Origin of the sequence: Paenibacillus sp. MMO-58 (assembly GCF_037146255.1) — a bacterium.
GTDB lineage: Bacteria > Bacillota > Bacilli > Paenibacillales > Paenibacillaceae > Pristimantibacillus.
Genome location: NZ_JBBCVY010000008.1, coordinates 1 through 325,061, shown reverse-complemented (window position 1 = coordinate 325,061; position 325,061 = coordinate 1). Strand labels below are relative to the sequence as shown.

General features: G+C 41.6%; 347 protein-coding genes, 1 other RNA gene, 4 pseudogenes and 2 riboswitches. Of the genes and pseudogenes, 170 read left to right on the top strand and 182 right to left on the bottom strand.

Translation table 11 applies throughout. The annotated features are described in order from the left end of the window. Positions 1 to 46: 46 nt before the first annotated feature. The 37 genes from WFJ73_RS23625 to WFJ73_RS23450 form a co-directional block, all read right to left on the bottom strand. Positions 47 to 322 (bottom strand): hypothetical protein, encoded by a 276-nt coding sequence (locus tag WFJ73_RS23625; RefSeq protein WP_336775415.1) that lies wholly within the window; start codon positions 320 to 322, stop codon positions 47 to 49. A gap of 115 nt (positions 323 to 437) precedes the next feature. Further along, positions 438 to 656: a hypothetical protein gene (locus WFJ73_RS23620; protein ID WP_336775414.1), complete on the bottom strand. Its 219-nt coding sequence runs from the start codon at positions 654 to 656 to the stop codon at positions 438 to 440. A 24-nt stretch (positions 657 to 680) separates the two neighbouring features. After that, on the bottom strand, positions 681 to 881 hold the full coding sequence (locus WFJ73_RS23615) for a hypothetical protein (protein WP_336775413.1): 201 nt from the start codon (positions 879 to 881) through the stop codon (positions 681 to 683). 71 nt (positions 882 to 952) lie between these two features. Beyond that, a complete protein-coding gene (locus tag WFJ73_RS23610; protein ID WP_336775412.1) occupies positions 953 to 7,450 on the bottom strand; it encodes a hypothetical protein in 6,498 nt (2,165 codons plus the stop codon). Beyond that, positions 7,438 to 8,658, bottom strand: coding sequence for an S-layer homology domain-containing protein (locus WFJ73_RS23605; protein ID WP_336775411.1), 1,221 nt, complete (start codon positions 8,656 to 8,658; stop codon positions 7,438 to 7,440). The genes WFJ73_RS23610 and WFJ73_RS23605 overlap by 13 nt, the downstream gene beginning before the upstream one ends. A gap of 13 nt (positions 8,659 to 8,671) precedes the next feature. Beyond that, positions 8,672 to 8,842 carry an AbrB/MazE/SpoVT family DNA-binding domain-containing protein gene (locus WFJ73_RS23600; RefSeq protein ID WP_336775410.1) on the bottom strand — a complete coding sequence of 57 codons (171 nt, stop codon included), beginning with the start codon at positions 8,840 to 8,842 and terminating at the stop codon, positions 8,672 to 8,674. Positions 8,843 to 9,051: 209 nt separating this feature from the next. After that, entirely contained in the window at positions 9,052 to 9,534 is a 483-nt protein-coding gene (locus WFJ73_RS23595; protein ID WP_336775409.1) for a hypothetical protein, read from the bottom strand. Then, positions 9,531 to 9,920, bottom strand: coding sequence for a hypothetical protein (locus tag WFJ73_RS23590; protein ID WP_336775408.1), 390 nt, complete (start codon positions 9,918 to 9,920; stop codon positions 9,531 to 9,533). The genes WFJ73_RS23595 and WFJ73_RS23590 overlap by 4 nt, the downstream gene beginning before the upstream one ends. A 52-nt stretch (positions 9,921 to 9,972) precedes the next feature. Next, positions 9,973 to 10,128 (bottom strand): hypothetical protein, encoded by a 156-nt coding sequence (locus WFJ73_RS23585; RefSeq protein WP_336775407.1) that lies wholly within the window; start codon positions 10,126 to 10,128, stop codon positions 9,973 to 9,975. 36 nt (positions 10,129 to 10,164) lie between these two features. Then, entirely contained in the window at positions 10,165 to 11,043 is an 879-nt protein-coding gene (locus tag WFJ73_RS23580) for a hypothetical protein (RefSeq protein WP_336775406.1), read from the bottom strand. 3 nt (positions 11,044 to 11,046) lie between these two features. Next, a complete protein-coding gene (locus WFJ73_RS23575) occupies positions 11,047 to 12,045 on the bottom strand; it encodes a hypothetical protein (protein WP_336775405.1) in 999 nt (332 codons plus the stop codon). Between the two features lie 15 nt (positions 12,046 to 12,060). Next, positions 12,061 to 13,533, bottom strand: a complete 1,473-nt coding sequence (locus WFJ73_RS23570) for an ATPase, T2SS/T4P/T4SS family (RefSeq protein WP_336775404.1) — start codon at positions 13,531 to 13,533, stop codon at positions 12,061 to 12,063. Beyond that, entirely contained in the window at positions 13,530 to 14,621 is a 1,092-nt protein-coding gene (locus WFJ73_RS23565) for an AAA family ATPase (protein WP_336775403.1), read from the bottom strand. The genes WFJ73_RS23570 and WFJ73_RS23565 overlap by 4 nt, the downstream gene beginning before the upstream one ends. A gap of 59 nt (positions 14,622 to 14,680) precedes the next feature. Then, a complete protein-coding gene (locus WFJ73_RS23560; protein WP_336775402.1) occupies positions 14,681 to 15,370 on the bottom strand; it encodes an SAF domain-containing protein in 690 nt (229 codons plus the stop codon). Then, positions 15,367 to 15,789, bottom strand: coding sequence for a hypothetical protein (locus tag WFJ73_RS23555; protein ID WP_336775401.1), 423 nt, complete (start codon positions 15,787 to 15,789; stop codon positions 15,367 to 15,369). The genes WFJ73_RS23560 and WFJ73_RS23555 overlap by 4 nt, the downstream gene beginning before the upstream one ends. A gap of 230 nt (positions 15,790 to 16,019) precedes the next feature. Further along, positions 16,020 to 16,334: a type II toxin-antitoxin system PemK/MazF family toxin gene (locus WFJ73_RS23550; RefSeq protein ID WP_317981503.1), complete on the bottom strand. Its 315-nt coding sequence runs from the start codon at positions 16,332 to 16,334 to the stop codon at positions 16,020 to 16,022. Between the two features lie 37 nt (positions 16,335 to 16,371). Further along, complete coding sequence (locus tag WFJ73_RS23545; RefSeq protein WP_317981452.1) at positions 16,372 to 16,521, bottom strand: hypothetical protein; 150 nt, start codon at positions 16,519 to 16,521, stop codon at positions 16,372 to 16,374. Between the two features lie 106 nt (positions 16,522 to 16,627). After that, positions 16,628 to 17,056, bottom strand: coding sequence for a hypothetical protein (locus WFJ73_RS23540; RefSeq protein ID WP_336775400.1), 429 nt, complete (start codon positions 17,054 to 17,056; stop codon positions 16,628 to 16,630). A 49-nt stretch (positions 17,057 to 17,105) separates the two neighbouring features. Then, on the bottom strand, positions 17,106 to 17,270 hold the full coding sequence (locus tag WFJ73_RS23535) for a hypothetical protein (RefSeq protein WP_336775399.1): 165 nt from the start codon (positions 17,268 to 17,270) through the stop codon (positions 17,106 to 17,108). A gap of 187 nt (positions 17,271 to 17,457) precedes the next feature. Next, positions 17,458 to 19,656 (bottom strand): FtsK/SpoIIIE domain-containing protein, encoded by a 2,199-nt coding sequence (locus tag WFJ73_RS23530; protein WP_336775398.1) that lies wholly within the window; start codon positions 19,654 to 19,656, stop codon positions 17,458 to 17,460. A 15-nt stretch (positions 19,657 to 19,671) separates the two neighbouring features. Continuing rightward, complete coding sequence (locus tag WFJ73_RS23525; protein ID WP_336775397.1) at positions 19,672 to 19,923, bottom strand: hypothetical protein; 252 nt, start codon at positions 19,921 to 19,923, stop codon at positions 19,672 to 19,674. Positions 19,924 to 19,937: 14 nt separating this feature from the next. Continuing rightward, positions 19,938 to 21,050 carry a M23 family metallopeptidase gene (locus WFJ73_RS23520; protein WP_336775396.1) on the bottom strand — a complete coding sequence of 371 codons (1,113 nt, stop codon included), beginning with the start codon at positions 21,048 to 21,050 and terminating at the stop codon, positions 19,938 to 19,940. A 13-nt stretch (positions 21,051 to 21,063) separates the two neighbouring features. Next, complete coding sequence (locus tag WFJ73_RS23515; RefSeq protein WP_336775395.1) at positions 21,064 to 22,914, bottom strand: VirB4 family type IV secretion system protein; 1,851 nt, start codon at positions 22,912 to 22,914, stop codon at positions 21,064 to 21,066. Further along, on the bottom strand, positions 22,886 to 24,889 hold the full coding sequence (locus WFJ73_RS23510) for a hypothetical protein (RefSeq protein WP_336775394.1): 2,004 nt from the start codon (positions 24,887 to 24,889) through the stop codon (positions 22,886 to 22,888). The genes WFJ73_RS23515 and WFJ73_RS23510 overlap by 29 nt, the downstream gene beginning before the upstream one ends. Then, positions 24,890 to 27,196 (bottom strand): hypothetical protein, encoded by a 2,307-nt coding sequence (locus WFJ73_RS23505; RefSeq protein WP_336775393.1) that lies wholly within the window; start codon positions 27,194 to 27,196, stop codon positions 24,890 to 24,892. After that, positions 27,193 to 27,507: a hypothetical protein gene (locus WFJ73_RS23500; RefSeq protein WP_336775392.1), complete on the bottom strand. Its 315-nt coding sequence runs from the start codon at positions 27,505 to 27,507 to the stop codon at positions 27,193 to 27,195. Before WFJ73_RS23500 ends, WFJ73_RS23505 begins: the two co-directional genes overlap by 4 nt. Positions 27,508 to 27,518: 11 nt before the next feature. Beyond that, positions 27,519 to 27,929, bottom strand: coding sequence for a hypothetical protein (locus WFJ73_RS23495; RefSeq protein ID WP_336775391.1), 411 nt, complete (start codon positions 27,927 to 27,929; stop codon positions 27,519 to 27,521). A gap of 81 nt (positions 27,930 to 28,010) precedes the next feature. After that, positions 28,011 to 28,847 (bottom strand): metal-dependent hydrolase, encoded by an 837-nt coding sequence (locus WFJ73_RS23490; protein ID WP_336775390.1) that lies wholly within the window; start codon positions 28,845 to 28,847, stop codon positions 28,011 to 28,013. Positions 28,848 to 28,853: 6 nt separating this feature from the next. Beyond that, positions 28,854 to 29,597 (bottom strand): EAL domain-containing protein, encoded by a 744-nt coding sequence (locus WFJ73_RS23485; protein WP_336775389.1) that lies wholly within the window; start codon positions 29,595 to 29,597, stop codon positions 28,854 to 28,856. Between the two features lie 12 nt (positions 29,598 to 29,609). Next, on the bottom strand, positions 29,610 to 30,608 hold the full coding sequence (locus WFJ73_RS23480; RefSeq protein WP_336775388.1) for a hypothetical protein: 999 nt from the start codon (positions 30,606 to 30,608) through the stop codon (positions 29,610 to 29,612). A gap of 599 nt (positions 30,609 to 31,207) precedes the next feature. Further along, entirely contained in the window at positions 31,208 to 32,683 is a 1,476-nt protein-coding gene (locus tag WFJ73_RS23475) for a hypothetical protein (RefSeq protein ID WP_336775387.1), read from the bottom strand. 27 nt (positions 32,684 to 32,710) lie between these two features. Then, positions 32,711 to 33,358, bottom strand: a complete 648-nt coding sequence (locus tag WFJ73_RS23470) for a hypothetical protein (RefSeq protein ID WP_336775386.1) — start codon at positions 33,356 to 33,358, stop codon at positions 32,711 to 32,713. 559 nt (positions 33,359 to 33,917) lie between these two features. After that, positions 33,918 to 34,127, bottom strand: a complete 210-nt coding sequence (locus WFJ73_RS23465; protein ID WP_336775385.1) for a hypothetical protein — start codon at positions 34,125 to 34,127, stop codon at positions 33,918 to 33,920. Positions 34,128 to 34,356: 229 nt separating this feature from the next. Continuing rightward, on the bottom strand, positions 34,357 to 34,614 hold the full coding sequence (locus tag WFJ73_RS23460) for a hypothetical protein (RefSeq protein WP_336775384.1): 258 nt from the start codon (positions 34,612 to 34,614) through the stop codon (positions 34,357 to 34,359). Between the two features lie 22 nt (positions 34,615 to 34,636). After that, positions 34,637 to 34,798: a hypothetical protein gene (locus WFJ73_RS23455; RefSeq protein ID WP_336775383.1), complete on the bottom strand. Its 162-nt coding sequence runs from the start codon at positions 34,796 to 34,798 to the stop codon at positions 34,637 to 34,639. Between the two features lie 4 nt (positions 34,799 to 34,802). Then, positions 34,803 to 35,033: an aspartyl-phosphate phosphatase Spo0E family protein gene (locus WFJ73_RS33470; protein WP_442955985.1), complete on the bottom strand. Its 231-nt coding sequence runs from the start codon at positions 35,031 to 35,033 to the stop codon at positions 34,803 to 34,805. Between the two features lie 289 nt (positions 35,034 to 35,322). Then, positions 35,323 to 35,532 carry a helix-turn-helix transcriptional regulator gene (locus tag WFJ73_RS23450; protein WP_336775382.1) on the bottom strand — a complete coding sequence of 70 codons (210 nt, stop codon included), beginning with the start codon at positions 35,530 to 35,532 and terminating at the stop codon, positions 35,323 to 35,325. Between the two features lie 147 nt (positions 35,533 to 35,679). On the opposite strand from WFJ73_RS23450, the gene WFJ73_RS23445 reads away from it, so the two are divergent. Continuing rightward, positions 35,680 to 36,087, top strand: a complete 408-nt coding sequence (locus WFJ73_RS23445) for a helix-turn-helix domain-containing protein (protein ID WP_336775381.1) — start codon at positions 35,680 to 35,682, stop codon at positions 36,085 to 36,087. A 224-nt stretch (positions 36,088 to 36,311) separates the two neighbouring features. Further along, a complete protein-coding gene (locus WFJ73_RS33465; protein ID WP_442955984.1) occupies positions 36,312 to 36,527 on the top strand; it encodes a helix-turn-helix transcriptional regulator in 216 nt (71 codons plus the stop codon). An 81-nt stretch (positions 36,528 to 36,608) separates the two neighbouring features. On the opposite strand, the gene WFJ73_RS23440 is transcribed toward WFJ73_RS33465, so the two are convergent. The 7 genes from WFJ73_RS23440 to WFJ73_RS23410 all read right to left on the bottom strand — a co-directional run bounded on the left by WFJ73_RS23440 (position 36,609) and on the right by WFJ73_RS23410 (position 40,824). Beyond that, complete coding sequence (locus WFJ73_RS23440) at positions 36,609 to 37,022, bottom strand: hypothetical protein (RefSeq protein WP_336775380.1); 414 nt, start codon at positions 37,020 to 37,022, stop codon at positions 36,609 to 36,611. Between the two features lie 31 nt (positions 37,023 to 37,053). Beyond that, positions 37,054 to 37,263, bottom strand: a complete 210-nt coding sequence (locus WFJ73_RS23435) for a hypothetical protein (protein ID WP_336775379.1) — start codon at positions 37,261 to 37,263, stop codon at positions 37,054 to 37,056. A gap of 237 nt (positions 37,264 to 37,500) precedes the next feature. Beyond that, positions 37,501 to 37,890 carry a Na-translocating system protein MpsC family protein gene (locus WFJ73_RS23430; protein ID WP_336775378.1) on the bottom strand — a complete coding sequence of 130 codons (390 nt, stop codon included), beginning with the start codon at positions 37,888 to 37,890 and terminating at the stop codon, positions 37,501 to 37,503. 204 nt (positions 37,891 to 38,094) lie between these two features. Then, the gene (locus WFJ73_RS23425; RefSeq protein ID WP_336775377.1) at positions 38,095 to 38,487 is read right to left on the bottom strand and encodes a hypothetical protein; all 393 of its coding nucleotides are present in this window, start codon (positions 38,485 to 38,487) and stop codon (positions 38,095 to 38,097) included. Positions 38,488 to 38,640: 153 nt separating this feature from the next. Further along, positions 38,641 to 39,369, bottom strand: coding sequence for a hypothetical protein (locus WFJ73_RS23420; protein WP_336775376.1), 729 nt, complete (start codon positions 39,367 to 39,369; stop codon positions 38,641 to 38,643). A 135-nt stretch (positions 39,370 to 39,504) separates the two neighbouring features. Beyond that, positions 39,505 to 40,341, bottom strand: a complete 837-nt coding sequence (locus WFJ73_RS23415; RefSeq protein ID WP_336775375.1) for a hypothetical protein — start codon at positions 40,339 to 40,341, stop codon at positions 39,505 to 39,507. Between the two features lie 264 nt (positions 40,342 to 40,605). Further along, positions 40,606 to 40,824 (bottom strand): hypothetical protein, encoded by a 219-nt coding sequence (locus WFJ73_RS23410; protein WP_336775374.1) that lies wholly within the window; start codon positions 40,822 to 40,824, stop codon positions 40,606 to 40,608. A gap of 1,000 nt (positions 40,825 to 41,824) precedes the next feature. Between WFJ73_RS23410 and WFJ73_RS23405 the strand changes: the two genes are divergently transcribed. The 10 genes from WFJ73_RS23405 to WFJ73_RS23360 all read left to right on the top strand — a co-directional run bounded on the left by WFJ73_RS23405 (position 41,825) and on the right by WFJ73_RS23360 (position 49,044). Then, entirely contained in the window at positions 41,825 to 42,469 is a 645-nt protein-coding gene (locus WFJ73_RS23405; protein ID WP_336775373.1) for a MerR family transcriptional regulator, read from the top strand. A gap of 150 nt (positions 42,470 to 42,619) precedes the next feature. Next, positions 42,620 to 43,660 carry a ParM/StbA family protein gene (locus tag WFJ73_RS23400; RefSeq protein ID WP_336775372.1) on the top strand — a complete coding sequence of 347 codons (1,041 nt, stop codon included), beginning with the start codon at positions 42,620 to 42,622 and terminating at the stop codon, positions 43,658 to 43,660. Positions 43,661 to 43,664: 4 nt separating this feature from the next. Next, the gene (locus WFJ73_RS23395; RefSeq protein ID WP_336775371.1) at positions 43,665 to 43,916 is read left to right on the top strand and encodes a hypothetical protein; all 252 of its coding nucleotides are present in this window, start codon (positions 43,665 to 43,667) and stop codon (positions 43,914 to 43,916) included. Between the two features lie 153 nt (positions 43,917 to 44,069). After that, positions 44,070 to 44,924 (top strand): ATP-dependent DNA ligase, encoded by an 855-nt coding sequence (locus tag WFJ73_RS23390; protein ID WP_336775370.1) that lies wholly within the window; start codon positions 44,070 to 44,072, stop codon positions 44,922 to 44,924. A 166-nt stretch (positions 44,925 to 45,090) separates the two neighbouring features. After that, complete coding sequence (locus tag WFJ73_RS23385) at positions 45,091 to 45,384, top strand: hypothetical protein (RefSeq protein WP_336775369.1); 294 nt, start codon at positions 45,091 to 45,093, stop codon at positions 45,382 to 45,384. A 390-nt stretch (positions 45,385 to 45,774) separates the two neighbouring features. Beyond that, entirely contained in the window at positions 45,775 to 46,641 is an 867-nt protein-coding gene (locus tag WFJ73_RS23380) for a DNA-binding protein (RefSeq protein WP_336775368.1), read from the top strand. Between the two features lie 21 nt (positions 46,642 to 46,662). Beyond that, the gene (locus WFJ73_RS23375; RefSeq protein ID WP_336775367.1) at positions 46,663 to 46,875 is read left to right on the top strand and encodes a hypothetical protein; all 213 of its coding nucleotides are present in this window, start codon (positions 46,663 to 46,665) and stop codon (positions 46,873 to 46,875) included. 737 nt (positions 46,876 to 47,612) lie between these two features. Further along, positions 47,613 to 47,864 (top strand): hypothetical protein, encoded by a 252-nt coding sequence (locus tag WFJ73_RS23370; RefSeq protein ID WP_336775366.1) that lies wholly within the window; start codon positions 47,613 to 47,615, stop codon positions 47,862 to 47,864. 2 nt (positions 47,865 to 47,866) lie between these two features. Continuing rightward, an RNA gene (locus WFJ73_RS23365) (hammerhead ribozyme type II) lies at positions 47,867 to 47,929 on the top strand. Between the two features lie 26 nt (positions 47,930 to 47,955). Next, positions 47,956 to 49,044, top strand: a complete 1,089-nt coding sequence (locus WFJ73_RS23360) for a hypothetical protein (protein WP_336775365.1) — start codon at positions 47,956 to 47,958, stop codon at positions 49,042 to 49,044. A 493-nt stretch (positions 49,045 to 49,537) separates the two neighbouring features. Here WFJ73_RS23360 and WFJ73_RS23355 read toward each other — a convergent pair whose 3' ends face one another. From WFJ73_RS23355 to WFJ73_RS23335, 5 genes are all read right to left on the bottom strand, one after another. Next, positions 49,538 to 49,822 carry a hypothetical protein gene (locus WFJ73_RS23355; protein ID WP_336775364.1) on the bottom strand — a complete coding sequence of 95 codons (285 nt, stop codon included), beginning with the start codon at positions 49,820 to 49,822 and terminating at the stop codon, positions 49,538 to 49,540. Between the two features lie 83 nt (positions 49,823 to 49,905). Next, positions 49,906 to 50,292 (bottom strand): hypothetical protein, encoded by a 387-nt coding sequence (locus tag WFJ73_RS23350; RefSeq protein ID WP_336775363.1) that lies wholly within the window; start codon positions 50,290 to 50,292, stop codon positions 49,906 to 49,908. Positions 50,293 to 50,521: 229 nt separating this feature from the next. Beyond that, positions 50,522 to 50,911 carry a hypothetical protein gene (locus tag WFJ73_RS23345; RefSeq protein ID WP_336775362.1) on the bottom strand — a complete coding sequence of 130 codons (390 nt, stop codon included), beginning with the start codon at positions 50,909 to 50,911 and terminating at the stop codon, positions 50,522 to 50,524. A gap of 57 nt (positions 50,912 to 50,968) precedes the next feature. Continuing rightward, positions 50,969 to 51,349 (bottom strand): hypothetical protein, encoded by a 381-nt coding sequence (locus tag WFJ73_RS23340; RefSeq protein WP_336775361.1) that lies wholly within the window; start codon positions 51,347 to 51,349, stop codon positions 50,969 to 50,971. A gap of 102 nt (positions 51,350 to 51,451) precedes the next feature. Beyond that, positions 51,452 to 51,838, bottom strand: a complete 387-nt coding sequence (locus WFJ73_RS23335; protein ID WP_336775360.1) for a hypothetical protein — start codon at positions 51,836 to 51,838, stop codon at positions 51,452 to 51,454. Positions 51,839 to 52,440: 602 nt separating this feature from the next. On the opposite strand from WFJ73_RS23335, the gene WFJ73_RS23330 reads away from it, so the two are divergent. After that, positions 52,441 to 52,617, top strand: a complete 177-nt coding sequence (locus tag WFJ73_RS23330) for a hypothetical protein (RefSeq protein ID WP_336775359.1) — start codon at positions 52,441 to 52,443, stop codon at positions 52,615 to 52,617. A 360-nt stretch (positions 52,618 to 52,977) separates the two neighbouring features. Here the strand turns inward: WFJ73_RS23330 and WFJ73_RS23325 are convergent, their stop codons facing one another. Then, positions 52,978 to 53,754, bottom strand: coding sequence for a hypothetical protein (locus WFJ73_RS23325; RefSeq protein WP_336775358.1), 777 nt, complete (start codon positions 53,752 to 53,754; stop codon positions 52,978 to 52,980). Between the two features lie 75 nt (positions 53,755 to 53,829). Here WFJ73_RS23325 and WFJ73_RS23320 point away from each other — a divergent pair, with 75 nt between their 5' ends. After that, positions 53,830 to 54,408, top strand: coding sequence for a recombinase family protein (locus WFJ73_RS23320; protein ID WP_336775423.1), 579 nt, complete (start codon positions 53,830 to 53,832; stop codon positions 54,406 to 54,408). A gap of 67 nt (positions 54,409 to 54,475) precedes the next feature. Here the strand turns inward: WFJ73_RS23320 and WFJ73_RS23315 are convergent, their stop codons facing one another. The 3 genes from WFJ73_RS23315 to WFJ73_RS23305 form a co-directional block, all read right to left on the bottom strand. After that, on the bottom strand, positions 54,476 to 54,874 hold the full coding sequence (locus WFJ73_RS23315) for a toxin-antitoxin system TumE family protein (RefSeq protein WP_336775357.1): 399 nt from the start codon (positions 54,872 to 54,874) through the stop codon (positions 54,476 to 54,478). Beyond that, positions 54,849 to 55,532, bottom strand: coding sequence for a hypothetical protein (locus WFJ73_RS23310; RefSeq protein ID WP_336775356.1), 684 nt, complete (start codon positions 55,530 to 55,532; stop codon positions 54,849 to 54,851). The genes WFJ73_RS23315 and WFJ73_RS23310 overlap by 26 nt, the downstream gene beginning before the upstream one ends. 442 nt (positions 55,533 to 55,974) lie before the next feature. After that, complete coding sequence (locus tag WFJ73_RS23305) at positions 55,975 to 56,265, bottom strand: DUF1330 domain-containing protein (RefSeq protein WP_336775355.1); 291 nt, start codon at positions 56,263 to 56,265, stop codon at positions 55,975 to 55,977. A gap of 397 nt (positions 56,266 to 56,662) precedes the next feature. Here WFJ73_RS23305 and WFJ73_RS23300 point away from each other — a divergent pair, with 397 nt between their 5' ends. Continuing rightward, positions 56,663 to 57,334: a SprT-like domain-containing protein gene (locus tag WFJ73_RS23300; RefSeq protein ID WP_336775354.1), complete on the top strand. Its 672-nt coding sequence runs from the start codon at positions 56,663 to 56,665 to the stop codon at positions 57,332 to 57,334. 60 nt (positions 57,335 to 57,394) lie between these two features. Continuing rightward, positions 57,395 to 57,829, top strand: a complete 435-nt coding sequence (locus WFJ73_RS23295; protein ID WP_336775353.1) for a hypothetical protein — start codon at positions 57,395 to 57,397, stop codon at positions 57,827 to 57,829. A gap of 68 nt (positions 57,830 to 57,897) precedes the next feature. Here WFJ73_RS23295 and WFJ73_RS23290 read toward each other — a convergent pair whose 3' ends face one another. Continuing rightward, a complete protein-coding gene (locus WFJ73_RS23290; protein WP_336775352.1) occupies positions 57,898 to 58,368 on the bottom strand; it encodes an ankyrin repeat domain-containing protein in 471 nt (156 codons plus the stop codon). Positions 58,369 to 59,046: 678 nt separating this feature from the next. Here WFJ73_RS23290 and WFJ73_RS33460 point away from each other — a divergent pair. After that, on the top strand, positions 59,047 to 59,226 hold the full coding sequence (locus WFJ73_RS33460) for a CLC_0170 family protein (RefSeq protein WP_442955983.1): 180 nt from the start codon (positions 59,047 to 59,049) through the stop codon (positions 59,224 to 59,226). 135 nt (positions 59,227 to 59,361) lie between these two features. On the opposite strand, the gene WFJ73_RS23285 is transcribed toward WFJ73_RS33460, so the two are convergent. From WFJ73_RS23285 to WFJ73_RS23270, 4 genes are read right to left on the bottom strand one after another with little or no spacing between them, the layout of a single operon-like run. Then, positions 59,362 to 60,165, bottom strand: a complete 804-nt coding sequence (locus WFJ73_RS23285; RefSeq protein ID WP_336775351.1) for an undecaprenyl-diphosphate phosphatase — start codon at positions 60,163 to 60,165, stop codon at positions 59,362 to 59,364. A 53-nt stretch (positions 60,166 to 60,218) separates the two neighbouring features. Further along, positions 60,219 to 60,689 (bottom strand): signal peptidase II, encoded by a 471-nt coding sequence (lspA, locus tag WFJ73_RS23280; protein WP_336775350.1) that lies wholly within the window; start codon positions 60,687 to 60,689, stop codon positions 60,219 to 60,221. A gap of 34 nt (positions 60,690 to 60,723) precedes the next feature. Next, a complete protein-coding gene (locus WFJ73_RS23275; protein WP_336775422.1) occupies positions 60,724 to 62,832 on the bottom strand; it encodes a heavy metal translocating P-type ATPase in 2,109 nt (702 codons plus the stop codon). A 10-nt stretch (positions 62,833 to 62,842) separates the two neighbouring features. Beyond that, on the bottom strand, positions 62,843 to 63,220 hold the full coding sequence (locus tag WFJ73_RS23270) for an ArsR/SmtB family transcription factor (protein ID WP_336775349.1): 378 nt from the start codon (positions 63,218 to 63,220) through the stop codon (positions 62,843 to 62,845). A 299-nt stretch (positions 63,221 to 63,519) separates the two neighbouring features. On the opposite strand from WFJ73_RS23270, the gene WFJ73_RS23265 reads away from it, so the two are divergent. The 5 genes from WFJ73_RS23265 (at position 63,520) to WFJ73_RS23245 (ending at position 71,056) form a co-directional block, all read left to right on the top strand. Then, the gene (locus WFJ73_RS23265; protein WP_336775348.1) at positions 63,520 to 66,489 is read left to right on the top strand and encodes a Tn3 family transposase; all 2,970 of its coding nucleotides are present in this window, start codon (positions 63,520 to 63,522) and stop codon (positions 66,487 to 66,489) included. Next, positions 66,486 to 67,193: a tyrosine-type recombinase/integrase gene (locus WFJ73_RS23260; RefSeq protein ID WP_336775347.1), complete on the top strand. Its 708-nt coding sequence runs from the start codon at positions 66,486 to 66,488 to the stop codon at positions 67,191 to 67,193. The genes WFJ73_RS23265 and WFJ73_RS23260 overlap by 4 nt, the downstream gene beginning before the upstream one ends. 826 nt (positions 67,194 to 68,019) lie before the next feature. Then, complete coding sequence (locus tag WFJ73_RS23255; protein ID WP_336775346.1) at positions 68,020 to 68,475, top strand: PadR family transcriptional regulator; 456 nt, start codon at positions 68,020 to 68,022, stop codon at positions 68,473 to 68,475. 12 nt (positions 68,476 to 68,487) lie between these two features. Then, entirely contained in the window at positions 68,488 to 69,153 is a 666-nt protein-coding gene (locus WFJ73_RS23250; protein WP_336775345.1) for a hypothetical protein, read from the top strand. A gap of 349 nt (positions 69,154 to 69,502) precedes the next feature. Next, positions 69,503 to 71,056, top strand: a complete 1,554-nt coding sequence (locus WFJ73_RS23245) for a DUF4365 domain-containing protein (RefSeq protein WP_336775344.1) — start codon at positions 69,503 to 69,505, stop codon at positions 71,054 to 71,056. A gap of 379 nt (positions 71,057 to 71,435) precedes the next feature. On the opposite strand, the gene WFJ73_RS23240 is transcribed toward WFJ73_RS23245, so the two are convergent. Further along, the gene (locus WFJ73_RS23240) at positions 71,436 to 72,314 is read right to left on the bottom strand and encodes an SEC-C domain-containing protein (protein ID WP_336775343.1); all 879 of its coding nucleotides are present in this window, start codon (positions 72,312 to 72,314) and stop codon (positions 71,436 to 71,438) included. A gap of 439 nt (positions 72,315 to 72,753) precedes the next feature. Here WFJ73_RS23240 and WFJ73_RS23235 point away from each other — a divergent pair, with 439 nt between their 5' ends. The 16 genes from WFJ73_RS23235 to WFJ73_RS23160 all read left to right on the top strand — a co-directional run bounded on the left by WFJ73_RS23235 (position 72,754) and on the right by WFJ73_RS23160 (position 85,389). Continuing rightward, positions 72,754 to 74,673, top strand: coding sequence for an ATP-dependent DNA helicase (locus tag WFJ73_RS23235; RefSeq protein ID WP_336775342.1), 1,920 nt, complete (start codon positions 72,754 to 72,756; stop codon positions 74,671 to 74,673). 16 nt (positions 74,674 to 74,689) lie between these two features. Then, positions 74,690 to 75,403, top strand: coding sequence for a metal-dependent hydrolase (locus WFJ73_RS23230; RefSeq protein ID WP_336775341.1), 714 nt, complete (start codon positions 74,690 to 74,692; stop codon positions 75,401 to 75,403). A 26-nt stretch (positions 75,404 to 75,429) separates the two neighbouring features. Beyond that, positions 75,430 to 75,756: a response regulator transcription factor gene (locus tag WFJ73_RS23225; protein ID WP_336775340.1), complete on the top strand. Its 327-nt coding sequence runs from the start codon at positions 75,430 to 75,432 to the stop codon at positions 75,754 to 75,756. A gap of 396 nt (positions 75,757 to 76,152) precedes the next feature. Continuing rightward, entirely contained in the window at positions 76,153 to 76,524 is a 372-nt protein-coding gene (locus WFJ73_RS23220; protein WP_336775339.1) for a hypothetical protein, read from the top strand. A gap of 15 nt (positions 76,525 to 76,539) precedes the next feature. Continuing rightward, complete coding sequence (locus WFJ73_RS23215) at positions 76,540 to 77,274, top strand: hypothetical protein (protein ID WP_336775338.1); 735 nt, start codon at positions 76,540 to 76,542, stop codon at positions 77,272 to 77,274. Beyond that, a complete protein-coding gene (locus WFJ73_RS23210; protein ID WP_336775337.1) occupies positions 77,271 to 77,975 on the top strand; it encodes a hypothetical protein in 705 nt (234 codons plus the stop codon). Before WFJ73_RS23215 ends, WFJ73_RS23210 begins: the two co-directional genes overlap by 4 nt. A gap of 33 nt (positions 77,976 to 78,008) precedes the next feature. Further along, positions 78,009 to 79,268 carry a hypothetical protein gene (locus WFJ73_RS23205; RefSeq protein ID WP_336775336.1) on the top strand — a complete coding sequence of 420 codons (1,260 nt, stop codon included), beginning with the start codon at positions 78,009 to 78,011 and terminating at the stop codon, positions 79,266 to 79,268. A 13-nt stretch (positions 79,269 to 79,281) separates the two neighbouring features. Next, complete coding sequence (locus WFJ73_RS23200) at positions 79,282 to 80,106, top strand: ThiF family adenylyltransferase (RefSeq protein ID WP_336775335.1); 825 nt, start codon at positions 79,282 to 79,284, stop codon at positions 80,104 to 80,106. A gap of 319 nt (positions 80,107 to 80,425) precedes the next feature. Next, positions 80,426 to 80,860: a hypothetical protein gene (locus WFJ73_RS23195; protein ID WP_336775334.1), complete on the top strand. Its 435-nt coding sequence runs from the start codon at positions 80,426 to 80,428 to the stop codon at positions 80,858 to 80,860. After that, positions 80,850 to 81,698, top strand: a complete 849-nt coding sequence (locus WFJ73_RS23190; RefSeq protein WP_336775333.1) for a phosphoadenosine phosphosulfate reductase domain-containing protein — start codon at positions 80,850 to 80,852, stop codon at positions 81,696 to 81,698. The genes WFJ73_RS23195 and WFJ73_RS23190 overlap by 11 nt, the downstream gene beginning before the upstream one ends. A 44-nt stretch (positions 81,699 to 81,742) precedes the next feature. Beyond that, a complete protein-coding gene (locus WFJ73_RS23185; RefSeq protein ID WP_336775332.1) occupies positions 81,743 to 82,132 on the top strand; it encodes a hypothetical protein in 390 nt (129 codons plus the stop codon). Between the two features lie 120 nt (positions 82,133 to 82,252). Then, positions 82,253 to 82,504 carry a type II toxin-antitoxin system HicB family antitoxin gene (locus WFJ73_RS23180; protein WP_336775331.1) on the top strand — a complete coding sequence of 84 codons (252 nt, stop codon included), beginning with the start codon at positions 82,253 to 82,255 and terminating at the stop codon, positions 82,502 to 82,504. Positions 82,505 to 82,613: 109 nt separating this feature from the next. Continuing rightward, positions 82,614 to 83,075: a hypothetical protein gene (locus WFJ73_RS23175; protein WP_336775330.1), complete on the top strand. Its 462-nt coding sequence runs from the start codon at positions 82,614 to 82,616 to the stop codon at positions 83,073 to 83,075. A 171-nt stretch (positions 83,076 to 83,246) separates the two neighbouring features. Then, the gene (locus WFJ73_RS23170) at positions 83,247 to 84,104 is read left to right on the top strand and encodes a ComEC/Rec2 family competence protein (protein ID WP_336775329.1); all 858 of its coding nucleotides are present in this window, start codon (positions 83,247 to 83,249) and stop codon (positions 84,102 to 84,104) included. A 4-nt stretch (positions 84,105 to 84,108) separates the two neighbouring features. After that, positions 84,109 to 84,324 carry a DUF3006 domain-containing protein gene (locus tag WFJ73_RS23165; protein WP_336775328.1) on the top strand — a complete coding sequence of 72 codons (216 nt, stop codon included), beginning with the start codon at positions 84,109 to 84,111 and terminating at the stop codon, positions 84,322 to 84,324. Positions 84,325 to 84,525: 201 nt separating this feature from the next. Then, positions 84,526 to 85,389, top strand: a complete 864-nt coding sequence (locus tag WFJ73_RS23160) for an ATP-dependent DNA ligase (protein ID WP_336775327.1) — start codon at positions 84,526 to 84,528, stop codon at positions 85,387 to 85,389. Positions 85,390 to 85,629: 240 nt separating this feature from the next. On the opposite strand, the gene WFJ73_RS23155 is transcribed toward WFJ73_RS23160, so the two are convergent. Continuing rightward, positions 85,630 to 86,583: a hypothetical protein gene (locus WFJ73_RS23155; RefSeq protein WP_336775326.1), complete on the bottom strand. Its 954-nt coding sequence runs from the start codon at positions 86,581 to 86,583 to the stop codon at positions 85,630 to 85,632. A gap of 95 nt (positions 86,584 to 86,678) precedes the next feature. Continuing rightward, entirely contained in the window at positions 86,679 to 86,810 is a 132-nt protein-coding gene (locus WFJ73_RS23150) for a hypothetical protein (RefSeq protein ID WP_336775325.1), read from the bottom strand. A gap of 430 nt (positions 86,811 to 87,240) precedes the next feature. Here WFJ73_RS23150 and WFJ73_RS23145 point away from each other — a divergent pair, with 430 nt between their 5' ends. The 9 genes from WFJ73_RS23145 (at position 87,241) to WFJ73_RS23105 (ending at position 95,431) form a co-directional block, all read left to right on the top strand. Next, positions 87,241 to 87,762 (top strand): hypothetical protein, encoded by a 522-nt coding sequence (locus WFJ73_RS23145; protein ID WP_336775324.1) that lies wholly within the window; start codon positions 87,241 to 87,243, stop codon positions 87,760 to 87,762. 551 nt (positions 87,763 to 88,313) lie between these two features. Further along, positions 88,314 to 89,642, top strand: a complete 1,329-nt coding sequence (locus WFJ73_RS23140; RefSeq protein WP_336775323.1) for a hypothetical protein — start codon at positions 88,314 to 88,316, stop codon at positions 89,640 to 89,642. Between the two features lie 224 nt (positions 89,643 to 89,866). Beyond that, a complete protein-coding gene (locus WFJ73_RS23135; protein WP_336775322.1) occupies positions 89,867 to 90,091 on the top strand; it encodes an alpha/beta-type small acid-soluble spore protein in 225 nt (74 codons plus the stop codon). Positions 90,092 to 90,294: 203 nt separating this feature from the next. Then, positions 90,295 to 91,539, top strand: coding sequence for a DNA polymerase IV (locus WFJ73_RS23130; RefSeq protein ID WP_336775321.1), 1,245 nt, complete (start codon positions 90,295 to 90,297; stop codon positions 91,537 to 91,539). Further along, a complete protein-coding gene (locus WFJ73_RS23125; RefSeq protein ID WP_336775320.1) occupies positions 91,536 to 91,871 on the top strand; it encodes a YolD-like family protein in 336 nt (111 codons plus the stop codon). The genes WFJ73_RS23130 and WFJ73_RS23125 overlap by 4 nt, the downstream gene beginning before the upstream one ends. A 75-nt stretch (positions 91,872 to 91,946) precedes the next feature. Next, a complete protein-coding gene (locus tag WFJ73_RS23120; RefSeq protein ID WP_336775319.1) occupies positions 91,947 to 92,633 on the top strand; it encodes an SOS response-associated peptidase in 687 nt (228 codons plus the stop codon). Between the two features lie 464 nt (positions 92,634 to 93,097). After that, a complete protein-coding gene (locus WFJ73_RS23115; protein ID WP_336775318.1) occupies positions 93,098 to 94,225 on the top strand; it encodes an AlbA family DNA-binding domain-containing protein in 1,128 nt (375 codons plus the stop codon). Between the two features lie 184 nt (positions 94,226 to 94,409). Next, positions 94,410 to 94,976 (top strand): hypothetical protein, encoded by a 567-nt coding sequence (locus tag WFJ73_RS23110; RefSeq protein ID WP_336775317.1) that lies wholly within the window; start codon positions 94,410 to 94,412, stop codon positions 94,974 to 94,976. 17 nt (positions 94,977 to 94,993) lie between these two features. Further along, positions 94,994 to 95,431 carry a hypothetical protein gene (locus WFJ73_RS23105; protein WP_336775316.1) on the top strand — a complete coding sequence of 146 codons (438 nt, stop codon included), beginning with the start codon at positions 94,994 to 94,996 and terminating at the stop codon, positions 95,429 to 95,431. 165 nt (positions 95,432 to 95,596) lie between these two features. On the opposite strand, the gene WFJ73_RS23100 is transcribed toward WFJ73_RS23105, so the two are convergent. Both WFJ73_RS23100 and WFJ73_RS23095 read right to left on the bottom strand, forming a co-directional pair. Then, positions 95,597 to 96,472, bottom strand: coding sequence for a stalk domain-containing protein (locus WFJ73_RS23100; RefSeq protein WP_336775315.1), 876 nt, complete (start codon positions 96,470 to 96,472; stop codon positions 95,597 to 95,599). A 28-nt stretch (positions 96,473 to 96,500) separates the two neighbouring features. Further along, the gene (locus tag WFJ73_RS23095; RefSeq protein WP_336775314.1) at positions 96,501 to 97,286 is read right to left on the bottom strand and encodes a J domain-containing protein; all 786 of its coding nucleotides are present in this window, start codon (positions 97,284 to 97,286) and stop codon (positions 96,501 to 96,503) included. Positions 97,287 to 97,593: 307 nt separating this feature from the next. Between WFJ73_RS23095 and WFJ73_RS23090 the strand changes: the two genes are divergently transcribed. The 12 genes from WFJ73_RS23090 (at position 97,594) to WFJ73_RS23040 (ending at position 109,729) form a co-directional block, all read left to right on the top strand. Beyond that, on the top strand, positions 97,594 to 98,061 hold the full coding sequence (locus tag WFJ73_RS23090) for a hypothetical protein (RefSeq protein WP_336775313.1): 468 nt from the start codon (positions 97,594 to 97,596) through the stop codon (positions 98,059 to 98,061). 489 nt (positions 98,062 to 98,550) lie between these two features. Continuing rightward, on the top strand, positions 98,551 to 98,886 hold the full coding sequence (locus WFJ73_RS23085) for a hypothetical protein (protein ID WP_336775312.1): 336 nt from the start codon (positions 98,551 to 98,553) through the stop codon (positions 98,884 to 98,886). Positions 98,887 to 99,296: 410 nt separating this feature from the next. Then, a complete protein-coding gene (locus tag WFJ73_RS23080) occupies positions 99,297 to 100,031 on the top strand; it encodes a hypothetical protein (RefSeq protein ID WP_336775311.1) in 735 nt (244 codons plus the stop codon). 14 nt (positions 100,032 to 100,045) lie between these two features. Continuing rightward, positions 100,046 to 100,141 carry an excalibur calcium-binding domain-containing protein gene (locus WFJ73_RS33455; RefSeq protein ID WP_442955989.1) on the top strand — a complete coding sequence of 32 codons (96 nt, stop codon included), beginning with the start codon at positions 100,046 to 100,048 and terminating at the stop codon, positions 100,139 to 100,141. Positions 100,142 to 100,768: 627 nt separating this feature from the next. Further along, a complete protein-coding gene (locus WFJ73_RS23075) occupies positions 100,769 to 101,236 on the top strand; it encodes a hypothetical protein (protein ID WP_336775310.1) in 468 nt (155 codons plus the stop codon). Between the two features lie 718 nt (positions 101,237 to 101,954). Further along, entirely contained in the window at positions 101,955 to 102,368 is a 414-nt protein-coding gene (locus WFJ73_RS23070; RefSeq protein ID WP_336775309.1) for a hypothetical protein, read from the top strand. A 509-nt stretch (positions 102,369 to 102,877) separates the two neighbouring features. Then, positions 102,878 to 103,219 carry a hypothetical protein gene (locus WFJ73_RS23065; RefSeq protein WP_336775308.1) on the top strand — a complete coding sequence of 114 codons (342 nt, stop codon included), beginning with the start codon at positions 102,878 to 102,880 and terminating at the stop codon, positions 103,217 to 103,219. A 574-nt stretch (positions 103,220 to 103,793) separates the two neighbouring features. Then, entirely contained in the window at positions 103,794 to 104,489 is a 696-nt protein-coding gene (locus tag WFJ73_RS23060) for a hypothetical protein (protein ID WP_336775307.1), read from the top strand. Positions 104,490 to 104,980: 491 nt separating this feature from the next. After that, positions 104,981 to 106,969 carry a CFI-box-CTERM domain-containing protein gene (locus WFJ73_RS23055; RefSeq protein WP_336775306.1) on the top strand — a complete coding sequence of 663 codons (1,989 nt, stop codon included), beginning with the start codon at positions 104,981 to 104,983 and terminating at the stop codon, positions 106,967 to 106,969. 327 nt (positions 106,970 to 107,296) lie between these two features. Beyond that, positions 107,297 to 107,947 (top strand): hypothetical protein, encoded by a 651-nt coding sequence (locus WFJ73_RS23050; RefSeq protein ID WP_336775305.1) that lies wholly within the window; start codon positions 107,297 to 107,299, stop codon positions 107,945 to 107,947. 110 nt (positions 107,948 to 108,057) lie between these two features. Continuing rightward, entirely contained in the window at positions 108,058 to 109,128 is a 1,071-nt protein-coding gene (gene xerS / locus WFJ73_RS23045) for a tyrosine recombinase XerS (RefSeq protein ID WP_336775304.1), read from the top strand. Positions 109,129 to 109,333: 205 nt separating this feature from the next. Further along, positions 109,334 to 109,729, top strand: a complete 396-nt coding sequence (locus tag WFJ73_RS23040; RefSeq protein WP_336775303.1) for a hypothetical protein — start codon at positions 109,334 to 109,336, stop codon at positions 109,727 to 109,729. Positions 109,730 to 110,190: 461 nt separating this feature from the next. On the opposite strand, the gene WFJ73_RS23035 is transcribed toward WFJ73_RS23040, so the two are convergent. The 12 genes from WFJ73_RS23035 to WFJ73_RS22980 form a co-directional block, all read right to left on the bottom strand. Then, positions 110,191 to 111,432: an S-layer homology domain-containing protein gene (locus tag WFJ73_RS23035; protein WP_336775302.1), complete on the bottom strand. Its 1,242-nt coding sequence runs from the start codon at positions 111,430 to 111,432 to the stop codon at positions 110,191 to 110,193. Between the two features lie 174 nt (positions 111,433 to 111,606). Continuing rightward, positions 111,607 to 112,374 carry a hypothetical protein gene (locus WFJ73_RS23030; protein ID WP_336775301.1) on the bottom strand — a complete coding sequence of 256 codons (768 nt, stop codon included), beginning with the start codon at positions 112,372 to 112,374 and terminating at the stop codon, positions 111,607 to 111,609. A 326-nt stretch (positions 112,375 to 112,700) separates the two neighbouring features. Then, the gene (locus WFJ73_RS23025) at positions 112,701 to 113,051 is read right to left on the bottom strand and encodes a hypothetical protein (protein ID WP_336775300.1); all 351 of its coding nucleotides are present in this window, start codon (positions 113,049 to 113,051) and stop codon (positions 112,701 to 112,703) included. Positions 113,052 to 113,141: 90 nt separating this feature from the next. Then, positions 113,142 to 113,645, bottom strand: coding sequence for a hypothetical protein (locus WFJ73_RS23020; RefSeq protein ID WP_336775299.1), 504 nt, complete (start codon positions 113,643 to 113,645; stop codon positions 113,142 to 113,144). Positions 113,646 to 113,858: 213 nt separating this feature from the next. Next, positions 113,859 to 115,067, bottom strand: coding sequence for an AlbA family DNA-binding domain-containing protein (locus WFJ73_RS23015; protein WP_336775298.1), 1,209 nt, complete (start codon positions 115,065 to 115,067; stop codon positions 113,859 to 113,861). A gap of 132 nt (positions 115,068 to 115,199) precedes the next feature. Next, positions 115,200 to 115,478, bottom strand: a complete 279-nt coding sequence (locus WFJ73_RS23010) for a hypothetical protein (RefSeq protein WP_336775297.1) — start codon at positions 115,476 to 115,478, stop codon at positions 115,200 to 115,202. A gap of 213 nt (positions 115,479 to 115,691) precedes the next feature. Further along, complete coding sequence (locus WFJ73_RS23005; protein WP_336775296.1) at positions 115,692 to 116,294, bottom strand: hypothetical protein; 603 nt, start codon at positions 116,292 to 116,294, stop codon at positions 115,692 to 115,694. 285 nt (positions 116,295 to 116,579) lie between these two features. Next, the gene (locus WFJ73_RS23000) at positions 116,580 to 117,665 is read right to left on the bottom strand and encodes a hypothetical protein (protein ID WP_336775295.1); all 1,086 of its coding nucleotides are present in this window, start codon (positions 117,663 to 117,665) and stop codon (positions 116,580 to 116,582) included. 316 nt (positions 117,666 to 117,981) lie between these two features. After that, the gene (locus tag WFJ73_RS22995; protein ID WP_336775294.1) at positions 117,982 to 118,512 is read right to left on the bottom strand and encodes a hypothetical protein; all 531 of its coding nucleotides are present in this window, start codon (positions 118,510 to 118,512) and stop codon (positions 117,982 to 117,984) included. 137 nt (positions 118,513 to 118,649) lie between these two features. Next, the gene (locus WFJ73_RS22990; RefSeq protein ID WP_336775293.1) at positions 118,650 to 118,838 is read right to left on the bottom strand and encodes a hypothetical protein; all 189 of its coding nucleotides are present in this window, start codon (positions 118,836 to 118,838) and stop codon (positions 118,650 to 118,652) included. 141 nt (positions 118,839 to 118,979) lie between these two features. Next, positions 118,980 to 119,351, bottom strand: a complete 372-nt coding sequence (locus tag WFJ73_RS22985) for a helix-turn-helix domain-containing protein (protein WP_336775292.1) — start codon at positions 119,349 to 119,351, stop codon at positions 118,980 to 118,982. 85 nt (positions 119,352 to 119,436) lie between these two features. Next, entirely contained in the window at positions 119,437 to 120,366 is a 930-nt protein-coding gene (locus WFJ73_RS22980) for a hypothetical protein (RefSeq protein ID WP_336775291.1), read from the bottom strand. A gap of 361 nt (positions 120,367 to 120,727) precedes the next feature. On the opposite strand from WFJ73_RS22980, the gene WFJ73_RS22975 reads away from it, so the two are divergent. Genes WFJ73_RS22975 through WFJ73_RS22965 form a run of 3 tightly spaced genes read left to right on the top strand, consistent with a single transcriptional unit; the run spans position 120,728 to position 121,816 of the window. After that, positions 120,728 to 121,045, top strand: a complete 318-nt coding sequence (locus WFJ73_RS22975) for a hypothetical protein (protein WP_336775290.1) — start codon at positions 120,728 to 120,730, stop codon at positions 121,043 to 121,045. A gap of 19 nt (positions 121,046 to 121,064) precedes the next feature. Beyond that, the gene (locus WFJ73_RS22970) at positions 121,065 to 121,250 is read left to right on the top strand and encodes a hypothetical protein (RefSeq protein WP_336775289.1); all 186 of its coding nucleotides are present in this window, start codon (positions 121,065 to 121,067) and stop codon (positions 121,248 to 121,250) included. Positions 121,251 to 121,303: 53 nt separating this feature from the next. Further along, the gene (locus tag WFJ73_RS22965) at positions 121,304 to 121,816 is read left to right on the top strand and encodes a hypothetical protein (RefSeq protein ID WP_336775288.1); all 513 of its coding nucleotides are present in this window, start codon (positions 121,304 to 121,306) and stop codon (positions 121,814 to 121,816) included. Between the two features lie 625 nt (positions 121,817 to 122,441). On the opposite strand, the gene WFJ73_RS22960 is transcribed toward WFJ73_RS22965, so the two are convergent. From WFJ73_RS22960 to WFJ73_RS22950, 3 genes are all read right to left on the bottom strand, one after another. Next, the gene (locus tag WFJ73_RS22960) at positions 122,442 to 123,455 is read right to left on the bottom strand and encodes a hypothetical protein (RefSeq protein ID WP_336775287.1); all 1,014 of its coding nucleotides are present in this window, start codon (positions 123,453 to 123,455) and stop codon (positions 122,442 to 122,444) included. A gap of 103 nt (positions 123,456 to 123,558) precedes the next feature. Next, positions 123,559 to 124,191 (bottom strand): hypothetical protein, encoded by a 633-nt coding sequence (locus WFJ73_RS22955; RefSeq protein ID WP_336775286.1) that lies wholly within the window; start codon positions 124,189 to 124,191, stop codon positions 123,559 to 123,561. Beyond that, positions 124,182 to 124,706 (bottom strand): hypothetical protein, encoded by a 525-nt coding sequence (locus tag WFJ73_RS22950; protein ID WP_336775285.1) that lies wholly within the window; start codon positions 124,704 to 124,706, stop codon positions 124,182 to 124,184. The genes WFJ73_RS22955 and WFJ73_RS22950 overlap by 10 nt, the downstream gene beginning before the upstream one ends. A 147-nt stretch (positions 124,707 to 124,853) precedes the next feature. Between WFJ73_RS22950 and WFJ73_RS22945 the strand changes: the two genes are divergently transcribed. Further along, positions 124,854 to 125,003 (top strand): hypothetical protein, encoded by a 150-nt coding sequence (locus WFJ73_RS22945; protein WP_336775284.1) that lies wholly within the window; start codon positions 124,854 to 124,856, stop codon positions 125,001 to 125,003. Between the two features lie 38 nt (positions 125,004 to 125,041). Here WFJ73_RS22945 and WFJ73_RS22940 read toward each other — a convergent pair whose 3' ends face one another. The 9 genes from WFJ73_RS22940 to WFJ73_RS22900 all read right to left on the bottom strand — a co-directional run bounded on the left by WFJ73_RS22940 (position 125,042) and on the right by WFJ73_RS22900 (position 132,052). Next, complete coding sequence (locus WFJ73_RS22940; RefSeq protein WP_336775283.1) at positions 125,042 to 125,287, bottom strand: hypothetical protein; 246 nt, start codon at positions 125,285 to 125,287, stop codon at positions 125,042 to 125,044. Positions 125,288 to 125,407: 120 nt separating this feature from the next. Beyond that, positions 125,408 to 127,531 (bottom strand): hypothetical protein, encoded by a 2,124-nt coding sequence (locus WFJ73_RS22935; protein ID WP_336775282.1) that lies wholly within the window; start codon positions 127,529 to 127,531, stop codon positions 125,408 to 125,410. 539 nt (positions 127,532 to 128,070) lie between these two features. After that, on the bottom strand, positions 128,071 to 128,262 hold the full coding sequence (locus WFJ73_RS22930; protein WP_336775281.1) for a hypothetical protein: 192 nt from the start codon (positions 128,260 to 128,262) through the stop codon (positions 128,071 to 128,073). 17 nt (positions 128,263 to 128,279) lie between these two features. Then, a complete protein-coding gene (locus WFJ73_RS22925) occupies positions 128,280 to 128,459 on the bottom strand; it encodes a hypothetical protein (RefSeq protein WP_336775280.1) in 180 nt (59 codons plus the stop codon). Positions 128,460 to 128,505: 46 nt separating this feature from the next. Next, a complete protein-coding gene (locus WFJ73_RS22920; protein WP_336775279.1) occupies positions 128,506 to 129,609 on the bottom strand; it encodes a GGDEF domain-containing protein in 1,104 nt (367 codons plus the stop codon). Then, positions 129,609 to 130,271 (bottom strand): nuclease-related domain-containing protein, encoded by a 663-nt coding sequence (locus WFJ73_RS22915; RefSeq protein WP_336775278.1) that lies wholly within the window; start codon positions 130,269 to 130,271, stop codon positions 129,609 to 129,611. The genes WFJ73_RS22920 and WFJ73_RS22915 overlap by 1 nt, the downstream gene beginning before the upstream one ends. Before the next feature lie 50 nt (positions 130,272 to 130,321). After that, a complete protein-coding gene (locus WFJ73_RS22910) occupies positions 130,322 to 131,284 on the bottom strand; it encodes a helix-turn-helix domain-containing protein (RefSeq protein ID WP_336775277.1) in 963 nt (320 codons plus the stop codon). Then, the gene (locus WFJ73_RS22905; RefSeq protein ID WP_336775276.1) at positions 131,220 to 131,612 is read right to left on the bottom strand and encodes a hypothetical protein; all 393 of its coding nucleotides are present in this window, start codon (positions 131,610 to 131,612) and stop codon (positions 131,220 to 131,222) included. Before WFJ73_RS22905 ends, WFJ73_RS22910 begins: the two co-directional genes overlap by 65 nt. Positions 131,613 to 131,818: 206 nt before the next feature. After that, positions 131,819 to 132,052 carry a hypothetical protein gene (locus tag WFJ73_RS22900; protein ID WP_336775275.1) on the bottom strand — a complete coding sequence of 78 codons (234 nt, stop codon included), beginning with the start codon at positions 132,050 to 132,052 and terminating at the stop codon, positions 131,819 to 131,821. A gap of 416 nt (positions 132,053 to 132,468) precedes the next feature. Between WFJ73_RS22900 and WFJ73_RS22895 the strand changes: the two genes are divergently transcribed. Further along, positions 132,469 to 133,569 carry a tyrosine-type recombinase/integrase gene (locus WFJ73_RS22895; RefSeq protein ID WP_336775274.1) on the top strand — a complete coding sequence of 367 codons (1,101 nt, stop codon included), beginning with the start codon at positions 132,469 to 132,471 and terminating at the stop codon, positions 133,567 to 133,569. Between the two features lie 17 nt (positions 133,570 to 133,586). Further along, on the top strand, positions 133,587 to 134,249 hold the full coding sequence (locus WFJ73_RS22890; protein ID WP_336775273.1) for a prepilin peptidase: 663 nt from the start codon (positions 133,587 to 133,589) through the stop codon (positions 134,247 to 134,249). Between the two features lie 3 nt (positions 134,250 to 134,252). On the opposite strand, the gene WFJ73_RS22885 is transcribed toward WFJ73_RS22890, so the two are convergent. After that, positions 134,253 to 134,762, bottom strand: coding sequence for a hypothetical protein (locus WFJ73_RS22885; protein ID WP_336775272.1), 510 nt, complete (start codon positions 134,760 to 134,762; stop codon positions 134,253 to 134,255). Between the two features lie 686 nt (positions 134,763 to 135,448). Between WFJ73_RS22885 and WFJ73_RS22880 the strand changes: the two genes are divergently transcribed. From WFJ73_RS22880 to WFJ73_RS22870, 3 genes are all read left to right on the top strand, one after another. Further along, positions 135,449 to 136,228, top strand: coding sequence for a hypothetical protein (locus WFJ73_RS22880; RefSeq protein WP_336775271.1), 780 nt, complete (start codon positions 135,449 to 135,451; stop codon positions 136,226 to 136,228). Between the two features lie 178 nt (positions 136,229 to 136,406). Further along, positions 136,407 to 137,045, top strand: coding sequence for a hypothetical protein (locus WFJ73_RS22875; protein WP_336775270.1), 639 nt, complete (start codon positions 136,407 to 136,409; stop codon positions 137,043 to 137,045). An 865-nt stretch (positions 137,046 to 137,910) separates the two neighbouring features. Continuing rightward, positions 137,911 to 138,576, top strand: a complete 666-nt coding sequence (locus tag WFJ73_RS22870) for an ABC transporter ATP-binding protein (RefSeq protein ID WP_336775269.1) — start codon at positions 137,911 to 137,913, stop codon at positions 138,574 to 138,576. Positions 138,577 to 138,791: 215 nt separating this feature from the next. Here the strand turns inward: WFJ73_RS22870 and WFJ73_RS22865 are convergent, their stop codons facing one another. The 6 genes and pseudogenes from WFJ73_RS22865 to WFJ73_RS22840 all read right to left on the bottom strand — a co-directional run bounded on the left by WFJ73_RS22865 (position 138,792) and on the right by WFJ73_RS22840 (position 142,120). After that, complete coding sequence (locus tag WFJ73_RS22865) at positions 138,792 to 139,145, bottom strand: hypothetical protein (RefSeq protein WP_336775268.1); 354 nt, start codon at positions 139,143 to 139,145, stop codon at positions 138,792 to 138,794. 171 nt (positions 139,146 to 139,316) lie between these two features. After that, positions 139,317 to 139,424: pseudogene (locus WFJ73_RS22860) on the bottom strand (twin-arginine translocase TatA/TatE family subunit); the annotation flags it as partial. Positions 139,425 to 139,499: 75 nt separating this feature from the next. Beyond that, positions 139,500 to 140,234: a hypothetical protein gene (locus tag WFJ73_RS22855; RefSeq protein WP_336775266.1), complete on the bottom strand. Its 735-nt coding sequence runs from the start codon at positions 140,232 to 140,234 to the stop codon at positions 139,500 to 139,502. Further along, the gene (locus tag WFJ73_RS22850) at positions 140,231 to 140,764 is read right to left on the bottom strand and encodes a TlpA family protein disulfide reductase (protein WP_336775265.1); all 534 of its coding nucleotides are present in this window, start codon (positions 140,762 to 140,764) and stop codon (positions 140,231 to 140,233) included. Before WFJ73_RS22850 ends, WFJ73_RS22855 begins: the two co-directional genes overlap by 4 nt. Positions 140,765 to 140,852: 88 nt before the next feature. Continuing rightward, positions 140,853 to 141,701: a M56 family metallopeptidase gene (locus WFJ73_RS22845; RefSeq protein ID WP_336775264.1), complete on the bottom strand. Its 849-nt coding sequence runs from the start codon at positions 141,699 to 141,701 to the stop codon at positions 140,853 to 140,855. Beyond that, positions 141,698 to 142,120, bottom strand: a complete 423-nt coding sequence (locus tag WFJ73_RS22840; RefSeq protein ID WP_336775263.1) for a BlaI/MecI/CopY family transcriptional regulator — start codon at positions 142,118 to 142,120, stop codon at positions 141,698 to 141,700. The genes WFJ73_RS22845 and WFJ73_RS22840 overlap by 4 nt, the downstream gene beginning before the upstream one ends. A gap of 224 nt (positions 142,121 to 142,344) precedes the next feature. Here WFJ73_RS22840 and WFJ73_RS22835 point away from each other — a divergent pair, with 224 nt between their 5' ends. Beyond that, on the top strand, positions 142,345 to 143,928 hold the full coding sequence (locus WFJ73_RS22835) for a multicopper oxidase family protein (protein ID WP_336775262.1): 1,584 nt from the start codon (positions 142,345 to 142,347) through the stop codon (positions 143,926 to 143,928). A gap of 43 nt (positions 143,929 to 143,971) precedes the next feature. Here WFJ73_RS22835 and WFJ73_RS22830 read toward each other — a convergent pair whose 3' ends face one another. From WFJ73_RS22830 to WFJ73_RS22780, 11 genes are all read right to left on the bottom strand, one after another. Beyond that, on the bottom strand, positions 143,972 to 145,210 hold the full coding sequence (locus tag WFJ73_RS22830; RefSeq protein ID WP_336775261.1) for a hypothetical protein: 1,239 nt from the start codon (positions 145,208 to 145,210) through the stop codon (positions 143,972 to 143,974). Positions 145,211 to 145,612: 402 nt separating this feature from the next. Beyond that, positions 145,613 to 146,911 carry an LTA synthase family protein gene (locus WFJ73_RS22825; protein ID WP_336775260.1) on the bottom strand — a complete coding sequence of 433 codons (1,299 nt, stop codon included), beginning with the start codon at positions 146,909 to 146,911 and terminating at the stop codon, positions 145,613 to 145,615. Between the two features lie 42 nt (positions 146,912 to 146,953). After that, positions 146,954 to 147,469, bottom strand: coding sequence for a hypothetical protein (locus WFJ73_RS22820; RefSeq protein WP_336775259.1), 516 nt, complete (start codon positions 147,467 to 147,469; stop codon positions 146,954 to 146,956). Positions 147,470 to 147,545: 76 nt separating this feature from the next. Beyond that, positions 147,546 to 148,676 (bottom strand): hypothetical protein, encoded by a 1,131-nt coding sequence (locus WFJ73_RS22815; RefSeq protein WP_336775258.1) that lies wholly within the window; start codon positions 148,674 to 148,676, stop codon positions 147,546 to 147,548. A gap of 140 nt (positions 148,677 to 148,816) precedes the next feature. Further along, positions 148,817 to 149,638 carry a prolipoprotein diacylglyceryl transferase gene (gene lgt, locus WFJ73_RS22810; protein ID WP_336775257.1) on the bottom strand — a complete coding sequence of 274 codons (822 nt, stop codon included), beginning with the start codon at positions 149,636 to 149,638 and terminating at the stop codon, positions 148,817 to 148,819. 5 nt (positions 149,639 to 149,643) lie between these two features. Then, positions 149,644 to 150,357: a cytochrome c biogenesis CcdA family protein gene (locus WFJ73_RS22805; RefSeq protein WP_336775256.1), complete on the bottom strand. Its 714-nt coding sequence runs from the start codon at positions 150,355 to 150,357 to the stop codon at positions 149,644 to 149,646. Between the two features lie 123 nt (positions 150,358 to 150,480). Next, positions 150,481 to 151,227, bottom strand: coding sequence for an urease accessory protein UreH domain-containing protein (locus WFJ73_RS22800; protein WP_336775255.1), 747 nt, complete (start codon positions 151,225 to 151,227; stop codon positions 150,481 to 150,483). A gap of 195 nt (positions 151,228 to 151,422) precedes the next feature. Beyond that, complete coding sequence (locus WFJ73_RS22795; protein WP_336775254.1) at positions 151,423 to 153,624, bottom strand: spermine synthase; 2,202 nt, start codon at positions 153,622 to 153,624, stop codon at positions 151,423 to 151,425. Between the two features lie 89 nt (positions 153,625 to 153,713). Beyond that, positions 153,714 to 154,925 (bottom strand): multicopper oxidase family protein, encoded by a 1,212-nt coding sequence (locus WFJ73_RS22790; protein WP_336775253.1) that lies wholly within the window; start codon positions 154,923 to 154,925, stop codon positions 153,714 to 153,716. 138 nt (positions 154,926 to 155,063) lie between these two features. Further along, the gene (locus WFJ73_RS22785; RefSeq protein ID WP_336775252.1) at positions 155,064 to 155,393 is read right to left on the bottom strand and encodes a four-helix bundle copper-binding protein; all 330 of its coding nucleotides are present in this window, start codon (positions 155,391 to 155,393) and stop codon (positions 155,064 to 155,066) included. Positions 155,394 to 155,617: 224 nt separating this feature from the next. Then, positions 155,618 to 156,526, bottom strand: a complete 909-nt coding sequence (locus WFJ73_RS22780) for a WD40/YVTN/BNR-like repeat-containing protein (protein WP_336775251.1) — start codon at positions 156,524 to 156,526, stop codon at positions 155,618 to 155,620. Positions 156,527 to 157,042: 516 nt separating this feature from the next. Here WFJ73_RS22780 and WFJ73_RS22775 point away from each other — a divergent pair. Both WFJ73_RS22775 and WFJ73_RS22770 read left to right on the top strand, forming a co-directional pair. Then, on the top strand, positions 157,043 to 158,311 hold the full coding sequence (locus WFJ73_RS22775; RefSeq protein ID WP_336775250.1) for an IS4 family transposase: 1,269 nt from the start codon (positions 157,043 to 157,045) through the stop codon (positions 158,309 to 158,311). 314 nt (positions 158,312 to 158,625) lie between these two features. Further along, complete coding sequence (locus WFJ73_RS22770) at positions 158,626 to 159,192, top strand: YdhK family protein (RefSeq protein WP_336775249.1); 567 nt, start codon at positions 158,626 to 158,628, stop codon at positions 159,190 to 159,192. A gap of 195 nt (positions 159,193 to 159,387) precedes the next feature. Here WFJ73_RS22770 and WFJ73_RS22765 read toward each other — a convergent pair whose 3' ends face one another. The 4 genes from WFJ73_RS22765 to WFJ73_RS22750 form a co-directional block, all read right to left on the bottom strand. Then, the gene (locus tag WFJ73_RS22765; RefSeq protein ID WP_336775248.1) at positions 159,388 to 159,654 is read right to left on the bottom strand and encodes a DUF2933 domain-containing protein; all 267 of its coding nucleotides are present in this window, start codon (positions 159,652 to 159,654) and stop codon (positions 159,388 to 159,390) included. A 182-nt stretch (positions 159,655 to 159,836) separates the two neighbouring features. Beyond that, the gene (locus WFJ73_RS22760; protein ID WP_336775247.1) at positions 159,837 to 160,574 is read right to left on the bottom strand and encodes a M56 family metallopeptidase; all 738 of its coding nucleotides are present in this window, start codon (positions 160,572 to 160,574) and stop codon (positions 159,837 to 159,839) included. Positions 160,575 to 160,677: 103 nt separating this feature from the next. Beyond that, positions 160,678 to 161,091: a BlaI/MecI/CopY family transcriptional regulator gene (locus WFJ73_RS22755; protein WP_336775246.1), complete on the bottom strand. Its 414-nt coding sequence runs from the start codon at positions 161,089 to 161,091 to the stop codon at positions 160,678 to 160,680. 113 nt (positions 161,092 to 161,204) lie between these two features. Continuing rightward, a complete protein-coding gene (locus tag WFJ73_RS22750) occupies positions 161,205 to 161,720 on the bottom strand; it encodes a C40 family peptidase (protein WP_336775245.1) in 516 nt (171 codons plus the stop codon). A gap of 370 nt (positions 161,721 to 162,090) precedes the next feature. Between WFJ73_RS22750 and WFJ73_RS22745 the strand changes: the two genes are divergently transcribed. Beyond that, positions 162,091 to 162,888 carry a C39 family peptidase gene (locus tag WFJ73_RS22745; RefSeq protein WP_336775244.1) on the top strand — a complete coding sequence of 266 codons (798 nt, stop codon included), beginning with the start codon at positions 162,091 to 162,093 and terminating at the stop codon, positions 162,886 to 162,888. 112 nt (positions 162,889 to 163,000) lie between these two features. Here the strand turns inward: WFJ73_RS22745 and WFJ73_RS22740 are convergent, their stop codons facing one another. The 6 genes and pseudogenes from WFJ73_RS22740 to WFJ73_RS33450 all read right to left on the bottom strand — a co-directional run. Next, positions 163,001 to 163,471, bottom strand: a complete 471-nt coding sequence (locus WFJ73_RS22740; RefSeq protein WP_336775243.1) for a C40 family peptidase — start codon at positions 163,469 to 163,471, stop codon at positions 163,001 to 163,003. A gap of 3 nt (positions 163,472 to 163,474) precedes the next feature. Further along, positions 163,475 to 163,612, bottom strand: a riboswitch (cyclic di-AMP (ydaO/yuaA leader). Positions 163,613 to 163,727: 115 nt separating this feature from the next. Continuing rightward, a complete protein-coding gene (locus tag WFJ73_RS22735) occupies positions 163,728 to 164,642 on the bottom strand; it encodes a F510_1955 family glycosylhydrolase (protein ID WP_336775242.1) in 915 nt (304 codons plus the stop codon). Positions 164,643 to 164,663: 21 nt separating this feature from the next. After that, on the bottom strand, positions 164,664 to 164,897 hold the full coding sequence (locus tag WFJ73_RS22730; RefSeq protein WP_336775241.1) for an SHOCT domain-containing protein: 234 nt from the start codon (positions 164,895 to 164,897) through the stop codon (positions 164,664 to 164,666). Between the two features lie 106 nt (positions 164,898 to 165,003). Beyond that, entirely contained in the window at positions 165,004 to 166,233 is a 1,230-nt protein-coding gene (locus WFJ73_RS22725) for a murein hydrolase activator EnvC family protein (protein ID WP_336775240.1), read from the bottom strand. 15 nt (positions 166,234 to 166,248) lie between these two features. Beyond that, positions 166,249 to 168,126 (bottom strand): asparagine synthase (glutamine-hydrolyzing), encoded by a 1,878-nt coding sequence (gene asnB / locus WFJ73_RS22720; protein WP_336775421.1) that lies wholly within the window; start codon positions 168,124 to 168,126, stop codon positions 166,249 to 166,251. Between the two features lie 284 nt (positions 168,127 to 168,410). Continuing rightward, positions 168,411 to 168,542, bottom strand: a pseudogene (locus WFJ73_RS33450) (PCYCGC motif-containing (lipo)protein); the annotation flags it as partial. Positions 168,543 to 168,975: 433 nt separating this feature from the next. On the opposite strand from WFJ73_RS33450, the gene WFJ73_RS22715 reads away from it, so the two are divergent. Both WFJ73_RS22715 and WFJ73_RS22710 read left to right on the top strand, forming a co-directional pair. After that, entirely contained in the window at positions 168,976 to 169,527 is a 552-nt protein-coding gene (locus WFJ73_RS22715) for a PspA/IM30 family protein (protein ID WP_336775239.1), read from the top strand. A 219-nt stretch (positions 169,528 to 169,746) separates the two neighbouring features. Continuing rightward, entirely contained in the window at positions 169,747 to 169,986 is a 240-nt protein-coding gene (locus WFJ73_RS22710; RefSeq protein ID WP_336775238.1) for a spore germination protein, read from the top strand. Positions 169,987 to 170,273: 287 nt separating this feature from the next. Here WFJ73_RS22710 and WFJ73_RS22705 read toward each other — a convergent pair whose 3' ends face one another. Both WFJ73_RS22705 and WFJ73_RS22700 read right to left on the bottom strand, forming a co-directional pair. After that, entirely contained in the window at positions 170,274 to 171,350 is a 1,077-nt protein-coding gene (locus WFJ73_RS22705; protein WP_336775237.1) for a sensor histidine kinase, read from the bottom strand. Continuing rightward, complete coding sequence (locus WFJ73_RS22700; protein WP_442955988.1) at positions 171,347 to 172,039, bottom strand: response regulator transcription factor; 693 nt, start codon at positions 172,037 to 172,039, stop codon at positions 171,347 to 171,349. Before WFJ73_RS22700 ends, WFJ73_RS22705 begins: the two co-directional genes overlap by 4 nt. Before the next feature lie 143 nt (positions 172,040 to 172,182). Between WFJ73_RS22700 and spoIIP the strand changes: the two genes are divergently transcribed. Further along, the gene (gene spoIIP / locus WFJ73_RS22695; RefSeq protein ID WP_336775235.1) at positions 172,183 to 173,115 is read left to right on the top strand and encodes a stage II sporulation protein P; all 933 of its coding nucleotides are present in this window, start codon (positions 172,183 to 172,185) and stop codon (positions 173,113 to 173,115) included. Positions 173,116 to 173,292: 177 nt separating this feature from the next. Here the strand turns inward: spoIIP and WFJ73_RS22690 are convergent, their stop codons facing one another. The 14 genes from WFJ73_RS22690 to WFJ73_RS22625 all read right to left on the bottom strand — a co-directional run bounded on the left by WFJ73_RS22690 (position 173,293) and on the right by WFJ73_RS22625 (position 183,704). Then, on the bottom strand, positions 173,293 to 173,541 hold the full coding sequence (locus WFJ73_RS22690) for a glutaredoxin (RefSeq protein ID WP_336775234.1): 249 nt from the start codon (positions 173,539 to 173,541) through the stop codon (positions 173,293 to 173,295). Beyond that, positions 173,541 to 173,957 (bottom strand): MerR family transcriptional regulator, encoded by a 417-nt coding sequence (locus tag WFJ73_RS22685; RefSeq protein WP_336775233.1) that lies wholly within the window; start codon positions 173,955 to 173,957, stop codon positions 173,541 to 173,543. Before WFJ73_RS22685 ends, WFJ73_RS22690 begins: the two co-directional genes overlap by 1 nt. Positions 173,958 to 174,130: 173 nt before the next feature. Beyond that, positions 174,131 to 174,649: a DUF2269 domain-containing protein gene (locus tag WFJ73_RS22680; protein WP_336775232.1), complete on the bottom strand. Its 519-nt coding sequence runs from the start codon at positions 174,647 to 174,649 to the stop codon at positions 174,131 to 174,133. Positions 174,650 to 174,947: 298 nt separating this feature from the next. Continuing rightward, complete coding sequence (locus WFJ73_RS22675) at positions 174,948 to 176,000, bottom strand: sensor histidine kinase (protein WP_336775231.1); 1,053 nt, start codon at positions 175,998 to 176,000, stop codon at positions 174,948 to 174,950. 5 nt (positions 176,001 to 176,005) lie between these two features. Beyond that, complete coding sequence (locus WFJ73_RS22670; RefSeq protein ID WP_336775230.1) at positions 176,006 to 176,710, bottom strand: response regulator transcription factor; 705 nt, start codon at positions 176,708 to 176,710, stop codon at positions 176,006 to 176,008. Between the two features lie 116 nt (positions 176,711 to 176,826). Beyond that, a complete protein-coding gene (locus tag WFJ73_RS22665; RefSeq protein ID WP_336775229.1) occupies positions 176,827 to 177,066 on the bottom strand; it encodes a glutaredoxin family protein in 240 nt (79 codons plus the stop codon). Between the two features lie 41 nt (positions 177,067 to 177,107). Continuing rightward, a complete protein-coding gene (locus WFJ73_RS22660; RefSeq protein ID WP_336775228.1) occupies positions 177,108 to 177,728 on the bottom strand; it encodes a nitrite reductase in 621 nt (206 codons plus the stop codon). Positions 177,729 to 177,794: 66 nt separating this feature from the next. Then, positions 177,795 to 178,427 (bottom strand): TVP38/TMEM64 family protein, encoded by a 633-nt coding sequence (locus tag WFJ73_RS22655; RefSeq protein WP_336775227.1) that lies wholly within the window; start codon positions 178,425 to 178,427, stop codon positions 177,795 to 177,797. A gap of 45 nt (positions 178,428 to 178,472) precedes the next feature. Further along, positions 178,473 to 180,920 (bottom strand): heavy metal translocating P-type ATPase, encoded by a 2,448-nt coding sequence (locus WFJ73_RS22650; RefSeq protein ID WP_336775226.1) that lies wholly within the window; start codon positions 180,918 to 180,920, stop codon positions 178,473 to 178,475. A gap of 77 nt (positions 180,921 to 180,997) precedes the next feature. After that, complete coding sequence (locus WFJ73_RS22645; protein ID WP_336775225.1) at positions 180,998 to 181,201, bottom strand: copper ion binding protein; 204 nt, start codon at positions 181,199 to 181,201, stop codon at positions 180,998 to 181,000. A 19-nt stretch (positions 181,202 to 181,220) separates the two neighbouring features. Further along, positions 181,221 to 181,553, bottom strand: coding sequence for a metal-sensitive transcriptional regulator (locus tag WFJ73_RS22640; RefSeq protein WP_442955987.1), 333 nt, complete (start codon positions 181,551 to 181,553; stop codon positions 181,221 to 181,223). 547 nt (positions 181,554 to 182,100) lie between these two features. Beyond that, positions 182,101 to 182,574 (bottom strand): hypothetical protein, encoded by a 474-nt coding sequence (locus WFJ73_RS22635; protein ID WP_336775224.1) that lies wholly within the window; start codon positions 182,572 to 182,574, stop codon positions 182,101 to 182,103. Positions 182,575 to 182,695: 121 nt separating this feature from the next. Then, a complete protein-coding gene (locus tag WFJ73_RS22630; protein WP_336775223.1) occupies positions 182,696 to 182,977 on the bottom strand; it encodes a hypothetical protein in 282 nt (93 codons plus the stop codon). A 439-nt stretch (positions 182,978 to 183,416) separates the two neighbouring features. Continuing rightward, positions 183,417 to 183,704 carry a hypothetical protein gene (locus WFJ73_RS22625; RefSeq protein ID WP_336775222.1) on the bottom strand — a complete coding sequence of 96 codons (288 nt, stop codon included), beginning with the start codon at positions 183,702 to 183,704 and terminating at the stop codon, positions 183,417 to 183,419. Positions 183,705 to 184,069: 365 nt separating this feature from the next. On the opposite strand from WFJ73_RS22625, the pseudogene WFJ73_RS22620 reads away from it, so the two are divergent. Further along, positions 184,070 to 185,327, top strand: a pseudogene (locus WFJ73_RS22620) (IS110 family transposase). Positions 185,328 to 185,739: 412 nt separating this feature from the next. On the opposite strand, the gene WFJ73_RS22615 reads toward WFJ73_RS22620, so the two are convergent. Beyond that, positions 185,740 to 185,937: a hypothetical protein gene (locus tag WFJ73_RS22615; RefSeq protein ID WP_336775221.1), complete on the bottom strand. Its 198-nt coding sequence runs from the start codon at positions 185,935 to 185,937 to the stop codon at positions 185,740 to 185,742. Between the two features lie 288 nt (positions 185,938 to 186,225). Here WFJ73_RS22615 and WFJ73_RS22610 point away from each other — a divergent pair, with 288 nt between their 5' ends. Further along, positions 186,226 to 186,723, top strand: a complete 498-nt coding sequence (locus WFJ73_RS22610) for a PCYCGC motif-containing (lipo)protein (RefSeq protein WP_336775220.1) — start codon at positions 186,226 to 186,228, stop codon at positions 186,721 to 186,723. Between the two features lie 50 nt (positions 186,724 to 186,773). Here the strand turns inward: WFJ73_RS22610 and WFJ73_RS22605 are convergent, their stop codons facing one another. The 5 genes from WFJ73_RS22605 to WFJ73_RS22585 all read right to left on the bottom strand — a co-directional run bounded on the left by WFJ73_RS22605 (position 186,774) and on the right by WFJ73_RS22585 (position 191,275). Continuing rightward, on the bottom strand, positions 186,774 to 186,962 hold the full coding sequence (locus WFJ73_RS22605; protein ID WP_336775219.1) for a twin-arginine translocase TatA/TatE family subunit: 189 nt from the start codon (positions 186,960 to 186,962) through the stop codon (positions 186,774 to 186,776). A gap of 24 nt (positions 186,963 to 186,986) precedes the next feature. Next, positions 186,987 to 188,153 (bottom strand): ZIP family metal transporter, encoded by a 1,167-nt coding sequence (locus WFJ73_RS22600; protein ID WP_336775218.1) that lies wholly within the window; start codon positions 188,151 to 188,153, stop codon positions 186,987 to 186,989. A 30-nt stretch (positions 188,154 to 188,183) separates the two neighbouring features. Continuing rightward, a complete protein-coding gene (locus WFJ73_RS22595) occupies positions 188,184 to 189,227 on the bottom strand; it encodes a multicopper oxidase domain-containing protein (protein WP_336775217.1) in 1,044 nt (347 codons plus the stop codon). Between the two features lie 432 nt (positions 189,228 to 189,659). Further along, positions 189,660 to 190,154, bottom strand: a complete 495-nt coding sequence (locus WFJ73_RS22590; RefSeq protein WP_336775216.1) for an arsinothricin resistance N-acetyltransferase ArsN1 family A — start codon at positions 190,152 to 190,154, stop codon at positions 189,660 to 189,662. Then, positions 190,154 to 191,275 (bottom strand): NAD(P)-binding domain-containing protein, encoded by a 1,122-nt coding sequence (locus WFJ73_RS22585; RefSeq protein ID WP_336775215.1) that lies wholly within the window; start codon positions 191,273 to 191,275, stop codon positions 190,154 to 190,156. The genes WFJ73_RS22590 and WFJ73_RS22585 overlap by 1 nt, the downstream gene beginning before the upstream one ends. A gap of 98 nt (positions 191,276 to 191,373) precedes the next feature. On the opposite strand from WFJ73_RS22585, the gene WFJ73_RS22580 reads away from it, so the two are divergent. The 7 genes from WFJ73_RS22580 to WFJ73_RS22550 all read left to right on the top strand — a co-directional run bounded on the left by WFJ73_RS22580 (position 191,374) and on the right by WFJ73_RS22550 (position 196,487). Continuing rightward, complete coding sequence (locus WFJ73_RS22580; protein ID WP_336775214.1) at positions 191,374 to 191,823, top strand: MarR family winged helix-turn-helix transcriptional regulator; 450 nt, start codon at positions 191,374 to 191,376, stop codon at positions 191,821 to 191,823. 64 nt (positions 191,824 to 191,887) lie between these two features. After that, on the top strand, positions 191,888 to 193,285 hold the full coding sequence (locus tag WFJ73_RS22575) for an NAD(P)-binding domain-containing protein (RefSeq protein WP_336775213.1): 1,398 nt from the start codon (positions 191,888 to 191,890) through the stop codon (positions 193,283 to 193,285). Positions 193,286 to 193,471: 186 nt separating this feature from the next. Continuing rightward, positions 193,472 to 193,786 (top strand): ArsR/SmtB family transcription factor, encoded by a 315-nt coding sequence (locus WFJ73_RS22570; RefSeq protein ID WP_336775212.1) that lies wholly within the window; start codon positions 193,472 to 193,474, stop codon positions 193,784 to 193,786. A gap of 14 nt (positions 193,787 to 193,800) precedes the next feature. After that, complete coding sequence (locus tag WFJ73_RS22565) at positions 193,801 to 195,093, top strand: arsenic transporter (RefSeq protein WP_336775211.1); 1,293 nt, start codon at positions 193,801 to 193,803, stop codon at positions 195,091 to 195,093. 36 nt (positions 195,094 to 195,129) lie between these two features. Next, positions 195,130 to 195,555 (top strand): arsenate reductase (thioredoxin), encoded by a 426-nt coding sequence (gene arsC / locus WFJ73_RS22560; protein WP_336775210.1) that lies wholly within the window; start codon positions 195,130 to 195,132, stop codon positions 195,553 to 195,555. Further along, positions 195,556 to 196,032 (top strand): ArsI/CadI family heavy metal resistance metalloenzyme, encoded by a 477-nt coding sequence (locus WFJ73_RS22555; RefSeq protein WP_336775209.1) that lies wholly within the window; start codon positions 195,556 to 195,558, stop codon positions 196,030 to 196,032. It begins immediately after the preceding gene. Between the two features lie 23 nt (positions 196,033 to 196,055). Beyond that, positions 196,056 to 196,487 (top strand): protein-tyrosine phosphatase family protein, encoded by a 432-nt coding sequence (locus WFJ73_RS22550; RefSeq protein WP_336775208.1) that lies wholly within the window; start codon positions 196,056 to 196,058, stop codon positions 196,485 to 196,487. A gap of 159 nt (positions 196,488 to 196,646) precedes the next feature. Here the strand turns inward: WFJ73_RS22550 and WFJ73_RS22545 are convergent, their stop codons facing one another. After that, positions 196,647 to 197,078 carry a hypothetical protein gene (locus tag WFJ73_RS22545; RefSeq protein ID WP_336775207.1) on the bottom strand — a complete coding sequence of 144 codons (432 nt, stop codon included), beginning with the start codon at positions 197,076 to 197,078 and terminating at the stop codon, positions 196,647 to 196,649. Positions 197,079 to 197,504: 426 nt separating this feature from the next. Beyond that, positions 197,505 to 197,951, bottom strand: a complete 447-nt coding sequence (gene lspA, locus WFJ73_RS22540; RefSeq protein WP_336775206.1) for a signal peptidase II — start codon at positions 197,949 to 197,951, stop codon at positions 197,505 to 197,507. A 129-nt stretch (positions 197,952 to 198,080) separates the two neighbouring features. On the opposite strand from lspA (WFJ73_RS22540), the gene WFJ73_RS22535 reads away from it, so the two are divergent. Both WFJ73_RS22535 and WFJ73_RS22530 read left to right on the top strand, forming a co-directional pair. Then, a complete protein-coding gene (locus tag WFJ73_RS22535) occupies positions 198,081 to 198,245 on the top strand; it encodes a hypothetical protein (protein ID WP_336775205.1) in 165 nt (54 codons plus the stop codon). Between the two features lie 101 nt (positions 198,246 to 198,346). Next, positions 198,347 to 199,261: a cation diffusion facilitator family transporter gene (locus WFJ73_RS22530; RefSeq protein ID WP_336775204.1), complete on the top strand. Its 915-nt coding sequence runs from the start codon at positions 198,347 to 198,349 to the stop codon at positions 199,259 to 199,261. 48 nt (positions 199,262 to 199,309) lie between these two features. On the opposite strand, the gene WFJ73_RS22525 is transcribed toward WFJ73_RS22530, so the two are convergent. The 5 genes from WFJ73_RS22525 to WFJ73_RS22505 all read right to left on the bottom strand — a co-directional run bounded on the left by WFJ73_RS22525 (position 199,310) and on the right by WFJ73_RS22505 (position 203,687). Beyond that, positions 199,310 to 199,690: a hypothetical protein gene (locus tag WFJ73_RS22525; protein WP_336775203.1), complete on the bottom strand. Its 381-nt coding sequence runs from the start codon at positions 199,688 to 199,690 to the stop codon at positions 199,310 to 199,312. A 121-nt stretch (positions 199,691 to 199,811) separates the two neighbouring features. Then, positions 199,812 to 200,180 (bottom strand): ArsR/SmtB family transcription factor, encoded by a 369-nt coding sequence (locus tag WFJ73_RS22520; RefSeq protein WP_336775202.1) that lies wholly within the window; start codon positions 200,178 to 200,180, stop codon positions 199,812 to 199,814. 68 nt (positions 200,181 to 200,248) lie between these two features. After that, a complete protein-coding gene (locus tag WFJ73_RS22515; RefSeq protein ID WP_336775201.1) occupies positions 200,249 to 201,334 on the bottom strand; it encodes a copper resistance D family protein in 1,086 nt (361 codons plus the stop codon). A 223-nt stretch (positions 201,335 to 201,557) separates the two neighbouring features. Further along, positions 201,558 to 202,955: a M23 family metallopeptidase gene (locus WFJ73_RS22510; protein ID WP_336775200.1), complete on the bottom strand. Its 1,398-nt coding sequence runs from the start codon at positions 202,953 to 202,955 to the stop codon at positions 201,558 to 201,560. A gap of 150 nt (positions 202,956 to 203,105) precedes the next feature. Then, positions 203,106 to 203,687 (bottom strand): copper resistance CopC family protein, encoded by a 582-nt coding sequence (locus WFJ73_RS22505; RefSeq protein WP_336775199.1) that lies wholly within the window; start codon positions 203,685 to 203,687, stop codon positions 203,106 to 203,108. A gap of 144 nt (positions 203,688 to 203,831) precedes the next feature. Between WFJ73_RS22505 and WFJ73_RS22500 the strand changes: the two genes are divergently transcribed. The 4 genes from WFJ73_RS22500 to WFJ73_RS22485 all read left to right on the top strand — a co-directional run bounded on the left by WFJ73_RS22500 (position 203,832) and on the right by WFJ73_RS22485 (position 209,130). Further along, complete coding sequence (locus WFJ73_RS22500) at positions 203,832 to 204,968, top strand: copper resistance D family protein (RefSeq protein ID WP_336775198.1); 1,137 nt, start codon at positions 203,832 to 203,834, stop codon at positions 204,966 to 204,968. 124 nt (positions 204,969 to 205,092) lie between these two features. Continuing rightward, a complete protein-coding gene (locus tag WFJ73_RS22495) occupies positions 205,093 to 207,261 on the top strand; it encodes a heavy metal translocating P-type ATPase (RefSeq protein ID WP_336775197.1) in 2,169 nt (722 codons plus the stop codon). A gap of 192 nt (positions 207,262 to 207,453) precedes the next feature. Further along, a complete protein-coding gene (locus tag WFJ73_RS22490) occupies positions 207,454 to 208,401 on the top strand; it encodes a hypothetical protein (protein WP_336775196.1) in 948 nt (315 codons plus the stop codon). 177 nt (positions 208,402 to 208,578) lie between these two features. After that, positions 208,579 to 209,130, top strand: coding sequence for a PspA/IM30 family protein (locus tag WFJ73_RS22485; protein ID WP_336775195.1), 552 nt, complete (start codon positions 208,579 to 208,581; stop codon positions 209,128 to 209,130). Positions 209,131 to 209,820: 690 nt separating this feature from the next. Here the strand turns inward: WFJ73_RS22485 and WFJ73_RS22480 are convergent. From WFJ73_RS22480 to WFJ73_RS22470, 3 genes are all read right to left on the bottom strand, one after another. Next, a complete protein-coding gene (locus tag WFJ73_RS22480; RefSeq protein ID WP_336775194.1) occupies positions 209,821 to 210,135 on the bottom strand; it encodes an ArsR/SmtB family transcription factor in 315 nt (104 codons plus the stop codon). A gap of 150 nt (positions 210,136 to 210,285) precedes the next feature. Continuing rightward, positions 210,286 to 212,409 (bottom strand): heavy metal translocating P-type ATPase, encoded by a 2,124-nt coding sequence (locus WFJ73_RS22475; RefSeq protein WP_336775193.1) that lies wholly within the window; start codon positions 212,407 to 212,409, stop codon positions 210,286 to 210,288. Further along, the gene (locus WFJ73_RS22470; protein WP_336775192.1) at positions 212,402 to 212,779 is read right to left on the bottom strand and encodes an ArsR/SmtB family transcription factor; all 378 of its coding nucleotides are present in this window, start codon (positions 212,777 to 212,779) and stop codon (positions 212,402 to 212,404) included. The genes WFJ73_RS22475 and WFJ73_RS22470 overlap by 8 nt, the downstream gene beginning before the upstream one ends. Positions 212,780 to 212,989: 210 nt before the next feature. Between WFJ73_RS22470 and WFJ73_RS22465 the strand changes: the two genes are divergently transcribed. The 8 genes from WFJ73_RS22465 to WFJ73_RS22430 all read left to right on the top strand — a co-directional run bounded on the left by WFJ73_RS22465 (position 212,990) and on the right by WFJ73_RS22430 (position 217,651). Next, a complete protein-coding gene (locus WFJ73_RS22465; RefSeq protein ID WP_336775191.1) occupies positions 212,990 to 213,310 on the top strand; it encodes a rhodanese-like domain-containing protein in 321 nt (106 codons plus the stop codon). Between the two features lie 14 nt (positions 213,311 to 213,324). Then, positions 213,325 to 213,900, top strand: coding sequence for a sulfurtransferase TusA family protein (locus tag WFJ73_RS22460; protein WP_336775190.1), 576 nt, complete (start codon positions 213,325 to 213,327; stop codon positions 213,898 to 213,900). Between the two features lie 12 nt (positions 213,901 to 213,912). After that, positions 213,913 to 214,308 carry a DsrE/DsrF/DrsH-like family protein gene (locus WFJ73_RS22455; RefSeq protein ID WP_336775189.1) on the top strand — a complete coding sequence of 132 codons (396 nt, stop codon included), beginning with the start codon at positions 213,913 to 213,915 and terminating at the stop codon, positions 214,306 to 214,308. A gap of 18 nt (positions 214,309 to 214,326) precedes the next feature. After that, entirely contained in the window at positions 214,327 to 215,463 is a 1,137-nt protein-coding gene (locus WFJ73_RS22450; RefSeq protein WP_336775188.1) for an MBL fold metallo-hydrolase, read from the top strand. 15 nt (positions 215,464 to 215,478) lie between these two features. Continuing rightward, on the top strand, positions 215,479 to 215,706 hold the full coding sequence (locus WFJ73_RS22445; protein ID WP_336775187.1) for a sulfurtransferase TusA family protein: 228 nt from the start codon (positions 215,479 to 215,481) through the stop codon (positions 215,704 to 215,706). Between the two features lie 300 nt (positions 215,707 to 216,006). After that, a complete protein-coding gene (locus WFJ73_RS22440; RefSeq protein ID WP_336775186.1) occupies positions 216,007 to 216,801 on the top strand; it encodes a sulfite exporter TauE/SafE family protein in 795 nt (264 codons plus the stop codon). A 26-nt stretch (positions 216,802 to 216,827) separates the two neighbouring features. Continuing rightward, positions 216,828 to 217,310, top strand: a complete 483-nt coding sequence (locus tag WFJ73_RS22435; RefSeq protein WP_336775185.1) for a DsrE/DsrF/DrsH-like family protein — start codon at positions 216,828 to 216,830, stop codon at positions 217,308 to 217,310. A gap of 74 nt (positions 217,311 to 217,384) precedes the next feature. Next, a complete protein-coding gene (locus tag WFJ73_RS22430; protein ID WP_336775184.1) occupies positions 217,385 to 217,651 on the top strand; it encodes a metal-sensitive transcriptional regulator in 267 nt (88 codons plus the stop codon). Positions 217,652 to 217,876: 225 nt separating this feature from the next. On the opposite strand, the gene WFJ73_RS22425 is transcribed toward WFJ73_RS22430, so the two are convergent. Together WFJ73_RS22425 and WFJ73_RS22420 are read right to left on the bottom strand one after the other, a co-directional pair. After that, complete coding sequence (locus WFJ73_RS22425) at positions 217,877 to 218,347, bottom strand: NUDIX domain-containing protein (protein ID WP_336775183.1); 471 nt, start codon at positions 218,345 to 218,347, stop codon at positions 217,877 to 217,879. A gap of 64 nt (positions 218,348 to 218,411) precedes the next feature. Continuing rightward, entirely contained in the window at positions 218,412 to 218,861 is a 450-nt protein-coding gene (locus WFJ73_RS22420) for a putative iron-sulfur cluster-binding metallochaperone (RefSeq protein WP_336775182.1), read from the bottom strand. Positions 218,862 to 219,257: 396 nt separating this feature from the next. Here WFJ73_RS22420 and WFJ73_RS22415 point away from each other — a divergent pair, with 396 nt between their 5' ends. Next, positions 219,258 to 219,851 (top strand): hypothetical protein, encoded by a 594-nt coding sequence (locus WFJ73_RS22415; protein WP_336775181.1) that lies wholly within the window; start codon positions 219,258 to 219,260, stop codon positions 219,849 to 219,851. Positions 219,852 to 220,402: 551 nt separating this feature from the next. Further along, on the top strand, positions 220,403 to 221,101 hold the full coding sequence (locus WFJ73_RS22410; RefSeq protein WP_336775180.1) for a hypothetical protein: 699 nt from the start codon (positions 220,403 to 220,405) through the stop codon (positions 221,099 to 221,101). A gap of 123 nt (positions 221,102 to 221,224) precedes the next feature. Here the strand turns inward: WFJ73_RS22410 and WFJ73_RS22405 are convergent, their stop codons facing one another. The 20 genes from WFJ73_RS22405 to WFJ73_RS22310 form a co-directional block, all read right to left on the bottom strand. Continuing rightward, positions 221,225 to 227,704, bottom strand: coding sequence for a hypothetical protein (locus tag WFJ73_RS22405; protein ID WP_336775179.1), 6,480 nt, complete (start codon positions 227,702 to 227,704; stop codon positions 221,225 to 221,227). Beyond that, positions 227,692 to 228,897, bottom strand: a complete 1,206-nt coding sequence (locus WFJ73_RS22400) for an S-layer homology domain-containing protein (protein ID WP_336775178.1) — start codon at positions 228,895 to 228,897, stop codon at positions 227,692 to 227,694. Before WFJ73_RS22400 ends, WFJ73_RS22405 begins: the two co-directional genes overlap by 13 nt. A 30-nt stretch (positions 228,898 to 228,927) precedes the next feature. Beyond that, a complete protein-coding gene (locus tag WFJ73_RS22395) occupies positions 228,928 to 229,626 on the bottom strand; it encodes an HD-GYP domain-containing protein (protein WP_336775177.1) in 699 nt (232 codons plus the stop codon). Positions 229,627 to 229,729: 103 nt separating this feature from the next. Beyond that, entirely contained in the window at positions 229,730 to 230,371 is a 642-nt protein-coding gene (locus tag WFJ73_RS22390) for a hypothetical protein (protein WP_336775176.1), read from the bottom strand. Then, positions 230,355 to 230,825, bottom strand: a complete 471-nt coding sequence (locus WFJ73_RS22385; protein WP_336775175.1) for a hypothetical protein — start codon at positions 230,823 to 230,825, stop codon at positions 230,355 to 230,357. Before WFJ73_RS22385 ends, WFJ73_RS22390 begins: the two co-directional genes overlap by 17 nt. A gap of 244 nt (positions 230,826 to 231,069) precedes the next feature. After that, entirely contained in the window at positions 231,070 to 231,255 is a 186-nt protein-coding gene (locus tag WFJ73_RS22380) for a hypothetical protein (protein ID WP_336775174.1), read from the bottom strand. A gap of 41 nt (positions 231,256 to 231,296) precedes the next feature. Beyond that, positions 231,297 to 231,485, bottom strand: coding sequence for a hypothetical protein (locus tag WFJ73_RS22375; protein ID WP_336775173.1), 189 nt, complete (start codon positions 231,483 to 231,485; stop codon positions 231,297 to 231,299). Positions 231,486 to 231,497: 12 nt separating this feature from the next. Next, complete coding sequence (locus tag WFJ73_RS22370) at positions 231,498 to 231,650, bottom strand: hypothetical protein (protein ID WP_336775172.1); 153 nt, start codon at positions 231,648 to 231,650, stop codon at positions 231,498 to 231,500. A gap of 140 nt (positions 231,651 to 231,790) precedes the next feature. Then, a complete protein-coding gene (locus tag WFJ73_RS22365; RefSeq protein ID WP_336775171.1) occupies positions 231,791 to 232,675 on the bottom strand; it encodes a hypothetical protein in 885 nt (294 codons plus the stop codon). A 16-nt stretch (positions 232,676 to 232,691) separates the two neighbouring features. Beyond that, entirely contained in the window at positions 232,692 to 233,618 is a 927-nt protein-coding gene (locus WFJ73_RS22360) for a type II secretion system F family protein (protein WP_336775170.1), read from the bottom strand. Next, on the bottom strand, positions 233,619 to 235,010 hold the full coding sequence (locus WFJ73_RS22355; RefSeq protein ID WP_336775169.1) for an ATPase, T2SS/T4P/T4SS family: 1,392 nt from the start codon (positions 235,008 to 235,010) through the stop codon (positions 233,619 to 233,621). It lies immediately after the preceding gene. Positions 235,011 to 235,024: 14 nt separating this feature from the next. Next, complete coding sequence (locus WFJ73_RS22350) at positions 235,025 to 236,275, bottom strand: AAA family ATPase (protein WP_336775168.1); 1,251 nt, start codon at positions 236,273 to 236,275, stop codon at positions 235,025 to 235,027. Next, entirely contained in the window at positions 236,272 to 237,135 is an 864-nt protein-coding gene (locus WFJ73_RS22345) for an SAF domain-containing protein (protein WP_336775167.1), read from the bottom strand. The genes WFJ73_RS22350 and WFJ73_RS22345 overlap by 4 nt, the downstream gene beginning before the upstream one ends. A gap of 20 nt (positions 237,136 to 237,155) precedes the next feature. Then, positions 237,156 to 238,820, bottom strand: coding sequence for a hypothetical protein (locus WFJ73_RS22340; RefSeq protein ID WP_336775166.1), 1,665 nt, complete (start codon positions 238,818 to 238,820; stop codon positions 237,156 to 237,158). Positions 238,821 to 238,878: 58 nt separating this feature from the next. Continuing rightward, the gene (locus tag WFJ73_RS22335) at positions 238,879 to 239,400 is read right to left on the bottom strand and encodes a hypothetical protein (protein ID WP_336775419.1); all 522 of its coding nucleotides are present in this window, start codon (positions 239,398 to 239,400) and stop codon (positions 238,879 to 238,881) included. A 43-nt stretch (positions 239,401 to 239,443) separates the two neighbouring features. Further along, positions 239,444 to 240,355, bottom strand: coding sequence for a replication-relaxation family protein (locus tag WFJ73_RS22330; protein ID WP_336775165.1), 912 nt, complete (start codon positions 240,353 to 240,355; stop codon positions 239,444 to 239,446). A 21-nt stretch (positions 240,356 to 240,376) separates the two neighbouring features. Next, positions 240,377 to 241,225 carry a S1 RNA-binding domain-containing protein gene (locus WFJ73_RS22325; protein WP_336775164.1) on the bottom strand — a complete coding sequence of 283 codons (849 nt, stop codon included), beginning with the start codon at positions 241,223 to 241,225 and terminating at the stop codon, positions 240,377 to 240,379. Next, positions 241,222 to 241,704, bottom strand: coding sequence for a hypothetical protein (locus WFJ73_RS22320; RefSeq protein WP_336775163.1), 483 nt, complete (start codon positions 241,702 to 241,704; stop codon positions 241,222 to 241,224). The genes WFJ73_RS22325 and WFJ73_RS22320 overlap by 4 nt, the downstream gene beginning before the upstream one ends. Before the next feature lie 85 nt (positions 241,705 to 241,789). Next, entirely contained in the window at positions 241,790 to 242,419 is a 630-nt protein-coding gene (locus WFJ73_RS22315) for a hypothetical protein (protein ID WP_336775162.1), read from the bottom strand. Between the two features lie 119 nt (positions 242,420 to 242,538). After that, entirely contained in the window at positions 242,539 to 242,772 is a 234-nt protein-coding gene (locus tag WFJ73_RS22310; RefSeq protein ID WP_336775161.1) for a hypothetical protein, read from the bottom strand. A gap of 304 nt (positions 242,773 to 243,076) precedes the next feature. Beyond that, a riboswitch (cyclic di-GMP riboswitch) is annotated at positions 243,077 to 243,166 on the top strand. A 32-nt stretch (positions 243,167 to 243,198) separates the two neighbouring features. On the opposite strand from WFJ73_RS22310, the gene WFJ73_RS22305 reads away from it, so the two are divergent. After that, positions 243,199 to 243,813, top strand: a complete 615-nt coding sequence (locus WFJ73_RS22305; RefSeq protein WP_336775160.1) for a helix-turn-helix domain-containing protein — start codon at positions 243,199 to 243,201, stop codon at positions 243,811 to 243,813. A gap of 117 nt (positions 243,814 to 243,930) precedes the next feature. Continuing rightward, positions 243,931 to 244,248: a hypothetical protein gene (locus tag WFJ73_RS22300; protein WP_336775159.1), complete on the top strand. Its 318-nt coding sequence runs from the start codon at positions 243,931 to 243,933 to the stop codon at positions 244,246 to 244,248. 16 nt (positions 244,249 to 244,264) lie between these two features. Here the strand turns inward: WFJ73_RS22300 and WFJ73_RS22295 are convergent, their stop codons facing one another. The 4 genes from WFJ73_RS22295 to WFJ73_RS22280 form a co-directional block, all read right to left on the bottom strand. Next, entirely contained in the window at positions 244,265 to 246,661 is a 2,397-nt protein-coding gene (locus tag WFJ73_RS22295) for a type IV secretory system conjugative DNA transfer family protein (RefSeq protein WP_336775158.1), read from the bottom strand. A 151-nt stretch (positions 246,662 to 246,812) separates the two neighbouring features. After that, positions 246,813 to 247,547, bottom strand: a complete 735-nt coding sequence (locus tag WFJ73_RS22290) for a hypothetical protein (protein ID WP_336775157.1) — start codon at positions 247,545 to 247,547, stop codon at positions 246,813 to 246,815. A 1,548-nt stretch (positions 247,548 to 249,095) separates the two neighbouring features. Next, a complete protein-coding gene (locus WFJ73_RS22285) occupies positions 249,096 to 250,427 on the bottom strand; it encodes a hypothetical protein (protein WP_336775156.1) in 1,332 nt (443 codons plus the stop codon). 4 nt (positions 250,428 to 250,431) lie between these two features. Next, positions 250,432 to 250,749, bottom strand: a complete 318-nt coding sequence (locus tag WFJ73_RS22280; protein ID WP_336775155.1) for a hypothetical protein — start codon at positions 250,747 to 250,749, stop codon at positions 250,432 to 250,434. Between the two features lie 985 nt (positions 250,750 to 251,734). On the opposite strand from WFJ73_RS22280, the gene WFJ73_RS22275 reads away from it, so the two are divergent. The 20 genes from WFJ73_RS22275 (at position 251,735) to WFJ73_RS22180 (ending at position 269,127) form a co-directional block, all read left to right on the top strand. After that, a complete protein-coding gene (locus tag WFJ73_RS22275; protein ID WP_336775154.1) occupies positions 251,735 to 252,739 on the top strand; it encodes a replication-relaxation family protein in 1,005 nt (334 codons plus the stop codon). Between the two features lie 111 nt (positions 252,740 to 252,850). Beyond that, entirely contained in the window at positions 252,851 to 253,234 is a 384-nt protein-coding gene (locus tag WFJ73_RS22270; protein ID WP_336775153.1) for a hypothetical protein, read from the top strand. A gap of 8 nt (positions 253,235 to 253,242) precedes the next feature. Next, positions 253,243 to 254,367, top strand: a complete 1,125-nt coding sequence (locus WFJ73_RS22265) for a conjugal transfer protein (RefSeq protein WP_336775152.1) — start codon at positions 253,243 to 253,245, stop codon at positions 254,365 to 254,367. Between the two features lie 27 nt (positions 254,368 to 254,394). Continuing rightward, complete coding sequence (locus tag WFJ73_RS22260) at positions 254,395 to 254,697, top strand: hypothetical protein (RefSeq protein ID WP_336775151.1); 303 nt, start codon at positions 254,395 to 254,397, stop codon at positions 254,695 to 254,697. A 2-nt stretch (positions 254,698 to 254,699) separates the two neighbouring features. Further along, positions 254,700 to 255,104, top strand: coding sequence for a TcpE family conjugal transfer membrane protein (locus WFJ73_RS22255; RefSeq protein ID WP_336775150.1), 405 nt, complete (start codon positions 254,700 to 254,702; stop codon positions 255,102 to 255,104). Between the two features lie 33 nt (positions 255,105 to 255,137). After that, complete coding sequence (locus WFJ73_RS22250; RefSeq protein WP_336775149.1) at positions 255,138 to 257,777, top strand: ATP-binding protein; 2,640 nt, start codon at positions 255,138 to 255,140, stop codon at positions 257,775 to 257,777. Further along, positions 257,755 to 260,436: a CD3337/EF1877 family mobilome membrane protein gene (locus WFJ73_RS22245; RefSeq protein ID WP_336775148.1), complete on the top strand. Its 2,682-nt coding sequence runs from the start codon at positions 257,755 to 257,757 to the stop codon at positions 260,434 to 260,436. Before WFJ73_RS22250 ends, WFJ73_RS22245 begins: the two co-directional genes overlap by 23 nt. Before the next feature lie 11 nt (positions 260,437 to 260,447). Beyond that, the gene (locus tag WFJ73_RS22240) at positions 260,448 to 262,235 is read left to right on the top strand and encodes a glucosaminidase domain-containing protein (RefSeq protein ID WP_336775147.1); all 1,788 of its coding nucleotides are present in this window, start codon (positions 260,448 to 260,450) and stop codon (positions 262,233 to 262,235) included. Next, positions 262,235 to 262,633 (top strand): hypothetical protein, encoded by a 399-nt coding sequence (locus WFJ73_RS22235; protein ID WP_336775146.1) that lies wholly within the window; start codon positions 262,235 to 262,237, stop codon positions 262,631 to 262,633. Before WFJ73_RS22240 ends, WFJ73_RS22235 begins: the two co-directional genes overlap by 1 nt. 405 nt (positions 262,634 to 263,038) lie before the next feature. Beyond that, entirely contained in the window at positions 263,039 to 263,425 is a 387-nt protein-coding gene (locus tag WFJ73_RS22230; RefSeq protein ID WP_336775145.1) for a DUF4258 domain-containing protein, read from the top strand. A gap of 183 nt (positions 263,426 to 263,608) precedes the next feature. Continuing rightward, entirely contained in the window at positions 263,609 to 263,839 is a 231-nt protein-coding gene (locus WFJ73_RS22225) for a hypothetical protein (protein ID WP_336775144.1), read from the top strand. 86 nt (positions 263,840 to 263,925) lie between these two features. Next, on the top strand, positions 263,926 to 264,264 hold the full coding sequence (locus WFJ73_RS22220; RefSeq protein WP_336775143.1) for a hypothetical protein: 339 nt from the start codon (positions 263,926 to 263,928) through the stop codon (positions 264,262 to 264,264). Next, on the top strand, positions 264,264 to 264,539 hold the full coding sequence (locus tag WFJ73_RS22215; RefSeq protein ID WP_336775142.1) for a hypothetical protein: 276 nt from the start codon (positions 264,264 to 264,266) through the stop codon (positions 264,537 to 264,539). Before WFJ73_RS22220 ends, WFJ73_RS22215 begins: the two co-directional genes overlap by 1 nt. 150 nt (positions 264,540 to 264,689) lie before the next feature. Beyond that, positions 264,690 to 265,034 carry a hypothetical protein gene (locus WFJ73_RS22210; RefSeq protein WP_336775141.1) on the top strand — a complete coding sequence of 115 codons (345 nt, stop codon included), beginning with the start codon at positions 264,690 to 264,692 and terminating at the stop codon, positions 265,032 to 265,034. A gap of 132 nt (positions 265,035 to 265,166) precedes the next feature. After that, the gene (locus WFJ73_RS22205) at positions 265,167 to 265,439 is read left to right on the top strand and encodes a hypothetical protein (protein ID WP_336775140.1); all 273 of its coding nucleotides are present in this window, start codon (positions 265,167 to 265,169) and stop codon (positions 265,437 to 265,439) included. Positions 265,440 to 265,631: 192 nt separating this feature from the next. After that, the gene (locus WFJ73_RS22200; protein WP_336775139.1) at positions 265,632 to 266,132 is read left to right on the top strand and encodes a hypothetical protein; all 501 of its coding nucleotides are present in this window, start codon (positions 265,632 to 265,634) and stop codon (positions 266,130 to 266,132) included. A 200-nt stretch (positions 266,133 to 266,332) separates the two neighbouring features. After that, a complete protein-coding gene (locus WFJ73_RS22195) occupies positions 266,333 to 267,322 on the top strand; it encodes a DNA cytosine methyltransferase (protein ID WP_336775138.1) in 990 nt (329 codons plus the stop codon). A gap of 307 nt (positions 267,323 to 267,629) precedes the next feature. Beyond that, entirely contained in the window at positions 267,630 to 268,736 is a 1,107-nt protein-coding gene (locus WFJ73_RS22190) for a hypothetical protein (RefSeq protein WP_336775137.1), read from the top strand. Beyond that, positions 268,723 to 268,878 (top strand): hypothetical protein, encoded by a 156-nt coding sequence (locus WFJ73_RS22185; protein WP_336775136.1) that lies wholly within the window; start codon positions 268,723 to 268,725, stop codon positions 268,876 to 268,878. Before WFJ73_RS22190 ends, WFJ73_RS22185 begins: the two co-directional genes overlap by 14 nt. Positions 268,879 to 268,974: 96 nt before the next feature. Then, on the top strand, positions 268,975 to 269,127 hold the full coding sequence (locus WFJ73_RS22180; protein WP_336775135.1) for a hypothetical protein: 153 nt from the start codon (positions 268,975 to 268,977) through the stop codon (positions 269,125 to 269,127). A 106-nt stretch (positions 269,128 to 269,233) separates the two neighbouring features. Here the strand turns inward: WFJ73_RS22180 and WFJ73_RS22175 are convergent, their stop codons facing one another. Beyond that, entirely contained in the window at positions 269,234 to 270,028 is a 795-nt protein-coding gene (locus WFJ73_RS22175) for a hypothetical protein (protein ID WP_336775134.1), read from the bottom strand. Between the two features lie 75 nt (positions 270,029 to 270,103). On the opposite strand from WFJ73_RS22175, the gene WFJ73_RS22170 reads away from it, so the two are divergent. The 8 genes from WFJ73_RS22170 (at position 270,104) to WFJ73_RS22135 (ending at position 276,680) form a co-directional block, all read left to right on the top strand. After that, on the top strand, positions 270,104 to 270,553 hold the full coding sequence (locus WFJ73_RS22170) for a hypothetical protein (protein WP_336775133.1): 450 nt from the start codon (positions 270,104 to 270,106) through the stop codon (positions 270,551 to 270,553). Between the two features lie 108 nt (positions 270,554 to 270,661). Then, positions 270,662 to 270,997 (top strand): hypothetical protein, encoded by a 336-nt coding sequence (locus tag WFJ73_RS22165; RefSeq protein ID WP_336775132.1) that lies wholly within the window; start codon positions 270,662 to 270,664, stop codon positions 270,995 to 270,997. 4 nt (positions 270,998 to 271,001) lie between these two features. Beyond that, on the top strand, positions 271,002 to 271,577 hold the full coding sequence (locus WFJ73_RS22160) for a hypothetical protein (RefSeq protein WP_336775131.1): 576 nt from the start codon (positions 271,002 to 271,004) through the stop codon (positions 271,575 to 271,577). Between the two features lie 291 nt (positions 271,578 to 271,868). Beyond that, positions 271,869 to 272,570 (top strand): RadC family protein, encoded by a 702-nt coding sequence (radC, locus tag WFJ73_RS22155; protein ID WP_336775130.1) that lies wholly within the window; start codon positions 271,869 to 271,871, stop codon positions 272,568 to 272,570. Next, positions 272,540 to 274,129, top strand: coding sequence for a hypothetical protein (locus WFJ73_RS22150; protein WP_336775129.1), 1,590 nt, complete (start codon positions 272,540 to 272,542; stop codon positions 274,127 to 274,129). Before radC ends, WFJ73_RS22150 begins: the two co-directional genes overlap by 31 nt. Before the next feature lie 52 nt (positions 274,130 to 274,181). Next, complete coding sequence (locus WFJ73_RS22145; RefSeq protein WP_336775128.1) at positions 274,182 to 274,727, top strand: hypothetical protein; 546 nt, start codon at positions 274,182 to 274,184, stop codon at positions 274,725 to 274,727. Continuing rightward, positions 274,708 to 275,049: a hypothetical protein gene (locus WFJ73_RS22140; protein ID WP_336775127.1), complete on the top strand. Its 342-nt coding sequence runs from the start codon at positions 274,708 to 274,710 to the stop codon at positions 275,047 to 275,049. Before WFJ73_RS22145 ends, WFJ73_RS22140 begins: the two co-directional genes overlap by 20 nt. A gap of 503 nt (positions 275,050 to 275,552) precedes the next feature. Continuing rightward, positions 275,553 to 276,680, top strand: a complete 1,128-nt coding sequence (locus WFJ73_RS22135; RefSeq protein ID WP_336775126.1) for a hypothetical protein — start codon at positions 275,553 to 275,555, stop codon at positions 276,678 to 276,680. A gap of 76 nt (positions 276,681 to 276,756) precedes the next feature. Here the strand turns inward: WFJ73_RS22135 and WFJ73_RS22130 are convergent, their stop codons facing one another. Then, complete coding sequence (locus WFJ73_RS22130) at positions 276,757 to 279,168, bottom strand: S-layer homology domain-containing protein (RefSeq protein ID WP_336775125.1); 2,412 nt, start codon at positions 279,166 to 279,168, stop codon at positions 276,757 to 276,759. A gap of 401 nt (positions 279,169 to 279,569) precedes the next feature. On the opposite strand from WFJ73_RS22130, the gene WFJ73_RS22125 reads away from it, so the two are divergent. The 5 genes from WFJ73_RS22125 to WFJ73_RS22105 all read left to right on the top strand — a co-directional run bounded on the left by WFJ73_RS22125 (position 279,570) and on the right by WFJ73_RS22105 (position 286,152). Next, positions 279,570 to 280,037 carry a hypothetical protein gene (locus WFJ73_RS22125; protein WP_336775124.1) on the top strand — a complete coding sequence of 156 codons (468 nt, stop codon included), beginning with the start codon at positions 279,570 to 279,572 and terminating at the stop codon, positions 280,035 to 280,037. 927 nt (positions 280,038 to 280,964) lie between these two features. Then, a complete protein-coding gene (locus tag WFJ73_RS22120) occupies positions 280,965 to 283,910 on the top strand; it encodes an S-layer homology domain-containing protein (protein ID WP_336775123.1) in 2,946 nt (981 codons plus the stop codon). A 45-nt stretch (positions 283,911 to 283,955) separates the two neighbouring features. Further along, the gene (locus tag WFJ73_RS22115; RefSeq protein WP_336775122.1) at positions 283,956 to 284,096 is read left to right on the top strand and encodes a hypothetical protein; all 141 of its coding nucleotides are present in this window, start codon (positions 283,956 to 283,958) and stop codon (positions 284,094 to 284,096) included. 353 nt (positions 284,097 to 284,449) lie between these two features. Then, positions 284,450 to 284,605: a hypothetical protein gene (locus tag WFJ73_RS22110; protein WP_336775121.1), complete on the top strand. Its 156-nt coding sequence runs from the start codon at positions 284,450 to 284,452 to the stop codon at positions 284,603 to 284,605. 98 nt (positions 284,606 to 284,703) lie between these two features. Next, positions 284,704 to 286,152 carry a DNA cytosine methyltransferase gene (locus WFJ73_RS22105; protein ID WP_336775120.1) on the top strand — a complete coding sequence of 483 codons (1,449 nt, stop codon included), beginning with the start codon at positions 284,704 to 284,706 and terminating at the stop codon, positions 286,150 to 286,152. 51 nt (positions 286,153 to 286,203) lie between these two features. Here WFJ73_RS22105 and WFJ73_RS22100 read toward each other — a convergent pair whose 3' ends face one another. Continuing rightward, positions 286,204 to 287,427 (bottom strand): replication initiation protein, encoded by a 1,224-nt coding sequence (locus WFJ73_RS22100; protein ID WP_336775119.1) that lies wholly within the window; start codon positions 287,425 to 287,427, stop codon positions 286,204 to 286,206. A 686-nt stretch (positions 287,428 to 288,113) separates the two neighbouring features. Between WFJ73_RS22100 and WFJ73_RS22095 the strand changes: the two genes are divergently transcribed. The 9 genes from WFJ73_RS22095 (at position 288,114) to WFJ73_RS22055 (ending at position 295,431) form a co-directional block, all read left to right on the top strand. Beyond that, the gene (locus tag WFJ73_RS22095) at positions 288,114 to 288,437 is read left to right on the top strand and encodes a hypothetical protein (protein ID WP_336775118.1); all 324 of its coding nucleotides are present in this window, start codon (positions 288,114 to 288,116) and stop codon (positions 288,435 to 288,437) included. A gap of 364 nt (positions 288,438 to 288,801) precedes the next feature. Continuing rightward, positions 288,802 to 290,667, top strand: coding sequence for a phosphoadenosine phosphosulfate reductase domain-containing protein (locus tag WFJ73_RS22090; protein ID WP_336775117.1), 1,866 nt, complete (start codon positions 288,802 to 288,804; stop codon positions 290,665 to 290,667). A 102-nt stretch (positions 290,668 to 290,769) separates the two neighbouring features. Further along, positions 290,770 to 291,972, top strand: a complete 1,203-nt coding sequence (locus WFJ73_RS22085; RefSeq protein WP_336775116.1) for a hypothetical protein — start codon at positions 290,770 to 290,772, stop codon at positions 291,970 to 291,972. Beyond that, positions 291,969 to 292,496, top strand: coding sequence for an LPD1 domain-containing protein (locus tag WFJ73_RS22080; protein ID WP_336775115.1), 528 nt, complete (start codon positions 291,969 to 291,971; stop codon positions 292,494 to 292,496). Before WFJ73_RS22085 ends, WFJ73_RS22080 begins: the two co-directional genes overlap by 4 nt. A 26-nt stretch (positions 292,497 to 292,522) precedes the next feature. Beyond that, on the top strand, positions 292,523 to 292,678 hold the full coding sequence (locus WFJ73_RS22075) for an aspartyl-phosphate phosphatase Spo0E family protein (RefSeq protein ID WP_336775114.1): 156 nt from the start codon (positions 292,523 to 292,525) through the stop codon (positions 292,676 to 292,678). A gap of 551 nt (positions 292,679 to 293,229) precedes the next feature. Then, on the top strand, positions 293,230 to 293,649 hold the full coding sequence (locus WFJ73_RS22070; protein ID WP_336775113.1) for a hypothetical protein: 420 nt from the start codon (positions 293,230 to 293,232) through the stop codon (positions 293,647 to 293,649). 411 nt (positions 293,650 to 294,060) lie between these two features. Further along, on the top strand, positions 294,061 to 294,183 hold the full coding sequence (locus WFJ73_RS22065) for a hypothetical protein (protein WP_336775112.1): 123 nt from the start codon (positions 294,061 to 294,063) through the stop codon (positions 294,181 to 294,183). After that, a complete protein-coding gene (locus tag WFJ73_RS22060; protein WP_336775111.1) occupies positions 294,184 to 294,576 on the top strand; it encodes a type II toxin-antitoxin system death-on-curing family toxin in 393 nt (130 codons plus the stop codon). Positions 294,577 to 294,627: 51 nt separating this feature from the next. Then, complete coding sequence (locus WFJ73_RS22055) at positions 294,628 to 295,431, top strand: stalk domain-containing protein (protein WP_336775110.1); 804 nt, start codon at positions 294,628 to 294,630, stop codon at positions 295,429 to 295,431. A gap of 205 nt (positions 295,432 to 295,636) precedes the next feature. On the opposite strand, the gene tnpC is transcribed toward WFJ73_RS22055, so the two are convergent. The 3 genes from tnpC to tnpA form a co-directional block, all read right to left on the bottom strand. Further along, complete coding sequence (gene tnpC, locus WFJ73_RS22050; RefSeq protein WP_442955986.1) at positions 295,637 to 296,791, bottom strand: IS66 family transposase; 1,155 nt, start codon at positions 296,789 to 296,791, stop codon at positions 295,637 to 295,639. 104 nt (positions 296,792 to 296,895) lie between these two features. Further along, a complete protein-coding gene (gene tnpB, locus WFJ73_RS22045) occupies positions 296,896 to 297,228 on the bottom strand; it encodes an IS66 family insertion sequence element accessory protein TnpB (RefSeq protein ID WP_336775109.1) in 333 nt (110 codons plus the stop codon). 222 nt (positions 297,229 to 297,450) lie between these two features. Next, entirely contained in the window at positions 297,451 to 297,582 is a 132-nt protein-coding gene (gene tnpA, locus WFJ73_RS22040) for an IS66 family insertion sequence element accessory protein TnpA (protein WP_336775108.1), read from the bottom strand. A 211-nt stretch (positions 297,583 to 297,793) separates the two neighbouring features. Between tnpA and WFJ73_RS22035 the strand changes: the two genes are divergently transcribed. Next, the gene (locus WFJ73_RS22035) at positions 297,794 to 298,486 is read left to right on the top strand and encodes a nuclease-related domain-containing protein (protein WP_336775107.1); all 693 of its coding nucleotides are present in this window, start codon (positions 297,794 to 297,796) and stop codon (positions 298,484 to 298,486) included. 219 nt (positions 298,487 to 298,705) lie between these two features. Here the strand turns inward: WFJ73_RS22035 and WFJ73_RS22030 are convergent, their stop codons facing one another. Beyond that, positions 298,706 to 299,710 carry a DnaA N-terminal domain-containing protein gene (locus WFJ73_RS22030; protein ID WP_336775106.1) on the bottom strand — a complete coding sequence of 335 codons (1,005 nt, stop codon included), beginning with the start codon at positions 299,708 to 299,710 and terminating at the stop codon, positions 298,706 to 298,708. 818 nt (positions 299,711 to 300,528) lie between these two features. Between WFJ73_RS22030 and WFJ73_RS22025 the strand changes: the two genes are divergently transcribed. From WFJ73_RS22025 to WFJ73_RS21925, 21 genes are all read left to right on the top strand, one after another. Next, complete coding sequence (locus WFJ73_RS22025) at positions 300,529 to 301,551, top strand: hypothetical protein (RefSeq protein WP_336775105.1); 1,023 nt, start codon at positions 300,529 to 300,531, stop codon at positions 301,549 to 301,551. 14 nt (positions 301,552 to 301,565) lie between these two features. Next, a complete protein-coding gene (locus WFJ73_RS22020) occupies positions 301,566 to 302,816 on the top strand; it encodes a hypothetical protein (protein ID WP_336775104.1) in 1,251 nt (416 codons plus the stop codon). 159 nt (positions 302,817 to 302,975) lie between these two features. Beyond that, complete coding sequence (gene ssb, locus WFJ73_RS22015) at positions 302,976 to 303,485, top strand: single-stranded DNA-binding protein (RefSeq protein WP_336775103.1); 510 nt, start codon at positions 302,976 to 302,978, stop codon at positions 303,483 to 303,485. A gap of 336 nt (positions 303,486 to 303,821) precedes the next feature. Beyond that, entirely contained in the window at positions 303,822 to 304,298 is a 477-nt protein-coding gene (locus WFJ73_RS22010) for a hypothetical protein (protein WP_336775102.1), read from the top strand. A 123-nt stretch (positions 304,299 to 304,421) separates the two neighbouring features. After that, complete coding sequence (locus WFJ73_RS22005; RefSeq protein WP_336775101.1) at positions 304,422 to 304,919, top strand: hypothetical protein; 498 nt, start codon at positions 304,422 to 304,424, stop codon at positions 304,917 to 304,919. A 113-nt stretch (positions 304,920 to 305,032) separates the two neighbouring features. Continuing rightward, a complete protein-coding gene (locus WFJ73_RS22000) occupies positions 305,033 to 305,833 on the top strand; it encodes a hypothetical protein (protein ID WP_336775100.1) in 801 nt (266 codons plus the stop codon). Between the two features lie 216 nt (positions 305,834 to 306,049). Continuing rightward, entirely contained in the window at positions 306,050 to 307,225 is a 1,176-nt protein-coding gene (locus tag WFJ73_RS21995) for a glycosyl hydrolase family 28-related protein (RefSeq protein WP_336775099.1), read from the top strand. A 330-nt stretch (positions 307,226 to 307,555) separates the two neighbouring features. Then, positions 307,556 to 308,734 carry a DNA polymerase III subunit beta gene (locus WFJ73_RS21990; protein ID WP_336775098.1) on the top strand — a complete coding sequence of 393 codons (1,179 nt, stop codon included), beginning with the start codon at positions 307,556 to 307,558 and terminating at the stop codon, positions 308,732 to 308,734. Between the two features lie 151 nt (positions 308,735 to 308,885). Further along, the gene (locus WFJ73_RS21985) at positions 308,886 to 309,839 is read left to right on the top strand and encodes a hypothetical protein (protein ID WP_336775097.1); all 954 of its coding nucleotides are present in this window, start codon (positions 308,886 to 308,888) and stop codon (positions 309,837 to 309,839) included. Between the two features lie 517 nt (positions 309,840 to 310,356). Continuing rightward, entirely contained in the window at positions 310,357 to 311,085 is a 729-nt protein-coding gene (locus tag WFJ73_RS21980) for a DUF4352 domain-containing protein (protein WP_336775096.1), read from the top strand. 20 nt (positions 311,086 to 311,105) lie between these two features. Then, positions 311,106 to 311,312 (top strand): hypothetical protein, encoded by a 207-nt coding sequence (locus tag WFJ73_RS21975; protein ID WP_336775095.1) that lies wholly within the window; start codon positions 311,106 to 311,108, stop codon positions 311,310 to 311,312. Positions 311,313 to 311,439: 127 nt separating this feature from the next. Next, a complete protein-coding gene (locus tag WFJ73_RS21970) occupies positions 311,440 to 312,186 on the top strand; it encodes a stalk domain-containing protein (protein WP_336775094.1) in 747 nt (248 codons plus the stop codon). 486 nt (positions 312,187 to 312,672) lie between these two features. Beyond that, the gene (locus tag WFJ73_RS21965) at positions 312,673 to 313,719 is read left to right on the top strand and encodes a DUF6094 domain-containing protein (RefSeq protein WP_336775093.1); all 1,047 of its coding nucleotides are present in this window, start codon (positions 312,673 to 312,675) and stop codon (positions 313,717 to 313,719) included. A 20-nt stretch (positions 313,720 to 313,739) separates the two neighbouring features. Continuing rightward, a complete protein-coding gene (locus tag WFJ73_RS21960; protein WP_336775092.1) occupies positions 313,740 to 314,372 on the top strand; it encodes a hypothetical protein in 633 nt (210 codons plus the stop codon). 2 nt (positions 314,373 to 314,374) lie between these two features. Continuing rightward, complete coding sequence (locus tag WFJ73_RS21955) at positions 314,375 to 317,236, top strand: DEAD/DEAH box helicase family protein (RefSeq protein ID WP_336775091.1); 2,862 nt, start codon at positions 314,375 to 314,377, stop codon at positions 317,234 to 317,236. Positions 317,237 to 317,410: 174 nt separating this feature from the next. Next, entirely contained in the window at positions 317,411 to 318,157 is a 747-nt protein-coding gene (locus WFJ73_RS21950; protein WP_336775090.1) for a hypothetical protein, read from the top strand. Positions 318,158 to 318,307: 150 nt separating this feature from the next. Continuing rightward, positions 318,308 to 318,664 (top strand): hypothetical protein, encoded by a 357-nt coding sequence (locus tag WFJ73_RS21945; RefSeq protein ID WP_336775089.1) that lies wholly within the window; start codon positions 318,308 to 318,310, stop codon positions 318,662 to 318,664. Positions 318,665 to 318,710: 46 nt separating this feature from the next. Then, complete coding sequence (locus WFJ73_RS21940; RefSeq protein ID WP_336775088.1) at positions 318,711 to 319,106, top strand: GntR family transcriptional regulator; 396 nt, start codon at positions 318,711 to 318,713, stop codon at positions 319,104 to 319,106. Between the two features lie 206 nt (positions 319,107 to 319,312). Further along, positions 319,313 to 319,537, top strand: coding sequence for a hypothetical protein (locus WFJ73_RS21935; RefSeq protein ID WP_336775087.1), 225 nt, complete (start codon positions 319,313 to 319,315; stop codon positions 319,535 to 319,537). Positions 319,538 to 319,556: 19 nt separating this feature from the next. Then, entirely contained in the window at positions 319,557 to 320,027 is a 471-nt protein-coding gene (locus WFJ73_RS21930; RefSeq protein WP_336775086.1) for a hypothetical protein, read from the top strand. A gap of 291 nt (positions 320,028 to 320,318) precedes the next feature. Beyond that, entirely contained in the window at positions 320,319 to 321,014 is a 696-nt protein-coding gene (locus WFJ73_RS21925; RefSeq protein ID WP_336775085.1) for a restriction endonuclease, read from the top strand. A gap of 338 nt (positions 321,015 to 321,352) precedes the next feature. Here the strand turns inward: WFJ73_RS21925 and WFJ73_RS21920 are convergent, their stop codons facing one another. Then, on the bottom strand, positions 321,353 to 321,811 hold the full coding sequence (locus tag WFJ73_RS21920; RefSeq protein WP_336775084.1) for a Rid family hydrolase: 459 nt from the start codon (positions 321,809 to 321,811) through the stop codon (positions 321,353 to 321,355). Between the two features lie 221 nt (positions 321,812 to 322,032). Here WFJ73_RS21920 and WFJ73_RS33445 point away from each other — a divergent pair. The 3 genes and pseudogenes from WFJ73_RS33445 to WFJ73_RS33440 form a co-directional block, all read left to right on the top strand. Next, positions 322,033 to 322,131, top strand: a pseudogene (locus WFJ73_RS33445) (LysR family transcriptional regulator); the annotation flags it as partial. 137 nt (positions 322,132 to 322,268) lie between these two features. Continuing rightward, complete coding sequence (locus tag WFJ73_RS21915; RefSeq protein ID WP_336775083.1) at positions 322,269 to 322,508, top strand: hypothetical protein; 240 nt, start codon at positions 322,269 to 322,271, stop codon at positions 322,506 to 322,508. Positions 322,509 to 322,725: 217 nt separating this feature from the next. Continuing rightward, complete coding sequence (locus WFJ73_RS33440) at positions 322,726 to 323,457, top strand: VOC family protein (RefSeq protein ID WP_442955982.1); 732 nt, start codon at positions 322,726 to 322,728, stop codon at positions 323,455 to 323,457. 303 nt (positions 323,458 to 323,760) lie between these two features. Here the strand turns inward: WFJ73_RS33440 and WFJ73_RS21905 are convergent, their stop codons facing one another. Next, positions 323,761 to 324,474: a hypothetical protein gene (locus WFJ73_RS21905; protein WP_336775416.1), complete on the bottom strand. Its 714-nt coding sequence runs from the start codon at positions 324,472 to 324,474 to the stop codon at positions 323,761 to 323,763. A gap of 169 nt (positions 324,475 to 324,643) precedes the next feature. Between WFJ73_RS21905 and WFJ73_RS21900 the strand changes: the two genes are divergently transcribed. Continuing rightward, positions 324,644 to 324,994 carry a C40 family peptidase gene (locus tag WFJ73_RS21900; protein ID WP_336775082.1) on the top strand — a complete coding sequence of 117 codons (351 nt, stop codon included), beginning with the start codon at positions 324,644 to 324,646 and terminating at the stop codon, positions 324,992 to 324,994. Positions 324,995 to 325,061 lie beyond the last annotated feature (67 nt).

Below are 325,061 nucleotides of genomic sequence, written 5' to 3'. Positions count from 1 at the left end.
TCAAAGCTGGCAATCACAGATGCCCAGCAGGAGTACAACGAGGTCATCAATAGATTCCCCATTTAATAACATCTATTTTGCGGGTGGTGTCAGCTTCGCTGGTACTACCCGGTTCTAATAGAAAAGGGATTAAATCGTAAAGATTCTTATCTATAGCTAATTCAAGCGCTGTACAGTAAGTTTCGATACGACCAAACATTTTTTTCTCTTTATAGACCTCGTTAATATCTGCGCCTTCTGCAATTACATTTCTAATTGCTGTTTCATCATTTTTCAGTACAGCTTCGAGCAGCTTTAAAGTCAAATTTTCTTCTGTTTTCATATCTCTACCCCTCCTATTTTTTTGTATCATTTTTCCATCTTTTATTGGTTATTCGTTGGACTTGGTTGATCTCCTCCAAAGTTCGACAATTTTTTTGGTTATTCGGATTTTAGGGTTAATCGTTTTTACTTTTTTGTTTTGAAGGATTCCACAATTCTAAGTTACTTTCTCTAATGGAGAACCATGGTGTGTCAATTGGATCAATGTAATATGCGTTTTCGTTACCTATGGTATCAAAGCCAATAATTGTTCTTCTCCCCATATTTACACCGTTTCCGTTTGTCCATTTAACCTCATCACCGATTTTAAACTTTCTTTCTTTTGTGGGCTTCATTTTAATCACTCCTGTTATATGTAGTTATTTTAGTTTTAGCTCGATTACCTGGCGGATCTCCGGATTAAGCTCCAGCTTTATATCCTCATTGAAGTGGACCTCTGCTTCGCCTATAGCCATTTGAAAAGCATCTTCTAGCCTTACGCTGCCATATGAATCTTTAAGAATAAGAACCGTCCGTTCCATTATCTTATCGATCAGCAGCCGGTTGTTTTGATGACTCATGTTTGTTCTCCCCTTCCGGATATAAAAATGGCGCTGCAGCTCAGGGCCGCAACGCCATTTCCTTTATATATTTACCACGACTTATGGAATTTGAAGTATTCCGTCCAATTACCTTGAATGGTAATGGTGACATTCTTCTGTTTTACGACTCCATTGGAGTAAGTGGCCACAAAGCTAAAGACATAATCCCCGTTTGAAATGGTCTCTAGCTCCACATCTGCGTTTTCTTCGCCAATATAACCGGACCAGGCTATTTTGTCGGCTGAGCTTAAGGACGTCTTCCCAATATACTTGGCCGTCACTCTTACGGTTTGCGCTTTTGTGGAGCTCGTACCGGTATCCGTTGTCCTGGAGGACAACACAAAGCGTTCACCGGCCCAGAACATATAATCCGGACGGAAGGCATCTGGCATCTTCGTATTCCAGGTCTGCCGGTTTTTCTCCCAATCCGGTGTATGGGTCACGGCTGCCGTTATGCCAAGTTCATTGACCGTAATCGTCTTGCTGATCACTTCACTGGCCAGGCCGAGCGCATCTGTCGCCTGCAGCGTAACGATATACTTGCCGGCATGATTCTCGGTTACCGAACCTGGTATCGTGACGTCCTTCGTCGTAAAGGATTTGCTGTAGTAGCCTGCCGGTCCGGAGACGGTCCAGGCGTACGTCATCGCATCGCCGTCTGGATCCGTAGACAGGTTTTTCAGCTGAATATCGTCTCCTTCATAGACCGGTTTAGGCGACCAATCAAAATCAGCAGCCGGCGGTTGGTTGGTCGTAAAGTAAATATACTGATATTGCCCCATATTACCGGCCACGTCCCAATCTACGACCATAAGGCGATATTTCTTTCCTGCCTGCAGACCGTTCACGGTGTAGCTTGTTGACGTGTTCGGAATGGAAATATTGTATTCTGTCGTTCCATTTCCGTTTAGGTCTATATTCGTTGTGGAGCCATCATCATTTACTTTCTGCATATAGAAAGCGCGTGAAGCATGGCCAGATGACGGCGTTGCGTCACTAAACGGATTAAACGTCACCTTAACGGAAGTTGGCTTAATCTCAAGTTGCTCGTTCGTGTCATCCGGAGGAACAGTGTCTACAAAGAAGTAACCATTCTCCGAATAATCTCCCCAAGCCATACCATCATACGCGCGGGCTCGCCAGTTATGAAGGCCTTCCTGTAGCGCCAGCGGCGTATAGTCGGTGGTTCCGATCGTTCCGTTTGTATCGACAACCAGGTTGCCCGTTGCATTATGGAATACCTCATAGTCGATCTTTGTAATTGGCTGGCCATCAAAGTCCGAAACGGAGACGCTGAGTTTTGGCCGGTTATTATTCGTATAGATCGGTGCTGAAGCTTTTGGCCCGTTAAAGCTGAGCAGATGCGTGACAGGCGGTGTATTGAGAATGAAGTAAACGATATTGCTATCGCTTGACCACTTGCCTTTGGAATACACGCGGCCTTGCACCTTCACCTTACGTCCTTGCTGTATGCCTTCATCCAGAATGTAAGACGTATCATTACCTGGATAGGTGACCTCTGTAATCGTTTTTCCGGTATCTACGTAGGTCACTTTCAAATAAAACTGTTCCTGCGGATCATTCTCCGCATCACTGTATGTCCACTTAATGACCGGCTCGCTGGCGACTACGGTCGGAGTGGTTAACGTACCGGTCGGATTCGTGATGACCATTTTAGGTGGATTCTGATTCACCGGCGGAAGGGCATCTTTATAAACCCTAGTCTCTGCCCAGGTGGACCAAACGCCAAAGGTATCCTTTACTTGCTCCTGGATAATGAGCTCCACGCCTGGCCGGCTATAAATCTCTCGCATACCAGGTGTCCAGGTTGCTTCATCTGCCCACCGCGTCCGGAATACACGATCGGACAGCACATCCGGGATATCCGGATCATAAGACGTATCAAAGCTTAAATAGTCCAGCGTCTCCCCTTCCGGATAGACAATGCCCGTAAACCGTACATCCGGCTGCGCGATTGGCCGGCGGTGTACATAGAGTTTCTTGATTACGGGTTCGGACCAGGCGGAATAAGCATCGATGCCCGGATTATCGCTGGCCTTGTACGTAATCTCATAGAGACCTGGCTTGTCCAGGGACGGCAGCCGCGTATCAAACGACTTGCCATCATATTGACTGAGCCCAAGGGAATTGGCGAAATAGTTCGGATCATGCTTATAGCTCCAATTCTCTTTGGCTTGCGGATCCTTCTCGATATCGTCAAAGATCGTGTCATATTTAATTTCTTCATCAACAAGAACCGTACTTACCGTTTCCTCGATATAGAAATCGCCGTAGTTCTTCACCTTCATACCGGTGAATTTGGCTTGTTGCTGACCGAGCGACATGAGGCCAACGGATCCCTGTTTGAAGGTACTATCCGCGATTTCAATAACTTTGGCATGGTTAATATAGACGCGCAGCGTGCCATTGCTGGCCTCGATCTCAAATGGATAAGTGACAAAAGGCGAACGCGTGACGTCTGCGGACTGCAGCGCAGTTTTTACGCCGGCGACAACTTTATATAGCGTAACCTTGTTGCTCGTCCACTCGGCAGCGTACATGTTTTTGCCGTCCTGGATATGAATGCCGGCACCGATTGGCTTATCATTGGCTGAATCATTTACCGCTACGTTAAAGGATAAACGATCGTTCTTAAGCTTAGTTGCCGGATCGTACCACAATCCTGCCCATGTTGAATCAACAATTTCAATGGTATTAGCATCAATCACTTTCGGATAATCGCCGCTGCCGCTCGCAGGAACAAATGGGAATACATACTGGATACCAGAACTTGCGGGTTTTGAAAATCCATAAAAAGATCCATCTGGTAAAATCGAAGTGTTGAGGGTCGGATCTTTTAACGCACTAGAAGCCCAATCACCTTTCGTATCCGTAATCTGACTGTAATACGTTTTACTGCCATAGTAGTTATTATCTCGATCAATGGGGGCCCTTCCATTCGCTTTAATAGAAGCGTACGGTTTGTAGGTCCCTTCCCATGAGTCCGCCAGTGCTCCATTATCAGGGAAAGCAATATTCCCACTTGGCATTAGAAAAGCTTTTGTATTCGCAATTAAGTTACCTTGTGTATTTTTATTGATCAGGTTTAAGTATTTGTCAAACTTATAATCTCCCCACGCATAGCGAACTGTCGCATAAACGGAACCGTCTGGATAAATAATGGGAGTGCCTACCCCCATGGTGTCCTCCCAGCTCATCTTATCGCACCACGTTTCGCACGTATTCCAAGACTCAAGACCATACTGTGTAGGATCAGGGAGATCGGGGTAACTAATCCTAGACAGGTATCCTGTTTTTTTATTAAACATAAAACCATAAATACTAGTCCCCATACTACTGTCTTTTGAATACTGGACGTAACCTGAAACCGTGAAATACAAATATTTGGCTCTATCTCCGCGGTAGTCGAATTCAGGACTAGCAACCATATAGGATATATCAGCGTTGTAAGTTCCTCTTGATTGATATCCCATGACTCCCGTATTGCCATTTACAGCCATCGCGTATAATTCATAACCATCATAGGTCGTTTGCGTAGTCCACGTTAAATATAAGTCACCATCAGAATCGATAACCCCTTTATAATTCTGTAAAAATGTAGGGCTATATCTCAAATCTCCTGTTTTAACATCCCACTTTACCGAATTATCCAGTACGGAATATTTTACAGCATGTACATTCCAGTATTCTTGAGTGGCACCAACCCTTGCACGGTAGGCCATATAGAGATTTTGGCCGTCGTCCGAAACTTCGAAATACATGATGTAAGACATTTCTCCTGATATCGGTATGGTATAGCTGCCTATGAGTTGGCCATGATTATTAATCTTTTTAACCTCATAGTTTGTTGCTCCATATGACCCAGCCCCATAATAAAAGTTCTCGTTTTTATCAGCCCCTAAATAAGTCAAACCACTGACTTCAGACAAAGAAAATCTGCTAATTTCTTTACCATCTTGCGAATTGCGTTCTACCATTTCCGCGCCTTCGCGGGAATAAAGGCGATGACCCGCATAAATATACGGAACTGCTACCGCCCCCACTGGTAATCCCCAAACTGGTAAATTAGTCAAATCGCTTGCCAATTCGTATTTAGATCGGCTATTCGCCCCTAAACCCATGTTTGGATACTTAATAAAGAAATCCGCCATCTTGGCATTTTTGGTTTGCAGCGCCCCACTATTTGCTAGCCAGCCGATAGGCTTATTCGTATTCGTCGTGTAAGGCTGAACAAGCTTCCAGGAACGCATAATCGATTCGCCGGTATAGGTAATGTCCTCCGGTGCGCTGCCGTCTCCTTGATCCGGTTGCTGTGTAAGACCCGATACGTCAAAATCTACATACGGCGCATAGTTTAGAACATTTGTGCCGGCAAGATCCGAAGTAGCTGCCAGACCGTAGTCTTCCTTCACCGTTGCCCGATATTGTCTTTTCCCGACAGAAGTAAAGGTAATTGGGTACGTATCCTTATAAGGGCCCGTGTAAATGACCGTCCAGGGCTCTTCCTCAAAGTTACCGTCATTATCCCGATCGTAGCGTTCCTCCAGCTGCATATCGGTAATGGTATCACCGTCAACGCTCTTTGCATCAATATAGAGCATCGTATCGTTATACCGGTAAGTTTCGGAAGGGGCAACAAGCGTAACGACCGGCGGCTGATCCGGAACGACTTCAATTAAATGCGTTCCCCAATCGGATACACGGCCCTGAGAATCAAAAACCTTCCCTTCTATGGAGTAATCCCCAAGAACGGAAGGTCCTTTGCTTGGCCATCCATCCGTATAACCCGGATCCCCGACCTTTTTATAGCGCATTTCGTTTTTCGTAAAATCAATTTTAACTCCGCGATCCGCAAGCGGCGTGTAGGAATTATACAGATGGAAAATGTTTGAGAAATCTCTTCCCTGAATGACCTTTGTCGGTCCAGTTACCACCGCTACCGGCTTGGGATCAATAACCTGCAGAGAGGCCGTATCCCATTTGGTCTCTGTCCCATTTGTAACCATGATTTTCGCCTGATAGAAACCAGGTTTATCGAATTTCACATTCGAATAACGATATTGGCTGGAATCGGTAATAACCTCTTTCAAATTGTCTGTGAATGTCCAGGTCATTGATGTATAGCCATCTGAGTTATTATCTAGCGTTGATTGGTCACCCGTAATAATGGTATTTGGTATAAATTCAACGTCTGCAGTAACCGGAGGTGCCGGCGGCGGTGTTGGTGATGCGCTCGGATCAGGCGTGGCCGTTCCTGGACGCGTAACGACTGTCATACACTCGATTGGCTGCTCCGCTGTCGTGCCGTCTGTAAAGTTAACCCGTGCACGCATCACCCAGGTTTCCGTGTAGCTGTCTTTCCCATCAAGCTTGGTCTTTGAAATTGTAAAGCTGAATTTTTGAGATATACTGTCCAGTCCGTAGCCAACGGTAGAGGTTGTATATTGGCTGCCGTCTTCTGCTCTGCCGTATACTGTCCAGCTCTGAACGGTTTTTGTTCCCTTTGCGGAAAGAGAAGCATTTAGCGTTGCAGAGACCGCTACATCTTTACCATCAAACTCAACCGTCTCCGGATTGGCCTTACAATCACAGGAAACATAGGGCGTATTCGCCGGCGGGATCGGTTCATAGGTTACGCGAACTTCGCCCTCGAAAAGATAAGTTTGTGCTGCCCATTCGGTTGATGTATCGATTGAATATTTCTTAGCAGTTGCTTTCCCCGAACAACCGTTACAGTCTACGGTCTTTCCTAGACTATTATCTTTAGTTAATGGGGTTGCAACACTTAGCTGTCCATATCCGTCCTTTCCTTTCCCCTTACTTACCACTCTGGCCTCTGATGTATCTGCACCATTTATTGTAGCCTTTGTTATTGTAATTGAAGAAGGAATAATATCATTACTAGAAATTGCGTCCGCATTGTATTTATATTTTGATGGACCAGGAAAACCGTCACTTATTGATACTGCCCAACCATCTGCCGTTCTAACTTTATCGATCGTCATTGCCTTTCCATGATCATCTTGACTTTTGTTTAATATCCCAGCACATTCGGCTACACCATTTACCCAACAAGAACTATTTATGTCAGGCGTTACGGAATAATCGGTCCCAAGTGTTGTAAATTGCCATTGCTTACCATTAGTTGTCCTGTTGGTTGCAAAATACATTGTCGATGTATAACCGCTTGCAGTCACACCAATTTTTGCACCTTGAAAAGATGGGATAATGATTTTATCACCTGAAAGACTTGCGCCATACGTGGCTTTATTTACTAGGCTAGTAGTGTTATCACTATTACTGGCCTTTTTCCATACTTGATATGATTTTACCTTATATCCGGACTTACTAAGATTCACTGAAACATTCGACAAAAATTCATTAGAGTTATATGTTTTTGAGAAGGGAATTTTCACGGTTGCCGTAACCGTATCAGATGCTGCTGAAAAAATAGGCGTAAGCGGTAATCCGCTTACGCCTATCATGACAATTAATAGCATCGCCAAATATTTTTTTATTGTTCCCATAACCAGTCTTTAACCTCCGTAAGATAAAATTGGGAAGCCTTATTCATCCCTACATTAAGTTTTTCCAAATGAATTGGAACTCCACCATATTGTTTTATTTGCGCATCTATAAAATCTTTTTTAACAAACACTAGATAAAAATCATGTCCCTCATTATTAGGTTTGGAAAAAGAAAATTCTGTACGATTTGAATATAGCCCAGGTCGATCAATCAGTTTACCATCATCATATTTGAATTTAGATGAAAGATTTACTCCCCCGGACTGACCTTCAGTATACATATAAAATGAATGGGCTATATCTTGGTTTTCGCTTGATGTAACAAGATTCTTCCCTGTAAGTTTGTAGGCAAATACATATCCATCATTCGTTTTTGCCTCTTTTCCTTCTAAATTATATTTAGCGCCCTCCAGGTACTCGGCATAATAACCGGTCTTATCTGTTGGATCTAAGACAATTAGGTTATCGATCGTTACATCGTAACGGGAGTTAATATTTTTCTTATACGGCAAAGAAACAAGATCATTTTGATTAAACATCGTGATCATGTTATGTCGGTGCCAAGCAATTTCCGCCGCGCTCGATGCGCCTTTATCCACCGTAAGGGCCCCACCATCCTGCAGCTTCAGCAGCCGTGTAACTAAAACGGCAGCCTCTGCCCTGGTTGTTGTCCCTTCGGTATTAATGCTCTCCGCTTTTGTCCCGGATCTCGAAAGAATTCCCTTGTTTACCGCACGAAACATGAGCTCAGCTGCAGACAGCTTTTTGTTCCGATAATCCGGATAAGCGCCACGAACGGCAAGCTTGGCCATCTCGTTTCTGGTTGCTGGATTATTTACATTGCCTGGATAGTCGCCATCCAGATATACGCCGGCTTTGCTTAATGCCGTCTGATAAGGCGCATACCAGGTGGATCCGCTGCTGTCTACTTTCAGCTTAAAGGTAAGCGCCATAACTTTCAGCAGCTCCGCCCTGGTAATCGTATTATTCGGTTTATAGGTTCCATCAGAGTAGCCGTTTAAAATACCAGCTTGTACCGCCGTTTCAATGGACGAAGCAGCCCAATGGCCGGATATATCCGAGAAAGAAGGCTTAGCCGCCGCCTCTACTTTTTTATCTGGCACAAGTGCCTGCGTACCGATCACAGCAACAGCCATCATCGTGCTGGCCGCAACTACAAACGTCACTTTTTTAAATGACTTCCACATAAAAATCAACTCCCTATTCGTTTTTTGTATCATTCTGGCGCATTACCCAGTCCACGGGACGTAAAATAATTGCTCCATCCTTCAATTCAATATGTAAGTGATCGCCTTCTTTTAAATCGAGCTTTTTCAAAAAAGGAAGCAGGCTTACAACATAACGCTTCTGGATCTTCTGAATATCCTTCACATTGCCCCCACCTATCCAAAATATTGAAATACTGTATTACAGTTTTACTGTAATTCCGTTCCAGCGTTTTGTCAATACTTGGATATGTCTATTACAACCTCTTTTGCACCTCCCTGTAATAAAAAAACCGCCCCACTTGGGACGGATTTCTACTGTAATCAGTGTATCAGGTTTTTGAGGAGCAAAAGTAAGAAAAAAGTAAGAGTTTTTTACGGGATATACTCATGGCTGGAGCCCACAATATAAGAGAAATGATCAGAAACGCCGTAGTACCTGGGATGCTCCACCTTAACGATCGCAATCACGGAAGGACCGCGAAGAAGATCGATATAATAGTAAGGTGGACCACTGTTATAGTTTTGCGGGAAGCTGCCGGTCTCGACATATTGCAAAGAGACAACCTCAAATTTACTTTTCCAGACGCTCGACGTCAGCGGCTGCAGCTGATCGTCCAGCTTAAACGTCCGCTCCATCGATGCAAGCAGCGCTCTTTCTGCATCCTCCCGTACAAACTGGATATCGCCCATTTCACGCTGAACTTTATTGACCTGCAGCGCAGCGTCATGCGTGGCCAGATCCATACCCTCTTTCAGCTCCGCGCGGAGCTTGGTCTGGATGTACTCATCATGATTCCAGGCGCTAAACAGAAGAAATATGGGCGCCATTACAAGCATAAAAAGAACCCATTTCATGGCTGCGCCTCAATATATTCACTCATTAAGGTAGCCGGATAGTAATAATCTCTCTCCTCATCATCGCCGCCGAACAAATTCATAATTTGTGTTTTGCCCTGCGGATAACGAAGTGTAACCGTAATGAGCTCACCACGGGGAACCGCTGTCGTCGGACCGGTTAGCTGCACCTTACCAGGATCAAAGTAGAGATCCGCTAAATCTTCTTTTAAGCGATCCGTCATCGCCGGCGTAAGCCGGCCTTCTAATGCGGCCAAATGAGCCACTTCATAGGCCTTTTTTTGGAGCACCTGGTCACGATACTGCACCGTGCGATCAATGCTTGGCTGAAACATAAAATAAAGAAAGAATGACGATAAAATGATAAGGGCCATGACACTTTTCATTGGACGGGCCGGCACATGCTACATGCGCCGGCCTCCCTCCTCTCAGGAAAGCTTAATTCGTCGGATACGTAATGCCTTGGTTAAAGGTATGTGCCTTGGTTTTTTGCGCTTTTGCATCTCCAAAAACACCGTCATCCGCGAAAATATTAAGGGTGATCATTACACACAAAGCTGCAAGCAGGATTACAGTAGCCATAACGTTATTCATTGATAAATTTCTCCCTTCGGTTGAACCGATTATTTTTTATTGGATTTGACTTAAAATACTGCGGTATACATTTGTCGTTACCATCACGAAGTTAATAACAACGGTTGTACTCGTTAATACAATGGCATGGGCCATATACCCGTTTACCTTCAGCTTTTTCCGCCTGCGCTGCCGGCGGAAATCCAAAAATGCTTCATAGTTGGTTTCGAGCAGATCAATGGCCATTTCCGGCGTAGACGTATTAATCTTCTCCAGCAGCGTACTAAGCGTCACCGCTTCTTTCGTACCGATGCGCTCCCCAAAACGTTTAAAAGCGAGTTTCGGATCAAAGGTGTATTCGAATAGCAGCTGATCGAGATCCGGACGGATCGCTTTGGTATTCGATCGGTATTGCTGCAATTTGCTGATGACATTCTGATAAAACTCTGCGGATTCTGCATAAAACTCATTTAAGAGCAGCATGAACAAATCAATGACTTCATTGCTCTTCTTGGATTGCCATTCTTTCCCCGCCATACGAAGAAGCATCTGCATGGGCATAAAAGATTTTCCGGTCATTGTAATGACATACAGAACGGCTAAGATTGACATCCATCTGAGCGGATAAACATGGGTGATCATAAACTGTACATGCAGCAAGATGACAACCGCCAGGAACGTTATATCCCGATAGAGCTTGTACTGCCAGGCAGAAATCTTGAGCGGTGAGCCGGCTTTGGCAAACGCATCTTCCAGGCCATCATCCGCGTAAATTCGCGTAACATCCCCCCGCATTTGTTCCACAAACGCCTGAAACTGCCGGCCAATCTTTGGCGGCGATCGCCGCCGGTACAAATAGAGCAGCTCTCGCATAAGAAGCAGCCCAAACGCCGGTACGCCGGCGAACAAAACACCTTTCATGATCAGGATACTCATGCACTATACCTCGATTTTTGGTTTGGATAAGATAAAAGACGTTACGAGCCCCGTCGGTATGGATAACACACATAGCACGAGCGCTTGAAACGCCTTCGGATATTGGAAAATAATTTTTAAAATCGCACCATCAAACATCGCATTGATACCAAAGATGGCAATCGGGACAAGAACTAAAGGGAAAAAGCCCATCAAAATGGAATCGGAGTATTGTGCTTTCTCCTCTTCGACAATTCGCTTGGATTCCACCATATCCCAATGGATCTTCTCGAGCGCCTTCTCGATGTTTCGCCCTTCCTTGGCTGCTTTAATGAATAGCACGCCCAGCTGCCGCGACCAGCTGCCTTGTACCTGGTACGTAAAGAGCTCGACGGCCGCATGTATGGCCCCTTTTCCTTCAATTTGAAGGATGGTCACCATGTTCATAAAGGTTCGTTTAATGGAGCCTTCCGCCTCATTGGCCAGCGCATAAAGCGACTGATAAAAATCGGCTTGGCCGCTCGGCACACGATATTTCATAAGCAGCTTCTCGGTCTGATCGATCAGCGCATAGCTGTTTTCTCGTCTTATCGTCATCAGCAGCATGCGCCGGTAACCGTAAGGCAACAGTCCAAGAAGAATGGAAATGGAAAGCGCCCTGATATCCAGCAGCATGCTTGGCTTAAGCCCACCGCCTAGATAGAGCTCTCCACCTTTATAACCCATTAGCAGCAGCACGTACGCGGAGATAAAGATCATTACGCTTTGGGTCATGAATTGGGAGACCGAATGTCGGTGAACGCTCTTGCTTGTCGAGCGGAGCAGTAAGTCCAAATGAGAAAACAACCGCTTTTGGTTTTCTTCTGCCTCTGGAGATTCTCGCGCCGTATAGGCCGGCAGCCGCCAGGAGCGAAAAGCGGCTGCTCCGATCGCGCCTATGGCACCATAGGCGTAATACAGAAAGGCAAGAAAGATCATTATGCGAATCATGCCTTCCGGCTGCAGGTGAAGTCCGGATAACATCGTTATCTCCCCTTTCTAGCTGGCCACGCGGTTGATTTCTTGCTCCACATTGCTGCCGATGATTGGTTTTTCTTTGCTCAGCTTCTCTAAAGCGCGGAAAGCCTGCTCCGCGTAACCGGTTTGGCCAGGAGAAGCCTCACGCATTTTCTCTCTTGTTTCCGGAGATAAGTCGTTCGCATAGGTCCAATCATTATGCAGGGAATCCCAGCGCATAACATCATGCACGGTAACCTGGAGCGTATACGGATCTAACCGAATTTCAGAGATCCGATGCAGACGTTTACTGCCGTCCGGTAGCTCTTTCATGACAATGCCAATATCCAGGCATTCGGCTACGCGTATCAATTCATTTTGGTAATCTCGTCCTGGATACCGTTGCAGAATCAAGCGCGTAATCTGACCAGGCATATTTTTCATTTTCTCTGTATGATAACTGGTCATGGATCCGCCTTCGCCACGCTCACAGGCCATACAATAAAGCTCCGCCTCAACCGATCGCATTTCCCCAACCACACAAAAGTGATAGTCGGACCGTAGAACCTGAGCAAACACCTCATCATATTCCTCAGCCGTGCGGACAATCATTTCAATGAGCTGCGCGTCCGGATAAATATCGCCAAGCTTCATTTCGGAATGGCCATTTTCAATGGTGACGGCCACTTGCCCTTCCCGGTATCGCTCAGCAAACAACGCTTTTAGCAGCGTTGTTTTCGCGCTGCGGACTTTTCCCATCACGACCATATTGAGCATGGACTTAGCCATTCCTCGCAAAATAGGCAGCGCCTCGGTCGGAATACTTCCCCGCTGAACAAAGTCTTCGAGCATCGGTTTGCGAATGGTGACATTCCGGAAGATGAGCGTAGTCTTTCGCACCCTAGGCGGAATGAGAATTGTCACCCTGGTGCCATCTTCTAAATCCATTTCCAGCTTGGGATTGAATTTATTAATATGGGCAAATTCGTCCTTCATCCGGATTTTCTCAATAATGTTCTCGATAACCGTCTGCTCCGAATCATATGTAAATTTCCGGAGGGCACGTTCTCCTGGTATATCAAAATAGATTTTCTTCCCTATTATCCTTGCCGACTGCGACTCCGAAAACTTCGGATGCTTCCACCATACGGAAATCGGACCAAGGCCGAATGTTTCCTGGAATACGGCTTCAACTAGGGATTCATAATAGCTTGGCTGCTTCACTTGCAGCAGCTGCGCGTTGCGTAAATACTCTTCGATTTCTTCTTTAAAGAGCTTTACCGCTTCTTGCTTCCCAATGACGGCATCATGCTGCAGCTTCTGCCATCTTGTCATTTCATCTTCACTTCGGGATTTGTTTTTCTCTTCAAATGCTTTTAACACAAGGTCACAGGCCTGCTTAAATGATTCGGTTGGAGCGAGCGTTCGCTCGCTCTCGCGATTTGTTTTTTCCGTCTGCACACCTTGTCCAATCATTTCACTGACATGAAAATCTTTATCTCTCCAGCTCATCATCGACTAAACAACCTCCATCCGCGTTTTTTAGACGCATCTTCATTTTGAGCGGCCCACTTGTAAAGACTCTGCAGCTGCTTTCCGATTTCACGGATCTGGCTCATGTAACGCCCGTTCTCCGTTGTTGTGAGCAGACGTCTTTCCGCCTCACAAAACTGTCCTTCTTCTTCCAGATCCGGTAAGGTCCCAAGCAGCGGAAGCTCCATAACTTGCTCAAAACGTTTGGCATCCCCATATAGGCTGCGGAACCGGTTGAGTACCAGCATAAAAGGCATAGGTTCGCCATTGCCTACCATGCGAAGCAAAACATTCATTTTCCGCCACATGTTAACGGCTGCCGGCTGCTGCGTTGATACCAAAATGCGCAGATCGGCTTGCAGCAGCGCTTGCAGGCAAAGATTATTATCCGGATTCGCGCCGGCGTCCAGGAGCACGATATCGAATTGCTTTCGCGCGCATGCAATAATGTGCTCTGCGGCATCACTGGAATACCGGTAACGCTTCAGGAGATCCGCATTACCTGCCAGGTAAGAGAAGGTTGGCGTTACCTGCATATGGCCAGCTAATTCACCTGGCGTTAGCAGCTTGGTTTCTTTAATCTGCGCATACAAATCATCCAGGTAGCTTCCGGAGTACGAAAGGAAGGAATCGCCTGGCGTAAAAGCATTAAGACTAATGACGCCGACTTTGGCGCTCGTCAGCTTACCCAATTCATCCGCCAAAGAAAGGACGGTTGCCGTTACGCCGGCCTGGCTTAACGATCCCATAAAGGCGATGACATTCCCTCCGCTCTCGGGAGCAAAGCTGTCCAGGGTATAACGCTCAACCTCTTTTGCAATTTGATCCGGTGTACGCTTTGGAGGAATGATCGTAATGCCTAAGCGATCGGCCACCATTTTAGCCTCTGTAGCCGCGCCGGCGTGAATGGAATAGCTCAGTAAGTACAGAATCGTCGTGGAGACTTGGAACTTTGTTTTCACCTGTTCCAGCTCGTAAGCAGCGATATAGCGATCGGAGATAAGGATAACTTCAAAATCACTTAATTCCTCCGTGAGATCCGCTAGATCGAACGAGCGTACATCTTCCACGCCGGCCAGCTGCCGTAGGCGCTGGCAAAGGACTTCATCTTGGCCTAGGAATCCTATCTTCATGAGCCGTACCGGATAATGAACTGATTTCCCTTGTTGGCCAAAGCGGATAGTTGTTTCAGCTGCTCATCTGTCAACTGTAGCTCTAGCTTCTTTCCTCGAACGGTTGCATCGTCACGTACATTGGGATTTGTACTCTCTTCCCCGTTTTTAACTTCGTTTGATCCAGAGTCCTTGTAGTAGGCCACGACAATATTCTCAAGAATTTTGTTCGCGGTTTCTCCAGCTAGCGATCCAGCATCTAATGCCGTCACGCTATCATCGGTCTTCAGCGCAAAGATCGTTACTTTATCTAAGCGCCTTAAACTTCCCGGAACCGATAAGATCCATTTATCCGGGAGCTCGACAATGCCGGCACCAGGAACACCCAGCAGCGCTGTCTTATCGATGCGATTATTGGTAAACTGATCGCCTGCCTCAATGAGCTGCAGCGCTTCTTTCCCTACAATTTCATTGCCGTCTTGCATGGCACCGGCAACAATTAAATCTTTTTTAATACGAACGACCGCAAGGTCTTTGGCTGCAATCGTTTCATGCGGCATAATTTGTCTGGCTGCTACGAATACCTCTCTGGTATCGATGTTTTTGGACCACTGTGTATCGAATCTATAAAGAAGTATTAAACATGCGGCCATTCCTACCACATACAGTAGGATGCGATTCAGCTTTCCTAATTGGAATCGTCTCATGATTCCCCTCCATTTCCTTGTGCTTCTTGCAGCAACCGCCACTGTTCCTGCAGCTCTTTAACGGCCGTGTCTGCGCCTGACCAGTAAATGCGCATGGGCAGCTGCTCGATAAGCTGGTTCATTTTCTCCCTATGCTCATCGTTGTTTATGACCGACGCTTGCTCTACTACCTTTATAGGTAGGCCCCCGCCGTCTTGACTCACGATTACCGCGCATGCTTCTTCAAGCGGCATCGATTGGCTCAGCTTCTTTAATTTCGTTAAGCTATCCTTTTCCCGATCGGTGAGCACTCGCCGGCGGCTATTTTCACTCCGCTCAAACGGATAACCGGCAGCCTCGAGCATCTGACACCAGCGGCGTAAGGTGCTCTCCGCCGTATCGAGCAGCGTAGCGATTTCTTTTAGTCCGTATTCTCGCATGCGTTATTGCCTCCTCGATCGCTCACTGAGCGGCGCTCATTCGTAATGGGCGGCGCTCGCCAATGATCAATCATGCAGGTTAGCATAAGCACTCCTCCCTTCTGAAATAGGAAAGGCCGCCCCTCATTGCCAGGACGGCCTTTCGTTTTGCTCATTTGCTGATAATACAAGAATATCACGGTTTTTGTTCCAAAAAGTATGAAAAAAGTAAGAGTTTTTGAAATTCTGGATTAGCGATAGAACTTCTCCAAAACAGCTAATAAGTCCTCATCATGCAGCTTCCCAAGGTATTGCTGAATCTTATTATGATGCAAAGGAACAAACATACCGCACCTAGCCACGGAGGGCTTGTCCAATCCAGCAGCCTTCCAATGTTTAATGGATACATCCCGTTTATCGCTCGATCGTTCTTCATGAGAGGTTACTTTTATAACGATCGATCGGTTATCTTTGGTATCCAAAATAATGCCTGGTCGCAGCTTCTCTCTAGCCTCATCATCAAAAGGATAAAGCACCATGTATACGTCTCCGCGATTATGATTCATGTTCAAATAAAAAAGACCAACTGCCAACGATCGGCAATTAGTCTTTTGTCCTCCGGTTTTTTCGATTTTGATATTCTTGCTCTGCTGTCTTCAGATTTTCTTCGGCTTGCTGCCAAAGATCCTCGCTGCAGGTATCAATCCATTTGTTTACTTCAAGCAGCTTCTCTTGCATGCTTTTTTCAGTCATGTATATATCGCCTCCATGGGAAGGAATTGTTTCAGTATCTGGAGCTCTCCTTAATTATATCCTAAAACAACCCCAAGCTCCATTAGATCCTTACGATAATGAGTTGCTATCCCTTAAAGAGCAGCATATCTAAATTTGCACTTCGTTTAGCTGCATAATGGTTAAGTTCTTTTGAAAAATCATTTTTGATAAAATTCTTTATCTCTTCACTCGAACCGTCCCCCCACATTTCAGATACGGTTTTCATATAGACCGCTAATTGCTTTGTATCCTCTTCAACCGATAGAGAGTCGGCGATTTCTGAAATTCTTTTTTTGACGTATGGCTTAGGTAAGTTTTCACGCTCACCATCGATTATGATTTCATTAAAGCTAAGAATGCTGCTGTTCAGGAGTATCGTGGTCGTTAACTCCTTTTGTATCGCCATCGAGTGGTTAAAGCGATGATGATCATTCACGCCAATGATAGTCCCACCTATTACAAGACCAAGAACGATCGACAAGAAGACTTTCACGTTTAAATTTTTCACAAGCATAAATCCTCTCCTTGATACGCGTAAGCTGCTCCGGATCCATTTCTCCAGGTTATCTCAAATCCTTTTCAACCGTAAACGATTCGCCGCAACATTTAGCGAAAACCAACACGCCGAGAAACTCAGCTCCGCCTTTTCCAACAATAACGGTAGTGGGTTCGTTGCCTACCAGCTCTCCCTGCTTGCCACAAAACGGGCAAAATTTAGTTTTAGTCACTAGCCGTACCTCCCGAAAGTTATTTAGAGCGTTTCAGTACCCGTTTACAGTACCCGTTTCAGTACCGCTGTCCTTTTTTTAGAAAACCCTTGATAAATCAGCACTTTTTTAACATTCGGATCTACAATTTTCATCCGGTACTGATACCGGTACTGTAACCGGTACTGAAAAAGAGCTAATAAATCATTTAAATGTCGTCTCCGTCCGCCGTATCCATCTGAGCTAAAAACTGTTGAATCTCTTCTTCACTCCAGGCTATCGTATAGCCTAATCTGGCTGCCTTTGGCGGATCTAAAAATCCTTCGTCGGTTAATTCTTGCATGTACTGCAAGACCTTCTCTCGACGAACACCCAGCAGATCTCTTAGTTCAGTTGACTTAACGGTTCGGGTTCGACAAATATACCGTTTCATACGATTGAGCATTATTACTTTATCGTCTAACGTTTGTTCTTCCTTACTAGTGATCCACAGCCGCATATTTCGTTCCGGATCATGAGCTCCCACTCGGCCTTCATCAACCATGCGCTGCAGGAGCTGTGCAGCTGCCACATAGCCAATGCGAAGCGATCGCTGCAGCATAGCCACTGAAATACCGCCTTGTTTTCTTCCAAGCTTTAGAGCTTTTTCATAAGGCTCTCCCTCATCTGCCTCTTCTTCTTCCTCCTCATCATCAGGAGCGAGATAAGGCTCTTCGGCGATTACCTCTTCCAAATGCTCCTCTTGCGTTTCTTCCCACGGCGGCACATCATCATGGATTTCCGACTCCATGAGCTCAGTAGAAAAATCCTGTGCTGCAGCTGCGGACTCCTCCTCGCTCATATCCCATTCCTCTTGCCCTGGTACGCTCAACTGATGGCTATTAATCCAATAAGTCTTTAAATCCTCAATAAAATTTGTAGATTCCATATCTTCCACACTAATCGATGCGGATTGAAAACGCTGTGGCGATCCGCCTTGAATCCGGCAAATCCCATCCCCAAAACCAAGCAGCTGCGGAGCTGCTCCGTCCAATACCGTCCGATAATCATGCGTAGATTCCAAACGGAAGGCCACGCGCGACGGCAAGTTGGCTTTAATGACGCCGGTCACCACATCCACGCTTGGCCGCTGAGTACCCAGTATGATATGAATACCGGCTGCTCTAGCTTTTTGTGCGATGCGCTGAACAGACTCTTCGACAGCAGCTCCGGCTACCACCATGAGATCTGCATACTCATCAATGACAACCACAATATAAGGCAGCGTTTCATTCGGCATCTTCTTGTTATACTGGACGATATTACGGGTAAATGTCTTGGCCAGCAGCTCGTACCGGCGTTCCATTTCCACCACGATTTTAGACAACGCTGCGATCGCTTGTTTGGGATCCGTCACCGGTGGCGACAATAAATGAGGATACCCTCTGTAGACGGCCAGCTCAACTTGCTTGGGATCGATTAGCAGCAATCGCAGTTCTATCGGAGACTGTGTAGATAACAAGGACGTCAACACGGTATTGATATAAACCGACTTACCGGAGCCGGTAGCCCCTGCCAAAAGCAAATGGGGCATCTTTGCTAAATCCTGAATCATCGGCTTTCCCCGTACATCCTTACCGAAGATAACAGGTAATGCCATTTTGCCTTTCATGTTGATCAGGTCTTGTACCACATCCCGCATATACACATAGGCACGTTCATCATGTGGCAGCACAAACGCGGCCGCGCTCCGGAAGTTGGTTGCAGAGGTAATATCAAACCCTAACGAGTGACCAAATAGATGATTGGCGATATCCTCTTTCTTTTTGGAAATCGTGGAGAGCTGCAGCCTGGGCGGCAGCTGAAAAGAAACGGTTTGAAGAGTGGGACCCGATTCGAGATTGAGTACTTGAATATCCCCTTCAACCGGCAGGCCGGCGAGCTGCAGCGCATCGGATATAATTTCACCGGCGTTATCCGCTCTTAGCTTTGAGCTTGCGTGTGGGCGCGGGTTACTCGGCAAAAGACTATATGGCGCAAGGAGTATCCCGAATTGCCCCGGCACGGACTGATCGCTCACTACCGCCGCCGATCGATCGCTCACCGGTTCGGAATGAGCGCTCACCGGTGTAAACGTATCGCTCAATGCCCTATGCCCCTTCTGCTGCTTCATCCAGCGTCTGATCGCCGCCCACCACTTGGCCCGATCGCGCCAGACTTGCTGCAGGAGGACCGGCGCCAGGCCAAAGATTAGCCAAACCATACCGACTAAGCGAAGCCCTTTCAAGGCGAGCGCGTGCATATCCTCGCCCTTCAAGGCAAAATAGCCGCCGGCACAAATCGCTGCACCAATGACGGCTAGCCTTGTAATAAACTGAAAAAAGCTTTCCTTCTTTTTCTCTGCAGCCGGCGGCATGCGAACCTCCATTCCTTTTCCCTCCCTTTACGTGTCTTTTGTTTTCTTCAAAAAGTGAAGCAGACCATTGGATAAATCATGCGCGGTAGACTTCACAAACGGCCACCACTCATCCGATACCTGCAGCAGAAAATCATACGCTTCCGATAAATGACTGATCAGCATCACGATCAGAAAGAGTCCAAGGACTTTGAGTACCCATTTCGGCATAACAAATCGATGGCGGAAATAATACATCGCCAGGATGATCAATCCGACCAGCGCGATTAACATGTTCATCGCATTTCTTCCTCCTATACCGCTAATAGCGCCTTATAAAACTTGCTTACGCCAATCCACCAACCCGTATCGGAAGCGTAATACCCATGCGGATTATCTCTGGCCACCAGCCATTGAATCGGATCTCGCCCCTCCGGTCGATTCTGAGACAGCTTCACAATCGTTTTGGCGGCGATCACTGCGGCCTCTTCTGTTGTGAGCGTTGCCCCTTTCCCCGAACACCAGCAGCCAAATACGTTCCAGGGATTCCGGATAATCTCGCTGGCGTGATTGTTCGTTACCGGTACAAAGCCTTGTTCCTGGCCCGTGATCGCCAAGAGTAAATGGGGATCCACATTTTGCGACTTCCCCGCCTGATCAATCATACGCAGCGTGGTTGTATTCGCGAGCGCGGACTTCCGATCTTTCAAGAAATCGATTACTGCCGGTATATCGAGCGCTCGATAGGCCAGCTCGAGCGGTATGCCGGCGTTTGGCATTACCACATAATCCATAGGATTGACCGGCCTTCCGTTCACTTCGACCTGAAAATGCAAATGCGGTCCGGTTGATCGCCCAACCTTGCCGGCACCGATAAACCCGATGCGCTGCCCCTTCTGCACGCTATCGCCTGGCTTTACATCCATGACCGTCGATAAATGGCCGTATTTCGTGAGCAGCCCCCCGCCATGGTCAATATAGATCGCTTGGCCATAACCATTTACCGCGCCGGCTACGGTTACCGTACCGGCTGCCATCGCATAGACCGGCTGATTCTCCGTTTTAGCTGGACCATTTGCAATATCGATGCCTTCATGCCCCTCCAAGCCATCGCCAATGTCCCGATAACCAAACGTGCTCGAGATATTGGCGATCGATGGAGCCGGCCAGAAATAAAAAGAGCCGTCCGCATCGAGCTGCGTCGGCACCGTATACCAGCTGCTGGACGAACCTGCTGCATCTGCAGACAAGCTCTCTTTATCGGCGAAGATCAGAAAGGGAAACAGCGTCAGCAAGACGATAAAGAAAAGCAGCACCAGGATGACCAGCGCTGCCAGGATATACGGGGAGGCTAGGAGGCCAGCCAGCGCGGCAAGCTTCCGCGCCTTCTGTACCGTTCCAATAATCGACGTATCCGCCGCTGACATAACTTCTTCCCCCCTATCCTGTTTTCTTTAAACCGCGTGTTCTGTACAAAGCAGCCTCGGAAGCCGGCACATCCATAAAGAGCTCGTCATACCGCTTGTGATATTCCAAAATAAACTTTCGGCTGCCTTCATTTTGGGATATTCGCTCCTGGATCTCCTCCGGCACATCGGAGTTCCGTGCAAGCTCGCGGATCGCGGATTGTTCCATGAAAAAGTACACGCGAACGTTGGTGTTTTCCCACATGCCGACCCCTTCTGCCGTATCGAGCATAATGGCCGGTGTATTGCTGCCTAAGATCATCATGCCGTTCCATTTCCGAATCGCGGTATACCAGTCAAAAATAGCTCTGCGGAGCTCCGGATTTTTCAGCTGCCGTTGCCCTTCATCAACGAGTACGGCGGAGAAATAGACGCCTTCAAACTTCAGCTTTTGAATATTGGCGTTAACCACGTCTATGGCCATCGACATTTTCAATTGCGCTTGCTTCGCGGTTTCATCTTCTTGCCCCTCAGCACCTGAACCATTCCCTACTTTGTAGACGACAAGCGGTGCATGCTGGAATGTCACCGATTCCTCCAGCTGGAACATGTTATCGTAAATCCCAATGAAGTAGATTTTTACTTTGTCGTAGAGTTTTTTCGCATCTGCGTTCCCGCGCTCGACTTCCGCCTCTATTTCAGCAAATAATCGGTGAATGGTTGGCCGCTCACCGGTGAACGTCTCCCAGGTGGACATATCTTCGCGATTGATGCCGGCATTTACAAATACGCGGCGAATCGCTTGGCCGGCTTCAAAGACTTCCTGCTTGGACAATCCATCTGCAAGCAGGGAAAGCGTCCGGATCCCACTGTTAACCGCCGCCTGGTAACGGCCACGATTATACGCCATACACTCCTGATCTAATTCCGGAATAGCTGGCAATATGGTAAGCGGTTCAAAGTATCGCCCATTATTGGCCGTATGATCGATATAAACGCCGCCAACCTCTTCGCACAAGTCGCGCCACTCACCGTCTAGGTCAAAGACAAAAACGTGAACGCCTTCATCCAGGAGCGAGTTAACCAGGGCTTTCATAAAGAAGCTTTTCCCTTCACCGGTCTTCCCAAATACGGTGAGGTTTTGTGCGCGGCTGTCGTTTGGATCGCAAAGGTTAACGAAACAAAAAGAACCATCCTCGGTCCGCCGGCCAATGTAGAGGCCTTGATCATCGCTAAAGGTTCCCCGCGTCATTGGATAGGTTCTCGCCGCTGCGCCTTCTGTGGTTACGCGGCCATAATGGGATTTAAGGAAAAACTCACTGTCTTTCGTTGTGAGATCAGCCACGACACTCGTCTGACGTGCCGCCTCCAGCTGCTCATACTTCAGACTGTCGAGCTCACCGCTCATATTATCGAACCAGTTTTTCAGCGTTGCCTCGGCCGCGTTCAGCTGATGCTCTTTGGGCGCGGAGATGGTTAGAAACGTCCATACATCGACGAGCTTCCGGTTTTCTTGTATCGTCGAGTCTCGAAGCGCCAGGATCGTATCCAGGGCTTCTACTTCCGCCTGCCGCGCCGGATCGTGCATCGTCTGCCCTTCAATGCTTTTCTGCAGACGAGACATTTTATTTTTCATCTTCCAGTTAAACGAGATATCCGCCGGCGCGTACCGGATCGTTTTATGCAAGGTAGCCCCTTGCGCACGCATCAAACTGTCCAGCGCATCCAAATAACCGGCCAAAATAATAGGCGGATAATCCTTCACCTGCAGCACCCGAACCAGGTTGCCGTTTTTCGAATCGCGGCCATTAACTACCGCATTTACGATCAGATGTTTTTTCTTCTTCCGCCAGGTTTTAACCAGCTTTTTCGTTGCGGTTAGCATACGGCTTCCCTCCCTTAAAAATGGCCTTTATGTCATGTTCCAACGCAATTGGCCGGCCTTGATAAAGCCGCTGCCTCGCTTCCGGGAATACCGGCAATGTTCGTGTAATAGGTGCTTCCATATGTTCCTGAATCAGCTTGGCTAGAGAAACTTTCGGATCGTCCTGGTTCAACCATACCTCGCCCGGCCAATCCTTGGCATGCGGCTCCCATTGCAGCCAATGATGGTAATCGCTATCCACCACCGCAACCGCAACGCCTTGTGCGAGCAGCTGCTCGCGGTTTGGATAGGCCCAGGGCAGATCCACAATAACCGTTCCTTTTTTCTTGAATTCGTTTAAAGCGGTGATAATTTCTGCTTCCTCCGGAGGACGTTCCTGATCCATGGTCCAAATCGACAGCCCTGGAACGTTACGTGAGCTCCACAAAGCCCCTCCAAAGCAGCCTTCCGCCGGCAGCGGATTAATGACCGTTAGCACCCCGCGATCCGGAGAGAGGTCCACCAGGTACACCGGCGAATCTTCTGCAGCGTAGCTAACGGCCATATTCGCAGCCAGAAAGGTTTGCCCACTGGCAGCAGGAGAGGTTAAACATACAACCGGAGGTAGCGGCAGCTCTTCGATAGATTCTGCGGCAGCCGCGGCCTCCTGAACCGTTTCAATAGGGTTTTCCTGATCGCTTGCTGTTTCTACTAGCTGCTTAGGACGTTTACGGCTGCTTAAGGCTGCTTTCAATCGATTCAGCATCGCAAGCCCTGGACGCTTCTTGCTGCGCCTTAACTCTTCAGGAATGACGATGACCGGTGCCGGCAAGATCTCGGCTGAATCATCGAAAGCATCTTCCGTTTGCTGCCCTTCCAGATTCTCCAATAGCAATTCCGCCACCGGTTCAACGGAAACGATCTCTTCTTCGATGGCTGCCGCTTTCTTTCTCCGGACAAATAGCCCTTTCAGCCATTTGAACAAACGCTGTAGAGGCTTTCTCTTTTCTCGAACTTCTTCTTGTTCTTCTTGTTCTTCTTCCTCTGCCTGGTCGCCTGGAATCTCCGCTGGTAAAAGGGAAAGCTCTTCCTCCTCTGACCAATCGCTGCGTTGTTCCATCCAGCTGCGCCATGCCCGCGCATCCAGATAACGGGCGATAATCTCGGTGAGCTCGTAGCCGGACAGGAGCGTGAATTGATGGCCCGATTGCTCTAAATGACCAATGATCCGATCCCTTCGCTCCCGAATATCCGCTAAAATACGAAACCGCCGAATCTCTTCTTTGGAGAGCTCCGGCGGTTCATCATCACGCTGGCGAATCGTCAGCTTATATTCATCGATCGTGAGGCGAAGGATATATTCACTTCGCATCGCTTTATCTTTCTTGACCAGCTGCTGCCACTGCGCCATTCGGTTCGCCCGGATACGAGCGATCCCTTCCGAAGAGGCAGGACGGCTTGCTTTGGCGTCCCAAATATCATACCGGTAATCCGGAATCTGCTCCGCGTGGAGATCCGCTGTAAAGCCCTCTGAAACGGTTGTTCGGAGGAACGATTCAAAGCCGGCTAAACGCAGACGTTTTTTTCCGTAGGTGGCCGTCTGCCAGGGTGGAGCTTTTACGCGATAGACGATCTGCCACGTATTTCCGCTTTTATACAGCCAGCCATCTTCCTCGCTGCCTAAAAGCTCTACAAAGGAAGCGGCATCCCCTTCCTTTTTGCTCCTCCCATAACGGATCATCCGTTGTCGCCAGTACGGCCATTTGGCCAGCCGTCCTAAAAAGCTGGCCAGGGCAACCGCCACAAACCAAATGATTTTAAACCAAATCGCGATCGGCAATAAGAAGGGAAGGCCGCCAACGACAATAGCCGTCCCTATGATCCAAATGAAATCTTTTAAGGATAAGCCCAAAAAGGCAATATCTTCTCGGATATCCCCCATAAAGCTGGCCTGCAAAAGATCCGCCTCGCGGTTCTCGCGCGTTTCTTCTGACATTTACGCTTCACCTCCTGCTCGATGCTGCGTGAGCATATCTTGCTGCAGTTTCTCAAAGCTGCCCATATCCATTCCATTGACCGGCGCATGACGACCATAATCGACCGGCACGCCGTCCTTAATGACTTTTATCGTACCGTTCCTCGTCCGCCAGAATGGCGTACGGTCCTTCCGATAAGCCTCGTATGCTTTCGCAAACGCCTCGCTATACTCCTCTTTAAGGAGCAGGTGATTGCCGCCCACCTCGACCTGCATGCCGCTTAGCAAGGTTGTATGCGTGCCCGATTTCTTCCAATCATTAATCATACCCTCCAGGAAGGAGCTACCTTTCGGCATATCATAGCGCACTTGACGGACCGTCTCTTTGGACATATCCGCTAACACCTTTTGGGCCTCCGCCGCATGTTTCGCCGGTACCCAAAGTTCATCGTCTCTCAACTGCACATCCTTAGCCCAGGAGATCGGCTGCTCTTGCAGGTGTTTATGCAGCTGCTCCGACTTACCTGCCGGCACTTGCATACGTTCATAAGAAGGTAACGCTTTGTGAATCGCATCCGCTGCCACCTTTGCCGATTTGGTTTGATCGAGTGTCGTTACTTTTTTCTGCATCAGATCCACAAAAGCCCCATCTTTGGCTAAACCGTGATGGATCTTAGAGGCGAATAGCTGATGATTGCCGAGCTCCTTCACAATGGGATCCACTTGATCCTTTACAAATAATTGGCCGCTAGCAGCATGCCACTGCAGCGCATTTTCGCCAAACTTCTTCTGCAACGTCTGTACTTTGGCCGCCATGCCGGCGTGCTGATCTGGCGGGAAGTGAACGAGCGCAGAGGACGTAAATCCTTTTGGCGTAAGTTCCCGCCGGATATGCGCAGCATCGCTCATTATGAGTTGTTCGCCGCTAGCGGTAATGGATGGCGTTTCGGTGACCACCACACTGCCGCTTTCTTTCATCCATTCGGTCGGTTCCTCATAGTTCACGCCTCGCAAGGCTTCTGTCGTGCCCAGCGTGAGATCCGAAGCCAAGCGATCACCCATAATGCCCTTTCCGCTCGCAGCTTGCTTCATACGCTGGCCCACATCTGAGATCTGGCGGCTTTTCTCTGCCCATCCCAAGCTTCGCTTTTGCAACCCTTCCATACCGAGCCGCTTACCGGTCCGGTTTAGACCATTAGAGAAGCGTTCCCCCCATTGACCGGCCCGTTCCACTGTTACCGCACCGCCCAGCGTCATTGGAGAGAGCATCGCTTGCCATACGGGCCGGATCCAGAAGAAGTAGAAGCCAATAAGAAGCGCGATGACACTAAGGACGCCAAAGACGATCGGCGGGACCCCAATATCCGATGAGAGCCCCATGCCGCTGCCGTAATTCGTTTGAGAGCGAACAAAAATCCCCCAATATAACGCGCAGGCCAGGCCGACAAGCAGCGTCCGGATGTAAATGTTACCGAAGCCGACTAAGGTCTCCAGCTTGCCGGTATAGGCCGTTACCGAGATCCAGCCGGCAACAAACATGGCCAAAATCATGAGCAGCAGCGTTTTCATGACGGATACCAGGAATAACGGAAGGATTTCGAAGAAGCATACAATCAGCAGCGTAAAAATACCGCCTTCGGTTTGGATTGTAAGCTCGCCAAGCGATTGCCCCGCATAGGCCGGATCGGTAATTGCATCGGACCCAATAATGATGGCCTTCAGTACTTCTTCGCCGGTTAATCCCTGGTAATCGATCTTCTCTTCCCCTACAATCCCCTCCAGGGAGGATTGCGTGAGCCAGTTGACCCCCACATTCAAGAAATTAAGAATAGTTAAACTGAAGATGATCGCAAAAAAGCTAACGATAAATCCAACGAGCAGCTTCTTCATGTCCTTTTTGCCGGAAATGACTTTCCAGGCTAACACACCTACACCGGCCATGATGGCCACAAGGCCGATAATCGTAAAGGTGGACCAGGTATGATAGACAAGGCCAATCTCTGCAACCCTAGGCGTAAACAGAAAGCTTTTTCCGAAGGCCCCAAACAGCGGCGCCAGCATTTCATCCACCATTTTTACGACCAGGCCGTCAATCGCGTCTTTAATGAGCTGGCCGCTCATCAGATCTTCGAAGGATTTCGTCATGTTCTTGACGCTATTAATGACATCCTCGACCCAATTCGGAATCAATATCGAACCACCGCCGGAATCCTCCGAATCTTTTTCACCGGTAGCAGCTGCTGCATAAGCATTCGGAGCGATTGCCTGGAATCCAAAGCCTACGACCAGGAAAAACAACAAGCCTAGCGCAACATAGCGCTTCTTCATCCATGCCACCCCGCATTTTGCATTGTCTTATAAATTTGTTCAAAGATAAGGAACACCGCGCCGGCCATAAATAAAAGGATGAGCATAAGCGATATGCCCATCCTCTTCCAGAAGGGAGGATCGTTTAACCTGGCGGTTCCTGCGGAAATCTTTAACATGCGTACAGATAATTTCACAATCCAATAAACAAAAGCACCCAGACAGAGCAACGTAGCAAATGTCCCACCGATAACAAGCACCCAATCCAGGCTGCCCCAAGCGCCTGGATCGATGGTATACATTTTTTTCATTTGCGGAAGATACTTATTCATTGGCTAGGCCCTTATTCCGTTGTACCGGTACCGATATCCTGGTTGCTTGTCCAGTTGTAAATTTGCTCCAAAATGTCAAGGAATGCACCGGAGATAAACAGGAAGATGAACAGAATAACGACGCCAAGTTCAATCCAAAACATTTTATTGTTCAGGCTTTCTTTCCCTCGCGCTACTTTCAAAATAAAGGATGCTGCTTTCCAAATACAGAATACGAGCGTACCAATGACGACCAGCGTGAGCGGAATCATAATGATATAGAACAGCCAACCTAAGTTGTTCAGTACGCCCCAGTTAAAGCCCATTTCCTTTTTCAGCGTTGTAATCGGGTTATCATTTGTTTTGGCTGCTGCCATCGCCATAGAGGCCCGTACAAGGAACAAGAGGCCTGACATAACAATAATGGTGTACCACTTTTTCACGTTATCCACTTCTTTCTTAGGTAGTTTCCTAGGCAAACCCTAGGTTAAGCGTGCTTTGTATCAATTTTCCTTTATTAAATCCTAGTATAATTCTAGGATAGCCCTAGCCCCAGGTACGATCTGAGTGCTGGTACAAGTTGCCACTATATACAGCAGCCACATCGTAATGCTAACTAGCCAACAGCTGCGTGCGATCGTGCGCTCGACTAAGCCACCATTATCAAAAAGATGCAAAGCAACTTTGACTTTTGGCAGAAGAAACGAATGGATTCCTTCTCGTCCGAATAAATCCCCGGCGAGATGCGCCCACCAGCCAATTACAGCGCCGGCGCAAATCGCTTGTACCCACCAGGCTTCCCCTTGCGCAAATGTCCATAGCCCCGCGCTAAGCGCAATCGCAAACTCCGGCGTATGAATCAGTCCACGGTGCTGGATGACCGGCATAAGACAGAGCGCTACGCCGGCGAACGCGGCGATCCACGGCCAATCATAGAGCATATAGGCCGTGAGTAGTCCTGCCCCTCCTGCCAAGAGCAGTAAGCTTCTTAGCTTGGATAAGGAGAAGGCGAGTATTCCTGTACCAAGTAAGAAAGGCGCACACGCTGTAGCTTTTTCCGGAAGCGCGTAACCGACTTGCGGCAGCAGGAAAAGAATAAGCCCAGCGATAAGGAGTAACCAACCAAGCATCCAAGCGCCTTTTCGTTTGCTACTGGAGAGCTGCAGCAGGTTACTTGCTGTACTCGTCTTATGATCCAGATCCGGAGCAAGTGAGGCAGCAGCTACAGCCGCCAGGTACAGCACCGATGAGCAGATCGCCTGCCAACTGGATCCCGATGATACATACGGGTTTAAGTAAGGACTTACTAACGCTGCAGAACCGATGGCCACGCCCAGGGCCACATGTCCTTTTTTATTCATGTAAGATCACCTCTTTTCTAGGCATAAAAAATCCGCCTGCGCGTTCTTCACAGACGGTCTAATTGGATCTTCGTTTTGTTTTAGCCACCTGGCTGCTTGCCAATGGGCTTTGGTAGCCGGCATACCGAAGAAGTAGCCTTGCATATAGCGTACGCCACAAGCAAGCAGCATGTCCCGCTGTTTGGCGGTCTCTACACCCTCTACAATGAGCTGCAGGCCAGCGTCCATACAAAACTGAACGGTTTGCTTTACAATTGCGTATGCGCGTTTATCGGACGCCATACGCTGCGTGAATAATCTGTCCAGTTTAATAATGGATGGAGAGAACCAGTCTTGAACGAATCGATCCAAGTTAGAATATCCTCTTCCGTAATCATCAATGGCAAAGCGAATGCCTTCATCGCTCAGCTGCTCGATCGTTCGCCGGCTGCTCGGCGTCAGCGCCATTTTCTCCGTCATTTCGAATATGGTTCGGCTGGCTAGAGGGACGGAAACCTTAATGCCTTTTAACGAAATCTCCGTGCGGACATTAATAAATAGCAGCTCATCTTGTAGCAGCAGCTCTTCGCCTTCATGAATCACTTGCTGAATAATCGCCTGATCGAGATCTACTGCCTTGTTTTGTCTGGCTGCTGCTTTGAAAAGATCCATCGGTTTCTTACCAGAAGGGCTACGTACCAAAGCTTCATAACCCAAAACATTACCGCCTACGACATCGATAATCGGCTGATAGCACATGTACCATTCCATGCAGCGTCTCCTTTATCGCCGGCGCGCGAACATCCCTGGCCGTTTGATTTCACCCATACCTAGGATCTCAGCCAGAGCATGCCGCGTTTCATCCGGTAAATTCTCATGCAGTGCATCTGCCACCGTAGGCATAGAAAAGATGGAACGCCCGAGCAGCACCTCTTCGAGTTCCTGTCGCATCGCTAAGGTGGCATGAGGCAGCACAATTCGCCATTTCGCCTGTTGTTGCGGATAGCTTCGGCAGAGTTGTACTAGATCCCGTTGCCGCCATTCTGCGCCGGATCCGACAAGGACCGGTATATGAGACCGGAAAAAGTGTGATTGCACATCCGTCTGCTGAATATCTCCCAGGTCCAAAATAACGTAGCGGTATTTTTCGCCTATAGTATCCAGGTAGGCCAGTTCAGCAGTTCGTTTAATAAACGTGATTCCGTCTGTTTCAAACCGGTGCTTGTGGCTGATTAAGCCACTCTGTACATATTCCAGGTAATCAAAGCACGGACGGGATCCGGCCTCCCAAATGGCAACCGGTAAGCGGCTTTGCGCCAGATAACGAGCAAAGAGTAGCGCTTGATGAGTTGCACCAGCACCCGGAAAAGCACTGGCCACTGCAATAATGACCGGTCCGTTTTGTTGCCAGGAAGGCATGGGTACTTGTTCCGGATCCGGAGAGAGAACAGGAGCAGAAAATAAGGAATCTTGTGGCTGCTGCAGCTCCTGCAGCTTACGTTTCCAGGTGGCTTGTTCCCATACCCACTGCGCACCTAGCGCTGTCCACCGGCGAAGCTCATTAGGAGAATCCTCTTTTGCAATTACCGCTATCGGTAACCGCATTTCCATAACATCCAGCAGTTCAAATAAGTTTAACGCAGCTTCTTCCGGAATAATGACAAGATCGGGCTGGAAAAGTCGCAGGACGGTTTCGGCCTGCGCTACATTGGGAAGCGAAAGCAACTTGATATCCGGATGAAGCAATTCTTCTATTTCGAGTCCAATGAGTACAACTTGCATAATTCTCCTCCTTTCTACGCAACAAGCCGCGTACCTTTGTAGGTTCGCGGCTTGTTTGCCTTTTACTTTACGTTATTAGAATATCACGGTTTTTAAAGCGGAAAGTATGAAAAAAGTAAGAGTTTTAAACGGTAAATTGAAGGAAGCGAATGCGAGATAGGATGATGAAAATATTATAAAACCTTACTACATACAAAACCCTACTACTACCTGTCCCATCATGCTAGATTAGACGCGGGATTTCGGACATTTTTATGAAAAGAAACAGAACAATTCATCATTTGAACGAATTTTATCAGAAAGGATACGGAAATGAGCTAATAAAAACAGAATCATTCAAGGTCCTTCTATCAGGACCTTGAAACGCCAGAAAAATCTATACTTATCCCCGGATTGAGCCACATACCATTCTGCTTTATTTCGAAATACCGCATAAAGTGACGTTTTCACCTGATTTTTAACATAAATTGTTAAGTGGGATGATGGATTTTGATTGATAAGCAAGGAATTTGTAGAAAACGAATGAGGAGAGAACGAGTTCATCTAACTGCTAGACAGTAAGCGTGGTTTTTAGTGGGAACGACAAAAAGCTCTCGCTTTTAGGAGAGCTGTAGATTTACATGGGATTGAATGAAGAAGGAAAGATCAAAGCCGATCGGCGGATCTATTATGGCTTTCCATTTCGGCAGCCTCTTTATTTCCGCCTTCAGCCAATCATCAACTTCAATAATTGGCTTGCTCTTTAAGAGATCATAGGCATTATGTAAGGCTGCGAAGAAGGCTTCCGGATCCGCACCAATATGGAGCGCCTGGCGGCGATACTGCTCTACCGATAGAACGTCTTCAAGCTCTTCCAGCTGCAATGAAGGCTTATAATAGTCCAGGGTATTATAAACAGCTGGACGGCTGTAAGTGGATCTCATTTCGGCTGCAGCTGCCCAGCATGCACGTCGGTAAGCTGCCTTTGGAACGCTGCGCATTGATGCACAGAAGGCGTCCATTTTCTCTGCCGGCAAACAAGCGAATAAACCGGTTTGTTTCAGTGTGCCGAGCAGGAAGGACGATAAACGATCATGAAGCTCAGCTTTAATCGTATCCAGGATATTACCTGTAAAGCGGCCAGTCTCCGCATATAGGCGTCTGAGCCGATCTACAACAATATGCCAGTAGCTATCGGTCTTATCTTTCAGCAAAAGCGCAAGTTGCCGCATAGGACGGCCTTCATCCATCACGGCGTATTCTCCTATACCGGCATGCTCAAGCAAGCCTTCTAAACGACTCAGAAGGCGCTTATAGCTCTTCTTGAGTGGTAAGCGCTCATGATACTGGCCCCCACGCTCATAGCGCGGCATAAGGGCCTTATTTACTTGATAAACCGCTTTAGGTTCGCCTACGACATTGGTCTCGGTCCGCATGACTGAAAAGAGCGGCTTACCGGCGAATGTCATTTCGCCAGCTTGTTTCAGCAGCCCTTTAACATGGCTATATTCATAGCGGTGCAGGAACGGCGCCAAATGTTCAAAGCCCCATTGCAGGTTCCGCTCATAATCTTGTCCTTGCCTTGCGCAGGCATAATAAAAAAGCTTTTGCAGAGCAAGTGGCTTGCGCGTAAAAGCACGGCTAAACACAAGGGAAGGAAGAAATACCAGGCGGCCGATCTTCCCCGTTTCCGGATCGATGGTATGCTGCAGCGTGAGCTCTAAATGACCAAATAGCTCATCCTGGCTAACGGTCACTAGGCCCAGCAGCAGAAACTTTTCATAAGCAGCGTAAAACTGATCTTTATTTACCGGTTCCTCATAGAGCTCTTCCATTCTCTGATACAAGAAATGGCGATTAGGTACTTCCTCGAGCTTGCCGTTATACGCATAGACATGAAGCATGGTTGCGAGCTGCAGATCTGCTTTTGTCATATGCCCAAGCAGACGTCCTTTGCCATTAGCACGAATATGAAACATCTTACGATTGTCATAGTCTTGCTCCATGGCAAAAAATGCCTGCAGGAAGAGGTTGCTAAATACAATTGGCTTATGGGTTGATGGCAGGCTAATGGGCTTGAGCAATTGTTTCAGCATAACCGTCCTCCTTCTAGTTGTCGAATATCATATGATGCGCAGCGCCTGCGCTATCGTAATTATAGCTGTTTTTTTCAGCTCATAATATTTTTGGCGATTAAGAAAGAGCTCTTCCTCATAGAGGACCTGATCATTCTTTTTCTCTGTAACAAAATACTTCGCTTTAATGATGCGCATCTGATCATAATCAAGTGCTTGCAGAGCTCTTTCGATCGGAGCTAAGCGGTTAGATATGCTGTCGATTTCCCGTTCAATGTTCTCGAGTCGTTCCAGCGGCTGCAAGACGGCTTTCTCCACCGGCTTGCTAATAACGCCTGATCCACCACCGCCGTTATAACTCGCGGTAGTTGACGTCTCTGCCGGTGTACAAGTACGGTTCTGGTACTCCCATTCCTGCTCAAGTCGTTCCTTCCGCCGCTGCAATCGGTAGTACTCCTTTAACATCAGCTCCGTTACGCCGACATACTCTTCACGTTTAGGGCGAGGCAGGTTCAGCTCCAGTTGTTCAAAATGACCTTTCTCCGCTAAATAACGCTCGATAATCGCATATTCAGAAAGAATTTTGGCATCTACAAGCGGCTGCTTAATTTTCTTATTGAGCTTCTGATAACGAATAAGCAGCCAGTCCATAGGTATCAATGTTACATTTTGGTCTGTAATCTCAATGTTTCTCAACAGTATCCCTCCCCGATCTGGTTTAGGCTGATTAGTTTTTCTCTGATCAATCCGGAATAACGTACCTTGTTCGTATTCCTTTTGACACAACGGACAGCGGAAACGCTCGTTCGAAATAAAGTCGCAAATCTCGCCACAGTCACAAATCAATCAGGTCTCCTCCTCTCTTAGAAGCTGTAGCCTGCCATCATCAGGCGGAGTAGGCTAATTCTTCGTCATCATGTAATTATGATTGAACGTGCCCCGAGTATATCATGGTCAAAAATAGTTCGAGAAACAGGATTGTGGAAACCGGCCCCCAAAACATAGGTGAGCGTTTCAGCTGTACCGTTACTTATCTTTTTCTGCTTTCTTTTTTTCCTCGCATTTTTCACAGATACTGTCTATCCGCGGTTCTTTCATATCTTCCAAACAGACAAAACAAAACGGTTCCACTTCAGTTCACCCTCCCTAGTGAGTTAAAAAATAGCCAATACTAAGAGCAATGCAAAAAGGGACTACGTACCGCATAAAATAATCAGACATATACGTGCACCGCCTATTTGAATGGTGATGTTATTTAAAGATCCGCTAGCTCATCAAAACCGTTGAAGACACCACTTAACAAAAGAAAGCCATCTTCTCTGACTATTAATCCCGGTACATCCTGGCCATAATTTTCATTCTCCAGTAAAAAGACTGTTTGATCATCCCACAGCGTCTCATCGATTACGCAATAAGTTCCCATATGTCCTTCAACGCTAATTCTTTTTGAATCACGATGAAGCATGATATCCCAACCTCTTTTCTTCAAATGTCAAATGCTTTAACTGGATTTCATTGCTGTACAAAATTCAAGCCAATCCTTATGCGTCAGGCCAGCGTTCCGCAAAGCCTTCTCAATTTGTGAGGTGGTAAGCGTTGCGTAAAGATGTGTGAATAGCAATGAAAAGCGCTTGTCCATTCCCTACCTTCCTTTCAAGTATTAGTGATTTGTTTTAGCAGTTCTGCTGCCTTTACTACCTACCTGCAGGAATGTTTTCTCCTCTATGACAATGCCCTGCATAAGCCCAACCATCCGACGTTTTCTTCAATGTCGCGTACGTAGCTTTGCCCCCAACATGGCTATAGGGTTCCCCCATTTGAATGAGGCTGCTTGTCCATGTAGTCGGTGGAAGTTCATTTAGAAAGTGATTGACCATTTCTTCATCAACGAGATCTCCAATTTTCAAAAAAACATGTAAGTCGCCTTTCCAATCCGCATAGCGTTTAACCATAAATTAACCTGCCTTTCATTAACTACTGCAGCATTGCAAAATAACCGCAATGACTGATATCGAGATCCTGATCTGTAGCGACCTGTACGATAAATGTTTTATCGTCTAAGTGGAGCACCAGCTGCTCACCTGCTTTTAGCCGCAATAATTCATCCTTATACGGGAATTTTGGATCTTCCTTCATCTACTCATCCCTCCTTGTATGCCGCCAGCTTATATTTCATTTGCTGAACAATAAGAATGTCTAGCGCCTGGCTTGCTTTCACCACATCCGGATGTATTAAGTTGAAATCATGTTGTTCGGCCAAGCTTTCCATGCACTTTCTGCTTGTATGAATGGCTTCTTTGATTAAAAAAGCCGTTACAAAAGTGGACCGGCCTATTTGCGATCTCCTCCAATTTTTAAGGATAAGTATCACAAAGACATGCTCATCCCTTGTTTAATATCAGATTGAAAGCAACCAGAAGTAACATAAGGAAAAAGACTAAAAGCTCTTAGAATAATTTAGGAGAAAAATGGATAATTGATTTGTTTATATTGCGGATTAATAAGAGGAAAGTGTATATTAGAGGTGTTCGCACTCTAATATTTTTTCCCTTAAAAGACGATCGACTGCAATCGATTGTCTTTTTTCATTTACCCATAAAAGTTGGTAAAAAGAAGTTTACACTCCTTTTTGAGAAGATAATTTCACTTTTGTGAGCAGATTAGCCAAATTCAAAAATTTCTTCAAAACTGGCATCAAGCAGAGCTGCCATTTTTTTCGCAATCTCTGGACCAGGATTTCTTTGACAATTAACAATTTGACTCATATGACTATCTGAGACGTCAATAGCTCGACTATAACTACGGACACTGTACCCTTTTTTTAAAATTCTTTGTCTTAGCATTTCAGAATTTTTAACAACTATTTTCATAGTAAACTCCCTTCTTCAAGCATGCTTACAACAAGCACTTATGTGACTGATTTTAAGTGTAAATAGACACATTTGCAAGCACTTTTTTAATGAAAGCGTGAGGGCTTGTTTATTATTGTGTGTATAATATCATTGAGGTGATTACATTTGGAAGCACGGGATTTTGGATCTTATCTTAGATCACTTAGAAAAAGGAAATCAAAAAAACTTACCATTAGGCAATTAGGTGCCTATTCTGGCGTATCAAATTCATATATTTCACAAATCGAAAGGGGAGAACGCGGAGTACCTTCACCGGATGTATTATTAAAGTTAGCAAAGCCCTTGGGGGTCTCTTATGAAGAATTAATGACCCATGCCGGATATATAAACTCCCCTTCGAATAAACTCATCATAAACGAGCTAGAAGTTGATATAGGCGATCCTGGAACACCTGAACGCGAGACGTTTACAAAATTGTTCCTAAAAGATTTCTATGAGCTACCCGATGAAACACAAAAGCAAATACATGAGTTAATAAAAACTTGGAAACCAATAAAAAAAGACAATGAGTAAAAGGTCTACTCAAAAAATTTCAATGAATGACGAGTCATTAATTTCTAGTATTTCATTTATGTGATTCATTAAATTATTAATTTCTTCTTTAGAAGAACACATTAGTAAAACTGATAATTCATGTTCTGTCATATGTTAATTCTCCTTTAGACTTAATATATTTACCCTCGCTAACATTTGAGGTAACTGTAAGTTAATCAAACCTTTATAAAGGAGTTTTCCAAATGGTACTCCCTCGAATGGGGAGATGCCGTTTGTCTGAACACCTCAATCGAATAGGAATGTCACAAGCGGAATTCGCTAGAAGGATTAATCTTTCTGAGCCTGTCGTTTCAAGACTCGTATCCGGCCAAAAAAAGTTAAATTTAGAACGAGCACTTCAGGCATCCTATATTCTAGCGTGTACTGTAGAAGAACTATACGAATTAGAGTTTCAATAGACGAACGGCACTTGCGCAAATCGCGCAACCCTTCGAGCTAATCTTGTCCTATAGGACAAGGATATTGTGAATTTCACTCCACTATCCCCTCTTATCCCCTCTAAGACCATCAAACTTAAATTGCACAGGCTCTTCTTTTATATAATGCGTAACAACACCTGTTTTCGGATCTACACTTAAATCTGCGTTTTCAGAAAGACCAAATTGCCCCTCTACAACGCGCCATAACTTCTCTTTTTCGTTGTCTAAATGGTCCGTCCTATCCTCGAACATTTCTTTCATGCGGCGCTTTAATGCCAATTCAAGTCGATGATGCTCGATCGCCATTTCGTCCTCTAGTGCCTGTTCCTTGCGCATATGTTCTTTACATTTAGCCAGCAGCTCAGGACTAACTACACCAATCTCTGTACCTTTTCCTCGTTCGGTCTCTTTTTTCTTCTCTTCTAGTAAACCTTCCAAGCGATTGTTAATTAAACCAAAATAACTGTTCTCCACGAAAGCCATCCCCTCACATATTCTTTTTATCTTATTGAGCATGCGCGAAGCGAACAGCATTTTGTTTATCAATTAAGACATGCGGCTTTTCTGTGACAAGGTACACCTTCTTAGCAGTGGTAATCACTGAACCATCACCAAATCCATACGGCTGCGAAGAGATATCTTGAATCTCGGAAATAGCGATAGAAGTTTTTTTCCCTGGCGTCGCAAATTCTGTTACTTCAATTGTTTTCATCATATAAGTCTCATCCTTTTCCTGTAATTTAGACACGAAAAAGACCGACACGCACTCCTAATAAGACCCTCAAGTAAAGATGAACTTTACAGGGGTATTATTACAGGAGATCGTGTCGGCCTCGTTCGGATTTATTACTCGTCGCAATTGCCGATGATCATTTTACACGGGATCTTCAAGACTATCTTTCTCGCATCTATCTGACTGTTGTGTGAGGTGGAATATGCAATTTTGTTTTTTCTAGTTGCTATTGTCAAACAATAACTCAATATTCTTGTTCGTCCTAATAAGGATGATCTGAGAGCTGCAATCTTCTGAAAAGTAACGCGTCATTACCTCTTCTACCTCGATCCCTGTGCCTGGTAAAAGCTCTGGAATCTCCTTACTGAAGTCGGCTTTTATAAATGACGCTAGCTGTTCAAGAAAGGTATTATATACCGCTTGCTCTGGATGATCTCTCATAACCTGATGATGAAATAATTCAGGTTTTGTATAGTGTGCGATGTACTTCACAACTATAAAATCATCCATTACTTTGACCTTTGTATCTTCAGGTCCGACATTAGAGAAGTCTCTACGGAACTTTGCAGCTTGTTTAGATAGCACTCTCTCAAACGTGCTAAGGTTCATTACTAATTACCTGCCTTATCTGAAATCTTAGGTGACTTTTGAATCTGATAAGAAATGCAATCAGGTCTTATAGCCCTATTTTAAACGCAGGTTAACTTCTTTGTAAACGACCGTTCGCGTTTACTTGAAAAGTCCTTTACAAATATTGAATTATGTGTTATGTGAAGATGAATTAAAAAGCAGCTGGCCCGTATTATGGGACAGCTACTTTGTAAACCGATCTAAATGCGTACTGAGGCGCCTCATATGACTTTTTGTTATGGAGCATTTGGCAGAGGTACGAGTAGGGTTCTCTTCAAAGTAGAGCCATCTGTTCTTTTTATCAAACTTTTTTACCTTGTCTATATTAACAGCAGCATTACGATCTACTTTTTCAAAAGGAAGATCCTCTACCTCCCACAAGAGATCCAACCAAAACTCAAACTTACCGAGTTTGAATTCATCACCAGCCGGCATAACCAGCCATACGCCACGTTTTCCCTCATGGTCGCCATCATAATGGAAATAGAGTATATCCTTAAATGGGAAGCCGTGAAGGTCGGGACGCTCGCGATAAATAAACTTACGTAGTGCCTCTAACTCTTCCGTCTCAGCCATGAAGTAACTCAATCCTTTTTAGTTCTTACCACCACCACCAGGTAATGCCGAGCGTTGTAACAGTACCGGTAGAAGGTTGTTTAGTTGTAGTAGGCGCAGCTGCGCTAACTGTCGATGCCAAAGTTGTCAGCATAACAGCCATCATAATTGTGATTACAAATTTTTTGGCCAATGTAAATTCCCACCTTTCCTTTTACTTTTATAGTTTGCAAACTCTTCCTTTTCCTTGTGAATCGCAAACCATAAGATAACTAAAAATAGTGCAGCTAAAATTACGGAAGCAATGACTAGCGGCAATGAGAAACTAGCATCATCTGAATAGTCCATAACCAGAATTATGCTTGAAAACGATAAAGCAGATAGTCCGATCACTGGAGGAATAATATACTTCTCCCATTTAAACTGCAGCTTGTCGAACTCTCTTGTAAAGCCGATACCGTACTTGTTCAGCAGCCATGTTACCCCAAAAAGAAGTAAACCTGTTACGGAATCTAGCAAGTAATTTCTCCAGAGATGTTGTTTTAGTGCCCCAGCGGAAAAAAAACCGAACGAGCAGTAAAGCAAGATGATCTGAATTAAAAACGGAGCTGCATTCGCGTACATGGAGAGAAGAAACGACCAAAAGACCGGGATCTTCCTAGGTTTCTTAAACACGCCTAAAAGAAAGCAAAAAATAATAGTGAACGAGAGCAACGGTACGATAAAAGCGAGTCCAACTTTCGGTGCTATAACTAAGTAATTAATTATGGCACTTCCAAATGATATAGAAATGACTACCCCCACGGATCGCTTGTTAAATCTGAGGCGCCAGGAGGCCATCATGAAAAATATCATGCCGAGTGCCGAAAGCGCCTGCGATATAACGAACCAGTGGAATATCAAATAATTCACCTCCCCATATAGGGTATATCGACAGGTCAGAGAGCTCTTGTGATATATTTCATAGCTAAATACAACCCAATCATACGTTATTTTGTCATATTGTGTCGATAAGTGGATCCAGATTTTTCTTGTTTGTTAACTAACACGAATGTCTCCTATCGTTCTCTCTCTTTGGTAAACGTCTCTATTACCAATGAGAATTTCGCGAGAATTTAAAAGAGCGATCGCCGAAAACAATCTACTGATGGCTGAAAACACAAAGCCAATTAAGCCATCTTCAGAGCAGTTATGTATCTTTGAACTTTTAAAATGAGTATGTATGGCTTTTTTTACTACATCCGATAATTCACCTGCGTATTCTTTGATGCTGCCTATGTAATCTTTACCTGCGTTATTTTTGTAAGCTAACATAACCCTTGCCCATAAAACTTCGCTTAAATGCTCGCTGCCAATAGGTAGTGTTCTTTTAAACCATTCCGGAACCCAAATTTTATTCTTGAAAGGTAACGGAATCGATTTAATTTCACTAATACGATTTAAATCTTTATTTTTAGGAAGATCTTGTTTTGTAAAGGAATTGTTTTCAGGGGTGACAGTAGGGGTGACATTTTCCGACCGGTTATCCCCAATATCAACAGATTTCGGTTGAATAACAATAATGTTTTGAAGCTGACGGCCTTTGCTGTCGAAGACTTCGAAAGTACGCGTAATGCCGAGTTTGCAAAGTGTTTTTACCCATCGCTGAACTGTGCGAACATTGACTTCGAATTCTTCAGCCCAATTCGCTAGGCTTCTGAAACTTACACCGGTATGTTCGTCTTTACAGCTGTAGTGTTCTAATTTGTGCAGAAAGGCCTTTATTTTACCTTCTAAGCCATGGAGCTCTATGTAGGAGTGAACGGTATTGTTCATTTCTCTAACGCTGCTAAAAGACTTGTAGCGCGTTGCAATCATAGTAAATATGCTGGACATAACAAAAAACACCTCTTCGCAGAATAAATGTTCGCGATAGGTGTCGGCCCAATAATAACCTAGGTTGAAAGTAAGAATCAGTCAAAGATATGGTAAAAAAAGTGCATAGAAATGCCCTGATTTATCTTTGATTTTACTATTCAACTTATGGTATAATGAAGTCAATTACAAACCCATTTGTGTTAGACTTCATTATTGGAGTCCGACGGAAAACCACCTTTGGCGAGGTGGTTTTTTTCATTTCCGCGACTTAAAATGAAAAATTTATAAAGTCATTTGAACAACCTCATTTTGTTGGGGTTGTTTTTTCAATGTTGGATGAGTGACTAGTTTCAATTCTCGTTCATACTCTCTTTGAATTACTTCGCGTGCTTTTGGGTCCTCGATCTCATCTAACAGTTTGTGAACGAGGTTTTCGATACGGCAAAATCTAACCTGCTTTAATCGATGCCTTTTTTCAGGTTCTAGGCTTGGACGTCCCAAAACTCATCCCCTCCTCATTTGCAATTTCTGCGCATGTGTAAAAGTTGACTTAAATTCTATTCTATACTAACCTCTTAAATTCCTTCTGTCATCTTAAATCGATTTACTATTTTTTTATTTGCCCCTTTGGTCAGCAGAGCAGGCAGCCAAATTCTACCGCGTGCGGCGGATCCGTACGATCTCTTGCCGTCGTGCCGTCTGCCCTTATCAATGGCTGCAGATCAGTACGATCGTTCGCAGCTGCCGCCTGCCCTTATCGCCGGCTGGCGATCACTCGCCGCCGGCTCAGCGCAGCTGTAGCCGGCCCCTATCGCTCGCGGATCTGTATGATCGCTCGCCGTCGGCTCCGCGTAGCTGCCGCCGCCCCTATCGCCGGAGGCGGCTCCGTGCGATCGCTCGCCGCCGGCTCAGCGCAGCTGTAGCCGGCCCCTATCGCTCGCGGATCTGTATGATCGCTCGCCGTCGGCTCCGCGCAGCTGCCGCCGCCCCTATCGCCGGCTGCGGATCCATGCGATCGCTCGCCGCCGGCTCCGCGCAGCTGCCGCCGTCCCTATCGCCGGCTGCGGATCCATGCGATCGCTCGCCGCCGGCTCTGCGCAGCTGCCGCTACCCCCTATCGCCGGAGGCGGATCCGTATGATTGCTCGCCGCCGGCTCTGCGCAGCTGCCGCTACCCCCTATCGCCGGAGGCGTCGCCGCCGGCTCCGTGCAGCTGCCACCGCCCATATCGCCGGAGGCGGCTCCGTGCGATCGCTCGCCGCCGGCTCCGCGCAGCTGCCGCTACCCCTTATCGCCGGCTGCGGATCCGTATGATCGCTCGCCGCCGGCCTCCATAGATCTTGACCAGGGCAGCAACTGCAGATCAACCGCGTTTCCCCCGGCCAGCTCACGCGATCGATCCTGCACCTGATCACGTACGAAATAGACTCCCCGCCCTTTGCTGTAACTGTGGAAGGGTTTTCCTGTCATATAACGAATATAACGTGCAGGAGGTCGATACAATGAAACGCTATACATCTAAAGAGGTTGCTGATCTGCTGGGCATTGAGGCCGTTACGGTGCGAAAATACTCTCTTGCTCTTGAGAAATTCGGGTATAACGTAGAGCGTAGCGATGGGAAAAATCGTGATTTCAGCGAGCGTGACGTTATGGCGCTTAAGTACCTGCAAACGATACGCGCACGGACTAGCATAACAGTGGACGAGGCTGCACAGCTCGTAGCTAATAGGGAATTGAACGATATGCATTCTGAATCAAATATCGTTCGTAGCGTTGAGGACGCCTTTTCTGGCGATATAATCAAACGCTATGAGACGCGCTATAGCGAGCTAGAACGTAGCGTAGAGCAATTTGTAACCGTTACAGCTGCGCAGCTGAAGCAATTACAAGAAACGTATGCTACTGAAGCCATTAGATTGGCAGAGGAGCATCGCCTGCAGCAGATCAATGACCGGATCGCAGAGCGACGCGTTATCCGGCAGCTGGAGCGTGAAGCGTTGCAGGAATGGCAGAAGAAACCGCTAACTGAGCGTATGCGGAAGGTTGGTTTGTTCCGGAAAGAGGAAGACTTAGCAGCTCGGGAGCTTTTCGTCCGTGATTACGTAGATGAACGATTTGATCAACAGCTGAGAGAGGCTTTGAGTTGAAAAAGTACAATCACATTTACATGTAATTTTACATGAAAAAAGTGGTAGACAAGCTCGAAAACCTGTTATATACTGTAAATGTGATTGAACAAATGAATGCACTTTTACAATACAAATCAAATATAACCGAAAACGGGAGGAATTAATTTTATGGCGATTAAAGGGAAAATTCAAAAATCAAAATTTAAACAGATCGATATCGGGTATGGGTACCTGAAGTTCACAGACAAGGACGGAAAGGTTCGGAAAGAAAAAGCGGTGGTTGGCGTATTGGGAGAATCCCTGAGTCCTGCAGAGTCGCGTGATGTTGATATTATTAAAGTAGACGGTATCGAATACATAATTGGTGATGCGGTTTATAAGCTGGGTCGCAAGCCTTTGACGGCAAACGAAAACGCTGGAAGAGCTGCAAACATTGCTTATAAGGTGCTTGCAATCTACGCATTGGCTAAGACGCATACGACGGGTGAAAAAGTGGAGATCGTAACAGGCCTTCCTTATCAAAACCTGGACGAAAGCGATGATGTTAAGGCGTTGCTAACGAATGAGCATTCTATCGAGTTGAACGGAGAGGAGATCATTATCTCTGTCAGTAGGACAAGCGTTTGCTCACAAGGCCTTGGCACTTACTTTACAATAATTCGGCAGCGCGGAGGCGAGATTCTTACTCGTAAGATTCTCATTGTCGATCTAGGGTTCCGGACGATTAACTATATGCCTGTTAACGCAGGTGATATCCAAGAAGAAATGGTTCGGACGAACCGAGAGCTTGGGATTCAAAATGCGTATCGTGTAATCGTCAATGCGATCAATAAGGAATTTAAAACAGCCTTCAAATACTATGAAGTGGATGAGCTCTTAGACGTTGGAGTACCGCGCCAGGATCTCGATAAGGGTCTCTACTATGAAAATATTAAGGAACGTCCATATGTAACGGCAGCATTCGAGCAGTACGCTAAAGAGGTATGGGCAGATATCATCGACAAATACGACGAGGGCTATCTCGAAGATCTGTCCGAGGTCATCTTTGCCGGAGGAACAGCAGATCGTGTTAAACTGCAGCTCGGCCAAGCAAGAAAGGTGTTCTGCAGCTTTATTGAAGACTCGCAGGATGCACAAGTTCTTGGATACGTAGATGTAGCGAAAAAGATCGAAGAAGCTGCGGAGGCGGCAGCAGCATTGGAGGAATAACTACATGTCAAAGCGCAAAGTTAAACAATTATATTTTACTCGACATGATTCGGATCTCTGGGAAGCGATCCAGAGTCTTCCGGAGGGCGATCAGAATCACGAAATGAGGAAGGCGTTGCGAGCTCATTTTCTAGGCGAAGCAGCATCGCTTCCGTCGATATCCCCACAGATCAAGCCGGATCTGAAGCCTTCTGACACTCCGAAAAATGAAGCAGCAGTAAGCAGCGCCAAACTTCCAGGTAGTTTAGTTAGATAGAATAAGACCTGGCGTAAAGACCAAGGAGAAGATTACACTTCTCTTTGGTCTTTTATTTGCCTGAAACCGAGTTAACCTCTTGCATGCCAGCACTTCCCTTGGTTCTGGTTGATTAGTCAATGATACAATTGGGATAAAGGGAGGGACGGCACCATGAACACAGCGCCACAAGCAATGCTCCTTGAGAAGCGAGAAGAACCGTTCGATGATCCACGGTATGTATTCGAGCCAAAGATTGACGGCCACCGGCTTTTGTTAGTGAAGGATGGCGACACAGTAAGGCTTTGGACCCGCCATGAGAACGAGGTTACGCAGAAGTATCCTGAACTACACGTTCCACCTTTGAACTGCTCAAGTTGCATTATCGATGGTGAGATTGCATATGTCGATCCTACAACGGGAATGATTGACTTTGAAGCTGTAATGGAACGATTTAGAATGGCAAAGCAGCCTATGATTCAGGAAGGCATGCTCCGACTACCGGTGCAATACTTCGTCTTTGATGTGCTCGAAGTTGACGGCAGAGACGTTCGCCGGCTGCCACTTACTAAACGAACAGAATTACTGGATTCGATCATGACAGAAACAGATCACTTCAGGCGAGTAATGCAGATCGATGGCTGCGGAAAAGATTTGTTCCAGGTCATCCAACAGAAACAGTTAGAAGGAATCGTCGCCAAGCGCAAGGATAGCTCTTATGTTGGGCGTCGGTCGGACAATTGGCTGAAGATGATCAATTACACTTACGCCAATGTGAAGATTGCAGGATATAGAAAGAATGAATTCGGTTGGCTTGCTCAGCATAATGGTCGTTCAGTTGGGATAATTGAGCTGGCCGTGCCAGGCAATCATCGAAAAGCTTTTTACCGGATCGCCCAGGACATTGTGATTGGCGAGGATAAAAACTTCGTTTACGTGAAACCGCTCATTACTGCCCGGATCCGGATGCGAAACTGGTACAAATCCGGTATGATGCGGACGCCCGAATTTGTGGAGTTTGTCGTGTAATATCAATCACTTGATTCGGAACGTATGTTCGCTATATAATCGCCATTGAGGTGATTGAATGGACGGACATAGACCTATGGTTCCGAGTTATGAAGAACTTCTTACGATCCGAGATTCTTGCTTAGTACCACAAATGATGAAGGTGATTCAGAAGAATCGAACAGACATGGAGTATACGGATAATACGCTAAAAACGCTTTATATATGGGCAGCCGATATGTTATGGGAGAAGCTAGAGCAAGACAATAGGAGACTTAAAGCTGAGCTGAAACGAATTGGCTGTAAGGTTGTAGAATCTAAGCGGCATGATGATCCATCAGCGGTGTACTATGATTATTGGTTGCGGGGATATCATGATGAATTTGGCATTATGAAGATGTTAGTCGTTTCAGAAATGAGCATGCGGCTCAGTGGATATATTTCAAGAGTGAAGGAAGATTACAAGCCATCTAAGTCTTGACTGTAAGAGCCTCGGAACGTAGCCGTGGCCCAATTGCTACAGCTCCGGATCCGCCGGCGCGTGGCCATCGCGGCAGCTGCAGATCAACCAGGCGGAGCGATGGAACGGTCGCCGGCGCGCGTGTGGTCATCTCGCGGCAGTTGCAGATAATCAGGCGCAACGATCGGAACGGGTTTCGCCTGCGTCCAGAAGAAAGAGTTCAATATAAAACGGAATAAGGCGGTCAAATGACCGTCTTTTTATTTTGTAATTTTGTAATGTAATTTGTAATATGTAATGTAAAATGTAATTTGTAATGTAATATGTAAAATGTAATTGTAATGGAGTATGTATTGTAGTATAGTTGGTAATAGTAGGTAATAATTACAAATTAGAAGGATGTGCTGAAAAGTGAGCGGATTGACGAAAGATGCGATTTTTGCAGCCGCAAATGCCTTACAAGCAGAAGGGTTTACACCAACCGTAGCTACAGTACGAGAAAAATTGGGGAAAGGAAGCTTCACGACTATTAATGAAGTTATGCGCGAGTGGCGCGAGAGCCAAAAAGCACCAGAAGCGCCGGCAAAAGAGGTCGCACCACAAGCGGTCGTTGACAGCCTTATGGAATTTGGAAATACACTCTGGAAGGTTGCCAGCGATTTAGCTGTTGAAAGCTTAAAGTCCGATCGAGAAGGCTTGGAGCAGATGAAACACGCTATGGAGGAAGAACAGCGCGAAACGGTAGCGTTTGCCGATAACATGTCCAATAAGGTAGATGCGCTAGAAGCTAAAGCCGAAGAATTGATATTTCAACTGGAGCTTGAGCAGAACGGCCATGAAGCTACAAGGAGCCTCTACACGGTGTTGACGGATGAGGCTATTAAACTGCGCTCCGATCTGGAAGCTGCCAAGCAGCGAGTAGAAGATTTTAAAGAACAATCCCATGGTTATAAGGCCTCGCTTGAGCAAGCACAGCGGGAAATTAAAATATATAGCGAACGTGAAATTCAAAGGGAAAGCCTTGTAGTAAAGCTTGAGAGCGAAATCGAGAGCCTTAAGAAAGAGCGAAATCAACAGATTGCTAACATGACTCGTGATCTGGAAAAAGAACGAGACAAAGCAGAAAAGGCCGAGAAGGCATTTGAAGCTGAACGTGCAACCGCACAAGCAGCATTAATTGAAAAAGCACAGTTGGAAGGTGAATTAAAAGCGTTGAAAGCTTTAGTGGAAGCTGCCCAGGCTAAACAGGAAAAATCGGGCGACGATAAGCAACAGTAACCAGTGAAAGGAGCGAGTTAGATGGAATTTATTTTGTGGTTCATTACTATCAGTTCGTCTGTGTTCGGTCTGCTTGCATTATCATTAGGTATCATTCAGTCGGGAAAGAAATCCAGTTCTTTTGGTGAAATCAATAAAGAAGAACATAACAAGAGAAGTATTATGGGGAAATTTAAATTTAGCGGTCTTTGTGCATTTATTGTAGTAGTGACGGTAATACTCCTGAATTCTTAAAAAATCGCACCCTTTCTGCTTTGTATTTTTCGCTACGCGGGAAAAGGGAAGAATAGCGACGAGCAGGCGGATTGGATTTGGTGAATATTGAAGAGTATCTGAATAGGATAAAAAAGAGCCCTTATCTGATCTTTCAGGATGGGGAAGGAGAATAAAAAGGCACTCTGCGGATTTTTTCCGTTGGAGTGCCTTTTAATTATATAAACGTCGTGATTGCGTTTCTATACACATGGCAGCCGGCGCTACCAGGGCGCAGGCTACTAGAGCAACCGGTGCCATCGATCGATGCCGCGGCAGCCGGCAATTATGGCTAAGAACTGCGACTCCGGGATCCGCCGGCGCATGCCAGGGCGCAGCTGCTAGAGCAACCGGTGCCATCGATCGATGCCGCGGCAGCCGGCAATTATGGCTAAGAACTGCAGCTCCGGGATCCGCCGGCGCTACCAGGGCGCAGCTGCTAGAGCAACCGGTGCCATGAATCGATGCCGCGGCAGCCTCGGTAATTATGGCCAGAACTGCAGCTGGTGATCACGCTGGCGTATGCCAGGGCGTAGCTACTTCAACCGGTGCCCATCGATCGGTGCCGCGGCAGGGGCAATTATGGCCAGATCAGACAGCTCCGGATCCGCGGCTGTCTGTCCATGAAAACTGGTCTGAAAAAGGTTGTTGACTATTATAAAGTCTACATGCTAATATAAGATTGTAAGCGAGACACACACTAAAGGAGACGATCGAACATGACAAACAAAGAACAATTTTTTGCGAAGGTAGACGAGAAGAAAGCAGCCGAAAAGCGCCTGAACGAGCTGTCCGCTGAGTATGACGCCTGGATATTCACCGGCGAGTGGACGATCATCGACAGGATCGAAGCAGAGCGCAAGCAGCTGCTCGGTTCCATAAAAAAGCAGGATGAGATATTAGCAGTCATGCGGGATATGTTCAGCCGCGAGGAGCTCCGGGCGATGCACACGGAATACTATAGCAAATAAGCAGCCGAAACGCCGAAGGGCGTCGTCGAGGATTGATTACCTCGGCCTGACGATGGCAGATCTACACTAACGAAATGGAGACGATGAACATATGTCCACAATGCGTAAATTTGAAAGAATGGCGATCCGCCGCGAACGTAATTTCCTCCAAAAGAAAAGCTCGTTCCGTACAGGATCCGGCGCATTGAACAAGCTCATCGCTCACGATGAACGCCGTGTTTACTTCCAAGCTGCAGCCGGCAAAATGGTTAACACAATTGACCGTGTGAAACTCCGTGCAGCTCTCCGCGATCTGTTCGTTAATCGGACAGCTACTCGCAAAAACCTTGAACGCTATTCGAATTATAACTCAGCACTCCTCGGCCTCCTCTCCGCAATCCTCCGCGAGATGACTAAAGTGACAACAGGCCGCAAAGGTCTACGTATTACGCTCATCGGCGTTCGGTTCTACTTGTCCGGATGCGACAAAGCGGTTAAAGATCTAGAAGTCGCGAAAGCGAACGGAGCTGAGTTTGTGCTCATGTCGTATTGGTGGCTTAAAGGAAAGAAAGAACCATTTGCACATGTTAAACGCCTCGGCCTTAAAGTCCTCCTGGACTCCGGCGCGTTTACGGCCTTCAATAAAGGCGAGCAATTAGACGTCGTAGAATACGGCGCCTTCGTTCTCGAACATAAAGAAGTCATCCACGCATACATAACGCTCGACGTAATCGGCGACGCTGCAGCTTCTGCAGCAAATGACGAATATCTCCGTAACCTGGGACTCTCCCCGGTTCCAGTGTTCCCGGCTTTCGGAGAACTGGCAGATCTGGAACGCCTGGTTGCTGAGGATCACGATTTTATCTGCATCGGCGGGACAGCGATCCGTGGCATTAACGAAGAAACAAAGCGAGCAGCCTTCCAGAAAATTTTCACTGCATTCCCGGATCAGAATTTCCACTGGCTGGGCGGCAGCTCTTCGATTATCGTCGAGTTCCCTTGGTTCTCTGCTGACTCTTCGACATGGCTCAGCGGTCGCAAGTACGGCAAGCTCATGAGCGCAACATTCAAAACGGCCAAAGCTCCTGCAGGGATGGACGGATTCGCGGCTCTCGCCCATAACGTCCGGATCCTCGCAGCTCTGGAGGATATCCGGATTGAAGAAGTCGAATCATATTACGAGATCGAACTAGCAGCCTAAACCACGGGCTGCTTTTCTTTCATTCCTTGCTCCCCTCCGAAGGCCCCGGATCTGTTTGCCCTATACACCGGCGGATCCCGCGCAGCACCGCCAGCAGCGGAGACGTTCGATCGCACACCGGCGGATCCCGCGCAGCACAACCGGCCCCTATCGCCGGCAGCGTAGACGTTGGATTGCACGCCGCGGATCCCGCGCAGCACAACCGGCCCCTATCGCCGGCAGTGTAGACGTTGGATTGCACGCCGCGGATCCCGCGCAGCGCAACCGGCCCCTACCGCCAGCAGCGGAAACGTTCGATCGCACGCCGGCGGATCTTGCGCAGCCGCCACCAGCCTCTACCACCGGCAGCGTAGACGTTCGTTCGCACACCGGCAGATCCCGCGCAGCACAACCGGCCCCTACCGCCAACAGCGGAAACGTTCGATCGCACGCCGGCGGATCCCCCCTATCAGAGCTAGCCACTCCACCAGGCAAAGACTTTCAGCTTTCTATCTTACCAGCAGCCTCCTTCGGCGTTGAACGCGTCGAATACTTTTTCGAACTCGGCCTTTACTGTCGGCAGCTCCGTGCGCAGTTTCTCGAGGTTATCGAGAATTTCTTCTCGGTAATCCGCCAGACGCTTAAGCGTGAGGTTCTTTTCTTCTCTCCGGATATCAGCCTGGATCCCATCAATCCGAGCTTTGAGCTCCTGTCCTTGCTTAGCAAGTTCAAATGCTTTCGAGCTTGCGTATGTGATCGGCGCGTCCCACTGTGTTTTTCCTTGGATTGTAATTGTCATTTTTTATCGTCTCCGTTCCAGCTATTTTTGTTTGTGTCCCTCTAACTTAAAAAATAGAGCCGGATCTCTCCGACTCTCCGGTTTTAGCGCTCGGCAATCCCGAGGCGCGTTCTATTGTATTGCTGCAGTGTGAGACCAAGCTCGAGAGCGAGTTCCTCGCTATAGGCCAGCCGGCGGACGAGAGCAGCCTCGTGAGCTGCTGGATCCGTTTTCTGAGTGAGGTACGCCTCAGAGAGTGCCTGTTCGATCATCGGTGTCGAGTAGTAGCTCGGTTCCGGATGCTCCCAGCTGATCGCCGAGTCCATCCGATCAGCGCCGTTATCGCCGCTAACCTTCCGGAGAGTGACACGGTACGGATGCCAAAGTTCGGCCTCCTGCATGAATGCCTCAGTCAGTTTATAAACCGATTGAACCTCATATGTAGATCCGAATAATTCAAGTTGCTGGCCTTTGGTGTAAGTAGTTGACATAGTAATCGATCCCCTTTCAATGGGCGAGTGTAGTGTAACTTCCCCGTCATGGCGTACCCTTTCGGGTCGTGGTCGCTCCCCCGTTGCTGGGATCGTGGCGTACTCCGCTCGGAGGCGGTTAACCTTGTGAAGTAAATATAACATGTTGACTATTATATAGTCAACATGTTTTTTCTAAAGATCTCCCCACTATAAAAGGCCGGAGTCTCCCCCGGCCCTATCTTTAATCCTATAACTCGAATTCTGTTACGCCGCGCGCGACCAGCTCGTCACGTTGTGCTTTCATTGGATCGTATACACTCGCCCAGGCTGCGCGCTGCGTGTCTGTCATATTACAGCGCTGCTCTATCATTTTTGGAGAACTGACAAGCTCAAACCATTTATTTAGCGAGCGTAGGCGTTGCTGATCTTCTGTATCAAGTAGTTTGAGCGACCGTACCGCTCCCTCCGTCGAGATCCGCCGCTCTTCGCCGTTACGAACCGATACGATGAAGTAGGCTGAACCGTCTTCCTCGACTTTCAGATCTTCAAATCGGATCCGGATCGGTTGTACTTCGCCATTAAGTTTCACGATTGCCACGCGATTTAAAAAGTTCATTGCTCGAGTAGTTGCTTTCATTAATATTCCTCCGTTTTATATTTCTTTTAAAGGGGATCCGGAGATCCCCGGCCTAGATTATCGAACTTCCATCGTCGCCAGCTTGAGCAGTTTCGCTCGTGTCTGCAGCATGTATACGCCTTGTGTGAACAGGATTTCAAGATCTTTCGGAGTCGCTCCGATCGTCGCGAACGCTTTCCGGAAACGCTCCGTATGTATAGCCTCTTTCATCTGGGAGAGCAGTTCCTCCTCTAGTTCGCGTACGCGAGTCTGGATCTGATCAATTCCTATTTCCGATCGGAGAGCTTCTTGTCGCTCGTCCATTTCCTCAAATTGCTCGTCGGTGCAGTTTTCCGGATATTCGCTCGAGATTTCATTTGCTTTCGCGTAGTACGCCTGGAGCATTACGTCCTGAGCTGCTTTCGTGGAGAGGTATTCTTGCTGAGTTTCTTTTTTCATTTTGTGATCCTCCGTTTGTTTGATTAGTTCGTTTATAAGAGAATCATAACATGTAGACTATTATATAGTCAACAAAAAGATAGCAAAAAAAAAGGCTGCAGTTTATTTCTGCTGAGCCTCTGTTTCTTCATCCATTGTAGGTCTTTTCTCCTCGATACGAGCTGCCTGCGTTTCGGCCTTATCTCTTGCTCGTTTTTCTTGCATCCATTTGGTTTTATACTCTTTTCTATTACCGTATTTCTCCTCGTTCAGAGCTGCCATATCTCCACGCTGCCGGCTCTCCCGGAATGTATTAATTTTATTGATCTCATCCGCCTTGAGAAAACGCGTTCCGCGATTTGTGAGATCGTCCCGCATTGCCGGCAGATCTGCTAGCTTATTGTTTTGCGTCGCCCATTCGTAATATAGCTTTAAAGTGATCGTGGAGACTCCGACGATTTTTGAGACTTCCCCGATTGTATAGTAATCAATGCCATCATGATTTTTCATTATGACCGCGCTCCCTGAAATATTAGTTATACGGTCATAATAGTTGTTTACTATATAATTGTCAACGAATTTATGACAAACGAAAAGGCCGGCAATTTATCCGAATGAAAAGGCCGATATTGTTCCTGGAGGAACCCCAAATTAAAGGGGCTCTTTTTTCTTTAAAGTAAGAAGAGAACCAGGCTAAATTAAGCGGTATGATAAGCCCTAAAGTCATCTTTTATTTTCACCTTAAAAAATTATACCTACAATTTCTATGTACAAATTATATTTTAAAAACGCTTATTTAACGCATTTTAAAAATATATTATTGTGTGTAATTGTGCAATAAAATTTAGCGTTAAGCAGCGCTAATTCGCTTTTTATTTTGCTTATAGAGTCGCCATGTTATAATGAAAATGTTAGTAATGATTCCCACTCGTGAGTTTACAGACATCCTTTTGTAGGGGTGTTTTTTGTTAGAGAAATCCTAAAGGAATAACTAATAGATTCGGGGCATATATTGGAAGGTAAGACAAGCTTGGAAGAATAATAGAAAGGGGTGGTGCTTGGCAAGTGTGAAGAAAAAACTGAATAAGTCTGGCACAAGGAGGTTGAATCAGATGAACTCATTTATCGAACATGCAGTAAACTTTGTGACAGACAAAGATAAAGTACAGCTCGTGGTAGCTTACTTAAATCTCTTTGCAGTCGCTAGGTCGGTAAGTAAAAAGGAAAAGGCTTCCGACAAAAAGTCGAAAGCCAAATCCAAAGGGAAAATGAAAACCAAACGTTCTTAATCCAGGGGTCGCCAAACCAGCGGATTAGGAACTGAGTAACTCAGGAGTCAAGACTGTGGGGACAGTTCTTGGCTCCTTTTCTTCCTATTATACTGTTCAAAAATCATGTTCGCCATACCAACTGTAGGAGATTTCAATTTTCTATCCTATGAGAGCGTTGAAAAGAATAGTACAACTTTTTTGCCGCGCCGAGAGATAGCGGCTGCACGGCCTTATCGCCGACGCTCCGCGAATGATGCTGGATTTGCCTGTCTTGGGCATTCGCCAGCAGATGCATTCCAATCGCTGCGTGCTTGGTTAAAGTAAAGATAACAAAAGAAGCACCCGCAGTTATCGGCGGGGGCTTCTTTTGTTATCCTACTACACCGAGCGATAAAAATCACCCTTGGGATCGATCTTCCCGATAACTTTTGCCGCTGGCCATGCGCCGGCGAACGTATCGATCGCTGCCCTGGTTGATCTGCAGCTGCCGCGCTGGCCATGCGCCGGCGAACGTATCGATCGCTGCGCCTGGTTGATCTGTAGCTGCAGCTCTGGCCACGCGCCAGCGAACGTACCGATCGCTGCCCTGGTTGATCTGCAGCTGTCGCGCTGGCCATGCGCCGGCGAACGTATCGATCGCTGCGCCTGGTTGATCTGTAGCTGCAGCTCTGGCCACGCGCCAGCGAACGTATCGATCGCTGCGCCTGGTTGATCTGCAGCTGCAGCTCTGGCCACGCGCCAGCGAACGTACCGATCGCTGCCCTGGTTGATCTGCAGCTGCAGCTCTGGCCATGCGCCGGCGAACGTATCGATCGCTGCGCCTGGTTGATTTGTAGCTGCCGCGCTGGCCATGCGCCGGCGAACGTATCGATCGCTGCGCCCTGGTTGATCTGTAGCTGCCGCGCTGGCCATGCGCCGGCGAACGTACCGATCGCTGCGCCCTGGTTGATCTGTAGCTGCAGCTCTGGCCATGCGCCAGCGAACGTATCGATCGCTGCGCCCTGGTTGATCTGCAGCTGCAGCTCTGGCCATGCGCCAGCGAACGTACCGATCGCTGCGCCAGGTTCTATAATCTAAAAGCATTTTTGTTATTTTAGCTGAATAGAGATGTCGCGCTTCTTCCAAACCGTTATCATAACTGAACAGTATTGACAATGATTTTTCACCCCAGTAAAATCAGGGTATAGAACGTTGTCATAACTCATGATCAAAAGTAGGAGGCGAATTTTCATTAAATACGGATATGCCCGAGTCAGTACTAAGCTGCAGGAGCTCACCTCTCAGATTGAGTCGCTAAGGAATGAAGGATGCGAAGAGATTGCTCAGGAGAAATACACCGGAACGACAACAGCTCGTCCAGAGCTAAAGGCGCTACTCGCAAAACTTAAAGCCGGTGACGTCTTAGTGGTTACCAAGCTGGATCGTTTGGCACGTAACACCAAAGAGGGAATCGAGATCATTGAGGATATGTTCAAGCGCAGCGTCAAGGTTCATGTCTTGAACGTTGGACTACTGGAGAATACCACGATGGGACGCTTCTTCCTCCAGACAATGCTTGCAGTTGCAGAAATGGAGCGTAACCTGATAATTGAGCGCACAGCAGAAGGTAAGGCCATTGCAAAGCTTAATCCGGATTTCAGAGAAGGTCGCCCTAAGAAATATACGAAGAAGCAAATAGAACATGCATTGTCACTCCTGCTCAGTAACTCCTATACACAAGTCGAAGAGATGACCGGCATAAGTAGGAGCACACTCGCAAGAGCAGCACGAACCAAACGCACGATACCGCCGCAGGCAGCCTCATATTAAGAAAAAGCTCCAGGGATTCTTATCCCTGGAGCTTTTTTGATCGTGGCAGATTTTAAATTCCAGTGTACTATCTCAAAGAAGCTTGTCTGAGGCGAATAAATTCAAGAATGAGTGCCAGTTCTTTAAAGCTCCCGCTGTGAAGTCGCTTCTCATCGACATGCATGTGATACGGGTCGAATTTTGTTATTTCTACAGGTGTACCGTCTGGATGGTAATGGGCATGGAATTTCATGATTTCTTTCTTGTTACTGCCATACCAATCATACCAATAAAGTTCGATGCATGCTCGGGTGGGGTCAAGAACTTCTGTACAGAGCATTTTAGACATATCACGAAAAACAATAGTTTTTCTAATGAGCCCTGCCTGACTACTTAACCCATTAACACCCTCTCGAACCTCTTCAATAATGTCTTTGAAGTTGGTTTCGATAAATAAAAAGTTACTCTTTGGAATCCCCAAACTCAATATTTTGCCTCCCCAATAGATGGGACCAAATTTCAGCATCGGTTTGCTCTTCAGGTGTCAGGTGTACTTTTGCTCCGAGCGTTCGTTCGAACTCGCCACCGTATTTTTGTTCGTAATCTGCGATTAATCTAGTGTAATACTCTAACTGGCTTTCTTGGCGCTCTAAAGCAGCCATTTCAGCTTCTTGTTTGTGCCACATTTCTGCGACTTCACTTACGAGCATTCTATCTCCAGAATTTGTGATAAACTCTGTATTTTCAGAAATGCGGTTGTGCTTGTTATCACCGGCAATTTCTACGCCGACAAAACGATTCTGTTTAATCCATTTATGAATTGTAACCACGCTCACTCCGAAAAATTTGCCCAGTTGTGCAGGCGAATAATCTTTCAGTATCACGGTACTTGTTGCAGCAGCCGTAGCTACAGTAAGCGCGTGTTGAAGCAGAACATAAATTTTCTCCTTCAGCAGCTCCGGTCTTTCAAATATAGATTCATCTAATCCTTCAATTAAAACCTCGTTATTTCGCAATGCATGCGCAAGGACTTTAAACAACAACACAGTATTTTCAAAGTTGTCTTGATCCAGGTGCAACAACATGTCCGCAATAGATTTGGACTGTTTAGAAAAGATAGTCTTCTCACTGTATGTAATAGGCATTAGCATATCACCCCATACCCCCATATTAACACTTTAGGTTTAAGTTATCAATACATAAACTTAAACTAACTTAAACCCTTATTAAACAGTGTTATGCAAAGGAAAAGGTTTTATACCTGGGGGTCCCTCCAACAATTGAGAGAAAATTACGTTAAGCCCTCGGATGTAACCGTGATTAGCGTTTTGAAATAGAATTTATAATGGCTGCCGGGGGCACAAAACAAAAAAGACACCCACGGCCGGGAGTCCTTTCGAGAATATCACGATTACCTGTACTCCTTGCGTACTTACAGGCACATTCGGGCTTGTCTGGTCCGATCTCTGCGCGTGCCGTTTACCAGGTACGTATCTACCTGCACCGTGGGCTTATTACCAAGTTAACACATGCTTACTGACAACAGTCTGTCAGAGAATATATGTTCTTTTTTGTTTTTCTAATAACTTAACCGGCAGAGACTGCTACAGAACGGGTTATTGCATTAGCACGGCGAATGCCTACAATTTCCTTGTATTCCTTTGAATTATGAAAACGCTGAACTGTCTCATGGTCAGGAAATTCCCAAACAATCATAGTTTTTGGATTCCAATCGCCCTCATAAGTTACAGCCTGTGAATCATGGGAAATTAGCTTTGCTCCGTATTCTTTCATCATCAGGACAGGGGCTGTGTTTGCATACTCCTGGAATCCTTCAGGGTTGGTAACCTCAATATCAACGATTAGAAAAACGCTCATGGTGTAATTTCTCCTTCATAATAATCATATTTCAAGGTACTAGCATAAAAATAGTAACTTTGATTAGTTAGTACATCGGCATTATTCGGCATATATTTAAGCCCTTATTTGCCATTGGATCCGGAGTTGCCGCGCTGACCACGCGCCGGCGAGCGTTCCGATCGCTGCGCCTGGTAGATCTGCAGCTGCCGCGCTGGCCATGCGCCGGCGAACGTACTGATCGCTGCCCTGGTAGATCTGCAACTGCCGCAATGGCCACGCGCCGGCGAACGTATCGATCGCTGCCCTGGTAGATCTGCAGCTTTTTTTTGATATTAAAATTCTCCTTGATGATACCGATAAAATTAATAACAGTCATTTTTGAATATTAATATTCAAAAACAAGAGGTGAATTAAGGTGTCGAACATACAAGCAGCCACTAACGAACTTCATCGGGCATTTGAATTGCTTAACAAGAATTTTTTTGATGGAGAACTGCCTGAGCCGGCCATTACGATACAATCCAGCGGGAAAAGACTCTCTATGGGATGGTGTACGACGAAAGAAGTTTGGCGGGATCAGGAAGGAAAAATTAGAAAGTATGAGCTCAATATCTCGGCAGAATATCTAAATATAGAACTCATGGAAACGATGGATACCATGATGCATGAAATGGTCCATCTCTATAATTTAGTTAATGGGATCCAGGACTGTTCTCGTGGGGGAACTTACCATAACAACCGTTTTAAAAAGGAAAGTGAGCGACGGGGCTTTTATTATCCCGATAATAAGCCTCACTCTACATATGGGTGGTCCTTCTCCAGATTGACAGATGAAACGAAAGAAAAAATATTGCATTTAGGGATCAATCACGCTGCATTTCAAATTGCTCGCAGAACCACTCCCCTCCCGGAGATTAGTTCGAACCAGGATACCGAAAGCCAAGGTGGTAATACGGTTAGCCCTGGCACAAAGAAATCTAATTCCTATAAATGGACTTGTCCTAATTGCGATTTAATTGTGCGTTCCTCGAAAGAAAAGGTAAATATTATTTGTGGCGATTGTAACGAACCACTGGTTGGATCTTAAAAGAGCTGCAGGCATAACCAGTAGTATATTGCCGGCAGTAGAAGTCAGGAGCCATATACGATGAAAAGGCATATTGATATCTACAAACCACTAAACCACTATTTTATAATTTCAGATGACTATGCAGAAGCTCCTATTTCTTTGGTAGAGCGATATGCGGATCCGAACCGACTTCCTGCCATTAGACGAGTGCTTAGAATTTTACAAGGAAGCAAGGTTCTTTTATTTAATCAGCTTTTAGATTTTAGTTATTTTAACTTATTGTCGTTTAGGAATTTAGGAGAGACAAGCCTAAACCATTTCCTTGAGGTATTAAAGCTTGCCTGCGAGGATCCGGAGCTGCTGCAACATGATATCGAACCCATTCCATCAATATTGGTCCAATTAAGAGAAAAGTACGAGAAAAGAAATGAAATTCCATATGAGGAGATCGAACGTCGCAAAAGGATTGAAGGCGTCACAGCCAGGTTAAGGGAACTTGGGTTGATCACCTGATGCTACAAATAAAAGCAAAAAGAGAAGTCGTCCTTCCCATAAGAAGAACGACTTCTCTTTATTACGTCTTATTTGTGAGAGAGGATCATGCAGCTTAAAAATTGCTCATAATTAGGTACAAGTTCTATTGGCTTCTTGCCCCTAGGCGTCAAAGCAGTCATATCGGTATTAAATTCCTCCAACAATTGAAGCATTTTATAATCAGCTGTACTTGCTGCCAGGCTAACTAAATTATGTTCTCCAAATGAACGATTCGGATTAGCCCCTTTTTCAAGCAGTTTCCGTGCAGCAACTAGCGCCTTGTTGCGTACTGCAAGATACAGCGGGAAGAATCCTTTCTTATCCGTTGAATCTACATCAGCTCCACGCTCAATGAGCAGAAATGCCGTATCGCAGGAAGCCCCTTGGTTTTTGAGCGAATCTACAAGCAAGGTTCTATTATCATGATTAAACGGGAAATTAACATCATATCCCGTATAATCTAAAAGCATTTGCGTTATTTTAGCTGAATAAAGATGTCGCGCCACTAATGGGATCATCTTTCCGCCTTCTTCATACTCTTTCAAATCAACACCATTATTGAGAACGACTTGTACGATATCAAAATTTTCGTGACCAAGGGCCATGTGTAGAATGTCGTACGAATCATCTATTGCTTCGTCTTTTATTAACCTAAATGGTAGTCCTGCTTTTAAAAGCTGGTCAATCTCGGTAACTTTTCTATTCTCAATAAGTTTCTTAACAAAACCTGCCGAAAGTGTCTTGGCATCAGCACCCTGTTCTGGGGTAGCACCAGCGAAGCTGACACCACCCGCAAAGTAGAATGAAATAATTTACAGTTAGAAATTTCAAACGGTCATTCGTTATAATCAATCCAAACAGTCTGAACCATCCGCTTTTAGGATTTAGCAATAAAAAGCAGCCGATTCCAATCAATTTAAAGGCCATCGGCTGCTTTCTATTTACTTGGGTACTGTTTACCTTGTATAAAAAACCCAGTTATCCAGTTGTCCTCAAAACGGTCAAAACTGACATCCTGATCGAATAGTGACATATTGGATACGAATTCTTTCACACTTTTAGGTAGTTTGACTAAATGATTAACCATCAGTGCGATATCCCGAGTGTAGAGACATGCTTTTACAAAACAACTCCACATGTATATTCAGTGTATTATTTGTGAATCCTTTTATGGAACTGGAGGTATTTAACAAACAATGATCGCATTTAAGAACCCAATTTTAACGTGTATACTTTTATTTACTGTTATGATGTTATTCTTTGATGCTAAAAATAATAAAGCTCAAGGTCTGATAAGAGAAAGTAGATGGGCATATTCATTAGGACTGATTAACTTTATACTTGCGGGCGTGGCTGTGTGGATATGGTTATATTGAGCCGATAAGGAAATAAGAAGTATACTTTTACCCATTCCCCGCAGGTTGGACAATTGGTTTTGGATGGTTCGACATTGCTTGACGGTGAGCAACAATCCATAAGAGATGGACTCCTTAATCGGATTTCCAACTCGTTTAAAAACTTTGCGAAAGAATAAGGTAGAAAAAAAACGCCAACACGAAACGATAATAAGCAAACCAAGACAACTTAAGCCGTTTAATTGCATTTATGAATGTTACTACCGCAATCATTCCGACGACAAAAGAGACAGCCAATCCGACGAGGAACAAACCAAGATCATCGAACGTCAAGAAAGCACGGCTCTTATATAAGTCTAAACCCGAGGCAGCGAACATGATCGGAACGGATACAATAAAGGTAAATTCAGCAACTGCTTTTTGGCTCGTGCCGACCAGTAAACCACCAGAGATAGTGGAACCGGAACGGGAGAAGCCTGGCCAGAGCGCCAAACATTGAAAGACCCCAATGAGAAAAGCTTGTTTGTATGTAATATCGTCCATGGAGTCGGCTGTTACTGGTATACGTACCCTCTCTGCCACGATCATCAAGATCCCGCCAGCTACCAAGCCTATGAGCACAGACCATGGTCCGAATAAATATTGTTTTATAAAATCATGTAGAGCAAGGCCGATAATTACAGCAGGGGCCATCGCCAATCCTACATGAATGATATTGACTCCTGGTCGCTGCAAATATCCAGGTTTAAAATTAAAAAAACGGAGAAAGCGTCGAAAATATAGGACAAAGACAGCGATAACGGCGCCAAGTTGAACAATAATTTCGAATGTTTTGGCTCTTTCTCCTAGGAAGTTAAGCAAATGCGCCGTTAAAATCATATGTCCTGTCGATGATACGGGTAGAAATTCTGTTAATCCTTCCACAACTCCCATAATAATTGCGTTAAAAATGTCATTCATCTTGTATTTCACTCCTATTTTTGGATCTACGAGGCACAGATCAGCTTAACGTATTATTCCTGCAAAGTCTTAGCTTTGTCCGTTTTTGAGAATAGGATGGAGTCGATTATTACGATAACAACGCCGGTAAAGATAAATACATCCGACATATTAAAAACAGGGTATTCGATAAATTGAAACTCCAGCATATCGACCACTTCACCATTGAACGCCCGGTCGATGAAATTACCTAGCGCGCCGCCAAAGATAAGCGCCAAACCATAAGACAGCAGTTTTTTCTCACGGTATACTTTGCGCAAATAAATAACGATGCCAACTAAGACAATGGATGTCAGCACAACGAAGAATAGACGTTGGTTTTGCAGAATACCAAAGGCCGCTCCGCGATTCCGAATCGAAGTAAATCCAATGAGTCCTGGTATGAACGATACCTTTTGATCAATCGTCATGTATGTCGCGACAATCCATTTCGTCACTTGATCAACGAGGAATGCAAGAAGTGCGACAATATAATAACGTAACATCCTGTAGCTCCTTTTCAGTGAAAAGCCAGGGGCATCAGCCCCTGACTTTCCGCAATCTCATTCCGTTCAATGTAACTAACAAAGTTGCGCCAACGTCCGCAAGGATCGCGATCCACAGCGTTAACCAGCCGGGGATGACTAGAGCAAGAGCCGCAGCCTTGATGACCAAGGAGAAGGTAATATTCTGTTTGATGATATGCAAGGTTTTACGGCTGAGCTTTATCGTAAACGGCAATTTATTTAAGTCATCCGCCATGAGCGCGATATCCGCGGTCTCGAGCGCGGTATCCGTTCCGGCTCCGCCCATTGCGATACCGATGTTGGCACTGGCTAGAGCAGGAGCATCATTAACGCCATCGCCAACCATGCCTACATGATCGCTGTTTTTCAAGTCCTTGATGGCCTCCAGCTTGTGCTGGGGCAGCAATTCCGCTTTCACTTCGCTAATTCCGACTTGCTTCCCGATCGCCTCACCTGTGGCTTTGTTATCGCCTGTGAGCATGATGGTTCGCTTCACGCCAAGGTCATGCAGCTTGCGAATCACAGCACGGCTGCTTTCACGAACCTCGTCAGCGACAGCAATCAGCGCAGAGGCTTCTTGCTCGGTTCCGAGCACCATGACGGTTTTACCTTGCTTCTGCAAGCTTTCAATTTGATCGGAAAGTTGTGCGTTCAGGCCGCCTTGCAGTAGCTCTTCAAACAACCGAGGACTCCCGATGTAATAGGTCTTGCCTTGTACTACCGCTTTTGCGCCTTTCCCTGTAATCGAGGAGAAGTCCTGTGCTTCCCACCGGGTTAGACGGATATTCGCTTCATCCGCTTTACGGACAATCGCCGAGGCGAGCGGGTGCTGCGACCATTTTTCGATGCCAGCTGCGATGCCGAGAAATTCTTGTTCATCTTGACCATTCAGCATCACAATGTCGGTGACGGCTGGTACTCCTTTGGTCAATGTTCCCGTTTTGTCAAACGCAATAACAGAAAGTTTTCCCGTCTCCTCCAAGTGAACGCCGCCCTTGATCAATACGCCGTTTTTCGCCGCATTACCGATCGCGGTTACGATCGAAACCGGCGTGGAAATAACGAGCGCACACGGACATCCGACGACTAGCAGTGCCAAACCCTCATAAATCCATTTACTCCAATCTCCGTTAAACAGCAGAGGAGGTATTACCGCAATGCCGAACGCCACGAGCATAATGCTTGGGGTGTAATATTTGGCGAAGCGGTCAACGAAAGCCTGTGAAGGCGCTTTTTCCGCTTGTGCTTCTTCCACTAAATGAATGATTTTGGCGATGGTGGTATCATCGACCCGCTTGGTAACCTCAACTTCAAGAAGCCCTTCTTCGTTCAATGTGCCCGCGTACACTTCGTCGCCGGCCGTTTTTGCAACCGGCACGGACTCACCCGTAATGGCCGCTTGGTTAACGGCTGAATTGCCTTTGATGACTTTCCCGTCCATTGCCAATTTCTGGCCCGGTTTGACAATCATGATATCGCCGATTTGAATGTCATCAACGGGGATCTGCATTTCCTGCGTTCCCCTACGGATCGTGGCTTCTTTCGGCGCCACACCCATCAAGGAACGGATGGACTGACGCGCTTTCTCCATGGAGAATTTCTCAAGCGCTTCGCTGATCGCAAACAACATGACGACGATTGCGCCTTCAGCCCATTCGCCGATAACGGCTGCACCGATAATCGCCACTGTCATTAGGGTGTTCATGTTGAAATTGAATCGGACGAGACCTTTGAAACCTTTGATAAATAATTCGTATCCGCCAACAACAATGGCGAGTCCAAACAAGACAAGCCCGAGCGAATTTTCCTTGCCTACAACGTAACCAGCGATGATAAGGAGGGCGGACAATACACTCGTCATCGTCTCTTTACGTTTCCATAACGGAACACGTTCGACTTCCCGTTTTTCTTTCTCCGGATAAACCTTTAGCCCTTCAAATGCACCGGCTTTTTCCAAATCCGGAATGCTGGCTTCACCATATACGGTCAGTTTGGATGCTCCAAAGTTAACCTGAGCTTTATCAACCTTAGGCAGCGACTGTACATTTTTTTCGAAGGTTGCGGCACAATTTGCGCACGTAAACCCTTGAACACGATAAACGCTTTTTTTCTCTATGCTCATTTCTTCTGATCTATTTTCCAATTAAAGCACCCTCTTTCTGTTGTTCAATGGCCAGACGAATGAGTTGCTTAAGCTGTTCATCTTGAAGAGAGTAAAAAACCAGCTTTCCCTCTTTGCGATAATTTGCAATTCCCATATTGCGCAGCAGGCGCAGGTGATGAGATGCGGTAGCCATGGTGGAACCGATAATGTTCGCCACGTCACAAACGCATAATTCGTGCTCTTCACATAAGGCATAAGCGATCATCATTCTCGTCTCGTCGGCTAAAACCTTGAAAATCTTGATCATGGAATGAATATTTTGTCCTTCAAGCGCGTGTTGTACCTTTCGGACTTTCGCTTCGTCATAACAATAAATCTCACACGAATCCTTTTCTTTTTCGCTCATGCTCTCACCTCTTCAATCAAACCTATCCTTGATTATTATCATAAACAATTTTATTTATACAATCAAATGAAAATTTGATTGAAGAATATAATGCTGGGGGTTGTCCATCGGAGTTAGTTCAACGAGGGTAGGAGAAGAAAAAGATACTCGAAAATACAGAGTTCCTAATTTGTTTTTGGAATTGGAACTTCCCACAATATGAACTATTTATTGTACCTGAAATGGACATTAGATATACTTGTTTCAAATCATTTGTTCCGGTTCTGACCATTTTAGGAACTTTACTCGGAGGGGATCATATGAAGCGAAATTGGGAGCTGGAGGAGTTAATTGAGGATTTTACATTTCTTCCAAATGAAATGCAGCAAGTCGGTAATAAGTCGGGGGAGACTCGGTTGGGGTTTGCTGTTCTGTTTAAGTTTTTCCAATATGAAGCGCGATTCCCATTCCATAAATTCGAAGTGCCCAAAGCAGTCATTCAATACATAGCAAAGCAGATCGAGGCACCGGCAGAGCTGTATGCACAATACGATTGGGCCGGTCGCTCCATCACCTACCATCGAACACAAATCAGGGAGTTCTTTGGCTTTCGTGAGGATACCATCAATGATGCTGAAGAGGTAATCGATTGGCTATGCAAAAATGTGTTATTTCAGGATCACGACTTCGAACATTTGGTTGAGACCGTATACCGGCGATTTCGGGAGATGAAAGTTGTACCGCCTACGCCTGATCGCATCGAGCGACTTATCAGAGCCGCAATCCGTAAATATGAGGAGCAATTTTTCCAAGCCACACTGGAAAATCTGCCTACAACGTCTTTGTCTAAATTGGATTCACTTGTAGATAGTATCGCATTTCTGGATGAAGATCAGGACGGTTCAAGCAGCGACGAGGGACTTCTTTCTTTTCAAGAGCTGAAGGCTGATCCGGGCAAACCAGGTGTCGTAAGTGTATTAAGAGAAGTACGCAAGCTGCGAACGATTCGAAATCTGGAACTTCCGGATGATCTGTTTCGTGAAATTCCTCTTAAAGTATTGACCAAGTACCGGCAGCGGACCGCAACAGAGGATCTCCGGGAACTTCGCCGCCATCCTGTTCCTATCCGTTATACACTGTTGGCCGCCTTCTTCTGGCTAAGAAGTATGGAGATAACGGACAATTTAATCGAGCTGCTCATTCAAATCGTCCATCGGGTAGGAGTACGGGCAGAACGCAAAGTCGAAAAGGAAATCCTGAATGACTTACGCAAGGTAAGCAATAAGTATGGCATTTTATTCAACATGGCGCAGTCCGCCGTCAATAATCCGGACGGAGTAATTCGTGATGTTATTTTCCCGGTCGTTAATGAGCAAACATTACGGGATTTGATAAAAGAATTCAAACACACCGGACCGGCTTACCGGGAGAAAATCCATACCATTATTCGGGCTTCCTACGGGAGTCACTACCGCCGTATGGTTCCTGAAATATTAGGCATCCTGGATTTTCGATCAAACAATGAAGTGCATCGGCCAGTGATTCGAGCGTTGGAGCTGGTCAAGAAACATTCAGATACTGGCCATCATTATTTGCCGATGTCCGAAGAAATCCCCGTTGATGGTGTGATCCGAACTGTTAATAAAGAAATCATTGTAGAGAAGGACGAGAAAGGCCAAGAGCGGATTAATCGGATGAATTATGAAATAAGTGTCCTGCAAGCTTTACGGGAAAAGCTTCGTTGTAAGGAAATATGGGTGGTCGGAGCGAACCGGTACCGGAATCCGGATGATGACTTGCCAACAGACTTCGAGGAACGGCGGGAAGAAAATTATAAGGCTCTAAAGCAGCCGCTAGATGCGGAAGCATTCATTGCAACGTTGAAGCAGGCCATGAAAGACGGATTAGAAAAGCTTGATACCGGTCTCCAGAAAAACCTCAAGGTCCGGATCACGGAAAAGGGGAACGGTTGGATTGGCTTATCTCCGTTAGATCCACAAGCAGAGCCGGTCAACCTATCGCGGATAAAATCTGAGATGTTACGCCGCTGGCCGATGACGAGCCTCTTGGACATTTTAAAAGAGGCCGATCTCCGTGTTGGATTTACAGAAAAATTCAAGACTGTTGCAGTACGCGAAGCGTTAGACCGAGATACGCGGCAAAAGAGACTTATCCTATCCCTTTATGGTCTCGGGACGAATACTGGTTTAAAACGTGTGAGTGCTGGTGAGCATGGAGAAAGCTACAAAGACTTGCTGTACGTCCGGAGGAAATTCATTCATAAGGACAATCTTCGAAACGCAATTTCCGAAGTAGTGAATGCCATTTTTCGTGTTCGGATGCAGGATATTTGGGGTGATGCTACGACTTCCTGTGCATCTGATTCTAAAAAGTTTGGTGCATGGGATCAAAATCTGATGACGGAATGGCATATCAGGTACCGTGGCCGCGGAGTAATGATATACTGGCACGTTGAGAAGAATTCGACATGCATTTACTCGCAACTCAAATCTTGCTCCTCCTCTGAAGTCGCTGCCATGATGGAAGGATTGCTTCGTCATTGCACCGAAATGGAGGTCGAGAAGAATTACGTGGATTCACACGGCCAGAGCGAGGTTGCGTTCGCATTTTGTTACCTTTTGGGCTATCAGCTCATGCCACGGCTCAAAGCGATTCATTCGCAAAAACTTTACCGGCCCGAACCAGGCATGACAGATGCCTATCCGAATTTGCAACCGGTGCTGACCCGCCCAATTAACTGGGAGTTGATTCGGCAGCAATATGATCAAATGATGAAGTACGCTACGGCTCTGCGACTTGGAACCGCCGAAACTGAAGCCATCTTGAAACGATTTACCCGAAATAATTTAAAACATCCGACCTATCAAGCTTTGGGAGAACTCGGTAAAGCAGTCAAAACGATATTCCTGTGCGATTACCTGCACTCGGAGGAGCTGCGCCGAGAGATCAATGAAGGCTTGAATGTTGTGGAAAATTGGAACTCGGCCAATAGCTTTATCTTTTACGGCAAAGGTGGAGAAATCTCTACCAACCGGTTAGAGGATCAAGAGCTGGCCGTATTGTCTCTTCACCTTCTGCAAAACTGCCTGGTGTACATCAATACCATTATGCTTCAAAGCATCCTATCCGACCGTAAATGGTTCGATATGATGACTCCGGAAGACTTACGGGCGCTTACCCCGCTGATCTACACGCACGTAAACCCTTATGGCACATTTAGGCTGAACATGAGTGAACGCCTTCCGTTGGAAGAAGGTGTTATTGCGTGAGTGAAAGACGCATATCCCCGAAACGCAAAGCGAAGGAGCTAGCGAAGTATCTCCGGGGGGAACGGCCAGATTATGCCTATCTCAAAAGCCTGTTTCAGCATCTCCGAGCAGAGCTGGAGGTAGCGGTTCCAAAAACAGCGAAGAAGCTCCCCTATGTACCTACAGAAGAGGAGCTTAAGCGCTACTACGATGTGGTTTGGCAAGCGAAGAACTTTCAAGACATGATGATCGTCAAGACGCTGCTATATACCGGCGTTCGGGTAAGCGAGCTGATCAATATCAAGTTATCTGATGTTGATTTCCATTACTGCCAAATTCGAATTAATAAGGGCAAGGGGAGCAAGGATCGCATAGTACCTTTCCCTCAATCGTTCAAGGAAATGCTGGCCATGCACGCTGATTCAATGAAAAAGAAGCAGGCGGTTTACCTGTTCGAATCATCGTGGAAGAAAAAATATACGGATCGGGGAATACGAAAGATTCTGGCTAAATATTCGGAAGAAGCTGGTCTTGTACAAATTCTATCGCCGCATAAGCTGCGACATTTCCTTTTGACCTGGCTTAAAAAGCAAGGCATTGATGACGCACTTATACAGCCATATTCGGGCCACGAAAGCCGTAAGTCGTTGGAAGTCTATTCAAAGCTGGCAATCACAGATGCCCAGCAGGAGTACAACGAGGTCATCAATAGATTCCCCATTTAATAACATCTATTTTGCGGGTGGTGTCAGCTTCGCTGGTACTACCCGCGGTAAGCAGAAGATGGTTCATTGTTTACCCACATCGAATGTATTTCTGACGGACATGAATAAACCTTACTGGAAAAGCAAATACCTCTTTGCCAGAAGGATAATCAGATGAAATACACTAGGCTTCAAGAATGAGAAGCATGAATGTATCATTTTACTTTTATTCAATATACGTGTAAACACGCATGTCTAGCGCCTGCCCTTGCGACATTCGCTTCACCGGCGATCTCTGCAACGTTATCTCGTTACGCAATCTTTACTTTCGTTCGATCGCCGTGGACTTACTTACGGCATCCGCTGCCTGCAACACCCACAGCAGCCAAGCTCTGATCCCGCTTCATCCATCCACGTATCTAGCCCGTTTGTACATGAGCCATCTTATCGCGCACTTAAGTTTACCCGTTTACTGGACCTGCTGCTTCACGCCTCTTCTTGCCACTTTCCACTTTATTTACTTCTTTTAGCAATCCCGTTCCGACCATGTTTTGATTTTGCGCGTGTGCGCGGCGGCCGCCCCGGCGGACGGAAACTGCAACTTGATCCGGATTAAGGAGCAGGGAGGTGGTCTGCGACTTGGTGAAGAATACCCCAAAGGATAAACACGGATATAGGAGGAGGGTTGAAATCTGCAACTAGATATAAATCTAGGTACAGAGTGAGTAGAAAAGATGGTCGGAAGGGGATAGAAGAAGAGAAAGGGAAGCGGAGACTATAGAGCCCCACATGCGTGTTTACAAGTATATTGTTTGCGAGTGGTTGTGGTATAATTAGGAGGGGTGGTTTGAAATTTAGCGCTCTCCCCTGCCAACAGTCTATGTCTATAGGAAGGGACGATTTTATGGGACGTAGTGAAAAGCCTATCGAAAAAGAAGAAGCTCTCGGTTATGTTGTTAAGGTCCAACAAGTCATTGATTTTGTTGTGCTCTCTGAGCTGCAGGATGGCCGTTTATATCAAAGAGAACTTGATGCCCGTATTCTAGCAGCACTCGGCGGAAAAGTTGGCGTAAATGACGCTTACTTAAGCCAGCGTCTTAAAACATTAGCTGAAAAAGGACATGTTACGCGTGAGTGGAGTACGGATAATCGGTATAACCGGTATTATGCGATCACCGATCATGGTCTGGAGTATTTTAAAGAGCTCATGCGAGAATTGCCTGGACGGGTTAAGCGAGCTCAGGAAGTATACAATCAATTTGAAACTTACATAAGTAAATATGATCTGATGGATTTGCGATAGGAGGTAAAGGGAATGGATGAACTGGAATACAAGAGTATAATCGAGCATTTGAGAGCCCCTTTCCCTCCAGGAACGGTTCAAAAACGGGGAGATAATAATCGGGCCTACATTCCGATCCAAGTTTATAATGATCGGGTAGAAACTGCTACATCAGGACGATGGAGCCTAGACATAAAAGATATTCAAATTGATGTGCCTAACGCGTTTGTATGTGTGATTGTCCGGGTAACGATCGGAGAGCATTACCGTGACGGCAAAGGGTTTGCTGTGCTTGATCTTGGAACTGAAGCCAAGAGCAAGACGATTACCAATAAAGTCGATCAAGCTTACTCAGAAGCGCTGCGTGAAGCTCTGGATACATGGGAGATGGGGTGGAAGGATCTTGCTCCTCATTATCAAGCAGAAAGGGATTGGGCCAGTAATCCGGCTCTGCATCATTTAATGCAATCTGTTCCACCAGTCGATGTTACTGGCCAGTCAGCAAAAACAGTTGTTCGACATGAATGTAATATCTGCCATCAGCAAATTTCACATGATGATTGGGAATTCTTAAGATCGATACCAGCGATTAATCTTAAAACTATGAAATATTGCTTTAAAGATTTGCCAGGTCATTTGAAGAAAAAAGCACCGGCAGACGTAGTGCTGCGATATGAACAATTAATGAGACAGCAATAGATAAGTACTCTCTAGTAATATTAAGAGCGCAGGATGGTGAGGGGCCACATCCTGCGCTCTTTTCATAGATCTAATCACTGCTCATGCAACTAATTAATGAATGGCCGCAGCCGTTTTTCATTTGAGCTCAATGTTGATTTTTAACGACACAAATGTTCCTACTTTTTTAGAAGTAAAATTTTTATTTAAATTCTTGTTTGAACTATTAACATTATCCTAATGATTCCGTATAAGAGATACATAAGCAGTACAAATGAGACATCACATTAGTCCAGTTTACTTAATTCAGAGATATTACAATTGGGCTTGTCTAAGGAAATGAAACTAATGGGATACGGGGGGAAACAATGTGACTAAATATCAGAATGGAAGTCAACAAATTGGGGAGCTGGGAGAGGCCATTTTTAACTTGCACGCAAGGGAAAAGCTTAATCTCATACCAAACAAAGTGGGGTCTGACTATGGTATAGACTTCAATTGCCAGATCGTCGGTGAAACCTTTGGAAGCAAAAGGTCAATAGTAGCAGAGTTCCTTATGGCTAACGTAAAGAGCTCATCTTATCCGAACCCGACCGCAACACTGGAACAATCTGATCTGGAATTCAGTTTAAAAACTTCACAACCACTTGTATTCATCCTGGTTAATGTGAATACAAAAGAAGTTTATCATCGCTTCCTTGACGAAGATTTAATAACAATGTTCCATGATAGGCTAATGAAAGGGAAGAAGTCTTTAAGTCTAAATAGCAAAATAATGAGTAAAGATCCCGACAATTTTACAGAGCAGCTTACTCTTGTTAATACACGCAAGTATCAAAACAAGCTGGGTTTAATGAAGGCACGCCTTGGCCTTGAAAAAATAATTGGGAAGACTCGCCTTGATATACACCAAACGGAAGATGGCAGCATTGCAATTGTTGAAGTTGACCAATTAGAAAACCTCTTTGAGAAAACTCATGCGCTATTTCCACATGTCAGAGTATCTTTCCTTGCACATGATCTCGATAAGTTGGAACTACCTCGTGACGCATTTAAAGATGTCTCTGCTAATCTTGACGACATAGCCGATCACGCTTCACTTGTTGCTCCCATCCATAATGATGTAGTTCAGTTGTCATTATGCCGCAATGGAAGAGAAGTAATGTCCTGTAATTGGGAGTTTAGATGGTTTGGAGACGAAATGGCATATTATCATCCGAGTGGGTTAAGCCTAGTCTTTTCGCAGAGAAGAAGGGGGGATGATGATCACTATCACCACCACATGGAAATTATTTTCTCTGAAAAGAATGCAAATAGTCTGTTTGAGCATCCCGATATTGTGCTCTTTCTAGGCAGAATGAGACCTGGCGACACCATAAAGAGTTCGCTTAGTAATGCGGAATTTTCGTTTGTTGACTATTGGCCGGACCTTCTTCAAATCACTGAAATTATTAAAGTCATCCCCAACATCTACAACAAGCTCGATATAGAACCTATTGTTCAGTTGAGACACTTGCAGGAGCGGGATATTGCTTGTACGTATCTGATTATCAACCAATTCGTACAAAAGACAAAATCAATAATCGGATTTGTTGTCGGAAATGAGGACATTGACATTTCCGTTTATAGGGTTATGAAGACAGTGATGGTATGTCCGTTTATTGTTACTTTGCCTGAGGGTCAATTTCTACTGAAAATAAAATATGACGGCGAAGTATTGTATAGTGAAACCCCCGATCAGATAGTTGGAGTCAAGTCAGCTAAAAATCCAATTGTCATTTCGTGTACACCAATAGAGATTCCTGGTTTTAATGGACCCGCTCTACTAGTAATACCTGATAAAGTCGCAATTATTTATTCAGGCTATCAAGAGCCGGAATCAATAAAGAATCCTTTGAATGAAGGTTTAGCATTTATAAATTAACTATATAAGATCCAAACACTGGGTTATCGTGAATGCTTACGATAACCCTAATTTGTATTAAAACTTGCTGCAAAACAATCTTCTGAAGAAGCGTGTCAGTGGCCAGTTCTCATTATTCCTCAGACCCGCTTCAGCTGCGAAATAAGGAAAGACAAGAAACGGTAGAGTAGCAGGTCAATCTTTGCTGATTAACTTTATATTTGTATAAGGGACGAATCCCGCTCTCTAAATGATTTTTGTAGGAACATTTATGTCGTTAGAATGGTTGAATCTAAGGACACAAAAGTGAGTTCTTTGTATCCAAACGACACAAATTTTGTAGCATTCCGGTGATTAACAATGCTTTAATTTATCCGTGCAGCAGTAAACACGCCTATGTTTATTTACTTTGTTCTACTGTTCGATATATTTCCTTTATGCTTCTTCCATTCAAATAAAACGTACTTTCTGCAAACTCATATTCGAACTGAGGTATTATTTGTAACGCAGTATATTTCAGCGAAGTTTCGTTGTGATCAATTATTCTTGTATGGAAATGTTCTATAAATTGTGAGATATCGGGTCTAACTTTTGCAATATTAGCGAGTGGATTACCTCTGTTAAATTCTTTTCTGAAGATATCTTCGACTTTTACATCTGCTGTATTTAATGATTCTGTAATAACGTAATCAGGAAGATATTCACTTTCTCTATTTTCATACAATTGTTGATTAACGGTAAGATCCAATATAGTAAATGGAGGTGCCACAATCCAAGTATGTCCTCCCAACCATTGTTCATTGAACCCAATCGGTCTAAAGTAGGTAGGTGTGTATGAAGAATGATCAATCTTAAATGCCCCTCTTATACCATAGTTCCAAAAACCATGCATCTCTAACATTTTACCCAACAACCAGGTCATTTGAAGACATTTGCCTTTAGCACCATCTTTCACAAGTTCCGCATGTAAAAACGCAAATATACGAGGGATCTCTTTTCTTGCGACTTCGAAATATTCCTCCGTGTAAGGCTGGTCTCTAACGAACTTTGCATATTCCACTAAATATTCAGGGTTCCGAGATTCAATTGCAATGAATTTGGGGTGACTATAGAACCCAGGTGTATCGATGGGTATAGAATGAGAAATAAAATCATTTTTGATTCGTTCAAATTCATTATTATATTGGAATGTTTGAAATTCTTTATTTAAGCAACATATCTTGTATTTCTTTCCACTACCGCAAATACATAGATCATTACGCCCCAGTTCTTTAACCATAAGATCCCCCTTTACAAATTAAGACCATAGGTTATCTTACTAACTGGAAATAAAAATAATGCCGCCTTATCGTTTTCCAATTAATGTTGTAGTCGATCACTCCGCCTATAAGTGTCGGCATCCGAGTATTGAAATAGTTACCGAACAAAAAGAAAATGACGTGGATGACATTTAAATATTGGTTTAAGATCAACCAAAAGAATTTATAAAGGGAACACTGGCAGCAAGCAACTGAACTTTGATCGGCTACTTGTTTTATTGCATTTTATTGTCTTATTTATTCAGGCATTCACATTTGTGTCGTTTATGAACTGACATTCGTGTCGTCAGAATGGTTGACCGTGGTTAAAGAAATGGGTGAATAATATGACTTGGAGTTTTGATGTATATATATTAATATGTATATATACATATATACATATTAACAGGAGGCGACATCTTGGAAGACTTTATTCATAGGGCTCTCGGCGATGGTGGTCATCTTGCCAAGCTTGTTAAAGGATATAGCCCTCGATCGCCACAGATACTGATTTCAACCAAGGTAGGTAATGCTCTTGAGCAAGGAAGACATTTACTTGCAGAGGCCGGCACAGGAACCGGTAAATCCCTTGGCTATTTGATACCTGCAGCGAAGTGGGCCGTGAGTAATAATAAAACCGTGATCATCTGTACACATACGATTCCGCTCATGACACAGATAGTTAACGAGGAGCTGCCGCGTGTTGCTCAAATTATGAAAATGGAGAATCAAAAGCTGAAATATCAGCTCGTTAAAGGTAAGGCACACTACATTTGCCAAACTAAATTGGAAGCCTTATGGCAGGATACCCTTCGCAACAACAACGAGGAATCAAAAATGATACAGCGCATCTCAAGAAAGGTTAGTCAAGAAGGAATAGCTGATCGTACAGAGCTTGGTTTTGATGTTGATGATCGACTATGGAGTAAAATATCCGCCTCCAATTGTCCTGCCCTTAAAAAGCCAGATAACTGCATGCTTGAAGATTTGAAAGAGAAAATGCAAAAGGCTCACATCATCGTCACAAACCATGCTTTCTTCTTCAGCGATCTAATTATGCGTAAGAAGACGGGGAATGGATCACTTCCTGCCTACGACGCCGTTATCTTTGATGAAGCTCATGAGATAGAAGATACTGTGGGCAATATCTTTGAGAAACAGGTGTCTATTGAGCAGTTTGAGAAACTCTTTGAATTTCTATTCAAGAAGGAATCTTTTGCTGATCTCGATCAAGGTACGCAAATCGAACTCACGCAGCTGCGACAGGATTTTCAAATGAAGCTCGACGAATTATACGGAAAAATCGCTCTCGGTATGAACAACGAAGCCTTTAAATTACTGGATAACAAAATCGATGTCTATGAATGCTGCCAGGCTATGACCGCCTTCATCGAAAGAACAAAAAGTCTTAATATCCGCGGCATTTCCGATGTCCTTGACCGGCTCTTTGAAGGAAACGATAACCTGGATTTTATCGGAGAGAATGAAAAGAAGTCTTGGGGGTATTGGGTCACAGTCAAGGATAGAGGATCCGTTACCTTGCATGCAGCTCCGCTCTTTCCAAAAGTTGTTCTTGCTTACGGACTGTTTGACCAAGTTCCCGTGATACTCGCTAGTGCCACCATGTCAACGAACGGCACATTTTCATTTTTTGCCGGCAGGGTAGGGGTTAAGGATTATGACAGTGTGATGGTTGGTAGCCCATTTGATTACGAGAACAAAACGATGATTATCTGTCCGAGTGATGCACCTAATCCAGATAGCCCTGCATTTATCTCATATACCGCAGAAAAACTTGAAGAGATCCTTATGTTCTCCGGCGGACGTATGTTAGTACTTTTTACAAGCTTCGATACAATGAACACGGTAGCTAAGGGTTTTCAAAGACATTGTGAAGAACGTGGGTATCATCTACTTACCCAATTTCCAGGCTGTGATCGTGAGAAGATCGTTCATCAGTTAAAGACGAATCCACGGACCATTGTCTTTGGATGTACTAGCTTCTGGACTGGTGTAGACGTTGCCGGCGATGCCTTAACAACGCTCGTTATCCCTAAGCTACCGTTTCCGATGCCGAATGAGCCTCTTATGCAGGCACAAATTTCCTTAATTGAGAAGGCCAATAGAAGTAGTTTCTTTGATTTCATGTTCCCTAAAATGATGATTAAGCTTAAGCAGGGGTTTGGCAGGCTTAATCGTTCCATTTATTGTCAAGGCGCTGTCATTATTTTAGACAATCGAATTCGTACAAAACGGTATGGAAAAATGATCATCAAGAGTCTTCCAAAGTGTAAGTATTCCGATACCGTTGACGATATGATCTACATTCTACCAACCTAAAAGGAGACGATTCGTTATGATGGGAAAATCCCACTTAGTTATTAGCACAGGTCTTACACTTTCTGTCCTTGGCTTGACTGGCCAGTCGATTACGCTGCCTCTCATCGCTGTCACGGCTATAAGCGCTCTCTTACCAGATATCGACGAGCCCAATTCTTTGCTTGTTTCTCGTGCGCTTCCTAAGAATTTTCTACAATATCTTCAAGGATTACTGGTGTTGCTTAGTCTCGCAGTATTCTTCTTCGGACAAGCCTTTACGCCTTGGAATATGGTTATCGCGGCTTTAACGGGACTACTTGCATTCTTGCCATTCCGTTCCATGCGTAAGGTTGTAATGATCGTCATAGGAGGTTGTTTAATTGCATTCGCACCATTATTTGTGCCGTGGTGCTACATTATAGGAAGTTTGTTAATTGTCTGCGCACTTCTGCCACATCGTGGACTTACACATACGGTTTACGGGTTACTGGTATGGGCAGGGATCCTATACTTTACTTTAGAATCCTATGATCAAAATATTTGGTTAGCCGGCGGCCTATCCTACATGCTCCACTTACTCGCAGATTCACTTACTAATCATGGTATTAGACCACTCCCGCCTTTTAAATGGCGCTTACGCATTGATTTGATGAGTACTGGTACATGGAAAGGCTCCATTGTAGAAGGTGTCTTCATAGCTCTCACGATCGTTGCTGTATGGTCCGTATTCATCCAACATCTTGAGCTATAGCGGATTCACATCGAAAGGGGATTTATATGTATTTAGATCTAATTAATAACCAGCTCATTAAAAATTTCTATTTAACGATTAAACAGAAGTTTTCCTTAACCAATCGAGAACTGGATGTACTGGTGGCGTTATCTATAAAAGGTGGTAGCAATCGTGAGTTAGCAGATACTCTTGGGATTGCAGAGAAAACAATCAAAAATCACATCTCGAACTTGCAAGCAAAATTAAATGCTCACTCGAGTAGAGAAATTCAGGCTGTAGTATTCCGAGAGACTTTACTGCCGGTATTCGTCCTTGGTCATGAGAACAAGCAGAAAGGACGACGTAAGAATGGGATTGCTTTTTCAGTCTAATAAAAGAGTAGCGGAAGCAAAAGGTATCACTGATCCGCAGCTGCGTAATCAAGAACTGCAGGCCATTGCGAGACAATATAGTATTAATCCGCCAGCTACTACTAATCTAAAACCACAATCCAAACCCTTACCATCTTAATAAAAAGCGCCCGCTTCATCTGGGCGCTTTTTCCTTTATAACGGGCATTTTCTATGCTATACTACTAACATTACGTTATTCTTTTATTTATTATCTTCGTCGTTACTTATTCGATGAAGAGCAAGTTATGTCGGCTTATTGCTGTCAAATTCAAATTAGGATGTAAATCTACCGGAAAACATTAGTATGCCTATTTAGGCGTGCTTTTTTTGTTTTCCGGTTTTTTTGTGTCCAAAAAAGAGGAGGAAGTTAGAAAGATGCACCTTAATTTGGAGACCTTTAAATCAAACTTAGAACCTATCTCGACGGAAGAATCGCCTTATTCAGATGGTCTTTTCCGTGCTATTGATGCTGCGCACAATTATACCAAAAGCAGTTCAGTGGATTGGGGCTCATTTACTTTACAGGAAGCCAAACAAGCACTCGACCATGCTTTAGGCTATGTAGATTCAGAAGCTGTCGATGACATCGACCTAAGTGGTATGGAGAGTTGGAGTGAGGAGAGAAAGCGGATGGCGACATTTCCAAATGAGAAAAACGCGATTCATCAATTTCTTCATTCTTGTGAGGCGATTCTAAAATTGAAAAAGATTCCCCCTCTTCCTATAGATGAGGGCGATTTTTTTTAAGGGAGCGTGAGGTAATTGGAAAAATCGTATTTGTGTGCTGAACAGGTTTATCAGATGCAAGCGGTTTATGATGGAATGGTGATGGTCAAGATTGCACATGATGCTGGCTGCGATGTGAAGACAAATCCGATTACGTATTATGTGTATGAGTTTGGCTACCAAGGATCCGTTTTTGAAAACTGTTTAAAGCTCATGTTTGAAGAGCTCACTATGCATGAAGGGGAAAATGAAGAAGGTATGCCTGTCACAACTTACCGTTTAGTTTTTCCGGAACTGCTTGAGTTTTTCAGATTAATCTCTCCGTCAGAGAAAGACCACATTGTAAATCGACTGAATGCACTAATGGGTCATTCAGACGACTATTTTTGTGAATTTGAGATGGAAGGATTCATAGCTGAAAACTGTATTCACTTTACGCTAACGGAGTCCTATGGCATTTATTCAGAAAAACTTCAGTGTCTTGCTGCTGTTAGAAATGAAGTTTTAATGGAAATTCAAAAAAGAAAGATGAGACTTATTCAAAATTTGAAGAATCTCGTCCTACTTAAAACCGTCTATGACCACTTCGGTGTAAAGATCGAAGTACCGCTTGATGAACAGGAACATGTTATTTGTCATTTGATTAATGCGCAGCTAAAGCTTGATGTAGAAGCGGATGCTGCACTAACTTATGACACGATGTCCCAGTTGTTCAGCACTTTTATAGACCATAAGGATAATCAGATTGATAAAGGGGAAGAGGCAGCATGACAAATAAGGTTGATCAAAAAATGGAAACCGGTATAAAAATGGTGATTACTCTTGCAGAACATAGTTTACCGGTCATTGAAGAGTATTCGAACGGAGTACGAATGGCATCGGGCCAATACTCAAGTGAGAGTGTCGTACAAGCTATTCTTCTCTCAATGGGAACAATAAATAACAGGACACCTATCCTACCTCGAAATGCTCTTTTTTATGCAGAGGGACCTGGAATGCGTTTCTGCGTTATTGAAATGCCTGCGCAAACACGGAAGGCCTTCTATCACGAAGCTGAAATAAAGGCTGTTCCTTTTCCGCGGCTTCTCTTTGGATTCAAGTTATATGCAGAGCAAGAACAATTCAAGATTACAGATGTAATGGTAGCTGCGTTAGAGAGTGATACGATCGTTTCAGATGAGGCTAAAGTATATTTCTACCCCTATACCAATGTAAATAACTCGGTTGATTATCGAGTTTGCTGGGGCGGGACTACCTTACCAAGGCTGAATCACATCTCTCAACTGTCAACGATTCCTGAGCTATTCTTCAACACGCCTAACTCAGATAGCTACTATTCTTCTGCCAACTTAAGTGGTTTGACGTATCGGGAATTGACGAATTCCTTAACAGGATTAGCTTTTCCGGATTCGATCTTAAAACCGAGTGGTTTAACACTTAAATCTTGGATTGATCAAATAACTGGTAATTAGTATTTCTTATAAAATTAACTGGAGGTAATCGATATGTCTAATGATAATTATGATTTGTTTACTTATTTTGGTGACTCTTCTTCATTTTCCACTGGTACGACTAGCGATAAAGCAGAGCCCGCTCCTGTAAGCCCTTCTGTAGTAACAGAATCAACTTCAGAAGATCCGAATGGTAAAGAGACAAATGTTGTTTCTTTTTCTTCAAGACGGGGAACGCATATCGATCAAACGAGTACAGTTAAGGATAACGATAGTTGTGAGACAGAGGAGCCGGGAGAAGACGACGAAGATAGAGATGCAATGAGCGATGAACCGATCGAGGATGAATCTGCTGCAAATAAAGCAGAACTTGCCGGCAAGTCATCGATTGCTACCAGTAATTCTACCGCTAAAGGAAAGAAAGAAGAGGAAAAGCCGGTCTTTAATCAAACGACGTACATTTGTTATTCGGGCATGTCTTTGCCGATAACCAAGTATTTCATGGATGATCTGGCCAACCTCACTCTTGAAGATGTGCGTAAACGCTTAGAGAAAGATTTTCCGGAATTGTCTAAGCAACGCACCAAAATGGAATGGGATAAGAGTAAGAATATTATCTGTCCTATGGTAACAGGGGGCAAAAAGGGCTCCTTCTTCAGCCAAGGGCTGAAAGGTTTCTTTTTCCGCTCCAAGGATCTTGCAGAAAATAAACAACCTATTAATATCCTGGCCGCACGAAATGGTTATTTTGAGGTTCGTGAAAATGCGATCGGTGTTTTTGTTTCCAAGCTCGATCAGGTCGATGAGCTGGAAGCATGCCGCGAAGCATTTAAAATGAACCTGCCTAAAATACCAAAAGCAATGTTATGTCAGTTGATCACATTTTTTGCTGATTATTCTGACCAGGATGTTGAAGTAATGGGTGCGTTTTATTGGGATTCTATACGCAACCGATACATTTTAGATGTTCCTCAACAATACGTCACCAAAGTCTCTGTAGATGCCCGTTACAGCGAGTTTCCGCAACATTATATAAAAGTCTGCGAGCTCCATTCACACAATACCATGCGGGCATATTTTAGTTCTATTGATGACAAAGATGAGGTTGCCACAATGCTTTATGGTGTAGCCGGGAGAATGCAGTATATCGATAGTGGAATCTCTTTCGATATGTTAACTCGGGCAGGTGTTGCCGGTCGATTTATTCCAATTGAGCCAGGAATCATCTTTGCCGAGCTGTCGGATGGTCCGATAACTCCTGTTCCTTACCCTAGTGATTGGCAGCAAAACGTTAAAATCGGAAAAGGTAATTAGGAGGTCTCATCCCTTGATCAATTTACTTAAATATCACAAACAAATTCTCTATTACATCGTAATGGTTGGCTGCGGCGGAAACGGCGGGTATGCAGTTCAACGGATTACCAAGATGATGCATGCCTTTACACATGTGCCAAGCTATCTAATGTTAGCCGATCCGGATCAAATTGAAGAAAAGAACCTGCTTAGGCAGCCGTTCGTAAAGCAGGACCTTGCTAAGAAAAAGAGTGAAGTGCTTGCTAACCGGTATGGTGCAACGTATGGTTTAAGAATCGGCTCCTATTCAGATTCGTATATTGAATCTGTTGAGCAACTAGAAAATTTGTTTAACCAAACGGATTATATGCATAAACAAGGCCAACACATTCAAAAGGTGTTGATTGGTGCCGTGGATAATGGATTTTCACGGAAGATCATGGATGATTACTTTCAAAAGTCTGACGATATCATATATATCGACGCCGGCATTGAAGGTGTCTATGTACCTTCCGGTGACCGCTCTCCGGAAGAATGGACAGCGGACGAGCAACAGGAACATATTGAGAGTGGATATTCTGGACAAGTGGTCATTGGCTTGAAGAAAAATGGGAAGGTGCTCCTTCCTCCACTTAATGAGGTTTATCCAATAGATGTGAAAGATGCAATCCCGCCTTCTCATAACTGTGGTCTTGAACCATATCAACCACAGCGCATGATAGCAAATGAAAATGCAGCCTTGCAGATTTCGACAATAGTAAATGAACTTTTTTCTTCAAATAGTATTCTTGTGAATGTAGTAAACTTTAATGCTAGGACAATGCTTTCACGTCCTACGTATGTCGATGAGACGAAGTAACGTTTAAAAAGCAGAGAGGCACAGCTTCTCTGCTTTATTTTATTATTCAGTAAGAGAAGAAGGGTCAAAAGTCTCAATTTTTCATTGACGGCATTAATGATTTGTAATAATATGGTGTTATTACGAAGCAAATGCATTTTTCTTTTCTTTGTCGCTACTATTTCGACAAAGATCAAGTACACCAGATTATGCTATTTATTTACTGGTATTCATATATAAGGCTTATTTAGCCATGGAGACGCTAGACACCCTGAATTGGTGTCTTTTTGTGTTTCTATGGCTATTTTTGTGCCTTAAATTCCAAGGAGGTATTATTCATATGGCAGCTTCTAATGGATACAAAACTCTTATTCACTATTACCTGCAAAAAGACTGCTGGAGTATTCATGTTAAATCCTGTTGCTATCAAGGGCATTACGTTATCGTCCAAGGGCCTTGGGAGACTGAGGTTAAGCCTACTCGGAAAAGTAACCCTCGAGGATGGGTAACAGCGCGATCACACCAGGTTACATACTTTTGCAAGGAAGATGCTGCATTATCGGATAATCATCTGGCCCTACAGGATGCTCTAAAACGAGCAGGAGACCGATTGCAGTATGACAAGGTGAATATGACGTTTAATCATACACAAGGGAATGGCGGGCTATTATTTACGCCAGAAGGAGCCTTTATCCTTCAGCTGCAGCAGACCGATGGATTCTGTGATTACCTTTTTGATTTTAAAGATCAGGAGGTAGCAGCCCATGTCGGTTAATCTTGTAGATTGGTACAAAAATGTAAGTGCTGAAGCTTATGTTTTACCCGAGTTGCCGGAAGGCATGCTCCCGATCAATGAATATGATCAAGTTCATGTGAATGTTTCCGGAGGAGCTGATAGCGTAGCTACTGCATTAGTGGCATTGTACGGTTATCGTATTCCCAAAGAGAAAATCACACTCGTTCATATGCGTGTTGATGGCGATCCAAACGATAAATCCAAGCGCCAGTTATTTGATTGGCCGCAAACCGATGACTACCTGGAATACTTGAGCAAAGCGCTCGATCTTCCATTGGTGACGATTTGGGGCGATATGAGCTTGGAAGAAAGGATCCGGAGTAGAGGGATGTTTCCTGACTCAAAATGCCGCTTCTGTACCTCTTATCAGAAACGAGATGTTTACGCAAAGTGGGTACGTCAGTTTAACGATTGTAAAATATTACTTTTAACCGGCGAGCGATCGGAAGAATCAACCGAACGGGCCGCAAAGAATGTATTTCAGATTCACTCCGCTCAAGCAACGGGCAGAAAGGATCGAATCGTTCATTGGCTAAAGCCGATTAAAGATATGCTGAAAATACAAGTTCGTCAGCTGATTGCCGATTATGGAATCGAATTACATCCTTGCTATCAATGGGTGTCCCGCTGCTCCTGCAAATTCTGCATCTTTAATACCTCTGCAGAAATGCAGCACACGTCCAAATTATTCCCGGATGACTGGGAGTACCTAAAACAAATGGAACGTGAACTCGGACATACCATGAAGAGTAAGAATGGCGCTTCTCATTCACTTGCTTCCTTTATTAACGAAGATCAAATATCACTCTTTATATAAAGGACTTCTCGAATAGAAAAGTTAACTTGGAGGTTGATTTAAATATGAAGATTAAATTCACGGAACGTACTGTGAACACCGAACTTCCTGACTTAATAGCAAAGATGCGTAATATCGTTCACACGATAGTTGCAAATCCTAAGTTTCATGCTGATTTTGAAACAAATGATTGCCACGTGTTAGCACGCTTCGAGAAACCAGGAATATTTGCTTGGTACGTCTACGATAGCGGAACACATCTCTTTTCCTTAAATGATATAAACGAAGTTCTAGCCTTTCAACGTGAATGGCTAGATAACAATGTAGAAACTAACAAAGAAAACAGCAAAAATCGTCTTTATGTGATCGATGTTTTTGCCGGTCAACTTTACCGTGTTTACGAGTATCACAAACAGAAAGATCTGGCTGCTCATCTGATCCAATCCGTTGGATGAACGGACACCTTGAGGACAATGGAATAAGCCCTGTGGCATATTCGGTTGTCCGATTAGGTTGCCCGTTCCCCTTGCAGCCTGCTTATTACCCAAACTACACATTCTAGGAGGAATTTTTCTATGGAAAACCAAAACAATATTACATTTCAAGTATTGATCGAAGAAGATAAAGTAGCTGGTGATTTTACTGCATACGTGCCCGCTCTACGTCTTGGTGCGCAAGGAGAAACACTAGAAGAGGTGAGGAAGAATGTTACTGACCTTATTTCAATGGAGTTAGAGTCCCGCTCCCGCAAAGGTCAAACGCAGTTACCAGATGATAATACGGCTTTTATGGAATCCCTCGAAATTCCGATTCCTGTCGTGTTCTAATGGAACTTATCGAACGGGTGTACGTAATAGAAAATATAGGAAGAACAGGGGCCTCACAAAGCGAGTGCTCCTGTTTTATTAACTACACCAATCGTGAGGGGTTATATTGATGAAGAAGAAAATGTCGATAGAGGACCAAATAGTAGTATTAACAGAAAAGACAGCAGAGTTCAGAAAAATGGATCTCAATCTTCTTAAAACTCATAAAGCTTTGTACACAGGAAAAAGGGATCACCTTAATGTAAAAATAAACACATTTGCTTTTATCTCAGGTTTGTTTGCGTTGATAGTAGCTGTCTGCGGTTTTATCATTCAATCTTTTGATGGGAAACAACCGGATTTAGTAACTGCAAAGATCGTTTACTCTTGTGCCATTGGCATTTTAGTCTTCATTATGGCCTTCTATTTACTTGGTAAAAGTAAAAGAAACGATGAAATCTTTGAATATTCTTCTTATGTAAGCATAATTGATGATGTGATTAAAGAGAAAGAAAGAGAAGTTGAGCAGCAACCAAACCATCAAAATGATCTTCATGCGATCCCACCAGTAGAACCATCCAAAGTAAGCTAGAAAATACATTTCATCATATGACCCATGTGCTTTTCAATGCCGATGCTCCAGGCTTAATATAGGAGCTTTTTTATTATAGACATTCGGATGCATAGATATTATCTAATAGGAAAATTTCCATCAACATAGTAAAATGGAAGAAATACCAAAAGAGAGGTCATAAAAATACCAATGAAAAAATTACGCACTCTTACGCTCGCAACCACACTGTTCGCATCTATTTTTGCATCTCCAGCATATGCAGCTGCACCTACCAAACCTGAAAAAGGTAAGCTCTCCGTGTATTTTCTCGATGTAGGCCAAGGCGACGCAACTTACATCAAAACACCAAATGGTGACGATATCCTCATTGATGGGGGTAACAATAAATATGGTGACACTGTCGTTGACGATTTGAAGAAGCTCGGTGTTGATGATATCGAAATTATGATTTCAACGCACCCGGATGCTGACCACTGTGGTGGCTTGGACACAATTCTCAGCGCTTTTAAGGTAGAATCCGTTTACGCACCAAAAGTGTCCCATACAACGCAGACTTTCAAGGACTTCCTTACCGCGGTTAAAAATGAAAAGTTGACGATCAAAGAAGCAAAAGCCGGTGTTAAACTGCCTCTAAAAGGAATTACAGCTACTTTCGTTGGCCCTACCAAAGAATACGCGAAGAGTGATCTTAACGACTGGAGCGCCGTGCTGCGCGTGGTGAACGGTAAAAACTCGTTCTTGTTCACCGGTGATGCGGAACAGAAGTCAGAGGCTGATATGATCTCTTCAAAAACCACGTTAAAATCAGACGTATTAAAGGTTGGCCACCACGGATCGGATACCAGCTCGTCGACAGCCTTCATTAAGGCAGTCGCTCCAAAATACGCAGTCATCAGTGTGGGTGCTAAGAACAGTTACGGTCACCCAACGGCAACAACGTTAAATACGCTGAAAACCGCTAAGGCTACCGTTTATCGTACGGACAAGAGCGGCATTATCACATTTGTAAGTGATGGAACAAAAATTACAGTAAAAACGGAGAAGTGATGCAATGAAACGCGGTGTAATCGATCGGTTCGAAGGTGATCTCGCTGTTATTGAGGTGGATGGTGATACCATCGATGTTGCTAAAGCGCTATTACCCAAGAAGGCTCGTGTTGGTGATGCAATCATCATCGAAGCCGACGGGACCTTCCGTATTGATAAGGAGGCAACTAAGAAGCTGCGCAAAGAAATTGATGCATTAATGGACGAATTATTCGAGTGAGGTAGTCACTAAGACGGACATTGTAATTAAGTATGATCCGGGATTAATATGATACAGAATGGGAACAGTATGAAGAGCTCTTAGATATTTCATATTTTCAATTAAATCATTGCTGGGGGATATCCCTCAGCAATTTTTGCGCCAGTAACTCCCATTACATCACCTAAACGATCAATGTTACCATTAATACGGGTGATTATTATGAATTCATTTTATCCGCCAATGCTACTTCAATATGCCATTAACAACGAGCCGTTTGATCATCCTGATTACCTTGCAAGCCTAAAATTAGATGGGATTCGGTTACTTGTATCGAATATGGATAGTTTAAAGCTATATACAAAGAATATGGACGTCACAGCCCGCTTCCCTGAGCTTCACAACCCTCCAATCAGTAAAGGCACTATTTTGGACGGGGAGCTAATTGTAACGGATGAGAAAGGCCATCCTGACTTCGAGGCATGTATGGCACGATTCCAATCCCAAAAATCGAAGCATCACATTCTTTTTTGTGCATTTGATATCCTCTATTACCGTGGACAGCGGGTTACCAATCTGCCACTCGAGCAGCGACTTGCACTATTAGAGGATGAATTAATTGAAACCGAATATTACTCCAGGATGCGGATTTTGAACGGCAGCTCGACACAACTATTTGATATCGTGAAAGCAGCTGGTCTTGAAGGCATTGTACTGAAAAAACGTGAAAGCCGCTATGAGACGAGCATTCAACCATGTGCGCCAGGTTCGAAAGCGATCCGATCTTGGTCATGGCAAAAAGTAATTAACTATGATTATTCAGATGTGGTGATCACGGGCTATTCAAAGCAATCCGGCGCATGGTTAATTGGTGGATTAGAGGGAGAGCGTATTAAACCTTTAGGAACAATGGAACTTGGGATCACTGGACCGCTCCGAAAAGCTGTATGGCCGCGTCTAAGACGTTTCAATGAGAATAAGCAGTTTGTGTTCGTTAAACCCGAGATCTTGTGTAGGGTGAAACATAGAGGCTTTTATAAATCAGGGCTAATGAGACTCCCAGTGCTTGAGTCTGTTATTAATTAAAGAAAAGGAGGCAAACTATTTGCCTCCTTTTTCTGTTGCTTAATTAGCCCGAAAGCTTTCTAGAAGAGGAGGGATCCGTACTTGAAGATGCCAATTGTTCTGTGAGGATAAGATGAGCTGAGACATATCTCCGAATTCATATCTACATCAACTCCTACGTGCACACCGAAAACCTATGTCCTTGCAGAAGATAACTCAAAAGAAAACGAGCCGCTGATCCAGCGATCGCTTCTTTTTGAATCAAAGTTGCAAATGGCATTTAACCGTCGTATTGGTCAAGTCTATGATGATGTTTTCCAGTTCGTTGTCGAACCAGATAACCTCCGCGCGGATCTGAGCCCCACCCTTTACTTTTATAGAAGGGATCGATAGGTTGTATTCGGTTAGGCCGGCATCGCTATAGGTGAAATCTTGTTCTGCCAGCGGGGTAGCGGGGTTTGCCATATCTCGAAGCGCAATTTTGCCCGATCTTGCGCCGGTGCTGATGCTCTCGGTACAAAGAAACGTCTTGAAGTATATCTCGGTTTTTTCAGGAAAACGCGGTAAATCAAGAGCGAGGCAAGGATAGTTTGTCGTAGACGCCGTACGCCCCGCCTTTGGTTCATGAGCAAAGAGCAGGATAGGGTTATTTGCAGCACCTGGCGGGGCGACCGCCACGTGGAATAAGCATTGATAAAGCAAGGAATTTTGTCGACCCAAAAAACTGTACGTTATCGATTGGGGATACCGACGCAGCCACGTCTTGAGGTCTGACATAATGGTCTCAACCTGGCCGACGTACATGTATCGAATCGTGGCTTTGGCGGTTATGTTCGAGCCTGAATCGAGCCCACTCGTCAAACACGAACAGTCGATACGGTATTGGTTCACCCAATTGAGTTTGAGTAAGGCATCGCGCATGACTCTAAACACCCAGGCATAGCTTTGTTGGACATCCTCCGAAAATCCGCCCATAAAGACGTCCAAGGCATGCATAAACTGTTCATAACGGATCACTCGCGAATCGTCTAAGCTGGTATATTGATAGGCATGGGTGCCTACCCCATTATGGTCTTGGTGGAATTTAATCTCAATAATGATGTACCCTGGCGGTGCATCAAAAGGTTCTGTAGTATACTGCACATCGCCATTCGCATGGCAACTCACGTGTGCCTCGATGGTTTCCTCAAATATATCGCTAATGAATCCGCCCATAGGGGACCTCCTAATCGTTATTAATGATAATCTTCCCTACCGTGCATCTATTTAGTCGCGCCGTTACGAGTACGAAGCGACATAACCTTCGTTGACTAGCTAAGCCTCACCTTGCACTGCAGCCGCCTCGCTCCTGCCATCGCTTTGATACGTAGCCCGTTAATCCAATCGATCAGATCATCGAGCACGATAACAACTGCGATGACAACGCCGTTTTGGATAGTCAACGCAATCCTTGTAAACGGCCGATAATCCTACGCTCGTACGATCAATTGATCAGAAAATCGTTAACACCTGAATCCTACACCAAATTACGTTGCTGAATACTTTGCATAGTGTCGCTAACGATGCAGCGAACTTTTGGGAAGACCGAGTATATAGACTTCTCCCTTAAACGGAGTCTAAGACTTTATTTTTCAAGTCTTGGTCCGCCGCTGTGTCATTATTATTGTCAGTCTAATACTTATTTATCGGAGTCTGACGATATTCAATCCTCGAAAACCCCGTTAGATCAAGTTTTTCAGTCTAGAACTTTATTTTCACTGGACACCAATCAGTTATCATCGCATTGTTACTTTAATTTGGAGCTAAGTTTTTAATATACACAAAATGGAAATACTTATCTCTAAATGATACCCCCAAGGGAAGGCGATACACATGATTCAAAATCGGAAAGACATTTGGACACCGGACGAAGATCAAACACTGGCGAGTATAGTGTTGAGTTATATACGTGATGGAAAAACTCAATTGAATGCTTTTAAAACAGTAGGAGAAAATATAGGTCGAACTGCTGCAGCTTGTGGCTTTCGGTGGAATGGCGATGTTCGTAAAAGGTTTGAGGAGTCTATTAATGAGGCAAAGAGAGAAAGATTGAAGAAAAAATCGCGTCAGAAAGGCAACGTCTTACCTTTTAGCACTCCTGGGACACCTGAATCCATAATGGAGATTAGTGATCTTTTAGCAAGCATACTCCAGCTTGCAGAGAGCTATAAGTCACAAATACACACCCAGCAAGAAACTATAAGCGCATTGAGGTCACAACTTTTAAACCGAGATGAGGAAATTCTAATTCTTAAAGAACAAGCAGCTAAAAATGCACCTTCTGATTTAGAAACCTTAATGGGGATCATGGATCGTGCTAGGAGTCTCGGAATTATTGAAAGAACGCAGCATTAGGGTGAATAATCATCGCTTGTTTGCTCGTTTGATCTAGTGATCTAAAAAATTATAGCGGTCGTATCCAATCCGGATTCGGCCGGCTTTTAATTTAATGATTATCCTTTGAGCTATAACAAAAAAATATCTTCAACTTCGCACTTTACTAGAGAGGTATTATTCCGATCTATTCTAAATAGAATAATTGTAGGTTATGTTATAAGGCGCGCATAACCGTTCAATGCAGACCTCTAATTTAGAGGTCTGTTTTGCATATCATTTTTACCTAAGAATCGCTTATGCGTGAATAATATTTATCTAATGCGAAAAGATGGCGTATGGCAAGCAAGTATGTAGGTGTCATTGAATGTCCGCCCTTCCTCTTGAAAGGCGCCTCGAGCTGCTTGAGAAGGACTTAGAGGAGAACGATAGGTATACACGAGTTCATTGTTTCGAAGGCAGCCCAGTAAAGCGATTTGAAATAATCAAAGCAGCTGGACTCGAGGGCCCTTGTTCTCAAGACACGAGACGGTCAATATATAAGCCGGAAACGGGGATAGGAGGAATGGTCAATGGCAATTACATATGAGGATGTTGAAAAGCGGTTTTCGGAAAAAGGACTTATGCTGCTGACGACAAAAGAAAATTATCGTAATACTACGGAGAGACTTGCCTTTTTTTGTTTTGCCCATCCTTATGAGGTACAACCTGGTATCTCGTATCACAAGCTAAAATCCGGCTACGGCTGCTATTCTTGTGCAAAGATTGCGAGGGCAGATAATCGAAGAACAAATTATGCGGAGATCAAAGCCGCATTTGAAAATAGAGATTATGAACTGCTCACAACCGAAGAGGAATTTACTTCTACACAAATCCCGCTTCGATATCGTTGCTTAAAGCATCCGGATGCTAAACTAAAGCCAATTACTTATCATAATTTGTTAAAGGGTAAAGGATGCCGTCCATGTGCTAATGAAAGAAAAGCAGAGAAACTAAGGCCAAAGTATTTTATAATCGCCAAAAAGGCATTTGAAGATCAAGGACTGGTGTTGCTTGATGAATTTTACGTTGATGCAAAAACGAAAATGGCTTATAAATGTCCAAGACATCCGGAACAAGTGCAGCATAAAACATACGATGACGTAAAGCGTTCCGGTTGCCCGCTTTGCACGAATGAGGAGCTTAGTGTAAGGCAGCGCTCCTCTCAAGAAGAAGTGGCGACAAAATGTCTTGCATTGGGCTTTCGTATTCGTGATGGCCAGGAATATATAAACGCGCATCAAAAGCTCCGATTCGAGTGCCAAAAACATCCTGAGGTGGATTATATGACGAATACGGACAATATCCTTAACGGTCATGGAGGATGTGCAAAATGCAAAAGTGAAAATATATCAGTAGCGCAAAAACTCAATTTTAAGGAAGGCCGGCAGGTTGTCAGAAGAGGGAAGGATAACTTGGCTTGGAGAGGTGGAACAACAGAAATTAACTATTATCTACGAGAACGTGAAAAAGAGTGGAAGCAGAAATGGCTTAAATATTATAACTACACATGCGTCATCTCTGGAGATCGAGGCGGAAAGCTTCATGTTCATCATGCTGAACCCTTCCATATACTACGTGATTCCGTTTTAAAGAAGTTAGGTTTACCGATCTATCAGACAATAGGTGAATATACGGAGGCAGAGCGCATCAAGATAACCGAAGGGTATGATGAGCAACTCCTGAAAATAGAAGGATTTTCTATTAAAGAGGAGTACCATAAAGAGTTTCATCGTATTTATGGAAAAGGATCTGAGGCAAACAGAGAGAATTTCATTCTGTTTAAGAATAAAACTGCATCTGAGCTCTGGTCCGTTAAAGTGATTTCAGAACCTGGTAGCAGCATGCCTGAGATGTTCTGAGGAAATAAGGTAGACTGCCCCCTAGAAACGGAACAGCAGCTGTCATGGACGGGAAAATAAAGTCCTAGAAGTCTATAACTTTATTTTCGCGGCTAAATTTTTCAGTCTCATCCTTTATTTTTTCAAGACATGAGAATCCCATATATATTCCTTGTATAATATGGATTTTCGTTGGAGAAATTAATTCCAGCACCAATTAAACAACACATCAGGAGGGCTTACTTATGGCAAAGAACAGTTCTGTAGTGGTACCGCAGGCAGCTCAGGCTCTAGATCAAATGAAATTTGAAGTTGCATCACAACTTGGCATTTCGTTATCTCGTGATGGTTATAACGGTGATTTAACTACTTATAATGCAGGAAAAATCGGTGGTTCAATTACACGTCGTTTAGTTGAGATTGCTGAACAAAGCTTAAGCGGCGGTGGGGCTCAAAGTTTCCGCCGTTAAAATAACATAGAAAATATTGAAGGCTGCCCACTCAAACGGCAGCCTTTTCTTGTTATTAGCTCTCGGATCAGTTCAACAAAAAATGGAGATGTCTGACTAAACGGAAATTGAACAGATTTGAATAAATTTACCTTGCATATCAAACACTTGTTCGTAGTATAATGCATATACATGCAAACAAACGTTCTTATGGAGGGGAAACTGTGACCCAAAAGAATAAGTCCACTATAGCGTTAATCGATATGCAATCGTTCTATGCTTCTGTTGAGAAAGCAGCGAATCCAGAATATAAAGACAAACCTCTCGTTGTTGCAGGAGACCCAGAACGTAGATCGGGAATTATTTTAGCGGCTTGCCCAATTGCAAAGAAATACGGTGTAACTACAGCTGAAGCTTTATGGCAAGCATTACAGAAATGTCCTGATCTAGTTGTGATGAGGCCTCGGATGGAAAAATATCTTGAAACTTCAATGCTTATCACAAAAATTTTAGAGTCATACAGTGATTTGGTTGAGCCATACAGTATCGATGAATTATTCATTGATATTACAGGCACGTTGCACTTGTTTGGCAATTCGATAAAAGCTGTGATTAAGTCTATTCAGGATAGAATTATGATGGAAACAGGAATCTATGCCCGAGCTGGAATTTCAGAAAACAAGGTGACTGCGAAGCTATGCTGTGATTTGATAAGCAAGAAAATTGATGGCGGTATCTTCTATCTTGAAAAGGATGAGTTGAATAAACACATATGGGATAAGCCTGTAGGCGACATGTGGGGTATTGGTTCTAGGATGCAGAAACACTTGTATGTAATGGGTATTCGTACAATTGGAGAACTTGCCAATACACCTGTCAAACGACTTCAGAAAAAATGGGGAGTCAATGGTTTGGTGATATGGAGGACTGCAAACGGCATTGATGATTCTCCAGTAACTCCTACAACTCATGCCCATCAGAAAGTGATCGGAAATGGCATGACCTTACCTAGGGACTTCAGGGAGGCGTGGGAGATTGAGGTTGTGTTATTGGATTTATGCTCCCAAATATGCAGAAGAACTCGTGAGAAAGGCCTTATGGGTTCTGTAGTCTCAATGGGGTTAGGTGGAGCAGATTGGGATCATCCAACAGGCTTTAGCAGACAGATGAAATTGCTTGATCCTACAAACGTTACACTTGATGTGTATGCTGCGGTGAAGAAGATCTTTTACAAGCATTGGGATAGACAGCCTGTAAGAAGACTAAGCGTTGCATTGTCTAATTTATCGAGTGCAGACACTTATCAACTTTCATTATTTGAGGATACAGAAAAGAAACGGGCAATTGATAAAGTCATGGATGAAATAAAGGATAGATTTGGGGAGATTTCTATTTTGAGAGCAAGCTCACTTACAACAGCAGGTCAGGCCATTGATCGAGCTGCTAAAATAGGAGGACATTACAAATGAGTAAGAAACTTAGCGGTAATGGTCTCTGGGAATCCAGCCGTATGATGCTTCCAGAACACAAGGAACGAATTAATCAACACATGAAAGAACTAACTAGAAAGAAACGACCAACTCTACATGAGGATGAATGGGAAATCATTCTCAATAACATTGGTGAGTCGTTGTATGAAAGAAAAACATTGGAAATCCACTTGTTTGATCCCTATGGAGATAGAATTTTGACAGGTGTTGTATCCGACGTTGCATATCATTTGAAAAGGTTTAAAGTTGAAGAAGAAGGAGCCTCAGAATGGGTAGACTTTAGGGAACTGGTAAGTGTTAGATTAGCATAGTTAAGATGATAATAAAAAGCCAAGTTGACTAAATAGCCTCGCTCCAGGGTAAATATATTGCAGGAGGGATGCGACATGTGCGGGAGATTTACGATTACGGCCGAGCTGGATGAAATCATTGATACCTTTTCGGTTGACGAAGTGAATTATGAGTATACGAAGCGGTATAACGTAGCACCTACCCAAACAATCCCATGCATTATTGAGCGCGACGGGAAGCGGGTACTGGAGGGCTTTCGATGGGGGCTAATCCCTTTCTGGGCCAACGATGCCAAAATCGCTTACAAGACAATTAACGCACGTTCGGAAGGAATCGAAAAGAAGCCTTCATTTCGTCATTTATTGAAGAGGAATAGAATTCTCATCGTAAGTGATGGGTTTTTTGAATGGAAACAGGAAGCCGGCAGTAAGCAGCCGTACCGATTCCAATTGGCTTCAAAAGGGGTTTACGGATTCGCCGGACTATTCGATACCTGGCACGATCCGGATTCAGGAAATGAAATTCAAACTTCCACGATTATCACAACAACGCCGAATGATCTCGTGGCCACTGTGCATGACCGTATGCCAGTAATTTTGACTGGCGCCGGTGCTGCGGACTGGATTAACCCCCAAATCGCTGACACTGAGAGGGTTTTAAGTTACTTGAATGCATATCCCGATACGGAAATGATTAAATACCCTGTATCAAAGGATATTGGAAACGTACGAAATTCCAGCGCAGATTTGATCAAGGAAGAAGTTACTATAAATTCTAAATAAGAAAGGGCATTTGAAAAATGCCCTTTCTCTTTTTTTGTGCGCAGTTGCAAAAAATAAGGGCGGCGGTTTGAGGCTCCGACCGAGACGAACGGAGTGCAGCAGCACGCACTCGAGGGGATCGCGCCGGCGACGTCCGTTGCTATGCTGCTCTGCATCCTCTACTGATGACAGTATATTGTCCATAAAAATAGGAGGAGCACTCTCGAAGTCGAGAGTGCTCTTTTCGCTGTAGCTGTGCTAGTTCTGTCCGGGTCCGGATTCGGCCGGCAGCGCGCTGCTGGACAGGTTGAAGAGGATATCATGGTTAGCGGCCCTTTAAGTATCTCTTACCCGGATATATTTAACGTAGCGGGGTTTTTTATTTTGTGCGAAAATATATACATATTGTTCCAACTAAAGCGATGTTCGTAATCACGAGAGACTCATTATATAGTTAGGCATTAGGCAGGAGGGTACATGTAAAAATGACAACATTAAATAAGGACTTCGATCAAATCGACGAAGCTGCTCTGCAGTTTTTGGTGGATACGCAAACGCCTGAAGGATATCGCCTTGAGTACAAAGGGGAGATTTCGAATATCATCTCCTTGGTAGAAGGGCTGGTTGCGTTTGCTAATACGCAAGGAGGGGATCTCTTTATTGGTATACCGGAGAATGCTGGGGTGCCTCTAGCGATTAATGGACTTGAACTTGATGATCCGGACGCCCTGATATTACGCTATAGTCAAGCGCTGCTTAACAACACGGATCCGCAAATTATGCAAGCCCGCTTCAGAGCGATTCAACTAGCGAATGGACGTTATGTTATAGCGGTCCGAGTCCCTCGGAGTTGGAATGGGCCCCACCGTGTAACACAGAACCACAAATTTTTAATCCGGACGTCTGCAGGGAAGTTCCCGGTCGGAACTGCTGAACTTCGCAGGCTCTTTGGCAGCCGTGAAAGTTTTTTGACGCAATATGAGCGATTCCGCTTTCAGAGAATCGAAAAGACAATCAATACATATCGGATGCCTACCCCGTTTTCTATGGTCCATTTTGTTCCAGTATCCGCATTTGATCTAGAAGCAAACTACCCTTTAGTAGAACAGCGTACACAAATTAACCATGCTATCATGGGTGGAGGCGGGAGCAATCCTGGGGTGAATGCACAAGGGCTATTTTATCGGCTATTAGAGAATCAATCTGGAGGTCATACCCAATTTTTTCGTAACGGCATTGTTGAACAAGTTTCTAATTATGCTTTTAATAACTTGTCAGGACAACTTGGAGAACGAAAGGACTTTATATCAACAAAGCTGTTTGAACAACATATAAAGGAATCTGTACGCACTCAGATTCGAAATTTTGAACAACTCGGTGTAACCGACCCGTTCTACCTATTTGTTAACCTTGTCGGCGCTACTGGATTAGCGGGTTCCATAAACGGACCAAACTATGGGCCCCCTCAGAGAATTGACGACGAACTATTACAGATTCCAGAGATTCTGATTGAAAAGTTTGATAAAGAAGCCATAGATTTAGCAATAGAATCGATTATGACAGTAATGTGGAACGCCTTCGGCTTTACTGAAAGACCAAAAAACCACCATTAAGCTACGTCGGCATTAGGAGACATTTGAAAACAGCATTGAAAAAGCAATTAAAGCCGGTATTGCGCACAACCAGGGCAAAAAGCGAGAAGTATTAAAAATTTTGGGAAATTATCTAGACAACACAGTTCCTATGCACTCATAATCTTATATCATAAGACCTAATTTATGGGAGGCTATAAATTAAATGGGATATGAAGAATTTAAGGTTAGATATGAGCAAGGGGAATTCGAGGTGGGTGTTAGTCCGGCTGATGCACGTCAGTTCTTCATTAATACATCAAGGGGAGCAGTCGAGGAACGGCTGGGTATACCGTTGGCGGGGACATACAATGTGATAAAGACCTTATTTTATTTGCATTGGCTAGCGCTGTTTTTCAGTTGCGTGTGCTTAGGGCTTGCGGCCCAATGGTGGAGCTTGCTCTATATTCCGCTGGGGTTCATCGTCTATTTAATCCGCTTCAGCATGGCGTCGCTGAGAGGTCAAAGCCTTGTCCCTAGTTTCTTGTTTCTCATCATTTGCGCCGCAGGGGCTTACATATGGCTGACTGATTTTAAATGGTGGATGATATTTGCTATCGTATATCCATTTTCTTTCCTTCTTTTGAAATGGACATACCGTACAGCGACTTTTCAAATGCGATCACTCATTATTGGAAATCCCACTATGTATGAGCTGGTCAAAGAAAATTTGCTTCTGAAAAACAATTCAACTGGCGTTACCTTTAAGGGGAACGAACTTCAAAGCAAATAATTATTGGAGGAACTATTTTGGCAAACACATTTATGGGAGTAGACACCAAAGATCCGAAAGCAGTTATTAGTAAAGTGTTTAAAGATTTAATTAAAAACTCTATATTATTCGGGGTAGCCGCTCTAGTCGCCGTATTTATAATGAACGTGCTTCATTGGAAAGTTGCAGGCTTTGTCCTTGCTATAATCATTTGCATCCCTATTGCAATCAATATTGTGAAATATGTTCTGATTGATTTAATTCTAACGATTGTCGCTACAGCTGTATTGATATATGAAAAGGTCACGAGAAAAGCCGCTCCTGATGCGACTTCGAGCTATTTCATGTCGTTATTAGGCAACCTAATACAACTTGCCGAAAATACAATTGGGCTTCTCATTTTCGCTTATTTGTACCATGCCTATTATAAAAAAGACTTCATCGGAATTTTGCATTTCTTTGGTTTATTGAGCTAATACCAATAGCAGACAGCTATGACAGTGAAGGTCTGCTATTTGAAAGTTTAGCCGTCCAGAACAAGGCAAAAGTTGTGTAAGCACATTGCAATATCTTTTAGCTTATAAAGAAAAAACCGCTCTCAGGACGATTGAGGAGCGGTTTTTTTTATATCAAAAGGAACCTCACATGATATATATCCTTAATTCCTTTTCTTCTTCATCCCAGTAAATCTCTGCACCTAATCCTTCCGAGAAAAATTGAAGTGGAGCATATAGGGTATCATTTACCATCATTGGTGACACATCCAGCGTGAAGGTAGCACCATCTTCGAATTGCGATTTATAGGCCGAATAAGCTGTTTTACTATCAAGTGAAGCCTTTGCTGTTATGACAAAATAATAAACGAAAAAGGTTTTTTGATCATTATCCCACTGAAATGGCTCAACGGATGATCTTTCAGCGTCAAACAAATTAGCCATTTCTTCTACCGGTAACATGAGGTGACCGTTGATGGTAATAGGGCTATGGTTTAACTCGGTTGGAATGTCCTGAAAAATGAACTTCACGTCACTTTCACCTGTAGTCGGGACTACTGCGTTAGCAGGGGAGGGTGAACTTGTATCGATTTGCTCAGATATGCTGTAAGAATCGGTGCTAGAAGCTTCAGGTTGTGCTTCATCGGCCTTTGTAGATGCAACAGTACTATTATCATCAGAGACGTAAGGCTGCTCTAAAACGCCCAAAAACTTAATTCCTAAACTGACGATGAAAAGAGCGGCAGCTATTCCTGATATCCAATACCAAGTCGTCTTATTTCTTTTGGCCGGCGAGAAGGACGAGTATTGATTGCTCGGGATGGTAGTGCTGATCGAGTTGTCATATTCTTTCCGGGAATGTTCATCGTACAAAATGTTGAAAGCTAGCTCTAACTTAAGACATAAGGTATGTGCATTTAAATGCTCTGCAATTTTTTTCATTTTCCTATAAGACTCCAGAATCTCTTTTTTTGTTGATGAAGAAGAAACCTCAAGTAAGGTGTAGTAATTTTCAGTTGTCATGTTTAACCTCCAAGTTTGACGATCATCGTTAACGAGATGAAGGTAATTTGCCAAAGACAAAAAGCCTCATAGCAAATAAGAATTGGATTAGCCCATAGAACATCGGACCATATGAAATCAAATAGTAACCACCACTTAGTGAAGCGGCGCTGTATGTAAAGTAAGTAATTCCGCCACCAATACCAAAACCAATTATACTTTTGATTAGCGGTTTTACAGCTGCTTTCGATACGATCTGTCGACGTTTTTTCACACTAAGTTTAGCGATTGTCTTAGCAATATGCTGCGGACAACCTTTGCTTAATAAGATCGAAATAATATGAGCTCTATTTTTATTGTGGGAAAAGGCTAAATCAAACGCATGAGAATATAACTGTTCGAGATATACATCAAATGGATCCTCGGTTTCACCTGTAGAAGCGGAGGCTGATGAATGACCATCGGCCGGATTAGACTGGTTCTTATAGGTCTCTGAATAGTCTGTTCGGGATTGATTGAAAAGAGTTTGATCATACTGCACTCGAGTCGTCGAATCAGAGAGGACCGAATAGGCATTATTTATGCGTTTGAAATGAGCCGTGGCAACGACGGTGTTGTCCGGATGCTTATCCGGGTGCCATTTCATCGCCAGTTTTCGATAAGCTTCCTTGATTTGTTTATCACTTGCCTTAGAGTCTATTTCTAGAATTTGATAAAGGGTATTGTTTGGAAATGGCATTTGGCATGTTCCACATTTTGCTACGGCTAATTTAACGGCAGCTACTCGATTGTCAGTGCCACAATGGAGACATGTGATAATATCAAAATTGCTCACATAATCACGTCCTCTGGTCAATTGGTTCAGTAATATAGTAGCACGACCATTATCCTAAGAAAATCATTATCTGAACCCAACCATCTAAAGATGAATTCTAAGCGAAGAGGGGGAACTAGAAGTAAAGCCTTCTATTTCAAAGGGAATAGTGTTGTGTGAAAATAAAGTGTTATGACTGGAAATCAAGTAATAGACTTCTGCAGCTATCTCAGTTAACGGGCAGTTTGACACCCCGAGCCATCTAATGTATTATGTATTTAGATGCCTCGGGGTATCTAAATACGTACATAAGGGAGGTTGAACGCTCGTGAACAAAGAAGAAGCTCAACGTATTGCCGACATTGTCAACACTGCCGGCGGAAGAACCAAAGACATCATTAAGGTTATCGTTTGTGAAGATTGCGGCACGGTCCTTTTTGGGCAACCCCAAGACAAAGGAATGCGCAAAGCCTTCTCGGCTAAGACGCTTTGTCCGGCTTGTCGCCATGAAGAAGAGAAAGCCAAGAAACGCCAATGGGCAGCTTACAACAAGCAGCGCAGCCTGCTCGAATACGAAAACAGCCAAGTTCGCTACATCGGCAATAAGCATAACCGTGAGAAAGAATTCTACGCCCCGGTCTTGAGGGTGAGCCTGGTCAATCAGAACACGATCCACGTTGTAACCGACCTTGGTGAATACCATCTTTGCGACATTCACAATATTTACGATGAACCGCACGTAAAGGATATTAGTGGTACTCCGTATGCGGAGCTTCAGCAAAGTGTGTTCAGGTAAGGGTAACGTTAGTTAATAAGACAGTGTTGCTGCAGCCGGTTAATAATGCCGACTGCTGCAGTTCTATGATGGGCAATTATATGTTCAAAACTTAAACGGGATTTTTTGTCGTTGTAGTAAGAGACCGAATTATCGTGTCGGACGACAAGAACATCTATACAATCGAAGTCGCATATACTGCGGCTTTTTTATTTTTGTATAGAAGTTCTTGTCGTTTGCTCATGACAAGAACTTCTATACAGCCCCGTGATGATCCCTAGAAATGCACTATTTATAAACCTCCATCCTTTAAACAATATTAAGTCAACTCACGAGTTATTAGAAAAGACGCAACAGAATCATTAAATTGTCATTCGAAGGACGATAAATCCAATTGGCCTCATTCTTCTGCGGAACTTACAAAAAAACTAGAATCTATTTAGTGGATATTAAGTCATTGTAATGTAGCAATTTAACAAAAAATTCAATTATGAATATGAGGTGACCTTAATGGAGAAGAGGCTCTCTAAGGATGACCGTAATTTTAGGATCGATTTACTTAAAAAGCTTTTGAAATTAGGGAGAAAGCTTAACCACAAAAATGAATCATTTGGGAGATTCGTTGGAGGAGAGATTGAATACTTAGATGAGGAAATTGAGAATGTCATACATTTAATTCAGGATCTTAAGCTCACTGATGATTATGCGGACGTTCCTGAGCGATACATTTATTGGGGTCCAGGAAAGCCTAAAGGCTTTTGGAATCTTAATCTCCACGATACTATCCGATTGTTGTTATCCGAAGAGGGCGTCATAATAACAAATACATCGAAGAGGAAACATTGATCAGATTGAAAAAACGAAACAACAAACTAAACTGCTGTCGGACGACAAGAACATATATACAATGGAAGCAGCTTAATCAGCGGCTTTTTTATTTTTTGTCTTGTCGTGAGCTCAAGACAAGAACTTCTATACAAAGCCGCATTAGGACAAGAGTGCTTCCCGAGGGAGCGACATTCTGTGATGCACCGTGATCGTTGGAGACAGACTAACGGATGGGCTCTAACGCACCATGGTTTATCGACCTTCTTCTCCCAGCCGTAGTAGAATTATTGACGGCATTTCTATTTTCATCCTCGGTGGTGCAGCGAACTAGTATTTTACCTCAAAAACCGGTAATACTATGAACTAGTATTTTAAAGGAGGAGAATATCATAGAATTCAATTCAGCACTTAGGATAGCAATTAATTACATGCAGACGAAAAATTACTCGTCGAAAGAACTTACTCACCATCTTGGGCATGTGGCCAATTCAATGTCGGTTGTTTGTGAGGCTGCTAGACAGCAAAAAATGGAGCTGTTCACTACCTTTGGTCCCTATTTAAAAACAATTGAGGATATCTGCAAAAGACCAAATCAGTTCATAAAATCAAGAGGAGAGGGAGCATTGCTTTCCGCTCTATCAGCTGTTTATTTTTTGTTTGAAAAAATCGATGGACTAAATAAAAACAGCCCTGATTTTCGAAGCTTGGTTGGGCCAGAAATTGGTGGGAAGTTTTCTGAACAGTTTACGGTTGCTCAAAATTTAGATCTGACAGAAAAATGCCTGCTTGCTACCTTATCCCGAACCTGGCTTGAAACGTTGTTCCTTGGTCTTAATTTTGAACATCAAAATCTTGCTTTGATGTCTCGTTTAGCGTTTAAAGAGTTACGAACTCAAGCAGATAAAGAATTTGCATCGTTTCGTTTAGGAGATATTGAAAAATTCCAAACCGTAGTATTAACTCCAATCATGTGTGTAGCACAAATCATTAATCAGATTTCCCCGGATAATAGTGAGGTTAGTATATCTGAGATAGTAAGGAAATTAAAGCTTGATGAAATGAAAGCACATGGGGTTATTGTTCGTAGTAGGATGTACGCAATTGGCACCCAACTATATGATGTCCCAGACAATTACATCCCAATTTTAGCTAAGTACGCCTAACGAGATAGTGGCGTATAGGGAGAAGAATAACTTTTAAACGGCTGCCTAGTGGTGATCCTAGTTATATTACTAAGCTAGACCGTGCCAAAGACGGTGTAGCATGCGATTAGAATTTAACACAAACAAACGGCAGCAAAATGGCTGCCGTTTGTTGTGCTTTGCTCTTATGCTTTCACATTTATGTCGTTTATGAACGCTCTTATGCTTTCACATTTATGTCGTTTATGAACTGACATTTGTTTGTGTCGTCATTATCGTCAGATGTCGGACGACAATGGTAGCAACCAGAGTAGAGGTAAGGGGACGATCTATTTTCACCTCTTCCCAGTATCCATAATAAAAAGTATTATGTCGTGAGTGAAAAGAGTTCACAAGACTGGAATATGAAGAAGTTCATTAAAGAATCCAGAAACCATAACTTTTTGCGGAAGTCCCGCATCGAGAGCGAACTTAGATACCCTGGTTGTCCACGTCGTAAATGATGGTGTGATATTCGGTTGCTACAAGACCTCAAGATGCTATAGGTCTTAATGCACCTGTGATTTTCTCATTAAACGGGCAGGAGAATTTTTTCGTTTCAACGAATACCTTAGATAACCAGCGAATAATTAAATTCACCAAACAACCCCTCTTAGAATATAGTTATTTGCCGTCATAAATAGTTGATTTGTTTATTGTTTGTTTGATGATAAAAGCCGAAATACGAATTTACTATTTCTTCTGAAGGGTGAAAATGAATGCCATACAGGTACTGGGTTTATGTGGGTGCAATTATTTTAATGACCTACATAATATACAAATATGTTACGAAGAAAGACTTTCAGATTCATAGAGTGCAATCCACTGTTATCATTTCATTGATTTTATCTATTGCTACATGTTTGATAATTAATTATGTAGGAATAAAACGTCATGGTTACGAAATGGGACACTTTTTCGAGAAACAAAATTACGAAAGACAATTTTATGTTTATGTCACAGAAGATTTAGATACTGCAAAAAGTTATAGATTAACAGCGGACATACGAAAGAATGAATTTGGTTACTTCTTTCTAAAGGCATATTGGCCGAATGGAGGAACTTTATCTTTTGGTGACCCTGTAAAATTTTACGGACGTACAAGCTTTCCCGTTGATGATAATGACAAAGAATGGAGAATTGAACTAACAGAATATCCAGTCTTTTCATCAAGTAATAACTCGTGAACGCAATACTGTTTCTTTGATAGTTCAATGAACCGCCTTATCACGAAGGCGGTTTTCTTATGTTCAAAATTTGAGATAATCGACGATCATACTGCCACATAGAGTTAATGTGCGAAGGAACGCCGCTGTAAATAAGAATCAATCAGCAACTCGATTATAGAAATAGGGGATTCATTTGGTGTAATGATCGAGTCGGCCGGCAATCTACCGAAAGGTACATAAAACAAAAACAGACCCTGTGACCAGGATGAAGTTGCCGGTACAATCGGCAGCTTCATTGCGTTAACACCGGGAAAATCAAGCATATTGATCAGGTTAGAAGCATGCTTCATCTCAACTGTTTAAATGGTGAAATTGAACTCCGCAGGAAATATACTGTGTGGAGTGGAGGCGCGGGAACTGGCTCGCTAGCATGTCACGGAGCTGTTGACAGACGCGCTGCGCGACATATTCACATTCTGGTTCGACTGGTCGGAATATCGCCCGGCACAGGAAAGTGAGTCCTGTATGTGCCGGCGGTTTAGGATATCTCTACGCATAACCAGTTCACAGCAGACCTCTTATTAGGGGTCTTTTTTTATATATTACTGACTAAGAGCCGTTATTGGGGAAATACTATAAAGTAGGAGAGTTTTCATACTCCTCTCTAAGCTAGTTTAGTATGAACATTTTAATGGTTTGGCAATTATTTAATAGTAATAGAAGCGGGGGCTAATTAATGAAAATAGGTGAAAACTACAGTGGGAAGAATATTGAACTAAGCTTGATAGACGAAATTACTTTGGGTAAAAAGTTTGGATTAGAGGAATTAAGGGCATTTATTGAATTTGCAAACGATAGTATTCGTCAAGAGCACGCTGATCCGGATTTCATGCCAAAGATTCTCGATTATAAGTTTATCAATAACATCGTGTGTATTATTCTGAGAGTAGTAACGGAGTATGGATGTTTTAATTTCATTGCTGCTCCATACTCTATTTATAGCGGTATCTATCCGAAACCTGAAAATCCCAACCAGCAGTATCATTATAGCTCCTATTACATGCCTCACGAGCTAGTTCGGATGTTCAATAAATGGATTGATCGTATTGAAGGACCTCTTCTTTTTCAACTTAAAGATAATTCAAAATAAACACGGTGAAAAAATCTCGTTTCTGGAAGAGGCAAGGGCTTATACGCCAACCAAAAATAGACAGGTTGGGAGTGTGCGCTAATCGAGTTCTCAAGCGACATCATCTTATACCGTTGGCGTTCGCATGTGGTTTCTGTTGGCTCCCAGGCGGCAGTTTCATTGCGTTTAACATGTAGACCAGGACAAACTAACATAAAAAATTCAAAAAATTAATTACAATACGGATATTATCACCTTAATAGGGGTCATACTGAATGATATAAGTTCATGGTAGAATCAATGGATCTATTGGATTAATTGGTATATTGATAACTCGTGAACTTAAGCAGCAGCCGGTCTGAAACTTCGGTGCTGCTTTTTTCTTGTGCTTGATAGTCGTCAAAAGAACACATGCTTTGTCGACAAGTTTCTGCAGCTGATCCAGCGCAAATAAGCTAGCGTTTATATTCTAATTTCAAAGGGCAAAATATTAAGGTGAATTATAACATTCAAAAGAGGAGGGAAATAGATTGGAGAAGGAATCTGTTTTAGAGTGGTTGATTGCTGATCGGGATTATGTAGCCAAATATAAGGATATAATCTTTCGTATACATCGAGATTACAAGTTTCATAAGCCTCGAGAATTTGTAGTTTACAAATTACAACATAGAAAAGAAAAAAATATAGATTACAAAGATCTTGGATATGAATTTTATATGGCTAGCCACAACGATTGGGAAAACCCTAGAAATGTGCTACGGTATAGCGTAGATGGAGAGTTTTGGACAGAAGTTGAAGAGTTAATAGAAAAAGTTGAAGAAATCTTGATAAACAATTTCTTAATTGAGGAAAATGATCATAAAGCCATGTAAATCTGAAGAGCCATCCCTGCAAAGTAGGCGAAGGCGACAGCTGGAGGAGGCTAGACAGGAACGGACCCTCTCGAAACGGATTGAAGACTGAGAAGGAGGCATTCACGGCGCCGGTGGCCGGCAGCACTGGATGAGAAGGTGATACGGACTAAGATAGGAGCGAGACGAAAGGGGTGCAGGCGCTCGAGGCGGACCGCGGCGGCGACTTCCGTCGCTCTGCTGCTCGGCATCCTCTGATGGCAGTATATTGTCCATAAAAATAGGAGGAGCACTCTCGAAATCGAGAGTGCTCTTTTTAAGTGATACGGAACACGTAGCTCCAAGCTTCTCGTTTGAGCATAACCGTTAACGGGATCTTGGTCTGACTACTGATGCGCCGCAGGCTGGATTGAATTGCTGCATACCTGGTGGGAGGAGGCAAGCCGCAAGAAAAGCGCCTGCGTATGACGGTGCGCCCCGGCAGGAACATTAGTAGTTACAGAACATCTGAAAAATATTAACTGTCTCCTTTTTCATTCTCAGGTGATACAATATGAGTAATCTCAAGGAATTAATAATGCTAAGGGGCCTACTAATGTCTTATGTTATAGACAAAGATACATATATTTTAGACGCGCTGATAGATATAGCTACCTATAGTAAGCGTCAAAAAAAAACACTTATGATCGTTGAGCTAAATTGCAAAAAGGGGAACACACCATCGCGCGTAATCGGAAATCGTTGGGTCATCTTTGATCCACCAGCCGATCAACCCGTGTTATGTGATGAAAATGAGGCCTTTAATGCTGTCGTTGATATTGCCGACTTTTCTGTGCACCACAATGTGCCACCGGCACTGATCAGATACTTTTGCCGCAAAGAGGAGCTGCTCTGCAAGTTTCATCATGGCCAGTGGCTCCTTATAAAAGAACAAACGTTACCTAAATTCGAAGGTCATATTGAACTCTTCGCTGCCTTCTATGAATATCGAGATGTAACGATTAACAGTCTAATCGAAATCGGAGAACCCTTTATCTCCATGAGTTTTGTGGAAGCAGTAGAGCGATTCATTGATGAAAAAGATATTCTTCTAAAAGCCAGGATGATTAATGCTATCCGACGTTCAAGTTCTAGTGATATCTCACTATCTGATGTGTTGAACATAAAAATTTTACAGTTACAGCGGATGCGTAACTTCGGTGAGAACTGCCATTTCGCTCTTTATCGATTGTTAGTAAGATTGCATAATGCTTCTAAAGGAAGATGTAGGGCAGCTGGATTGCGGCAATGACAACCGGAAAGCCATCGAAAAAGATAAATAGAATTAATAACTACATGGCCGGTGGCGGTGCTCGGTGGAATACACTGTCGGACGACAACAACATCTATACAATGGAAGTCGCATAAACTGCGGCTTTTTTATTTATTGTATAGAAGTTCTTGTCGTCAGCTCAAGACAAGAACTTCTATACATAGCCGTATTAAGACAAGAACTTCTATAGAGTCCCGTAATCCTTGAAGATGCACGATTTATTAAAGGGCAGCTAGTTCCAATATGTGGTACTATAGTACTATATGAATGAATAATTAATCGAGCTTTCCAAGCAGATTGTGCAAGAACGGAGGTAGTGTTGGATGGACTTTCACCTAGTCAGTGGCAGGTACACCCGAGATTCAGTACTGAAACGGTCGTTTAACTAGAATTATAAAATGCATACCTTTTATATACAGACTAAAGGGTAATGAAAAGTGGATATCACACAAAATGAGGAGATACTGGTCATGCAGAATAATTTTTGCATCAATTGCGGAGCCAAAATCGTACATAATTCCAATTTTTGCTTTAATTGCGGAACTCCTGTGGCATCTGTAAACACCAAGCAGATTGAAATTAATATGGAATCTGCAGTGGAATCTTCTGCAGTAACCGTTGATTCCATACCTGCTGTCGAGTTTCAAGTGCTTGGTCGAACGCTTTCTTTCTCTAGCGATCTGGTGGAATACAATAAATTAAGAACATTATTTTCTAATCATGCGAGCAAATCTAAATCCACCTTTTTTTCTTATTATCAATCAAATGTGAAATCGTTCAACGATCTGTTTGATAAAGCTATTCCTACATTTATAGAGATGGTAACTGTATCACTTAAATTTGGTGTTTCTGTATTGATTAAATATGATGTAGATTATGTCGATTTAGAGAAATTGGCGGATCTAGCAACCAATGAGATCGATATACTAAAATATATATCACACTTTATTGAAGCCTCAGATAAAATTGCAGCATATGCCGAGAATCTTAGCAGTTACAGGAACCTTTCCAGAGCAGAGCGGGGCAATTGGCAAGGTGGAGGCTTCGGACTTAGTGGGGCTATAAAAGGTGCTTTAACTGCAAGTGTTTTAAACGTAGGAACCGGAATGGTCAGGGGAATTGGTGACTCCTTAACGAATGCCGGTGATAGGGCGAAAATCGCCGGCATGAAAAATGATTTTTTTACCGATCATCAAACACTTGCTTTATTAACGGAAGGGGTACATGAATGTTGCTTCGGCGTATTCTATAGCGTGTGGCGAATACTAGAAGATGAACATCGAATACCTACTGTCGAATTCGAAATCGAAAAGTTGAACGCTAGGGCCAATAACCTGATCGCCCAGTACACAAATGATAAAACGCTATATAACAGAGTAATTGATGTGCTATGCGATTGTATTCGGAATTATCCATACTCGGTTTCCTATTTTTCGAATCTCTATTTCATTGCGAAGGACTCTAAAGAGGAGATTCTAGAAACAGCCAAGTATTTCGGATTGGAGACCGAGTACAAAGAAGCAATTTCCAACCTTAATCAGGTGGAATATATTCGACAACCGATTGATGAGGCAATCAGGAATGGTAATCTGGAGTACGTTTGGGCCGAAATCGAAAGTGGAAATAGTTACGCGGAGTATGGGATAGAAAAGTACTACGGCACTATTTGTCATGACTGTATCAAGACATACAACGTTCTTGAAATGACTAGCCTTCTTGGAGATGTTCAGAAGCGCGCTAATAGTGGAAATATCTATGCCCAATATCTGATGGCGAAAATGGAATGTGACATGTATGGAAGGGACAGGCGCAACCTTTCCAAAGAAACCGAGGCAGCAAAAGTTGTAATCGAAATTGCAGCTAAAGGAAATATATCCGCAATCGCTTTACAGGGATTTTGGGGGAGCCGTGGATACCATAACGCTACTAAAAGCGAAGACAGCGCGATTGCTTTGCTTGAGGAAGCAGCAAATCGTCAACACCCCACAGCTTTGGCCTGGCTCGGTTCGTATTATAGAACCGGCGAGCGTGGGCTTTCGCGAAATAAAGAGAAAGCGGGAATGATGTTGAAGTTGGCTGCGGCTTACGATCATCCGTATGGTAAAAAAGAGCTTGAAAAGTTCAACAGTGGATCTACAAGTTCCTGTTATATTACAACTGCAGTATGCGATTCTCTGGGCCGAGAAGACGATGGGTACGAACTTACCGCTTTTCGTTCATTTCGAGACAACTGGCTTGTCAATCAGGTGGATGGTGAGATCTTGATCAAGGAATATTATAGCGTTGCACCGGTTCTTGTTGACCATATCAATGCAAAGGTAGACAGAGATGCTATTTACAAGCGAATTTGGGACGAGTACCTGAAAGAATGTCTGATAGCAATCGAGAGCGGCTATAATCAGCGCTGTAAAGAAATCTATTGCCGAATGGTAAACAATTTGAAAACTCAATATCTTTAGGTTCTCCTATCACTTTAATCCGAACTATTTAATATATGACTTTAATTACATCGAAACATAGAGACAGTATCCAATGATGCTGTCTCTTTTTAAATTTTTAGATGCAATTATAGAAATGAGAACGAAAAAGATTCCGTTTTTGTATAGAAGTTCTTCTCGTCCGAAATACACTGATCACAAGAAGAAGAATATGGCAGTAGAAAGTATCAATCTATTAAACTTTCAACAAAATGTCCGTTTTGTAGAATGATTGACGAGAACAAATGTTTTGGTATAGACTTGTACTATATAAATATTTCCACATAATAAATACTGGAGGAGTTCTTAATGAACTGGGACCTAGCGGTTTTTAGAGCAAAATGCCAAGCAAATAATCTTCCTACTGAACGGTTAGATGAACTAATTGATACTCTAGTAAAGATCAAGAAAAGAACTAATCATCATGGTCAGTTAAGTATAGATCGTTGGGATGAACAATTCCAAGGCAACGAGTTTGACTTTCTTTCTGATGAAGCCGACCAGTTAGAATTTGAAGCTGAGACTAACTTTATCGCTGCTTTACAAGCAATTCATCCAATTGCAGATATCATGGGACAAATAATAAATTTAACAGTGTTAAATTCACATTTTGCTGTACATGATGCTTCGTTATATAAAGTAAAAACTAAACTAACTAACTTGAACAATCCTCAACATGCAGCGATAATTTCTGCTGTCGATACGTTGTATACTTCAAATGAATTTATGTTTATAGATGCATTTGTAAATACAATAAAACATAGAAATCTAATTGAATCATATCATTATGCTGAATACGGTACAGATACAGAAAATCGGAACGGTTTAAGAACTGAACAATTTGAATATAAACAAAATACGTATTCGCCCATTTGGGTAGATACAGTGATTAATAATTACTTTAGCACTGTATTTGATAATGCAATCAACATCGGAAACGCTATCAATAGTTATTTATAATAAAGGCTATCCCCTTCTCCTCTATATGGTTTGTCCACTTGTGTAAGATTATAATTAACATCATTAAATAAAATCCACTTTTTGTTGAAAGATGAATTGAGGTGTGATGTATGGCAAGAATTCTTCAACGTGAAATTGATCAGATAAAAGTAAATGAAAAATTGCCTTTGTTCCCCTGGTACGTGGCAAATTTTATTAACAATAAAGAAGGCACTCTCTCGCCCTCTTCTCTACTTGGGTATCTATCTGACTATGAAATCTTTTTCTCTTGGTTAATTAGCGAACAACTCACTGCTGCGACTTTAATGAAAGATATCCCTCTTTCTGATCTTGAAGTTCTTAGCATAGATGATGCATCAAATTTTCCTAGATTTTTAAGACGCACCACCAAAGTTAAAAAAGGTAACAACGATTCGACGGTAAACCGTAAGCTCTCCTCGCTGAAATCACTATTTAATTATTTGCAAAACAAGGCAGAAGACAGTGAAAAACGTCCTCTATTACAAAGAAATGTGATGGCTAAAATTGATTTGAATCGGCTTAGTCAGGACATTGAAACAAAGGCCGCAATTATCGAACACAAGATACTTAGTGATGAGGAACAAATAGAGGACTTCCGGAGCTTTGTAGCCGGCGGATATTCCAAGATTCCCGATTTATCAAAAAAACAATTAAGTTGGTATGAAGATAACAAAGAACGTGATCTTGCTATCGTAAGCCTGATATTAAGTTCGGGACTTCGCGTTAGTGAGGTTGTATCAATTACCCTTGATTCTTTTAATTGGGATACTAGACGAATTCTTATACGGCGGAAAGGAAATAAAGAACAGTCTCTTCCTTTCTCAGAAAGAGCAAAGATGGATCTTCGTGCTTACTTAGAAGTGAGAGTATCGAGGTATAAACCTTCAAATAATGAGAGCACCTTCTTTCTTACAAAAGGGGGACGGCCTATTTCCAAAAATGCTATCCAAAAGATGATCATGCGGTATGCTGATTACTATGGTAAGCCCTTAACAGTACATAAACTCAGACATACATTTGCTACGCGCTTCTATAGAGAGGAGAAAGATCATCTTCAACTGCAGAAATTACTAGGTCATTCCGATCCTAAAACTACTGTAATTTACACACATGTTGGTCAGAGAGCACTGGATGAAGCAGTCGATAGGGTAGATAAGTAATAGGGGGAAGTTTTAGAATGACCTTTACAAATTCATCAGTATAGTTACCCTTTTAGGAGTCATTGGTACATTTATTACAGCAATTGTCGGGGTTAATAAGTATCTTTTTGAAAAAAATAGAGACATATATCTTCGTCGATTAAATGAAGTGTATGCCCCCTTATATGGTCTATTACTAAAACAAGAAAAGCTACGTGAAATACTAATGCCAGGAGTAACAAAGGAGCATGCACCAATTCTGACAATTGTAAAAGTCAAAAGTAAACAGACAATTGACATCGGAACTGGAAAAATAACAAATCATGAAGAATCTGAAGAGATCGGCATACTTGATAGAAGAGCTTTCCTAAATGTATTGAACAATACTAATCGGGGTCTAGCCTCTCCTGAGTTGTTAAGAAGGCTTAATGAGTATGAAACACTGATTTATCTCGAAGAATCATCGGTACATGATGAAAAATGGGAAAAAGCAACCACAGACAAAGTTCGTATAGAGAATTTATTAATTCGAGAGATATTACATGGATACAAGCGTCTTGTAATGAAATTAGATATAGAAGATAACCACTCAATCACGATGCTTGATGAATATTATAATTAATGAATTAGTCGCCGGATCTTTACTGCTTAGCTTAAAATCCCAATCTAGTAAAGTCCAAAAACGGTTCCCCTACTTATAGGGAAAGCGTTTTTGGACTTTTTTAGGTAGAGTGCTAATTCTCGGTCCCTACCTCGAGCCAGGATGTATTTAAAAAATGCATCATTTAGTTTTTCCAATGGCGTCCCTTGTATAGCAGCTTGTTGTCCGATGACAAGAACTTCTATACAAAAACGACAAGAACTTCTATACATGCTTCCTCTTCAAACCGGCTTGAAATTAACATAACTTCCAATGGTTAACTATTTAACGCTTAATAGTAAAACTGGCAGCGGATCTCTGATCTGCTGCCGGCTTGTTGTATTAAACTTCTTTTGGTTCATTTATTTTGTCTTATTCACCTACTATGCCGTCACCATGCCGAAAAATTGTTTCAGCAGCCGTTCTCTAGTGTAAAATCCGCTTTAATCTTTCTGGATGTTAATCTCTGCCCCTCTATCGTTTATTAAATTAGCGCCCCCCTTTGGAGCCATTGTCCAAGTTGTCCAGACAGTCTTCGTTTTACCTTTAGTAAAGTAATTCGCAGTGCTTTGTGGCCAATTCTCTATGCCGGCAGATTTAACAAAGTCAGCATCATTAATTTTGTTAAAGTAAAGAAGAGTTGACTTTAATCCTGCAGCATACATCAGTACGCTTGGTTTATCGGTAAGGGAAGTAAAGTCCAGTTGTATATATGTGATGTATCTGCCTTTTTGCCAGTCGGCAATCTTCAGAGGAAACAACGATGAATAAATGCCACTTAATTTATTTGAGGTTGCATCTACTAAGATGAATCTCTTGATCTTGACTGTAGCTGATTTATTAGACAGGGTAATAGGAGTGTTAATAATATCAGCAAAGGTTGTTTTTGTGTTGTATTTATATCCCGTTAGACTAACTAAATTAGAACCGGTTTTCCCTACCTCTCTGAGCTCGTTAAGATCTTTGTAGGAATTAGCATTTTTTCCTTCCACATTCATGTATCGAAGAATAATAGCAGCTACCTCTGCCCTAGTTGTTGTACTCTTTGGTTTCAATGATCCATCTTCAAAACCAGTAATAATCCCTGTGCCACGAACTAACGCAATATATGGGACTTTATCAATGCTAATCTCACCTCGCGTTGCTTCAGGTGTTGGTAATAGAGTATTTTTAGTATCATTAAGGGCTTCCTTAAAAGAGTCATTGGACTTCATAAGGCCATTAGAAAGCCATTTCATTTCTTCATAACGTGTAAGTTTAGTGTTTGGGCTAAATCCGTTTGGATAGTCGTTCGGATTAATGAAACCCTGAGCTACCAATTGGGTTACTGCAGAATCTGCCCAGTTTCCTTTCATATCAGGAAACGGATTTTCCCCTGTTACCTTCTGGAGTTTTGTAGATCGACTAAGAATTGCAGCAAATTCAGCACGCGTAATTTGTCTGTCTGGCCTGAATGTACCGTCTGCATATCCTGTAATTAATTTCATTTCATTTGCTTTCGCAATAACGCTCTCAGCCCAATGCCCTTTTATATCTTTAAAGCTAGTAGTGACAGATGTAACGAGATTATTCGTATTATCAACGACGGGTTCTACTCTCTCTGCTTCTGCTTTAGGTGTGTTAGGGATAATGATGCCGGATAAAAGAGTTGCGATTACCATAGTCGAGATCAATATTTTTTGCATGTCTTATCTTCTCCTCTTCAAATCTGCTTAAATTGCTAAACCAATGACGGAGCTTTTATTCAACCTCACGCCGCCAGTTCCATAATAGTTACGAGCGATCGTCATGCAGCGACAGGAGCCGGCTGTTCCAGCTAGAGAACTCGGCGATGAACTGTTCCCACCGCTTGCCCTTCTTTAATTGCATGGTTGTGGGATCTTTTTGTTTGTTCTATGCTTCTTTAATTTCGCCTCGTAATAAGTAATCCATGATTGAAGATCCATTTTTTCAAGCTCCTGAAAACCAAGTCTTAAGTCATATAAGGGCGATTTATAATTCTTGAAGAAGCTCCTCTTAATCATTTTCAGGTTCCAAAAACTATTTTCAATAAAGGCGGATAAGAATGCTGCTTTAAATTTTTCTGATTTTGATTCAATTATAGTTAATTGTAATTGAAGTTCTATTACAACCTTAAAGTGCTCTCTAAGCTTATAAGAGGTTGCATTTATGTACATCGGTCTTGGCCACTCAGGGAACTTACCTTCCTTAATCGAAAGTAATGTATTTAGAAAATCGATTAAAAAGATCAATACCTTTTCTCTATCTGATGAAATGCTTCTTAACAGCTTAAGACCTGACATTTGGTCCAAGTGAACCCTAAGATTAGTGTATATCTGGTTCGTTTCCTTATTTCTATAATCGTAACGGATAATTCTGCCTAATACTCCGACTTTTCTTTCTGACTTCTTTTTCGTTATTGCAAGCCATAACATCGAAATTACAGCAACAATAAACAAGCCAATGGCACAGAGCTGTGATACAAGAAATATCCGATTCGTAATAAAATAGCTTAAAATAAATCTTGCAATTAAAATGGCATAAATAAGTACAACTGAATAAATAGCTACATTGAGAATCTTTCCTCTAGCATACGTTAAATTGAGTCGTTTGTTATTAATCTCCACTTTTTCATCCCCCTAACAAAAAGGCACTAGAAAACAATAATTCATTATAAGTTCATCTTCTATTAACATCGGTTATTATTCCAGATCAGATTAATCCATTAATCAAGGAAATAATCTTTATGTATGACTTCTTGGGAATTAACAACAATTGTCAGGGGTAATTGAGCTATAATCCCGTCGGCCAGCTTTACTGGTTAACTATTTGGCCCCCGGGTTTGTATAAAACTTCATGTCAGACAAGTACTTCTATACAAAAAAACAAACAAAAAAAGCCGCAGTTTATGCGACTTCCGTTGTATAGATCTGGTTGCTTTAAGCTAGGCTATCTATTCTCGCCAATCCTCGATTGGTCGGCCATATTCGACCCTACAATGTTTACATGCGTAAATTGTGCGCATAAGACCTTTTGATTTCATTTCAAATAGAATTTCGTTTATATTATTAGAGCAATACTTTGGATGAGCTGTAGTAACAGGTCGATCTTGATTAGCAGCTGGTGGTACATTCAGTGATTGACACCCCGCTGCAACATGGATTAGGTTTCTATAGCTCTTCGAGTGGGGGTTAAAAGTGTTGATGTTCAAGATAAATCCTTCAGGATTTTCATTTTTCCATTTCAGGTAATCAGGTATCTGATCCTCGTCTTCATAAACTTTCATGTCTCCTACTTTATTCAATGTATATCACCTCCACAGGGTTTTCATCTAATTAGTACCGCTAAGAACCTACATAATCAGGATCTACTTGACTAACCGAAATTACTGATTTTATTCATGATCCCCGTAGACTTCATAATTAGGAATCTTAGCAAACTTATTGGTCCATCTTATCCCAGACACTTCCGGCATCAACTGATTATATAACCCCCAATTTAGAATGTGAACATTATGTAAATTCTCATGCGGAACGGTTTGCAGACTCATGGAGTTATATGCTGGTTTGTGAGAATAAATTAGCAACCTTTCTGAAAGATCAATTTCTGTTATCCATGACTCCATTGCAGGAGTAGCACTACCAGCTAAACGGCCTATGTAAAATGTATTACCTTCGTAATTATTCGTGTTAATCCACTCTTCTTGAAGAAGCCTCTTGCCAAACGTTTGCTTGCCTGTTTTTCCGATGTAAAGTAAAACTTCCTTACCATAAACAGGGTGATACCCGTAAACCTGATAAATACCCCTATCTGTTTTTGGATCGTTTAACATCTGCAATTGACTGTGCTTATAAGGCCCATCCCAGTCAATGTGAATGATCTTTTGCTCAGAAAACATAGTAAGATTTCCCTCTCTCCTTAAAATTATAGAACTTGATCCCAATGCCGATACTCTTGATCAACTTTACTTCTCGACTCACCGTAACCTTTACCCCCTGCCTGCCCTCCTAGGATGGACTCTTAGGAAGCCGGTAAAGGAGCAGGTGTGGCTGCAGCGACGACAAACTGCTCCAGTTGCAGGGGCTATAAAACAGCTCGTAAACTATGCTCTTTAACTTGGTTCTATCCAATCCCCATCGGCATTATAATTCATGCAAACGGAGAAGCCCGCAGCATTCCAGTACGTGTCGAAGACAGGACGGAGCAAACGAGCCAACTCAGCATCATTCGTGGGGAAGTTTTCCATCATAAGTTCTGGAAGAAGTAAATCATCTTTGTCGATTTGATTATGGCCCATATTAAACCTATTAATGAGATTCCCTTGTATTGTTAAGGTGAAGTCCCTAACGCCAAGTAAACTCACCATAATTACGAACGGAGGTTGTACACCTAAGTTAGACAATGCGATAAGATATTTTGACGTTTGGTTAATGATCTCTTTTTCGAAGGCTACAGGATAAATGACCCGCTTCTCCCTCTCTACCCTTAAGAAGTAACCGTTCTCGACCGCTTCGATCATGCCCTGACGTGTCAGTTGCGTATAGGTGTGAGGATGAGCATCTCCGGGCCATTTCGCGAAGGTGATAAAACCGTCAAAGTTGTATTTGAAGTTGAGGTTGTCCGTAAGCATCGGCCACAACTGGTTAGTCTGCGCTTTGAAGGTAGACACGTCTAACAATCCGTTACCTAATGCACTGAACGGAACCAGGTGGAGTGCAATCGCTCTTTGAGCGTCGCTAAGCGTCATATAGCCATCATTGGCTTTTATTTTAGCAATACGAGAGAGGCGCAGGTCTCTTAATCTCTCAGAGATACCCATTGTGGAGAGGAATGCTGAACGAATCTCGGTAATATCCATCGGATGTTTGCCGGCCGAGTTTCGGGTGTAAAAGCGCGTTGTACCGCCCATACTTGCCATGTGCGGTGAGTTAAGACTGTTCGGTATCCGAATAATAAACACGGAATTCTCCGTAGATGGAAGCGGGATCGCCCGAATCTGAATGCCATAAATACGCGGTTGCACGTTAGAGCGAATGATCTCTTCTACCTGCCGGATAAGTTGGTCTGCATTGTCGATGTGTACACCAACCACGTTGGCCGGCTTTCCTGCAACTTCTGAAATCCCATAGATGAGTTCTCCCCCGCCTCCATTGGCGAAAGCTGAAACATCATAAATGAATTCGCGCTTATCGTCACTGGCTTGAAGATTCGGCAGCGTCTCTTTGTAATCAAGGACACGGCTCTCGAGCACCTGATTGCTTACCAGGTTCTTAAAATCCTGCTCTGTAATTTGGTCAATTGGCTTCGTTAATAACGACAATGTAATCGCCTCCTATTATCTCTTACTTAATTTGAATATCTCCATGTGCTACTCGAACAGTCAAGTAAATCCCAAAAGACACCGTGATGACGTTACACACAAAAGCCGCCAACCGAAACCCGGCAGCGGCATTCATTTAGGCAATTGCAAACAGACACCAAGAAATTGAAACATAAACCCGATTGTAATCATTTTGATCCCTAAACTCGAAACGCGTTTCCTTTTTCTTAATTGAATTGCTGGCAAATATTCTTCACCCTGTATTTTATAAATAATTTCTTCTCCATACGAAGCCGTTCCAAAATTCAATTGATCATCCGGCGTCCCCTTCCACATGAGTATACCGCCGGCAAACGAAATTATTGTCCCTAGGATATTACAACTCCACCCAGTCCACTCCAGCCACTTCAAGTTAAGTCACCTCGATTTCTTTAAAAATAATACGAAAAATCCATCTATTGGTTTCACTCTACCATTCTCCGTTACTGAAGCAACAAAGGTGAATGAAGTTGAACCTGCATAATGAACCGAACAAATAAACACCTTCAAAGTTTATCTCTCACATCTTTCGATGCAGTAGTTCCTTTGAAGGTGTTTGAATGTGCCTCATACTGCCAGTTCAGATCATAGGTAAGGCATAGGAAGTCTTCCTTTCAATTCTTCCAAAACCTCCTTGTAGAAGTACACGGCCTCGTGGAACTCTTTAAATGCTGCCAAATCGCGATCATTAAATGCGTGAATTCCATTCCGCCGCTGTTGTATAGTCTGAATTTTTTTATCGTACTCGTCCTCTTTACCGGGTTCCCATATCTTTTTTTTGAAAAATGAACGCAACCGATCGAACGATGCGTCACCTGGTACCTGGGTCTGGTTTCTAATTTTAATGACTTCGGAGTCTACCATGTAATCTTTCAAATAGACGGTTAGGAAAAACTTCAACGTATTCTCCGTAAGCGCGCCGAGGTTTGCCCATGCCAAAATGAGCGCGCCATCGTATTCAAGATCATCTTCATCCGGAATCTGAATCCATTTTTTCAGAGTATGCGATAAGGAAAGCTGTCGATCCAACCGGGCTTTACTTAACGCTTCTGCTGCGATCTCCGGCGCCCACCCCTGGGCATTAGACCAAAAGGCTTGAATGTCGCCATTGTGATAGATGATGATATCAATAACCTCTGATAGCGTCAGCTCTCGTCGGGAGCTCCCTAGTAATACTTCGATACCCATGTCGTGTCCTCCTTGGTGTCCTCTTTGCTGAATCATCTCCGATTTGTGAGCGTAAAGCCACTGCAGCGGGATTGTCTGCATTGTCACTCAGTGACGGAATGCCTTTCAGTAAGTATTTAAGCTGCCGATCGTACCGGCAGCTTACCTATAAGATAAAATTTTCGATTTAGATGAAAGGTAATATCCTTATCGCCCAGCCATCTTATAGCTTCTGGAAACTTTGACGTAAGCAGATTCACTGATACTTTCTCTCCAATGTTTCCAAGCATAGACCAAATTCGTTTTCTAATAACTACCAAATTTCGGTTCCTTCTGCTGGAGTCCTTTTTCGATCATTTGAATATCTTTCTCTGCTTCTTCGAGCTCAAGTTCATCCAGACCGGAATGCTGGATATTTTGCTTCAGAAATTGAACGAGTTGCTGCAGTTCATCGATCGGTGGTGTTAAGGTTCCTTGTTGATTCGATTGCGAAATCGTGCTGCCATTGCTTCCGACTTGCAGCGCAGCGTTATGTCCATAGTTTGAAACGTTATAATTATTGGTCACACTATGCGTTGTGTTTGCTGGTGGTGGATCAGGTGTTGGTGTTAAAGCTTTTATACCTTCAGAGGTAATCGTAATTGTATCTATAGTTATGGCTTTAATTAATTTTTCATTGAGTAGTTGATTGATGACTCTATCTGTATCAGGGTCTAACAATCCCAGGTTTCGGCCCAAAACGTATATATTCGGAATATGCTCAGGATTGCCCTCTACTTGATCTTGTACATACTGCAGGAATCTCATTTGAACTTCTCTTTGAGTGCTCACCGTTAAAACTCCTCCGATTTCATGGGCATATATCTCATGAGGAAGTTCCCAAGCCTTACTTGTTATGGAAATCTCACAAGGCAACGCACTATTGAATCCTTCAATATACTCTGCTCGCTGTAAACCTCTCAATACAGCCATTATGCCAGTAACATTGTGAGCATAAAACAAAGCGGTGTCTTCTTGTTGTATCTTAATCAAGCTACCGAATGTACTGCTGACTGCAACGAGGTTAAGCGCAGAAAGCTGTAAAATATCTTGTTGGGCCGGAAAAGCTTTTTCAAGCTGTTCCTTTGTGCGAACTGGCTCTAAAAGTGCATTTAGGTAAGTTGAGATCGTAATTCTTCTGACATTCTTATTAGCATGAAGAGAAAACCGCTTAATGTAAGCAGCTGATTTATATGCTAATTCCGAAGGCATGCCTGCTTTACTTAATGGGTAATTAAAGCTTGCCTGATGGAAAATACTATAACTCCCACACCAGTTACAATCGATGTGAAAAATAAGAGATTCACGCCAAGATTCTTCGGGTTGGCTACCGCATAGATAACATAAAGGCAAATACCTGCACCCTTTTCTAGAATTGTAATATTTTTCATCATTATTTTACCATGAAAAATACAGTTGTTCTATATAGACGACAAGACTTCGATCTTGGCAGTCGAATTTAGGATTTCGTTGCCTCGCACCTCTATTCGCTAAGCAGTAACCACATAAAGACCATCTTTATTAAATTCGTATAAATGATTCTTGACGAAAGAATTACTCAAAAGGACGGACAATAATTTGATTCTAATTCATCAAATTAATATTTTACGTAATTAAATAGGAGCCCGGCCGCAGAATTAAGGGCGACTAAAAAAATAAAGCAGCCGCGTTAGCTGGCTGCTACTGTGAATGAAGTATGTAACCATTTCCATTGTCCAATCATCTGTGAAACTGCTGATGTAGTTCCCATCATAGTTAATGGACCGCACTCTGATTCAGGAACATCAAGTCTGTGAAGTAACAGTGATGCGATGTAATCAAACGGATGTTTTGTCTTGTTAACTGCATCCATCGCCACGGAGTAATAGTCGTTTACAGCATCCACAAAGATTTTTCCTGCAGATTCACCAAGAAGTTTCAATAGTTCATTGAATAGTTTATCTGCCTGTGTTTTAGGAAACAGGTTAAAGAGCGCCAATATATCCGCTCCCATAGCGGCAAGCATAAACTCGTACTGTACCCGTTCCTCGTCAATGTCTGCAAAAATATCTTCATAGTTTAGTATTTCATCTTTCATTGTAGGCCATTTTTCCTTGAGTTCATCTAAATTAGATCGTATGACAAATGTAGCCGCTGTTGAGATTGAAATTGTTGAAATTTTTCCGTCATCCTTCTTTTTTCTTTTGAAAATATTGAACAAGGGATCACCTCTTTTGCACTAATTATACCTGATTTTCAATAAAATTCTATTAGATATATCGTTGCTGATTAGTGTGCTCCGTCTACCCTATTAAAAAAATGAAACGGCCGGAAAGTCCCTTCGGACTACCGGTCGTTTCATTTAATTACTTTTGGTATAGCAGCTACAATTAAGTCCTGTTCAGTCTCAGAGATTGATCGGCTATAATTCATCTCCTCTTCACCTGCTGCTCTAATTTGCTGTACCACGAGAAACTTTAATTGCTCTATAGCTCTGTCTTTACCCATTAAGATTACTTCATTAAGTTTCATTGAAGACTGAAACATATGTCTCCTCCAACTAAACCATCATTATAGCTATATTATAACGAACGTGTGATCGCAAATTCAAGATTTTCGTCTAACTAGAGTTATGCGTTATTTAGTAGTTTTCGCAGCACAGATCGTCATACCGGTTGCTGCTTAAGTTCACGAGTTATCAGCCTTCACCATCAACGGGTTCCAATATGTCGACCTATCATCTACTTGTTTGTCCTCTATTAGCATTCCGCGCAAGGTCAGCTTCCTTTCAGTATCGTCATCTTTATTTCTATTCTTATTAATTCTACCTACACTTTCGGGAAGTAAATCATAAATTGATACATTCAAGGCCATTCCAATTTGGAATAGAGATATCAAAGAAACTTTTTGAATACCGTTTTCAATGTTTGATACAGATGGTCTTGATAAATTTATTCTTTTACTGAACTCGAGCTGTGTTAAGCCCCTAGCTAATCGGATAGTTTTAATTCTTGATCCGATATTATAGTAGAGCATTTCCTCAAGGCTCTGAGAAATCATTTCGGCCCCTCCTCTTAAATTTATGGCATCCAATTACCTTAACCTAGTTCTATGCGATACCCAGATCCAGTTGCAAGTACATATTTCAAATTGTAATCCCATAAACTGAATATAGTTCCTCTGCAGCTGACTCGAACACTCTTCCCTTATCACTACTAAAGCTTCTCATATAATAAAGGTCATGCTCATGCTGGCGATGAAAAGTTGAATAAATATATACCGCTTTTGCCTTCAAGCTCAATCGCCTGTCTATTAAGCATTTTTTTATGTCAGCATGCCAGGTAACAAATTCACTAAGGATATCCTGGTCCCTGCAGTCAAGACAACCATATAGATCTACACATTCTGCGGATTGCCACTCAGTCGAATCCGAAAGAGCTGAAAATATTACTTCCTTGCGGTCGCTTGTGAATCGTTTATAATCCTCGAAATGTGATTTACAAACCCCTGCCAAATTCATAAGAAGTACAGCTTTCGCAGACAACGATATTTTAGGGTAATGGATAAGGTCCAATGCTTCAAACAAGTATCCAAACTCTGACATATACCGTTCAGTTAGATGAAGCCTCTCTTCGACTTCCGAGATTATTACTTTATCCTCCGGATGCTGTCTTTTCTCATTAATTAGCCATAAAAAAATCTGATGATAGTTGATATGGCTAAACAAAGCATTACATAAGGAAAGTAGAGTTAAGGTAGTTACTGTGCTTTCGTCCTTCATCGACAACAGCAACTCGGAGAGTTGAAATTTAGTTTTTTGATGATGATTGTCTACAAAATCTTGAAGGAAAGTTTGGAGTGAGTAATGTGAGTATTGAAACCGCTCATGTGCTTCATTAGAAATAGGATAAAGCTGGTGCAGCAAACACAAAGAATCTCTCAAGTGTTCAAGTTCTAGTTTGGCTACATCAATCAGATTTGTATTCTTGGCGGCGACGCTCAAGATAAATGGACGCTGAGACTTTTTAAGGAAGTATTTCGCAACCATCGCTTTTGCATTTGCGATTCGTCTCATTTTCAAACCACCCTAAATATATTTGCTACGCCATTGTGACTAGCAGTACCAGTTATACCCATACGTTTGTAAGTAAATACATTGAAGAAACAAATAGTTTTGACATCTCACACCAAAATGATACTTATAAATATCAAAAACAATCTATTGGTGGTGGATTCTGCTTAATTTGCATCCCCACTCGGCACCAGAAGCAACTATGATTCATTTTTTTAGGTGTCACAATGTAGTTTTCTCACGAATGCTCGCTCCAATGTTCACGAAAAACCGTTTCCATAGTGTTGACAAGTCAAAAAAAACTTTTTATGATGGTGGTGTGGAGTGGAGTACATCCAGCAGATTGAATTTTAAGGAGGTCATTATGGAACTTCGTATAAAAATTTCAGACGCAGAATTTGCGGAAATTGAAAGTCGGTCGAAAGCAGCAGGATTCCCCACAGTTACTGCTTATGGTCGTAGTCTGCTTTTTCCCGAACACAACTACGAACCGAAGTGGGCTGAGGTAAAGGCATACATTAGCAAACTCGAACCTGACGAAGTCTTTCAAATACGCGACGCTTTGCCTAATCCCCCATCACTCTTCGGAAAATGGGCTTATGACCAACGTGCCGAGTTAGGCATTGAACCAGCCGGTAAAGACCGCCAAAACACAAATAAATGGCGTAAAATTAAAGGCTGAGCGGATTGAGGTGGTGTCAATGACAAGTGATGATTTTATTGATGCAATGAACAGTTTAAGCCTAGTAGAAAAAAGGAAATTTATAGAGTATGTAATTCAGAAATACTCCATAAAGGCGTGTGAAGGTTCGTATATTGTTAGTCACGATTGGTGGTTAAATGATAAAGACGATCGTTACGATAGGCCAGACCAAAAAACAAAGTAAAGGCATTTGAACTTGTCATATGCACAGAAATACCAATGAATTCGGGGATGACTATGGACAAAGAACTGGAAGACAACCTGGCGAATGAGTTTCCATTCATGAAAAGAGGGGACAGCTATGAGGAACAGGAGAAAAGTGGAGGAATACGGGATAAATTTGGTGCTTTCGGGTGTGAAGTTGGGGATGGCTGGTATGTAGTTTTACGCGAACTATGCCAAGAAATAACCCAGGCTTACAAAAGAGCGGGATTGCCTGTAGTAGACATTGTCGTGGATCGTGTGAAAGAGAAGTTCGGTCAACTAAGATTTTATTACCATCGGGTAGACAACGACCCTGCTATTCACTCCATCGATTCCCTTGCAGAGCTTCATAAGGAGGTTGCTATTTTAGTACGACAGTGCAGAGAGCATTCTACCACTATATGCGAAAGTTGCGGAGCACCCGGAGTATTGCGAAGGGACTTAAGGTGGGTGCAGAGCCTTTGCGATCAGTGTCATGCACCACGGAAACAAAAAATCGAGGAGTGGAGATTGAGAAAGGAGCAAAACGATGGACAAAAAATATGAAGAAGAACATGAGGAGGCATTAAGCTTTTTCTACGATGAATTTCTGTGTAATTACAGTGAGGAAGATGCAGGTGAAGTGTTCGACGGCTATGATGACTAATTGCTAGAGAGCAAAAGGATAATCTAGTACTATTTTTTTTTTTTGATGGAATGCAGAAATGAATTCACAGTTAGTCTACAACTTATTTTCGTAATGTTGGAGTTAATATTTCCACAAAATCCGCGTCAAATTAAGAACTTCAGCCTACTACTTTATTTTCCTTCGACATTAGGATTCTAAAAATAGTTTTGATGAACTATCGATCTAATTGATCGTACCAAGCTATTGATTGTAGCATATTTTGATAAATGAAAAACGAAAAAAAGACATGCTTAGTATAAGCAGGCCTTTAATTCGTAAAGGGATCAATCATTATACTGAATTACTTATCAATCAATGTCGCATCATCCACTGATAATCAATATAACAATCGACTTTATGCAATATAATACCATCTCCACATAATAAAGGCCACAAAAATACCTGGTGTTTGTATCATCTTTGTCCAATTTGTAGTCTTGACTCTTGCTTTAATCCTCTGTTCAAGATTTTCTCAAGTCGCCTCTAGTTTTTGCTCAGTGCCGGCTACTCCTTGCTGGCTACTTCTATATTTTTGTCACCTTTTACACAGGAAGCTATTGTATAATATCGAGGACCAGCATTATTAATTCTCGGCCGTGGCCGGTGTGGCAAATAGACAGCATTTTGTACATCCAAATTGTAAAAGCGATATGGCTCAGAATCGAAGCCAAACTTCCCACTGGATCGCTGAGCTATATATCCTTTAATTCTGTGAGCAAAATCCGGATCAATTCCCTCCAATATTAAAGACAACGAAGGTATGTTTGGATCAAGCACCACAATATCTTTGATCTTATATAAATACTCCATTTCTCCCCCGCTAGCCATACGAAAGGTGATATAAATTGGGGTTTTATAGCTGTTGCTATCCGGGCAAGCGTGGACTCCATGGATTTGCGTGAGATCATATGTTTTACCGGCTGCGACGGACAATACTTCTACTTCATAATAATGCATACTTTTGTCTGCCCCCAATAAAAAATTGATGTATTCGCGTATAATCCGATACTCCGGTACCGAATGTTTTCTCAAGAACTGATCTAAAATAGCAATGAGTTCAAACCACGTCATACTAGTGAATCCAGTTACTGGATCATGTAATATTCTATTTTTCGTTAATGTAATCCCCATTGCGTTTACGCCTTCATCCATTGGGAAGTGCTGCGGATCCAAATACGATATTAACTGATCCTTTATGTCGTTAACTTTAGCGGAGACTTTGATACTTTTAGCTTCAATAATCAGAATAAATTGCTTGATACGTCCCTTAAACAGTGACAGTGTTATATCACGGCGAATAGGCTTAGGACCAAATGATGTCATCTCCGCATCTACCTGCACAAAGTCTATTTCCTTTAAAGAAGGCAAATCCGGGATTTGACTACAAAAGTGAGTCAGTAGATCTGGAAATGTGGCGAATAAATAGGCAAGTCCTTTGGTTTGCTTTGTTTCGCTATCACCATCGATTAAATTGAAAAAAGAGGCGTTGTTTTGGTATAGCCGAAATGAAGTTTTCACTAAATATCTCCTCAACATTGCTGAATAGTGTTCTTAATTCGATTGTTATTATCTCTAATCCTCCATAAGCAAAGCTTCTCATGATCTTTCGTTTACTTAATCCTTATCTCGCTTCTTGTAGCTGTCCGATTAGACGCTGGACATATTTATTGTTGTACCCTTTTCTCGATTCATTGACCATATCAATAATTAAAATAGCCATTAACCCTTCAACGGTTAGCAAAAATTCAGGGTCCATCTCTTCCATGTTTGAAAGAAGCAGTTCAGCCTTGTAAATCGATCGTTTCCGAGCTGGAACTTTAACGCGCATCCAGCCTCCGGATTGCCGCGGAGTGCGTTTTTCTGGTACAGCCCAGTGCTTTTGAACAGTTGGATGTTGTGAAGTTGGCTGTTGCTGTTCTTGTGGTTTAATCAAGCACTGCTGCTCTTTTAGGTTTCGGTATACAGTTACCTGATCAATTCTCCCCCGTCGAAAGTTGAAAATAAAGTCCTCGAATATATTCGAGATAACCGAATTCAAGCTAATCTCAGTATCGATTAATTCTTGAATATCATCTACAAATGATTCCGCCCTGAGGAAATCTCGAGTCGGTAAGTACGTTGTAAGGATAAGAACTTCTTCTTCTTTTGGCCGTATATAATCGAACAGTGATTGTAACAATGTTTTATTCTCCGGAGGCTGGCCAACTGAATTTATTCGCTGACCGATCAGATCCAGTTTACTCTTTACCCCCATATTTTCACCCCCCTCTTTATAGCTGCCATAATAAGTCGGTGAACCGTTTGTCGTTTAGGAAGTTCCCACTTTAACATCAGTCTTACGATCTCATCGTGATATATCTCAATCAATTTCACGTGCATATGCTTTCCGGTGTCTTTGTATGGAATTAGGATCACCGGCTTGTCTGATGTGTAATGACCTTCCTGGTATATCAAAGTAGTTGGTTGATGATAATAGGCCTCAATAATCTGTTTATCATTCAAAGCAGCAATAATCAGTTTCGTGTTGTACTCGGATTGTTTTTTTCCCATCCCATAATCCATTGCCCACTTTCGGAGAGTGACCCATTGATCTGATGTAACTGGAAACTTTACATTGTGTATTTTATCAGACCTCTGTTTACGTTTTTTCTTTTCCTGTTCATCAGGCTTTGTTTGCGGTTCACGCTCCAAAATGGGATTCACAGTAAATATATTCGGTTTATTCAAACTACCCTCTCCCCCACTCAAAAATTCATCCCCTACCTCCATTACCGTTAGGGCCACTTTCCTAGTTTCCCAATTTCCTATTCTTAATTTATGTCTACAATGGACAAGCTATGTTTGAGGGAAGTATAAATTTTTTAGGATTGGAAATACTAAGCAATTACTAACTGTTACCTTCGGAGGTGAACTCTGTTGTTTCAAAAATCTTTGGCAAGTAAACAGACTGCAACAGCTTTTGCAAAGCGTACAGCTGACTTACAAAAGGTGTTGGGATCAAGAAAATTCAAGTCTTCGCCAGCTACACAGGAAGAAGCTGAACGTATACTTTTCAAAAAAAAATAAGTCCCAGGCTGTTATGCCCGGGGCTTATTTTTTTTCCGTTAAGATTTATCGGAATCCTCGACTTTATGTGAAGCACGTTCCTTCTGTAAGGCTGCTTCAATGTCCCTATTTTTAATTTCTGCATCTACAAGGAATTTTCTCAATTCGTCCCTTTGTTCAAAAAGGTCTCTCATCTTTGCCGTTGCTTCTGTCTGAGTTACTTCCAACTTGCCTTGATATTCCGATCGAAGAGCAAGTAGATCCCGCTCCTTCTCAAGCTTTTTACGTTCTTTAAGACGTTCCAATTCGTCTTGATGACGTTCTAATACATTCTTCAGTTGTTCTCCTTCAGCTGATTAAGAGCCCTCAAATCGCCTTCCAGTGACGCCACACGTTCATGCTACAACTTTATTTTTATGGGAGACTTAATGTTGTAAGCGACCATTTCTGACCCGAATGAGATAATCGGGTATTGTTAATTCGTAACCAAACGTCTCAAGGAAATTAGCCAGCGACTTCACATGATTTTTATAATAAGGAATCCTTTTTAAAGGGATGCTATTTTGCTGGCAAAATGCTTCTTTTAGCTCGTCCCTTACTCTATTCTTCGAGAAACTGTCCTCACCGAAAACAGGCCTGTAATGTTGTAGACCATCATATTCAACAAGAACAAACTTGTCTTTATCTCCCTCAAGATAAATGCAGTAATCAAAGCGCAGTTTCCCTTCATGTTGCAAATCTTCAAACTCCTTCTGCATCTCAAAATCCAGCCTATTTGCTTGTAATAAGTGGTACAGATCCTTTTCAGGCTTGGACATTCGATTACAATAAGAGCAACCTTTGCCCCGTAATAAATTATCAGGGGTGACGGAGTATTCAAATCTACATGCTGTATGTCGGACCAATATTACCGTACGAGAATCTACGTATTCGCCTAGGATCTCATATTCGTCTCCAAACTTTCCCTTTACTTCCCCAATAAATGATTCTGTGGTTTTCTTTTGATTGTTGGCACATACCCCACATCGATACCCTTTTAAAAAATTTCCGGGCCGAGTAGGATATTCATTGCCGCATACGTTATGTCTAATTAATACGGGGGTATCTGAATTTATATACTCACCCAAAACTGTGTAATGGTCACCCACTAATTGAAAAACTTCCTTTTTAAACATTTCATTATTCTTTTTAATTTTGCCGTTGCATGCAGGACACCTAGTCCCACGAAGGAAGCTATCCGGAACGATGCTATACTGGTAACCGCAGATCATATGCTGGATCTCAATCTTGGTACGGGCATTTTTATATTCACCCTGCACCCGATACTCTTCTCCTACGAGCTGCCGAACTTCTTTTATAAAACCCTCTGTAGTTTTCTTGGTCTTACCAAAGCAAGAAGGACAGCGTGTGCCGTTAAAAAAATGTCCTGGAGTGACTTTATATTCATGGCCGCAGGTGTTGTGTTTGATCACAAATTTTTCTTTACTCCCCTTATAACGACTCACTAAACTGTATTCATTACCTGCCAGTTCATAAACCTCTTGGACGATTTGCTCATGTGTTTTTCGGGGAGTTTCACTACGAGCATTTATACCACAGGGAATACAGCGAGCTCCATTAACAAAATTCATTGGTGTAGTGAAATATTTGTGGCCACATGGATTATGATTAAACTCAATTTTTTTACTGCGGCCGTTATATATCCCAAGGACTGAATACTCCTCCCCCACCAGTGATCGAATCTCTGAACAAAATTCATTATGCGTCAACTTAGGAGCCTTGCTACAACGGGGACAACGTGTTCCTCGAAGGAAATTACTTAAAAGAACATTATAGGTATGTCCACAAATATTATGAGTTACCGTTATCTTGTCCTTGCTCATTACAAAGGATATGGACGGTTCATGAAAAACATATTCATTACCAACCAAATCATTAATTTCTTTTCTTACTTGCTCTACTGTTCGTGTACGCGACAGACGCGCGCATCTAGGGCAACGTTCACCTCTTAAAAAGCCTGAAGGATTAGATAAGTAGTCATTCCCACAAGGGACATGCTTCATTTTTACCTTTGTGTCTACCCCTTCGTATGGTGAAAGGATCTCATATTCATCTCCCACCAACCCTCTTACTCGCTCTTCAAACTCTCTACGAGCCTCATCCCGTTTTAACGGACAATTCGGGCAACGCTGCCCTCGCATAAAGCTGTTAGGGGTCATATGAAAATCATTTCCGCAAGCTAAGTGCTTCATATGTACCTTAGCTGAAGCCTTTTTATACTCACCCAGAACTTTATATTCGTCATTGACCAGATCTTTCACGATCTTTTTATACTCATCCGTTGTCCTGTATTTTCCAGAGCAATAAGGGCAACGATTACCACTTAAAAAATGTGCCGGCGTAACCTCATAAGTGCGCCCGCATGTAGTATGGCGCATGCCAATCTTGGCTAAGGCATAAACGTATTCTCCGACTACTTCATACTCATCTCCAATAAGAATACGGACATCGCTCTTAAATTGTTCGGTCGTTTTTTTTCGAGATGACACACTATTCACTCCATGATTTTTTTCCTTCACAATGCATCGACTTAATGTACCGGTGCCATGAATTGATTTACAAACTCTGTTGCTAGCTCCCGATCCGTCATTAATATCCCAATGTAGGTATCAAAGAATGCTTGGACTATTTCAGTCTCCCAATGAACTAATGACAGCTGCTGTATTGTTTGATTAACGGTTTCATCAAATTGTTCCAACGATTGATCATTCGGATTAAGTTGTACGATTAGCTCCCCGAAGACAACAATCACTCTTTGGATCAATGTCTTATGTATTAGCATTGTTTCATATGTAATAATGACACATTCTCCCCTTCTATGGTTTTATGTGAGATGACTTTCAGATAAGAATAAAACTACATATTCTAAGAGTCAATCGATAATTGTGTATAATATGACAATTGGAATTTAACAAAATCAAAAACGCCCCTCACACTTTGTGCAAGGGGGACCGGTCCAACCAAATCTCTCATATCCGCTTAATTTTCTTTAAATTCAGAGGAATCTATCAAATTCTTCATTCATAATTCATTCTTTATCAAAAATCCATGGTTGTATTTCTTTACTTTCATACTCTCTAACTACGATAAGAACGTTTAAAACTAAAATTAGAAGCCCCATCCACACAAATACATCAAATCCTTTTAAATACGAGCAAACAATACCAAATAAAGCAAGTAAGCTCGTTACTATGACGAAAATCCATCTCTTCAAGTTCAAAATTGAAACCTCCCTCTTCATTTTGCTTCCTTAGAGTCTTTAATCCGGTCTATCTCTTTCTTTCCATCCTGTATACCATAAAATTCATTTATCTTCCCAAGTGGAGTAATTCTCGTTTTAGTTGCGATATGAAATAAATAAAATCGGCTTGTATCTGGATTAAATCTGATTTCAAATCCGCGATATCTTTTAGCCATTCCTGTACGCTCCCTATTCATTGAATTACTTAGCCGATTCGGTACATTAGACTGCAGTTTCATTCTGATTTTCGACTAACTCATTATAAGCAACGACCTTGTTCTTACCAGAATTTTTTGCCTTGTACATGGCTGCATCCGCTTCAGAGATAAGTTTATCCGTAGCCCCCTCTTCACCGGCTACTACATAACCAATACTTGCTGTAACAACAGTTTCATTCTCGATCCGTGCGCGTATTCTCTCCGTCAACTCGGACATATTTACTTCAGGTTCTTCTACAATAAGAACAATTTCTTCTCCACCGTATCTGCCGGCAATTCCCACTTCTTCTGCTTCCTCTATTAAAATGGATGCAACTGATTTTAGTGCTTTATCACCCTCTTCATGTCCAAAGGTATCATTAAGGCGTTTGAAGTTATCGAGATCAATAAATACGATAGATATCGGAGCTTTTTTACTAATCTTAAACGCCATTGTCGTATTGATATAATAAGGGTTATGCAATCCTGTTAGGGCATCGTGAGTTGAGTTATGGTAGATATCCTCCAGGATTTCAATAACACGATCAAACAAGATGATAAACAATGTAACGTACCAACCAATTCGCATTAGATTATCTAAAGCATTAAGGCCGGCTAGCGGACCAAAAAACTGATTTCCTAAATGGGCTACAGAAGATAAGGTATAAAACACAATACCAGCCAGGAACTTTTTATTGCCAGCAGTCAGTGGATATACCATAATAACGGACATCGCGGTCAAGGCAAGCAGGTACAGGCTACCAGCAACAGGGATAATGGGTAACAGCACTGCTGCTACTAGAAAGGTAATAGATAGTCTTTTGAAGCGCTTAGAAGTCTCTTCATACATCTGATAGATGCCCATATTCGCTCCGATAAAAAAGGCTGAGTAGAATAAGATCCGGAAATACTCCGACATTGTTCCCGCTCCAGCCTGCATAAATCCAGTAATTAGTACGATGATCTGCTCCAAAAGCATGATGCCTATTACTACAGTAAGCGTGAAATACGCTCGTTTCTTACGATGGATTAGCAGTCTTGATGTTTGTAGCAACAGAAGAATAAGGACAAGAATACTTAATGAAGAGTAATACACTTCACCTTGTGATTCGGTAAATAATTGAGTCATTACAATTTCTCCTTATTTATAACTACCCAAGAGTTATCGTTTGCTATTTGAATTCCACGAAGATAATAAATGACTTTAGATATATGATCGGAATTAAATCGTTTATTCGATACAAATTGAAGCAAGTACTGATCCAATTGAGCTAGCGTAAGTACCGGGACTGATGGGTTTCCAACTACTATTTCAATATAAGGATTAACAAAGAGAACGACTCCTTGAACCCATACATTAATCCCAAGTGATTGTAGCTTTCTCGATAAAACAAAAGTTTTCAGTTTAACTTCCTTGATGGGATTTAACATTTCTTTATGGGAATCCCGCTTCATATGAAACCACTTACGTTCTCTTTCATTTCCAACTATGCGACCCGATCGATTCTTCTTCACAATGACAAATACACCATTATCTCGGACAATGACCTCATCAATTATGACTGTCAAATCCTCGTTTTTAACTGAAATATTGAAGAAAGATTCATAGGTTATAGAGACATTATCTTCTTTCTTGCGATAATCTATTGGCTTATGGGGTACTTCAATCATTGAAGCAACCTCAAGAAATAGTGAACCTTTTCTTCTTAACAGTCTTACCGTAATGAATGCAGCCAGGATGCCAGTTATGCATAGTGCTGATATGACACACAGCATTACTGAGACGGACATATAAACGATCCTTTCATAAAGAAATTATTATGTTTGCCGCATCGAAACGCTTAATCCATAGAAAATTGGTCCTCCAGCCACTCCTGGAGAGTCTGATTGTTTGCTGCTGCTTTTTCGATAAGCTTTAATTTCATCTTATCTGCTATATAAAATGTTATCGGTGCCAACCCTGTATCAATTAATGTTCCATCGTATTTATTTACGATTTCTCCGGTGCGAATAAACATCTTTAATTTATCAATAAGATCCGGATGAGTAGATGGTAGGACGTCAAGCAATACACACTTCTTTACCTCTACAACTATTTGATCAGCAGTTGTAATACGCATGTTCTTCGGGCCGGCTTGCTGGAATAACTCTTCAATTATGCTGTAGATAATGGAGTCTAACGTTGGGGGAAGCGGGAATATGAATTTTGCATATCCGTAGCTTGTAATGGCCTTCTTATCGGATATATGTTGTTTAGGAAGCCATCCCGCTTCTATTGCGTTCTCATAAGACAAAATTTCATTATGAGCCAGCTGCAGCGTGATCTCCTTTTTCTTGCTACTTATCTTTTTCATTCTTACGATCCGTCCAAGTTTCCCGTCCTTTTCGAAGAGTTGGAATAGATAGGCTCCTGTTGCTTTATCATAAATCGTGTCATACTTACCGCTATCCGGATTGTCAGATACATACTTCACGAGATCCGCTTCTTTAATGAAATATGTCTTCTTACCTCGCAGTTCCCCTTCGGAATGCGGTAACCCTTCTCGTATTAATTTATGTATGAATGTTGTCGAACGGCCGATTCGCTTGGCTGCTTCTGCTGATGTAAGGTCTTCACGTGTATAGAAGGGCTTAATGCGTTCAACATCTGATTGTAAATAAACGTATCCTCCATCCCCTCTATAGGTGAGGGCGTTTACTGGCACCAATTTTTTATTATCATCCGGGTGGTCCTTTAATTTATTTAAAGCCGTAACTGAGATTTTCAGTACTTTTGCTGCTTCTTTTGCTTTTATATATTGCATGATCCCTAACCTTTCGTTTGTAGTTTCGACTGAATCGGTATCTATATTGACCTTCCTGGTCTATCCATTGACTACTTTCTTTCATTTTCAGCTTACCATTTAGAGCATCCATATTCATTTGAAAATAGGAATAAAGGGTATTTGTCCGATCAAACCAATAACTTCGCACCCGCTTCATAGGATAACCGATAAAAATATGATTTTCACGGGAAATTTTAAAATTCCAGTCCATGAAATTCTCTGTTTCTTGCTGCCATTCAGCTCCGGCAACATTTCGAACGAACACTTCGCCAAGGTAAATACCATAAGACATGATTGTTGACAGCATGGGTTCATGCCCAAGCGGATATACCCCATTAAGTGCCGCGTCTATTTTTCTCAGGCTATCCGGTGTAAAGTCGACATGAACATCTAATGTATTCCCATGATAGTTGCTAAAACTGGCGATGCTTGTATAAATTCTTGAAGTTTGCTCATCTTAATATTCTCCTTATCGATAGAGTGAAAATAGATTCTAATATACTTGTTTTACTTTTAAAGGAGGGTTAATGAAGGTCTCGGCAACATCTCAACTGGTATAATGTGACCGATAACAGCATTGGATTTATTAAGAGCGATATGCGTATGATTTAGGACAATCCATTTCTCAATTCTTTTCCATTGCTTAGAAGCTCCAGCTCCAGTGACTTTGTTACTTCTTAGGAAACTGATCTTCAAATAATCATTTCTGATGCTACCCGCTGCCTTCCTTTTCATTTGGTTTTCCATTGATAAGCATCCCCTTTATAAATCAATTCACTTGTGCTAGATAACCATTCACATACACTATTTGCTACAACATAGCGAAGAGACCAGAAATGCTAACATACTACTCGTCACTAACAACCATCTTCTCAAAAATGAATTCATGTATATATACTAATATATATACATGAATTCATTATAGCATACGTTCATTTCAATTCACACATTGACCGGTTTTATTAATTTTGTTCGATAGCATACGTTTTTACGAAATCACAATTTCATATTCTTTTAAATTTGAATCTTTATTGGAACAAAACTAATAATCTATTATTTTTTTTTGAGTTTATCTTACCCAATTTTTCATACCCATTATGAGATTCGAACACTTGTTTGATATAATTGTATCTAGGTAATCTTTACTGAAAGGAGTCTTACTTTTGAATAATACTATCATTACCAATTGGATGACGAATAATAGCTATAGTCTAGATAACCTTTCAAAAAATAAAGAACGCTTAGAAGTACTATTAAACAATGAACATTACGATCTCATACATTCCTATATCATACGTACAGAAAATGATGCTGGAGATTACGACTACTCCTCCCTCTCTAATATTGGAATGTTATATTTGTATCTCCATAAAGTTGGAACTAACCGAGTGGATAATACAAAAAAAGAATATGCCCGCGAGATCATGCAATTTTTCAATAAGATACACTCTAATGGTGTATCAGACATCCGATTGTTGAAACGCAGCCAGGTAGAAGGATATCGGTCTTGGCTCATTCAAGAATATACGAAAACAACAACACAGGCGAAGAAGATCACTATCGTCAGCAGCTTCCTATCCTGGTGCTATGAAGAAAAATACCTGCGAAGGGATTTAAGACGAGCGCTGGTAAATGTAAAAGTGGAAAGAGAGCAGATCCCGGAGAGGGAGATCGATCATTCATCTTTTCAAGCTGCAATTAAGTATTACGAACATGATCCCAAATTCAAAGGATTAATCTTACTGATCTCGAGTACCGGTCTAAGACTAAATGAGGTTATCACCCCAGACTGGAAAGACCTTTATTTTGATTCTGTACGATCAAAATACTATTTAAGGACAATAACGAAGCGGGGCCATGAGCGACACGCACATATTAAGGAATATGTTCTAAAGGAAATCATTGAATATCGTCGACGCCTTGGCTTAAACGTTTCGATTGATCCAACCGACGAATCCCCCTTCTATCCGAATCGAACCGGCAAGCGCTACTTACTGACTAGCCTCTCGGCTATCGTGACGAAGAAGTTAGCCAAAGCCCAAGTAGTAACAATACAAAACAATAAAGTGACCGCTCACTACTTCCGTCACTTCTTTGCTCGGACTGCTTTTAACAGCGGTGCACCAACAGACCGCATTTCGAAAACGTTAGGACATAGCTCAAGCAAAATCACTGAAGAGAATTATCTTCACCGTGAGCTCAAAAAGGAACATGATGTTAGTGATTTTGTTGATCTAAACGAAATACTGCAATCTAAACCATAAGTCAGGAGATCGATATTTTGACGTGTTTCTTCATTATAATGGCGCTCATCTTTGGATACATAATTAGCCTACCATTGAATGCATTAGCAACGAGATTATGTGCTGCTGCAGATGATGTTATCCCGCTTCACATTATGAGATATATAGCGCCTTTAGTTTCAATCGCTTGCCTTGGAGCGGGTATCCTCTCTACATCTCCTGCCTCATGGGGAATGACTATACCATTTGTTCTTCTTCTTATATTGGTGACATTTTGCGATATACGGTTCAAATTAATACCTGATAAAGTAATACTACCCGGTATCGCTGTAGCCATTGTAGTTCAAATATTTTTCAATGCTCTACCGGTCTGGAATTATTTCCTTGCCGCCCTCTTTTCAGGAGGTATTTTCTACTTCATAGCCCTTTTAACGACACGTAAAAACCAGGCACCTTCCGTCGGTGGAGGCGATATTAAATTCCTATTTCTTATCGGACTTATTTTAGGGATTAAACTCACCTTTATTGCTTTTATTTTCTTAAGCTTTTTAGGTACATTATTCGGTCTCTATCTCTTGCTTTTCAGAAGAGTTAAAGGAATGGTTATACCTTTTGGACCGTTTATTGCTGCCGGTTCATTAATCAGTTATTTGTGGGGTGAAGATTGGACTAGACTCTTTCTCCAGAATCTTTTGCTTTAAGGGTTAAGGGAAATTCACAATAATATGGATGTGATTGTAATAATGGAAAACGGCAACCGATCGTGGCTGCCGTTTTGTTTGTTGTGTCTTGAGTAAATAAAGTATTAGACCGTGAAATGTCGGATGACAAGAACTTGATGTCATAAATGACAAGAACTTTATCTCATTACCATACCTTCCCCATTTTGTTTCAAATACTTCGCAAAAATCCGATTCTGGTGCAATTGATGTTGCTGGCGTTGCGGTAGGCTTCGCTGTAGTTTTAGGCGTAGCTATCGGACTTGGCGTAGAACTCGGAGAAGGCGATTCAGGTGCAGCGGACTCTTCAACGTCAGCCGAAGGTGTTGGTACGACTGTCTCTTGAGCCTCTTTATTCGCAGTAGCTGTCTGTGCTGTTTCAGTATCCGGCAACAACATACCACCCACTACTAGTAACACAAATGCCGCAGAAGCTGGCTCGCCTTCTGGTTGCCATGGCACGTGCAAAGGCAATAAGAATAGCGATTGCAACATGGTTATCCTCGTTCCATGCATCCACATGCTGTATAGAGTAAACCACATAAATTAACCAGCAAACCATTATCAAGTAACCAATTTTCAGCGCCATCCTGTAGTATACCCTCCTTTTACTTAGAAAGGATCCCCATTATATTGACGCCCACATGCACTTTGCCGTAATCTGCCCTTTAGTTCAACAAAAACAGCAGCCGATCATATGCCGGTTGGTGTCGTAGGGGCGACTCGGCTTTTGTTTCATCCGTTTCAACCACTGGTTGTAAGACTGCTAGAGTAATTTGGTCAGCCATCGAGTCAACTGCAGCAGACTGTGATCAACCTTCGTTTTCAGTTTCACGAGTAATAGAAAGCAAAAAGAGATAAGCACGATCCAGACCTGTTTATGAACAGCACGATCGCTTTGTTAATGCAACGCTAGTGAACCGCAATGAACTTTGCGGCATTCCGCAATTATATTTTCGGTTACAATTTTGTTTATTTAATGTATATTTTTGGAATGCAAGAAACATATTTAATAATCTGTTAAAATTATTGCTTGTTAACAAGAGGGAATATTGTCGAAAATAATGTGCTTGCACCTGTCTCCGTAGAAGTTTCTGGCCACTGGGCAGAATAAAATTTAGTAAATTGGGTCTTTCAGCAGTTATAATTGCTGAAAGACCTTTATTTTAAGGAGTGTAAATATGTTTCGCGAAGAAATTATCAGAGTATTTACAGGAAGAAGTTTTTATTTGGCAGTTCTATTAGGTATCCTAGCTTCTTTTATTGGCATCATTAATTATGGATATCCTGGCCAATTTGATGATCTTGTCGCAATTAAAGCTTGGATGTTCGCTGTTGCTTCTGGAGGGACTGCCATTTTTTCTATTTTCGCTCCACTTTTATCGACACTTCCCTTTGCTGATTCTTATGTGACAGACCTTAAAACTGGATATTTACGGTCTATATTAATGAGAACAAACAAAAAACAATATATTTGGACTAAATTAGCTGTTAATGCTTTAGGTGGCGGGCTTGCAGTTTCTCTTCCTATGTTCATTTCCTTAATTTTCTCTTTTTTGTTTTATAAAAATGATCTCCCGTTAGATGCCAGTTTACTCGGAGCTTTCTCAACATTAGGAAAATATAGTCCACTTTTATATGCATTGCTCTTAAGTGCAGTTGGTTTTTTATTTGGAATGGGTTGGGCAACCTTTGGGCTAGCACTTTCAATAATGATTCATAATCGATTTCTAGTTCTTGGGCTGCCATTATTAATATATATAGCAACAAACTTTGTTGCTGCCATTATGGCAGCTGTGCTTAATATACGAATATTGATCGCATTTACTCCTCCAAGCACATTGGCACCATTTACAGTAACAGTTTCTAAGTGGTGGACCGTTTTTTCAGAGATCGGAGTCCTCTTATTAATTAGTACTATTTTTTTTGCTTGGCAATCTAGAAAAGGTGAGGTTGTTTAAGGTGACCTTATATATTTTTTTTGAAATAAGACGTCTATTAACTTCTCTCCGATTTCTCATCTTACTATTTAGTTTATGGACTTTGATCGGAATAAGTGTTTTTTCTACGACTAATACTCCTTCAACCAATCCTCTTAATGTTTGGGATGGAGTATTTCGTGTTATAGGTGACTATCATTTGACGATATTCTTTATTGTTCCGTTGTTTATTTATGTTATTGGTGATATTAGTCTTGACCGTCCTTTAGGAGATATGCTAAAAATTCGCGTTGGTTCAAGAAATCGTTGGTGGGTCGGTAAATGTGCAGCCCTTTCCTTATTTGCCTTCATTTATATTCTAATTCTATGTTTATCCACCATACTAATCTCATTGATTATTTACCCTTGGGACACTCAATGGAGTGATTCAGACCTTATTAATAATTTAATAAATTCTAACGCTATGCTTCACTATTCGCCAATCCAAATCCTCTTACAAGCAATGCTCCTGTTGGTTTGGGGATGTGTTGGCTTAGGGCTGTTTAATATGCTGATTTCTTTCGTATCTGGACGAGAGATTATTGGATACATCGTTTTACTTTGCATTATATTTATTAGTATTGCAGCTTATACTATCGGACTAAAGTCACCATATATTAACTTTTCGTTAAATCCGCACATCGATATTAATTTACATAGTTTTGGAAATCTAAAATCTAAATGGCCCTCTTTTTTTGAATCAATAATATATTGGTGGGTCTGGATAGTCTTTTTCATTATTTTTGGCTTATGGGTTAGTGGAAAACGTGATCTATTAACAAGGATGGATCAATCATGATAGCTCGATGGTTGATTTATAATATTAAAGCCGTTGCGTCATTTTCAAAATGCTCTTTTGCAGCTATTATATTTTTACTTGTTTGCCTACTATATACGGTGAACATCAATACAACAGCACATGCCTTAAAACTATCTGCAAATATGTTTGATCTTCTTTACTACGTATTTGCAGGACCAGATAACGAGAATACTTCGATTACTGATTTATTGGCTTGGCTGACTCCTTACTTGATCTTCCTGCTTTTTACCATTCAAGTCATAATAGATGATCTAGAACAAAACGCTGCATTAATTTTCTTACGTATAAGAAACCGATTAACATGGTGGCAAGGTAAAGTCTTAGGAATAATCATACTATCATTTTTGTTCACGCTTTTCCTTTTTTTAATCACATTTCTGATAAGTTTTTTATTTTATGGATGGGATACAAATTGGAGCTCCTTACTAATTGAATTTAATCTTCCTACCACTATTTATGAACGTCCGATAATTGTATTCATTCAAATGTATCTACTACTTTGGTCTTCGTTATCTTTGGTGTCTTGTATAGCTTTACTCTCCACTCTTATAGGACTGCGACCCATTTATGGTTATTTTATAATATTCATTATTATGTGTATTTCTTGGATTATCAGTAGTTTAACTGACAAGTTAATCTATGGCTTCCTGGAATACAAGGTGTGTGGGCAAGACATACTCTTGCAGATCCTTCCATAACTAATTTTTCATTAGGTTGGTCGTTTCTTTATAACATTACCGGGATTATAGCAATTTTTGTCATTGGATATTTTTACTGCATGAGAACAGACCTAATTTACGGAAAAGAGCTTGATCAATCATATTAATCCCAAGGAGGAATACGAATGAAAGAACTAGCAGTAGAGCTAATCGACGTGAAAAAAGTGATAAAGGGACACACTGTATTGAAAAATATTAATCTGTCACTTTCAAAAGGTCAGATATACGGACTTATAGGAAGAAATGGTTCAGGAAAAACGATGTTGATGCGTATGATCTGTGGTTTAATTAAACCAACAAGCGGGACCATTAAAGTATGGGGCAAAAGCACAACGGGGGCATACTTTCCCGAGGATACCGCCGCATTAATTGAACACCCTGGCTTCTTACCTCAATTTACTGGAAGAAAGAACTTGAAATTACTTGCGTCTATCCGCGGTATTATTTCAGACAATGATATTGACCGAACTTTGGAGTTACTAGGTTTGAATCCAAAATTAAATCTACCAGTTAAAAAATACTCACTCGGAATGAGACAACGTTTAGGAATCGCACAAGCTTTAATGGAAAACCCTAAACTACTAATATTGGATGAACCTACTAATGGATTAGATTCAGATGGTGTTGAAGATGTATATGTAATTTTAAAATCCTTACGGTCTAAAGGTGTCACAATAATATTATCTAGCCACAATAAAGAAGATATATCATCTATGTGTGATACTGTATATAAAATGGTAAATGGTACATTGACAGAAGCAACCATTGAACAAGGGGCAGTATCGATTTAAAACTGGTTAAACCCTGATGAGTTAGTTACCCCTGAAAAATCGAGGCTTTTATTAAATAAAGGAATTCGATCACTCGAAATGGAAATTCTTGTTGTCGAGGCAACAAAACCATAAGAGGGGCGAATTCCTTAATAAATGAATTTATCATTGCCCCTCAAAAATCCGAACGCCTGCAGCGCTTTCCAACATTTCTTCGTTAAAGCTTGTGTCTTGGCTTACTCTTTATTATTTTTCCAATTTAAAACGCTTTTCCATCTTCTTGCATCCTCAATTTTTTTAACTCTATCTTGTCGCCGTTTTATTCTATGTAGTTCTACCTCATGCTCAGATTGGTTCATCTTTTTTAAGGTTTGCAGTGTATCTCTGATTTGATTATCTATTTCACTGCTTTTGAGCTCTCGATGCTTTACATAACTGCCCCACGGTACACCTTGATCCCAAGCACTTTGAAGTTCAAATGCAATAGTGTCTGCAAGCTCTTCCGTCGGCAACTCAAATAATGTTTCTTCAAAGATACCATCAGCAACGAGTACAAGAAATTCACCATCTCTAACCACCGATTTGTACAAAAATAATCGTGACCCTTTATAGTCCTCGTTTCTTTTTCCTGAATTTCAACTTTTATTATAATTTTCAGAAACAGCCGAACTTCTAGCCGGCTGCCCGATGTTTTCAGCAGACGTTTTTCCTTCTTTTCGTCTTAGCATATAAACACTACCTTAATAATAGTTAATATAAAAAGTCGATCCAATGGCTCTTCCAAGCTGAGGCAATTTGGAAGGTCCAAAGAGCAGCAAGCCTACGACAACAATAAGGATAAATCCTGTGACTCCAATTCCGTATGGCATGTTGGAGGTTCAAAGTGAAAAAAGCTTTACACAATATCGCATTACACATGCCTATCTCCATCAGGATTTCCTATCTTATTTTCTGACACAACTTCCTTTGTTGACATTTGATTTGAATGTATTAACGTGAGTGACGAGAAATCCAATTACTATCAAAATGATGGCCAGCCATTGGTCTGTTGATAAATTGAGCCAGGTGGACATTTTAGGCTTCAGTAAAGAAAGGCATAAAATGATGACTCCGAAGCCGAGGGACCCATTGGAAGCTATTTTCCCTTGCCCAATCGGCAATCTGAACAAATACCATATAAGCGGGGCTATCAGCAATAGTTGATACGCATTAATCGGATGATACCGGTATGCGGGATCTGAAATGGATATCCCCCATGGTAAAGTCGTTTGAAGCCCATATTGCCAATGCGTCAAAGCGTATATGAGTACCGAACTGATAACAACTATCGTATATACATCCAAACTCGCTCTCCAATTGTATTCTTTCTTCCACACCGTATAGATCAAATATAATGCCGCTCCAATATAAGCTAGTGTTATTCCCAGTGATGTACCTGGATACACCAATAATGTAAGCGGTTTTTTAAGAATTTTCGGTTCTGTAAAGATCGGGCTTACTTTCCAAAGCAAAATGCCAATGAGTAAAGCACTCGTAAACGACTCTAAATGCCGCAAATCCTCCGGCGATTTCTTCAAAATCAATTTTCTCGCGATCGCTAATCCTAATAGTAAGGATAACCCATAGTAGAGCCAATCCGTACGGATTAAAAACGGTCCCAATTGCAGGACACCAGTCATGATACATCTCCTTTCGACGTCTCAATGGTGCTGATAATAGTCTTTTCTAGAGATTCGGGAGATACGATTCCAAGGTTAATGCTTACAATGGCCCCTTTTCCATCAACGAAATACGTGGTTGGATACGATCTCACATTATAGAGTTTGGAGACTTCGCCTTTTTCATCTAACAGGACAGGAAACTGCAGTTGATACTGTTCTACAAACGATAACACACCTTCAATGGTGTCATCCGAAGTTGTATTGACTGCATAGAATTCAACTTTATCTTTATACTTGTTATAAAGACGCACAAATTCGGGAGCTTCTTTCCGACACGGTACGCACCATGAAGCCCAAAAGTTAATAAGAACCGGTTTCCCTTTTAATTGAGATAATGAGTATGATGTACCATTAAATCCGCTAAGCTCGAATTCCGGCGCCTGGAATCCGACCTTTGCTGTTTTTTCTTTATTTGAACCGTTTGGTTGGATGATCGCTAATATAACCAGAACCGCTACAACGATCAACAACAACAATTGCTTTTTCATGAATGTGGCCCCTTTGGTAAAAAAATTAATCGAAATTAATCGTTGAATTACTACATAATGTAGTTTGAATTGTCAAAGAGGAAGCAGCCTACGAACAGCTGCTTACCAAAACACTAGACAACAAGATCACCATTAAAGATGAAGATAAAAATGGCGTTGCAATTAATAAAGGGATGCGGATTTTGCCATTGGGTTCAATAAGCTGCTGAATTCGATAATTAATCGCCTGATCCGCAAAACCGACGCCAACTGGGACACGGTTTTCGAGCTGTGAACATGTATAAAGAACACTTGCCAGTTCATATGAAGAGTTCATTTTTCTGACCGAATACTGATCCGCTTGTAATTCCACCCAGACCTGAATGTAATGTGCCAGTCGCTTAAAGATTGGAATATACGGTAAACTATCGTTCATGATTTTGACGAATAGCATGCGCATCGGATCATAACTTCGGCAATGACTCCATTCGTGCCATAAAATCGCTGCCAATTGTCGCTCAGAGAATTGTTCGATTAATTTGGCTGAGACAACAATTCTTGGTCGGAAAAACCCGAATGTATGCGCTAAAATCGAGTCATGATCAATTACCGTGATTCTTTGTTTAAATTGGCTGTATTGGGAGTTTAACTGGTTAGATAAACTTTTATTTCTATTCGAACTAACATATAGACTCCATTTTCTTACAAGAACAAATTGTTTACAAATAATCCACAGTACCATTCCGAAACTATAGATAATCATAATATTTAGTCCAAGAAGAACGACTTGATGTAATAAAGACTGTTCACTCAGAGCTGCGACGCAATATTGTAAATATCCCCAATTAGGTTTGTAGCCGTATAGCTCGTGAAGTAGGTACACCATCATTTGCAACCAAACAAAGCCGCTTGTTAATGCCATTAAGAATAATATGAAATGGTGCTTTAGTTGCTTCATGAGTTTTCACGCTTCCATTCATTGAGTCGAGCCTCCAGAGTTGCCATAAGCTTCGGATCGACTTGTTGGAAAGCATCCACCAAATGGTTCATCACTAATGACCCGTATTCTTGCACCAATCCTACGGTAACGAGCCTAGTCTGTTCCTTCAAAAACTCATCTTTGCTTTGAATAGAATTGTAAATACTAAGTCGATTTCTACCTTTGCCTGTCGTATATTTTTTAAGATGTCCTTTTTCATGCAAACGATTCATTACCGTCATGACTGCAGTATATGAAAGTTCATCTTCGAGCAAGGATTGAACCTTCTTTACGCTAACCTCTTCATGCTCCCAAGCGATCTCCATGATATGAGCTTCTAGCGGCCCGAAAAATCGATTTAATCCTTCTTCGTTTAACTTCATTCGTTGTACTTTCATTTTCCGCCTCCTTTCACCTTCCCTTCATCATATCACAATTCTTCATTCAAACGACCATCAATTACTACGAAATGTAGTATTATAATTCGAGGTTTTCCTTCGAACTCCTTCAAATAAGAATGTTTTCATTTTTAATTGCGCAGCAATTTCCTCTCCTCATAAGTTCTACACAATTGTACATTACAATGGATTTATGTATTAGATATTGAAAGGAATGAAGACTTATGAAGCTGAATTGGAAACTAAAAATCGCAATTGTAGTCGGCATCTTCTCCCTTGTATTAGCTGGCTGTTCCGATGCGATGGGCAGTATGGATCACTCGAAAATGTCTACGGGGAACTCTGAGACACCAAAGACGACAGATGGGAAAACGGTTAAAACCGAAGTATTGACGAGCAATGAATTTAATTTAACTGCCGTTGCGAGCAATCAGGAAATCGCTCCAGGTAAAACCCTCCCTGTCTGGACATTCAATAATTCTGTTCCGGGACCGCAACTCCGGGTGAAGCAAGGGGATACCGTCAAGGTTAACTTGAAAAATGAACTTTCGGAGCCGGTTACGATTCATTGGCATGGTGTTCCAGTACCAAACGCGATGGACGGTATTCCTGGAGTAACACAGAATGCAGTGCAACCGGGCGAAACTTTCACGTATGAGTTTAAGGCGGATGTTCCTGGGACCTACTGGTACCACTCTCATCAAGATAGTGTGAATCAGTTGGATCGCGGATTGTACGGTTCGTTTATCGTGGAAGGAAAAAACGAGGACAAAGTAGATCGTGATTACACGTTAATGTTGGATGAATGGGTTAGCTCGGGAATGAACATGTCAGACTCGGGTATGTCCGGCATGAATCATAGCGGCATGAACATGGATAGCTCTAGTTCCCCATCCAGTGAAAATGGAATGAGTAATAATTCCATGACCATGGGAGATGATATGAGCATGTATGATTTGTTTACGATCAACGGGAAATCCGGATCTCTTGTGGATCAATTGCCAGTCAAAGAAGGAGATAAGGTTCGGATCCGATTAATTAACGCGGGCTATTTATCTCATCAAATTCATTTGCATGGACACGAGTTCAAAGTTATGGCAACGGATGGCCAGCCCATCAATAATCCAAGTGTTCTGAAAGATAATATAATCAATATCGCTCCGGGTGAACGTTATGATATCGAATTTGTTGCCAACAATCCAGGCCAATGGCTGATCGAGGATCATAGCGATAATAAAGCAGCGTCGGGAATGAAAGAAACAATTGTGTACGAAGGAGCTTCCGCTGGTTCAGATCAATCAAACGCTTCAGAGAAACTTGCGGCCGTTGATCTGACACGTTACGGTCAAGCGGGTAAAACATCCTTCACATTGAATCAAAAGTATACAATGGAATATACGATGGACCTCAACACGGAAATGCAAGACGGGAATACGGTTTATACCATCAATGGCAAGACATTCCCGAATACGGATGCACTGACGGTCAAAAAAGGCGATACCGTCAAAGTTCGACTCGTGAACAACTCCAAGACAAATGATCATCCGATGCATTTACATGGTCACTTCTTTCAAGTACTCAGCAAAAACGGAAAACCATTAGAAGGATCTCCGATCATTAAAGATACGTTAAATGTGAAGCCTGGAGAAGAATACGTGATCGCGTTTGAAGCGGATAACCCAGGAAATTGGATGTTCCACTGCCACGACTTGCATCATGCGTCCGCAGGCATGGTAACGGAATTAAAATATACAGACTTCAAGACTGATTTTGTTGCGGATCCGAACGCTGGAAATATGCCTGAATAAACGTTAAAACGAAGGGGACGGCTTCTAGCCATCCCCTTCGCTCTTACACCGTCTTACATATTTTATGAAGCACGGAAATATCATTTCCGAATTTGCACATGGCATCGCAATCGCATCGTAGGTCTTTGAATAGGATATAAGAAATATTCATTGTCTCTAAATTTCGAAACGACGGCCGAAGTAATTGGGCTCTGATCTCCTTTTCTCTGTGATCAGGAGCAACCAAATAAAATTGATTCTTCCCCGTATTTAATGAGAGGGCTAGATCATTCAATCTTAATATCCCAGAATAGATTGATGTGCTCTTCTCGACCTCAAATCCGCTAACAATGTTGTTGGCTTGATCCAGCCAAAGAACATCGATTAATGAAACCGTGTCCAAGACGGCCTCCGGGAAGTTATCCAGTTTCAAATCTTTTATTGACCACTCTCCTAGAGGCTGATTTCCCCAAGCCCTCTTATGGTCATTACGCGCGATCCAGACACGATATCCGAGAGATTGGCCAAGCTTAGCCAGATAATACTGCATTTCCGAATGGGCGCTTTCTTCTTTCTCATCTTCTTGTACTTCTTTATGTCGTTTGTTTAATGCTTTATGTATTTTTTCCTTGTCAATTTCCAGGACGCTCAATGCATTATTTTCTAAAACAAGTCGATTACTTCCTATTTCAAATAAAAGTCCAGCAAATGCACCCAAATCTTTAGATAATTGATTTCGGTGATTGTTGTTCTTCGCAATAATTATTTCGCGCATCTCGAGGTAAGAGTCCCAGGAACCCAGTTTTTTCTTTTCAGAAAACAAAACATTAAAGCCCTTCACGATAGCGGTATTGAAAGGCGGAAACCAAGTGGGATGTAAAAAATACAGTATATTAGCCGTCGCTGGACCCAATCCTTTGATGTTTAGACCATTCAGTTTTCGAATCTCGCTGAAGATCTGCTCTTCATTCATTGCTTCCATGCACACTTTCAAAAAACGTCCAAATGCCCTTTTATTAGACTCATTTTCGTAAATATCCGGAATACGTAATTTGGGCTTCCAATAAAAAGCATGAGCCGCACCTTCAAACACCTGTTTCTGTTCCGAAATAGCGGAAAGAACAGTTTCGAGACTCGAACCTTTAAAGTCGTTGCCAAAAGTCCCACTCTCAATCTCAACAATGACCTTTGTTAAACTTTTTCGAATGGAACGAAAAGCTTTCAGTCTTTCATCGTTATTTAGAAACCAAGTATGGTAAGTCGACTCTTCATCTTGCTTATATTCTTGAATTATTTTTTCCATTCTTTATAAGCCGCCCCTCATAACGACAATTTGTGAACCGATAAGCAATTATATCACGACGTAATCAAAAATTTAGAAAAAAGTTAATCCTTTCAATATCCCATCCTTCATAGCGGATATAAAACTCTTTATGCTCGTTAATAACGGGGTACATAGTTTATAAGCAATATTTTCCTCCGTTGTAACTCGTAATAGCTGCATCTTTGTCGATTGATAATCTTGTAATTTTCCAATAAGCTCAATCAATTAAAAAACAGAACTTGCCGTGTCTTGACAAGCTCTGTTTATCGTTATAAGACATTTATCAATACAATCTTTAAAATCGTTTGTGTGACATGTGGTAACTTCCAAGTTTTATTAACTACCTCGAGTAGTTAATCCTTGAAAATCAGAACATATTCGTTATCTATCCGGTAATGATTGCACATAACTATCCGACATTTCAAGCAACCGAAGCGCGTTGTCGAATTGCTCTTTCGTAGCCGTTGTCTCCTCTGCCCTGCCACCCGTAAGCTTATACGATAAGCCATCCTCATACCCGACCCCTGGGACGAAAATTCCACTGTCTGTAATTAGAGATCCGGAAGGCAAGTAATACCGTTCAGGTAAAAAATTCGAGGTTGCGTTAAGCAAATCTTGACCAAAATGAATATGATCTTTTAATGAGATCCCGACAAGATTCGAAATCGTCGGAAACAGATCGGACTGTCCTCCGACTTGCGGAAACACTTTTGCTGAAGAGCCTGGCACTGAAATAATTAACGGTATGTTCAACATATCCTGTACGTCATATTCGCGGCCATAAATCTCTTTCATTAAATCTTTATCTTTCGAGGATAAAGTATATTTGGGAAGACCGAGATGATCACCATAGATGACAATAACACTGTTATCCCATACCCCATTTTGCTTCAGTTTTTCAATAAACTGTCCAAGCGCTTTGTCCGCATAGTTCTCGGCGCGGATATAATTGCCAACCAAAGTGTTTTCGAAGCGTTCTGGCAGTTTGATATTATACTTGCGTTTCGGCAAATTAAACGGGTGATGACCCGACATGGAGATAAGCTGTGTATAGAACGGTTTTCCGCTTTGTTGCATCTTGAGTAACTCAGCGGTAGTCTTGTCATACAGCACTTCGTCGGAAGAACCAAAAGCTACAATATCGCTTTCTCCAAAAAAGTCGTCATCATAGTATTTTTGCCAACCGAGCGCTTTATACAAATTATTGCGGTTCCAAAATAGAACGTCATTCGTATGGAACGTTGCCGTTTGATAACCGTTAGCGGCAAACGTCTTAGGCATGCTTGGAAGTTGCTTGTTGGCGTATACCATTGTCGCCGCATCGTATTTCGGAACGTAAAACGACGTATTGACGATAAACTCGGAGTCGGAGGTATTGCCCTGACCAACTTGCTGAAAGAAGTGCGGGAAATAAAAAGAATCGCTCACGAGCTTATTCAAGTTCGGAGTCACTTCTTGTCCGTCTAGCTTCATGTTAATCAGGAAGTTTTGGAACGCCTCCATTTGGATGATGATAACGTTCTTTCCTTTTGCCTGGGCCCAATATTGCGGGACAGCCAAACTGGCTGTTTGAACATGTTTTAATTGATCAATGGACTCTTGCGTAACCACTTTAGGATCGACGGACACGTCCTCGGCACTCGCAACCGCGGCATAGACCTGGTAATTTAGTATGTCCATGACTTCAGCTTGCTTTAATTCATTGATGATATTCTTGTTGAATCAAATGCCAACGAAAGAAAGCGTGAATGACAAAATAAAAACTATCGAAACAAAAACGCCCCGCTCACGAACGGAACGAGCTTTCCCCCACTTTCGAAAAGAATGGCTCGCGAGAATGGCAATTAGAAACAGAACAATGTCGGTAAAAAGGAAAAGAAACGAAGCGTGCATCAAGGAAAAGACGCTACCCTTCACTTCCGATACTTGTCCGACTTGTTTTAAGGCTTGATATGTTGGAATGACTCCAAAATATTTGTAAAAAATCGTAACGGCGATATATACAGCAGATACTAGTAGATCGACAATCACATAGGCGAATAACTTTCTCTTAGGAAATATCCATTCGACCAAACAAAAGAGCACCCAAACGGACGGTAAACCGGCCAAAATCGGTACCCAGGGTTCCGAACCATCCCAAATGAAATATCGGACCAAGTACATTTTGACAAGCAAAATGTCGGAGAAAATGACAAACGGCTTAATTACAAACCGTTTCAGACGCTTCCATAATAACAATACTACCACCTCTGAAAATTCTATTTGTCTCGTTAAGTATCATAAAAAGATACATTCCCATTGATTCTTATTCAATTTATTTAATCATGTTAATTCTGGATAAAGCAGTGGCAATCAAATACCCCAAAAAGAAAATGATTAGGAATTCAAGAAGGACTAGTGACGGATGAAGCTCTGGAGCAACTTTCCCCGAGGGGTCTTCTCCATGAGCCATAACGGTTTCAGGTACGAAGACCCCTACCCATATCATGAGAATAACCAGAACATGATAGTTTTTGAAAATCAATTTGTTCTCGGAGAATGAAACGAACAAAAGTCCTAACAAGAAGCTGATGATAATGGAGAAAATAGTCGCATCCCACTTTATACTAAGCGGGTTTTGTAACATCTGTGCGATTTCCAAACCGATGACAGCGCTAATCCCAGCAGCATAGGAGCGAAATTTCTTGTTCTTAAAGACGATATAAGCAGCATCAAACAAGAGGCCGCTTATAAATAGCATCAACGGGAATCTGAAGTCGCTCGGCGTCGAGTTCCACCAATAATAAATACACAGATTCATGCAGAATGAACTCGCGCTAATCAGGCTGCCAACCGGTCTGCTTAAACGCTTCGCGCCTAATGTAAAACAGTAGACCATGACAGGAGACATCAAGATACTTACATACGCGTTGAAAGCTTGCCATCGTTCAGTTAAAGAAAAATCATCAACGAAACTATATTCGATCAATACGATTTGCATCATGACAATAGCCAATGACAACGAAAGAAGGGTCCCCGCCCATTTTTTCCAGCTGTCTTTTTCCGCGGCCAGCATTTCAAATACGCCAACCATCGTTAATACGGCCCCGAATATTACCCCGACATGCGGAGGGCTCCACATCGTAACATCGAATCCGAAAATGGAATGGTAGTAGTCATCCGATACGCCAGCGAGCAACTGAAAAAGAGATCCAGATCCGGAAAGTGCATATCCTTTGGCATAGGGGATATGTTTAGGAGAAAAGGAACCAATTTTTATGGATTGCTGAATGACAACGGCCAAAACAACGATCCCTGTCAATGCGACTGAAATGTAAATAATGCCGTGACTAGTTGTCCAGAATGTTTCGACAAAACCCATATCGTGCGACCAAATATCCCACGTTGCCCCATAAATCGTCGATAACGCCAATAAAATTAATACGAATGGAACAATTCTAGTCATATCGCATATCTCCTAAGTAACGTTATTATTCTTAGTTTTAGATAGATTCCTTTTCCAGTTGAAAGCAACAACTTCGACTTCTGCTACGGATCCTTCGTTCGAAGAAGAGTTTGATGCGGTTGCCGAAGAACTCCCCATATTTATTGTAATAATCCTCCTTGAGCAGGAACGCCCTCGCCTTTTTTGTTTTTTTTCAATCGATATCCCAGTATCATCATAATCGCTGTGCTGACAATTATTACGCAGATGCTCGTCCATTGTCCGGCAGTCCAATTCATTGCGTAACGTGGAGAGTCTCCCCTTAAGAACTCGAGCATAAATCTGCCGAACGCATAAAGGATGTTGTAAACTAAGAAACTAAATCCGGTAGGCATGGTTTTATTTCTAATCGTTATTAAGAATGCAAATACGATCAAATCCCATTGACCTTCCCATACTTCAGCAGGCCATAAGGGTTGAGAACCATAAGCATCATAAGCTACCGTTCCTTCAGGATAGACGATGCCGAATCCCGATCCTGTTGGTGAGCCAAAGGCGTCTCCGTTGAGAAAGCAAGCAATCCGTCCAATGGCTTGTCCCAATACGATTGCTGGCGCAACCAAGTCCGCCATTTCCCAAAATGATAGACGATGAATTCTCAAATAAATAGCAGCTGCGGCAAACCCGCCTATCAAAGCTCCTTGTATGGCGATCCCGCCGTTCCAAATCGCCGGTATTTCTGATAAATGTTCGCTGTAGTAATCCCATTGGAAAAAGAAGACATGCCATACTCGAGCGCTTACAATCGCAGCAGAAACGACGTAAATCATCATATTGGGGATATGTTTCTGGTACAAAGTCCCCCTAGCCAGAAAATAACCAACGCCCATCGCTAATACAATCGCCAGAGCAACAACGAGACCGTAAGAACGAACGGAATAATCGCCAATCGTAAATAATATGACCCTCACATCATCACCCAATCTCCTTAGAATCCTGTGAATCCACCGTAAAGCTTGACGAAATATTTTGTCATGTCCGTCATTTTATCTGTATAGAGCATAACCCCTGTAACAACCATCAATGCTCCACCCACTTTCATGAGCGCGTTAGAGTATTTCAGTAACCAGCGTAATTTTCCGATAAAAAAGGCCATTAGGAAAAACGGTATCGCAAAGCCAAGGGTATAGGCAACCGTATATATCAGTGCCTGCCCCGGATTACTGACCCCTAAAGCCAGCACTGCAGCTAAAATAGGACCTACGCATGGCGTCCAACCCGCCGCATAGGTAACTCCCACCATAACGGAGCCCAAGTATCCTACCGGCTTATTCTTCCACTGGAAATGGACATCTTTTAACAATAATTTAGGAGTAAATATCCCAAGCAAGATAAGCCCGAATAACGCGACCATTATACCGCCCAATTGTCTAATTAATTCCTGGTTGCGAGAAAATACATTTCCGATAAAGCCCGCAGATAATCCCAGTGCGAAAAAAATGATTGAAAATCCAAGAATAAAAAACACCGTATGCAAGAGAGCCTGCTTTTGAAATATACCTCTGCCTTCCTTTAAATCATTAACGGAAACACCCGTTATGTAGGATAAGTACGATGGATATAGAGGAAGACAGCAAGGTGAAATAAAAGATAAAAAACCGGCTCCGAGTACAATCCCTATAGTTAAATCGGCAGTATTCATATACACCCCCCTAGCGACTGATCTAATCATTATTATACTACACATTGTAGTTTGAATGAATGAAAAATGCTATACACACTTTAACGCGCTTAAACAAACCAACGATCGATTTAAATACAGACATTATATGGCCCAATAGGTAATCGTATCGCTAATACCGAGAACGATTAAGAAGATGCCTGAAATTTTATAAATCATGTTCCCCCATTTTTTGGCCTTCTTCATAGCCGTTCGTTCTAATCCAAAGCCAATTACGAGCGCAAAAAATAATAGCAATGGTAACGCAGTTCCGACCGCGAACACAGATGGTAAGATGAATCCGTAAGAAGATTGCATGGCCACCGGCATCATCCAACCGAAAAATAGCAATACCATCGTAGGACAGAACCCAAGCGAAAACGCTACCCCCATCAAGAAAGCTCCGCCTTTACTCCCAGCTCGTTGTGATAATTTTTGAACGTAAGCAGAAAGCCTGAATCCGAAAGATAAACGATTCAACTTAATCGCTCCAATGAAAAACAAGCCCATCAAAATAAAAAGCGGGCCAACAAATTTTCTCGCGTAAACAAAAATAGGGATCGAATCAATGGATACTCTTTGACCAAAAGTCCAGAACAACAACCCAAATACAGAATATACCGTTATCTTCCCGATTAAGTATAAAAGAAACTCCATTCCGGCCAGTCTTTCGTTCATATATTTGTTGCCGAAGTACGTAATGCTTCCCAGATTCGCGGTCAATTGACAAGGAGCAACAGAGCCGGCAAACCCAAAAAACAGTGCGGCGAGAAATGCGATTTTGGAGCTGATTGCAATATCGGCAAATGGACTGCTCAATAATCTGCTAATTTCACTAAAAAAAGTGTACATAGGATTCCACCTTTCAGGATGCGTTTTATCATACTACATTATGTAGTTTAAATGACCGAAAAACAATAGCAAACTTTCAATTCATTGGAGGTTTTCATCGACTGAATTAAAAGAAGCAAAAGCCTTTGGATCACTGTCCAAGGTTTTTGCTTCTTCTCAAGGTTTATTTGTCTCTTAGTCATTTGGGTACCGGAGTCAAGCTGACGAAGCAATGATTAAACGGGGTTGCAGTAAATATAATAGGCCATAAATGAAGGAGCCAATGCCTAAAGCTGCGGTAATCCCCCAGTTCAATGAAATAAGAACTGAAAGTAATGAACCAGCAACAGTCATTAATCCATTGATAGCCCAACTGAGGCCAATTTGTTGATCAGAGAGCAAGGAAAGGCCTAAAGGAAGCGGCATACCTCCAAAGAAGCCTAGAGGGGTTAAGATGAGTGCACCCCCGATTAATCGGTACAAGATGGGCATATAAAACATTTGCTGGTCATACCAGGTGATAAAAAGATTGATGGCAATCGTTAGTACAGCGACCCAAAGTAAGGGAGTGTAACGTCTCGAACGATTTGAAAACCATCGCGGGGCTACTATACTTCCAATTCCACCGGCAATTAAAAGAATACTCAGAACAAGCACAAATGCGTATGTAGGATGGCCTAATGGCAAAATGAACCGTTGAACAAGAGTCGTTTCAATCACCATAAAACCGATGCCCAGGCCAGAAACATATACGAAACTTCCATAAGATAAACGATTTCTTCGAATGAAACATACACTAATGACGAAAATAATTGAAATTAACAAGATCAGTGACTTGGGAACCTCCCTCGTTTTTTGATAAAAAAACGGTTTGTCATCCCGATTCGCTGAAAGATCCACATTTTTATGCTTCAGTGAACCCTTCATCTCGTTCATGTGATCCGCAATGAGTGGAACGTGAATAGGAATCTGCTGTATGGACTCAGCCTCTGATTTCAAATGTTGCGCTGTCGATAGGGTAAATGGTTCAGGGCTTATAATCAATAAAGGTCTTGTAATCACGGTTTTATTCATTCCCCATACCACATGACCCAGATGTTGGTACGTGCCTATGACTGCCATGTGGTCGTTGATCTGATTTATAGGGACACCCTGCGCTTGTAAAACCTTCTCAGCTGCATTTTCAACTTTAAGAAGCTCATTTTCATCGTGCAATAGAAAAACAAGTCTCCCCCTTAACTCGAGTTTCTGCATATATTCTCGAATCGCCTCTTGCGTAAATAGGTAATTTTCTGTCAAGGCGACCCCCAGCCCATTTTCCGATTTCTTTTTAACTAGTGATAAGTAGATGATATTATATTGATTTTTGGTTTGTCGGATGAATGACCTTCCGTCGGAGACAATGGCTGAAACGCCTTGTTGTTGAAAGACATCTCCGGAAAATGTCGACATCTTATGTACGGCCTTAAAGCTGTCATCATTAATATCAACAGCATCAATCTGTTTAAAGCCGGCCATTTGAGCCGTAAGAACTTCTTGTCCTCCTCCTGCACCTATAATAAGTGCAAGTTCCTTGGGAATATCCTGAAAAGCCAAATAGCTTGTCGTATGGGTTAAATAATCAACCTCTTTTAAATTTCCATTGTATTTTGATATTGGAGAGACTGCTCCCCCATCGATTGTGATGTAAAGCAGCTGACCATCACCTGCATCGTAAACATCGGTCTTTGCTAGGGAGTTCCATTCAGAAAACACGGGCTTAACATCTTTATTATTCTTAAATATATGATTGGGGCTGGTTGTAAAGGCCCTAAAGAATGTATCTTTAGAAAAGGGCTCGATGAACGTATAGGCTGCAATCAGAATTACGAGTACACAAGATATTTTCTGAGGTAATCGTAGTGTATTCATCCAAAAAAAGCTAATCAGCAAAACCGCTGCCCCTAACCAATATATCGTCCTTACGGGATCCATCACATTCATTAGCCATATCGATGAGATTGCTCCAAGGCCAGCACCGATCATATCCGAAAAATAAACGGCATGGATATGCTGCCGCTGTGATTGAATGATCGCCGCAAGTATTGTCCCGCCAACACAGAAGGGTAGGAATGCTGTAACAGCATAGAACCAAATCCCTCTGAAGGGGACAGTGTACATCAAAGAAACGGTTAGAAGCAACACGACGGCAAAACTGCCTAACCAAATAAATCTTAATTGATAAACACGGCCAGCCGACCTGTAGGCGATATAACCGCCTAATCCTGTTCCGAGTGTTGCGAGGGATATTGCCAAAAACACAAAATTATGATCAAGAACGGCCGAAAAAAAACGGGAAAGGAACACTTCATAAACCAAGAGCACGAAGGCTGTGCAAAATGTAATGACGATATCTTTTTGACGTATAATTCCAAACATAGGTTAGCGCTCCTTTTAATAATTCCGGTTTATCTATCCTGATGAATTTACCCCACCAGTTGTTGAACACATCTGGTGGGGTAAATCGGTTACTTCACGTATTTCACAAGTGTAAGGAGGCCCCCCGGTTCAACATCAGCATTTGTTGTATGGTGGAGTTCATGGCAATGAAATACCCATTCGCCCGGATTGTCTGCAATAAAATCAATATCATATGTTTCGCCTGGGTTTAAGGTTACCGTACTCACTACCTGAGGCGTGGGGAGAGGATGTCCATCCTTTGCAATAATCCGAAAGTCATGACCATGCAAATGCATCGGATGGATACCATTGCTAATGTTGGCTAGTCGAATACGAACCCACTCCCCCTGCTTTACTTCAAGAGGCTGCGTATCAGGAAATGATTTACCATTCATCGTCCAATAGTTATAGTCCATCCCCATGACTGTGCTCCCGGCTTCCTCTTCCTTACCAGGCATCTCCATTTTTTCACCGGGTGTCATCCCTTGCATCGATTTCGTTTTTAATCCCTGTTTCATCATATGCTTGACATCACCCTTTCTCTTTAAAGGGGAAGGGCTTCCTTTGGACATGCCCGCCATCGAATCCTTTTCGTCTTCCGTTTTCCCTCCGTTTTTCTGATCGGGTATGTTCCATCCCCCAATGATGTAGCTGTACTCTCGATCATGTTTTACAGTTTCGTTTTGCGGATCTATAATAAGCAGGCCATATAATCCTTTGTCGATTTGTTCAATACTGTTAAAGTGGGAATGGTACATATAAGTCCCTGCGTGGTTGGCCGTGAACTCATAAGTAAACGTTTCTCCGGGCTTAATCGCATGTTGAGTAAATGAAGGAACACCATCCATCTTGTTAGGAACATGAAGTCCATGCCAGTGAATGGAGGTTTCTTTTTTAAGACTGTTCCTTAAAATAACACGGATCGTATCCCCTTCTTTGGCCCGAATGAGCGGACCGGGTACGGTACCGTTAAAAGTAATGGCCTCCGTTATTACTCCGGAAACTACCTCCCATTTTGCTGTTTTTGCTTCGAGGTGAACCTCTTGAACCTTGCCGGTTTTTTTTATGGAATCTGTCTCAGGGAGTGCGGGTAAACTACGAAGTTTTTTGGTGGTTAGGATATCATCCGCCATATCGCCTTTTGCCGTTTCAAGGACTTGGTAACTACGGTTTTTCACAGCGGGGTTTCCCGTTGGCACCTGTTGGCTTGCAGCTTGCTGTCCACTGCAGCCAGTCAATAGTAGTGCCATAAATAAGGGTACAAAACAGGTTTGTTTCATTGGTGATCCCTCCAAAATGAGTTAGTCTTATTATGCTAACTCCAGTAATGACTTATGCAGGCGAGTCAATATACTTGATGAAGGAATCATTTAAAAAAACAAAAAGACGCCCCTCTATGAGAGACGCCACTAAAAATATTACGCAGCCATTTTACGGCAAGCTTTTGCACAAGAAAAACATGCTTCGGCACAGCGTTTACAGTGATCGTGCATATGTTTTTCACATTCTTTTCCGCATGCTTCACAAAGTTCCGCACAAAGTTTACAGATTTGAGGTGCATATGCACTTCCCAGAGACATGAATCGAGCCGCGAGTTCACACAGATCTGCGCATTCCCGGTCTAAACGAATACAATTTCGCATCATCCCGATATCACTCTCTTTGAGACAAGCGTCGTAACAGTGGTTGCAAGCGATCATACATTTCAGACATTCATCAATACATTCTTGATATTTCTCGTGAGACATCACTTAACACCCTTTCCTTCGATATTCGTAGCCTGAGTTCATACAACTCATTTTAATACTACGCTAAGTAATTATTACCCGTTATGCCGCAACCTAAACGATTGATTTTGATCCGAAACCATGGGCAAACCCTCGTGAGTCCGAATATGAAGAATAAAGTGGTGTGATCAAACTAAAAAGTTAATACAAGTGAAGTCACTCCCCCACATAAGCTTAGGCAATCACTACTTCCTTAGAGACCAACTGCTCCCCCCATCATTGCTTTCATAAACGGAATACTGATCAGTGATGATGGTCAGCCGCTTCGGATCTTTCTTTGATGCCCTGATCCCCAAAGGCATTTCGCCATCATTTAAATCCACGTCAATATCTGACCATGTTTTCAGGTCTGATGATTTTAAAAATTGGCTTTCTGTCATCATAATCACACCTCCATCAGAGAGGGAGAAGACTTCATAAGCTGGTTCATTGGTTAGTTGAATTTGTTTTAAAGTTCCAGCTTGGATTGTATAACGAACTAGACCTGTTTCTGTGGCAGCCAAAATGGTTTCCGGTGCTGAAGGGAGCATCGTTATGGAATAAGCTCCTTGAGGGATGGTCCCCACGTTCTGCCAAGTTTGTCCACCGTCTCTTGTTTCATACAAGTTATTGTCTGCGCCAGCAAGCAAGGTAAATAGATGTTTTGAATTATTCGGATCCATAGTTAAATAGTGCGCATCCGGCTCATTCGGTTTCGCTTTATTTGGAAGTCCATTCTCAATAGTCTCCCATGACTGCCCACCATCGCTAGATCGTTTGACAAATCCATGGCCCGCTGCAAATATGGTCAATGGATTATCCGGACTCGTTTCGATCCCCATCACATCACTTGTCGCGAGCGGTTTAAAGGTTCGATGCCACTTTTGATCAACCAGTTCATATACGCCAGTATGTGTTCCTATCCATAGGCTCGTATCATCCGCTGAATAACTAAAAATATGTGGATGGGTTATAGACTCTGGGGTCAATACATCCAAATTCGATTTGTTATCTTTTCTCAGGCCCCCCCATATAGCAGAACCGATAATAACGATGAGTGCTAATGTAAAATAAAAACCAATTCCCAGGGAAAATCCCTTTTTCTCACGAGGCATGCACCATTCTCCTTAACATTAAAGTTTTCAATTATTATAGATGACAATTGTGAAGATTTTGTGAGGTTCAAAGCTTTCTGGAGTAAACTCCATTGCCTTTTCGTTGAATCAACATCCTTCAGAATTCCATCTCGCGGTGGACACCCTTGCCTTAAGCAAATATCTACTACTGCCTTCGCGTCATTTTGGACTTGTACCCTAGAGATAGCGCCCAGGCATTACAACAAGCCCAGTACCAGCGTGGTACTGGGCTGTCTTTCACAGATACTGTATTTGTTTCCCAAAACTCCTCCCAATTGGGCAATGTCATTAAGTTAAGGTTCAGGTCAAAATATCATGCGAAAGAGCAGGTTATCGAAAGATAGCCTGCTCTTTTTTTTGCGCTAAAAGTGAAATAAGACTTGACATGCAGATGGAAATGTGTGGCGAAGCCCCTTGAAAAAACAAGGAGGTTTTCGCCCATGAATGCGTACGCGAATTCACTAAAAACTAAAGCTGACATCCCTCATACGAGAAATGTCAGCTGCACCAGCGCCTTATGTCAAAAACCCTGAAAAAGATTTTACCCGCAAGAAAAAACTGCCCTTTGAAACGGTTATGCAACTCCTGATCTCTATGGGCGGTAACAGCCTTTACAAGGAACTTTTGGAATCGCAGGGCTATGACGTAAACACCGCTACCACTTCTGCTTTTGTCCAGCAGCGGAATAAAATTCTGCCGTCTGCTGTGGAATTCTTGTTTCACGAATTTACGCAATCGTATACGGATCTTAAATACTACCGTGGGTATCGTCTACTTGCCATTGACGGCTCGGATTTGCATATCGCAACAGACCCTACGGACACAGACGCCTATTTTCAGAGCCAGCCGAACACGAAAGGCTATAACCTTTTGCATTTCAACGCAGCCTATGACCTCTGCAACAGACTTTATGTCGATGCCATTGTTCAGCCACGAAGGCTAGGCAATGAAGGTAGAGCGCTGGCAGCTCTGGTTGACCGGTCCCCCATCAAAGGCAAGACCATAGTAATTGCCGATCGAGGTTACGAAAGTTACAACAATTTCACACATATTGAACGTAAAGGGTGGAACTACATCATACGGGTAAAGGATTCGAACTCCAGTGGTATTCTTTCGGGTCTGCGGTTGCCCTCTGGAGGAGAGTTTGATCGGGATATTCATCTCACACTCACCAAAAAACAAACCAAAGAGGTCAAGGCGCATCCTGAAATTTACAAGTTCGTCCCTTCCACATCTACCTTTGATTTTTTGGATTTGCAGGAGAACTTGTTTTACCCAATTTCCTTTCGAGTTGTTCGTTTCGTCCTGCCTAACGGCGCTTATGAAACCGTCATTACCAATCTTTCCGCCGACGATTTCCCACCCGATGAACTTAAGTCCATGTATAACATGCGTTGGGGCATTAAAACTTCTTTCAGAGCGTTAAAATACACCGTCGGTCTGACGAATTTCCACGCAAAAAGACGAGAGTCCGTCACCCAAGAGATTTTCGCAAGATTGATCATGTACAATTTTGTTGAAATGATGACCTCGCACGTCGTCATTTCCCAAAAAGATAAACAGCATCAATACCAAGTCAACTTTACGGTTGCTGTTCACGTTTGTAGACATTTCCTGCGCTCAAGAGACGATAAACCCCCGCCCGATGTTGAAGCACTGATTCGTAGAAACCTTTTGCCGATTCGCCCTTTTCGCCCAGGGGAGATGAATACGCGCAAAATCCGCTATAAATCATTTGTTAGCTTCGTCTACAGGGTAGCATAATTCGGCTCATATGAACATTTTTTTAAGCGGATCGTCCATCCGCTTGTTTGCTGTGCGTTTTTTCTCAGCTTGCATCAAAAAAACAACGGCACAGGATTCTTTCCCCATGCCGTTTCGGATTCCAATTTTATTTCTGGTCTTTCTTTGAGCTTAACTTAATGACATTGCCCAATTGGGGGGCGACTTTTTATTTTACCTTCAAGTGTTTAATTATGCGTCCTACTGGATAAGTTATTCAAAGATCGTTCACTTGAAATATTCTATACGGGGTATATTATTGTTGAATCAACAAAAATATAAGGAGTGAAGACGATTTGAAAAAGAGTTTTATTGTAATAGGAATCGCGGCTGTAATTGCATTAAGTGGATGTAATGGAAATACCAATAATCAAGGAAAAGCCAATAACAACAATAATCAACAAGAAACAAATACGGGCATGGATGGCATGAACCATTCCGGTTCAAGTGAAGCACCAAAAGGATTAACGGAAGCTAAGAACCCGAAATTCGAAGTAGGAAGTCAAGCGATTATTGAAGCCGAGCATATGCCGGGGATGAATAAGGCAACCGCGACGATTGTTGGCGCTTATGATACAACTGTATACGCTGTATCTTATACACCAACAACAGGCGGTGAAAGAGTCACAAACCACAAATGGGTGATTCAAGAAGATATTAAAGATAGCGACGACCAACCGTACAAACCGGGGGATGAAGTTGTGTTGAACGTTGAACACATGCCAGGGATGAAAGGCGCAACGGCCACTATTGATTCAGCAGAGCAAACAACAATCTATATGGTTGATTACACTCCGACAACGGGAGGAAAACCAGTTAAGAACCATCAATGGTTAACAGAAAGCGAACTATCCGCCAAATAATAAAATCACCCCCGCCGTTGACCGATATCATCAAGGCCAACAACGGGGGTGTGTCATTTTTTTGCTTGAAATGGTTTTACGATAAAGTCTTTTGCATCCGAAGTAATCGTGTCAATTTGTCCGTTCTTCCTCGAACGACTAATTAACAGATATATCTGTTGCAGTCCGGCTTATATCGACCTCCGTCAATAGAAGTTAATTCATCACATGGGCGGAGTGGTTGTCGCCGTGACTTTCAGCGGTATTTGAAGCTTGTTTTAAGTTTTCGATTTCCTTCGTCAATTTATGGTTTTGTTCCATCAATTCAGCCATTTTTAATTGAAGCGACTGCACGTCCTGATCTGAAGAATTATGGCAATCCTTTTTCGCACTGCTGTGTTTATGACCGGAGAACATACCTTTCATGCAAAACAGCATCATCAAAGGACAGGCAAAAACTGCAAGAATACTTAACCATTGCATCTTATTTCCCTCCATTCATTTTGATAAACTGATTATATCGAAAAATTGTGATGAAACGATGAAGATTAAACTGTGCGCCACAAATTAAATTACTAGGATGAACGGTAGTTTTAATTCCTCTTCGCTCAGTTCGCCGTTGGCGTAACGACATAAACCTTGATTAATGTAAAAAAGCAAGCAGCTCATGAACAGCTGCTTGCTACTACTCCGCTTAATATTATAATAAAAATACTTGAAACAACTAAAGGCTTCACATCAAACAATGGGACTTGCACTTTATTTGGTAAAAGGAGTTGTTTGATGCGGTAATTAATTTCAACATCAGCTAAACTAACGTGAGTAACCATCATATTATTATCTTTACGCTCTGAACATTTCATTAGCACACATGCAAGTTCGTAAGGACCTTTCATTTTGCGAATCGCATATTGGTCGGCAAGTAGCTCCATCCAAACTTGAATGTGATGATAACCTTTCTTGAACATCGGAATAAAGGGTAAGCTATCCTTTATTAAGCGTACTAAAAATAATCGCAGTGGGTCATAATGCCGACAATGTGCATATTCATGCCAAATTACGGCTTGTAATTCACCTTCGGATAACCGGCTGATCAGGTTCGTTGAAATATAAATTTTCGAAAAAAAGATTCCTGCAGTCATGGCAATATCTCCATCGTGCTTCAACACAATGATCGGATATCGACCGGTCGTATAGTTCTTCTGGAGTTGAATGGTTGATTGATCGTCTTTCCAATCTAAAACCTTTTTTCTCCAGCGCGATTGGGATAGGATTTGTTGAAACAGACGGATGATAACCATGCCAAAGCTATAGGCAATCAATCCATAAAGACTTACAAATATAAGATCATGGAGATAAGATTCTTCTTGAATTGCCGAGATACAGTATTGCAGAAATCCCAAGACCGAGAAACCTCTAAACTCATGTATGAGGTAAGAGAGCATTTGAAACCAAATAAAGAAACTGCAGAGTATCATCAAGGAATAAATAATATGATGCTTATACCTATTCATTGGATTTATCACGTTTCCATTCCGAAACTCTCTCTTCAAGCAATTTCATTAACTTTGGATCTGCTTCCTGCAAGGCATTTACCATATGATTTACAACTAAATCGCCGAATTCATGGATAAGCCCTTCCGTAACGATGCGTGTTTGTTCTTGCAAGAATTCTTCCTTGCTTTGCAGGGCATAATAGCATGTCACTTTTCCACGGCCTCTTCCAGAGGTCGTTTTGCCTATATTTCCTTTTTCATGCAGGCGATTTAATACAGTCATTACTGCGGTATACGATAAGTCTGTTTCTAACAACTCCTGGACTCTTCTTGCAGTTACTTCTTGATACTCCCATACTATATCCATGATTAACGACTCAAGAGGGCCGAAAAATCGGTTCAGTCCATCCTCGTGCATTTTCATACGTTTTATATCCAGAACTAAAACCTCGCCTTCAAGCGGATTAATACTACATATTGTAGTCCTAATCCTTAGGCTCGTCAACTTCATTAGTCGGTATCGGTATATTATCCGAATTAATTAATTACTCGTCTTGCTACGATAAATCTCTTTTTGTACCAGCTGTTATTATAAATGTTTGTAATGATAACATCTCTCTCGGCGGTAATGTTATGAATCATTTTTCCATCGCCAATATAGATTCCGACATGACCGACATCCTTCTTATCGTTGCTGTCGAGCCAAAAGAAGATCAAGTCGCCTTTTTTAAAATCTCCCCATGCAACCTTCTGCCCTACTTTAGCTTGATCATCATCATCTTTATTAACAAGTTTTACACCTATATCTGCAAGTCTGTATGCAAGATACGTAAAGCCGGAACAGTCTGTTTTATAGGGTGCGCGGGTTTCTTGTCTTTGTCTCCAGTTCACATATTCGACCTTATTTTCCAGCGAGAGTGCGGTTTGGACAACCTTATTTCTTTTGGCTTCTACAGAAGATGAGGCTGCTTCAACTTGCTGAAGTAATGATGTTGCCGGCAAGCTCAAGGCCAGCATTAAGAGTGCGATCTTTGTCTTGATTCCGTTTTTCATGTTGTCTCTCCTCTTCGTTAGTTTCAAGGAAAGTATATTTTTATTAGTCAGAACAAGAAATAATCAAAAATTGGCATGTAAACGCCACCAATGAGTTGTTTGGTTGAAAAAAGCCTGATAAATTGCGGTTTTTTTTCTATTTTGGCAATACATCTTAGAAATATAAATATTTTTTCACTAGATGTATTTTGTACCTTGTGTTAAAATTATATATTTTTCTTCTTATATTTTTAAACGTTAGACTTTTGAAATAGTAAGCATATAAGCATCCCAAATTTCAAGTGAATTATTGTTTAAGAAACGCAGGACCTTATGGTATATTTTAAGAACAGAGAAGAATAATAATTAGCAGAAACGGAATGATTTCAGCGTGAAAAAGATATTATTATACTTCAATATTCTCATGATTATTCTCATCATCTTGGGTATTGTTCTAATCGTGGAACAAAATCAAAAGGAAAAAACAAGCACTTTGATGGCAACACCCACACCTGCTAGAGCAATTCCACCCAAAGAAACCGATCCAATTAATATGACTAAGGACTTGCCTCCCTCTCAGCGGAAGACATCCGTTCTATTGACCGCACCGTTAGTTAAACAATTACCCGAATTGTTAAACGGCTGTGAAATAACATCCTTAACAATGCTCTTGCAATATTACGGAATTAAGAAGGATAAAATGGATTTAGTCCCGGAGCTTATTCGGGATGATACACCGATTATTAAAAGTAAGAATGGTCAAATTTTAACCTGGGGAGATCCGAACATTGGATTTGTCGGCGATATTACCGGCAAGAAAATTGGTTACGGTATCTACCATGAACCATTATATCAACTGCTAAAAACTTACATCGATACAGCTGTCGATTTAAGCGGTACTTCCTTGAGTGAATTGGAACAGAAGCTTTCAGCCGGCTACCCGGTCGTAGTTTGGACCACAGTTAACTATAGTGCACCAGCGGAAAATGACTGGAAATCGTGGAGTTCTCCGACTGGAACGATTAAAGCTACTTTTAAAGAACATAGCGTTCTATTGGTTGGCTATGATAAAGATCACGTTTATCTAAACGACCCGCTTAGCGGCAAGAAACAAGTAAAAGTGAATAAACATATTTTTTTGTTAGGTTGGACAGCCATGGGCAAGCAGGCCATTTCTTATGGTAATTGAAAAGGGTTTGTTGGGCATAAGAGGATAATACTCACACGGCCTCTATTATCCTTTCCTTCGCCAATTAGTAAAAGAAACAAGCCCCGTAAACGGACTTGTTTCTTTCGGTTTTTTAATGGTTTTTCGTTGTCATTTCCCCATAAACTTCTTCTGTTACGACACGCCGAGCTGTCACATACCGTTTTTCATAATAGTCCTCGGAGAGGCTACTAACTCTTACCCCTTTGCTGCTGGATGAATGAGCGAATTGTTCATTACCGATATATATGCCGGCATGAGATATGCCCTTTCCATCTGTGTTAAAGAACACGAGATCGCCAGGTTTTAAATTCTCTTTTGCAACTTTTATTCCCTCTTGCGCCTGTGCCTTGGATGTCCGTGGAAGATCTACATCATATTTATTGAATATGTATAAGATGAATCCTGAACAGTCAAAGCCGTTTGTTGTTGTCCCCCCCCATTTATAAGGAGTTCCAACGACCTGATCAACGGCATGTTTGATATCCATTCCGTTTGCAAACGCACTTCCAGCAAAAGCAAAACACATAGTACCCAATACAAGTGAAGCAATAACTTTCTTCAAAACAGTTTCTCCCTTCGATGCCTACGAGGTTAGCTAAGGGTTCGGAAGAAGGTTTCCCTATAATCCTTAAGTGCAGATTAATTCACCCGAGAGTGGATCCCCCGTTTCCATTTTTTAAGAGGAATTCGGCAAATTTCGTTTTGTTTTTTATTTCGGTTTATTCATTTCTCTTTTTTCTATCCAATTCCTTCTTATTTTCTATTAGAATAATCTCATATTCGACAAAGAATGAATGAATATAATATATTTACTTGTTTTATATACCGATTCCTTTAACCGCTATTTTGATCCAGCTTATTCCTTTATCCCGACTTAAGAAAACGTTTCGTTCAGATGTGGAAAATGCTATTTCGTTTTCAATTTGCGGGTTTTGGGCGATGTAAGTAATGAAATCATTCGGGTTAAGGGCAGGTGTAATAAGCGATCTTATTTCTTCGTTTATTTGCCACAATAATTTCTTTCCTCCGATAAATAAATCGCCGTTTTTTCCGAATGCTACGGCAGTCACTTCTTCCTCAAGAGCTAGCTTCTTAAATTGATCGCCATAATTGCTCGACAAGAAAACACCGTTGCTTGTTCCGATGGCAACCGTTTGAGGGTCTGAAGGATGAGCGGCTATTGCTGTCATTTGCCCGTCCAATCCATTTAACTCGCTCTTTTTCCACGTTTTCGCGTTATCTAATGTTACGTATACGCCCGATGTACTTAACCTTGTATTAGCTTCCGGATTATAGACATAAATGGCGTGCGTTTTATACCCTGCTGCCATCCCATGAAAATCCATGACACCCTGTAAATCCAATGGGATAATCGTTTCTCCGTCATTAGTAACTTTAACAATTCCAAGAGGATTAACCAGATCTGACCCTAATGCAGGATGACCACTGCTATAGAATCCGTCGTCAACAAGATTAAATCCCATATAATCATGCTTGTCCCCTTCAAAGGGGTTCCAGCGATCATTTCTATAGGCCATAATTCCTTCATGTGCGGGAATTAATAGCTGTGTACCGTCGTTCGTGAAACCTAATCCATGAATATGAGTGATGTTTGCGTTTTCTTTTTTAGACGGCAGCACTACTAATTGGACAAATGCAGCACTCAAAATTCCTAAGAGTAGTCCTCCTGCCCACCAAGTTTTAGGCATGATAGCCGAACCTTTCTTTTTCATTAACTGTTCCTCTCTACCCGATTATTTGTCCAACCACTTCAATTTTTCAAAATATTCATCTTGATTGATTTCGCCATTAGCATAACGCTCGCCTAAGATCATCCGGGGATGGTCTTTTACTTTACCCATTTGCAATTTACGAATGATGAAATAAATAGTTAAGCCAAGTATTACAACAAGCACGATCCCTGCAATAGCCATCATGATACACATTTGCATCATAGAAGAGTTTCCTGTCATATAATCCATCATCATGACAAATCAGCTCCTCTCTTCGATATCATTGTCGATTTCTATTCCATGATACAATTCACATTTGATGATATTGTGTAGGAAATAAAATTCTTATGACAACGTATGCTTATAAATAATCCATTGGATTTTGAACTTCTTCATTGATTCTGACTTCAAAATGGAGATGATTGCCGGTTGAATTCCCTGTCGATCCTACTTCGGCAATTTTCTGTCCTCTGTTAACTTTTTCTTCTTCCTCCACTTTTATTCCGTTCATACGAATATGGGCATACAGCGTCCACATGCCGTTTCCATGATCAATGATAACCGTGTTTCCATATCCGCTTGTCCATCTTGCCAGCAAGACCGTACCTGATTGGGCAGCTAATATGTCCCTTCCTCCTGGCGCCCCAATATCAATCCCCTTATGAAAAGTGTCCTTCTCCCCCGTTATCGGATCTTCCCGGTCTCCAAACGGAGATGTAATGGGATAGGTTTTAGCGAATGGCCAACTAAGCTCAGTTTCCTTGGAAGGTGAACTATCGATGGTGGTTTGATGCTCCTCGTGCTCACTTTCTTTTAATGCTTGCTCTTCCAGCGTTTTTTTCTTCTCTTTGAGTGCAGCAGCTTCTCTGGCCATATCCAACAGTTTAATTTCTTGATCCTTTGATACCGTTAGCAGCGCCTTCTGTTCTTGCTCTAAAGAAGCAATTAATACTTGCTTTTCCTGCTCCTTAAGACGAAGCTCACTCATCATCTGATCCGTTTGTAAACGGAGCTCCTTGACCTCAAGCATTTGCTCCTCCATCTTTGTTTGCTTTAGGGAAATGTTTGTTGCATCTGCTTGGTTTTGTTCGATGATGGATTGGTCTTGGGCAATAATGATTTTCAGGCTCTCGATCCGGTCAATAAAATCCATAAAACTATTTGATTGCAATAGAACATTTATATAGGAGACCGCACCATTTTGATACATGAGCCGAACACGATTATCTTGGAGCTTTTTTCGCTCTGTTAGACGGTTCTTTATCTCTTTTAGCTGTACAGCGGTATTAATTATATTTTGCTGCAAAGAAACGATTTGTTTGTTATAACGCGTAAGCTGTTCACTTGTACGATCCAGATTTTTTAGAATCGTAGTGATTTCTTGCTCTGCTACAGTTTTATCATTAAGTACTTCTTCCCGGCTGTCTTGACTGTCTTGCGCTTTTTTCTCTGCATCCTTCATTTTCTCTTCAATATCTTGAATTTCCGTATCCAGCCCATCCACTTCGGCTATCGCCCGGCTTTGGCTTGGGTAGGCAAGCAAACCAGACATTAAGGAAAAGATCAGAAAAAATATTACTTGTTTCCTCAAGTAGAAACCTCCTGATCACTGCGCGGCATGTAAGTATTGACTCTTTGGAAGATCAATCACATACATTTTGTGCCAAAGCGCTAAATTGTAAAATAACCAAATAATCCGAGCGTAATCACCCTGACCATGTTTATGCTTCATAACGATTTCTTCAATGGTTCTCATGTTTACAATGTTATCGATTCCGCTTGCTTGAATTTGTTCCAGCATAACACGCGTCCGTTCCGTTTTAAGCCATTGTCGTAATGGTACGGGAAACCCAAGTTTGGGACGGTTAATAACTGAATCTGGAATGACGCCACTTAAAGCCCTTCTTAACACATGTTTGGTGGTGCCATTCGATATACGGTAAGCTGCCGGTATTTGACTGGCAATTTCGAATACTTCTTTATCTAGAAACGGTACTCTCAATTCCAGGGAATGAGCCATGGAGCATTTGTCGGCTTTTGCCAAAATATCACCAGGCAGCCATAGATTCATATCGATTAATTGCATTCGGGTCACATCATCTAAATGAGATGTTTGATTATATATTGGCTTCGTGATCGGATGCGTGGACAAGGAATAGTCTATATGTTCTGGAATTTTGTGCAGAAAGTATTCTTTCATGCTTTCGGTCAGTAAATTGGCATTACCAATAAATCGCTCTTCCAGTGATCGCGTTCCCCTTAACAAATAATTCTTTCCGTAGAAGTTAAAAGGTAAGGATCTTATTTGTTTATTCAAAGCTCTCTTTATTGAATCAGGCAGCCATGAAATATATCTTAGTGCAGCAGGCTCTTGATAAATCCGATAACCGCCAAACAATTCATCCGCTCCTTCACCGGAGAGGACCACCTTTACATGATCTTTGGCTAACTTTGCAACCTGATATAAGGCCACTGCGGAAGGATCCGCTACCGGTTCATCAAGATGCCAAATGACATTAGGAAGAGCATCGAAATATTTTTCTTCCGTAATGATATTATAAAAATGCTGTGTTCCAAGCTCTTGGGCTGTATTGGCAGCAATTAATGTCTCATTTTGCGGCCCGTCGAAGCCGACGGAGAAGGTCTTGGTTGGTTCAAGTTGACTCATATAAGTAGCAATTGCAGTGGAGTCGATTCCGCTGGATAAGAAGCAACCGAGAGGTACTTCACTGTGCATATGATATTTAATCGAGTCCAAAAGTTTATGACGAATTTCATTTTCGAAATACGTAATAGGCTTGTCCAAAGGATTGAACATCGGTTGCCAGTATCGTTTTATTTCAACCTTTCCATATTGTATGGTCAATTGATGAGCCGGAGGAAGCTTATGAATATGCTCGAACATCGTATCCGGCTGCGGCACGTACTGAAACGACAAGTAATCAAGAAAGCTTTGGTAATGGAGGCTGGCTTTTATGTCATCGGCGGCAAGTATGCTTTTAATTTCGGAGGCGAAGACAAACTTGTCCTTATCTTGATAATAATAAAATGGCTTAATACCAAAGTGGTCTCTTGCGGCAAATAATAACTGACGATTGCGGTCCCATAACGCGAAGCTAAACATCCCCCTCAGGTAGTTGAGGCACTTCTGTCCATATTCCTCATAAAGGTGAACAATGACTTCAGTGTCTGATTTCGTTTTAAAACGATGTCCCTTTGCTTCAAGAAGCCGACGAAGTTCGTTATAGTTATAAATCTCTCCATTAAAAATAATCCAAATCGATTCATTTTCATTGCTTAAAGGTTGGTTTCCTTCCTGAATATCTATGATTGATAATCTCCGAAAGCCCAATCCAATTTTGCCTTCTACCCAAAATCCGGATTGATTCGGTCCTCGGTGAATCATGACATCCGTCATTTCCTTCAATTGCTGTCTGTAAGGTGTTCTTTCGTCAAAGTACAATATACCGGCTATTCCGCACACTATTATCAACCTCATTTCTACATTTTCCCCATTTTAAAAAGGGATTTTATTTACTACGATACGTAGTTTATTAATAAAACACTACCTATTGTAGTATTTTGTTGTCGGTTTCGCAACAGTGAGCAGATTAAAAATCATTTAACTATTGTCTACATTAATTCTTCATAAGTGTCTGTTACGATTAAATAAAAGATTCGGGTATCTGCTTGTATACCTGGCGGTTCGATAAAGGGAATTATCATTCCACAATGGATATGGGTTCGGGTAAAGATTCGAATACCCTATCAAACATTTCGGAGATACTGGGGCATGTCAGTTCGGATTCTACAGCTGTTTATCTTAATGTGGATGTACGTTTTGATTGTAGTTTCCATACAGACACTACAACGTGTTCCGTGATCGTCCCATACTACAGCCTGCGGATCATACTTCCTGTATAGTAATTATTGTCAGCCATGAAATTACTGTAATATTAAATACGTACATGGAATATAGATTTTGAAGATGAGTATCTGCAGAAAGCCATAAGGATGTAGAGAAACAATATTAGATGGCACTTACGGATTATTTGCTTGTCGCGCAGGGGCTAAAAGTGTCCGACTTGGTTAAGCGTCAAAACATGAACTCCTTAAGCAGTTCCTTGGCAAACCGTCGTTGCAAACTGGATTCGTGGACATTTGGAAAGTAACCTTGTCAAACGCAAGAAGTGATATTATTAGCGCCAGCGATTGGGCACAATCGGTTGAAGACTTGGAATAACACTGTGCCAACTGTAATATAACACCGATTGAACGTGAATACGAAACCACAGTTGAAGAGCTTCTGAAACAAATTATAGGAGGCCATACGATGGGGCTCTTTAGCCGATTGAAAGATCTGTTCAAGGCGAAAATCCCGCAAGAAGATTATCCGGTGCGAGTACTAAGTGATTTTATTGAGTTTTACTCTGAAAAACTGCGCGAACTATCTGTATCCGTAAACAGATCGGAATCGGAATGGCTGCTTCTAAAAGGAAAAATGAATCTACATATAGTCAATTCGGCCATGTACCGAGATAAGGCCGATCAAGAAGCTAGACTAGGAAATGCCGACATGGCCAAATATTGGCTGGTGCAAGCACTTTCACAGGAAACCTACTCCGAGAATTTAAAGTCGGAGGTGGAAAGATTGCAGCGGACCACTAAACAATCGAAAGATACATTAACTCAACTAGAAAACAAACTTCTGACTGCTAAAGAGATGCGAAAAAAATTCATGCTTCGTCAGGAAGCCGCCAAATCAACGATGCAAATGAATGCGGTTCTAAAAGAATCATTTTCCTCTTCTGCATTGGAAAGAATGGAAGAGGAAACTTTTCTAGCCGAAGCCAAGGCTGAATTAATGCAATCACGTCCAAAATAGTTTTGTTAACGATCCGAACGCAGGTAATATGCCGGAATAAACAATCAAATGGCGCTCATTTGACGAGCGCCATTTGATTGCAATTGTTGATTTTATGCAGCCATTCTACTGCATGTTCAGCACAAGCAAAGCAGTGCCGAATGCTGCGCCCAATATTTTTGTAACTGATAATCGTAAACGAGAATATGATGTAAAAAATGTTGTAGGAGTGAGAACAAAATGCCGTCCATAGTAGGATTTATTAAGATTGTAAGTGTTGGATCAAGTGCAATAGTACAATTTGGTGATTCTGTCCAACTGAGTCCCTCAAGTCAAACTAAAACGTATGCAGGATCCGGTTCTTTTTTAACTGGGAGCTTGGCAAATGCTAATAATGCAGTTAGTTCCACCAATACCCTGGATCCTGATATTGAAGATTCTAATTCAAATAATATAGGCAGTGGTGTAAACGTGATTTAAAAACGTGGCCCTTATAGTCTTGTAGGACCAGCAAAAAGACGACCTTTATCCGATGGCCGTCTTTTCGCTATATAAGCGGCCCTATATGGCTCAATTTTTTACTTCATCAGTTTCAATATCCTCTTAATATTTACGGAAAAAATCGCCAGCGCTCATTGTAACTCCATGCCAATAAGAAGGAAATTTCGTCCTCCAGTACATGGTCCTGCAGGATTTCTCGCGGGAATTTCTCATTGTTATACAAGAAAAAAGGTACAGCCAGCTCAATTTCTTGAATGACTGTCCCGCTATTTTAATGGTAAGTATACATGAAATAATGTGCCTGCATTACTTTCCGCCCAAACCTGTCCATCATGACGCTCAACAAGCGCTTTTGTAATCGCAAGGCCTAAACCTCCCCCCCCCATTTTACGGTTTCTTGATTTATCAACTCGATAAAAACGTTCAAATACATTGGAAAGCTCTTTATCGGGTATGCCAATGCCGGTATCTTCAACCGTAATCTGAATACCATCGGGTTTCATAATACCGTAAATCTTTACTTTCCCATTTGCCTGAGTGAATTTGAGGGCATTTGATATCAGATTTGTCCAAATCTGGATGAGACGATGCTCATCCGCGTAAATCGTAATATCAGGAATTATCCCTTTTTCCAATACTACTCCCTTTTCAGAAAAGGAAGGCTGCATGAAGTTGATGACTTGATCAATCGATTTTACTAATTGAACCTCTTCCCGAGACAAATCAAAATCGGGTGACGAGAGGGTTTGCAGTTCTTCTAAATCATTAACAAGATGAATTAATCGATGTATTTCTTCCCGGCTTGATTGAATTCGCTCTGGCGTAGCCTCCCATATCCCGTCTTGAATAGCAGCTAAATAACTGTTTAGCGTGGTTAAAGGCGTACGGAGTTCATGTGCGATATTTTCCGTCATACTTACCCTTAGTTGCTCTTGCTGCTGCAATTGATCCGCCAGATGATTAATGGAAGCTGCCAGCTCTCCTAATTCATCTTTTGGTATTCCTTTTAAAGGTAAGCGAACATCTCGCTTTCCACGAGCCATAATTAAAGTTAAGTTTTTCATGCTAATCAAAGGGGAAGAAATCCGTTTCGCGATATAGATACTTAAGATCAAAGCGACAATCAGAGCGCCTCCAATAGTCATACCGACGGACTGGATAATCGCTTGCTCTAAATGCGTGTTCAACAATTCGGTTTTATTATGGCCTTGTTCCATTTCGTTTCCATACAGTTGGAAATGGTAATGCGTTGCATTAATGATGGTGAACGAAGCCAATAGGAGAATTAATCCGGTATATATAATAAGTAGAACACTTAATCGAAAGGATAGCGATTTTTTCATGATATGCCTCCGTGAAATCGATAGCCGACGCCAAATACGGTTCGGATAAAGAATGGATTTTTCGGGTCCTCTTCAATCTTCTGACGCAAGTTTTTTACATGCTGGTCGATCGAACGAGAATCACCTTCAAAATCAATCCCCATTACCATCTCGATTAATTCTTCACGAGTAAACGTTCGCTCCGAATTTCTCGCCATTACAACAAGCAGTTTATATTCGTTTGGTGTTAAGCTTATTGGGACTTGATTGACATATACCTGTTTGGCATGGCTGTCTACCATTAAACGCCCGTTTCCATATTTCAATCTCTCGGCAAGAAGTTCATGTTGGTTCGTTCGGCGCAATACGGACCGAATCCGCGCTAGTAACTCCCCAGGGTCAAATGGTTTAACGATATAATCATCCGCACCAGCCGCCAGCCCTTGAATGCGGTGGTGGGTAGATGCTTTAGCTGTTAGCATAATAATCGGTATCAATTTCGATGAGCGGATCCGATTACAAAGCTCCTCCCCATTCATATCAGGCAGCATGAGATCCAAAAGGATTAAATCGAATGCTTGTTTTTCAATCTCATGAATAGCGGATTGACCGTCGCTTGCCTCAACAACTTCGTATCCGGCTTTCATCAAATAGGCATTGATGACTTCTCGAATTTTATCTTCATCTTCAACAATTAAAATCTTGCTCAACATAGCTCACTCCATTCATCTTTGTATAAGTGAAGTATTTCCATTATGAAGTCATTGATCCAAGTACTATATCCCCTATCATTCTCATAATCTAGTAGTACAAATATTGCTAGATGAAAGATTTGCTAGGAGGCGGGCTTGCTGTGCAATATAGAGGCAATAATTTAAAACGATTTATATTCTTTTTTACCGTTTCTTTTTTTACCATAATTGGAATTCATATCTATCAGACGAGTCAAATCTCATTAATGAGTTCACTAGCTAATGTCCCTTCTGAGGCATCATCAAATACTAATAATACGAATGATTCTGCAGCGAACATGTTGGATTCAAGTCCTGTTGCAAGAGTGGGTACGAATAGGTTTGATGACAGTTCAATAATCACAACGGAACAGAAAGTAAATATAAATCTTTCTTCTTTGCCTAAAATACTCATATACCATTCTCATAATCGCGAATCCTGGTTGCCGGAGTTAAAAAATGATGTTCAATCCGCAGATCAGGCTTTTGATCCTAAATTGAATGTTACGTTATTAGGTGACAAACTTAAAACACAGCTGCAGAAAAAGATAAAAGATATTCCCGTAATCCACTCCAAAAAGGACTATCCAACCGTTATCGGCAGCTTCAATTATGCGAAATCTTATACCTATTCAAAAGCCACCATTAAAGAAGAGTTGAAGTTACACGAAAACATCGGGTATTTGATAGATTTGCATCGTGATTCACAGAAACGTGAAAAAACAACTATCCGATTTCAGAATTTAGATTATGCGCAAGTTTACTTTGTCGTAGGTACGAATAATCCGAATTGGCAACGAAATATGAAATTTGCCGAACAAATACAAGATGGATTAAATGCTAAGATTCCCAATGTATCAAAAGGCATATATAAAAAGGGCAATGAAAGCGGGAACGGTGAATATAATCAATCTTTGTCTGCAAACAGTGCCTTAATCGAAATTGGAGGAGTTGAAAACAATTTAGAAGAAAGCTATCGAACAATTGAGCTGTTAGCCGGTGTTATTCAAAACATTTGGGTAGAAGATACTGAGCATAAACGGATTGATTCCTAACTGCTAATTGCTAATTGCTAATTGCTAATTGCTAATTGCTCGATCTTTGAGCTTTTATTAGCAGATAAACAGGTCATTTTCTTTTTGGAAGAAAATGACCTGTTTATTCCGTCTTGTTGTTATGTCAAGTATACAAAAAAATTATGATGAAACTGTGAAGGAAGTTAGATAATTTTTTTACGAAGATTGTTTGTTTAATCTCGCCCTTTTCGCTGCCTCATAATCAATTATTTTTCCATTGATAACTAATGTTGGAATAGACGAAATTCTATAAAGCCGGGCTTTATCAACACTTTCCATAATAGCATTGCTCTTATTTAATTCATAAATTACAATCTCGCAGTTAGAACATGCTAAATCTTTGACTTGCATGATCATTTCTTCACACAAAAAGGTTCCAGCTGTAAACACTTCGATCTTAGCCATTATTCCCTCCTGAATGATAATAATTGAATGATTTGGCAATAGCTTTTTGAATGTGCCGGATTAGGATCATAACGATTACTTACTGACTCTAAAATGGCTTTAAAATGAATCAATTGTGCGACTTTCTCCTCAATCTCCATGATTTTCGACTTGGCAAATTGGCACATCTCTTCAATGGGAAAGTTGTCCTCATTTTGATCGATTAATAAAAGCTGCTTTATCTCCTCAAGAGTGAAACCTAATTCCTGTGCTCGCTTAATAAAATGAATTGTTCTTACACTCTCCAAAGTAAATATTCTGTACCCCGATTCCGTTCTTGGAGGTTCCGGTATAAGTCCTCTCCTTTCATAATATCGAACTGTCTCAATGTTAACATTGGCTTCTTTCGCGACTTGACTGATCGATAAGCCATTCATTACAAGTCCTCCTCTCATAGCTATTATCAACCCTTTATTAAGGTACAGAGTCAATATCTTATTTAATTTTATGAAGCCCTTTTCGTTACATCCTTTGCTTCATGTTAAGTTTCTGAGTAATTCTAACTGATAAGACAAAAGGCAGCCGATTTTGTTAATCGGTTGCCTTTTATCTACTCTTGCTGCGACTCCTTACGTACATACTGTTTACGCCAACCGTACGGTGTCAATCCACGCGGCTTGTATATAGCCAGTATAGTGGCTACAAGCAACACAAGAAGAGCAGCACCGGATGCGACAACGAGTTGAATCTGTGTGCTGAGATCGCTATTTGTCAATGTCCTCTCTGCAGCTACGCCTGCCATGTAGCTAATCGGCTGCATATGCACCAGCAAACCGATAGTGGAAAGGATAGTCATCAGTAATTTGATCATGATCCAATAATGCCGGAACAAGCCCCACTTTGTCCCCAAGGACAATACAATCCCAGTTAGCAGAGATGCAAGACATAATGGAACAATAACAGCTCGGACGATCAACTCCATCGCGAGATACGCGGTACGAACAATCTGAGCATCCTGACTGTTTATACCAGTGACGGCGAGAGCTAAGAAGCCGGCAACCGCTCCGAACCAGCCGACCGATGAAGTGACATGTGCAGTGAGCACAAATTTGCGGAGTCGGAGTGTCATGATTGTTCTACCCCGTGTTGCATGGTGTGGCCTCCGAAGCCACGACCGGTAAGGTGTAGAACCACAAACAGCAGGATAAGGACAAGGGCTATGATTCCAAATACTTTCACCCATCTTGGTGTACCGGGCATCGGTCTGCAGTCGGACTTGTTCGTGTCCTCATTATTTAACTTCGACATTTGCTCATCTCCTTATCTTGTAGACAATTCATATTGTAATGAAATGAGGTAAACCACCGATAAAAAAATAATAAACAAATGTGAAGAATGTCTAAAAAATAATAAAGCGCCGGATGAACTTATCGTAGCGGAAGAGAAAACCGAATTCCTAGTCCCCCATATTCGGAATGAAATGCGCTGATTACACCGCCATGACGTTCAATGATAGATTTACAGCTAGCCAGGCCTAGCCCCGTGCCGCCATTTTTCATTTTTCTGGACTTATCGACCGTATAAAATTTTTGAAACAAAGAAGAAAGCTCCTGCTCGGGCACTCCCTTGCCGTTATCCTCAATCTGTAAATATGCATCTTTGCCCCGTATATATCCACTCATATAGATTTTTAGATGCTTCTTCTCTCCGTATTTCACCGCGTTACTGAACAGATTCCCAAATACACGACGAATCATCGGCTCATTTAACATAACGAGTTGGTTCGGAAGAAAGGAATGCTCCCATGTAAGCTCAACATCAAAACCGGATAATTCAGTCTCATATTCAGCTGCGATATTATCAAACATTTTTTGTACGCTTACTGAGTTCAACGTCATGGTTTCCATAGTAAGCTCGTCCCTGGTATACGCAGAGAAAGCGTCAATCAATTCAGCGATGTACTTGGATTTCTTGATTATGAGCCCATAATAGTCCTGCTTTTCCCTATCGGATAGATGTTTCTGTATCGTAAGCAGCTCCATAAAACCATTGATGGCCGTGAGTGGTGTTTTCAAGTCATGAGCGATAGCTGCAATCATATCGACCTGTTCCTTATGAGCCTGATAAAGTCTGTCTTCCATCTCATTAAAATGATTGTACAGCTCCCCGATTTCATCCCTCCTTCTTGATTGCAGAAAAGTACGGGATTGCCCGATTTTCACTTTTGTCAGTCTTGAATTCAGGATCTGAATAGGTTTGGTGATATTGAAGTGAAGATAAACGGTTAATATAACAAAAGTGATGCCCATTAGTATGCAAAGTACCAGGAGCAATTGAAAATGTAACGGCCCCATTATGTTTTTTAACCACATATGACCTTCATCTGCGACTAATGCTTTTATTAGGTATAAAAATATGAATAAAGTGGTCAACATAAACATCAGCAAAAATAGTAAGGGAAGCTTTATTTTTAGCTTCATTTCCTTTAATTCCCCTCCACATATCTATATCCGATACCCCAGACGGTTTTTATGAAATCATGCTGACTGCCAAGCTTTTTCCGGATATTTTTTATATGTACAGTAACGGTGTTTAAGTCTCCGAACTCGTCTCCCCAGACATTTTCATAAATTTGTTCCCTTGTCAGGACATGATTGGGATGTTTCATGAGGAAGGATAGTATCTGGAATTCCTTAGTCGAAAATTCCAGCTTTCGTTGATCCAAAACAGCTTCGAAAGTTTTTTCATTCAACGCGAGCAGCGGAACGGAAGCTTGGTTATTCATTACCGCTGCCTGATGGAGCCCGTTCCATTCGCTATACATACGGTCTATTTTCCTGAAATGAGCTTTTATCCGCGAAGTAAGCTCCTGGATGCTGAATGGTTTGGTCATATAATCGTCCGCCCCGATTTCGAGTCCGATGATCTTGTCAATATCCCTGTCTCGAGCGCTAAGCAACAAAATCGGGATATTAGAATCATTTCTGATGTTCCTGCAAACCTCCAACCCGTCCATTTCCGGCATCATGATATCAAGAACAATAAAATCAATTTTGTTTTCTTTCACGATGGATAGGCTTTCTTTTCCGGAATATGCTGGAATAACATGAAATTGTTCGAATTTCAGACTTTCTGTAATTAATCTCACAATATCATGATCATCATCAATCACCAACACCGTTTTACTCAATCTTTTCACCAGCTTTTTTTGCTTATTTTGTGTTTTCTTATTAAATTGTATCTTATTAAAAGATTACGCAACAAGTAAGCCCAAACCCCCGGTCGTTGATTAACCGGGGGTTTGATTTAATGAAGTAATTTAATTATTTCATTTAGATTTTCCGCGAAACCAATAAACACTTTATTATCAATAACAATTGTCGGAACGATTTGTTTGTTCGTCAAGTTCCAAACTTCCTCAGCATACTTGATGTTTTCTTCGCAGTTGTATTCGATAAAGGGAATTTGTTGTTCTTTGAAGTAACGTTTGGCATAGTTGCAATCGCTGCAGGTCGGTATCGTATAGATTTTTAAAGGTTCATTCATCTTAAGCTCACTCCTTGCATACTTGGCAGATTTTATTCAAGTCAGCCGATGATATTCTTTAACTTTTCAAGTGAAACCCGATCTACGAACTTGCTAAATTTCTCTTTCCCTTTGGCATTCGATTTATAGTAATCAATGAGCGAAGTAATAACCGGGACGAGACGATCTTCCGTTAATCCGGTAAGAAGCAATTTGGCCATAGAGGCCTTGAGTCCTTTAGGTTCGCCGCCAACGTAAATATCGAAGGTATTGCGCATTTTTACGACTCCAATATCCTTGAGTAAAGGTTCGCTCGTTCCAAGAGCGCATCCTGCATAGCCAATTTTTAACGGTGTCGGTGTTTCGATACCTGCAATGGATTGATTTATGATTCGAGCCGTTTCTAGTCCAGCCTCCTCCGCTCCTTTGCAGAAATTGCAGGCAATCAGACTTTTGGTTACAAAGCCGGCAGGATAAACTTCAAGGCCGGCAAGCTCAAGTTCTGCCTGTATACCTTCGAGCCGTTCTGCCGGCACCTCCACATAAAGCTGCTTGAACGGAGTCATTTCGATTCTGCCATCCGGGCCTGCGATTACACCGATCTTGGCAAACTGTTCCGGTGTAAATAAACTTCCTCCGACCTGAATCGTCGAGGTCACCGCAATTTTCTTTATTTCCCCCATGGTTATTCTCCTTTAGAATATTTTTATGGAATATCTTTCGTCGAGCGGGTGAACATGGATGAAGGATCATCCAGCGTTTCTGCCCTCACGCTTTAGGATCCACCGATAGCAAAGATAAACGAAAAAAAGAAAGAGCATATAACTCAGCGATATCCATAAAACATTTCCTACATCGGTTAACAGCTGATCCCCGACAAAAGCGAATACGAACATCACAGGTATTTTACCAATCAGCGTTGCTGCTGCGAAGGTACTGAATTGCATGCGGCTTATTGCTGAATAGACGTTCACTACAGCAGCAGGGACAAACGGAAGTAGACGAGCAAGTAAAACCGCAAAAAACGCATTTTGTTCTACAAGTCTGGTAAATTGGTCGACTCGTTTGAATTTATCCAAAAGCCGGATACTCTGCCCCTGAAACACGAACCTTACCATTAAAAATTGTAGTGCAGCTGCAAGCGTAGAACTTATTACATTGAACAAACCGCCCCAAATGGGGCCATATTTAACCCCAATAATCCCTGCAATTACACCGTATGGAATGACAGGAATGAGGGCAAACAATACAGCCCCGCCAAATAAAAGTGTAAAGCTATCTGCCTGGTCATCTTGAAGCCATTGAAGTATCGGTTCTTTGTACAGGATGATGGCGATAACCGAAAGAATGTATCCGAGAGATAGAAGCCATTTCTGCATCATCCGTTTGGCCTCCTAGCCGCGTCACTTAGTGTAACTCTTCTACAGTTAATCGCTCAAAGATTTTAGCTTCACCCGTTGCAGACGGAGTGCATTAAGCACAACAGACACGGAGCTGAAGGCCATTGCAGCCCCTGCTAACCATGGAGCCAAAAAACCGGCTGCTGCAATCGGTATACCGATTACGTTATAAGCGAGTGCCCAAAAAAGATTCTGCTTTATATTGGTCATCGTTTTCCGGCTCATCAAGATAGCATCCGGAATGCTGTTTAAGTCACCTCGCATAAGGGTCACATCTGCTGCTTCCATAGCTACGTCTGTGCCAGTACCAATGGCCATGCCAATATCGGCCGTAGCCAGTGCAGGGGCATCATTAATCCCGTCACCAACCATAGCCACTTTCTGACCAGACTGCTGTAATTTCTTTATTTCTAATGCCTTGCCTTCTGGCAAAACTTCCGCGAGCACACGATCAATGCCAACCTGACGGGCAATTGCTTTTGCCGTACGTTCATTGTCACCGGTAATCATGACCACCTCAAGCCCCATCTCTTTGAGCCGGGCAACAGCACGTTTTGAGCTGTCTTTGATTGTGTCAGCTACAGCGACGATACCCTTATAGTGACCATCTATGGCAACCAGCATTGCGGTTTTTCCCCATTCTTCAAGTGCATTCATTTGCTCATATGCTGTATCTGCCTGTATCTGATTATGGGCCATCCATTTTCGTGTTCCGATTAACACCTCTTTCCCTTTAACGATTGAACGAATGCCAAATCCCGGCACAGCTTCGAATGCTTCAGCTTCTGGGAAAGCAATGTTTCGTTCCCGTACACCAGAAACAATGGCTTCCGCAAGCGGATGTTCTGAGTTTTTCTCGGCGGAGGCTACGAATTGAAGAAACTCCTCTTCCATCATGGACACCGAAACGATAACATCGGTAAGCTCAGGTTTTCCTTTGGTTACTGTTCCTGTTTTATCCAGTACAATAGTCGTTAATTTATGTGTCGATTCGAGATGTTCCCCACTTTTAAACAAGATACCAAGCTCCGCTGCACGCCCGGATCCCGCCATGATTGATGTAGGTGTGGCTAAACCAAGTGCGCAAGGGCATGCAATTACAAGCACTGCAATGGCCTTTTCAAGAGCTCCGGAAAAATCGTCAGGAGCGATTCCGAAAAACCAAACAAGGAAAGTGATAAACGCAATTCCGACGACAATCGGGACAAAAATACCGGAAATGACGTCCGCTATACGTTGGATAGGCGCTTTCATTCCTTGCGCTTGCTCCACGACTTTAATGATTTGAGCAAGAGCCGTTTCTTTACCGACCTTTTGTGCCTGAATCCGAAGCATACCGTTTTTATTGATTGTTGCCCCAATTACAAAATCGCTTTTCTTTTTACTGACTGGGATGCTTTCACCGGTGAGCATAGATTCATCCACTGTCGATGAGCCTTCCAATACAATGCCGTCTACCGGTACTTTTTCACCTGGTTTAACAATTACCACATCGCCAACAGTTACGTCATCAATTGGAATGGCGACTTCCATTCCTTCTCGCACGACCAGCGCTGTTTTCGCCTGCAACCCCATTAAGGATTTAATGGCTTCCGATGACCGGCCTTTCGCTAACGCTTCGAATAATTTCCCAAGGACAATTAGCGTAATGAGCACTGCACTGGTTTCGTAGTACATAGATGGCGCGTTATGGGCATGCATCTCGTTTGCCCACTGTATCGTTAAATACAAACTATAGAAATAGGCTGCCGATGTACCTAAGGCCACAAGCACATCCATATTGGCGCTACGGCCGCGTAGCGCTTTGTATGCACCGATATAAAAGGAGCGACCGACGATAAATTGAACAGGAGTAGCTAATAGGAGCTGGAACCAAGGGTTCATAAATAAATCTGGCACCCAGATCCAAGACGTGAATGAAAAATGTCCAACCATTGCCCAAAGCAGCGGCAGCGATAAGACAGCCGACAACAAGAACCTTTTTTGCTGTGCCCTGATTTCTTTTTTTCGATGGTCTCCAGCCTCTTGCTGCTCTTGCTTAAGTTTTGCCTTATATCCAATCTTCTCCACTTTTTTAATCATATCCAAAGTAGAGACATCGGCCGGCGAATATTCGACGCGAGCGCTCTCTAACGCTAGGTTGACGTTCGCTTTTGTTACGCCAGCCATTTTGTTAAGCCCCTTCTCAATTCGTGCCGCACACGCAGCACAGGTCATACCGCTAATGTCAAATTCGGCCACCTCTTTTACGGTATCATAGCCGATATCCTGGATCTTTTTCTCAATCAGGGGAATGCTCACTTTATCCGGATTGTAGGTTACGGATGCTTTCTCAAGAGCAAAGTTCACATTAGCCTCCGTCACGCCTTCCATTTTGCTTAAACCTTTTTCAATTCGGTTTGCACATGCGGCGCATGTCATACCCGTTATTTGCAGTGTTGTCTGCTTGTTTTGCTGCGCTTCGGCGTTTTGCATGATTCCTCACCTCGTTTATACCCCTGTGGGGTATAATTATTTGTAAAAAGAAAGGCCACCGGCGGTGGCCTGGTTAGTTAACCAACAACGTCATACCCTTGTTCTTCAATGGCGGTTTTAACTTCATCCAAGGACAATTTATTTTCATCGTATTCCACTGTTACTGCATTATTTTTCAGATCTACATGAGCAGAACCACCGATCTCCTTGAGCGCTTTCTCAATAGAATTCACACAATGTTGGCAAGACATTCCGTTAACATTCAATGTTGCTTGTTTCATTAAAAATCCCTCCGATTCATTATTTCATTAATTTATTAACCGTAATCAAAAGTTCTTCGATGACTTCATTTTCACCAGCCTGAATACGTTCTACCACACAGCTCTTCATGTGGCCCTCGAGCAGCAGTTTCCCTACACCGTTCAAGGCCGACTGAATTGCTGAGATCTGGTTAAGCACATCATCACAATAAGTATCTCGCTCGATCATCCCTTTTACACCGCGAATTTGTCCTTCAACTCGATTCAAACGAGAGATTAAACTGCTCTTCATTTTATCAGAATGATGGCTCTTCCTTTCGCTGTCCGCAAAGCAACAAGTATCGTTGATTTCGTTCATTTTGATTTCGTTCATTTTGATTTCGTTCATTCCAACTTCCTCTTGGTTTGCCACAATTATCACCTCACACATGAAATATACTATACCCCCCTTGGGTATGTCAATATGATAATGACCCATATTTGTAATTGGGTATTGTTTTGAGCAGAACATTTATTAACAAGGGACTTTCCCTTGATTCGCGATTTTCAACCAGCTAACTCCATCATCATGGGCTACCATAAAAAAATCCCTCCCTATTAATAATAGTTAAATTTATCTTATCTGCACTTCTCTCGATTTTAAACGCGCTAATTTAAATGACGTTGCGCTAACCTACCCCTAGTTTAAAAAACGGCAGCTCATGAAGCGTGGGCTTCCGTGCTTTCTTTACTGAGCTACACCTGTTATCACAATGAAGTTGCCGATCCAAAAACGTACATCTCCTCATCACTAATTTTGTAATTCTGATGATTGCAGTTTTCTGTTTTTGTGATTTTAGTATAAAAATGTTTGTATGGCTATCGTAATGTTGAGCTAAAGTTATCTTGTTAGTTCAAGTCGGACACTGTATATCCCATCTTCATTCTGAAGTAGCAGCCCAGTATTTTGTAATATTTTTTATGTCAAAATTGCTTTCTATTTGATATCGCTGAATTGAGTCTTTCTTGAAGTTCGTTATAGATAGTTCATTATTTTCAAACAGGTTTATATAGTAGGTAATTTCATTTTGAATACTTATAACAATTGAATACACTTGACTATCTACTGAGATTTGGGAAGAGAATTTCTTTATTTTTTTTAATTCTAGAGAAGATAGCATATTTATTGTTTGTTCAATCTCATTATGATTTTTAAGTGCGATATTCTTCTCATTTGAAGTTGAAAATAACTGTAAAGCAGATATCTCACTTTTTATGTTGTTAAGAACTTCATTATCAAAAGTGGTATTAGTATGGTTTATTGAATCCAGTCGCAGAATAATCCCCATAACAATTACCGCTAGAAGTATGACTATTCCAGTACTTATAATAAATTGACGTTTGATAATAAGCATTCCCAGAAAGAATCCCTCCTCTGCTTAACTACTGTCGATGCTGAATTAAACTATCGTTTCCCGTTGGCTTAAATAATTAAACATCGTCCTAATCACTTAATTTAAGGCTTATCGGCCGGTCTTATTGATGTAAGCTTTCCGGTGTGATTGTTCTCGTTTCGTATGATACAGCGTAAATTTCACCTTCTAATATAAGATTCCACGTATTTTCATTATTCACTTTAAGCCGGACTTCCTCTGGATTTTCACCTAAATCTTCAACCTTAATCCAATATGAGTTCCTCTCTGGTTGCTCTTTACCGACAACTTTTATTAATCCAACGGTCGTACTAGTGGTTCCGCAAGATGCAAGCAAACCAACCAAAATCACAACACTAGAAGTTTTAAGTAAAAATTTGAACATTAATACACCTCCTTGAAAAATATTCAGTTACTATTTAAACGTAAAATTTTCCCATTCGTTGCGTTAAACTGCCCGTTAACTTAATAAATCGTGCATTTTTAAGTTGACAGCTGTACACATCTTCCACCAGTTTTGATTAGTTTAGACGATGAACCAATGCCCTCATCGCTGAAACTCCTAACAACCTGATCGTTTTCAAGCTTAGAAAAATACAGAAACTCAGTTTAGTCGGGAATGAGATCAAGTTCTTGTCAAAATCGGTTATGGGATCAAGTTCTTGTCTTTTGGATTTTACAAGAACTTGATCCCATAAATAAAAAAACGCGATTTTCGCGGTCTTTAATGAGATAATGTTTTTTATCACCCGACAAAAGCAATGTTTTACTTTCAAAAAAACGGGCAGCCTTCTGGCTGCCCGTTTTTTTGCTCTTATTTAGGATTAGTATAAAGTATCTGCACCTGGATAATCTATCTGTGCTAGGCTTCCTACAGCTCTCTTCCGTAATACATCAAGATGTGGTTCTGTTCCTTTATCCGCTGTCTTCAAAGCATTCAAACAGCTGGCACATCGTCTGATGTTAACGTTGTCTGGTTTAAGGTGAGAATTAATTTTCAAAAACTCACTGATCTCTTCAGCAAACTTAACAAGACGTTTAATATCCGAAACATTAGCTGCTTCTTTTATACAGTTAACAGATTCGTTTCGGTCTAATAGTTTAATCGACATAAAGCTCAACTCCATAGGAAGAATTATGGTCTATCAAGACGCATTTCGAATTTTATTCTACTAAAACTTTCGTCCTCATTCAAACACTATCATCTCTTCCCCTTTAAAAGATGAATCTCGACACTTATTTTTTATAACAACCACAGAGTACTTTAATTAAAGGCCATGTTAAACTCTAATGTTGATTTTTAAGTATAAGAAAACCGCCTTGGTGATTTTAAAGGCTGTTCATTGAGCTATCGTTCCCCGTTAGAATTCCTGTAAAACGAATAATTTGGCGTTTGAACAAAAACGAGCGCCTCGGTACGATGGGGTTACGCACGAGGTCAAAAGCCTCAAAAAGCCCATCAGGAGGTCGCTCTACTATGAAGTTTAAGTCACAAGAAAAACAAAATCAACTCATTGAAAACATTACCGTTTCTCACCTTGTCGTCGGCGTAGACATCGCCCAGGAAGCTCATGTAGCCCGCGCTGTCAGCTTTCGCGGCATTGCTCTGGGATCTCCGCTCGAGTTTGGCAATCATCGTGAAGGGTTCAAACTGTTCGAACGTTGGATCCGAGATTTGCTCCAGATTTACAAACTGAGCAACGTCATTGTTGGTATGGAACCTACGGGCCATTACTGGTTCAGCCTAGCACGTTGTCTAGTCGATCAAGGCATTGAAGTCGTTCTGGTTAATCCTCATCTCGTCAAAAAGAACAAAGAAAACCGAGACAATACACCATCTAAAAGCGATCGTAAGGATGCCCTTGTCATTGCAGATATGATCAAAAACGGGTACTACTCCCCTGTTCGTTTTCATCCGGAAGCATACGAGGAACTGCGCATTCTCATGGCAAACCGAGAGACGGTTACCAAACGCCTTAACAGTGCAGTAAACCAAATTCATCGCTGGGTAGACATCGTCTTTCCCGAGCTGCGTCAAGTCTTTAAGATCCTTACCTGCACCAGTGCAACTCAGACTCTTTCCTTTGCCGAGAGAAATCAGTCGGTTGAGCACGGAACAAGTCCTCGACGGTTGGAAGCAATATGTGAAGCGTCATGCCGGAGTTAAACGCGCTGAGTTGCTCATTTTACTTGCCAAATCCAGTGTTGGCACTAATCAGGCACTCAAGGCTTACAAGCTTCATCTCGAGCAATTGCTTGAGGAATATGACCTGGCCAAGCGCCAACTTGAACAGATCGAGCGAGAGCTTCTTCTTATTCTTGAACGCATTCCATATGCGCAGAAGTTGCTTGAAATACGAGGCGTCAGTGCAACAAGTCTAGCTGGTGTACTCGGCGAAGCCGGTGATCTTAGTGGCTATTCACATGGAAATGCGCTGCTGCGGCATGCTGGTTTGAACTTAGCTGAAGCTAGTTCCGGGAAATGGCGAGGAAAGATGGTACTTAGCAAGCGAGGTAGGCCACGTCTGCGTCATTTTCTCTATCTCATGACGATGTGTATGGTCATGACAAACACAGAAATTCGTGCCTTGCACCGTTACAATGTGGAAATAAAGAACCTGAAGAAAATGAAATCCATCATGAAATTATGTAGTAAAGTAGCGCGTCTACTAGTCAGTTTGGCAAAGAGCAGCGAGGCTTACGAATCAACTAGAGTTTTCCCACTGGCAGCTTAAGATCAGTCGCCCCTCACCAGCTCAAGCATTCGCAGGATGACAAGAAGCACGGAGAATCGGGAGATGTTACGCAAAAGGGCTCAGACCCATTCCGTTAGAAAGACCGGCCTCCACCCCGTAGTTAGATGTGACGAAGGAATGAAAGGGCAATGACCCGTTGAGACATGGGAGCGAGAATCGCTAGGGCGAAGTGGAGACGTGCGCATATGGAACAATATGGGTGACCGCAATTCACCTTATTCCCGCATGCCTAACTCTCTATCACCCAGCCACCGGCTCCTTCTTCCATCCACTTCTTCATACTATCTACAGGATGAAATCCTGCGAATTCATGAGTCTGAGTGAGGAAACTGAATCATTTCGAGGGAGCTTAATAACAATTTTTTTTTAACAGAGGGCCGAATAGATCCCTTCAAATAGAGTTCATAACTCCTTCTTCAGCTATTTGTTTTAGCTTTTCGTTTCTATATTCCACAAAAGATTTCATATACTTCTTAAGAATTATTTTCTCTACGGCCCGTCCAAGTAAACCAAGAGGAGCTTCAAATATTAATGTATCTTTCATTACTGTTATTCCATCTCGTTCTTCAAACTCATGTTTGTGTTTCATACTTTTAAATGCACCTTTCAACATCTCATCTGAAAAGTGATTAATTTTCCTAACCCACCTTTACTTCTCAACAAAACAGTAGATTTATACTGCAATTTTGTCTTTCCACATAATTTGTAAAGCAATGAGAAAAAGATCCCTTCATCAGATTCATGTCGTGGTCCCTTTTCCTAAACCCAAGGCTGATTAATTGTGATTTGCAATTTTCACCAACCTGTCACGGATAATACTCACCAGCATCCTGCATTTAGGTACAATTAAGCTAGTTTAGTTAAAAGGAGACTACTGATGAAAAGAAAAGCTGTACTTGCTTTAATCGCTCTATTATGTGCAACTTTGACCCTTGGTGCCTGCATGAAAGACACAGATAACAGTCAAGTCCACAGTGACGTGCACCATGCTGAAAATGGTGATGTTCAGGAAAATACGGCCTCACTTACCGAACTTCCCAAATTCCTTGATGGTTTATCTCCTGTTATCCAAACCGCCTATTCCGTTGCAGCAAGTGTGAGCGAAGTACTGCCTTACATTCCTTGTTATTGCGGATGTGGCGAAAGTGCAGGACACAAAAGTAATTTAAACTGTTTCATAAATAAAATTAATGATGACGGTTCTGTTGTTTGGGATGACCACGGCACACGCTGCGGAGTTTGCATGGAGACAGCTATTACAACAGCAGAAATGAAAAAGGCCGGCAAATCGCTTTCTGAAATACGCATTGCTATTGACAATATGTACAAAGAAGGATATGCGACTCCTACAAAAACTCCTCTTCCTAAAGTATAAGCTAAATGTAAAGAAACCGCGGTCGTTCTGTGAAACGACCGCGGTTTTAATTATTGTTTATTTTTAACCTCTTCTTCTTTGTCATCATCCAGGAGCATACCTTCACGGGTTCCTTTGCGGAATTCCGAAAAAGTTGATCCTATTGCTCTTCCCAGCTGAGGCAATTTGGAGGGTCCAAAGAGCAACAAACCTACGACAACAATAAGGATAAATCCAGTGACTCCGATTCCGTATGGCATGGATGTTCCTCCTCGTTCTTTAAGTTAAAAATTCACCAGGAGAGCCGTTGCATACATAGCAATGATGCCGATTAGTACTCCGCTAAAATTCAACCAACTTACGGTCGGTAACTGTATCCTACTCGATTCTTGAGCAATCATTTTACAGATCACATAGATAACCTGCAAAATCGCACCGGCACCAATGCCAAAGAACAAAGCTGCTAAGGTATCATTTAAAATAAATCCGCCTATCCAGGTTCCGACAATCGCTGGTGCTCCAGCTATAAGGGCCAAATATACGAAGACATTCCATTTCGGTTGAGTATTTAGCAGCGGTGCGGCAATGCCAACTCCCTCTGTTACATTATGCAGTGTGAAACCAATAATAAGGAAGGTGCCAAGCGCCGCCTCTCCTGCGGCAAATGCAGCACCAATCGCTAACCCTTCTCCTAGGTTGTGAAGCCCTATCCCCCCTGCAATCTTGAAGGCAACGTTTTTCTTTTCGCGTTTTTTAGAAGTTCCTGCCTGATCTATCGCTAAAAGAAAAAGGAAACTCAATATGGCTCCAAACCATACAAGACCTGGCCCCTGAAATACAGCGGGAGCTTCTCTTCCCAGTTCCAGTCCTTCCTCAAAAGTATCAATGACAAGAAACAAGAGAAGTCCAACAGTGAAAGCAAGTACAGCCTGCATCCCTTTCACTGTAAATCTGCGTAAAAGAGGATACCACAACAATCCTAAACTAACAGGTACAATTCCTACATAGAATCCAATTAGTGCATACTGCATCACTCGATTCACGCTAGGCACCGGCGTTTTCATCGCCGCGTCTACTCCACCAGAAAAAATGAGGCCGTTGGAAGTGATCAGCTTGATTTCGTGAGGATCCCCTTCTACCCAGGGATAAGGAATGGATATTGTGGTTTTCTCAAATCGGTCTAACGTTGCACTCGGAGAGAAATCAGCATTCCAAAAGGCATTATCAACAATGACCTGAGCAATTGTTACTTCTTCAGGACCGCTATTAAGAACGGACACTTTGAACCCCTCATCAACAAGAGTTATTTTTTGAAAATTGATGACTTCAATTGGTGCTGCTTGTTGTTCTTTTACCCCGGTTCCAACTTGTGATATTACGGTTACTATCGTGATTAGTAGGAGTACGGGTATTCCTCCCCACATCCACATCTTCCAGTTAGTCATTGTCATATTATCCTTTCACCTCCCCGCGCCTCGATATCATTCCACTTCGAAAAACCCCATCCATCCCAATTCGGTAAATTCACTTTGATGGGCATGAAACATATATCTTCCGGGTGCAGGGAAAGTGATTTCAACAATTCCACGCTCTCCTTGGCACTGCATGATTGTATCCGTAAATGCAGGACGTGCCTCAGGATCCGCACCAGTTGCGTAGTAATGAAAATAATTGGCATGCAAGTGAAAGGAATTGATAAGATCAAACTCTGTCATATTGCTTATATAAATACGGACAAGCTCTCCTGCCTTTACTTTGATTGGTCTGCTCATATACGCAAATGCATAGCCGTTTACCGTATAAACCTCATTCTCGCCGTCAAGATCCAGATCGAAGCCATTCATGACCATCGTAAATTCTTTAGCTGGCTTCCGAGGTGTTTTTGGATCAATAATAAAGTTTCCGTACAGACCCTTGTGTATATGTCTAGTAAAAGGCTGGACGTGGCAATGGTAAACCTGAAGCCCTGCCGGTTTCGCCTCAAACTGGTACACAAACTTTCGACCGGGTAACACAGGTTCGAGACCGTCCATATCCGTTGGATGGATGCCATGGAAATGAATAGAGTGAGGATGTTTTGAGCCATTCCAAAAAGTAACTTGCACGATATCCCCTTCCGTACAGCGCAAAGTTGGGCCAGGGATTGTGCCATTATAAGCCCAGCCTGGAAAGATGATTCCTTTTGCAATCTCCATGTTATCCCAATCAGCTGCGATCATTTCGTATTCTCTAAGTATTCTGCCGTCTGCAAGCGTGCTGACGGTGCCATAATCAAACGCTGTTAAAGCTTTTACGGCTCTCTCCAGCCCCTCACTTGAATCATTGCCCGGATCATATCCATGCGACATGCCTTGATGACCCTGTGATTTAAGCATGCTCTTCATATCGTGCTTTGACGTTTCCTGGACCGACTTTGCAAATAGATTGGCCGGATTCATTACAGAGCTTGCTAATAAACCTAATACTCCTCCTGCCCCTAGCTTTAAGATTGTCCGTCTACTCATTTTGTTTTTTGGATCAAACATCATATTCCTCCCTGACTTCAGAATGAAGATTCACCCAACCAAAAAAAGTGGACAAACGCAACATAGTTACCCTAGAGACAAAATGTTTCCCAAGAGAAACTTCATTTAGAATATATGCTATTGCCCAGACGTTGTAAACCTATTTCTTTGTACAGTCAGATTTTTATTTTCTTATGGAGAGCATAATAGTCTTACAAACAATTGGCAGAACTTCCTTCATCATCGCACCTATCTCTAGGAGTCCATTGCCTCAAAAAGATAGTACATATGAATACTTGCTCATTTTTTGTCACGGAGGGTTTAATATTCAGGTATGGGCAGCTGCTGATATAGAAATTAAAAAGCCGCAACCAAATGATTGCGACTTTTTTGAAAATGATGATTGTAATTGAAAAACTATCTAATTGACTGACAGAAACCTGGATCAATACCTCACAATATCTTCTCCATCGCCATGACATCAACAAAGTTGTCGTCTATAATTCCCTGCTTATTAAAGATTCCGACTTCACGGTATCCATGTTTACGATATAATCCTTGACCTAAGCTGTTGAATGGAAAAGTAAAAAGAACAATCTTATAAAAATCATTCTGTCCGGCAGCGACTTCAAGTGCAGCAAGCAATATACTTCCAATCCCCTGTCCTCGGTGATCTCTTTCAATATAGATCGACAGATCAGCCACTCCATCATAAGCGGATCTCGGAGAATACTTGTTTAAGGATGCCCAGCCTACGATGACATCACCTTTAACTGCAACAAGAACAGAATATCTCTCACTGCGCCCGTTGTACCAGCTTTCCATATAGCTGATATCTTTTGGTTCAACTTCAAGAGTGGCAATACGGTCTTCAATTCCTTGATTATATATGGATAATACATCTTTCAGATCCATTAATGTTGCATGTCTCACGAGAATCTCTGTCATTAGCTCTCCTCCTGTTTTGTTATTGAGCGGATAATTGTTTTTGAAGCTTTGTCTAATCCAAGTATAAATCGAAATGTAGGACCATGACTATGCGCTGATAAAGGCCCTGCGAAGAATAGCCCTCTAAGATTGCTTTCAAAGTTCTGATTTAACTTGGGAAAAGCTGCACACTCCTCTTCTCTAAGGATCTGGCTTTTTAGGTGGTCTTCAACAAAAGGCAACTTATCTAAATCAATTTTGAACCCGGAAGCAACGATAATATGATCGGCAAATGTTTCATCGCCATTAGTAAATTTCAGCAGTACTTTGTTATTCACTACTCTCACCTGATTTATCGTTATATTTGCAAATTTAGGTACCGTCTCTTCAACTAATGGTTTTAAGAAGCGTGCAATAGGTACAGTTATTGAGCCGGCCTTCCATAGCAGCTTTTTTAAGGGGCCAGGAAACCAGTAAAAAATATCGCCTATCCTTCTTAAGATCAATTCGGCTATTCGACTTCCGCCGTATATATGCCTCTTCTTTCGATAAATCAGTTTAACGTTTGCTTGTGCTTGGTGAAGCAAGGCTGCAGCTTCCCAGGCACTCTGTCCACTTCCTACAACGATGACATCCATTCCTCGAAATTTATTAAAATCAGTATAGCCTAATGTATGGGAGACATAGGACTCAGGCAGTTCTTTATAGGGTGATGGGATGTATTGAAAATCCTTTACTCCTGTAGCTATTACAATATTTTTGGCCTCCAGACTGTCTCCTGACTCTGTTACGATCGTATAATACTGTCCATTGAAACTTAAAATATTGACAAACTCTGGTGTGAATTCGATTCCAACCTTTTCAGCGAACCAAAATGCGTAGCGAACAAATACCGTACGCGGCAAAGGAGATTCGAGATTGGTTTGGGTTTCTTTTGCAAATTGTTGGATGGTGTACTCCCCTTCAGGATCGGAGAAACTAACTAGGTCATGCGGCGTTCGAATGTACATGTTTTGTGGCATCTGATTCTTCCAGAAATCCATGGGGTAACCAAACAATTTGTAGCTTATCTTATTCGCAACGGCATGAGCTGCTACCGATATACCATAGGGACCTGCTCCAATAATGATAACATCCAGCATTTTATACCTCCTGATTTTGGTAATTTTAAAACCGATTATACAGAATAACTTGCAAATTGCAAATATAAATGTTATAACTGAATCAGGAGGTTATGCATATGGAAAACGTGAGGAATATGTTTCAAATCCTTTCTCGGAATTTTGGATTGATAAATGAGCAATGCTGCGATTCCTGTTGCGGCCAAGAAGTATCACTTGTACAAAGTCATATCTTATATGAGGTTAATCAGCAGCATAATCCTTCCATGCAGGAAATCGCGGGGGCTCTGGGATTGGACATTACAACCTTTAGCAGACAAGTTAAAACCTTGGTTGATAAGGGTTTAGTAAAGAAAACTCCTCATCCAGCTGATAATCGGATTAATATCTTGTCATTAACACCTAAAGGATTAAGTGTTGAAAATGCGATTAACCTTACCGTAAATTCTCAGCTGAATGGCGTCCTGTCAACGATGACTGAGTTTGAACGAGAAACGGTCCTACGATCTATTCAATTATTTAATGAAGCTATGCAGAAATCATCTTCTTGTTGTGTGCCTCCAAAATAATGGAGGTTTATATTTTGAAATATACTTGCAAATTGCAAATACAACTATTTAGGAGGAATTAGAAATGACTAAACAATTACCAACAGCTATTATAGGTGGAGGTCCAGTAGCCCTAGCTGCTGCAGCGCAGCTCGTAAAGAGAAATATGCCCTTTGTTCTTTTTGAAAAAGGCAGCCATATTGCTTCTTCTATACTTACATGGCAGCATGTCAGGATGTTTTCCCCTTGGGAGTTTAACATTGATAATGCAGCTAAGGAACTTCTTCATGAGACTGGATGGCAGTCTCCAGCACTTGATCGTATGCCTACAGGCCAAGAACTTGTAGAACAATATTTATTACCATTATCTCAGTTGGATCTAATTAAACCTTATATTCACCTTGCATCAACCGTTAAAGCTATTTATCGAAAAGGTTTCGATAAAATGAAGACAGCTGGCCGGGATCTAGCCCCCTTTATCATTGAATATGAACAGAATGGTCATGTATTGCGTAAGGAGGCTGCCGCTGTCATCGATGCCACCGGTACATGGCTAACACCTAATCCGATGAGTACCAGTGGTCATCCCGCAGACGGCGAAATTGAACATAAAGACCACATTCAATACGGTATTCCAGATATTTTAGGCGCATATAAAAAACGCTATGTTGGGAAAAATATTGTTGTTGTAGGCAGTGGTCACTCTGCCATACAATCACTGACCTTGTTAAATGAATTGAAATTAGAGATCCCTGAAACAACCATACATTGGGTACTAAGAAAGCAAAAGGTATCAGAGGCCTTTGGCGGAGGAGAAAACGATGGATTGCCAGCACGCGGGGTATTAGGTACTCGAGCTAACCAATATATACAACAGGGTAATGTTCAAGTACACACTCCATTTCTTATCGATCAGGTTAAGAAGGAGTCAGAAGTGCTTTCTCTCCATGGGACTAAGCTAGATAAAGCTTATTCTATTGAGAAAATCGATGAAATCATTGTAGCTACAGGAGCTAGACCTGATTTCACTCTCCTACGTGAGTTGCGCTATGCAGCCGATTCTTCTGTAGAGTCTGTCCCACAACTTGCTGAGTTAATTGATCCAAACCTTCATAGCTGTGGAACAGTTCGCCCTCACGGCGAAGCAGAACTTCGTCAACCTGAAAAGGACTTTTATATTGTAGGTTCAAAGAGTTACGGACGTGCACCAACATTCCTGCTAGCAACAGGATATGAACAAGTTCGCAGTGTTGTTGCTGCATTAGCCGGCGATTTTGAAGCTGCTAGTGAAGTGAAACTTCATCTACCGGAGACTGGCGTCTGCTCGGTTTCTAAGTCACAGAATTTAATTGAAAGCAGCAGTTGCTGTACACCATCCCCAAAGAAAATGACGATTCGGCCGATAGCAGTTACAACCATTAATAGTGGCTGCTGCAGTCCTAAAAACACATCTGCGTCATATGAAACTGATAAAGGATGTTAAGAAAATGAGAAGCTTCTGCTCACTGCAGAAGCTTTTTATTATAGTTCCCCTTTGTTATCTGTACGTTAACGTTTGTTAACTCATTGTTAAATTAGCAATCACTAATATAATCATTTACTTATATAATTGTTCGTGTATATAATAGCTCTGTAATCTGCAAGCTAGTTACAGGAAGGGGGTTACGAATTGCAAACGATCGAAGAAATGTCCGATACCCTTAAGCTTCTCTCTGATAAAACCAGGTTGACTATTATGGCACTCCTTCGTCTTCAAGCGATGTGTGTCTGCGATATTGTGGAGATTCTAGAAACAACTCAGCCCAATGTCAGCCAACATTTGAAAAAACTACGAACGGGCGGTCTTATTAATGAGGAGCGCCGTAGTCAATGGATTTACTATTCACTAAATCTAGAAGACAAAGATTACTTGAAGCAGGTAATCGATCAACTTCCTTCTATGCAGGAACAAATTAATGTAGTTAAATCACAAGGTTGTATCTAATTTCAGGAGGCATTATGCTGGCAATCGCGTCGATCATTTTTTTAGTTACTTTAGTGTTCGTCATTTGGCAACCGAAGGGGCTTAACATCGGTTGGTCCGCCTGTGGCGGCGCAATAATCGCTTTAATTTTTGGTGTCGTTAATTTTCACGATGTTTGGGACGTTACTCAAATTGTTTGGAATGCTACTCTGGCATTTGTCGCCGTTATTCTTATTTCACTCATCCTTGATGAAATTGGATTCTTTGAGTGGGCAGCCCTTCATATGGCTAGATCGGCAAAAGGTAACGGTCATCTAATGTTTGTCTACGTTATTCTATTGGGTGCAGCGGTTGCTGCTTTCTTCGCAAATGATGGTGCTGCACTCATCTTAACGCCAATTGTATTAGCAATGGTCCGGGCGTTGAAATTTGACGACCGCATGATACTTCCTTTTATCATGGCGAGTGGGTTTATTTCCGATACCGCATCCCTTCCACTTGTCGTTAGTAACTTGGTTAATATCGTGTCATCAGACTTTTTCAATGTAGGATTCGCGGAATATGCCAGTCGTATGATCGTTCCCACTCTATTCTCAGTGGCAGCGAGCTTACTTGTGCTCTTCCTCTTCTATCGAAGAAGCATTCCTAAGCAATATGACCTGGAACAATTAAAGAAGCCAGTTGATGCGATTAAAGACATGCGCCTATTTAAGATCTCATGGATTATTCTCGCGGTTCTTCTAATTGCTTATTTAACAAGTGAGTTCATTGATGTACCGGTATCCATCATCGCTGGAGTAGCAGCTATCGTATTCTTGCTGCTTGCCCGTCAAAGCCGGGAGATCCATACCTGGAAGCTCGTAAAGGGCGCGCCATGGGCTGTCGTAACATTCTCTATTGGTATGTATGTCGTCGTTTATGGACTTAGAAATGTTGGACTGACGGATGAACTTGGCGATGTCTTTAAATGGGTCGGCGATCAAGGCTTATTTGTAGCCACTGTAGGCTCCGGATTCATTGCCGCTATCCTCTCTTCGATTATGAATAACATGCCGACAGTCATGATTAATGCGCTTGCTATTGATAACACGAATTCTACGGGAGTCATTCACGAAGCTTTTGTTTATGCGAATGTAATTGGATCTGACTTAGGTCCGAAAATCACTCCTATCGGTTCACTCGCTACCTTACTTTGGCTGCATGTATTGTCCACTAAGGGTGTTAAGATTTCCTGGGGAGCGTACTTTAAAACGGGCATTATTCTAACGGTACCAGTCTTGTTTATCACATTATCTGGGCTCTACTTATGGCTTAAAGTTGTAGGTTAATGATAATCACAATTACATTTCAAAGGAGATTTTAATATGTCTAACAAACCACTCGTTTATTTCCTATGTACTGGTAATTCCTGCCGCAGCCAAATCGCTGATGGTTTTTTGAATGCTATTGGTGGAGAAAAATTTGAAGTAAAAAGCGCTGGGCTTGAAGCTCATGGATTGAATCCTAGAGCGGTTCAAGTAATGAAAGAGGCTGGGGTGGATATTAGCGGTAATAGCTCTGATGTTATTAATCCAGAGATCTTGAATCGTGCTACTTATGTGATCACACTTTGCGGACACGCTGATGAACATTGTCCTGTTATTATGAATCCTAACGTCATCAAATGGCACTGGGGCTTTGATGACCCTGCCAAAGCGACAGGTACAGAAGAAGAAATCATGGAACAATTCCGCACTGTTAGAGACTCCATTAAAGCACGTATCGAACAATTTGTGAGAGATGGTGAGTAAATGTCTACTTCGGTAAAAAGAATGCACGTGGCTGTCAACTGTTCCAATCTGGAGAAGTCCCTTGCCTTCTATCGGAGTTTCTTCGGAGCCGAGCCGACGAAGATCAAAGATAATTACGCCAAGTTTGAGCTTGATAATCCTGCCTTACACTTCTCTTTGAATGTTCGACCATTCGAGAAAAATGGTGTTTTAAACCATCTAGGCTTCCAGGTTAATGATACTGAAGAAGTACTGTCGATGGGAGAACGACTTCGTGAATCCGGATTGCTCTTGATTGATGAAATGAATACAACTTGTTGTTATGCTGTGCAGGATAAAGTATGGGTTTATGATCCGGATGGAAACGCATGGGAGATCTTCTATACGAAAGAGGATTCTGAATTCGAATCAGCTGGTGAGGCACGAGATATCTCACTATGCTGCGCTCCTCCTGCTGCACCGGTTTCGGTGTCATTTACAAGTTTCAAGAAAAAATAATGCTGCATCGGAGTGTGTACTACATGGAAAAGAATTATCACTCTCTTCATGAAGAGAAAATCTTTATGGGTGGAGCTGCAGACGTAGAAGCAATGGAGAAAAACGAAAATATCGATGTGATCGTTGACTTGCGCGGAGAGGCAGATGGATGTGCATATGCAGAATCTAAGGCACAGTATATCCCTATCTCGCTTGGTGATAATTCACCAGAAAGCCAAGATGTTGCGTTCAAGCAAGCTATAAACGAGGTAGTAAACGCTTATCGCAATGGTAAGAAAGTTGCTTTCCATTGCGGTGGCGGTAAAGGACGGACCGGTACGGTGGCAGCTGGTACCCTTTTGGAGTTAGGACTCGCCGATAACGTAGATGATGCTATCTTGAAGGCAAAACAAATCCGCTCGATTATTGATGTTAAGCCAATACAGAAAGAAGCTTTGGAAAAGATATTTGGATAATGAAAAGGAAATGTTCCAACGGGACATTTCCTTTCTCTTAAAAATAAAAACCTCTCCCGTCGGAGAGGTTTTTTAATTTCTAAAGTGGCAGTAGCCGTTCCGTCAATTTGTATGCTCTAGGTTTCAAGTCATTTAAAGTAACGAAGCTGTCTTACTTTCTTATGCTTGGGTATTACCAGCTTTTTGATTCACCAATTGTAGAGCAACACTCATTATAAAAATAAATATTAGGTTAATAAACAACAACATTGTATAGGAGACTCCTAGCATTACTCCTAGCATCGCGCCCATCATTCCACCCATAATTCCTGCCAGCATACCATCCAAAGATGCCATTATACTGACAGGCTTTCCTGTGAAGTATCCAGCTCCCAAGCCAAATAAAACAGCTATAATGGATGAGATAGTTAAATCGCGCTGAAATACAATGCCTAATTGAACACCAAGAGCAAGACTAGACATCATACCAACGGTCATAGCAATCATCATGCCAGCCATACCCGTAAGTTTCTCTTTTCGCTTATAGGTATTAAAAACAATGTAACCTGAGAAAAGTATAACCATAGCCATGCTAAATATCGTTAATAACACAATGTTCACCTCCTAAATAAAATTAAAATGCATCTATTTTTATAATTAAGTAACCTGCATAGTAACAAGTGTAGTTGAATTTATTAATCCAAAACAGGCAAAGCATAATTAGTTCAGTAATTGTTCATACAACAGGGAAGTTCTGCCTCTTGAGAGTCATCTTCAAAGGCCTTAAGTCCGTTCTCACTGATTATAAGCGTTTGAAATGAAACGGCAGCCATATGGCTGCCGTTCTCGAGCTATTGTTTTGATTCCGATAAGAGTGCTGTAATTTCCCCTTCCACACACCAACTGTTGGAATGTACAAATCAAAATAATCATTTTCTAGCTGAATCGAATCGGCTAGTCACAGGAACTCTATTTAAGTAAAAAGAAAAAAGCTAATCCGTATTCTTTGCTTTAGATCAGCTTTTTATATGAGCTTTTTCAAGAAATCCTTACTTCTTTTAAATTCGATAAAATAAATAAAAATACCCCAATAGTAATGAAGATATCTGCTCCGTTAAAGACCGGGAAATTAATGAGTCTGAAATCCAGCATATCAATAACCTCTGATCTAAAGATACGGTCCACCATATTTCCCAATGTACCGCTCAATACAAGGGCTAGTCCAATCCCAGTTAACTTATTAGAAGTCTGTTTCCTCATATATACAACAATGACTGCACTAATGATTAATGCAAGTACAATGAGGAACCATTTCTGCCCTTCGAAAATGTTAAATGAAGCGCCGCGATTACGAACAGAAGTAATATGAAAGACATTAGGCCAGAGTGGTATCGTCTCCCCTAGTTTTAAATATATGGTTACGAACCATTTACTGATTTGGTCAAATACAAGCATGACCATTGCAAATAATAAGTAATAAATCAACTTTGCTCACCCCTATCTATATTTTATAAAAATGTACCTCTCTCCGTAATAACTCCTTATGAATGATGTTGGTGTGAAATGAAAATATTATGTTAGCAAGAACATGATATTCAAGGAGGCTGAAACAATATGGGAAATGCAGGACATCGCCATAGAAGCGGTGAAAAAGTAACTGAAGCTGGGCATTACATTGATAATGATGGCGGCCATGTTGTACTGCAGGCTGGTCAAACGTTCCCTAACTGTCCTAAGACTGGAAAAGCAACTACTTGGAAACATGAATCGAATATCTAACCAAAACTGTATTCTTTAATTGAAAGTTGACTAATGAAAGATGACTCCTGTTAACAGGGGTCATCTTAAAACTTATGCCCATTTCTCAGGAGGTACTTGCAATGGGGCACTCACACGATCACCAAGGCAGTCATAATCATGGAGTTGCAAACTATAACAAAGCCTTTTTAATCGGAATAGTGTTGAATATGCTTTTTGTTGCCACTGAAGCAACATATGGGTTCATAAGCAATTCGCTGTCCCTTATAGCTGACGCGGGTCATAATCTCAGTGATGTTTTAGCCCTAGTGCTTGCTTGGATCGCTAGCATGCTTGCTAAGAAAAGCCCAACCTCGAACCGCACCTATGGCTTCAGACGTTCTTCAATCTTAGCGGCTTTATTTAATGCGATATTTTTACTCATTGCACTTGGAGCAATAGCTTGGGAAGCAATTCGTCGTTTTGCAGAGCCATCTTCAATAGAAGGTAATACGGTTATTTGGGTAGCAGCAGTTGGAATAGTAATTAATGCGTTAACCGCCGTGATGTTTCTCAGTGGAAGCAAAGGCGATATTAATATTCGCGGTGCCTTCTTACATATGGCAGCCGATGCCGGCGTATCTCTTGGAGTTGTCATTGCTGGCGTTATTATTTTGTATACAGATTGGCAATGGCTTGATCCTACAGTCAGTTTAGTAATTGCCGCTGTGATTTTCCTAAGCACCTGGGGACTGCTAAAGGAGTCTTTAAACATGTCCCTTGATGCCGTGCCTAAAGGAGTCGATTATTTTCAAGTCAAAACTTACTTTGAAAAGATGCCCGATGTCCTTAGTGTTCATGATCTACACATTTGGGGAATAAGCACAACAGAAATCGCCTTAACGGTTCATTTAGTATTTCAAGAAAATAAAAATCAAGATGATCGATTAAAGCTGTATAGAGAAGCATTGCATGAAAACTTTAATATCAACCATATTACTATTCAATTTGAATCGCCCTCCTATCGATGCCCGCAAGCACCTGAAGGAACCATTTAATATAGAATAACTAGATGCAGTCTATTATAGAAAGACTGCATCTGAGTGTTATATTGCAGGCTCATTCTCCGGTTTATAAACCCTGGAATAATGGATTCCACCACTAGCGTAAAAATGTCCAATTAATTTATAATTCCCTTTTAATTGATCCGTTTCTGTAGTAAAAATCCCCTTCCCTTCATACTTAGTTTGTAACCAGGCGGAACCTTTGCTTTCCGGATTTCGAATTTCAAACAATACCCAAGATTCTTCACTAACAACAGACTCATCAATAGCTAATGCGACGCGAACCTTATCGCTCGAGCTTGTAGTTTCCTGAACAGAAATATTAATATCGAATAATTTATCTTTCCCTACAATAGAACAACCTGAAATAACTAAACCTAAAAGTAAAATCATAATCATCTTAAGAGCGGATACGTTTCTCATCTCTTCTCCTTTCACTAAATACATTATCATGTATTCATATGTTGGTTGCACTGAAAATTGATTTTGCATCAACTTAGACAAAATAAAGAGTGCCGCAATAATTGGCCGGCACTCTTTGTCATCAATCGTGTTTTAAATGCTGCAAAGTCTGTACAAAAATTTGCTCAACATGTTCATCATCAAGAGAGTAGAAAACAGTCTTCCCCACTTTACGGCGCTTCACAATCCGCATATTACGTAAAGAGCGCAATTGATGAGATATCGCTGACTGCCCCATTTCCAATACCTCACACAAATCATGTACACATAATTCCGTCTGTAATAAGGTATGGATGATTCTAACACGTGTAGGGTCACCTAATGCTTTAAAAAGGTCAGCTAGATCCGTTGCAGCAGTTTCATGTATGAGTTTCTCTCGTATCTGAGCAATGTCTACCGCTGTTCCATTGCAAGTATCATCGCATGCATCAACTATTATTTTTTCAGTCATAATTACCTCACATTTATTTGTCAGTTAACGTGAAGATTATTATAACATACATAGAAGATGCAAGTTAACTATGCGGCGGTCATTAGAGCAAGATAAGCAGCTATGATAAAACAAATTGAATAAAGGAATGCATGTTTCCAAGCATGTACTCTTCGAGCTGAATACAGGATCATACTTATAAAGATAATGGCACATAGAGCCAGAGAATAGCTGAGTACATTCCCCTGCAATATAATGTTACTAGTTCCGCCTACCACATTTGACTGGAATGCCTGAAACCATGTAGATACTCCAGACTCCCTTATTGTAACGGATACATCATGTGGTGTTGCTTGTTGCCCCATAAAACCGGTAATAGTAAACAGTATTAGCAGGAGAAGTGACTCAACTCGCAGCCATGGCTTAGGATTCCATTTGTGATTTAATCGCAGTTTCCTTCTATAAAGGAAGCCATTTATAAAAGCAAAAACCATCAAAGGCACAATAGTTAAATGCTTTAGCAGTAAAGCCTGACCATATGAAAGCATCCAGCTGTTCATATATTCAGGTGCAATCCCCTGCATGATGGCCAATCCGCTTGCAAAGATTCCGAGAAAACAAAAAATTGCTGTTGGAGTGAACCATTTAATAAACTTTTCCCAATCTGCAGTGCGGGAGAACCAGCTGACAATTAATAAAATACCGGACCAAATAATTGATGATAAAAAATGAAATGAATTGCCTAAAAAACCTGGCCATCCGAAGAGAGCTGCAGAATGACTGGCCCATCCCGAAGTAATGATCATAATGATTAAAAAGCAACAAGCTGCAATATAAGCTTTCTTGTTAACCTTCAGATCTACCCAATTAAAAAGCAAGGAGAGAAGGACTGAAAGTATGGCTATTAACAGATACGCTTTGCCTTCAGTAAAGGTAAATAGCACGCTTTCTAATGTAACCCCAAAGCCAAAATCACGATAAAAGAAGAAAACAATACGTAATATCGGGACAAACCCTAAGATTGGTATTAGTAATGGGATTATCGTAAATACTCTTCGAGGTATCACTATTTCTGGTTTAAAAGCTTGTGGTATCGCTATGAGTACCAAATTGCCCATAATAAGTGCGAAGATACAATATAGCAAAGATTCTGCCAGACCCGTTAATATGATCATTGTTTATTTTCATCACTTTTGGATTGACTTGCAGCAACTGTTGAGGACTTAACCGACTTGTAAATGTTGAAACCCAGAACAATTGCTGCGATAGCAACGATTGCAAAGTAAATAGATGCCCGAATCAAACGTAATGTCACCTCTCATAATATTGAGTATTATGTTTAAAATATCATATGAGCATGTATTCATCAATTGGTTTGGTAGATCGTTCAGAAGTTTGTCACTCATTTAGAAACGTTAATGGATTGATCTTTTCATTCTTAGATCGGATTTCGAAATGAAGATGTACGCCGGTAGATCGACCTGTTGTTCCCATGATGCCTACTTTATCGTCCTTTTCAACCAATTGACCTTTTTTAAGGCTGATTTTACTCATGTGAGCATACAACGTCTTATATCCGTTTTGATGATCAATAATGACATGGTTGCCATAATCAGATTTATATCCTGCGTAAATGACCTTACCATTATCGGCAGCGGAAATCGTTCGATCTGATGACACGCTATCAGTGCCAGCATGGAATCTTCCCCAGCGCTTACCAAACTGACTTGTTATTGTTGGATCTTTAATTGGCCAGTCGAATATCCCTGTCCCTACACCATCAACTACTTTAGAGCCTTGCAAAACCATTTTTTGTACTGCTTTTTGCTGGATCTCTGTTTTAATAACCTTTTCATCTACTAGTTCACCATTAATTTTGGTTTGCAAGTATGTGATTGTCTTTTTACCCGGCTTTCCCTGATTTATAACTTTGGAACTTCCTACTCTCATACTGTTATCGTAAACAACTTTTACTCCTCGTGGTACGAGCAGCTCTTCGGAGTACTCTTCCGTTGTTTTTACGGATAATTTAGGTTTTCTAACAGTTAAATCTAATTTGTCACCTATCGAAATAAAATCATCCTGGATCCATGGATTATTAGAATAAATAACCTCTTGTGATATATTGTGATCCTTTGCAATACATGAAACACAATCACCTTCTTTAACGGTATAAGTAACTCGTTTAATATCCTCACCTTTTAACTTCTTCAGAATTTCCTCTGGTTTAGAAAATAAAGTCGGATCCTCATTGACTGTTGATACTTTAACTTCCTCGATAAATTGGACTGATTTAATTGTCATGGGGTTATCTTGTTTTTGTTCATTTTTTAATGAAAGAGTCGTAACTTCATATTGATTTTGCACTAAGTAATTGTTCTTTATTTTTTGAAGGATACTGTCAGCCGTATTTTTACTCTGGACTGTACCTATAACTTGCCCATTCACTTCTATGGTATAGCCTAAACCTTCTACTACAAACCGCTGATAGAAATTAGTCTTTACCTTTTCGTCTTGAGTTTTCGTAAATATACGTATTACTGGATTAATCGTAAAGTCCTCTTGATTTGTTTTGAGCTCTACATCCTTAAATTCGGCTTGGACGATGGCTGTTTGTTCTTTACCCCACTCATCAAGTAACCTTAGATCAGAGACAACTCCCAATTCTTCTCCACCATATTCAACTTGGTAAACCGTTCTGGACTGCATACCAAGTATTAGACATGTGCATGCCGCCAAAAATGATACTATTAAAATCAGTTTCAGTTTTTTACCTAGTGATCTAATCCTTATCATTCTTACCTCCTTATAATGCAGTCCACCATTAAAAAAATTAACATATGAACAAGTATTCATCAATGATTGTGTGAAAGTATGGGAGAAATTTAATTTTTTGCAACTAGGTCCATAAAAAAGCATCCTGCATAAGAGGATGCTTTACTAGGCTTATGATTTCTTCTTGAACTTCGCCAAGAGTACGATTAAAGCTATAAGAACGACACCAATTACAATCCAGAAAATACCTTGTGTGGAGTTATCCTCTTTAGTTGCTGATGCAGAATCGTTAGAAGGATTCGTACTTTCTAAAGGCTCGATTGTCGGACTTGGACTAGGAGTTACTGTTGCCTCAGGTATTGTTTCAGTAGTCGGTTGTGGTGTTGATTGAACAGTGACATCGACTAAAAAACTATAATCTCCCTCGATGGGATGCCCATCCCCTCCAACAATCTTCCACTTCACCGTATAAGTATCATTAGGCAAAGGTTCATTCAATACTCCTTTCATTTGTTTATCATTAATTTGAATCTCAATTCCTTTTATTTCTTCGCCCTTGCCATTAAGCAGCTTTAAAGTACTAAGGGATGCAACATCAGTATTAAATTGCATCGTAATTTCACTCAGAGATTCTTGTACCGTAGCATTTGATTCCGGTATTGATGATTCCATTTTAGTGTGTGCGTAAGATAACTGTGGAAATACAAACAACATAATCAGTGCTAAAAAGACTAAAACTTTTGATCGACTCATTTTAAATGCAGCCCCTCCATTATTTTAAATGCGAGTTCATTATAGCAAATGTCTTAATTTATTATTCAGTTACTTATCACAAATTCATGACACTTATATGAGCATATATTCATTTGTTGCACAAACAATAAATGAGCATACTGTTTGTTTCATGATAAGATAGATCCCAGTAAGCCTATCCCCTATTTTGGAGTTGATAATTTGTACATTTATGTATTTGAAACTCTTCTTTATCTATCGTTTGCTCTCATCGCTGGTTATCTTGTACTCGAATTTATCCCAAAAGAATTAAAACCTGAAATTCAGGTGCCCTTTCGATTAATTCAGTTGGCTGCTATAGGAATTCCGTTGTTTTCACTTGCATCAATTGTGAGAACTTCCATTATTTTAATGGATTTCGCGCCACAAATGTCATTTTTGGAAGTCCTTCTGATTGTTTTAAACGATTACTCCTTTGGTCAGGCATGGATTTTGAATTTTATTTTCGGTAGCGCTTTATTTATGGTTATTTCCTTTAATGGTTTAAAACATAAGTCTTCGAAATGGATTTCATTGGGCATTTGGATCCTCATGGTTTTAATTCATGGATGGGCAAGTCACCCGGCGACTCTTTCTAAGAATTGGGGGCTTATAACTCAAACTACTCATGTTGGCGCTGTATCCGTTTGGCTCGGCATCCTTATTCTTGTTGCATGGTTTAGAAAAGGCAACTGGAATTGGATAGTGTTTACCCGTTGGTATACACCAATGTCGATAGTTTGCATGTTGCTTATTGTTACTGCCGGGATAGTGATGATGTCCATAATCATAGAAGTTGGTTACATAAATTCTTGGGGAATTAATTATGGGGAAGCATTGTTATTAAAGCATCTGCTGTTTATTCCACTGATCTTATTAGCATTCATGAATGGTTTTCTAACCAAAGTGTACGCAAACGGACAGAATGAACGTGGACTAACATCATGGCTAAAACTGGAAAGCCTAATAGCTTTGTTTATTCTTATGACGACAGCTTTCATGGGGGTGCAAGAACCACCTCACGAAACGGAATCGGAAGAGCCAGTGCCCTCCTCTTTATTCAAGTTGCTGCATACTAATTTGAATGATTTATCCCTTCAGTGGGTATGGAATATGCTTGGAGTTGGTTGTTTTATTATGGGGTTCCTTTCACTCGTGCTCTTGTTTGCTGCTTACAGAAAAAACAAAATGGGTCTGTTCATTATTTTTAGTCTGATTGCTGTGTTATTTCCTTTTTTAGGCCTTCTTCAATCCGTAAAGTAAAGGCAAATAATTGGATGATGCTTTGGAAGTGATTTTCTTCTTTTGGGCAAAATAGGTTTGACAATTTCACCCCAATGACATAATATATGAGCAAATATTCATATATCGAAAGAAGGAAGTTCAAATGAATGAATATCGCATAAAAGGGCTGTCCTGCGCAGGTTGTGCGCAAAGAATCGAGGATGAAATTAAGCAGCTGGAGCATGGAGAAGACACGACTCTTAGTTATAACTCAGGTAAATTAAAAGTTAGCCCTGAAGTATCCTTGCCTGATGTTAATCGTATCTTAAAGTCAGACGGAGCTTACATCTCGGAACAACTTAATAAGCAATTAAATACTCACGATCACCAGCATGGAGGTCATGATCATAGCCATGGTGATCACAAACATGAAGATCATGATCACGGCCATGGTGATCATGACCACGAGCATGGCGATGGAAACAAAATGTTAAAGCTACTTATTACCTCCGGTGTTATTTACATCGCAGCAATCTTTTTAGATGGTGTGCTGGCCAATTGGTCCGTTATTATTCTTTATTTAGCTGCAACTGTTATTAGTGGATATACAACTTTCATCCGCGGTTTAAAGAACCTGACAAAGCTTAAGTTTAATATCGATACACTGATGACCATTGCATTAATTGGTGCTGTTGCGATTGGTGAATGGAAAGAAGCTACGTTAGTTGCTATATTATTTGGGTTGAATGAGCTTCTTGAAGGCTACGGGATGGAAAAAGCTCGACGATCCATGGAAGTATTGCTGCAAGTAGCACCTAAAGAAGCAGTAAAGCTGGAAAATGGTCAAGAAAATATTGTGCCAATCTCCTCCTTACAAGTCGGAGATCTTGTAAAAATTAAACCAGGTGAAAAAATTCCGTCTGATGGTGTTGTATTAGAAGGAAAAAGCTCCGTCAACGAGGCGGCCATTACTGGTGAATCCCTGCCACTTGAGAAAGAAGCTGGCGAACCTGTGTTTGGCGGCAGTATCAACAATGAAGGGCTTCTGATTGTAAAAATTGAAAAGGCTTATAATGATTCTTCTTTAGCAAAGATTCTTCATCTCGTTCAAGAAGCACAGGAAACAAAAACACCTACAGAACTGTTTATCAATAAATTTGCCAAATACTATACCCCGCTCATTATGATTATTGCAGCGTTGGTGACTGTGGTTCCCCCCCTGCTCTTCCAAGGAAACTGGACTACTTGGCTTTACCAGGGATTATCGGTCTTAATCGTTGGGTGCCCATGTGCGCTGATTCTATCTTCGCCAATTGCCATTGTATCCGGTATTACTCGAAACGCGAAAAACGGTATTCTCGTTAAGGGTGGTGTTTTCCTAGAGCAGCTTGGAAAAATAGATACCCTTGCCTTTGACAAAACAGGCACGCTAACGAAGGGCGAACCACATGTCGCCCAATTGGAGATTTATGATGAAGAACGTTTCTTGCCAGTAGCCGGTGCTATTGAAAAATCCTCTTCTCACCCATTGGCGAAGGCGATTATGAAGGAATTGGCTGAAAGAAACATCACCGCGCCTGACCCAGATGAAATTGAAACCATTACAGGCCGCGGTATAAAAGCTAAAGTAAATGGCGAGTCCTATTGGTTAGGTAATGAAAAAAGCATTGAACACATTACAATACCTGAGCCTATTCAGAAGCAAATAGATCTCTTTAAAAATGATGGTCTAACGCTTGTTTTAGTAGCTGATGAACATCAAGTACTCGGGATATTTGGAATTGCTGATGAAATCCGTCAAGAAAGTAAAACGGTCATTGCCTCCTTGCACAAATTGGGGATTAAAGATACCGTAATGCTTACTGGAGACCATCAAAAAACGGCGGAAAAAGTAGCTTCTGCAGTTGGCGTTACGAGGTTCTTTGGAGGTTTGCTGCCTGAAGATAAAGTCAACCATATCAAGGAGCTGTCTTCTAAAGGAATTGTAGCCATGATCGGGGATGGCATTAACGATGCCCCTGCTCTTGCTTCAGCTCAATTGGGTATTGCAATGGGCAAAGGAACAGACAGCGCAATTGAGACTGCTGATATTGTACTGATGCAGGATCACTTAGGCAAATTGCCGACAGCTGTTTCAGTGGCTAAGCGAGTCAATCGTGTTATTCGGTTCAACATTATAGTCGCTCTTGGTTTGAAAATCATTGCCTTATTACTAACCATCCCAGGATGGCTGACATTATGGATCGCCATTCTCTCAGACATGGGAGCCACAATATTCGTAACCCTTGTAAGCTTAACCATTTTAATTGAGGGTAGAAAAGAAAAGATTTAGCATAGCAACAGCCCTAATTTAATTATTAGGGCTGTTTTATTATTATCGGAGACCTTATGAATACTATTGGAATATACTTCCTGTATAATAATGACAGACAGAAACTAACGTCATTTTCAACACGTATAATATGGTAAGGTTGTTTTTGATAAATCGAATTACAAAAGCATGTAATTACATGGAGGTGCTATATTGGGACTTTTTGATTGGATTCGTGAGAGTATTACAGGACAAAAAATTTGTCCTCCGGAGCATCTTGAAAGCTATAAACGTCTTGGAGAACAGGTATATGGCTTGCATGTGGAGCTCGCCCAATGCGATATGCCTCGAGCTCGTGCTTTCCTACAGGCTACTAGAAGCATGCAAACCATGGCAGATGCTCTATTGGGAGACGCATTCCTAAGCGAATCAAAAGCAGTACCGGTTATCACGCACAATCAAGCTGATATTTGGTATGGCAAAATCCCCGACTTGATGGTCGCTACAAGGCAAGAAGCTGCATTTGCAAACACTGCAGCCATCCAATTACCAATTCATCTTGGGCAGCAAGAGGAAGGTCCTTCCCCCTGCCCTGTCGAACACCTGGCAGGTTTGAGACGTTCTGCGGAACAGATGGATGAGATGACCGCACAAACCGTTGAATCGATCCGAAATCAAGGTGAGACGTTTAAAGAAGTTATTTTATTGTACGAATCGGCTAAAACGCGCAAACAAGCCGGTGATGCGATCGTCGGAAACATCTCGAATGGTCGTAAAGTATCTGCAGAGAGCCATGAAGATGCCGAGAAGCAGTATTGGATGGCACTTTCAGATTACTTGCTTGTTGTACAGGGACTAGAAGCACCTGACTTAATTAAGCGTCAAAACCTGAACACATCAAAAGGATCCTTTGCTAGCCCTCGTTGCAAACTGGAATCATCAGACATTTGGAAAGTGACTTCGTCTGAAGCAAGGAATGATATTATTAAGTCTGGCGAATATGCACAAGCGGTTGAAGACCTGGAAGAACATTGGGGTTCTTGTAAAATAACACCGATTGAACGTGAGTATGAAACTACAGTTGAAGACCTTTTGAAACAAAGTCTCATTAGAGAAGATGGCTATTGGTATTGCTGCCCCTTCCCTTCTGGATGTGTATAAGGTCACCAGTAATTCGGTTAATGTACTTGGCAGAATACTTCCTCGAGGTCATGTTTTTGTATACGAATATGGTGATGATGGAGCGCCTGGTAGGTTTATTACGGCAGCTTCTTTCCAGACAGGTGTGGATCGGAAATATTGTGAAGATTAATTAGAGAGTTAGAAGGAGGTCAGCCGATGGGGCTTTTTGACCGCATGAGAGATCTGTTCAGAGCGAATACCCCTCAGGAAGATCATCCTATGCAAGTGTTGAGTGCTTTTATCGAATCTTACTCAGAAAAACTGCGCGAACTAGCCGTTTCCGTAAACCGATCGGAATCGGAATGGTTGCTTCAAAAAGGAAAAATGAATCTGTATTTAGTCAATTCGGCGATGTACCGGGAAAAAGCCGATCAAGAAGCTAGACTAGGAAATGCCGATATGGCTAAGCATTGGCTGGTGCAAACACATTCACAAGAATCTATCTTAGCTAAGTTAGAGCCTGAGGTGGAGAAACTACAACAAACCACAGAGCAATTGAAAGATACTTTAGCTCAACTAGAAAACAAACTACAAACCGCTAAAGAAATGCGGCAACAATTTATGTTTCGTATTAATGCTTCGGATTCACAGATACAAATGAATACAGCGTTGAATGAGATGTTATCCTCTTCTGCTTTGGAAAGAGTGAAAGAGGAAACTTTTCTAGCCGAAGCGAAGGCAGAGTTAATGCAATCGCGACCGAAATAATGTCTTTATTTAAATACATACGGCAACGGATTCTCAGATCAGTTGCCGTATTGTTATTGAGCTATCGTCTCATGTTAGTTCATTTGATTAAAATGGACTAGCAGATAGAGACCATACTGTTTCCCAAAGTCCCATCTTTGTCATTTACATAATCTGTCCCGTTTTCACAATTACTTTTTCTTTCCCATTTCACTTCGTATTCATTATCAATGTGTTTTATCGAAGTGATTTTGATTGCTCCAAAAATGCTGTAATTATCATTCTTCTCATGATATTGCTCTACTATGAGCTTGGCTTGTTCTTCTGAAATTTAACAACTTCAGCTTTAGATTGGCGTTGACATCCACTTAGAAGTGCTATCAATACAAGGAATATTAAAGAAATTCTTTTGCTCATAACATTTCCCTCCTTCCATTTGTGCTTGAAGCTTTACAGACATGTTTTAGTGAATTTCTTGACTATAGCCGCCACAAAAGTTATGACGTTATTGGATTGTTTTTGTTGCATTAAACTCCGTTAGCATAAAAACTAGTGTGGTTTTGTTTCTCGGGATTGTATAGAAGTTCTTGTCCTAATACGGCTTTGTATAGAAGTTCTTGTCTTGAGCAAACGACAAGAACTTCTATACAATAAATAAAAAAGCCGCAGTTTTATGCGGCTTTGTCTGTCTAAAAACAGAAATCATCACTATCAGATTTCTGCTTCGATATATTCAGCTAATTGGTGAATAAAATCTTCATTCCGCCTGTAATACGTCCACTGACCATAACGGATAGATTCTAAGAGACCGGCTTTCTGCATCATGTTTAAATTATGGGAAACCGTAGATTGAGAAGTTTTAGCCTTTTCTTGAATGTCACCAACACACACTCCACCTTCAAAATTCTCCTCCTTCGGGATGTGCGCCCCTTGTTTTGGGAAATGCTTCTCTGGCTCCTTTAACCACTTTAAAATATTAAGACGGGTCTCATTCGATAATGCCTTAAAAACATCAATGGGTTCCATGATTTTTAGTATATATCGTCCTTTCTCGAAATCTCAATTATATAATAATAACCTTCATTTTTCAGTTTGAACTTTATTCATTCCTTATTGTGTCTTACCTGACAAGATTCAATTTATCACTAATATTGCTGGTTTAATCTAGAAAAAAGATTATTTATTTTGCACACGCAATAATCTTAAGCTGTTCAAAGTCACAATTAATGTTGCTCCCATATCTGCAAAGATGGCAATCCAGAGAGTCAACCATCCTGGAACAATTAATACCAATGCCACTAACTTAATCGCGAGCGAGAACGTGATGTTTTGTTTAATAATTGAAAGTGTTTTACGGCTAAGACTGATCGTGTATGGTAACTTATTTAAATCGTCTGCCATAAGCGCCACATCAGCCGTTTCAAGAGCTGTATCCGTCCCTGCGCCACCCATGGCTATTCCAACTGTTGCGGCGGCAAGCGCAGGAGCATCATTTACACCATCACCCACCATCGCTACATTTCCATACTCTTGTCGAAGCTGTTTGATGTAATTGAGCTTATCTTCAGGCATCAGTTCAGCTTTAACTTCAGCAACGCCTACTTGCTTACTTATGGACTCAGCTGTTGCCTGATTATCCCCTGTAAGCATAATGGTTTTTTTGATCCCAATCTCATGGAGTTTTTGGATGACATTCTTACTCGAATGACGGATTTCATCTGCGACTGCAATTAGAGCTAAAATCTGATGCTCATTGCCAAGAACTATGACGGTCTTTCCATCGGTTTGAAGTTTTTCTATTGAGCTCGAAAGTTCCAGTGTTAGATTAGTGACTTGTAGTTCAGAAAACATCTTTGGACTTCCGATATAATACAACTCACCATTTACTTTCGCTTTTACACCTTTGCCCGTAATGGATTGAAATTCATTAATCACATGCTCCATACTAACGTGTTGCTGTTCGGCTTTACGTACGATGGCTGATGCCAAAGGATGTTGAGATCCTTTTTCAATAACTGCAGCAATGCCAAGTAGCTCATCCGCATCTTCATCCCGGACTGCAATTATGTCCGTCACTTCTGGAGAACCTTTAGTCAATGTTCCTGTTTTGTCAAAGGCAATTGCTGTTAATCTGCCAGCTTCCTCTAAATGAATTCCGCCCTTAATGAGAACACCATTTTTAGCTGCATTCCCAATTGCTGTAACGATGGAGATAGGTGTAGATATAACCAAAGCACACGGACAACCTACGACAAGTAAGGCTAATCCTTCATAAATCCATTTTTCCCACTCTCCATTAAAGAATAGTGGAGGGATAAGTACTGTTCCCAATGCAATAATCATAATCGCCGGTGTATAATACTTTGCGAATTTATCTACAAAAGCTTGTGAAGGCGCACGTTCCGCTTGTGCTTCTTCAACCAGATGAATGATTTTGGATATCGTTGTATCCTCAACTCGTTTTGTCACTTTCACTTCAAGTAAGCCTTCTTCATTCAAGGTTCCAGCGAACACTTCATCGTTCATGTTTTTAATCATAGGTACAGATTCACCAGTGATTGCAGCTTGATTGATCGTGGAGGTTCCCTTGATGACAACACCATCCATGGCTAACTTTTGACCGGGTTTTACAATCATAATATCGTCAATTTGAATATCATCCACATTCACCATCAGTTCTGTTGAACCACGCCTTATTAGCGCTTCTTTGGGCGCAATGTCCATGAGGGAACGGATAGACTGACGCGCTCTTTCCATGGAATAACGCTCTAAAGCTTCACTAATTGCGAACAAAATAACAACTGTTGCGCCTTCGCCCCATTCACCTATGGCTGCTGCACCAATAATGGCGATAGTCATCAGCGTATTCATATCAAACTGAAGCCGTAAAAGATTCTTTAACCCTTTTATAAATAAGTTATAACCACCAATAATTATAGATCCAGCGTATAGGATAGAACTTATTAACTCAGAATCATTTACATTTTTACTCCATATAAAACCTACTGCTAATAGTAAAACAGAAACGAGAACATTCCAGTGTTCATTCCAGAACGGTTGTTTCGAAACAACTACTTTATCTTTTTCATGAGTTAATTTTAGATTTTCAAATGCTCCCGCTTTTTCTAAATCTTCAATTGATGTTTTTCCATGCACCGTTAATTTTGAAGCACCAAAGTTGACATGGGCATCTTCTACTCCATCTAAGTTTTTAACATTCTTTTCGAATGTCGCCGCACAGTTTGCACAGGTAAACCCTTGTACGCGATATATATTTTTTTCAGCTGTTTCTTTATCCATTTGTAATCATCTCCTTACTATGTGTCGCTGCTAATTGAATCAATTGGCGGATATGATCATCTACCAAGGAGTAAAACATCATCTTACCTTCTTTACGGTGTTTTGCTAATTCAAGCTGCTTTAATGTTCGTAAGTGATGAGAAGCTGTTGCCATGGAGGAACCAATAATATTGGCCACATCACATACGCATAATTCTTCTTCCTCACATAGAACAAATGCAATTTTCATCCGAGTTTCATCGCCCAGTAGTTTAAACATTTTAAACATGCCCTCAATATTTTGTTTCTGTAGCGTTTGCTGCAATCGCCTAACCTTTTGCTCATCAAAGCAAAAAACGTCGCAGGTATCTTTTATCTTCTCACTCAACATGATCACCTCTTCAATAATCAAATCTTCATTTGATTATAATATAACCCACAATACATTAATATTCAAACGACGATTTGATTGTTCAGTGAAAAGTGCGTTTTTAGTATACCCAAATTTGGCATTGACGAATAAATATTGCGTCGATATAATACCCATAGAGGTATAGGTAATACCCATACATGTATGTGTAATTGATGAGGAGGAACAACTTTGAATACACAACTATGGCAAGACATTACACCTCAAGAAGTTCAAGAGAAGTTAAATAAGAATTCACAAACACAATTCATTGATGTTCGTGAACCCGATGAATATGCTGCTGGTAGGATTCATGGAACGAAATTGATTCCCCTAAGTGAATTCGCTCAACGAGCAAATGAAATTAATCCCAATGAAGAAGTCATCTGCATTTGCAGAAGCGGAAAAAGAAGCGCAAAAGCTTGTGATCACCTTGTTTCCATTGGGTACACTAATGTAAAAAATATGACTGGTGGCATGTTGGAATGGAATGGATCAGTTGAGAAAAACTAATCGGAGGTATTCGAATGACAATAATTCAAGCGGATAAAACACTGGATTGTAAAGGTCTTGCTTGTCCGATGCCCATTGTAAAAACTAAAAAAGCAATTGATGAACTTCTAGCAGGTCAAGTCATTGAAGTACAGGCCACGGATAAAGGTTCTTTGGCTGATATTCAGGGTTGGGCTAGAAATACAGGGCATCAATATTTAGGAACCGTTCATGAAGACGAAGTGCTAAAACATTTTGTACGAAAAGCTAACGCCAATGAAGTGAAAGAAGAAATGAAACATCCTCACAGCATTACGAATGAGGAGTTACAAAAGAAAATCGAAAATAAAGACAACCTAACCATTCTGGACGTTCGTGAACCGGCAGAGTACGCATTCAATCATTTGCATGGTGCAAAGTCCATTCCGCTTGGCGAACTGGAACAGCGTGTGCATCAGCTGAATGAGAATGATGATATTCATGTGATTTGTCGTACTGGAAGTCGTAGCGATATGGCATGCCAATTGCTAACAGCAAAAGGATTTAAGCAAGTAACTAACGTTTTGCCTGGTATGTCGGGCTGGACAGGTCCAACAGAAAAAATAAATTGAGGAGTGAATTTTATGTCCACTAAAGTTGCCATTATTGCAAGTAACGGCGGTATGTTTGACGCATATAAGGTATTTAACATTGCAACTGCATCCGCAGCTACAGAAGCTGAGGTTGCCATTTTCTTCACCTTTGAAGGCTTAAATCTCATTCATAAGCAAGCCCAACATCAGCTTCCATTGCCACCGGGAAAGGAGCATTTTATTGAAGGGTTTAAGAACGCAAACGTCCCATCGATCCCTGAATTGGTCGGAATGGCTCAGGAGATGGGTGTAAAAATCATTGCATGTCAAATGACGATGGATGTCATGAATTTGAAGAAAGAAGATTTTATTGACGGAATTGAAGTTGGTGGAGCAGTCACGTTCTTGGATTTTGCAAAAGATGCACAAATTTCGTTATCGTTTTAAGGAAGGAGGTATTCAAAAATGGAAGCAACCATCATGAATGCCAGAGAATTAACGCGATTGGTTCTGAACAAAGAACAGCTTTTTATTCTTGATGTTCGAAATGAAGATTTGTTTGACGATTGGAAAATTGAAGGGGAAAGCGTAGAAATCATTAATATTCCCTATTTTGAGCTGCTGGATGGTGTGGATCCAGCACTCGATAAAGTTCCTCAAGATAAAAAAGTATTAGTTGTCTGCGCCAAAGAAGGGTCGTCGAAATTTGTTGCTGACCTACTTGTAGAGGCGGGGCGCAGTAATGTCTATTATCTACAAGGTGGCATGAAAGCTTGGAGCGAACATTTAGAACCTGTTAAAATTGGTGATTTGAAAAACGGCGGTTCGATTTATCAATTCATTCGAATTGGCAAAGGGTGTCTGAGTTATTTCGTAATGTCCAATGGAGAAGCGGCTATCATTGATACCCCGCGTATGACGGATGATATTGAACGCTTTGCTTCTGAGAATCATGTCCAAATCAAGCATACGATGGATACCCACCTTCATGCTGACCATATTTCGGGCGGTAGAAAGTTGGCTGAGAAAGCGAGTGCAACGTATTGGCTACCTCCGAAAGATGCAACAGAAGTGACATTTGATTTCGCTAAACTGGAAGAGAATCAAGTTATTCGGGTTGGAAATACCGAAATCAATATTCAACCTATCTATTCACCGGGACATACCATCGGGAGTACATCACTCCTTATCGATGATAAATATTTGCTCACCGGAGACATTCTGTTTGTAGAATCTATCGGTCGACCTGACTTGGCGGGTAAAGCCGAGGATTGGGTTGGAGATTTACGTGACACACTCTACAATCGTTACACACATCTTTCAAATGAATTGATCGTACTGCCTGCGCATTTCGGCAAAGTAAGCGAACTAGGTCATAATGGAGCGGTATCTGCTCGTTTAGGGGATTTGTATCAACATAATCCTGGTCTGAACATCACTGATGAAGCAGAATTTAGAGATGTCGTGACGAACCATTTACCGCCACAACCAAATGCTTATCAAGAGATTCGCCAAACCAACATGGGGAAAATTCATCCAAGCGAAGAAGAACAGCGCGAAATGGAGATTGGTCCTAATCGCTGCGCAATTCACGATAACTAAGGGGGAAATTATAAGATGCAAGCGGATATCATTGTAGATACAAAAGGAATGGCATGTCCAATGCCAATCGTAAAAGCTAAAAAGGCACTGGATGCCTTGCAAGTGGGTCAAACCATGGTTGTTATATCGACAGACAAAGGCTCTGTGAACGACTTCCAAGCTTGGGTCAAACAAACTAAACACGAACTCATCAAACATGAACAAGAAGATGGCGATTATAAATTCCTTGTGAAGAAACTTTAAAAAATAAGCGAACACTACACGAATAGTGTTCGCTTATTTTGAGTCATAGACGATTTTTACACCAAGTAAACAATACGTTTCTTCTCTATAATGCTCATTTGGACAAGTCTTGATACAGCATAACGTATCGTTGCTACTGATTAAAGGTTCCGCACAATCGGGACATTTATGGATAAATATTGACTTAATCAAACGCATCATCAGAATACACCCTCTTTTCATACGAAATTACTTGGATTTATTATAATTCACAAGCGATTTTAAAACAAGAGAAATAGTGTTCTGACTAAGGAGGGAAATATGGATACCCTTTTGTATATCGTGATGACGCTCCTTGGTTTAGTCGGTTCATTTTTTTCGGGTTTATTGGGTATTGGAGGCGCGATAATCAATTACCCTCTTCTACTCTATGTACCGTCGAGCCTAGGTGTCGCTCATTTTTCTGCGCATGAAGTTTCGAGTATCAGTATGTTCCAGGTTTTTTTCTCATCTCTTGCTGGGGTTCTTGCCTTTCGAAAGAAAAAGAACAATAAGAATGGCGCTCAAATCCATTCGGGACTTGTTCTTTATATGGGAATCAGTATTTTATGTGGAAGTCTCCTTGGGGGTTTTTCTTCAAAGTATTTAGACGGTGATGCCATAAACATTATCTACGGCATCTTAGCACTCATTGCGGTTGTATTAATGTTGATACCTAATAAGGGAAAACAATCGGATAATGCGCAAGAAATCACATTTAACAAGAGTATCGCCATTATATCTGCTTTTATCGTCGGTATTGTTTCGGGGATTGTAGGCGCTGGCGGTGCATTTATTCTTATTCCGATTATGCTGACGGTACTCAAAATTCCAACCAGAACAACGATAGCGACATCTCTTGCCATCGTATTCATTTCCGCAATCGGGGGTGTTATTGGGAAAATCAGCGCGGGTCACATTCCTATTACCCCCGTTATCTTTACCATTATCGGAAGCTTGATTGGCGCCCCACTAGGATCAAAGATAAGCGCCAAAATCAATACCACGTATTTACGCTATGGACTAGTAATCTTAATTGCCTTAACTGCCGTTAAGGTATGGTTATCGATTTTATAACTTATTTGTGCGAAGGAGAAATCATAATGGAACCGACAAAAGAAAAAACGACAATTGTATTTTTTAGCGGTGATTTGGACAAAGCGATCGCAGCTTTTATTATTGCCAACGGAGCAGCTGCTTATGACCATGAAGTCACGATATTCTTTACGTTCTGGGGCTTGAATGCCATGCGTAAGGATGAGGTCGTTAAAGTAAAAAAAGGGATGCTTGAAAAAGCATTTGGGTGGATGATGCCGCGAGGAGCCAAAAAGCTCGGATTGTCCAAAATGCACTTTATGGGTATGGGACCTAAGTTGATTAATCACGTCATCAAGAAACACAATGCGCTGTCTCTCCCACAACTGATTGAATTAGCAAAAGAACAAGGCATTAAATTGGTTGCCTGTACGATGACGATGGACCTGTTGGGCTTGCAGCAAGATGAACTTATTGATGGCTTGGAATACGCCGGCGTTGCTGCTTATCTTGGTGATGCTACGGAAGCCAAAGTAAACTTGTTTATCTAAGAATGCTTGTTTCATTTTTATTTTTTGACTTATAATATACCCATACCGGTATGTTAGAAAGGAATTGAATGATAATGGACTACAATTATACGAACGAAATGAAAACCCGATTAAAAAGAATCGAGGGGCAAATACGCGGCGTACTGAGACTTATGGATGAAGGTAAGTCTTGCAAGGAAGTCGTCAGTCAGCTGTCTGCCGTTCGTAATGCTTCCGATAAGGCAATTGCTCAAATTGTTGCTGAAAACTTACAACAATGTTTGTTGGAAGAACAAGAAGCTGGACGAGATGGTAATAAGATTGTTCAAGAAGCCATTGAACTGTTAGTGAAAAGCCGCTAATGGTCTCCCCTCCTTTACTTTTCTAAGCATACAAATAAACCTTCTTTGTTTTAAAGGAATATCCAAGCATATGGGTAGAAATAAAAAAACTCTCCTTTCGGAGAGTTTTTTTTGCTAAGCATCTGCAAGTATTGAAGCCCATTCGCCCAAGTACGTGAATGCAATAACGGCTGCTGATCCTTCGATCGGCTGCCGTTGTGTTGTTGAGCTAAAGTTTCCAATAATTCAATTAGAGAAATTCATTTTTTCAAGTTGCCCTTTTAGTTCAGCTAACTTGTTCTCAATAAAAGGATCTATTTCTTCTGGTAATCGATCAAATTGAAAAAATTCAGCCTCAATTTCTTGATATTGATCAGGCGTAAGATTCCCTTCAAAGTCTGTACATAAATACCCTACTGCAACAGTATGATACTCATCGCCACTTTCTTCAACACGATTTATTAATTCCTTGCCAGAATAGACACCGAATAACCGTACTGTATTTAACCTAATTCCTAAATCATTTTGTACATTTCGTTTAATACATTCCTCAACAGACTCATTCAACTGTAATATGCCACCAGGTATACCCCAGGTTCCACCAATGTATCGATTCAGTAAAATTTCACCTGAATAATTAATGATCGCTACACTTGGTCGCATAATAATTAGTGGAGCATTTCCAATCATCTCTCGCATTTTTTCGCAATAATTCATAATTACCTCCTATAATAGTTGATTTATAAACGTCGTATTGAATCACATGCCATGCTTACCCCTTTTAGAGACTTCGTACAAAAGAGTTTACATTGCCTAAGCAACAGCCCCCTTGAGGGTTGTTTACCTCGCACCCACATCGCCCCGCTTGAACATGAGCCTTGATTTGGTCAGCTGGTTTTTTGTCAGAACCGACGGCTTTGATAAGCCTCTCTCTCGTCCAGTCAAAGCAGTAACACACAGGCACATCTGCGCCCTGGTTTTTTTGGAATACTGGCACCTTTAGATCGTTCTCCACAAACGTTTGCGAATGGTTGCCGCTAAAGTAGACGATAGAACATTTAGGGTTAAAACAAAAAACGAAAGGGTTCTCTGGCTCAATGACTTCTAACGCCGATTCTTTAAGAAGGGATTCCAGCGTTATGAGTTGCACGTTCTTGCCCTTCTCACCGCAGGAAGGACACTCTCTTTTTACAGTTACAGCACTATTAGCTGGTGTAGTACAACAATCCATAAATTTATCTCCCCTCAAACCTCCAACCGAGTACAAATGTTACTGCTATTATACCATGCCCCAATTGCGCTATCCTGCCCTTTGAACAAAATCCATTGATTCTTTCTGGCTCATCGACTTTGTCGGGAATGAGATAAAGTTCTTGTCATTCAAAATTGACAACAACATTATCCCATAAAATAAAAAAGCCGCGATTTACGCGACATTTAATGAGATAATGTTCTTGTCACCCGACATGAAAATAAAGTTGTAGACTGCGGGCAGTCGTTAATCTAACGGAGGATTGTCGAATGTTTAGCAGGAATACGTCGAAAGTTAGCGAATTGGAAATATTCTATAATAATTTAATATTGAATAGAACAGGGTGTATGCCCCCATAGTAGAGAAGAGGTCATCATGAAAAATTTTTTCAGTTTTTCAAAGAATAAGAACGTAAATCTAATCGTTTGGATTCTCTTTGCGGTCGTTTGCCTTTATATCATCAACAAAAACGACGATAAGCCTACCACGAGCGTGTTACCTGCAACCTCTGGGGAAACAGCCGTTGATTTTAAATTGGAAAACGAAATCATCCGAATTGTGGATTTTAGTATCGGCAGCGCCGGAGAAGGATTTGATTTTAGTCATTATAACAAGTCTGCGCTAAATGCTGTTGATCAAGAATTTCATATACCAATTGACTCTATAACCGTAGGGAATGTGTATGCTGAAATTGAGATAACATACACCGATGCCCTTAATATCGAGAAGTCAAATTGGTATATCGTTCCTGATGAAAATAGTCAAACGATGGGATTTACGAATTGGCCACCACTTGAAGGAAAAACGAAAACGTATCAAATTGAGTCAACGCGAGCCATTGCGATGTTTCGGCCTGCAACCTACGCTGCATATCGAAAAGGTGGTTCAGTATGCATTGTTTTTAGCTACGTGCTAAAGGATGGCATGAAAGGCAAACGGACATGGAACTTTATAGTTGAGCCATGGTAAATATGCGCCCATCTTTTCCGTACTATGGACAATAATACAAATATCCTAGCGGGACACGACCATAGTTTACACACCTTCTTCTCCCAGATATAGTAGAATTATTGACAGATTTTATCCATTTTCATCCACTGTGGTGCAGCGCTGATTTTGTGCTGCATGAAGGCTAACGAGAGACGATTGTTCAATAAACAGCAGCAGTCTAGGACTTTATTTTCTCGTCCATGGCTACTGCTGTTTCGTTTTTTGGTTCAGTCTGATGCTTATTTTTGGAGAGTCACGGTTTGTAAATCGATAAACCGCGCGGGTGCATTACATCCAGTCTACTTTATTTTCACTGAACATGTTGAGAGTAGAACTTTCGTTTAAACCAAACAACAGTTTCTCTACCTGCTACGTTATATCTTATCTTCCTTAATGTCATACTTGTAATACTTTTACCCTGTTTAAAACAATATTAATGATATATGATTCTTAAATGAAAGGATCTATTTTACCGTAAAGACTACAGGGTCCTGGATCACGCCTCTATTATTTCTGAAAGGATGATTCACATGCTAACAGAAGCCAAAAAGCTAGAAATTTCGATCGCAGTTTTTCAGCAGTCTTACCCTAGATATCTTTCATTCTTCAGTCCCTTCTTTCCTACAGAAGAAGACGCTATATGGTTCATTCATGCATGCGAATTTAATGATGATGTCTCGATAAAAAGAGCTATGCATCAATTAGTTCGAACAATTTCTATGGCGGATAATGCTTATAAATTAGACGAAAACACTAAATTAGGTGGCATTCAAGTACAATACTGGATCATGGCCATTGAAGCACTTTATAAAACTGTTAATCAAAAAAAAATTAAAACGAAGTCAGCTATCATTCGCGACTTCTTTACAAACTATATTTCGCCTGAGCATCAAGAGAAATTAATACAAGCAATATGGACTTCTGAGGAAAAACCGCTAAGCATACTTGAAATCGCAAATCTCTTTAATGGAATTCGCAATATGGTTGCACATGAGGGTATCTACTGGATGTGCCGCTTTCCGGATGATGAAAATATGGGTGGTTATATTTTAAACCCAAAACAAGAAGAGGCCTTGAAGAACTCCACCTACCATATTGGTGATAATCCAGGTCTTAATGAAAATATGACGTTTTATGTATTGCAATTAACCGATAAACAGATCAGAGATATCATTGTATATGGCGGTATTGGTTATATCTTAAGGCTGATTGCCTCTGTTGCCAGCTAATTTTCATCCCCTTCCGCAATAAAAATTAAACCCACAGGAACGTATCCTGTGGGTTTAATTTTTATTATTTATCCAACAACATTTTGTCTCCTCAGTTCAAATTGTGCAGATTAGAAGATACTTTTAGTCCACACGATGCGTAACGGTAACATCCCATATACTATCTTTAATCTTCACCACGACATTGTCTTGCTTCGTTGTTCCATTGTTCCAGTATACCGTAAAGAGGAAGTTATACGTTCCGTCAGGCAGTTTATCAAATCCTTTCTGCCACATGGATCCTTTCCAGTCTTCCTCATTGGTAGAGCTCAAGTTAACGGTTATGTTTTTCTCTACCAGCTTCACCGACACTTTATCCGGCTTGGTTAAGGAGCTTCCCGTATCTGTAACCGCCGAAGAAAGAACGAATTCTTCCCCCGCCCAGAACGTATCAGCTGACCGGGGCTTTGTTGGGTTCTTTGCATTGTAGGCTTGACGGTTTTGCTCCCATATAGCCGTATGCTGCACATACCCTTGGATAGACAGTGGTAATACAATAATTTTCTTCGTTACAACCACTGGATCAGCAATCTTATCCGTAACAGTCATCGTTACACTCCATGCCCCAGTATCAACCATTCGGTATGTCGGACCAATACTCGAATAAGGATAAATTGAGTTCGATGTGATGGTTTTGACTACTGTACCACTTGGGTTCGTAATTTCGTAGGTAACCGTTAGATCGTTGTGATCCGGATCATCAACTGCCGTAATAAAGGATACCGTGTCTCCCTCGTACACCGGCTTCGGCGACCAATTAAAATCGCCTGTTGGAGGCTGGTTTGTACTGAAGTAAATATATTGATATTGCCCCATGTTGCCGGCTATGTCCCAATCCACCACCATTAAGCGATATCTTTGACCGGTTAGCAATCCGCCTACTGTATACTTTGTTGTAGAGTTTGGAAGCGGGATGCTGTATTCTGCTGTACCATTTCCATTCAGATCGATATTGGTTGTCGTCCCATCATCGTTGACCTTTTGCATATAGAATGCTCGAGAAGCATGTCCAGATGATGGAGGAGCATCACTAAATGTATTAAATGTCACGGTAACGGAAGTCGGTTTAATATCCAATTGCTCATTCGTGTCATCCGGAGGAACCGTATCTACGAAAAAGTAACCATTTTCCGAATAGCCGCCCCAAGCCATACCATCGTTTGCCCTTGCACGCCAGTTATGAAGACCTTCCTGCAACGCAGACGGCGTGTAGGCAGTTGCACTGATTGCATTATTGGTATCGACTACAAGCTCTCCTGTTCCGTTATAGAAGACCTCATAATCCACTTTCGAAATTGCTTGTCCATCTACATCTGTTACGGATACCTTCAGCTGCGGCCGATTATTGTTTGTATAGATCGGCTCTGAAGCTTTAGCACCATTAAAGCTAAGTAAATGCGTTACAGGTGGTGTATTCAATATGAAGTAAACAATATTACTATCATCAGACCAATTTCCTTTCGAGAACACCCTGCCCTGTACTTTCACTTTTCTTCCTGGCTGGATCCCCTCATCAAGAATGAATGTGAGGTCATCCCCAGGGAACGTTTCTTCGAGTATGGCTGCTCCGTTGTCCACGTAAGAGACTTTCAAATAGAACTGTTCCTGCGGATCATTGTCTTCGTCGCTGTACGTCCATTTTAGTGTCGGCTCACTTGCCAGAAGAGTCGGACTTGTCTGCGTTCCACTAGGGTACGTAATTACCATTTTCGGTCGATGCTGATTGGCTGGCGGCAGCGCATCCTTGTAGACCCGAACTTCCGCCCAATAAGACCAAACATTAAATCCATCCATAACTTGCTCTTGAATAATCAGTTCTACGCCGGGACGGTTATAGAGCTCTCTCTTGCCAGTTGTCCATGTTGACTCATCAGCCCATCTTGTCCGGAACGAACGATCCGCTAAATAATCCGGCACGTCTGGATCGTAAGACGTGTCATAGGTGGTATAGTCCAATATCTCACCTTCCGGATATACGGTACCGGTAAAGCGTACATCTGGCTGCGCAATCGGCCGACGATGTACATAGAGCTGCTTGGTTACTGGTTCGGACCATTTTGCATACTCATCCATTCCAGGGTTATCTTTTGCTTTAAATGTAATGTTATAAAGTCCTGGTTTGTCTAGCGTTGGAAGCTTTTCGTCGAATGATTTACCGTCATAAGTACTTAGTCCAAGAGAATTTGCAAAGTAATTTGGATCATGCTCGTAGCTCCAACTTTCTAGAGCATCCGGATCCTTCTCGATGTCATCGAAGATCGCATCGTATTTTATTTCTTCATCCACTAGAACAGATTGCTTCGTTTCCTCTACATAATAATCACCATAGTTCTTAACCTTAATATCACTAAATTTTGCCTGCTGCTGGCCAAGTGACATTAGACCAACCGAGCCTTTGCTATAAATGGTGTCCGTTACCTCGATTACTTTTACATGATTAATGTAGATACGCAATGTACCGTTTTTTGCTTCAAGCTCGAACGGGTAGGTTACAAATGCAGACCTTGCATAGTCAACTGACTGCAATACAGTCTTGGATCCAGCCACAACCTTATATAAGGTAAGCTTGTCTTTTGTCCATTCAGCGGCATACATATTCTTACCATCTTGTATGTGAATCGCTGCTCCGACCGGCTTATCATTGGTTACGTCATTAACAGCAACATTAAATGATAACCGATCGTTTTTAAGCTTCGTAACTGGATCGTACCAGAGGCCTGCCCAAGAAGAATCGATAACTTCAACAGTGTTATCATCAATTATTTTAGGATAGCCACTTCCCCCGTTAGCAGGAACAAAAGGCATAACATAGTATCCTTTATCCGAATTACTGTAATTCGTAAAGAAGTATATCGATCCATCAGGCATAATTTGAGAAGACTGATTAGGATCTTTTGTTATGTCCATTTGAGGCATCGTATTTGCAAGTGTTTTACTACTAACAGTGGTATTTGTTGTTCCAAACTTAGCCATAACATAGGCAGATACACTTTGAGTAGGATAATTATCCGCTATATAAAATTGAGGGATAATCATTCGTCCATCAGGTGTACCGAATGTCTTATAATTCGTAACTATTGTTGTTTGACCAGTACCATCAGCAACCGTAGAAGTACTTAAGTCTTTGGAGTAAATTCGAGATTTTACATTATAAGTACCAGCAGTAAATACGGTCCCATCAGCTCTAACCAATGGTGTTCCCACACCAGCAATCGAGCGATAATTGAACTTACCACAATACATTCCGCAATCCTGCCAGCTTTCAAGGTTACTTCCGTTCCAGGTAGGAACCATTAGTTTGCCGTTTGTTTGGTCAAACTGGTACATCATAAAATCGACAGCCATTGTAGTTGTAGAACCATCTGAATATGTTCCTCTATTAAAATATAAATATTTATAGTGAGTATTTGGATTCCAGCTATCTACAAAATCAGCACTTGCTGTTACATATGAATCTTCACCCTTTGAACCGCTCACCCTAACAGAGGATAGCAAAGCTTTTTCTGAATCAATGGCTATTAAATAATCATAACTTCCATCCCATGAAGTCTCAGCTATATAAGTCATATAAAAATCGCCATCAGAATCGACCGTGCCTCTAAAGCGCTGTAAAAAGGTTGGAGAATAAGCCTCTTTTTCTTTCGATAAATTCCAGAGGACCGAATTAGAAATCGTATCAATCTTCGCTACGCTTACTTGGATAGAAGTTCTTTCGTCAGGTCGAGTTACGTAGGCCAAATAAATATATTTACCATTCTCCGTAACCTCGAAGTATTGAATACTTGCTATAGGATCGGCAACCGGAATCTTGAATTGTCCCGTCACATCCCCTTGATTGTTATAACGAGTAATAAAGATACCCGTCAGATCTGTCTTTTGAAAGTAGAAATTTTCCGATTTATCGACACCAAGATACATATAATATTCGTCATATGGTATAGAAAATCTGCGAAGTTCAGCCCCCGTTTTCGAATTGCGCTTAACAGCGACCGCTGTACCGGCTGGTCCACTATAAGTGGGACTACCTTCTAAGGAATAGATCTCATGTCCTCCAAAAAGACGGGGAATAACCACACCTGATGTTAATAGCCAAGGATCTAATGCTGTAAGATCTGAAGCCAAATTGTATTTTGATCTTCCATTTGACCCCAGTCCCATATTCGGGAAGTTAATAAAGAAGTCTGCAAAATTGGATTTTTTGGTTAGCAAAGATCCACTTGATGTTTTCCATCCGATATTGTTATTGGCTTCAAGTGAGTATGGCTTAACTAGCTTCCACGAGCGCATTATAGAATCGCCAGTGTATGCCAAATCTTCAGGTGCGCTATCATCACCTTGATCCGGCTGCTGCGTAAGTCCGTAAACATCAAAATCCACATAAGGCGCGTAGTTCATGACATTTGTAGCTGCAATCTCTGATGCTGCAGAGAGGCCGTAGTCTTCGTTTACTGTAGCCCTGTACTGTCTTTTCCCTACAGATGTATAGGTAATGGGATAAGTATCCTTAAATGCCCCTGTATAAAGGGTTGTCCACGGTTCCTCTTCATAATTTCCATCGTTGTCATGATCATACCGCTCTTCAAGTTTCATGCTAGCTATCGTATCACCGTCCACACTTTCAGCGTCGATAAAAATCATGGACTCGTTAAAGCGATAGGTTTCTTCAGGAACCATTATGCTAACAACTGGCGGCTGGTCGGGTACCACTTCGAGTAAATGTGTTCCCCAATCGCTCTCGCGGCCATCTGAATCGAAAACCTTACCCTCAATTGTATAATCACCAAGAGCTGCAGGGCCCTTAGCAGGCCAGCCATCTGTATAGCCAGGTTCTCCTACTTTCTTATACCTCATTTGATTTTTTGAGAAATCGATAGTAACTCCGCGGCTTGCAAGTGGCGTGTACGAATTGAGCAAGTGAAAGACACTCGAAAAATCTCTTCCTTGTATCACTTTTGACGGCCCTGTCACAATAGCAACTGGTTTAGGGTCTATTACCTGAAGAGTAGCTGTGTCTTGCTTCGTCTCAGTTCCGTTCGATACTGTTATCTTCGCTGTATAAAAGCCTGGTTTATCATACTTCACGTTCGGGTAACGATACTGTGTGTTATCCGTCAGAATCTCCTGTAGGTTACTAGTGAAGTCCCATTTCATAGATGTATATCCATCTGAATTATTATCAAGTGTTGATTGTTCTCCGGTGATAATAGTATTTGGGATAAATTCAATATCCGCAGTAACTGGTGGCGCAGGCGGAGGAGTCGGCGTGCCTCCCGGATCCGGAGTGGATGTTCCGGGCCTTACTACCGTTGTCGTACATTCAATTGGTTGCTCGGCTGTCGTTCCATCCGTAAAATTAACTCTTGCTCGCATGACCCATGTCTCCGTATAACTATTGACTCCATCAAGCTTGGTCTTGGATATGGTGAAGTTGAACTTCTGATCGATCTTATCCAAACCATATCCTACCGTTGAAGTCGTGTATTGGCTGCCGTCATTAGCACGGCCATAAACCGTCCAGTTCTTAACGGTCTTCGTCCCTTTTCCTGCAAGAGAAGCCGTCATTGTTGCCGTCACAGATATGTCTTTATCGGCAAATGTGATTGTGTTTGGTTCTGCCGAACAATCACAGGATACAGTTGGTGTATTTGCTGGTGGAATTGGTTCATAGATTACATGAATCTCACCTTCAAAGAGATAAGTCTGTGCAGACCATGTAGTTGTCGTATCTATTGGGTAAGACATGGTAATTGCTTTACCACTACAACCATTACATGCTCCTGAAGAATCTGCTAAGGGGTTATTAATTGTCAATGGAGTTGCTACACTCAGATATCCATATCCATCTTTTCCTTTCCCCTTATCGATAACTCTTGAATTCTTTTGATCTCTTGTTGCTGCAGCAGTTATCGTTACGGATGAAGGAATGATATCACTTTTACTAATTGCAGTAACACCATAATAAAATTCGTTTGGACCCGCAAAACCATCACTTATTGCTACTGCCCATCCATCTGCAGTTCTCACTTTATCAACCGGCATAGTCTTGCCGGCATCATCTTGGCCCTTTAATAGACCTACACATTCGGCTATTCCCCCTACCCAACAAGAACTATCGGTGCTAGGAGTTACAGAATAATCTTGTCCTATACTAGTAAATATCCATTGCTTACCGTTACTTCTTCGGTTGGCTGCAAAATACATTTTTGAAGTGAAGCCAACAGCAGTTGCACTGACCTTCGCTCCTTGAAACGAAGGAATTAGTAGTTTACTCCCCGAAAGAGTCGAATTATAAGAAGCTTTATTGACTAAACTAACTGTACCGTTACTATTTGAAGCCTTTTTCCAAACCTCAAACGACTTTACTCTATACCCACTCTTGCCGATATCAACAGTTACATTCTGCGCGAATTCCGTTGCACTAAAACTCTGTGATGAAGAGAAAGGGATTTTTATAGTAGAAGTAACTGTATCAGAACTTGCCGAAAAAATAGGTGTAAACGGAAATCCATTTACACCCACCAAAATTATTAGTAGCATTGCTAAGAATTTGTTTATTCTCTCCATTCTTTATCCTTTACCTCCGTAAGATAAAACTGAGAATCTTTGTTCATACCAACATTAAATTTCTCTAAATGTATTGGTAAGCCGCCATATAGCTTAATTTGAGATTGGATATAGTCTTTATCGACAAATTCAAGATAGCAATCGTATCCTTCATTAAGAGTTGAGAAAGACATTAGTGTACGATTAACAAATAGACCAGGTCTCTCTTTTACACTCATATCTTTGAAGTTATATTTATTTGCTAAATAGACAACTCCAGACTCTCCTTCTGTATACATATAAAAGGATCCACGGACTTGTTGGAACTCATCTGATTTAACTAGATTTTTCCCTGTTAATTTGTAAGCAAATACATAACCATCACTCGGTTTTGCCTCTTCTCCTTTAAGCAAGAATTGTGCACCCTCCAAATACTGTGCATAGTAACCAGATTTATCAGTCGGATCTAGAACAATGAGTTCACTAATAGTCACTTGATACCGCGAATTTATCTTCTTTGTATATGGGAAAGATTCCAAATCATTTTGATTAAACATCGTAATCATATTGTGCCGGTGCCAAGCGATTTCAGCTGCGCTCGATGCCCCTTTGTCTACAGTAAGAGAGCCACCATTAGAGAGCTTCAGTAGCCGGGTAACAAGCACAGCAGCCTCTGCACGAGTCGTTGTGCCTTCCGTATTAATAGATTCAGCTTTCGTTCCAGAACGAGACAAAATGCCTTTATTAACAGCACGGAACATCAACTCAGCAGCAGTAAGCTTCTTATTCCGATATTCCGCGTACTCTCCCCGCACGGCCAGCTTAGCCATTTCATTACGAGTCGCAGGATTATTCACATTACCTGGATAGTCACCATCCAAATATACGCCGGCTTTAGCCAAAGCTGTTTGATATGGCGCATACCAGGTCGATCCGCCCAATCCAATTTCAAGCTTGAAGGTCAGTGCCATCACTTTAAGCAGCTCAGCACGAGTTATCGTGTTGTTGGGCTTATATGTACCGTCCGAATACCCATTCAAAATGCCGGCTTGGACAGCTGTTTCAATAGACGTTTCCGCCCAGTGACCAGAGATGTCTTTAAAGCTTGGCTTAGTTGTTGCAGCCTCAACTTTATGAGTAGATACCGCTGAAGTTGGTACCAGCAGTGAACAAGCCAGACCCACGCTTACTAATGTTAATAACATCTTTTTCATTTTAGATTTCCTCTTTTCTTCGTAATATTTCTACTTTTTCTTTTTCATTGCCAAAAAATAGGAAAGTATTTTGGGATCATAAAGCTTCTTATCTCTTTCCATAATCTCAATTGCTTTGTCTCTGCTTAACGCTGGTGCATACGGCCTATTTGATGTTAACGCGGAAAACGTATCTGCTATGGCTGCTATTCTACCGGCTAACGGAATCTGATTACCAACTAATCCCTTTGCATATCCCGATCCGTTGTAACGTTCGTGATGATACTCAGCTATATCAACAATCAGTTTTGGTAATCCCATTGCTTGTAGAATATAAACACCTGCAGTAACATGTACACTTAAGGATTTTCGTTCTTCGTTGCTAAGATTAGAATCCCCCTTAAGAATGCGATCAGATATACCCAATTTCCCGATATCATGTGTCAAGGATCCAGCAAAATACAAAAGTACATTTTCTCGATCAAAGTGGCTTGCTAGTTGAGTGGCATAACGAGCCATATTAGCCGAGTGCTCCGCGGTTAAGGGATCTCTCACCTGCAAACAATAAAACAATGCCTGAATAACCTTTAACGTCTCAGAGCTCTTTTCTGCTTGTCTCCATAATGACAAAAATTCATCGATATCTTGGCTGCTTTCCATCTGCTTCTGAATCAGTATCTTCCCCTTCCTTTCTGTTAGAATATTTGTTCTTAGGTATCTAAATCCCCCTACTTTCACTACATCTAGCATTTCGAATTCCTGTTCTTCGCTGCATTCAGCATGAAGAATACTTGTATATATATTAATATACATATATTATAAATGATCTGGATAATTTCTCCTAGCATTTGAATTATCTTTTTAAAAAATACACTTCTTGAACAGCCGGAATTAGTAGTGGTTCGTCGTCTATTAGGCGTCCGATTCCTTTATGGCTTGTGCTAATAATTGCTAGCACGGAAGGACCGACAATTGTCTGGTCAATGGTTCGCTGAATTTCTTTGTCTGTTCCAGCGTTTAATGTTACGGAGCAAGATACATGGTATGTCGTACTTATAGTGCAAGAGGTTGGTTTAACGTTCAAATTTACAATCGTATTTGATTCCCAGTCAGCATAAACTAACTCATTTATGACTACAGAAGAGCCTTCCTGTAGTATGCTTCCTTCTATTGCTTTATTTGCAGCATTTAGCCCCATATTGACTTGTAGATAGTGATAAAACATATCTTGAGCGCTCAATCCGGGCGTAGAGGTGTCTAATTTAAAATAACCTTTGGATAATTGTATTTCATCTATTGAGAGTGATGCAGCATGGACGGCTCGATTCAAATCATTCTTTAACTTATTTTGAGTCTTTGAAAGATTAAGATAGTCCAACACGATGACTAAGAATAAAATGCAGCATATTAAGAGAATCAAACTCATCAGCATAATAGCAATTCCGCCACGTTCATTCCCTAAAAATTTAATGAGTCTTTTATTCATACTTTTCACTTCTTCCTTCTCCTTCTAGGTAGAAGTATCCCTTCTCTTCTTCTGGAACTACATGTAAAAAAGCCATGACTCTATTAAGATCAGTTGCAGGATACTGAATCACAAGTTTTACGGTCGGGTCAACATCATCTTTAAGAACTTTAGTCATTGTGCTGCCTTCAAATGAAGGATACGTCTTTCCGTTCTTGTTCACAATAGGATATCCTAATTGTGTAAGCTTTGTCTCGGTATCTGTAATGATTGCTTGTGAGAGGTAACCTTCCGTTTGCATCATTTGAAGTGCTCGATCTTTAATGTCATCAATCTTGCTTTGTCGGTTCAAATAAGAAGCGTAGAGGATAACCATAAAAGTACATGCTAAAAAAGTCGGTAATACGATTAAGAGAATGATTAAATCGGTAATCCCTTTTTCATTGTTAAGCGGTTGTTTTAAATATCTCAACCTTTTCCACATCTTTTTCACTCCTTTCAGACAACATACAAAAGGGGGCCTTGCCCCCTTTTAATCATAATCACGGTCCTGGTTTGTACCCATACGATCGCACATCCGATTTTAAGTTATCGTATCCTTCGATTATTGTGTTGTTTACACCGTCATCCGATAGAAAGACCCATGAAAAAATGCCAATGCAAATGATAGAAACAATAATTATTAGTGGTAACTTTTCCATTGATGACCTCTTAACGGAATGATGTTATTACGGCATTGTTTGCCCTGTTCCTGGCGCAGTACTTCCAGAATAATTGAAAGTACCTGCTTTTGTATTAATTTTTGTTGCTCCCGAATTTAGACCATTATTTATTCCACTCGGATTATTAAAAATCCAAAAACCAATGCCTGCGCCAATAATACAGATAATAATGATTAACGGTAACTTCTCCATTTCATAACTCCTTTAAATGTTTTTATTATTTTTCCGGATGGTTATGGCATTACTTGTGTTGCTGATCCTGGTGCTACGCTGCCGGAATAATCAAATGTACCCGCTTTAGCATTGATCTTTGTTGCCCCAGAGTTAAGGCCTGCGTTGACTCCACTCGGATTATTAAAAATCCAGAATCCAATGCCTGCGCCGATAATGCAGATGATAATAATTAACGGTAACTTTTCCATTGTTTTCTCCTCTCAATCGCGTGATGTTGCATCTTCAATTGTGTGCTTAAGGTTAATTCCACCATTATCTATGCCTTTACCTATCCCATTAGGATTATTAAACACCCAAAATGCGATACCCGCCACGATGATGCAGACGATAATGATTAACGGTAGTTTCTCCATGGTACGCGTTCTACTCCTCTCAATGAAAACGAGAACAAATCAATCCCATTGGATTTTTATGTGAAGCTAAGTCTAATCCAAACAGGATTATCACCACCTCCCAAGATTAGTTTAAGCCTCTTTCGTTGCCTTCCCCTTTCCTAGAATGAGCCTTTCATCATTTCTATGAAGCTTCTATACCATGGCAGCATAACTAAGACCGCTGATGCTAGAAATGGTATTAATATAATGAAAGTTACACGAAGCGGGCTACCTTCAATTTTCTTTTTTTCTTGAAAATCTCTCATGTTGTCGATATTTCGTATTTGTTGATCAAATAGGACAATGATTTTATCATCGGAGGCATTCCAGCTAGCAAGTAAAGTATTTGTTAAAGGCAATACCTCTGTAATCCCTATCTGATCCCCAAAATGAATAATGGCGTTTCTTGGATCATTCATCCAATTAATTAAAAGTTCATCCACAAACGGCTTAATGACCTTAGATGTCCTTCCAGCCCTTCTAATTGCATAATATATTGGAATGCTTTCCGTAATACATACAACTAGTCGATGTGAAAATTTAACAATTTCTGCTGTTAGAATGTCCCTTCGTCTCTTAACGTAATAAATTAGGATGAAACCAGGAGCTAAGTAAGCTGTAACAACTACTCCTAAAAATTGAAAGATCGGAAATGGTAATGGAAAGCCTGCCAACAGGTTTTTAATGGTATAAAGGATGAAAAACAATAGGCCACATGTTAGTGGTGCCGATATCTGAATGAGCCGAAAATGAAAGATTTGGATACCATATGGATTCCCTGCTGCCTTCAATCTACGAATTAACTTGTAATTGGCTCTTTTGGTGTTCTCTCTTTTAATTGAAGACTCTATGTAATCTTGCATACTCTGCCGGCGTTTATTACGTCCCGATGGCAATCTAATTCTATTTCGAAATTTGACCAATTTGGTTAAAGGCATGATTGTAGAAATCGCACCAATAGCGAAAACCATCACTATCAACCACATTGTCCAATCCATACTCATGATCGCGAACACCTCCTTACAATTTTTTTCTTCCCATTTGCATAGCGCCAACAAAAGATAGGAATAAAATTAAGACGCATAGTGAAACGATTCTTATGCCAGATGGGTCTATGAAATAGTAATATCGATTATTCGGATCCATTTTGATATTGAAATATACAACGAACACGGATAAACCAACCATGAGTATTGTTCCCCATTTATAAATGTGAAGCAGTTTTATGCGATTTTCCTCGTTATATACAGCATTCTGCATCTCGCTTATCAATTTGAATAAGGAAGAAGTTATATCCACGCCCGTCTCCAAATGAGTTATGAGAATATCTGCGAAATAATGTGCCCAATCGTTACCGACTCGATCAGCGAACTGAATCAGAGATTCATCAGGTGGCTCTCCTGTTTGTAGATCCATAATCAGTTTGTTCCATTCGCTCATAATCTCAAGAGGGACAGTACGAGAAGCTTCGTAGATGGAACTGTGTAAGTTTTCTGACTCTGAAAAATAACCTATGAAATTCTGAATAGTCGGAATCATGACTGAGGACATCGCCAAATTTTTTTTTTGATACCTCGACCAAGCCCACAACAAAGGTGTTGTTCCAATAATGGCTCCGACTAGTGCATTGTAAAAAGGAGCCGGCATCACACGATAACACACGAGAAATATGATAACTGCAATCAACCCACAAAACAGAAGCAGCGTGCTAAGGGATATTTTGATTTCTGCAACGCTTAGTTTTTCCTCTATTTTTAAATAAATAGGATGCGACTGTAACCCTATTTTTGATTTAGTATTTACCCTGCCTTTTAGCTTTCTCTTCTCATAGAAACGATTTCTCCGAAATACAGAAACCCAAACAGATAATTTTTCTAAGAAAGGGCCAACTATAAGCAGAACGCCTATCGCAAATACAATGAGGAACCCAACCTCTATTATGTTCATTTAATAAACTCCCATTTTCGAGAATTCTGCTGGATCAGCTCCGTGAGACATCAAGTGTTCCATAAACTCTTCACTAAGCTTATTTCCGGTTCTTCTCCACTCATTGCTCTTTGAATCCCATAAGAAAATTGGTCTCATTTCAATATGCCCATTAGGATGTGGTACAACTTCGGTTATTTCAGTCATGACACGCCTATTTTTATATTCATTGACTTTCACAAAACGCTGAAAGATGATGATATTGAATGCACGTCCTATTCGAAGTCGTAGATCATTATCATCGTGATTTCCTCCATCTTGCTTTACCATATCCATAAGATCGGAGATAATCATGCTTCGATATTTGGAATGTATACACATCATGGTATCATGACCACGTAGAGCAGCTTGCACTCCTTGTGCAGCTTCTGCACCACGTGCTTCTCCAATGACTATGCGAGTAGGACTTTCACGTAATAACGTGATAAAACCCTTCGCCATTGTGATCCCTAATTCTGGTACTGATTGAAAAGGTACTATATTTCCATTTGGAATTCGCTCATCCAAACTCATTTCAAACTCAGTTTCCAGTGTTAGTATACGCTCAGGCTCTGGTATTTCTTTTGTTAAGGCATAGAGTGTTGTAGTTTTCCCCGTAACTGTTCCACCTGCAACAATAATTGAAGCATGATAACGGACTATTAGTTGAAGGAATAGCATCATTTCTTCACTCAATGTTTCTTTTTCCACTAAGGTAGACAAGCTAGGGTCTTTAAGAATAAAGTTCCTAATTACAATAGTAGGGAACGCTGAGAAAGGAGCTTGCGTCATTGTAAGGCGTGATTTATTGAACATATACGTGTGACAGATAGGACTCTGTTCATTGATACGCGCACGTCCATATAAGGCTAATCTTTCTTGGAGTCGGATGACATCTTCTCTTGAGTCAAACATACGTTGATGTTTTACCGCCACTCCATCTTTCATCACATATATTCTGGTGTCATTAACTTGTACTTCTTCTACATCCTTTGCTTTATACAAATCTTCAATGTAACCGGCGCCAACAGTTAAGGCAAAAACTGTATCTGATAAGCTCATTTTTTCTTGCAGCTGTCCATTTGTAGCAAATAACATTTTTTCGTTTATGATTTGCTTAATAATTGCTTTTACCTTTTCTTGGGCAACTGGATTCCCAAGACCCGCATGGTGGATCATTTCTTTATGTTCTTCTTGCTCTTCTGCTGTTCCATCTGGCGATTTTAACTTCTCTTGTACAATTCGAACGACTTCTCCAATCGTTTGATTTGAATAACCTTTTATAGTCTGAACTTTTTGTTCATTTTTCTCTGATTGTAAATGTTCAATAATGCTAAAGTTTCTTCTCTTCTTACGTATTTTTACTGTTTGCATTATTCTTCCTCCCCTTATATTCGAAGAAACCGACGAATATTAAATCTCCCGTTGCTGTGTAGAGAGGATTTTCTATCGCTTTCCAGAGCGGCTAATTCTAAATTTGATTTTTTAGCTAGCCAGTTACATAAGGCTAAAATGTCTGCCTGGAAATCCGCTGCATCTACACTTTCGTTAAGATATAACGGTTGGCCATAATTAATTGCCTTAATCCCAGCACCTTTATCAACATTATGAATGCGAGTAATGATTTTCGTTCCTATTGATTTCTCTATTTGAAAACCTTCCATCGTAGTCTTAGTATCTCGATTCAGAACGAGGCTAAATTGAGTCTCAGTAAGACCATAGTGCTGCCATACACTGTTATACCAATCGTTCCACGAAGATTGATAACTAGTAATAACAGATTGCACAACGATGATACGTTCGTTCGCTTCTTTTATACATTTAACCGTAGCCGCCTGATCCGGATATGTATGAACATCCGCAATCACATAGTCAAAATGTTTACGAGCAACTAAAAGCAAGTGTTCGATTTCTTCTACAGAAATCTTCTCGGCCCATTCTCGACGTTGAAGACCTGTTAAAATAAATAAGTTGTTTATTCCCTTTATTTGATCACAAGCTTTTTCTAGTATGCCTTGTTCAAGAGTTCCGGCATCGCAGTCCGCTTGAATAAGGTTATAACCCTTATTGCTCGTAATGTTTAAGTGGTCTCTAATTTCGGGACTCTTCAAGTTCAAATCCAAGAGTAAGATTCTTTTTTCCGGTAATCGTTGAGCCATACATATTGCAGATGATATAGCTATTGTCGTTGATCCATCCTTTGTTGCTGCAGACATGAACGTAACTAAACGCCCTGACTCTGTCTTCAGACTGGTCTCACTATGACCAAAAACACGAATCATTATTTCATTAGTAATATCTCTTCTGCTTAATGCTCCCTGTACAAGAACAATATTAAGGTCGAGACATACCCGGTTCATTATTTCACGATACAGTGAGTCTGTTTGTGAACCGGTAAAAACAATGATTTTTGTTGACATTGGCACGGATGATCGAATCATGCTAAGCCATTCCCATGGGTACCTTTCACCAAATATCTCTTCATGAATTATCAAATAATCAAGAGAATGACCGATTTTCCCAATTGTTTTGGAATATTCCGACTCATTGTACGCAAAGGCACAATCTATTGTAGTTGGAATGATTTCTCCAATTTCTTCAGCTAATTGCAGGTTAGATAATGCTACAAGTATTTTCACTGCGCTTCTCCTCCTTCCTGTTGAACGGATTGATTTTGAGGTTGATTACTTTGATCTTGATGAGAATTCGTAGGAACAATAGTTCCGACCGGTTGGATAAAATTAGGCAACGCTAATTTTATTGCGCCCTCTTTTTGCCCCTCAGCAAATTTAGAATATTGATCATCATTCATAATGAATGTAATGTAAGCCGGTTGTGCCAGCGTCTCTTGTCGATATCGCTCTATATTCTTTACATCACGTTGATCAGCGCTTAATGGTAATGAGAAACTGTTATTCACTGTTGAAGTGTCTTCAATTTCTTTACCTTCTTGATCTTTTATGTACGCAACTGTTAAACCTGAAATCAATTTATCGTTATATACTTTCTTTGCTATTACAACTGAGTCTCCCGATGCTACTTGTTCAGAATCTATTTCACTACCACTTGCATCGTATAGCTTAGGTTCCGTATATTCGACCCAAACGTCTATCTTATCTCCACGACGAACCATGTTATTTACAGCAGTTACGAAATCAACTTTAAAACCGATATATGTTTCATCTGCAGCAGGATAAAGAGTATTCTCACCAATTTTCCAAGAAAGAACCTCTTCCATTTCCCCAATTGGTACAATCGCACGCTTCCCAACAATTTGATTCATATCTATGATTGCATTTGGCATATGCTGCACCGTTGGTATAGATACTTCTTCCAACATATCTGAAGTTATCAGCTCACCTGCCTGAATCATATGAACAGGCCTTATTGTCTTCATCATCGTGACATCTAGCTGGTAACTTTTCATGAACTTAACAAAAAAGACACAGCTGCCAACTATTAAGATAAGCCCGATGATAATTGGACTCCATTTTTTCATCGTTTTCTCACCTTTCACTCCTACTTGTGGTCTCTAGTTGCTTTTTCATCTTCAAGTGACTTTATCTGTTTAAAAATCGCTTTAAGTTTGGCGCCGATGCCATACTGTTTTCTAATGATCTGATACATTTCTTTCGCTATAACTAACCTGGCCATTGTTTTGAAAGAACTAGCTAGGTTGTTTTTCAGTTTGGCATCGTCCCATGCCATCTTCCCGTTCCACAAATGCTTTATAACTACCGTTCCAAGTTCAGGAACAAATGATAGGACTGGTAGTAGAACTGCTTCCTTCCACTCAGAATTATTAATATGCTTATTCCATCGATTTCCGATCACACGTATAGTCTTGCCCTCATATATTTGCTTTAGTTGATCGATTGTCCGGTAATGAAAACTTAATTGAAGGGGATCTCCGTCGGCTACAACCCAAATTTCATCTGACATATTAATTATTTTTTTACAATGCGGATCACCATGCCTGGAAGAAATATCGCAGAGTGTAATTGGAAAGCGATTGGCCGCAAGTAAAAGCATCATGTTCTGTTCCTCGGTCCAGTTATCAATTGGTTCTATACTTGAAGTTATCCAAGTTACTCCTGAACTGCTCCAGGACTTCTCCTGTTTAACCGTTCCATACCGTTTTATTTGGTCGGCCCATGACACCCAATCTTTTGGTGCATTCTTCTCACCATGCATAAGGTCATAATATGTTGACCCTCGATCCCCAAAAACTGGTTCTAAAACTGCTACGGGTATTTTATTTTCCCCAAGCATTCGAGCAAAGTTAGATGTTACAAAAGTTGCTCCTGCACGAGGATAAAGGCTAACAACAGATACCAGCTTAGAATTAAAATGAATCGGTACATGTACTTTGACAATTTTCTTTTCAATAATGATTCGTTCTTTAATTCGTGCTAGTTTTTCCTGCTGTTCAGATGCAGTAGTTCTACTCTTCTTTAATATCTGTTGTTCTTTTATTTCCTTATTTTTCGGTACAGAATCCTCATAGTTTGGAGTATCAATTGGAATACTTTGTTTGTTAGAGTCGATGTCTATTGTTAATGCCTTTTGATGTTCCCCTTTACTAATGTCTTCTTCAGAATTACACCATTCGATTGGGATTAGTTTATCTGTTTCTGATACAGTGACTGATGATGTAGACTCATCCTTTTTAGGACTATCGGTAACCTCCAAATTATCCTCTGCCGCTATTACTACTGATTGATCAACTATCCGCTGTATTTCAGCTGCTTTAATTGGCTGCTCAACTTGTGAATTTTGTATATGAACTTCATCAAACGCTGGACGTATTGACAAGTTCTTTTTGGTACGTATAAGTTCGTCTAATACACCTGTATCTAGATCGTTGTAACTGAGACAAATATTCCCCTCTTCCTCAAGTTTCTTGATGAGTTCATCCGACTCTCGATAATAGATAAGCAATAAAGTTGTCTCAGGATACTCCTCTTTCGCTGCCTTATACGCCTTCAATAAGTCTTGATCCGAATGAACAACTGTCTCAGGCATGATAATATAATCAGCTCCACCTGCAGCTCTCCATTGTGGTATGAAGAAATCCAATGAATCTAAGGTGCGAATAAAACGTCCTGTTTCAGTGGATATTTCTGCATCAATCCACTCAACGAAATCCTTATCGTCGCATATTAAGAACAGCCTTTTCATCATTTCACCCCAAATCTTATAAAATGGATATATATATACATATTAATTAATATACATATATCTATATTGCAATTTCCGTGAACTCGATAGAGTTGATATTTGCGCTTTCAGGCAGTTCTACAGGTAAGAGCAAATAAAACACCTCATTTTCTAATATGAGATCGGCTAGTCCTATAACACGCCGGTCATATGCTCCTTTTCGATACCCTGTAATCTGAATGGGGATATCTATTCTCCCTTCAAAGGTTGCAATGGAAACCATCTGCATCCATTTGAAAGTTAAAAGACGTGTATCGTAAACTACCGAAGTATGTTCTCCAAATGACAGAAAAGATTTTGAACCTGATTTATAGGCCTCCACTACTTTCCCCACTGCTCGAACGATCATTTGAGCAGGTGGATTATAACTTTCCCTCACTTTTGCATAACATTCCTTCGATAGTTTCATTTTATTCCGCTGAGTTTTTGTCTCAATTCCTATCTGGCTTATGAAATTACAGATCTCATTAAACCGTAGCATGACGTCAACTAATTGTTGAAACTGTGAACTATCAGTTAATAACTGAATTCTCATTGTGTACATTATCACAAACGCATATTCCTCCGCTCTTTATGTACGAGGCGTCTTATTGTAGATCATAGTATAATTTTTTCCCGTTCTTATAAGTAAAGAATGATTGTCGCAATGGCTTGGAATCGTTGTATAAATCAGTATCCATCACGTACCATGTAAACTGAGAGGCTCCTTCTTGCTCCATTATTTTACTTGCCAGTAGCGCCTTCTCATCGGACGAAACCAAACATACTAATACGGCTCCTGTTTCCTGTGTGGTTATTAAACTTTTAAAGAAACTAGCTTGGTACCGAATCGTTTTTATCCATTTTTCATCCTCACGATGACAAATTAGATAAAATAACTGATTTCTTCCATTTGGAGTTTTAAGCGAGTATTTAGCCATTGGTACCTGTTGTTCTTGTTTATCCTTAGAAGTCAGAGTGGGATGAAATTCAAAATGAACCATGTCAAAATTGCTTTTCAATTGACAATACAATTCATTAGTTGCAATGTATTTCATTCGGTAAAGCATACTAGCCGGTTTGGGATTTCTCGGGTCTCGATGACCTAGCTGCATTCCAAATTGGTATTTGAGTATATCTGCACCACTAGCTCCTAATTCATAGAAGCTCGGTTTATTTTGCTCGGGCCTTGAATAACTTGACCATTGTATCTTACGAAGCAAACCGTATTTGAGTAATCGTTGAACTCTTTTCCTGGTTGTTTCTTTGCGATTACTATCTTGGAAAAATAACTTTTCAATTTGAGACAAAGTCATCCAGCGGTGTACAAAAACAAATTTTACAATTTCGATGTCTCTTTGTGTTATCCAACCATGCTCTATTTTTTGTGCGATATAACCAAATTCATGACGTGTCAATTTATCGAGCTGAGTCACATAAGCGTATGGATCATCCATAAGTGACTTTTCCTCAACGACTGTATGTTGAGCTTTAATCAGTGGAGATATGAGATTGTCCATACTTGATTATCTACTCCTATCTTATAGTTCATGAGGGAAGTCCACAATTTTACAACTAATACGTCTTTTTTGAACGCTTACGTTTTTAATACGGACGGAGCATGTTTTTCCTACTAATATATTATCCTTTGGGATCTTATTCTCAGCAGGGAACCATGCTAGTGCATCAACGCCAGGAGCGAGTTTCACAAATACACCTATGTTATCTACAACTCTCGTAATGGTACCAGGATAAAAATTCGCTACTCCATAATGATCCGGGACACGATTCCAAGGATCCTCTAACAATTCCTTCCGAGAAACACGAACATGCTTTCTAGCACGATCGATATGAGTAATTTTCACGGTTAATTCTGTACCAAGTGGAATGAGACCACGTCCCGACACTGTCCAATCGTATTCGTAATCTTGAATTGGAAGAACACAGATAACGCCTTTAATACGGACGTAAATACGCTGATCCTCAAAACCAGATACGCTTCCAGTAACAATGTGATCAACATCAGCAGTCTCCCAGAACTCTTCTTGCAGCTCTTCAAGCGCTTGAACTCTTGATAAAAGTACAATGCCTTTTTCTTCGTCAAATACTTTAACATCTTCCCCATATGTACCTAATTTGCTTACATCAAGAACCATGAAATCGATTTTGTGGTCGATAAAACCAACGAGTGATCTATATTTTTGTTTATCAAATTGAGATTCAAAAATAAGTCCCCTTAACCCATTATTTAAAGCAATAACGGCAACTTGCATTTTTTGGCCAAAGGGAGCATGGTTTTCTACACCAATAACTGTACCTTGGTGTATTGATTTACGACGTAAAGATAACTTATATTCTTGTATTGGATTAGATACTAAAGCTTCATTCATTTGGTTTTCCTCCCTTTTTTTACATACAGGTTATAGCAGGTTTCTGTTCCATCAATCAAACGCAAGCCGATCAATTCTACCGCACCTTCTGTAACGTCCATAACTTCAATCCATTTTCTTTTGAAGTGATAATTTATAACTGTCTCCGATTTATCAGTTTCCCAAGACAGCCTATATATTCCACTCTCAGCTGCTGTGACTTTTTTTAAATCAATTTCTATAGTTATACGATTTGAAGAAATACTATCTCCGTTCAAATCAAGACTATCTAGTAAAGAACGTACTGTATTATTCCTTTTTGACCACTCTAATAACAATACCGGTTGTGTCTTTTGCATATGTAAGATTATCTCGAGTATTGGAACGGAATTGTATACGTATAAGCTCTGATTATAAAATGTCTCAATTTTTTCAACACTACACTTTGGATGGGTAAGGATGAAATCTAATTCTTTGATAATGTCTGAATCATTTCCCATTGCTAACTCCTTCCTTGGATTCTTATATATATATTAACTAATATATATGTATATATATATCATAGTGTTGAGCAAAAAAGAAGGGCTATTTTACACGTTTTAAATAGCTTTTCTTTCTATGCGTCTTTTCGACAGGTACACTTAACGACATGTCTTTTTGCTTACATTGAATTTCAAAGAGTGGTGAACCAAGACGATCCATACTATTTCGAATATAGTACTCATGCCCTTCATAGGTGATCATAGTGTCTTGATCGTATATCCAGCCTTCTCGAACTTGATCAATGACATAGGCCAAAATCTCACGTCCATTTACAACATCCCCTAAGACTTCTACTTCTGGATGTCCAAAAAGATCAGACAATCCCTTTGAAAAGTGTTTAGCAGGTTCTCCTGTTATCGGATTTAAGATAGTAATCAGTTTAGCTTCTTTTGTATGTTGTATAAATTCAATATGCGCGAGACCGTCTTCATCTAATTGCAGCTTAAATAGTCTTCCGTTGTAATTCCACTGACTGTTGATATTAAAGTCCAGTTTGAAAATGCGTTCTAAAATATCAAGGAGTAGCTGTTCCCCAGTTTCACCACACTCCCCACTTACAATAAGATCAGGATAACAGTAGTGAACCAAACCATTTGTACGTATATAAAGAACATTACCATCAATATCCGTTGTGGTTACTGGAAGTACAGCTGGATCAAAGAACAGGTACATAATTACTCCTCCTTTCAATCTTATTATTATTATAAAGCCGATAGTAACTTTTTCAAAATTTCGAGTGGTTTTATGGGAAATAAAAAAGGGAGAAAAAGTTCCCTTTTTCTCCCTTTGATCTATAGTTCGATTTCAATTTTCTCGATTTTAAGGTAATTATTTGCCTCCAAATTTTTACGAAGGCGTTCAGTTTCCATTTGAGCTAACGCTAGTGCATTTTCTTTAACTTCCTCCAAGGTATCTCCAATCGCGCCAAGGCGTAACTCGGGAATGTAGGCGGAATAGTTGTTCTCGACACTATCCCCCTCGATTAATAAGTGAAGGATTGCTTTTGAACGTTGTGCTGCTTTCAATTTTCTTCTTCCCCTTTCGTAGTTGACGCCCAATCTATGCCAGAAGTATGATAATAATCCTACCTCAGTAGTATGGTAACGCATATCAGAGTTCTAATGTACTATTAATAGTACAGTAAAATATTACTATGAAATATCTGGTAAGGTCAACGATTTTCTTTAAAATTCTCCAATCTAAGCATTCAACTACAAATCATGGGTTTAACTTTTCAATAAATCTTTAATAATAAGGAAATATTACCTATTGAAATACCAAACATGATATTATAAGTATACATAACTAAGTATGTACTCAAGCGGATGTTTGCAGAAAAGGCAAACTGTTACGAAAGTTCAGGACGCAAAACCACGGGTCTAAAGCAATTATGTGTGTTAAGATAGCCGGGTTATCCAAACGCTGCATTTCCCCATGAGGAGCTTTTATTTATGAATTCTGAATTTGGTCAGTATTTAAAGGAACTTCGACTGGCACGTAATTATAGTCTAAGAGAAGCAGGCAATATCAGTGGATTAAGTCATGGCTATATTCGTGATGTTGAACTAGGTTCTAATCGAAACAAAGGATCCATTATTATCCCAGGACCAAAAACATTACAAAAGTTCTCAGCAGCTTATGGAGTGTCATTCAATGAATTAATGGTAAGAGCCGGACATTTACCCTTGACTAGAATTGAAAACATACAGCATGTTGCTGTAAATGTTGAACTTATGAATTGTCTTTATGTCCAAGTTGATTGTCAAAGCATCATAAATTATCACTTTATTGATTCTGTAGTTCAAGAAACAAGAAGCTTATTTGATTACTTACAACTTGAAGAACTGTTGTTAACTTATGAATTTTCACGTGTGAAAAGCGGTCTCTTTATTAATAAAAATTCTATAAAAGATTTTGACGATACAACCATGAAAATACAATTTGGTTATAATAAATCATTAAAAATACCTGAGAGTCATTACTACTTACTCAAGGATTCTTTAAATAAGAAATTAACATCTAATAATTTGGTATTCATTCATTCGAACGACTACGCTGAAGTTTAGTTTTATCTAAAGAGAAAAACTGACATTTCTCTTTAATTGTAAATATCCGTATATGTAAATATACAAACTAATATGATAGTATATATATAAGAATAAAGGAAAGGCGAGATTGCTAAAATGAAGTCTCCGAATGATTTTGATCTCAATAGTGCACAATTAAAACCTTACTTAAAATCAATGATTGAAAAGTTGCCAAATGCACCTAAACTTATAATGCAAACACTTTCTACAAGAGATTGGAATAAAGAAGATCTATCTATCAATAGTAGAGTACGACGTGGTGAACTAAATTATGCAATTCTTTGGCTTGAAGCTCTTGGATTAGTGAAATACACACAGTCAGGAAGACAAAAGTTATATGGCATTACTCCTTTAGGAGAACAAGCCTATGAGGATTTCCGAGAGATATTTATGAGCTTAAAAGAAGAAGAATAAAGGACTGGGGGCGGAATTATTCCGCCTCACCAGTCCTTTTCTTTTCTCGCGTTTCCTGTGCTTCGTTTCTTATTCTATTTGCCAATTGAAGTACAGTTGAATCAACTGAAGCCGGCCTTAAAAATACTTGATTCTCATCTTCTATTGGATCCTTAACTTCTAAATCTGCCGGCTGATCCCATATAGAACTACGAAGTATAGTTTCTTGTTGATCATTTTCAGATTCATTTTTTTCTATTCTTTCTTCTTTTTTTACTAAAAGTTTTTCGTTTTGGTTATTAATATTTAATCTATCTTCAATTGCTTTTTGTTTAATTTTTGAGAGTAGTTCGTTTTTATTATCTTCTTTACTCTCATTTTTAATAATAATCGGTGTTTCTAAATCTTCATCGTAAGTAGTTTCTGTTTCCAAAACTTTTTCTTCTTTTAGAGGAGCAAAAAGTCTCCGTGGTAACGGCAATATCATACCAATTACTGGGTCTTGACGTACGTTATTATGTACTCCCCTGAATAAACATTCTCCATAATCTCCTGTCTCAGGATTATATCCTTTTAGACTAAGTATCTCTTTTGGAAGGACTCTATATCGTTTCTCTTCTTTAATTTGAGTCTTAAATCCTGTTGTAGACATTTCATCGGTGCCCGTGCTCTGCCCTATCTGATAATCTTCTCCGATCATATCGGCATAATATTGAGCATCGTCAACATCTAAGCCGGCTAAAATGAATTTCTGTACAGCATTTTGTTTTACCATGGTTCCAAGTCTTTCACTCACTTCATCTAGCTGCACATTGCCTTGATGAATAACGTTTACGAATACTTCAAATTCTCGAGCCATCTCAAGGAAAGTAGAGAATTCCTCATCCGCGAACATTTCAATTTCATCAACAGTTAATTGATGTGGTCGTACTTTTTCTTTCAAATTACGGCGGAAAGTACTTGCTCTCATTAAGTTTATATACAATCGTCCTACTGTATAAGTAAGTGTCTGTAGTGTACCATATGCACCATTAACAAGAACGACTTCACCATTACGTAATACATCATCAATATTAAAAGTCGAAGGACCGCAAAAGATTTTTTGGATATGTTTGTTCGATGTAAGTTCTGTCAAATAATCATAAATATTTGAATATGTCTGCATTGTATGTTCCTGCTGTTTTTGTGTACCTGCAATGTTTCTTGTGTATTCCATTAACAAAGACACCTGACTTTCGTGTCCTTGTTCTCTTAATACAGATAGAACTTCAACACGATACTCATCGTTAATCGGTTGTATTAATCGATTCAAATCATTATAAGTACAGTTATTTTGAAATGCGAGTTTCAAAGCCTTAATTCCTTCACGAAGTAGATTTGTTGCTCTGCTTTTGAAAAAATGTACAGCATCTGGTCCTAAGTATCCATGAAATGCAGAAACATTTGCTTCAATCATTGGCTCTATATCTTCGTTATCAGGAACATAAAGTGGATTTAAGCAATCTGTAAATTCATACTCTGGATCTAACCTGCGATAAGGCCTTCCAGTTCTGTCCATAAAGTTGGATAAACGATTAATTAATGAACCCTTTGGTTCAATAATTGTAGACCCTATATAGTCATTTAATAAATCCTGACTTATTACGTTCGTTGCAAAAAGGGTTTTGCCGGCGCCAGTACCTCCGATGAATTGACCGTGCTGCGCACGATCTGTTCGATTAAGAACTTTTAATTCACTTTGTTTTTCTTTAGTTGGTACTGTATAAAAAAGTTCAATCTCACATTTTTCTGAGTAATATCGCAAGTGGGATAAGGATCCTTTAGTATCAATATCAAGCTTTGTGGATGCATTAGATAATTCTTCAGAGTCAAATTCCCCAACTCTTTGGCCTCCCCCCTTTTCTTGCAATTCCGCCTCTTCAACAACCCTGGAGAGCTGATGAAAAATCGTCTTACCCATTCTTAAATGTAAAGTTGTATATAACGTTAATGCGACAACAGCTATTAGCATGAGAAATGCTAAGTTAAGTCCAATAATAATTGGAATATATCGCATGAGGATTTGGCCTAAGGCCAAGGTGCTTAAAGCATTTAGAAATGTTTGAATTATTGGTTTTGAATATGTATTCTTGAACATTGCCGGGCTAGAATAAATCATATGACCTAAAAAACACGGAAGAAGTAATGGAATAGCTCTAAAGAAAATTGGATCCTCTACTCCATAGATGACATCTTGGTACCTCCCCACCAACCATAAGAATAAAAGGATACATATACAGAGTAATGAAAAGGCTTGTAAGTTCCAAAGAACATTTTTATTTGCCGGATCCATTGTAAATCTTCTGATAGCAATATAAATATTTTTAAATACAAAGGCGATCATATGCCCCATTCCAGATAGTATTCCGCCTAATATCATACCTACATACTTCAATTAATTATCATCTCCTCAACTGACAATTGTATATATATTAATTAGTATATATACATATATGCTTTGAAGTCTACCTCTCCAGGTTGTTTGACCATTGTTCCTAAATAAAAATAACAGCTTCCAAATTAAGAAGCTGTTACTCTTTAGCAAATTATGATTCGTATTCTTTCTTCATTTCGTCTTCCAAGCGTTCATCTATATATGCCTGGACAAACATTATTTTGGCAGCCATATCCTCGCTTTTAAAAATTATTCCTTTTTTCTGAGGATTCTGTTTCCAAAGATCTTCTGCTTGCTGCTGCAACCTCTGTCTAACCCTTCGTTCTGCACTTCGTTCATTTAATATAGCCGTACGTGTTTCTACTGCCCTAGCTTTTTTCTCTTCTTCCGGGTTAGGCATTAGAAGTTGAACTTGTTTTTCATAATTTCCTTCCATGTTTCTTTTAAAATTGGTCAGATCAGCAAGTTCTTTTTTTACCTCTTCTCTAAGTCCATATAGTTGTTCTACTTCTGTTCTTATCGATTCCTTTAATCTTTGTTCCATTAACGCAAAAGATACTCCCTCTTCCCCACTTTCTTCAGAGGGATCGTAATTAAGACTCCCTGCAAATTTCTCTTGAATCATTGCAGCAATTCCGTCCATGTTGGGATTGCCAAATCGTTTTTTCGCCTGATATATAAACTTAATGATCTCAATATCATTTTTGGAAAACACCCGTTCCTGACGTGCATTACGTGGAATGGTATGCACCTTCAACTCTTGAAGTTCATTCACCCAATTTCTTATTGTCGGTGTTGGGATTGTGATTCCCTCATCCATCAATTTTTCCCGTACGGAACCTATCGTTAAAAAGCCATCCCATTTTTGGAAATCCATTTCTGACATGCCATCACTTCCTCTTTTATTAGAATTATATTCACTTCACTTATTTTCAATAGGATCCCAGCTATTAGTATGCTATTAATATACTCCTATTATATCACAATAGACGATTTCTATGTCATCTCTCGATAAATCGTAGGCTCTCAGTACCAGTCTAATAATAACCTGTCGCCCACCAATAGGCTATCTATTAATAGATTATAATTACTTATCGATATATTATCACATTTCAATAACCTATCTATTAATAGCCTCCTACATATCAGAAAGCTATCTATTGCTAATTGCTTTCCATTTACTAACTAGCTATCAGATTTTAGAAGTCTATCTATTGCTAATTGCTTTAACTTTATTGATAATCTCCTATTTTGTAATAATCTATCTTTTGACAACCTCCTAGAAGATTGATTTGCCTTCACAGTTGTTTAGTGAGTCCTATTAGTAGGTTATTACTTATCAATAATCTCCTTCATTCCGTTTGTTATAGGCTCCCAAGAGGGCTTGAGCTATCAATACTTTACTAATTCATAACGTATAGTCGATCCTAATGTTGTAATTATGAGGATTGACCAGGTTCATCAGGGGCTAACTAATAATTAACCCGAACTTGTAAGGAGGGAAGGGGATCAAAATAGGTTGCTAATAGCTTATCTAATAGCTCTAAAGAATCTCTCAGCTGCTAGTAACCTATCAATATCTTGAGAATGGCCAGAGGTAGAGTGGAGGCAGGCTTCACTGACATATCTACCAACAAGAATATCGCCGCGGCGTGCCTCAATATGACGTCAAGATTGTCGGAGAGTCCAATGAAACCGGTACGACGGTTAGGTTCAAACCTGATTCGGAGATTTTTATTGACAACATAACGATGCGAGTTCATCAAGGTATTTGAACCGCAACAAGGAAGTTATGGTCTATGTAGAGGGCTCGAAGGACCATATCCAGGTTGAAGAGTGCTGCATATAAAAGAGGAGCCTTTGCAAGAGTGTTACTTTGACAACCTTGATTTAGTGATTCTTTAAGTTGCGTAACGTTGCACTAATTTATCTGAAACTCCCATAAACCCTTGATATATAAGCTTTTCTAAATATCGCTTGATTGTAATAATAATGTGACGTTACGATACACTATTTAAGAAATAACCATTCGATCCTTTATCAGGACACATGGACAAACTAGTTTTAACCTGCAAAATTGTGGGGGAAGGCAGGGAGCCGAAAATAGAAAATAGATTAACAATAGCTTATCTAATTGACTCTTAAGAATCTCTCAACTGCTAGTAACCTATCAACATCCTGAGATTGGAATAGTAGAGTGGGGGGGAGTGCATAAAATAGAAATGAATTATGAAAAATAATAAGTGGCTGCCCAAATTGATTTAGTGAAACTTAAAGATACGTAACGATGCATTATTTTATCGAAAGTATCTATAAACCCTTGGTTAATAAGCCTTTTTTCATGAGGCGCGATACTATAAATAAGGGTGACGTAACGATACACTATTAAAAATAAAAACCCCATTCGGAATAAACCGAAAGGGGTTTTTATTAATTACAGTTTAAAATCGCTTCTGTCATTTTTCTTTTGAGTAGGAGTGGTGGAGAACAAGTCAAAATCTGTATTTCTAGTGCGTTCTTTTGTTGCTGCTGTTTCTCTACGTTCAATAGAAGTGAAGGAGGAGAGGTCTAGATTATCTCTTTTACCACGTTCACTACGTTTTTGCTCTAGTTCTTCCTCTTCAAGATCAATCTCTCTTAGCATTTCAACGATTCGTCCTGGAAGAGATGAGCATACTGCACCGGTATATAAAATAGCCTTTGGTGCATCACTCTCTTTAACCTTACTACGACTAGTTATTGTTCCCCACGACGTATTCTCGATTAATCCAGTATGGGGCTTCTCCGCATTAGCAATAAATTTACCAAAACGTTCTTCTAATGTTCTGAATTGAGAGTCGGAAATGGAGTGATTACCATTCTTAGGGTGGATCACGGCAACAAATCCATTTATAGCATCCAATTCGTAATCATAGTCATTAGCAGTTGGTGATTCTCTGAAGCTTTTCTGAATTAAAGCAGTATATGTGTTAACAGCTAAGAGATCATCTGGTTGTATGTAGCACTTACCGACAGAGAGATATCCAGGAGTACATAAAACATCTAAGTACTCATCTTCATCAAATGTTTTACCCGATGGAAGGGAAGTTAAGAAGATTGTTTCTGTTAAAAGTGATGCCAGCGTACTGTTACCATGATCTGACCATTCCAGTTTAGTATCTGTCTCACTAAAAATGCCTTCCGTCATTTTAAATAACTTTTCATTGTCGATAATCATTACAGAGCCGCATTCTTCGTCCTTAATTAAGCTATCAATATTAGCTAGACCCCATCTTGCATTCTTCTTTATACCGCGCTTTTCCCACGTTCCTGGTACAGAAAGTATTGCTCCGAATGAAGGTTTTCCATTAAACGGTTCTCTTACACGCGAAAGGTTACTTAGAATGATTGGAGCTGCTGCATTTCCAGTTCCTCCGCCCATGCCGGCAATAACAAAGACAAAATCAGCATTCACGACTTCTTGACGTTGAAGGAGAGAGAGGATTTTATCGCGATTATCCTTTATGGCAGCTTGGCCACGTTCAATATCTTTGACCGCTCCATTATAACCATCGAGCTTGATTTTATCTTGAATAACTTTTAGATCTGATAAGTCAGAATCAGATGTATTGATGGCAAAAACATTGTGTTGAAGTCGTGATAATTCATCCCCTTGGCGTCCACCATACTGCCCGCAAGCAATAAAACAAAACTTCAATTTCTTTGCATTCCCATCTGTTCTTCTTGTAAATCCTTCAAGTGTAATAAAGCCCAAATTCATTTCCATTCAATCATCTCCTAATTTTAGAATCCCTTATTAGTTCAGCTAACTGTAGCCCGCGAATTAAATCTGCTTTGTATATTTTTTTTCTTCGATCCATTGAAGAACTTTCACAGTTTACAAACCCAGAAATCTCATAGAAGAGAACGGCTTTATCAACAGTGATTCGATCTCCAATGGCTTCGACTAATTCCTTCCACGAAATACCTTCATCCTTGTTATTCCAGATATGAGTAAACACATTGAAAAACTCTTTAGGTATTCTTTGAGAAATTATCCCAAGAATCTCACTCGGGTACTCTCCATACTCGCGATCTTCATCATTCAAAAGTGAGTCGCTCCTTTCTAAAAGATATGCATCGAAAACATTGGTGTAACTTTACGTTGCACGATCTATCAACTTAACAAAAACTATTATGCAACTTAACGCTACACTATTTCTTGAAAACTACCAAAACTCCTTTATTCATTGAGTTCTCAGCACTTATTTGACTTAGTATGTAGTGTGTCGTAATGCAGAGTTACGAATCATTATATTAATTATCTAGTAGATTATGGGTGTATGTCAAGCTGTCGCAATACTTTACCTCCGTTACGGATCCATTTGCTTTATAACGCAGCTTTACTTACCTGGATATAGAGGATTGGGGTTCCAATATAGTGTCAACGACCATAATGGATTAATATCTCCTTCATTCTTCAGTTATACCGATAGATCTGTTTAAAAAACTCTAGTAGTAATCTATCTCCTGTTAACTAATAGCTATAAGTAGGCTATTTAGAGCACTAAGACACCATTTCGATAGGACAGTAATATATACTAATATGCTATTAGTAGATTATATGAGGGAGCTATTAATAGTTTGTCTTCACCTCCCTTTGTTGCCATGGATACCCGAAAACGAATAAATGATCTATTGCCGAATTGGATAATGTTGTATTACTATGGAGCTTGTTTCAACATCAGCGCAATTACATTTTGCAGTCGAAGTTGAGGTTACAAATTATACAGTCAAGGAGGGTTTATTTTTTTTCACTTAATAGTCTGAACATCGTGCTTTTTATGAGTTGTTTATTGTCCAATTGAATACTCTTTATGTTGTTTAAACATCTATGCATTTAGTCGTATGTTTATCGTTATTTTTATCTAATCAAACATTGTGTGATTCATTGAACGTAAATTTTCCTCAAAAAAGCGAAGAGAGCAGTACAGGCTTAATATTGTCCGATCCGCCTAATCGCGACTAACACCGAAAAATCGACTTTTTATTTTCAACCCCACCCACTCATGGGCTAAGAAAGGAGAGATACCCGTGACAAACTCAAAAAAACCTAAGCGAAGTTCGAATGCTAAGGTTGGGGGAAAAGAAATCAAACAAAAAAAACAAGTTACAAATGAGTTATCGTTAGGTGATGCCATTTCACGACTGAGTAGCAGGGATTGGAGATTGTTAATCGATCTCTATCTATGTCGTGTAATGCCTCAGAATGTCATTATTGAAACCTTCTTCTTAGACAGTCCAGAGTTGTATTACAGGGAATATGAATCTGCTGATGAAGAGGGAAGAGAACAGCTGGTTTTAAAAAATAGAAACCGGGCCGTCATTAAGGGAAGGCGCACATTGCGTGAATTGCAAATAGCAGGACTTACTGAAAGTACAAAAATGATACCAGATGAAATGGATAAGCCTGTTCATCTTCGAAAGAGTGTTCGTGGTGAGTCGTGGTATTATCTTACTGCTCGAGGATTGCGTGTTGTTGAAACGAAGATTGGAGCAATTGAGGAGTCAAAACTATCCAAAGTGGAACTAGATATGGAACGAGCAAAAAAGGATCACATATGGGAACTTGGTAAGGTATATCTGGATTTAAGGTATAACTGGATGGTCAAATTCCCTGAGTTCGTACAATTTCAAGATTGGGACTGGCATCCATCGTTAACTGTTTATTCGGATAATCAAACTATGGAGATTCGGCCTGATTCTGTTCTACGGATAGGGGAGCAGCTGCTTTATGTGGAACTTGATCGATCCACAGAGCCGGTGCAACGTTCACCATTTTATTCCAATCAGGTTTCGATCAAGATGAAACTCGAACGTTATCGTAGTGTTATGAAATTAACTACTAATCCGATTCAGCGTAGTGGAATCATTGCATTCATTCTTCCGGAGGCTGTAAAAAACACGCGGTTAGAGAATATTCAAAAAGCTGCTGATGACGTTTTTAAAGGTGAACAAAAGGTGTTTGTTGGAAGGACTATTGGTGACATCATTATGAAATTAGTCTCGATTGAAGAAAGCTCCTATGAAACGCCGTAGCTATCCCTAGATATTTTTAACAATCCTGTATTGAAGAATATATGTATATTAATTAATATGTATATATATTAGTATGTATACATACATGAATGAATTGGAGGAGGTGAATGTTTGAACAAAAACAAAAAGATCATCTTTGCGACATTAGGGGTGTTAATTTTTCTCATAGGTGGGCTCTTACTTATTCGTAATCCAGGAGTGCAGAAACCAATACCCGAACCGATCAAGCAAGAGGAGACTGTATCTACCGTTGTCCAAGATGATAAAGAGTTGGACGATTCCCATCAAAAGGTTATTGCTATTGTGAATGATGTAGCAGATGCGGCTGCCGATGAAGCTCCTGGAATTTGGAACAGTGTAGTTGACGCTTGGAAATGGTTTGAAGCTTTTCCTTCCAGATATGCAATTATCCTTCTAGGTGTGGCAGTCTTTCTTATTGGCATTATGGTCAACAATAAAAGCCACCAAAGTCACGGAAGCTCAAAAAGGAGGTGAGTGCAAGATTGGGTTTACTTAACAAAAAGAAAAAGCAAAAACAAGTGATTGAAGATCAACAGCATTCAAACGAACCAAAGAAAGAACCAGGAAAAAAGAAAAAGTCGGATAAGTCGATTAAACCTAGAGCTCCACGTTCAAGTGCAGGTAAAAAGATTGTCCGTGGTGTCTTTTGGACGATTGTTTGCTTAATCCTTCTTAAAGGTGCGATCTCTTTTGCACAAGGGACACGAGTAATCAATCAAACAAATGTGTACGGGAATACCGAGATAGTAGTTTCCGATGCTGTGAAAGGGTTCGCATTGGACTTTGCTACGGAGTACTTTACTTGGGACGCCAACTATACTCAAAACCGTGAAACGCGATTAAAGAGTTTCATTAACGGTATCAATTCCGATATGGGTATGAAGACCTTTGATGCTACCACATCTAGCAAAGTCACATCAGCAGAAGTTTACAATTCCAAATCCATTGATAAAACAAATTTCGAAGTAACCGTGGCTATATTACGGACAGTTACACCTCTGCCGGATAAATTATTATCTGCTCAGGGGAAAGCTGAACAGCCAGAAGCAACATCGAGTAAAACCTATATGGTTGTTCCTGTCACGTTAGCTGCTGAAGGGCCGGTAATTACATCCTATCCTCGTTTTGTATCCGAACAGGTTAAAGGAGAAACTATTGATCCCGCTTCCGAGCCAACTTCTATTGTCAATGAAGGCCTAATTAAAAAGGCGACCGAACTTGCAGATAGTTATCTCCGCTCTTGGTACGAGGGGAATAGTAGTCAGATCAAATACTTCTATGCTAGCACCGGTAAAGTACCTGCGTCTCTTAACAAATCAGAGTTTACTTACACGAGTCTAGACAAAGTTTCGGTCTACTCTGTGCCAGAGAATAATGGTACTGATAAAACTTATCGCATCGTAGCTGATGTTTTAGTGAAGAGTGCTTTTGGTGAGCCATTTAATAACTCATGGTCGCTAACCGTTGTAGAGCAGGATGAGAAGTTGTTTGTTGTTTCTAATGGGATTGATCAAACAGCGACTCCAGTTAAGGCAACAGATGACGAACCAACTCCTACGCCAGATGAATCAAACACTAGTACAGATCCGATGGAATCACTAGAATAATTTAAAAATTGAAAGGGGTACATCCCAATGAAGATGAATCACAAACAAGTATTAAAAATTTTCTTGCTTTCTATCACTTTATTGTCATTTGCAGCACCGGTATTTGCTGCTGGAGGAGGAGTAGGCGAAAGATTTGGCAGTTCGTTGACTTCTAATATCACTGCACTAATTCCGGGCGTTCTGCTCATTATAGCTATTTACTTCATGATTGTTCGAGATTGGATGAAAATGATTAGTTTCGTAGGTATTACTATCGTTGTTGCTATTTTCACAAATTGGTCTAAAGTTACGACTATTGGTGGAAAAGTATATGACTCATTTATTAGCTAACCATGAGCGACAAACAGGAGACACCCCGGGTAACAGTCTCGAACTACACAAAAATTTGGAATTTAGATTGGGTTATTTATGCTTTAGAAGGCAAGAAGCTGCCGATTCCGGCGAATCTCAGGGTTATAGGCATTTTTATCGTTTGTGAACTTATATTCTATATCCTTGGAAAGACGATACTGTTCTTCCTACCTGGAGCTTATACGATGCTGTTCCTTCCTTTCGGGGCAACATGGTTAATTGCAAAGCAAAAGTTGGATGGTAAAGCACCTCATAAGTGGCTTCTCGGCATGATTTACTTCTGGATGAGGAATAAACATCTATACCGTTATCGAAAGTTCCAATATACAAAACGTTATGCCTACGATAGTAAAGTGGTCTACAGAACAAGAAGAGAGCGTGAATAGTCACGCTCTCTTTTCTAAAAGGAGTTGTTGTGCTTGGCAATTGCAGCCAAAAAACGAATTAACAAAATTAACATAGAATTCCCTATTGCCTATTATGAAGATAATTTGATTTTTAATCGAGATAAGAGCGTCTTTGCGATCTATGAACTTGACCCTTTTATTTATGACCATCTGAGCGACCAACAACAAATTGATCGTTTGATTTCCCAAACCTCTTTGTTAACGTTAATGACAGATGACTTTCACATATTATGGTTACCACGTACCCATGATATCGAAGCGCACCACGATCGCCTTAAGGATCGCCTTCACGGCCCTTTAAAAAAATGGGGTAAGAAAGTCATTGATATTATGAATGGTTATCTTGTTGAAACTTATAATACCGTTAATGGTTCAAATAACTCTGATTACAGAGCCTACCTTATCGTTAAGCTTCCTAAAAACGAAGCAAAAGATTTGGTAGATCATGTAGAAACCATTGCTACTGAACTGAAAAAACTCATTCAGCACCCTAAACGTTTTATTGAAAACATCGCTGGGCTAAATGAACCAGAAATCTTTGAACATGAATTTCAATCTTATCAAGTTAAGGAACATCAAATATTTGATCGCATCTCTCGCAAAGTGAAAGTTAAACGTGCTAATCATCGTACCATCGAATGGTTGATCAAACGTAATTTTTGGTGGGGCATCAGTGATCCTATCCTCCGGTCCGAATCAGATGAAATGGGATGGAAGCCGAAAAAGACGAAAGGTGAGCGGGGGGGTCTGAGTACCATGCTTTATGACTCGCGTCAAATTCTAACGCTAACTGAATGCGAGATAGATGCTTCAAGTCCCCGTAGAATAAAGCTCACACAGCCACATGATGGAGAAGAAAAGCAGGTCTATCAAGCATATTTAGCTCTTTCAGAACTACCAGAAAACGGGCTCGAAATGCCTGGCAGTGAATGGCTTTATAGCGCAGCAACATTGCCATTCCCGGTGCAAATGAGTGTAAAAGTCGAAGTTATGGAAGCACGTGATGCTCTTAAAAAACTTAGTAAGAAGAAGATGGACATTGATAATCAGGTTAAAAACATTCATGAAGCAGGAGCTACCGTGCCCCTAGATCTTCAGGAAAAACAAGAACGTGCACTTAGCTTGGAAGACGAGTACAAGAAGCGAAAGAATCCGACCTTTATCACTCATGTCACTTTTGGTCTCTATCATACCGATCTTAACCTGCTTAAGAGTAATATAAAAATTATTCAGGACCATTATCGGGATTTTGGTAATATTCATGTTGAATTGCCGGCTGGTGACCAATGGCTTTTATTTAATGACTTTATTCCAGGTTCACCACGATATGTCTCCGATTACATACAACGTATTCCCCCGGAAACATTAGCAGCTAGTATGGTTGGAGCAACGCAAGAGCTTGGAGATGGAGTAGGGTATTATATCGGGACCACCGGTTCGTTACAGCGTCCTGTATATGTTGATCTTCGCCATGCAAGCCAAATTAACCGTTCACCGTCCATAAGTTTGCACGGCACTCTAGGCGGTGGTAAATCTGTACTTTTAAACTTATTAGGTTATCAAAATGCTATTACCGGTGGTAAGACACTTATCTTTGATCCAAAAGCGGAGCGATCACATTGGCCGGATGCACTACCTGAACTTGATGGGCAGATACAAGTCGCTACATTATCGGCTGCAGAGGAAGATGTAGGAAAACTGGATCCATTCCTTATGCTCGAGAATATTGAGGATGCCAAAGAAGCAAGTATGGATATCCTGTCATACCTGGCTTCGGTTAAAACAAATTCAATTGAATATTCCTATATTTCTCAATCGGTCGTACAAGTTGCTGCTGAACCACGTCCTTACCTGACGAAATGTATTGATGTGCTGGCTGAAATGGGGAAAACACGGCCTCCAGCAGCTGTCGTTGCTGAAGTACTGTCCAGTTTCCAAAAATTATCCTTTGCAAAATTACTCTTTGGTAACGGTGAGCAGAAGACAATTAATATGGATTATGCCGTTAACATCTTACAAGTTCAGAATCTAAAAATGCCTGCTATGGAGAAATCGCCTGAGAACTATTCCCTCGCAGAGAAAATGTCTATTGCAACAATGTATTCAATCGGGCGTTTTATGGACAAATTCGTCTATTATGATCGTGCAATCTTCACTCTTGCTGAAATGGACGAAGCCTGGGCTTTTCTTCGTCAGCAAATTGGCAAAGAAATGGCAGACCGAGTTATTCGTACCGGACGATCTTTAAATGGCGGTCTGGCTGTCGCCTCCCAGAATGCATCCGATTATTCAGGTGACTTAGCCGGCAACATTGGTATGAAGTTTGCCTTCCGGGACTCTGATACAAACAAAATCAAGGACACTTTATCGTACTTCGGTCTTGAGCATACTCAGGACAATATGGATATGGTGAAAAATTTGGAAAACGGCCAATGTTTAATGCAAGATATTTACGGACGAGTGGGCGTTCTAACCGTCGATGTCGTATTCCAGCACCTCTTCGATTGCTTTGATACTCGGCCGCCAGAAGCTGCTACAGACCAAGCGGAAGAGGGGGAAGAAAACGACTACGATACACTTACCCGCTTCGGCCGGTTCCATACAGAGGCAGCTGCTGCAGGGGAGGACGATGATTCTGATTGGGATGAGTAGCCGTTTGCTGAGATCACTACTTGTTGTCGTATTCCTATTAACCATATTCTTATCGACCATTGCTCCTCATGTCTCTTATGCTGCTGGTGCAATGGATGAAATGATCCCGCAATGCCCAAAAGGTGATGCTTCCTGTACGAACAAGTCAGAGTTCAGTAATATAGGCGCTTCACATTATGCGTTTCAGACAGCCCAAGAGAAGAAATCGTTTTGGAATTTAAGTGGAAAAGCCAATGACTACATAAACTCTTTCTACGACACCACCTTAAGCTCTATCTTCTTGGTTGGCGTACAGATAACCCGCTTCTTCAGCTTTATTGTTCGAGAGGCATTTACTTTTAGTTACTTTAACTACTTTATTGATGCTGTAGCAGCAATGATTACAAATCTTACTGGTGTAAGCAATGGGCGTATTGGTGTTGGGCTATGGGCCAGTCTTTTTGGTGTATTTGCATCCTTTACACTGCTCTACATGCTTTGGCAAATGGTTCGCATAAGGTTTTTAGATACTTTGCAGACCGCAATTACATTCTTACTTGTCTTAGTAATTTCACTAAGTTTCTTCTCTCAAGCTGCCATCTTCATGAAGTTTATTAATGATGGTGCAGCAGAGCTTGGAGGAGATATTTACACGGCACTAGCAAAACCTGGTGGCTTGAGTCCTTCAACTAGCCAAGGAATAACAACCATGACCGATCAAGTCTGGTTGGAGCTTATTGTGAAGCCTTATGAAATGCTTCAATTTGATGACTCGGGTATGTATGAGAATGATAAAGCAACGCTTATGAAAGTCTTAAAAACAAACCCCAACTCCGATGATCGAAATAAGGCACTCTTAGACCTTAAAACAAAGTATCCAGCGGTAGGTATGATACGCTCGGCTGAACAGATCGTCATTTTACTTTGCGCATCTTTACTAGGTTCTATCATTCTTGGTTTACTGAGTTATTGGGCGATAATGACCATTTATACCCGAATGAAATTCATTATTCATGCATGCATTATGTCCATAACGTTACTCGCCTCGTTACTTCCGGGAAGAGCAGCTGGATTAAACGTCATACGCGGACAATTCATTAAGCTAATAGGCTTGGGAATATCCACCGCTACAACCTTCTTCTTCTTAGACTTATCACTGGTGATGGGGCATATGTCCTTTGATATTTTGTATAACAAGGCGAATGCAGGTTGGTTTGTATCAATGGTAGTTGAAGCTATTATGGTTGTTGTCGTCTTCAAATTCCGCAATGAAATCGGATCCGTATTTTCCAAAGCAGTTGGCGCTATTCCTATGCCCCAGAGAGCGAAAAATTCAGTCCTGGATGCTGTTCAACGAAATGTTACCCGCTCCATCTACAACAAAGCTGGAGAATCAATTGGTGGAATGTTTAACCGGAAAGAAGCAGAAGGGGTGCCGGCCAGCTTTAATCCAAGTGCTATTAGCAGAGCAAACGATAGCGTCAATGATGCGACTACGGCTAGTATGCAGCTTCGTTATCAAAGGGAGAAAGATGCTTCCGAGCAGCTAGCCATTTCATCCGGTGAACCAGTACAATACACGCCATATGTGCAACGCGTTAATGAAAACCTTCAGAATAATGCTAAAAATCCATTTAGAGGCATGGATAAAGAATGGAAAGAAGAGAAGAACCGACTGAAAGCTGTGAAAGAAGACGGAGGGGATTTAAAACAGGCGATATTGTCCCGTGGCGTCCAAGAAGGTATGAATGATCAACAAGTTGCTGCAACAATGTACTCCAACGAAAATGCCATTCGCCAGGCATCAACCTTCATGGTTAATCGTCCAAAACAAGCTGTTAATCAAATGCAGCGCGCGGGCACGCTTAATAAAAACCGTAGACTAGAAACATCTGTCGATGATTTTATTATGAATGATTTATTTACCCGGTATAGGGCGGAACATAATCAAGCTGTACAACAATCGACTACAACAGGTGATCCAATAAAGCACACGCCTTTTGTTAATGCGATGGATCAAAGGTTCAAGGCTGCCGGTCTTATCACAACGCCAAAGATCAATGCGATAATGCTTTCACGTAAAGGCCGTATTGGATATGCTTCGTTCTTTCAATCCATGCCTGAATACACACAGAAGCGGGATACACTATTGCGGGCAAATGAAGCATTCATGAAAGCATCGACACCTGCATTAGGAGCTCAACTAATTACACCAACTAACGTACCATTTAAAGCGATCGGACCAATCAGTACAAGCGAAGTACAAAGTAAAATGCCAAGTCTTCCTAATGCAATGGATAGACGGACAATTGCTCCACATGTTCATGTATCTGCACCGCTTAATACCACCGTTGATTTGACCAAAGTAACGCTACCTACTACGTTAAAAGATGCCATTAACATTTCAGTAGCTGGTTTGAATAAATCAGTTCCAGGAGTTCAGGCCTCTGATTATGCGGGTCTCAGCGATGTAGAAATTAAAGAGATTAAAGAAGCGGTTTCCGATGATCTTACCACACACCTGCATACCATGAACAACCAGTTAAAAGTCATGAGTAACGCACATGGTACTAGAGTCTCTGAAGTAGATGCAACAATGAATGCCCTTGCCAACAAAGTTAAGAAAAATGCAAATGAAGCTCGATCAAAAAAAATCAAACGTGTCAATGTTGACGATTAGGAGGGAGTAACATGCCCTCCTTCGAGCAAGCTGGTGAGTATTTAAAGAAATATCTAAAACATGCGATTAAAACCAAAATACGTTCGGCCCTAATCAGTCACTTCGCTGCCTTTTGGTATGTATACGTAATAATAATCGCTGCTTTTCTATTATTCTATCTCATTGCCGCGGCGATAAGCAGTTCTCAATCGGTCGCCGCGCAATCTCTCGTCTCTGATAAGTATCTGCCGCCACAGATATATATCAGTAACCTAGGAGACACGATTACAAGTAACTTTGGTGAACGCATTGACCCCGTTACCGGTGCTCAAAGCTTCCATGATGGGATAGACCTTGGTCTACCACTTGGTACGCCTGTTGCAAGCTCCACAGACGGTGTAGTTACCAAAGTCAGTTATCCTAAAGCGACTGATCCCGCTTCCACAAAAGATGCCGGTATTTACGTTTCAATTCAGAGTACGGATCCTGATCTAGAGAAAGCCGTCAACCGCTACCTGCATCTTCGTGATGCTTATGTCATCACAGGACAAACCGTAAAAAAGGGGCAGATAATTGGGTTGTCAGGTAACTCAGGTAAATCAACCGGTCCTCATTTGCATTATGAACTTATCCCGGACCAAGATGCTGTTGATCCAACACCGTTCATCGCGACGATGTCGCAAATCTTGGATGTTGCCAGTGACGCTGCCTTTACAGCCATGGAGGACATAGACTGGTCAAATATGACTGGTAACGACTATCAATCCGATCAGATGCTCTATGTCAGCAATACCTATATGTCTACCCAAGCCCCTGCTTTTACAAGCCAAGGTACAGTCTATATCCGAGACCTTAACGGAGGGACAATCATTAGCAGCGGGGGAACAAGCGTAGGTGGTGGTAGTGTTGGTCCTATTATTCAGGTACCAGACACACTAGGGACACTCACTAACCCCTTTTTCATCAAATATGCTCCTTATGCGATGGCCGAGGAAGATCGGAGTGGGGTAAAAGCGAGTATCACGCTTGCGCAAATGGCCCTAGAGTCCGCCTACGGGAGGTCTGATATCTGTAATAACCTATTCGGGATTAAAGCCAACAGCAAATGGACAGGTCCTACATGCTCTGTAAACACTAACGAACAGGACTCAGACGGTGTTTATACGATCAGAGCAAAGTTTCGGGCTTATAGCAGCTTTGCTGCATCTATTGCCGATCATTCCAGCTTTTTATTAGAAAATCCAAGGTATAGAACAGCGCTCAGTCAAAGCAACCCTTATGCATTTGCCAATGAACTACAGCGCGCAACCTATGCCACCGATCTTCAGTATGCCAATAAACTCAAATCTATTATGAGAAGTCAGAATTTAGTCAGTTTAGATCGAGATAGAGGGATAAATCCTAGTACCGGTAAGCCTTGGCAGGACGTTCCATATAATGTCGCTCCACCAGTAGCAACGACGCCTCCTATTACTAGTACGCCTTCTCCCGAAGCTTCGGCAGCTCCTAATACGTCTGATCAGTTCGTTATTACATTTGGAATTCAGCAGGTCTATGGGGACTACGCCAAAATCTATCATAATAAAACCGTTAATGGACACGTAGTGCCCACACCTAGCACACTAATAGACCCTTATTCTGGCCAACCGGTATTTAATTTGGTAGATTACAACAATGTGGTAAACTTAACTACAGGAGAAGTTCATCCACCTAGTATGTATGTAAAAGACGTTCCGGATGCTATAGCAGTGACGCTATCTTCATCTGGCAGTGATGATCTAAATGTAATAAAAGTAGACTATATAAAGGGGCAATATTAATGAATGCACAAATGATGGATAGCTTGTTTATCGAATCGTATCTAATGCTTAACATGGATATTTCATTCACTGGTGTCCGCACTTGGTTTGAGACGGCTGGACTTTCCATGGATGATGTAACCCTCTTTAAAACGCTTTGGCAACCAGAGAAGATGGCATCTGAGTATCAAGCAGAAGTGAGCCGTTTGATCATCTATCGGATAGAAGATGTCTTCTTCCAAATAAACCGAACGGAAGAGGAGTTTAGCGAACCGATCCATCAACTGTTGCTTCGTACTATGAACACCCGCACTCTTTATGGCGAGCAGGATGCTATGATCGACCTTGGCGTCTTGCTCATGCAGGATAAGGAGCGGGAAGTCCCCCTCTATCCATCACTGCATACATACTTCAATTAAAGGGTTTAAGCTGTCTTCCTACCAGAAGGCGGCTTTTCTTTTTGTGGTACTTTAAATTCTTTAATCAGCTGCTGGCCGCACGGTTGTAGAGAAGGGACATTTCGCCATTTCACATGACGTGGATGAATTGCTACTAACATTATTAATCGTCCCGCTACCGCTTTGAGGAATACGTATCCTTTTATTGCCCATTTACCAATATTTCGCTATACTGAATATATTCTAATTAACTTATTAATGATCTCTGCCGTCACCTATTCAGCAGAGAAGGAGCGTTGCCGTTTCGGTAACAATTAAAAGTGTAGCCTCGAAGCAGAAAAGCATTCCAAAGTTTATTTGGACATGTCTTTTTTAGCATTCGGGGCTATTTTTTTGTCTATTTTAGACAGAAGGGAGCAATAGGAAGTGGACCATTTGAAAGCGTACTGGCCACAGGAAATTGAATGCATACGTAAAGGCGTTAATCGGCAGGATGGCTACCTTACCCTCATATCCCCTCATTACATAAATGATCGTCTTCAAAATAAAGATTATCCGGATCGTGTATTTGACGAACTTGATATCTTTTGGGCGATTTCAAATGGACACATTGTAGAGGGATATGATTCAGGTGATCGGGGTCGTAATCCAGAAGTTGAACGCACTATTATTGGACCATCCGTCTCAGGTAATTACTGTGTGGTGATTGTCTTAATCAAAACCGCAACCCGGTTCATTATTAAGACTGTATTCCCTGCAGACCGTGAGCGCTATATTAAGCACATTCCAGGGGGAATTTCGAATGCCGACTAAAGGTAAAAAGGACAAGGCTTTTATCATCTTATTTTGGCTGGTTGGATTATGGTTTGTTGCGACTAAGCTGATATATAGTATGTAAGCCAAATGTTTGGAGCATTTCAAAGAGCATGATAAAATAAGGTCATAGGAGGGATGAAGATGTCTCGCTGTGACCGGTGTGAAGGAGAAATTCGAACGATGCATATTCAAAGCGAACGCAAGTACGATGGTGGTGTATTGGTTGTAACCGATGTACCTGCTCAAACGTGCAATTGTAAGGATAATGATCAAATTTTGCTAGGTGATGGTGCTTTTATTGCGGGATATGCAAAATATCTGGCAAAGCTTCGTGTCATAGGGGATGTTCAAGTCTCACTTCATGACTTAAAACAGACCTTTACCTTGCAAGACTTCATTCCGCAGCAATAATCGCTAGGATGATCAAAATCATATAACACGGAAATTAGAAGACGCTCTTAGGACGTCTTCTTTTTTGCGTTTAAGGAGGAATTCGAATGATTAAAAAGGTATCGATCCAACTAAATCAAAGTCTGCTTTGTGGTGGCTGCGCGGTAGTGGAGCGGGATGGGCATCATGAGACCATCTTTTTCGATGTTGTCAAAAGCAATCCGATTATTGTCATCGTTGGTGGACGTGGGAAAGAAATTAAACCTAGAAGTCTAGCCGATGAGTATGAAAAAGAACTTTTAGAACTCTTTCTCAAGCACAATGTTCCATTTAAGCTTGGGATCCACGATATTAAGCCCGCGAAAAGAATAGGAGTGAAAGCTGATTGTCCTCCTAACACTGGTGCTATGAAGAACATACGTACAAGTAATCGGGGGGTCAGCTAATGATTGCGAAGGTGGCTTTCATGTTCTTCTACAATGAACATGGTGCAGTAGAGAACCCTGATGAAGAAGAGCTCTTCGCTAAAGTGATGGCGGAAATTGGTGTAGCTTCAACCGAGGTGCTTATTTCCCATATTGGTTATGAATTGTCGGCCGGCCATCTAATCAACGCCGACCAATTCTATCTTTTGGAGACGCAAGAGACTGAGGTCACTCTATATCTCTTTTCTAATCATATTGATTTTAACGGCTACAAGCAGCGATTGATTCCATTATAGACGGAAAGCGGGAAACCTTTGATTTGTATGCTGTAGTTTATCCAGGTGACCACAGTGTTCCTGGAATCACAGTCATGGAAATAGGTGTTCACCCTTATTGATACCCGCTTCCAAATTGGCAATTCAAACTCGTAATAGGAGAGTGTCACGATGAACAACATTCAAGAACACGGTTATAACCGTAATGAATCCCTGTTAAAAGGCGATTTGATTGATATCACGCCTTTTTCCTCTACAATTGGCATCACCTTACCAGTGCATTTGACTAAATCCGTTTGGAAATTTATCAAGCGGAGTAAGAAAGAAGAATCCTCATTAATGTATCGCATTGCTGATTTCCTCCTCAAGCTTAGGCATGAGCTCAAATTCAGCAATGAGGATCGTATCGAATTTACTTATGACGGAGAGATCCATGAGTTCTCAGTATTAGCTTTGCAGCAGAAGGATGCTCATGGAAATCCGGTATTGTCCGTGAAATTAATCGATGAGGATTAATAATTCACATATGTAATATTGAAGGCAACCAATGCTTCATGAAATAAAGAGTTATTGGGGCAGGGAGCTGATTTTTGGGCTCCCTTTTCAATATTTAGATCAAATTGATGGTTACTAGGAGGAAACATGACGATGAAGATTATTGGTAATGTATTAATTAACACCGGTGGACATTGCATGGTGGCAGAACTTCTTATAGAGAGCGGGGGAGAGCTTAGGTCTATAACCGTAACCAATGAGTGTATTGTCGGCCGACGTGTGCCATTTTCGGAAGATGACGGTTGTATCGACCATAACGAACTCATTTTATGGGAAGTCCACGGCGATTTCGATTACAGTGTTATTCCGATAGATATTCGAATGGAAGTACTACAAACATACTTCAGACAAAGATGTAGAGATTGATTTGCCCGTCTTTGTCATGAAATTGCAAGTACATCCGAGCTATCGAAATCGAAATGGAGTCAATGTGATGGGTAGACTTACAGACTACTATCCCGCTTCCGCTCCGAATAAGTAAATACCTATTTACCCCTGCATGGGTGGTTATGATAAATGACCCTCCGGTGCAGCGGGGGGGATAGGGAGATAGGCTTTATGCCAAAACCAAGACCATTGGAAGTCCACGTAAATAGTAAAGGAAAGAAATATCTGAAGCTGCAGGAATTAATCCATGCCGAGGATACACACTTTTTCCTGCCCGTTGATGCTCCTCGAAAAACCGATTTATTTAACAAAGGCTTTTTAGACGGCAGAAAGGCACCAATACCGTTGAAGACTTCTTACGCGGAGAGCCATGAGGAGCGCTTTGTGCTCGCTATTGAAAAGGGGAGCGTCATAAGCAATCTGGATAGACAAAATCGTTTCTACGGGCTTGTGAGCCTTGAGAAGACGTTTCTGATCGAAGTCCGTGAAGCAGATCGGTTTATTGAGAACATCTGTATGGAATGTGAGTATTACGGGGAAGCGGGATGCTTCCAAAACGATTTTAAGTGCGCGGAGGAAGATCGTGATCGTTTTCGTGATTCTCCTCACTTTGAAGCATTAAAGGAAAAGCGAGAAGAAAGGAACCGACAAACATTTCCCGTAACGGGTTGAGGGATACGGCGCAGCTCCTTGCCACAGTAAGTTCACTTACTTGAGCGGTTCCGATTCTTAAGTACCTCTTAAAACTGAAGCGTGAGAGAAGGGCGGGTATCCATCCCCTTTTCGGATAGTGCAGGTGATGCGGCCCGGGCGCTTCACCCTTTCGGTTGTCCTCTTGTGAGCTGTGAGCTCACTTGAATAGAGGACTATAAATGTTTGATCAATCCTATAAGTTAAAAATTTGCTCGCTGTTCGCCGGCGGTGGTCTGTTTGATTATGCCTTTAAGCAATACTTTGACATCATCTGGGCAAATGAACTTAGCCCTGCAGCAGCTGCTTGCTATCGAGCAAACATAGGTGACCATATACAGGTAGGCGATATCCAGAATATCGATCCCAGTGAGATTCCCGAGTCCGACGGCTACATTGGCGGACCGCCATGCATCGATTTTTCGTCTAATGGGCGGAATAACGGAGAGAGCGGGGAAACTGGTCATCTCATCTGGGTGTACTATAAGCTCATTCAAACAAAGCGCCCGAAATTTTTTCTTTTTGAAAATGTATCTAATCTATCGGTACGTCATAAAGAAACACTTGAGCGCCTGGTCGAAGCCTTTGATAGTGTCGGCTATAATGTGTCGTTCAAAACCCTGGATGCAGCAGACTACGGTGTTGCCCAGTTTAGGAAGCGGGTGTTTGTTGCTGGGATTCGGAAGGATCTAGGATTCACGTTTGATTTTCCCGCTCCAGCAGCTGCACAAATAAACGTTAGGGAAGCGATCGGCGATTTACCGGTGCCTACGACTGCACATTCGCGTCAGCGGGTGTTAGGTGATTTTCCTAATCACGTTGCGACCTGGGAAAGTCCCACGCCTCAGAGGATTATTGATGTGATTCAGCACCCACGCTCCCAGTGGAGGGGAATGCGCCGGCTACAGTGGGATTATCCTAGTCCTACCATAACTGCGCACGTTTCGAAAGATGGGCGTGAACACCTATTTCCGAGCGAACCGCGACGGATCACGGTGAGAGAAGGACTTAGGCTGATGTCTGTCCCTGATGACTTTATTATTCCAGCTGAAGTACCACTAAGCCACCAATATCGCATTGTGGGAAATGGAATTGCTTATCATGTAGCAGATGCACTAGCTCATGCACTTTACACTCAATTTCAAGTGTACGATACGACATTGGCAATCTAATAGAATTGATGATAAGAAGCCTTCGAAAAATTTTCCTTTGCCTTGTAACCTATTATGGAGATCCCTTTATCTTGGATTTGTACAGTGACTTCTATATTCGCACAGTTGATGCTAGAATAGGAGCTGTCGTAAAGGCAGAACATGGCCAGCAAAGGCGTACGGAAACCGAGTTTCTATATGAACTACGATCCGGACTCGCTCGAGGAATAGACTAGAGAAGAGACCACTGTTGCAGCAATATGCAGCGTGGTCTTTCCTCCTGTAACTACTGTAAAGATTCTAAGTCTTACATAAGGAGGTATTGGTTATGACCGATGACAAGAAGCTTAGTTATTATAGCTATCTTTTAGAGATCCAGGAGAACTATGACCCCATAATTAAGCTGATGAGAGAACAAAAGGGCACGAATTGGCAGGGGAAGGCATGGAAGGGCCCGATAACTCAAATCGCTCAAAATTTGAAGCTTATAAAGCCATTAGCCACAATAAACTGGGTGTCCCTTCCTTTAATTGGGCCACTTCTGGCGGGTACAGCAGCTATGTACTCCCAGATTCCGATTTGGATTCTAATCTTCGCAGGTTTGTTCTTGTTTTGTGCCGGCTATTACACTTTAGTTAAACTATACATGGGGAAAATGGCCAGCATAAATGATCCTCGCTTTCATGTAGAAGCATTCATTGCACGGAAACCTGCAGAGTATCAAAGATTCTGGTCCTTATTTGTAAATGCTCCGGACTTTAAATTCAAAACGCTTGTAGCTAATTTAGAAAGCTTGCTTAAAGTAAGCCCAACGGGAGATCTTTCTCAACTAGCCGTATTCGCACAAACACAAATCGATGAAATTACAAGAAAGCAGGAGCGGCAATTGGAAGCTTCAAAAGAAGTTATTTCCGTGTTGCAAAACGATATATCTTCTTATGAGGAAGCGATCGTTTATCTTATCGGCCTTCTTAAGAAGATCAACGAAAATCTCTATCGCTATATAAATGAACAATTCGAGCTGCACGACCTGGATTTTGTATCTGGCTTCTCTTTATATCGCGTCGAAGGTGACCACTTATTGCCAATCATTAATAAAGGCACATCAGGCTCACACTTCCATCCAATCGATATGAACAACCCAGGTAAGTTATATGCAGTAGTTGATGCTGCCAAAGATCAAGATGATGCAGCAATTAGTCATATCCCATATGAGGGCAGAAAGATTGTTGCTTTTAAAATGAAAATGCTCAATAACGAAACGTGGATTTGGGCATTTCATTTTGATCTTGATGATATGAGAGCCTTGTCTCTTATCGAAGAGAATGCTATTATAGAATCAAGACAGATTCGTAGAATGATTCATTCATTATGTCTTGTCTATCAAAAACGAGCACTAGCCACTAAGGAGGTTGATCATCATGTCGCCAGTTAAAATTGTAGAAAATGTCTCTCAGAAGGATATTTTAGAAAAACGCCGTCAGAAGCGGGCAGAGATGATGAAGCGATTCAACCAACAGACGGAAGATGCTAAAAAAAGCATTGAAAAGCTTTCTTTTCTAGCCAAACATTCATAATTGATAAAAACCCTCCGATCTTCGGAGGGTTTTATTGTTATATAAGGTGGGCAAAATTCATACTATCTAGATATCTTCCAAAGAAGAGGGGATAGTATGGAAAAAAAGTCACCAAAAATCCTACCCTTTTTATCTAAGCCGATTCGTATCATTGATAAGACGCAGGAGGAAATAATTGCAGAGCGTAGAGCTGCCCGGAAAATAAAAATTGATAAATTGTTATCTCAACAAGAAAATACTTCAAAGTAAGGTTTATAAACTAAAATGACGAGCTGAGGGGGTAATCAGCAGCTCGTTGAGACGGATTAACAAAACCCCTTTTGCTGTCATTCTTGCAGCAAAAGGGGTTGTTTTTTTAAAATACATTTAGAATTTGAAGAAGTAAATTTCTTCTTTCAATCACGTCTTCTTTATCTTTATATCGATCTATGAAAGTTAATAAATCTCTATCTACTGTCTCCTTAATCGCACCAAGAGAGTACTCAATGATGTCAGGATTTTTTTTATCTTTTTCATTGATATGTCTTTTAATAATAATGCTGTCTATGTTGTCTATGCTGTCATCGATAGCATATTGCGCTTTAATTGTTCTGAGTAATACATATATCTCTTCCAGGTCCTTTAATGGTAAGTGATAGAAATGTGACTTCTCACTACGATATTCATTTTTAAAGATCCGAGAATAAACCAGGCCAATTAGGTTGAAATGCTTTTGATATTGTCGATCTAGATTATAAAACTTACTTTTACTATCCATTCCCAAACGGTAAAATTGATTAATGTCTACATCCCCATTTAGAATTGAATGTGTAATAAATGTAAACTTTCTGCAAAGGAAAGTATAACTCAGTATAGTATGAAAGAACCTATTACCAACTCCACCTTCGGTGTAATTGGTTACCTCTTTATACTTAGTCCCGTCCCATTCCACACAACCAGTATAAGCAGAAGTTTCGAACGTTTTACGGTTACTCTCTTTCCAATACACAGCACCGTTCTTAACTAACCAATCATATATCGGCCAAGAATATTGTTCGTGGACTTGATCTACTGCTTCTAAAAATTCTTCTTGATTAAGAGGAAGACACTCCCTAATAAATCCATCCACATTTCCTTCTTTTATATAACCAAGTAACACTTCATTTATCAAAAATATCCCCCCGAGTCCAATTCTCTATACCTACTATATCGGCAAAACGGATTCAGAGGTAAAGGATAGTAAGTTATGATGGCGACAGGAGTAACCGTCTATGAAAATACTTTATTTTCTCAAGGGATTTATTGTTCCAAGATTATCCTGTATAATATAGCTATTCTAAGTATCTATTTATTTATCCTTGCCGTTATTGTTCCAGCAGGGAAGGGGAAGCTGTTTTACAGCCATTACGTAAAGGTTCAACCATTAAGCACATTTAAGTCATACGGGACTCGTATGTCTTTTTTAGTGCTTTTTTTTGCGTTGTTCCGAGAAAAGGAGTCGATTGATCTGTTCCAGAGGATGAAAGCAATATTACAATTGTTTCTTCATCAAGAGGAAGAAGGTGCAGTGCTGCTTGAGAGTAACGCTTGGCGCCTCCAATGCGGCAAGACAAAAGTAAAGCTCTCCAATGGTTTATCTGGTACGATCCTACGCAAGCTATGCTGGACATGTACGAGAAGTCACCTATTGGAGTAATGCAGCCGTAAGATAAGGATATTCCTTCATCTGATCATGACAAACCGCTATACCGGGGAAATTTATTCACTTCCCCAGGAGCGGGGAAGTCATAGGAGGAAATTAGGAATGAAAAAGAAGAAAGCTATTTTACTACTCAACTTAGGCGGTTTTGAAACTAGGATGAGTGAAAACCTTGAACTCGCTCGAAGCTACGGCGATACCGTTTACTCCCTCACAGGAGACGGTTTAATCAAAGTAGAAGACGCTCGTTATTTCGTTCCCACCAATATTATGGATCTTACGCCAGCAGAATTTTTCATTTGGAGTGCTCAGATTAACGAGCACCTGCAAGAAGAAGGGTTTGAGGCAAGTGATGCGGCGATTTTAGCTGCTGGGAGAAAACATCGGGGACTTTATCCGCTTGGTGCAACGATTGGCCAAGGGATTAAGTTAGGAGCGTGATTCAATGGAACTGCAATATATTGCGTTCAAATGGTGCATTGAGTTGTCTTTAGATCGCTTAAGCACCGCTCTAGAACAGCTTAGTCTCCGTCCCGCTCCAACTAAGCGTCATGAATGGTCCCGCTCCGTCGGCGAACATATCATGCGTGTGGAGTATAGGCCTCAGCTCAGTACAAAGGAATGTTCATTTCTTTGGATCCGCTGGGAACATCCAACCGGTCATACGGATAAAAATGCTTTCGACCGACTGCTGGCAGATTGGTTTTTTACCATGAGCCAGTACGCACCGGTCAACGTTTACTGGATGCAAGCGGTCATCGGCGCAACTGATTTCCGCTCCCTATATGGATATGAGGAGACTTCGCCAAAAATATGGACCAAAGAAGATAACCCGCATCGGTTCTCTTTCTATCCCATCCGATCAGGCTTCTACCATTTTGAAGTACGCTGCAAGGAAAAGATGAAAGCGATCCAACATAAACGGTATTCGATTTGGCTCGAGGAGTTAAGCAATAATTTGTTAGGGCGGGAACGACCGGACGATCAGATCCTGTTCGATCTAACTGCAGCTGCCGGATAAGCTAACCGGAACAAGGTAATTGGAAGGTTTAAACAAACCATAATATGTGAGGAGGAAGCCCCTCTACGATTGACCAGGGGCTTCCTCTGGCAATCCGTATGGGCGTATTCGTATGACAATACAACAAAAGCTTTTATTGATGAAATGTGACCGACTTTCTAAATCCAGTGGTACGCTGAAGAATTGCACAGTAATCGGGCAACTCAGCTCACGGAAATAGATTGAACGGTTTAGGAAGGGCGCTGATGCGCCCTTTTTTTATATCATCATAAAACTTAGGAGGAAATTCATATGAACTATGTCAATATGATAAATAAATCTGCAGTACAAGAGGTACGGAGCAATTATTACTCGTGCTGCAACTCAGGGGCCCTTTCCAATAAAGAATTGATCATAAGTATCTTAGAGCCACTCATTCGAAATCGGTCTCTTTCTGAGGTAGCTGACGATCTCCTTCAAAATGGATTGCATCAACTTGCATCTCTTTCGGAATTTGAGATCTCAACCACGTATGGATTAAATGAGAAGCAAAGCTTTCATCTCATGAGTGTGATGGAATTAGGCCGGCGATTAATGAGGAAGAGCTTATCAGAAGATGTAATCATACGTTCTCCTCAAGACGTCTTTAATGTTGTAAGTGATCTACGGGAGCTGGATAAAGAACATTTCGTGGTGCTCTTTCTCAATACAAAGAATTCCGTCATCGGGCGAGAAACAATTTCTATTGGCACCTTAAATGCCTCACTCGTTCATCCGCGCGAGGTATTTAAAGCCGCTATTCGTAGAGGTGCAGCATCCATCATCGTTTCTCATAACCATCCAAGTGGTATTTCTACACCTTCTCCCGAGGATATTCATCTTACACAACGACTAGCTGAAGCAGGAGAAGTAGTTGGGATCGAGCTACTCGATCATATCATTGTTGGACAAACATGCCTTAGCATGAAGGAACATGGACATTTTTGTCCAGCACCTACCGCGGGGACGGCATAGCAATGAGGATCCTATCTGCTGAAATCACAGGGTTTAAGCTGCATCGCACAAGGCGAACCTTTACCTTTGGTCAAGTGAATCGGATCAGCGGTGGTAATGGAAAAGGGAAAACAACAATCTCGGAATCGATCGCATGGTGCTTTTATGGCTGCGATCTTTCTGGGAGGACAAAGGGGATATACGAGAAACTGAAGAACCCTCATGCTAAGGAAACAAAAGTCGTGGTCGAGGTGGAACTGCCTGGTAAAGGTGGCGAAATCTCCGTCAATAGCTTTTGTCGAATACGCAAAGGGGATACAACTTCCGTGTTCCTTAACGGCAATAAGACAAAGCAAGCCGAATTCGACTCCTTACTTGGATCTATGGAGCTTTTTCTTAGCATCTTCATCCCTGGCTATTTTGGAAAGTTTGCTGTCAATGAGCCCTCCAAAGCACGCAACTTGCTCATTTCGATGCTGCCAAAGCTAAACAATGAAGAAGTGGTGGCTCAGTTAGATGAAGAGGATCAAATTCGTATTGAATCGCTTGAGATGGTGAATCCAGACCATGCGATGAAGCGATTGCGCAGCGAGATTTCGGAGCTTGAAGCCGTTTTATTAAACGTAGAAGGCGCTATTCAATATTTGCGTATCCATTCTTTAATCTCGGTTCCTATGCGTGTAGTTAGAGAGGATGAACGGCGGCTGCAGGAAATGAAAGGGGCTTTTTCTTCTTTCTTAGCCGGCAGCATGCCGTCCTATCAACATGATCTCCACCCGCTCCTAGAACGAAAGGCCGAGCTGCGATACCAATTTGATGAGCGAAACAGTGAATTTAAAAAGCTGAAGGCAAGCCCGCTTCCAAGAGCCGGTGATACGTGCCCAACGTGCCATCGCAAGCATACGATTACTGAAGCGCAGCAAGAGTTCGAAAACCGAAATGCACGTTTGTTGGAACTTAAACAGCAGTGTGAGCAACTCAGAGCTGAAGGGTATGTTTTGGCGGAGGAATTGGAATGGAAGACAAAGGAGAATGAGGAGCTTTTACGCTTGCATATCGTGGAGCGGGAAGCCATCATCGCGAAGAAGCAAGCAGAAGTAGATGAACTTGCTGCTCTCGTAAAAGATCGGGCCCATAAGCTCGAAATGGCTAAAGACTTGGACAAGCAGCACGAGATATATGGCGAGACGACATCAGAAATCGACGAGAAGAAAGCCTGCGTACAAGCATTGAAAAACTTCATGTTGCAGTACGTAGAGATGCAAGTTTCCCTTGTGAATAGCTTCTTAAACCTGGCGAAAATCCAGTTGTTTAAGTATGCAGAAGGAACAGGGGAAATCATGCTCGACTTTACCTTAACCTACGGGGAAGCGGGTACAGAATACTCCTCGTTGTCTACGTCAGAAAAAATTCGTTGCTCGATCGAAATAGCGGGCCTTCTGAACAAGGTGCAGATGAAAGCCTATCCCGTCTATATCGATAATGCAGAGTCTATTGAAGCATTCGATGCTCCTCAGACACAGTACTTCGTGGCAGAAGTGATTAAAAAATCTGCGCTACAAGTCGATGTCGTGGCCTAAAAGTGAAGGAAGTGTATTCCTTCTTTATTCGTAAAAAATAGGAGGCTAATCAATGAATGATTGGGTTTTTTACCTATGGATTGGCATTATTTCGCTTATCGCTATCCTTCTTATATTGTTTGGCATATTTCCGTTAGCTGCATTGTTGCCTAGTTTACGTGCGATGTGTTTTGGGCGTTATATGAATCGTTATTTTATCGTCCAACGGCGAAAGAATGGCAGTTATACCCTTCATCATAATCCCATGCTATTCTACTACTCTTGTAGCGAGCGTAAGTTTTATCGATTACTAATGGATGCAATACTGAAATTTAAAAAAGGCTATCCGGATCAGGTCCTTGTGGCACAGACTTTTACATTCCAATCCTCTAAGCGTGAGGGTAAAATCATTCCTTACAAAGGAATCCACTTGTGGGGATACCGTGTACTTGGCGGCATTCTGATTTTGCGGAACGTATACAACTTCCGGAAGAACAAAAATGGCATGCGCCGGTATAAGCCTCTCCTTCATGATCTGTTCATCAGCCAGGTTATCGAATATGTCGTTGTAGATGACCAAGTGAAGGGAGATATGCTTGATGAACGTAGAACAAATTGATTTGTTTGCCGCAATTGAGGAAATAGAAAAAGCCCAGTACCAGAAAAAGCAGCCAAGAGCGGTTATACGTAAAGTCGAAGCGTCAGCTAAAGAGATTGAAAAGCTGGGTACGGAGGATATGATCCCACCCAGTGCTCCAACCGATTGGTTGTACGTTCTGACTTGGCCATGGAACTTCTTCACAAGCCTTTTCGGTCTTGGTGTATGGGTTAATGTCTATATGGCGGATGCGAAGACGGCGGCTGGTACTACTTGCATTATGACTGCGTATTCTCGAAAGCTGTTGGCTTTTGGGAGGCTGAAGCGCAGCAACGGGAATTAGAATTACAGTATCGCATTAGTCATAAATGGGGTGATCTATACTCCCGGCGTGGTTTTCAAGATGTCGTTGTTTGTATAGAGAAACGTCGGGCAGCCGGCCGCACTCAAAGTAAACCTAATAGGAATAGCGAAGACTTGCAGACGATTCCTTATGCATTTGTACGCTAAATGATAGGACAAAGAAGAAGATAACATGCTGTAGCGAGGGCTTCAGCCGTTAGGAGGAATTAGAAAATGGCAGCACCCAATGAGGAGTGCATCACTTACGATTGCGCTGTTTGTCATGGCTTGGGCATCGTTAAGCTGTACTCAGGGCAATCGCCTTCATTGAAAGAGATTGAGATTAGTTGTTCAGGGATAGGTAGTAGTAAGCGGGCAGCTGCTCAGAAGCAATAGAAAGAGTCAACAAAAACTAATTGTTCATTAAATTGAATCGAGGAGGGAAAGCTCCGCTGGAATGTACAGCGGGGCTTTCCCGCTTTCATTCTAAGAGCGATAAATACCATGAACCTATTTTTCACAGCAAAAGCCGAGAAGAAGGAACGATCGTTTTTCCGATTGTATGGGAAAGCAGGATACACCTTTTATACGATTAAAGAGAATCGCCCAAATACGATTCAAAAGGTAACACCCGCTTCCATCTATATCACCACAGAGAAGGGAGTCCGTCCGATTCGGATTTCACGCAAGAGTATGCGTAAGGCACTTTCTATGCTATTTTACCGACGTGTGACAACGCTCAAGGCACTGATGAAAATACATGCCTTTTCAAGCGCCCTAGCTGGGCTCCTTAAGGCGATTGTAAGTGATATTTGTAAAGTGACAGAGACGAAAACAGGGGCGGTACGGCTTAGCCTACGCGGCCTACGCTATTTCTTCAGTGGTGTAAGTAAAGGTCCGGATGATATTCGTATTGTTAAAGAGAATGGGGGCACCTTTGTCTTACTTAATTACGTAAATATCCGTTACGACCAGTCAGCTCAGTGGAAGAAGCATCTCCGTGACCTCGGGCTTACATATAGGTGTGTGATGCTCGATCCAGGAGCCAAGACGATTGCTGAAGCAGAGAAGCGAGGGAGGAAGCTTGAGCCGATTGATCTCGATGATTATGCTGACTTTGTTAAACGGCACTCCGATGTGATTTATCAGTATTTAACCTGTGATGTCATTGGTGATCCGGAGAAGACACGGCTTAATACGCTACATTTGGAGCGGGTTGTCGGCCGGCGGCCGGTGCCCATCTACCATGTGCAAAGCCCACTGGAAGTACTTGAGCAACTGGTTGAGGAAGATCATGAAGTTATTGCGATCGGAGGTTCGGTTTTTGTTGGCCGCAAACAACGTGAGATCATGTTTGCTGAGATATTTGAGAGATTTGGAGATCAGAATTTTCATGCGCTTGGACTAGGTACAATGAGGCTGCTTTTACAACATAGGTGGTTCTCTTCTGATTCCAGCTCTTGGCTCAACGGGAGGATCTTCCGTAAACTTCTTGCTTGGTCAGGTGATGAGCCAGCAGCAAAAGGGATGTCTAGTGAAGAAGCGTTAGCTTTTAACATTCGCTCACTTACTGCATTAGAAGAGCGATATACCGATATACAAATACATTTCAATTTAATCGGACCAACTTAGACGTTTTCAACAAGAGTAATCAATCTAAAACAAACAAGCCGCATACCTTTAGGTATGCGGCTTGTTTGTTTTTAATTTATTCAACAAGTTTGTCTAGTAAGCGAATTAAAATTGCTATTGCCTCAGCACGAGTAGACGAAGCATTAGGATCAAAATTCGTTTCGGTTTTACCTTTTACAATCTCAGCAGCAGCAAAAGCATTAATTGCATCAGCTGCCCAGTTAGCTTTGACATCAGTAAATTTGGTATTTTCTACCTTAGCATAATCGACAAGGCGGGAAAGAATCGTTACGATTTCAGCTCTTGTGATTTTCTGATCCGGACGGTAGGTGCCATCCGTATAACCAGTTAATATACCGGCATGAATTAAGGCTTCTAAATAAGAACTATTACTACCCTCGGTTTCATCAATAGGTATCCCAAAAGCTCTTCCCACCATGAAAGCAAACTGAATACGTGTAACAATTTCATCTGGTCTAAAAGATCCATCGTCAAAACCCTGGATAATACCCATTTTAGAAGCACGTTCAACTATCTCGGCATGCCAGTCTGTAGGTTGAACATCTGTGAAGCTAATTGGAGAGGCCTGTTTTTCCTTCTCAAGAGTGGCCTCGATGGCCTCCTGGCTGAACACTTCTTTGAGAACTGGTTTTTTTACAGTAGGAACTGGTTTAGTTGGATTTTCAGGAAGTGGGGATGGAATTGTACCAGATCCGCTTGTATTATTAGAGCTGTTATCTGCTGCATTGACGTTGATTGTAATTTGATCACTATATTGAAGATAATTAACGGTTAATTTAGTTGAACCCACACCAACAGCAGTCACATTCCCAAAATTATCTACAGTAGCTACAGATGAATTATCTGTTAAATAGTCCGAAAGGTGATAGCCGTTGCCTGTTACATCTTCTGTCGAATCATTATCATAATTCAAAAGGACTTGAACAAACTGACTGCTCCCTACCACTAGGTTAAGTGGTGAAGGGGAAATAGTTATACCAAGCATATTTGGTCCAGAATTCGGTTCATGGACTTTCAGATCTAGTGAAGTTGAGGCAGTTCCATATGATACTCGAATTTTTGTCTGGCCACTAGCAATGGCAGTATAGACACCTTTATTAGACATAATTACGATCGCTTCGTTATCAGAAGACCAATTAGCAAAATCCGTAATATCCTCTGTACGGCCATCTTGATATGTAGCAGTGACAGTCAATGAATCTGTATCTCCAACAGAGACATTCATGGAAAGAAGGTTCAATGAAAGGCTGACTGGATTATCGGTAACTTTAATATTCGTGAAGGCAGAATCCAAACCAGGCACATTGGCTATAATTGCAGCTTCTCCAGGGGCCAGAGCTGTTACATGTCCGAGATTCGTAATGGAAATGACATTTGAATTGGATGAGGTCCATTCAACATCATCTGTTACGTCAACTACGCTTCCATTTGTATAATATGCCTTTACTTCGGGGTCAATTTCTTGACCAACTGGTATTTTTGTTGGTATCGGAGAAATTTCCACATGATCCAATACAAGGTCAGTCGTTAAAGTAATGGTAACTGGCGGCAGACCTTTTACAGTAGCAGTAAGCGTGGTTTGTCCAGCTGCTAACGTGGTGATTACGCCATCTGGATTAATGGTTGCTACTGCTTCATTTGAGCTTGAAAAGGAGATAATGGAGGTGGATAGCGCTTCTTCCGTATTATCGCTAAATACCCCTTTAACGTTAATAGACCCATGATCGCCAACATGCAAGTTCATATTCGTTTCATCGACACGAAGACTTGTAAGTTGTGCATCGTTGTTATTATAGAAATTAACATCAACAAGAATATACAAGACTTCCGTGCCAAGCGTGAAGTTGATTTTTGTTTTACCTATGCCAACGGGAGTAATTATACCATCTTTAACTATTGCAACTTGCTCATCCTCAGAAGACCAAGTGCCAAGCGAAGTCACTTCAATTTGAGTCATATCACTGTAATTTGCATAAATAGGAATTGGTGAGGTTGGCTGATGATATTTGAGGTTGAAATGAGCACCCTCGATACCACCTATCAAACCCCAATAAAATTCATTAGGAGGAGGCGGAGGTGCTAATGAAGTTACAGTAATGTTTACTGTACTTGTTAGCCCACCATATGTACCGGTAATAGTAACAGTTCCACCCATTCTCCCTGCAGTAATGACACCATTGGGAGATATACTGGCTGCCATTGTATTATTCGAAGTCCACGTTGCATCATTCGTGTAATCTACAGAGGAGTTGTCTGAAAAATGTCCTTCTAGGTGTACTTTCGTAGTACCTGTTACGATTGGGATGTTTGTTTCATCTGAAAAAATAGTAACAGAATTTAGTACTGGTTGAGTTTCCACTGTAGAATCAGCGTTGGCAACACTGCCGAACATCGTTACTACACTTAGTATAGATAGTGCAGTAAACGCGGTCATCATTTTACGGATCTTCTTTAAACTATAGATCATGAAGTCTTAGCCTCCTGTTGGTCCGATCTGTGGGCATAACGGACTATAATATGAAAATTGTTCCATTAAATGATAATACAATAGTCGATAGAATCGCACAACTTAAATAGTTCTTCTTTCATAGATTATATAATATAGGAATAATTTTTCGCTCCGTATCATTTAGCATTAATAACCTCTACAAGAATAATAAAAATTAAAATGACAGATGAAATATAGATGATGGTATTGTCAAGTATTTTGTTAAAAATCAATGATACAGTATAATAAAAATATACAATATAAGAAATTTCAAGTAGTTTTGAGTATTGGTGCTCTAGGTTCAACCCAAAAAGCTGGAAAGTAAGATTTCTAAATAATAATGAAAAAGCTATCAAGTAATTAGTAGGCGGTGTATATAAATGTCAATTGAAATTAAAGTATCTTATAGTATCCATTTAATCGATATTCTCGATGATCTCCTTCATGATTTACGTATTAATAATCCTGAATACCGTACTGCTTTTGATGTTGGAAATAATCCTGTTGTTAAGATCTTGGCATCAGAGTTAGGGCATTTATCTACATATTACGCCTTACCAACGGAAAGAGGAGTTACTTTCGATATCAAAAGATTACAAGCTCTACGTGAGGAACTACTGAGCGCAAAAGTCGAAGCTATCGATGTTGCCAACCAGGTAATAGCTTTCGAATTTGAACGGCTCTTAGCAACGGATAATAAAATCGTATTTACTTTTACAGAAGATAAATACCAACTATCTTATGAAGATAATATTTGGTACGGATCCGCTGAACATATTATAGGCTGCACAATGAATGTAACTGACCCGCTTCAGCCTAAAGATCTTTGGCATTTGATAACCGTATAAGAAAAAGTATATGAACAAGCTCATTCTCATATAGGATTTATAGAATAAAGAAAATGTGACCCTTGAAAAATGGCAAACGGATATTGATTTGTCTGTCATTGTTATTATTAAATCTATATCTATATCTAGGTATACAGTAAAGTTAATAGGGAATAACTGATAGTATAGGTTCGATATTGCTAGACTTCAGTTTTACTTTGACGTACCTTTACTCCGGTAGTGCGCACCATCCGTTATGCGGATGCGGGGGAGAGGGAACGCGGACAGTCTTCTGAGAGGAAGTAACTCGAACCCACGAGCGCTCGTGGGTGACAACGATTCGCGTTGCACTTTCATTAGGCGATCCGCGACTAATTGACAGGCTATACAGGCCAGAACATAGCATTACAAAGCCCCGAAGCACTGAAAGGTGATGCGGGGCTTTTGGTGCTGCTTTAATAGGATATATTTGTTCTGAGAAAATAAAGTATTAGACTGAAAAATAAAGTATTAGACCGGAAAATAAAGTTGTAGACTGGCGGCGGGCGTTAAGCTAACGGAGCAGATTTGCTCAACTGAGAGGGGAGGAAAAGAAATGATTTTAACAGGCGATTTAATTGAAGCTTATCAAAGGAACTATTTGAATGTATCGGATTTAAACATATGGGCTTAAGGTTACGTATAGGCAGCCCTCTAATGTAGTCCTTTTGGGCCTTAAGAATGGTATAATAGACACATGTAAACATTGAGAGAGGAGTTATTTATTGGACTAAGGAGGGTGACAACATGACAACTAACATTAATTTCTCTTATAAACACCTTCTTCAAGTAAGTAACATTTTGTCCGGAGTGTTGCGCAGGTAAATGTTACCGGCAATACTCCCGACGGTAACATTGGATATATTCGTCTATTGGCGTTTATATATAAAATCATCTGGGGGTTTAGGCATGTTGTCAAGGAACACAGCTAAGAAATACTTAGCAAGCATTATGGTTTTTGCACTTATTTTTACCATGCTTAGCAGCATCGCGTATGCTAACGCCGTATTGGTGTCGGTCTATACGAACAAGGAAACGTCAACCATTGATGTTGGTACTTCCGAAATGTTCACTTTGACCGCGTACTACGGAGGCTCTGTTACGGATGACGTAACGCAATTGGCAGACTGGTCATCGGATGATACTAGTGTTGCAACTGTCGACGTGAACGGTCAAGTCACCGCTGTTAGTGGCGGTACGGCTACGATTACAGGGGCATACGGAGGTTATTCTGCGACGATTGAGATCACAGTTCCGGGAGCTCTTCCAATTATCACAAGTCTTACCGCAACTCCAAGCTCTTTAGCATTGCATATGGATGATACGGCTCAACCTATCACCATTACTGCAAATTGGAGTAACAACACTACAACCAATGTGACGGGTTTGGTTGATTGGACAATTTCTAATTCTGATGTAGTTGATTTTGATAGCGCAAGCACTTTCTTGCCTATTAGTGTTGGAACAGCTACGATCAATGCTGTCTACAATAATGTATCGGTAGACATTCCTGTAACCGTTAATCCAGTTCAGGCTCCTACGTTGAATTACATAACGTTGAACACCGGTAACACGACAACTATGGCTGTTGGAGATTCGATAACTCTTGTTGTTACAGGTCACTATTCAGATAATTCTACTGCTGATTTGACTTCCCAAGCGACTTTCGTCAGCAACTTCCCGAATTCTCTTTCGGTAGGTCCTGCGGGTGTAATGACAGCTCTGTCTACAAATTTCTTACCACCGGTCGTTACAGTAAGTGTTGGTGATGTGCAAGCATCGGTAATGGTAACAATTAATTCCGGTTCACCAGTTCTTCAAGGGATTACTGCGGGTCCTTCCGCTCCTTCTTTGATCGTTGGACAAACACAACAATTAACTGTTACTGGGAATTACTTGACTGGAGGTCTTCCTAGCTTTGTAGATGTTACAAATTCGTCTGCATATGTTTCTTCTGACGAAGATGTTGCTACAGTTTCTAGCGCAGGACTTATCACTGCAGTGGGCATAGGCTCGGCTACTGTTACAGTGACAAACGGTGCTTTCACTAGTACGGTTGATGTTACAGTAACGGCGGCTCCACCTACTTTCACAGGTTTGTGGATTGATTCTACTAACGTAACAATTACTCAAGCAGTGACTCATCAGATTGTTTTGAAGGCAAATTACAGCGATGATTCTCAAATTGACATTGCCCCAACACAAGCTACTTATAGTTCGAACAATCCGTTCATTCAGGTAAGTGCTAGTGGTGTGATTTCGTCGATAGCCATGATGCCTGGAATAACAGGTGTTGTTACGGTGATATATAACAATCTTCCACCTATTACTATCAACGTAACTGTTGCCGCAATTATGCCACAACCAACTCTGTTGGCTATGACTGCAACTCCGGGATATCATACTCTCGTTGTTGGACAAACAGCTCAATCGACAGTATCTGGTTTGTTCTCGGATGCTTCGACAGCTGATGTAACTAGCCAAGTTGTTTGGACTACTTCGGATGCAACTAGAGCAACTGTAAGCTCCACAGGTTTGATTACCGCAATCGCACCTAACCTTGGTCCAGTTACGATTACTGGTACTATCGGTTCGGTGGTAGTAAATATTCCGATTGCTATTACTGCGGTTCCTGTTACAACTACAAGTGTAACTATCCAAGGTAACTACCAGAACAATTCGGTTCCGGTTGGAACTAGTGGTCCGGTAATTGCATCTGCACTTATGTCTGATATGACTTCTATTTCGAACCTTGGTTCCTTGGCTACTTGGACTTCTTCGGATGCGAGCGTAGCTACAATCGATAACACTGGATTCGTTAATACTCTGAGCGTAGGTACAACTACAATTACTGTAACATACGGTGGGCAAACTGATTCTGTAGTTCTTACTGTAGTTCCGGTTGCTCCGACTGTAACAGGCATTACGGTTTCCCCTGCTACTACAACAGCAACCGTTGGAGGTACTCGTTCTTTGGCAGTAACAGCAGCTTATAGTGACACAACTACAGCTACTGTAACTTCGCAAGCCACGTATTCGTCCAGCAATACATCGGTTGCTACGGTATCTACTGCAGGTGTGATTACTGCGGTTCAATATGGAACAGCTACCATTACTGTTTCATTCAGTGGACATACGGCAACTTCTGTGGTCACTGTGAACTCGGCAGTAGTAACAACACCACCTCCGGTTGTGGCACCACCTACGGCGACTATACCTACAGTTCCGACTCTTGTGCATCCTGTTGCAAATCAAGATATTGTCAGCAATACTCTGATTATGAACATTCTTACTAAGGCTGCGACAGGTACTGCTCCTAATTTCGTAGACGTACCTGCTACTTCTTGGAGTTCGAGTGTAGTTGATAAGGCTGCTAAAATGGGTATTGTTGATGGTAAGGACGCGGAGCACTTTGACCCTAATGGCAAAGTTACTCGGGCAGAATTCTCAACAATGATCATGCGTGCTTTTGGAATCACACCTACTCAAGGTCAAAGTTTCGACGACATTCAAGGTCATTGGGCAGCTGAATCTATTCAAACGTTGGTTAATAAAGGAATTCTGAAAGGTTACACTGACGGAACTTTCCAACCGGAGAAAGAGATAACTCGCGAAGAGATGGCGGCAGTTCTTGCTCGTATGATTAACTTTGTTAAACCAGAAACTAACCAGTTCGCTGATTCGGCTAACAGCTGGGCAGTAAACGAAATCAATGCCCTTGCTAACGCAGGAGTTGTTGGTGGAGTTGGTAACGGTCAGTTCAATCCTCAAGGTGATGCTACTCGTGCTGAGTCAGTTGCGATGATCGTTCGCTTGATGGAAACTTTGGTTAAACCAGCAGACAAACAAGCTTAATGTTCTTTAGGGCCTCCCTATCTTCTGGTAGGGGTTCCCAATAAAATGGGCACGTTAGTTGATGACAACAGCGGCAGTCTAAGACTTTATTTTTCAAGTCTTGGTCCGCCGCTGCTGCTTTTAATGGATCAGTCTAAAACTTATTTTTCAAAAGCTGACGATCCTTCAATTCAAAAGCCGCGTTAAATCAATGACTCCAGTCTAATACTTTATTTTCACCGAACAATATTATATTATTTTTGGGCATAACGATTAAATAAAAGTGTAAAAGGCGTCGTTCAGGTTCTCTGAGACTACAGTATCGATTAGCTGAAAGTAAACTCCTAAGTAATACTTCTTTATTCCAATTGTCGGCAGTGGTATAATTTTTTCATTGCATAGTATTTAATAATTTTCCTTGCTTACATGATACAGCAGGGAAGGGGCAGCTTTTTTCAGCTATATAAAAGAGTACGAACAATGAGACGTTTAGAAGAACATACGGGATCCGTTTGTTTTTTGTCGTCTCTTTTTTGTGTTCTAAAAAAGGAGGAAAGGTTTTGCATACATTTATTAAAGAAATTAACGGATATAAGATTAAGTACTGGCCTTTTGGCGACGTTTATTACATCCCAATGTCTGCAGACTGGATTTATGAGGATAAAGAGCTTGCAAAAGTTGAAGAGTTCGCAAAGTCTTTAAACAGTAAAAATTAGAGTAAAGTTCAAACTAATAACCGTTATAAAGCGGAAGGAGGAAGTCCCTCAAAGCGAGTTGAGGGGCTATCTCTCATCCGCTTTAGGACGAACATAAAATGTCAAAGTTATTATTGAAGAAAGTCTATACCGTCAGTAGCAAGAGAGAGAAACCGCGACTCTGGCTTCAACATCTCATTTGTGAAGCTAGTAATTTCCAGCCAGGTGATCAGCTCTTTATTCATGTTAATGAAGAAGAAAAGACGATTAGTATTCAAAATTCGCCGCATGGAGAAGAAATTGATTCTGACTATGGGGTAAGCGTATCATCACGAATGAACCGAATTAGCGGTAAACCTCGGCCACTGGTTGATGCTAGTGGAGATAAGTTCGCAAAGGTTCTTTGCATTCAGGATAAAATAGAAATTAGTGTATATCGCGATGGTGAAAAGGGGAAAGTTATTGTTCGTCCTCTGCGTTATCGGTTATTTGAATCCGATACGATTGAGACATTAGATGATGAGCGGTTAAAGCTGCTATCCATCTGTGCCGGCTCTGGAATTGGCACAGCAATGTTTCGCGCATCCTCTTATTTTACACCTACAATGGAAATAGAGATGGAGGATGACAGCGCGTGTGTGTTGAAACACAATTTTCCTCATAGCTACTTGTTCCAAGGAGATTTAAGAGATTGTCATACCATAACTAAGGCAGATGTGGCTTTAGTTACGTTAGATTGTTCCGAACATTCTCAAATTGGGGATATGGATCAGGGCTATTTTGATAATCTGATATTGGGCACATACAAGATATTAGATGCTGCAGAGCCACGTGTTATCTTTTATGAGAATGTACCGAATTTTTATAATTCTTCGGTGTATCAGGAACTGCAGGAGCTGCTTTCTCATGAGTATCCATACCAGATTGGCCCCATTCGTTTAGACAGTTATGATTTCGGAAGTATCGCTCACCGTGATCGCTCTTATGCGGTGTCTTTCCGGGATAAGGAAGACTTTGATCTATTCCGCGTTCCGAAGCCTCCTGCAGTACGTAGAAAGCGTCTGAAGGAGTTTCTAGACCCTAAATCCACGGAGCATGTCTGGAAACCACTTGAGAAGTGGATGGAGAGCTTTCAATCGAAAGCTGAAAAAAATAATGCATGGGCAGATCGTAATATTGATAAAACCTTTGTGGATAGAGATGCTCTTGAGTTGCAATGCATACCAAGGCGGTATCGGTCACAATCCGCGAGCAATTCTTACGTATTGAGTGAAGACCGGAAGAGCTGGAGATTTCTAACGATTAGCGAGCTTCGTCGCATTTTCTCAATACCAGAAGATTTCGAGTTTCCGGATTATATTCCGATGTATCGCATTTATGAAATGATTGGTCAAAGTGTATGTGGAAGGGTACTTCGAAGTTGGGCTAATAGTATCGCTTCTGTCTTCTTTCGCCGGCATGCTGCTGAGAAGAAGGATTTGAAGTCACCTGTGAGGCCGGATATATCCCATACGGATCCGATGAGGTTCACGTTAGAACAGACGGGACAAATTGGATTTTTAATTTAGCGAAAAAGCCCTGCAATCTATGCAGGGCTTTTTTTATCTAGATCAAGCATACTATGAAGTCCGATTAAATGCTTCTCTGCCAAGGGAGTGAATAAGGTCATCAGCGGATAATGGCCGCATATTCCGCTTTCTCCGATAATCGTTCGTTCTTTCTATTTCGTTTATAAGGTTAACGGTGAGTTCCCGCTTCGCCTCTTGATTCGATTTAATCTCTTCTTTCAGACATTGCTCGTAAAAAGAAATATTGTTAGCGATCCGTATATTCAATTGGGGGATAGAAGTCGTACGGTCGGTTTCGTCTTCTGGAGCATATACCTTTTCGGCGTCTGCGTAATTTTCTTTAATTGCTCTTATGATATAACCAGATAAATTGGCAATTTCCGCATTACGCTGCTTCTCAAATACATATTTGATATTGTTACGAATATGATCCTCACCATAAGCGTGAAGTAATTCATTCGCTGTTTTTTTATTGATTTCAAAGCGTTCCAGGAGTGAAAAGATGGATTCATTATCTATGTATTCTTCATCATTAAGACCGATCCGTGGGGAGCGGGAATTGGGATAGATGTGGAAGGTTACGCCAACCACTTTGTTTCCATTTTTTATTTCTTCTATTGTAAATCGGATATCTGTTTTTTCTTCCAATTCACGTTGCGCATTTAATAAAATCCGATTTTTTAAATGGCTATAGAGGACGTATTTACCCTCTTCGATCTCGAGTTTTGCTTTTAGCTCAGCAAGCGTAGCAAATTTCCGTTTTCCTAGTGGTAAGTATTGCTTCAGCAGCCGGTAGAGCTTTGATGAATAGAAACTTTTAAGGTAAAGGACATTCCATAACTTGTAATTCGTAAAGTTATTTTTAAGCTCCAGCAGATAAGGCCCGAGCATTTGCGAAAATTCAAGTTCGATAGTCCCTTTTCCGTGATAGTAGCGCGAAGCTGATAACCACTGAGCTTTTAGGGTCGAATTTGTTGCTTTATCTTCGATAATGACCTGTTTATATTGCAAGCGGTCTATAATTTCACGAATTCGTTTGTAGAAGTTTTTTTCTTTGAGATCCAGTTTCTCGGCAATATCCTTAACACGGAAGAAACAAGTTCGGAAATGAGTATCATTGGGGTTAATCTGAGACGCCAGGATATAAATGAGCCGCTCTTCGTAAATATCTAAGTTTGTACGGGCTTCAATGAGTGCATTAGACTCGGTAACGATATAGTGATCGGCGATGCGGTCTGGTTCAAAGTCAAATTGCAATTGAAATTGTTGTGTCAACAGCCGCGCCTCCTTCAATTTCATAGGTTCAAAGTGATTATAGATGAATTTGGTAGTTTATATCTACTCCTTTTCATGTGGCATCTTTTTCTTGTACAGAAATTGATTAAATGCCACACAAAAGGGAGTAATAACAGACTCGATAAACCAAATGAGGGGGTTATAAGGCCTGAAATTGGGTGATTTTAGAAGTGCCACACGAAAGGGCATTGGTATGTTACCGCATTTAGGAAGTGCCACACCTGCGGGAGTCTCATATATCGACATAAATCTATTCTTTATGATTTATATTTATTTATTATTTTTAGGTTTTATGTTTTATATGTTTTAGATCTTGTTTTCTAAAGCTGAGATGCCTTGTTATAAAAGGGGTTTTTATAGGTTACTGCCACACGGAGGGGAGCTATATGCCACATAAAAAGGAGTGAACTCTCACAATCAGAGGAGTTTTACTGCCACACGAAACATTGTGGGCAGTTACATGAACGGGAGTGAAGTGCCACACGGAAAGGAGTTGGAGCAAAGAGGATTTCACACTTCCTGAACTGCCACACGAAACATTGTGGACAATCACACAGAAGGGAGTATAGTGCCACACGAAGGGGAGTAAAATAAAAATTAAGGGTAAGCAGCAAACTGAGGGGATTTGGTTTTGTAGTATAGAATATGAATAAGAGAGAGTCATTATGACTAAAGGAGTGGGAAGTATGAACATAAATACGGTCATTTCCTATGCAGAAGAAAAAGGCTGGAAGCAGGTAAATTATACGTTGGTTTACGAGAACGGCGGGCAAAAGAATATAGAATTATTTGACGTTGCTCCAGAGGATATATTACTACAGGATGTTGCTTCTAGCAGTGCTACTTTGTCTGATGAAAGTGTTGAAGGCAGGGCTATGTTTATGAGTTATGCTGAAGCTAGGTCAGCCTTTCTTGATTTAAAGCAGCATTCTTCAACGGAGTCTCCTGAGAAAGTATTGATCATCATGGAGAAATCCGAACTGATTTAAGGCATTCCAAGAGGAGTGCTTATACAAGTAGGCTTCCATTACTCCCGTTTATGTGGCAGTTCTAAATTGAAGTAGGTATGACTAAAAAAGGAAGAAGGATTTAATTACTCCCGTCTATGTGGCAGTATAGCCGACAATTGAATATTGTCAGTGTTGCTACATCCAAGGTATAATTTAGTTATTCTGATTCACTTTTTTATGTTCTCTGCTGTCTTCATTTTCAGCAGAGATAAAGCCGGCTGTTATTATGAGCCACTATTAATAAATGTGAGTTTTAAACTTAGAAGGCATGATAAGCATACGGGATCCGTGTGCTTTTTTCATGCCTTCTTTTTTTATGGCTCGATAATTAGGAGGATATTAGATGGAACGCTACGCGTTTGTTGAGAACAATCAAAAGGTAGAGACCAAACTCAAACTCAAGGATTATAACGGTATCGTTACGCTGGTATGGGATTACATGGAGCAGTCTGGATTTTCTTATCATGGAACGGTACGCGACTGGTCTGCCGTCTTTTATCAGGAGACCTATTATGTACTGCATCATTTTATTAAAGACCAGCCAGACGAGGCCTGTATTGCTGCGGATAGCGGATTCCGTTGGGAGCAGATATTCAGACAGGATACGGAAGCCGGCTTCCTATTCACTCATTTGGAGCGGGTAGGCTTCCGTTTGTTTATCCCCGAGCAAGCTATGATTGATGCCCTGGTGGATGACGATGAAGATTGGCATTATCAAAGCCCAAAGCATAAATTCCAAATGTATGCATTTCACCAGGACTGTTCATTTCTTGTTGAGGTGTATATGCAAAGTCAGATTCCGCCTTACGGTGCGAACAAAGACCCGCTTCCATATCCAGATAACCGGTGTCAATTGATGTTCGACATTGATTCTGAAGGATCTGAGAGTACTAGCAATCCTAAAAGAATGCGGATTATTGAAGGGGAAACATTAGATATATTGGATGAGCTCGATGAAGAGTTGCTTACGTCAACTCGTGCAAGTATTAAGAAGATCTATGACGAGAACAGTACGATCGCTCTACTAAATTCAGGTGGTAAGGATAGTAGAGTTGTGCTGCAGTTGATGCTTGAGCATGCTATCCAGCATCCGGATCCATCGAAGAAGATTATGGTCATCAGTGCGGATACGCTGGTTGAAAACCCTGGTGTAAAATCGATCATTCATGGGTTAAAGGATGCGTTAGCAGAGGCGCTGCCGTGGGTGGAATATTACGTGGTGAAACCAAGGGTAGATAATACGCTACTCGTTTGCATAATTGGTAAGGGGTATCAAGCTCCTTCTACAACCTTTCGCTATTGCGTCCGTAGACTCAAGATTGAACCTGCACGTGATTTTCTTGAATCTACCTTTCTTTCCGATGGTATTGTAGCGAATGAGAAGACATGCCTGGTGATGGGTAGTCGCGATAATGAGAGCGGAAACCGAAAGCGAAGTTTACAAAAGTATTTTGGAGAAGATTTTTATGGACAGCATCCTGTAGGTTCGATTCGTACAGCGAGTCCAATACGAGATTGGACAAGTCAAGAGGTTGTCACGTATTTAGCTTTTAATCGGGCACCATGGAGCCGATATGGTGCACGTAATACAGAACTGCTTGCCTTCTATGGATCGGCAGCCGGCAGTGAATGTCCACTTGGTGCGGCCGTCATTAATGACAATGAAGCGATGATGCAATGCGGGAAAAGCGCGAGAACCGGTTGTTACCTTTGCACGATCTCGAATGACAAGAGTATGGGTAACCTGATTTCGACGTACCCCGAGTACGAGAAATATTATCGCTTCAGAAGTCTCTTGAAGGCGATTGGCCAAGATATTCGTTATGGCGGAATCGTAGGACTTCAACGTATCGGTAAATCCAAAATTGGGAGCGGAATTGGTGATCTTACGATCGATGCCCGCACACAGCTGCTTCAATCTATGGTGAACCTGGGTATTGAATGGGAACGAGAAGAGATTATGACAGCCTATCAGATGGTTATGGAGCGGGAAGTAACCGAAGGATTTCCTGTGACAGAACGTTTTCGCTCGGTTATGTATCAGCTGCTAGGCCTTCGTCACGGCTTCCGCGGCGTATTCGGTCATTCCGTATTCGATCCTTATTGCACCGGCGTTGATCAACCTACCGAAGAAGATGCAAGAGTGATTCATCGCATTTTAGAAGAGAGAGCTGCAGCTGCTGTCTTTGAGTCAGGCTATTTGTTCTAGCCTCATTTTTTCCTCTCTAAGGGAATATATACCTGGCCAGGCGGGATGGATTAAAAAAATCCTCCGCCTGGAAGCGGGGGGGAACTATGGAGGAATTCGAAGATGAGTGAGCATGAATATTCTTTATTTGATTTTTCATTTGAAGATCAGCAAAATGGAGGGCAGCCGGCCCTTGCAGGGTGGTTCAACCAGGAAGCTCCCATTGTGGCTCCGACAGGCAGGTCCTATGCCTATGATGTTGGAGAGGAGTTGCGGGGTGCACGAAAGCATTTGGCGGCGCTGACGAAGTTTACACCGGAATGGTATGACATGCTTAAATCCGATCATAAACAAGCCTTTGAAGAGATAAGCAAAGATAACCTGGTTGGTAAAATTATTGCTGATCAACTCCGAGAGAATGGATTCTCATCTGAAGCTGCTTATGCAATTAAGTTAGTTTGGGATAGAGTTGCCCAGCGACCCGAAGATTCGCATCAGAAGCGGGAGGATTACGTACAAGCCATTAATGCTTTACAAGAGATATTCGCAAAGACAATCAGTGAAGACCTTTTTCGTGAGGCATTCGAAAAGCTGAAAGTAGTTGTGAAGAAAGGGTACTACTCTGGCTATCCACTGCAGCTTGAGAAAGATAAGGATCTTATAAATTATCGCTATTGGGTGTCCCTTGGCGATCGCTTTGTAAATCTCTTTTTCAATTGGAGCAAGAAAAAATCCGGTTCTACTGAACTCTTTGAGAAAGCTTTCAAACTTGAAGAAGGAAAGGATTGGACTTGGGCAGATCCGAAGTCTCGATCTTCTGCAGCTGCAGTGAAAAGAGAATCGAATAAAGCACGCTGGGAACGTATGGTACCGGAGGAAGTGATCCGTCTATCTCAGCAACCATCGGGAGTAAGTAAACCCGACGATTTGCTCGAGCATTACGGGTATCGAGGAGCTCAATTCGGAAATTATGTTAATGATCATTCCGGGAGGTATCACGTACTCTGCAGCGGTAATGCACATGCAGACTTAGCAGACATTCTCTCTATCCCGCGGCAAGTGATCGGTTTTCACGGACGGCTCGGTATTGCCTACGGAGCCCGGGGATCAGGGGCTGCATCCGCACATTTTGAGCCTTTTATGTCATCAACCTCACGAAGTATCGTGGAGGTGGGGCACTTTGCCATGAATGGGCACATGCGCTTGACTTCAACCTGTATTCTTTATCTCATGGTTTTACTAATGGTAAGCAGGCTGCCTTATCCGATGATTCCTCCGGGATGGAATTGCCTTATGTCGTTCGAAGTGCTTTTGAAGAACTTATGAAAACCATCATAGAAGGAAACGGAAAAAGGCGTGTTGATGTCCCAGAAGTATTGCCAGATGTAAAGGGGAGGTATCGAAGTTCGATTTACCAGTATTTAAGCCGCAATGATGGAGATATTTCTCCTGCACTTGCAGCTATAAAAGGTAATTACCGCATTAAGCCTAAGCAATGGGATGAAATAGGTTTTGCATTTTGTCATCGATTGAAAGAAGAAGGCAGGGAGATTCCTACTTCATTTTATGTTCCAACAGATAATAGCCAATATTATCTCGATGCAGTATCTCGTGGTGCCTATTGGTACCGCAAGCATGAACTATTTGCCCGTGCGTTTGAATCATGGATAGAAGACGAGCTTGCTGAGCGTGGAATGACCAATTCGTATTTGGTCAGCGGCACACAATATGGCGGTCCTTATCCAATCGGCAAAGAGCGCGAGACCATTAATGCTGCGTTTAGCATATGGTGGACACGATTGCTCAATTCCGGAATTCTCCAGGATGAGCAGCTATGGAAAGGGAAATAGTTTGCGAAATGAATGGAGGGCATGGCATGGATAAGAAAGCTCGGATCAGACATGATATTGAACGGAAGCGGGATGAAATGAATAAGGCCAGTGTTAGCCATGGGATCTCTTCAAAAATTGTTCTGAAGATATCTCAGGAGCTAGATAAGCTTCTCAATAAATATCATCATATTCAGCAGTAATAAAACTTTATTATGAGCCACTCCCAAAGAGGAGTGGCTTTTTATATTTTCATTCCCTATATGGTGGATCCCAAGAGCAGCATTTTTCTTGAATGAGTGAAATAAAGATTCTGACTCGTTTTTCGATGATGATGATTAATTGTATTTCTTAAAAATAAGTGCTTAATACATTGTATTTATTTGATCTCAATATCTGAGGGAGGGGGGTCAGATTTTGAGATAGGGTGGCTCAAAATTTGAGAATTGATATCATCCCTCAAATTTTGACATAGAGGGGTCAAATTTTGAGGAGCGTAGAATCTCGCCCCTCAAAATTTGAGAGGCGAAAAATATTTCGCTCCTCAAATTTTGAGATAGGGGTGTCAATTTTTGAGATATATACATATCAAAAATTGAGGAGCTGGTATAAGTTATGATCTAGCATGGGGTTTGTAAGCTGTATATTTATAAATGGAAGAAGGCAATGGAGTTTGCTTTGGAATTCATCAGTTATCAGAAAAGCAGGAATACTTGTCCATTTGCAGAATCATGATAACGAGGAGGAGATATGAGTGAAAGCACCTCGTGACCGTATTTCAATTGAAGAAGTGTTGTCTACTGAGCCCGAACTGATCGAGAAAATAACTGAGTTTCATGATGCATCTGCAGGAGAGTTTTTCTTTATGAAAGACGCACCTGATAAAGTTCATTACATCACTGAGGAAGTTTACGATGAGGCGGAGGGTTTTTGGAAAGTCCGGAACGAAAATGAAGAAATAATCGATTATTACGGTAACGCAGTGCCACTTTTCTCATCAACCGCCATGATGGACATTATTCGACAGCATTGCCGGTTGGAAGTCCGGTCTTTCAAGGGTGGATGGCTGGTGATCTTGGAAGGATCTGAGTTAATGCAGTCCGAAGAAGGTGATGATCTGGTTTCCCTCTTGTGGAAGGTTATGAAGAAAGTTCATCTTGACTATCCGATATAACAAAAACGAGGTCGTATTTATGCGGCTTCTTTTTTGTTATATATGGTTTGCATTTCTATCTGATAAGAATCCTCTACTTCTGATAGGAGAACGTTGAATTAAGATACCATGCAGCCGGTCAAACGATCGGCTGCTTCGTAAAGGAAAAAAGCCGGTTCGTCGCCATGTAAAAAAAGATCGTCTTGGAGCGATGACAGCCGAGGAGATGAAAGCTGCTAATGAAATGACCCAATCTACTAGAGGATATGGCAGCAATCCTAGCTAAGTAAAATATCAATCTATCAATTTACCATGGTATATAGTATATTTAATATGTAAGGTGAAATATTCCATCCCCCGTTTAAGTAGTGATCCATTGGGCACAATGATTGCTAACTGGGGGTGATAGATTTGAAAGAGAGGGATAAGGATATGGCAGTTAACAAAATTGAAAAACAAACTACCACTACTACTAACAACAAAAACGTGATGAAGTCGGCCGAGAAAATGTCCAACAAGTTCCGGAAGACTCTTGATAGGCTGGCGAAGAATTAAATGCTGATTCGATTGACAGCCGAACAGATTCAGGAGATTCATGATAATGAACTTGAAATCAGCGGTATAGGCATACCGGGAACAAAGGATCCAGGATACTTAGACCTTCTTGCGTATAAGCCCTTTACGGAGCTTTTCGGAGAGGAAATGTATCCTGGATTATTTTTTAAAGCAGCTGTACTCATGCGCGGCCTCATTAAAGGGCATGTGTTTAATGATTGCAATAAGCGTACTGCTTTGATCACAACGATGACTTTCCTTGATCTTAATGGCTACGAGCTAGATGCAGATCCCGACGAGCTCTTTGAAGTAACGATCGCTATTGCTGAAGATCGAATATATGAAGAAGCCTTATCTGATTATCTGGAACGCAATTGCATTCCTACATATTAAAAGGAGCTGCAGTGCAGCTCCTAATGGATGCTATCATAAAGGAGAAATAGTATGAAAAAACTTATTACAATGTTTCTTGTATTCAGTCTGCTATTCGTTGGCATGAACACCAAGAACGTTGAAGCAAAAACAACAGCACCGATGGTTTACCTTGATGGACAAAAAATGAATTTCGCAGTTGAGCCTATCGTTCAAGCTGGCATAACGCTTGTACAATTCCGACCAATCTTCGAAAAGCTTGGCTTTAAAGTTTCTTATGATTCGAAAACCAAAGTTATTACTGGCACTTCCGAAAACATTAGCATCAAAATGACAGTCGGCAGTTTCGCTGCTACTGTTAACGATAAGAATGCCACGCTGGAGGTGAAGCCAAAAACCATTAATGGCAACTTGATGGTTCCATTGCGTTTTGTTGGACAATCGGCAGGGTACGATGTCACCTACAAAAATGGCGTCATTAATCTGAATAAATCTACGAAGTTGGGTATTCAAGTCATTGATGGCGTTACGTACAATATTGTCCATTATAGTATGGGTGGTATTCGTGTTGGCGTATCTGCAAAGATGGAACAAGACAAATCCATTCAAGACGTTTACCGAGTGATAATATTTAACGATAGAACTGATACTTATACGAATAAAGTAAGTTGGAAAGCTAAAAAAATAGGCTCTTCCATCGAAGAAGAAGAAGCTTTGGATATCGCTTTTGAACAAGAACTTTATCAATATAACAAGGAAATTCAACCCAATTCAAGCTACAAGGCAGTCGTATCTTTCTCTACTCGATCCGGTGAAGAATGGGATGCCTTATCATATGGAGGTGTGATTATTCCACTTCCAACAACTCAAGAATAATGTAATAACAAAAAGCCCCTAATCAAGGTGTTCTGAGAAAATTTGAATCTAAAACTGTATTGATTACAGGTGCTGGTACCGGCATTGGCGCCGCTGCAGCAATCGAAATGGCTACCCGCGAACGTAACCAAAGATCCAACTTCCATCGGTTTCAATCCGGCACATTATTGTGCCGGTTTTTTTCGTACGTAAGCGTAGATCATGCCTACTCCATAACACGACAAGTAATCGGAAGCGAAGATGACCATGGCAAAAAAGGCTCGAGTGCCTCTGGATTTTGTGGATCCGGAAGCTGTGGAAGCTGCTCGAACAGGTACTTTAGATATTGGAACGGACGAAGTCCGTTTTCCTTCGCCGTCTCGATGACGCTGTAGATCGTCGCACTAGCCTTCGCGCCGCGAGGCGTATTCGCGAATAACCAGTTTTTTCTCCCGATCACGAATGGCTTGATAGATCGCTCACTTCGGTTGTTATCGATCTCGATCCGGCCATCCTTCAGAAATGAGGTCAATTTCTCCCACTGGTTCAAGCTGTAAGTAATCGCTTGTCCAGCCAGACTCTTCGGCAAGGATTGAGAGCGCTGTTGCTTGAGCCACACCGAATAATCCTCTAGGATGGAAAGGCTTCGCTTCTTTCGCTCGGCATATCGCTCTTCTGACGAAGCATCATTGAGCTCGCGCTCCATTTGGAATAGCGTATTACAGTAAGCCAGTCCTTGATTAGCTACTGAATTCTTGTTCCCTCTCGTCGTTGGCGGAGCAACTTTCAGCGCTTCGTCATATTTGCGCCTCGCATGTGCCCAGCATCCCACAAGAGTCACCTCTTGCCGGTATAACGGCAGACTGTCGACGTATTTCTGGCTCATGACGTAAGCCATGCTGGACGGTGATGCCAAACTTCCCGGATAAACAGGTTTAGGCATTGCTGCTGTTACGATGGGAGTCTGAATATCTTCACGATCACAGTGGCGACACGCATACACATTCCGTACGTGACGAATGACCTTCACTTGTGGCGGTACAACGGCAATTTCATTGCGCGTCTCTGTACTCATCTCGTGAAGAGAACCACCGCAGCACGTACATACTTGCTCGCCTTCCTCCAGTGAATAGGTAATGGTTTCTACTGGAAGCTTGGAGAGATCCTCTGTTCGCTTGCCGGATGACTTGCGACGCTCGTAGGTAATCTCTTCAGACCGCGGTTGTTCACCAACAGGAGGTGCAAGCATTTCGGCTTCATAGAACAATGAGAGCTCTAATTGATCCGGATGCGTCTGCTCACTGGAAGCACCAAACCGCTTTTTCTGCGCTAAGCGGAACTGCTCTTCGTACCATTTGAGCTTGGCCGATAGTTCAAAAATTTGTTGTTGTAAAGATTCAATGGTTGGTGTATCTGCATGTTTTTACATACTTTACTCATTAGATAAGAAACACCTAATACCTGTAAGTGCCTATGGCAAAATGATTACAAAGATGTGACTAAATGACGGAAACGGCATTGACCTTGGGATGAGCTTGCCGTTGGCTGAGTGAAAGACCATCCAGCAGCCAGCGGAGCTCCCTGCTTGAAATAGCCGCCAGTAGGCCATTGAAATCTGCCCCGTTCCAGGCGGCGATAATAAAGCCAGAATCCATTATAATTCCAGTAAAGAATTTTGAGTTTGTTGAATGCCCGGTTACAGAATACGAACAAGCCGGAAGAAAAGGGATCCAAACCGAAGCTTTCCTGGACGATGGCAGCAAGTCCGTCGATCGATTTGCGCAGATCGGTAGAACCATAGGCAAGAAACACACGCACGCTGATTGCTCGAAAATGTCAGCATGATGAAGTAAGCACATGAATCACTTCGCGCAGAAGCTTCGGGTCAAAGCCGGAATGAAGCTCAACACGGATCTCACCGATATGAAGAATTAGAGAAGGATCAGAAGAAACGCTGGGATCAACAGTAGCAAGAGGTACAAATTGGATGGGAGACGTCTTTAGGTCCGGAGTAGTCTGGGATGAACCACGTTTTATTTTTTACAGCCAATATTTCAATTGTTCGACAGAGCATTGATTTGCGTTGCACCAAGCTTTCATTGTGAGGTCAATTGCCCGATAAGCTGCGATACGTGCTTGCCAATCTTGTCTGCGTTGTTCTCTAGCATTCATGAGTTATCCTCCATACTCAGGTTAAACTCATGATCTCATAGCTGGCTGATCGGTAGAAGGCGGGGAGAGTTTGACGCTTCCGCTGCTTCTTTATGTCCAGTAAGTTGATTAGGAATATTAACTAACAACAAAAAACACATATTCCGAAGAAGTAATTAGGCTTAAAGTTTTGGAATAATAAGCGAATCGAATACAGAGGAGAATATACGAAATGTTTAAGAATTTAATATTGTGGTTCAAATCATCCAATGCGAAGGACAACAAAAAGACTTCTAGAAAATCCTCAATACAGAATGCACCTATGAAACGAACTATTAATTCCTCTCGAATTGGAGAACTTGGTGAACATAAAATTAATATACAACTGGACCAACTTCCAAAGGATACAAAATACCTAAGTGATATTATGATTAAAAACCCCAAATCTCGTACAGGCTTCTCTCAAATTGACCATATAATCGTATCACCATACGGATTATTTGTAATTGAAACCAAGAACTACAACGGAGAAATTAAAGGAGGCCGGTCGGATAAGAATTGGAGGGTAAATAATAGATTCAATATGTTCAATCCTTTAAAACAAAACTTTGGACATATTAAAGCACTTGAGCGTGTGCTAACTGAACAACCTGATTTACTATATATCTCAATGGTCTCATTTACTATGCGATGTCGATTTAGTATTGATCCTGAACTGAGGAAGATTGAATCCAACGAGTTAATTGTCTATGATACAGAATTATCAGAGTTTATTAATCGTAAGGTAAATAGGATTAAGGCTACTTCAGATAAGGCATTGTTAACCGATGCTGAAGTTCAAAATATATACGAAATCATTCAAAGTTCCAATATTACTGATCCTGCGCTTAGATTAGAGCATGTAGCTAAGATAAAAAAGGAATAAACGAAGGATTAATTGAGATCCCGCGAAAAGTGTTTAATGAAACAGCAGCAGTTTAGGACTTTATTTTTTCGTCCATGGCTGCTGCTGTTCCTTTTTTAGGCTCATACTAATACTTATTTTTTAGAGCCTGACGGTTTTGCGAATTTGAAACCCTAATGATTCAATACATTGACCGGGACCGGGATGTCCTTCAAATGAAGAAAAGGAGCCTAACGGCTCCTAAGTTTGAAGAGTTTCAATGATAATATTTGTCATTGTTGGATCAATGTTACGAAGTACATCTCCAATAACGGATAGGTAGCGATCCTTCAGCCAGTTTGTAACAAAGTCGCTTGGCGTATAGATCGTATATATTGTCCCGCGCTTAATTGCAAATGTATTCTTAAACCAAGTATCATAAGTCGGCTTGGATAGTTTTTCTTCTAAGCTTCTTAAGCAGGTTGCCCAAACCTGTATATCTTCTTCGGTTTGTTCTTTTAAAACGAGCTGCTTATGTATCAGTTGCTGCTTCTCTATTTCAAAGAGGGACATTTGTTTCGGCTTATTTTTTATAGCCTGAACATCACCTTTTTCAATAAGGTCCGAGTACAGTTCGTTATAATCTACATCGAAATCAAGCTCAAGATCGTCACGTTCACATGTATCGACTAGCTGCTGGAGATAGCGGTCATGATCAGCTTGTAGTATTGGGGGCAGCTGCTCATACAAAGCCTGAGAGAGGAACGGGACCTTCTTTCGTACTTTAAACAAAGCACTTTCATTATTGTTGTAGTTCGATTTGTTTTTCACTTGGAATTGATAGACAAAGCCATAGGTCTCCAGAATTGCGAGGAACTTTTTGACCGTGTTTCGACTCTTGTTCATCTTAAGTGAGATTAGTTCGAGATTTGGCCAACAGTAGTCCTTTTCACCGTAGCAATAGCGCTTCAAGTGACCAAATAAAGCGATCCCCTCAGCAGAGAGGAAATGACTCCAGTAGTCAAACATGTAATTATTAATAATCGTCAGATGGCCATCAACATAAGGAATGTTTTGACCATGCTTGTCGAGAGAGAATTTCTGAACATCGTCCTCTTTAAAGATGATCTGCTCAACTTCATCTTCGTAGTAGGGGACATCCTTGTCACCAACTTTTTTAGAACGTGCTATTTTATTTCCAGTGGGCCGGCTGCGGTAGTAAATGAGCTCGGAGGTACCACCCTTCAAATTCTTCTTTTTTTCCATAAAAAAACTCCCTTGTTGACCCCAAAAAAAGGCAATACTCAAGAGAGAATAGATACTTTATTTTTCAAAATTGCTATGCTACAATAAGGGCATAGAATCATTGGTGAATAAAGTCTCTACTCCTGATTCATTCATTGTCTGAACGCTGGCGGGCCGAAGGACAAAGAATGGTGACCTGGTAGGGGCTTTTTTTCTTGTGTATGTGGTTTAGAGACAAAACGTAATAACAAAAAAACACACAAATCATTTATGTGTGCAAAAATAAGAGTATGAATCTCGACGATTTTTTAATGAATCGTCAGACTATACCCAACTGCACGCACTTAAAATATAGCACTTCTCCTTAATACGGTAAAGTAGTATTTTGTCAGATTTACGCGGAAGAAGTTCCTTGTACGGGACAACAGGCTGTGTTACAATGATTTTAATTATATAGCGTAGCACGCGCAAAAAGCCCCGGAACTGGTTGATCCAGCCCCGGGGCTTTTTGTTGAGGCTAGGGCTTTTAACCCTATCAACTCTTTACCATTTGTAAGAAAGAGTGCTATAATACAAACATTATCGAGTATTATTTATATTCTTCGCTGCTGTTATTTCAGCGAAGACCAAGCAGTATGAAACTGATGAAGTACATGAATGAACACTTTTAAAGACAAGCGCTATAGCTATGTCTTTTTTTGCGTTCATTCCAGGAGGCGCATTCTATCGAATGCGCCTTTTTTGTGCGATTTGAAGCAAGAAAAGATCATGGAGACATGATCGCAATTCTTGCAAGAAGCCAGGGTAATTCATATTAAAGAAAATGGAGGAATGCGCAAATGAGCAACAACCGTAGTCAACAACAACAAACTGGTGAAAGAGAATTCTTGGCGGGAGGTCTCGAGCAGTTTTTGTTGAACACGGCACTTGAAAAGAGAATGTTAGCACATAAGCACATAGAGTCGGTTTATAGCAGAGTGCCGGCGGAATATCACAAACATATCAGGCTGCTATCCCAAAAAGAAAAAATATTTGATTGCGAATATAGGCTGTCTGCCGCACACAAGGAGAAAGGTCTACATTCCTATCACGGCAAAACCTATGTTGAAACTTTTCGTCCCTATGTTGATGTTGAAGGCAGAATTACTGAAATGATTGACACACACAAAAAGTTTGACAAAGGTTATTTGCTGGATACGTATGCAGAACAAATTGGATCAGTGTGGGTCATGACATGCGTATTTGAGGGTCTTAATAAAATGGGTCAACCATTTAAGACAAAGGAGCGGTCGATGATTGGTTTTGGAGGTTCAGGTGTTGATGCTTCAAATCCGGTTGAAAATGCCTCTACCAGTGCTGTCGGCCGTGCTTTGTCCCATGGTGGTTATGGCAATATAGGTTCCGGATTATCTTCTTATGAAGACACATATACCGGGATTTCTCGACAAAAAGCAGTTGATCAGTTAAATGGTAATGGAGATGAAAATAAGCCAACTCACCTTCAGAAAACAGATCATAACAGTGATCCGGTATCGGAAGCAGGACAAACGAATAGCAGGCAGCAGCAAGGAAATAAGCAAGTTGCTCCTCCTATTGGACAAGGCAATCTTCGTTCACAATCAGATGCTGGTCAAGGGCAGCAGTATAACAGCGATGGACGCAATTCCATGCAGGAGAAAAATGTCTTGGTCAGCCGACTTATGGATATGACCAAAGGACTTAATTCTACCTACTTGCAATCCCTTGTTATGTCTTGGATTGGATTACAATCCTGGAATGGGAAGTTTAATTCACTTGAACTTGCCCAGCTGCGTATTGTCGAAGAAAAAATGAAAGTAGAGATAAATTACCACGCATCTTAGATAGGAGAATGACCATGAAGCTAAGAAGGACAAAGAATGAGAATTGGTTTGAGATCAGATCGCAATGTCCGATTTGCGGCCATAGCGGATGGTGCGCGATCAATCGTGAGCAAACGATCGTACACTGCATGCGTGTACCTTCCGATGAATTTATTGATACCGCAATCGGAAGACAATTCAAGCATTATCTTGATCCTAATGCCGTTCCAAAGACGAAAATTGAGATTGAGTTGAGCCAGTCGGTAGATAAGAAGCCGAATTATCAGCTTGATCGCGTTTATCGTGCCTTAGCGAGTGAGATTTCCCTATCTCCCGATCATGCTGCACATTTGCGGCATGATCGGAAAATGGATATGGATGCGATACGGTCGCGAGGATATCGAACGATGCCAACGCAGGAACGATACAAAATAGCGAAATCGGTTATTCGTCGCTTAAATGATCAAAGTGATCTGCTTGGTGTACCAGGTTTTTACTGTGTAGAAGGTCAATATGGACCTTACTGGACGATGTCTGGTGCGCAAGGTCTGATGATCCCCTATCGCTCGGTGACAAACGAGATAACAGGTTGGCAGATACGAGTAGATAAACCCATGCTCGAACTTCATATGAAGGGGCATATCAAAGGGGAAATTCTTGAAGAGCTAGCTCCCGAGAATGGTAAGCGTCGTGCCAGGTGCGAGATTCATGTTGGAGATAAGACATTACAAGTCACTCTTATTCAGAATGACAAAAAAGAGAGTTACTCGAGTTCGTCGGGGCAATTTATTTTTAGTATTGAGCTGAAACAGGGGAATAAGTATTGGTGGTGGAGCAGCGGAGATAAGCTAAATGGCTCGTCTATCGGTGGACCTCTTCCTGTACATTTGGCATTGCCACATCAGATACTAGGGGATTGGGCGAAAGGTGAATCGGCGAATACGATTATTGACTGCAAAGAAGTATGGGTAACGGAAGGCCCGCTTAAAGCGGATAAAACCGCGGATGGTCTTCAAAAACCTTGTTTCGGCATCCCAGGTGTAGGCTCCTTTTCTTTACTACTGGAGCCGCTTAAGCAACTTGGATGTGAGCATGTTGTGTTGGCTTATGATGCGGATGTCATTCATACCCCTGAGGTGCAGATGGCGTTAGAGCAATGTGCGAATTTCTTTGCTGAGAAAACGGATATGTCGATCAGTCTTGCGATGTGGAATCTAGCAGATGGTAAGGGAATCGATGATTTGCTAGACAACGGTTTTGTTCCCATGTTGGCTCAAATGGTATAAAGAAATAATTAATAACATTAAATAATAGATTAATATGCAATTCAATTAATTTGGATATAGCTAAAAGGGGTTACGACAATCCCTTGCTACTAAAGGGATTGTTGTTTGAACTTTAGTGAAAATGGGAATAATAAATCACATATTATTGGAGGAATTCGAATGTTGAATCGTACTATATTGATAGGCAGATTAACTAGAGACCCGGATTTGAAATATACTCCCGCTGGTGTGGCAGTTTGCCAATTTTCGCTAGCAGTCGATCGCCCATTTACTAGTGGGCAAGGAGAACGTGAAGCCGATTTTATACCGGTTGTGGTTTGGCGGCAGCTGGCTGAGACCTGTGCGAATTATTTGCGCAAAGGCCGTTTAACTGCAGTTGAGGGGCGAATTCAAGTTCGTAACTATGAAAATAACGAGGGTAAAAGGGTATATGTGACGGAGGTCATTGCCGATAATGTACGCTTCTTGGAATCGAATCGTGAACCTAGTGCCCAGCTGCGCGAGGAGAGCGGGAACAATAGAAGCAGCAATAACAATGCTGGTAATTCATTTGGTGGAAATGGTGGAAGTGCTGCAGGTCAATCTCGTAGTAGCGCTAATAACCACTATGATCCTTTTGCGAATGATGGAAGACCTATCGATATCTCCGAAGATGATCTACCATTCTGAGATTTTGTTGATGGTGATCCAATAGAAAGGGCGTGAAGCGCATTTCACGGTGGTTCGAATTTCCAACAGAGATACTTCCGCAAGAGACGCAAAGCTGGCTAAGTCAGCATGACCGATCGATCTTACCGGTTTATAGTAAGGGTGATGGGTTTGTGATTCTGTTGCCGGAAGCGGGGCAGGATTTATCTAAGCTGCCCGCTGGACTGATTCAACTAATAGAGATGGCGCGGGCACGTAAATGTAATCGAATTTATATCCGTTAACACCCCTGCATGGAGGGATAAGAAACTGCCCCTCCATCGCAACAGGGGCTGGTGAAGGAGAACATATATTGAAATGCTAACAGAACAGGACAATTGTACGGATACTGTTAAGGTAGATCGTACGCTCGAGATTGAATTGACCTTAACGGAGCTCGAATCGCTACATGTGCAAAAGCTAAAAGTTGAATGGGATCGTTTTTTATTGATTCCTTCGAATACTAGAAATGAACTTCAAAAGAGGTTCCACATTTGGCAGCCGGCGACAAAGCGTTTTGAGGTTATGTTATGGTTCGAGAAACGATTGCTTGATTTATTGACCGGCGGATCCGATAAACTTGACTTCAAAGAAAAAGGGATTACTAATAGTCGGATATGTGAGTGCGGTCAGGTGATTGCAGCAGAGATGCCATGCTATTGTAATCGAATAAGCAGCGCGGTCTATTGTCAATCTTGTGGCTATAGGTCCATGATGGATGAACGCATTTATCGTGGATTATTTGCTGCTTCACTACTTTCTGAAGTATATGATGAGTTAGTTTGGCAGCCGTAATGACTTGAGCAAATAGGCTGCTCAAATGATATGAAGATGGTTAGTGTCCATAGTAGTGCCCTAGCATGGAGGGAGAAAAGCAGCACCCTCCATGTAAGAGGGGCTGATAAGGAGACGATCCGAATGACATTAGCGATGACATTACATCATAACGATTACGATACAAAACCAGCCACACTTTCTCCAGCTAAAAAACCTTTGACGCTTGAGCAATTAAAAGCGCTGCAGGTAGTTCAGTTAAATGCAGAATGGCTAGTATTCCTTAGTTTACCTTGTAACAAGAAAGGTGAGATCATGAAAACCTTCCACATTTGGCCGTCTGCGACGAAGCGGATAAAGATTCTGGCATGGTTTGAAGATCAGCTGCGTAGTGTAATCAATCGTGCCAGCGCTTTCTCTTTCAAAGAAAAAGGTATGATTACAAGCCGTTTTTGTGCGTGTGGACAAGTGATACAAGCTGGTGAGCCATGCTATATACATTCGAGTAGTGGGAATGTTCATTGTGTCGAGTGTGGACGATTGCATGATAATCGTATGAGTGATGGACTGACGGCCTCGAGGATACTTGTTCAAGTCTTTGAGCAGTTATTACTCGCTAATAAAGAGAGCACCAGGGGCTAAACCTGCTATTTAATGATAGGAAGAGTTCAACGTTTACGTGTATCAGTACCCTACATGGAGGGAAAGAAACAGCCCCTCCATGTATCGTGGGGGCTGATAAGGAGACGATTGATATGGAAATCGGATTATATTTCTGTGGTTGTGGTAAAGGTTATGTGGAGTTGAATAAGGTAAAAAAGGACTATAGATGCGAATGTCGCGCTAAGGTCATACTCGAACAATATCCTTCTCGAGCACAGCTTGTTTCTTTGGATACTGTGCAGTTAAAGAAGCTGTGGCGTTTCTTTGAAACAATCCCATATAACGACCAGGAAGAGATTACTGAACCGTTCTTCTTCTGGCTTAAAGGGACCAATCGTTTTGCGATTTGGTTGTGGTTTGAGAAACAGCTGCGTTCGGAATTTATTGACCTACCCGGCCGGTTAGTTTGGCTGGAACAGGGCTTTGCGATTAGCCGTACTTGTAAATGTGAACACACATTAGCAGCGGGGCAGTCTTGTTACCTGAACCGTTCGAACGGGGATGTATACTGCGATCAGTGCGGACAGAACAAGATGCTTGATATCTGGCTACTTAGCGGCTATCTGAACCCATGGATACGAGCAGCAGAAGATCCTTTCTTTAATCGTGAAAGCTTTGTCGTTTGTGAGACAATGGAGCAATTAATCGAAAAATTCCAGCGAGGGAATTGGTCTTTAGGACAAGCATTTGTTTATAAAAACCTGTGCTTTATTAATCAAGTTAATGCTGGTGATGAGTGGCTTACGATCAAAGATTATAAGCCATTTGAGAGCATTACCTTTAAAGCGGTATTGCGGCATCAGGATGGTCAGGCATATATTCAAGAGCTGCTTGCCTATGAGATCGAGGGTAATCACGGACCAGACTATAGTTTGGTAGAAGCTATTTATTAATTTCAATCAATCAAAGCCATTCCTATAAGGAGTGGCTTTTTTTAAACTATTAATTACTCCCCAATATGCAGAAGAACTCTTGAGAAAGTGGAAGCCGTACGCAATAGAAGTCACTTCTCTGCGTCAGCATTTAGGGATGCATATTGTATTTTGTTAATGAAATACTATTATCGGTAAACACAATTGTGCAATAAGATTCGAAGCGAGGAGAGACAGATGAACGGCTGGTATGATGTTAGAGACTATGACGCGAAGGGCGACGGCCAACAACCCGATCATGTTGCAATACAGGCTGCAATCAACGCGGCAGCCGCAAACGGTGGGGGGGTGGTGTGGTTACCACCGGGGACCTACTTACTGCAAGCAGGAATTACTGTCACTGAACAGGTTCAGATCGTTGGCGCTGGTTGGCCGGCTCACTGGGTTGAAGGCCAACGGAACCCAGGGACTTGGATTCGTGTGGAGGATGAGGGTTTTTCGGCCTTCACTGTCAAAGCTTCGGGTGCGACCATCAGGGATGTTGCTTTTGTGTATGATCAAGAACGATCAAACCCATTGAGGAATGGGTGGGAGCCAAGAAACTTCCAACACGCTATCCACGTATGGGGAACTGACGTGACTCTCGACGGCATTCACCTGTACAACGCCACTCGCGGCATCCTGGTCAATCATCCCTCTGGTGTAATCGGTCGGGTTTCGCTCAACCGTATCTGGGGACAACCATTGCAGGAGGGCATTTACATAGATAATGCACATGACGTGATCAAGGTCAACAACGTCCACCTTTGGCCATTCTGGACCGATGCACTCGGCGACAAAAGGAAAACGGAGGGTTTATACGCCAGGGAGTACCAGAAACAACACGGTGTCGCAATACGGTCCGGTCGGAATGATAACCCTCACTTCTCAAATATCTTCGCGTTGGGGTACGGCCATGGGTTCTTATTCCAGTACAGAAATGGGGGAAAAGATGATAGCGGGCCGACGAGCAAGTTTATGATTGTGAATGCCGATCTGGACTTTTGCGGCAAGGCGATCGAGGTCAATGGGTTGGATACCACAGGGCAAATCGTTAACTTGAACGCACAGGGCGACAAAGAAGATATCGTCGGCATTGCCCTCACAGCGCTTTCGGCTCGTGTACAAGCCACCAACATTAGGCTTACTCACTTCCCCACGAATGCCATACGTGTGAACAACCACTGTGTGATACACCTCTCGAATATCTGGATTCAGGATTGGAATTTTACTCAGAAGGAACATCGCTTCCCTGGCATCGAGGTGGTCGATGCCCATTCACAGGTAATTCTGGGTCGACCGTTCTACTTTGAACAAGGGGAAGGTATTCTGAAGGCACCTGACACAGGCGGTAATGGCAAGATAGTCAACTAACACAAGGGATTGGCGACAAACGGCGGTGGAGCGTATTCATGTAGTCTTGAGTGTTTGAGCTGGGAACCCAAACATAATCAGACAACACAATAGCTCTTTTATGATTCCTATTGCTCGTCAAAGTATGGACCTGTATAATAAAGGCATTATGTACCACTTTTAATTGTCACCGCCGCTACTTATTCGGCGTGTGAAGGAGCATGTCCTTAACCGGACAACTATCATATTAGAGGCATATTTGCCATGAAGATTTTTAGGAACATACCTGAGGTATGTTTTTTTTGTCTTCATGGCCTTTTTTTGTGCCCAAAAACAAGGAGGAAATTGACAATGGTAGCAACTAAGGTGAGAGAAATTAATGAGAATAAGGGTGGGAGCCAGGCAAAAGGGAAGACATCTTTTCAGATCGAGAAAGATACATTGCTCGATGCACTGTTGTTCTGTGCAAAGATTGTTCCTCGCGTTGCTTCGATCCCGCTTCTGTCTTGCATTAAACTCGATATTCAAAAGGATACTTTGTTTGTTACAGCGATGGACGTGGAGCAATCTGCGCTTCAATTTCTTAAAATCAACAATGTAGGTGGCGTAAACGGTAGTTACTTGCTGCCGGCGAAAGAAGGCATAGATCTTGTGAAGAAAATGCCTGCAGGTGAAATTACCTTCAATCAGAACGATAATATGGTGGAGATTACCTACGGTAGTCGCGGTAAAGCCCAACTGGTCGTCCTGAGTGCGGAAGAGTATCCTGCGCTGCCTAAACCCGCGGAAGTCCAATTTGTATCTACGCCGATAGAGACGCTTAGAAAAGGAGCGCTTGCTTCTCGCTTCGCATCTACGGACGACAAAAGGCCGACATTAACTGCTGTTTTTATATACAGTGATCAAGGTCAATTGGCATTTATGGGAACCGATAGTCATCGAGTATACCGACATATCTCGAAGGTCAAAATCGATGATCCTGCTCGTTTTCACAATGCCATGATACCCGCGGTGCGGTTTAAAAGCATTGTTGACTCGTTGAAATCGGAGAAAGTAGATCTTGCGATAGATCAGCAGACCAGTCATGTAGTCCTTCGAGATCAAAACGTCATTTATTTTGGACGGATGCTCGATGGTACTTATCCTGAACTTAGTAAATTCTTTGTCAAGAAGGATGAAGGTCCAGCAGTAACAGTTTCCCGAGGAGAGTTGGATGATACGCTCAATCGAATGCTATCCCTTGATGGCGTAGACAACAATCGCGTAACGCTGGAAGTGAATGAGGACAGTGAATTTACGATCCATTCACGTTCGCAGAAAGGCGAGATTTGTGAGGGATTCCCGGATGCCAAAGTGGACGAAGGGTTTCCAACGATCAAATTTAACGCCCGCTATTTGAAGGAAGCGCTCCTTGTAGGTGACCGGGAAGTCAAAACGGCTACCTTGCGTGTTATGGGGGTTACTTATCCAGGGTATATCGAATTTGACGGTGACCAGAGTGTCTGCGTAGTGGTGAACCAGGTCAGATAATTGGAATGATTTCATATCGGAGTAGTGGCTAGTGCAGCTACTACTCCAAATTTATGATTGTACCAGATGAAGAATATCGACAAATCGGTAAAGTGGTGTCGGGTGGCCAAACGTTGCCGAACCAGCCACTGAGTGCCAGGAGGAAATAAGTATGAAATCAAATCAAGTGCCGGCTCCACAACCTATGTTTGAGGTGACATACAACTACAACTACGATGGCAAGGTGTTCCCTTACCAAGAGGAAATGACCGAATCCCAGTTGCGGAGAATGGAAAAATACATTACTGACGGGGGTGTAAACCAGTTTGGTTCCTTCTATTCCAACCTAGTGATTGTGAAAGAGCTGGGTATGACGGACGTATCCAATCTGGAAATTTGGCTGGAGATTGGGATGAAGAATCCGTGGATAGTCCGGGCGAATGATCCTACGTTCACCTACAACTCGTTCAGTGAATGCAAATCCTTGGATTACCTGATCTCTAAACTTGAGAGTGGTAACTGGTGCCAAGGGCAGGCGTTCTACTATAAGAACATGTGCTTTATCCAGCAGGTTGATAGTGGTGATGAATGGCTTGTTATCCGGGGAGGCATAAAGTTCGAGAGCTGGAGCTGCGGCCGCGTTATCAGAGAGGATGGCAAGGAAAAGTTCATCAATCAGCTCAACCGGATGTTCGCGGCTACTGATCAACAGCTTCGCACACTAGAGTATATGGATGCTGGGGAGGTTAGCTATTGCGAACATTGCACTAATAAGATGTTCCCCGGATGCGACAAGATATATCTTCGAGGTACTACCTGCGAAGATTGCTACATTAGCAAGAAACTGCACCTACAAGCAATAGTCGATAAGGTGAAATCTGGCGAGCGACTGGTTAAATCTGATTTGAAGTATTTGGGGTACAGGGATAGCTTTTTCGGAATCGGCAAGGGTATGGAGAATAACCGAGGCTTGATCTTCTGGGATACAGAGGTTGCAATTGGTTACCCGTATGGTGAACGTGATTCACTAGAAATCACGATTTATAAGCCGATCTCTGGTAATGGCAATCCAACCCAGTTACAGTGGCAACTAGTGGATGAATACAAAGCTGAGGAAGACAAATAAGATGGCATTTCAACCGAAGACGGTATTCGAATTGGAAGCCGGACAAGCATACTCGAATTGGTCTGTCAGTTCCAGAGTGCAAACAGATCGCAAATCGTATAGTCCGTATTTACTGTTGCGGCATTCCTGATGGCAATCATTAATCCAATCAATGCATTTAACTTTGGGAAGCATTCTTCTATGAGAAGAACCAATAAGAAAAGACCCGCTGCTAATTGGCGGGTCTTTTCTTATTGGTATTGGCTTATTTATTGTCGAGTAGTTTTGGAAGAATCGATATTTGATGAATTCACCATTAGTAAGTAACAAGCTTAGTTAACCCACCTTCTGTATATCCCGATCCCGGTCTTCAAATTCAATTGGGTTATGCAGTAATGTCAGCGCTTATCTTTAAGGAGTAGCTACGTATCATCATCTAAAGGTAATTGTTAGATTTGAAGTAACATATTGGCATGGGGCTATTTTCATATTAAAATAGTCCTGCTAGACATACAAATATTGGGGAGTGTATTAGTTCATGGCATTTATCGGTTTACTATCAATACTGGGGATTGTCTTCTTCATTTTGACAGCGATTATCCCTCCTCTCAGACGAAAGATTTCGTCAAAACTCACTGTTAAGAGGAGCTTGTTATGTAGTCTTATCTGTTTTGTTATTATGATTATCGCCATGATTAACACTGACACATCAGATAATACGGCAACGACGGCTGCTGTCGAGGACAAGCCTGCTGTTGAAGCTAAGTCCGATGATACAGCGGAGCCAACTAAAGAACCTGCGAAAGAAGAACCTGCAAAGGCTGAGCCAACTAAGAAGCCTGAGAAAACGCCTGAGCCTATACCTGGAATCGGTACTCCTCTGCAGGTCGGAGACGTGGTGTTCACAGTATTAAAGAAAAGCAGCTCCAACAAAATCGGCGACGACTTTTTAACAAAGGAAGCGTCGGGCAGGTTCCTTATCCTTGAAGTTAGTATTAAGAACATGGATAAGAAAGCTATCACGACTGACTCGTCGTTCTTTAAACTGAAAATCGGTGATGTTGAATATAAAGCCGATGGGGAAGCCGATCTATACGTTAACTCGGCCGACCATATGATGTTCCTGCAATCCATTAATCCGGGCGTTGAGTTTAAAGGTAATGTAGCATTCGATATTCCTGCAGACAAAGTTGACTCTCCGGATCTTCTCCTCAACGTTCAAACTGGTTTTTGGGGTACTGAGCAAGATCAAATAGCATTGAAATAGATATAAAGGGGCACCGCACCATGAAACGGCTAATCGTACTATTTACATGCGTCTCAATCGTATTTATGGCTACTGCTTGTCAGTCGGAAAGCGATAAGAGAAAAGCTAGAATCGATCAGCTTCAAACAGAAATTGATGAAGCTAATAAGAAAACAGAAATGTATGACCGGATGTTGGATGCTTATGATAAGCAAGGAACAGACGACCCAATCATCTTAGGAAAATAAACTTTATGGCCGAGGACATTCGTGTTCTCGGTTTTATCTTTCATACTTTTATATACATTTCTGTAAAATTAACGTTAAAATGATTATGAGATAGAACCATTTAAAATAGTAAAGGGATGAGTAGCGAATGAAAAAGAAAATTGCAATACTGTCTGTCGCATTAATGGTGGCGGCCGCAGGTGTGGCTAGTGCAGGAGCTGCATGGGGTAAGTACAAGGGTTACGACATTATACGTTTAACGGTGAACGGGAAGACCGTCAAGGCAACTGATGCGCCGGCAATAAGTTTCAATAACCGTACAATGGTCCCAATTTACATGCTTAAAGAAGCCGGAGTTAATTACTCGTGGAATTCTGAGACAAATACAGTTGACGTTAAAAAGTCTACTATTACTTCGGGTAATGCCGATACTGACCAACTAAAAGCATACTTTATAATGGCCGATATTTATAAGCAACTCTCCGATCTAGGCGATAATTTTGTTGACTTTAATAATATGTTAAGCTTAGCTTTTACTGGAATAAATATGAATAACGATAGAACGCAATTAGATAAGACTTACACATACTTGAACGGGTACATTAATATGTACAATAGCGAGATTGAGTATATAGACAGTAAGGAAAATGATTTAAACTCGCATGGAATTTCTCTCGATAAAGCGAATACAGTATTAAATCATTACTTCGATGCTATAGATTACTATAAAGAAGCGTTAGATTATCTCGACAGCTATTACAGCACCAACAAATCTAATACAGCATTCAATAAATACTTAGATGCTTCGGGTAAAGGTTCAGACGCGACATATGATGGACTAAATATTATTTTGACAGAATATCCGAAATACAAAAATCTCGTTCTATCACAATAGCCCCATTAACGCCGAGGACATTCGTGTTCTCGGTTATTTTTTATTTCTAGCAGGTTAAAGATGACCGATACGAATTGTAAGATCATTAACCAGGTATAACGAAACATGGGGACTGGGGTGTTTACTTAATGCTTAACATGCAGGGGTCATACTTAAAACTACCCGGTAATGGTAGTCCCCGTTCTAATTGTAATCATCAGAAAACCACGATTGAAACCAGTTTATCCAGATGGGAGATAATTACTTCTCACCAAATACATTGGCATGGTATAATTGTCCTATTCTGATTTTATCTTTTTCATGATCTCTGCCTCTCAAATTTAGGCAGAGAACGGGCCCGCTTGCGGGATATGACACAGGCTCAAGAAATCTAAGGCGATCTATATACTATAGGTCTGCCTTTTTTGTTGGGCACACATACGGAAATTAGAGCTTTTCGCTTCGGCGGAAGGCTCTTTTTTATTTCTCAGGGGAGGTAATAAGAAAATGGCAGCTGACAACATGAAAGGTATGTTTGACCGAACGCTCCGGAATAAGATCAGGATGGGGAACTTTGAAAGTACCGAGCAGGATATGCTCTGTCTTCGCAGTCTCTTTCAATTTCCATCAAAACCATTTTCCGTGGCAGATTTTTGTGCTGGAAGCGGGAGAGCCCTTGAGGTTCTAACGCAAGAAACAGCCGCCGTAACTTTTGGTATCGAGCCAAACGAGGAGAAGTATTTACAGATGCGCGATCGTCTTTCACATGCGTTGTATGGAGGGTATGAAGAATGCAGGATATCCCGGGATACGTTCCGATTATTCTATCTAAATCCACCATATGACACAGACTCCAACACGGTTGAGGACAAGACTGAACGTAAAGAAAAGCGATTTTTACGCCATCTATTGCTGTATGTCTCAGTTGATGGGCTACTCGTTTATAACATTCCGCGAGGACGCATGACATCGGACATTGTAAAAATGTTGGTAGCCAACCTCGATGATATCCGAGTTTATCAGTCGCATGATGATACGTATCATCAGATATATGCGATTGGTCGGAAGAGGAAAGAAAAGTTTTTAGATCGGAATGAAGTGGAACGGATTTTAGGATTATTGGAGGAAGGCAGTGATCTTCAGCGGCTTCCGCTGCTCGATGATCCAATCTATAAGGTCAGTCCAGGCAATGTGACTCCAAAACTGTTCCGTTCAAATCGTATTGACGTGGACCAGCTACGAGAAATCGTACACCATTCCGCCCTTCATCAAAAAGGGAAGGAGTGGTCAACGCCAAAGCCACCAGCTTTACGGCTTCAGCCGCTACTTCCGGATAAGGAAATGCACCGAGTACTTCGTATGGCCAGCGGGCGCCTGAACGGTAAAGTGGGAAAAGGCAATCTTCTTCATGTACTTAAAGGGATCGTGAAGAAGGAAGTCGTGACGAGTGTAGAAGAGACTGAAAGTGAGATTATTCAAAGTGACAGGGATACGTTCCGTATTTCATTTAAGATGGTTGACCGGTACGGTAACATGCGGAAGCTCGAAAACTAATTCGTAGAGGGGTTATTGGAATGAGACATATGGAATTCCGGCATAAGGACATTAACGTGAGGGTTCACACGTCGCTCATGGTAACTCGGCTGAATGATGATCAGAAGCATGAGATGGTTTATGCGAGCGTTATCGATATTGATTCGCGTGTACAAGCGGTCTTCGCACAATTTCATCATTCACGGAAAGCATCCGATGTGGCCTTCTGGATTCGGCATGCGCCGAGAATTGGAGAAAAGGAATACGATCGATCAAGTTTAGTTGTATATCCAAAGGGGAATTACAAGCATTTATCTCAAAGGGAGAATGATACGTTTGTTACTGGCTTGGTTGCCAGTGAACGTGTGCTTTCTCGAACGGGGGAAGGATTCATTATCTTTGCATGGGACGGTAACATACACGAGAAGCTCTACCACGCCATCGATGCGTACTATGAGACGCCAATGCTGGAAGAGTGGACGCCGTATCTCTATCGCCAATTGATAAACGATCAATTAATGGTGCCCCTGGTCGTGCATGATTACATAGGGAATCATCCGGATTTGATTGCTTATGAACTGTTGGCAGGAGAGGATGCGCTTGATAGCTACATTTCCTTTGGGCTGCGCAGTGGTGCAATCGTACTTACCGAAGATGTGAAGGAGGCTATCTAAAGATGATGGAGACATTGGAAATGGAACATGGAGAGTTAATTGCTGCGGGGTTGGAAGCGGGTAATACCGAACCCTCTCTCCAGGAACTGAATAACATCGGGGATTACTTGTCGTTGTTTGGCGCTGACTTGATCCGCCGGTTAAATACAGAATATCAGCCGCATCATCACCCGGTAAATGATGACATGCTCCCGCTTCTAGGCGAGCTAAAACGACCGCTTTTTAACGCTCAGGCGCATGTAGTAACCGCATTGATGAAAGGGTTTGAGGAACATCGAAGATTACTTTTAATCGGTGAGCCAGGTACGGGAAAAACGGCAATGAGTATTGCGACTTTTTTTGCTTTGCTGAAGATGAAGTTCGACGGTAAGGGACGCGTCCTTTATATGGTGCCGAATCATCTGATTAAGAAGACGAAGCGGGAAATAGGTGTTCTCCTGGATAAGCAGCTTTTTGATGTCCACTTTATCCGTGATTACGTCGATGTGATTCGGTTGCGCGATAGCGGGAAGATGAATAGTAAGCCGACTAAAATGGAGGTTTACATTATCGCGAGGGACACGGCAAAGCTTGGTTATATCTATGAAATCGCTGCGAAGTGGGTTGATCGCACCTATACTAAGCGTGTGAAAGGTGAGGGAGCTGTACTAGGAGCAAAGCGTACGGCTTTTCGGGGGTTTGTATGTCCGGAATGTGGTGGCCAGCTCATGAAAGAAGAAGATGGCAGCATGGTTCCTATGGAATGGGATGACTTCCACAATAAGCATGGAAAAGCGACTCGTCGAAAGAACAACTTGTTTTGTTCAACACTAATTCGCGAGTATAAAAATGCAGATCCGGATAAAGATTCGTATCGTCCATGTGGAGCTCCGCTGTGGCAGGCGAAGAACAAGGACAAATCGAGTATTTCTGGTGAACGCCGTAAAGTAGAAGGTACAGCTCCTCGTAAAGTCTCTCCTGCTGATTTGTTCAAACGTTATTTTAAGAATAAATTTGAAGTGGTTTTTGGAGATGAGGTCCATGAACTTGCTGGTGGTAGTGCACAAGCTCATGCTTTTCATGTCTTTATGGGATGTGCTAAATATTCTGTTGCGATGACCGGAACCTTATTGTCAGGCTACAGCAGTTCTATTTTTGAACTACTGTTCCGCATGTTTCCTGATCGACTGCGTAGGATGGGCTTCCAATGGGGAGAGGTCGGCAGGTGGATTGATTATTATGGACTTCGAGAAAAAATAACGAAAATAAAGAAGGATAATGCATTAAATAGTTCTAGTAACGGGTCATCCAAACGGACGAACACGAAGGAATTGCCGGCTGCAGCACCGCAATTATTCACGGATATGTTAAGCGATGTTGCTTGTTTTATCCAAATGAGCGATATGTTTGAGAGGCTTCCGGAATTAAAGGAATATCCGGCTACCATCCCGCTTCAAGGTTATAGAAACCTCATATCGTGTATAACGAAAGTTAAACATAAGCCAGGTCGTAAGACAAAACCACATAAGGGGATGCGGCTACTCGCTCCGAAGTGGTACCTAGAGCGTAATCTAAAAGACGTTGAGGACCAGCTTCGTGAAGCGGTTGTAAAGGAACTGCAAGGCGGCGGACAGTCTGTGCTGCTCGGCAGCTTACTTAGCACATCACTTAGTTATCCGGATGTTCCGTTTAACTTTAAGGGAGTTTATCATCCGGATACGGGAGAAGAGATTGTTTCTCCTGATTATCGTCTTAGCGATCGTCTCCTATACCCGAAGGAGCTCGACTTGATTCAGTTTGTTCGGAAGCGGCTGAAACTCGGACGAAAAGTTGGTGTCTATGCGACTTTTACTGGCGAACTAGGTACGCTTGAGCGATTACAGATGCTCTTTGAGGAGCGGGGTATTAAAACAGCCGTGTTAACTTCTGATGTGGATGGTCCGGAGAGGGAAGAATGGATTGCGAAGCAGGAACAAGAGGGTGTTCAGGTTTTACTAGTCAATCCCATTTTAGTTTCTACGGGTCTAGATATGTATAATTTCCCATCACTATATTTTTATCAAACAGGATATAGGCTTTCCATTGTCCGACAAGCATCTAGACGACACTGGCGTATAGGTCAAATGAATACCTGTGAGACGGTTTATGCCGGCTATAAAGACAGCATGCAGGAATTGGCTATCAATCTGATGGGACAGAAAATGAACGCAGCACTTGCGATTGAAGGACAGTTTAGCCAGGAAGGTCTTTCGGCATTAACAGAAGGATCTGGGGGCAGCCTGACAAATGAGCTAGCTAAACGTTTTGTAGGCAACAATATAGAAGGCGTAGAGAGTGCAGAATCGATATGGGGCAAAATGTCATTTGATCCTACACAGCTCGCTATTGTAGCGCCTACTGCTCCTACAACTAATAATACTTCTACTGAGGAAGAAATGGAAGCGGGTCCTACGATATCAAACGTAGCTATTGCAACGTCACCGGTGCCTGCTTCACCTGTAAGAATGATTTATGCGACATCGGTGAAAGAAGCGATTTTGGACTGGGCATCTGAAGAGGTTCCTGCAGATCTCTTTACTCGTATCGAACAACAAATTGCATATGTAGAAGAGAATGTTTTGAGTGGCTTTAAGGGACTTTCAATAGCCCAAGAATCACTTTTAAGCGATTGTGCTTTGGTTTGGGATCCGACAGCTGCTCCTTCGGAAGAAGCCGACTTTAGACGATGGGTGTATAGCTTAACAAACAAGCCTATTACTAAGGAAGTTACGGCAGGTAAGGAATGGGCGGGGTTAGACCTAGCTGTGGTTGAAGGTAAGAAGGCTAAAACGAGAACCAAAAAGGCTTATAATGTCACAGATGGACAATATGCTTTTGTATTCTGATGAGAATGGTGCCGGGTCAACTGGCACCATTTTTTGGTTCGTTCGCAAGTCGATTAGGGAAATTTTGTATAGGGATTGTGTAATATGTATATAAGATGGTCTACAAGTATCTCAATGGAGCTAAGAAGTCGGGGCGTATTATTAATAGTGAGAGAAGAAAAAAGGAGTGGGAATATGACTGAAATCTCCCATAATGAAAAAAGCATATTTTTGAAGTTTAAATCGGCAGATAGGCTAGCAATTACGGATTATAGTGAGGAATTGTTTAATAAGATTACTGCAGTGGGTTGGAGCAAAAATGGCGACTATGTTAGGTCAAGTAAGTTAAAGATGTCACTTCATCAGCTGGTAATGGAGCATTACTACGGTGTCGAAGAGCTTGCAGCAGCCAGGAGTAAGGGCTTTATTATAGAACATCATAATAATGACGGGTTCGACTGCCAAATTAGTAATCTCAGTTTTGCTCCTGAAACCCAAAATAAAGCGAAAGCATTTACCTACGATAAAATGCGAGAAGATATGATGGGTTCGGTTGCTGTTAACTTTTATAAAGATTTCATTTCCGGAAGGTATCAAATTACGATAGGTTTCAACAAAGAGCACTCTTTTATCGACTCTTCAAAGGGAATGGCAATACCTATTGTGGCTATGTACTTCGTTTATAATAATGACTTTTACCGCACTATGACCGATGCTACAAAAATACTTCATGAACTTAATCTTTATGGGAAATTTGATCTTAAAAGTCTCCTATACGAACGATATCATTATAAAGAAGCTATACCTTTTCCAACGGATGTTCCTGACGATCAGGTGTTTTATTTCGATGAAAATGGGGAGGTGTTAATCAGATTAGGAACACCTCATCTGGTAATTAATCAGATTGCTGAGGATAAGGACCTTTATAAGGATGAAGGATAACTAATAAAAAAACAGTAACAGTTTGTTCTACCAAAGCTGCTACTGTTTTTTTTTATAAATTTCGGACATAAAAAGAATTTCATAAAAAATTTTGAAAAAGGCAATTTCCGTATTATGATAATTATCAAATAGCTGAGAGGAAGATTCTACATGGCGGAACAAATAAAGCAAACAAAATCGAAAATTCATCCGACTTGCCGCATTTGCGATAAGTTGAATGCTGAGATGACACACTGTGCGATCTTTGGAGCGCTTGTGCCAGGGCAACTTGATAACACAGCACTTGCAGCCACGTGTGATAAATCTGGTGATTATATTCGCTACATTCATGCTGTACCGAATAATTTCAACTATGGAAAGACCTCAACCGGTAAACCAATCGATGAGGAAGGCGACAGCCAGTTGCTCGTATATAGCGCCGATGATGAAACTCTAGATTTTAAAGAGAGACATGGAATAAGTTTAGAGCAATGGGCGCAGGAGACCTTTTCGAAAAATCAAGAGTAAGCAGTGAGTAGAAAGCAAGATAGTAAACATCAGGAGTGAATTCAAGATGAGTAACTTAGCGGAAAAGAAGAGAGCAGGAGACAATTTGCCTATATATCAACAGATTAAGGATGATCTAAAAACAAGAATAATCTGTGAAGTGTATAAACATGGGCAACAATTACCGTCTATTCGCGAATTATCTGTCCTTTATGAGTGTAGTGCTATTACAAGCAGGAAAGTGTATGAAGAGCTAGAGAAAGAAGGGTTTATTCGTACGACTCCTGGACGAGGAACATTTGTGAATGTCGATTCGGAGACTATCCAACATTTTCGCCGTCTCAATACAGAGAAGGCAATGAGGGATGCTGTTAATACCGGTTTGAACTGTGGTTATACAACAGAAGAAATGATTCATCTTTTTAGCACATTGCTTTATCAGGCACAGAAGACACAAGAATAAGAGATTGAATCTATGTATATTTATATATTAATATATATGCATGGATTAAGGTTCGAAGGGATTCATTCCCAAGGAGCCAATTGATCTACTACTGACTGTGTATGATGGTTACTTGAATAATGATTCTGATGAAATGAAAGTGCGATATTATATAGATCCATTCCATTATGTACAGTACAAAGCTCATAAGGAGGGGGGAAGTAATATTGGAGAAAATAAATAGTGTAGTCCGAACGCCGGTTGGAACGAAAGAACAAAAATTGAATGAGCAAAGCGATGAATTTGCCGAAAAGTATGTCGCTGATTATATAAGGTGCAAAGAGAAATATACGGATAATCGATTTGCTCGGTGGACAAAACTGACGACTCTCACTGTAAAAGCTCTCTTGGTTTGGTATGCTAAGAGAATAGTAGTGTCTTTTTCAAAATAACAATTCGGGAGTGAGTAACATGAAAGAAGAAAAGAGCATTTTCTTTCATCGAGGCATTTATAAATTTCAGTGGCCGTATATCATGAATAACTTCGTTGCGGACGATCAAGGGGAAGTGAAGGTATACAACTGCAACGTGGAGATACGAGTAGGTCAAGATGATGATATGAATGATGGAAAATTGGTAACGGTTGTTATCTCGGGAACCGCTGTAACTCCAGGAGTACAACCCGTAATAACAGACATAGCTACTAAGGTCCGTCTTTCTTTCTTTGACTCCATTTTTATCGAAAAGCATTGGGAAAAATCAATCGTTCCAGAGCATCGTATTCGTTGGATCGAGCAAAACTTGTTTTCACTAAACTCCAATACGGTCGAAGATGAAATTTTTGAGGTTACTATGAACTGGGATAAGAAGCGACATATCTATACTTCGCCATCATGGACAACTTCAAAAGTGAAGTATATGGTTACATCGAGAGATAAATAAATCTCTGCCCATCAAATTGATAAGATCCCCCAATGATAAAAGAGCAGCCTTCATCGGCTGCTTTTTTCTTCTTCAGTGATAATTTCAATTAATTCCTATCTTACTCATTATTAATGAAGACACCAAGCAATGTATTGTTTGGTATAATTATAGGAGTAAGTGGTGTATTACGTGAAGTAACGGAACGGGTCCGAGCCCGATTTCAAATTCCGATAATATCAATTAGCGGACAGTAAGAAACCTTCCACTGAAGTCTCTTTTTAGACCTTAAATAGAGGAGAAATATCTAGTATGAATACATTATTCTCAGCCAGCTCTAGAACGTATATCGTGGCATTGCTGGTAGTTATTTTCATTTGGGCATTAAAAGAGCTAATAAGAGCAGGACGTCTTTCAAAAAATCCAACTATTATCATGTATGTAAATAAAATGAGTAACTCTGAACTAGAGAAGAATGAAATAAACCAGGAGGTACTTTCCGAACTTCAACTACAATTAATGAAGAAAGATATCCGAGCAAATAGGTTAACCATTAGACAGTCCATAACAATGGCCATTTCGAGTAAGAAACAAAGTGTGCGTGAGCAAGTAGTTATTGAGCAAGTTCAAAAATCTATAAACGTAGATGAAATAGATAAATTAAGTGGAGTACAGTTTGAATCTTTATTGAGAGATTATTTTGTAAGTATTGGTTTCAAAGTAAGTATGACCAAAGCATCGGGTGATCAAGGCGCTGATTTAATTTTAGTAAAGGAGCAACGCAGGATAGCCGTTCAAGCGAAACGACATGCTACTCAATCAAAGCTTGGAAACGCATCTGTTCAAGAAGTGATTTCGGGAAGAATTTATTACGAATGTACAGAGGCCTGCGTTATAACAACAACTTATTTTACAGCTCAAGCAGTAGAATTAGCTAGAAGAGCAAATGTTGTTCTAATTGATCGCCGTGAGCTGATTAAAATGTTGAATGGAAGATATTCCTTATAAACTGAATCAATTTCATAAATCTCAACCCTTGATATAACAAGGTTTTTCAGGCATAGAAAAAGGAGTACCTCCCCAAATCTCGAATAGGTTAAGCGACAAAACCAAACCAATTGAGACGAGGTGAACTCCCTATGCCCTATATTCGACATGAGACCGGTGCCAGCTTGTTGCCTAGAGCTTTTTTTAATGTCCATTAAATGGCGTCTTGACCATTCATGCCTGGGTCCCTCGCGGACGAAAACGTCAACGCCCAGAAGACCCAGTTGAACGAAACCCTTGGGTGCAGCTGTCTTGATGGGTTCACGACGGGCACGCCTCCTCGTCAAATACGCGTCTAATTAGGCTTCAGGCAGCACTGCCTTGAAGACGATTTCGATTAATTGCTCAGGAAAGGCCAGTCTCGGTACGCCGATCAAATTGCTTGCGACCTGAGGCCGCGGAGTCCCGTAGACTTCTTTCCGAACCTTGCCTGCGACCGCAAACGCCGCATCGACATCGAGTACGTAGAGCGTGTCTTCTACCACGTCATCGAAGGTAGCCCCGAATTGTGCTAAGATCTTCGCGGCATTGGCATAGGTCACCCGCATCTGCTCCTCCATCATCGAGAAGTCGACCGGCTTCCCAGATTCATCGAGCACCGCGGGCGAGACCATCGCCCCGTTTTCGTCGTGGCTAAGTTGGCCAGACACATGGATCGTGTTTCCGATCTTGATTGCCTGTGCATAACCGTAAGCGTCTTCCGCCGGCACACCATGATAGGCGGCCACTTTTCCATTCGTTGCGTTCGTATTTGTCATCTTCTTATCTCCTATTCGTAAAATGTTATTATGAACTAAGTATAAAGATGGTAATTCAGCTAAACAATCCAATTATTATTATAGTAACGATAGGTTTTACCTATATTTCAACTTCTTTCTCTGCTGCCATTCATATCTATTAGATATTTATTTGGATTTCGATCATAATAATAGTAAATTTCTATTGATTATTGATCATGAACGGATAGAGAGGAACACTTATGGAACTAAAGCAATTAGAGTACTTTATGGTCCTGTGTCGTGAACTGAATTTTACCCGTGGCTCGCGAGGATTTCTCTCTCGGATGTTCCGTCTGCTATGCGTGGTCGGCCGGATCCGTCTCCGCGTACAGCCGGGAAGAATGTTCGGGTCGTCTCGGGGGGACGCTGCTCGCCGAGATGAAATGTCTGATTTCCCCAATTGCACATGTTTCAATTTTACGGAAGGGGATAAGTTATGCAAGAGAAATATTCACTAAACGAACAAGCTCTTCGATTTATTCAAGAATTCGAAAAGAATGTAGAATCAGGTAAGTCTTATGATACACAAGAACTTGTCGCAATTTTTGATATCTCCACTTTTAATAAGGAACAATTTGATTCGTATAAGAAACCAAAAAATAATTCAATTTGGTGGGCATTAACACGTAGTGGAAAATGGTTAATGGTCAAGAAAGGAACATACATGAAGAAATAACGGAGACAAAAAAAAGAAGAAGGCAGCCGATTAGAAATGGCTGTTTTTTCGTTACGCGAACGGGCTGAATAGGTTAAGAGCATTACACTCCCTCGATAGTTGAATAAACAATCTTGGGGGGGCCGGCAGAATATCCGTTGACCGTTTTACTGTGTTTGTCTTAGAATTGGTATCATTTAGATACGACATTTCATATTTATTTAAGAGGATGATCTTAATGAAGACAAAGCACAAAGATGGTTACGAATGGGTAAGTCTTGCGATATTGGCAAAGGAACAAGGCAAAAGCCCGGTTCACCTGAAGCTTTGGTACACCTATGCTGAAGAAAATGAACGGCTAGATGAACTTCCGCAATGTCGCCGAGATTTCGATAAGGTTACGACAAGATATCTCCGGGTAGACCAACTTGACAAGCTTGACACGTTCGGTGCTTCGCTGAAGCGCGGGGAGTTATCACAGATCGGTAAAAAGGTTTATGGCGACCGGACGGAATATCACCGTGAATGGTATCAAGAGAAGAAAGCGAATGAGAAACCTTACAAATCGAACAATATGTATATAAACTTACCGGTGAAAGACTTGAATCGGACAAAGAAATTTTTCAGCAGTATTGGCTTCGAGTTTAACTCACAGTTCTCCGACGAAAATTCAGCATGTATGGTGATCAACGACAATACTTTCGTTCAACTACTCGTTGAACCGTATTTTCAGACGTTTATCAACAAACCGGTTGCCGATGTCGCCAGCGCAGCTGGAAAAATTATCGCACTCTCTGCAGATAGCAGAAAACATGTAGATGAACTGGCTGACAAGGCTTTGTCGGCCGGAGGCAAGCAGTCCAAAGAGCCGACAGACCATGGTTTTATGTACGTCAGAAGCTTCGAGGACCTGAATGGGCACTTGTGGGAAATTGCTTATATGGACATGGGCACCATGACTCAGGAGTAAGAAGACGACGGCAGCCAGCGTAAAGATCGTTTGCTACCTTGAAGCTAAATGGGAGACGTTAGTTCAAAAACAGCAGCAGTCTAGGACTCAATTTTCATGTCCATGACTGCTGCTGTTCCGTTTCTAGGAGGCTGTCGGACGACTAGAACATATATACAAGAAAAGTCGCATAAACTGCGGCTTTTTTATTTTTTGTATAGAGAAGTCTTGTCGTAAGTTCAAGACAAGAACTTCTATACAGCCCTGTGATCCCTAGATATGCACTATTTATTAAAGGCCAGGCTTGCACAGCTAAGTAGATGTTTAGTCCATGTATTGTGTATATTTGCTATCCTTTTCAGTACTTAACTTATTCTGGTGATGCCGCATGATACACATGCATGCTTCGCCGATCGCATAGTTAGTATATTTACCTGCGGGATGACGGTAACCAAGCCTATGCATCCAAGCATGCCACAAAGCGCCTGCTCGGATGCCGTCGGTAAGTGTTTTCTCTAAAAATCGCGGGTTCACAGTGACAGTCAAAGAATTCCGTTCAGGATCGGAAGCGTTGACCGCTTTTACATTAAAATTACCGGTTCCATACATAATATATGCCTTGGCTGCTTTTCCGAAGCCATTAGCGGCCAACGCAGTTGTTAATCCATCCATCATAACTTCAAGAGAGGCACCACCGTTTGCGATTTTTTCTTCGAACCAAACAGGTGAAAGATTAAATTTAGCGTATTTTCGCATACAGTTTTTAAACCGCGGTGTATTACCTCCATCGAGCTCGTCAAAGTATTCGACCCAACTAAATATCGTCCCTGCTAGCATTCTTTTGATTGCTTTTACGTGTGCAGCGGTGAACCGGCTATCGACATAGAAAGTCAGAGTTGCTGGCATAGCTTCATCAACAATTGCTTCCTGGAGCGGAATCGTCATTTTGATATATGTTGCAGATACTCGAGCCTTTTGCTTAATTCTAGACTTCTCAGTAATTTGAGCATAGAGAACACTTTGCTTTCTACTTTTCATTTTCAAAAGAAGACCATCTCCTTTCATACTCATTACAAAATATTCTATGAGGTATAGTATTGTACGGACTATTAGCTCCATCTTTCAAATACTCTTTCTATAATCCTCTTAAATTGAATCATCATTGCTTATGCTCGCATAAATTAGGATAGAAAGGGGAGGGGAATATATGCGGAAAAAAATACGCCGTTTAGGCGGACAGATAGATTCTATAAAAATGCTTAGCTATGCCAATCGTTATGTGGGGATGCAATTTAAGAGAAATCCACCACCATTAGAAATTGACTGTTCATCATTTACCCAAATGGTTTTTGCAAAGGTTGGTTTACGGTTACCTCGCACATCACAAGAACAAGCAAAGCATGGAAAGGCAGTTAATAAAGCCGATCTCCACCCTGGTGATTTGATTTTTTATCATATTCCAGATAGAAATCCTATTAAAGGAAGCGTTGGTCACGTTGCTATCTATGCCGGTAGGGGTAGCACCAGCGAAGCTGACACCACCCGCAAAGTAGAATGAAATAATTTACAGTTAGAAATTTCAAACGGTCATTCGTTATAATCAATCCAAACAGTCTGAACCATCC

Excerpts from the sequence above, each read along its gene's own strand:
- WFJ73_RS23170 (WP_336775329.1), top strand. The coding sequence starts at position 83,247 with ATGAAAAAATTACGCACTCTTACGCTCGCAACCACACTGTTCGCATCT.
- WFJ73_RS22815 (WP_336775258.1), bottom strand. The coding sequence starts at position 148,676 with ATGACTAGAATTGTTCCATTCGTATTAATTTTATTGGCGTTATCGACG.
- WFJ73_RS22090 (WP_336775117.1), top strand. The coding sequence starts at position 288,802 with ATGGAACGCTACGCGTTTGTTGAGAACAATCAAAAGGTAGAGACCAAA.
- WFJ73_RS22880 (WP_336775271.1), top strand. The coding sequence starts at position 135,449 with ATGTTTCGCGAAGAAATTATCAGAGTATTTACAGGAAGAAGTTTTTAT.
- WFJ73_RS22305 (WP_336775160.1), top strand. The coding sequence starts at position 243,199 with ATGAATTCTGAATTTGGTCAGTATTTAAAGGAACTTCGACTGGCACGT.
- WFJ73_RS22885 (WP_336775272.1), bottom strand. The coding sequence starts at position 134,762 with ATGTTGCAATCGCTATTCTTATTGCCTTTGCACGTGCCATGGCAACCA.
- WFJ73_RS23085 (WP_336775312.1), top strand. The coding sequence starts at position 98,551 with ATGGAGAAGAGGCTCTCTAAGGATGACCGTAATTTTAGGATCGATTTA.
- WFJ73_RS21920 (WP_336775084.1), bottom strand. The coding sequence starts at position 321,811 with ATGACAAATACGAACGCAACGAATGGAAAAGTGGCCGCCTATCATGGT.
- WFJ73_RS23110 (WP_336775317.1), top strand. The coding sequence starts at position 94,410 with ATGGGATATGAAGAATTTAAGGTTAGATATGAGCAAGGGGAATTCGAG.
- WFJ73_RS23250 (WP_336775345.1), top strand. The coding sequence starts at position 68,488 with ATGGATGAACTGGAATACAAGAGTATAATCGAGCATTTGAGAGCCCCT.
- WFJ73_RS22025 (WP_336775105.1), top strand. The coding sequence starts at position 300,529 with ATGAGCAACAACCGTAGTCAACAACAACAAACTGGTGAAAGAGAATTC.
- WFJ73_RS22020 (WP_336775104.1), top strand. The coding sequence starts at position 301,566 with ATGAAGCTAAGAAGGACAAAGAATGAGAATTGGTTTGAGATCAGATCG.
- WFJ73_RS22665 (WP_336775229.1), bottom strand. The coding sequence starts at position 177,066 with ATGAATGAACCTTTAAAAATCTATACGATACCGACCTGCAGCGATTGC.
- WFJ73_RS23385 (WP_336775369.1), top strand. The coding sequence starts at position 45,091 with ATGGAGTATACGGATAATACGCTAAAAACGCTTTATATATGGGCAGCC.
- WFJ73_RS22660 (WP_336775228.1), bottom strand. The coding sequence starts at position 177,728 with ATGGGGGAAATAAAGAAAATTGCGGTGACCTCGACGATTCAGGTCGGA.
- WFJ73_RS22655 (WP_336775227.1), bottom strand. The coding sequence starts at position 178,427 with ATGATGCAGAAATGGCTTCTATCTCTCGGATACATTCTTTCGGTTATC.
- WFJ73_RS23340 (WP_336775361.1), bottom strand. The coding sequence starts at position 51,349 with ATGAAAAAAGAAACTCAGCAAGAATACCTCTCCACGAAAGCAGCTCAG.
- WFJ73_RS23605 (WP_336775411.1), bottom strand. The coding sequence starts at position 8,658 with ATGTGGAAGTCATTTAAAAAAGTGACGTTTGTAGTTGCGGCCAGCACG.
- WFJ73_RS22260 (WP_336775151.1), top strand. The coding sequence starts at position 254,395 with ATGAAGATGAATCACAAACAAGTATTAAAAATTTTCTTGCTTTCTATC.
- WFJ73_RS22615 (WP_336775221.1), bottom strand. The coding sequence starts at position 185,937 with ATGAAACACAAACATGAGTTTGAAGAACGAGATGGAATAACAGTAATG.
- WFJ73_RS22060 (WP_336775111.1), top strand. The coding sequence starts at position 294,184 with ATGCTGATTCGATTGACAGCCGAACAGATTCAGGAGATTCATGATAAT.
- WFJ73_RS23520 (WP_336775396.1), bottom strand. The coding sequence starts at position 21,050 with ATGTCAGCGGCGGATACGTCGATTATTGGAACGGTACAGAAGGCGCGG.
- WFJ73_RS22480 (WP_336775194.1), bottom strand. The coding sequence starts at position 210,135 with ATGGAACCCATTGATGTTTTTAAGGCATTATCGAATGAGACCCGTCTT.
- WFJ73_RS22685 (WP_336775233.1), bottom strand. The coding sequence starts at position 173,957 with ATGAATGGCTTATCGATCAGTCAAGTCGCGAAAGAAGCCAATGTTAAC.
- WFJ73_RS23545 (WP_317981452.1), bottom strand. The coding sequence starts at position 16,521 with ATGACTGAAAAAAGCATGCAAGAGAAGCTGCTTGAAGTAAACAAATGG.
- WFJ73_RS23100 (WP_336775315.1), bottom strand. The coding sequence starts at position 96,472 with ATGACAACTGAAAATTACTACACCTTACTTGAGGTTTCTTCTTCATCA.
- WFJ73_RS22345 (WP_336775167.1), bottom strand. The coding sequence starts at position 237,135 with ATGAAAAAATGGAGTCCAATTATCATCGGGCTTATCTTAATAGTTGGC.
- WFJ73_RS21980 (WP_336775096.1), top strand. The coding sequence starts at position 310,357 with ATGGCATTTATCGGTTTACTATCAATACTGGGGATTGTCTTCTTCATT.
- WFJ73_RS22475 (WP_336775193.1), bottom strand. The coding sequence starts at position 212,409 with ATGGATAAAGAAACAGCTGAAAAAAATATATATCGCGTACAAGGGTTT.
- WFJ73_RS21940 (WP_336775088.1), top strand. The coding sequence starts at position 318,711 with ATGAGTAACTTAGCGGAAAAGAAGAGAGCAGGAGACAATTTGCCTATA.
- WFJ73_RS23125 (WP_336775320.1), top strand. The coding sequence starts at position 91,536 with ATGAGTAAGAAACTTAGCGGTAATGGTCTCTGGGAATCCAGCCGTATG.
- WFJ73_RS23080 (WP_336775311.1), top strand. The coding sequence starts at position 99,297 with ATGCAGACGAAAAATTACTCGTCGAAAGAACTTACTCACCATCTTGGG.
- WFJ73_RS22165 (WP_336775132.1), top strand. The coding sequence starts at position 270,662 with ATGAAAAAGAAGAAAGCTATTTTACTACTCAACTTAGGCGGTTTTGAA.
- WFJ73_RS22610 (WP_336775220.1), top strand. The coding sequence starts at position 186,226 with ATGAAAAGAAAAGCTGTACTTGCTTTAATCGCTCTATTATGTGCAACT.
- WFJ73_RS23180 (WP_336775331.1), top strand. The coding sequence starts at position 82,253 with ATGGAAAACCAAAACAATATTACATTTCAAGTATTGATCGAAGAAGAT.
- WFJ73_RS23230 (WP_336775341.1), top strand. The coding sequence starts at position 74,690 with ATGATGGGAAAATCCCACTTAGTTATTAGCACAGGTCTTACACTTTCT.
- WFJ73_RS22530 (WP_336775204.1), top strand. The coding sequence starts at position 198,347 with ATGGGGCACTCACACGATCACCAAGGCAGTCATAATCATGGAGTTGCA.
- WFJ73_RS23510 (WP_336775394.1), bottom strand. The coding sequence starts at position 24,889 with ATGTCAGAAGAAACGCGCGAGAACCGCGAGGCGGATCTTTTGCAGGCC.
- WFJ73_RS22210 (WP_336775141.1), top strand. The coding sequence starts at position 264,690 with ATGAACAACATTCAAGAACACGGTTATAACCGTAATGAATCCCTGTTA.
- WFJ73_RS23370 (WP_336775366.1), top strand. The coding sequence starts at position 47,613 with ATGACAAACAAAGAACAATTTTTTGCGAAGGTAGACGAGAAGAAAGCA.
- WFJ73_RS23195 (WP_336775334.1), top strand. The coding sequence starts at position 80,426 with ATGGCAGCTTCTAATGGATACAAAACTCTTATTCACTATTACCTGCAA.
- WFJ73_RS22705 (WP_336775237.1), bottom strand. The coding sequence starts at position 171,350 with ATGAAAAAATCGCTATCCTTTCGATTAAGTGTTCTACTTATTATATAT.
- WFJ73_RS22375 (WP_336775173.1), bottom strand. The coding sequence starts at position 231,485 with ATGGAAAAGTTACCGTTAATTATTATCATCTGCATTATCGGCGCAGGC.
- WFJ73_RS22435 (WP_336775185.1), top strand. The coding sequence starts at position 216,828 with ATGGAACCGACAAAAGAAAAAACGACAATTGTATTTTTTAGCGGTGAT.
- WFJ73_RS22990 (WP_336775293.1), bottom strand. The coding sequence starts at position 118,838 with ATGTTTCAGTCTTCAATGAAACTTAATGAAGTAATCTTAATGGGTAAA.
- WFJ73_RS23135 (WP_336775322.1), top strand. The coding sequence starts at position 89,867 with ATGGCAAAGAACAGTTCTGTAGTGGTACCGCAGGCAGCTCAGGCTCTA.
- WFJ73_RS23460 (WP_336775384.1), bottom strand. The coding sequence starts at position 34,614 with ATGGTTAAACGCTATGCGGATTGGAAAGGCGACTTACATGTTTTTTTG.
- WFJ73_RS22030 (WP_336775106.1), bottom strand. The coding sequence starts at position 299,710 with ATGGAAAAAAAGAAGAATTTGAAGGGTGGTACCTCCGAGCTCATTTAC.
- WFJ73_RS22395 (WP_336775177.1), bottom strand. The coding sequence starts at position 229,626 with ATGCTAGATGTAGTGAAAGTAGGGGGATTTAGATACCTAAGAACAAAT.
- WFJ73_RS22825 (WP_336775260.1), bottom strand. The coding sequence starts at position 146,911 with ATGGACATACTAAATTACCAGGTCTATGCCGCGGTTGCGAGTGCCGAG.
- WFJ73_RS23055 (WP_336775306.1), top strand. The coding sequence starts at position 104,981 with ATGCAGAATAATTTTTGCATCAATTGCGGAGCCAAAATCGTACATAAT.
- WFJ73_RS22955 (WP_336775286.1), bottom strand. The coding sequence starts at position 124,191 with ATGGGGGTAAAGAGTAAACTGGATCTGATCGGTCAGCGAATAAATTCA.
- WFJ73_RS22520 (WP_336775202.1), bottom strand. The coding sequence starts at position 200,180 with ATGACTGAAAAAATAATAGTTGATGCATGCGATGATACTTGCAATGGA.
- WFJ73_RS22600 (WP_336775218.1), bottom strand. The coding sequence starts at position 188,153 with ATGACAATGACTAACTGGAAGATGTGGATGTGGGGAGGAATACCCGTA.
- WFJ73_RS22115 (WP_336775122.1), top strand. The coding sequence starts at position 283,956 with ATGGGCACGTTAGTTGATGACAACAGCGGCAGTCTAAGACTTTATTTT.
- WFJ73_RS23050 (WP_336775305.1), top strand. The coding sequence starts at position 107,297 with ATGAACTGGGACCTAGCGGTTTTTAGAGCAAAATGCCAAGCAAATAAT.
- WFJ73_RS23160 (WP_336775327.1), top strand. The coding sequence starts at position 84,526 with ATGAATTCATTTTATCCGCCAATGCTACTTCAATATGCCATTAACAAC.
- WFJ73_RS22975 (WP_336775290.1), top strand. The coding sequence starts at position 120,728 with ATGGAACTTCGTATAAAAATTTCAGACGCAGAATTTGCGGAAATTGAA.
- WFJ73_RS22410 (WP_336775180.1), top strand. The coding sequence starts at position 220,403 with ATGCTAACAGAAGCCAAAAAGCTAGAAATTTCGATCGCAGTTTTTCAG.
- WFJ73_RS23620 (WP_336775414.1), bottom strand. The coding sequence starts at position 656 with ATGAAGCCCACAAAAGAAAGAAAGTTTAAAATCGGTGATGAGGTTAAA.
- WFJ73_RS22160 (WP_336775131.1), top strand. The coding sequence starts at position 271,002 with ATGGAACTGCAATATATTGCGTTCAAATGGTGCATTGAGTTGTCTTTA.
- WFJ73_RS22400 (WP_336775178.1), bottom strand. The coding sequence starts at position 228,897 with ATGAAAAAGATGTTATTAACATTAGTAAGCGTGGGTCTGGCTTGTTCA.
- WFJ73_RS22850 (WP_336775265.1), bottom strand. The coding sequence starts at position 140,764 with ATGAAAAAGCAATTGTTGTTGTTGATCGTTGTAGCGGTTCTGGTTATA.
- WFJ73_RS22385 (WP_336775175.1), bottom strand. The coding sequence starts at position 230,825 with ATGTGGAAAAGGTTGAGATATTTAAAACAACCGCTTAACAATGAAAAA.
- WFJ73_RS23350 (WP_336775363.1), bottom strand. The coding sequence starts at position 50,292 with ATGTCAACTACTTACACCAAAGGCCAGCAACTTGAATTATTCGGATCT.
- WFJ73_RS33440 (WP_442955982.1), top strand. The coding sequence starts at position 322,726 with ATGAAGACAAAGCACAAAGATGGTTACGAATGGGTAAGTCTTGCGATA.
- WFJ73_RS21925 (WP_336775085.1), top strand. The coding sequence starts at position 320,319 with ATGAATACATTATTCTCAGCCAGCTCTAGAACGTATATCGTGGCATTG.
- WFJ73_RS23580 (WP_336775406.1), bottom strand. The coding sequence starts at position 11,043 with ATGAGTATCCTGATCATGAAAGGTGTTTTGTTCGCCGGCGTACCGGCG.
- WFJ73_RS22840 (WP_336775263.1), bottom strand. The coding sequence starts at position 142,120 with ATGAAAGTACAACGAATGAAGTTAAACGAAGAAGGATTAAATCGATTT.
- WFJ73_RS23395 (WP_336775371.1), top strand. The coding sequence starts at position 43,665 with ATGTCAAAGCGCAAAGTTAAACAATTATATTTTACTCGACATGATTCG.
- arsC (WP_336775210.1), top strand. The coding sequence starts at position 195,130 with ATGTCTAACAAACCACTCGTTTATTTCCTATGTACTGGTAATTCCTGC.
- WFJ73_RS23190 (WP_336775333.1), top strand. The coding sequence starts at position 80,850 with ATGTCGGTTAATCTTGTAGATTGGTACAAAAATGTAAGTGCTGAAGCT.
- WFJ73_RS22080 (WP_336775115.1), top strand. The coding sequence starts at position 291,969 with ATGAAAACCATCATAGAAGGAAACGGAAAAAGGCGTGTTGATGTCCCA.
- WFJ73_RS23450 (WP_336775382.1), bottom strand. The coding sequence starts at position 35,532 with ATGAAAATAGTTGTTAAAAATTCTGAAATGCTAAGACAAAGAATTTTA.
- WFJ73_RS23435 (WP_336775379.1), bottom strand. The coding sequence starts at position 37,263 with ATGATGAAAACAATTGAAGTAACAGAATTTGCGACGCCAGGGAAAAAA.
- WFJ73_RS23185 (WP_336775332.1), top strand. The coding sequence starts at position 81,743 with ATGAAGATTAAATTCACGGAACGTACTGTGAACACCGAACTTCCTGAC.
- WFJ73_RS22830 (WP_336775261.1), bottom strand. The coding sequence starts at position 145,210 with ATGGAAAAAATAATTCAAGAATATAAGCAAGATGAAGAGTCGACTTAC.
- WFJ73_RS22225 (WP_336775144.1), top strand. The coding sequence starts at position 263,609 with ATGCATATTCAAAGCGAACGCAAGTACGATGGTGGTGTATTGGTTGTA.
- WFJ73_RS33460 (WP_442955983.1), top strand. The coding sequence starts at position 59,047 with ATGATCGCATTTAAGAACCCAATTTTAACGTGTATACTTTTATTTACT.
- WFJ73_RS33465 (WP_442955984.1), top strand. The coding sequence starts at position 36,312 with ATGGTACTCCCTCGAATGGGGAGATGCCGTTTGTCTGAACACCTCAAT.
- WFJ73_RS22010 (WP_336775102.1), top strand. The coding sequence starts at position 303,822 with ATGCTAACAGAACAGGACAATTGTACGGATACTGTTAAGGTAGATCGT.
- WFJ73_RS21970 (WP_336775094.1), top strand. The coding sequence starts at position 311,440 with ATGAAAAAGAAAATTGCAATACTGTCTGTCGCATTAATGGTGGCGGCC.
- WFJ73_RS22785 (WP_336775252.1), bottom strand. The coding sequence starts at position 155,393 with ATGTCTCACGAGAAATATCAAGAATGTATTGATGAATGTCTGAAATGT.
- WFJ73_RS23415 (WP_336775375.1), bottom strand. The coding sequence starts at position 40,341 with ATGTCCAGCATATTTACTATGATTGCAACGCGCTACAAGTCTTTTAGC.
- WFJ73_RS22855 (WP_336775266.1), bottom strand. The coding sequence starts at position 140,234 with ATGACTGGTGTCCTGCAATTGGGACCGTTTTTAATCCGTACGGATTGG.
- WFJ73_RS22645 (WP_336775225.1), bottom strand. The coding sequence starts at position 181,201 with ATGAAACAAGCAACATTGAATGTTAACGGAATGTCTTGCCAACATTGT.
- WFJ73_RS22170 (WP_336775133.1), top strand. The coding sequence starts at position 270,104 with ATGATGGCGACAGGAGTAACCGTCTATGAAAATACTTTATTTTCTCAA.
- WFJ73_RS23475 (WP_336775387.1), bottom strand. The coding sequence starts at position 32,683 with ATGCTGAAACAATTGCTCAAGCCCATTAGCCTGCCATCAACCCATAAG.
- WFJ73_RS22135 (WP_336775126.1), top strand. The coding sequence starts at position 275,553 with ATGAACCTATTTTTCACAGCAAAAGCCGAGAAGAAGGAACGATCGTTT.
- WFJ73_RS23220 (WP_336775339.1), top strand. The coding sequence starts at position 76,153 with ATGCACCTTAATTTGGAGACCTTTAAATCAAACTTAGAACCTATCTCG.
- WFJ73_RS22420 (WP_336775182.1), bottom strand. The coding sequence starts at position 218,861 with ATGGATTGTTGTACTACACCAGCTAATAGTGCTGTAACTGTAAAAAGA.
- WFJ73_RS23590 (WP_336775408.1), bottom strand. The coding sequence starts at position 9,920 with ATGAAAAGTGTCATGGCCCTTATCATTTTATCGTCATTCTTTCTTTAT.
- WFJ73_RS23610 (WP_336775412.1), bottom strand. The coding sequence starts at position 7,450 with ATGGGAACAATAAAAAAATATTTGGCGATGCTATTAATTGTCATGATA.
- WFJ73_RS22470 (WP_336775192.1), bottom strand. The coding sequence starts at position 212,779 with ATGTTGAGTGAGAAGATAAAAGATACCTGCGACGTTTTTTGCTTTGAT.
- WFJ73_RS22525 (WP_336775203.1), bottom strand. The coding sequence starts at position 199,690 with ATGAGAAACGTATCCGCTCTTAAGATGATTATGATTTTACTTTTAGGT.
- WFJ73_RS22000 (WP_336775100.1), top strand. The coding sequence starts at position 305,033 with ATGGAAATCGGATTATATTTCTGTGGTTGTGGTAAAGGTTATGTGGAG.
- WFJ73_RS22145 (WP_336775128.1), top strand. The coding sequence starts at position 274,182 with ATGAATGATTGGGTTTTTTACCTATGGATTGGCATTATTTCGCTTATC.
- WFJ73_RS22775 (WP_336775250.1), top strand. The coding sequence starts at position 157,043 with ATGTCAGCTGCACCAGCGCCTTATGTCAAAAACCCTGAAAAAGATTTT.
- WFJ73_RS22240 (WP_336775147.1), top strand. The coding sequence starts at position 260,448 with ATGCCCTCCTTCGAGCAAGCTGGTGAGTATTTAAAGAAATATCTAAAA.
- WFJ73_RS23205 (WP_336775336.1), top strand. The coding sequence starts at position 78,009 with ATGTCTAATGATAATTATGATTTGTTTACTTATTTTGGTGACTCTTCT.
- WFJ73_RS21995 (WP_336775099.1), top strand. The coding sequence starts at position 306,050 with ATGAACGGCTGGTATGATGTTAGAGACTATGACGCGAAGGGCGACGGC.
- WFJ73_RS22440 (WP_336775186.1), top strand. The coding sequence starts at position 216,007 with ATGGATACCCTTTTGTATATCGTGATGACGCTCCTTGGTTTAGTCGGT.
- WFJ73_RS23570 (WP_336775404.1), bottom strand. The coding sequence starts at position 13,533 with ATGATGAGCTGGAGAGATAAAGATTTTCATGTCAGTGAAATGATTGGA.
- WFJ73_RS22795 (WP_336775254.1), bottom strand. The coding sequence starts at position 153,624 with ATGTTTGGAATTATACGTCAAAAAGATATCGTCATTACATTTTGCACA.
- WFJ73_RS22675 (WP_336775231.1), bottom strand. The coding sequence starts at position 176,000 with ATGAAGCTAAAAATAAAGCTTCCCTTACTATTTTTGCTGATGTTTATG.
- WFJ73_RS22580 (WP_336775214.1), top strand. The coding sequence starts at position 191,374 with ATGGAAAACGTGAGGAATATGTTTCAAATCCTTTCTCGGAATTTTGGA.
- WFJ73_RS22430 (WP_336775184.1), top strand. The coding sequence starts at position 217,385 with ATGGACTACAATTATACGAACGAAATGAAAACCCGATTAAAAAGAATC.
- WFJ73_RS22910 (WP_336775277.1), bottom strand. The coding sequence starts at position 131,284 with ATGCAATATATAAAAGCAAAAGAAGCAGCAAAAGTACTGAAAATCTCA.
- WFJ73_RS22835 (WP_336775262.1), top strand. The coding sequence starts at position 142,345 with ATGAAGCTGAATTGGAAACTAAAAATCGCAATTGTAGTCGGCATCTTC.
- WFJ73_RS22120 (WP_336775123.1), top strand. The coding sequence starts at position 280,965 with ATGTTGTCAAGGAACACAGCTAAGAAATACTTAGCAAGCATTATGGTT.
- WFJ73_RS23615 (WP_336775413.1), bottom strand. The coding sequence starts at position 881 with ATGAGTCATCAAAACAACCGGCTGCTGATCGATAAGATAATGGAACGG.
- WFJ73_RS22140 (WP_336775127.1), top strand. The coding sequence starts at position 274,708 with ATGAACGTAGAACAAATTGATTTGTTTGCCGCAATTGAGGAAATAGAA.
- WFJ73_RS22235 (WP_336775146.1), top strand. The coding sequence starts at position 262,235 with ATGAATGCACAAATGATGGATAGCTTGTTTATCGAATCGTATCTAATG.
- WFJ73_RS23575 (WP_336775405.1), bottom strand. The coding sequence starts at position 12,045 with ATGTTATCCGGACTTCACCTGCAGCCGGAAGGCATGATTCGCATAATG.
- WFJ73_RS22920 (WP_336775279.1), bottom strand. The coding sequence starts at position 129,609 with ATGACTCAATTATTTACCGAATCACAAGGTGAAGTGTATTACTCTTCA.
- WFJ73_RS22370 (WP_336775172.1), bottom strand. The coding sequence starts at position 231,650 with ATGGAGAAACTACCGTTAATCATTATCGTCTGCATCATCGTGGCGGGT.
- WFJ73_RS23040 (WP_336775303.1), top strand. The coding sequence starts at position 109,334 with ATGCCAGGAGTAACAAAGGAGCATGCACCAATTCTGACAATTGTAAAA.
- tnpA (WP_336775108.1), bottom strand. The coding sequence starts at position 297,582 with ATGAATGCTAGAGAACAACGCAGACAAGATTGGCAAGCACGTATCGCA.
- WFJ73_RS23515 (WP_336775395.1), bottom strand. The coding sequence starts at position 22,914 with ATGCTAACCGCAACGAAAAAGCTGGTTAAAACCTGGCGGAAGAAGAAA.
- WFJ73_RS22565 (WP_336775211.1), top strand. The coding sequence starts at position 193,801 with ATGCTGGCAATCGCGTCGATCATTTTTTTAGTTACTTTAGTGTTCGTC.
- WFJ73_RS23550 (WP_317981503.1), bottom strand. The coding sequence starts at position 16,334 with ATGAATCATAATCGCGGAGACGTATACATGGTGCTTTATCCTTTTGAT.
- WFJ73_RS22715 (WP_336775239.1), top strand. The coding sequence starts at position 168,976 with ATGGGGCTCTTTAGCCGATTGAAAGATCTGTTCAAGGCGAAAATCCCG.
- WFJ73_RS22690 (WP_336775234.1), bottom strand. The coding sequence starts at position 173,541 with ATGGCTAAGATCGAAGTGTTTACAGCTGGAACCTTTTTGTGTGAAGAA.
- WFJ73_RS22635 (WP_336775224.1), bottom strand. The coding sequence starts at position 182,574 with ATGCTTATTATCAAACGTCAATTTATTATAAGTACTGGAATAGTCATA.
- WFJ73_RS22245 (WP_336775148.1), top strand. The coding sequence starts at position 257,755 with ATGATTCTGATTGGGATGAGTAGCCGTTTGCTGAGATCACTACTTGTT.
- WFJ73_RS22800 (WP_336775255.1), bottom strand. The coding sequence starts at position 151,227 with ATGTACACTTTTTTTAGTGAAATTAGCAGATTATTGAGCAGTCCATTT.
- WFJ73_RS22575 (WP_336775213.1), top strand. The coding sequence starts at position 191,888 with ATGACTAAACAATTACCAACAGCTATTATAGGTGGAGGTCCAGTAGCC.
- WFJ73_RS23175 (WP_336775330.1), top strand. The coding sequence starts at position 82,614 with ATGAAGAAGAAAATGTCGATAGAGGACCAAATAGTAGTATTAACAGAA.
- WFJ73_RS23375 (WP_336775367.1), top strand. The coding sequence starts at position 46,663 with ATGGAATTTATTTTGTGGTTCATTACTATCAGTTCGTCTGTGTTCGGT.
- WFJ73_RS23225 (WP_336775340.1), top strand. The coding sequence starts at position 75,430 with ATGTATTTAGATCTAATTAATAACCAGCTCATTAAAAATTTCTATTTA.
- WFJ73_RS22365 (WP_336775171.1), bottom strand. The coding sequence starts at position 232,675 with ATGAGTATGGATTGGACAATGTGGTTGATAGTGATGGTTTTCGCTATT.
- WFJ73_RS22180 (WP_336775135.1), top strand. The coding sequence starts at position 268,975 with ATGGAAAAAAAGTCACCAAAAATCCTACCCTTTTTATCTAAGCCGATT.
- WFJ73_RS22640 (WP_442955987.1), bottom strand. The coding sequence starts at position 181,553 with ATGAACGAAATCAAAATGAACGAAATCAACGATACTTGTTGCTTTGCG.
- WFJ73_RS22650 (WP_336775226.1), bottom strand. The coding sequence starts at position 180,920 with ATGCAAAACGCCGAAGCGCAGCAAAACAAGCAGACAACACTGCAAATA.
- WFJ73_RS22215 (WP_336775142.1), top strand. The coding sequence starts at position 264,264 with ATGATTGCGAAGGTGGCTTTCATGTTCTTCTACAATGAACATGGTGCA.
- WFJ73_RS23360 (WP_336775365.1), top strand. The coding sequence starts at position 47,956 with ATGTCCACAATGCGTAAATTTGAAAGAATGGCGATCCGCCGCGAACGT.
- WFJ73_RS23555 (WP_336775401.1), bottom strand. The coding sequence starts at position 15,789 with ATGCGAGAATACGGACTAAAAGAAATCGCTACGCTGCTCGATACGGCG.
- WFJ73_RS22105 (WP_336775120.1), top strand. The coding sequence starts at position 284,704 with ATGTCAAAGTTATTATTGAAGAAAGTCTATACCGTCAGTAGCAAGAGA.
- WFJ73_RS22035 (WP_336775107.1), top strand. The coding sequence starts at position 297,794 with ATGTTTAAGAATTTAATATTGTGGTTCAAATCATCCAATGCGAAGGAC.
- WFJ73_RS22185 (WP_336775136.1), top strand. The coding sequence starts at position 268,723 with ATGTCGCCAGTTAAAATTGTAGAAAATGTCTCTCAGAAGGATATTTTA.
- WFJ73_RS22285 (WP_336775156.1), bottom strand. The coding sequence starts at position 250,427 with ATGGAAATGAATTTGGGCTTTATTACACTTGAAGGATTTACAAGAAGA.
- WFJ73_RS23290 (WP_336775352.1), bottom strand. The coding sequence starts at position 58,368 with ATGATCCCATTAGTGGCGCGACATCTTTATTCAGCTAAAATAACGCAA.
- WFJ73_RS22595 (WP_336775217.1), bottom strand. The coding sequence starts at position 189,227 with ATGTTTGATCCAAAAAACAAAATGAGTAGACGGACAATCTTAAAGCTA.
- WFJ73_RS22905 (WP_336775276.1), bottom strand. The coding sequence starts at position 131,612 with ATGCTGTCAACAATCATGTCTTATGGTATTTACCTTGGCGAAGTGTTC.
- WFJ73_RS22605 (WP_336775219.1), bottom strand. The coding sequence starts at position 186,962 with ATGCCATACGGAATCGGAGTCACTGGATTTATCCTTATTGTTGTCGTA.
- WFJ73_RS23430 (WP_336775378.1), bottom strand. The coding sequence starts at position 37,890 with ATGAACCTTAGCACGTTTGAGAGAGTGCTATCTAAACAAGCTGCAAAG.
- WFJ73_RS23070 (WP_336775309.1), top strand. The coding sequence starts at position 101,955 with ATGAAAATAGGTGAAAACTACAGTGGGAAGAATATTGAACTAAGCTTG.
- WFJ73_RS21975 (WP_336775095.1), top strand. The coding sequence starts at position 311,106 with ATGAAACGGCTAATCGTACTATTTACATGCGTCTCAATCGTATTTATG.
- WFJ73_RS23165 (WP_336775328.1), top strand. The coding sequence starts at position 84,109 with ATGAAACGCGGTGTAATCGATCGGTTCGAAGGTGATCTCGCTGTTATT.
- ssb (WP_336775103.1), top strand. The coding sequence starts at position 302,976 with ATGTTGAATCGTACTATATTGATAGGCAGATTAACTAGAGACCCGGAT.
- WFJ73_RS23005 (WP_336775296.1), bottom strand. The coding sequence starts at position 116,294 with ATGGGTATCGAAGTATTACTAGGGAGCTCCCGACGAGAGCTGACGCTA.
- WFJ73_RS22200 (WP_336775139.1), top strand. The coding sequence starts at position 265,632 with ATGCCAAAACCAAGACCATTGGAAGTCCACGTAAATAGTAAAGGAAAG.
- WFJ73_RS22005 (WP_336775101.1), top strand. The coding sequence starts at position 304,422 with ATGACATTAGCGATGACATTACATCATAACGATTACGATACAAAACCA.
- WFJ73_RS23355 (WP_336775364.1), bottom strand. The coding sequence starts at position 49,822 with ATGACAATTACAATCCAAGGAAAAACACAGTGGGACGCGCCGATCACA.
- WFJ73_RS22750 (WP_336775245.1), bottom strand. The coding sequence starts at position 161,720 with ATGAAAAACGGAATCAAGACAAAGATCGCACTCTTAATGCTGGCCTTG.
- WFJ73_RS22075 (WP_336775114.1), top strand. The coding sequence starts at position 292,523 with ATGGATAAGAAAGCTCGGATCAGACATGATATTGAACGGAAGCGGGAT.
- WFJ73_RS23505 (WP_336775393.1), bottom strand. The coding sequence starts at position 27,196 with ATGAAGAAGCGCTATGTTGCGCTAGGCTTGTTGTTTTTCCTGGTCGTA.
- WFJ73_RS22915 (WP_336775278.1), bottom strand. The coding sequence starts at position 130,271 with ATGTCCGTCTCAGTAATGCTGTGTGTCATATCAGCACTATGCATAACT.
- WFJ73_RS22630 (WP_336775223.1), bottom strand. The coding sequence starts at position 182,977 with ATGTTCAAATTTTTACTTAAAACTTCTAGTGTTGTGATTTTGGTTGGT.
- WFJ73_RS23500 (WP_336775392.1), bottom strand. The coding sequence starts at position 27,507 with ATGAATAAGTATCTTCCGCAAATGAAAAAAATGTATACCATCGATCCA.
- WFJ73_RS22680 (WP_336775232.1), bottom strand. The coding sequence starts at position 174,649 with ATGACACTCCGACTCCGCAAATTTGTGCTCACTGCACATGTCACTTCA.
- WFJ73_RS22330 (WP_336775165.1), bottom strand. The coding sequence starts at position 240,355 with ATGGACAATCTCATATCTCCACTGATTAAAGCTCAACATACAGTCGTT.
- WFJ73_RS23625 (WP_336775415.1), bottom strand. The coding sequence starts at position 322 with ATGAAAACAGAAGAAAATTTGACTTTAAAGCTGCTCGAAGCTGTACTG.
- WFJ73_RS23305 (WP_336775355.1), bottom strand. The coding sequence starts at position 56,265 with ATGAGCGTTTTTCTAATCGTTGATATTGAGGTTACCAACCCTGAAGGA.
- WFJ73_RS21930 (WP_336775086.1), top strand. The coding sequence starts at position 319,557 with ATGAAAGAAGAAAAGAGCATTTTCTTTCATCGAGGCATTTATAAATTT.
- WFJ73_RS23155 (WP_336775326.1), bottom strand. The coding sequence starts at position 86,583 with ATGGGCGGATTCATTAGCGATATATTTGAGGAAACCATCGAGGCACAC.
- WFJ73_RS22845 (WP_336775264.1), bottom strand. The coding sequence starts at position 141,701 with ATGAAGCAACTAAAGCACCATTTCATATTATTCTTAATGGCATTAACA.
- WFJ73_RS22555 (WP_336775209.1), top strand. The coding sequence starts at position 195,556 with ATGTCTACTTCGGTAAAAAGAATGCACGTGGCTGTCAACTGTTCCAAT.
- WFJ73_RS22535 (WP_336775205.1), top strand. The coding sequence starts at position 198,081 with ATGGGAAATGCAGGACATCGCCATAGAAGCGGTGAAAAAGTAACTGAA.
- WFJ73_RS22925 (WP_336775280.1), bottom strand. The coding sequence starts at position 128,459 with ATGGCTAAAAGATATCGCGGATTTGAAATCAGATTTAATCCAGATACA.
- WFJ73_RS23585 (WP_336775407.1), bottom strand. The coding sequence starts at position 10,128 with ATGAATAACGTTATGGCTACTGTAATCCTGCTTGCAGCTTTGTGTGTA.
- WFJ73_RS21950 (WP_336775090.1), top strand. The coding sequence starts at position 317,411 with ATGACTGAAATCTCCCATAATGAAAAAAGCATATTTTTGAAGTTTAAA.
- WFJ73_RS23210 (WP_336775337.1), top strand. The coding sequence starts at position 77,271 with ATGACAAATAAGGTTGATCAAAAAATGGAAACCGGTATAAAAATGGTG.
- radC (WP_336775130.1), top strand. The coding sequence starts at position 271,869 with ATGAACTATGTCAATATGATAAATAAATCTGCAGTACAAGAGGTACGG.
- WFJ73_RS22735 (WP_336775242.1), bottom strand. The coding sequence starts at position 164,642 with ATGAAAAAGAAAGGTTCGGCTATCATGCCTAAAACTTGGTGGGCAGGA.
- WFJ73_RS23285 (WP_336775351.1), bottom strand. The coding sequence starts at position 60,165 with ATGAATGACATTTTTAACGCAATTATTATGGGAGTTGTGGAAGGATTA.
- WFJ73_RS21965 (WP_336775093.1), top strand. The coding sequence starts at position 312,673 with ATGGCAGCTGACAACATGAAAGGTATGTTTGACCGAACGCTCCGGAAT.
- WFJ73_RS23020 (WP_336775299.1), bottom strand. The coding sequence starts at position 113,645 with ATGTTTTCTGAGCAAAAGATCATTCACATTGACTGGGATGGGCCTTAT.
- lspA (WP_336775350.1), bottom strand. The coding sequence starts at position 60,689 with ATGTTACGTTATTATATTGTCGCACTTCTTGCATTCCTCGTTGATCAA.
- WFJ73_RS22085 (WP_336775116.1), top strand. The coding sequence starts at position 290,770 with ATGAGTGAGCATGAATATTCTTTATTTGATTTTTCATTTGAAGATCAG.
- WFJ73_RS23425 (WP_336775377.1), bottom strand. The coding sequence starts at position 38,487 with ATGGCTGAGACGGAAGAGTTAGAGGCACTACGTAAGTTTATTTATCGC.
- WFJ73_RS23390 (WP_336775370.1), top strand. The coding sequence starts at position 44,070 with ATGAACACAGCGCCACAAGCAATGCTCCTTGAGAAGCGAGAAGAACCG.
- WFJ73_RS22485 (WP_336775195.1), top strand. The coding sequence starts at position 208,579 with ATGGGGCTTTTTGACCGCATGAGAGATCTGTTCAGAGCGAATACCCCT.
- WFJ73_RS22340 (WP_336775166.1), bottom strand. The coding sequence starts at position 238,820 with ATGATGAAAAGGCTGTTCTTAATATGCGACGATAAGGATTTCGTTGAG.
- WFJ73_RS21945 (WP_336775089.1), top strand. The coding sequence starts at position 318,308 with ATGGCGGAACAAATAAAGCAAACAAAATCGAAAATTCATCCGACTTGC.
- WFJ73_RS22495 (WP_336775197.1), top strand. The coding sequence starts at position 205,093 with ATGAATGAATATCGCATAAAAGGGCTGTCCTGCGCAGGTTGTGCGCAA.
- WFJ73_RS23560 (WP_336775402.1), bottom strand. The coding sequence starts at position 15,370 with ATGAGACGATTCCAATTAGGAAAGCTGAATCGCATCCTACTGTATGTG.
- WFJ73_RS22415 (WP_336775181.1), top strand. The coding sequence starts at position 219,258 with ATGAAAAATTTTTTCAGTTTTTCAAAGAATAAGAACGTAAATCTAATC.
- WFJ73_RS21955 (WP_336775091.1), top strand. The coding sequence starts at position 314,375 with ATGATGGAGACATTGGAAATGGAACATGGAGAGTTAATTGCTGCGGGG.
- WFJ73_RS23480 (WP_336775388.1), bottom strand. The coding sequence starts at position 30,608 with ATGCAAGTTGTACTCATTGGACTCGAAATAGAAGAATTGCTTCATCCG.
- WFJ73_RS23035 (WP_336775302.1), bottom strand. The coding sequence starts at position 111,432 with ATGCAAAAAATATTGATCTCGACTATGGTAATCGCAACTCTTTTATCC.
- WFJ73_RS23060 (WP_336775307.1), top strand. The coding sequence starts at position 103,794 with ATGTCTTATGTTATAGACAAAGATACATATATTTTAGACGCGCTGATA.
- WFJ73_RS22510 (WP_336775200.1), bottom strand. The coding sequence starts at position 202,955 with ATGATAAGGATTAGATCACTAGGTAAAAAACTGAAACTGATTTTAATA.
- xerS (WP_336775304.1), top strand. The coding sequence starts at position 108,058 with ATGGCAAGAATTCTTCAACGTGAAATTGATCAGATAAAAGTAAATGAA.
- WFJ73_RS22780 (WP_336775251.1), bottom strand. The coding sequence starts at position 156,526 with ATGCCTCGTGAGAAAAAGGGATTTTCCCTGGGAATTGGTTTTTATTTT.
- WFJ73_RS22360 (WP_336775170.1), bottom strand. The coding sequence starts at position 233,618 with ATGAACATAATAGAGGTTGGGTTCCTCATTGTATTTGCGATAGGCGTT.
- WFJ73_RS23145 (WP_336775324.1), top strand. The coding sequence starts at position 87,241 with ATGATTCAAAATCGGAAAGACATTTGGACACCGGACGAAGATCAAACA.
- WFJ73_RS23530 (WP_336775398.1), bottom strand. The coding sequence starts at position 19,656 with ATGGAGGTTCGCATGCCGCCGGCTGCAGAGAAAAAGAAGGAAAGCTTT.
- WFJ73_RS22590 (WP_336775216.1), bottom strand. The coding sequence starts at position 190,154 with ATGACAGAGATTCTCGTGAGACATGCAACATTAATGGATCTGAAAGAT.
- WFJ73_RS23140 (WP_336775323.1), top strand. The coding sequence starts at position 88,314 with ATGGCAATTACATATGAGGATGTTGAAAAGCGGTTTTCGGAAAAAGGA.
- WFJ73_RS23525 (WP_336775397.1), bottom strand. The coding sequence starts at position 19,923 with ATGAACATGTTAATCGCGCTGGTCGGATTGATCATCCTGGCGATGTAT.
- WFJ73_RS22505 (WP_336775199.1), bottom strand. The coding sequence starts at position 203,687 with ATGAGTCGATCAAAAGTTTTAGTCTTTTTAGCACTGATTATGTTGTTT.
- WFJ73_RS22405 (WP_336775179.1), bottom strand. The coding sequence starts at position 227,704 with ATGGAGAGAATAAACAAATTCTTAGCAATGCTACTAATAATTTTGGTG.
- WFJ73_RS23485 (WP_336775389.1), bottom strand. The coding sequence starts at position 29,597 with ATGGAATGGTACATGTGCTATCAGCCGATTATCGATGTCGTAGGCGGT.
- WFJ73_RS22380 (WP_336775174.1), bottom strand. The coding sequence starts at position 231,255 with ATGGAGAAGTTACCGTTAATCATTATTATCTGTATTATTGGCGCAGGC.
- WFJ73_RS21905 (WP_336775416.1), bottom strand. The coding sequence starts at position 324,474 with ATGAAAAGTAGAAAGCAAAGTGTTCTCTATGCTCAAATTACTGAGAAG.
- WFJ73_RS22095 (WP_336775118.1), top strand. The coding sequence starts at position 288,114 with ATGACTAAAGGAGTGGGAAGTATGAACATAAATACGGTCATTTCCTAT.
- WFJ73_RS23240 (WP_336775343.1), bottom strand. The coding sequence starts at position 72,314 with ATGGTTAAAGAACTGGGGCGTAATGATCTATGTATTTGCGGTAGTGGA.
- WFJ73_RS21900 (WP_336775082.1), top strand. The coding sequence starts at position 324,644 with ATGCGGAAAAAAATACGCCGTTTAGGCGGACAGATAGATTCTATAAAA.
- WFJ73_RS22355 (WP_336775169.1), bottom strand. The coding sequence starts at position 235,010 with ATGCAAACAGTAAAAATACGTAAGAAGAGAAGAAACTTTAGCATTATT.
- WFJ73_RS22445 (WP_336775187.1), top strand. The coding sequence starts at position 215,479 with ATGCAAGCGGATATCATTGTAGATACAAAAGGAATGGCATGTCCAATG.
- WFJ73_RS22125 (WP_336775124.1), top strand. The coding sequence starts at position 279,570 with ATGTCAATTGAAATTAAAGTATCTTATAGTATCCATTTAATCGATATT.
- WFJ73_RS22335 (WP_336775419.1), bottom strand. The coding sequence starts at position 239,400 with ATGTACACAATGAGAATTCAGTTATTAACTGATAGTTCACAGTTTCAA.
- WFJ73_RS22950 (WP_336775285.1), bottom strand. The coding sequence starts at position 124,706 with ATGGAGGTAGGGGATGAATTTTTGAGTGGGGGAGAGGGTAGTTTGAAT.
- WFJ73_RS22765 (WP_336775248.1), bottom strand. The coding sequence starts at position 159,654 with ATGCAATGGTTAAGTATTCTTGCAGTTTTTGCCTGTCCTTTGATGATG.
- WFJ73_RS22205 (WP_336775140.1), top strand. The coding sequence starts at position 265,167 with ATGAAGATTATTGGTAATGTATTAATTAACACCGGTGGACATTGCATG.
- WFJ73_RS23345 (WP_336775362.1), bottom strand. The coding sequence starts at position 50,911 with ATGAAAGCAACTACTCGAGCAATGAACTTTTTAAATCGCGTGGCAATC.
- WFJ73_RS23405 (WP_336775373.1), top strand. The coding sequence starts at position 41,825 with ATGAAACGCTATACATCTAAAGAGGTTGCTGATCTGCTGGGCATTGAG.
- WFJ73_RS22290 (WP_336775157.1), bottom strand. The coding sequence starts at position 247,547 with ATGTCAGAAATGGATTTCCAAAAATGGGATGGCTTTTTAACGATAGGT.
- WFJ73_RS23330 (WP_336775359.1), top strand. The coding sequence starts at position 52,441 with ATGAACTCATTTATCGAACATGCAGTAAACTTTGTGACAGACAAAGAT.
- WFJ73_RS22255 (WP_336775150.1), top strand. The coding sequence starts at position 254,700 with ATGAGCGACAAACAGGAGACACCCCGGGTAACAGTCTCGAACTACACA.
- WFJ73_RS23120 (WP_336775319.1), top strand. The coding sequence starts at position 91,947 with ATGTGCGGGAGATTTACGATTACGGCCGAGCTGGATGAAATCATTGAT.
- WFJ73_RS23335 (WP_336775360.1), bottom strand. The coding sequence starts at position 51,838 with ATGAAAAATCATGATGGCATTGATTACTATACAATCGGGGAAGTCTCA.
- WFJ73_RS22790 (WP_336775253.1), bottom strand. The coding sequence starts at position 154,925 with ATGAAACAAACCTGTTTTGTACCCTTATTTATGGCACTACTATTGACT.
- WFJ73_RS23455 (WP_336775383.1), bottom strand. The coding sequence starts at position 34,798 with ATGAAGGAAGATCCAAAATTCCCGTATAAGGATGAATTATTGCGGCTA.
- WFJ73_RS22220 (WP_336775143.1), top strand. The coding sequence starts at position 263,926 with ATGATTAAAAAGGTATCGATCCAACTAAATCAAAGTCTGCTTTGTGGT.
- WFJ73_RS21915 (WP_336775083.1), top strand. The coding sequence starts at position 322,269 with ATGCAAGAGAAATATTCACTAAACGAACAAGCTCTTCGATTTATTCAA.
- WFJ73_RS22450 (WP_336775188.1), top strand. The coding sequence starts at position 214,327 with ATGGAAGCAACCATCATGAATGCCAGAGAATTAACGCGATTGGTTCTG.
- WFJ73_RS22190 (WP_336775137.1), top strand. The coding sequence starts at position 267,630 with ATGACCGATGACAAGAAGCTTAGTTATTATAGCTATCTTTTAGAGATC.
- WFJ73_RS22730 (WP_336775241.1), bottom strand. The coding sequence starts at position 164,897 with ATGATGATGGATTATATGACAGGAAACTCTTCTATGATGCAAATGTGT.
- WFJ73_RS21990 (WP_336775098.1), top strand. The coding sequence starts at position 307,556 with ATGGTAGCAACTAAGGTGAGAGAAATTAATGAGAATAAGGGTGGGAGC.
- WFJ73_RS22195 (WP_336775138.1), top strand. The coding sequence starts at position 266,333 with ATGTTTGATCAATCCTATAAGTTAAAAATTTGCTCGCTGTTCGCCGGC.
- WFJ73_RS22970 (WP_336775289.1), top strand. The coding sequence starts at position 121,065 with ATGACAAGTGATGATTTTATTGATGCAATGAACAGTTTAAGCCTAGTA.
- WFJ73_RS23265 (WP_336775348.1), top strand. The coding sequence starts at position 63,520 with ATGAAGCGAAATTGGGAGCTGGAGGAGTTAATTGAGGATTTTACATTT.
- WFJ73_RS22625 (WP_336775222.1), bottom strand. The coding sequence starts at position 183,704 with ATGTCGATTAAACTATTAGACCGAAACGAATCTGTTAACTGTATAAAA.
- WFJ73_RS22130 (WP_336775125.1), bottom strand. The coding sequence starts at position 279,168 with ATGATCTATAGTTTAAAGAAGATCCGTAAAATGATGACCGCGTTTACT.
- WFJ73_RS22585 (WP_336775215.1), bottom strand. The coding sequence starts at position 191,275 with ATGCTGGATGTTATCATTATTGGAGCAGGTCCCTATGGTATATCGGTA.
- WFJ73_RS22455 (WP_336775189.1), top strand. The coding sequence starts at position 213,913 with ATGTCCACTAAAGTTGCCATTATTGCAAGTAACGGCGGTATGTTTGAC.
- WFJ73_RS22315 (WP_336775162.1), bottom strand. The coding sequence starts at position 242,419 with ATGTACCTGTTCTTTGATCCAGCTGTACTTCCAGTAACCACAACGGAT.
- WFJ73_RS23075 (WP_336775310.1), top strand. The coding sequence starts at position 100,769 with ATGCCATACAGGTACTGGGTTTATGTGGGTGCAATTATTTTAATGACC.
- WFJ73_RS22805 (WP_336775256.1), bottom strand. The coding sequence starts at position 150,357 with ATGAATACTGCCGATTTAACTATAGGGATTGTACTCGGAGCCGGTTTT.
- WFJ73_RS21960 (WP_336775092.1), top strand. The coding sequence starts at position 313,740 with ATGAGACATATGGAATTCCGGCATAAGGACATTAACGTGAGGGTTCAC.
- WFJ73_RS22515 (WP_336775201.1), bottom strand. The coding sequence starts at position 201,334 with ATGATCATATTAACGGGTCTGGCAGAATCTTTGCTATATTGTATCTTC.
- WFJ73_RS22900 (WP_336775275.1), bottom strand. The coding sequence starts at position 132,052 with ATGGAAAACCAAATGAAAAGGAAGGCAGCGGGTAGCATCAGAAATGAT.
- WFJ73_RS23275 (WP_336775422.1), bottom strand. The coding sequence starts at position 62,832 with ATGAGCATAGAGAAAAAAAGCGTTTATCGTGTTCAAGGGTTTACGTGC.
- WFJ73_RS22460 (WP_336775190.1), top strand. The coding sequence starts at position 213,325 with ATGACAATAATTCAAGCGGATAAAACACTGGATTGTAAAGGTCTTGCT.
- WFJ73_RS22710 (WP_336775238.1), top strand. The coding sequence starts at position 169,747 with ATGCCGTCCATAGTAGGATTTATTAAGATTGTAAGTGTTGGATCAAGT.
- WFJ73_RS23490 (WP_336775390.1), bottom strand. The coding sequence starts at position 28,847 with ATGAATAAAAAAGGACATGTGGCCCTGGGCGTGGCCATCGGTTCTGCA.
- WFJ73_RS22980 (WP_336775291.1), bottom strand. The coding sequence starts at position 120,366 with ATGAGACGAATCGCAAATGCAAAAGCGATGGTTGCGAAATACTTCCTT.
- WFJ73_RS22965 (WP_336775288.1), top strand. The coding sequence starts at position 121,304 with ATGGACAAAGAACTGGAAGACAACCTGGCGAATGAGTTTCCATTCATG.
- WFJ73_RS23115 (WP_336775318.1), top strand. The coding sequence starts at position 93,098 with ATGACAACATTAAATAAGGACTTCGATCAAATCGACGAAGCTGCTCTG.
- WFJ73_RS22320 (WP_336775163.1), bottom strand. The coding sequence starts at position 241,704 with ATGGGAAATGATTCAGACATTATCAAAGAATTAGATTTCATCCTTACC.
- WFJ73_RS22055 (WP_336775110.1), top strand. The coding sequence starts at position 294,628 with ATGAAAAAACTTATTACAATGTTTCTTGTATTCAGTCTGCTATTCGTT.
- WFJ73_RS22550 (WP_336775208.1), top strand. The coding sequence starts at position 196,056 with ATGGAAAAGAATTATCACTCTCTTCATGAAGAGAAAATCTTTATGGGT.
- WFJ73_RS23540 (WP_336775400.1), bottom strand. The coding sequence starts at position 17,056 with ATGCTTGTGAAAAATTTAAACGTGAAAGTCTTCTTGTCGATCGTTCTT.
- WFJ73_RS22870 (WP_336775269.1), top strand. The coding sequence starts at position 137,911 with ATGAAAGAACTAGCAGTAGAGCTAATCGACGTGAAAAAAGTGATAAAG.
- WFJ73_RS22985 (WP_336775292.1), bottom strand. The coding sequence starts at position 119,351 with ATGATTTCTCAGAGCCTTGAGGAAATGCTCTACTATAATATCGGATCA.
- WFJ73_RS22755 (WP_336775246.1), bottom strand. The coding sequence starts at position 161,091 with ATGAAAATGCACGAGGATGGACTGAACCGATTTTTCGGCCCTCTTGAG.
- WFJ73_RS23295 (WP_336775353.1), top strand. The coding sequence starts at position 57,395 with ATGAAAAGGCATATTGATATCTACAAACCACTAAACCACTATTTTATA.
- WFJ73_RS21985 (WP_336775097.1), top strand. The coding sequence starts at position 308,886 with ATGAAATCAAATCAAGTGCCGGCTCCACAACCTATGTTTGAGGTGACA.
- WFJ73_RS22325 (WP_336775164.1), bottom strand. The coding sequence starts at position 241,225 with ATGAATGAAGCTTTAGTATCTAATCCAATACAAGAATATAAGTTATCT.
- WFJ73_RS23400 (WP_336775372.1), top strand. The coding sequence starts at position 42,620 with ATGGCGATTAAAGGGAAAATTCAAAAATCAAAATTTAAACAGATCGAT.
- WFJ73_RS23595 (WP_336775409.1), bottom strand. The coding sequence starts at position 9,534 with ATGAAATGGGTTCTTTTTATGCTTGTAATGGCGCCCATATTTCTTCTG.
- WFJ73_RS23465 (WP_336775385.1), bottom strand. The coding sequence starts at position 34,127 with ATGCTTCATCGTGATTCAAAAAGAATTAGCGTTGAAGGACATATGGGA.
- WFJ73_RS22300 (WP_336775159.1), top strand. The coding sequence starts at position 243,931 with ATGAAGTCTCCGAATGATTTTGATCTCAATAGTGCACAATTAAAACCT.
- WFJ73_RS23270 (WP_336775349.1), bottom strand. The coding sequence starts at position 63,220 with ATGAGCGAAAAAGAAAAGGATTCGTGTGAGATTTATTGTTATGACGAA.
- WFJ73_RS23310 (WP_336775356.1), bottom strand. The coding sequence starts at position 55,532 with ATGCCTATTACATACAGTGAGAAGACTATCTTTTCTAAACAGTCCAAA.
- WFJ73_RS22425 (WP_336775183.1), bottom strand. The coding sequence starts at position 218,347 with ATGAATTATTGCGAAAAAATGCGAGAGATGATTGGAAATGCTCCACTA.
- WFJ73_RS22065 (WP_336775112.1), top strand. The coding sequence starts at position 294,061 with ATGGCAGTTAACAAAATTGAAAAACAAACTACCACTACTACTAACAAC.